The following is a 461,373-nucleotide window of genomic DNA, read 5'->3' on the forward strand; positions in this document are numbered from 1 at the left end:
TTTTTTGATACACCGCTTCCAACTTTTGTGTTTCGGCTCGCAGGGCATCTAATTGTCGGACGATGGTTTGTTGTTCTTTGAGAGTTGGGAAAGGAATTGGAAAACTTCTTAATGCTGTCAAACCAACAAATTCCTGTGCTCCACCATTTGACATATACAAAACATATTTCATTGCCAATGATGATTTCAGAAAGTAAAGTAAGTAATTCATATTGATGCTATCACTTGATTTAATCAAGCCAACATTCTTTATACTGAAAACTCTTTTATCATCAACTATTGCAGCCATTCCCCTGTTTGCTCCAATCATTGAAATTAGTATATCACCATAAGCCACATTTGAACGCTTGTAAAACTTTTCGTGGTCTGTATCAGTGATGAATTTTGTATCATCAAATGAAAGACCATTTGGTTTGATATTCTTTTGAGTAATAAAAGGAATTCCTTCTTTAATGTATTTTGGACTGTCGTGTGTGCCGTCCTTTACTTCGGTAATTTCATTTAGTTTTTTCGTCTCCCAATTCCCATTCTCAAACACCCCCTGCAAATAACTTTCAAAAAGTTCTTTGGCGTTTTTGAGGTTTTGTTCGGCATTGGCTTTTGCCTTGGCTATGGCGGCAAAGGCTTCATCTAATATGGAAACGATGCGTTGTTGTTTGGGGAGAGATTTTGGGTAAGCAATCTTGATGTTTCTAAATGCAGGGACGTCAAGATTTCTTTGTGCCGTTCCCCTTGATAACGAATAAATATGGTCATTGAGGAAAAGTATTTGTAAGTTCAAAAAATCAGGAAGTAACTCTTTATCATTTTTTGGTCTTACTGTTAGTCCGCTATCGTTCAGAAAAAATTTACCTTCAACAAATCTTGTACATTGGGCTGACATTGCAAATCGACCAACGACCAAACAATCTTCACGGTTAAAAGTGTCCATAAAAAATGTAGCACCACCGCCACCATATACAGGATAAATTTTGCCACCATCTTTTTTTTGAACTACTCTTGTTCCGTATTCTACTTCACAAGCATCATCAAGTCTTTTTATTTCCCAATCGTGCTTCATATCAGTTCCAAAATTGAGTTAAGGATTTCGGCACTCTCTTCGTCTAATGCTTTCATTTCTTCCAAAATTTCTTGTGGTTGGCGTAGGGCAGCTTCTTCTTTTTTATTCGGGTTCTTTACGCTTAAATCAAAGGTGCTTTGGTCAATGTCTTTTACATTTACCGTCCAAGAGTTTTCGCTATCGGCAAAGTTTTTTTGCAGTGCTACAAATTCTGCCAAATCGTTTTCATTCAGCGGGTTTGTTTTGCCCAAATTACGGTCGAGGTTCAGCGAGTAAAACCAAACTTTTTGTGTGGCTTTGCCTTTTTCAAAAAACAACACTACGGTTTTTACTCCTGCACCTGTAAAAGTGCCGCCCGGCAAATCCAACACAGTATGCAGGTTGCAGTTTTCCAATAAGGTTTTGCGTATGGCAACGGTGGCATTGTCGGTATTGCTCAAAAAAGTGTTTTTAATAACCACACCTGCCTTGCCACCTGCTTTCAAAATTTTAATAAAGTGCTGCAAAAAGAGCGAAGCGGTTTCGCCTGTTTTAATCGGGAAGTTTTGTTGCACTTCGGCACGTTCCTTTCCACCAAAAGGAGGATTGGCAAGCACCACATCATAACGGTCTTTTTCTTGTATGTCGGCAAGGTTTTCGGCAAGTGTGTTGGTATGTATGATATTGGGAGCTTCCACACCGTGCAAAATCATATTCATAATGCCAATGATATACGCCAATGATTTTTTCTCCTTGCCGTAAAAGGTGTGTTTTTGCAGTATCTCAGCTTCTTTGGTAGAAAGTGATTTGCTGTTTCGTAAATAGTCTAACGCTTCGCAAAGGAAGCCCGCACTACCAACAGCACCGTCATAAATTTTGTCGCCAATTTTTGGGGCAACTACTTTTACAATGGTCGTAATGAGCGGTCGGGGAGTGTAATATTCGCCACCGTTTCGCCCTGCATTACCCATATTTTTGATTTTGTCTTCATACAGGTGGCTCATTTCGTGCTTCTCTGCGTGGGTGCGGAAACGCAACTCATCAATGCGGTTAATCACTTCACGCAAATTGTAGCCACTTTGTATGCGGTTTTTTAGTTCGCTGAAAATTTCGCCAATCTTGTATTCAATAGTGTCGGCACTCTCGGCACTTAGCTTAAACTTTTTGAGGTAAGGAAACAGTTTGTTGTTTACAAAGTCGGTGAGGTCGTCACCTGTCAGGGCTTTGTGGTGGTCGAGTTTTCCGTCTTTGCCTTTCGGCATTGCCCAAACTGTCCATTGGTAATCTTTGTCAATAATAGGCGTGTAAGTCTTTGCTGTAAGTTCGGCTGCTGTGGCTCGGTCTTTCTCTAAGTCGTCCAAGTATTTCAGGAACAAAATCCAAGAGGTTTGCTCTACATAGTCCAATTCACTGCCGCAACCTGCGTCTTTGTGAAGTATATCGTCAATATTTTTAAAAGTCTGCTCGAACATTATTTATCTCTGTTTTTATCAATTTGTAAAGTTATCATTCTTTTTGGTGCGTGGGCAAAAAATGGCTCTTTTGGTTTTGCTGAAGGGTCGGCTTGTGGGTGGGGCAAAACCAAATGTGCCATTTGTGCGGTGGCAATTCAAAATATTTTGTGCGGTGGTTTTTAGTACTCACATGTGTATAAATTTCCGTCGTCCTGCTACTACTATGTCCAAGTAATTCCTGTATGTACCTTAAATCAGTGCCTGCTTCTAAAAGGTGAGTGGCATAACTGTGGCGTAACCAATGTAGTGTCACTGGTTTTGTAATATTTGCCTTCTTTAGTGCTTGTTTTAAAACACTTTGCAAACTTTCCGCAGAGTATTGAATGCCTTTATGCTGCCCTTCAAACAACCATGTGGTCGGTTTATTAGAAATGTAGTATTGTCTCAATAGTTCTATCAGTTTTAACGAGATAGGTGCAATCCGATCCTTTTTTCCTTTCGATTGCCTGATTATCAATATTCCTCTTTTACTGTCTATGTCCTGTGGCTTTAAACTTATTAATTCGTTTCTCCTCAACCCACAAGCATATATTAAACTTAGCATTGCCACATGTTTGGTATTTCCATGAGCATTCAATATTGCTTTCACCTCCTCCTTACTCAATACATTGGGCAACGTCTTTTCGCTCTTAGGTCTGTGTAGCTTTTCTATCTCAAGATTTCTATTTTCAACGGTCCGATAAAAAAGCTTGATCGCATTGACCATCTGATTTTGATAAGAAGATGAAAGATTTTTCTTAAGGATATATTCATTGTTGAATAGGATGATATCGTCGTTGTTAATGCTTCCAATTTGCCTTTCATTAAAATATCTAAAAAAGACCCGCAATGCTTCCATATAGGTTTTGATCGTATTCGGACTATACCTCCTCGATAATAAAAATGATTCAAATGTTTTTAATGCAGTAATAATTTCCGGACTCGGTGTGTAAATAATTTCAACAGGAATTCTGAAACGAATTCTATTCTCTTCAGTATCCGGAACATGCCATAGCCTTAGTGAGCTGCTCCATCGAACGTCTTCAATTAATTTGACACGGTCAGTATATTCCTGTTTCTTTTCAAAAGTGATTGCTATACGGCGTTCTTTAAAGTGTTTGATTGGTTGAGCTGACCATTTCATAATTTTGGGTTTAGATTGCTAAATTAAATCTTTTTATTTAATTTATTGCAATTATTTGGGTTTGATATATTTTGAGTTTACATGACTTAACGTTTTAAATGTAACAAGGACAGGATTTCTTAGTAAGATTATACTGACCTGAAAATCAATTAACTATCATTGCTTTTCCAATATTTTTTAAATAAAAAAAGCCACCGGATATCACATCCAGTGGCTTTTATATTATTAGAAAGAATGATTTACATCATGCCGCCCATTCCACCGCCCATAGGAGCGTGTGAATGACCTTCGTCTTTCTCTTTCTTGTCATTGATGACACATTCCGTAGTCAAGACCATACCTGCGATAGAAGCTGCATTTTCAAGTGCTACCCTCGTTACTTTAGTAGGATCGATGACACCTGCTGCTTTAAGATCTTCGTACACATCTGTTCTGGCATTGTAACCAAAGCTTCCTGTGCCTTCCAATACTTTTTGTAGTACTACCGAACCTTCCATACCTGCATTTTCTACGATGGTACGAAGTGGAGCTTCCAAGGATTTACGAACGATCTGGATACCGATGTTCTCATCTTCATTCGCACCTTTCATATCTTTCATAGCCTCGATCGTGCGCACTAATGCAACACCACCACCAGCTACGATTCCTTCTTCCACTGCTGCTCTTGTAGCGTGTAATGCATCGTCAACTCTGTCTTTCTTCTCTTTCATTTCAACTTCAGTAGCTGCACCAACATATAGTACTGCAACACCTCCTGCCAATTTAGCAAGACGCTCCTGAAGTTTTTCTTTATCATAATCTGAAGTTGTTACTTCGATTTGCTGTTTGATAGAGTTGATACGCATTTTGATATCTTCAGCTGCACCTACACCACCTATAATAGTCGTGTTATCTTTATCAACTGTGATCTTCTCAGCAGATCCTAAGTGCTCAAGTTCTACATTTTCCAATTTGAAACCTTGCTCTTCAGAGATAACAGTTCCTCCTGTCAAAATGGCAATATCTTCCAACATTGCTTTTCTCCTGTCACCAAATCCCGGAGCTTTAACTGCAACAATCTTAAGACTTGCTCTCAATCTGTTTACCACTAAGATACCCAAAGCCTGGCTGTCGATATCTTCTGCGATGATCAACAAAGGACGTCCTGATTGCATAGATTTCTCAAGAATAGGAACGATGTCCTGCATGTTTGAGATCTTTTTATCATGGATCAGAATATAAGGACTCTCATATTCAGCGATCATCTTCTCTGCATTATTGATGAAGTATGGAGACAAATATCCTCTGTCAAATTGCATACCTTCCACCACATCTACATAAGTATCTGTTCCTTTAGCTTCCTCAACAGTGATCACACCGTCTTTAGTTACTTTTTTCATAGCATCAGCGATGAATTTACCGATCTCGTCATCATTATTTGCAGAGATGGCAGCAACTTGTTGAATCTTGTTGAAATCATCTCCGATCACTTCAGATTGATTCTGAAGATCTTTGATAATAACTTTCACTGCTTTTTCGATACCTCTTTTAAGGTCCATAGGGTTAGCACCTGCAGTTACGTTTTTCATACCTGCAGCTACCATGGCTTGAGCCAAAACGGTTGCAGTAGTAGTTCCATCACCTGCTACATCAGCAGTTTTAGAAGCAACTTCTTTAACCATTTGAGCACCCATATTTTGGATTGGGTTTTCAAGTTCTATTTCTTTAGCCACAGTTACACCATCTTTAGTGATCGTTGGTGCGCCATAACTTTTTTGAATAACAACATTACGTCCTTTTGGTCCAAGGGTTACTTTAACGGCATTGGCCAATGCATCTACACCCGCCTTCAATTCGTTGCGAGCTGCACTATCAAAGCTAATTTCTTTAGCCATTTTTTTTATTTTTTATTTTTGTAATTAAATAATTAATGTGGGTAAAATGAATGATTAAAGTACAACCAGAATGTCATCTTCTCTCATGATCAGGTAGTCGCTACCTTCATGGTTCAACTCCTGGCCTGCGTATTTTCCGTATAATACAATATCACCTACCTGAACGGTCATTAAGTTGCCTTCCTTGCCCGGTCCTACAGCGATGATCTCACCTCTTTGTGGTTTTTCTTTTGCAGTATCAGGGATAATGATTCCACCTTTGGTTTTTTCTTCTGCCGGCGCTGGTTTCACAACAACTCTGTCGTTTATTGGCTTCATGTTTATGATTATTTTTATATGTTTATTAATAAAATATTTTCGCTTTACCTTAAGCACAATGTGTGCCAAGGTTTTTTTTATGACAAATTAACAGGGTTTGAGCACTTTGATTGACATGGTGGCAGTTGTAGCCAGAAGTCAGAAGTTAGAAGTCTGAAGTCAGAAGTTAGAAGTCAGTTCACCTTGTAATTCTTTGCTTTCAAAATCAAAAAAGATAAATTGAAAAAATGGAACGCAGATGACGCAGATTTTGCTGGTATTCATGATCAATTATTATAGATATTGTCGATGCGCGAATTTCCCCCTTTAGAGCAGGGTCATTCACTTCTATTTTGTCGTTATGTGTATAGTGCTAATTATCAATACTTTCAAAAAGAGAAGAAAAAAAGTCGAAACTTCCACTCTGGCAGATGCTTGCCCGCGTGAATAGGCGGGGGTGGCGGCAGCCGAGGTGTTGATTGGCGTCATAATATCATGTTTATAATAAAAATTTAAGCAACAATTATTTAATTTATCAGCGAGTTACATTTTAAAGTCTTAGAGAAATGAATGACCCTGGGTGGGTAGGGGGAGGGGTCTATGACAAGAAATTTGTAATTACGTGATTTACAGCTTATTAGATTTAGTTATATAAGAGGAATTAATTCACACATGGAGTTCTTTGCTTCCAAATTCAAAAAGATGACATTAAGGGTGAAGTCAGATTAAATTAGAGCTTGCCTGCCGTAAGAATGAAGGCAGGGAGCGATAATATGCTTGTGCTATCCTAAGTGAAGTCATTGTTATTTGTTTTAAATGTTTGATTTACAATACATAAAACTTAGAAAAATAAGAGATAGCTTGTTGGTAAAAGTTCATTTGTAAATGCAGGCTGAAAAGTTTATCCTTAATTCGAAAATTTCCTTTTATAAGTGGTCAAAAAAAAATTATGAATTTCTAAACTCTGTTTCGACTACTCTTTAAAATCAAGCATCGCCTTTGGTTTAATAAATGTCATTACCCGAGATATAAAATATGTGATTTGACATAAATGTTGGCCTGAAACATTAAAAACCATTTTATTGTTATCTTGTAAGCTTTATTTCATTTACCATTCGTTATTAAAGTAAATTTATATTTCAATACTGCTTATGCGTTCACAAATAGCCTGCCTATTCTTATTCTTTTTGGTACTGAGCAGTTGCAATAAGACGCTTAAGGTTAAAACAGGTGAAGATGCTTATGATGTGGGACAATATTCCCTCGCGGCAGAATTACTTGAAAGTGAATGGAATAATTCCAGACAAAATGAAGTCAAATCTGACAAAGCTTTTCTCTTGGGCCAAAGTTATGATAAGATGAATGAGCCGGAAAAAGCACTTTCCTGGTACAAGCAAAGTACTCAGGATTCTGAATCTCCATCAAAACTAATATACCTGGCTTATGCACTGAAGAATACAGGTAGGTATGCCGAAGCAATTACGGTCTTTCAACAGCTGGGTAAACAATTGAATGATGTCAACAGGTTCAGAAATGAACTCGTAACATTAAATAATGTAAATCAGTGGCAATCAGATAGAGAGAATAACCCATATAAGATTAAATCGAGCCCTTTCAATAGTGAGGCTGCAGATTATAGTCCTGTCATTAGTCCCGGTGGGCAAATAGTCTTTACTTCAGATCGGCCCCAAGAGACTATAACTGCTAAATATAAGTGGACGGGAAGGGATTTTTCAGATATTTATGTAGCTGATTCAATGGGCTCCTCTGCAACACTACTCAAAGGACTTGTCAATACAGAATCCAATGAAGGTTCTCTTATTTTTTCTGCTTCAGGACAAGAGATTGTCTTTTGCAGATGCTTCGATAGAGTGGGGGGGGACCAAAATTGTAAATTAATGTTTTCCAAAAATATTGATGGGAATTGGACAGATCCCCAGGTTTTACCTTTCGTGGCTGATAGTATCAATTACCTTGGACCGGCGTTTGGACTGGACAGTAATATATTGTTTTTCTCTTTGGAGGATCCAAAATTTAATACCGGCTTTGATGTATACTATTCCCAGCGAAAAGAAGGCGTCTGGGGTGATGCAGAGCGACTTCCTCCAATAATTAATTCTGAATATAATGAAAAATATATCAGTTTTGACAGAGACACAATGTATTTTTCTTCTGACCAACCAAGCGGGATGGGTGGTTTGGATATTTATAAAACTTATGTGGCGAGAGGCCAATGGACCCCTCCGCAGAATCTGAAGTCTCCAATGAATTCGTCATATGATGATTTCGGTATATATGTAGATCAAAATTTTAAGGCAACTGAGCGCACTGCACAAAAAGGTTTTTTTAGTTCGAATCGAAAAGGGGGAAGAGGCCAGGATGATATTTACAGTTTTGTGAAAACATTAGAGATCCCTGTTGTACAAAAAATTGATACACCTGCCTTATTAGATAAAGGTATGTTGGTTAAATTGAACGTCTACACAAAGGGTTTTGAAATAGTGAATGGTAAATTCTCCAAAACTACAAAATCTTTAGACGGTGCAAAAGTGTCCATAAGGTCAGCAGGTCGTGATAGTTCAATGATAGCTGATAAATACGGTAAAGCTACTACCATCATTGCTGTAAATGATGCGATGAACATTACTGCTGCAAGTGAAGGATATCTAACTACTTCTAAGCGTATTAAGAAGGATATTATCAAAATTGACAGTACCAAGAGCATTCAGGAATTTAACATTATCATTAATTTGTATCCAATATTATATGATCAGGAGATCGTGATCAGGGACATCTATTATGATACTGATAAATATGATATAAGAAAAGATGCTGAAGGGTCACTGGATGAGTTACTTTCCATCATGGAATTGAATCCTTCCTTCAAAATCAAAATCAACTCCCATACGGATTGTCGTGCCAGCAACGCTTACAATCTTAAATTATCTGACAATCGAGCGAAATCTGTTGTCAATTATCTCACTTCCAAAGGAATATCAAAATCTAGACTTACATCACAGGGCTATGGGGAGTCTAGACCGTTGGCCATTTGTGCTTGTGAAAAATGTACGGATGAAGAATTACAATTGAACAGGAGGACAACGTTTCAGTTAGTGAAATAGTGGTCAGTAGTCAGAAGTCAGAAGTCAGTAATCCGTGGAAACATAAAGTAAACTTAAAAGGGATTGCAGAAGGCGTTAATATTTATGATCAATTTTGATATAATATGTCGCTAGCACAATATCCCCCTCATCTGAGCAGGGTCATTCTGTTCTATTTAATCGTTATGTGTATAATGATGAATATCAACACTTTCAAAATGAGAAGAAAAAAAGTCGCAACTTCCCTTCTGGCAGAGCTAGGGTTTATACACCGCTTTTTAATTTATATCAAAGTGAAACTTTGGTGACACCCCGACGTAGGTTAACTTCCGCCGAACCTTCACGATCATAGTTTTAACTTTAAATTATTATCCATCATTCACTATGAAACGCTGAGCGTAGGTTAACCTACGTTCTGGTGTCCGCAAAATTCATTTTGCTTATAATGAACTTAAAATCAATAAATTATCTTGCTATTCATGGAAGAGCCTTTATTGAAAAAATACTTATGTATATACCCTAGCTGGCAGAGGGGTGGCGGCAGCCGGGGTGTTAATTGTTGCAATGCTTCCGTTGTTTTAATAAACAATTAGAACTAAATCTAAAATATTTATCAACGATTTACATGATAGAGTTTTAGAGAACTTAAAGACCCTTTGGTAAGTGGAGGCTTTAATATTCATTTTAAAATTAATTGTTTTACAGTAACTACTATCAAATTCCCTGAATAAATATTTTCTCGACGATCGGATTTGAATCACTTTTTGAAATTTGAACGAAGTAAAATCCAGTGTTCCATTTATCTGTTTTGATAGAGATCTCAGCTGAATTGGAATAATTATTCTTGTAAACCACATTTCCTACCATATCCAGAATACTTACTTCCATTGATTTCGATAAGGCAGATTTGCCTAAACGAATCTTCAGCGTATTTGAGGCATAATCCTGAATTACCTGAATGTTTTTTTCAGCACTCCATTTCACAGATTGTACTTTTGAGAATTCTGAATTTCCATCCTGAGTATAAATTTTTAGCCGATAAAATAATCGTTCGGCATCTGAGAGCGGTTTGTCAATGATTGAAAAACTCTCTTTACTATTGGCACCTTTATTAAATACTGTCTGAAAATTGGTAACGTCTTCACTTCTTTGTACTTCATAACTAACTGCATTTTCCATTGCTGTCCATCGAATTTCAACACCATTATTTTTCGGATTAACAATGAAGTCAAGCGTATTGGTGGCAAGAATAATTGCCTCACACATGCCTTGGTCAGATGTGCCGATGACACTCGATAATAGATTAATATAGGCAGCTTGCACATAAATACTTGGTTCCGTGATCTCCCAACTATTTTCATTCATTGTACCATTCCAACCTGTATTCCAATCTTTATAAGATTTTTGTCTAGGTTGACCTTGAGGTGGACTAATTCCTCCCACACTGAAATCACCGTTTGCTCCTCCGGTAATGTAGCCGGGAGGTGGCCCAAATGGTGAAGTCAACGCATTATCAAACTGAGTGCCATCACCGAACCAACCATGGTATATTTCATTGGCGCATTTTTCAGCGTGCAGATCATACATGTTACTCAGGAAAGTCATTCCCAGTGGATTTACACCATGGAAATAATGGAGGTATTCGCTTGCCAGGAAATAATAGTTGTCATGATCAGATGTATTAAGATTATTTGTAATATAATCAATTTGCTGTGCTCCAATATATGCCTTTACCTGATTACTGCCCCAATGATATTGAGCATCAGGCATGTGAGATCTGTAGAGATCCTGATTGTTAAGGTATTCATTTAAGCCCATACCTGTGCCGCTATTTGCTTTAGAATTTCTGATGTTATTTTTGATTGTAGCATTAACTGAAGGAAGGGAGGCATAGAATAATAAAGCTCTGCCATATTCAGTATCATAAGGACCCCACCAACCTGAAGACATCGGATTGATGTTACTGTATCTTGAGTTTACAAAATCACTATAAATCGAGTTGCCCGTGGCAGCATATAGATATATTGCTGCGGCCATAGCATATTGCATCTGAGTGGTGGCATCCATATCTGCATCACCGGATTTAATATCTCCATTGTCGCATGATTGTTGAAATGAGGTGAAGTTTGAAGTAGTACCTGAAGCTCTGGTCCAGGCATTTTGAGCTCTGGTCAGTAAATCATTGGCAAAGGCAGTTTGTCCGGGAAGGTTGATGAAAGTTTTATAAGCAGAAGCGAAAATTACAGCTCCACAGATAGTGGCACTGCTGCATTCAGGTATATAGTACCGAGGGCACACGTCAGCTGAAGGAGGACTATTTACGCAAGAATAGGAATCTGCTCCTACTTTTAATAAGAGACCATTTGTTCCACTTCCATCTTGCATTTTCTTCAACCATTCCAATTCGAATTTTACTTCATCCATGATATCAGGAATGCCATTTCCGGATTCGGGGATGTTATTGTTATCGCCAAATACATTTGGAAATTTATTGTAACTATCTAAAAGTGAAAGCATTGGCAAGGTACAGAAGGTGACATATTTATTCATATCACCTGCATCAAACCAGCCACCGCTAACATCTCTGGCTGTACTTGCATTGCTTTTGTCCAGGCTACTTCTGGCGAATTTATCCTGATTGCTTCCCTCATAAGCTGCGGCATCCGTATATTCTGGGGCTGCAAATGGTGTATTTTTTGCAAAATTGCACCTTTGATAAAAGTATGTTCTTGAAACTGCCCTTAACGCATCATTATAGACATTAGATCCTATGAAGAATTGTCCGCTTCCGACATTGTTACTTACATCAAATATGTAATATATTCCCGGATCATTTACACTAGAAAAATCAAAATACCATCCTTTGTCGCCGGATTGTCCGTGGGTAGCTCCTCCATTCCATGAAGAGATTGCTCCTTGAAAGACCACTGTATTTGTATTCCAATCCCTCACCTGATAATTATTACTTGTGGTGCCTGGATTGAATGAATCAGCGCTATTGAAGCCAATTATTGGATCAGTGATCACAGCAATTTTTCGTGCATCGCATAAGTAGCCGAATTGATCGACTTTTATGAATTGAGTAATATTTGCCGGCTGGCCAATCACCACTGCCTGGGAAATTATAAATAAAATAAATAGAGTAGCAACTTTCATGGACATTATATGAAAGGTTAGAGAAAATTATTAATCGAAGGGGAATAGCAAAAGTAATGAATTCGAAACAAAAAAGGTTGGCAATTTTTAGTTTAAATGAATTATTGCCTGAAACAACTATAATATGTTCAGTATTGATCATTCTTTTGTGAAAAATTAATATTAAAATTTAGTTTTATTATAAAAAGCAAATGTTAGTTTTACATAAAAGATGATGAATGTTTGAACACATTACGAATAAGCATATATCGCGTGTAATAATAATAATTAAGAGTGCCTTAGTGTTAGTTCTTGCATTCAAGTTATGGCAAGCTTCACAGAGTGGATATCAGTTGAATATTGACCGAGAATTTTTTATATTTCTGGCAGTAGGTTTTATTGCTGAAATCGTTGATGGCGCGTTGGGAATGGCATATGGTGTGATCTGTTCGAGTTTTTTGATTTATTTTGGAGTGCCCCCTGCATTGACGTCATCTGCGGTCCATACTTCAGAAGTTTTCACGACGGGGGTTTCGGGGTTATCGCATTTACATTTTAAAAATGTAGATAAAGAGTTGTTTTTCAAGTTGGTCATAACTGGGGTAGTTGGTTCAATCATTGGCGCTTATGCATTATCGAAGTTACTGGATGGAGATGTGATAAAGCCCTTCATATCAGCATATTTGTTGTTCATCGGAATTCGCATTTTATATCAGCAGATAAGAAAAATAGAAATAGCCGCGCGACCTTTGAAGCATGTGCCATTTCTTGGTTTTGCGGGAGGCGCTCTAGATGCAATAGGAGGTGGAGGTTGGGGACCATTGGTGACATCAACAATATTGAGTAGGGGAGGAGCGAATGCGAAGCATACTATCGGAACGGTAAACACTGCAGAATTTTTTGTCACATTTGCGAGTACCGGTATATTTTTGTTGTTGGTCGGAGTGGCTAGTTTTAAGATAATACTAGCGCTCATTATAGGAGGGGTGGTGGCTGCACCGATCGGTGCCTATGTGGTGAAACAGGTGAGGCAGAGTGTGTTGCTGTATATTGTGGGTTCTGTTTTGGTTATAGTGTCGGCGTTGTCGTTGTGGAATTATTTTTGGTAGGGGTGATTACTAAAATCCACGAAGTAGGCACTTAAACAATAAACGTCTTATAAGGCGCTGGTTTGTGTCTTACCATCCTGCCAAGTAAATCATCAATTATTTCTTCCTTCATTAAATGTCTATTGTGCCGATAGCAATATTCATCCAGATATTGTTGTAAATATTTAACATTGCAGTGTATTGTGGTGATCCAATTTTTTAAGCAGTTTACTACTCTTTTGGAGGTGCTGCTGTTCATTTTGGTATTTGAAGAATCGAAGAGTTCAACCATCAAACCTTCTGATTTTAAATTATTGAAGGGACTTTTATCTATTGCATGTATTGTTGCGTCAAGTGAAACTTTTTTAAGAATGAATTTTCTGCAAATATCTACTCCAAGATCTTGTAGCTCAGTCGCATAAATACGACTAGCCCCTAGTGATTTCTTTTCAATTGCTATCAGGACTTTTTGCGTTGTATCCTTAAGTTCTCTATCTTCTTTTTTAGAAATGTGGCCTATTTCAAATTCTACAATTTCGACATTGCCTTCCAATGGGTGCCTGTTTGTACTTTCCATGGCCCTCATTATTTTCTGTTTAAATAGCCAACACGTCTTTTGTCGTAATTGAAGTGTTCTCGCCAATTGACAAGAAGAAATTCCCTTCTTGTTTGTGGCCAAAAAGTAAACTATTTGGAAGGCTTTGACAAGTGAAAACTTGATCTTATGGAATATGGTGCCCGAGGTAGGGCTTTCAATGTATGAACATCGGCTACATTGCCTATCATATAATCTTACAGCTTTGCAATATTTTTTGTTTCCGCAATGTCCGCATGCGTATTCATTGCCCCATTTAAGTTGAACCAGGTGTTCAAAGCAATCATTTTCTGTCCCGAATTTTGATAAGAAATGGGCTATGGACAGACTTTTGAATTTCTTTTCCATGATTTGGTGTTTGAAGTAAGAAAAACGAAGTTAGCAAAAAGTTTTTATTGCGCAACCGCCTACTTCAAATTTTTTGAGAATTCCTCCCCCCAACCCCACAAAAAAAAGCCTCGATAAGATCTCTTACCGAAGCTTTATATTTCAAAATAACTTTTTTAAACCGAAGTCTATGAAGCCATTACGATTTCTACGAATGTACGGTCTTTCTTTCCTTTCTTGAAAGCAACCACACCATCTGTTAATGCAAATAGGGTAAAGTCTCTACCGCAACCTACATTTAGTCCCGGGTGAAATTTTGTACCTCTTTGACGAACTAGGATATTACCTGCGATAACAGCCTGACCACCAAATTTCTTTACACCCAATCTTTTACTCTTACTATCACGTCCGTTATCCGAACTACCGACACCTTTCTTATGAGCCATTTTCTTTTACTTTTAGTTAGTTAAAAAAATTAGATTACCCTATCGAGTCAATCTGGAGGTGAGTAAATTGTTGTCTATGACCTTTCTTAAGTCTGTAACCTTTTCTTCTCTTCTTTTTGAAGACGATTACTTTATCACCCTTAACTTCTTGAGTGATCACGGTAGCAGAAACTGCAACACCACTCACACCTGGAGTACCGACAACTACATTTCCACCATCACTTGTTAAAAGTACCTGGTCGAATGTTAATTTATCGCCTTCCTTTGCATCTAACCGGTGGACGAAGATCTTTTGACCCCCCTCAACTTTGAATTGCTGACCGGCTATCGAAACAATAGCAAACATATTTTTAAATTTTATTTTGTTTAAAAGTGGGGCGAAGGTATGAAATTGTTTTTGAATCACAAAATGATTCCGAAAAAAAATGATGGCAGCGAAAAATTGTTTAATTCGTTATGTTTGTATAATCAAAAATCACACAATGTATAAACTTAGCCTTTTATTATTATTTCTTTTTACCATTTCTCTTGTCCATGCCCAGAAGGATCCTTTCTATTTGGAATTTAAGTCGGATGATAAATATCCTTACCAATATTCATGTATCCAATTCGCCTCGCTTAATGAGGAAGAACTAATCTACCTTAGAACTTATACGATCAAAGATACTTTCGGTCAACAAGGAATTGTCACAGGTTATGACAATTATATGGTTTTGTCGACTACGAAAGGAGATATCAAAAAGCAGATCAATATAATGAATGACTCATTACAAATGAATTGTTTGCTAGGTACAAGACATTTGGATAGGATTTTGGTATTTGGTTCTGCTTCTAAAGACTCCGTGAGCTATCTCACCACCTTTACTTTTGATCTACAATTAAATTTGATTTATTCAACGGTTACCCGCTATCCTGAGATTTTATTTAAGGAGATTTATTTTCCAATGTATAATTCCTTTGAAGACAAAAAGTATATCCTTTTGAACGACATGGTGCCTAATTACGGTGGTATTGCACTCGTATTTAATAAAGATGGAAAGTTGGAATTGGAAAAAAAAGCTCCGTTTCTGAATGGAGCGACATATGCCGGTTTTACGATGGCACCTACCAAGGATAAACTTTTATTTGTAACTAACGAAGGCGGCTTAAACAAATATTTGAAAACGTACGACTTGAATTTCAATTTTATTAATTCTAAAGTAATAACTAAAGATGTTGGTGTTGTTAACTACGATTTTCGATGGTTTGCAAATTATGTTAAAAATGGGGATGGATATATTTGTTTTGGAAAAGCCTACCGACGCACAGAAGACTCTCTGATTTATGGAAAAGTTTTAAGTGAACTGGATAGTGATTTTAATACTATTAATAAACATTATATCGACATGACTACTGAGGTCGGTTATACAGATGGGCCTCCAAGATATACTGGTGGATTGTTTAAAGGAACAGACGGGTATTATACTTGCTATGAAATAGTTGCTACCTTATCTCCACAATATACCAGTACTTTTGTCATAAATAAATATGATCTGAATCTACTACCTGTTTGGGAAAGACGTTTTATCCCTAGTGAAAATATAAAATATTGGAATTACTATGCTGAACTTTCGCCTGATAACCGCTTCATAATTTCAGGTGATGCCAATGATCAAACAGCACCTTTTTTTGAAAAAGATTTCTTGTATGGTCATATTTTCGGATTAGATGAAAATGGCAGTCTTTTATCAAATTCTCAAAAAATAAATCAATATGTTTTTCAATTCTCAATACTTGGAAACCCAGCGAAAGATCAACTTATAATAGAAAAGTTGTTCTTTGATGACAAAAATTACTCAGTAAATATTTTGGACATCCAGGGAAAAGTAATTTCAATAAATACTCAATGGTTAGGCCAGAAAATGGAAGTCAATGTGAATTCTTTAAATCCCGGAACATTTGTATGTCAGATCTTGGAAGGAAATAACATTAAGTATGTAGGTAAGTTTGTAAAGCTTTAAATCTCCATAAAAAGGCAGAAATCAGAAGTCAGAAATCAGAAGTCAGAAATTAGAATGGCTTTCTCCAAACGTTTTATTATCCATTACGCATTATTTATCTTACTTCATTTATCAAATGAATTCATAATGTCACCACCTTCGGGGTTTTGGGATTCTTATGCATTTGATTTTCTATAATAATGTCAACCTTTCAGGTTTTTTGTTTCACCATTACCCATTACCCATTACCCATTACCCATTACCCATTACCCATTCCTAGTAAAGCCACACCTCCGTCGCTCCAAATCCATAACTCGGATGAAATTCATTCTTAAAAGTATTTACCCCGGGATGCATTACCAATCTTGTAGCGATTTCATTTTTCAACTTACCATTGCCTAATCCATGAACGATAAAGACTTGATTTATACCAAGCTTGATCGCCTTTTCAATATATTCATCAAATATTTTTAATTGATAGGGTAACAAGTCTCCCTTTTTGACTTTAGAAGGATCTGAATGAATATTTTCAATATGTAAATCAAGCACAATATCAAAATTAGCCCTTTCAATTAACTTTTTTGAAGGATCCTTTTTTTTAACTACACCCGGAGAAAGCCTTTGCTCAGCTTTAGTATACCCTGCAAGAGACTGACTTTCAATTTGCTTTTCTTTTAATTTTGGCTGTAAATAATATAGGCTTCCTGTAGAATTAACGATTGCGATGGAGCCATGTTTTTTGAAAAATGCTGCCGGTTTAATAATGAGGTCAAACTGGTATTTTGATATCGGGTCATGCTCTGCAAACCAATCTATCTCAAATGTAGGAGATTGCTCGAGTGACTCGAAAGAAATGTGGTGGATTAAATCGATGCCTCCGGGTTCCAACTTTCCTTTGATTTGGTGAGGCGTAGCCTTATTTGTGAAATAATTCAAGTCAAAATGTAACTTATTGTTCGAGTGATTGTATAAAAACACAGGCAAATTACTTTCCGGATTCAATTGTCCCATCTTATATTGAACTATAAGGTATAGCCCTTCTTTGAGGTCTTCTTTGTGAAATGTACTTGTGATTGTCGTAGGTGCAAACACTGTCTGTTCCTGTCTGGGCCTATTATCCTGCAGCACTGGAGCGATATCACTCGCAAATGCAGGCATCTCCTCTTTATCTGAATCCATTCGTATATAGACCAATTCCTCGCCAACAAGTTTTGTGATTTTTGCGGTCTCTCCTGTAGGTAAATAGATGACCTTATCTCCTTTGTTGTATTTCATGCTGATTAAATTGAAAAGCTGTGATTTAGTTTATTTAAATGCAAAGTTAATCCATTATTTATTCCTTATTTGCGCGTAATAAAAGACGAAAGATTGATTTATAATTGTTATTTAATTGCTGGTTTAATCAAGAACCGCTAACGGCCTTCTGTTCACTCAAACATCAAACATCAAACTCCAAACTCCAAACTTTTAATTTCTGACTACTGATCACTGACCACTGACAAACTGACCACTGATTTCTGACTTAATTCCCTACCTTTGCGCAAAATTTGCATACAAGCCATGACTATTTATAAAGTCAAAGAAATATATTATACGATTCAAGGTGAGGGTCGCCATGCCGGCAGGCCAATGGTTTTTTGTCGTTTTGCAGGTTGTAACCTTTGGAACGGCAGAGAAAAGGATCGTTTAAATGCTGTTTGTAAATTCTGTGACACCGATTTCATTGGAACAGATGGAGAAAATGGGGGTAAATACTCAGCTTCAGAATTATCTCAGAAAATTATCAGTTTGTGGCCACAGGATAGTCCAGAACAAGTGGCAGTGGTCTGCACAGGAGGTGAACCACTGCTGCAAATGGATGACGAACTTGTTCAATATATGCATAAAGCCGGCATTTATATTGCTATTGAATCAAATGGTACGATCAAGGCGCCCAAGGGTATTGATTGGATCTGTGTTAGCCCTAAAGGTGATGCCACTTTAAACCAAATCTCCGGAGATGAATTGAAGCTTGTTTACCCCCAAATTGAAAATACTCCAAATGATTTTCAAGAACTTGATTTTAAGCATTTTTACATCCAACCACTCGATGATCCTCAATGGGTTGAAAATACAAAATCATCTATTGAATTTGTTAAAAACAACCCTAAGTGGAAGCTGAGTACCCAAACGCACAAGTATCTGAATATTCCTTGATATTTTAGAATATTGATAATACAATCATTATTCCCTCATTTTAAATGAGATTTGGCTAAAAAGGTCTTTATTTTGCACTTTATATTAAATTCTACTATTATGATTGAGGATCTTAGCGCTTTCCAAACTGCCATTAAACATGGTATTCCGGATATCTTACCCACTAAATATTCTTTCGATGCCACTGTATCTCATGCACCCGTTCGAAATCTTGATGGAGTGCTAACAAAGGAAGAACGTTTATTGGCCATCTCTAATGCACTTAGATATTTTAAGCAAGAATTTCATGCTGTTTTAGCAAAGGAATTTGCAGATGAATTGGACACTTATGGCAGGATTTATATGTATCGATTTTTGCCCTCATATCGAATGTATTCCCGACCTGTTGATCAATATCCTGCCAAGTGTCACCAAGCTGCGGCTATCATGTTGATGATCCAGAATAATCTTGATCATAAAGTTGCAAAGCACCCACATGAACTCATCACCTATGGAGGAAATGGTGCGGTTTTTCAGAATTGGGCGCAATATTTATTGGTAATGAAATATTTGTCCGTAATGACGGATGAGCAAACATTAGTGCTTTATTCAGGACATCCGCTAGGTTTATTTCCAAGTCACAAAGATGCTCCGAGAGTAGTTGTGACCAACGGTATGATGATACCAAATCATTCTTCCAAGAATGATTGGAATAAATACAATGCGCTCGGCGTCACTCAATATGGGCAGATGACCGCAGGGTCTTTTATGTACATCGGTCCACAAGGGATTGTTCATGGAACTACGATCACTTTGCTCAATGCAGGTCGAATGCTTGGTTTGGGAGAAAATTTGCGTGGAAAAGTTTTCCTAACATCTGGTCTTGGAGGAATGTCAGGAGCACAGGCCTTAGCAGGCATCATCACTGAAGCTGTTACTATCATTGCAGAGACTGATAAAGATGCTGTAGACCAAAGAGTTGCCGATGGGTATATTTTTAGAGAAAATGTGTATACAGACCTTGTCGCATGCATAAGTCACTTAGAAAGGGCGAGAGCAGAAAAGGTTGTGATTACCCTCATATACCATGGAAACGTAGTTGACTTACTGGAATATTTTGTAGAAAACAATATTAAAATAGAACTTGGTTCTGATCAGACTTCTCTTCACAATATTGATGACATGGGATATACACCAGTTGGCTATTCTTTTGAGGAAGCGAAAAAATTGATGTTGTCAGATAGGATAGGCTTCAAATCTGCTGTAGAGAAATCCCTCATAAGGCATGTTAAAGCGGTCAATGCGCTCACTTCAAAAGGAATGTATTTTTGGGATTATGGTAATGCCTTCTTAAAAGAGGCTGGAAAAGCAGGTGCAGATGTATTTGCTCAAGGGAGTGATGTGAAATATAGATATCCTAGCTACGTAGAAGATATCATGGGACCATTATGTTTTGATTATGGCTTTGGACCATTCCGGTGGGTGTGCACCAGTGCCTTGCAAGAAGATCTGGATTTAACTGATAAAATAGCTGAATCTGTCATTTTAGAACTTATCAAATCCGCCGATAATGATATCATACCTCAATTAAATGATAACCTTCAATGGATACGGAATGCAAAGGAACAAATTCCTGTGGTAGGTTCGAAATCCAGAATACTTTATGCTGATGCCGAAGGTAGAATCGCTATAGCAAAGGCTTTTAATAACGCAATTAATCAAGGAGCACTTAGTGGTCCGGTAGTGTTGGGCCGTGATCATCATGATGTATCCGGTACGGATTCACCTTATCGGGAAACTTCCAATATTTATGATGGTTCATCTTTTACTGCAGATATGGCTGTGCATAATGTCATTGGTGACAGTTTCAGAGGAGCCACTTGGGTCTCTATCCACAATGGTGGTGGAGTAGGGTGGGGTGAAGTAATCAACGGTGGTTTTGGAATGGTTCTGGATGGAAGTGATGATGCCGAACGTCGTTTGACGAGTATGCTGCATTGGGATGTATATAACGGTATTGCACGCCGATCATGGGCCAGAAACGAGCATGCTATTGATACGATCAAAAAAGCAAAAGTTCGATATCCAAATATGATGATCACGGAAGTTAATCTTGTTGATAAAAGCATATTGGATGGGATTTAAGTTATAAGTGATAGGGTGATGGGTAATAGGTAATGAGTAATAGGTAATAAGATGATAATTGGATATTGCCAACAGATTATACCTTATTTCTCAACGTTATTTTATCGGTTTTACTTTCTTAATAATTGTAAACTATCTATCACGAATTTTAAAATGGTTACTGTAGGGACAGGTCGCGACATGTCCCTACTGTAACCATTTTAAAATTATCAGACTTCTGACCTCTGACACCTAATCCTTCAACCCATCCAGCTTGTCCAAATGAGACTGGATCATTGGTAAATATTCCTCCGCAAATGCCTTAATTTCAGGATCATTGAACTCTCTTGCGTTCTTAAATTCTTTAATATCTCTCTTGTGATCGATCTTCATCATTTTAATGAATTTTTTGTCAAAAGCCTTGTCGCTTTTTGCAGTGAGGTCTTTGAATCCATCCTCTTTTTCAGCACTTATAATTCGTGGAAGGGTGATTTTGCGTTTCTTGGCTAGTTTTTTGATCACTTTAAGCATTTTGGCTTGGTCGCTTTCCATTAATTGGCCATAGGCACGAATCTCAGATGTAGTTCCTTTCAGCACTGCCAACTTTCCTTGTTTCATGCCCATCATACGCCCATCAGCAGCGCTGACCAGGAAATCTGCAATATCCTTATTGACCTTGCCCTTCTCTGCTTTTGCTGCATTTTTTCGCTCTACCCTGACTTCGTTTTTATTTGGCTCTATTGTTTTGCAGGCAAAAAGAAATGTAATAGCGTATAGGAAAAATAATGATCTGTATTTCATCTCGTGGTTTTTAGTTTTAAAAGAATGCTGATTGATTCATAACAAACAGAGATCGTACCTTGTTTATTACTGAGGGTTAAGTTAAATATTAGATAAATTTGGAACATACGGACATAATCCCTTGAAAGACAGAGATTGTTATTCCCGTAGAATATGATGGATTAAGATCTATTCCCAGACGGCTTTACTATTCCTTTTCAAGTACTTTCTGATATTGACCCAAAATGCCAAGAAGAGATACATGAGGATAGAGGATCCAAGGGTTGCGCACGAAAGATAAATAAAGTAAAGTCTTACTCTGCTGGTAGCAATACCCATTTTCTCCCCGATATAAGTGCAAACACCAAAGGCAGATTTTTCAAGTATATTTTTAAATTCAGATTCGGCCATACCACACTTTACTTCTAATGTTGAAGTGCAAATTTAATGTAATAAGTGAAAATATTTTTATTTTATCCAATGGTTTTTTACCTTCACGCCCTTGTTTAAAAAAATGGTATGAGAAGTTATACCAAACATGAACTAAAAAACAAAGGATGTAAATTTACATTGCATCCTTTGTTATCAATTCATGCCCACGTGGTGAAATTGGTAGACATGCAGTCTTGAGGGGGCTGTGGACTATGTCCGTGCCGGTTCGAATCCGGCCGTGGGCACCTTATTAATTTTTTATGATCTTTTTTACAAACTGATCCTGAGCGTCATTTATAACAATGATATAGGAGCCCGATGGCAATGAAGCCAGATTGATCTTATATAGGTCTTTGTTTCTATCTTTCTCACTCAATTCATTAAAAAATACTATCTGCCCTAGTTGATTGATCAACTTTATTGTTTTTGGCTTAGTCGTATTAGAATTGTATTTTACAATCAGATCATTCTGTGCAGGATTCGGGTATACCTCATAGGCACTTTTATCTATATCCTTTGTATTGCTCGTGCAATCGTCTACTGTAATATAAATAGAATCCACAGCTGTACATCCTGGAACAGGTGTATATGTAAAGTAAATTTTATGTACTCCGACGCCTGCTACCTGCGGATAAAAAGTATCTCCTGAAATCCCTGGTCCACTAAAGGCACCCTCTTCAGGTTCTGCTTCCAAGTCCAGCGGTGCTCCTTGAAGGCACTGATGGGGTGGTGCGGATATTATATTTGTTTCTGCCTCTCTAACTATTTTTATGTTTTGTACGTCAAAGCCTGAGCACCCTTCTGCGTCTTCATAAAAATAAGTGATTGAAAAAACGCCAATATTACTCACAGCAGGATTGAAAACATTACCTTCCATGCCTGTTCCTATGAATACTCCACCTGATGGATTGCCATTAAGAACGAGAGGTGCGCCATTGATGCAATATTCTACAGGTAAGTCAAGGAGATCCACTGGAATTGCCTCATTTTTATTTAAAGAAAAGGGCTTAAGAGATATTGCACTGCATGCATCAGATCTGAAAACTACGGTGTATTCACCTGCTTCATTCACTGTCAAAGTATCTGTGTTACTCTCATCAATCTCCTCACCATCAAGATACCAGGTATACGTACCGTTTTCAAAAGTAGGTGCGTATAATTCAACACTTTCTATTCCACATCCCACATGGTCATTATCTCCACTGATCAATAGGTCAGTGGTGCACAATGGAAATGTATCAATTCTATAGATAGAGCCATTGTCTCTGGATACATATATATTTTTGTTCAAATCATAGCCGAATGCTACGAAATTGCTGAATTGTGGTTTAAGCAGTTCAATTGTCTCGAAAGTCTTGTCTGGTTTAATTCTTGTTCCCCAGAATTGACCTGAGCAATAATCGGCAGAAAAATAAAAACCATATAAAGATGAAGTAGAGTCTTTAATGTCTACCACACCACCTGTAATACTGCAATGTCCTTGGCTATGCGAAAATGCAGCTACAGGGAAAGTATAATTGCTTTCTTCAAGACACCCTGTTGTATTGTAAGGCGCATACCCTTCATAGCATCGCCATCCGTAATTTTTTCCACCTTGGCCTGCTTTTTCATAATCCACTTCTTCCCATTGGCCCTGGCCAACATCTGCTATCCACAGATTTCCATTTCTTTCATCAAAATTAAATCTCCATGGATTACGCATGCCCATAGCCCAAATTTCAGATCTATATTCAGTGTTTCCAACAAATGGATTATCTGGAGGCACTTGGTAGCCTGTAATAGTGCTAACATCTATCCTTAGCATTTTGCCAAGTAAACTTTGCTTATTTTGTGAGTTATTTTGTGGGTCTCCACCTGAACCGCCATCTCCTGTACCTATGTATAGATAGGAATCACTACCGAACGCGATATTGCCGCCATTGTGATTGGAAAAGGGTTGATTTATTTTCAGAATTTTCTCCTCCAGGTTTTTAACAGCTACATTAGAATCTGATGATATTTTAAATCTGGAAATGATAGTTTTCGAATCATCCTCTCCTGTATAATTCACATAAAAGTTGCCGCTCTGCTTAAAATCAGGTGGAAATGCTAATCCTAATAAACCTCGCTCTCCGCCACTTTTTACTCTATCAGTAATATTTAAAAATGGAACAGGTAAAATAGTACCGTCCGGATACCCGATTTTTATAATTCCTTTTTGTTCGACTATAAATATTCTGTCATCGTTACAATTTGCAAGACAGACAGGTGATTTTAAAGTATCGAATACTTGAACGAGTTTAATCCTTGGAAGCGGATCCTGAGCGGAAGCTTCGTTTTTGGAGATTATGAATAATAAAAAAAATGCTGTTATTTTGTAAAAGTTGACCATGTTAAAATTTTAATTGACCATAAAAATAGAAATTTTATTTCATTCAGCTACAACTATTAATAAATACTTAAAATTTGTTATATATTACAAAAATATATATAAAAAATATTCTTTATTCGCTGCAATGTATTTTTATAAATTTATCCATCAAATACAGAATGTTTTTTATTAAAAAAGCTAAATCGTTGTAAAATATTTTAACTTAATTGAAACCAAATTTTATTTTCTCCCACTAAATTATCACTGTAAAATTGCAGGATTTTGAAATATCGGTTTAATTCTAATGTATTTACGTTTAATAATTCGGCCATCAAGTGGTGCCGATCGCTGCTGATACTTTGTAATAAACATATCCGGATTTAAAAGTTTGATCTCAACCATCCTCTCGAGGCTGTGCTTTTTGGGCCGCAAAACTTTACCAATTTTTTATGGATCATAATCTCTTGGCCCTTCCTCATTTATTACAATGATTTAAATAACGAGTGATTGCAAGATGAACATAAAGTGGTTCAATCTCAGTGAGTCGCGCCTTGATTTCGGTCTTTTCGCATGACATCAAACATGTCACGGATCCTTTGAACCAATCGATAACTAGATCTCCAGTATTGGTAATATCAAAGATGGCATCAGATATCATTTACACAGGCTTAGGTGTCTGATGATACTTTATTTCTTCGAAATCAGGATTCGCAAGTGAAGCTCCATAAGGATATCTCCAAATGTTAATTCCTGAGTGCTGTCTGAACTCTACAGTACTGTATTTTAAATAAGATTGAAGGTTCAATTTATAGTATCTACCTCCGAATACCCTTGCCATTTCAGTAACTGTACTCGATGCCTCAACCTTATTCACTATATTTGAAACTGAAGTAAGATTCTTACAATAAGTATTTGTGTTTCCTCTTCTGCTCTCCGGCATGATTGCATCAAATGAATTCTCAAGATTTATATAAGACTTAACCAATGATTTGAAGTTATCTACATTTAGATCATCTGCTCCAATGTGAACATGAAAGCCGCATGATTTATTTACTTTTGCCCCTGCCTTACCAAGTGCAATGCAAACCTTTTTAATCCTGAACCAACAGTCATTAACGGGCCGCCACTTTTAAGTTTTACTAAATCTCCTGGTTTAAATTCATTCATTTGGTATTAATTTTTATTTGAAAATTAAGAAATAAAATTAACTTTTTTGTCAACAAAAACACTTCAATAATAAAAAACCTGCATTAAATTGCAGATTATCTTATTGACGGACAATAGGTTAACTATTTTATATTTTGACAAACTTGCCGGCGTTCGCAAGTTTGTTACCTATTTTTAAATTATAAAAATATATACCAGGAACATAGTTATGAATTGGAACCTTAATTTGATTATTATTGAAAATCACTTTAGAATCGTACAAGAGTACTCCTGATCCGTTAAATAATTGTAAACTACAATTGTTATAATCTATATTCGATGATGCAAATAACACTAAGTTATCAACTGCAGGATTCTGAAGGACATGAAATCCAAATGAATTTTCGTTTTCAATAACAGACAACTCTCCAAGATACTCCTCAACAGTTTCCATTCCCGGTATATCACAATCCTTATTTACCTTGATAATGGTAGTATTGATCTCACTGAAAGAATTCTCCTTAGTAGCATAACCGACGCTTAAATAATAATTTCCGTTTTCATCAATAGTTACATCTCTAATTGTAATTTCTTTATCTCTTGCAATGTATGTATTGCTACATAAAATATTCAAATCCTTATCATAACGAAGTACCAATATTCTGGAAGAACTTGTATCACCAGTTTCTTGATTTTTATAAGATAAAAAGCTAATAAAATTACCGTCGGGCTCTTCAAGTATACCTTTGTTGAAAGGTACGTATCCAAAATTTGAAGAGTGAGCTCCATGGAAAAAGATAGGAATTTCCACAGTATCTTGACTTAAAAAGTTTAGTTTTTTATCAAATTTACCAAGAATTATTTTCCTTGAAATTCCAGTATCTTGCTGATAACTTGTGCCTGCAAAAATTATATAAGTGGAGTCTTCTAATCTGTGAAATTCTGCAATACCCCAAGGTAAAATTTGATTTTGTGAAAAGCCAGTATAATCCTTAGATTTTAAAATTTTTAAATTTCGGTTTCGCAACTCCATATTCCCTCCATTATTTAAATAAAAAGTTTCAGAAGTTTGTGGAAATGCCATAATATTTTTCGAATAAAGGTAATTTCCTGGTATATTAACGGGATCTAATTTGAGTTCATTTATAAAACCTTTTTTATTATAAGAAACTTTAAACATTTGTGAAGAATCTATTTTTCGTCCCAAATTTCCCACAAGTAATATAGAATCTATTTCTATTGGAAGAATAGTTTGATAAGAACCAACATCACAAATAAAGCCAGGATTGGGTATACACCATTGATTTGTCATTTTTATTGAAGTATCTTGCAAGATGTTTAAATTGTAGTCAAATAACTTGGAGACAAATCGTATTTCATGGAAACTCATGAAATCAAAATCAACATATGTTAATAAGAAATTAGAATCAATCTTATTAATAAAAACTTTACTTCCAGCATAGGTGAATGGTACATTAACTTCATTTATTATGTTACCTTCCTTATCAATTTCCCTAAATGCAGGTTGGAATTGCTCATGCAATCCAAATCGAGGTATGTCAAAAATAAGTAAATTGTTAGTTTTATAAGAAAAAATGGCGTCATTAGAATAGTCCGGATGATCATAGAAGAACCATGGTTCGTTCTGACCTATTAAATTGAAGGAAAAAATCAAACCTATCAATGTAATTATTGATTTCATCTTTATCATTTTAGTTAAAATTGGGGTTACCTAACACACAATGCTAGGCAACCCACAATTTAATATTCATTAATTATTCTAAAATGTCTTTTCCAGGTGGTTCATGAGGAGGAACAGTTGAAAGAACTTTAACAGCTAGTCCTGATAAATGCCATCTCTTAAGTTCCTTTTCTGGGCTTCCTATTTTACTATCAAAACCTTTAACTAAAAGTCGCTTTACATATGTAGCACCTCTTCTTATTCTTTCTTCATTAAATAAAGCCGCAACCTGAGGTGCATGATATGCATATTCAGTTGGGCTAATACAGTCTAGATCTGAGGTCATTGCCGAACAAGTTGCATCTGAACAAAGAAAATAAAATGACCTAGTATCAACACTACCATCACCCGACGTAGGGTCGCTTGAATTGGCAGTTTGGCAACCTGCATCTAATGCTGATGCGTAAAATGGATCACCAACAGCAGTATTAACTGTAGTAAATGTTCTTGTAGTTATAAATTGATTGGTTCCGATACCAACAGCTGGTTGAAGACTATTCACCCAGTCAGTCAATACAACAGATGCTGAGTTTGCAGCTCCTCCAGTACATTTAAAGTTAAGATTAAAATCCCTTCCTTCAGGTATGCTTGTTGGCGGATTTACTGGACCTTGTGGGTCACCATCAGAATAAATACCTCTTATCACTACATTTGCTGAAGTAGAGGTTACACTATATGTACTTAATGCAATAGCATAAAAGTAAACAGGTGAGATACCAATACTTCGAGCTTGTTGACTTGCTTTACTTGCAATAGAATCGTAAATTGCTAAAGCTTCTAAATCAGTAATTGACGTTGATGATGCAAATCCGATACTTATAGTATCTCTGTATGAATAAGTTGTTCCAACAGTACTAAATAGTGTAGAATATTCGTAAGAGAGTCCATCCATGGTCAAATCCATTAACTCAGCAAGAGTATAAGTCGTTCTTAATTCTAAGCTACCAAGATCTTTGGAATTCATTCTTTCTGAAAATTCAACTATTCTATTAGAGTATGCTATATCTTCAGCAGTAGACTGAATTCCCACATGATCTAAATCAACAGTATCCTTCTTACATGATGTAAAAGTAGTATAGGTAATAAAGAGAAGTACAATTACCAATTTAGTTTTTGCCAAATTGCCAATATTAATCAATAATGATTTCATGTTGTAAAAAATTAGATAGTGATGAAAAAAGTTTCAATCAGTGATGATCTTGCAGGAATTGATTGAGTTGTCGGTACAATGTTAGGCAATAGTTTTCATAATCAAGTGTTAAAGTTTTGGTTTTGAATGAATCTTAACTTATGACAAGAAATCCTTCGATTACCTAATTTTTACATTCAAGTTAAAAATATTTTGTATGATGGCTTTTAAGATCCGCCCGGTCCATAATTGTAATAGGGTGTTTGAAATTCTTATTGTAAAGTGGGCCGGGTTTTTATTTAAATTTGTTATTTAATATTTTTAAAAAGTTTGTTTGCTTCTATTTCATTTGATTTAATCCTATCCCGGCACTTTTGCAATCGCAACTTGAGAAGAACAGCAGCTGCTGCAGGATGACCATTTTTCACATCCTCCTCAGCCTGGTAATACTTTTTAAGTATCCTTGACTCTTTAGTCTTAAGGTGGATTGATCTGTCAACCAGGATATTGAGTTTCTTTATATCTGATTTCATTTAAGTGTTTTTACATTCCGTAAACAAGCATTCCTGCATCCCTTTGCTCTTGATTCGTACGTCCTATGTATTTAGTATAATTTTTAAATGTGGCACTATCCATCTTGCCCCTGGGCTTAGTGAATAGGTAGCTTATATTATTCCTTTCACAATATGCTCCCAGTAGTTTACCAACTTGATGATTGGCACCTATTGATGAACTTATGTGCTCGTTTTTCGAAAGTGTTGATTCTCTATGCCAATTTGTTTTCTTAATCATCCAGCCGGCTTCGATTGTTACCCGGAGTTTGAAATTCTTCTCGAGATAAGAAAGGAATTCAGTCAAATCAAAGAAGCTAAGATTGTATAACTTAAGATTCTTTACTTTTCGATTCCAAGTTGCTACCCTTGAAAAATGTATGTCTGGATCAATGCCAACATACAATGATTCTCTTTCAACAGGTTGATCATTCATTTTTGATGGTAATGTTTCAACTACTCTTATCGGTTGAGGAAGCTTAATTGCTTTATTCCTTGATAATCCCGTGACTTGTTAATTGACTCAACTCGTTTCTTTTATAATTCTCGCTTTTCAGCCAATCTTTGTTGATCATATGTTTCAATATATTGTCACTTTCCAGAATTGCTTTTTTGTCTAGTTTTAATCTTGATAAAGTCGCGTCTCTTTTTTGAAATCTCTCCAGATTCTTTGTTGGCACGTGCCCATCGATCCTGAAATATTGATACTATAGTTTGTTATGAAGTTTAATTTTATTATTAACCAAATCGTCTTTGCTATGTTTTTGTGAATAAATATCATCTTTGCCATATCAAAACAATTTAAATAGTCACAAAATTTTATGGATATTAAAGTAGATACGAAGGAAACATTGCGTAAAAAGATGGCATCAAAAAGGCCATTTATCATAGCCGGTCCTTGCAGTGCCGAAACAGAAGAACAATTCTTATCAACAGCTCTCCAATTGCATGCATTAGGAAAGATTGACGTCTTAAGAGCAGGAATATGGAAACCGCGTACTCGTCCTGGATCGTTTGAAGGAGTTGGTGTCGAAGGTTTACCCTGGCTACAGAAAGCAAAAGAGTTGACAGGCCTTCCTGTCGCTATTGAAGTTGCTACAGCTAAGCAGGTAGAAGAGGCTCTTGCTCACGATATCGACATACTGTGGATCGGTGCCAGAAGCACTGTCAATCCATTTAGTGTCCAAGAAATAGCTGATGCATTAAAAGGAGTCGATATTCCTGTATTCATTAAAAACCCAATCAATCCGGATTTGGAATTATGGATAGGTGCTGTAGAGCGTATACAGAAAGCCGGGATTAAGGACATAGGTCTGATCCATAGAGGTTTTTCTTCTTATGGAAATACAGAATTCAGAAATGCGCCTATGTGGCATCTCGCCATAGAAATGAAGCGTCGCAATCCAGATGTTTTATTTTTAAACGACCCTTCCCATATATGCGGCAATCGTCATATGTTACAAGAAGTAATTCAGGGTGCTATAGACCTTGCTTTCGATGGAATTATCATTGAAAGCCATGTAGATCCTGATAATGCTTGGAGTGATGCCAAACAGCAAATAACTCCTGAAGTTCTTGGGACAGTGCTCGAGGGCATTAATTGGGACAAAGAATCTATGCCTTCATCGGATATTGAAAAGGAACTCAACGATCTAAGAGACCAGATAGATCAAATGGATGATGAATTGATGCTGTTACTCAGTAAGCGGATGGGTATTTCTGATGAGATAGGATATTATAAAAAGAATAAGAACATTACCATCTTGCAAATGAAAAGATGGAATGAAATACTTACGCGTCTCACTAAAAAGGGCAATAAACTAAACCTGAGCGACGATTTTATTATTCGTTATTTTAATGCTATTCACATGGAAAGTATTAGACGTCAGGATACGGTGATCAATAAATCTTAACGCATGGATTATGTTATCATTAATCCGGGTAGAGTAGCAGGTAAAATAAATGCCCCTGCCTCTAAAAGCAGTATGCAAAGAGCATGTGCCGCGGCACTTTTGTGTGGAAGAACATCTACTTTACTGAATCCCGGCGACTCAAATGACGACAGAGCGGCATTGTCAATAATAAAGCAACTTGGAGCGGAAGTAATGCCTTTTGAAGATGCTTATTTAATAAAGCCATTATCTTCGTTTTTTATAAATTCCCCTCTAGAAATTAGTGCCGGAGAAAGCGGACTTTCTGTAAGAATGTTTACTCCAATTACATCATTATTTGATAAGGAGATAAAGGTAAAAGGAAATGGCAGTCTCTTGACCAGGCCGATGGAAGGATTTGCTGAAATTTTTAACCAATTGGGCATTAAGTATACTTCCAACAATGACAAGTTGCCGGTCACGATCTGTGGACCTTTAGTACCGCGAAACATTGAGATAGATGGATCATTAAGTTCCCAATATCTGACCGGGATTTTAATGGCATATTCAGCTGCCAAAGCCAATGACGTGACGATCTTCGTTCATGGACTAAAAAGTAAACCATACATAGATCTTACGCTTGAGGTGCTGAAGAGTTTCAAAATGAAGGTTCCACAAACCCACGATTATACATCATTTTATTTTGATAGCTCTGAAATAGAAACTGATCCGGAGGCTGTTACTTATAAAGTTGAAGGAGATTGGAGTGGAGGCGCTTTCTTGCTGGTCGCAGGAGCCATTCATGGAAATATTGAAGTATCCGGCCTTGATCTATTCTCTGCACAAGCAGACAGCGCTGTAATGGATGCGGTTAGAGATTCCGGTGCCATTCTGGAAGTTGAGAATGGAGTAATTAAAGTTTCTCAAGCTCCGTTAGTAGCTTTTAATTTTGATGCCACCGAATGTCCGGATCTTTTCCCCCCTTTAACTGCTTTAGCTTCCTTTTGTGAGGGCGTAACTCGAATAAAGGGTATTCATAGGCTTACTCATAAAGAAAGCGATAGAGCTGCGACTTTGCAAAATGAGTTTGGTAAGCTGGGAGTAAATATAGTTTTTGAAGGAGATGAAATGTTGATAACTGGTGGTCAATTTATATCGGGTGGAAAAGTACACTCATGTCATGATCACAGAATTGCAATGGCTTGCGCTGTGGCTGGGATAAGAGCAGATACATGCGTTATAATTGAAGAACCTTTCGCCATCAATAAATCTTATCCAACATTCTATGAGGACTTAATTAAATTAGGAGTCGAGGTCATTATCCCAAGCTAATAGTTCAAGCCTGATTTTATTTAACACAAAAGAAGTGATGAACTGAATATTTCTTTGCCTATCACGATTAAAAAAAACTTTAAATGCTCTGGTCTCGCAGCCTGTTCTGGCTAACCCCATCCAGAAGGTTCCAACAGGTTTATCCTCACTTCCTCCGTCAGGACCTGCGATTCCTGATATACTTGCGGCTATGTCCACACCCAATAATGAAAGTGCTCCATCTGCCATATCTTTAACAACCTCCTCGCTTACCGCTCCACAACTGGCCAAAGATTCCTGATTCACACCAAGTATATTATGTTTGACTTCATTGGCATATGAAACAACACTCCCATTGAAAAAGGCTGATGCATTGGGAAATGAAACAATCTGATCGCTTATATGTCCACCTGTGCAACTTTCCGCCAATCCCAAAGTAAGATTCCGTTCGATCATCATCTGTCGCAAGGTATCTACCAAATGTGTCTTGCCTTCTCCATAATAACAATCGCCAATGCGCTCGATGATCTGATCGCCTATTTGTTTTATTTCAGTCGATAGAATATTTTTGTCAGTTCCCCTTCCACTTAGTCTTAATCTAACCTTGCCAATATCAGGAAGAAAGGCTAAATTTATATGTTGAGGCAGACCAGTTTCAATATCCAAAATTTTTTCGGCAATGTCAGTTTCTCCCATTCCACAAGTTAAAATAGTTCTTTGTTCAAGATACTCCCCTTTGATTAATGGCTTAACTATGGGTAAAAATCGGTCTGTAAATAAATGCTTCATTTCATAAGGGACACCTGGCAATGAAATAATATGTTTACCATTAAATGAGTGATAAAGCCCAGGAGCAGTGCCAAGGTCATTCACCAATTTAGTCATTTCCACCGGAAGCAAACATTGCTTTTTTATTCCTTCTCCGGGTGTTTTGTTCCTTCTTTTAAAATATCCTTCTATACGATCCCAGGAAGGTTGATGAAATTCCAATGAAAAACCAAAATAGGCGGACAATGCCTCTACTGTATAGTCGTCATTGGTAGGTCCTAAGCCTCCTGTGGTAACAATGATATCGGTCTGAGGCAGATAATAGTCAAGGCTTTCTTTAAACACCTGAATAGAATCAGAGATGGTTATTTTGCTGACAACCTCGATATTATTAAGTGTAAATTGTTCAGCTAGCCAGGCACTATTGGTGTCCACTACTTGTCCAATCAATAATTCGTCTCCGATAGTCAATATAATTGCTTTCATTCTTTTTTTAGATTTTTGGAACTATGATTTTTAGGGCATTAGGAAGTATTGAGATTTCTATTTCCTTTTGATCCAACTGGAGTGCTTCCCCATCCAACTGTAGTTTGATTGCTTCATTATTTGTAATAATCCTGATTTTTTTTGCTTTTATAATTATTACGCCCTTTAAAAATTGATGCTTTTTAAGAAACGCAAATAAACAAAATATAATGAATCTAAAGCTAGAGTATGCCGGCAATAACACTATATCGAATAACCCATCCTGAACAGAAGCAAAAGGAGTTAATGACATGTTGTAGCCCATTATACTGGAGTTGGAAATGAAGAGATGCTTCGTTGTATATTTTATATCATCAACTATAATGTCTAATTCTTTTGTTTTTCCGATCTGAGATAATGAAGATAAGCCTGCTTTAAAATATCCATAAAACTTTCTCTCGGGTATAGATTCATATTGATGTATTACTTCGGCTACTATGCCGGTGCCGCAATTGCTGAAAAAATATTTCGAACCGATCCTGCCTGCATCCATTTGGATGAAATAGCTTTTTTTTAAGTTAAGTAAAGCTGAATTGAGATCCTTTTTTATGCCGAAATGAGTAGCTAAACCATTGCCGGATCCCCTAGGGATAATTCCAAGGGCAATGTTCGTATTTACAAGTAAAGAAGCTATTTCATTGATCGTACCATCTCCACCACAAGCCACGACGATATCTGATTTTCTTGAGATTGCATCTAGGCCATATCTAACTGCATCACCGGAGCTTTTTGTGAACTCAATTATTACTTCATAATCTGGAAGAGAAAAGCTAGATCTTATTAAATCCTCGTTTAGCTCAAGCATTTGTCTGCCGTTGCCTGATATAGGATTAATTATGAAATATATTTTTTTCATCGAGTGGGATTTGAGAATGTAGGTATAATGCAGAATTCGCCCTTGATAGACTGCCCAAATCCGGAAAAAATAAAAAAAATATCATTAAAAAGCAACGTTTGCACGATGACATACGTATTTATAAATACTAATGGAAGTTTAAGCTTTAAAGCCAATTCTTTCAGTAAGTAAGTCTTTAGGTTAATAGATAATTCAATAATAGACAGGCAAAAGAGCTTGTCTATTATTATTTTGCGTTGAACCATTTTCTTAAATCGCTGAAACTTGCTTTTTTGCCATACATTAGTATTCCCACCCGATATATCCTTGAAGACAACCATGCAAAAAATAGCGCCGACAAAGATAAAATAAACAAACTCGTGGCTATCTGCCAACCAGGAGGGTCGAAAGCCAATCTCACCGGCATAACAATTGGAGAGAAGAATGGAATCTGACTGCTCCATACAGCGAGCGAACTATTTGGAGCTTTTATCGCTGATATAGAAATATAGAATCCAAATAACAAAGGCATAATTACCAAGAATGTAAGGCTCTGCCCTTCACCCTGATCATCACCCATCGTGGAGCCAATCGCTGCAAATAGAGATGAATACATGAGATAACCCAACAAAAAGAATAAAAATAATAGTGGGATCAGCATCCACCAGTTTATCGCTGATAGTTGTGAAAATATTCCTGCCATCACATTGTTAGCCATGTCAGGATTCATAGCTGCTGCTCCGGGCCCTTGTGGCATAGTCATACTCGCTCCAGACATGAAAACACTGGAAATCAGCCAAATAAATAAAGGAGTGGTCACACACCATATTATTATTTGGAAAAGTCCCACAAGTCCGACTCCAAGTATCTTTCCAAACATAAGCTCATGTGGCTTAACAGTGCTTATCATGACTTCTACGATCCTGCTTGTTTTTTCCTCCATCACACTTCTCATGATCATACTTCCATTGATCGTAAGCAATAAGTAAAGGAAAAAACCAAATATTCCTCCAAGAGCTGCTGCCACTTCAGAACCAGTATCCTTTTTGCCAGATATATTTTGTTCAGCAATTGAAACGTCTTGATCTAATTTTGACAAAGAACCTACATCAAGTCCAAGATTCGCCAGTTTTTTATTCTTGACGTTAGTTTTTACAAAATTTCTCAATGATTCCTTTGTTTCTAGATCAACTTTTTCACTTGAAAAATAATTTGCCTTATATTCACGAGTATCCTTGAGGTCAAGGGCAGGTAAACTTAAAATCGTCATGTTAGATTTGGCAAGATCTTTTTTTAGTTGATCAATAGGTAAATCGGTCCTCTGAAAAGTAATATTTTCCCATCTGTTTGTTTTAGGAGGGATAAGGTTATTAGGGTCTACCAGCATTACCTTTAAGGAAGTATCATTCTTATAAGACATTATATATCCTATACTTCCTGAAAATATAGCAATTATTAGAGGCATGAAAAGCGTAATTAAAAGAAATTTCTTTTTGAAAGCTCTTGTTACAAATTCACGCTTCGCAACGATAAACGTATTATTCATATGATATTATTAAGGACTATTTTTAGTGAGAAATTTAAAGACGCTAAATTACAATGATGTATTTAAACAAATATATGAAAGAATCTTTTATCTTTGCGCAAATTTTTTAAAACATACATCTTAAATCTACGGGAAGACCGCAGCATATGGAAAACAAATATAATTCAGTGCGATCGATGATCGATAAAAACAAAAATCTAATCATTGGCATCCTAGCGGCATTTGTGCTATTAGTCGGTGGCTATTTTATTTATAAAAACTTTTTTGTTAAGCCAAAAAATGATCTGGCCGTTGATCAGATGTTCCAGGCACAATTTATGTTTGATAAAGATTCTTTCCAAATGGCATTAAATAATCCTGGTGTAGGAGGTTCTGGTTTCCTTAAGATAATTGATAATTATGGAAATACCGAAACAGGTAATCTTGCTAAATACTATGCAGGAATCTGCTACCTGAATTTGAATGATTATGATAAGGCTATCAAATATCTTGAAGATTATAACCCATCCGGTGATGTCACTCCTGCTATGACTTACGCGGGTCTTGGGGATGCATATTCTGAAAAGAAAAATGACGACAAAGCATTGAGCAACTATCAAAAGGCTGCTTCTTCAGCCGATAATGATGTTACAGGTCCTTATACGCTTAAGAAATTAGGTATGTTCCAGGAGAAAATGGGGAAATGGTCAGACGCTGAAAAGTCTTATAAAAAAATACTTGACGATTATGCACAGACACCGGAAGCTCCGGCCATCGAAGTATTCTATGAAAGAGCAAAATTAAAGGCTGCAGAGAAGAAATAAAATTCTTTTTCGTACTTTATAGATCCGGTTGTAGTTCATTTCAAACTTCAACCGGATTTTTTTGTTATTGCTGTATATAAAATGAAAAAAAGCGAATGGGAAGTTACACTAGTATTAAAACAATAGATATCTCTGCCTATGCCGGCGATCTCAAGATCGGAATAGTATCAACAGAATGGAATCCTGATGTCGTTAATTCCTTATTGTCAGCCTGTAAGCTTACTTTAACGACAGCTGGTATTGAAGAAAATCAGTTGGTATGCATTGAAGTTCCAGGAGCATACGAATTGCCTTTGGGTGCTAAACTCATTATGGAAAATCAAAAATGTGATGCCATCATCTGTCTCGGCTGCGTGATTAAAGGCGAAACGACGCATGATGAACACATAAATCGTGCGGTATCATCGGCATTAATGCAATTAGGGCTAATGAGTGATATCCCTGTTATCTTTGGTCTTTTAACTACAAATACAGAAGAACAAGCGAAGGAAAGATCTGGCGGATCTAAGGGAAACAAAGGGTCAGAAGCGGCATCAACTGCATTAAAAATGATAGATCTGAAAAAGTCTTTTTCTAAGTCTAAAAAGAAGATCGGTTATTAAACTGCACCATTTTTAATTTCATGCTTGACTACCTTTACATTTTCATGTTCATATGGGCAATGTCTGCATGAAGAACCGCAGCAGTAGCCTCTTTTGATATGATATGACTCAGTAAACACGAGAAAACCATTCTCCATATAGTAATCTGCATCCATTGGAAAATTAGGTTTTTCTTCCATCTTGTCTATAATACTTGGGTTCATTTAGAATTGTATTTTGAATTCTATATCTCAAGTGTAAAGTTAACGATGATTATGGAATGTGGTTGAAGATTCTTGAAAAATTATATGAATTATCCCATGTATTAGGCATGTTAACATTAATTGACTAAAACATCAGATAACTTGAAGACATCAAACGGCGTTCCATAGCGTATTCTTTATTACGCCATCAGACGGCATTCCGAAGCGTATTTTCTTAAATTATTAAAACAAAATATTACTTTGAATGAGTTTAAGTGATAAATTTTATATTATTTTACAATTATCAGCTTTGTTAAATAATGCAGAGATTGTTTACTGATAAATTAAAACATTACGTCTACATTTAGAGTTTTATAAATCCTTAAGCATATTATCAACCATCACAGATATTATAAAGACATATGAATAAATATATTGTACTCTTCGTTTTCTTAATTTCTTTCAATTTGACTAATTACGGACATAGTCAACCAGGTTATTGGCAACAAAAAGCTGAATATACGATAAGAGTTACGTTAGATCCTAAAGTTCATAAAATGATCGGTACGGAAGAACTCATTTACACAAATAACTCTCCAGATACCCTTCATCAGGTATTTTATCATCTTTATTTTAATGCATTCCAGCCCAATAGTGAGATGGATGTTCGCTCAAGAACGATTGCAGATCCTGACAGTAGAGTAGGAACCAGGATTTCGAAACTAAAACCTAACGAGATCGGTGAATATTTTATTAAAACAATCCAACAGAATGGTAAGCAAATAAAGAGCTTTAAAGTAAATGGTACAATCTTAACTGTTAACCTTGTTCAGCCTATACTTCCTGGAAAAAAGGTAACCCTATCAATGGCATATGAATGTCAGGTCCCAGTGCAGATCCGGCGCACAGGTCGTTATAATAAAGAGAACATCGCATACTCTATGGCTCAATGGTACCCTAAGATGGCAGAATATGACAAATTTGGCTGGGCAACTGATCCTTATGTTGGTCGTGAATTTTATGGAGTGTGGGGTACTTATAATGTATTCCTGACAGTTCCGGATAGCTTTAAAATTGCAGGAACTGGTATTCAGGTTTCTTCTTTATCAACTCCATTTGTAAAGGATGATGCAAAAGCAAGCGCAGCTAAAGAGAAATACACTACTTATAACTTTAAAGCTGAAAATGTTCACGACTTTGTCTGGGCTGCTGATCCTCATTATAAAATAGATAGAATAACAGCAGCACCCGGATTGGATCTTGTATTTGCTTATAAAGAAGATATGAAATCTGCAGCTAATTGGAAGACACTCCAACCTATCATGAAAGAGGCTATTTTATTTGCGTCTCAGCGATTTGGTCAATATCCTTATAAGCAGTATTCATTCATCCAGGGTGGTGATGGAGGTATGGAATATCCGATGGCTACCTTGGTGATGGGTGACCAGAACCTCACAGGCTTGATAAGTGTCTGTGTACATGAAATGATGCATTCATGGTATCAGGGAGTGCTTGGCTTTAATGAGTCACTTTATCCTTGGATGGATGAAGGATTTACTAGTTATGCCGAAGAAATAGTAAAGGAACATTTGAAATCTAAAAAGATGTATCCTGGAGAGACCTCAGCAAATCCTTTCGAACAGGATGCTAGCCGCTTTATTAGTTTTACGAAGGCAGGAAGAGCTGAGCCTCTGTCTACTCATGCAGATCATTATACCACAAATGCGGCTTATGGAGTAGCATCTTATGTCAAAGGCTGTCTTTTCCTAAGCCAGTTGGGCTATGTGGTCGGTGAAGATAAACTTGCTGCATCTCTACTGCAATTTTATAATACCTGGAAGTTTAAACATCCGGTAGGCACTGATCTTATGAATATTATTGAGAAAAATACCAATATTGAACTTGGCTGGTACTATCAATATATGGTAAATACTAATGACTTGCCTGATTATTCAATAGATACAGTTTATGGAAGTGGGGTTAGAACTTCAATTGTTCTTGGCAAAAGAGCTCAGATGCCTATGCCCATTGACCTTTGTTTCGAAATGAAAAATGGCACAAAAGTATTTTATACTATAGCGGTTGACCTAATGAGGGAACCTAAGAAGAGTGACAGAGATATGCCAAAACTAAAAGCACTTCCATCCTGGAATTGGACGAATCCGAACTATGAATGTACTTTAGATATTCCTATGAATGATATCTTTTCTATCAAAATTGATCCGACCAAGCGTATGTTAGATAGCGATGCAACTTCCAACGAATGGGTCAATAAATAAAGTAAATATCTAAGATTACTAAAGAGATAAAGTTTTGAAGTTGATTTTTTGCTTTGATAATCAATAATATAAATATGTAATTATTTGTAAATATATCTATTTAAAGATCTGTATACCAGATAGTTAGTTTGGTTTTTTTTTAACTTACCTAAACTTTTTTAAATGGATTTATTTGGTGGACTCAATTATCGAAGTTTCCCCGCCGTAACTTCTTTAGTCGGGCAAGCTCGCCGTCGTTGCACTTTGTCGGGCAAGCTTCTCCTATATAACTAAATTTAATGTGCTGAATCAAGTAATTAAAGTAATTTGTAATAACTCCCCCTTGACCCCCTCAAACAAGGGGGATATGTTTTCACCGCTTACTCTTCACTCTTATTGTTACCTTTTTGATTTTGGAAGCAAAGCATTAAAGTGGAACTAACTTTTAATTTCTAATTTCTAACTTCTAATTTATACTTTAGCTTGATTACTAACAACCTTTTTAGGTTTTATTTATACCGCCGAAACTTCAGTTATAGTGTATTAAAAAAGATGCTTAGAGCTTATTCTGATTGACCATTTCAGTCAATTCGTCCCGATAATTCTTGCCAATAGGAATGAGTTTAGACTGGTTTTTTTCTATAACCTCGACCATATTTCCTATCACAGCATTAATCTTATCTATAGAAACTATGAAAGATCTATGAATTCTGATGAACTTGTCCAGAGGCAATTTCTCTTCTAAACTCTTCATGGTCTGAAGTGTGATGACCCTGGTTACATCCGTCCTGATAATGACATAGTCTTTGAGCCCTTCGATGTAAAGGATATCATCGTAGTTGATCTTGATGAGTTTCTTATCAGCTTTAACGAAGATATACTCAGGGGCAGCCATCTTTGTTTCATACTTAATTACCGGGGTGGTATTGAATTCTTCCCGTGCTTTAGCAATGGTCTTACTGAAACGCTCCATTGATACTGGCTTGAGTAAGTAATCAAGCGCATTTAGTTCAAAACCTTCTACTGCGAAATTAGGGTATGCTGTACAGAATACTACCGCAGGTGGGTTTGCCAAAGATTTTAGAAATTCGATACCGGTCACTTCCTGCATCTGAATGTCTAAAAACATCAGGTCTACTTTCTCATTATTTAGCACCTCCTGAGCTTCACGAGCGCTTTCGCATCTGTCTATGAGTCTTAAGTCAGGCATCTGCTCAATATAAGTCTCCAGAATATCCAGCGCTAATGGCTCGTCGTCTACGATTAATACATTTATCATAATTAAATTAAGTTTTTATTATCCAATTGTAATGCAAGGTCAATGCTGTAAATATCGTCATCTTCCTTGATTTTTATTTTATAATTATTATTGTACACAAGATCTAATCTGTCTTTAACATTTTTCAACCCAATACCGCCTGGTGCTTTCAATAGTTTATTCTCAGACATTCGAAGCGGCTTACTGTTCTCCAACACGAAATGAATTTCGTCTTCTTTGATATCTATATCCAGATAAACATGTCCCTTTGGGTTGGAGCCATTGATGCCGCCATGTTTAAAGCTATTTTCTACAAAGTTAATAAAGATTAGAGGTGCTATAAATTTATTCTCCTGATCTCCTGTGACATTTAGATGTACGTCCATTTTGTTCCCAATCCTTAATTTTTCAAGATCTAAGTAGTTGCGCAGATAATTGATTTCTTTTTCAAGGGGTACTCTTTTTTCGTTACATTCATAGAGCATGTAGCGCATCATTTCACTGAGCTTTATCACCATCGTCGGCGCCATATCTGACTTCTTTAGAGTGAGAGCATAAAGGCTATTAAGAATATTGAATAGGAAATGCGGATTGATCTGAGATTTGAGAAATTTTAATTCCGTCTGGATCTGTTCAGTTTTTAATTCCTGTTTTTCGCGGGCATTCCTGATCCATTGCGAGCTGATCACAAATACTGTTGAAGCGAGTGCAATAAAGAAGTGTAATATAAAAAATACGATTTGCCCAAAAGACAACACGTCATTTTGTTTATCATAATTTCCGGTATACAGCCAAAATTCTAAAACCACTCTTGCACAGGTCACTAAGATCACTAGAGCAAGTAGGTTTATTAAGTAAATAAAAATTTTGTTGGTGCTCAGAAACTTTGGAACTAAATAGTATATATTGAAATAGACAAGTACCATAAAAAAGGAGATCTGTCCAATCTGGAGTATAATACTTAAGTGAGCTGGATTTGAAGAGTTTTTAGAAAGAAATAGTAATATGAACAAGCTTAACCAAAAAGCAGTATGATAGACAATTTTTGAAGTTAATAGTCTATATAAAATAAAAAATCTTTTTTTAATCTGGTCTTCCACAAAATTTTTTTCTATAAAATGACAAAGTTAGGCCATCTGTTGCCGAATATAATGTTTAATAGATTAATATACATATTAAGGCGACGTGAGCAGCTATTATGGAAGTAATTTTCATTCTATATATGGACACGATCTATTACTTCTGTTAAATTATTACATTTGTAATTGATTTTCAAGAATGGTCATTGTAGCTTTTTACACTTTGAATCATATAGTCTGCGTTAGAATTTGTCTATTTCTATATTTAATAAAACGATAAAAAAATATTAATGAAAAATTTGTCTTTGATTCTTAACGGTATTTTAATAATTGCTGTAGGAATTCTTTATTATTTGCATTTTAATCAACCTAAACAGATGACTTCTGTTAAAACTCCTGAGGGTAAAGATACAATAGTAACTGTAAGTCCAATTGAAGCACCGGTTTCTGAAGAAGGCCTGGGCTCTAATGTTCTTTATGTAGACATTGATACTATTAATCAAAAATACAATTATATAAAGACCCAGAAATCTATCATGGAAAAACAAGGTGCTCAGGCAGAAGCTAGTTTGAAAGCTAAGGCAAAGGTGCTGCAGGATGAGATTATGGCTTATCAGAAAAAAGCTCAGGCCGGAGAGCTTACACAACAGCAGGCACAAACAATTGAAAAGGGGCTTGGTGAAAAGCAACAGGCACTTGCTGAGCAAGAGCAAAAACTTTCGGATGAGTTAATAAAGAAAACTAATAAGATCCAGGAAGAGTTAAATAAAAGGATGAAAAAAGAGCTTCAGGTTTATCTAGATCAATATAAGGCTGATTACATCCTCGGTTATACTGAAGGGGCAAACATCCTCCTTACTAATCCAAAACTAAACATTACCTCACAAGTTTTGAAAAGGTTGAACGCCACAAAATAATTTCTGATGAGTTTTATACTTGAATCTAAATTTTCTCCAACAGGAGACCAACCTATGGCAATAAAAAAGCTTGTGGAAGGTATCTCTCGTGGGGATAGAGCTCAGGTATTGCTTGGTGTTACAGGTTCCGGCAAGACCTTTACTATGGCTAATGTCATAAAGGAATTGAATAAGCCGACACTCATTCTGACTCATAACAAAACGCTGACGGCTCAGCTATATGGTGAATTCAAAGAGTTTTTTCCTGACAATGCGGTAGAATATTTTGTTTCATACTATGATTATTATCAACCTGAAGCTTATCTATCTGTCTCAGATACTTTTATAGAAAAAGATCTGATGATCAATGAAGAAGTTGACAAGCTTCGTCTTCGTGCCACCTCCTCCTTGTTGTCCGGAAGAAAAGATATTATAATTGTAGCTTCTGTCTCTTGTATTTATGGTATGGGAAATCCTGACGATTATAAAAACAGCATCATACGGATTGAAAAAGGTCAGATGGTGTCACGAAACACTTTTCTTTACAAGTTAGTAGATGGTCTATATGCCCGCACAGAGTCAGCACTTACCAGAGGACATTTCAGGGTCAAAGGTGACATCGTAGACATTGCGTTATCCTATGTGAATCATGGCTTACGTATTCATTTCTATGGTGATGAAATAGAGGAAATTGAGATGCTAGAGATCGAGACTGGTAAGCCAATCAAGAAGATGGACGTAGCGGCAGTATTTCCAGCCAATTTGTATGTCGCACCCAAGGACAAGCTGCAAGAGATAATCCGCACGATTGAGCATGAACTTCAAGAGCATGAATCTTACCTGGAAACAGAAAATAAATTCCTTGAAGCCAAAAGAATCCATGAGCGCACTCAGTTCGACCTCGAAATGATCAAGGAGCTCGGATACTGCACCGGCATAGAAAACTATTCAAGGTTCTTTGATGGCAGAGAACCTGGCGCCAGACCTTTCTGCCTGTTGGATTATTTCCCTGATGATTATTTGATGATGATTGATGAAAGCCATGCGACTATTCCTCAGATTCGAGGTATGTGGGGGGGTGACAGATCTAGAAAAGTTAATTTGGTAAACTATGGTTTTAGGCTTCCTTCTGCTATGGACAACAGGCCTCTGAATTTCAATGAATTCGAAACACTTATAAATCAGGTTATATTTGTTTCAGCTACTCCAGGTGATTATGAGCTTGAGCAAACGGAAGGAGATATAGTAGAGCAGCTTATAAGGCCTACGGGTTTGATCGATCCTCCTATAGAAGTGAGGCCAAGTATCAATCAGATAGACGATCTTCTCGAAGAAGTGGCTGTCAGGGTCGAAAGAAATGAACGGATCCTTGTGACCACTTTGACTAAAAGAATGGCAGAAGAATTGGCCAGATATTTCCAAAACTTACAGATCAAAACAAAATACATCCACTCTGAAGTGGATACCATGGAAAGGGTCGAGATATTAAGAGATCTTAGAATCGGTGAGTTTGATGTGCTTGTTGGTGTTAATTTGTTGCGCGAGGGTCTGGATTTGCCGGAAGTGTCACTTGTCGCTATAATTGATGCTGATAAAGAAGGTTTTTTAAGAAATGCTCGTTCATTAACCCAGACTGCAGGTCGGGCAGCTAGGAATGTAAATGGAAAAGTTATTTTTTATGCTGATAAAGTAACAGATTCTATGCAACGTACTATTGATGAGACGGATAGGCGGAGGTCTATCCAGATGGAATATAATACTAAGCATAATATAATTCCTCAGACACTTGCCAAAACCCGTGAAGAGATTATGTCTAGACAATCCATTCTCGACATAAGAGGTAAGGGACAACAAAATTATTACCAGGAGGCTGAAAAACCAGATATTGCAGCAGATCCGGTGATCGCAATGATGAATACGGAGCAGTTGAATGCGCTTTTGAAGGAGACAGAAGATAAAATGAAGAAAGCTGCGAAGGACTTAGATTTTATATCTGCAGCTCAGTATAGGGATGAATTGTTCGCCTTGAAGAAAAAATTAAAAGAAGCATTTTAACCAAATTAAATGAAATTATTAATTCACATTCTTAGAACGACCATTCTTCCGCGAACAAGCATTTTATTATTTCTTCTGATAATGGTTCAGGTTACTCGAGCGGAGTATGTTAAACCAGCAGAAAATAATATACTTATTCTTGAGGTAAGGGGTTTGACTTTTGAAATGCTGGAGCGGGCATATGCTCCCAACTTAAAATTTCTAATAAAAAATGGGTTTCTTGGAGGAATAGAATATCGAGATCCTTCCGATATTGCTTCAGCGACTCGCCCACGCAGCAATATTCGCAGAAAACTTGGAAAAATGGTTGCTTGTTATGATTCCTTAGCTCTTTTTCAATCTTCTTTAAATACAGTAGGTATTTATAATGACACTATCAAAGGAGCATTTAACGTATATCGTAAAAATTTCAGGTCCAATGAATCGATGGTTAAGGATTTTATTAATTCTAATAATGGATTTGGAGTAAGGTTTTCTTTTTTGTCATTCAGGACATTTAGCCCAAAAGCTAACTACTTAGACAGAGATCAGATCAATGAACTTTCTACGATTGATAGCCTCATAGGCATCGTTTTTAAGAGTTATCAGGAAAAAGTAAAATGGGATAAAACCACGGTGATCGTCCTGACTGATGGCAATGCAGCTCATAAATATTCTGAAACTGAAATTTATAAACAAACCCCTATTATCATTAAAGGTCCTTCCATTCCTGAATTTCAGGAACCAAATAACATTATTGCAATTGATGATGTTTTAAGTCTCATCGGCGATATTTTGAATGTCAATTGCAACGATTCTATCATTCCTATCAGTAAAAATATTTTTACTTCCGCCGATTCATCGATTAATAATTCTATAAAAAAGGAGTTTTTTGTAAGCAGACCTGATATCCTCATTTATCCTGTATTAAATAGAAATCAAATCGATATAGAATTGCTCGCAGATAATGAATCTGCAAATCTTTATTATACGATCAATGGTGATGATCCAAAGACAAATGGAATTTTGTATAAAGATTTAATACAGATAAAAGAAGCCGGGGTATTTTTGATAAAAGCTGTAACAAAGTATAACTCTGAGTGGTCAAGTGTCACTGTGCAAAAAGCTGTATTGAGAAACAATCTTCAAAGTATAGAAGCGGATCCAATGCCTGATCCTAAATATACATTTGATGGCCTGGATGAACTTGTAGATTTGGATACAGGCAACTTAAGTTATGCTGAAGATAAATGGTTGGGCTTTCAAGGCAAGGATGTTGTCTTTACATTTAACTTTGGAGCCAAAAGAATCATTAATTCCATCGATATTTCGGCCTTGCAGGATTATGATTCATGGATCTTTCTGCCTAATAAAATTACAATATTCGTTGGGGATGACAAAAGCAAAATGTTTGAAGTGGGCAGTGTCACTCATGTTTCTCTCAAAACTGATCAAAGAAATATCAAAAAGCATTTTGTGATACCTATCACATCTGATTTTCTTGCCAAGTTGAGTAGCACATATATAAAGAAAAAGAGACGACAAAAATCACTTTACGTAAAATATCTCACTGTTAAAATAGAAGCCAATAAAACAGCCCCGGAATGGTTTACGCTACCCGGTGCTCAAACATGGTTTTTTACAGATGAAATTAAAATAGAATAATTCAGAAGAATCGCCCGGTTGCTTTATAGACAAAATACTAAGATTGAAGGTTATTAAATTCATTGTCGATAATTTTGGTTCTTTCAGAAAGATTGCGGCCTGGGGATTTAATACCGGTATTTATATTACGATAGCAGGATTGTTTACAAGTAGGTTCGCGATAGCACTCGGAATGATAGTAATGGGCTCAGCTTCTTTATTGAATGCATTTCATTTTAGTAGGAAAGATTTGCTTTCTTCTTTTTCTAGAAATAAATTAACATTTGCATCTTCCATATTTTTATTATTAAGTGTTGTCACTTCGTTTATTGGAAGCGAAGAAACAGGGTTTGCGATGATCCGTTTTAGACTATATATAGGATTTCTCCTTATTCCACTCATACTCATGTTCTCGCCTCAATTGAAGATTTCACATTATAAGAATTACTTATTGTACGCATTAAGTAGTGCATTGATTGTCTCGATTCTGATCGTATTAGTTTACTTTAACGATTATACTGCAATCTCAAAAGCCCTGGATGGCGGCCAGCCAATTCCTACACCAATCCCTCATATTCGCTTTGGCATGTTCATGAGTTTAACTTTCATAGGTTGCCTATATGCATTACTTAATGGATTTTATTCTGGTGCTTCGAGAAAATTTCTTTTAATGGGAATTCCAATTCTTTTTTTTAGTATCGTATTTTTGTCGATCAGGACAGCTTGGTTAGTGACAGCTATTGGCACAATGTCCATTTTACTATATGATACAATTAAGACTAAGAATTATAAAATACTTGTCGCAGCAAGTTTAGTCTTATTGATTACTGCATTTGGTAGTTACAGATTAATTCCTTCCGTCAACACAAAAGTGAATTACATGGTTTGGGATTGGAATCAATATAAATCCGGAAATGGTCAAACATACTCTGACAGTGAAAGAGGTTATTCTCTAATCAATGGACTAGACCTTTGGAAGCAAAACTTTTTATTAGGAGTTGGATCCGGAGATATGGACAGTTCACTGGCTAAAAATGCGATAAAATTGAATCTTCCAGTCTCTAAAATACCGCATAATCAATTTTTATTGACTGCCGTTTGCGGTGGAATGCTCAGTCTAATATTTTTATTATTAGGCTTGGTCACCCCCTTACTAAATCCATCAAATAGAAAAAGCTTTCCACTTTTATTGATGATGCTTTTATATTTTATCACTATGATTTTCGAACCTACTTTTGAAACTTCGATTGGAGTTCTTTCTTATGTATTTCTAATTTCATTGATACTTAAGAATATTAGGCACTTCGCTTTGATTCGAGATAAGTGATGAATTTTTTCAAATTATTGTATTTGGTGTGCAATCATATACATGAATGGTCTTAGGCCAAATGCTCAATTGTTGCATTAAACATTTAATACAAAATATTTTTCTTTCTTTCAATAATATGATCAGGCTCCTTCATTAATTTAAGCAGTATAATTTAATTGTATTTGTTTGTTTTCAAGATAATGTCTTAAAAAGTAAGCTACGTGAATGATCGTTTGGTTAATAATATCCTCTTTGGTTCCATCAAACTTAAATTCACGGGAAAATAAGATTTCTGAATTTAGTAATGCGCAGATATAAACTGTTCCGGTCTGGTTGCCAATGCCTTCGGAATCACCCGGAAGATTCGATCCATTGACTCCTACATGAATTTGAGCAGAAGGTATAAGCCGAGCTAGTCCTCTTGCCATATCCTCCGTTGCTTCTAGTGAAGAGTACTTTGCCTTTTTGGTTATTTCGGCGGGGTTATAGAGGAGCTGATCTTTGGTCTCATTCGAGAAACAAATTATTCCACCTTTCAAGAAAGCAACAGAATTGTCAATTGTAGAAAAATCATATGTAAGTCTACCTGCTGTAATGCTTTCTGCAAAAGCAATGGTTAACTTATTGTTTATTAATAATTTAGCGCAAAGGTTGATGATGGTAAAATGCATAAAATTTTAAATTAACTCCTAGTAGTATAGTTAAGTGTTTGAAACTATCAGAAAGCAACCCTTACTCAGAGATATTTTGGAATTATTAATACAGTTATTGAAGTTTAGGGCTCATACCTAAATATTAAAAAAACTTAATATTTACAGTGCTGGAATATTATTCTATGAGTCGGTTATCTTATTGTTTATTTAGCCGATTGGCTTTGTTTTAATACTTTGGTATTTTAACTTTCTAATTCAAGTTTCGGTAGTTAAGAAACAAAGGCAGATGGCTGATGTTAGATGTTAGATGGAGTTTAGTCAATTGATTCATATTTTTTCTTTAATGGGCTTAATAGAAAAAATATCCAAGTGATTGATGGAGAGCCATCTAAAATCTACCTTCTAACATCTAACATTTTATTAAAATTTAAATTTATCTTTAGAAGAAACGAATTTGACTGCCGAAACTTGAGTTACTAATAATATCTTTTCATATAGTTTGGGATACTTTCTTAATAATTGATGGTAATCTTTTTTAATAAATAAATATTTTGGATTATGAAATATTTGTTTATTTTTGTAGTGAACAATATTTTTTGTAAATAAACATTTTCTTGGTTTTTGCATAAGGATTACATGATATGTAATTTCAGATGTTATACCTGAGTATTACTTTATGATTGTAAAGTAATGGTTTGTTTATTACTTTTTTTAAAATTAGCATTATGTCTTTCGAACAAAACTTAGCGCGTGAAAGTGCTCAATTTGTCAAGTCAGGTCAAGTAGTGGAACTTTTATTAAATAAAGAAGGTGAACTGATAGATTATTCATTATGTTATCCATACTTTCGGAATAAGAAAAATGATGATGAAACCATTCAATATGGTATTTTTTCATTAAAGCTACATGATCAAATTTTCGAGATTGATGCTCACAGATTTCTCACTGCGAAAAAAGCTGAAGATTTTTTGCTTGAAGTGGATTTTTCTAATTTTCATCACCATTCAGTAATTCAATCAAAAGATTCCGGTTTGTTGGGCTTAATAAAGGATTAATAGAAATTATTATCCTATATTAAATTTTACTTCTGGATAATCTATTTTGTAAGCGCCCTTTTAGTCATAGCTATAAGGTGATTATTGTTTTGAATTGAAAATCTCCGCTCTAGTATAGAAACATTGTCTTTTATTTGATGATTTTTCTTGTAATTCGTGCATCTTTCTCGTTTTTAATACATATTGCGTAAACACCGGCTTTCCATCCTTTAGTGTCTATTTCCATCCTGGTATTTCCTTTGTGAACCATGTTTACAAATGAATAGATTCTATTTCCCAGGGTATTGTAAACTTCTATATAGAGCTTTGATTCTTCGGAACTATATACTTCAAACTTAAATCCATCGCTAACTGGTTGTGGATATATTTCGGAAATATTGAACAAATACTTTGGTTTAGAGATATTTATAATTGCTGAATAATTAATACTTCCGTTAATATCGGTGGACATTAATCTATAATAATTTTGCGCCTCCAAGTTAAAGTCTTTGAACTCATACATTATTTTATCTGCTGTTTCTTCTTTGGCTTTTATTATTGAGATCGTTTTGTATTCACCTTTATTATCTAACTTTTGTAGATCAAATGACTTTATGTTTGGGTCTTGGCTAGTCGACCAATATATCAAATTGCATTTTTCTAATGCTATTCCATTAAAAGACAAAATCTCGATTGGGAGAGGTATAGAAGAACTAATTCCACTTTTGATGCCATTCCCAAAACTTGTGACAAATAATTTAGTAGGATCGAATGGGTTATAAATTACTCTTAAAGGATGCATGAAGTCGTATTGAAGAAGTTGTGTAAATGTTGGATTGGGGTTTGTAGCGTTTGAGCTATACCATAGTCCTTCACTTTCAGTTGTCACATATATATTATTAGCATTGACAGGATCTACAGTTGAGGATTCAACCCTATAAGAATCAAAAAATTTCGTCCAGGATACTCCACGATTAGTAGTTTTGTATAGACCACCTTTGTCATTCGCGGCGCCTCCCCACCCGCTATGCACGCTTACATACCAGGTGTTTTGACTTATATCATTGGGATCTATAGTGATATCTTTGGTCCAGTAATACATATCATCATTTTTAGAAACATCAATCCAACTCAAACCTTGGTTAGCACTTATAAATACCCCGGAACTTGCGGTGAAATTCGTAGTTCTTCTTCCGGACCACGTTGATACAACAACCCCATCATTTAAAACTTTTACATTATATGGATGTCCTTGTGTCCTTGGTGGTGCCGTGGTTAGAGCCCAAGACGATGCTGCACCCGCATTGATATTGTCTGATTTGTAAATTCCACCGGCGGTGCTTTCTACTACACTTGCATACATGCGATTGGTATTGGTAGGATCAATGGCAAGCCAAATTACCGGTTTATTGAAGTTGTGAAACATTTGCCAGTTTATTCCACCATCGGTAGAATAAAGAATTGCTCCTGTCCCATTATCAATCTTTGCGTCCGTCAAATAAGTACTTTGGTACATATCGTGGACGGAAGAAACTGCAGCGTACAATATATTATTGACAGGATGTTCTATTACGTGATAAACAGTATTATAGGTAATGCCATTATAATCGAATGCCCATGAGCTGCCTCCATCCAAGCTTCGAACTCCTGTTATATCTGTATAACTTGCGAAAATATTATTTGAGTTGTCTTTTTTCCAATGTAAGTTCCAGCAAGAGGTATTTTCAAGGCCATTGTTCTTGTATGCTTTGTCTTTTGGGGTGGGAGCGTTCATAGGGTTTTGGTCAGCAGAATTTACATAAGCCTGTCTCCAGCTTGTACCACCATTTTGAGAAATATGTGCAAATCCAAAATCAGTAAAAATGACGGTATTGGCATCGTTTGGAGCAACAGCCAAGCCAAATACAATCTCTCCAAAATACCAATCCTCATCTCCTTGATACCCACTATAACCTGTGGCTATATTTTGATTATTGTTGGTAAGGAATACTGGAGTCCAGCTGCTTCCACCGTTTATAGTCTTATATATAACCGGATAGCTAGTATTAGGATCAGTGCCTCCTACATAAAAGACATTAGAATTGTTGATGGACGAAGCAATACAGTAAAGGTTATCATCTATGGCAATACCGGCGGTCGCAGATATCCAATTTGTGACACCAAAATCTCTTTTTAATGTAGTAGAATAATATTCAATGTCAAGTGCATTCATCCCCGGGTAAAGATCATTTTGAGATGCAGTAGTTCCCATCAGACGGGTGATTCCTCCACTTTTTGATCCGGTAAAACTTAAAAAGCCTTCATTGGCAGGAATTCCATTGGATGGATCTAGGTTGAATGTGGATCCGCTGTCAGTAGAAAGAACTAATCCTCGATTCGTTCCGACAAAAATGTTATTGCCATCCCAGAATACACCGGAAATCAAAAGAGCATCAGCATCGCTGAATTTTTCAATAAAACTTGAACCACCATTGGTGCTTATATATAATTTGTCATAGGAAGAAATAATGATTCTTGATGTGGAGGAAGGATCTGCAAATATGGACCAAACTTCGCCATCGGTTGGATCGTCAATGGTATTCCAGGTATTGCCACCATTAGTGCTTTTGACAGGATATTGGAGATCTTCGTTGAATGATAAATTAACTGTATAAAGGATGTTAGGGTCACTTGTAAACTCCATTCTGTGTTTACCACCTGTAGAAATTAATTGCTTAAAATGCACATTATCCCATGTTAGACCAGCATCAGTCGTGTGAAAGACCTCTGACATATCGCATTGCATATACATTATATTGGCGTTGGAGGGACTTATAGTCGGTGAAAACAGTGATCCGCCGCCACCTATTCCTGTGTCAGTCCAGCTGGATGGTTGAGCGTGCAAAGTATTGATTACCAATATTATTGTGAGAAATAGAAAATGTTTCATTGTTCTATAGATATTAATAAATATGTGTTTTGAATCAGACTAAGGTCCGTCAAATGATAAAAATTCTTTGTAAAAAAGATGAAAGGAGAGAAGGGTTAGATTTATTAAATTCTATTCGGTGATTAGGCAAATATACATTATATTTTATTCGAATGTCAATTTAAATATATTTTGGGTTTTTACTATTTGGGATAGAAGGGCTCATGATTATGGTGGTGGATAGAGATTAGCCCATTCAGACTTACACATCTTTTATAATTGTAATTTGGTCGAAAAATGATAATTGAATAAGTTTACATGACAATTAGTGATAATTATTAAATTACATTTACAAATCAAAATTTCAAAAAATGGATTATATACTAGAAATTAAAAATCTCACAAAGAAATTTGGAAGACTTACTGCAGTGAATGACATTTCCTTTAATGTTGAAAAAGGTAATGTTTATGGGCTTCTTGGGCCTAATGGAAGCGGTAAGTCGACAACTCTTGGAATGTTGCTGACTACTATTAACGCTACTTCGGGGAGCTGGAAATGGTTTGGAGAAAGTACAGATCATCAAACATTAAAGAGAATTGGAGCAATCATAGAAAGGCCTAATTTCTACCCATATTTAAATGCAGGCCAAAATCTTGAAATCACAGCTAAAATTAAAGGAGTTGATCAAAAGAAAATTGACGAGAAACTTTCATTGGTAGGACTACTTGAAAGAAAAAAAGATAAATTTTTGACATATTCACTTGGGATGAAACAGCGGCTTGCTATCGCCAGCGCAGTGCTTAATGATCCTGAAGTGCTAATATTAGATGAACCTACTAATGGGCTCGACCCAATGGGTATCATCCAAATCAGAGAAATCATTCAAAAGATAGCAAATGATGGAACTACCATCATCCTTGCAAGTCATTTACTTGATGAGGTTGAGAAAGTCTGCAGCCATGTGATAGTTTTAAAAAATGGTAGATCATTATACTCAGGCCTCGTAGATGGGATGACCAACAATAAAGGGTTTTTTGAACTCAGGGCTTCTAACATGAATTTCCTTGAAGCCGCTTTGAAAAAAGCCGGTAATTTCAACAAAATCATAAACAATAATGGGTTGATCAGAGCTACTATTGAACAGGATATTTCTGCCGAAGATCTGAATAAGCTTTTATTTGAAAGCAATATCTCTCTTTCTCACCTTGTCAAGAAACGAGATTCTTTGGAAGAACAATTCCTGGAATTAGTGAAATGAGGTTAGAATTAATTATTAAATTTTTTGAAAAAGCACCAAAACTATGATTCGATTAATACAGCTTGAATGGCTTAAAATATATAATTACAAATTAGCAAGAATATTCATTCTTCTTTATTGTCTTTTTCTTTTTGGCCTTATAATGCTCGGTACACAAAAGTTTTCATTGGCAGGGAAGGAGATCGACCTTGTGAAAGAAGGCATCTTTAATTTTCCACAGATTTGGAATTTTACAACTTATTTTACGGCATTGATTAAAGTTTTTTTAGCTTTTATCATTATCACAACCGTAGTGAATGAATTCCAGAATGGCACTTTCAAACAGAATGTCATAGATGGACTGAGTAGGAAGGAATTTTTACTTTCGAAGATTTATACTATTGTTATACTCAGTCTGGTTTCTACCATTTTGGTATTTGTATTTTCATTTATTTTCGGATTAAAATACAATACGATCACTAATCCGGATTATCGATTCGCTGAAATTGGTTTCTTAGTCGGTTATTTTGTCAAATTAGTTGCATTTATGATGCTTGCCTTATTCTTATCAATCATTATAAGGAAATCAGCATTTACATTCATACTTTTGTTTCTTTGGTGGTTTGCTGAAAAAATAGTCAACGGAATAGAGAAGTGGGCCACAATGAATATGTTTGAGCAAAGTCCTCAGGCCGTTATTAACAAAGTGGTAATTAGTGATTATTTGCCACTAACTAGCATGTCCAACATTATACCTATTCCTGTAGCAAGATTAAGTACCATTCAGGCACTTATGGGACAAGGAAAAGATATCGCAGCTGAAATTCCTTGGAATCACATAGGTATGTGCTGCATTTATGCTGTTCTTTTCGGATTTCTATCCTATCGTGTATTATTGAAAAAAGACTGGTAAACTATATTTTTTTAGCTTTTTTGAATGCGTTGATCAATCCATTGGTTGAAGAGTCAAACTTTGTCACTTCTGAGTTATTCTTTAGTTCAGGAAGTATATTATTAGCCAGCTGTTTTCCATATTCTACGCCCCATTGATCAAAACTGTATATATTCCAGATGACTCCTTGAGTGAATATCTTATGTTCATATATAGCTATCAGCTGCCCTAGTGTATAAGGTGTGATCTTTTTGATAAGTATAGAATTACTTGGACGATCTCCGCTGAAAACCCTGAAAGGCGCTATAGCCTCTATTTTTGCTTCATCTGCACCTGAACTTTCCATCTCTTTTTTAACCTGGGCCAGGTTTTTACCAAAGGCAAGTGCCTGAGTTTGTGCAAAGAAATTGCTCAAAAGTATGTCATGATGCTCCGGTAATGGATTATGAGATATAGCCGGTGCGATAAAATCACAAGGTATTAACTTTGTCCCCTGATGTATAAGTTGGTAAAATGCATGTTGACCATTGGTGCCAGGCTCTCCCCATATGACAGGTCCCGTTTCATATGGAATTGGATTACCATTTCTATCTACAGATTTTCCATTGCTCTCCATATTTCCTTGTTGGAAATAGGCTGCAAATCGATGCATATATTGATCATAAGGCAAGATTGCCTCTGTATGTGCACCCAAAAAATTACAATTCCAGATGCCTATTAAGGCCATTAATACAGGAATATTATCTTCAAATTCGGCGGTTCTGAAATGTTCGTCAGCACTAAAGCCTCCTTTTAATATATTCTCAAAATTATCGAAACCTATGGTCAAAGCTATTGACAAACCAATAGCACTCCACAAGCTATATCGTCCTCCTACCCAATCCCAAAACTCAAACATGTTGTCCGGATCTATTCCGAATGCTTTTACACCCGCTGAATTGGTCGAAAGTGCTACAAAGTGCAAGGCGACGTACTTTTCATCACCAGCATATTTTAAAAACCATTCTCTGGCAGTATGAGCATTCGTCATCGTTTCTTGAGTGGTGAATGTCTTAGAAGCGATAAGAAAAAGCGTTGTCTCAGGATCGATTTTTTTAAATACTTCTGCAATGTGGGTTCCATCTATGTTTGAAACAAAGTGCGCTTCTATCCCCTCGACCCAATACGGCTTTAAGGCTTCCGTTACCATGACCGGTCCCAGATCACTTCCCCCAATTCCGATATTGACGATATGGCGAATAGGTTTGCCTGTAAACCCTTTATGTTGCTGAGTATGTATGCGCTTACAGAATTCTTTCATTTTGCTTAAAACAACCCTGATTTCAGGCATGACATCTTTACCTTCACTATAAACGGGTAGATCACCCTGATTCCTCAAAGCTGTATGTAAAACACTTCTACCTTCAGTTCGATTAATTGCCTCTCCGTCAAACATAGCTTTTATAGCTTCTGATAGCCCGGCTTCGCGTGCAAGAGACTTTAATTCTCTAACTATTTGAGCATCAATTTTATTTTTGGAAAAATCAAATAAAATATCTTCTAATGAAAATGAATACTTTTGGAATCGTTCACTGTCCTCATTTAAAAGTTCGGAAATATGTTTTGAATTCAAGCGTTCTGCAGAATTGAGTAAGGATTTCCAACTGGAAGTTGACAATGGATTGACATTTGATAAAGCCATAAATTATTTTTTAAATAGATAATGAACAGATTGTAAAGGAAATAAATACTCAATTAGATTTATTAATACAATCAATAAATCTGTTTGGAAGATTAAAATTATTAACGAATATAGAATAATCACGGTTCAAAAATTTATATTCTCTACATTTATCTTTTAAAAATTGATTTAATGCTGATTTACAACCCTAAAGATTGGTTTACTTTTATACTTAAAGTGCACAAATCGGACACGCTCCGAAAACTAGGGCCAATGATTTTGGTAATAGCTATTTATTCTGTAGCTATAGCCTATTGGGAACAAGAATATCTGGATATTACTGATCATCCTTGGATAAAAAATATACCCATAATGCATAGTTTGCTGGGTTTTGCGATCTCAATTCTTCTCGTATTTCGCACGAATACAGCCTATGATCGATGGTGGGAAGGTAGAAAACTTTGGGGGCAACTTGTCAATGTAAGTAGGAATTTGGCTATTAAAATTGCATCAGATAGCAATTTGGATGAAGAAACCAAGGAATTTTACCGAAAGATGATCCCTTTATATGCTGCCACATTAAGAACTTATCTGATCAGTAAAGGTCTTCAATTTGTCCTTGATGAGAAAGAGCATCCTGAATTTGCAAATTTTGCAAACAGTGATCATGAGCCAAATCATGTGGCATTATTGATGCATGACAAACTTTTTAAAATGCGAAAGAATAACAAGATAGATGATTGGCACTTTCAGAGTTTGTTAAAGGATCTTGGACAATTTACTGATGTTTGTGGAGGATGTGAGCGCATAAAAAATACGCCTATTCCTTATTCATACAGTGCATTTATTAAGAAATTTATATTCATTTATATAATGACTTTGCCTTTTGGATATGTTTTTTTACTTGGGTATTATGTTGCTCCAATAGTTGCGATGGTATTTTATGTACTTGCGAGTATGGAATTAATAGCAGAAGAAATAGAAGACCCGTTTGGTGATGACAGCAATGACTTACCGATCACAAAGATTAGCCAGAATATCGAAAAGCATATCAATCAGATCTTTCAGACTAAAAACGACGAATGGACGATTTAATCAAAATTACTGTCATAGATCGTCATGGAGAGCAGCATGACTATGAAGTACCTGATGGGATAGGTATTTCTCTTATGGAACTATGTAAAGCGGATGGGTTGCCGATTATGGCGACTTGCGGTGGGATGGCTTTATGTGCCACATGTCAGGTACTTATAGAGGAAGGAGGAGATGCTCTGGATTCAATGGGGGAGGATGAAGAATTAATGTTGGATCAAGTTCCTAATTTCAAATTGAATTCCAGGTTGTCTTGTCAGATACCGGTTAATCGGGCTTGTGATGGCTTGGTCGTGAGGTTGGCGGAGGAATGAGTGGGTTTATTGATTAGTATATAGGGACGGCACGAGTTGAAAAATCGCGCCAGCGGGGGCTGAAGAATAAAAAAAAGGGTAGAAGCATCATTTACTTCTACCCATGTTCTTGATCTGTGAGTGTGAGTTACCTGATTAGTGTAACATCCCCTTTCAATATTTGTCTTGTTCCATCGAATAATTCTACCTCTGCCCAATAGACATATACAGCAGGATTACATTTCTGTCCTTTGAGATTTCCATCCCAACCTACAGCTGGATTATTGGGTTCAAAATTCAAAGCTTCAAACATTTTTTCTCCCCAACGATCGTAAATTTGGAAAGAATTGATCTTTTTAATCTCCTTTGAATTGGTTGAAATTATTACCCTGTCATTGTTTCCATCTCCATTTGGACTGAAGATGTTTGGAATAAAAATATTTACACCTTTTTTGACAATAATTTTTTTGGTATCAACATCGCTACATCCATTTTTATCCTTAACCTCCACTGTGTATTCAGTAGTTTGATTTGGAAATACAGTAATTTCAAAGCAACCTGCACAGTTAATAAAATCAAATGCAGAACTAAAAGTGATAGTGCCTATATCTTCATCGGGTATCGAGATTTCGGGATCGATCAGAACAGTATCGCCAATATTGATAATTGTATCATTTCCAAGTTCAATTGTCACCAGAGGGGGCTCTATGAGATTTATATCATCAAGAACAAGTGTACAACCATTGGCATCTTTAATTCTAATCACATTAGAACTTCCTGAAAGATTGATCCACGAATTAATTGAAGAATAAGGTCCGTCATTGAATGAATAAAGGATGGGAGGAGCTCCACCTTCGATCTTTGTGATCTTAATATATCCATCTTTATAACCAAAACAAGTAGGTCCATCTCTCTCAATTTCAATACCTTGAGGGCGGTCAGGATCAGAAGTGATCACTACAGTGTCTCTTGCAATGCATCCAGTTTTTGTTTCGGTGACCAGCAGATAATAAGTACCATCCAATGAAACTGATAGAGTTGGTGCAGTAGGATTAGGAATAATTTTATTATCTTTTTCTGTCCATAAGTAGGTGAAGTTTGGACCGGTACTTGTATTACTTCCACCAATTGTTGCTGTTGCTTTCTCGCAAGTTAATTCTTGTGAGATACCGGCATCAGCAATTGGGTTTTCAAATACTTTAATATTTACTTCAGCAGAACTTGCCGGGCAGGCTCCACCATTATTAAATTTATACTGGAATATATAATCACCAGGTGATAGATCCTTGATTTTAAGATTACTACCGACTAAAGCAGCACCAGCAGTGTTAGGTCCAACTTCCGTCAATACGCCTCCTGGATCTTCTCCATTTATCTCATCCATAAGGTCAATAATCAAAGCGGTTCTCTCACAGTAACTTAAGGTATTATTCGCAATTCCGGCGTATTTGTATTCATCAAGTGTGAAATTAACAAACCCTGTATCAGGGCATCCCGCACTTATATTGTCATATCTAAACCTTAATCTGTAGATGCCAGAATCCTTGCCATTGACCTCCAATGTGTTGCCGTTGATGACTGCAGGATTACTGCCAGCCGGGATGGACTTGAATGTCCATGTTCCGGTAGCTCCTGATGGTACGACCAAATTAATACTTGTTGTATTGTTACAAATTGCAGCAATAGGAGTGAGGACAGGAAGATCAGGACAGGCACAATTGTCTACTACAGTGATTTCAATGGTTTGAGGGTTATTGGTACAAGGAGTCTGAGCTCCAGAAGGTGTAAAAGTAAATGTATAAACCCCAGTAGGAACCCCATTAAAGTTCCAAATATTGCCGTTTTGTATAGCTCCAGATCCATCTGTATCCGTCCAGCTTCCTGCTATCGAAGCACTTGACCAGATAGAATTTCCTGAAAAGTCCAATTCATTGGCTCCATTTGATTTTGGATCAATATTACATACTGTCGCATCGGGAAGTAAAGCATATACCAGTTCTGGAACAATCTCGATGTTAAGAATCAGGACACTGTCACAATCATCGGGAGGACTTATATTGATCTCAAATTTAATCTCGTAATTACCTGTCGCTTTGCCGGTAGGGTCAAAGTTGCCTCCGGGTATAGGTATATTCACGATGCCGGATGGATTTTTTATAATATTCCATGTACCGGTCTCAGCTGAAGTTATAAATGTGGATAGATCGATCAGCGCTAATTGATCAGAACAAATTGTTGTCAAAGGTACATTCAATGTCAATTCAGGGCAATTGCAATTTTCTGTAACTATTATATTAACAGTGGTTGCAAGATTTTGGCATGGTGCGATCGCATTAGAGGATGTAAATGTAAATTTATAAGTGCCTATCGCTACTCCTGTAAAATCCCAAGTAGTACCTGAAATGTTAGTGCCTACATTATCATCATTATTCCAAGTGCCAATCACTGATTGGCCGACAAAAAAGTCACTAAGATTAACCTGTGTTTTAACTGAAGGTGGATTGGGGGCATTATTACAAACTTTAATCTCAGGTTTTAAAGTATAGACTACCTGAGGGTTTAATGTAATGCTGATATCAGCATATGTCGGACAAATAACATTCGTAGGAAGAGGATTAAGTGTATATCTCATGACATATGTACCTGCATCCTTTCCTGTTCCATCAAAAGTGGATCCAATCAATGTGGCCGGGTTACTTCCGGATGGCACAGTAATTAAAGTCCAATCACCACTTGCAGCATTGATCTTGAGTGAATTCAAATCAAGTAATCCATTGTTATTACAGAGTGGATTTGCCTGGCCGAATTGAATTTTCGGGCAATCACAATTGTCATCTACAGTTATACTTACGGTATCTATGAAATCAGCACATGGCAGTGCAGCAGTTAAAGTATAAGAGAAAGTTGCTATTGTGCCATTGGTTACACCTGTAAAGTCATATATATTGTTGCCGAAGGTTACAGCTCCACTTAGTGGTGCGATTTCTTTCCATATTCCTGTTGAGCTACCGCTTGTAATAAAGTCATCCAGATCTAATTTTGATTTTCCTTCCATCCCCGGATCAGCATTACAGACTACTCCAGTTTGGATTAAGGAGGCAGTTGGCTGATCTGCTATGATGATGTTGTCATTAAGGCTTCCTACGCATCCGTCTACAGTGACAGTGTAAGTGAAATTGTAGATTCCTGGAGCCAAAGTGTTTAATGGGACTTCACCAAAGTTGTTTAAAGGGGCAGACCATGTACCTCCAGGAATGTCTGAAACCAGTATAGGATTTGGCGTTTCATTTGTACAATAACTTGTGAGGTTATAAAGTATAGGTGTTGGATTAGGATTAACTGTAATTGTCGTAGAAGTCTGTTTCGTACAAGTACCGCTGCCAATAATGTAATCTATATTATAAATGCCTGCTCCAAAAGAATTCGGGTAGAATTCTCCATTAGCTGATACATTTCCTATCCAGGTGCCACCTGTTGGCGTTCCGATTAGTTGGATAGGGCCATTGGTATTTGCACAAAAAGGGCCAGCCTGAGTAATTACCGGATCGTCAAGTAATATTACTTCAGTTTGAAAACTATCTTTGCTGATGCAGCCTGTCAGAGGATCTGTATATGTAGCTATAAACCAATATTGAACGCCTGGTGTCATTTGATCGGTCAGAATATTACCGTCTGTGATTACAAATCCTGCAGGATTCGAAGTATATATTGTTCCCTGAGTATAGGATGGAATTGTTATGATCTGAAAACTTTCCAATGGGCACAATGGTCCAGTAGGAGCATTAACAAACATAAGGCTTGGTGCAGGATTGATAACTAGATTAAGCGTTCCTATTCCTTGACAGCCATAAGCATCAGTCACTTGGAGAGTGATCTGGGAAGTTCCAGCCATCGTAGCGCCGATTAGAATCGTTGGGGTGTCAAATATTCCCCAAGGAGTGGTCCATTTATAAGTAAATGGCGAATTAGTGCTGTTAACATTGGCAGATAAAGTTTTACCTGTCAGATCTGAAAGACAATAGACTGCTGGGTTGGGTAAGATACTTACGGTGAGTACTCCCGATACACTGACAATTACATCATCTACATCTTCGCAACCATTGGCATCTGTGACTGTAACACTATAAGTGGAATTTATTGTTGGTGTTACTGTGATATTAGGTGTATCTTCACCTGTAGACCATAATATTGTATAAGGGGCACCCGCTCCACCGGAGGCTGTAGGATTGCCGCCCAATTCTAAAATCGCACCCGGACAAGATGCAAAATCAGGTCCTGCATCAGCTATAAGTTCAGGAAAAACGGTGATGCTAAGCACTTGGGGTTCTCCAACGCATCCTGTTTCGCTAACGGGATATACATTGAACGTTACTATTTTGACAGATCCTGTGCTATTGATCAAAGTAGTTGAAAAAGTAGAACCAGTCCCTGCTGTTGCCCCTGAAACTCCGTTCGCATTCAATACCTCCCATTGCAAAGTTGAATTTGTAGGGTCTAAAATGATATTTGCAAAAAATGTTTTACCACTGCATGTTTCTCCATCTTCAAGAATCATGTCAGGAGGCGTGCAACATTGAACTACAATTTTCTTGGTTACTATAGAGTGCCCGTTGCATGCGGCACTAGTCCAACCTCCAGTCTGGCCATCAGCAAAAGAAGTAATGGCTACCGTATAGTCATTGCAAGTCATATCAGAACATGCGGTGCAAGGAATTTTTAATGTGAATTGTACAGAGTGTATGCCATTGCTATTATCTCCATAGGAAAGGTTTGGCGCTGAACTTGAACATGTGCCAGAATAGGTTGGACCTATCCATCCTGCAGGCATCACAGTACCAGTATTGGAGCAGTTGCCTCCACCTACGAATGCAGCACAACCCGGGGAGCCGATAATACAAATATTCCCCGTAGTTGAATTTATACCAACTGCACTGTTTGCATTATTAACTGGTTTCCAATATACTGTTCCTGCTGGATACCAGGACCATGAAGCATTTCCGGTAGGTGGCACAGATGGAGTTGGTTGAGTTCCTTGAGTATATTCAAAACATTCACTGATTACCGGCATCATACTATGTATCCACTGAGATCCTAGCTGAATAAAGTTGGTTGTGTATTTAAAAGTTACTTCCTCGCATTTTTTAAAAGGTCCTGAGAGGGGAGATCCCAGACTCGCTCCGACTATTGTAAGTGACTGGGTAGTAATACATGGTGCTGTGATATTCAATAATGTAATACAAAGTTCGAAATTACCTGTAGCGCTATTGGCATCTGTCACAGCTACATAGTATGTTGTATTGGGTGTAAGATCTATTGATACGGGGTTACATTCTAACCATGTATTGCAGGAATTAAAAACTGCATATAAAGGTGATGTTAAATCTGCAGAACTAAAATTGAAAACCGCAGTATTATTAGGTCCGGTATTAAAGCTGAACCATGCAGTAGGATTATCCATGTTAGAACATGGTCCTCCACCTGATAATAATGGGCCATCGGGCATGCCATTGTTGCAGCCTTGAACACAGACAGGTGTGGCAGATGTAGGTATGGTGATAGGAAGTGCATTCGCACAATCTATGTTTGTATTGCATGGTGGAACACCAATTACTTCTGTAATACAAAAATCAGTAAAATTACCGGCCCCGGCATCTGTACTTCCAATCATGAAATAAACAGTGGATCCTGGAGTGAGGCCATCAAATGAAAATGTATTGGTAACTGGTCCACAATAAAAGGTCCCATTTGCAGCAAGGGTAGGAGGGTTACTGCATCCGGTTGGAAAGCTTAATAAAGCAACACCTATGTTTCCAGTCATTGTATTTGTACCGACGGTAATATCTAATTGAACGGTAGTAGGGCCTAAATTATAGGCGTAAAACACTGCATTTTGAACATTGGAAGCAGGACATCCGGGAATTACGAAATCCGCATTTGCTCCTAAAGTGGTGCCATTGACACAACCGTTTGTGGCTATATTTATGGCATTACAAGGCTCATCGTTAGGAGGGGGGACCGGGTTGTTGATGCACAAATCAATCTCTGGAGGAATACCACTAAATGTAGTTATGATCACATAGTAATTTTGCCCGGCTGTGAGGTTATTTAATGTCAAAGAGCCTCCTGCGCATCCCATCTCTAATGCTCCTGTTAAGTTTCCGCAACCACTAGGTATTGAAACTACTGTAATCATTGGCTTATTTACGATTGGTGCTGCGGTAAAAGTGGCTTTTGGACCTTGAGCGGTGAAGAGAAACCAAATGTTTTGACCTGCCGGATCAGCACAACCTCCATTTACGAAATCATAAGTTGACTCATCAAAGTCATAAGTATTGCAAGTACCATCCAGCTGAGTAACTATAATGGAATTATTACAATCATCATTTGAAGGGGGTTGACTAAATAGGTAATTACTATGTAAAATGCTAAATAGTAAGAGAAAAATTCGTAGAACTATTTTCATGTGAAAATTTATTGTAGATGAAGAATGCTAAATTAGCATAATTATGCATGGGAAACAATTTTTTTGAAATTCATTAATCTTAGAATAAGTTTATGTAACATTATTTGGTATAATACAAACAACAATATTTTTTCAGAACAATATTTCCCAAAAATAATGTAGTTTAATCACAAAGACTGCTTGTGTTAAAACAAAAGAGCCACTTATATAAGTAGCTCTTTTGTTTTAATATTCTATCTGACCAAAGTCACATCACCTTTGACTATCTGCCTGGTACCATCGAAGAGTTCGACCTCTGCCCAATATACATAGACTGCCGGATTACATTTTTGTCCTTTAAGTTTACCATCCCAACCTTGAGAGGGATCATTAGGCTGGAAGTTAAATGCCTCAAACATCTTTTCTCCCCACCTATCATAAATTTGAAACGAATTAATGCTTTTAATCTCACGGTCATTAGTTGATATCATGACATTATCATTGTTGCCGTCACCATTTGGACTAAATATATTAGGAATGAAGATGTTAACACCTTTACGCACGACAACTCTCTTAGAGTCAGTATCCTTACATCCATTGTGATCTTTAACTTCAACAGAATATTCAGTAGTTTGATTAGGGAATACTGTTATGTCAAAACATCCAGTGCAGGTAATGAAATCAAAATCAGAACTGAATACAATAGAACTGATAGAATCTTCAGGTATAGAAATCACCGGATCTATTAATAATGTATCTCCTAAGTTTAATATTGTATCATTACCCATTTCTACTGTCACTAAGGTGGGCTCTATTAATACAATATTATCCAATACAAGTAGACAACCATTAGCATCTTTAATCTGGAGTGTATTATTACTACCCGAAAGGTTAGACCAAGATTTAACGGAAGTGAATGGTCCGCCATTCAATGAGTATAGAATAGGAGGCAAACCACCTTTGATCTCTGTAACTCTGATATACCCGTCTTTGAAACCAAAACAAGTAGGTCCATCTCTTTCTATTACTATTCCCTGAGGTCGGTTAGGGTCAGAGGTTATGATGACACTATCTACAGCTATACAACCAGTTACGGTATTTGTCACTGTCAGATAATATACTCCTTCCAAAGTTACTGTGTTAGTCAGGGATTTTGGATTTGGTATAGGATTATTACTTTTCTCTGTCCAGGAATAGGCGAAATTTGGACCAGTACTGCTTGATTGTCCACCGATTTCCGCACTCGCCTTTTCACAAGTAAGTTCGCTTCCGCCGCCAGCTTCAGCTATCGGGTTTGCATTAATCATAACATTGACTTCAGAACTATTAGCAGGGCAGGCTCCATTGGCAGCATGCTTATATTCGAAAATATAATTACCTGGATTTAGATCTGTTATTTTAAGAATAGTCCCTGTCAAAGCGGCACCTGCGGTGTTAGGACCTACTTCAGTCCATGTTCCTCCGGGTTCTTCTCCGGTTATTTCATCTAATAGATCAATAATCAATACAGTATTTTCACAGTATTTTAGATCAGGACCTGAAGTACCTGCGGATTTATAATCTGATAATACAAGGGTAACAAAACCTGAATCCGGACAGCCGGCAAGAATATTATTAAACAAATACCTGATAATATATGTGCCTTGGTCCTTGTCAAGAGTCTCTAATAAATTACCTGATATAATCGCAGGATTTATTCCGGCTGGTTTTGATTTGATTGACCATGTACCGGTCGTACCTGCTGGTGCAATTAAGTTGATAGTTGCTGCATTATTACAGGCGGCAGCTAATGCTGGAATTGCTGGCAGGTCATCGCAAGCACAATTGTCCACTACTGTGATCTCAATAGTCTGAGGAGTATTTGGACATGGAGCTTGAGCAACATTAGGTGTAAAAGTAAAAGTGTAAGTACCTGTAGGTACTCCATTGAAGGTCCACACATTTCCACTTTGAGTAGCACCTGAATTGTCCGTGTCAGCCCATGTTCCACCAACTACTGCACTGGCCCATACTAAAGGACCTGAGAAATTAAGTTGATTGTCATTTTCATTTTTAGGATCAATATTACATACGCTTGCATCAGGTAGAAGCTGATATATAAGCTCAGGACTTATAGTCACAGTGACTTGCACTGTGCTGTCGCAATCTTCCGGTGGAGTAATACCAATCTCGAATCTAAAAGTATAAGTACCTACTGCTTTACCTGCTGGATCAAACAAACCACCAGCCAGCGGAGTATTAGCGTTACCTGCAGGAGTTGAAATGGTAGTCCATGCTCCCGGAACAGCACTGGTTATCTTAGTATTCAGATCGATTACTGAAGTATTATTACTACAAATTGCAGTTAATGGTGTCAAAACTGCCAAATTAGGACAATCACACTCATTAGTGACAATAACGTCAATTGTAGTAGGAGTATTTGCACAAGGTGCAACTCCTCCACTAGGTGTAAATGTAAACTGATAGGTTCCTGTTGCAACTCCGGTGAAATCCCATGTATTCCCTGCGGTATTGAGTCCTACATTATCATCATTAGACCAGGTTCCAATCACACTTTGGCCAATAAACATGTTGTCAAGATTGACGACTGTTTTGACAGAAGGTGGTTTTGGCACATTATTACAAACTTTAATAGAAGGAGTTAAAGCATATACTACTTCTTGATTGACTACAATAATTAGATTGATATCAATTGGACAATCTGGTTCAGTCGGTAATGGATTTAATGTATATGTAACAGTATATGAGCCAGGATCTGCATCAGTAGCATTAAAAATTGAACCTGTCAATGTAGCCGGGTCTGATCCTGCAGGTACTGAAGTCAATGTCCAGCCTCCAAGTCCTGCTTTGATTTTTAAGGAATTTAAATCTAAGCTTCCGGCATTTGTACACAAAGGAAGTGCTTGATTGAAATCCAATTTTGGGCAATCACATTCTTCATCCACTGTAATAACTATGGTGTCTGTAACAGCGGTACAAGGGGCGGTAGCTGCTACTGTATAGACAAAAGTAGCAAGTGTCCCGGTTGGCACTCCCAAGAAGTCATATTCATTTCCTCCCAGATTTACGGCTCCACTCAAAGGAGTTAATTCTTTCCAAGTTCCATTAGTAGCGCCAGTCACAGCATTGTCAAGATCTATCTTTGATTTATCTTTCATGAATGGGTCTACGTTGCACACTATAGCTTCAGGCGCTACACTAGCTACCGGTTGGTCAGCAATAATCAAACTGCCATTTACTACTCCTTGACAACCATTGACGATCACCGTATAAGATATTGGATAATTTCCAGGTGTCATTGTGCTCAGCGGAACTGTTCCATCGGCTAAAATTGGACTGGACCATGTGCCTCCTGGAATGCTGGAGGTTAAAATCGGGTCAGGGCTTTGAGCTATACAAAATGGCGTTAACCCAAGAATTGTAGGCGTCGGAATAGGATTAACAACTATATCAAATGTAGTATCCTTTGTGCAGGTACCTGCACCGATTAAATAGGTTATAGTATGAATACCTGCGCCAGCGGTAGAAGGTACAAAAATACCTGAAGGTGTCACTGGGCCACCCCAAACACCACCTGGTGGTGTACCTACTAGCTGGACGTTCGTTGAGACATTGGCACAAAATGGTCCTACAGGGGTAATAATCGGATCGTCAAGCAGTAATGTTTTAACTTGTATACTGTCTTTTCCCTTACAACCTGTGATAGGGTCGATATTAGTAGCGTACATCCAATAATTAACTCCAGGAGTCATAAGACTTGTTTGGATTATTCCATCGACAGTTATAAGGCCCGGAGGAACAGATGAAAATACAGTGCCATCAACGTATAATGGAGATGACGAGATCTGATAGTTCTCGGTAGGGCAGAGAGGAGCAGTTGGGGCGTCAAGTATTAGAACAAATGGATCTGGATTTAATGTCAAGTTAACTTGTCCGATTCCTATACATCCAATTGCATCAGTTACTTCAACCAGAATCTGGAAGGTTCCTGCAAAAGGGGCTAGGATAGTTACAGTTTGTGAAGTTGGATTGCCCCATGGAGTTACCCAATTATATGTGTAAGGAGTATTAGTGCCATTTACGTTGGCTGTAAGTGAATGATTAAATCTATCTGAGAAGCAAAATTCAGCCGGATCAGGTGTTATATTAACCTCAAGAGTTCCCGAAACTGTAACTGTAACTTCATCTATTTTTTGACAACCGCTAGCATCAGTGACAGTTACGGTGTAAGTAGTGGTCAATGAAGGTGTTACCATAATGTTTGGGTCTACATCTCCTGTATTCCATAATATAGTATATGGCGCACCTGCGCCACCGGATGCTGTTGGGTTACCACCAATGGTAACAGTTGCTCCCGGGCAGGAATTTTTATCAGGTCCTGCATTAGCAATCACGGCTGGTAAAACAGTGACGTAAAGCAACTGGGCCTCACCACGGCAGCCTGTTGGACTGATCGGGATTACAGAATAAGTTACCACTTTAGAGGTATTGCTAGTATTGGTCAATGTTTGAGAGAATGTTGAACCGGCACCACTGGATGCGCCCAAGACACCATTAGCATTTACCACAGTCCATTCAAGTGTTGAATTCGGTGGATCCAATGTTATATCAGCAAAATAAGTTTTATCACTACAGGTCTCCCCATTGACCATGACCATTGTAGGAGGTGTGCAACATTCAACAAGTATTGTTTTCTTTAAAATTCCATTTCCATTACACTGTGGGTTATTCCACCCACCTGTAGCACCATCCGGGAAGGAAGCTATACCGATTACAAATCCTTCAGGATCATCTTCACATGACGTACATGCATTACATGGTACGGTCATCTGAAATTGAAGAATTTTAGTTGAATTAGTATTACATCCTTGTATAATCCCCCAGGATTGATTTGGAGCAGTTGATCCGCCGCAACTTCCTGATGTGTTTGTAACAACCCATCCTCCTGGAAGTCCAGTTCCATCAGTACTTCCACAAGCACCATTTCCACCCACAAAAGGATTACAGCCTGCTGTGCCGATAAGGCAGATTTGGCCATTGCCATTTATTCCAATTGCACTTGGAGGGTTATTTGTAGTTGGTTTCCAATAGACAGTGTTTGCGGGATACCAAGCCATATTGCCAGCATTAGTTCCTCCGGGATACCCGATAAGATTTGGTACTTGATTATTCCAACATTCACTCATATAAGGTATAAATGTATGGAGCCATTGACAATCACCACCTGAGAAAAAAATTGGTTGAATAGCGGAATGTTATTACTTCACAAGGTTTGAAAGGTCCTTCAAGTGGAGAGCCCATACTTGCACCTGTTATAGTAAACTCCTCACTTTTAATACAAGGAGCAGTAATATTAAGGAGGGTTATACACATCTCAAAGTTACCTACGTTACCCTCTGAGTCAGAAATAGCGATTTGATAATCAGTATTCTGAAGAAGAGTTATTGTCTGAGGGTTACATTCAACTATGACATTACATCCTGTCATTAACACAAAAGAGCCGGCAGTAAGATCACCGCCTGTAAAATTAAATACGGCAGTATTATTAGGGCCTGTATTGAAAGTATACCATGCAGTTGGATTCAAAAATGCGTTGTTACAATTGGTAAATCCTCCTGGCGGCATTCCGACATTACAACCTGTTACACACACTGGTTCTGCTGGATTCGGTATAGGAATAACTTCGGCATTAGCACAATCAACATTGGCTGCACAGGGCGGATCGCCTTCTATCTCTGTAAAGCACATATCGGTAATTATACCTGCACCTGCTGTCGTCGATCCAATCATAAGATAAACAGTACTCCCTGGAGTAAGTCCATCAAAGGAAAGCGTATTTGTCGATGGACCACAATAAACAGAATTACCGGATGCTAGAAAAGGTGCGTTAGTGCAGCCGTTAGGAAATTCTAGTAGCATCGCTCCCATTTGACCGGTGATGCCATTATTCGCAATCGCTATATCTAAACCAGTCGTTAAGGGTCCTAATACGTAACTAAAGAATACCGCATTTTGTACATTGCCGGGAGGGCATCCTGGAACGGTATAGTCAGCGTCAGCTCCCAAAGTAGTTCCTGTTACACACCCATTAGGTGCTACTCCTGTAGCTGTGCATGCATCGTCATTAGGAGGTGGCGGTGGATTCAGTACGCACATTTCAAATCCGGTACCTATAAATCCGGAATTTGAAACTATAACATAATAAGTATCACCAGCTACTAAATTGTTTAGTGTAAATGTAGAGAACCCACATCCCATTTCGATAGCTCCTGCTACACTGCAAGGAGTTGGCATACTTAATACGGTTATCGCAAGTTTAGGATCTCCTGTAATATTAAATGTGGCATTCCCACCTTGTGCTGTAAATGTGAACCAGGTATTTGTCCCTGCCGGAACTGCGCAACTACCATTGATAAGGTCAAAAGTAGGCCCATTGAAATCATAACTAATGCACGTGCCGTCCAGTTGGGTTATTGGCAGCGCATCAGCGCAATCATCATTTCCGGGTTGTGCAAAGGTTTTTGTTGAAGTTGTCAGAATGAATATTAACAAAAAATAATGTACAATTGACTTCATACTGTTTTTCGGCTTGACTATTATAATAAAATAAAACTGGTTGAAGGGCTAAAATTAAACATTTATATTGAAACGAAAGCAAATACAAACTTAATTGTCTATTTCAAAGCTAATTTCCAAAATTTACTATCTCACATGATTGGGTTTTTATTTAGTAGATAATTAAATTATTCTACCTTTAACCCATAAAACATTAATTTTTGAATGATGATGAAGATAAAATATTTTCTAGTTTTTATTTTTTTAGGCGTTTTAGTCTGTACCAATCCATTGGTTGGTCAAAATTATAACACTAAAAAAAAGGCACCTACAAAGGAAAGTACAAAGTTTACTGAAAAACTTTGGTATGGTGGTGGAGTGAATCTTGGATTCGGCGCTGATGAATTTACTTCAGTATTTTCATTGGGACTTTCTCCAATGGTGGGATATAAATTCACTCCAGATTTTTCAATGGGACCCAGAGTAGGATTTTCTTTTTCAAACTATCGATTTAAAAACCAATCAAAAATTGATAAAATAGCCACTTTTGATCTTGCAGGAGGTGTATTCGCCCGCTATAAATTTTTCAATGTTGTTTTCGCGCATGTAGAATTTGATTTGACGAGAAATCAATATGCCTATTATAACAACCTTACAAGGCAGTTAGAAAAAATTTCACAAAATGGGCAGGATGCCTTTGTCGGATTAGGTTATAACAGTGGTATGGGTAGCTTTGGAACTGAATTATATATTTTATATAATCTTATTGCAGACCAAAATACCATTTCTCAGCCTTTCGAATTTAGATTTGGTATTACTTACAAGTTCTAAGGTAAATACTCAAAACAACCAGCGTCTGGGGTGACCATTTTTCTGATTTTACCTAAAATATCATCTTGAATTGTTGGTATAGGAACAGCTATTCCTCGGGCTAATGATAAGGAATCCAGTTGAAACAGAGAATTGTTTTCATTGACATATATCTTATCTGTTCGTTTCATGTAGATGCAATTGGAGTTCCTTTCCTGAAAGTATAGATCTTTCTGGTAATCATCCACTTTCAGGACTGAATTTGTAAATGAATATTGGAATTGATCCGGCTGAGCGCCTTCAAAAGCATCTACAAATTTTATTTCATCATCATCAAGGCCTGAAAGTATTGAGTTCCTCACCACTAGGATCGCTTTATTAGTCTTGACACTACCTTTTATGCAATTGCCCAATTCATCCTGATCGCAGGTGTAATTATCCAGTGACATGGCAAATGATTGTCCGGACACATTCGGAATGGAGCAATAGTCAAAATTGTAATTGCCACCATAAGTCAACACGACGTTGTAGCCAACACTATTGGAAAAAAGACAGTTGGTGGCTTTGATCGTCGCGTGATTTCCTATAAGACAATTCAATACCACATTATCAATGATTGTATGGTCTAGATGAAGGGTGGTGGCTGAATCCGCTAAAATACCAAAGTTGGAATTGCGCAGATCAAGGTAACTGAATTTATTTATACGATTTGAATTAAATATCACAATTCCTCCCCATTGTCCATCTTTATCCTTAAACTCATCTTCAAGTCTGTCGCCACGGAATTTAACAGGTTTTTCTGCTGTTCCATTTATAGTCAATTGACCTCGTGGACCGACAAAAATTCTACCATCTGTAAAAGGTGCATCATTCACTCCGGGAGGTATTACCAGCCCGCCATGAATGTATATTCTGGCTCCTTCAGGAATGATTAACTGACATTCATCAATAATTAATGAGCCATAAATTACGTAAGGTTTTGGATCATTCCACGTCACTGTGCCTAGATCGCAGGTAAACAGAGTTTGGCTGCCGATATTGTCTTTATTGGTAATATAGTTTGCGTTCTGACCCCAGGCCACAAGCACCACAGATTGTGTATTCGAATTGATTGTGAAATCCAGAAAATCATTTAAAATGAATGGGCTTTCTGTCAGGTTTTGGTCAGGGTCTACTTTTACTTTGCAGAATACATAGATGCTGTCTTTTGCTTCAATACGAATATCATTCAGATCATTTCCTGGTATTCCATCTATATTGCAAGTAAAATGAATGCCCTGGCTACCCCTGATCTTTGCTTCACTGATGACCACAGGATCTTTACTATCATTAAAAACTTTCAGGATCTTGGTAGCAGATCCAATGGTGGTGAAAGTAGTATCAAAAAATACAGAATCTGTGGAAAATCTCAGCTTAAAGCCCGGATCAGTATTGACGATCTCATCCTTAAAGCAACTGGAAAAAAGCGTAATAATGAAACCAATTATAGAAAACAATAAAACAAAACGAGATCTTACCGACATTCCGGAAATTTATATTTTAATTAAATTTTTGAAGAGCGGCATCATACACTCGTTTCATTCCTTCTTCCACTGAGATTTTAGCTTTCCAACCAATGGTGTTTTCGACAAAAGTCATATCACAATAACGGCTATGGACACCCACCGGCTTGTCTAATAGTTGTTTGATCTCGGGATTATAACCTGCGAAACTAGTCATTACTTTAATGATGTCCATGAATGAAGTCAGCTTACCCATTCCTATATTGATAGCAGTTCCGTCATGTATGTGATTCATAGCCAATTGGATACAATCGATTACATCATCTATATGCACGAAATCTCTGCCTTGATGCCCGGTTCCCCATACTTCAAAAGGATTTTCTTTCAGTGCAGCTCTTTTTGCAAGACTAGGAATAGGGTAGGTGAGATCCTGATCCTCTCCATAACCTGAGAAAGGCCGTATACATGTAATATTTACATCATAATATTGGGCTGCAATTTTTGCTAAGTATTCACCTGTTAACTTAGACCAGCCATAAGTCATATCCGGCTGACCCATATTGTTAAAGTCAATATCACTTTCAGTCAGCGCTATGGCACCTGACTCCGTTTGTAAGTTTACTGGATAGGCTGCACTTGAACTAGGATAAAGGACTCTTTCTGGCTTGTGTCTTGTGATGTAATAAAAAAATTCTGCATCTATAGAAAGGTCAAGCGCTACCATCATTGGATCCCCGTCGATTTTAGCTCGTCCTCCGACTATTGCGGCATAATGATATATATCTCCAAAGTCAACAAAGTCAAGACCGTATGTTTTTTTGATATATTCAGGATCACGCGCCAGTGCATGTACCACATCTCTGAAATCACTCTTTAAAAAATACAATCTGGTATCGGTTCCGTAGACTTTTATTCCTTTATGATCCTCTAACATTGGTTGATCAAGCCATTCAGATGGATCAGTTCCAACACTAAGGTCATCAATAAATAGTATGTTGTCCTTGGTGGTGTTATACAATCTTTTGACCATATTCCGACCTACAAAACCACAACCCCCGGAAACTAAATGTACTTTCATTTTAATTCAATTTATTGTAAAACAGGTGTTTGTAAAATATTTATGAATAAATATATAATTAACTCAAGTTTCGGCAGTTAAGAAACAAAGGTAGATGGCTGATGTTAGATGTTAGATGGAGTTTAGTCAACTGATTCATATTTTTTATTTAATTGGTTTAATAGAAAAATATCCATTTGATTGATGAAGGGCCAACTAAAATCTACCTTCTAACATCTAACATTTTATTATAATTTAAATTTTTTCTGCAAAAAAAAATTTGACTACCGAAACTTAAGTAATTAAAACATATATTTCGATGCGAAGGTAAACTTTATTCATTTATTAATTGAAGATCGCTCATTATTGTGATCGCTTTATCCTGATCTTTATCATCAATGCTTGACCAGCGGACTTTTTGAATAATGACGTTTCTCGCTTCCCACCATATTATTCCCAATTTCGCAATGATAGGAGCAATAATAACGAATATTAACCCGACTTTAATTGTTAAAATGAGACTAATGAGGATAAAGGTCAGTAAGAGCCACAATACAAGAATTGCCCAAGTGATGCCAATTCTGATGGAAATAAAAAATTCCTTTTTGGGTTTGAATTTGATAGTCAGCAATTTACTGACGTATAATGGCAAATAATAATAGATCTGCGCAGGAATTCCTATTGGCAGCAACAATATGAATACCAGTGAATTAAGCATAAATGATTTACCATAAAAAGGCCATTTAGTCTTCACGTTACCACTCTTTAAAATCGTTTTAAGCTCTGTAAGGTCTTGAATCCATGTGGAAGAAGGATCTTTTCTTCCAAATTAAATCGTTCTATCCACGATTTCATCTTCTTAAATAAAACACCATCTTTAGCTAAACTGAAGAAAGTGGATGGATATTCATTATCTATTATTTCCAATGCAGTTTGGACAAGGTCTTCATTTTCTTTTTCATTTATGTGTAAAACTTCTTTTTTCAATCGTGCTTCCAGTTCGTCTGTAAACATTTTAATCGCCTTATTGGGATTTTCATTGTATGTTGGAATATAATCAGCCAGATACATTGGCTCTCCCTGCGACATCAATACACTGGACCTGAAATTGTGAGGTTCGATGTAGTTTATTCCCACCGGATAAATTACCAGGTTGTCAACTCCACTAGTTTCATAAGCTCCGAAAGCCATCCTGGCAGTTCCTTTCTGAAGATGCCTTAATCTTTTCTCTGTAATACAATCTCCCTCTGAGAAAATAATAATACGTTGATTTTTTCCAAGGGCTTTGTAACAGAACTCCAAAGAATTGTTGTTTTTTTTAAGGTTTTCATATCCATCTCTAAACCTAAATATGGGTATTTGATTCGTGAGATTGAAGAACCACATCATTTTTGGATTAAACACATCACCCCGAGTGATGAAATTCATATCCAGGTCTGAAAGGTATGAGCCTACAAATAAAGCGTCCGAAAAAGCATTATTATGATTACAGGCAAGCATGATAGGTGTATTATCAGGAAGTTCATTGAATTTATTTGAATAAATCCTTTTGTAACAAAACCTTAGATAGATACCAACGACTTTCTTTAGTATGGGATAAAATATATTCATTAATTTTAATATGATATTTTTAAGAACAAAACTTAGAAGTTGTTTTATTGCTTATTTTGTGCGAAAATAATTATTCTTTTTGAAAGTCCTTATATGTATTGGTGGTCCGACAGCAAGTGGCAAGACTAAATTGGCCATAGAACTGGCGCTGACGCTGGGTTGTGAGATTATTTCTTTTGATAGCAGACAAGTGTATAGAGAGTTGAATATAGGTGTTGCAAAGCCATCTATCGAAGAATTGAATGCTGTTCGGCATCATTTTATTGATCATACTTCTATAATCGAGCCATTTAACGCAGCAAAATTTGAGAACGAAGCCATTACTTTACTTGACTCATTGTTTGTTGATCGTGATTATATGGTGGCAGTGGGCGGTACAGGCCTTTATATAAATGCACTTCTCAATGGACTCGATGATATACCTGATATTAGTTCTGCGACTGAATCATACATAGAAGCACAATATGCAGAAAAAGGGATTGCATGGCTGCAAAATTTTATACTCCAAAATGATTCTTCATATAGTCAAATTGCAGATATGAATAATCCAATGAGACTTTTAAGAGCTTCTAAAATAATCCATTCCTCTGGAAAGAAATATTCTGATTATAGGGTAGGGGTGCCAAAGAAAAGAAATTTTTCAACTTTGAATTATTATTTAAATCCTGATCGCAACCAATTATATGACAAAATCAATCAAAGGGTGGATGTCATGATGGACAAAGGACTTTTAGAGGAGGTAAAAGGACTTATGGAATATAAATCCTTAAAGCCATTGATGACGGTTGGTTATTCAGAATTATTTGAACATCTTGACGGAGTAACAGGCTTAGAAGAAGCAATTTCTAAGATAAAGCAAAATACCAGACGATATGCCAAGCGGCAATTTACATGGTTTAAAAATCAGGGTACATGGCATCCGCTTAATCCTGACACATTGGAACAAATTATTCAATCAATAATAAAAGATATAAATGATGTGGAAGTTCACACCAAATATTGAGGCATTAAATGACATGGGTCAGAATACCATAGCGAGTCAAATCGGTATAGAATTTACGGAGGTACATGATGATTATTTGGTAGCTACGATGCCAGTCGATCCTAGGACGCATCAACCAATGGGAATATTGCATGGAGGTGCTTCTGTGGTTTTGGCAGAAACATTGGGAAGTGTGGCGTCTTACTTGTGTATTGAAGATCATATGAAGTTTAGTGCTGTGGGTTTGAACGTTACAGCTGATCATCTAAGGCCTATAAGTAAGGGGAAAGTGACAGGTATCGTTCGTCCAATAAAAATCGGCCGGAAAATACATCTTTGGTCTATTGAAATTAAAAATGAAAAAGATCAGCTAGTATGTGTTTCTAAACTTTCGGTGATGATAATACCTAGATAGTGGTCAGTGGTCAGAAATTAGAAATTAGAAGTCAGAAGTCAGAGGTCAGAAATTAGTTCACATGAAATGCTTTGGTCCCAAAATCAAAAATATAACTTGATGAGGCAAAATGTGATATGTAAAATGTCGATTAGCACAATATCCCCTTCTGCAAGAGGGGGCCAAGGGGGAGTCTTTGATTTGTTTACTTTATATTTTTTACAAATTATTGATTAACAGTGTTTTGCAATTATTTATATAGAAAAAATTGGAGGTCAGAGGTCAGAAATTAGAAATTAGAGGTCAGAAATTATTCCAAGATGGATTAGTGAGACTGTGCAGTCATTGGTTTTAATTGATAAAGGAATAGCTTTATACTTAATTATAGCTTATAGCCTCATTATCTTAAAAAAAATAAGGTAGATAACTGCATTTCAAAAAAAAAACGAGCCATCTACCTGATTTATGCGCAATCGAAATTTATAAAATGACGATATTCTATACTTTAGCGGCTAATTCTGCTAAACGAGCAGAATAACCTGATTCGTTGTCATACCATGCGAACACTCGAAGCATATTGCCTCTCACTAATGTAAGCTTGCTATCGAATATTGCAGAATATTTATTGGAAACAATATCAGAAGATACAAGCGGTAATTCACTGAACTCAATGATACCCTTGAATTGTCCTTCTGAAGCTGCTTTGAAAGTAGCATTTACTTCCTCTCTTGTAAATTCTTTTTCTGTAAATACAGTTAGATCGACTATTGAGCCAGTGATCACAGGAACTCGAAGTGACATAGAAGTCATCTTGCCGACGAGTTCAGGGACTACTAAAGCAGCAGCCTTTGCAGCTCCTGTTGAAGTCGGTATGATATTAAGTGCAGCGGCGCGTGCTCTTCTAAGATCTTTATGTGGCGAATCCTGAAGGTTCTGATCAGAAGTATAAGCGTGAACTGTTGACATCGAACCTGAAACAATTCCCCAATTGTCAACTATAACTTTAGCGATTGGAGCTAGACAGTTTGTCGTGCATGAAGCATTGGAATAAATCTTTGTTTCGTCATTAATGTCGTGATCGTTAACACCTTGTACGATTGTGATGACGTCATCTACTGCCGGGGCGGAAAGGATAACTTTTTTAGCTCCTGCTTCGATGTGCCAACTTGCTTTTTCCTTGGAAAGAAAAATTCCTGTACACTCCAATACTACATCTACTTGCAGTTTCTTCCAAGGCAATTCTTTAGGATCTCTTATTGATGTAGCCTTAATTTTTTTGCCGTCGATGTAGATATTGTGCTCATCGCTGCTCACTTCACCTGCATATTGTCCATGCGCTGTATCATATTTGAATAGGTGGGCGAGGGTAGCGTTGTCTGTAAGGTCGTTGATACCAACTACTTCTACAGTAGGATCTGCTAAAAGGTTTCTAAGTGTGATGCGGCCGATTCTTCCGAAGCCGTTGATAGCTATTTTCTTTGCCATTTTTTAATTTCAATTTTTACTTAGTGTAAAAGTAACAATAATTAACCAATAAAAATGCGCTTTGAAAAAAATAGTTCAAAAAAAATTTGTCAATTCGAAAATAAGTGTACTTTTGTGTCGCTTTAAGCAAAAAGGGCAACTATGGCCCGTTCGTCTATCGGTTAGGACGCCAGGTTTTCATCCTGGTAAGAGGGGTTCGATTCCCCTACGGGCTACTAAGGTGACAATGAAAATTGTCACCTTTTTTTATAATTTGAAATTACTCCAGATCTAATCGCACCACCCATGATTACAGTATATGTATTAAAGAATAAAATTAATGAAGAGCATTATACAGGAATAAGCTCAGATCCATCCAGAAGACTTATAGAACATAACACTGGGAAGAATAGGTTTACAAAAGCATTTATTCCGTGGCACATAGTTTATACTGAATTTCAACCTGATTATTTAACTGCTCGAAAGCGTGAAAAATATTTAAAGAGTGGAGCAGGTCGCAGATGGTTAAAGAAGGAACACAATATATGACTGGGAAGAGGGGTTCCCTGCCTGCCTAAGACGGCAGTCAGGCAGGGATTCCCCTACGGGCTACAGAATTTTAGAACCGCTTGAGATTTTATCTTGAGCGGTTTTTTTTATGCTGCCTATTTAATGAATAATGAATAACGAATAATGAGAGCGGGCATTTGTGCTTGGTTTCTAATGCAGGCAATTTTGATTATTCCAAAGCATTTCATCAAAAACTAAAATGATTATGAGGAGCAGTTGTCCCTCTTTGGAGAGGGCCAAGGGAGTGGGCTTTTTTTACTTCTTACGTCTTTCTACTTGAACATTTGCCCAGGAAATTCCATTTACATCTTTCATAATAGGCAGGGCAGAAAGTTGCATAGTAAATGCACTCTTGTGATGGCGCTCAAGATTATCTACAAAGTTAATTGTAAAGTTTACTCTAACCATTTTTCTAACTTGTCCCCATACTTCTTTTTCCAGATTATAGTATTTTCTATCACTGAAACCAAATTCCTTCCTTTTATCTCTTATTCTTGCAAAAAGATACAAAGAGATGACAATCATAAATAGGAACGCTTTATTGGCCGGTACTTTTAATGAATCTTCGCTGTCTTTTACTGTGAGCTGATAGTCAAAAGAATGATCCTTGCTTTTTTTAAATAAAATATGGTTCTGATTATATAGGAAATTATTTTCATCCTCTTCAAATTTAAATGTGTTATCGTTGATAATATATTTATGATGGTAACCTAGTGAAGAAAGTTGGCCAAATAGATAATCTATTACTTCTCTAAAGTTGAATGGATAAGATTCTCTTATAGTTATATCACGCGCAACACCTTGCCCGATATTGTCAAACTTAAACTTCACGGGATATGTTTCATATGAATCTATATCTTTTGAAGTCCTCCTTGCAATACTTTTAATACTCATACCTTCGATTATAGGCAGGAAGAGATTGATATTAATTGGGAGAATATTTGCTTGATAGGATTTATTTCTTTGCTTCACCAACATAATGAAGTTGGCAATTATAAAAAGTACGGTGAAAAAATGAAATATCACGCGCATGAATTCTAGATCATATGCGCCCATGCTGTAAGCAATAGCAATTGTATTTTCTAAAAGTGGAACTTCTATATCAAAGTATAGAGAGAATAAGATCATGATTATAATTTTAAATTTAAAACACTATTTAATTGTTAATTTAACAATACGAATAATGTAATTATTTGTAATTTTAATAACTTTTTAAAGTTTTCTAAAATGCAACAGCCAATTAAATATATACTATTTAATTGACTGATTTATATGGATTTAGTCCCTTTCTGAGCTAATTTAAATTTGACAAGATATTAGTCTGATAAATTTAATATTGTGCTCTTGTATTATAATGGTTAATTTCAATTATTGTTGCTAATTAAGGATTAAGTTTAGATTTAAACTTAGAGATTTGCAAATAATTTATTGAACAAGGGATATGGGGTGAGTCCAAACTTAGGCTTAATATTCTGAATAAACTAATATCTTAATTGATTGATTTAGCGCGTTGATAATCAAAAATATATAAATAGTTAAAGATTATAACCTAAAGCTTCTAGTATGTTAATAGCTTTTAACATTTTTTTCTTTAAATACATATAATAATTATGTAGCTTGAACAGTTTTTATTTCAATAAATCGTTCTGATGTTACTTATTATATGCTTATTATTTCTGGCTCCTAATCCCACTTCTTATGAACAGTTTAAGATAGAAATTTTGTCTCAAATAAATGAGATTCGCTCCAAGCCATGCAATTGTGGAGGAAGAACGATGAAACCAGTCAAGCCTTTGACATGGGATGATGCTTTGGCACATTCTGCCGCTAAGCATGCCATAGACATGGAAGAAAAAAACTATTTTGATCACATAAGCAAGAATGGCAGGACGATCGGTGATAGAGCAGATGAGTCTGGTTATGATTGGTATCAGGTATCTGAAAATATTGCTTTTGGACAAAGAAGCATCGACCAGGTCGTGAAAGAATGGATGCAAAGCCCGGCACATTGCGCCAACATCATGGATCCAAACATAAAAAATATGGGTGTCGCCAAAAAAGGGAATTATTGGGTGCAGGATTTTGGGGCGAAAAGATGAAATCAATTATAAATGGTGAATTGTAAATTATAAATGAGAGTGGTCAGCCTTTCTCAATTTTACAGCAGGCCATTTTCAATCACTCCCCTGCGTTCAATGAATAAATTAAAGTATGAGGAGGAGCAGCTGTCCCTCTTTGGAGAGGGCACTTTTAATGAAAAATGAAAAATGAAGAATGAAAAATCAGAGCGGACATTTGCGCTTGGTCTTTAATGCAGGCAATTTTTGATCATTCCACGCCATTCCATAAATTAACAAAAATAAGATGAAGTGCAGCTGTCCCTCTTTGGAGAGGGTGAACGACGTGGAAAAGGTGCCTAAGCGACCTTTTTAAGGAAGTGAAACGAAACGAAACGCAAGTCCCTACTTGCACAAAGTGTAGTCAGAACGTAATTTAGCATGCATGCTGAAAGCATGAAGGCCGGTTACGAAATTGTGCTTCTGTGGGTTAGGGAGTGGGCTTTTATTATGAAGAAAGAAAAAGTAAAATAGTTAACCAGTATATAAGTTGACCAGTATACTCTAATTCTGTCATACTCTAATACTGTCATACTCTAATACTCTAATACTTTTCACCTAAAATGATTCATATAAAAATCCACCACCCGTTCATCCACCATGATATCCCTCATTCTTAGCGGACGCTTTAACACGATACCCTCTAATGTTCTGCAGCGACTCAATGCCACATAAGTCTGACCAAATTCGAAGGCGCCACCTTCCATATCCAGTATTACCTTGTCGAAAGTTTGTCCCTGACTTTTATGGATTGACATTGCCCATGCCAGTTTTAAAGGAAATTGCTCATATGTGCCTACAACTTCAGGTTTTATTGAATTGTCATTTTCCTTATAGCGAACCATATCCCAAGTGGTTTTGCTGACATTGACTTCTTTTCCTGAAACTTCGATTCTGACTTTGATATTATTTGGTTCCATGTCGAGGATGGTACCGATACTGCCATTGACATATTGTTTTTCAAGATCATTTTTGATGAACATGACTTGAGCGCCATTTTTGAGTTTGAGGATTTGTTCTGTGGGCATGTAAGCAGGATTGTATTCCCCTGTGATGTTGCCCAGATATGCTCGTTCGGGACTTTCTAATGCATCCAGCTTAGATTGATTTATGCGTTGCATGGTGGCATTCCGTGGAGAAAGGTATATATATCCTTGATCTTCATCAAAATCAGCCTCCGATCTTTCATTCAGATCTATAAGGGAATCATAGTCGACATCGCCACTTCTGATCTCATCCAATAGGTTGATAAAGTTACGATCAGTCTGTCGATATACTTTTTGAAGATTAATGAACTGAATATTTTCTAACTCTTTCCATACGAAAGAAGAGAAGAAATAGGGAGTTTCATACACTGTTTGAAAATATTTTTTTTCCTCGATACTGCTGACAATAGGTGGTAATTGATATATATCTCCAAATAAAACAATTCTCACACCACCAAACGGATTTGGATTTTGTCGATGCAATCTTAACATTCTGTCTATTCCATCGAGGACATCTGCCCTGACCATAGATATTTCATCTATGATCAATATCTCTAGTTTCTTGCACAATCTTACGATTCCGGGCTTGATATTTATGTCACCGGGAAGTACTAAACGTGGCGGCAATTTGAAGAAAGAATGTATTGTCTGACCATTGACGCGAAGTGCTGCAATGCCGGTTGGCGCCAGAATAGCAATGTTTTTGGAAGTGGATCGACGAAAAAGATCTAACAAAGTTGACTTGCCTGTTCCTGCCTTTCCTGTTATAAATAAATGATCTCCACCATTTTCAATTTCATCTAGTGTTTCCGAAAATTCATGTGATAGTTTAAATATTTGTTCCATCAGATGGATTGTGCTATTTTTTCCTTTGAAACAATTCTAAGTCCAATAAAGATCAATAATCCGTTCAATGCAAGTGTTAAAAATCCAAATTTAAACCCACCAAGTAACCACTCAGAATTGGAGTCAAGCCACCATGTAAACAGTGGACAAAGAATACAAATAATTGGTACCCATTTATTCTGTGGTACAAACCTGGTAAAGATGCCAAAAGAAAACAATCCAAGCAATGGACCGTAAGTCAGTCCTGCTATTTTAAATACCAGATCGACCACGGCTGTGCTATTGATATAATAAAACACCATGATCAACAGAAAGAGTACAAATGAAATGCCTAAGTGGACGAGTGTTCTTATTTTACGGTTCGTTTTTTCAGAATTTTCTTTCTTTTCAATATCAAGAAAGTCTACACAAATACTCGTGGTTAGCGCGGTTAACGCTGAATCAGCACTCGCATAAGTACTAGCTATCAATCCAACAAAGAAAAGAACACATACGGTGATACCCAGGTATTGCATAGCCATCATCGGGAAAAATTCATCAGATCGTGTCGGAATAGGTATGTTTTGTTGAGCAGCGTACAAATATAATGCCGCACCAAGTGTAAGAAATACAATGTTTACTATAAAGAAATTAATGCAGAAGGTAAATACGTTTTTCTGAGCATCTTTTAGCGTTCTGCAAGTCAAATTCTTCTGCATAAGATCCTGATCCAATCCGGTCATGACGATAGATATTAAGGCTCCACTAAGAAATTGTTTGAAGAAATTGTTTGGGTCAGCCCATCCATCACTAAAGAAAAATATCTTGCTATACTTACTGTTCGATACACTGTGAATCATTTCACTAAAGCCACTGCCCATCGACTGACTGATCATGTAGATGCACATCACCAATGCGCTAAGCATACAAGTGGTTAGTAATACATCTGTGTACAAGATTGTGTTGACACCACCCTTTGCAGTATATAAATAGATCAGACCGATGGTTAGAAAAACAGTAACAACAAATGGTAACCCGAGCGGTGCTGTGCAGAAATTGTGCAGTACAATAGCCGCCAAATACAGCCTCAAAGCTGAACCAATTCCTCGACTGATTAGAAAGAAAGTGGCACCGGTTTTATAGGCTGCGAAGCCAAGCCTTTTTTCTAAGTAGCCATAGATGGAGGTAAGGTTATGTCTATAATATAGTGGGAGTAGCACTTTAGCGATTACAAAATAACCAACTAAATTGCCCATGACAAACTGTAGGTAAGAGAATGCTTTATTCGCACCTCCTGCACCAACTTTACCCGGAACACTTATGAATGTAACCCCTGAAAGAGAAGCTCCAATCATACCGATGGCTACAAGTATCCAAGGAGCATTCCTTCCTGCAAGAAAAAATTTGCTATTGTCACTGTTTTTACTTGTAAAATGTGAGATCACTATCAGTACTACAAAATAGACTGCGATTATGCCTAATATGGCATAAGGAGATAGAAGAGACTGGTAGTTTGACTCCATGTTGCTTTTTGATTGATGGACAAAGTAAGTTAATATTTATGATAATATGAATTTAAATATATCAACTTATCATATGTGTCAGGTATTTGGGAACAATAGCAAATAATTTGAAGACATAAGAAACGCTTTTGTATTTTTAAGTTTTAGTTCAAAAAGGTTATTATGAATTTTCGCCTGATTATAATATTAAGTCTTATTTCTATAGCATTTTCATCATGTTTTTTACTTTTACAGGATTGTGAATCGGATTTTCAAAATAGGGTGAGTATTGAGATTTATGATGAATCCGGCAAAAATATGCTTGATACTTTAAAAGACTATGGAGATAAATTATTAAAGATCAATGATCAGGCAGGAATGCCGCTTCTATTCCAACAAGTTTCAATACCTGATGACCCTATGAAAAATGTAAATAATAGTTTCCTAAGAATTTATATAAATAAAATTAATCATGATGTCGGTTCAGAAAGTTTGGATTCATTTTATTTAGACTTTGAAAATAGACCATTAGATACACTTATAATTAAAATTGCAAGAAAGAATAGGCAAAATTGTGATTATAGCACAATTACAAAATTGGAATATAATGGTGTGGATATTATGAATCCCTATACGGAAACTGGTTCGAGCAAATATATCCGGCACTAAAGTTTTATTTTACTTATAAAATTTGAAATCACAATCATTACGACAAAATATACTGCGATAAAACCAAGATGGGCTTAGTTGGAAGAAGTGAGCTGTAGTTTGACTCCATGTAGCTTTTTGATTGATAACCAAAGTAATTTAATTTTTTTGATAATAAGTATTAAATATATAAACTTATCATATGTGTAGCAGGAAGTTTTGTAAATTAATTAATATTTTAATTATGAGGGCAACATTTTGTGATCCCATTCAGTATTCAAATTGTCGATTGCTTTATTATTAGTTGTATTTTATTAAAAGTTAATTTTTTTTAAAAGCAGCTAATATTGATTATATTCGTATTTTTTAGACATAGATTTTTAATCATTAACCCAACCTACATCAAATCATTTCTTTGATGTAATAGAACATAAGATAGAAATCCGGACCCTATAACTATATAAACTACCTCACATGAAATTTCTTTTACCTTTTCTCTGTCTTTGCTTTTTTAATTTAGCTTTCAATTCAAAATTGACCGGACAGATTCCTTGCAGTAACAATACCGATTGTATTTTTTCGACAAATATCAGCTTTCCTGACTCCATTAAGACAGTTTGCGTTAATGGATGCAATGTGGATATGCCTTTGGCCACGTTTTGCGGAGGAAGCATGGTATCATCTGCTTGGTATAAATTTAATACAGGTAATAATAATGCGATAATTATTGACATAAGTTCGGGCGATCTCACGACCCCTATTGTGGCTTTAGTGGAGAATTGCAATACTATTCTATCATGTGAATCCAAAATTGGTAATCTTGCCATGAATAGCGAATATTATATTGTCGTGGCAGACCAGAATAATTTGCAAGGTGATTTTTCGCTTTGTTTAACGTTGTCAAGAGACTCTTCTCTTTGTATTCGGGATGAAAGTTTGGTAGTAACTAACACTAGTTTGGGTTCACCTTTAGACGGGCCTTATTTTCCTGGTGAAACGCTTACATTTACATATTCCACTTCCTTTTTTGCAGGGGGAGGTTGCCAATGGTTGCACAGTTTTATTCCAATATTAAGTAAATGCTGGGGAGATGAAATACCTCATTTGTTAAATCCTCCTATCGGTTCACAATTGGTATGGGCTTCTCAGGGGACCATGACCTGGAAGCCTACGGACAATTATCCTGCAAGTGCTATTGGGATAAACGATGAAGGACAACTTTGTCTGATCGGGAGTGCGGGTTGCCAGGATTTTGTTGGTGGAGGATTATGCGGTATGACCGGGACACCTATGCCGGCAGGCTGGGCTTCTATTACTACTTCAGGAACATGTGGATTTGCTAATGAACCAAATTTAGCATGGGGTATTCCCCAAGGTTGCGGTTCATTAAAAGAAAGGTCTCTTTTATTCACGATAAAAATACCTGAAGATGCAAAGGATTGCATCGCAGAGAATGGGTTAACTATTGGATTGGCTGCTTTCACAGACGGAGCTACAGGTGGGTATAATAATGCTTCATGTAATGGTAATGGCTTTGATTTGATAAATATTTTCACCAATGATTGTGTACCTCCTACTTTAACAGTGATGAATGACACCATTTGTTCTGGAACAAATATTGATGCAAATATTATACTTGTTCCGGATACATCTTCTATTATTTGGACAGTCGGAAATATTCCCGGCATTAAAGGATCCTACAATGGTTCCGGAAAAAGTATAACTCAGAATCTTCAAAATACGACCGATCACGAAATATCTGTCCAATATAAAATCAGGGCGGTAGGAGGTGATGGTTGCGTTGGTGCAACTCAACTTCTTGATATATTGGTTTATCCTGAAGTCACTAGTAATATTGATGATCAATTCGTTTGTTCAGATTCACTAATTGAAATATCATCAATGCCGACTGGAGGCGCAGGAGGCCCTTACGATCATATATGGTCTACAGATACAACTCACGACAACACTTTATCATTTATAACCACAGTCGATACGAGCATCACCGTAACCATAATTGATGGTATTGGCTGTAGAAGTATAGATACGATTCGATTTGAGATTATGAGTTCATCCCTAATTATCAAACCAGTTGATACGTCTTTGATTGGAAACTTACTCGTCTCTGGCAATATAATTCAAAACTTTAGCGTAGGTGACTTTGAGAATGCTGAAGATTATAACTGGACACTGGATGGAATATTAATTGGTCGTGGCCAGGAAATTTCATATATGTTTGATAATGTCACAAATGGAATCCATTCACTATGTGTAGTGGCTAATAATTGTTCTTTATTGCCAGAAACATTATGCTGGGATATATTGGTAAAAACATTGGGCAATCATGATATTGAAAAACACTTAATTAAAGTATATCCTAATCCAAATGAAGGTTATTTTAAACTTGAATTGGCCTACATATTGGAAGGTACTATAGAAATATATGATCTGAACGGTCGTCAAGTTTATAATCAGAAATTAGACAAAAGCAATTTAATTCAGCAAATAAATGTAGGACTTTTCCCTCCTGCGTTGTATAATATCATATTGAGGAATGAAGTAGGTAAAATAATTGGTTGCAATAAATTCTTATTACATAAAAATTAGTAACTGAACTTTTGGAGCAAATAAATATCAATAAAATTATTGATATTACTTAGGCTAAATATAGAATTAGAGAACAGAATGAAGCTCCGATAACGTTTGGATGGTCTAAACTTGGATTAATAAATAATTAGCATGCTAACTAACACATGGTTTTATAATGATAGAGATTGAATTTCAATTAATGTTTTCTTGAAATTATTTAAACTTTGATTATTTCTAAATCAAGTTTTGGACTTAAGTTAATTCTTGATTAGTCATACTTTATCGATATATTTGGTAGAATTATTATCATAATAAAAATTAAACAAGCGATAGGTATGCGTAAATATTTACTCCTCCTTATTCTTTTAACTGGCAATTTAATTTATAGCCAGTCAACTCTTGTGCCTTGCGATGATAATATAAACTGCGCTTCTGCTCAAAATATATCAATTACTCAAACATCAGAAGCTGTCTGTATCCAAGGTTGCAATGTCGGGATGCCTCAGGGACCCTCTAACTCTAATGGTGGAGCATGCGAAAACATGACCAACGCCACAGCTTGGTTTACCTTTAATAGTGGAAGTCATAATAACGGATATATTAATTTCAGTTCGCAAGATCTTACTACTCCTCAATATTCAATATACAAAGGGTGCGATAATTGGTTAGAATGCAATCCAACCACAATAGCTCTTGAACCCAACACTAACTACTTTATTGCGGTGAGTGATGACAATGCAGCTGAAGGAGATTTTACTTTATGCATTGCGCTAATGGATGTAAATTCTCCTTGTGTTGGACAGCAAACATTAGAAATTATTTCCGCCAGTGAAGGTTCGCCATTGACAGGTCCATTCGTTCCTTGCGAAGAATTGACAGTAAGATATTCTATTGACTTCACACAGACAGGATCCAATTGGATTCACAGCATCATTCCTTCAATTGGAAATTGTTTTGATTATGTACAAGGTTCCGAACCATTTCCTGTAGTAAGGCCTAACGGCAATGCACCTTGGATATGGCGTCAGGCATCAACTTTACATTGGAAACCGACACAAAATGGAGATAACTTAATTGGAACCAATGTGAATACAGGACATTTGTGTGTGATTGGTTCAGCGGATTGTATCCCTTTTGAAGGTGGAGGAAATTGTTCAAATACCGGAACTCCTTTGCCTGCCGGCTGGGTTGCAACTTCCAATTCTAGTGATTGCAATAGCAACGAACCAAATCTATCCTGGGGTGACTCAAAGAAAAACATTCACACTGCAGAGTTTACAATAAAAGTCCCTTGCACGGCTTGTTCTGACCAATCTTGCAATGATTATTATGTTTCAGTTGCTTCTTTTTCAGATGGTCAGACTGGTGGCAACAATAATAATGCATGCAATGGACAAACCTTGATAAGTAAAAAATTTACCGTTAATTGCTGTCAGCCACCAGAAATCTCGGTTCAAAATGATGAAATATGCAGTAAGGGAATCTTTAATTCAAAAATCATCTTATCGCCGGCCAATTCTACGATTGAATGGACTGTTCCGGAAATTGATGGCATCACAGGTACTTTTGATGGTGAAGGTTCAAAAATCTCTCAAACCATTCGGAATTCAACATATGATTACATTACAATCCCATATTCTGTAGTAGCTGTTAGTCCCACTGGCTGCAAAAATGATCCTGTTACTCTCGAATTAGAGGTTTATCCGGATCTGATCACCCAGATCGATGATGAATTGATTAATTGCCTTGATAGCATGATGTATATTGGTGTCAATCCTTATGGAGGTTCGGGTGGAGGTTATGTATTAAACTGGTCGACAGGTGATTTCCATACGAATTGGATCGGTCTTGTAGTGGATAAAGATACGACTATTACTATTGAGATTGAAGATGATGGAGGATGCACTGAAACTGACACATTTCACATTACGCCAATCACGGAATCTGTTTCCATGCCCGTGAATACTCAACTTATAGGCAATACAAATCTATATATTTTCAATAATAGCAGTTTTAGTGTAGATCAATTTCCATTAGCACAATCTTATGAATGGACCTTTGATGGTGTCGTGATGGGAGAGGGTAGCGAAGTAGAATTTAGAATACCATATACAACTCAAGGAGCACATACACTTTGTGTGAGAGCCAGTAACAGCTGTGATCATACCGGATTGACCTTGTGTTGGGATGTCAATGTAGTAACATCAAAGCTTAATGCAGACTGCACGGGAGCCGAATATATTTGCAGTAAAAAAGCTAGAAAGATATTACTGCCTGGATTAAGCGGAAATGTATCAGATCTTAGTTATGATAATGTATGTAATCCAAATGGGTATGGAGAGTATAATTCTCATTGGATGGAATTTGATATCGCCAAAGCCGGAAAATTAACTTTCACTATAACGCCTACAGAAGAATGGCGGGACATGGATTTTGCTGTTTATAGAGTAGTTGATTCTCTTGAATGTTATACAAAAGTACCGGTTAGGTGTATGTGGTCAGGTGGGGGTGATTGCGATGGAGCGACAGGACTTAGGCTAGATGAGACGGATGAATATGAATATGGAGGATGTTCTGATACTCAAAATAATTTCCTTGCTCCGCTTGACTGTGAGGTTGGTGAAAAATATTACCTGGCAATTTTTGGTGGAGATGGCTTGCATTCATTTGATCTTGAATGGTGTGGTAATGCGTTAATGTCATGTGATACAGTGGCTTGTGGACCATTAAGCGTGGATGCGGTAACTTCAAAATCCACAGTTAGAATTTATCCAAACCCTAATACAGGAATATTTAATTTGGAAATGCCTTCTGCCACAAAAGGATCCATTGAATTGTATAACATTAATGGTAAAAAATTGCATCAACAAATAATCCAATACAATACAAAGCCACAGCAAATCAATGTGGAAAATTTGCTTGATGGAATTTATTTTGTAATAGTTAGAAATGAATCAGGCAGAATTGCCAACACAATTAAAATGGTAATAGCCAATTAATCCCGAATAATCCTTTTTTATAAGCATCATTATATTTTTGTATATGAAATTATTAGTACCAATTCTTTACATTCTTTTTTGCACTTCATTAATTGCCCAGCAACCATGTGCTAATAACGGCTCATGTCAAACAGCAGAAGAAATTATTTTTCCTGCATCTATGAATCAGGTCTGTGTGATCGGCTGCAACAATGATATGCCACACGGTCCAAAATTGAATGGGGCCGGTGCATGTAATTTTATGGCAAATCCAACAGCTTGGTATGTATTTAACACAGGAGACAATAATAGGGCTAGCTTCAATATTTCTTCAACCGATTTAACTAATCCAAAATTCGCACTTTTTTCTTCTTGTGATCAATGGCTTGAATGCAATCCTTCAATTTCTATTCTTGAGTCGAATACAGATTATTACATAGCTGTGACTGATGATGATGGACTAGAGGGCGATTTTGAATTGTGCATGAATTTATACCACGCTAGTGATTCTTGTTTAAAATCTCATAAGCTTGAAATAATAGGATCAAGTATGGGTTCACCTCTTGAGGGTCCATTTAAACCATGTGAAGAGGTTACATATCGGTATACAGTTAATTTTGATAAGACAGGGAGTAATTGGATTCATTCCATCATTCCTGTTATTAGCGATTGCTTTGATTATATACAAAATACGGAACCTCTCAATACTATTTTACCTGAAGGTAATGCAAAATGGTCATGGGTAGATGCCGATAGCCTGCATTGGAAACCTTCAGCCAATGAAGAGAGTCTTATTGGTGTAGATGCTAATTCAGGTAAACTTTGTTTATTAGGTGCGCCCGGTTGTATACCTTTTGCAGGAGGCACTGCATGTTCGAGCGAAGGTACTTCACTTCCTGGAGGTTGGGTAGGCGCTGTATATTCCGACGGTTGTAAAAGTATAAGTCCCAACCAGGCATGGGGAGATTCCAGAGTTGGAAATCATTTTGTGACCTTTACATTAAAAATACCTTGTGATGCTTGTGAAAACACAACTTGCAACGATTTCTCAGTTTCAATTGCTAACTTTGGTGATGGGCAGACAGGAGGGTATTCGAGTAATAAGTGCAATGGTAGTGTCATGGCGAGTAAGAAAATTCTTGTGAAATGTTGCCAACAGCCATCTCTTGATTCGGTGGATGCTGTAATTTGCAGCAAAGCTGCTTTTGATCCGACTTTGGATCTTCAGCCGTCAAACAGCACAATAGAATGGACTGTCACTGCTCCTGACGGATTAATGGGAGCTTTCGCCGGCGAAGGTTCCGGCATTAACCAAAGGCTTCAAAATACCAGTGATGAAGAACAGACGGTAGTCTACCAGATTATTCCTATTAGCCCGTCCGGTTGTAAAGGGGACACTACAAGCATTAAAGTAATTGTTAAACCTGATATCTTATCTAACATCTCTCATGATCTAGTTAACTGTAAAGATAGTTTACTCTATATCGAAGCGGATGCTCAGGGTGGATCCGGTGATGGCTATTCATATAGTTGGTCAACAGGTTCTGACAATGAATCAATCACTATATTGACAGATGAAGCAAAAACTGTGACGTTGACCATAACAGATGATGAAGGATGCTCACAGACTGATACCTTGAAAATTACGACTATTACAGATCCGGTCAGCCTACCATCCAGTGTTAAATTAACAGGGAGTCCAACTGTATTTATAGATAATTTTAATAAGTTTTCGTGTGAAGCATTTCCTGTTGCACAGTTTTACGAATGGTCGATCGATGGGATAGTAGTAGGTTATGGAAGAGTGACTGAATTTAGAATTCCATATTTATCATTGGGCACGCATACACTTTGTGTTAGAGCATCCAATTCATGTGACCTTGTAGGACAAAGTTTATGCTGGGATATAAAATTCATAGAATCGCCTTTAAATATGGACTGTACGGGCGCAGAATATGTATGTAATAAAAATAAAAAATCTCTTACATTCCCTGGTTCATACGGTTTGGCACAAGAATTAAATACAGGAGATTATTGCTCTGGAACGACTTACGGAGAGACTAATTCTCATTGGATAAATTTTGATATTGCGCAAGCCGGTAAATTGTGGTTTACGATCAAGCCTAAAAATCCTCTGGATGTTGATTTTGTAGTTTTTAAAAGAGTGGACGATGGAGGATGTTATACAAAAAAATCTGTCAGATGCTGTTATTCAAGTAGTGGAGCTTGCAATCTCGACTTAGGTCTTTCTCCTGACGAAACCGACGTATTTGAAGGAGGTGGATGTGAAAATGGTAATAATGGACTTCTGGCAGCACTCGATTGCGAAGTCGGAGATAGTTATTATTTGGTGATACTTGCTTATAATAATACTGAAAAGACAAAATATAGTATTGAATTTTGTGGTACGGCCCTGATGACTTGCGATGACTATGTATGCGAGACACTTGGCTCCACCTCCTTAATTTCTAGCAATTCCCTTAAAGTATTTCCGAATCCAAATGACGGTAATTTTACTTTAGAATTACCTCATATCATGAGTGGAACTCTAGAAATCATGGATACGAATGGGAAAATTATTAAAAACCAACGATTGATAGATTATGAAAAAAATCAAAATATTTCAATCAAAGGACTCTCGCCAGGACTTTATAATATAATGATCAGAGATACTTATGGTAAAACTGTCGGAAATTGCAGATTAACCACGCTTTAACTATTATACATATGAAATCCATTTGAAATCCTTAGTAGAATATATGCTCCAAACAACATTTGGAGTTTCATGATGTATCATGATATACGTTGACAACTAAAAGTGTGGAAAACTTTCTAAATTTAAAGTTATGACAAAAAAAGTTAGAAGGTTATTTTCAGAAAGTTTCAAAAAGGAAAAGGTAGAACAGATAGAATCTGGTCAGATTACCGTACATAAATTATCCAATATGCTGGAGTTGGGAGACACTGCTATTTACAGGTGGTTGAAGAAATATGGAACGAAAGATTATAAATCTCCGGTAATAGTAATTGAAACAGAATCGGATTATTTAAAGTGGAAAAATTCTGAAGGGAAGATCCACCACATGGAGAATTTATTAGGAAAACAACTTATAAAGATTGAGTATTATGAGGAGCTATTGAAGGTTGCTGGCGAGCATTTTCAAGTGGATATTAAGGAGAAATTTTTAAAAAAGTCTTAGCCAACTTTCAGACAAGAACTAAATCATTTAGTATGGAACAGTTATATCAGAAGTAGGCTACAGTCGTCAGGGATTAAGTCAACATCAGAAAAGTGAGGTTCAAATAGATAAGCTAAAATCTGATGTGCTTGAGTTAGCGAAAGTGTGGCGGGCCAACCATCCTGGATTTAGTGCGAGGACTTTGTTTTATAGTATATTAAATCAAGGAATATACCTGGGAGTTGGCATAAATAGATTCGAAAGATGGGTGGCTGAAGCAGGAATGAATGTCCGGAAAAGTCGGCCACAAGTACCAAAAACAAGTGATGGAAAGGGAAAATATGGAGCGTTAATATGGATGGAACATTTTATTTTTGCCTCAAAGATTGCCAATTCATATTATGCTTACTTCCTTCAAAATATGAAAGCGAGCAAGCTGGCTAGTTTAAAAAAAGCATTAGCATAAGAGGAGCTCAAAATCTAAAATTTGCCATTCATCATACAGACAAGGCTCACAATATGAGGCATTGATTTATTTAATGCTCCTAAATGAATTGGGTATGCAGATAAGCAGATCTAAAATGTAAAGAAAACGGTAGTGCAGAACAACTAAACGATAATGTTAAAAACAGGTACTTGATACCATGGGGAGTCACGACTTATTCAGGACTCGTTAAAGCATGTAAAAAATACAAAAGCTGAATAATGAACAAAGGGCAATTAAACAACTTGGAAATAGAACCGGTACAATTTGAAGAATACATTGAATCATTACCATTGGAAATGAGGCCGACTAAAGTTATGTTCGATTTCAAAAACAATGAGCAATGAATGGGTTTATAAGGCATGATTCCCTAAACTGGAATAAATTAAAAAGCAGAAGGAAAAGCCCCTTCCCGGAATTCATTCCTATATGAGTAATTACGCTATTCTTCAGAGCTCCAGTCCCTTTACGCAACGCGAGTCAAAAATGAAAGATATTACTATATTTACAAAATCAAGTTTTCCACATCTTGTTGGGTTGTTGGGTAAAACCTGTCAATTGAAATCATGATCCATCATCATTCTAACTTCTGACTTCTAACTTCTAACTTCTTACATCTCAATTTAATCTGAGTGTAAGAAAATATGTTAAAGGAAAATAGTTGTCGCAAAGCTAGAGTTTCACTAATACTGAAGTTTTTCACCAAATGCTAGATCTCCAGCATCACCAAGCCCGGGAACAATATAGGATTTTGCTGTTAATTCTTCATCAATTGCTCCTGCCCATATCTTCATATTAGGATAGATTCGTCTTACTTGCTCAATAGCATATTCTGAAGCAATAATAGTCACAAGGTGAACTTCTTTGGGAGTCCGGGGGGGGAGGGGGGGATGGTAGCAGCATTGGATCAGTAAATATGACTATTTTATTTTCAAGAGTCGGGCATGTAACATAATCCATTCTAATATCATAAGTTCCATCCTGCCGATCTTTTCTATATGCTGAGATGAAACCTGCCTCTGCATAATCCATCAATTTAAGTAATCCATTTTGTAATGGTAATCCTGCTCTAAGTATTGATAATAAGACAACCTGATCATCAGTGGTCTCAGTTATCATGCTTCCAAGTGAAGTTTGAACCTCTTCTGCGGAATAATGCATCGTTTTGCTTATCTCATATCCAACAATCATTCCAAACTTTTCAAGATTATTCCTGAATCGGGGTCTGTCATTCTGAATATTAACGTTTCTTAACTCAAACAGAATTTGATTGATATATGAATTCGACAAAGAGAAATTCGTTACCATCGTTTGGATTTTTATAAAATTAAAAGATATGTTCTGCTTTTAGTATTTTGCTATAAGACTCATAGCACCACTTACTATATACTGACAGGCAATCGCCATCACAATGAATCCCATAATCCTGGTGATTGCTTTCATTCCAGCTTCCCCCAATAATTTTGCAATCAAAGGTGCACTTAATAATAAGAGATAAACAATTACACCAAGGGTGAATAGCACACCTAGAATGATCCCTCTTTTGTCCCAGCTGTTATGCTGAGAGAATAAACTGATCAATAATGATATCGATCCTGGTCCTGACAATAGGGGCATTGCTAAAGGGCTAAAACTAATATCTTCTTTTTGTTTGGCTTCTTCCTTCATCTTGTCATTGATGGATTCTGCGCGAATGACCTTACCATTCAAAAGATTGAATCCTGAATTCAGTATGACCAATCCACCGGCCAAACGCAGGGCTGGAATACTGATGCCAAAAAAGCTTAGTAAGATAGAACCTCCCAAAAAGAAAACTACACAGATCAATGTAAAATAAATACTGGTTTGAAGTGCAGTTTTGTTGCGCTCTTTTCGAGTGTAACTTTCAGTGAGCGAGGTGTATACAGGAAGCGCACCAATGGGATTTACCACAGAAAATATAGAAGCCAGTACCGCGATAAACAATTCCATTAGTAGACTTTTAGTTTATCTGCAACTAGTTCGAGACAATATGATAATAAAGCTTCTTGCGTCAAAGTGGAATTGTCAATTAATATAGCGTCTGAAGCTCTTATTAGTGGACTATCTGCTCTGGTTGAATCTATATAATCTCTTTCAAGAAAGTTTTCCCTAACTGATTCAAAAGTAGCCAAAATATTTTTATCGTCGAGTTCTTTTTTTCTGCGCATGACTCGTGTTTCGAGGTCGCATGTCAGGAATAATTTGAGCTCTGCATTTGTTAAGACCACAGTGCCAATATCTCTTCCATCCATTACAAATCCTTTACGCTCGGCCAGACTTTTCTGAATATCAACCAATTTAGTGCGTACTTGAGAGATGGTTGAAAAAAAACTAACAGCGCCATTTACTTCCATCGTCCTTAATTCATTTTCCAGGTATTCACCATTCAGGTATAGATGATTTGAGTTGCCTACTCTCTTGAAATTAAGATCTATTTCTTCGAGAGCTTCTTCTAAATCAGCAATGTTTTCTTTGTTGATTTTCCTTTTTATCATGTGGAAAGTTACAGCACGATACATGGCACCGGAGTCTATGTAAATATAATCCAAGGCTTCAGCAAGGGCTTTTGCTAAAGTTGATTTGCCACAACCTGAATAGCCATCAATAGCAATATTGATTTTTTTTTCCAATAGAAAGATTTTGGTTAAAAAAATAAGCCGATCAATAACCGGCTTATTTTTTTAATGTTTTAATATTCGTCTTCGTTGAATAAAAAGTCATCTCTTCTTGGATAATCAGGCCATACATCGTCAATACCTTCAAACATTTCACCTTCTTCCTCCATCTCCTGAAGGTTTTCAATAACCTCCAAAGGGGCTCCTGATCGAATAGCAAAATCAATCAATTCATCGCGCGTAGCAGGCCATGGTGCATCTTCCAGATGGTGAGCTAATTCTAATGTCCAATACATATACTGTGGTTTAATATTTTTTTATAATGATTATGATTCAATTAACTCTTTTTAAGACGATTATATTATCAACATCGCGTCTCCATAGGAGTAAAAATTGTATTCTTTTTTAATAGCTTCCTGGTAAGCCTCCATGATTAGATCATGTCCGCCGAAGGCACTAACCATGATCACCAGACTTGATTTCGGAAGGTGAAAATTTGTTAGCATACAATTCGCTACATTGAACGGATATGGAGGAAATATAAATTTATTGGTCCAACCTTCTGCTGCTTTCAGCATTCCTTCAGCCGAAACGGCAGATTCAATTGATCTCATTGATGTTGTACCTACAGCACATATCTTATTATGGGACAACTTAGCTTTATTTACAATTTGCGCGGTTTCGTCAGTGATTCTAAAGTATTCTGCTTCCATCTTATGTTTAGACAAATCTTCTACATCAATACTCCGAAATGTACCTAGCCCGATATGTAAGGTAAGTTCAGCAAAATTAATTCCCTTGATCTCAAATCTTTTTAATAATTCTTTGCTAAAATGCAGGCCGGCTGTTGGGGCCGCTACCGCACCGGTAGATTTAGCGTATACTGTCTGATATCTATCTTTATCATTTTCATCAGCAGTCCTAGTTATGTATTTTGGAAGTGGAGTATTGCCTAGTTGGTCAAGGATACCCATGAAATCATCCGTTGTGCCGTCAAAAAAGAACCTTATAGTCCTTCCTCTGGATGTTGTATTGTCAACTACTTCAGCCACCAGGACTTCATTACCCTTGGCATCATTGAAATAAAGCTTGTTTCCAACTCTGATCTTTCTGGCGGGATCGACCAAAACATCCCACAGTTTCATTTCTTTATTCAACTCTCTCAATAAAAATACCTCGATCATTGCTCCGGTTTTTTCCTTTTTGCCATAAAGTCTGGCCGGGAAAACTCGGGTATCATTCATTATCATGACATCTCCTGAATCGAAATATTCTAAAATATCCTTAAATACTTTATGTTCTATTTTTCCGGTGTCTCTGTGGACAACCATAAGTTTTGAAAGTTCTCGTTGCTCTGATGGAAACTGAGCAATTCTGTTTTTGGGAAGTTCAAAGTTGAAGTTCGATAGTTTATATCTCATGAATAAAATTTTCTAAAAGCTTAAATTGAGCGCAAAAATAAAATTTTTGAGCAATTTCGAGACTTTATTTTAATAATTAGATGAAAATCAATGGGCATAGTTGAAGTTTCATGTCTAATTATGCAATATATTTTTGCAGTTAATGTGCATGTTATCCTCCTTTACGAGCCTTACTCTATTGCAAACCCCTTTTGATGTAAAAGGTTTACCTATCTTTGATTTTGTTTTGAAAAACACTAATCATTGAAAAGGTATTACTTAATTTTTTTTATTTTATTGTTATTCAAATCGTTTGCAATTGGCCAAAACGATAGCATTATTTTGCCTGAGGTTATGATTACAGCCCCTTTTAACCAACCCATTCAAAATGCAGTATTCATTATCAAACACCTGCCTGATTCAAATGAAATAGGCGTATTGACTCCGTTGACTGATTTGATGGCCAATGATGGTGTATATTTTAAATCATATTCTGCTAATGGATTAACTACGGCTAGTAATAGAGGTTTTGGTGCTTCTCAAACAAAAGTATATTGGAATGGATTTTTGTTAAATAGTCCTCTAAATGGAACTATGGATCTTAATCTGATCAATATTGATGCATCTTCCACCAAAGTAACCTTTGTTAAATCAAATATACCAGTCATGGGTGGACTTTCCGGACCTGGAGGTAGTATATGGATAGAACCATCTTTTGTAAATAGTAAGAATGAAAGTTCAATAAATTTGAGATTAGGATCATTTAATACCTATAATATAACTGCTGCTTTGCAAACCAGTAAAAAAAGTTTTGTCAATATTTTGCGGTTTGGAGCTGGAAAGGCAGACAATAATTATAAATACAGGTCTGTTCTGAATTACAAACGCCCATATGTTCGGTTGAAAGATGCGGAGTCTTCACAATGGTCTCTATCAGACAATATGCTGATCAAACTAAAAGCTTCGCAATTGAATATTAATCTGCTTTTTAATGATAATAAAAGAAGTTTGCCACCGACCATTACTTCTTCAGGGCCAGCCGCCTTTCAGAAAGATCGTGCCATCAAAGCAGGATTAAGTTATGACAGCGCACTCGGCAAGTTCTCTCAAATCAGCGTGAATGCCGGCTATAGCTATGATGAATTGTTGTATTATTTTGTAAAGAATGAGAAGGGTCATGCATCTTACTTTGTCCATACATTTCCCTTATCGATCAACAGCAGTACCAGGTTGCTTCATCATGAGATAAAGTTGAACTTCAATAATATTTTTTACAACATTCAAAGTTCTGAAATTGAAGTTCCTGAAGAGATTAACCATAATCTGACCATCGAAATCAATAATGGTGAAGACCATTTTATTAATTATGGAGGCTCGTTTCAAAAGCAGCTGACCACATTTTATAACCCTCCACTTTCCTACAGGGTATACACTGAGGGTAATTTTTCTAAAAACTTTAAAATGAGTCTTTCATATGCGAGGACTCATCAATTGCCAACACTTAATGACAGATATTGGCCATTGTCCGGTAATGTGGATTTGCTTGTAGAAGAGTCTTCATCTTTCGAATTAAATACCAATTACTTCAATTCAAATGGATCCGGAAATTCATTCCTAATCTCTGCTTCATTATTTCATAATACTGTGGATAATTGGATAGCATGGATTCCTGTTTCAGGCGATTTCTGGAGCCCATTTAATGTACAAAAGGTTATATCGAAAGGGGTGGATATTAATATGGACCGTAAGTTCAGATTGCGTGAAAATGTTAATATTAAGGTGAATTATAATTTAAATATTTCCGACCCAAAAATTGATAAGATATATTTAGGCAGCCCAGCAATAGTCGGAAAAAAGTTGATCTATGTTCCGAATTTTCAACAAGGTATTTCTGCAACCGTTTATCTGTCGAACTCCAATTTTTATGCATTTTGGAGGAACGTAGGCAAACGATTTACGAGTTTTGACAATGATAAGGCATATCAATTGAATTCTTATTCTCTTTTCGATATTGGTTATAAAAGATCTGTAAGGATAAAGGAGAGCAGGATCAATGTTGGCCTAAAAGCTAATAATATCTTTGACTCCTCTTACGAAACAATTGCCTATCGGCCAATGGCAGGAAGAAGCTTTGAAGTTTCAGCAGCTTGGATTATTAGATATGGCGACTAATACCAAATGGAATTTCGTAAGTGTCCAAATAAATATGGATAAACGACTTTCCGCTCGTTATAGCACTCCAAAAAATTAGTCGACTAAATAATTCCTATAAGTATAAGCGACTTTGAAGATTATAATGAAAAACTGTATGTATAACTAATTGCACAACAAGTTATATATTTTAATAAATAATTTATAAAAAGATGGATACGAATAAAGTAGTTGACTTTTATTTGGCAGATTCCTCCCTTCAGTCGGAATGACAAAACCTTTGTTTAGAGGGGGTATACAATGGAGCGGAGCAGCCGCCCCATTTTATACCCATATCCCATCTGCTTAAAGTCTTTCCGAGCGAAGCGAGGAATCTTTATAAGCTAAGTCTTTTCTTCTTCCCTTTGTGCAATCTGTTATACGCACTGAAAAACTTATAATTTACTAATATTAAATAATTATCATATATTTGCCCTCTATATATGTACGGTAATACTAACTGAATAAGCACAAAACTGCATGGCTCGAAAAATTCCAAGTTCTATTCCGCGGCCAAAACCGAATTATTTCCTTTCAATTATAAGTATCTCACTTGTCCTTTTTTTGCTGGGATTGGTTGCATTTTTATCATTGCATACCAACAAATTAATAGATACATTTAAGGAAAATGTCAATGTGATCACAGAATTGCGTGATTCAGTTTCCTTGGAAGAGACAGATTCTTTGATAGAATTTATCAAATTGCTACCAGCTGTTAAACTGGCAACTATAGATCTGGTCAATAAAGAAGAAGCATTAACCCTGATGAAAAAGGAAATGGGAGATGACTTCCTTCTCGATGAAATGTCCAACCCTTTGAATGATGTAGTAGTATTCAATGTTAAATCAGCTTACTTGGATTCTACCAATCTTAAATCGGTAAAAAGTTCTATCATGGATAAATTTCCATGTGTGACAAATGTGTTTTATCAAGAGACTTTTGTAGATAAAGTCTCAGTAATGTTAAGTAAGATTGGTTGGGCAATATTGGGTATTTCAATTTTGTTTCTTCTCATTGCTCTGACAGTGATGCATAGTACGATTAAGCTTTCAATGTATTCAAACCGCTTTCTTATTAAGAATATGCAGCTGGTAGGTGCTTCGAAAGGATTCATCCAACGACCTTTCCTTGGTAAAGGAATTTTATGCGGATTCTTAAGTTCTATCGTTTCACTGTTGTTGCTTTCTGGTGTGATTTATGGCATGATCACATACATACCTGATATTGAGTATGTTATCGATTGGAGATCTACAGGGATGCTCTATGGTATCATCGTATTAGGAGGTATTTTCATCACAGTATTATCTACTTTTTTAATAGTAAACAGATATATTCGTCTAAGAAAGGATGACATGTTTTGATATGTTACTGACTAACTTTACCTTTGGATTTTTAATAATTATATATGAGTCAAAAGAAAAAGGGTAGCGTGGCTCCCAATCAGCCGCTTCGTCCGACTGCTTCTAAAATTTCTACATCACCTGATGTTACTGTAGCCAAGACAGCAAGAGTGATTAATACAGAAGATCTTGTTTTTAGTAAGGAAAACTTTAAATGGATCTTTATTGGTATGGGAGTAATGTTGTTAGGATTCATCCTGATGTCAGGTGGTTCTATGCCTGATGCCAACACATGGGATCCTAATATTATTTATAGTTTCAGAAGGATCACGCTTGCTCCATTCTTAATACTGGCTGGGATCGTAATAGAGATCTATGCCATTTTCATAAACAAGAAATAGTCATATCCACAAACCACAGTCCCAATGAGTGAATGGCTTGTCGCGCTCATCCTTAGCATTGTAGAAGGATTGACAGAGTTTTTGCCTGTATCAAGTACAGGGCATCTTATTCTTGTGAATGAGTTTGCCACTTTCTCTGATGAAAAGTTTTCCAGAACTTTTGATATGTTTATCCAGGTGGGTGCGATTGGATCAGTATTGATATACTTTTGGAAAAAATTGTGGATCATAGATGAAGTGGATAAATCTCTGAAAAAAGACACCATAGACATATGGATAAAGACAATAATCGGCGTTATTCCAGCTTTGATCCTGGGCTTCTTATTTAAGGATTTTATTGAAGAAAAGCTGCTTAATTCTAAGGTGGTAGCTGTTTCGTTGATCATTGGAGGAATAATTCTATTATTTATAGAAAAACAATTTACGAGGCCTTCAATTCGAAATGTCGCTCAATTAAGTTATAAAAAGGCATTTGGAATAGGCATATTCCAATGTCTTGCAATGATTCCGGGAGTATCAAGATCTGCTAGTAGTATTATTGGCGGTATGAGCTTAGGGCTCGATCGTGTTACTGCAGCCGAATTTTCGTTTTTTTTAGCAATACCAACACTTGGAGCAGCAAGTGCCTATTTTTTACTGAAACATGCGATTGGATTTAACAGTCATCAATTTTTGTTACTAGCCTTTGGTTTCGTTGCTTCCTTCTTGGTAGCTTATCTGGTAATTTCAATCTTCATGAAATTTATCAAGACAAACAACTTCGTTAGCTTTGGAGTTTACCGGATAATTTTGGGTCTAGGTATATTGATATATTTCTACATGTAAAATAGAGCTAATTCATTATGTGGCAATATATTATAAAAAAAATAGCTTACGGTTTTATAATAATTGTCACGGTAGTCTGTACCATTTCCAGTATTATTTATTTGTCACCTGTTGACCCAGCTAGATTAAGTTTTGGGCAATTGTCTGATGCAAAAACTGTGGAAAGCAAAAGAAAGTCGATGGGTCTGGATCAGCCACTATCCAAACAATTACTTTATTACTTAAGAGATCTGTCTCCGGTCAATATTCTTGGAGCTGACAACATTGCCATCGCAAACTATTCTTCATTTAAACTATTAGGCATAGGCAATAAAGTACTTCTTGTCAAATGGCCATATATGAGAGAATCCTATCAAAGTGGCAGAGCTGTCAGTGCTATTCTGTATGAAGCTATTCCGGTTACACTTATTTTAGCGCTTCTTTCTATAATTTTTGCAGCTGTGGTGGGAATAAGCTTGGGCATCATGTCTGCTGTAAGACAAGGAAGTTGGCTTGAACAGTTCGCGCTTTTTATATCAACAATAGGATATTCTTTGCCAAGTTATGCTACCGCTATATTTTTTGCAATAGTTTTTGCTTTTTTGTTGGGACCAATTACAGGGCTCAACCTAACTGGATCACTTTTTGAGTTAAATGACAATGGAGATAAGGTAATCATCTTAAAGAATCTTATTTTGCCTGTTTTAGCACTTGGGCTCAGGCCTGTATCAATAGTTACTCAGCTCACAAGATCAGCTATGCTGGACAATCTGAGTATGCCATATGTAAGGACTGCAAGAGCCAAGGGGTTGGCTGAGTCGAGCATCACATATCTGCATGTCCTGAAGAATGCATTAAATCCAATTATTACTGGAATATCAGGTTGGTTTGCATCACTGATTGCTGGTGCATTTTTTGTTGAAAATGTATTTAATTTCAGAGGATTGGGCGCAGTTACAGTTAAAGCTTTGCTGGATTTTGATATCCCAGTTGTGCTGGGAGCGGTAATATTTACTTGCGTCATGTTTGTGATGATCAATATTATCGTTGACATTCTATACGCACTTACAGATCCTCGGATTAAATATTAGATTAGTGGTCAGTTGTCAGTAATCCAGTGGTCAGTAATCCAGTGGTCAGTAGTCAGTGCTCAGTAATTTAGTCCTCAGTGTTCAGTAATCTAGTTGTCAGTTGTCAGTCATTAGTAATCAGTTACTAAATTCAGACGTTTGAGAACAAAGGAGATGTTACCTTTCAGAAATCTAATTGAGTCTTTATTCCTCATTACTTATAAAATTGAGAAGGTGAGAAGGTGAGAAGGTGAGTTTCGCCAATATGCGAATGTTTATTATAACAAAAATTCCTCCACCCTTGGAACTCTAACTCTAACTATAAAATTGGATTATTCCACTACTTATTACTGATTACCGATCACTGATCACTAATTACCCTTCGAAGTGAAGAGAGACTGTCCATGTTCTGGAGAATACTTTATCCAAAACCTTTGAGGTTTCTTTCTGGCCGTTATAAATCAGTATATTATTGAGGCCATGACTATATTTAACCTCAGGTGAAAAGATAAAAAATGGCAAGAAAAACTGTAATCCACCGCCTAATTCAATGGCAAAATCAGTAGGGGCTATTTTTAAGATGCTTTGTGCTTCTACCGCTCTGTTCTTGTTGGACACATCAAAGCTGTATTTTACACCGCCTAAAACGAATGCTCTAATATCTTTATAAGGATTGGTTTTATACCTCACCTGGAATGGCAACTCTATGAATACACTTTCAGCCTTACGTTCTAAAATTGGTCTACTTGAATTGATTAGATCAAAAGCAAGATTCCTTTCAGTAAATGAAAACGTCGGCATCAGTCGAAAATCAACTGATTGACCAATTTTTAAATTAGAGATCACACTGACTATAAATCCTTGTCCTTTAGCTGAATTGATACCAATTATGCTATCAGAGGTTAAAAAATATCCTGAACGGAATATTTTATAATTTGTTTGATTGTAACCGAGTGTTAAACCAAAAAAGAAAGGCTTATTGCTAAAATCTCGATAGTTGGCACTTTGATAGTCGTTACTTCTTTTCTTTTGTGCATTTAAAGTCAAAGAAAATAATAATAGCGAAAAAATAATTGTGGTTAATCTCATTTAATACTCTTGTATATAGTGCATATTCCTCCGAAAAGTGGTCTTGCTAAGACATTTTTAAATCCTGTTTCAGTCAGGATATTTATAAACGATTGACCATGAGGAAATTGTTGTACGGATTCGTATAAATATGTATATGCAGAAGCATCGCCGGAGGTTAACTTTCCAATAAAAGGCATTATGTACTTAGAATATAATTTATATATTCCATTGAGCACCATTGATTTAGGTATAGAGAATTCTAGAATTGCAACTTGTCCTCCTACACGTGTGACACGGTACATTTCTGCTAAACCTTTTTTTAGATCTTCAAAGTTTCTAACACCAAAGGCGACCGTAACGGCATCAAATGTGCCGGTATCAAATTTTAGGGACTCACTATCACCCTGTTCCAGAGTAATTACTTCAGACAAACCTATCTTTTCGATTTTATCTCTCCCAATTTCTAACATTTTATTACTCAGATCTATACCTGTTATAGATTTTGGACTAAGCTGTCTAGCTGTCATAATAGCTACATCCCCTGTTCCTGTAGCAACGTCCAGAATATTTTGTGGTTTGTCAGCAGCGATCATTTTGATCATCTTTTTTCTCCAACCACGATCTATTCCTAGAGTGAATACATGGTTCAATAGGTCATAACTTCCTGCTATATTGTCAAACATAACTTCTATTTGACCTTTCTTTGCTTCTTCAGCAGAATATGGTTTTACTTCACTCAATCAGGAATAATTTTAAAAAATAAATATAAAGGTAATTGAAACTATTTAAGATTTTAGCTTAATTGAATTAATTAACAGCATCAACTATTTCCTCACTCATTGGCTTTGTCTTGTAATTGAAAACTTTGACCAGGTTACCTTTTTCGTCGATAAGAAATTTTGTAAAATTCCATTTGATTGGATCTTCTACCCCTAATTTGGCTGCTTCCTTAGTTAAATAACTAAATAAGGGAGATATGTCTTTTCCCTTTACGACCATCTTGGCAGCCATTGGAAAAGTAACTCCATAGTTTTTTTGACAAAAATTTGCTATTTCGGCATTGGAACCTGGTTCTTGTCCACCAAATTGATTAGCCGGAACACCTACAATTACTAGTTTCTTATCCTTAAATTCTTTGTACAAGGATTCCAATCCTTCATATTGCGGTGTATAGCCACATTCTGAAGCTGTGTTTACTATTAAGATCTTTTTTCCTTTAAACTTAGAGAAATCTATTGTCCCGGATGTCAGGGCATCTACTTTAAAATCATAAATTGACTGCGCATTAAGTTCCATAGAGAGCATTAAGGTTAAAACTGTTAGTATTTTATACATTATGTATTTAGTATTAGTATTAATTCTTCAAACAAGTATTCGACCTTAATAACCAACTTTGGCTTCAATAGTTTAAAATAATGTACCTTGACCATCTTCCAGATCGAATTCTATTGTATCGCCTATATGCAGGTTATTTTCTGAGCCAATAGAAGTATTTGATTCTTCAGATTTAATAGACTCTTCTATAACCAATTCAAAATTTCGTAATTTCTCAGAACTCAATCTGTTACCTATTGCTTTCCAGCCTTTTACATCAATGAACTCAGCCAGATTTATTGTATCAGCTACCCAATTGTTCCTCACTTTCAATTCATAATTGACGATTGGCTGCACTGCAGTGCTTATGAACAAAAGAGATGAGTCAGGATGGTCAGTTATATATGGAAATCGGTTAAAAGTAGCATCATTCTCCAGCTTAAAGCGTTTCACCATGGTCCATCCTTTATGTCCATCAAAGTGAACTGCGCTGAAGATCAAATCTTCTTTATTTATGAGAATTTGATTGACTTCTTTGGTATTGATTTTTAAGGAAAGGTCGAATGGGACCAATTCAAGACTCCCGTCATTGTATAGAATCAACAGCTTGTCACCATTATCTATAGCTCCTATTTTATTGCCTTTTTTGTCAACATTGAGCTTACTGGATTCTTCATCAAAGTATAAAACTTGAGCACCTAAAGTAGAACCACCTTTTTCACCTAGACTTACCTTTTTTACAGGATATTTAGTTACTGTATTTCCCTGAGAATCCCTGCCTTTTATCAATAATGAGCTGAAATCAAAATCAAATACCTTGATCTTCGCTTTGGCAGTAGGAGAGAGGACGATTTTTACGATCTCTGCTTCACCGTTGACATTTGCAGAAAAATAATGCAACTTTGGTTTTGCGGCTCCTTTGGTCAGGTCATATTCTTTATCTCTGGTGATGCTGGTAACATTAAATCTTTTAGCATAAGCCTTACCTCCCGGGCCATCAGAATATATTAGATTATAGGTAGTTCGTTCATCATTTTTACTCCAGACAGCGACATGAATTATATTTTTGCCGATGAATGTTTTCTCAGATAGTCTTGTGACGATCATCTTTCCTTGATCTGTAAATGCAATGATGTCGTCTATATCCGAACAGTCTGTGACGAATTCGTCTTTTTTTAATCCAAACCCAACGAAACCTTCTTCTCTATTTACATAGAGTTTAGCATTGTTCTGAACCACTGCGGCAGCTTCAATTGCCTCGAATTGGGTTAAAATGGTCTTCCTTTCTCTACCTTTTCCGTATTTATCTTTTAGGTATTTGAACCAGTCAATGGTAAATTCGATCAGGTTCTCTAGGTTTTTATTGACCTCTGCGATTTGCTCTTGTAATGACTCAAGTTCTTTATCTGTTTCGAAAGAACTATACTTAGAAATCTTTTTGATCCTAATCTCTGTTAATTTAATGATATCCTCTTCAGTAATATCTCTGGGTAATTTTGCTAATAACTTTTCAGTAGGTTTACGGAAAGAAGGAGTTGAAACGTATTTCTCCAGTCCTGTTCTAACTGCTATGAGCACATCTTCGTAGCTTTCGGATTCTTCTATGTCTCGGTAAATCCTTTGTTCTATGAAGATTTTTTCTAAGCTTGTAAAAAACCATTTTTCAAGAAGTTCATTCAGCTTTATCTGAAGTTCTGCTTGAAGCAGATTCTTTGTTTGATTGACGCTAAACTTCAAGATTTCTTCTACACCGGTAAAAATAGGTTTATCGGCTATTATGATACAAGCTGAAGTGGAAATGCTACTTTCACAATCACTGAAACGGTACAAAGCATCGATAGTCTGGTCGGGGGAAATTCCCGGCATTAATTCTATTGTAATGCTGACGTCTTTTGCCGTATTATCTGTGATCTTTTTGACCTTGATCTGACCTTTATCGTTTGCTTTAATTATACTTTCTATGAGTCTGTCTGTAGTCGTTCCAAAAGGCAATTCTGATATTTCAAGCAAACTCCTGTTGATGATGCCTATCTTAGCTCTGGTCAATAGTCTACCGCCCCTTTGTCCTGAATTATAGTTGGTTGCATCTGCGAATCCTCCTGTTTGGAAATCTGGATAAAGTGTGAATGGTTTATTTTTAAGATGAGCGATACATGCATCTAATATTTCCAAGAAATTATGCGGAAGCACCTTTGTAGAAAGCCCAACAGCAATACCTTCAGTTCCCTGAGAAAGAAGAAGTGGAAACTTTAATGGCAGGAAGACAGGTTCTCTTTTTCTTCCATCATATGTTGGTTGCCATTGAGTAGTGTCTGGATTGAATACAACATCCAAAGCAAATTTTGTGAGTCTAGCTTCAATATATCTTGGAGCTGCAGCTGAATCGCCAGTGCGTATATCGCCCCAATTGCCCTGACAGTCTATCAGTAGTTCTTTTTGGCCTAAACCCACGAGAGCATCTCCAATAGAGGCATCACCATGTGGATGATACTGCATGGTCTGTCCAATAATATTGGCTACCTTATTGTATCGACCATCATCCATCTCCTTCATACTGTGAAGAATTCGTCTATGTACAGGCTTACAACCGTCCTCTATCATAGGAACAGCCCTTTCTAAAATTACATATGAAGCGTAATCTAAAAAATAGTTTTCATACATCCCTGGAAGAGGAATGATTTGATTTACTTCTCTGGAAGGATCTTCTGCCATATAGAATTAATTTAATTTTCGGAATTCAAATTCTCTTTTTTAAAGAAAATATTTAAATTTCAATAAGATGTTAGATGTTAGAAGGTAAATTTTAGATGGCTTTCCATCAAGCACATGGATATTTTTTCTATTAAACCAAATAAAGAAAAAATATGAATCAATTGACTAAACTCCATCTAAAATCTAACATCAGCCATCAACCTTTGTTTCTTAACTGCCGAAACTTGAGATATTAATTGTAATAAAGGGCACAAAGATACGTACATATTTTATTATTTCATATTTGATATAAATACCTCATAATAAAAGAAGCTAATGAATTGGCTTTTTAAATAAAAATTTTATTTGTTTGTACTTTTTTTTATTAAATTTGTTTTGTTTAAAGGTTATAACCTGTTAAAAATTAATTGTTTGGTGTAATAGTGATTCTAAAAACAAGGCCTTATGTTGAACGCAGTGATCATCGATGATGAGCGACATTGTATCGAAACGTTGGTATGGAAATTAAATGAATATTGTTCATCAGTCAAAATTTTGGGTCAATTTCAAAAATCGATAGAAGCCATAGATTTTATTAAGAAAACACCAAATATTGATATCCTTTTCATGGATATTGAAATGCCCAATATCAATGGTTTTGAGATGCTCAAATTTATTGATACCCACAATGTCAAGATTGTTTTGACTACAGCATATGAAAAATATGCACTGGATGCACTTAAGATGCATGTTTACGATTATTTATTAAAGCCTATAGATCAGTTGGAATTAATCAAATTGGTTACTAATATTGAGCATGAACATGATTTAAGAAAATTACCTGTCAATGCTAAAAAGGTTATAAGTATATCTACCCAGGAAAGCATTGAATTTGTGCTACCACAAGAGATATTATTTTGTCAGGCCCATAGCAATTATTGTATGATTCACTTTGTGAATAAGCGTAAAAAAATGGCTTCTAAAACTCTCAAAGACATCGAAGCTCAGTTGGCTGATTTTTCCTTCTTCAGAACACATCAATCTTACTTAATTAACCTAAATTATGTCAAGGAAATAAGGAAAAGTGATAATAGTTCATTGATTTTATCAGATGATACGAGTATTCCTATCACCAAGTTAAAAAGACTTGAGTTAATAGAACTTATGAATACTTAATCCTTCTTTCTAGTCTGGAATGGGATTTTTAATGTGACTCTTGTCCCTTCCGATTGGCCGGATTCATCATAAAGATCTTCTATGAGGAATGGTTCAACATCACTTGGGTAATGATACATTATTTTTAGCCTTTGCACCGTAGTCTTTAGACCAAGAGAAATTTTGTTGATAGATATGCTGCTTTTATGACTTTCTGATTGCACACGTCCGATGCCATTATCTTCCACGATACAGATCATATTCGTGCCTTCCAATACAAAATTAATAGAAAGGAAACAATTAGTCATTTTCGGTATTAAACCATGTTTGATAGAATTTTCAACAATAGGCTGTATGATCAGTGGTGGGATGAATATACTTTCCGGATCCAACTCCTCACTTACATTTATTGAAAATTCAAAATTATCTTCAAATCTCAGCCTCTCTAATTCTATGTATAGATTAATGACCTCGATTTCAGTCTTAAGGAGCACCTGATTTCTTTGGGAGTTTTCAAGCGAGAACCTAAGTAGTTTTGAGAATTTGTTGAGATATTCCAGGGCATTTGAATAATCCTTTTTTATAATAAGATATTCGATCGCATTTAAACAATTGAATACAAAATGTGGATTCATTTGACTTCTTAATGCGATTGATTGTAATCGGTCTACTTCCTTTTGGAATTCAATTTCAAGATTTTTACTTGCTCTCCTTGCCTTTATAAAGTAGTTGTAATACCAATAACCAAAGCCTGCAAAAAATAGGAATATTGTCAATATGAACCACCAGGTTTTAAACCACGGAGTTTTGATATATAGGTGTAATTGTGTAGGTGATGACCAATAAACTCCATCTGTAGATACGGATACAGAAAATGTAAATTCTCCGGGCGGAAGGTTGGTGAATGTAAAATAATTGTTACTACCCGTTTGTATCCATGAATTGAAAAACCTATCTAGTTTATACCTGTATTTTGCTTTTCTTGCATTTTCAAGATCAAGTGTCTTGACTTCAAAAGTTAAATTATTATCAAAATATTCTAGAACAAGATTTTTTATTTTATCTGTTTCTATTCCGGATTTTAATTTACTCTGGTTGATAAGAATACTACTGATATAACATTTACTATTTGGAGTTTGGCTTTTAAACAAATCCGGGTCAAACCAATTAACTCCATTAATGCCTCCAAAATATATATAGCCTTTTTTGTCTTTATAGTTGGCGCCTAGGTTAAATTCCAGTGACTGTAAGCCATCTTCTTCCATAAAGTTAGTTATCAATGGCACTTTGTTTGAGAGAGTGCTATCAAATACTAATACACTAATTCCCTTATTAGAACTTACCCAAATATTGCCCTTCCTGTCCAACTCGATACCGTATATAGTGTTATTCGAAAGTCCGCTTGAGATATCGTATTTTTCAAATTTAGTAGTTTTTATATTTAACCTCAGAAGTCCTTTATCGTTTGAGCCTATCCACAAAAAGTTGCAATTCGGATCATAACGCATACATTTAATATTAGTGCTAGTTATACTAGAATTTGATTTAATTACGTGAGTGAATTTTTGGGTTTTAATATTAAACTTTCCAATTCCATTATTATCAAAGCCTAACCAGATGTTTCCATTATTGTCAGGTTCTATACAACGTATTGATGATCCAATTGATGAATCGTTTAGAAGTTCGAATCTTATCAATTTATTCTGGCTTATCATATACTTGATTAAACCATACTTCTGGGTACCCAAATACAAAACGTTGTCTCCTGTATATTTAATAGTATTGATTCCTAGTAATTGATCAGAAGCAATTTCTTTTAAATCAATCTTTTTAATTTTATTTGATTTATTTGGCTTCATGTATAATCCTTCATAGGGAGTAGCAAGGTAGAAGTCGCCGTTTTTGGCCTGCTGAAGACCTATGCAATTGTCCAGGCTGGCATTAAACCCTTCTGGTTCAAATTTTTTCCACTTTAATTCTGTTTCACTTCTGGTAATTCTAAACAAACCATTTTGCCAATTGCCCACCCAAATAGAATTACTATCAGCAAAAATGCTTCTAGCCTGACTAAAATTAAATTCTCGAGGTGCATCAGCCTTGGTTAGGATGTTGAAGTGAAATTTATTCTCCAATACATAAACACCATCACCATCACTACCAAACCAAACATTATCGTCATCATCTACCATGCTGGAAAGTATATAGTTATAATTTATCCAGTTGGTTTTTGATCTGTTTGAAACATATTGTTTAGCTAGGTTATTGATCGGGTTATAACAATAAATGCCTTTTGAAAAAGTAGAAAACCAAATATTATTATTCCTTTGGCTAATTATGGAATACACAGTCAAGTTTTCAGGCAGCGTAATATTTCCAATTTTCCAGACCCTTTTGAAATTTTGTTCAGCCAAAGATTTTTTGTATATTCCTTTTCCAAGTGTAGAGACCCAAACATCTGTACCATCGTTAAATACATAGCAATAAATATTGTGTTCACCTAATTCTACATGGATCTGTTTTACAGAGAATCGGTTTTTATTTTCTGTGATGAGGAAAATACCGGCACCCGAAGCTACCCAGATTCGACCCAAATGGTCTTCACTAATGCAATAGATTGTACGATTAATATTACCATTTAAAGGCAGCTCAATATCGCCTTTTGGCTGCCTCTTTCGGTTCAGGATTTTAATTTTTCCTGATGTATTTCCAAACAACAGATCTCCATTTTTTCTTTGTAATAGACATATGGAATTTTTTAAAGAAGGATAATGCGCAAAACTTCCGGTTATGTTATTACGGCATTCCGGAATTTTTGATTTGGGGATAATCCAAAGGTCACCACTTTGCTCCACCATTAATTTGCCGATCTGCAGCTCATTAAATGGTGTAAAGTTTTCAAAATACTTATTATAAAGTGTAAAACTATTACCATCGTATTTGTTTAACCCATCCTGAGTAGCCATCCATACAAAACCACTACTATCAAGTGCAATGCCGACCACACTATTTTGAGACAACCCTAAACTTGAATTGATGTTGCGAAAATAATCGTTTTGAGAGGAAACCCTTACCGGGCAAATAGCTAGTAAGCAAGTAAAAAATAAAAATAGGACCAAATTTTTTATTGGAATAAAATAGCATCGGAAATTACTATTGACTAACAAATGTGCGGCTGAATCTATCACCCATGCAGTGTTTTTCAAATATAGTATATTTTTTTTACACTACTGCTTTAGTTTGAGTTAACATACTTGATTCAGAAAGGTAACTGTAGTAATTTTTGTTTTCTATCAATAGCATGAGTCTTTTATGACATAGGAATCTCTTCTTTTTAGCCATATTGGGACTAGATAGACTCATCTCTTTTGATATTTCTTCCATCGAATAGGAAAGTTGCCACATTTTTAGAACCTGTTGGCATGTTTCTCCAACTTCACTCAACATTTTATCTAAAATAGATTTTTCTTCCTTTTTGATAAATTCTTCAGCGGTATTTACAGGATTGTTTATTTCAAAATTATTAACTTGACTAATATCTTCTATATAGAGCATTTTTTTCTTTTTCCTCCAATAGTTTAAGCAAAGGAATTTGCAGATTGAAAACAAATAGGTATCAATAGAACTTTCTCCTCTGAATTTTTTTGTTTTTATACAATTATCCAGGGTGATGATTCCATCATGAAAGATATCTTGAGCCTCCTCCATGTCGATACCGTAACGAGTAATGACCCGATGAATCTTACCTTTACAATTTGATTTGTTGTAAACGTAACCAAGGGCTCTTTGGCGTTCAACTCCTCCTTCGAGGATGGCTGAAATAATTTCAAAATCTTGCATTTTAATTATTTTTATTGAAAGAAGATTAGAGCTAATGCTTAAAATTTTAGGAATGTATTTCGTGTTTAATCAAAGTTTCAGCACTTATAATCCATGGTTTTTATCTGGATAACCATTCGGTGAACAGCTATTGATTAAAATATTTGGATCAGAATTGAGTAGATGGGTTAAATGATAGTTTCACCCATTTATTGTATCTCTTGATTAAAAATACTTTGTAGTGATCTTATTAATAAAACAAAGTAAATAAATCGGAAAGTTCTTTTTTGGAGGTATGAGTATTGCTAATGATTCAATGAGTATCCATGATGTTCTGGTGAGTATTAGATTTTTTGAATCAATAATTGTTCTTTCAATCTCAGAGTTGTGACTTCCGGGCACAAAAAAAGGCTGCCAAAACTGACAGCCTTTAGAAATATAGCCTTTCAAAAGATTAATCACGATCCTGTTGTCCAGGTCTTGGAATTAATGCCTTCGCTGATAATTTAAATTTACCGGTTTTCTTATCTACATCGAGTAGTTTGATTTTGATCTTATCTCCTACTTTAAGGACATCTTCTACGTTTGCAACTCTTTGATGAGAGATCTCACTGATGTGCAATAAACCTTGTTTACCTGCAAAATCAACCACAGCGCCAAATGCAAGGATTTCCTTTACTTCAGCATCGAAGACATCTCCGATGGTCGGTGCGAAACTGATCTGTCTGATCTTCGCAACAGCTGCATCAATACTTGCTTTATCATTACTAGAGATATTGACATAACCTTTGCCTTCTTTCTCTTCGATAGTGATAATCGTGCCTGTCTTAGCTTGTAGATCCTGAATGATACTTCCTCCAGGTCCGATGACAGCTCCAATGAAGCTCTTGTCGATAATGATTTCCACTAATCTAGGTGCGTGAGGTTTAAGGTCGTCATTAGCAGTTTGAATGGTTTCATTCATTTTCGCAATTATGTGCAATCTACCTTCTCTCGCCTGAGACAATGCTTTTTCAAGTTGCTCATATGGAAGTCCATCTATCTTGATGTCCATTTGACAGCCACAGATACCTTTCGATGTACCAGTCACTTTGAAATCCATATCTCCCAATGCATCTTCATCTCCTAGTATATCAGAAAGTATAGCTAATCTGCCACCTTCAGCGATCATACCCATTGCGATACCCGCTACGTGTTCTCTGATCTTGATACCTCCATCCATAAGTGCAAGTGAACCAGCACAAACGGTTGCCATTGATGATGAACCATTTGATTCAAGAATATCAGAAACCAATCTGATTACATAAGGATTGTCCTGAGGCATTACTTGTTTAAGTGATCTTGCTGCAAGGTTGGCATGACCAACTTCACGACGACCAGGACCTCTTTGTGGTTTTACTTCACCAACTGAGAAGCCGGGAAAGTTATAATGCAAAATGAATCGATCATGCGTAAGTTCTACAGCTTTATCGATCATTTGCTCATCCATTTTTGTGCCCAAGGTCAAGGATGTCAATGATTGTGTTTCACCTCTATTGAATATGGCAGAACCGTGTGTAGATGGAAGGTAATCTATTTCAGACCAGATTGGTCTTACTTGATCAAGCTTACGACCATCCAATCTTATATTGGTATCCAATACAAATTCACGAATGGTATTCTTCTTGATTTTATCAAAATATGCTGCAATTTTTCCAGAATTTTCAGCAAGATATTCCTCGCCTTTATCAGCAGTTAATTTTTCTGTCAAAGCAGATGCTACTTTCTCAAGTCTGTCTTTTCTGTCAGACTTTGCCAGAGCAGCATTGCATATATCTATGATACCACTTTTAACAGCTGATTTTATAGACTGATACAATTCTTCATCAATGACTTCCGGTACGACTTCTCTTTGTGTCAATGCAATTCCACCGACTTTCTGAGCTAATTGTAGTTGTGCATCGATCTGTACTTTTATAGCTTCGTGTGCTACTTTAATAGCAGCTACTAAATCTTTTTCATCACATTCTTTTGCTTCACCTTCTACCATCATTACATCATTCATAGTCGCAGCCACGATGATATCCATATCTGCTTCAAGTAATGCAGATTTTGATGGATTTACCACAAATGCACCGTTGATCCTTGCTACTCTTACTTCAGAAATAGGACCTGCGAATGGTATGTCAGAAACTGTCAATGCCGCAGATGCTGCAAGTGCTACATAGCAATCAGGAAGTGTTTCTTTCTCTGCAGACAATAATGTCAAAATGATTTGGGTTTCATTCATATATCCATCAGGGAATAAAGGTCTGATAGCTCTATCAACAAGTCTGCTGATAAGTATTTCGTAATCAGACAATCTTGTTTCTCTTCTGAAAAAGTTACCCGGGATTCTACCTGCCGAAGCAAATTTTTCCTGATAATCAACAGATAAAGGAAAGAAGCTTTGTCCTTCTTTCGCTTTTTTAGCTGATACAGCAGTTGCAAGGATCATCGTTTTTCCGATGCGCACTAAAGCAGAACCATCCGCCTGAGTCGCTAATTTGCCGGTTTCAATAGTTACTTCAGTTCCATCAGGAAGGTTGAAGCTATGTGAAGTAGGGTTTTGTTTTCCCATTATATTCAATTTGTTTTAGTAAAAAATATGGTAAAAAAGTTGGGCGACAACTGGGTTTCCTGAACAAAAAAAAAGAGTGTTTCAGTCTAAATTGAAACACCCTTTTTTTAATTATTTTCTGATGCCTAATTTCTCAATGAGCGCACGATATTTTACTATATCCTTGGACATAAGGTAAGTTAGCAAACGTTTTCTTTTTCCTACGAGAGCCAAAAGTGCTCTTGTACAAGCATGGTCTTTTCTGTTTGTTTTCAAGTGTAGAGACAATTGCTCTATTCTGAAAGTAAATAATGCGACCTGACCTTCTACACTTCCTGTGTTTTTGGCAGCTCCTCCATGTTCAGCGAATATTTCACTGACCTTTTCTTTTTTGAAATAAATAGCCATTTTTAATTTTTATATGGTTACCAAATGCGATCACTAAGATCTTGATTAGCGGCGCAAAGGTAATTAAAAGTCCTGATTAACAGGGTATTTTGAATAAAAAAACTTTTGAATAAAATCAATGATTATTATTTCAATAATTTGGATATTATAAGCTGTTGACAGTTAGTGTCTTATGGGTAGTAATTAAGTTATTATACCTTTCCAATTATGTCTAGTATATTGTTGTAAATCGGTTTACACTTCTTAATAAATGTCGGTATAGAAAGCCAAAGCGCTTCGTCTATGTCTTCTTCTTTTTGAACTTTCACCGGTTGTTTTAGTGCTTTCATTTTAAACCAGTAAGTTTTTTTCAGAAAATAATTACCACTTTTAAGCGTCTTAAATATATGGTAAGTGTTGCCTATATGCTCACCTAGTTCAATTCCTGTGATTCCTGTCTCTTCTTCAACTTCTCTCACCGCAGTTTGCTCCTTTGTCTCACCCGGGTCAATTTTTCCTTTCGGTAAATCCCAAAACCCTCTGCGATAAATGAAAAGTACCTCGTTAAACTCATTAAAAACAACTCCTCCACTTGCGGCGATCTCTTTGATCTGCGTGTTAAGTCCTTCAATGATTTGCATTGGCTCATGAGAATGTAAAATTATCTCCTTCAATTTACCCGGTGACTCACATATTTTTATGATTTGCATTAGGGATTTAGGTTTGCCGAGATATGGTATGATTAGTTTATCATCAAGTGTAGGCATGAATTGGCCAATCTGATCACTTTTTGCAAGAGTGACGGGCATTTCATTAATATATATTTTATACATTTGACTTCAATTCTAGAAATATGTTTGATTATAAAAAGGAAATAGCAAAAAAGCTCTTGCAAATAAACGCAATTAATCTCAATTACGAACATAGTTTCACCTGGGCATCAGGTATCAAATCTCCGATTTATTGTGATAATAGAAAAAGTCTTAGTGATGTTGCTGCTCGTGAGCTAATTTGTGATGGATTTCAAAATTGTGCTCAAAATTTTCCTACTTTTGATGTTATCGCGGGAGTAGCTACAGGCGGAATTGCGCACGGTATGTTACTCGCTGATAGATTAGGCCTACCTTTCATCTATGTGAGGACATCTGCCAAGGGGCATGGGATGAAGAATGCGGTAGAAGGAAAACTGGAAAAAGGTCAGCGCGTTTTGGTAATCGAAGATTTGATTTCAACGGGTGGAAGTAGTTTTCAGGCTATCCAATCTTTACAGGAGGCTGATGCCGAAATAGCAGGAATGATGGCAATCTTCACCTATGGATTTAATGAATCAAGATTACTTTTTGAAAATCATGGAGTTCAAATTGCTTGCTTGACTGATTATGATACATTAATTCAATGTGCAGTAGAATTGGGTATTCTAAAATCCGAGAATCTCAATGAATTACTGCTATGGAAAAATGACCCTAAGTCATGGCGTCAATAATCAGCACATTTTTCTATAAATTTACTACCTTCGAATTCTTTTTGTTTAAGCAGTTTGCTCCTATTTATTCAAAATATTTATATCTAAGATGGCTAAGAAATCAGAAAATATCGACTTCCTTTATAAGTATATGAACAACCCTTCTCCGACAGGATTTGAAAAAGATGGGCAGAAATTATGGAGTGATTATATCAAACCCTTTGTGGATGAAGTGCATTCAGACCTATATGGTACTGCTTATGGCATCATTAATCCTGGTAATGATTTTAGAGTTGTTATCGAAGCACATGCAGATGAGATCTCCTGGTTTGTTAATTATATCACAGACGATGGATTCATCTACGTGATAAGAAATGGTGGTTCTGACCATATTATTGCTCCTTCCATGCGCGTAAATATACATACCAAAGGTGGCATCGTAAAGGGGGTTTTCGGTTGGCCTGCTATTCATACCAGAAAGGGTAAGAATCTTGATATGGCTCCATCTATGGAAAATATCTGTATTGACGTAGGTGCAAAAACAAAGGCAGAAATCCTTGAAATGGGTATCCATGTAGGATGTGTAGCAACTTATCAGGATGAATTTTCTGAATTAAACAACAATTTTTATTGTGGCCGAGCTCTGGACAATAGGATGGGAGGATATTGTATCGCAGAAGTGGCTAGAATGCTCAAGGAGAAAAAGAAAAAATTACCATTCACTTTGTACATCGTCAATTCTGTGCAGGAAGAAATTGGCCTGAGAGGAGCTGAAATGATCGCTCAGACTATTAAACCCAATATGGCAATTATTACTGATGTGACTCATGATACTAGAACACCCATGATCTCCAAAATAGAGAATGGAGATATTAGTTGCGGTTCCGGCCCAACGCTAACTTATGCGCCTTCTGTACACAATAAGCTTCAACAATTTGTAATTGATATCGCAGAAAAAGCAAAAATACCTATCCAATTATCTGCTGCTTCTCGCAGTACAGGTACAGATACGGATGCATTTGCTTATAGCAATGGCGGTATTCCTAGTATCTTAATCTCTTTGCCGTTAAGATATATGCATACAACAGTTGAAATGGCTCACAAAGAGGATGTTGAAAATGTTATCAAATTGATGTACGAAACGCTGATAAAATTCGATCCAAAATTTGATTTTAAATATTTCTGATCAGCTCTCGTTTAAATTGAACTTGTAGTCAGCCGGTTTTTGTCGTTTCCATCTTTTATGGCTCCACAACCAGTATTCCGGATTGGCAATTATATCATTTTCAAGTCTTCTAGTGATGGTTTCAGTGATATAGCCATGTTCTGTAGATTGTGGATCTGAGCAGATTTCAATCAAATCAAAACTATAGTAACCTCGCTTTATCTTATTGATCCTGCCGTAAAAGACCGGGTAATTATACAATTTGGCCATTTTTTCGGCACCATAAAAGACACTGGTATCCTGGTTTAAAAAATTTAACCAAATTGACTTATAAGGGTTGGATGGTGATTGATCAACACCAAATATTGTGGCTGTAAGTTTATCCTTCACTTCAGCCATATGGGCTATGATTTTTTTAGTAGAGACCATTTCTAAACCGTATTTACCTCTGGTAGCCCTCATTTTATCGTCAAAAAATTTATTTTTGAGTGGGGAATAAATAGCGACAGTTTGATGAGGAATACTGTCATCTATTGCGACAGCAAATAATTCCCAATTATTCAAATGCCCACCAGCAAGGATCACACTTTTATTTTTCTTAAAGGCTTCGTGAACATCTTTTACATCACCCACTTTCATTCTGATATCCACATTTTCTTTTGAAATAGTAAATGTTTTCAAACTCTCTACAATGAGATCACAAAGATGTCTGTAAAATTTTTCAACAATAGAATTTCTCTCTGCCTCGCTCATTTTGGGAAATGAATTGTCAATATTTTTTTTCACTACTTTTTTACGATAACCAAATATTTTATATAAAACGATATATAAAACATCCGATATAAAATATAGCACTGGATAGGGTAGGTAAGATATCGGAAGTATGATGATATAGTAAAATAAAAAGTTCAATAGATACATAGGCTCGTTGAAAAATTTATTCTTAATAATTATTGTGTCTGGTTATATTTATCTGACCAGCTTGAAAAAAGTATTCACCATCCATTGTTTATCCGTGCTAAGCACCGAATCAAGCGTGCTGTCTATTTTTTGACTTATTGATTTTATTTCTGATAAAACTTTTATGAATTCTTCAGAATCAGGACACTTGGCAGGATATTCATCTAGTTCGTTAAGTAATTCTAAAATTGGGTCTAGCTCTCTTTTTTTTCGATTTTCGAGAATTTGTTTGAAGATGATAAGCATATCTTTTTCTGCCCTGAAATATTCTCTTCTGGTAGTGATATTTGGGCATTTATATACCAATCCCCATTCCATTAATTCTCTAAGATGCGTATTGACACTTCCACTCGACATATCTAGTTCTTCCATGATGCAAAGTGAAGAAAGTGATTTTGGGCTAATTAGTAGAAGTGCATGGATCTGAGCCATTCCTTTACATACTCCCCAATTACCACTGATTTTTCCCCACCTATCAATAAAGGCCTTTTTTGTTTCACAAAATTCCATCACAAGCTATATTCCTTATTTAATGCCATTGAAGTGATATTGTTCACACCGATGTATTTTATCAATGCGCTTTAAATATTCACGAATGGGAGTTTAACGATGGTTGCCGGAAAAAGTTTATTGTTGATGTCTATATAAATAATATTACCTTCTTTACTAAGGTTAGTGGAAACGTAACCCATACCTATCGGATACTCAAGAATTGGTGACATGGTGCCACTGGTAACTTCGCCAATTTCATTTCCATCTTCCGTCTTTATCTTATAACCATGTCTTGGAACACGTCTGTCGCTTAATTTAAAACCAACAAGTTTCTTTTCGACTCCTTCAGCTTTTTGTTTTTTGAATATCTCTGAAGAATTAAATGTACCTTTATTAAGTTTAGTTATCCAACCAAGACCTGCTTCCATTGGGGATGATGTATCATTGATATCATTGCCATAAAGGCAGAATCCCATTTCTAATCTCAGTGTATCTCTGGCACCTAAACCTACTGGCATGATGTCATATTCTTGACCAGCATCTATTAATGCATCCCAAAGTTTATCAGCATATTGGTTGTCACAATACAATTCAAATCCACCGGACCCAGTATAACCTGTTGCGGAAATAATCACATTTTCAATCCCGGCTACTGTTCCTTTTTCGAAATGATAATATTCAATTTCAGATAAATTATTCGATGTTAATTTCTGCAATGTATCTATAGCTTTAGGCCCTTGTAAAGCTAATAATGCAGTCTTGTCGGAGATGTCTGTCATTTTAAGGTCATTGTTGTCAGCCGACTTTATCCATTCCCAATCTTTTTGGATATTTCCTGCGTTTACAACTAGCATAAAAGCCTTTTCTCCTTCTGCGCATTGGTCTTGAGTTAGACGGTAAACTAATAGATCATCAACTATACCACCATTTTTATTTGGAAGACATGAGTACTGAGCAGCACCTGGCTCAAGTAGAGAAACATCATTAGACGTGGTGGATTGAATCAGCTTTTCCGCGTCTTTTCCTTTTAATATAAATTCACCCATATGGCTTACGTCAAATAAGCCTACTGAATTTCTGACTGCCTTATGTTCTTCAATTATACCTTTATAAGAAATAGGCATATTGTAACCTGCGAATTCCGCCATTTTAGCGCCTAGAGCTATATGTTTTGCAGTAAGTGGTGTTTCTTTCATGTGTTTATGTTTTATAATTCTTTTTGAATCTATTTTAAGGTTACTTTATTAATTTTATCACCTCTTTGCAGCCTTTTTACTACATCCATTCCTTTTATTACTTTGGCAAAGATTGTATATCTTCCATCGAGGTGAGGAGCAGGAGCTGTGGTGATAAAAAATTGTGCGCTTTCAGTATCAGCCCCTGAGGATGCCATACCAACCATTCCTTCCCGGTCATAATAGATGTGACTAAATTCAGATCTGATCGTATAATTTGTTGCACCAAAGCCATCTCCTCGATTGCAGCCACCTTGTGCGACAAAGTTCTGCACTATGCGGTGGAAGTTTTTTCCATTGAAATAGTTTCTTTTTACCAGTTCAACCCAATTGGCTACAGTCATAGGTGCTTTAGAAGGAAGCATAAGTATTTTTATAACTCCTTTTGAGGTTGAAATCTCACAAGTCGTTGAGTCACTTATATTGTTTAATACAGCCCAATCAAGCATTCTGAATCCTATATCTTGAGGTTGTTTTTCCGGAAGACCATTCCAATAACTTAATGTTTTTGCTACTTCCTTGTATGCCTCGACGTTTTCTGGTAATTTCTGCCTTTTAAGCACAATTTTGAATAATGAATCACTTGGGTAGAAGGTTTTAAGTCCTAAAATAGGATCTCTTAATACAACTGCTGCAGTCGATACAAGTCCAACATCACCTGACATCAAACCATTAATCAAATAGGAGAAAATCAATTTTTTATATGGAATATAATTCGATTTGTATACTTTCGAAAAGTATGGACTTGCGAGAATATTTGTAAAACTAGCGAGTCCTGCTACCTGGATTACTTTATCCGGAGCTTTTTGGGTAGCATCTCGAATGAACACAAAATTCGTAACATCATAAGAAAGTGCATCTATGATGTCAGTTTTCCTGTAGATATCTGATACTCTTAATAATGAATCTTTTAGAATATTATTTATTGCTGTTTTTGTAACTGAAAAAGTATAAGGCATATGTTTATTTGAAGCTGCTAATATTTCTATGTGGGCGGCCTTATTCGTCGTTGGGTCTAAAAAGTAATTGAAATATTTTTTTGAATCATTAGCATTACCATTCTGAACCAAATATGATCCGGCTTCTCTAGCAATTACTGGGTTATTATCTTTGAGATATTGAAATGCTATTGTATCAGCATTGGCGTAAGTGTATTGTTTAAGATTTGAGATCAAATTATATCTAATACCCTGATCATTGGATTTACCTAATTCTGATTCCAGAAATGCAAAACTTGAAGTAGTTTTTGATTTTGTAATTGCCAGGGCAAGAGATAAATTAATATTATGATCTTGTACGGCATTAAAAGCATTGATAAGTGTATCGGCATAATTCTTCAATTCAATACCTTTAGCTCTCGCTAAATAGTTTGCTGCATACAATCTTGCATCATATGGGTAGGAGGTGTTGACCACCAGATTCACGGCTGCTTTAGTACCTTCATTTGACACAATGTCACGGGTGGCAAACCGAAAAATAGCCTTTGCCTGACCAATGACCACTATAGAATCACTTGGCTTATAGGACTTTACACTGCTTATTTGTTTCAGGCTATTTAATGAGCCACACTTTCCAATAGCTTCAAGCAAGGTAGCATTGAAATATTGATTATTATTCAAGCTATCAAATTTTTGAAAAGCATTGACGAGGTAACTTTCCGCTTTAATATTCCTTATTTGTCCAAGTGAATATGCAGCTCCAATCCTTACATTTTCATCCGAATCCTTTAGCAGTGCAGCAATAGAGTCAATAGCGGTAGAATCTGACCAAGATGCAAAAGCATTTACTGCTATATATCTTATCGTAGGGTCTGCATGATGGAACAAACTAAACAAGGTGTCTTTGGACTTTTTGTATCCTGCTTCATAAGCCATCTGAATATCTTTATTCTCCAAATCAAGCGCAAAGCTAATATCAGATTTGGGCTTATTTGGGATACAAGAGGTTACAATGACTGCCAATATACTAAGCCATAAATAATTGTATTTTAGTTTCATCTTGTCATTTTACGTTCAATCATAAATTTAGAAAGGTCGGGGTAAATCCCGTCCAATTCAAAATTTCGTTGCAAATATAACATACCTGAACCTAAATATCACATGACCTTCTATTAGATATGCTTTAGAAATACTAACCTGCTAAAAGGTTATATGTTAGTAAGCTTGCTAAATATGCAAGCAACGTATAGATTACTAATTGTATGATTGGCCATTTCCAGCTTCCGGTCTCCTTCTTTACCACAGCTACTGTGCTTAAACATTGCATGGCGAACATATAGAACATTATAAGTGATGCTGAAGTAGCTATGTTGAAAACTTTCTTTCCAGTATTTGGATTGATTTGTTTCGATAGAAGAACAGACAACTTCTCAGTGTTTTCTCCGTCATCGTGCGAACTATAAATAGTAGCAACAGTCCCAACAAATACTTCACGTGCAGCAAAGGAAGCGATCAGTGCGATTCCAATCTTCCAATCAAAGCCTAGTGGCCGAATAGCTGGTTCTATCCAATGACCCATCACACCGGCATATGAATTTTCTAGCCTAATGGATGATTCGGTGCTAATCATTTTTTCGTTGGTGTTATTTATCTTTTCCTTTTCAAGCTTAATCAAAGCTTCCTGTATTCTTTCCTCTGGTCCATATGATGTTAAGGCCCATAGTATAACTGATATCACAAAGATAACTTTACCAGCTTCAACAATAAAAGATCTTACTTTTTCCCATACATTGAATGCAACATTCTTTATAATAGGCATTTTATAGTTTGGTAGTTCGAGCATCAATTGGCTGGGTTCGTTCGATTTAAGTATCTTTTTAAAAACCCATGCTGCAAATAGAGCAGCCAGAGTGCTAAATACATAAATTCCAAAAAAGGCGAGACCTCTATAATTAAGTAAACCAAATATTTTTCCAACTGGAATAATAAAAACAATCAGCAATGAATAAACGGGGAGCCTTGCGGAGCAACTAATCAAAGGAGTTACAAGAATAGTGATGAGCCTTTCTTTCCAATTTGATATTGTCCTTGTACTCATAATTGCGGGGATAGCACAAGCGCCTCCCGCGATAAGAGCTATAGTACTGCGACCATTCAATCCAAATTTGCGCATCCAAAAGTCAAACAGATATACAACTCTACTCATATATCCAGTTTCTTCTAGAATTGATATAAAAAAGAAGAGAAACATTATCTGGGGCACAAACACAATGATTCCGCTTAGTCCAGGGATAACGCCATTGATGATCATATCTGACCACCAGGCAGCTGGCAGCATATTGCTAAGTAAATCTGCTGAATATGAAAATGCATTTTCTAAAAATTCTATTGGTTTTTCAGACCAAGAAAAAATTGATTGAAATACGACTAACATAATCAAAGTAAAGATGAGCATACCCCAGACCGGATGAACAAGAATTCTATCCAGATTTCCATGCTTTATATCTTGTACATTATCCTTTGATTTCAATACTTTTATAAGGGGCTGCAACTGATCATACCTTAACATGGTGTCCCAAACCTGGGCCTTTAATATCGATGCACTGCTGGAACCATCATTTTTATTTGAAAATAAAATTAAGCTTAAAAAGTTAGTGTATGAATTATCCGTTATTTTCAGAGTATCCAATAATTTTAAATCTTCAAGCTTGCCTAACCAATTAGTATTTTGTAGGAACTTCTGCTGCTGATATTTACCAATTAAAATTTGTTCTGAGATCTTACTTATTTCATTTTTTAACTCTTCAAGTCCTTCTCCTGTTCTGGAACTGATCTGAATAACAGGCACTCTAAACATTTCGCGCAGCGAATTGAGCTTGATATCATCCAAGTTTTCAATATCCGACATGGATAGTGCTATGATAGTTGGTATTTCCAGATCTTGCAGTTGAGTAGCTAGGAGCAAATGACGCTCGATATGTTCAGCATTTATAACATAACAAATAATGTCTGGATAATCTTGATTGGTCCTATCCTCTATAAGTTTGGTAAATACTTGTTCGTCCAGAGTAATTGCATGCATGCTATATGCTCCCGGATAATCCACAAGTTGCGCTATATCTCCGTTAGCTAAAAGAAATTTTCCGCTTTTCTTTTCAACTGTGACACCTGGAAAGTTGGCTATTTTTTGATTAAGACCAGTTAATAAATTAAATAGGCTGGATTTACCACTGTTTGGATTCCCAGCCAAAGCAATGCTTATTACTTTTGTTTTCATTTTAGGCAGCGATTTTATCTACATTAATCCCTGCTGCTTCTTCTCTTAATAATGCGATTTTTAAGGTGCCGATTATTATGAAAAGTGCATATTTATTGTGGTTGGAGTGAAATATAATGGCGGTTGAATTTGGGTAAACGCCCATACTTATTAATTTGATAGCGATGGCATCATTTTCAAATGAACGAATAATACATTTTTCGCCAACTTTTAAATCACTTAGTTTATACATTCAGGATAATAATCATACAGTTTAATAGTCTGACAAAGATATCAATTTAGATTGATTCTAATTTAAAATTTTAAACATAAAAAAAGTGAGTCGCCGCAACAACTCACTACGAATAATGAACAAATCCAAAATCATTCTTTGCTGGAAAACCAGCTTTTCTCTTTAACCCAAAGTAGTACTTAGAAACTAAACAGTTATACCTAAGTATTCAATTGGATATATAAATTTAAAGTTTTTCTACTTTCGAAACTTCTACACCTGTTGTAGTAAAAGTCTTGACAAGATACAAACCTGAAGGATAATTACCAAGGTTTATACCAACTTTATTTTGATTAATTTTGTCTAAAGAAATAATATTTTGACCTGATATAGAATATATATATATAGATTTTATAATATTATCCTTGTTGTTTGTCTTGATTTCAAAGCTTGAAGCTGTTGGATTCGGATAGATTCTTACTTGTTTATCGGTTTCCGATAAGTGCTTTCTTTCCACTTTGATTGGAATATTGAAAGTCTGAGGTGCAGTGTTTAGGATGGTACCATCTCCAAGCGTCAAAGTACCATCATTGATCTGAATTTGTGCATAGTATATACCCTCATCATCTTTAAATCCTTCCAGCTCATCTTCTATTATACTTTTAATAACAGCAATGTCGCCATATCCTGCTACACCCTTACCTGATAGTCTTGCACTTCCAAAATCAACGGTATTGCCAAATGGTTTTTTTACCAATTGTAGCATATTATCATTGTCAGACAACCAGTGATCTTTTGTGAAATTTCCATTTAACTCAGTTTGGTTAAATGCTGGCGAAAAATTGAAACTGGCGGTGAAGCTGTTAAGATCTTTTATAGGGCTTGTCTCATTTCCTATTTTAAAATTGATAGTAATTTCATCGCCAGGATAGTAATAGTCTTTGTCTGAACTCAAATAAAACGGCAATGAAAGAGAATTAATTCCTTTATTAACTCTAATGCCATGAAGGTTTCTATAGAATACGCTCAATAGAGTGGTGTCCTCTGTTGATATTAATCCATTCCCATCAGAATCACCATATTTTAAATTAATATTATCTTTAGAAGCATCCCAATCCTGAGCTCCTTGTCCTATCCAATAATCATTTACTGGATTAGTTCTTGCTGTTCCTGTCTCTCCAACGAATGGTGCTATGAAAGTAAGATCTTTCATATCTACTCTGCCATCGTTATTGTGATCTCCAGGCCAAACACAATTCTCATGACAATTCGAAACGACATCATATACATTAATGTATAATCTTATTGTAAAAAAGATTGATGGATTGGAAGTTAAGGTATATTTAATCTTCATACTATCCAAGCCTACAAAATCAAGGCTTGGTGAATACATGAGGTCTTTTTGAAAGTCTATATCTGCAATACCATGATCAGGATAATCTGGAATTGAAGTCAACTTGTACCCATTTACTGGAAAAGGATATTTGACAAAAATGTGATTGTTTTTTGCTGTAGATAAATAAGAAACATTATCGGGAGCAAAATCACTAATAGTAATAGTAGCTGCAGCATACTCACAAACATTGGAAGCAAGATCACATGCTTTGTAAATAATTACATCAGTACCGCTGAAGCCAAGATCCGGAGTATATTTATATATACCATTTCCTTGCTTAAGCAATGTACCATGCTCAGGAGCTTCAAATATTTCTACCTCAAGTGCTGTAGTAAAATCATTTTTTAGTACATTAATGCTGACAAATTGATTTTTGAGTGTATAGAAATAATCGTCAAATGCTAACATATTAGGTTGATCGAAATCAAATACTTTGAAGTAAAAAGTATGTAATGAGTTGTTGTTCTCAGTCCCCACGTTTATAGTAACCGTATCTACTCCCACCCAAGCGCTATCTGGTCTATATGTTATTTCATCATTCAGAACAGTCAGAGAGCCATGTGATGGATCCAAGATGGTAGATCTGTATGTATAGGGATGATTAAAGTCCGATGTCGAATTTTTAACTAAAAATTTTGTAAAGACTTTATTGGTAGCTACATTCGAAGTGTCTTTGACCGTTATTCTAATTCTACCGATCTCCTGACTAGTGCCATTTGAAACAATATATTTTAATTCTTCAGATACGGCATTATTGCAGGACTCGAAGATAACTGTTTGTTTATCTCCACTTATCTTTAATTTTGATGATGAAGGTGTAGGAAGAAACTTAATTTCAACATTTCCACCCGGAATATTATCATTCGACAGCACATCTAATACCTTATTAGAATCTGTTGTGTAAAAGCTGTAAGTATCATCATTCAGAATAAATGAAGATGTTTTAACAACTACTTTCTTTGATTTTTTAGCTAATTCTCCGTTTACAGGATTTGGTAGAAAATAAACGATCTGAAAAGTATCCCTTCCAACGAATCCAGGGTTTGGCTTGTACCTTATGGTGAATTTGGTATCATCTGAAAGATCCTGATCAGTTTGACCTTTAAGTGGATCGGGTAATTTGGTGTAGAAAAATGAATTCGCGTATTTCGGTATGGTAATTACAACAGAGTCAGTCGGAAATATATTGTAGTAATCTTCATACGAATCTGTTTGTGCTGTACATAAGGTGTTGCCCATAAAGAGCAAGCACAATATATACAAGATTTGTATAGATTTGATCATGGTTCGTTCGTAAGGTTCTTGTTCAAAAAACGATGCAATATAAGAATTAATTTATATTTGATAGTTCTTTTTCGTTGTTTTAACTTAAAAATTCTTTCAAATTTATATTTTGTTACTTATACATGTAACTTTGTTTCAATCAAATTTAAAATGCGAAGTACAAAATTTTATCAAATCATTTCAGAGTTAAATCCAACTGACTTAAACAGGTTTGAAAAATTTTTGCAATCCCCATACTTTAATATCAATCCAATTAATACTGAATTGTTTAAAATCTGTCAAGACCTGCATAAAAGTGCTAAAGCTGAATATACTAAACTTGATAGCTGGAATTTGATCAAGCCAAAGGAGGAGTATGATGATGTAAAATTCAGGAAATACCTTTCCGAACTTTTAAAATTACTACTTAAGTTTTTCTCAATTGAAGAACTTGAAAATCGGCCAATTCTAGCTTCCCAATTATTGCTTGAGCTAACTAACAAAAAAAAGATTCCCAAACTTATTAATACTGCAATCCAAAACTCTCAAAATTCTTCAAGCAAATATATAAACCGCAGCAGCGATTTTTATTTATATCATTTTCAGATTGAGAAGAATTTATTTTATTTGAGTGAAAGCAACCTTGAAGCATACTCGAAGAAAAATATTGAAGACATTGCCGAAAATCTTGATAAATTTTACATCGCTGAAAAATTAAAATATTACTGCGAAATACTTGGGAGAGAGGTCTTATCTAATATCCAGTACAATTTCAATTTCATAAATGAGCTTCTCTTATTTGTGGAAGAGCATAAGTTTTACGATGATTTAATAATCAGGATCTATTATTTGATATACAAAACACTATCTGAACCTATACAAAAAGATAATTATCACGAGTTAAAAGCATTAATATTTAAGAATTACAGATTTTTTGAAGGTGTTGAACTACAAGAGCTTTTTGCTGCGATCCTTACTTATGCGATCGGGCAAATCAATCTTGGTAACGAAGAGTTTCATGATGAAATGATTGATATCTACGACTTTATTTTTGAAAATGGTATCCTTATTAGTGAAAACTACATGACTCCTGTTAAATTCAAGAATGTGTTGACTACGTCTTTGCGTGCAGGCAATTACGATTTTGCAGAGAATTTCATAAAGGAATATAAAGATTTGCTTCCTGCTTCTCAAAAGGAAAGTATTGTAACATTTTCTCTAGCACAAATTTATTTCTATAAAAAGGATTTCCTTAGTGTGATTACACAACTTCAAAGAGTTGAATATCCTGATATGGTTACAAATCGTCGAGCAAAAACAATATATCTGGCTACTCTTTTGGAACTTAACGAGTATGACGCAATACTTTCATGGTCTGAAAGTTTTAGAGTATTTTTGAATAGAAAGAAAAAGGATGTTCCAGAAGCTAAGATCAATACATATCAAAACTTTATAACCATCGTAAGATTAATTGCTTTAGCTGAATTATCTGGTGATAAATCTTACCTTAAGATCGAAAAGGAACTCCAAAAATACTCTGGCAACATTGTAAATGAACAATGGTTAAAAGAAAAATTGTTGGAAAGAAAGAAAAAATAAAATTTTCTTAAATTCAATCATGACGCAAAAAAACAGGAGCCATTTTTTTCTTCTTTTAAAAGTAATAGCAACAATTTTACTGTTGGCTCTTCTCTTCAATCAGTGCAATAAGCTTACCTCCAATCCCGTGTTGTATGATAAAATTATTGGTTTTTATAGTCGTCCTAACTCCCTACCAATTGGAGTCCTGATTTTTATTTTAGTGTTAGTAAATTATTCTTTAGAAAGTTTAAAATGGTGCGCCATCCTGAAGCCTCTTGAGGAATTCTCCTTTTGGAAAGCCCTAAAAAGTGTTTTAGTTGGGGTACTATTTTCAATTTTTACACCTGCTCGCATCGGTGAGCTCGGCGGAAGAGTAATTGAGTTAAAGAAAGAAAACAGACTTGTTGGCACAGCAGCAGTGCTTGTAGGAAGTGTTGCTCAAAACATAGGAATTTTATTTCTTGGATTATTTGGATTAATATGGTTTGTCTACGCCAATAACATGGCTGAAAGGTTGATTTTCCTTAGTATGCTGATAATAACGATTTTCCTATTTTTCATAGCGATACTATGCTATTTTAATATCAACAGATTTATTCCTTTTGCCAAAAAATTGCCTTGGCCCAAAAGAATAAGACCTTATTTGGGTAAATTGAGTCTATTAACACATTATTCGTCAACAACTTTGCGAAACATATTGTTTCTTTCTATAATTCGTATTATGGTCTGGACTTTTCAATATGTTTTGATCATGTTTTTATTGACTGGTGATTCTGTTCATTTTATACAAATCGCTGTTATTTTGATGATATTTCTTATTCAAACCGGAATACCATTGCCATCGATCACTGGTTTACTTGCCAGAAGTGGCGTTGCGGTCTTTATGTGGTCACAGGTAAATATTGATGAGTGGAACGCTCTTGCAGCTACATTTGTTATATTTTTTTATAATCTCATTATACCATCTTTGGTAGGTTTATTCGTTTTGATTTTTAACAGAAACAATTTAAATGAAAATACATAGCTTTTTCTTCTTACTAATGTTTTTTTATCTGCCTACCTCTTTTCAAAATTCAGTAGATAGTGAACAAAAGATTGAAGGTCTATCTACATGTGATATTGACAATGTTTCCTTTAAGGGGGATGAGGAACTTGTGTATAAGGTTTATTATAATTGGGGCATCATGTGGCTGAATGCGGCAGAAGTTGTATTTAAAGTCAAGGAGAAAAGAGATGGTTATCACATCACAGCTGTAGGAAAAACTTTATCAAGTTATGAATGGCTATATGAAGTGAATGATCGATATGAAGCATTTATTGATAAAGAAACGTTGCTCCCGATCTGGTCTCTGAAGGAAGTAAAAGAAAATAATTATACCCAGTATGAAAAGATGGTCTTTAACCAAAGCACTGGTACAGTGGTTTCAACTAAAGGCAAGACAAAAAAAGATGCTGTAAGTAAAACCATAGCAATTTCTGATTGTGCACATGATGTATTAAGTATTTTGTACTTTATACGCAATTATCCCTTTAAGAGCTTCAAAAGTGGGCAATCTTTTCCTGTTAACGTATTTCTTGATAGGGAAACAAATAATTTGACAGCTAAATACAATGGAGTTAAGAAAAAGCAAGAAATTAAGGGAATGGGTAAATTCAATACCTACTTGATTTCTCCCGGGACTATTGAGGGTAAAGTCTTTGATAAAGGAAATACTATGAAGATGTATCTTTCAGAAGACGCAAATCATATTCCCCTACTTATTGAGACAAAGTTGAGTGTGGGTAGCGTAAAAGTAGCATTGAAATCTTATAAGAATCTCCGCTATCCATTGAATTCTAAGATCGAATAAATTTCCTGAATGAAATATATTGTTGGTTTAATAGCCATGCTTATTCTCTTTACAAGTGGATATTTTTTTTCACAATGGCTTCAACTTAGGCAAGCTGAAAAGAATCAGATATCCAGTGAAGTAATTTTAAACAGAATTAAGGAAGTATCAAAATTGGTGACAGTCGAAGGTTACTTCTCAGAGATGTATAATTACAAAAATTATTACAATCTTGAATGGAGTATGTTTACCAAAAAAGCTTTAGTTAGAGTTAAAGCTAAAGTATCGATGGGTGTCGATTTAAACAAAGTCAATATTAAACTTGATAATGTAAATAAAGTGATAAGTATGGATAGACTTCCTGAACCTGAAATTATAAGTCTTGATCACGATATTGATTATTATGATATTACTGAAGGTACATTTAACACATTTACGCCTGAAGATTTTAATAAAATTAATAGTGATGCTAAGGATTACATTCGAAAAGTGGCTATTCAAAGTGAGTTGCCAGCCAGAGCTAAAATTCAAAGTCAAAAATCAATAGAAACTATAAAGCTGATAGCTGAATCTGCCGGATGGACTGTGAAGATCTCTCAACCGCAGTCAATAAAGGGATAGGAAGGTTAGGGTCTAAGTTAATTATTCTATTTGAACTAATGTAATGCCGTCTCCACCAGCTTCAGGAGCAGGATGGCTGATCTTCATAGGCACGTTATATTCTTTAAGTTTTTGCCGAACTACCTTTTTTAGCGTACCGTTTCCTTTGCCATGAAGAATTTCTACATTAATTTTTCCGGCTATCAAGGCAAGATCAAAAAAGTCCTGGATCTGTGTCATAGCCTCATCCATTCGCAATCCACGGATGTCAATTTTATCCTTTGCATTACTTGATGAAGTCACAATATCTGTATAAACGCCTTTAACTCTTCTTAAATCCTGTGGTTCACGTTCTACTTGGAGTTGCTTGACAGGGACCAAAACTGTCAGGCCACCCATACTCACTTTAGCATTTTCTTTAATGACTTCTATGACATTTCCGGTGGTGCCGCTGGTCTTAAGGCGCACAAAATCACCCACTTCTATCTCTGCTTTGAAGAGTAGTTTCTTATCATGACGCTGAGTTTCAATATTAAGTGTTTCTACTTGTGCAATTAATCTTTCCCGTTCCTCTTTCTTTTGGATTGCCAGCTCTCTTATTTTTTCAAGGTTGTTTTCTTTCGATAATTCCTTGATTCTGTTATCAAGTAAATCCGCTTGATGATTAATTGCATTTAGCTGAATTTCTTTAGCTTCTTGTCGGAGTTTTTTTCTTTTGATTTCAAATTCATTCATTTGATTTTCATAATTAGAAATCAAACGATCCAGTTTTTTCTCTCTGGATTGTAACTCATGGAGCTGCTTATCTAATTGATTCTTATTTCCTTGAAGGTCATTAAGTAACTTGTCAACTTTATACTTTTTTGACCCCAGCTTTTGTTCTGCATGATGTATTATTGCTTTTGGAAGGCCATTGTTCCTGGCCAATTCAAATGCAAATGAGCTTCCGGGGCTTCCCGCTTTGAATATATACGTGGGTTTTAGACCATTTGAGTCAAATAGCATTGACCCATTCATTACACCTTTATTATTGTGTGCATATAATTTTAAGATCGAATAATGTGTAGTGATCACACCCCAGGTTCTTTTTTTATTGACATATGCCAACACGCTTTCCGCTATTGCACCACCTACCTCAGGGTCGGTTCCTGTTCCAAATTCATCGATTAAAACAAGAGTATCCTCATCCACATGGTCAGTGAAGAATTTCATGCTCTTGAGATGAGAACTATAGGTACTCAAATCTTCTTCCAAGGATTGCTTATCTCCTATATCAGCAAATATTTTATTAAAAATTCCAAACTTACTTTCTTGAAATACGGGTACCAAAAATCCACATTGGACCATCACCTGGAGCAGTCCGGTTGCTTTCATCAGAATTGACTTACCTCCGGCATTAGGTCCGGATATAAGCATCATCCTATTTTCATTATCCAGGTTTAGATCAAATGGCACTGTTATCTTCCCTGCATTTTTATTCTTGATATATAGAAGTGGATGAAAACCTTTTAATACTTCAAAATGTGGATGGTCAAGTATTTCTGGCATTTCACCATGGTATGCTAATGCAAGATTTGCTTTAGCTCCTACAAAATCCATGTATGAAATAATGTTTAAGTAATCATGAAATGAATCATGCCCGGATGAAAGATCATTACAAAGTGCCTTAATTATTTTTACTATTTCTCTTATTTCTTCATGTTCCAGTTCAAAAAGATCATTATTTAAGAGAATCAGCGGCTCTGGTTCTATGAATACTGTTTTCCCAGTGTCTGATTCATCATGAATAATGCCGGGAATCTGCCTTTTGTGTTCTGCCGGAACACTTAGAACTCTTCTTCCATTTCTATAAGATTCTAATGATTCGGTTAAATATCCTTTATTTCTGTAAGTGCCAACTAAGCTGTCAAATGCGCGCTCTAATTCAGTCTTTTTGCCGGCAATGGATTTCCTGATTTTTACAAGTTGTTCTGAAGCATTATTTTTGACATTTCCTTGATCGTCTAAAACTTGATTTATTCTGATCAAGTATTGCGCCTCATATGTTGCTTCCTTAATTTTTTTAGAAAGAATAGGGTAGGATCGGGCAGACTTTTCAGATCTTGAAAAATTGTCAAGTGTTCGCATTAATTCAAGCACTTGCTTAATTGCAGCTATCTGTTCGAGCTCAAGAAAATAATCAGTAATTTTTAAATATTTTAAAAAACCTGATATGTCATCATAGATTTGAGAAGGAAATGATTCGCCGGATTCAATTGAGAGCTTATATTCAGCTGTTTCTTTTAGTGAATATTGAACTTGTATATGGTCATTTTCAAATTCGACTTTTTGTAGCAACGATCTACCAGGTTCACCTTTGCAGAAAGGCAGAGCCAGGTTAATTACCTTATCAAATTCTAAAACTTCAAATAAATCTTTGGGATAAAACACGTTTTTCTAACTTTTGCTCATTAACAACATCGAAGGCTTCAATGTTCATTTAAAATGAATAAAAGAGGTTTGAAAATTCTATTTTAATACGATTAGACTATTTTGAGCTATAATTTCACCATTTTCTGAACTTATAACTAATTGGTAACTGCCACTTGTAATCACTGTTGGTAAATCCAGGCTTATATCTGTAGCCTTTAAATTTGATTCATAAACTATTTCTCCAGAAGTATTTATGAATGATATATTAAAATTATTATCTCCTTTTGAAGCAAATTTCGCTAAGTCAAGATTTATCTTCCCAGTTGTGGGATTCGGATATACTGATAATTTTGAAAACTGCTTTGCTGTAAGATTTGATAATGCTGCAGGATCAATATTACCAGTTGCATATTCACCCTTAAGGTATTTTGAGATCACGAAAGAACCTTTTTTATCACTTGCGGATCCACCGCTTTTTGTATAAAATGGATAGACTAACCAATCCTCAGTTCCATTTGCTCTGTAGAAAAGTTGGATGCTGTCTTCGCCATTTTTCAAAAGTTCAGAATCCCATGTTGTATTATATTCAATTTTACCGATCATGGTAATCAACTCCGGATCTGCTATTGTCAGCTTCCAGAAATGTAAATCATTCATTTTAACATTTGGATTAAGACTTGCATCAGGGGCAGTATAATGATGTTCTGCATAAGCCCATGTACTGTCTTGAATCTCTGTGACATTCACGATTAGGTTGGAATAAGTGAAATTAGGACTTCCTTTTTTTGTGATCTTTTGTAACGAATTGAACTGAGCTAAATTCAATGTCAAAGGTGCATTTATGAAGACTGCCTTTGGGTTGAAAGCTAGTGTGAGCGGTATTGTCGTCACTTCACCGGTGCATAATACTTTTTGGGTAATAAGCTTGTTGTCCTGATCTACAAATGTTATGGAAACCGGAGCATCTTTTAGGAAGCCGTTCGATTTCAACAACTTTTGTTTAATTGTTATTTCATGAGTATTTATAGAAAATTCCAATGCATGAAAATCTTGTATTGAGAAGTCATAAAACCCAATGTCAAAGACCCATCTATTGAAAAAATCAGTAAGATCAATACCGGAAGCCGCTGAGAGTGCATCACGATATGTATTGGCAGTAAGATTGCTATAAGCATAATCTTTCAATACTTTTTGCTGCGCAGTTCTAAACAAATCATCACCAAGGTATCCACGAAGAGAATGCATCACCATTGCACCTTTTTTATAAGTAGTGGTGCCATATGTGATGTCTTTTGGCATAGGTGATAAAGGTAAATACCTACCATCATCAATATGTGCATTTTTGATTACTTCAAGTCTACTGTCGGTAATCAGTTTTTCAAATGAACTTCTACCTGCTAAATACTCTTCAAACAGATGCGAACCATATTCAGCATTACCTTCCTTGATCCACATGTCAGCCTGAGTCTTTAGAGTAAGCAAGTCACCCCACCATAGATGGCATAGTTCATGACTCATTAATCTTCTCGCTTCGCCACCACCATTGGTAGATGAGACTGGGAAAGCTATGCAATTAGGATGCTCCATTGCTCCTCTTGTGGTCATTACATAACCAACTCTTTCGAAAGGATACTTGCCATACCATGATTCTAAAGCATCAACAGCACTGTTTAAGTTTCTAAAAGAACTTTTGACATTTGCTTGGTCTGCCGGCTTACTGATTAACTGAACAGGTAAATCACCATAAACTGCATTGTGAATATACTCATGAACTGTATATGTTGAAGCTGCTATAGCGGATAAGTATGTCGGTATAATTTGATTCATTCTAAAGGTGCGAATTCTGGATTCAGAATCAAATTCTTCGTCTGACTCCAGCGCTCCCACGGAATATGAAGTTATATTATTCGTTGTAATAATTCTATAGGTATAAGTACTCCGTTCTACAAAATTATCAAAACAGGGAAACCAGCTTCTGCCATAGTTGTGAGGATCATCTGTTAAACCAATTCCCAAATTGTACGCAATACCATCCTCAAAATAAAATCCACCAAATCCAGAAGAACTTGTCGTTGGCTTTCCTTGATAATACACAGTTACCTTATAATTAGTCCCAACCTGGAGATTCATTGGAGCATCGACTTTCAGCAAAATATTATTGTACGAATATGTAGTCAGCTCACTATCGAAAAATACTGAGTCAACAGAAAGCTTTAATAAGTCCAGAGGTATAAAATTTAAACCTGAAATTTTTGGTGTAAATTCAATCACTGCTTTTCCTACAAGAAGGCTACCTGTCATTTTTCGTAAATCTATTGAAAGATCGTAATCAAGAATATCAAATGAGTCAGACCTTTCAACAGATGCTGACCATAGATTATCTTCAATAGTCCTGTTTACATTTGTATTGGCTTGTTTGTGACGCATATGACAGCCATACATTTCCAATGGTTGACTTTTCAGAATGAAACAAAAGCAAAATAATGAAATTACTGTAAAGAAATATTTCATAGAATTGAATTATACTTTAAAACTTAATGATAAAAACTAAAGAATTGTAGCTTTTGCTGCGTCAAGCATTACTCTTGTATCTGCTGCATTCTTACCTTGAGCATAAACTCTAAGAACTGGTTCTGTGCCTGAAGGGCGGATCATGATCCATCTTTCGTCCCCATAGATAAATTTAAAACCATCAAGTGTTTCAGTTGAAATCACTTTGTCGTTACCAAATTGGCTATAAGATCCATCTTTACAAGCTTTTATTACATTTTGTTTTTGCTCTTCAGTTATATGAAGATCATCTCTATCAAACCAGAAAGTACCGATTTCATCATACAAATCCTGAATAAGTTCCTCGAGGCTCTTTTTAGTAGCAGCCATAAATTCAAGGATCATTAAGCCGATCCATATGCCATCACGCTCAGGAATATGGCCTTTGACTGCAAGTCCACCGCTTTCTTCGCCTCCTACCAGGACGTCTCTTTGAGTCATGATCTCAGCAATATATTTGAAGCCTATCTTTGTAATTTCGCAAGGCAAACCATATTTATTAGCCAGCTCTCTCATTTTGTCAGTTACAGAAAACGTTACAACGACTTCTCCGGATAGTTTTTTGTATTTATACATATACATTAATAACAAAAGAAGTATATGGTGTGAGTCAACAAATAATCCATTACCATCAAACATCCCAATTCTATCAGCGTCTCCATCATTTGCGATACCAAGTGAAATGCTTGGATCATTCTTTATGAGTGTGGATAGTTCAGTAAGATTTTTCATGATCGGCTCAGGAGCCTGACCCATAAATGAAGGATTATTGTCACAATGCAAAGCGATGACATCTGGCAAAAGTCTCAGCATCGCTCTTTGCCCAGCGCCATACATTGCATCGTAGGCCACTTTTAATCCACTATTTCGTATAAGATCAAGATCAAATCCTGCTTCTGCATGCTCTACATACATGTTTTCCAACTCAACAAGACTTGCATTTCCATTTTTTACAAGTTCGTCGAATGGAGTACATTTAGTGTCCCAAGTTTCAGGAATTAAATTTTCAACTTCAGTGATATCTTGAGGGGAGGACGGTCCGCCAAAATTTGACTTTAGTTTATATCCATTATAAGATGGTGGATTATGACTAGCGGTTATGACAATTCCGAGATCCGCTTTTAGTTTAACCACACCAAGAGAAATCATTGGAGTGGAAACAAAATCCTTTGCGTAATATACTTTGATGCCATGTTGGCAGAATACTTCCGTGGTTGCTTTTAAAAACATTTCTCCACCGAATCTGCAATCATGACCGACGACAACAGTCTTGTAGTTTTTCTGATTCATCCATAATGCAGTTCCAGCTGTGACTCTCCTTACATTGTCAACTGTATATTCGTCAGCAATAATTGCACGCCAACCATCGGTACCAAATTTAATATTTATCATCTTAGTATTTTATTTTGTGCCACTAATATAAATAAACTAAAGTTTTGAGGCAAATAAATTTTTCCTTTCAATAATTTAGAAGTCAGAAGTCAGGGGTCAGTGGTCAGTGGTCAGAGTGGTCTGAAGTCAGAAGTCTCTGTAATGCTTTGCTTCCAAAATCAAAAAGATAACTTAAACAAAGTTGAACGCATATACCGATGATATTTATGATATAAAAAGTCGTTTACCACAATATCCCCTTCTGCAAGAGAGGGCCAAGGGGGAGTTATTGTTATTTATATTTTATATTATTTGTATTTTCTTGATCAACAATGTTTTATTATTATTTATATAGTGGTCAGTAATTCCAGTATTACATATTGATGAAAATGCAAACAAATAAAAAAGCCTTTTGAAAATCAATTCAAAAGGCTTTTAGTAAATCTTTATATTAGTACTTAGAGTACTCTTCTGATAGAATATAATCTGCTGGACCAATATGATGAAGAATTAACAGAGTCAATAGATACGCCTTTACTATTGCAGCTGTGAATTATCTTAAGATCGCTATTGTAATTAGAATATACGATGCCTACATGATGAACTCTGCCACCTGCGGCAAAAAATACTAGATCACCTGGTTTTGCGTCTTCTCTTTTAACTGATTCTCCTTTTGAAGAAAGACCTCTAGAGCTGTGTTCGAGATCAAATCCATATTCTGCATAAACATATCTTACAAAACCTGAACAGTCAAAACCTCCGGGTTTCACGCCGCCTGATCTGTATGGAGTTCCGATATATTTAGAAGCATAGTCTATAATGTTTGCGCGAAGTTTTACTTTGGCGGACATATTAAACATGATACTCAACGTATTCAAAAGGAATGGTGGTATGGTCGATTGTTGCGAATAGTTTCGCGCTTCAGATAGTGAAGGGAACGATGCTATTAAAAATAAAACAACTATTGACTTAAGCAGGATAGATTTCATTCTATTCGCAGTCTTTAGATTAAATAAATAAGGTTTCTTGTCGACTATTTCAGAAGTAGCCTTGAGGATTTGAAATAAAAATAATTTTGTTCAATCTCTGAAAATAAGCTGATGCTCATTGGATTGGTAATAATTGTTGCACAAATATATAATATGAAGCCGTATAAAACTAATATATTATTGGTATTTGTTCTTTAAAAACCAAATATTATTAGTTTTAATCTTTTAATATAGCTTGAAACTAGCACTACCACTACCATATTATATAAGTATTTAATATATAAAAAAGATTGTAATGAAATGTTAAGAACGTTTACTCTAGCAACGATTTGCGGTTTAATCCATCCCAAGATAGACATTTGATAAAGGTTTTCAGTAATACGAATCTCGAGAGTCAACTACAATAGCCTTCTTGAGAAGTATACAAGAAGGCCTATATAAAAAAAAGAGCTTGTAAAATACTTACAAGCTCTTTTTAAGATGTTAAATCCTATTAATATGACCAAAGATCATGTTCAAAATTGAATATGTCTTCTTTGATCTTATTTGATTCAAGCAACATATCTACACCATTATCTTTAAGTTGATCATAATCAACCAAACGGTTGTCATTTACATTAGATCTCTTAGTAATGAAACTTGAAAAATGTCTCATCTCAAATAGATCATCCCAAGATATTGGACTTGCTACGTTATTTTCATTAAATACCTTGTGCGCAGAAAGATATTTTCTACAATCAGGATAATATATCCAGAATAAGGGTCTTGGAGGTATTTCCAACCCAGTTGATGGATCTACTTCTACAAACATTGGAGCAATACCTAAAATTCTCACCTTCATTACAGAGGATTCAGAATCGAAGTACCAAACTTCCTTGATGCGATACTGATTGATACTTTGAACATCAATATCATCTCTTGTTACTTCACTAACATATTGACCAGTTTCCGGATCATATACTTCAGCAGTATCTTGTTTAGAAATTTGTTGATTGATATCTTCTGTAGTCTGTTTAAACTGAAATTCATCAGTTGTATAACATTTGATATCTCCATTCTCAATACCAGTCTTAAGAATAGTAAATAATTCTTGAGAAGGGTACTTAAATGGTAGATTCATTTTCTCTCTACAATCGATAACTCTCCAGATCCTTCTTTCCCAGAAAATATCTCTTTCATGAAGAGGCTCGTAAGCAAGAACTAACTTCTGCTTAATAAGATCTCTTTGAATGATATCATCCAATGGAGCATCAGCATCCGGCTTTCTGACAGTATCAGCAGCTGCTATAACTACAGGAGCTGGTCCTGTACTCTTTGGAGGAGTAGTTACAGCTTTAGCAGTAGTTTTAGTTGTTGTTTTAGCACCTTTTTTTGGATTAGCTTCAGGAACTGGCTTATAATCATCCGGCACATAGTCATCCGGTACATAATCGTCCGGAACATATTCGCTATCGGCTTTTTTTGCCTTTTTCTTTTGAGCATCAGCATTGTTAATTATGCTGAAACTAAAAAGAGAAACTAATATTAAAAAACTAAATAATGATTTCATCGTCAATATGATATTTAAAAAAAATGACTTATCTTATATTAAAAGATAGAGAGTTAATATTTCGACCTGCATTATCTCCAGGACACTTAGCTTTAACGTTGTCAAATATATATAGATCACCTGGTTTAGCTTTAGAAATTAAATCTTTAGCTTGACCACCGAAAGTTCCCCCTGGGTTAGTAATAACGATTGGATCTTGCCTTCTAGCGACATATTTTAATACAAAGCCTTGAATAACACATTTTGCATCAAATTCAAAACCATCTAACCTAGGTTCGATACCTCTTTGTGCACCAAAAGTTCCATTTCCTACAGCACCTCCCATTTGGTTGGCGACATAAGCAATAGGACTAGGTATTCTCTTGATTCTAAAAGGGAATGAACTGGCTGTAAGACCACCACCTGATAAAGTCACAGTTGCAGTTTGACCTGGAGTAGAAACTCTAATGTCATATTGACCCTTTCCTGTGTTTTTAGCAGTTCCGTTAGTAACTGACACTTTTAGATCATTTGATGAAACACCTGCGGCAGCAACAGAAATAGGATTATCTACTCCTACATAGAATACATTCATTTTATCAGCTGAAACAGTAGCAGATCTTTGTCCAACTTCATATTCAAAATCATTTTCATATGATTCTGTTTTTTGAGTTACAGGATTTACTAATGACACCCTTGCCGTATATTTTTTGATACCCGGCGCACTAGCAGCAGCTGTATATTTAGCTACACCATCTACATTTGGAACTGAAGCACCATTTACACTTACACTCATCCCCTTTATGTTAGATGAAGAAGAAGATAAAAAGATATCAGTTTCAAATTTCTCACCAAGTACAACATAACTTTTCTTAGAAGCAGAAACAACCTCAAACTTATCAAATACTACTTCTGTAGTAGCTCCAATTTTATTCATTAAATAGTTTAAAACAGTTGCTTCAGAAGACTTGGCATCGTTTTTAAGTTTATTCAATATTGGTAAGACAGCAGCAAGCGGCATGTGGCTGAAATTGTAAGCAGCCCAAGTCTTGTGTGTTTTACTTTGTTTCCAAGTTGGATCTATGTCCAAAGCTAATTTCGGTTCATTTACTGCCTTATCTTCAGGATTGAATAGTTCAGAAAGTTTAGTCTTTAAGTACAGCAAGTTTCTTTTCAATTTCATCACCTTTTTTTCGTTGACAAGGATACGGGTTGTTACATCCTTATCTTTATAACCTTTCAATCTTAAATCCTTAGAATCTAGTGAATGTTCATCTTGAACATATCCACCTGTAGCATCCACCATCTCTTTAATAAGACCGTCGATATAAGCAGTATATTCATCAGTAGCTGCTTTAGCAGGGCCTGTTCTTTGTGCATACTTAGCAAATTCAGCTTTCTTTTTGGAGAATTCATCAATTTGCTTTGGTAATTGATCATTTGATTTATCTAATGCATCATTAGATTTAACCAAACCCGCATTTACAACTTTAAATGCGTTAAATATTTCAGCCGAAACGTTAAGGGCTAACATCGCTGTAAGTACGATGTACATGATGTTAATCATTAATTGCCTCGGTTCCTTAGGTATTGACATTTTTTACTTTTTTAATGATAATTTAGAATAATGTTTATTTACTGTGAAATTATCACTTAAGCTTGTTTGTTACCTCCGGTCATTGCAGATAGAACGTTACCATAAACTGCATTGAGAGAACCTAAGTTTTTGTTCAATGCCATTACTTGCTCTTTATAATGTTTAGTATCTTCAATTGAATCTGCCATACTAGCGATAGCTTGATTCATTTTTTCATAAAAGTTACCCATCCCTTTGATCTGCTCCTGAGTTTTAGAGAAATCAACTTCTTGAAGCGCTTTTAGAGAACTAAGGCTTTTAGACATTACTTGAAGTTCAGAAAGCATCCCACTAAGATTTTTCTCAACTACTTCACCATCTAAAGGTCTTGAAACACCTTTACCTCCTACAGCAGGACCTGCAGTAAGGGCAGAAACGTTTGCAGTATAATCACCTAATCCAGGATATAATTTATCCCAATAGTATTCTCTTTCTGGTGGTATAACAGCCAAGAAAAGAAATATAAATGCTTCTACACTTAACCCAACTGTAAGCATCCAGCCACCCCATTCGTAACTTTGAATTTTACCTAAAGCTCCCACCAAAACGACAGATGCTCCAACACCGATTATAAAATTTTTGAAATACTTGAAACCATTAGAATGTACCAAAGACATATTTTTTTAGTTTAAATAGGTTAATAATTATTAATGAATTTTTTGACAATATTATTATATTAAGAGGCATAGTATTTTACCCCTTTTTTAAAACTTAATATAAGATAATCTTAATTAGAAGTCGTTTATTGATCTTCCCATATGCGTTAGCACACATCTGAATCCTACATAAGATTTAGCTGAATCCTGGAATTCATAATGTCTTGTTCCAGTTCTTAGGAAGTACCCTATGTCTTTCCACGATCCACCTCTGATAACTTTTCTTTTTAATCCTTCAGGATCTTCATCTTTGGCATCATATCTGATATCCGGATTAAGGTCATGAATAAACGCATAAGCATTTTCAGCATAAGCAGTCAAAGTCCATTCAGCTACATTACCTGACATACAATAGAAACCATAATCGTTAGGGAAATAAGCATCAGCCTTAACCGTCCATTGACCACCATCTTCAGGATAGTTACCCCTTCTAGGTTTGAAGTTAGCAAGTAAACAACCTTTAGAGTTTCTTAAACCATATGCACCCCAAGGATAAGGAGCATTTTCGTGTCCACCACGAGCTGCATATTCCCATTCAAATTCAGTTGGTAATCTGAATCCTTCAGTATGAACATCTTCAGGACGATAGGTATCCCATATTTTTGATCTCCAACTACAGAAAGCATTTGCTGCTTTCCAGTTTACACCAACTACAGGATAATCATCAAATGCAGGGTGCCAGAAATAATTTCTTGTCATAGGCTCATTATATGAGTATGCAAAATCTCTGATCCACACCATTGTGTCTGGATAAATTTTGGTTTTATCTTTTTTGATATAGGTCTTTCTGGTTGATTTACCACGATCAGCGGCAGCTTGTTTCCAATCCAGCCATTCGTAGTTGTAAACTAGTTTATCTACATCAAACTCTTTTTTCCCATTAATGACGTCATCACCACTGAAATACATATCAGATAATCCTTCATCTGTGTAGTCAACTTCTGCTGTCCAGTCAATATGGCTGTTACCTGCATCATCTTCTTCAAAGTTACCCAGGATAGTATGAGCAATTGAATCTCTGACCCAGTTAACGAACTGACGATATTCATTATTCGTAATTTCTGTTTCGTCCATATAAAATCCCTGAATAGAGATGCTCTTAGGCCTTGACAAATAATTACTACTAATATCTTGATCATCAGAACCGATAGTCAAGGTACCACTTTTGACATAGATCATACCGTAAGGGTTTACACCCTTCCAATCAGGTCTTTTTGTCACACCAATTAACTGACCGTCCATCTTGCTGCTTTTCCCGCAAGAAATGATAAAAGACGAAAGGATAGCTAATCCAAATAAAAATACAATGTTCTTACTCATTTGCTAAAAAATAATTTTCCTAAAAATTTGGATATTGTTAAATAGGGTGTAAAATTAGTTTGTTTATTGATTTTTTCCAAAACAAAGTTTCTTAAACACAATATTTTTAACGATTTTAATTCTTTTTGTATTCTAAATTGCTGAATATCAGCGTATTGGGGTGAAATAATTTTTTCTAACTAATTGATTTTCATTGTACTTATACGATATAACGGTTAAGTATGACGCAAAAGTATTATTATATTTTGATTTTTCATCACATCCTTGGATGATATATCAATTTTTCTTTTTCACGTTGTATAATATTTGCCTGAATCCTATATTGTAACAACAATTCATGGGTGTTCCCACTATATAATTTAAGTTCGCTGATAGGACTTTCAAAATTGTATGCAACAAGTATCCTTTCAGTAATTCTGCCTCCGACCATCACTTTTATTGCATCTAAAGAATTAGAATTATAGCCTCTTATTCCAACGCCTCCGAAAATGTTCTTATTGTATAAATGAATATCGATGTCAGATTGAAGTGCCGATTTTTCATATTTTATCAATGCATTAGGTACTATTTTCCAGTTTTCATTGAAGGTATAGAAATATGAAGCATAAAGTAAATAGTGGTCTACCGGTTTATAATTATACTTCTCATTTTTTGAAATGCCCGTTGATACTGTTTGGTATGATGACAATCCAATCTCAAGTAGCCCTGTGCGAATGACTATTCCTAGATTGATGACACCATTATTTGCTGAAACTTTGTCTATCGGAATATTTGGGTCATTATGATTAACATTATTTTCATACTGACCATCTGGCGTTTTTAAAATTGATCCATCCAACTGTCTGCTTGACAATCCTATACCTCCTCCTATTGAAAGAAAAATTGGACTTATTGGTAAAATGTAATTATAAGAGAAACTACCTTCAGTGTTATTACTCGCACCTATAGATTCTGTAGAAAAACTAAAACCAACTCCTGAATTTAGATTCAGCAAAGGTAAGTGAGCAGTAAAGTATCCACCTAATGGTTTACCTTGAAGATTTGACCATTGATTTCGGAAGTCTCCAGTCAATGTTAATCCATTATTTAAACCACCATAGGCCGGATTGAAAGAATATGGGTCTAGCATATACAGACCTTTTTGGGCAAGTTGTTGTGCATAGCTATTTTGATTGGTTATCAAAATAAGTGTACAGCATATAAATATGTTAGATAGGACTTTGTACAAATAACTATTCATTTAAAAGTGTTAATCACCGCTAATGTGGTGTAATTTAGCATAAATTAGCTAAATGGCATGAATTTTAACACAATTTTAGGAAGTTGGATAGAATGTAATGATCTGCCATTGCAATTTATATTAAGGAGATAAATTGGCAGAAATTTTTACTTTATAAAATAGAAAATAGGAAAAAAAGGTGGAGCTGGAGGGATTCGAACCCTCGTCCAGAGATAGCGCCTGAGAGCTTTCTACATGCTTATTTTTTCATTAGATTTTCGAGTTGAAACAAGTGGAAAAACACACCAAATATCAACCTTATTCTCTGAATCTCGGAAGATCATCGAGACCTATTATCTTCCTTACCTGAATGTTTGTTGACATGCGACATCACTTTGTATCAGATATCAAGTGAATTGCATGAATGCTTGTTAATCTACTAGATTAAGCTGCAATTGCGAAGTTAGAATCGCCAATTATGGTTTAATAGCCATTTGTTAAAGGAGGAAACTATCATACTCCTGCATGCTTACAAACCGAACATACTTTCCTGTCAATTCCGGTCAGCCCCATTTTTTCAAAGATCTAAGCTACTAACTCAAGAATACTTAAAATAGTTGCATAATAAATTTTATTTTATAAGATTTCTTGTTTTCGCAATTATATCTTTGATAAAAATATCACCATGGAAGTACTTTCATTATATATATATCCCATAAAGTCGCTGCCAGCCATAAAAATAAATCATTCTGTAGTTGATAAGGATGGACTTCAGTTTGACAGAATATTTGCATTGTACGATGCTCAAGGAATCATGCAGACGAGAAGAATTTGTAAAGGATTGGCCGACTATTTACTAGAATTAAAGGGAAACACTTTAATGATATATTCAAAAGTCTTAGAAAAGTCCATTAATATAAAATGCTATGGTGAAGGTCATGAGTCAATTCCTTTGAATGTTTGGGATAGGGTAGAAGAGGGTTTTGCCGATAAAGAAAGTATAAACCAATTCTTTTCGGATCATCATGGTAAAAAATTACATTTATATCTAATAAAAAAGAGTTTTTCTGGCTTCTCTTCATTTCATGATGATTCACCTATCTTAATATGCAATGAAACATCCATAGCTTATCTTGAGTCTAAGACTGATGTTAAGATTGACATCATGCGGTTTCGACCAAATATTGTTGTTTCATCCAAAAATCCATTTGATGAAGGAATTTGGAAAAGATTAAGGATCAATGGTTGTGAATACAATAGCGTAAAGTTGTGCAGCAGGTGTATAGTTGTTAACCAGGAGCCATCTACCTCAAGGGCTGACTTAAATGTCCTTCAATTAATGGAACCATATACAAAGTCTTCATTTAAAATTAAGTTTGGGCTATATCTTAACCCTCTTTCAGAAAGTATAGTCCGATTATTTGATAAGATAGATGTAGTAGAATAGTTACATAAGTCGGGAGCAAAATGTATGGAATATAGTTTTTTAACAATTATTATATAATAATTAAAATATAATATTACCTTTGCAGTCCGAAATATAACTTAATAAAAAAAAGAGGTTCACATTTTATGTTAATAATCGATGTAAAAGACGGCGAAACTATTGATAGAGCGCTAAAGAAATACAAAAGAAAATTTGAAAAATCAGGCACAATAAAGCAATTGCGCAAGAGGAAACACTTCACTAAGCCTTCAATCCTTAGAAGGCAAGAAGTATTAAAAGCTATTTACAAGCAGGCCACTTATGGGCCAAATGCACTTTAAAGGAATATTAGCAATTTTTGCAAATACTTTTTTAGAATTGTAATATTATGTTTATTTTGCATATAATATGCGAAATGAATTAGAAAGATTCTATAACTACATTTCTTCTGTTGAGAGATATAGTCAAAATACAAGGCAGAGCTATCAAAATGATATTGATGGCTTTGCCTCTTTTATTTTAGTCACCTATCAAATCAGCCAATTAACAGAGGCTACACATTTCCACATACGCTCATGGATCGTTACATTGATGGAGATAAACAGTAGCAGTCACACCATCCATCGCAAGATCTCTGCATTGAGTACTTTTTATAAATACTTGAGAAGATTTGAGGGCCTTGGAATAGATCCTATGGCCAAAGTAATCAGGCCAAAAGCAAATAAAAGACTTCCAGTGACTGTCCCCAAAGATGAGTTGAGTTATGATCAAATCCTTGGAACAGCTGAGCCTGATGGTTATTCCAATGCTATGGCAAGGTTGATGATCTTATTTCTTTATACTACCGGTATCAGGCGTTCAGAGCTCATAAACATCAATGAAGCAGATATTGATTTTTCCAGAATGATTCTTAAAGTAACCGGTAAAGGCAAAAAGGAAAGGTTTGTTCCTATCAGTAATGATTTGGTTATTGAAACTGAAAAATTTAAGTTGTTGAAAAAGAGCAGCTTACCAATGGGTGAAGAAAATTTATTATTTTTAACGTTACATGGGAAACCTGTTTACCCAAAACTTGTTTATAATGTAGTAAACAGCTTCTTAAAAACTATTCCAAACTTGGAAAGAAAAAGTCCACATATACTTCGCCATTCTTTTGCAACCCATTTATCTGACGCAGGAGCTGATATAAATGCAATTAAAATGTTATTAGGTCATAGCAGTTTAGCTTCTACGCAAGTTTATATGCATAATGCACCACAGCGATTAAAATCAATTTATTCCAAAGCACATCCGCGTGCGGAGAAGGAATTATAATATTCGAAATATATTAATTTTTTAACATTTAAAAATAAAACATATGAAGATTACGATTGAAGCAGATCAGTTTAAAGCTGATGTTAGTTTGACGGAATTTATAGAAAAAAAAGTTATTAAATTAGATCATTACTATGATAAGATCATAGATGCTCATGTGATACTTAAACTGGAAAATGCCGGCCAAGTTAAAGATAAAGTAGCAGAGCTTATTCTAAATATACCAGGAGATACAATCGTTTCAAAGGAAACAAACAAAACATTCGAGTCTGCCATTGATGAGGGCGTTGATAACATCAAAAGGCAATTAATTAAGCGTAAAGAAAAAATGAGAGAAACGAATTAAATAAAAAAAAGGGGCAATTTTGCCCCCTTTCTTATTTACGAAATAGTCTAATCTACTTTTATAAATTTACCAATATTGGTTTGTGCGTTTTCTGTGTCTTCCGACCAAATTATTGCATAAGTTCCACTTGATAGATTTTCGATATTAATACTTCCTGAAGATGATCTGACATCTTTAGTAATTATGACTCCTTGCGCATCTACAATACTGTATTTGATTGATTTGTCACCTTTATACTCCAATCTAATAAAGTTTTTAGCTGGATTAGGATAAATAGTCGTTAGGTCACTAACCTTTGTCTCCTTAGCTACAATAGTTTCTCCAGATTCTCTTGCATTAATGATACTTAAAGTTACAAATAGTGTCATTTGACATTTACCATCATTAGTTAATATCACTACATAAGTTCCCGCATTTCTGCTGCTAACTTTGTATAGTACAGGATTTTGTTCATAACTAAAGAATCCATTAGGGCCTGACCAAAGATATGAGCTGGCTCCTGTAGCACTTAATTGAACATTACTTCCGGTTGGTGCAGGATTCGGCAATGCAGAAGCGCTACCATTAATAAACCCAGATACAGTTATCACTAAAGATGTTGTAGTACTACATCCACCTGAATTAGTCACTTTTACTGAATATGTTCCAGAAAGATAAGAAGGGATATTATTAATGATTGGGTTTTGCAAATTACTTACCCATCCATAAGGTCCTGTCCATTCATAATTCGTTCCACCAGTAGCATGTAAATATGCAGTGCTTCCTTCGCAAACAGTGTAAGCATCAGCTGTAGCAGTCACTACTGGAGCTGCAAGAATAGTGACACTGAGTGATGTTACTGCACTGCATCCATTCGGACTAGTCACAGTTAATGTATAAACTCCTGAGTTCGCAGCTGAAACGTTATTGATTACAGGATTCTGAAGATTTGATGTAAATCCTGCAGGTCCTGACCAAGAGAATGATCCACCACCAGTGCCACTCAAGGCTAAATTACTTCCAATACAATTGCTTCCTATTGTATAAGATGCAGTTGCTACTGGAGGGTAATTCACCTTGAACCCAACTGAGAATGTAGCTGAACAGCCAGCTGCATTAGTAACTTTTACTTTGTAAGTACCAGCCTGAAGATAAGAAGTGATATTCACAATAGGGTTTTGCTGACTAGATGTATATCCTTGAGGTCCTGTCCACATATAAGTAGATCCTGCAGGGGCTCCAAGCTGAACTGTACTACCAACACATCCACTTGAAGGTGAAGCTGTTGCTACTCCAGTAGGTATTGGATTTACTGTTACATTTACGGAGCTGTTTGATGTACAGCCCAATCCAGAAGTAACACTTACGCTGTATATTCCGGCAAAAGATGGTTGCATATTTGCCCTGGCTGGATTTTGTGCATTTGAACTAAATCCGGCTGGTCCACTCCATGCGTACATTACTCCACCCGATGAGGAAAGATTCAGTGTTGAACCTACACAAGCTGGATTCGGGTTTGCTGAGGCTGAAACTATAGGTCCAGCATTTACAGTTACAGTTGCTGAAGCATAACCAATACATCCAGCAGCTGAAGTTACCGTCACGTTATATACACCTGACATGGCAACAGTGGCATTAGCCCGCGTTGGATTCTGTAGTGTTGACGTGAAGCCAGCAGGTCCATTCCAAGAATATGTAGCACCACCTGTAGCAGCTAAATTGATTGTTGAACCAATACAAATACTATTAGGGTTTGCAACAGCTGTTACTGTGATTGGAGGATTAGCCGTAACTGTTACACTACCAGTCTTTATACATCCAGCTGCTGAAGTAACAGTAACTGTGTATGTACCAACAGAATTTACAACAGCAGCTGCTGTGTTAGCCCCATTGGACCATAAATAGGTAGCTCCACCTGAAGCTGTTAATGTAACTGTCGAGCCTGGACAAATTGTTGGTGCTGCTGGAGTTATAGTAACTACAGGTAATGGATTGACAGTAACAGTAATGTTAGCAAATGTTGTACAGGCATCTACATCTGTTACAGTTAAAGCATAAACACCTGTAAGGTTTGCAACTACAGTTGGATTTGTAGAATTAAATCCGCCAGGACCACTCCATGAATAACTAACCCATGAACCAGAGGCAGACAGTGATGCTGATCCTCCAATACATATGTTGGCAGAAGGTGTTGCCGTAATTGTTGTAAAACATCCACTTCCAGGAAGCGTCATAAAGCTTGGTAATGCAGCCCATGCACTAACGTCAGACCCACCACAATTTGAACGAACCCATACATAATATAATGTATTTGGATTCAATGAATTGAGGGTAAATGATGCATTAGGTGTAGATCCTGTTGGAACCGTAGCTACAGTTGGTGGTGTAGAAGATGTACTATAATAATATTGATATCCAACTAATGGTGCTGGAATTGGTGCAGTATATGATATAACTCCACCATTAGAAGTGATTCCTGATACTGCTAAGGCAGTAGGAGGAACTGTGCATGCTAATGGGCAAGTTACAGATATATTATAATTACCAAAATTTGTAGCAGAATACCCAGTTAATAATATATAGTAAGTTGTACCTGCTACACATGGAAATGTAACTGTTGCTGAATTGTTTAATGTCACAGCACATCCAGCATCTGCGTATCCAACACCACTGACGTTAGAAACACAAGTTAAAGTGTTGCAGTCACCAGTATAGATTCTTAAATAATTATCAAAATCACTACCACAAGCACTAACGGTCAAGCTTCCAGTAAGGTTTGGGGTAACTGTATGCCATACGCCTTTATAAGAAGCAGTTAAACCTGTGCTTCCACAAGTAGAACCCGGCAAGACCTCATTTAAAGCCAATGCATTAGAACCTGATACATTGCTGCCACAAGGAATTGCTGTTGCATTTGTACAATCATCATTTACCGGAACCGAAGGAGTAGTGACGCATATACTGAAATTTGAATATGTATATGCTGTCGAAGTGCTTGAGTATATACGCACATAATAGACATTTCCAATAGTCAATCCAGTTGCCAACACATTTGAATTGCCATAAAGACCAGCATAGCACCCAATAGCTACCAAGCTTCCACATGAACCAGAGTAAAGCTGAGTTGTAGTTGCATTATCGGTATAGTTCACTTTCACCATATGTGTAGCTGATGTAGCTGTAAAAGTAAACCATACATCATCATTTATGCCAGTTGCAGAGCACGTAGGGACAGTCTCCGTTGATTGTGTAGCCCCGCTCGTAGACATAACTATACTAGAAGCACATAATTCTGTACCACTTGGAATAATATTTGTTGCTGCTATACAATCGTCATTGGCAGGTGGAGGAGGCGGAACTTTCAGACATAAATCAAAAACAGTTCCTCCTGTTGCTGCGTAAGTGTATACACGTAGATAATAAGTAGTTCCACCTGTCAACCCAGCGACACTGCCGCTTTCCGGATCAAGGCAAGCAACAGAAGTTAGGGAGCCGCAGGTACCTGAAAACAATTGTATGATGCGATCCGTGAGTCCAAATTGATTATTTTGATTATTGTAAAGAAGTATTGTTGATCCGGCAGGCATAGTTACACTATACCACACATCATCATCAGCAGTTCCAGAACAACCTGCTAATGAGCTTGTCGCACCATAGGTTGAAACTTGCATTATTGCACAAGAACCATCAGTTGGAATAGTTGGAAAAGTAGTGGCTGTGATACATTCATCATTTGCTGGAAGTGTTGCAAATATTATTCCTGCCACCCATAAGCTTTTCTCAGATGGGCCGCATGCCGATCTTATCCAAGTGTAATAAATGGTACTTGGTGATAGACCATTCAATGTTGTCGATGTAATTCCAGCTCCTGTTGTGGCATTTGGAGTGGTGCCTGCTGTTGGTGCTATACTTGAAGAACTATAATAAATCTCATATCCATTGGCAGGAGGTGAAACTGGAGCAGTCCAAGTCAATGGTGCAGTGGTAGTAGTTGTAGATGCCGACAAGGTTAAACCTGTTGGTGGATAACAACTTGCTACATAATTAAAGCCAACGTATGGTCTTCTATAATTTGAGGAAGTTAGAGAAGCAGGCAAAATACCTGTAGTATTACTCAAATATTTAGTAGTGTTAAGGTTTGACGTGTTAACGCAGCTTGATGTATATTCATAACTCCAGCTTATTGCAACACTTGCAGTAGGATTAGTATATTCAACCATAACGGCTAAATTATTTGTACCGGTCACAGTAAAATTACTTGTAAAAAGAAATTCTTTCCAGCCTATCGTCGCTCCAATGTTTGAAACAGGGTTGCCATCAAATGCTAAAGTAGCACCTGTGATAGCAGTCGCCCAATCTAATGCGCTTGCTCCCCAGTCTATAGCTGTTGTTTCCTTAAGATATATTTTGAAGTTGGGAGTACCTAACATCGCAGCAGCAGTTGCCTTGTGGAACCACATAGATGTAAGAGGTTTGTCTATCATGTCACTTAAAGTGGCATTAGAGAGGATAAAGGCGTGTCTGTTAGATGCATTTGCCGTAGCTATTGAGTTCATAGGGCCATAAGTAGTACCTATAGTTGCACTTGGAGGACCGCCGGAGCATAAAGCCGAAGTCCATTGCTGAGCGCTTGCATTATTGAAATAACCGCAAAGGATTATAAGAATAAATAAAGTAAATTTTTTCATCTTAAAATTGAAATTAATGTATGCTTACTCTTTTCAGGATTTTCGGCGGACTCCTTTAATTTGTATTGTGTGATTGGATGTATATCTCGCTTGTTTTTATTATGACACAAGGACACTATGTGAACTTATGTTCGAATAAAATTTTAAAAGCAAGATGCACAAGAGTGTGAATCGCTTTTATTCCATTATTTTATTTTTTTTAGTTTACTAATAAATTAATAAAGCATAAGTAGGTAGGAAATTAATAGGATAATTCAACCATTTAGATTTGATCAACAGCGAATTATTTTTTTTGTAGTATATTATAGGATGGCAAGATATATGTTCATTTCGTGTTTAACAAATTTTTAAGAGTTAAAATTGCGTATTAACAAAATAATAAAATATAATATTGTAAGAATAGGAATATGCCAATTTGTTAATATAAAATTTGGTTTTTTGGTGAGAATTTAAAGAATAATGGTATCCTACAAATAAAAAAGGGGTCCAATATTGAAATTGCACCCCTTTTTATGTAAGTTTTAAAAATTATTTCTTCATCAACTTCGACACACCGGTTTTGCCATTGTAGAAATCGATCATTATGTAGTAGATGCCTGATGGAAAGTCTTTAACCTGAATCAATCCATTATTATAGTCATTAACTTCTCTTACAATGATACCAGTAGCATTGTAAATAGTTATGTTTTTAACTAATTCTTTACTATTGAGCTGGATATAATCCGTAGATGGATTAGGAAAGATTTTAACAGTTTCTACGTTATTAATTCTTTTGGTAGATGCTGTCGAACCATTAAAGAAAAAGTGCGCTAAATCATCTAAGGTAGAAGCACCTTCTTCCTGAATAGATATTGTATAATATCCACTTGTATCTTGTCCATTTGGTTTGAATAAGATTTTCATTAATGTAGTATCTCCAGATTCTAATTGAATCGTTTTTGTTTTGATTTTATCAGTATAACACAGAAAATTATCGCAGACCTGAGCATTACTCCACTTAGCACCTTTAAAAATTGTTGTTTGAGTCCATCTCATTACTTTTGTTTCTTCTGAATTATTTACTGCAAAATTCGCAATATAGTTTTCATCATGAAAGGGGTATACATTGTCTTGTAAAGTATCAACGACAAAATGAAAGCTCTGAGCAGAGGCTAAATTGGCGATAAGTATCGCAGCAAATAATGTAAAAAATCTCATGTTAACTATTTAAATAATGATTTAGATCCTGTGTCAGGGGCAAAGTTAAGTAAACTGAAAGATATGCTACTATTAATATTGCTCTTTATTAATTATTTCCAAATTTAAATGTTCATTATTTTCTTTTTCACCTTTAAATGATGGGAGAAAGAGCGTTAACCACCTTTTTTATTTTTTGAAGATCAGATATATAATAGTCATTTTCATGATTGTCATTGTTGGAACTGATCTTGATATCTCTGTGAAGATGGACCATTTGACTTTTAACAAGGATCTTGGAAGAAGTATGGAATTCATCTACACCAGTAAATTCTGATATTGGCAATATGTTATTTTCATTAATTCCACTTCCTGCCATAATAATTATTTTCTTACCAACTTTGTCTACAAGTTGTTTAATAAGAAATCTGCCATCTATTGCAGAAGACTTTTGTCCTGAAGTGAGCACTCTTTCAACACCACATTCTATCAAAATTTGGATTGCCTCTTCGGAAGATGCAGTTACATCAAAAGCCCTATTAAAAGTCACAGGCATTGCACCTGCGACTTCTTTTATTAATAACAAACGTTCTTTATCGACTTTTGCATTATTATCCAAAACTCCCGTAACTATGCCATCTATATTTTCTGATTTACAGAATTCAATATCGGCCAACATTGTTTCAAATTCGAAATCTGAATAGATAAAATCTCCTGCACGGGGCCTGATCAATACATAAATAGGTATATGTAGCGCTGATCTCACCTTTCTTATAAGACCTGCACTTGGAGTAATACCCCCCAATTCGAGGTCTGAGCATAATTCAATTCTAGTTGCACCACCCAATTGGGCATTGATTGCAGACTGTAAGCTGTTTGCAGCTATTTCAATAACCATTATACAGGGAGTGTTTAATAAATTAAAATATTGATAAGATCAAATATCGTAAATCTAAGAATATTATTTAAAATATTCATTTGACTCAACCAATCTGCTATTGACCTCATCCCAATCTATCACATTGTAAAATGCTGCAATGTAATCAGGACGTTTGTTTTGATATTTAAGATAATAAGCATGTTCCCAGACATCCAGGCCAAGAATAGGGTAGCCATCAGCACCGGATACTTCTTTTCCCATCAATGGATTATCCTGATTGGCAGTTGAATTAATATCTAGGCTACCATCTTTATTAACTACCAGCCAAGCCCAACCTGAGCCAAATCTTGTAGTTGCAGCTTTAGTAAACTCTTCTTTGAACTTGTCCATTGAAGTCCATTTTTTGTTGATACCATCCAATACTTCTCCTGATGGATGAGTTCCGTTTGGTGACAATAATTTCCAAAAAAGGCTGTGGTTATAATGCCCACCTCCGTTATTTCGGATAGCAGGACTAGCTTTGCTGATATGTTTCATAATATCTTCTAGTTCCATTGATTCAAATTCAGTATCCTTGATAGCTGCATTCAAGTTATTGACGTAAGCATTGTGGTGTTTTGAGTGATGTATTTCCATAGTTTCTGCATCAATATAGGGTTGAAGACCATCATATTCATAACCCAATTCAGGAAGTGTAAAAGCCATAATATTTAAATTTATTAATTAGTAATTTAGTACTTAGAATAGCAGACCTTAGAGAAAATTGGCTTTTTAATAGGCGTTCTTTCAACAAAAAAATTGAAGATCAAAATAACCAACTAAAGTATTGTCTATGTTACTTAAACTTCTGCAATGTATGAAAGTTTAGGATAACATAAAAAATATTTCTGGACCACTGTATTGCCTATTGGATAATCCGAAACTTGAGAAAAGGGTAATACTTTGCCATTTTTCAGTCTTACCATGATCTCATCTTTAGTAATATTGTACATCTCATTGCTTTCTGAGCCAACGAAAACAAGATTTGAAGCATCTTCTTCGGTTATATCAAGCTTCTTTTTTATATCATCTTTTATTTCATTGATATTTGATTCTTCAATGGGCCATTTACTCATTTGTATTTTAAAGATTCGCCTATCCAATAATGCATTTGAGAGAAATTTAAGACTTGGGTCTTCATTTTTTGAAAATTGTTTTAAAGCCCACCAAAGATCATAATCATCTAATTGTAGAAAATGACTTATTAATTCACTACTTATGGTTCTTTTATCCTTAGACTCAAGAAAGTAAGTTAAATGCTCAGATATATTAAACTTCATTCCTGATTTGCATAGTATAGATGCTCTTTTCAGACATTGAATTAGCATTTGTTCTGATGCCAAAACTGTTTTGTGAAGGTAAACCTGCCAATACATTAACCTGCGCGCCATTAGAAAATTTTCTACAGAATATATGCCCTTTTCTTCTACTACTAGGCTATTGTCAACGACTGTCATCATTTTAATAATCCTATCATAACCAATTTTACCTTCTGCGACACCAGTAAAGAAGCTGTCCCGATTGAGATAATCCATTCTATCCAGATCTAATTGACCTGAAACTAATTGGTGTAAAAACTTTTTAGGATAAGCATTTGAAAAGATCTGTATAGCAGTGTCTAGCGCTCCATCCTTCTCTTTATTCAATTTATTCATGATGGCCAGTGTCATTGATTCATGATGCTGACCGGTCAAGGTGTGCTCAAGCACATGGCTGAATGGCCCATGCCCCACATCATGCAACAAAATAGCCAGTATAAGACCAGTGGCTTCTTCCTTTGTAATATCTATTCCTTTGATTCTAAGTGTTTCAAGTGCTTCAATACAAAGATGCATTGCTCCGAGTGCATGATGGAATCTAGTATGATTGGCTCCCGGATACACATAATTAGTAAGACCTACCTGAGAAATTCTTCGAAGACGTTGAAAATCAGGATGTTCAAATATTTCAAAAATCAAGCCATCTGGAATATTAATAATACCGTAGACAGGATCATTAATTATTTTTTTAATTTTAAAGAACATTAAGAATCTATTTTCGGTAAATTTAAGTTTTAAAATATTTTTTATAGAATTTTTTTATCAATGTCTAAATGATGCGGTATTGTAACAAATTGTAAGAGACTATTGAGTTTTAATCTCGCTGACCAACATTTGTAAATGATGCCTTTATTGAAAGTAATTCAAATATTATGGGATTCTTATCGTTAATTTGTGATAAATTGAATTGAACATCAAATAGCTTCAGCTAAAAAATATTTATGGATAAAATAAAAATACTTTGGGTCGATGACGAAATAGAGACTCTTAAGCCACAGTTGATGTTTCTTACTCAAAGGGGCTACGAAGTCACTGCTGTAACCAATGGTTATGATGCAATTGAGGAATTTGAAAGTAATAATGAATTCGATGCAGTCTTCCTTGACGAATCAATGCCCGGTATTTCTGGTTTGGAGACACTTTCAAAATTGAAAGACATTAAGTCCACTGTTCCAATAGTAATGATCACTAAGAATGAAGAGGAGCATATTATGGAGGAAGCTATTGGTTCGCAGATAGCTGATTATTTGATCAAGCCCGTTAATCCTCATCAAATTTTACTTTCTTTGAAAAGAATAATTGATGAAAAACGATTGGTGAGAGAGAAGACTTCATCTGATTATCAGCAGGATTTTAGACAAATCTTCATGCAAATTAATAGTGGATTGGAATACAATGAATGGGTAGATGTCTACAAGAAAATCATTGGCTGGGAAATTAAGATTGATAACTCGCAGTCTCTGGAAATGAGCGATATACTCACCACTCAGAAAAGTGAAGCAAATGCGGGGTTTTCAAAATTTGTACAAAGAAATTATTTAAGTTGGTTGGACAAATCCAATAAGGAAGCTCCAATTATGTCTTATAATGTTTTAAGAGAAAAAGTCTTTCCATTTATTGATGATGATATGCCAAATGTCATTGTTTTAATGGATAATCTCAGATACGATCAATGGAAGACGATTGAACCAATAATTGAGGAATTATACAAAGTAGAATCTGAAGACTATTTCTTTAGTATCCTACCTACTTCAACTCAATATAGCAGGAATGCAATATTCGCAGGTATGATGCCCAGCGAGATCGCGCAAAAATATCCTGATCTTTGGAAAAACGATTCAGAAGAAGGTGGGAAAAACCTGAGCGAGGCACAGTTCTTTTCTGAGCAGATCTCAAGAGTATTTAGAAAACCCATTAAGAACGAATATATTAAGATCACCAATGTTCATACAGGTAAAAACCTGGCTGATAATGCATTGAACTTACTTAACAATAACCTGAGTGTTATCGTTTACAATTTCATAGATATGCTTTCTCATGCCAGGACAGAGATGGATGTTTTGAAAGAGTTGGCTGATGATGAAAAAGCATATAGATCATTGACTAAATCATGGTTTTTGCATTCACCATTATGGTCTGCTATGCAGAAACTAGCTGAGAAGCCGATAAGGCTATTTATTCTAACTGATCATGGTTCCATTAAGGTCAAAACTCCCTCTAAGGTGATAGGTGATCGCGAGACTACTACAAACTTAAGATACAAAGTCGGCCGTAATTTGAATTATGATCCAAGTGACGTAATTGATTACAAAGATCCATCTAAGGCATTCTTGCCAAGACCTAATGTTAGTTCTTCTTTCATATTTGCCAAAGAAGATAAGTTCTTTCTGTATCCTAACAACTATAACTACTACAACAATTATTACAAGGATACTTTTCAGCATGGTGGAGTCTCATTGGAAGAGATCGTATGTCCTCTAATAAGATTAAGATCTAAAACGTAGATTTAGAAAGTATTAGAGTAAAGTAAAGTATTATAGTATTATAGTGGATAGTATAATAGTTGACACGTATTACAGGGCCGAATGTCCAACATAGGTTTCCTGCTGAGAAGATGATGTCGCCTCATGGCTCAAAGAACGCTGGAGACTATTCTCGATGAAATTTTTATTCAAGTTGCCAGATGTAGCGACTAATACTATAGGTGATCAATATTTTATTTAACTTTTTCAACAAAAATTCCCTGTTTTTTGAGTAGAGTAGTGATTCCTGTCGAACCGCTCAAGTGACCGGCTCCGACTGAAAAAAAGTTCTTATCATTTTGTTTGATTATTTCCAAAATTCTGGAAGTCATGATCTTATTCCTCTTATCTATTAATATTGAAGAATTGCCTTTGGTATTTTTTTTTGCTTCTTTTTGCAGTTTTCGGGCCTTTCCTTTTAAATAGTATTTGAATACTTTATCCATTGACCTGCCAAATTTACTTGGATGGTGAAGCATTTCAATTATTTGCTTTTCTATATCCTTACTTTTCAGGCTCTTCATGATCTGCATCTGCTCCTCAAAAGTTTCAAGTCCTCCCAGTGTCAATTTGTTTTCAATAGCCTTTTTTAATAATTCTTCATCAATTGATCCTGCTATTAGTTTTTCATTAAACAAGCCCGTAGTTAATTCATTTAACATCGAAAATATAGGCAACTCTGACAAGTGATTTACATCCAAACCGAATTTGTTTTGAAATGCATTACGTTTCTTATTCAGTAGTGATTTAATCTTATGAGAGGCTTTGGGCTGATTGTTTAATACCTCGCTTACAATAATAGGGTCAACGCTATTAAGGTCCATCTCCCCATAATAATGGCTGGACTTACTTATAAGGTCGTAAGCTTTGTTCAGAATAGGTTCGAAACCAGTATGATTTAAATGAAAAGTGCCCATCAAATAACTGATTGAATTATTTGATGGGCAGACAATTTTATAAAAAATAGCCATAATTAATCATAATCAAATGGTAAAAGCTTAGAATCTTTTACAGTGGACAACGTCATCAATGTCTTAAGCCTTTCTATTTCTTCTATTTGACTTAGCGTTTTAAACAAAATATGTTCATAGGAAGGAATATCCTTGCAAACTATTTTCATTAGGAAATCAGCTTCACCGGTAATGATATAACATTCAGTTATTTCTGAGATACTTTTGATTTTTAGTAGAAATTTATCAAGTGCATTTTCTCTCTGCCAAGCCAATGATACCAGAACAAATGTTTTGACATTTAAACCTAATGACAATGTATCAATGGCAGCATGGTAGCTTGCGATGACGCCTGTCGATTCAAGTTTTTTTACCCTTTCCAGCGTTGGAGCCGGAGAAAGTCCTATTTTTTTAGAAAGATCAAGGTTAGTAATCTTACTATTCTCTTGCAGGATTTTCAAGATCTTTAGATCTATTTTATCTAACTTATTATCAGAATGATTATGAATCATAAAAGATTATTTTGTAAAATATTAAATATAATAATTGCTGAAAAGGGGAAATTCTTTCTGTTAAGGGAATATTCCCATTGCCATATAGTCACTGCTTATCTTATTCAAGGCGCATATAAATGCTGCAGTTCTAAGATCTTCTACTCCTTTCTTGCGTTTCCAGGTTTCTCGTATCTGGTTGTATGAATTTATCATGGTTTCTTCAAGCCCGGATCTTACTAAATCCACTTCTTCAGCACCTTTAGTGAGGAAATCTCTTTCCTGTGCCCCTATTTTTTTACCTGTCATATTCTCGATAGTCGTAACGAGATTATTATAAGTATTGTGATCAAATCGTTTCTCCATTCTACCAAAACGCATGTGTGAAAGGTTTTTAAGCCATTCAAAGTAAGAAACAGTAACCCCTCCTGCATTTAAGTACATATCAGGGATAATGATCACACCCATCTTCAATAATATTGCTTCGCCATCAGCTGAGATAGGTCCGTTAGCCGCTTCGGCAATTATCTTGGCCTTAATTCTTTCAGCGTTGTCAGAAGTGATTTGATTTTCCAAGGCCGCAGGGACTAAGATATCACACTCTAATTCCAAAGCTGCATCACGGGAAGGAAGTATTTTAGTTCCTGGAAAATTGAGTATCGAACCTGTTTCTTTTCTATGTTTGAGAAGTTCAGCGATGTCGATTCCTTTTTCATTGTGTATTGCACCTTCAAATTCAGATACAGCGATGATCACCATATCTCCTTCATTCTGAGATATTTTGCCGGTGAAAGAACCAACATTTCCTAGACCTTGTAATACAATTGTTTTACCTGCTGTACCTGGAGTAATGCCCCATTTTTTGCAATCTTCTTTATTGTTGAGTAATTCTCTCATTCCGTAGAAAACTCCACGTCCAGTAGCTTCTTCTCTACCTCTGATACCATTTTGAGTGACAGGCTTACCTGTGACACATGCTACTCCATCTATTTCTCCGTGCTTCATAGTAGTATAAGTATCTACTATCCAGGCCATTTCTCTTGCACCTGTTCCATAATCAGGCGCTGGCACATCAATACCAGGGCCAATAAAGTTTTTACGGATTAATTCAGCTGTATATCTTCTTGTTATTTTCTCAAGTTGTTTTACTGTATATGCTTTTGGGTTAATTCTAACACCACCTTTCGCTCCGCCAAACGGAACATCTACAATAGCACATTTATATGTCATCAAAGCTGCTAGGGCCATTACTTCATCCTGATTGACATGCTCACTATAACGGATACCTCCTTTAGTTGGTAATCTGTGCTGACTATGCTGAACACGATATGCTTCTATCACTTGATATTCATTTCCTACTTTCACAGGGAATCTCATTTGATACACAGCATTACAAGCCTTGATCTGGTCTAATAGACCTTTAGGTAAGCCTGTGAAAGTTGCGGCTTTATCAAAGTTTTTGTTCACACTTTCAAAAAAACTTGCTCTTTTATTACTCATTTGAATTAATTTTTCTCTCTAACGATTTTATTTTTTTGTCCAGATTAAATAAATAAAGGAAAAACCCTACAAGTACTATAGCAATGACAATGATAACGACATAAATTTTGCCATTATCGTAAAGCGAGGTATTACTCGCTGATAGAAGCGCAATCAAATGATTCACGGGAGAAAATAACAGCATAGTAAATTCTTAGGTTTAAATTATTCCTTACTGAAGTGATAAAGGTATAGTATATTTTTCATTTGACAGAACTTTATTTTGCAATTAATCTGTTTATGCAATTTATTGTTTCATTTTGTCGTCTAACTGCTTGATTCTATAGTAAATATTACTTAGCCAGAATCCTAAAAGTGTGAATGCAATTATTCCAGGATAGAATACCATCCTCATTGTCGAGTCAAGATCTTCTCCACCCAAAGCCGGATTGCCACCATTGCCGGGATGCAAGCTGTCATAGAGTCTTGGTATGACAAAAATGAGTGGAATCATGGCTACATATGCAAATATGGTAAACACGCCTGACACTCTTGCTTGTATTTTTTCATCTTTGAATGACTTCCACAAAATAAAATAAGCCGCATATATCAATAATGCTATTGCGGTCATATTTTGCTTAATGTCACCACTCCAATATTGACCCCATGCAAAACGTGCCCAAACTGCTCCCGTGATTATACCCATGATGCCATAAAAGAAACCAACTCTATTGTAAGCATATACTTTTAATTCATCCTCACGGCTTCCTGTGCGTAATGATCTGATTGCAAAAAATACTGAGGTACTAAATAAGATGATCATTGCAAACCAAAAAGGCACATGGTAATAAAGATTTCTAATCGTTTCTTCCAGAATTAAACGAAAAGGAAATCCTTTTGCCTCAGCCATTGGTAGATTACTTATTCTATCAACTGACCAAAGCACCTCACCGGCCGTCATATTTATTGAATCTTGAGTGATTATAATTGAAGAAGGCCTTGCAAATCCGCCATCCTTTTTATTTGCAATGACAAGACTTGCATCTATGATCTTTTGTCCAATAGGTAAAAAGGCAGGAATATTAAATGAAATTACCGCTTCATTACTGCTTAAAGCCTTGAATTTTGAGCATTTTATAGAATAAAGACTGTCAATAGACAAGAAGGCAGTATTTGATTCGGAATCGAGATGTGTGTTGTAGGTGTTGACATGAACGTCGATTGTAGTATCTATCGTTGTCTTATTGGGGTCTACTTCCATAATTCCTGCATTCAGAGGGCGAAGCATACCGGCAATAAACGTATAAAATATCAATAAAACTGTAAGAATCTTGACCCAGTTTTTTTCCATTGTAAGTCTATATTTTAAATACAAAGTTAGAAAATGTAACGATATCCAAAATGGTTTATTCTCGCCAAACAAATGGAAATAGTACAAATGAGAGCGCCAATAAGATTACGTCTATGCTCACAAGAATCAATATATCCGTCGTATAGGCAGTATCATTGATCAGCGCTAATGAATTCGCTGATAATTTAAGTAATTCTAATAACACCGGAATCACGCATGGAAATCCTAATATCGCAGTCAACATATGGCTATTGCCTGACTTTGCACCTAAAGCTGAAATAAAAGTAAATATTGAAGAGAATCCAATACTTGCCAATAGCAACGTTAAAGCAAAAAGAGGGAAATCTCGTACAGGATTACCTGCGATGAATGCAAAAACTATAAAAGTAAGTGTCCCGAGAATCATCAGAAGGATTATATTGTATATTACTTTAGCTCCAAAAATATACACAGGATGAGCGAGTTGATAGTAATAAAGTCCTTTGTTGCTATTCTCCTGATCAAAACTTTTGGTCAAAGCATTTACTGAGACAAATAAAAAAACTATCCAGAAAAGTACATTCCAGTTATTAGCTTGTATATTGATAAATGAACTATATATAATATAAACAGTGGCAAATACATAGAGAATTACTGAGCTAATTGAATGGGCATTTCTGAGCTCTGATGTTAGGTCTTTTTTGACGAGTATAAATATCTTATTCACTGTTTTTGATTCATGTTAGAAGATCAAATCTATGATAAATTTCAAAGGGAAAATTAAATTATTCCTTGGATAATCAATACATTATATTATATTATAATATATTTGTGCTTTGAAGCTAAAGATTTGAGTTTAAAATTGTACAGGATATTTTCAGTTTTGATGTGTCTGATGACTATCTGTGATGTCTATGGGCAAACTTATGCAACCACAAAACTAGCAAAAGGAGAGGGGGCTCTGGCATTGTTAAGAAGATTTGATCTAGAAAAGTACTCTTGTAATATCTCTGAATTCTACAGAATCAATCAACTAAAAACCGGAGACCCATTAAATCTCAATAAGGAATATAAGCTACCTATTAAGATATATAAGTATGATAACAGGTCTATAAGGACTACAATTAAAATATTTGACCTGGTTAAGGCAATCGAGGTTGAAAATTATAATAAATGGCTTATGACCAGTAAAATCAAAGTAAATTATTTTTTGAATGATAAATTGCTTTGGATTCCGCATCATATCTACAATTGTGGTAATGAAAAGCAAAATTTACCTCCGCAGGTCCTGATCAACAAAGATGACAAACCGGCAGCTCCTGTTAAACCTCCAATATCCAATAAATCAGAAGATGAAGATGTAGAGCCAATCACTACTCAGGGAAAATTCACCTCTATCCCTTTGTTTGGATCCAATTATCAAAATGTGGAAATGTTTGACGAAAGGTTAAAGGGGAAAGTATTTTATATTAAAAGTGGCCATGGAGGACCTGATCCCGGGGCTATGGTCAAGATAGATGACAACATTTGTTGTGAGGATGAATATGCATATGATGTTGCGTTAAGGTTGGGCCGAAAAATCATCCAACATGGTGGTATTGTACACTTCATTGTCTATGACCCGAACGATGGGATTCGTGACGATGACTTTTTATTGTGCGACAAAGATGATCTTCACGCCGGCAAGCTCCCTATTCCGCTTAATCAAATTAAAAGACTAAGGACAAGGGTAGAGATTATTAATAATCTATACTATAAATACAAAGTAAAAGGAATTAAGGACCAACGGTTTATAAGCATTCATGTGGATTCAAGATCTCAGGGTCTGGAGCTGGACGCGCACTTTTATTATGCTGAAGGCTCAAAAAAAGGGTTAGAAATGGCCACAAATACCCAAGCAGTATTTGAAAAGAAGTATGAAGAACAAGGAAATAGAAAATATACAGGTACCGTCAAAAGCCGTGATCTTTATGTAGTTAAATATTCTGCACCGCCTGCCTTATTCGTTGAATTAGGGAATATTCAGAATGTTAATGATCAGAAACGCTTTTTGAAATCGGAAAACAGACAATCCCTTGCTGATTGGTTGTACGAAGGATTTACAAAATAATCGATTTTATTTTACAATTGTAAATGGAATTGATCTGTATCCACTTTGGCCGATGATCGGCACCAGAAAATAATTTCCAGAAGCTAATTCAGAGGCTGTTAAAGTTAAATAATCACTCTTGACTGTTTTTCTAAAGACCAATTCTCCCATGGTATTTAATACCCAAACTTCATCTATCATAGATTTAAACTCAAAGTTAACGTGATTTGAAGCAGGATTAGGATACATTCTTGTAACTATATCTACTTTTTCAACTGATTTATTCGAAGCTGAAGTACCACACAACCTTGGATAATATAAATTTGTGCTATTCAAAAGAAATTGAGTCAGATAAGGAATAAATTTAGGTTCAGTATATATATCAGTATGAAGGCCACCAGGAGCAAGAGTAAGGGTGTTTGGAATTCCTTTCTCCTGAGCTTCTTTATGAATGGTTCTTGAGCCATATAAGTAAATCAGACCAAAAACAGAATTAGAATCAACAGGCACTACATCATCCATATCCCCATGGTAGCTCATAAGCATTGGATCATCTGAAGAAAGTAATCCTTTTGAAATTAAAGCTCCTGACATATTAATGGTGGCAAAAATATCATCTTCTATATGTGTTTTATTCTCTGCATCCCCGGTATTTCCTTTAAAGCCGCCATTTGCCATGACAAGTGTTCTGATGTTGGGTTCAAGGTTATCGTTTGTATCAAGATAAGTGGCATGCAAAGCAGTAATAGCGCCGGCTGAAAGTCCCCCTACGAAAATTTTAGTAGTATCTACCTTATAGGAGTTTGCGTTCGCAGCATCAGATTTGAAAAATCTATATGCACCTTTCATATCTGAAACAGCTTTAAAAGCAGCCGCAGTAAAAGCTGATTGCGTTGGAAAAGCAGCCAGCAATCTATATTGAATGGAAGCAACTACAAATCCTCTTTTAACAAAATACTCACAGAATGGCAACATATCAGATTTGTTTCCTGCAATGAAGGAACCTCCGTGAGCCAGAATTACTAAAGGCCTTTTACTTACATTATCATTTTTTGGTTGATATATGTCGACAAATAGATCCGAATTTTCAGGAATTGTTGTCGCATATTTGACTGTTTCCATGTCGTAATTATCGAAGACTTCGTATGCGTATCTAAAACCGTTGCAGCCTTCAGCGTATGTCTGGGCATTTAAAACGGTGCATAAAAGAATTGAAAATGCAAAGAATGATGTAAATAATTTCATCAGATTTTATTTTTCGTAAAGTTAGCTAAATAATATTTACAGAAAAATGAGTTTTTATATTAAGAATAAACATAATATGTATATCTTTGTCTATTAGCGATCTCAATTTATTGAAATAGCATTATTATTTCTGAAGCAATTCAGATTTTATTCATTATTAAGTTATACCCATGAAAGATCTTTTGCCGGCAATACTACTTATTATTTGCGGTTTGTCCGGCTTATCATTAGTCCTTAAAAAGGACAAATCAGCTGAGGATGAGTTTTTAAGGAAGCAAGAATCATCCGGCTACATCTACATTCGCGCCCAGAAGGATATCGACGGTTATGCATCATCAAGAACACGTATTCTTGGTAAGGAAGATATAATAATCTCTGGAGATTCAATCTACAGAAGCCAACAATGATACTTGGACGTCAAGATGTTCAATGTGTTATATATTAAAAATAATCTTTTATTTACATATATAATATATGCAAATTTGTTTACATTTGAGTTTTATTAAAATGAAGCTAAGAAATCTTAAATAATATGACAGGGTCATTGCTTGCGTTTGATGAAGCAGACATTTATCAAAATCGCTTTTTAATCTTAAATAATGTTAAACTACAGATTAACCCTGGAGAATTTTGTTATTTAATAGGTAAGACTGGTTCCGGAAAATCGAGCTTTCTTAAAACCATATATGGAGAACTTCCATTGAAAAATGGAAAAGGAGAGGTTGTTGGCTATAATTTGTCAACTCTGAAAACCAAACAAATTCCTTACTTAAGAAGAAAAATGGGCATGATTTTTCAGGATTTTAATCTACTTGCAGACAGAAACGTGGAAGAAAATCTACTTTTTGTGCTCAAAGCCACTGCCTGGAAAGATAAAAACCTTATGAAGAAAAGAATTGAAGATGTTCTTGCTTCAGTTAATTTACCTTTTATTGCTCATAAAAGAATTCATGAATTATCCGGTGGTGAACAACAGAGAGTAGCAATTGCAAGAGCTTTGCTCAACCATCCTGAATTAATCATTGCTGATGAACCTACTGGAAATTTGGACCCTGATACCTCAGACGAAATTGTGAAGTTACTTCAAGCATTGTGTGCTTCAGGTACAGCTGTGTTATTCGCAACTCATGATTATAGAATTATAGAACAATTTCCTGGTCGCATCATTAGATGTACCGGAGGAGCGTTAGTAGAATAAACCCCATCAAAATTAATTATTAGGCAGGTGATCAAAAATCAAAACTACAGAATAGTACAACTTGGAGTTGGTAAATATACCAAGGTCTATTGCATGGAGTTGGATACCGACAAGAAAGTGGCAGTCAAAGTTTTGAAACCTGAATATGAACGAAACAAATTCTTTCAGGACCAACTCATTAAGGAAGCACGTATTGGTATGCAAATTAAGCATGCTAGTGTCAGAAAAGTCCTTGACATAGTTCATAACGATGAAGACAACACCTATCAGATTATGATGGAATATCTGGAAGGTTATAATATGCAAGAGTATATCCAGAATTTTGGTAGCATCCCGGAGAAACAAGTGACAGAATGGCTTAAATCTATTATTCCTGCACTTATTGAGACGCATAGAAAGGGCATTGTTCATGGATTGTTGAAACCGGGAAATTTGATCATAGACCCAAAGGGCAAATTAAAGATATGTGATTTTAAGGGAGCTTATTTTGAAAGCGAACTTTTCCCTGAAAACGTTGATGCGGATGATATTTTGTTTCTAAGTCCTGAGCAAATACAACATATCGGCCCTATTTCTCAGTCATCAGATATCTATACTTTAGGAGTTACTATTTATACGCTTTTATCAGGGAGAGACCCTTATGATGCTAAAAATGCTGATGTCGATGAAATAAGACTTAGAATTCTCAATGAGCCATTGCCATTTGTAGAAAAAGCTTCCTTAAAACTAAATAGCATCATACAAGCGGCTACTGCCAAAAATCCGAAAGAAAGATTTCCTTTATTGGAAAGTATGCTCGAAGAATTGGATGGAGGTGAATTTAGAAAGAAAGATCAATTGACAGAAGATGATCTCTTTTCAGTTGACAAAGAGGCTCTGATGACGAACATTGAAGATTTATCAATATCGGGCAAGGTTGATGATCCCAAAACGGATAATATTGCACCTAAGAAAATAAAACCTTTTCCAACTGCGAGGCCTATTAACGCTTTAATCAAGGAAGATGATCAAACTGATAAAATAAGTGAAGGTGCTAACCTAATATCTGATCCTGGACAACCCTCGCTGGAATTAAATGAAACTTCAGATTTAAAAAATTCCGATAATATTAAGGTAGACAAAATTGAGGATGAAACTCCTTCAGTTTCTACTGTCATTCTTACAGAAAAAGATGAGAGCAAAAGTGGTGTGATTTCTCTGGAAGATAGGGCTCAAGCTGTATGGGATAGGTTAGGTGTAACTAAATCAGATACCGAACCTACCGTGTCAAAAGTGCCTGTGGTTAAGACAACAAACATAAGAATCGAAAAGAATGATAAAAAAATAGTTTCAGATAGCCCAACAAGAAGTGATCTTAACCCTGTAATTGAAAAGCCCGAGCCGTTCATTTTAATAGAAAAGCAAGACGGTGATAAAGAAATTAATAACGGGGATAAATCAAAAGATATTGGTGACAAAATCGAACCCGTTCATAAGCCAGAACTAATTGAAGATAAGGTAAGTTCTGCAACTGAAAACAAGCCAGTTGAAAAGAATGCTCTTCCAGCTTCAGATTTGCTACAAGATAAAGCTAACAAAATAGTGGTTCGTCCTATTCCAATCTCAAATAAACCAAAAGAAAAGGAATTTGCAATAGAAGGGGATAATATTGAACAGGATCAAACAATTGGCAAAAAGAATAAGTGGTTTCTACCATCATTATTAGTGATAGGTTTTCTTGTTGGTGGATATTTTCTTTACGATGCTTTAATCAAATCTCAGAAAAATGATATTGTAATAACTCAGATTGATACGCCTACAATTGAAAAAGCCGAAATAAATGAAAATCTTGCTCAAGAAATAAATTCAATTGAGGTAGCAACAGCTGATTCTCTCATATCTGCTGATTCTACTTTGAATCTAGAAGATCTTGAAAAAGCCAAGCTTGCTAAAATTAAAGAACTTGAAGCATTAAAGAAAAAAAGGCAGGAAGAGAAAGAAAAAGAAGCTGCTAATGCTGTTGATCTAAGTAAGATTGAAATCCTAAGTCCATACATTGGACTTATAGCTCCATATAGGTATAAAAATCTTATTGGATTTATTTCAAAAGAAGGTAAAATTATAGTTAAGCCAAAGTACAATGATATCCTTAATTTTAATAACGGATTAGCTCCTGTTAATGAAAATGGTAAATGGGGATTTGTAAATACATCCGGTGAAGAGGTCATCAAACCTAAGTACAATGAGATCTTCGGTTTTTCTAAGGGATTAGCCGGAGTTAAGAAGGATGGAAAATGGGGCTTTATTGGTAGTACCGGCAATACTGTAGTCCCTTTTAATTATGATGTAGTGACAGATTTTGCTGATGGATTGGCCGGAGTCCGAAAAAATGGTAAATGGGGATTTGTAAATAAAAAAGGTGTAGAGGCAATTGCCTGTCAATTTGATAATGCCTGGTCATTTAAAGACGGATTAGCGGGAGTGGAAAAAAATAATAAATGGGGCTTTATCAACAAGAGTGGTGTAAGTGTTATTGATCTAAAATATGGTCAAGTAAATAATTTTATTGAAGGCTTTGCCTGCGTTGAAAAAAATGGAAAATATGGTTTTATCAACAAAGAAGGTGTAGAAGTGATCTCTTGTGAGTATGAAGCAGCTAAACCATTTAAAAATGGAACAGCAAGAGTTTTTTACCAAGGCAAATGGATATATATAAATAAGTCCGGAAAATGTGTGAGGGATTGTAACTAATTCTGCTTTGTATACGTTATACAAGAAATATTTTAAAATGAAGAAATTTACAATTAGAACTGCCTCTATTTCAGTGATTGCTTTGTATATATTTACCGTTTCATTTAGTCTATTGAGAAGCAATAATCTTAATGTTCCAAATGAAAATATGATTATTACTTATGTAGAACCTAATAATGCAGAAAAAGTCCCAACTAACTTTGAGTATTTTGCGGAGGCAATAAATAAAATATTCAGAACCATTGCTGTAGTCGATAAAGCAGTTAGAGGTTAAGAGTCTGACAGGTTGTTCATTTGTAATTTTTTCAACTTTTGACCATATCCATTTAGAAACTCCTTAATCAACATCCTTTTTTTACCTTCCATCTGCACGTCCTCAAGGTTGACAGCGCCATTAGCGCAACTCATTCTCAAGAAGGTTTTATAATCAGATTCCCATTGTGCATTATTTACGTGTTCAAAACTTTCAGTGCATCTAAATACTTTCATTTTTAATCCATCGAAAGTAAACCATGCTGTAGGATATGGGTCCAATCCTCTGCAAAGATTTACAATTTGAATGGCATTTTTATTAAAGTCTATCTCAGTATTTTCCTTATTTAGTTTTGGAGCATGGCTGACCAGGTTTTCATTTTGTTTTATACCTTCTAAAGGACCATTTAAAAGATTTACAGTTATTTTGCTTAGCTCATTGGCACCAATATGCTTCAGTTTATCGTAGAGGCTTCCAAAGTTATCTTCTTCAGATATTTCAACTTCTTTTTGATGGATTACTTTTCCAGTATCAATTTTTTTATCGAGAAAGAAAATGGTAATTCCAGTCACCTTCTCACCATTTATAATTGCCCAATTAATAGGGGCTGCGCCGCGATAAGCAGGTAGGAGGGACCCATGAAGATTAATAGTACCCAACTTTGGAATCTCCCAGAGTATGGCAGGCATCATCCTGAATGCTACAACTATAAATAAATCTGCATTAAGCTTATTTATTTTTTTTAGAAAAATTGGGCTCTTGAGATTTTTGGGTTGGTATATTTTTAGATTCGTCCCTGAAGCGTATTTGTATATTTCAGAGCTGATCATTTCTTTTAAACCTCTTCCACCAGGTTTGTCAGGGGTAGTTACTACTCCGACTATATCTACTCCGTCTTTGATTAATTGATCTAGTGATGCTACAGCGAAATCTGTGGTGCCAAAGAATATTACTTTCATGCAGGTACTTACTTCTAAATTTTATTATGCTTCAAAGTTACTTGAAATCCATACTTCAAAGTTGAATTTCTTTACATTTACCAGTCAATTAGGATAAATTATACCAATGTTAATCGTTTTATTAACTTTTATATCAAATTTACAATCTATAGATTCTGAGATTTTATTTTGGATTCATAGAAACTTACATTCTTCGATAGGGAATGCCATTATCCCTTATTTAAGAATCCCTATTTTCTGGCTTCCATTATATATTTTAATACTAGGAATTTTTATAAAAAAATGGAAGTTGAAGTTCTGGATTCCTTTGTTAATAATTGGTTTTACAGTAGGTCTATGTGACTATACAAGTGTCCATTTATTTAAAAAGCAAATTGAACGCCCTCGACCATGTTATATGTATGAAAATGATCCAAGACTCGACCTGTTAATTCCTTGTGGAGGCAAGTACGGTTTTATATCTACACATGCTGCAAATCATATGGCCATAGCAGTTTTTTTATTTTATTTACTTGGAAGAAAAGCACCTCGTTTGAAATGGTTATGGATATTATGGGCGCTCTCTATAGGTTTTGCTCAGGTATATGTAGGTGTTCATTATCCTCTAGATGTTCTATGTGGCTTTCTCTATGGAGGCCTTATAGGTTATATTTCTATCAGATTATTTATAAAATTCTTTCCATCATTTTTTACAAATGAAAGAGCCTTCTACTGAAATAAATATACTAAAGTTTCGGCGGTATAAATATATTCTAAAAGCCATGTTTTTACTCAATCTAAGGTGGAAATTAGAAATTAGAAGTCAGAAGCTTGACCGACAAAGTGCAACGACGGCGGGCTTGCCCGACAAAGAGCAAGGAAGGCGGGCTTGCCCGACAAAGTGCAATGACGGCGGGGAAACTTCGATGGTTGAGCTCAGCAAATGAACCCATTTAAATAAATCGAATAAAATCTAAAATTTAATTAACTATTTAGCAATCAATACCTTAGATCATTATATGTTTTAATAGCTATATATTTATACTATTGATTATCAATGGTATAATCAACTCCGAAACTTAAGTAAATATATTTTTAATTCGAGCTTGAGTTATTTTGATTTAGGTAGTTATCAACTCTTAATTTGGCGTTTTCCTGGACATCTTTATAAAAAAGGTTAAAATCTCCTATATGGTAATTTTTCCTTTGAAGTAAAATCTTTCCTTTTATATCCGGTTTTTTTATCCATAAAATATTGCCATGTAGCTCAGCTCTCATGATTTTGGGATATATTCCTTTGTCGAAATCGAAAAGAACTGAACCTTTATGATCTTTCTTATTTGAGAATCCCGATGATTGATCCCATGTAATAGGATTCGTCGAAATCATTTTTTCTTCTGATGCGACGTGATCTGGTTCATATTTATCTAAATATGTTCTCCATGAACAAATACAACCGGTTTGCCCTGGACTAAGACAAGGTGGCGTGTTTAAATATGATGCCGGCACTGGCATTCCTACTACATAAGCAACCACCAATTGTTTTGCTAATTTAGTGTTTTCAATATGTTCTTTTATCAAACGCATAGAATGTGTAGAGCCTTGACTGTGAGAGGCTATTATAAATGGCCTGCCCTTATTATAGTGATTTATATAATATTCAAATGCGTCCACTACATCAGCATAAGCAAAGTCGAAAGCTTGCTGACTTCTAATTTTATCTTCATCAAAATATGCAGCATAATTCGCTTGACGGTATCTGGGTGCATATATTTTACCAACTTGATTGAAGATAGATGCCTGATTTTTTATAGACCGTTCATCCGTATCTTGATTAACTTCTTTGTCATCTATGGCGGCATTCCATATCATAATGTCACTCTTGTTCGAGAAAGAAGTGGGATATAGAAAAAAAACATCCACCTGACTATCAGGCTGTTTATCTGTAGTATAATTGCCAGGGACCAAATCTGCATTATCTATTTTGTCCGGTAGAGCTGCCCAGTTATCAGGATTGCTGTAATCAATCTTGATATCTTGCCCTATCAATAACAGAGGTATGCAAAGAATGAAAATAAAAATTACTGCTTTATTTTGGACCATCTATAGACTAAATTTTGTTGTATTGAAGATTTTTGACACGATCATCAAAACTTGGTTCAGTAACAGGCAAATATAATTCATTAAGCATTTTTGCAATATCAGGTGGATGAGATACACTCTTATTTGCTCTCATATCTATATATACTGCGATCATCCATAATACTGCTTTCAACTCTCCACTTTTCTTATCTTTCATCTGCATCTCTACATGAATTGATTTGTCTGTAACTTTGATCACTTGACTGGTGATGAGTACTACTTCTGTGTAGAATACAGGTCTTAGATAAGTGATCTTGTTCTGAAACATCACCCAAATTTGACCTGTCGCTTTTGAATGTGCATAGATATCAAAATTAGCAAACTTTATTAATTGATCTTCTCTTGCATTAAGAAAGTAATCCAGGTATCTCATATTGTTCAAATGCCCAAGTGGGTCACAGTCTGAGAATCTTATCAAAGCATCAGAATAAAAGATTTTTTCCATTTTATATATTTAAGGTGTTTTAACACGAATAATTGCGCTTTGTTCAATTGGTCAATTTTATCTTGGGAGTTTTGTTTTAATAAAATATAAAACTATATTTTATTAATCAGCACTAATTAGAGATCAAAAGATTCAAAATTTGTCTGACACTTAAAATGATTTATATTTGACTTTTTATTTTTATTTAGTAAAACTTACGAGTTATTATGGCAGTAATGGATGTTAGATCTATCAGCAAGGAGATTAAAGGTGAAATTAAAAGAGAGGTTGATGAAATATTGCTTTCTGGCAAAAGACCGCCTCATCTCGTTGCTATCATGGTTGGTGATAACCCTGCGAGTAAAGCGTATGTTAAGAATAAAGTAAAAACTTGCGATGAATTGGGTATAAAATCCACTTTGCTTCATTTTGAGTCTGACATTAGTCAAGAAGCGCTCAAAGAAGTGATTGCAAATTTAAATAGCGATAAGTCTGTCGATGGTTTTATATTACAGTTACCCATTCCCGCCCATTTAAATAGCCAAGATCTATTATTGGAAATTGATCCAATGAAAGACGTCGATGGATTTCATCCTATGAATTTTGGAAAAATGGCATTAGGTCTACCTTCTTTTTTGCCTGCCACTCCATATGGGATAATTTTACTAATAGAGAGGCTTAATTTGGAAACTTCCGGAAAGAAAGTTGCAGTGCTGGGTCGAAGTGACATAGTAGGTACGCCTATGTCCTTGCTTCTTTCCAGAAAGGCGCCTTATGGCAATTGCACTGTTACATTACTCCACAGTCGCAGTAAAAACATCAGGAATGAATTGCTGGGTTCTGATATTATTGTAGCCGCTATTGGGATTCCGAAATTTGTAACAGCGGATATGGTTAAAACAGGTGCAGTGATTTTTGATGTTGGCATAAATAGGGTAGAGGATGAGCATTCAAAATCTGGCAGTCGACTTGTTGGTGATGTAGATACTGATCAAGTTAAAGATATAGCCTCCTGGATAACCCCTGTGCCCGGAGGAATTGGATTGATGACAATAGTGGCACTTATGAAAAATACTTTAAGGGCTTATAATATGGAGTTATATGGAAAATAGCGGCAGATGGCTTGAGGCCAGATTCGTTTTGAATGAGATGGAGAGTGATGTTCTGGTAGCTTTATTATCAGAATTGCCTTTTAATAGTTTCATGGAAGATGGAACAGAACTTTTGGCATACATCGAAAGAAGTTTGCTTGATACTACTGTTATTCACGATCTAAAAGATATTTCAGAATCATACAATGTGAGCTATACAATAATAAGCCTGCCCGATAAAGATTGGAACAAGGAATGGGAATCTAATTTTGATCCTGTATTTGTGGAAAATATCTGCACGATCATTGCACCATTTCACGAAAATACGAAGATATTAGGCCAAAGGATTGTACTATCTCCTAAAATGGCTTTTGGCACCGGTCATCATTATACGACGCATGGAATGATCGTCCAAATGAATAACCTCGATATGAAGCATAAAAAGGTTCTTGATTTTGGAAGTGGGACGGGTTTGTTAGCTATTTTTGCCTCCATAAAAGGTGCAAGCGACATCCTGGCAATAGATATAGAACCTCCTTCTTATGACAATATGATTGAGAACTTTGAATTGAACAACATTTCAAATGCCAAACCTGCACTTGGTGGCAAGGAAATGATCCCGGTAGATATGGTCTTTGATGTTATCCTGGCCAATATTACTGCAAACGTAATTTTAGATAGTCTATTTGAGCTGGCCAGGAGTTTGAAAAGTGGTGGAACAATACTTTTCTCTGGTTTCTTTGAATCAAATCTTGATGATATAAGTCATGCATCAGCTGAGTTAGGTTTGACTTATTTGCAGCATACTGTAAATGGAGGTTGGGTTGTAGCTAGATTTTTTAAAAAATAAAAAAAAAGCCGGTCCAAAATGAACCGGCTAAACTAACACTTTACTACCCCAAAAAAATAAATACTCAGGATTGAACCTGGAGTATATTCCTTTTCTGTTCTTAATATTTAAGACGCTAAAACATGCTTAGGTCACATTTTTATCATTATATTTTAATAAATTATAAATAGAATGATAGTTAGGCATTAAATAGCAGCCAATTATTTTTTACGAATTTTTATAACTCTTATACGATCTAGCGCTAGCATCATGTAGTATGTAGGATCAATCTCGTACCACTTACTTGCGAACTTAGGGCTATTAGGGAACTTATGATGATTGTTTTGGAATAATTCTCCCAACATTAGAAATCCCCAAGGTGTTGTGTTTTTTGATTTGTCACCATTGTCATAGTTGCTATATCCATATTTATGACCACACCAATTGACCAAAGCGCCGTGCATCGGTCCCATCAGATAATGGATTGGAAGCAGGAGAAATAACCATGGACTAGTAGCGTACCCAACATAAATTGCCGTGTATATGATGCCAAATCCAATTCTTGTCTTCCAGTCGTCACCTATTCGATCTACAAGCGCCCAAGTAGGATAGTTGCCTTTAAATTCTGCTTCAGGCTCTTTAAGTCTATTAACGAAATCAGCATAAATGCTTTTTGTTTTCCACATCATAGAGAACACATCGTGAAAGAAATGGGGTGAATGTGGGTCTTTTTCTGTATCACTATATGCATGATGCATCCTATGCATGATGGCATATGCTCTTGGATTTAGAAAAGATGCTCCTTGTGAAATAAATGTAAATAGATAGAAGAATTTTTCCCAAAAAGGTGTCATCTTAAACATCTTATGGGATGAATATCGATGTAAAAAAAAGGTTTGAGTAAATAGGGATAAAAACCAATGTGCTAAAAAGAAATATAATATGATCATGAAAAATATATTATCCGTTATTTGAAAGATTTCGCAAAGATGCATAAATTATATAAAAAGAAATCACTCTATTAATACATTATTGTCCTTAAAGTTTAGATGTTTTAAAATATTAACAAATAAATTTTTTAAATCACTTATTTGAATTTCTTAGAGTAATGAAAAGGTAAATGGCAGTGTTAGAATATTCCCTGAAGCTATTTATTTTCCTGAAGTTGGAAGAATGCCTCTATGCCATATTCATCGTTATCGGCTCTGCTTATATTGAAGTTGGTGCATTCTAATGCTGGTTTATAAAAAATATGAGTAACCGGTTTGCCGAAGATTCCACCTGAATTCTTATCCATGCTGGGAATATAGCCACTTCTGCTATCGATCAAGTCGCCCTTATCTTTAAAAGATTGGATCTCAGGTGACCATGGTACTATATTGAAAACACCGGCCACTATTACTGGTTCGTCCAAGTCTTTTATGCTTTGTGCGATTAAATTTAACTCATCCTGATTAATTTTTTTCGATAAGTTATTAATTGGTGGTGGGAAATATGCCGTCAAAATGATAAACCTTTGATTGTTTTTAAAGACCTCCAATCGCAGAATTGGAATTTCCTCACAATACAAAGTATCTTGTTTTAGAATAGGATATCTACTGTAGACATTAAGACCATAAACATCGATCCTTGGAATACTGATTTTGAATGGGTAACTAGTATTCAGATTATCTTCAATAAGCGACTTCCAGTTTGGTGTATATTCCTGAAATACCAGCAAATCAAAATTTTTCTTTGCTATATTCCGGATTACTTTTGAAGGATCAGAATCTATTGAGGAGAGGTTAATCAGTGAAATTTTAAATTTTTCAGAGGAATTGACTGCTGCATATTTAATTCTGGAATTAGTGGATTCCTTTAGGAAAAAAGCGAAGATTGCAGCACTGATCATTGTGATAATCATCAATCTAGTCTGATCGACTATTAGAAAGAACATTCCAAACGCAAGATAAATCATCATGGATTGATTTGCCAAATCAGCACTGCGTTGTATAAAAGGAAGATTAGGGGTAAATACCGTAATAATTACCCCTAATAAGATAAATATAAGAAGCACATTTTCAACTATCTTTCTTTTAAAGAAGCTTTTAATGGCCTTATTCATATATTAATATTCTTCTGTTCCTGCGAAATGAAATGCGCTTTCCAAAGCAGCATTTTCGTCTGAGTCAGAACCATGTACTGCATTTTCTCCTACGCTTCTAGCGAATAATGCTCTGATAGTGCCAGCTTCAGCTTGAGCAGGATTAGTTGCGCCGATCAGTTTTCTAAAATCTTCTACAGCATTTTCTTTTTCAAGAATGGCAGCTACTATTGCCCCAGAAGACATAAAGTCTACAAGTTCACCATAAAAAGGTCTTTCTTTATGTACTTCATAAAATTTCCCTGCAGTGCTTTGTGAAAGTCTCGTTAATTTCATCGCAACGATCCTGAAACCAGCCTGATTAATGTGTGATAAGATCGCTCCAATATGTCCATCCTGCACAGCATCAGGTTTGATCATTGTGAATGTTCGGTTGTTCGCCATTTTTAATAAGTTATTTTAAATTAGTTTGTATTATCCCACAAAAGTATATAAAAATTTATTTTAGGCAGAAAAGCTTTCGTTTTTCATTCATTTTTATTTTTTTATATATAGAAAAAAAGCGACTTTTGCGGCGGCTTAGCAAATTGGGAGCTTAAAAAGATAGGGAATATTAATTTTCATAACAGATTTTAAACAATTTATCCCTTTGTATCGTCTTACTTCCTTTGCTAATCATAGATTTTTATGAAAGAAATACAAGATCTAATCAATTGTCTCAATGTTCCAAAGAACATAGTGATAACTTCGCACAGAAATCCTGATGGTGATGCTATTGGGTCTTGCTTAGCCTTAAAAACTGTTTTGGACGCCCACCTTCATGTTGTTAATGTTGTCGTCCCATCGGATTTTCCTGATGATCTCTCATGGCTGCATGGCTCTGGTGAAATTTATGTGTATGATAGAGAGCAGGATAAAAGCTTAGAACTTATTAAATCTGCAGAAGTTATTTTTTGTCTTGATTACAATTCACTAGAGCGCGTGGATAAGATCGGAGAGGCAATTCGAGTGTCGGATGCCACTAAGGTTATGATAGATCATCACCTTTATCCGGATGGGTTTGCTGATATCCTGATTTCTGAACCTGAGATAAGTTCTACTTGTGAACTTTTGTATGAGGTTTTTAAGGGGGCCGGCTGGTTGAGCGCTATTACTATTCATGGACTTGAGGCATTGTTGGTGGGCATGATCACTGATACAGGATCTTTTAAATACAGCATAAGCCCGAATACATTCAAAAATGCGGGTGAGATCATTTCCCAAGGAGGTGATATCGCACATGTTCAGGACATGCTTTATAATCATATGCCTGAGAAATCATTACGATTACTTGGTCATTGCTTGTCAAACAGAATGAACATATATCCTGATAGAAAGGCAGGATTGATCTATTTGTCTAAAAAGGACTATATGGATTTCAATATTCAACGTGGTGATACTGAAGGTATTGTAAATTATCTTTTAAGACTTGATATTGTTAATATAGCTGGTTTTATTTCCGAGCAACCAAGTATAGTTAAGGTGTCACTTCGATCAAAAGGTGATTTTTCAGTTGAGAAAATGGCGAAAGAATATTTTAGAGGTGGAGGTCACAAGAATGCTTCAGGAGGTGCTTTATATAGTAGTTTGAAGACTGTCATCAGCACTTTTGAGGAAGCAACGGAAAAGTACAAAACAGAAATTATTAATTCATATTAAACATAATTTTAATCTATTCTATGAAAAATTTATCATTTTTTATATTGTTGCTTCTTTCAGTAAGCATCATTTCTTGCAAAAAAGATGAAAATGGCGGTGTATCCAAAAATGGTTATTCCTACACATTATTCAAAACAGGTGAAGGTGAAATAATCAAAACCAATGATCTTGTATTCTTTGATATGGTGATCATGCATAAAGATTCAGTGCTTCAGGATTCTAAATCAAGCCCACAGCAGCCGGAATTTTTAATGCCTCCAGATTCATTGATGACATCACCCAATCCTGTAGTTGATGCTTTGAAATTGATGAGAAAGGGCGATAGCATCGTAATTCGAGAGAGAATCGACACAATGCCTAAAGAGAATTTTCCTCCAAACATGAAAGAGTGGAAAGAGATAACTTATACCATTAAGGTGAAAAACGTCGTAGGTGAATCTGAGAAAAAGGTTGTTAGAGATATGGAACCTGCAGTTGAGAAGTTGATACAAAAAGATATTGCTGACTATAAAGCAGGTACTATTAAAGACCTCAAAACGACAGCAACAGGACTAAAATATGTTATGCATACTGAAGGTTCAGGGCCAACTACTCAAAAAGGTGAAACTGCGAAAGTGTACTATTATGGTGCAACAGTAGCTGATGCTAAAAAATTCGATGCATCTTACGCAAAAGGAACAGCATTCAGTTTTCCTGTAGGAGCTGGTAGAGTAATTCAAGGATGGGAAGAGGCATTATTACTAATGAAAAAAGGCGATAAAGCTACCTTCTTTATACCTGGCAATCTTGCTTATGGTAAACAAGGTATTCAGGATATGATTCCACCGGATGCTGAACTTGCTTTCTATATAGAGTCAATTAAATAAATTGAACTAATAATAAAAAAACCTTAAGCCCTTACTTCTGCAAGTAAGGGCTTATTTATAAAATCAATGTTATGAAAATTATAGATTATTTATTTGTATTGCTTTCCTTCTTTTTGATTTGTAATGGAATTGAAGCGCAAAGGAAAAATAAATCAAGTTCGAAAGCCAAAGTAGTCACTGGAATTACCAAAGGTGGCTACGACTATAAATTGTTCAAGAAGGGTAACGGTGATATGGTGACGAGTGGCGATATCGTCTATTTTGATATCATGATATTGCACAAAGATTCAATTTTACAGGACTCTAAATTAATACCTAATCAACCTGAACTTACTTTCCCTGTCGAGTCACTAATGGAAGTTCCTAATCCAGTTTTTGATGCAATCGGGTTGATGAGGCCTTTGGACAGTATCCTTATCTATGAAAAGATAGATACATTCAGTGATTTACCACCTACGATGTTGGGTTGGAAGACAATTACATATAGAATTGTTGTCAAAAATGTGATAACTGAAAAAGATAAAAATATCTTAAGAGGCAGAGAAGCAGGTATAGAGATTATGTTAAAGGAGCATATCGCCAACTATAAATTAAATAAGCTCCCAGAGTTAAAAAGAACTGCAAGTGGCTTATCTTATTTGACTCATTCAGAAGGTAAAGGGAGTCAAATAAAAGCTGGAGATGCAATAAAAATAAATTATTTGGGCCTAACAACAGCTGATAGTCTGAAATTTGATAGTTCTTACGAGCGAGGTGCCCCCTTTACAATTACCATTGGCACAGGACTAGTCATACCAGGTTGGGATGAAGCATTACTGCTTTTAAAAAGAGGCACCAAAGCTACACTATTCATCCCTGCAGATCTTGCTTATGGTGAGGAAGGTATTCCGGATTACATTCCAAGCAATGCAGAGTTGGCATTTTACATTGAAATAGCAGAATAAAACATTGTAAGTTTACAGCCTAGTCTTGAGATACTACATTCTAGTATCTAGAGTCTATTAACTAACACACATTTTTAACCATTAAACTTTAATCAGCAATGACTATCGAACAGCTTAAAGATCTGCAGGACAGATTGGCTTCCTTAAGGAGGTATCTTTGACGTCGATCAACGAATTCACGAAATAGAGGATAAGACCCAGGAATCTTTAGCAGGAAACTTCTGGGACGATCCAAAAAAGGCGGAAGCGACCTTAAAAGATCTCAAGACACACCAGACTTGGGTAGATAAGTTTAAAAACGGCTCACTTGCAGTAGATGAGGCTTCAGTCGCATTGGAACTATACCGGGAAGATGCAATGACCGATGGTGAAGTTGATGAAATGTATCAAATAGCCATGGGTCTTATCGACGAGATGGAGTTTAAAAGTACAATCACAAAACAGGAGGACGAACTTAATGCCATTCTCGAGATCAATGCAGGTGCCGGTGGTACAGAGGCTTGTGACTGGGCAGCTATGCTCATGCGGATGTATCTGATGTACGCAGAAAAAAATGGCTTTAAAGTTTCTGAGCTTAGCATCACCGAAGGTGATGTGGTTGGCATAAAATCAGTTGCGCTCGAAATAACCGGAGACCTTGCTTACGGCTTGCTCAAAGGTGAAAATGGCGTCCATAGATTGGTCCGTGTTAGCCCTTACAACTCTCAAGGCAAGCGAATGACCTCTTTTGCTTCTGTCTTCGTCCATCCAATGGTGGATGATAGAATAGAAATTACTTTAAATCCGGCAGATCTGGAATGGGATACATTCCGGGCGAGTGGGGCAGGAGGTCAGCACGTCAATAAGACGGAGTCTGCAGTGCGTGTGCGGCACCTTCCGACCGGTTTGGTCGCGGAATGCCAGCAAGAGCGCAGCCAGATCCAAAACAGGGAGAAGGCTCTTGTGTTGCTCAAATCTCGTATTTATGAGAAAGAATTGGCAAAACAGCAGGCTGAGAAAGATGCGGTAGAAGCAGGAAAGATGAAGAATGAATGGGGCAGTCAGATCAGGTCTTATGTATTAGATGATCGTAGAGTAAAGGATCACCGAACAGGATTTACCAATAATAATACGGATGCTGTGCTGAATGGGGACATCTCCGGATTCTTAAAAGAGTTCTTGCTATGGGATGGCAGCAACGTTTCAGGAAATAATGAATAATTTTTTTTCAAATAGTTTTGAAATTAAAAATAAAAATATACCTTTGCGACGCTTCTGAAGAAAAGCAACACCAAATGCGGGAATAGCTCAGTTGGTAGAGCACGACCTTGCCAAGGTCGGGGTCGCGAGTTCGAGTCTCGTTTCCCGCTCCATTATTTCTTATTTTTATTTACCCGGGTGGTGAAATGGTAGACACGCAAGACTTAAAATCTTGTGACTGCAAGGTCGTGCGGGTTCAAGTCCCGCTCCGGGTACCCATCTTCGCTCAGACTTCAGACTTACTTCCATCATTTTCCCTTTAATACTTAGGAGTACAGATTTAGCATAATGCAAATTTGAATGTGTAAGATCTTTGTGTCTTTTAATTTCTTGAAACTTTTAACATTGTTTTAAAAGTTCATTTTTGTAAATTATAAATAAATCCCTTAATTTTGTCATAATCATTGAATTCGAGAACTAATTAAGTTCAGTGTATTTAATAACATCATTATGAAGAAGAATATAATTATTGCATTATTGGTAATTGCATATCACATGCCAATATTCTCGCAAACACAAAGTCAATCTCCCAAGCAGTTTTATTTAAAAAGCCCTGATAAAGGAATGATGCGAGAGTACGATAGCAAAAATTACAAAATAATAATTCCAGAACTGCAAAACATGAATGATCAAGTGCTTGCGCATGAGCAGCCACTGGATTTGAAAAGTCTTGGAAAAAATCAATATCTCCCTGAAACAACCCAACCTTCCCCAGAAAAGATGCCATACTTAGATCCGCCCTCACATTTCACCATGCCAATTAAAGAGCCGGATCTTTTAAGGTTTTATATGCCTACGAAGTAGTTAAGAAAAATCGCTAAGTTGATTATGTTTCTTATTTCAAAGAATATTTAATTAGGATTTTCATATTCTTTCCCTATTTGAGGATGTCTTCAACTCACACCATATACTAAAATGTCTTCAAATCTTGGAGTACTTGATTTAACCAAATCTTGGATTTTGATATTTTTTTAGTACAGATCAATTATAAATGATAACTTTGTATTTCAAAGTACTTTTATTTTATTTGCTTTTCTTAAATCTTAAAACTTAATTGTATGTTGTTTTTGGTCTTATTAGCACTACTTATTGCTCTTCCTGCACTTCTTAGTGTCTTTGACTTTTTTATTTATATAATGACAGGAGATCACTTATTATCCCGCCCTTTAATTGTCTTAATAGAAGTTATCTCTTTTTTAATTTTGCCCGGGTTATATGTAATTGTACACGGTCCAAATGAATGTTGTGTAGATATGAGTGCATTATTTGCTCCGGAACATATGCTCTCGATATCAGTGATTATAGCATGTTGCGTGATTTCTTATTTTTATTCTAGTTACAGAAATGAAATAGCTTGTCCCATTGTAGAGATCATGGTCAATGCCTCTTTGGTTATAGGAATAATATTGAATATATTTATAGCGATTCAAGTAAATGATATATTGCTTGTCCTTGGGGGTATTTTACCAATATTTTCTGACTATTATGGTGCTTATAAAGAATCACAAGACTTTTATGACATTTGCGCAGGAAAGGGATTTTAAGACAGAAAATTTTATAATTAAGTTGGCTTGGGAAATATTAAATGCACATCCACTGATGAAATTTACAGTGATCTTGATCCTTTGTTTCCCTATCATTTTTATGCTCACAGTAATTTTATTACTATTTGGTCAAAAACCAGATTCCCTAATCAGAGCTTTTACTGAAACCTACAAACAAGGCTTTTCGCAATGGGATTACAAATGTGAAAATGTAGAATGTGGCGGACATTATTTATGTTCTGTTGCTGCCAATGGCCATACAGCATTGGTAAAGCCACAAAGGTGGGGTATTCGTCATGGGCATGACATTATTTGCAATAGACAACTTCTGATCTCCAATGCATTTGAAGACTTGCTCCAGGAAAACCTTCCTTTTCTTCATAAAAATATCAGAAAACAGTATGATAAGGTTGGCGATTTGATCATTAAGAAATATGATATATTTAATAACAAGTATTTTTCGGACTTTATCTATATTATAATGAAACCACTGGAATGGTTTTTTGTATTGACTTTATATACTTTCGACAAGAATCCTGAGAACAGAATTGCAAAGCAATATATAAGTGCATCAGACAGACAGGAGATGAATAAAAATTAAATTCTTCTTTTATTATGGAACATCAATTCTTGAAATACCTCCCTTTAATGAAAGTAATTAAGTATCTAACCTCCACTTGTTACCCACCTGTTATTGTTCCCCTCTTCCATTTTCATTGCTATATCTTCACTAAATAATTTGTAAGCGATCATTGTAGAGCAAATTATGCTTTGAACATAAATTGTACTTAAACAAATTAAACTGACGAATTAAACAAACAGAAGATATGAAAAAAGTCATTATTGAAGTGATTCTGCCGCTATTAGTGGCAAGCGGAGTGGTATTTGCTACACTTGAATTTGGAAATGAAACTTCTAATAAGTCAATCCAAAAACCGCTCTCTATTGATCAAAGGAACGCTGAAAGGAAAAAATGGGAGGCAACTCCTGCAGGTATTTTGTACAAAGAATGGGAAGTGTCTCATGCAGGTATAAAAGTGTATGCCGCTGAAGCGAAGATTAATAACTCCATTAGAAATAATACCAATATGGAGGGAGTGGTCACTTCTCTTTCTCTTCCTAAAGGAGCAAAAGTAGGTTTCGGTGTAATGGTCAGAATCAATAGTGACGATTACATTCTTTCTTTTGGAATAGAAACGCCAGGGAAGAATATTATGAATTTTAAAAGTGAATTTGATCTGTTGCGTACCTTGAAAGTTAACGACAAAATAATTATAAAAAGCCAGCACGTATCGCATGCACCAAAGTATGCATATCCAATCATAACGGGTAACTATGTAGAACGTGAGGGCAAAATCGTTTACAAACGCAGCCCTCGCAAAGGTGGCTGCTAAGCGAATAAATTATTAAGTACATTCTATTGCCGGCATTAACTATTAAAGATAGCCAGCAACCCTGAGACAACATTATTTAAGCAATTATAATTGATGAATACAGATATTTTTGGAGAGGTTGACACCTACATTAGCAACTTGCTCGCACCGGAAGACAAAACCTTAACGGATACTATAAGATCACTTGACACAGAAGGGTTGCCGCAGCATAGTGTTTCGGCAAATCAAGGAAAGTTTTTACAAGTAATGGCGATACTTTGTGATGCCAGAAAAATTTTGGAGATAGGCACTTTAGGTGGTTATAGCACGATCTGGCTTGCCAGATCATTGCCGGACGATGGTAAAGTAATTACCATGGAGTTTGACCCGCATCACGCGGAAGTTGCAAGAAAAAATATTGAAAATGCAGGACTCACGCGTAAAGTAGAACTAAGAGTTGGAAGTGCTTTGGATATTTTGCCAAATATTGTTGCAGAAAATGAAGGACCTTTCGATATGATTTTTATCGATGCAGACAAACCACCTTACACCGAATATTTCAATTATGCTGTTGCGCTTTCGAGACCGGGAACCCTTATTATTTGTGATAATGTGATCCGGGAAGGGAAAGTCCTGGATATTAACAGTACGGATGAAAAAGTAAAAGGGGTGCAACGCTTAAATAAAATGCTAAGTGAAAACAAAAACGTTACAGCGACAATTGTGCAAAACGTTGGTATAAAAGAATATGACGGAATGGCAATTGCAGTTGTAAATAGAATTAAACAATAAGACGACCCTTATCGATGAATATTACCAAACATATGCATAACGTCTTATCTTTCTTTTTTGTATCTCTCTTTTTTACCTCTTGTAATGGACAGATAAAAACAGAAAAGCCAAAAGAAATTATTGTCGAACAACCATCAGTTGCAGGAAAGAATACGAAACTGATTAAAACGCTGGGTTCAAATGAATATCAAGGCATTTCGTGTGGGTTGGAAGATAAGAAAGGGAATATTTGGTTTGGTACAGGCACTGAAGGCGTTTTTTTGTATGAGGATAAGGTATTCACACAATTTACTATTAAAGATGGGCTAAGCAGCAATGTTGTTCGGGCGATATTGGAAGACAGAGATGGAAACATTTGGTTTGGAACAAACAAAGGTGTTTGCTACTATGATGGAAAGACCATTCAACAAATTAGAAAGTCGATCACTGCAGGTGCTCAGTTAAGCAATACGATAAGTGCTAAGTCACCTTTTGTTAATGATGTTTATAGCATTATGCAGGATAAAAAAGGAATAATTTGGTTTGGCACGAAAGATGGTGTTGTCTGTTATGATGGTAATAACTACACCCGATTTTTAGATGATTACTCCATTAAGAACGACAGTAGTCTTACTTTAAAATATGTGCAATGCATGTTTGAAGATAAAAATGGCCACATATGGTTTGGCTCCGGACCAATGGCATTTGAAGGCATTGTGTTTTTTGATGGAAAAACCTTAACCAAATTCAAACCACAAGGTGAAGGATGGGTGCGTAAAATAGCCGAGGAGAAGAGTGGGAATATACTGTTTGATACCCGACATTTTGGTATGATAACTTATGATGGAAAAACATTTTCGGATTATGTCCAACCTCATTATTTGAGAAAAGAATTACTGCAAGCTATTCTGGTAGATAGCAAAGGAAATATTTGGTATGGTTCAGATTATACGAATGACAATGACATCACCAAAGGTGGTCTTTGGAAATATGACGGTAAATCGTTTACTGAGTTTACAAAAAAAGATGGGTTGAGTAACACTTCTGTAACCCTTATTTTAGAAGATAAGAAAGGAAATATTTGGGTAGGAAGTCGAAATTGTGAGCTATATCGCTATAATGGACAAACATTTGAAATTTTTTCAGAATAACAAAAACGAATTATAGATATTGGACCTGAAAGTTGTTTTCGGTTCAATGGTTTAATGAAACATCATTCCCTGGACCCACAACTTTTAATAATTTCAAACTGATATGTCGCAAGTGAAGCATAAATTCTACGGTTATTTATTTTTCAATCCAATATTTGTTTTAGTGATGCAATTTCTTCTATTTTCATCTTGTGGTCAAAAGAATGGAGAAAAAAAAGTCGATCAAAATGTTATTCTTTCGGACTCGTTGAATTCGGATTTGATAGCATCAAATAAAGTAACCCAATTAAGCGACAATATCAGGACAATCTTTCAGGATAGTAAAAACAATTATTGGTTTGGCACTGATGGATTGGGAGTTTATCGTTTTGATGGAAAAGAGTTATTGCTTTACAACCAGGAGTCTGGTCTTGTCAATAACCAGATATTTAGTATTCAGGAGGATGATGCAGGGAATACTTGGTTTAATACCCCACTTGGAGTGAGTAAGTTTGACGGAAAAAAGTTTGAAACCTATGCTGACACGGAGAGTTCTCATATGAAAACTTTAGCAAGCTATGATATAAATCTTTCTAAAGAGAACTTGTGGTTTGGTGCAGGTGGTGGAGCTTACCGGTTTGATGGAAAAAAATTAAATTATATTTTCCTCCCTATCAAAGAAGAAGTAAATAACATTTCGAGCCTGGTAATGGCTGTCAGGCCATTTACCCAGCCGGCTTTGGCCAATACGGTGTATTGTACTTACCAAGATAAAAAGGGAAATATTTGGTTTGGAACGCAGGCAGAGGGTGTCATTAGATTTAATGGAAAGGAATTTACCTGGTTATCTGATGATGGGCTGGCCGGTCCTGCAGTGCGCGCCATATTTGAAGACAGCCAAGGCAACTTCTGGTTTGGAAATAATGGTTCAGGTCTTTTTAAGTTTGATGGAAAGCAACTTACAAATATCACAAAAACCTTTCATCTTGAGAATGAAATGTTTGTGCTTTCGGGATTGTCGAAATCCGGTACAATGGCAAGGATCTGGGCGATTGAAGAGGACAATGCAGGTGACATATGGGTTGGTACAATAGACTGTGGGGTTTGGAGGTTCAATGGAATAAAGTTTATAAATTATACTACTAATGAGGGTTTGACAAGTGATATTATCCAGGCAATATACAAAGATAAAAATGGTAAATTATGGTTTGGAACTGATGGAGGTGGTGTGTTTACCTGGAATGGAATGGAATTTAAAAAGTTTGAAATAAATAATCAGATAGCCAAATAATCAATTAGTGTATTTTAACTTATAATAATTTCCGCTATTTGATAAACAACACAATAGGCTGTTCTTAAATTAATCATACCTTACATTAGGCCAAATTTCTCCTCCTTAATCCTCCCTAATCAACCTCAGCACTATTCCTTTGTCCCTTAATATTACCTCTGCTGATTCTATATCTGAAGCTGCAGAGAAGGCATGGTGCACAATTTTGTCAAGTTCTTGCGTATCGATAACATTTAGAAGATCCAACTCATAAAGGTTGTAGTGTTCCTTACCCGTTTTTATCACAACTTCTCGAGTGCCGGCATTGATTGATATTACGTTCATTCTGAAAGATTTTAGATTAATTTGTTTTTCCCGGGCTAATTATAAACCCACTTTTATCTGATGTAACCATTGTAGGACTTACACCGTTCCATTTCTGAACCTTTAGATAATCGATATATTCCTGGTTTAGAGATAATTGCTTAATTTTTATGGCTCTCGCCTCACCGGATGCTGTGATGACAGCTGTAGCACTATCTGCCTGTGCTTTAGCTATTCTTTCAAGACCTTGAGCAATTGCAACCAGCTTATTATTTTCAGCAATTTGTACTTTTTGGATAGCATTTGTTTTTTCCTGAATATTAATTTGGAGAGATTGCGGAGGTATTATATTCGTTCTTAACTGACTGATAATAAACCACTTGGAAACTCTTTTATTTGATTCTTTAATAATATCAGCTTCAAATTGTTCCCTGTTATTAAATATATCATCAATAGTCCATTTGTTGGCCACATCATTTACAGCTCCAACGATAGCGTTTTGTAACCATCCTTGTTCTATATCCTTCACAGGAATTCTAAGATTAGAAAACATGTCACCTATATCACCCGCTTTTAGACTATAGTTGAATTTTGGGTGTATGGAGGCACTAAGACCCCCTTTAGTGATGACGCTTTGCTCCGGATATTCAATGCTTTGCTGAAAAGTCGGGAACTCATATAATTTATTGATCCATTTGTTGATAATAACCCAGCCAGTTTTATATTCATACTTTCCTACGCCTCTGTTATCTCCTGCCAGATTTACTTTTATTCCAACATGGCCGGCGTCGACACGTTCTATCTTGAAAGGTTGTATGAGTGCAATTCCAGCACCAACTAACAAGATAATAATGGCATGCATGTATGAAGGTTTGGGTTTGCCTTTCTCCTTTAGTACCGCGATGATTGTCCATAATAATGTTAGTCCGAGTAGTAAAATAGTGATCATTTTATGTGTTTTATTTTTGTGATAGGTAAATATAGTAATAAGAATACTAAAGTCAATTCAATTATCCACGCCAGAATATTTAGCTTAAAATCGCTTGCCCGGTTAATAAAATATTCAATATTGACGGTACTTAAGTATATAAATAGCAAAGTGGCAATTATTAGAATGAATGTTTTATAAATAGTTGGGAGCACGGTATTTAGCTTTGTTTTAAAAGTAAATTTGATCAAACATTAAAAAGTAATTTAAAGATGTAATAATCAACTTGATTTGCAAACAGGCATTCGTCCAATTTAATTTCAAATTTGAGTTAAAAGTGATATATTTTTCGACTAAATTCAATTCTATGAAGCCTAAATTGCTCAATATGTATCAAAATTGTTGCCAATTTATTAGTTTAACATTTAATTTAGAATTTTAGCTTTCTTGGTCTTCATTTTATTTAGATATTTAGCGTTAAATTTGAACAATTCTAATAATTATTAAAACTTTGAGATAATATGGAAACAGATGTTAATTTATACGAAGAAGTAGTGAAATTGAATATGCGAATAAGCTGCCTTGAAGCATTATTGTATAAAGTAATGGACATAAATCCCAGAATAAATGTACCTTCAGAAGAAGAAATGAATGAATTGAACGATCGCGCTATTCAACAGGTGATTGACGATCTCGAGGCAGAAGATTGAAATTAAAATAGAATGGTGAAAAGCCAAACTATAACTAGTCCTGCACTGTATAACGCATAAGGTTTAACGTCAACATAATGGTGGATCGATATTCCTCGTTTTAATTTTAAATAAATGATTTGCATGATCTTTTCGGAAGAAAATGCGATTACAGTGCCTGCAGCTATACCCAATAGCCCAAATTTGAATGCCAGAGCTAAGCTTACAAATATGTTAATCATGAGCTCCAGGATTGCAATATAAAGCAACGCTTTAGTTCTTTTCTGACCTAACATAATAGTTTGAGGATAGATCATCCTGCTTATTATTAACAGTATATAAATATTAAATACTGGAGCTGAAGCTGCAAAAGATTCGTTGAAGACTAAAGGAAAAAAGTATTTAGATCCAAGCAATAACAAGGCCGATGTGCCGAATATATATGGATAAAGACGCTTGGACCTCAAACGAATTTCCTTAACACCTTGCGATAAATTTTGACTGACTAAAGGCACCAACGCTGTTCCCAATCCAATTGCCAATGTTACAGTCAGCGGAAATTCACGGGCTCCGTATCTAAAAATTGCAAAAATCGATTTGTCTTCATAAAATCTTTGAACAAGCCAGCTGTCATAAATTGGTGCTATTCCGGAAAGGATAGCATATCCGATCAAAGGTGAACCAATAAGGGTGAGTCGCTTGACCCATTGTAATTTGTAGGCATTTAGATTAAATGAAATAGATAATCTACCGGACATTAATAGCAATGCAAAAGCAAACGCATTCAGCAGAATCAATAAGTTGATTAATTTTCCTCCAAAAATAAGATTTAGAAAAAACACGATTATATATCCAAGAAAGTAGAAAATTGTGAATTTTAGAAGTTCACTACTTTGTTTCTTAAGCATGAGTATTGATGGGATCAACATCGATGGAATGTTGATAAAACTGTAAAGGCTGAACCAATAAAACCCTTCTATCGTTTTTGATTCTATTAAAAAAGGAAGTAGCAGTGGTCTTCCCACCACAAGTATTACTGAACAAATAAAAGATATGCCCAGAAAAAAAGTGAATGTACTACTTATAAATGCCTTTTTTTCAACCTCAGCAACCTTTGGATAAATGGCAAGAAATGCCTGAGTCATGCCATTGACCCAAAAAACACTAATAAATTGACCGAGATAATTGAGGGTTTCAAATTTTCCGATATCCAGAGTTGACATAGCACTCTTCGTGAGTATAATGCTACCAATAATAATAGCAATCTGGCGGCTAACATTAAAAGCCTGAAATAATCGAATAGGATCTTTTAAAATTGATAAATTTTTTAACTGATGTTCAACCTCCTTCATACATTCTCACTTTCCATGAAGTGAATTCCAAGAGAGGAAAGTTCTTTTAGAATTGGTTCATATATTTCTTTCTCCACAGGAATAAAGACTCCAGGTTTGTTGAACATCCCGCGCAGTCTAAGTTTTGCATAGATAGCCAATGGTAGGCCTACTGTTTCAGCCATCGCCGTATATATATCATTTTTACCTTCTCTGTACAGTGTTGAATAAACTGTTCTTACTTCATTGTCCAGACGATATTTGACCTCATGTTGCATTACAATGAGATCTTTATCATTGGGTCTTAGAACCCATTTATTTACAATGATATGCTCAAGTACTTGCGCAGGAGTTGGGTGGGAGAGTGGGCAGCTCTCATCAGAAAACAATTGAAGATATTCGATTCTTTCGTAGGTTGCGGGACTTATATTTCTCCTGATTGTTCTTTCAATTTTTTCTTTTGTTTCACAATCTTCACTGATAAGAAAGCTTTTTGTAAAATTTGCAATCGAAAATCCTGCTTCCAGAGAAAGTTTTGTTGAATCGTCGGTCATTCCCAGGTCAATCAGAACAGACCATGCCTCACAATATCCCTCACCTCTGAAAGTACCTCTGATCATAGTATTTATCCCATCTAAACGATAAAGGTCTACATATTTAATGCTGTCTCTGTTGACATACATTGAAAAATTACCATGGCCGATGACATCGACTTCTTCAGATTGACTGAATAGTCTGGAGTATGGTAAAAATTTAATTTCTCCATTCTCAAGATATTGAGAGGTACATTGTCCCGCCAGAATGACGTTTCTTGGATTCCAACTTACCTTGTAATGCCATGGATTGTCATCACTTTCCTTTGCGACGAGACCTCCAGTATATGATTTGAAGGAAATAATTTGTCCACCTTTGGATTTTATTTCATCCAGTAGTTTCATAGCTGACATGTGGTCTATTCCAGGATCTAAGCCGAGTTCGTTGGCGAAAACCAATCCTTTAGCAGTTATTTCCGGTTCCATTGCTTTTATTTCATCACTTAAATAGGAAGCGGTGGCCATATCCTTTCCGTAAAGAAGACAATCCTTTGCGACTAGAAAATGCAGAAATGCAGGCAGCATAGAAATTACGAAAGAAGCTTGCGCTATGAGTGCTTGTCGCATTGCGGTGTCATTGATGTCGCATGCTACAGCTCTACCTCTTGGATGATTGCCAATTTTAAGTTCTGCTATTTCTATGTTAGAGTCTGCAAGGACTAATTGAAATTCTTCTGCTTCAGCATGTTCAAGCAAATAGTCAATTAGATAGGTTGCTGAGCGACCGGCTCCAAATAAAATAATCTGCTTCACTTTGTACTTTTATTGTGATAAAATATTGCTCTTGGGATAATCTCAAAAATGCCACTTACAAAGGGCGAATTTATTAAATACTAGGTTGAAAAAAGTGATTCATTCAACTATTTTATAAAATATTAATTTAATACTTTACATTTATTACAACTTTAGATTTATGATAGATAAAAATATAACCATCTCCTTTAAGCAATATGACAGTCTTGATGAACTAACTGCAGAACAACGTAAGTTACTTGACGAGGCATACAAGGCAATGTCTAATGCATATGCACCATATTCTAATTTTCATGTCGGGGCATCTCTAATGGATCAGGATGGCAATATTTTTATTGGTGCTAATATGGAAAATGCTGCGTTCCCTATGTGTATTTGCGCAGAAGGTTCGCTTTTGGCTTCATACAGTTCTTCAGGAGCTAAATCTCCTATTGTGCAGGTCGCTGTCACTGCTTCCTCAGCCAATCAATTATTGGATTCTCCAGTAGCACCTTGCGGTGCATGTCGTCAAATGCTCTCTGAATTTGAAAACAAGCAAGGATCTCCAATAACAATTATTCTAAAAGGGTCCTCCGGACCAATCCACGTGATGAATAGTGTTAAAGATATTTTGCCTTTTGGCTTTTCTTCTGAAAGTTTATAACAAAGGCGGAGTTTGCAGCTTTAGTAATTCTTCCAGGTCTTCAGGTGTATTTATTTCTATACTGTCGTTGTCAGTTAGGGCAACTTTAACATTGTAATCGTTTTCGATCCAGCGAAGAGCTTCCACATTTTCAGAAGTTTCAAGATAGCTTTCGTTTATCGAAGAAACCTCTAATAAAGTCTCCATTTTAAAACCATAAAGACCAATATGTTTATAGTATTGGTGTCTCAAGAGCCATTCTTCCTTATTGGCGAAAGCAAAATAGGGGATAGGGTGGCGACTCATGTATATGGCTTCCATATTACTTCCGAAGACGATCTTAACTACATCAGGGTCGTCTAGTTCTTCCTGTGATTGGATAAACTTGGCAAGTGTGGCGATCTCAGCTGAATCGTTTTGTAATAAAGTCTTGGCCAGGATGTCTATTTGAATAGGCATAATAAACGGTTCATCGCAATGTATATAGATTACTGCCTCGAAATCCGGATGCTTTTTTGCAACTTCAGCGCAACGGTCTGTGCCACTTCTGTGGTAATCCGCAGTCATTTCCACTGGAATATTGAGTGCAGTACATCTATCAAAAATCCTTTCATCATCTGTTGCTACGATAAGTTCAGTGAGGAAAGAAGACATTTTGGATTGTTCGTAGACCCATTGTATCATTGGTTTGCCTCCTATATCAGCCAATGCTTTTCCCGGAAAACGGGAAGATGCGTATCTTGTTGGTATTATTCCTAGTATTCTCATAAAGTTATTAGTGCAAGTTATGAAAATTACTTAAATGGAAATAAAAAAAGTAGAAGAAATAAGCTATACCATAGTTTGAAAGCTATTGTTGAATTTATTTTACAAAAATATTGAAAAATATTTTGAGGTAAGAGAAGTGTTACTATCTTTGCACCGCTTTGGTAAACAAGTCAAGCAGTTGACAAGTGATAAGCAAAATGGTTCGGTAGTTCAGTTGGTTAGAATGCCGCCCTGTCACGGCGGAGGTCGCGGGTTCGAGTCCCGTCCGGACCGCAAGGTTAAAAGAAGCTCTAGAGAAATCTAGGGCTTTTTTTGTTTGTTTAAGTTTCTAAATAATTGCCGCGCTGCCACGGCGGAGGTCGCGCGGTTCCCTGCCTGCGTAGGCAGGCAAGTAGGGAGTCCCGTCTGGACAGTAAGGTTTTAATGACATATCAGAGAAACCTGAAGTTTTTTTCTTTATGGAGCTTTTTTGGCCGGGTATTGAAGAAATTTCTATAATTTCTGGGCTAAATGTAATATTGCAATATTACGATGAAGCATACTCATACCTGCATCTGACACTAAAATACAGAACTATTGTAAGTTAAATTGTGGGAAATGAATTAGATGGAGTATGTGTCTTATGAACACAAGAGGGTTTGTGCGATTTTTAAAGTCAAATGTAATATTGCAATATTACGATGAAGCATACTCTCATTTGCATCTGACACTAAAAAACAGAACTATTGTAAGTTGAAAAGTGGTAAATGAATTAGATGGAGTATTAATCTTATGAACACAAGAGGTTATGCGCGATTTTCAAAGTCAAATGTAATATTGCAATATTACGATGAAGTTTAGTCTCACCTGCATCTGACAACAAAAGGCTGAACTTTTGTAAGTTAAATTGTGGGAAATGAATTAGATGGAGTATGTGTCTTATGAACACATGAGGTTATGCGCGATTTTCAAAGTCAAATGTAATATTGCAATATTACGATGAAGTCTAGTCTCACATGCATCTGACAACAAAAGGTTGAACTATTGTAAGTTAAATAGTGCGAATTGAATTAGATGGAGCATTTGTCTTATGAACACAAGAGGTTATGCGCGATTTTCAAAGTCAAATGTAATATTGCAATATTACGATGAAGCATACTCTCACCTGCATCTGACAACAAAAGGCTGAACTATTGTAAGTTAAAAAGTGGGAAATGAATTAGATGGAGTATTAATCTTATGAACACAAGAGGTTAAGCGCGATTTTTAAAGTCAAATGTAATATTGCAATATTACGATGAAGCATACTCTCACCTGCATCTGACAACAAAAGGCTGAACTTTTGTAAGTTAAATTGTGGGAAATGAATTAGATGGAGCATTTGTCTTATGAACACAAGAGGTTATGCGCGATTTTTAAAGTCAAATGTAATATTGCAATATTACGATGAAACATACTCTCACCTGCATCTGACAACAAAAGGCTGAACTATTGTATGTTAAATAGTGGGAAATGAATTAGATGGAGCATGTGTCTTATGAACACAAGAGGTTATGCGCAATTTTTAAAGTCAAATGTAATATTGCAATATTACGATGAAGTTTAGTCTCACCTGCATCTGACAACAAAAGGCTGAACTTTTGTAACTTAAATTGTAGGAAATGAATTAGATGGAGTATTAATCTTCTGAACACAAGAGTGTTTGTGCGATTTTTAAAGTCAAATGTAATATTGCAATATTACGATGAAGCATACTCTCACCTTCATCTGGCAACAAAAGGCTGAACTATTGTAGGTTAAATTGTGGGAAATGAATTAGATGGAGTATGTGTCTTATGAACACAAGAGGTTATGCGCGATTTTCAAAGTCAAATGTAATATTGCAATATTACGATGAAGTCTAGTCTCATCTATCATTTGCCACTATTGTCTAATTTAATAATTTCATTGAATTACCAAATATTTAGTTTTCACTTCTTCAATATCCCCATAACCATCTCTTTCTTCCGCTTTGAAATTGACAATTCCTTACCATCAGACATAGTAAGTGTTCCGTCACGGTTGACCTTGGTGATGTATTTTATATTTACAAGATACGATTTATGTATCCGAATAAATTGATGTTCAGAAAGTAGTTCATCAAAGTCACCAAGTGTTTTTGAGACGAGGAGCGGCTTTTTATTGAGTAGGTTAAATTTTGTATAATTATTATCGGCTTCACAATAAAGAATATCGACAGGGTCAAAGAAGAAGGTCCCTTCGCTCGTAGAAAGTGCTAATTTGAAGTTTTTTTGATCCGGCTGCTTTAGATTGGTGAGTAAGTTGTCAACAAGAGATTTTTGTTCAAAATTTCTACTTTTTACGATGTGGCTGTTGATTGCATTTTTTAAGTCCAGGACGTCAATTGGTTTCAATAAGTAATCTAGTGCTGAAAACCTGATCGCTTTAATTGCGTATTTATCAAACGCCGTAGTGAAAATAACGTCAAAAGTATCGTGCGGCGCCAAACTCAGGAAGTCGAATCCATTCATTACAGGCATCTCTATATCTAACATTATTAAAGATGGTTGGAATTCCGGCAATATATCAAGCGCCTTTTGTGCACTATCACAATATTCGATCTCTGTTTCTATTGGGATATATTTCTTGATAAGAATCTTCAGGATATTTCCTGCAGAGATCTCATCATCGACGATTAATATCTTTAGCATATTTGTTTGTTATATTTATTCAATTTCTCGGTTTGATGGTAAAGTTATTAATACTTCTGTTCACTAATACATTTTCATCTTTTTCTCAATGGGTTCCACATTTATAAATTCATTATGTGCTTGAATAGTAAAGATAAAATCTGTGTTTTCTTTTAATGTCATTGAGAATAAGAAGTTGGTAATATTATGTTCCATTTCATACTAACTCTTTAGATTTTCAGCACTTATCAGTTTGACGTTTAAATTCTCATCTTCAATTGCCTTAATATTATTTATCCTTCAATCAGTATTCGAATTGAATATTTATGGACCTCCACACTGGATAATAATTGAAATGCAAAGATCGCATTATTTGATCATTAGATTTTTCCTTTCCCTAATCAAAAATGTCCGTTCCCTCGATGAGAATATTAGAATCTTGTCCAAATTATAACTTCTTCTCATATATTAATTAGTGTATAATTTACAATATATAGGTAAAGTCAATAACAGCAATCATTTATGTGAAATTACAAATGGTCATATTCTAAATATTTTGACCGTTAATTGCAAAATTTGACCGTTAAATAAGTGATTATTCCCGTTTACTAAGTATCGATTTTTAACATGCTTCAACACATTTACTTTGCATTCAAATTAGTAGTTATTGTTACTTTAATAATTTCTACAAAATTCAGACAACGTCAATTTAATTCACAATATTTTTAAACATTCAATTATCATGTTGCACCATTCTTTAGAAATCAATGAAGTAGCTTGTCAAAATTGCGGATACGTCGATAGTGGAGTATACTGCAGTGAGTGCGGTAAGGTTTTAAAGAAAAACAGAATATCTATAAGAGTGATCCTTATGAGCGTCATAAATGCTATCTCAGGTGTAGAATCAAAGTATTCTGAAACCACAAAGGCGATGCTCAAAAATCCAATTGCTTTTATCAAAGACTATATTTATGGCAACAGGGATAAGTATTGTCTTCCTTTCAAATTTTATTTATTTAATGTTGGTATTAATTTATTTATATATACTTATTTTGATCTTGGCTCCTTCAATGCTCAATCGTTGGCAGATGATGATGCTTTGAAATTTCAAAGTGAAGTAATGTTTGATCAGATCATTAGTAATTACGGGAATTTATTTTTGCTTTTTATTATTCCTTTATTTGTAATGATCTGCAGTATCCTGTTCCCAAAGTCGCAGTATAATTCAGCAGAAAAGGCCACTGCCATCACTTATATGCTAGGTTTTCTTTTACTGTTTGAAATTTTAATCAATCTTGTTTCGGTTGCCTATAATCCATTTTTAATACTTGGAAGACAATTAGTTCGAATATTAGAAGTTGGAATTATATTTCTTCTAAGTTATAAATTTTTTAATCAGAGTATTTTCAAGGCCATTTGGAAAACAACTATCATCATATTGACTATCATATTTAGTATGAAGATTCTCCTCATGGGTTTCATGGAAATACTAATCATGATTTGCAAAGAATAAAATCAATTCACCATAGGGCTCGTTAATGGCTGCTTCAATCCAAATAATTTTCACAAAACACAATCTAAATTTTATTAAAAATGAAACATCTTGCTTTTCTTCTTTTCCTTATCTCTTTTACATCATGTGTATCTTCTAAGAAATACAAAAGTCTTTATTCCGATCATGAATCATTAAATTCTGAACTTAGAGTGGCGCATGCCAATCTGGCCAACGTTTCTAATAAGCTATATGATCTTGAAAAGGAAAAGATTAAACTATCTTCAAAATTAGAGGCCTCTCAGGTTCAAATACTTTATAAAGAGGATAATATCAGAATACTTAATGATAATGAGCAAAATTTGAAAAAAACAAACCGTGAGTTAAAATCCTGGGTGGATAATTTTACTTCGAATAATGCTGTACTAGTCGAAAATAACAAAAAGGCCATCTCCGAATTAGAAAGACAAAATCAAAGAGTCGAAGATCTCAATAAGTCCATAGCTAAGAAAAGTGCAGTTAATGTCCTAATTGTCAAAAAAGCGAAGAGAAATATTACGGACAAAAAATTGTTGAGGTCCCTTGAAAAACTGGGAATTATCATTTAGAATAAAATATTCTTAATGATTTTAACAAGAGTTATACGTTAACTAACTCATTTGTTACTTTCCCTCATTGTTAAAAAACTCAATTTACTTTAAATTATCTTTACAATATCAACATTATGCAAATGACATCAAAAGAAAATCTTATAATTATTAAGGTCAGGGAACTGGAAACTGAGCTCAAAGAATGCGGTCTTTGGCTTAAGTTTCCACCATCCTGGACAGACCATTTTGATGAAGTCAAAGATTATGACAAAATCGATTTTGTGCAATGGTTGCAATTTATATTTATACCAAATTATTTACATCAGAATGGAAAAGAGATGCACTTAAGTAGAATTTCAATTGTACCTCAGGCTATTAAGTATTTTGAAAATGATGTTCAGAAGGGAAAGCTATTACAAATACTTATAGAAATAGATTCAATTGTATAATAAAGCCATGCCATACTTCAATAGGGATCAATTTATAAAATTGATTTTGAGTATTTGCATAATAGTTCATTTTGCGGTGTTCATTTTGACCTTTACCAGCAAAAAGTTTTTACAATTTGTATCAGTGTTGAACGGGGCAGTGGCTGCCGGTATCATATTCTATTGGCTAAAGAGGCAAATGAGATATGAGAAATTTGATTTTCATTCGAAGGAAATGTTGGTATTAATATTTGAACTTATACTGCTGCTGATATCCATTTATACCCTTATAAAACCAGGTGTACATCAATGGATTAAGCTAACACAATGCATATCCTTTGGAATTCATTTGATCATACTAGTTTTCCTTTTATGCTTTATGAATTTTTTTAAAATGAACCAGTTGATCTAATGCTCTCTGATATTATTCTTTATGATAATAAAATTATTCTATTCTTGACCAAAACAATTATTCCATATCCGCCGGAAATAGATCGATTTCCGGCTTTTTAAATCTCTTGTAAAACTTTTAGTAAAATGAAATTTCGATACATAACCTTTATCTTTGCCACACTATTCTGTTCTTATATTATGGCTCAAAAAATTATCTCAAATGAATCAAAATTAAATAATGGTATGAAAACATTGAGCGGAGAATATCATTACAGAAAAATGGAATTGGTCTCAGGCTTTCTTTTTACACCTGATGGAAAGTTCGAATTCTATTACAGTTACGGCGCATCTGATCGAAATGCTACCGGGACATATCATATCGAAGGGGATACCTTAAAGCTGAAAAGTGATAAAAAGGGTGAGCATGATTTTGCTGTGGACAAACAAGGCAAGAAATCGGGGTTTATCACTATCAAGATTAATTCACCCGACGCCTATCTTGCATCTTCTGTATTATGTATGTGCATAATCGATGGAATAGAGCATAAATATTTTGCTGACAACAATGGTTTAATCGAGACCAATATAACCAGCTGTGATAAGATATTTGTGCAACACCTTTTGTTTCCGGATGTCTTCACACAAATAAGTAAGGAAAAATTTGATAATAATTATTTCGAGCTTTCTCTTTTGCCGTCTTTACAGCAAGTTAGTTTTAAGTATATAGATTTTATAATAAAGGATGATGTCATTACTTGTTACCCTAATTATTTTCTCCCTTTTGAAGATATAGAATTTGTAAAGGAGTAGTTTTTTATTTGGAAATAAATTATTATTTCCTGCTTTCATGTCTGAATTCTATCTTTATCAAACCTTATAAACATTAACTATTATCTATTCTTATGAAATACTTTTCTTTAATTCCTTTTATACTGGTTTTTTTAATTTTTGATGGTGGTCAATGCTATGCTCAACTATTGAATGTAGAAAGTATGAGGATTAGAACTGATACCACTGGCTGGTTTGGAGAAGTAGGATTGAGTGGATCATACATTGAAAGCGAATCCACTGTTTTGCAGGCAGATGCCAGAGGATTAATAGAATATAAGGGAAAGAAATCCTTATTTTATTACTTGGCAATTATAATTTATTAACGGGTGATGGCAAGAGCCTTGTCGATAATTACATGTTACACTTGCGCTATAATTATAAAATAACAAAATGGCTGCGCTGGGAAGTTTTTGGGCAATATCAACAAAATGAGATCCTAAGCATCCATCAAAGAATATTGCTTGGGACAGGCCCACGATATAAACTTGCTGATAATAAAAAGGTGAGATTGTATCTCGGAACATTAGTCATGTGGGAATTTGAACAAGAGTCGAATCCTGAGAAAACCAAACATGATGATTATAGATTTAGTAATTATTTATCTTTTAATATCACCCCGGCTTCAAATCTTGAGATTGTAAGTACTACATACTATCAACCTCAAACAAATTATTTTCCTGATTTTAGGATTTTGAATCAAAATTCATTGCTCGTGAAGGCAGGTAAGCACTTTGTTTTCTCTGTTAATTATCAACTTGCCTATGATTCGCGACCGGCCATCGGTATACTCAACAGGACTTCTCAGCTTAGTTCTGGCTTGGCATATAAATTTTAAAAAATAATAAAATGAAAGATACATTTTTTGGAATTGCTTTATTTGTACTGTCATGCATTTTTATTTCTTGCAAAAATCATGAAAATGTTGCTACAGAAATACCTAAAGTTACATTATCAGAAGGTCTTTATGTCAATCAAAGTCTTTTGGAAATGATAGTGGATACTACCTTGCTGTGGGATATTCGAAGACTTGGCGAGCAGATTACCATACTAAAAGGGGACACGATCGAAGTAGATAATTTTATTGAAAAGGGAAGATTCCATTTTAGTTATACGAATGATTCTGTTATTAGTATTGATCCATTATTATATGGAGCGAAGTTTTCTTTTCAAATTAAAAGCGCTACTGAATTGCATCTTAATGATACTTTGAACTATAAAAAGGGGGAAACGCAATCATTTGTAAAAAGTGATAAATCTTTTATGCAATTATTGAATGAAAAGCTGGTGGCAGGTAACTATGCAGATGATAAAAGTAAAGTGAAGAATACTATAATTCTAGGTTCGGATGGAAGTATTAAAAATTGGAATTATACCGGTTACGAATTGTGTATTGCCGGTGATTGCGCTGAAATGCCCGCATTTCCTGCTAATGTCATATTGCTAAAAACGACAGATGGCCTTGAGTTTATGGTCTATAAGGTGGAAAAGAAAACTGCCGGCAGGTACCTTACATTATATAAGTTAGAAGCTGGTTCACCGGATGAAAAGGGTAACATGGCTTTGACAGGAGATTCGGTAGTGTTGAAGAATATTTACTAGTTATTGATGAGAGAAGTAGGTAATAAGTAATGAGTAATGGGTAATGGGTAATGAGTAATGAGTAATGAGTAGTCAGTAATCAGTATTCAGTAATTGGTAATCAGTAATTTAGGCAAAAGTAAATTGCATGTAGTCAGATTTTTTTCTCTTCCAGAGGGGGTAGGGGATCCTTTGATTTTCATACTTATCTTCTGATCAATGCGAATCTTCACTATTATTTTTGAGTCAGATACTATTGAAACTAAAGTTCTGATATTTAACATGATCCAATATTATAAAATGGTATTAAAATTAGTCTTAATAATCTCGCTATTATTAGTTTGCAGTTGGCTTTGGTCATGTTCACGACCAAATGAAAAGAATACTACCGTTGTCATCGATAGTGCTTGGTGGAATGGATTAAGTGATGAGTGGAAGTCTATTTTAGTAATCAATCAAAATTTTTCTAAACAAGGTGTTGATATTTTTAAAATTCAATCGGAGTATATAAATAGACAAAATAAGGTAAATGAATTTAAAGATGAAGGGAATACTTCTCTTTATGAATTGAATAAACTTAATTTGTTTAATATTGGATGTGATTACCTGTATAGAAGAGCGCTGCGAATCGGGTGGATGAAAGAATGTTTGCCTATAGACCTCAATACTTTAGGGGATTTGGATACTATTTATATGGTGAATGGTCCTGGTGAGTTAACGCCGTTAAAAGCATTTAAACACTTGAAAGTTTTGATTTTAAATTACTGTGGAATTGATAATTCAATAAGCTATAAGGATCAGAATTTGGATTTAAGTCCGCTTAGTTCAATGAAAGAACTTAAGGTGTTGCATTGTTGTTCGGATGCTCTAAAAACGCTGGATCCTATCAAGGGTCTTACTGGACTTGAAGTACTGCGTTTTGATGAAAGTAGGGTGAAAAGATTATCTGCTCTGAAGAAATTGAAAAATCTGAAGTACCTTTCATTTGGCTCAGGTATTGAAAAGGGCAATGTTGTTTCTAAATTGGTCAATCTCGAGGAACTCTATATAGACGGATGCAAGCAATTACCTAATCTAAGTCGCTTAACCAGATTAAAGAAACTTTGTGTTTCAGAGGGAGAAATGGTTGTTGTAAACTCTTCATATAGAATCAATAAACTTAGTTTCTTAGAAAATCTTACTCAGCTAGAATATCTTGATATAAACAGAACTTCATATTCCGGGAGTTCGAAAGAATTTGAACAATTGTCGAAATTAAAGGCGGTTACTTTCCCATCAAGTATGTATAATGATGATGTTCAGGATTTTATAAAAAGAAACAAGGCTATCAAAGTACTAAATGCTTATGAATTTGAATATTAAATTATAAATCCTATGCCAAATAATTAATTTTATTAAATTTTAAGAAATGAATTTCATAAAAGATTTTTTCAAGTTCACAGCATTTACATTTAAGTTGATATTTAAACTTTTTAAACTAGCTTTGGTGATGACAGGAGTCATAACGGTGGTAAGATGCAGTTCCGGTTTTACTAAAAAGGGGGATAAAGTTTATTATAATGGGGAAGAAGTTGGGAAAGATTTTATTGTCCTTAATGATCAATTTGCGAAGAATGATTCTGCTGCCTATTATAAGATGAAAAGCATACAAGATGCTGACATTTTAACATTTGAGGCACTTGACAACCATTACGCTAAGGATAAAAACAAAGTGTATTACTGCAGTGAAGAGAGAGAGGTTAAGAATTTCTTTATGACCAAACGACAAGGAGTATATACAGTTGAAGGAGCAGATGCGTCAACATTTATGCTGATGGGTGAAAATAACTTTGGATACTGTAAAGACAAATACAGAGGATATCTCAATGGCAAATCTTTCGAGGTAATGGATGTAGCAAGTCTTGAGCTCATAGACTTTGTTTTTATCAAAGATAAATACCAGGTATACTGCAATCGTGTTGCTTTGCCGGGAAGTGATCCTGCGACTTTCAATGAACTTGCTGAATATTATTTTAAGGATAAAAACAATGTATATACTTACAGGAATGCCAGTGATTTGGTGATTCTACCATGCAAATCGGAATCATTTGTCGTTATTGAATACCCATACTCTAAAGACGCTGAAGGGGTCTATCATGCGGACAAGAAGATCACAGGAGCCGATGTCACTTCCTTCAAAAAATTAGAAAACGAATACGCAAAGGATAAAAATGCTGCCTATTTTAAAAATCTAAAAATTGAAGGAGCTGACGTAATGTCATTTGTGGTGGATAAAGGTTATGAAAACACTACCGATGAGTCATATTTTGCGAAAGATAAAAACTTTGTTTACAACAGAAATCTACCTTTAAGGGATGTTGATGTGATTAGTTTTATGGCACTCGAACAAGGATATACAAAGGATAAATTTCATGTTTATTACAATCAAAAAGTAATCAAAGCTGCTGACCCGGTTAGTTTTGAATGTTTTGGACTTCAGGTAGGAGGGGCAGATTCCAAGGATAAAAATCATAAATATCTTGAGGGGAAGAGGGCAGAGGAAGAGTAAAGTTTGTTCAACAACTGCTTTATTGCAAAAACAAATATTATCGACACTAAAGCCAGGCCTAAGGGCTTTGCTTATAAACTAAATATCACTCTGAAAATATTGACTTATTTCTAAAGCTCGAATTTGATAGCCACGACCGCGTAGCCAACATCGCAAATAATTGTCCGAATTCGGACGAATAAATTCGTGTTAGATGTAAAGCATCATTCGTGGAATTAGTGGCTAATAATATTTATCCTTGGCCGACTTCCCAAAATTATAGTCTAAATTCAAGACTGATTAAATAATCTTTAAACCATGGCCCAAGGGAGAGTCCTTGATTTGAATATAATCATCACACCAAACACCAAACATCAAACATCAAACTTTTCATTCTATCAAATAAATTATTTTTCCGAAATTGTAAGGTTATTTGGTTTGAATCGTATAACTTATAAAATCGAAAGAATGAAAAAGTTATTAAGGGTTTTAGTGGTGATTTGCTTCACTGCAAGTATGGCAATTAGTCAGAAAACGGATCGAATCAAATCTTACAATGTTTCAAAAGGACTTGCAATTGAGGGTTATGACGCTGTAGCTTATTTTAAACTAAATAAGGCTGTCAAAGGGAAAAAAGATTTTGCTGTGAAGGACAAAGGGGTGCTATATTATTTCAGTTCTAAAGCCAACAAAGATGAATTTCTTAAAAATGCCTCCAAATTTGAACCGCAATATGGTGGCTGGTGTGCTTATGCAATGGGTGCAACTGGTGAAAAAGTAGAAATAGATCCTGAAACATTTAAAATTGTAGATGGAAAATTATACTTATTCTATCATTCGTTTACAAATAATACTTTGAATACTTGGACCAAAGATGAGGCCGGACTTAAGTCTAAAGCTGATAAAAACTGGGATAAAATAAACTAAATAATTATTAAATCGGATCAAAATGAATTGGAAGAATATAATTTCATGGGTTTTGCAAGTTGCTGGAGCGGCAATTTTATTACAAACCCTTTATTTTAAATTTACAGCAAGCCCGGAATCGGTAGAGTTATTTACGAAGCTGGGCGCAGAACCATGGGGTAGGATAGGGACAGGTGTGATTGAATTGATCGCAGGTATTTTGTTGGTACTTCCTTCGACAAGAGTCTTTGGAGCTTTATTGGGAATTGGGTTAATGCTTGGAGCTATTGCTTCCCATTTATTAGTGATCGGAATTGAATCTCAAGGAGATGGGGGTCAGTTGTTTATGCTTGCATGGATTGTTTTGGTTTGCTGTATTGTGATTTTAATTTTGAATAAGAAAGAAGTTGTGGCCCTGCGTTATAAATTGTTAAATAGATAATCTTTATTATATGCGATTAATAATTTCAATGTTTTGTCTGGTCAATATTATTTCATGTACTAAAGCTCAAAAGCAAACGGAAATGTCGGTTAATAAAGGAAATTCAGTAGCCCTCGTTGAACTTTTTACATCACAGGGATGCAGTAGTTGCCCTCCGGCAGATGAATTATTGGCAAATTTGATAAAAGAATATAATGATAATCAACAGGTAATTGCCATATCATTTCATGTGGATTACTGGGATCGGTTAGGATGGAAAGATCCATTTAGTCAACGCGTATTTACACAAAGACAAAGAAATTATGTAGATAAATTGGACTTGAGAAGCGCCTATACTCCTCAAATGGTCGTCAATGGGAAATACGAATTCGTTGGTTCTGATAAGTCAGCGCTTCAATCAGCATTGAAAAAAGCTCAGGATGATTTCTCGAAGGTAAGTGTCAAAAATTTAATGGCTAAGGAAAGTAATGATGCCATAAGTGTTTCGTATGAAATCGATGGTAAAATGGACGAAGATCAAGTTTTTTTATGTTTGATTTCGCCAAAAGAAGTTACTTCCATCAAAAGAGGGGAGAATGGAGGTCGCACTTTAATCAATACCAACGTCGTCTTGCAAATGTCTGAAGGAATCAAGAATTCAAAAGGTACTCATGATTTTAAGGTTCCAGAAAGTAAAAAAGAAGGATTTGGCAATCGTTGCTTTTGTGAGTGAAAAGAATTCAATGGCAGTGAAAGCAGCATATATGACGAAATTAGAATAACTTCATTTAAAAAGTTAAATGAAGTCATTACTTAAGTTGGAGGAATTTGCATTATTAATTTGCTTCAGTGGGATCTATTTTTATTATTTGGAAGGTAGCTGGAGCCTTTTCTTATTGTTATTTTTTGTTCCGGATGTATCTTTCCTTGCATATCTGGTCAATCCTGCTATTGGTGCCTTCTTTTATAATATAATGCATCACAAAGGATTGATAATGTTGTTTCTGATCATTGGCCATTATTTTAAAATAGCTACCATGGTGGATGTAAGTATCATTTTTTTGGCGCACAGCTGCTTTGATCGCTTATTTGGCTATGGATTAAAATATTTGGACAGTTTCGAACATACACATCTTGGATGGATCGGAAAGAGTGGTGGGAAAAATTTATCGAATTAAGTCGAAATGAGTAAGTTTACTTGATATAAAAGTCCTGAGGGAAGACCTTTTATTAATAGTATGCTCGAAAAAAAATCGTTTGATCCGGAGAAATGGATAGATAATTATGGTGATGAATTGTATAGTTATGCATGTTCAAGAATGAAGGATACATCTGTGGCTCAGGATATTGTTCAGGAAACATTCCTTAGTGCATGGAAATCAAAGGATAGTTTTAACGGGATTTATTCTGAACGAAACTGGTTGTATGCGATTTGTAAAAATAAGTTGATAGATCATTTCAGAAAGTCTGTAAGATCCGTTTCAACGGTAGATATTGAATTTGAAGATGTATACTTTAATAAAAAGGAACATTGGGTCAAGACAAAATCGCCCAAGACATGGACACAAGATCCAAGTTCAAAAGTAGAAAATGATGAGTTTTATAAAATTCTTGAGCTTTGTCAGAACAAATTAAAAGATCAACAACGGAATGTATTTATTTTGAAATATATGGAAGATATGGATACAGAAGAAATTTGTGAAAAACTTGAAATAACGCAGTCTAATTTTTGGGTTTTGATACACAGAAGCAAGTTGCAATTAAGAGCTTGCTTGGAAATGAATTGGTTTAAATGATCATTAAGTAATGAAGAATTTATTACACATCAGTTGTGAGAAAGCTACTATGTTGGTTTGTAAGCGGGAAGATTCGCCCCTTTTATTTGGTGATAGGTTCAGACTTAGCATACATCTTACTATTTGCACTGCTTGCAGATTATTTGCAAAACAGAATAATATCATCAACGAAAGCTTAAGAAATAATACACAAAATCTCGATGTAAAATTGCCAGAAGAAAAGAAACGGAAAATTAGAGAATTACTTGTGAAAGGTGAAGAATGACAATTGTCTTTCTGGATTTCTGAATATTTAAATTATGGAAACTCTCTTGGTTTCTAAATAACTTTCTTAAAAAATTGAACACTATCATTTATTAATTGTAAGTTGTCATAGCTTTCTTGCGCTGATAAAATAGGTGCTGAAATATCCCCATTTTCAACATTATTTTTAGATGTTATCACCCTTGCCTCATCCCAGGCTCCTGCGTCGATCACACTTTGTAATAATTTACTTCCACCTTCTACCATCAACTTGTAAATGCTATATTGATCGTAAAGGATCGACCAAATTTGATTCCAATCAATAGTTTCTACGACAACTGTTTTTATTCCTTCAAAAGTTGATTTATTAGTTGTAATTAGGATAGCTGGATTGTCTCCTTGAAACATTTTATAGCTGGACAAGGGTTTGGTAAAAGAATTTCCAACTACAAATCTTTGTGGTGATGAGCCGCTCCAATGTCTGTTGGTTAATTCCGGATCATCCGTTTCCAGCGTATTTCTACCTATCAAAATGCCGTCACAAAGTGAACGCCATTTATGACTGAGTCTGGAAGTATATTGATCACTGATCTGTATCTGACCTTCAGAAGAAGCCATGAATTGATCCGCAGTTTGAGCATACTTAAGAATGATATAAGGTTGTTTCTTGAGGTTATTTTTATAAAACCGATCAAGTAAACTTTTTTGGCCTTTTATTTCATTAAATTCGAAATAGATATCATTGTGTTTTAATAACTCCAAACCCTTATCGGCAGTAATGGGATGACTATCTTTTTCGAAAATGTGAACAGCTTTGGGTTTAAATGATGAAATTAATTCGGCGCATGGAGGGGTTTTCCCATAGTGCCCGCATGGCTCTAGGGTAACATAAACTTCCGAATTATTACCTGGATTATGTCCATTTTCTGTAGCATTTTTAAAAGCATTAACTTCAGCATGTGCTTCTCCAAATTTTTCATGTCGACCTTCTCCAATGATTATATCATTTTCAACAATGACACATCCTACAGGTGGATTGCTTTTGACATCCCGATCAGCAAGATTCGCCAGGTCTATGCTGCGAAGGAGGAATATATCTTTATTGTTCTTCATGATAAATTGTTGCTTTTCTTTTTCCTCCGTTGAATAAAGTCAACGGCAATTGAACACTAAGATTGAAAAATACCTAAAATTAGAAATTAGAATAACCCTTAAAGATATATTCAATTTCATTTTAATTGCCCATTGCCTATTACCCATTACCAATTTGTCAGAATCACGGATTTAAAGGATTACTCAGATTACACAGATTTATTTATGAATTAATATTGAACTAAAAGGTGATTTTAATTGCCCATTCACCATTACCAATTACTCATTCCCCATTACCCATCGCCCATCACCCGATCACTCATCACCCGATCACTCATTCCTCATAAATTTGAACCAATATACCATTCTGTGGTTAATTTGTTTGGCAAACAATACGAAAATTTGTTACTTACACCTATTCTTATACATTGTAACCACCATTTATGTTTAGATCCATATTTTTTTACACACTTGCATACGTATTCTTAACAATCATTTCATCTGGCTGCACAGGCGACAATAAAGCCAAATCATCAGATGAAAAACTCTCAATAAAGAGCACTGTCGATGACACCCACTCCTTCGGTGATAATTCCACTGCTAGGGTAAAGCACTTAAAATTAAATTTAAAAGCTGACTTTCAATCTTTGATATTGTCCGGAAGTGCCACTTTATTTTTTGATAAAAATGATGCAGATACTTTATTCCTGGATAGCAGAGATTTAAAAATCGATTCAATAATTTCCAATGGTTTGGTTAAGAATTTTATGGTAGATAAACCTGTAGAATTTCTTGGTTCAAAAATATCTATTCCAACAGCTGGTCTCGCTGATTCTGTAAAGATATATTACAAAACTTCGCCACAAGCTGCAGCGATTCAATGGTTGAAACCGGAACAAACATTCGGAAAAAAATATCCATTCCTTTATACTCAAGGAGAAGCTATTCTTACTCGTTCATGGATACCCATTCAGGATTCACCGGGGATTAGATTTACATATGAAGCGAATATGGAAGTGCCTAAAGAATTAATGGCCCTGATGTCTGCTGAGAATCCTCAGAAATTAAATCCACATGGCAAATATCATTTCTCCATGAAGCAAGCCATTCCGGCATACCTGGTGGCCTTAGCAATAGGTGATCTCAAGTTTGAAGCATTTGATGGACGAAGCGGTGTTTATGCCGAACCGGGGGTAATAAAAAGTGCTGCATATGAATTCGCCGAGACACCTGCTATGATTCAGGCGGCTGAAGCACTTTATGGGCCTTACGAGTGGGAGCGATATGATATATTGGTTTTACCGCCTGCTTTTCCTTTTGGTGGCATGGAGAATCCTCGATTGACATTTGCTACTCCAACTGTTCTGGCAGGAGATAGGTCTATGGCAAGCCTTATTGCTCATGAACTTGCCCATAGTTGGTCTGGCAATCTTGTTACAAACGCCACCTGGAATGACTTTTGGTTGAACGAAGGCTTTACCGTTTATTTTGAAAGGCGCATTGTGGAAGGTGTAAAAGGACGAGATTATGCAGTTGTAAATGCCATTATTGGTAGAAATGACCTCGATAACGCTTTTAAGGATTTCGGTGAGCAAGGCGAAGAGACTCGGCTATTGCTCGACCTCGAAGGAAAAGACCCGGATGATGGCATGACTGATGTAGCATATGAGAAAGGTTATTTATTTCTGGTTATGCTCGAGAAAGCTTTTGGAAGAAAAGATTTGGATATATTCTTGAAGAATTATTTTAAGGAATATAAGTTTAAGACAATTACAACCACGCAATTCGAAGAATATTTGTATAAATATTTTAAGCCGGAAGAGCTTGATAAACTGAAAGTAAAGGAATGGCTTTATCAGGCAGGATTACCCGACAATGCACCTATGTTTGAAAGTAAACTATTTGCATCTGTCACAGAGGAGAAACCTAAATTGCTGGATGGCAGCTCCAAAATTGCATTTAAAGATTGGGAATTTAATCAATGGTTGTATTTTTTAAGAATGGTCAATGGAGTAGCGACAATAGATCAACTTAAAAACCTTGACAAGAAGTATAATTTTTCAAAATCGGGAAATACAGAAATTCAGGCAATCTGGCTTGAAGACAACATCAATCTAAAAAATGCTGCAATTAATAACTCTGTCGATGAATTTCTTGGAAAGGTAGGGCGCAGGAAATTCTTAATGCCACTTTACGAAGCGTTGGTGGCTACCGGCCAAAAGGATGTAGCGGTCAAAATTTATAATAAACATAGAGATAGCTATCATTCTGTTTCACAAAATTCATTGGATAGGTTGTTGAAGAAGTAGGAGGCAGGGGTCAGTAGGCAGAGGTCAGTAGTCAGAAATTAGAAGTTGAGAGGGTGATAGGGTGAGGAAGTTAGAAGGTGTCCTCATGACCGATGGCATATTACCCATTACTTATTACTCAATACCGATTACCAATTACCCATTCTTTATAAATATTAGTGATCGATTTTTATTAATTTTAAGTTTAGCGTAAAGTAATTTTTCATGACACCACTTGCAGAACGGATGCGGCCGAAAAAACCTGCTGATTATTTCGGTCAGCAACACCTTATGGGTGAGGGTGCTCCTTTCAGAAGGTTGTTAGAGCAAAAAACGATACATTCAAGCATATTTTGGGGACCACCAGGTGTTGGTAAGACATCATTGGCGCTGTTAGTCGCTGAATATATTGACAGAAAGATCTACAGTTTAAGTGCCATCAATGCAGGTGTAAAAGATGTCCGTGAAACCATCGAAAAGGCAAGTAGAATTGATCTTTTCAACAAGAAAAGTCCTATTCTATTTATTGACGAGATCCATAGATTCAACAAGTCCCAACAGGATGCTTTGCTGGAAGCTGTGGAAAAGGGCATTATTGTGTTGATTGGCGCCACGACAGAGAATCCTTCATTCGAAGTCAACCAGGCCTTATTGTCCAGATGTCAGGTATATGTGTTGCAGGAGCTTTCAGCCGATGAGTTGAAAGCGATGGTGGACAATGCCATTCAAACAGATTCATTTCTTGCCGGCCAGGATATTGAAGTTCAGGAATATGATGCACTAATTTATTTTTCCGGTGGTGATGCCAGAAAGCTTTATAATATTCTGGAGATCGTGTGCGCCATGAATGATGGTGGAAAGATCATCATCAACAATGAAGTCATCGAAGAAGCGATCAAAGTCAAACAAATCGCTTACGACAAGGGTGGAGAATATCATTATGACATGATTTCTGCTTTTATTAAATCTATAAGAGGAAGCGATCCCAATGCAGCCTTGTATTATATGGCGAGGATGCTGATAGGAGGGGAGGACCCAATGTTTATTTGTCGGCGCATGGTCATCCTCGCTTCAGAAGATATTGGATTAGCTAATGTGAATGGGCTTCTCATAGCTCAAAGCTGCATGGATGCAGTGCACAAGATCGGTATGCCGGAAGCACGCATTGTCATGGCAGAAGCCTGTATTTATCTTGCTTCTTCTCCCAAAAGTAATTCGGCTTATTTAGCTATAGGAAAGGCCATGGATGCAGTAAATAAAACTGGAAACTTGCCTGTCCCACTCCACTTGAGGAATGCCCCTACCAATTTGATGGCAAAACTTGACTACGGCAAAGGATATAAATACGCCCATGATTTCGATAATAACTTTATCGATCAGCAGTTTTTGCCTGATCAATTAACCGATATAAAATTTTATGAGCCAGGTGAAAATGCGGCTGAGGAAAAATTAAATTCATTTTTAAAAGCAAGGTGGACAACAAAATATGGTAAATAAGAAAACTAAATTCCATTTGAATTAAGTTTTTAGCCTAATTTATGGTAGTTTCGCACCAAAATAGAAAATAAAATATGACCACTCAGGAAAATCTTGAAATGATCAAGCAGAGTGCTAAAGACTTTGCAGAAACTTACATCAGACCTCACATAATGGAGTGGGATGAAGCCCAATTTTTCCCTATAGAAACAATGCGTGCGTTGGGTCAACATGGCTTTTTAGGGGTCTTAGTTCCAGAAGAATACGGCGGATCCGGCCTTGGATACCAGGAATATATCACGGTGATCGAAGAGATAACGAAAGTGGATAGTTCAATCGGACTATCTGTTGCGGCACACAACTCTTTGTGTACCGGGCACATTCTTGCTTTCGGAAATGAGGAGCAAAAAAGAAAATATCTTCCAAAACTTGCAAGCGGTGAATGGATCGGAGCTTGGGGTCTTACTGAGGCAAATACAGGTAGTGATGCGGGAAGAATGCAATGTGTAGCTGTTCAGGATGGGGATGATTATGTCATCAATGGTACTAAAAACTGGATCACTCACGGGATCTCAGGTGAAGTTGCCGTAGTCATCGTCAGAACAGGTGAATTACTTGATTCTCATGGAATGACAGCTTTTGTAGTTGAGAGAGGAACTCCTGGTTTTAATGCCGGTAAAAAAGAGAATAAACTTGGTATGCGTGCCTCAGAGACTGCAGAAATGGTCTTTGATAACTGTCGAGTGCATAAATCTCAAATGTTAGGTCAAGTTGGAGAGGGTTTTGTTCAGTCAATGAAGGTCCTTGACGGTGGTAGAATATCTATTGCTGCGTTATCATTGGGTATAGCAAAAGGTTCGTATGAAGCGTCTGTCAAGTATGCTAAGGAAAGACATCAGTTCGGACAAGCGATTGTTAATTTCCAGGCGATATCATTCAAATTGGCTGATATGGCTACCAGGATTGAAGCAGCAGAATTGTTGACTAGACAAGCTGCAGATCTTAAAAACAATGGCAAGAAAATGACCAAGGAAGGAGCCATGGCAAAATACTATGCTTCTGAAGTATGTGTGTGGGCTGCAACTGAAGCTATCCAAATCCATGGTGGTTACGGTTACACAAAAGATTTCCCTGTGGAGAAGTTTTTCAGAGACAGTAAGTTGTGTACCATCGGCGAAGGTACTTCTGAGATCCAAAAGATTGTAATTGCAAGAGAGATCATTAAAAATTCGTAGAATTAGTTTGGGGTTTGGGGTTTGGCGTGTTTGAAAGTTAGGTTTTGACCATATTGTAGCAGGGAGAATTTGTCCCTATTAAATCTTGGGAATATTCATCTTTTTTGGATATTTCAAAGTAAACCTTTAAGAGACCCCAACGTAGGTTAACCTACGCTGAGCAGCACAATCATAGGTTTGACTTTGAATTATATTAGATCTTTAGCTATGAAATGTTGAGCTTAAGTTAACCTAAGTTCTGGTGTCTGCAAAATTCATTTTGCTTTTAATCAACATAAAATCAAATTATTACCTTACTATAGCCGAAGTACCTTGTTAGTAGAAATCAAACAATGAATACCAACCTCCTCTTAGAATCCATTTATTTCCCTCCAATATCTTTATTAAATGAAATGGTCGGTAAGGATATTGTTTTTACTGACATACACGAACATTATCGAAAAGGCACCTTAAGAAACAAATGTGTAATCTCCTCCGGCAACGGCCCTCAACAATTAATCATCCCATTAAAAAAAGGTAAAAACTCACAGATGCCGATGGCAGAAGTTGAAATTAGTTATGACGAAAACTGGCCCAAGAAACACCTTTCTGCCATCAAAACTGCTTATGGAAAGTCACCATATTTTATCTATTTCTTTGATGAAATATCAGAAATTCTTCTGAGTAAAAATGAATTACTATTCGAACTGAACACAAAATGTCTTGAGTTGATCAGTAAGTATTTCAAACTGAATCTCAATATTCAATTTACTGAAAGTTACATCGAGGAATTTGATGGAATAGATGTCAGAAATACTTGTTTACCAAATAACTTCACCTCTTTTTCTACAAAATATTATCCACAGGTATTTGAGGATCGGTTTGGTTTTCAGAATAATTTAAGTTGTCTGGATCTGTTGTTTTGTATGGGGAATTATGGGAGGGAAGTATTATAGTAGACTAGTGTTCTAGTTTGCAAGTAGTGTAGGGGAAATGCTTGCCGTTTCTCGTGAATTGCATACCCGTACACCAATTATCAATATATCAAGCATCAGATTGAAAAAGCCTGAGGGGCTCAGCTCGGTATTACACTGCATATTTTTGGTCAATTTAATATTTCATTTCGCATAAGATGGCTTTCTATCAATCAAACGGATATTCTTTTAAACCCAATAAAAGAAAAAACATGAATAAATTAACTAAACTCCATCTAACATCTAACATCAGCCTTCTTTCTTTGCGTCTAAACTGCCGAAACTTGAGTAAGATATATTAAGATTATATGTAATGTTAAACTTTTTCACCAACCATATTTTTCAAACAGCCTATTTTGCTGCTGCTTTCCTTGTTTTTCTTTTATTCCATATTTCACCTATATGGCGCGTTGGTACAGTATCCCCTAATAATTTTCCCCACGCTTTCAACTCAGGAATTCTATCGAATATTATTTTTAAAATGGCAATAAACGGAATGGAAAGAAACATACCTGCCACACCCCAAAGTGCTGAGCCAAGTAAAACTGTGATGATGGATATAAGCGCATTAATTTGCACTTTGGAAGAAACAATTCTAGGAATGATTATATTATTATCAACAAATTGAATAATAATGTAAGCTATTAAAATTCCCAATTGTGTATGATACCCATCGGATGTTACAGTCGCAATTAACACGGGCAATGCAATAGCTATTACTCCACCGATGTATGGTATAAGATTTAGCAGCGCCCCAATAACACCAAGTAAAATAGCATACTTAACTCCCAATAGGGACAATGCAATAGAATTCAATGTGGCTATGATCAACGTTTCAATTAGAAGCCCAATCATATAACTTTGAACTGCTGATTTTGTCTCCTTCAAGATATCGCTTACCTGTTTGGAATTTTTTTCATCAAATACTTCAAAAAGAAAGTTAAGAATGAGCGTCTTATAAAATAGAAACAGAAAAATGTAAACGGGCAACAGGAATAGTATGCTTAATGTGCCAACTACAGTACTTAACGTAGATCCAACAAAGGCCTTACTGCTATTCAAAGCTTCATTTAACAGTTCGATCTGTTTCTGTATAGTGATGCCTAGATGTTCCTCCGTCCAACTACCAAATGCTGTAGAAATTGTACCGAATTTTTCTTTAAGTAAAGGCAGTGTTTCGCTAAACGTTGAGACCTGTGCCGAAAGGAAATATAGAATAGCTGCCAATACAATAGTTGCCAGAAAGAGTGTTATAAGGATGGAAAGGATATTGGGTACCTTATGTTTTTGAAACCAATTATACAACGGATTTAACAATATAGCAAAAATCATCGCAAATGCCAGGGGAACCATTATGTCCTGCAAAGTGTATAATATTAAAGCCAGTAGCGCTATACCGAAAAGAATTACTGTTGACTTCAGATAGAATGGGTATTCTTTATCTGGCATATAATTTTAATTTTATGAATTATTTATGATCTTGATAGGGTAGTAGTTCTTTAGTCTCTCAATGGATACAATGTGTTTGAAGTTCCAAAGTAGTAAATATTTTCTATCCCTCCGTTGAAATTATTGGATGATTGATATTTAGTGACATCAGGTCCTCCCCTTACCCCTCCTCCAAAGGGGGAAATCGTTCCCAACATCGTTTTGATAAAAAACTATCGTTACAATTTACAAACCGCCTCCATTTATAAACTAAAATATGAGCATTTAAGGATGTCCCCCTTCGGAGTAGGGTCACTCACTCCTATTTTGTCATTATGTGAATAATGTTGAAAATCAATACTTTCAAAAAAAGAAGAAAAGATGTCGCAACTTCCCCTCTCGCAGATGCTTGCCCGCGTGAATAGGCGGGGGTGGCGGCAGCCGGGGTGTTGATTGTCGTCATAATTTCATGTTTATAATAAAAATTTAAGCAACACTTATTTAATTTATCAACGAGTTACATATTAAAATTTTGGAGAAATTAATGACACTGACCTCCAAAGGGGGAAATCGATCCCAACAACGTTTTGATAAAAAATAATATTTACAATTTTTAAAAACCGCCTTCATTTATAAACTAAAATATGAGCATTTAAGGATGTCCCCCTTTGGAGGGGGCCAAGGGGGTGGACCACACTAAAACAACAATTAACTTGCCCTTTAATTTTTTTTACTCTTAAACGGATTTACAATTTTTCCCTTTTCTACTTCATCAAAGTTGATGACCCAATTCTCATAGTCAAACTTTTTCCACTGTCCATTTCTATATTTAAAAGCGTAGGCCAGAAAATCTCCGGTGTTTGGTGAAAAGTTACGGAATCTCTCACGGTCCGCTTTGAAACTAAAAACGAGTTCTAAAATGTCATTGTTTTTATGCTTGATATCCATGTCGAATATGTTTCCCATGTTTAATTTACTCAGGATGATATCCATATTTATTTCATCATTTTCTTCACCAATATCTGCCGGCATGAATAATTCACTCACAATGTAAGAGGTATCTTTGTTCTTCCTTTTTATATGCCAATAATGTTTGAGTGATTCAACATTTTTAGTTTTGCAGGAACATAATTTGATTTGGTCGGAGACTTGGCACATGAATTAGGAGTTGGATTTGGTATAAATTTAAGGATGTTTAGTTCATAGACGGTTTTTTTTAATTTTAGTTAGTTAAACTTGGAAAATTTCGGTATTATATTTACTTGCGTGTTTTCTAAAGCTTCACTAATTATCATTTAAATCACACCATCCGCAACAATTTCCCACCCCTCCCCAAATAATCCTTAACTTTACCTCCCTTAAAAGCATTGTATGTGCCACAAGCATCTACGTTTGCGATAACACATAAACAACACATGAACCAAATAATCAATCAGGAAGTATTCTCATTCCGCGTGCGTCTGGAGGAATTGGCCAAGGATGTGCACCACCTGACCACCATGATCGATCACGATGAACTGGCAGAAACCGTCAGCGGCCTGCGCAACAGGATCAATGAGCCGTTTATGTTTGTCATAGTGGGTGAGGTCAAAGCCGGTAAAAGTAGTTTTATCAATGCCTTGCTCGATGCCGGGAAGGAAGTGACCAAGGTGGCACCGCAACCCATGACGGACACGATCCAACAGATCGTCTGGGGGGAAGAAGAGGAAGTCATCATGATCAATCCGTTTTTGAAGAAGATCACCCAACCCGTCGACATCCTCAAAGAGATCGCCATCGTGGATACGCCCGGCACGAATACCATCGTCGAAAAACATCAGCAGATCACAGAAGATTTTATTCCGGGATCCGACCTTATCGTTTTTGTATTTGAAAGTAAAAATCCATATCGTCAAAGTGCCTGGGACTTTCTGAATTATATCCATGGCGACTGGCAGAAGAAAGTGATCTTCGTCCTCCAGCAAAAAGACCTCATCGACGCTCCCGACCTGGAAGTCAATATGAATGGCGTCAGAGAGCAGGCGGAGAAAAAAGGCATGACACATCCTATTGTATTTGCCGTCAGTGCAAAACAGGAGATCGATGGGGATAAGGCAGGTAGCGGATTTAAAGAAGTCAGGGATTATATCGCAAAAAATATCACCGGAGGAAAAGCTCCCTACCTCAAACTGGGAAATAGCCTTGGCACACTGATCAATATTCAGAACAGGATCGGTTCAGGTCTGCAGATCAGAAAAGATCAGTACAAACTGGACAAAGAATTCAGGGCAGATATCACTGAATCTCTTGACCAACAGGAAGTGCGCTCCGGAAAACATGTCGATATGCTCATCGAAAATATTCTGAATGCCTACGATATTGCGACACAGAGAGCTTTGACGGAACTCAATCATGGCCTTTCCTTTCCCGTCATGCTCAAAAGATCTTTTACCTCGATCTTTAACAAAAAGACCACATTAAAAACCTGGTTGCAGGGAGTCGCAAGCGAATTGGAAAATGACCTCAACAACGAACTCCGCAAAAAACTCAATGATGGAGTAGGGGATGTGGCTGAAAGCATCCAGCAAATGGCGAAGATCATTCAGCTCAAGGTTCAGAATTCAAAAACGATCCTGAAAGACGATCAGGACATCTTCTCCGACATCGCAGAAAGACGAAACTACATCATGTCCGACCTTCAAAACACTTTCAACAGCTTCCTGGAGAAATCTGACAATTTTAAAGATCAGACTTTATTTCCCGATCAAAGCGGTGTCTCAGCCAATATCGCTACAGGTAGCGGACTTGCTGTCGTGGGCATCATTATAGCCGCAGTGACTCAAGGTGCGGTATTTGATGTAACCGGCGGGTTATTGACAGCTGTTGGATTGATATTCGCTGGTGTAACCACCATGGTCAAGAAAAACAAGATCGTTTCCGGGTTTAGCACCGAGATCAAAAAGGGCAAGGAAAAACTGGAAAATGAGGTTAATACTCAATTGAAGCAATACATTGCTCACCTGAGAAGAAGGATCGAGGATAATTTTAATAGGTTTGATTCGATGTTGGTGACGGAGGAGAAGCAGATTGCGGAGGTGGACACAAAATACGAGGAGTTGAACAGGAAGTTGCGTTCGACGGAGGTGGAGTTGGAAAAGATGATGAAAGGGAAGTAGAAATTAGATGCTAGAGACGAGAGGCTAGATATTAGATGCTAGATATTAGTTGCTAGACATTAGATGGTATACACTAGAGACTAGAGAGTCCACCCCCTAACCCCCTCCAAAGGGGGACATCATCCAATCATATTTATTACTAAAAATAACAACTTTCAATTTATCAATTCCTCCAATATTGAACTAAAAGATGAGGCAATACGGATGTCCCCCCTTGGAGGGTAGGGTCATTCACTTCTCCAAAACTTTAATGTGTAACCCGCTGAAAAATTATTTTAGATTTATTGTCAATACCTATGAATATATGCGGCATTCGACACCCCGGCTGCTGCCACCCCTCTACCAGAGGGGAAGTTGCCGGATATTTTCTTCTTTTATTGAACGTTTTGATATTCAGCTCACTGCATATAAAAATTAAATAGAAGTGAATGGCCTTGCTCCAATGGTGGAAAATAGACCAACTGTACTTTTTAAAAAAATCAATGACTTAGGATATTAAGAATAATCTCTAATAATAAACCAACAGATGAGGCAATACGGATGTCCCCCCTTGGATGGTGAGAGACTAAAAAAGATCCACAAAGGATCATTTTTAGGAGCGAAACGGAACGAAGAACAAGTTTTTACTTGGGCAAAGTGAAGTCAAAACATCTTTTAAATAATCGGCTCGTGAAATGGAAGCAATTTTCGAAAAGATGCTTTTGCGATGCCAAGGGGGTGGACTCAGCAAGATTAAAAAATTAAAAATAGGCGTCAAATTTAAGTGACACCCATTTTTTAACAACTTCAGCAAATTACGTGCAAGATCTCCATCTTAGCAACCGTTCGCTGTTCGCCTCTCGCTGTTTGCTTTTCTGACCCTCTCACCTTCTCACATTCTGACTTTTACTCCTTCACCGGCGCTTTATCCTTCCGCATCTTTTGCCCTTTACGATCTTTGCATTCCTGCCTTTTTTGCTTCATTTTTGCCTTATTAGCTTCCTGGTTCTGGATCATTTTGGAATATTGATCAGCGGTAAGGATGTTTTTCATTTCGGCATTCTTCTGTTCGTTCTTATTCTTTGCTTCTGCCATTTTTTTAGCGTGTTCCTGAGATCGTTTTTCGCGATTAGCTTGCCTTTCCTTGTTGTATTTGAGATTTACTTCATATACTTTTTTGGTTTGCTCGTCATTGAGATTCAGGTCCGATTTCATTTTTTCTGCATGTCGCTGTGACATGGTTTCGGGACTTCTTTCAGCCTTCTGGTGAGTTTTATCCTGTGCAAACATATTATTACTGGTGAATAAGACGATTGCTGCAAAAAATACATTCATTAATAATTTCATTCTAAATTGGTTTTTTATGATTAATACTCTTTAGAGCTGAATTGATATGATTGGTTTAATTTGGGGAAGGTGGTTTAACAGATATTTAAGAAAATAATTCAAATTTAATAATAGAAAGAAAATATAATTTATGAGAATGTGCATAGAGACAACCTATACAGGTCTAGGTCTATACATTAGTAATCCTGCTTTAAATATTGGAGTTTCTTTTGTGAGAACTCCAAGAAATAAAATATGATTAGCCACGAATTTCACGAATTTTCACGAATAAATTCGTGTTAGATGCAAAGCATCATTCGTGTATTTCGTGGCTAAATAAATTTGAGTTTTATATTTAATATGTTCTTCCAGATTAAATGTTTCAGCTTTCATGTGCATTGTACCCGGTTAATTAATATAATAAAAAAGTTTATTTCTTAATCATTTAACTTTGACTTAGATATTTTAAATAGTTGTACGTTTAATCTTTTATATGCATAATCAAAAACACTTGTTCCAATTGCCTGAAGGCCTTCACTACCTCAATGGTGCTTATATGTCACCTTTACTGAGGTCTTCTGAAGAGGCAGCCATCATCGACTTACAACGCAAGAGAAACCCTGCTTCCATCCTTCCGATCGATTTTTTCACCGAGGCTGCAACACTTCGTTCTAATTTTGGGAAATTGATCAATAGTGACGCTGCGCAAATAGCCATCATTCCTTCTGTATCCTATGGCATCATGAATGCTGTTCAGAATATTCCCTTGGACAATGGTCAAAGTGTCATCATGGTTACTGAAGAGTTTCCCAGCGGTTTTTATGCAGTCAATGCATGGTGCAACAGGCATAGCAAGACTGTTCAAATGATTCATCCTCCTGAAACGCAACATCAGCGGGGAGCACTTTGGAGTCAGGAGATACTCAATAGTATTACGGAAGATACTTGTGCCGTGGTGATGTCTTCGATTCACTGGACGGACGGGACTTTATATGATCTTGCCAGTATTGGAAAAAAATGTCAGGAGTTAAATGTGGTATTTATAGTTGACGGTTCACAGTCTGTTGGAGCCCTTCCTATTGATGTACAGGAATGTAATATAGACGCGTTGATCTGTACCGGTTATAAATGGCTATTAGGGCCATATTCTCTTGGTTTGGCCTATTATGGTCCAAGATTTGACCATGGTTGCCCTATTGAAGAGTCCTGGATGACCCGGAGCAATGCTGAAGACTTCACAAGTCTCACAAGTTATACAGACGATTACAAGCCTGGAGCCATGCGCTACAACGTCGGAGAGGCCAGCAATTTTGGTTTATTGCCGATCTTAAACACTTCCATTTTACAAATACTTGAATGGGGTGTCGAAAATATTCAGAACTATAGCAATAGCCTGATTACACCATTGACAGTTTTCCTAACTGAAAATAACTTTCAAATAGAAGAGGAATCCTGGCGTTCTAAGCACCTTTTCGGCTTTAAACTTCCTCCTACTATCGACCGCGACACTTTAGTGAATCACTTGAAGTCTAAGAACATAATCGTATCAGCAAGAGGGAATTCGATTAGGGTTTCGACACATGTGTATAATGGGGAGGAGGATGTGAAGGCGTTGATGGAAGCGATGTCTGATCGGTAATCAGTAATCGGTAATCAGTAATCTTGGTTTCATATCGGATGGAAATCGCTATTATTGAATTAAATCTGGCTACCAAGGTTTTTTTTGAAAGCTGTCATTACTTTGACGATTTCTGTGATTTCATTATACATTAAATCAAAATCATTTTTAGGTAGGTAATTGCTTTCTAAGAGCATTTCTAGCCAGAATTGAGTCTCATCGCTTTCTTCCACAACGATACAGATTTTCGAATATTTTTCTTTTGTCGATCTAGCTCTGCAAGCTGCCCTGTAATTAGCTGCTACGGAAGTAGCCGATCGAATGGCTTGTTTTCTCATTACTATTAATGCATCTGAGAATTTCAGTTTGGTAAGAAGTAGAATTACTTTCAAGTCGAAATCTTTCGTCCTTTGACGGAATATTAGATTATAATTTTCCACTATTTATATATTTAGGTGTTTGAAATGGGTAGGCAAATTTAATAAATAAATTGAATATTCAACACAAATTATGAGTTTATTACCTTTACTAATTAAGGATTACCAATTGCCAATTTATCAGAATCACGGATTAAACAGATTAAAAGATTTCACAGATTTTAAAAGTAGTAACTTTCGAGTTGCAGGCAAATCATAATCTTCGCGCTATTACCGATTACCGATTACCAATTACCGATAACTCACTTCTTCGTAAACACAAACCCCAAGCTCTCCCTCAATTCCTCCGGTAGCTCCGGCAAATCTCCCCTCGGTATCATCATCGTAGAAAGGTTGTATAAATCATGGAAGATGTGGTGCTTTTCAGCAGTCTTGGCAAGGTAAGTATGACCGGAAGAACCACCTGTTCCAATTTTTTTACCGAGCATCCTGAGGACCATCTGAGCATGGCGATATCTCCATACGGTGAGCAGTTCTTCGACATCGATCAGTCGCTCTAAGAGGAGATTGGGAAGTTGGAGGATAGGTTCATCTTTATACAATTTGATGAATAAAGCCGATATGGTTGCCTTATAGCTAAACCTTAAGGTTCCTTCTTCAACTAATTGATTGTGAGCATTTTCGTCAAAGATAGATTTGAAATAATTATTCGTGTCGCCCAACATGATAAGGCGCATTTCTTTTTCCTTGTCAGAAAGAAATTGACTGTCACGGATAGCCTGTTGTTCTTTGGCGATCATGTGTTGAACAGCCTCTTTGTAGGATGCAAGAAAACTGAATTCATTGAACTGCAGAAAAGGAATTCGCTCCAGCCAATCTATCAATTCTTTGACTAATGAACCGTTATTTTCTAACATTTCCAGCTCTGTCCTTTCTTCCTCAGAAAATGCTGAATGATATGGTTTATTGTTGTAAGTGATTCTTTGGTCAGCCGGAAGGCCCAGCATTACCTCCATCTTTCTAAACTGGAAACTTTGGAAGCCACTCGCAGGGAAAAGGTAAGATCTGAATTCCAAGAAGTCCATCGGAGTCATGGTTTCCAATACTTTGATCTGTTGGACCAGTAGTTCAAAGATGACAATGACTCTATCAAGTCTTTCAACGGCAGTGCCAATACTGCGTTCATCTAAATAATCATTTTTGAACATCTTATTGACAGACTCCAGTTCGTGGATGATCTGTTTGAACCACAGTTCGTACACCTGGTGGATGATGATGAAGAGCATCTCATCGTGCGCAGGTTTTTCTAAGTCTTCACTCCTTAATCTCTGTGCAGAAAGTAATTGCTCCAAACCCAAATATTTCTTGTAGTGGATGGAGATGTAAGGGTCTTTAGGATATTCCATGTTGGTTATTTTAAGAAGTGAATTTATTTAAAAAATATGGGGCTGGAAGTTTTGAATTGTGTTGCACATGTGGCATTCACACCCCGCCTGTCGGCACCCCCGCCTTTGAGGGCGGGCAAGCCTCTGTTAGAGGGGAAGCGCAGATCTGGCGTTTTATTTAATTATGAAATTTTATACCTAATTTAAAAATAAATTAATTTAAACAAAAATTTTAGATTCAATTATACGTTGAAACGGAAGTGCATTATGTCGCCATCTTTTACCACATATTCTTTGCCCTCGACACCCATCTTACCGGCTTCTTTGACAGCTGCTTCAGAGCCAAGTGTGATAAAATCATTGTAGCCGATTACTTCAGCACGGATAAAGCCTTTTTCAAAATCGGTGTGAATTACTCCTGCTGCTCCCGGAGCTTTAGTGCCGATAGGAATCGTCCAGGCTCTTACTTCTTTAACTCCTGCTGTGAAATAAGTAATTAAACCGAGTAACTTATATGCAGCAGTAATGATCTTATTCACACCTGGTTCAGATAATCCCATCGCTTCTAGAAATTCCTGACGCTCTTCTTTAGTCTCTAATTCTGCGATGTCAGCTTCGATGCTGGCTGTGATAAGCACTACTTCCGCATTTTCTGTAGCTACCAATTGTATAATTGCATCAGATAGTTCATTTCCTGTGTTTGCAGATTCCTCATCTACATTACACACATATAAAATGGGTTTTGCGGTCAAAAGTTGGAAAGATTTCACTTCTTCCGCTTCTTCTTCCTCGAGCTCCATCGATCTTACATTAAGCCCTTGTTCGAGGTGAGCACGAACTTTGTTGCCAAGATCGACTATTGTCTTCGCTGCTTTATCAAATTTTGCATTTTTTTGATATTTTTCGATCCTTTTGTCAAGCGTTTCAATATCCTTGAGTTGCAATTCTGTATCGATTACATCTTTGTCCCTAACAGGGTGAATAGAGCCGTCTACGTGTACCACATTGTCATCAACAAAACATCTGATCACATGAATGATGGCATCAACTTCACGTATATTGGCAAGAAATTGATTGCCAAGACCTTCGCCCTGACTTGCACCTTTTATCAAACCTGCGATGTCCAGGATCTCAACAGTTGTTGGTTGCACTTTCTGAGGATTAACGATAGCAGACAAGGCGTCCAATCTTTCATCAGGTACCGTGATAACTCCCAAATTTGGTTCTTTCGTCGCAAAGGGGTAATTCGCTGCAAGTGCCTTAGCAGACGTAAGTGCATTGAATAAAGTAGATTTTCCAACATTTGGCAATCCAACTATTCCACATTTTAAAGCCATAAAATATTCGTATTTTGGGCGCAAAGATAAATTTTATTTAGTCTTTTCTATATCTATCCTTCAACTTCGTTTGCAATATGATTTGCAACTGGCTTAAACAAAATACCTTTAAAAGACATTTGAAATGTCATAATCAGCAATATGAACTATTTAGCACATGCATTTTTATCTCCGAATGATCCTCATATCCTAACGGGCAATGTGGTGACAGATATGCTGAAAGGCCCTGTTCGCAATGAAATTGATATTCGTTTTCTTGATGGAATTGCGCTACACCGATTTATTGATAAATACACGGACGAACACCCTGTCAATGGAACATTTAAACATCTGTTGTACAGAAGATTTAAAAAATATTCCCCTGTAGTAAGTGATGTTTTTATGGATTATTTACTAGTGAGAAATTGGTCAAAATATAAAGAGGTTGATATTCAGCTGTTTATCCAAAATATTTATGATCAAATGTCATCTGTCATCAAAGAGTTGCCGGAAGAAATAAATTTACGTTTGAACAATATGATTCAACATGATTGGTTGAACGCGTATATGACAATAGATAGTGTCAATATGGTCTTTGATAGAATGCAGCACAAAGTTACTGACACAGAAATTATGAAAAGAGGAGCGGATTGGCTTCATGAAAACTTTGAAGAGGTGAATGAATTATTCTTACAGTTTTTTCCTGATCTGATTCAAATCGTTCATCAATATCAGTATACGAAGGAGAAGAAGTAATTTACAATGGGTAATAGGTAATGGGTAATGGGTAATAGGTAATCGGTAATGTTTAATGGGTTATGGAGGTAATTTGGTTTTGTTAATAGAGGAAGTTCAGTATAAAAGTTTGTTTCCAACCTTAGGCTTAAAACCCGGCAGGTCTAAATAAATCTGAGAATTGCTGAATGCAAATCTGAAAGTATATTAGTTCGACAATATATAAGTGATTAAAAAATAGTCACTGTAGGGACAGGTCGCGACCTGTCCCTACAGTGACCATTTTTTAATTTCAGAGAAAATAAAATAGGAAGCCCAGACAGAGCGTTTCCCTTCATCGAATTGCGAAAGATTTTCACGAAAAAACGCCTACTTCGCATCAGCAAAGTACTGCTTCAATTTAAGTACTCGGTAACTTTATTGTCAATTTTCCATTGTCAATTGTAAATTGCTTCAGTAACCAAAACTATTCAACTGCCTTTCGTCATCTCTCCAATTTTCCTTCACTTTGACGAAAAGATCAAGAAAGATAGGGTAGCCAAGGAATTCTTCGATCTCTTTTCTGGCGTTGGTGCCAAGTTGTTTGATTTTCTCTCCTTTTCGTCCTATTATAATGGATTTCTGAGTTGACCTTGAAACGAATATGGTTGCGTTCACATGGGCGAAAGGTTTACCATTTTTTTCAGATTCAGTAAAGCTATCAATATAAATTTCACAGGAATAGGGCACTTCCTGGCTGTAAAGTGACAATATTTGCTTGCGGATTAAATCTGCAACGAAAAATCTTTCATTGAGATCACTCAATTGGTCTTTAGGGTAATATTCTGGTCCGGGTGGAAGCAGGGATAATACCTTTTGCAACAATTCTTGCCTGTCTTTCTCCTCAAGAGCAGAAATTAACATGACTTCTGTCCATTCTACATCTTTCGGCCATTTCTCCAGCGCTGCTTCTTTATTTAAACTAGGTTCAAGATCTTTTTTATTGATAATCAGAAGTTTAGGTACATCCACTTTATTCATAATTCCACCTATTTGCTCACTCCATGGAGTTGGATCTGATATGTCCGCCATGTACAAAATCACATCGGCGTCTTCAAATGATTGGTAGATATAAGTATTCATTTTTTCCTGCATCCGATAAGCAGGTTTGTCAATGATGCCTGGAGTATCTGAAAATACTATCTGATGATCTGCATCATTCCATAAGCCGAGAATCCTCCTTCTTGTAGTCTGAGCTTTTCGGTTTGTAATACTTAGTTGCGCTTCAATCAATAAGTTGAGTAGGGTAGACTTACCAGCATTAGGCTTGCCAAGAATATTTACAAAACCAGATCTGTGTTCGTTCATTTTAATTTTTTTTGTTGCGGATTGACATCCAGCAATAGCTTTGGATGTTCTATAAACCTGTCTATCGCCTCATATAGTTGCATAGGAGTAAAGGCTCTCCAGTTGATGAGGTTCCATTGCTCCCCATATAGCAAATACTGAAAAAGTCGCGTTTGATTCATTTCATCTACGACATGTTTCTGCACACCTAACATTACGATCCAACCAGCTTCATCTTTTACATCCTCATACCACTCTTCATAATAACTGTCATCAGATGCATGGAAATTGAGCACATGCTCACTGATCATTATGAATTTTGATATTTTTTTGTTGATCATAGTGTCAATGATCTCCCGCTTTAGTTCCATTACATCATTATGCAGGGTATCATTCCATTCACCAATGAGTTCAATAATGGCATAGCCTTCCTCATAATCTACGAAAAGTACCTTTAAATATAGGGTACTGGATCCAAATTCATCCCATTGAGGATGTATGTAGTAGTTATAAACTTTGTTGGTAAATTGGAATTCATCTGACTCTTGGCCGAAGAATAGCGATAATTCATCGTCTGCGGCAATGTAATAATCACGCCATTGATAATAAGGTTCTATATCGTGCATAGTTCTCTAAAGGATCAAATGTAAAAGAAATAATTATTTATAGATGTTATTTTAAAGCCATATTGGTCGAATTTGTTTAATACTATTCAAATAAATCGAAAGTCAATTTCTTTTTTCTATCTTAAGTATCACAAATTTAGCAATATAAAGGTTAAAAAAATAAATATATGATTTCCTTAGTTGTTAAATACATACATATTCTTTAATATTACAATGTAAATATAAAATATTAGTGTGTTATGATGAATGAACCGATTTCAGGGATAATGTCTACAAAGTTAGTGACAATTGACCCTGAAGAACCTCTTACGACAGTCAAAGAATTATTTTCAGGGAAAAGAATTCATCATTTACCTGTAGTTGAGAATGGTAAATTGATTGGTTTGATCACTACAGCCGACTTGCTTTGGTTAAATATGGGTTTTGAACAGTATCACACTGTGAAAGTAAGAGATGTAATGACAAAAAAACTTGCAACTCTTGAACCTACTGATAAAATTGGTTCTGCTGCTGAGTTGTTCCTTCTTAACAGGTTTCATGCTGTTCCTATCGTAGTAAATGGCGACCTCATTGGCATTGTTACTTCTTTCGATATTCTCAAGTATGAGTTTAAAAAAGAATATCCAACCCAATTAATCGATTAGAAACAATTTATTCAACTTTTTTTATAAGCTTGCTTTTAGTATTGACAATTAATGATGTGTATCATTGATTGCTAAATAGTTGAATGTATTTAAAATCTTTTCAATATTTTACCCGACAATATTTGCTAAAAACAACCATCGAAGTTTAATTCTCCTATATCTCAACGCAAAACGTTGTTGATCAGGACTATGTAAATAATAAAAATTATACATATCAATAACTCCCCCTTGGCCCCTCTTGCAGAAGCTAGGGTTTATACATAAGAATTTATCAATAAAAGGCTTAACTAGAATATTAAGATAATAGTTTGTTATTGAGTAACTTATGAGCAAAATTAATTTAACAAACACCCGAACGTAGGTTAACCTGCGTCGCTGTGTCACCATAATTTACTTTGAAATAAACAAAAAAAGATGTGTATAAACTCTAGCTTGCAGAAGGGATATTGTACTTAACGACTTTTTATATCATAAATATCATCGGCATCTGCGTTCCAATTGTTCAAGTTATCTTTTTGATTTTGGAAGCAAAGCATTACAGGTGAACTAACTTCTACTTACTAATTTAACGTGAATAATGGATAAGAAAAAAGGCTAAATATTATAAAAATAGGAGAATATTTAATATATTAGTGTCTGACAAACAACAATATAAATCAAATAATTCTCCTATGGATAAGCACAAAGTTATAGAAATTTTCATTACTGTTGACGATTTTTGCAAAGGATTTGATGAAATTGAGTGCAAAAGGGCTATTTCAACTGGAAATAAGAAATTCAGAAATAGAAAATCATCATTGTGTCTATCAGAAAAGATGACGATTTACATTTGCTTTCATTTGAGTTCTTATACCAATTTTAAAAGATACTATAATGAATTGGTTTTAGTTCATTGGAGAGATCTGTTTCCTGGATTGGTTACATATGAGCGATTTAATCAGACACAAAACCGACTTTTGTTCCATTGTTGATGTTTTTGAAAGACAGATGTTTGGGAGCATGCACCGGAATTAGCTTTATTGACTCAACAACCTTAAATGTTTGTCACATAAAAAGAGAAAAGCAGAACAAGGTTTTCAAAGGTTTTGCGACTAAATCTAAAAGCACAATGGGCTGGTTTTTTGGGTTTAAACTTCACCTGATCATTAATGACAAAGGTGAGTTGTTGAACTTCTACCTGTCCAAGGCAAATGTAGATGACAGGAATCAAGACATTCTCTCCGTAATGGTAAAAGAAGTTTTCGGAAAACTCTTCGGCGACAGAGGATATATATCTGACAAACTAGCCCAATTCCTATGGAATGATGGTGTAGACTTGATCTTTAAAAGACGTAAAAACATGAAGTCTATGAACTTATCTGATAACGATAAGGTGCTGCTGAGAAAACGAGCACTAATAGAATGTGTCAATGACGAATTGAAAAACCAATGTAACATACAGCACACCAGACATAGAGCTCTGCAAGGATTTTTGAACAATGCGATTTCTGCTCTCTGTGCATATCATTTCTTTCCTAAAAAACCTAGCATTAAATTAAGCACAACCGAACTCTCTAAAGAGGTATATTTGAATGTTGCTTAACCATTATTCACGTTAATTTATAATTTTATACGACTACTTTATTACCTCGCCGTTTCTATAGTTTGCCTGAAGTATGATTTGTTTATTCTCATCGTAGACTATGTACTTGCCGTCTTGCTTGCCATTGACGAAGTTTCCAATTCTTTGTAATTTACCTGTAGGAAAGAATCCTCTAAATATGCCATCTAACTGTCCATTCTTATAGCTCATTTCCTCTACCGGACTTCCTTGTTTGTATGTGACTCGCTTACCATGAAGTTTGCCATCGAGAAAGCTTTCATACATATCTACTCTTCCGGAATTATTAAGGAGATAATGAAGGCCATTTAATTTACCATTCTCATATGTCCAGATTTCTTTTGGTTTAGTATTTGGTGCATAAAATTGAGCCCAGGTTCCTACTTTTTTGTCCCCTTCCACCATACCTTGCTCTTCCAAAAGTCCTTGAGGGGTCATTTTAGTTAGCATTTTCCGATCTGATCCAGGAATATCTTCAACAGTATATTCACTTAGATTGACAGTTGTAGAGAGCCCATCATCCTGAGCAGATTCTTTTTTACAGGAAAATAAACTAACAAATAAAAAAGCACATAAGGTTATGAAGCCAATTCTATACATTTTACATTATTTTGTGCAAAAGTATTAAATGGTAGACACTTTGATCATAGACTATCATTTAATAATATCACAATAAGTAATTTATTGGTTTGCTTCAAAAATAAAATCTGGATATGCAGAATAGTGAGATTGTCTATAAAATTAAACTCCTTGGGAATTTACTTGAGCTTCATGATGAAAATCCTTTCAAAGTCAGAGCGTTGCAAAATGCTTACAATACGTTAAAAAAAGTAGCTGATCCAATTTCAACAATGGCTCCTGAGGCGCTTGGTGCACTCCCCGGTATAGGGAAAGCTATTGTTGCTGCGATCAAAGAAATGAGTGAAACAGGTTCGATAAAGGAGTTGGATCATCTTCTGGAGAAAACACCTGAGGGCATCGTAGAAATGTTCAATATAAAAGGAATAGGACCTAAGAAAATAGCACAATTCTGGCATACTATGGGCTTGATGAGTGTGGGAGAGTTGATATATTACTGCATTGAAAACAGATTAAAAGATGCTAAAGGCTTTGGAGAGAAGAGTCAAAAGGACATTCTTGAAAAAGCACAACACTACCTAAGTTCAAAAGGGAAATGGCTTTATGGAAGACTTGAACCAATTTTGAAAGACTTGGAAGTTGCCCTGAATTCGTCAGAGATCACAAGATTTCAGTTGACAGGACAAGCCTATCGAAAATCGCAGATCGTGGATGAAGTAATTTATATAGTTGATGCTGAAGAATGGCCTGTTTATATTGAAGGTTTTGAACTCAATGATCAGGATGATGATTCAATGATAGGCGTTTACAAAGAAGAGTTGCTGGTAACATTTCTATTAAGTGTAGAGGATTTGTCAAAGGAGGCATTTATCCAATCATTTTCAGAAGACGTTGCTATCGAAACTTTATTTGACATTAGTAAATTGCCGTTTGGTAAAGATAACGACAGAGCCATTTTTGAAGCATTAAACTTACCGTACATCATTCCAGAATTGCGATGGAACCAGGATTTATTTCATTTGAAGGGGGAGGAATTGATAAAAGAAGAAGATATCCGCGGAGTGGTTCATTGTCATACTACTTATTCTGATGGCATCCATACTGTAAAAGAAATGTGCAATTACGCTCAGGATAAAGGCTATGAATATATAGTAATTACAGATCATAGTCAATCAGCTTTTTATGCTAGCGGGCTAATAATAGAGAGGGTAGTGCAGCAGCATATCGAAATAGATAAGGTTCAAAAAGACTTCCCAAATCTGAAAATTTTTAAAAGTATTGAGTCTGATATACTGAATGATGGTTCACTTGACTATCCCGAGGATGTGCTTAAATCCTTTGATCTTGTAATAGGTAGTATTCATTCTGTATTGAATATGGATATAGAAAGGGCTACCACAAGACTAGTCAAAGCGATAGAAAATCCCCATATGCATATTTTGGGGCACATGACAGGAAGACTTCTTCTTTCAAGAAAAGGATACCCTGTTGATTATGATAAAATTTTCGATGCATGTGCCGCTAATAATGTCAGTATAGAATTGAATGCCAATCCTCAGAGGCTTGATATGGATCACACCATGATTGCAAAGGCAGTAGCGAAGGGGATTAAAATAAGTATTAATCCTGATGCACATAGCATGCATGGTATTGACGATATTCGATACGGTGTAATAGCTGCGAGAGCAGGTGGATTGAGAAAAATCGATACCTTAAATGCTGTTTCGGCAACAAAATTTCTTAATTTACTGAAGAAAAAATAAGGTTTAAATAATGTATTATAAATATTGACTATGTTAATAATTACCAAAACCCGCTCCATAACAGACTTAAACCGCGATTTACCTGTTTGTGTGTATTATCTTTGCTAAAATTTTTAACTCAAAACTAAATCTAAATAAAAATGAAGTCATTATTTTCTTTCGCAAGCTTTGTCTTGTTACTTTCTTTTACATCTTGTAAGTCTGATTCAACAGCTACTGCTGGAACAGCTGAAGCTAAAGCTGAAGGCGCAGTGTCAGATAAAGAAGCTACAGGCAATCCTAACGAGGTAGTAACTCCTACAGGTCCAACTACTACTATGACATTGGATAAAACTGATTACAAGTTTGATAATGTAAAGGAAGGTGATATCGTTGAAACTTCTGTAAAAATAACAAATACAGGTACAGAACCTTTGGTTATAGTTAGTTGCAAAGGTAGCTGTGGTTGTACGACTCCTAAATGTCCTACTACACCGATCGCTCCTGGTCAGTCTGCAGACGTTCCTATTAAATTTGACACACATGGTAAGCCAGGTTCTCAATCAAAAGATGTAACTATTACTGCTAATACTGTTCCTGCTCAAACAAAGTTCAGGATTCATGGAGAAGTAGATAGAGTGAAAAAAGATGGTGACGATAAAAAATAATTAAAGTTCAATCACTGAATAATAATATCGAAGCGGTCTGAGAAATTAATTTTTCAGGCCGTTTTGCTTTTAGACAAATAATGGCTTGCGAGTGGACTTAAAACCCAATCCAGGAAAACTGGCATGATATGACCCCATGTAAATGGATCATGGGTTCCATTTTTTACTTCACAATATGTCAGATCTTTATCCTTAATAAAACCTTTCTTTTCAAGACAATGAATCACATCGAGGGTATCGTCAATAGAATCAATGATGCCATTGCCATTTCGGTCACAATCTTCATCCTTTGTACCTGCCTGAAACCAAAATCTTTGCCCTGTTTTTAATGCACTTCTTTCAATATATTCATGCATGATTCTGCATCCATCAGGGTCATCATCTGTGAATGGCTCATAGCGCCACCAAAAACTACCGGAAAACACTCCGATAAAGCCAAAAAGATCTGGATTATGCAGTGAAATATCCATGGCGGAAAGTCCTCCCATAGAGAATCCTGCAAATCCGGTCTTGGACTTTTCTAGTTTTAACTGGAGATTAGATTTTAAATATGGAACAAATTCATTGATGATAAAGCTTCTATATTCCAAGGCTTTATTTCCACGGTTTTTATAATCATTTTTATAAGAACATCCATATTCATTTATCCTATCACCTGCATCAATACCTATGATGACTATTGGAATATGTGGATATTTTGCCTGATAGAATTCAAAAGTCTGGGATATCTTAAGAGCGTTAAAATCTTGTCCATCATTGAAGATTATTGTTATAGGTGTTATTGATGGATCATAGGCACTTTTAAAGATATGTGACTTTACTACCCTTTTTAAATATTTAGATGTGATGTGGAATGTCGATCCAACCATGTTAGAATTGTAGAATTAGTTTTGGAATACGCTTAATTCAGATAGTTTTTGATTGAGTATTGTCGTGCAATATAAGAAGGTGTTTTTAAATATTGACTTATATTTAATATTAATTTTACAAATATGAAAAGTCTAATGTGCACGAAGTTTTCATTCAGCATCATATTTTAGGTTCAAAATTGCTTATTCGAATACAGTCTTCAATACGTCAAGACTCTGTATATTATTGAAATTATGTATATGGATCTTAAAATATTCTAAAAGGTTATCGAGCATATTATTTTTCAAATTTCTACCCATTATCACCTCATCTATCTGCTCAATAGGTAATTGTTCCAATTCCCTCAATAATTGCATCATCTTTTCATCGAAATAAAAACCATGATTTGGTGGCACGTTAAGTATATCTCCAGATCTGATATCGTAGAATTGATCTGACCCAATTTTCTTTTGTATCAGAGAAAACCCTGAATAAACTTTTAAATGGACAGTGTACCATAAATGCAAAGACCAGGCATGATGACTATTTTCTAGCATTTCCAGTGATACACTCAACAAATCATATATTTCGCTATGATTTTCATATTTGTTGACAACTTTTCTTGTTACTTCAGCCATATACATACTCATGGCTATTTTACGCATATCACTGTAAATAGATATCCACAACCTATTAGATCTTATTTCTTTTAGCTGAAAAAGCTCCGTATCTTCTTTTAAATAGAAGTCGATGTCCACAGCAGCCATAAGTTGAACCGAGGAAGGGGAGGTGCGGCTTTTAGCTTTTCTGACACTTTGGATAATAAATGATTTTAATCCAAAATTTTCTGTCAAAATATCCAGTATGAGTGAGGTCTCACCATATTTGAATGACCGAAGTACGATGCCCTTCTCCTTTCTTAATTTGCTCATTTCGCTAATCCGCTCAAGGCTTCTTTTCTATTTCTTTCGACTGTATTCTTGCTGCGTTTTTATTCTTAGCAACTGCCGGTCAATGATCAATCTTGCCAAACCGATATTTGGAAATTCTTCTGTAAAAGGAGACATGGCTTGCTTAATCTTATTTTCGTCTACATCCAACCTGTATAGATAGCTGAATAAGAGATCAGGGCTATTGGATAACATTGTTTCCACTTCAATGCTCATTGCTTCGAGTGCATCAGCATATTCTTTTGATTCTTTTTCGAAAAGAATCGGTACTAAGGATTTTGTATATTCCTGTATTTCATCCATGTTTTAAATTATCTTTTGACTGTGGTACGCAGCTGGCTGTGATCCAGAAGGGCTTCAATAAATTCACGATGATTAGCAAGTCTTGGTACTTTATGCTGGCCGCCTAGTTTATTTCTGGATTGAAGCCATTTGTGAAAAGTCCCTTTAGGTACATTTATCAATTTGAGAGGTAGAAGTGCGAGATCATATGCGCGTTTAGCATCGTAATCAGAATTTAATTTCCTAAGATTTTCGTCCAGTACGATAGCAAACTTTGCAATATCATGTGGTTCTTTATCAAATTCAACTACCCATTCGTGGCCTCCTTTATCGCTTTCTGACATATAAATTGGTCCCGCAGTATAATCTGATATTGTTGCATCGAAGGTTTGACAGGTTAGGCCTATAGCCTTGTCTGTGTTGTCTACCATGACTTCTTCTCCGAAAGTATTAATGAAGTGCTGCGTACGTCCTTTAATTTTGAATTTAAAGGGTGTTTTGCTGGTGAATTCCACTACATCGCCTACTTTGTAACGCATAAGGCCATTATTGGAGGTGATAACGATAGCATATGGCGTATTCAGATCTACTTCAGCTAATGTTAATGAATACGGATCTGATTTTTCCCATTCAGAAACCGGTAGAAATTCGAAGAAAACACCGTTGTTGATTAGCAGCATCATTCCATCTTCTGATAAACCATCCTGTACACCAAAAAAACCTTCACTTGCATTATAAATTTCCTGATAGACAAATTTATCTGAAGGAATCAGTTTTTTAAATTGTTCTAAATACGGATTGAAGCCCACACCTCCATGGAAATAACCTTGCAGATTCGGCCAGATCTCCAACATATTTTCTTTTCCGGTATGTTTAATTAATTCACGGAAAATCACCAATAACCATGTGGGCACTCCACCTACCATCACTACATCCTGATCTAATGTGATTTTTGTAATCCGCTTAATCTTTTCTTCCCAATCTGGAAGCATTGCAGTTTCAAAGTCTGGAGTATAAAAGGACCTTGCCACGCTGGGCATGTTTTTAGTCATTATAGCAGAAATATCTCCTATAATGGTTTTGGGATTTTGTTCATAATGCGAAATGGAACCACAAACAACTAAGGACTTCTTGTTGAAAAGTTCTGCGTCCGGTCTTTTATCGTAGAAAAGTGCGAGACTATCCCAAGAGCTTTTGATGTGGTTTTTAAAAAGATTTACTCTAGGAACCGGTATGAATTTGCTTTTATCATTTGTCGTTCCTGATGATTTTGAAAAAAAACGAACACTTCCGCCTACAAGGACATCGTTTTCACCTTTCATCATCCGTTCGATGTACGGTTTTAATTCTTCGTACCCGGTCACTGGTAATGCCTTCTGGAAGGTAGCAATATTATTTACTTGCCGAATGTTATGAAGCTTTCCGTATTTGGTATTTTTGAAGTTTGCGAGTAATTTTGAAAAGACTTTTTCTTGTGTAACTATAGGTGTTGACGCTGCCTTGTGCAACGAATGATGCACATATTTTAGATAGGTTTTTACTGCAAGGTTTAATAATTTAGACATAGGATATCTTTTCCAACCTGGACAAATATAATACGTTTTGACAAAATGGAACTATTTAGATATATGCATTATAATTCTAAATAACACATTTGCCTACTATAAAATTAATTTAATCATTTTTTTGATAAAATTTAGTCTAATATTTCTTTTGAATCAAAGAGGTTAAATTAAAAATATCAAAAATTTATAATGCTGCTATTGACTTTAGGATATAAAAATCGATGCAGTTGGTATTTGAATGTTTGTATATAAACTTTTTATCTACCTTTACAGCCCGTAACAACGTTTTAAAATGCAGACTAAATTTATTTTTGTTACGGGCGGAGTAACTTCTTCTCTCGGAAAGGGCATAATATCAGCCTCTTTAGCCAAATTACTCCAAGCAAGGAATCTTCGTGTCACTATACAGAAATTTGACCCATATATCAATGTAGATCCGGGAACAATGAATCCATATGAACATGGTGAATGTTTTGTGACTGATGATGGCGCCGAAACAGACCTTGACCTAGGCCATTATGAAAGATTTCTAAACATAAGAACTAGTCAGGCCAATAATGTTACAACCGGTAAAATATATCAAACTGTTATCAAACAAGAGCGGGCAGGAAAGTATCTTGGTAAGACAGTTCAAGTCATTCCTCATATCACAGATGAGATAAAACGACGTATAAAATTACTTGGTGAAACAGGTGATTATGACGTGGTAATCACAGAGTTAGGAGGGACTGTAGGTGATATTGAATCTCTCCCTTACATGGAATCTTTAAGACAATTAAAGTGGGATTTGGGTGCGCAGAATACACTAGTCATCCATCTTACATTGTTACCATATCTAAGTGCGGCACAGGAACTTAAGACAAAACCAACTCAACATTCAGTGAAGGAATTGCAAAGTCTTGGTATACAACCTGATATCCTTGTGTGTAGGACTGAAAAACCAATTAGTCAAGAGATTAAACAGAAGCTTGCACTCTTCTGTAATGTCGAGCAAGGTGCTGTAATTGAATCCATTGATGCTTCGTCAATTTATGAAGTGCCATTGTTGATGGAAAAAGAAGGTCTGGATACCCTTGTGCTTAAGAAATTTGGCTTTGAAAATAATGTAGTTCCCGATCTCGAGAAATGGAAAGTTTTCTTATCCAAACTTACATATCCTAAAAAAGAAGTCAATATTGCTTTAGTTGGAAAATACATTGAACTCAAGGACGCCTATAAGTCTATATATGAATCATTTATACATTCAGGAGCAGCCAATGAGTGTAATGTGAAAGTCGAAGCTATCCACTCAGAAGACCTTTTAGATGAAGAATCTTGTGTCAGACTCTTAAAAAATAAAGACGGAATATTAGTTGCTCCGGGATTTGGATCCAGAGGGATTGAAGGCAAGTTGAATGCAATCAGATATGTCAGAGAAAATAAGATTCCTTTCTTTGGCATATGCCTTGGAATGCAGTGCGCAGTAGTGGAGTTTGCTCAAAACGTAGCAGGAATGAAAGGAGCTGCATCAACAGAAACAAATACTAAGACTCCATTTCCGGTAATCGCTTTAATGGAAGATCAAAAAAATATCAAGAAAAAAGGTGGAACGATGCGTCTTGGTGCTTACAATTGTCAAATTACAAAGGGGAGTAAAGCTGATTCCGCCTATCACGAATCCTTAATTCAGGAGAGACATAGACATCGCTGGGAATTAAATAATGAATACAGATCCAAATTACAAAAGGCAGGATTAGTGATATCAGGAGTAAATCCGGAGAATGATCTTGTTGAAATCATCGAACTTGAAGATCATCCTTGGTTTGTGGGTGTTCAATTCCATCCGGAACTTAAAAGTACGGTAGAAATACCTCATCCTTTGTTTGTTGAATTTGTAAAAAAGGCCATTGAATATCATGAAAGTCATCAAATGTCTTGATGGAACAAAAATCATATGAGGTATTGAACAGGGTTTCTTTAGAGACCTTTAAGGAGCAGGAAAAGTATCCTGTTGTGATCATCCTGGATAATCTCCGTTCAGGTTTGAATATTGGTTCAGCCTTTAGAACAGGAGATGCCTTTGGTATTAAAAGTATTGAATTGTGCGGTATCTCAGCCACGCCTCCTCATAAAGAAATACTAAAGACCGCTCTTGGTGCATCAAATTCCGTGGAGTGGCATTATCACAATTCTACTGAACTTTGTATCAAGGAACTTAAACAAAAAGGGTTTGAGGTGATTGCCGTGGAGATGACCACAGATTCTACCTCCCTTGAACATAAAATATTCCCCAAAACACCACTGGCATTGATCTTTGGTAATGAAGTGATGGGAATATCTAAAGATATACTTTCATTATGTGATGGTGCTGTTGAGATTCCTCAAGTAGGCACTAAACATTCATTCAACATTTCTGTAAGTTTGGGAATTGTTTTATGGGAATATTTTCGGCAAGTGAGATTATAAATCATGGAAAATCAATTACTAAAAGTTAAGGACCTTCGGATTGCTTTTAATACAGAAGGAAGAATAAATGAGGTGATCAAAGGCATTGATCTCAATATAAATAGAGGGGAGATCATAGGATTAGTCGGTGAGTCAGGATCCGGTAAATCTGTCACCGGACTGTCATTATTAGGATTGCTGCCAGCTGACAATGCAAAGATCACAGGTTCTATTGAATATAATCACGAAGGGAAGACTAAGCAACTTATTGGATTAGAGGATAATCTATTTCGCAAGATTAAAGGCAAGTCGATCTCAATGATATTTCAGGAGCCGATGTCTTCACTTAATCCAGTATTTACTTGTGGATATCAAGTAGATGAAATGACCAGGCTGCACTTAAAATATTCAAAACAACAGGCTAAGGATGCGACATTAGATTTTTTTAAAAAAGTGGGACTGCCTGAGCCTCTTCGAATATACAATAGCTATCCGCACCAGATCTCAGGAGGCCAGATTCAGCGTGTGATGATAGCGATGGCTATCAGCTGCCATCCTGATTTATTGATTGCGGATGAACCAACAACGGCCCTTGATGTGACTATACAGAAGAAGATCCTGGATCTTTTGGTGAATATCAGGGATGAGTTTGGAATATCAATCTTATTTATCTCGCATGACCTTGGTGTCATAAGATCTATTACTTCCAGGGTCAATGTGATGTATAAAGGTTCAATTCTGGAAGAAGGATTGACAGAAGAAGTATTAAAACATCCTAAGCATCTTTATACACATGGATTAATTGCTTGTAAACCTCCACTTTATCAACAATTCGAAAGATTACCCGTAGTTTTCGATTTTGTAAATATTAGTGACCGCGATGGATCTTTGGCCTTTACTCAAAAGGAAGACAAGAAGTCTCTTGAAAGGAAGCACTTAGTAACTCCTGACCGTGATGCAGAGCCAATATTAAGAGTTGAGAACCTCACAGTAAAATATCCTCTAAAGAAAAATTTCTGGGGGAAAACAACTAATTATTTAAATGCTGTTGATGACTTATCATTTTCTATTCAAAAAGGGGAGTCACTAGGTGTAGTGGGAGAGAGTGGTTGCGGAAAATCTACGCTTGGCAGGACATTAGTGCACCTGGAGCAAGCTGCATCCGGTAAGGCATTCCTTTATGGTAAAGAGTTATTTAGTCAATCAGAATCAGCCTGGAAGCAAACAGCAAAAAAAATTCAAATTATTTTTCAAGACCCGTATTCTTCATTGAATCCCAAAATGAAGGTTGGAGAGGCTATAATGGAGCCAATTATCGTTCATAATCTATTTAAAACCAAACAGGAAAGAACTTCTCGCTTGCATAGTTTGCTCGATCAGGTAGGATTATTAAAAGAACATGCTGGTCGATATCCACATGAATTTAGTGGAGGACAGCGTCAGAGGATTAGTATAGCAAGAGCATTAGCCCTTGAACCAGAGCTACTCATCTGTGATGAATCAGTGGCTGCACTTGATGTAAGCGTGCAATCACAGGTGTTAAATTTGCTTAAAGACCTGAAGGAAGAGTTAGGTCTTTCCTTGCTCTTTATCACTCATGATATGTCTGTGGTTAACTTTATAGCGGATAGAATTTTTGTCATGAACCAAGGAAAAATAATGGAATCAGGTGTCACTCAGGATGTGATTAACAGCCCTCAGAATGATTATACCAAAAGATTAGTAGAAGCTATCCCTAACTGGGCTTGATTAACTTCACATTCATATTCTTAGAAATAATTACCTTTGTTCTTTTCGTTAATCAATGGAGAATAGATAAAATAGAATTGAAATGTCTTTCAGGAAATTACAAATAGCAGAATTACTCAGAAGAAATATTAGTATTGTACTTCAGGCCGATGGTCACTATATCTATGGCCCGGAAGCAATGGTGACTGTCACTTCAGTCAATGTGACACCGGATCTGGCTTTAGCCAAGGTGTATTTGAGTATTTTTAACAGTGAAAATAAGCAGGCTGTTCTTCTTGAGCTTGAAGCCGCTATTCATGAAGTTAAAAAGAACCTTTACAACCGCATTAGGAAACATGTGCGCAGAGTTCCGGACATCGTTTTTTATCTTGATGATACTTTGGATGAGATCCATAAAGTTGATGAAATGATGAGAAAGTTAAGGGAGGATAATCAGATGGGATCAGACGAGGAGGAGTAGGTTGTTGGCTATTAGCTTTTGGCTGTTGGCTGTTGGCCCTGTGATGGATCATGATTTCAATTGACAGGTTTTACCCAACAACCCAACAAGATGTGGAAAACTTGATTTTGTAAATATAGTAATATCTTTCATTTTTGACTCGACGGTTGCGTAAAGCGGACTGGAGCTCTGCTGGGGAGCAACTCCAGAAGGAATAGCGTAATTACTCATATATGGAATGAATTCCGAGCAGGAGGCTTTTACCTTCTGCTTTTTAATTTATTCAGTTTAGGGAATCATGCCTTATAAACCCATTCATTGCTCATTGTTTTTGAAATCGAACATAACTTTAGTCGGCCTCATTTCCAATGGTAATGATTCAATGTATTCTTCAAATTGTACCGGGCTTCTATTTCCAAGTTGTTTAATTGCCCTTTGTTCATTATTCAGCTTTTGTATCTTTTTACATGCTTTAACGAGTCCTGAATAAGTCGTGACTCCCCATGGTATCAAGTACCTGTTTTTAACATTATCGTTTAGTTGTTCTGCACTACCGTTTTCTTTACACTTTTTAGATCTGCTTATCTGCATACCCAATTCATTTAGGAGCATTAAATAAATCAATGCCTCATATTGTGAGCCGTTGTCTGTATGATGAATGGCAAATTTTAGATTTTGAGCTCCTCTTATGCTAATGCATCTTTTTAAACTAGCCACAGCTTGCTCTGCTTTCATATTTTTGGAAGGAAGTAAGCATAATATGAATTGAGAGTACACATCTTTGAGGCAAAAAATAAAATGCCATGTTCCATCGACCATATAGTATGTAATGTCCCCTACTATCAACTGGTTTATTCCATTTAATACTAAACCATTTGTCAGGTTGGGATATGTTTTCTTCCCTTTTCCATCACTTGTTTTTGGTACTTGTGGCCGACTTTTCCGGACATTCATTCCTGCTTCAGCCACCCATCTTTCGAATCTATTTATGCCAACTCCCAGGTATATTCCTTGATTTAATATACTATAAAACAAAGTCCTCGCACTAAATCCAGGATGGTTGGCCCGCCACACTTTCGCTAACTCAAGCACATCAGATTTTAGCTTATCTATTTGAACCTCACTTTTCTGATGTTGACTTAATCCCTGACACTGTAGCCTACTTCTCGATATAACTGTTCCATACTAAATGATTTAGTTCTTGTCTGAAAGTTGGCTAAGACTTTTTTAAAAATTTCTCCTTAATATCCACTTGAAAATGCTCGCCAGCAACCTTCAATAGCTCCTCATAATACTCAATCTTTATAAGTTGTTTTCCTAATAAATTCTCCATGTGGTGGATCTTCCCTTCAGAATTTTTCCACTTTAAATAATCCGATTCTGTTTCAATTACTATTACCGGAGATTTATAATCTTTCGTTCCATATTTCTTCAACCACCTGTAAATAGCAGTGTCTCCCAACTCCAGCATATTGGATAATTTATGTACGGTAATCTGACCAGATTCTATCTGTTCTACCTTTTCCTTTTTGAAACTTTCTGAAAATAACCTTCTAACTTTTTTTGTCATAACTTTAAATTTAGAAAGTTTTCCACACTTTTAGTTGTCAACGTATATCATGATACATCACTGTTGTGGAAACGAGATGATGTAGTTCTTGCGGATTAAACGTTTTGCTATTTTTTCTAATATAACTTAAGAAATGCCCTTATAACATTCTCACCTTCTAACATTCTCACATTCTAACCTCAATTTCATCATAATGCCACCGCCTTCGGGGTTATGGAAGAATTATATTCTTTTTTTCTATAATAATGCCAACCTTTCAGGTTTTTTTAGCTGCTTTATCTATCTCCATATATTTGAAGGGGCTTTTGGCTTTTAGCTGTTGGCTTTTGGCTTTTTGTGGAAACGAGATGATGTAGTTCATTTATCAATCGATCATACGATCACACATCGCTTGATCACATATCACCTGATCACTCATCACTCATATTTTATCATTTCTCACCTTCTCACTTCCTCACTTCTTCACTTTCTGACCTCTATTTCATCATAATGCCACCGCCTTCGGGGTTATGGAAGAATTATATTCTTTTTTTCTATAATAATGCCAACCTTTCAGGTTTTTTCTAAAAATGAACTTTATCTACTTCGTGAAATTTTAGCATATTAACGATTACCGATTACCGATTACCGATTATCAATTACAAATTACCCATTACCCATTGCCTCCTTATTCACAATTCCCGCCCCATCCACATATTACATCCAAAGTGACCGGAATTACCTAGAGGTCCATTTAAATTTTCAAAGCCATATTTCTTATACATATTGACAGCCAGGCTCAGCTGAGGAAGCGTTTCAAGATACATATACTTAAAACCATCTTTTATAGCATGTTCAATTGCTTGATCCAGCAGCATCTTGCCAATTCCTTTTCCACGAAAGGATGCATTTATGTACATTTTGACCAATTCACAAGTGTCAGAATTCAACCCTTCAGTGGGGAAATAACCACCACCTCCGACGATGTTGCCATCCACTATTGCTACAAAATAATTTGAATTTGTTGCCTCGAAAATACTATGAAGATCATCGGTCGCAGTGTCGTAGTATACAGTTCCGGGAAGATCTGCTCCAAAATCTTTTAACGCTTCCCGAATGATGACGGCAATAGCTTTATTGTCTTTAATTTCAAGTTTTCTAATGTTTACCAAATCCATCAATGAGTTTTAACATTTTGAATTATAAGACTATTTTGTATTGAACTGCAAAAAATATAAAATGTTTTTCTTTATCCCAGGGATTGAAAGAGGATAACATAAGATATAGTTTATCTGTTCTGTAACCAATTAAAATACCGGGATCAATCATTCTGATCGTATTATCCCAAAATATTTGCACCGTAGCACCTGCCCTGAATTTATTGAAAATTGGAAATTGAATGTCTGACCAATTAAAATAAAAATTTGGACGATCATTGAGGATCACAGAGTATTGGTTGGTGAGGTTGAATTCGACTTTTGGATGGATGAGATTGTAGTAAAACTGGAATGAGGCGCCCTGATAATCGCCTAAAAGTATGCCTAATTGAGGTGTGAAGATATTCAAGCCCGTTTTTCCAACCATAAAGTTTCTGCCGCCATAAAGCCCAAGTGTGCCATTGCGGTCGTAATTATACCGCACTTCACCGTAGAAATTACCTTTCGAAAATGGTATATAAGGAATTAATAAAGGATTGTATGTTTTGAGGCTATATTCAAAGTTGGGAAAGATGGCACCTATGAGTGCTGGATTAATAACGAAAGAGCTATCCTGGGCATTCAACTTGAGATTTAAAAAAACACACAATACAATCAGATAAAAAAGCTCTCTTTTTGTTTTTATTGTTGAACTTCTCATAATCTGTTAATTTAAGATTTGAACCATAGACTGCCCAACCAAAAAGCTACTAATCCTAATGTTACTGTAACCCCAAGATATACAGATGCAAGTAAGAATTGTTTATTCGATATAAATGAATATTCTTCAATGGTTAATGCCGAGAATGTTGTAAGGCCTCCACAAAATCCTGTTATTAGAAGTAAGCGCAGGTCATCTGAAAGTTGAATATTCTTTTCAATTAGATTAAGGAACAACCCTGCCAGGAAGCAACCGATAATATTAACAAGAAAAGTAGCAATAGGAATCTCAGAAAACTGAAACTTATAGGTCAAAATATTAATGATATACCTTAATGCCGCTCCAATGGCACCGCCCAACCCAACTATTAATATTGATCTAAACATATTCAATATTAAAAATAATAATTGAATTATCCTTAAGAATCTGCCTTATTGATATTTTTTCAGTAATTGAGCATTAATAACTTTAGATATTTCTTCTGCTTTTGAAAGTACCATAAAATGTTCGCCACCTTTAATCACTTTATCGGCATCGACATATTCAAGCTTAACCATTTTATCTGCACTTCCATTGATTTGATAAGCGAAGGGTGACTTATTGGGATGTTTCCATTTACCAATTGCTTTCAGTGCCCATTTTAGAAACTTTGCGTCAGTATCTTTCAGGATAGATTTTAATAAAGCTTTTTCTTCAAGGGTATGGGTACCAAAAAGATTGTAGGTAAATTTATTAGTTGATTTTAGGAAAGGTGCTGAGAATGGACTTAGGAGCACAAATCCAATAAGTCCTCTGTAGAATTTCCCTATTGGCCTGCCCACAGAATTGCTGGATATCAGGATTATTTGTTCCGGACGAATCTTCTCCGAGATAACTGTTGCCATCATACCTCCAAATGATAAGCCGACTATTTGAAAGGGTTTCGTTGTATCTATTTGGGAGATAAGTCTTCCCGCATAATCCTCAATGGTCTCTTTTCTTTTAGGATCGATCCATTCTATATTAATTACATTGAACTTTGGATCTATGTTCAGATTTTGGAATACCCTTTTATCCGCACCTAATCCACTGATAAAGTAAACATTCATTTTATCATTTTTAACTTGTCCCAGCATACTTGTCGGATTGTAGAAATTTAAGATCATGAATATAAATGCATAGATAAATTGCTTCATACGAACTTTTTTTACGATTTTTTTATGACCCTTTCGTGTGCCATGGTATTATTACGCAAAATCCAATAAAATAGTTTTGACGGTGGTATTAATTTAGAATAATTACTTTTGCCAATAATTTTTAGATCCAGGAGATCCTGTTTTAAAATTTTTCTATGTTAAAAAGTATTTATAGATTTTTAAGCCCAAAGTTCCAAAATATTTTTCTTGATTATAAAGTGGATATGAGGCCGCGCTATGGGCATGGCTTACCTGCTCATAAAGGTCTATACGAAATTATAAATGCACATAGAAGTGATTATGAATTGATTCTGAAGGAAGCATTAAAGTATAAAGAGCAATTTTGGATAATCAAGGATAGCAGTATTGAAAAAGATTCTATCAAGCCGGCTTGGAATAATGGATTTTTGCCGGGGCTGGACATTATTGCGATTTATGCCATTTTAGCCAAATTCAAACCTTCAAAATATATTGAAATAGGCTCTGGCAATTCAACCAAAGTAGCATATAAAGCGAAGAAAGAGTTAGGCCTTACTACTAAAATTATTTCGATTGACCCTATGCCTCGTGCGGAAATTGATAGCCTGGCTGATGAAGTTCACAGAAAACCATTTGAAAACCTTGATTTTGACATTGTTGATCTACTGGAAGAAAATGATATTCTTTTCGTGGACAACTCTCATCGCATACTTCCAAATTCGGATTCTATGGTTTTTTACATGGAAATTCTTCCAAGGCTGAAAAAAGGTGTGATCGTTCACATTCATGATATCTATCTGCCATATGATTATCCTCAGTTTATGTGTGATAGGGCATATTCTGAGCAATATGGTCTAGCCATTTATCTCCTGGCCAACCCGGAAAAGTATAAAACAATCTTTCCAAATTACTTTGTTTCAGAAGATAAAGAACTTTCGTCCATCTTAAGTCCTATTTGGGATGGTGATTCTATGAAAAATGTGGAAAGACATGGTGGATCTTATTGGATCAGGATTGAATAATGATGTTAGATATACACTAGATTCGATTGAGGTAGTGGTCGTGTCGGTCAGTGGTCAGCAGTCAGGTCGTAGTAATGAAGGAATCGTTCGTGCAAAAATTTGTCGAAGCAAAATCGCTTTGTGACATTTATAAATTACAGATAAGGCTCTATGTGATGCTATATTAATTACGAAAAATAATCTCTCAAATCCATTTGCCGAACAGAAAAACTAGAATCTGTAAATCAGAAAAAAATTCCTTGTGTTAAAAGTCCCGGCAGGGTCAGACACTCAACGTCAGAGGTTAAAAAAAATTAACTACCCCTATTTAAACTTATTTCTTGCCAAATACTTTCTTCAGAAGATCAGTGACCTGTGCAGCAGCATTGTTTCTAATATTGATCTCTTCTTTAGCAATCAATACCATAAGTCCGTCGATTGCTTTATTCGTTACATATGCCTCCAGGTCAGGATTTTGTTTTTGAACAAAGGGAATTTTGTTATAGGTAGTAATCAAAGGTGTCCAGTAAGAGGTTACTTTGACTTTATCTATTGCACTTCTGACTATTGGCGTGAAGGTATTTCGTAAAGATTCAGAAGTGTTTGTCCTAAGATAATTGGTGGCAGAAGTATCAGCACCTTTGAGGATGTTAAAACCATCTTTAACAGTCATGTTTTTGACAGCTGAGACAAAAATCGGAGCAGCACTTTTCGCTGCTTCTTCAGCAGCTCTATTAAGCGATGCCTCAAAGTCTTCGACTTGTTTGCTCATGCCTATTGCAACAAGCTTTTCTTTCATATTCCGGGCTTCTTGAGGCCATGGAATAAAGATTGCTGGGTTTTTATAAAATCCATCAACTTTTGAAGCGAGTCCAGCAGAGTTCTCCGCGCCTATTGTAAGAGCTTCTTTAAGCCCGGCAACAACTTCGTCATTTGAAAGCGAAACGTTTCCATTGCCGGAAGTTATTTCTTTGGCAGCTTTCTTAGCTTTTGAGAATAAGTCACTTTGAGCATTTAAGTTCAAAGTTAAAAGACAAAGAATAGAAAAAAATATTAGCTTTTGAAATTGCATGTTTTGTTTTTGTAAGTAAGTAACGATTTATGTGATCCGTATGTTTATTCTTGAAAAAATATTAAGAATATTCTAACAAAATAGTACTTTTTGCTTGATACAACCATCGGAGTTTTATTCTAATTTCTAATTTTTAATTTAATAATACCAACGTTTTTAGAGTTTCATTTCTAACACTGAAACTTTATCAATTGAAAAACAAAGCAAGCCACAGAATTCTGTGTAGATTCTGCAGCCTGCCTTGAATATAAAAAAATACTACCCTCTTCCTGAACGTTTTCCTTGTCCACTCGATCTGTTTTGACCGGAAGGAGCTTTGGAATTGCTTCTTTCGCTTCTTTTTACATCAGACCTTTGTTGTCTGCTATTACTTTTCTCCACTTTTTCAGGGTGGGAATTTCTCTCTTGCCTTTGAGGTTTGTTATCTCTGGATGGAGCTGTGCGCGGTTCTGAGCGCTGTGAAGGCGTATTTTGTTCACTCCTGTTTCTTTCAGACGATCCTCTTTGGTTTTCTCTTACATCAGATCTTTGCTGCCTTTGATCAGAAGGTTGAGTTCTTTGTCTGTCACGACTATCCGCCTTAGGAGTAGTTCGTTGATCAGAGCGTGAAGTTTTGTCAACATTGCTTCGGGAGTCAAGTCTGTCTGCACGGTCAACTGAGCGGCCACGACTGCCCTCATTTCTGATCACTATCTTATTGGTTGTTCTGTAATTATTGACAACTTTTTCATTGCGTACTTTGACTGTATTTGAAGTCATTCTATGTGGATTGTAAGCCGCTCGTGCTTTATAGCACCTTGGTTGACTAATCACATGGTAATGATTGTGGTAATGATAAGATCTTGGATAGAAGTTATGCCAATACATTGGTCTCCATGGATTCCAATATGATGGATAGCGGTGCCAATGCCAAGGAGAAACATACACTATATAAGCAGGTTGATAGATAAACCTCACACAAGGCCATGCCCATACGTTGAAATACAATCTAACAGGAGCCTTGTATTCAAATGGTGAAGGGCCGCTTTTTACATCACCGTTGACTCTGATATCATTTTGAGTTTCTTCCATCGCCGGTTCTACGTATACGTCTTTACCATAGATATCAGCATCTCCCACTATTTGTGCAATAGCGTCATCCTTACCTTTCATCTCTATTTCGATAACAGCGATGTCCTGGCTTTCATTTTCTGAAATAACTGCTTGAAGCACAATGGCATGGACATCACTTTCTTTTTTGTCTATTACTTTGATATAATCAATCTCTCCATCGCCATTGAGATCCAGATTGTTCACATTATTCTTCTCGTCATTTATAGCTTTTTCAAAATCTTCCGGTGAAGTTGCTTTGCTAAATAAGTCCATAGCTCCCTGCAAACTAAAATTGTCTCCAGGCAAACCTGTTGAATCAGCCTTTATATCAGCTTGACTAAATGCTGTTAAGCTGAAAAAAATACTAAAAATGAAAACACCAAATAATACGCTCTTGTTTTTCATGATTTTTTAATTTAAAATTTAAATATCTTTTGTTAAATCGTTTTATCCACATTCAATAATTTTGGATCTGCAGATCATTTAATTACCTATTGGATGTAAATAAAACGATTTAGTTTAAGCTGTAGTCGCACGAATAACATTAATGTTGCGTTAAACAAATGAAAGAATGTTAAAATTCTATAATTGGGAAATTGGATTAATGTTCTAAAACTAAATATTCTCCACATATTTACTATTTTTCAACTGTTAAAATTTATTTTTTAAATATTTAAAATAATTTAGTTTTGACATGAAATAATGAATCAGATCACTGAATGAAGCAAAAGAAAAAACATCTTCCTATAATTTTACTAATTCTCGGCTGTTTATTGTTACTAATTGAAGTAGCAAGGATAATTGCAGAGGTTCAGGTTAAAAAAGTACTAAGGGTACAAATAGAAAATTTAAAAAAGAGAGGAATTCAAGTTGATTATGCCAATGTGCAGATAGGTTTATTTAATAGATCTGTGGTGCTTTCTCAAATCAATGTTTCTGCATTGAATGAAAAGGATAGTGTCTTTCATGCCACAATAAGGAAGATCAATCTGGTAAATATCGATATAAAAAAGGTGCTTTTCCTGGATCACTTGGACATTCGCAAACTTAATATCTCCGGTGTTGAAGTGGAGACTCATGCTAAATATAAATTGAAAACATACAATAAGCCTGAAGATGAAAAGTCTAAACTTAGAAGCATAAAGATCCATAATATAGTTTTTGATAATATTGAATGGAGACGATGGGATGCTAATGATAGTCTCGGCATGATCACCAATCTTAATAAATTGATGATAGATGGTTTCAGGATTGATTCTTTGCAAAAAAAACCGCTTAAGTATGAATTTGAAGGGCTAAGTTCGGCTGATATTGCCATGAAAATGGATAAGGGAAAACATAAAGTTACTATTCAGAAGGCGCACTATGATGAAAGCAAACAAGATCTTCTTCTTGATTCCATAAGTGTGATACCTCAATATTCTAAAGCTGATTTCCCTACCTATTTTGATCATCAGGTGGATCGTATCACTGCATATTCCAAGTCAATTCATTTACTTGGATTGACTCTTTGGGATCAAAATTCAATGTATCTGAGAGCACGTAAATTACTAATGGACTTTCAGCTTGAAGTGTATCGAGATAAAATTAACCCAAATAAAAAAACTACATTATCTGAATTACCAACAGATATACTTAAAAAGTTCAAAGTCTTTTTTAATATTGATACGTTGGAAGTTAATAATAGCTTCGTAGCATATGAAGAACTGAACAAGAAGGAAAGGGATCCAGGAAGAATATTTTTCAGTAATTTGAATATCAATGCTAATGATTTCACTAACGATACTTCAAAGCTTTCGAATATTTTGAATGTAAAAGCAAGGTTTATGGATAAAGGGCTTATGGATGTACAATTCACTTTTCCCTTTAATAATATTGAAAAATACAAAGCTTCAGGTCACATTGCACCATTTCAGCTTACAGAATTGAATAGTATTCTTAAGTCAGCTGTCCTTATTGAAGTTAAGTCCGGATTATTAGATACTTTGAGTTTTCAGTTTACTTATGATGATAAGCTTGCTACAGGTAGGGTGAATTTTTCCTATAAAGAATTAAAGGTCAACGCTTTCAAGCCAAAGAACCCTGATAAAGTAGCCATTTTTAAGACCATTGCCATTAACCAGCTTATCAAGATCAACAAAGTTATTAATGCAGATCTCACTGGTAAAATTAATTATCCTCGTAGTCCAATGAAATCAGTTTTTAGTTATTGGTGGAAGTCCTTGCTGTCCGGACTTAAGGCGGCATTCATTAAGGACGGGAATTTGCGACCCAACAGGAGAGCCACAAATAGTCCTTTACCGGCATTTGATTAAGTTTTTTTCCATTATATTTTGTTTCTTTACCTGATATAACTCTATGTCAGTAGTAAATAATTCAGAAAAAAATCAACTCAAAAAGGTCCTTGGACTAGGCTTCGGTATTGCCATCGTAATTGGCGGTACGATCGGTGTCGGTATTCTAAGGACGCCGGGTACTATAGCAGCGCAATTGCCCAATATCTGGCTTATCCTTTTATGTTGGTTGGTAGGAGGGCTTTATATGTTTATCTCTGCCATTTCTTATGCAGAACTCGCTGCTATGATGCCAAAGGCAGGCGGAATGTATAATTATGTTAAAATTGCCTTTGGGAATTACTTTGGGTTTATCGTAGGTTGGTTTGATTACATTGTCAATGCGATGGCGCCTGCTTATTATAGCATCGTCATCAGTGAATACCTCTTGTTACTTTTTCCAAATATTCCACTTAGTAAAACCATTATGGGACTTCTCATATTGTCTTCTTTTGTGGGCCTCAATTTATTAGGAACCAGGACTGGTAGTATATTTCAGCAGATTACCTCTGTTATCAAAGTATTGTTTTTCCTCTTTTTAATCATTGCCTGTTTCGGATGGGGATCGGCCTCAGTAAATCCTGCAGAGGTGGTAACTCATCTTGGCGAACCGAAAAGCCTGCTACTACCTTTCTTTATTGCGCTTCAGTTTATTACAGGTGCATATAACGGGTGGTGGAATGCAGCTGTATTTGCTGAGGAAGATACTGATCCGGGAAAGAATTTGCCTAGATCCTTTTTTATAGGTACACTTATTATCATCGCTATCTATTTGTTGATCAATGCTGCTTTATTTTATGTAGTCCCTGTTGATCAAGCTGCAAATAATCCTTTAGTTGCATCACAAGCTGCTGAACTGGTCTTTGGTAAGGCAGGTTTTATCATTATGGTATTATTCGCATTGTTTTCTTTGATCAATATTCTCAATGCCTATATGATGATCCCTGCAAGAATTCTTTTTGGTTTAGGTAGGGACGGATTATTCTTAAAACGCGCAACAGTGGTCAATTCTGGTGGAAGTCCTGTCTTTGCTTTGATCTTTTCCTTCATTCTTCAGGCTATCCTAGTTGTCATTAGTTCCTTTGATCAGCTCTTTGCTTTGGGGTCATTTTTAGGAGTTTTAATTTTAGGCTTGACTTTTTATTCAGTTATTTTTCTACGAAAAAAGTACCCTGATATGAAACGTCCCTATAAAGCCTGGGCATATCCATGGACAACTATTATAGCACTTATTTCTACTTTTGCCCTGATTATTTTCTTTTCTATCAACGACTTCAAAAGTTTGGTCATCAGCATTGTTTTGATATTGATCTCTATTCCTGCATTTAAGTTGGTTAGGAGAGGGAATCAGTAATCAGTAGTCAGTAGTCAGCAATTGAAGATTACCACAAATTTTGGTAAAGAACGACCTTCTAACCTTCTCACCTTCTCACCTTTAGAATTGATAATGAGTAATAGGTAATGGGTAATGGGTAATGAGAGCGGGCGGAACTTCTGGAATTATATCAAAGGCGAATATTGAGCTGTAGATATATGAATTAAATAGAGATTGTTTGGTGTTTGGTTCTAGGTGACTTAATAGAGTCGATTTCCAGCCTAAAGTTTATTGCCTTAAGCTTACAGTCAAAAGAAGGCCTGAAAGGTCGTTTCCCTCCAGCGAATTGCGAAAGCTGTTTGCGAATTAATGAAATATATTCCAAATAAATCAGAGTAATCAGAATCCGACTTAATAATTATCCACATCGAAGCTATCAGCAATCAGTAATTAGTAATCCAGTAATTGAAGTTTACCACAAATTTTGTAAAGAACGACCTTCTCACCATCTCACTTTCTCACCTTTAGAATTGATAATGAGTAATAGGTAATGGGTAATGGGTAATGAGAGCGGGCGGATCTTCTGGAATTATATCAAAGGCGAATATTGAGCTGTAGTTATATGAATTAAATAGAGATTGTCTGGTATTTGGAGTTTGGTTCTAGGTGACTTAATAGAGTCGATTTCCAGCCTAAAGTTTATTGCCTTAAGCTTACAGTCAAAAGAAGGCCTGAAAGGTCGTTTCCCTCCAGCGAATTGCGAAAGCTGTTTGCGAATTAATGAAATATATTCCAAATAAATCAGAGTAATCAGAATCGGACTTAATAATTATCCACATCGAAGCTATCAGCAATCAGTAGTCAGTAATCAGTAATCAGTAATTGAAGTTTACCACAAATTTTGTAAAGAACGACCTTCTCACTTTCTCACCTTCTCACTTTTAGAATTGATAATGAGTAATAGGTAATGAGTAATGGGTAATGCGAGCGGGCGGAACTTCTGGAATTATATCAAAGGCGAATATTGAGCTGTAGATGTATGAATTAAATAGAGATTGTCTGGTATTTGGTGTTTGGTTCTAGGTGACTTAATAGAGTCGATTTCCAGCCTAAAGTTTATTGCCTTAAGCTTACAGTCAAAAGAAGGCCTGAAAGGTCGTTTCCCTCCAGCGAATTGCGAAAGCTGTTTGCGAATTAATGAAACATATTCCAAATAAATCAGAACAATCAGAATCGGACTTATCAATTATCCACATCGAAGCCATCAGCCATCCGCTAATAGCCATCAGCAATCAGTAATTAGTAATCAGTAACCTTACGGAACGACCTTTTCACTTCCTCGCCTTCTTACCTTCTTAAAATGTACCGTCCGTCTGCTGATTCTTTCCATTGAACGGATTCATTCTGCTCATCGACTTTATCTCCATACCTGAAGCCCGCATGACGGCACGATCACCGAACCGGTCGCGGATATGATCCATAGATTGATATAGGCTGGTTAATTTTGGAGAGTCCTCAAATAATGAGAACTGGTGACTGCCTTGGACGAGTTCGCTGAAGCGGAGTCCGATCAGCCTGACGAGGACGCGACGATTGTATAGTTTGTCGAAAAGACCGGCGACTATCGGCAGAATTTCATGGTCGGCTGCGGTATAAGGGACCTTTTTCTGTAGGGTCTTGGTATCGAAATCAGAATAGCGGATCTTAACCGTGATGCAGGCGCAGACTTTATTTTCCCTTCTTAGTTGTAAAATGAGGCTTTCGACCATGGCTACGAGGATCGATTTTAGTCTTGTCACGTCGATGGTGTCTTTGTCGAAGGTACGTTCAGAAGATATGGATTTCTGTTTGTTATATTGCACCACGGGTGACATGTCGATGCCATTCGCCTTTTTCCAGATGGCTACACCATTCTGTCCCAGGGCACCTTCCATCATTTGTATGGGCATATTCTGGACGGTATTGATGCGACGGATGCCCATTTCGCAGAGTGTTTGAAATGTTTTTAATCCTACCATCGGGATCTTGCGGACAGAAAGTGGGCTTAGAAATTCTTTTTCGGTGCCCAGGTCGATGCGGATCTGATTGTTTGGCTTGGCTTCTCCGGTGGCGATCTTAGATACAGTCTTATTTTGAGAAAGCCCAAATGAGATAGGCAGCCCTGTTTCACGGATGATCTTTGTCCTCAGTTCGGACGCATATTTCAGGCATCCGAAAAACTTGTCCATACCGGTTAGGTCGAGGTAAAACTCGTCAATGGAGGCGATCTCATATACCGGAGCAGCTTCCTTAATGATCTCTCCCACCATTTGAGAATATTTGGAGTACAGCATCGAATCACCTTTCAACACGATAGCTTCCGGACATCTGTCGCGCGCCATCTTCATAGGCATGGCAGAATGAACACCATACTTGCGTGCTTCATAGCTGCAGGACGCCACGACGCCGCGCCCACTGGTACCACCAATGAGTATTGGTTTATTCTCAAGGCTGCTGTCCTGCAACCTTTCACACGATACAAAGAATGTATCCAGATCCATATGTAATATCGCTCTGCTGTCCATCATGCAAAATTACGAATAAGTCGTCAATATAATGATGAATAAGTCGTCATTATTTTAAAAGAGTAGAAGCCAGAGGTCTGAAGTCAGAAACTAGAGACTATCCATTGACATCTGGCGGCTAGATAACCAATTAATTTACCAATAGATTTGATTTCAAAAAGAAACAAGCTACCGCTTATATAGGGTGATACCTGCTGGCTTTTTCATAAAATTGAAAAAACTTCGTTACTATTTGTAAATGCCTTAAATTCTAATGGATTTCCGCTGAAATCAAAGACAAACATTGTTAATTGTTCTCCGGCTTTACCTTCATATCTTTTTTGTGGTTTAACCAAAAATTCGATTTTTTCCTTCTCAAGTATTTTCTGGATTCTTTGAAATTGATCGATTTCCAATAAACATCCAAAATGGGGTATTGGAACAATAATTCCATCCACTTTTCCACAATAGTCTAATTTTGGAAAATTATCACTTACATGAGCGGATAATTGATTATCAAAAAAATTGAAATCAATCCAATTTTCAGTTGATCTTCCTTCTTCACAACCCAAAATTTCAATGTAGAACTTTCGAGTTGTCTTTATATCTTTTACTTTAAAAGCGTAATGAAATTTACTCATCGATTTTGTTAATTTTATATTTTGTAATATATGTTTTAAGGCTGCAGGTAATGAATTAAGGCAACAAGAGGGCGAGGCTTTTGGAGATTATACGCTCGCGTTCGCAGGGTGTTGGGAGAGGCGCATCTCATAGGAGCGATCGGATGAGGCTATCTACTCGATTGTACAATGTTTTTTTGATTTTTAAGACTGTAATTATAAATATTATTTTTCATTAATATATATTGGCAATTCTGATCTTTCTATGATCTCACCTATTGGTTCAGAATAAAGACCCTTACTTCTTAATATGGATTCCACTTTTTGAGCAGCTTCTTTTTTGACAGCAATTAGTAATCCTCCACTGGTCTGTGGATCAAATAAGATATGTCGTTGCGTTTCGTCTTCAATTTTTAGCTTGTGACCGTAACTGTCCCAGTTTCTTAGCGTTCCTCCGGGTATACATTTTTTATCAAGATAGCTATGAATTTCTTTGAAAATCGGCACTTTGTTATAGTTAATATTCGCGGAGACATTACTGCCCTCACACACTTCCAATAAATGTCCCATTAGCCCAAATCCAGTTACATCTGTTAAAGCTGTAACCGCCTCTATTTCTGAGAGTTCTGATCCAACATCATTTAGAATAACCATCGAATTGGCAGCAATATCTATATGGTCTTCTTCTAAAATACCTTTCTTTTGTGCGGTAGCTAAAATACCAATACCTAAAGGTTTGGTTAAATAAAGTATGCTTCCTGGTTGAGCGGTATCATTACGTTTTAAATTCGAGATTACAACCGATCCGGTAACTGCAAGTCCAAATATAGGTTCAGGATTATCTATACTATGGCCTCCGGCAAGTATAATATTTGCATCAGAACAGGCTTTTCTACCACCTTCCATTACTTGAGCGGCAACTTCAGGAGCTATTTTGTCAATCGGCCACCCTAAGATTGCTATCGCCATTAATGGTTTTCCTCCCATAGCATATACATCGCTTATCGCATTGGTAGCGGCAATCCTTCCAAAGGTGAAAGGGTCGTCAACTATGGGTAAGAAAAAATCTGTAGTACTAATGATGGCTGTTCCATTACCCATATCATAGACCGCAGCATCATCTCTGGTGTCGTTACCTACCAAAAGGCGAGGGTCATCAATTTGGATAGAACTAGATTTTAATATGGTAGTTAATACTTTGGGTGATATTTTGCAGCCACAACCGGCACCATGGCTGTAGCTTGTCATTTTTATTGATTCATCCATTATTCTGATCTATTAAACTTATTAAAATATCCGCAATTTCTTCATGATTCGCGGAGGTGATTTCAAGTGTTTGAATTGAAGATTCTTCTCGTTTTTGTAATCCTTTTAAGTAGTATTTATCGTAATAAAATAGGATAATCTCTACAACTTGATTATAATTTTTGTTTTCAAGCGCATCCAAAGCGAATTTAGCTTTATCATATCCAAGCTTTTTACTTATTCGACTAATTGCAGCAGCCAACTTATCCTGGTTTAGATTAGCGTATGTATTAACAAGGTGTTCTATTCTTTTTTCTAATGGAATATTTAGGAAATATACAGGCATAACTCTCATACGAAGATAAAATAGATTAGGAATTGATACATTCCCAATTATTCTACTTTCATCCTCAATCCATATTGGTATATTAGAATTTAATCTTCTTAATATTGAAAAGAGCTTATTCTCAAATTGCTCAGTTGTAGGCTGAGGTGGAAGATCTATTCCTCCAAACACAGAACCTCTATGGTGAGCCAATCCTTCCAAGTCAACAACTTGTTGCCCTTTCTTTTCTAAAAAATGCAGTATTTCAGTTTTGCCTGTGCCTGTATATCCACCTAAGATTTTAAGATTAAAAGGTTCTTCAAAAGATCGCAACACATAATTTCTAAAAGATTTGTACCCATTTTCAATAACGTAAACCTTTTTAAAACCATGCTCGATAAGATGATCGGCAAAAGCGCTACTCCTCATGCCTCCCCGCCAACAATGCACAACAACTACTTTTTCAGGGGCAATCTCAATAGATTTATTTATAAATTCATTTAGTTTGGGAGTTACAAATTCATAACCAAGCTCAATTGCCCTTTCTTGTGACACTTTTTTATAGGCAGTGCCAACTATTGTGCGCTCTTCATCAGTAAATAAATCAACATTATGAGCATAGGGAATATGTCCTTTGGCAAACTCTCCAGGTGACCTGACATCAATAATTGGAATGTGCTCTAAATTTTGAAAGTAAAAATCTATGGTAATGATTTGTTTCATTTTAATGTCTGTATAATTTTTCAGCGGTAAACTTGTTAAATAAAAGGGAGCCTGCAAGTGATGCGCAAGTAGGGTGGTGGAGGAGCAGACATCGGAGCAGTCGGTTGAGGCCGTCTAAGCTATTGGCCAATGGCATTATATCAGAGCTAAAAATTCTTTCGTTGATAGTACAGGAATTTTTGAATTTTTGAAATCCTTCTTATTTCGAGTGATAATTACATCGATTTGATTTTCGATAGCAGAGTAATACTGAAGTCCATCTTCAAAGTCTGGGAAACTCTCATCACTCAGTGCTAATTCAGCTATTTTGTCATCTAAATTTAATAATTCTACCAGAACTTTAAATTTTCTTAAAATCTCTCTTGCTTCCTTTGCCGATTTTAGTTTGGTTAGAATGTAATTTGTATTCGCAAATGTTAAAGATGAAATTGTTAGTACCAGTTCTTTTTTGTCTGCGCGAGAAAATAAATCGGCAGCTTCATCATAGAACTTCTCTCTTTTTGAAAGAAGATCCATAACAATATTAGTATCAATTAGTAATCTGCTCATTTATATTTCTCTAGTAAATAATCTGCATAAGCATCTTTTACATCAAAATCTTTGTCCAGTGAAATTACACCGCTTAAACTTTCTACAAGTGGTGTAATTTCTGGTGAACTTTTATTGCGTTTAACGAGCGTGGATAAATAGGACTCGATAAGTTTCGATAGACTAATATCATTCGATTTAGCATAATCTTTTGCACTTTCGATAATTGACTTATTCAGACTCAGTGTGAGTTTTTTGTCCATAAACATTATTTTACGTACAAATATAATTAAAAATTACGTAGAACTCCGTTAGTAATAGATTTTATTTTGTTTGTGCTTAGCTTATTGGGCTTCGAATAAGCTGGCGATTTCGAAGCACTGCTGTAAGGGATCTGCCACCACAAAATTTAATAAGAAGCGCAAAGTTTCATATAACCACTGAGCCGCCGATTTCTTTTAGGCGCTGTGTTTGTGCCACAAATGGCAAACCCTTCTGTAAAATTAGCACAATTCAAAGAGAGCGAGGATGGTTGAAAGGACATTTATTATTAAGGGAATGGATGTCAAATTTTGAGAAATTATCATCGCTCAAAGCCAATTCAGTTACTGAGTCATCTAGATTTAATATTTCTACGAGAACTTTAAATTTTTTTTAAAATCTATTTTGCCAACTTCACCGAACTGCCTTTGAATTCAAATTAGCGAATTTATCAAGCCTGAGGTTGGATGAAGTTAAAAGTTAATACTTCTTAAAAATTCATTTGGACTCATAAATGGAAGAATTGAATTTTTAAAATCTTTTGGATTTCGTGTAATTATAATTTCACACTATGAATCGATAGCATTGAAGTGATGCAAAGCGTCTTCATAATCAGAAAATTTTGAATTCAAACTTTTTTCCATAATACTTTCATCAATTTTGCAGATTTCACTAAACAATTTGAATTTCCATAGTTTCTCTTTTGCTATTTTAGGATTTTCATGTTTACTAGAAAATAATTTACCGTTGCATACGAAATCGGCAAAGAAACAAGCGCAACTTTCTTTTGGTCAGCCAATGACGCTATCTTTGCAGAGGCGAAATAGAAATCTTCGCGCTCGCCTAAAAGATCTAGCATTATGTTTGTGTCAACATAAATTCGCTTTCTTATTTATATTTTTCGGTTAAATATTTGTGATATTCTTTTTTGTAATCTAGGTCAGACGGTATGTTTACGCCAGTTTGTAAGCTTTTGACAAATGGTGAAATTTCAATTTCATCATCATCGTTTTTCTGACCAGAGGTTAATGAACCTAAGTAGTTTTCGATCAAACGAGACAAACTAAGTTTCCTCCTGGAAGCGTATTTTTTAGCTTTTTTAATTATTTCTTGATCGAGCTTTAGTGTGAGTTTAGCATCTATATTAAATTTTCTATATATAAAATAGATTTTTGTTGATATTGTACCAATGAAGCTGAAATAATTTTGGTTAACGCCTGTTAGCGGATCGTTGTTCTCTTTCGTTCATGTCGGTCAGAATTATTTTGTAGGCTTTTTGTCAAGGAATTTTTCAATCATTGGAACAACAAGGTCGCTTTCTTTAAATTCAGGTGTTATTGTTGTAATTTCTCCAATGTATTGTCCGTGTCCACCCGGAATTATTGCTAATTCAGAATTTGAAATTAGTCTGTGCAATTCAATAGCGTGTTCTGGAGTGATAACGTCTTTGTCACCAATAATGATTAAAGTCGGGGCTTTGATAGATTTTATTTGCTCGTCCGGAATATCTTTGAAGTTTACCATTCTCTTTGCATCTCTGTCATGCATAACTTGTAAACCATTTGTGTCTGCGGCAACTTTTTTATAACCATCTTTTAGAAGTTCGGGCATATTTTCAAATTTGGCATTTTCCATAAAGCCCCAAAACCATTCAGGAACTCCGTTTCGTTTGGCAAGTGCAGAACCTAAAATTATTTTGTCAACTAATTCAGGGTGTCGAATAGCTATTTGTAAAGTAGTTGTCCCATCGTTGCTAAAACCGAAAAAGTCCGCCTTGTCTATTTTTAAGTTTTTGAGAAGTGTAGCAATATCATCTGCATCCTGTTCAAATGTTAAGTCAGCATTTCGGTCATTTGTCCGCCCGTGAGCTTGAAGTTCTATTGCAATTACTTGTCTGTTTTTGGCAAGCAATGGAATGATTTTCTCAAAGTTTGTCTAAATTGTCGAACCACCACCGTGAATTAAAACAATTGGTTTCCCTTGTCCATGAATTTCATAATACATTTTCAGTCCATTCACTTCCGAATAGCCATTTTTAAAAGTCAAACTGTCGCTTGTTGTAGTCGCCATGCTCTTTTCTGTGTTTTGTGTTTTGTCGTTGCACGAAGTCAATGTGAAAATTGTCAATGCAAAATAAATAATTGTCTGTTTCATTTTCTGTTGGTTGTGTTCTCCTTTGCAATGACCGTTAACGGTTTCGGGCTTTGCGAAGGTGGCGATTTTTACCACAAATGTTCATACAAAGCACACACTTCAAATTTACGAAAAACTGTATTACGAAGCACTAAACCGCCACTTTTGCCAAGCCGCTGTAGCGGTAGTGCTTTTTCTTCTGTCGTTTCTGTTTACTACAATACAAAAAAGTTTCTTGTTCGAAAACAAGAAACTTTTGAAATTATTTTTGATTTAATTTATGGCTTTACTAAAGTGTAATGTTCTTGTCTTGCACTTGAAAAATCCATTAACGAACCAAAGGCTTGACCTTCTTTTAGGGTCATAAAAATTGGCGTCCAAGCTTCTGCACTTTCTTTGTCGTCCCATCGAATGATGATAAGCCAAGTTCCATCTGTATCCTGATAAACGTCTCTGCCTTGATAACCTTTTTGGTTTTTGATTTTGCCGACCCGGATTTCATTTTCGGCTTTTAAAAATTGTTCTTTTGTTACTTCTGATTTTAACTTGAAGCGAACAACCTCTAAGTATTGAGTTTTTACTTCCATAGATTGTTTTGTTTTTTTTGTTTGTGCAGTTGCAATAGTTGTAACGGCAAACATTGCGATTAAGATTGATAAAAATTTGACTTTGTTCATTTTATTTTAAATTTGTTTGTTAAAAAATTCCATTCGTACTGTTGGAAAATCTATCATTGACCCCAAAATTTTCATTGTTGGGTCTTGCTTTAAGGCTTCAAACCATGCGTCCATATTGGCTTTGGTGTCAAAACGCATATCCATTAACCAATTTCCGTCTTTGTCGGTGCTTAATTCACGACTGATAAACCCCTTTTGGGATTTTATTAATCCGTTTCTTACGGCTTTTTCGGCATCAATAAATTGCTCTGTTGTAAAGCCTTCCTTCAATTTGAATTTAGCTATTTCTATGTATTCCAATTTTGAATTTACTTTTTTGGTTTGTGCATTGCATAAGATTGAAAAGGCGAAAAATGTAAATAGTATTAAACCTAATATTTTCATTTTGCGTCACGTTTTTGAATAACACCAATTAAAGTTTTAATCAAAAATATTTCTGCAGTTAAAAACACCAAAGGCATTGCAATCATTGCATCAACTTTACCTGAAACAAAAGTCATAATTATGGTTTGAATTTCTACCAATGCTCTTATGATTAATACAATTGTAATACTTTCAGGAACGCCTTTTAAGGCTACAATTAACAAACCCAAACCAATCGCTAAATTCCTTGCTGCAAACTCGTTACTGGCTTGCTTTAAAATCCCATTTGTCAAATCCAAACCTGCTCCGTTGTGAAATAAAATAGACATATCAAAGTAGCCCATTATGCCAAATAGGATATTTAAAAGGGCTAAAACGCCAACGGAAATGCGTACCCATTTTGGTACAAAATCTATATGTGTTGTCATAGTTTTATGATTTTAATTGTTTCATTGCTGTCCCCCAATCTTCTAGATGGTGAACAGATTTTAATTGACCGTTTTCTATTGTATGAAAATCAATCGACATAATTTCGAATGATTTTGTACCGTCAGTAGGCAAACCCATAAAATCGCCATTAGGTGTACCACTTACTTTGCTGCGAACAACAAACTTGTTGCCTTCGCAAATCATATCTTGTGGTTCCCATTTCAAATCTGGAATTAATTTCCAAAAATGTTCTAATTGTCCAATCAATGCTGATTTTCCTTTGCTTTCAACAGAACCTGATGAAATAAAATCGTCTGCTAAAATTTTGGTTAGGATTTCTGTTGATGTTGTCTCGGTATTTACAGTTAATGCTTTTCTGTAAAATGCAGTTAACGCTTCTCTGTTTTTGTCCATTTTTATTAATTTTTGAATTGTTAATAATGATGGTGCAAAGATGAAACGACTTCAAATTTTGAACAATGGACAAATCAGCCTTTGTATGGTACTTTTGGGAAAGTTTATTTAGAAAGGTACTTTTCTCGAAATTCTACGGGTGTAGTTTCGGTGTTTTTTTTGAAATAGCGAACAAAATAGGCTGGGTCTTCAAAGCCTAGATCTTGTCCGATTTCTTTAATTGTAAGGTGGCTATAAACCAAAAATCGCTTTGCCTCTAATAGTATTCTTTCATTGATTATCTCTTTTGGAGTTTTGCCCAAAACTTTTGAAGTCGCTTGTCCTAATCTCTTTTCTGAAATGAATAATTGAGAAGAATAGTCATTTACTGCTTTCAGCTTTGTGAAATTAGTTTCTAATAAATCACGGAATAGTAAAGTATAGTCAAGGTCAGCACCTTTTTTTAAATCTCCAAAACCTTGTTTTCGTTTTTCCCTTTCAGCTAACAATAGAAAATTGTGCAAATGATTTTTAAGAATAAAATGTTTTGTGTCATCATCAGGCAAATTCAATTCTTCTGTAATATTGTCGCAAAGCCTTATAAATAGTTGTAGAGATTTCTGATTAAGTTTAATAGTCGCCTGTTTGGAAAGGTCATTGAACAATATAGAACTTCGTAAAAATTTACTGTCCGAGAAAAAGTCCTCAGTAAAAATGAGTATTCGCCCTTCGTAGTTCAGCAATTGGTCAAACTGATGTACTCGATCCTTGTCTATAAACAGTAAACTATAGGGTTGTATTTTTATTTTTTCAAAATCTACATAATGTGTCGGTTGGCAATTATCAAAGAGAAAAACGTGGTAAAAATTTGTTCGATGTGGCGTTATTAAATGAGCTTTGTTTACTTTGGTCAAACTGTCCAACGGAACTACCTCAATTTGAAGTGGTGCATTTTGTTTGAATTTCAGTTTTTTTATTTCGTCCGCCATCTCTTATTTGATAGTCCAAAGTTACTTTTGTCTGCGATTATTGTCTCCACGTTCGGTCTTAGCATTAAGCCTAACGTTTTGGCGGTATGAAATGTTGGGGGTTGCGGGCTACTTTCCTGTCCAGCTACACAAAACTTGTTGCGTGGCAGAATGATCGAATAACCACTTAATCCCCAATGTTTTATACCGCATGTTAACGCCTGGTTTTTATTAATGTTAACTCAGAACGTGTTTTTCCGCTTTTCACCCTATTTACAAAAGTTTTCTCAAGTGTCAGTTCTTTACAGATTTCTTTAGTTGTTAATCCAATATTTGTCAATTCAATTATTTTTAGTACGACTTTGTCAGGGTGCTTAAAGTTTGGATGTTTTGAACCTTTTAAAAGTCCAGTTCTTTGTTTTCTAATCCCTGTTAAATGCGCCCAATTGTCACCACTTTTAATTTTTGCAATGCAATCTATAGTAACATTAAAAGTATTACTAATTTTTTGTAACGTTAGGCCACTATTTAGCAATTTTTTTATTTCTAAAACATTTTCTTTAGTCAGTTTCGAAGATGGATTTAATTCTCCAACAAGGGCTTTTACTTTATTTATTTTACTTCTTTTTTCCTGATTTTTTTTTACGAGGTATTCTATTTTTTTAAAATTAAATTCTTCCAGCAATTCATTAAATATTTGGTCATTTAAATCTACTTGTGTATATGTTTTATCATTTTTAATTTCAGTTACAATTCTTTGACTGATATTACAATAATCCGCAATTATATAATTTGGAATTTCTTTTCGTAGAAGAAATTTTATCATAAGAACCTGATAATCATTTAATCTACTTTGTGCTTTTAAATCAAGCAAATTAATATCGAATGAATCAATTTCATCCTTTGTTGGTATAACACTTTGCCATTTATTGTCATTTTTTATGTCATTAATTGATGATTTATTGATATTAAAGAACTTTGCAATATTAGTATTGCGAACACCTTTTTCTAATAATATCTTAATTTCCTTTACCGTTTGTTTTGTAAGTTTTGCCGCTGGGTGTTTTTCTCCTTGTCTAGCAAGTGACATTTTCTCTTTTGTTGAAGCTGAAAGTTTTTTCCCTTTGATACGTGTCTTTGCTGAAAGAGAATGTTTTATTCCATAATTGCTAAAGGCTGATATTCTGAGATTATATCCATATTTCTTATTGTTTGATTCATTTTTTTTCAATGTATTGATTTTCTAGCTTTAATAAAATTTCTTCAAAATCAGGTATTTCCTTGTCGAATAATTCTATGATATCAAATCTAAAGTTGCTGGCTCCATATTTTAAATAAGCCTGCTGCAAATGATGTGAAGAATGTATCTCGTTTTTGAGTTCAAATAGATGTTTTGAATACCTTTTCTGAAAATTAGTCGTTGAACCAATGTATTTTTTTGAATCAATCAAGTTTTCAATACAATAGATTCCTGACAGTTTCTTATTTTCTATATTCAAAGTGCTAATCATTCAAATTTGCAGTGTTTTTCTAAACTTGGCGTTAACTTATTTATATCGCTCACATTGTAGCGCATATATCGCTCATTTGGACATATATGCGCAATAAACGTGAGGCTTATTTTTCTCAAATATATTCAATCTAAAGGATTAAATCTGAATAAAAAGATGAGTTAGATAATAGTAAACATATTAACCCACGTAAGATTATTCATTCCTAATAATAGTGATAATTTAGCTTGGGCCTCTTGTCTTCTCTTATTTGCGGTTGGCTAGTTCGTTTAGCTACCATATTCTTATCTGCATTGCGCGGGACTTTCGCTTTACTTTAGCATTTTTCCCCGCATTGGGCGGGACTTACGCTTTGCTTCAGCATTCTTCATTAATTACTGTCCCACTAAAAACAGCGCATTATCAAACATCAACTTTCCATTTTCCCAAAAATTACGGAAAAGAATATCGTCTGTCAGGAATATAATCTGGCCGCGACCTTCTTCCTGTGTGCCGAAAACAAAGGAGTTTTTAAATTTTGGAATTAATTTGGAGCCTACGAATCCTTGTATCTGCTGATCTGCTTTGATCACTCCTACATTCCAGCCATTCTCCTTTATGTATTCATAAAATGAGTTATTCTGTTTAAGGGAAAAATAAAAGGGAGGATATCCAAAAGCCAATGGGTGAGAATTGTCCATAGAAACCTTGTAAATAGCGCCCGGACTGATGTTTGAGATTTCATCCTTCTCTCTGTTTTCGTATGTCTTGAGGAATTTATATGGGTCTTTATCTGTAGTATCCTTTGTATTGCGCTTTCGGAGATTGATCCATTTCAGATCTGTCAACTGATCCACCGCAGCCTCCAAAGCGATGAGTCGGCCTCCCTGTGAGATCCAGTTTCTAAGTATTTCACTCATTTCCTTATCCCGAAGGAATTTATAATTGCCATCAGCAAGGATGATGACATCAGTTTCTGAAAACTTTATATTGGCGAAATTAGAAGTATTCACAAGGCTGACGGGATAGTCAAGTTCTTTGTCTAAATGATGCCACACTTCACCAACAGCATAGGAAACACTGCCTTCTCCACTCATCAATACAATACGTGGAGGTTTGATAAAACGTATTTTTCCACTGCCCATATCAAAACCTTTGTCAACCATTCCACCATTGATCGGTGTGAAGATCGCATTGTATTTATCGGCTGCTTTATTAAGAATGGCAAGCAATTCAGCCCTAGATTGATTGCCATCATTTAATATCAGAACGGTACCTCGGTCAAAAGATTTGCCATTGATTGTAAATGGGTGTTCACTATATCTAAGCCTGATTTTTTTCTTTAACAATTGTGCAACCACTCGAGAAGCATTTCCACCATTCCACGCAAGTGCATAGCCATAGCTTTCTGAAAGTGGTGTACTTTCTTTTTTTAATGAATAGGGTGTGGTCACGACCTGTTGAAAGGAAGCAATGCCATCAATACCATAGACATAGGGTAGACTCCAGGCGGTAATGTCATACGTGACAGAATCAGATAACACAGATTTTGGCTCGAACAATACTTTGATGAGACTAGACCTTGACTGTTGTGTTTTAATGACTAGATCTTGATCTTTGATTTCATAATCTACCGATTTGCCTGAGAAATAATCGTAACCTTTTATTATGCCTGAACCAGAACCAAATTGGATAAGATTCAAGTCCATTAATTTTTTTATGCTTTCAAATCTGTTTTCATCTCCTTTGTTAAATCTTAGAACAAAAGTGTTGTAATCCTTTTTGGAGACTGACATTACATTCGAGTAATATTTAACGAATTCGTCATAAAGCAATGATGCATTTTTTGAAGCGACCTCTATTGTTGACATTCCAGTCGCAGTATGGTGATCTATCCTGTCTTTAAGTGTTAGTATAGATTCGTCGTCGACCTTTACAGCTACTCCTGCTCTTGCGCCACCTGCTTGTTCGTAAGTCATCCCTATACTTCCTGTATAAATAGGGTAGGTGTCGCCATAGGAAGGGTAGAATAGGTCGAACCTTTCATTAGTAAAATATAGCCAACTATTATCATCAAAGTATTTAGCATTATTTGTACCGATCGTTTTCTGAAAACTTCTCTGAAAAGGAGTGATAGCTTCATGGAATGGTTCTGCAGCAGGAGCGAAATAATATGGGTTATTCACGCTTTGTTCGTGAAAGTCGACATGAACCTGAGGTAACCATTGATTATAGAGCGCAAGTCGAGCTTTAGATTCTACTTGAGTTTGCCAGGCCCAATCTCGATTGAGGTCGAAATAGTAATGGTTGGCCCTTCCCCCCGGCCAAGGTTCCTGATGTTCTCTGGCCCAAGGATTAGTATCGGCATTTGTTCCGGACATTGATGTAAGCCAGTTGGTGTACCTTTCTCTACCATCAGGATTTAGACATGGGTCGATGATTATGATTAGGTCTTTTAACAACACATCAAAATTCTTATCAGTCATCAGCTTGTAATAAGTATTCAGCGCAGCTTCTGTGCCGGATGTTTCATTGCCATGGACATTATAACTAAGCCAAACGATGGATTTTTTGCCAATGCTGCTCACTTTACCATCATTTATAAGCTTTGCATTGCGCAAATTATTCAAACGGATCTCTTCTAAATTTTTTAAGTTTTCCGGTGTAGAAATGAATAGAGCGATGAGCTGTCTACCTTCATTAGTAGTGCCATAATTGATCAGCTTGATACTGTTTGAATTATTCGCTGCTTCTTTGGTAAAATAATCCAATACGGTGTGATGTGGAGTAAATTTAACGCCTAATTGTATTCCGGGAAATTCAGAAGGAGCAGTGGGTTGCGCAGATAATGAGTAAAATAAAAGGAAGCCAAATAATGAAAGCATTGATTTCAGCATAAAGAAATTTTATTCTTGAATTTTAAATTTTATCAAATATAGGAATACAAATCACCTTAAGTGTATGAATTTTTTAAATCCCGAAAAAAATTGTAAACAGAAATCAAACAACAAACATCAAACACCAAACTTCCAAAAAAAAGGGTTGAACAAGAATGCCAACCCCCTAATGTTATAATTATTATTTATGCTTTTCCTACCTTGCTAAGCACCAATGCGGTAATGGCACCAGCGATACCTACTAAAACGCCCGAAGCTAAAGAATCGACAATAATTGGAGTCATCGACTTAAAAACAGTTGATAAAGCATGCATGTTAAGATCAAAAGCCAATCCTGTCAAAAAGCCTAGTATGAAACCATATTTTGCTCCTGATGTGGCACTGACGCTCCCTGTCCATGTGAGTATCAAGGTCAGCAAAAGCCCTGTAATTAAATTTGAAGCAATCATAGCCCAATAAACCATGTCCTCCATTGGTCGGCTATTTGAAAAATTGGTACTTTCTGTCATATATCCCATCAGCAAATTGCCATAGATGAGCCATCCAAGGAAAAACAGACTGACACCTGCTGTAATTGTGCCAATTAAAATTTTTTGCAAATTCATAGTTTTGTATTTAAAAGGTTAAATGTGAATACTGACTTTTTTTAATACTTAACATCGTCTATTCAGAAAAATAGACTTCTATATGAATCATGGGAGTAAATGTTAAGTGAAATTAATGAAATAATTTGATTATTACATTAAAATAAATTAATGTAACAGTAGCCAATATTCGTAAATTATTAATATTGGTAATTTATTTTAAAAGAAAAGAATGTCTTTTATGATTGATTATCTTTTCAGTTATACATAAAATGATTGGATTCAATTAGAAAGCATGAATTGTGATTCATGCAAAATCCTGAAATAGTAGATCAAAGTCTTATTGAATATAATGGGCAAAAAAAAAGGAAGTCGTAAGACTTCCTTCTGTAATTATAGTGATCCCGCTGGGATTCGAACCCAGGGCCACATCATTAAAAGTGATGTGCTCTACCAGCTGAGCTACAGGATCAAGTAGCTGTTAATGCTTTTCTTCTAAAGCGGTGCAAAGCTACATTTTTATCTATTAAACCAAAACTTATAATAACTTTTTTTTAAATATTATTAAAAATATGTACTTGGTTGTTTTGTAACTATTTGATATATAGCTATTTGTTGTTAAATTAAAATTCTTAAATATATTTGATATTTGATTATATGTCTGGAAAATTACAGCTCAAACGTCTTTCCTTCGAATGCAAATTCAGTATTTGAAAATATTTCTAAGGACTCATCTACTAGTGGTTGAACATCAGCATATTTGGATGAAGGGTGACCAATCAGCAATTTCTTGACATTTGCATCCTTTGCCAATTGTGCTGCCTGACTTGCTGTACTATGACCGCGCTCTGCTGCTTTTATTGTGAAATCTTTCAGATAAGTTGCTTCATGATACAAAAGATCTATATTCTGGATAAGTTCGGATAGACCTGGCAGATAGCTGGTATCGCTGCAATAAGCGTAAGATTTAGGGGTATGTTTGATGTACAATGCCTCTTCGGGAGTCAGTTCTCCTTTATCCATTTGTATTTTTTCATTATTTTTTAATGAGATGATTTGCGCTGGATTTAAACCATACTTTTCTATGATTTCAGGTCTAATATTTTTTTGTCTGGGTTTTTCCCTGAATAAATACCCATTGCATGGTATTTTGTGCTTCAATGGTATATTTTCAACAGTAAAATTCTCATTGTCCAGAATTATGGAAGACTTTTCTGTATCAGTTTCAATGAAATCAATTTCGTAAGTAAAATGTGCTGAAGTGGCTTCGAAGATTTGCTCCATCATTCTTTTAATTCCAACTGGACCAATAATTATAATTGGTTCTGTTCTGCTTAAGAGAATTAAACTGGTCAGAAATCCAGGTAGACCAAAGACATGGTCTCCATGAAGATGCGATATAAATATATGGCTGACCTTCATCTTGGAGAGCCTGTATTTATTAAACTGGAATTGTGTTCCTTCTCCGCAATCTATTAATATATGATTTTTGCCAATAATTAATAATTGAGCAGAAGGATGCCGACCGTGTGCCGGAAGTGCTGAATTGGAGCCAAGTATAGTTAAAGAAGCATTCACTTATTCCTCTTCCGTACTAGCATTTAGTTCTTTTTCTATTTCGTCCATGAGGACATAGTCAAGAGATTCTTCAATAGTAGGTATGATGGTGAGTATAGATTCCAATCTGGATATCTCGATCAATTTTTTTACCGAGGCATGGTTTATTTCAGTTAGAATAAAGCTGCCGTTTTCTTTCCACAATCTATTCCCGGTAAGAATCGCACTCAATCCACTTGAATCTATGTATTTTACTTTCGCCAGGCTGATAACAAGATTTGTCAGGCCTTCATTTTTAAAGATAACAAGTTCGGACTTAAGGTCCGGAGCTAAAATAGAATTTAAGTTCTCTTCTTCAAGTGTCATTATGGCATAATGATCTTGCTTATCAATTGAATATTTCATAGTTATTAATCCTTTATTGTAATTTTGTCATGAGGAAGTAAAATTATGTTAAATTTTCCTCAAATTTTAAAGCGCAAATATAGTATATTTTATTCTGACAAATATTGTTTTTGTAGATTCTATTGTGTTAAAATCCTATTAAAACAACGATTTTATTCAAAATAATTAGTGATAGCATACTACGATTAACCTAATATTTACGGTCTTTTGTGTTTTGATTGCATTAATTTACGGTACAATTATTTCATATAGGTAAATATATTTTGAATTATATCATATTTTATTTTTTTTTAAAGTGATAAGTCGTTATACTTGTAATGAGTATTAAACTAAATCTTGTTTTTTTACGTATTACTAGTATGAAAACAAAGACCACTCTAATAAAGAAATTACAAAATTAAAGGAGTTAAAATGAACAAGAAGTTTTCACCTGAAGTAAAAAAGATCATCACGCAGAGTCGGGATGAGGCTTTGCGGCTTGGAAATAACTACATTGGTACAGAGCACCTTCTCTTAGGCCTAATGGCTGACAGAGATAGCAAAGCCAGTAAAGTTATGGAATCTATGGATGTGGATTTCGATGAATTGATAAAATTACTTGAAGATACAGCCAAAGATAAAAGTCAAGTATCAGCAACAATCAATCTGGGCAATGTTCCTTTGGATAAGCACGCCGAAAAAGTACTTAAAGTTACTTTCCTCGAAGCAAAGTTATTCAAGACGGACGAGATCAGCCCAGAACACTTGCTATTGAGTATGCTTAAACACAAGGACAACATGGCGTCCAAGATCCTCAAAAAGTACGATATCGACTATGAGAGTTACAGAACGGAGCTCGACTATATGATCAATAACGACTTCACCAATGAATGGCCTGACATCTCTAATATGTCTGCCGGAAGTGGCGATGACTATCCGATCGAAGATGAAGGCGTATCAAGATATCAGAAGAAAGGTGCTTCCAAATCCAAAACTCCGGTGTTGGATAACTTTGGAAGAGACATCACAAAACTTGCGGAAGAAGGTAAGTTGGATCCTATTATCGGTAGAGAAGTGGAGATCGAGCGTGTCAGCCAGATATTGTCCCGTAGAAAGAAAAACAACCCTATCCTCATCGGTGAACCGGGAGTTGGTAAAACTGCAATCATAGAAGGCCTTGCTTTGAGAATTTTGAAGAAAAAGGTGTCAAGAACACTTTTCAATAAAAGAATCGTCATGCTTGATCTTGCTGCTCTTGTAGCGGGCACCAAGTATAGAGGTCAGTTTGAAGAGCGTATTAAAGCCATCATGAATGAATTGGAGAAGACACGCGATGTCATCCTTTTCATAGATGAAATTCATACGATAGTTGGTGCCGGTGGAGCAACAGGTTCCCTTGATGCTTCCAATATCTTCAAACCTGCTTTGGCAAGAGGAGAATTGCAATGCATCGGAGCATCTACCTTAGATGAATACCGTCAATATATTGAAAAGGATGGAGCACTTGACAGAAGATTCCAGAAAGTGATCGTAGATCCGCCTTCTGCTGAAGAAGCCATCATCATTCTTAAAAATGTCAGCTCTAAATATGAAGAGTTTCATAACGTAACTTATTCTGATGAGGCCATCAAAGCTTGTGTCAGATTGAGTGACAGATATATCAGTGATCGTTTCCTTCCTGACAAAGCCATCGATGTGATGGATGAAGTAGGAGCAAGAGTCCACTTGAAAAATATCCACGTTCCGAAACATATCGAAGACATCGAGAAACAAATAGAGGATATCAAGGAGCAAAAGAATCAGGCTGTTAAAAATCAACAGTATGAAAAAGCGGCTGATCTAAGAGATGATGAGTCTAAACTTTCCAGAACACTTGAAGAAGAAAAAGTGAAGTGGGAAGAGGATGCTAAGTCTAAGAGATATCCGGTGGATGAAGACGATATCGCTGAAGTGGTCTCCATGATGACAGGTATTCCGTTGAAACGTGTAGCTCAAAATGAGAGCAACAAGTTGGTCAATATGAATGCTGATATTAAGCAGATGATCATCGGTCAGGATCCTGCCATCGAGAAAGTAGTGAAAGCTATCCAACGTAATAGAATAGGTCTGAAAGATGCTAAGAAACCTATTGGTTCCTTTATCTTCCTTGGTCCGACAGGTGTTGGTAAGACGGAACTTGCAAAGGCACTTGCCAGATATATATTTGATTCAGATGATAGTCTTGTGAGACTCGATATGAGTGAATACATGGAGAAATTCTCTGTGACCAGATTGATCGGAGCCCCTCCGGGATATGTGGGTTATGAAGAAGGTGGACAGTTGACCGAAAAAGTACGCAGAAAACCATATTCAGTAATACTGCTTGACGAGATCGAAAAGGCGCATCCTGATGTGTACAATATCTTGCTACAAGTATTGGATGATGGACAATTAACGGATGGTCTTGGTAGAAAAGTCGACTTTAAGAATACGATGATAATCATGACATCAAACATAGGAGTGCGACAGTTGAAAGACTTCGGTACCGGAGTTGGATTCAATACGATATCTAGAGTAGAAGCTGAAGAGGAGAATTCAAAAAGTGTTATACAAGCTGCTTTGAAGAAAACATTTTCACCGGAATTCCTTAACAGAATCGACGATGTGGTTATTTTCAATAGCTTAGGTAGAGAAGAGATCTTTGACATCATAAACATTGCATTACAGTCCTTATATAAAAGATTGGAATTGCTTGGATTCAAGATGGAATTGACTCAGGAAGCAAAGGAATTTGTTGCTGACAAGGGATATGATCCACAGTTTGGCGCAAGACCTTTGCACAGAGCTATTCAGAAGCACATAGAAGATCCGTTGGCAGAATTTATCCTGAATGAGAATCCTCAGGAAGGATCTACATTCTCAGCCGTAATGAATGATGAGAAGACAGGATTGAAGATAACATTGCTGTCGGAGACGAAGGCGGTGTAAATCCGTATCTTTTAATAAAAACAAAGCCCCGAAAGTATTTTCGGGGCTTTATTTTTATACCATTTAATGCCTAATTTAATTTGAAACTCAGCCCAATTCCCGAGCTCGTAGTTCTTAATTCAACGGCATGTTGTTCATTCTTTTTCATATTGCCTAAGGTTATACCGTTTGCAAGAATGAGTATACTGCCCGGAACTAAAGTTAAGATACTGCCAAAGATAAGTAATTCAGGAATTACCAACTCATCTCGATTTCTTATTCCTGTAATAAGTAAAGGAATACCTACGCTAGTCAGCGCTACTCCAACTCCTAACCCATTTTGAGCATTTCGTTTGCGGCGTATTTGGATAGATTCTTCGATAGGAACTGGCTCATTTTTTAAAAGTAGCAGTTCATACTCCAGAGAGTTAATTTTCTTTTGAATTTCGATTTCTCTTTCTAAAGAATCAATTTTAGGTTCATTAGTATTTTGTGCGATGACAACATTGGTATAACCAAGACATAGCATTACAAATGCAAATACATAATTTTTGATAGGTGGTGATTTAGGGTAATGGGTTATTGAATTAATTAAAAATTGATGAATTACTTCATCGGTATAAAGTTACTAAATAATTTATAAAAACAAAAAAGGCTGTGAAAATGAATTCACAGCCTTTTATATTTTATAAGCAAAATCTTATGCTGAAAACGAAGTTCCACAGCCACACGTGCTCTTAGCATTAGGATTATTGAAAGAAAATCCTCTGTTATTTAATCCTTCTACCCAATCAATTTCCATACCTATTAAATAGATAGCATGTGCTTTCTGTATGAAGACCTCAAGACCATTGATTACATATGTGTCATCACTGGCTTTCTTTTCATCAAAACCTAGTTCATAGCTTAATCCTGAACATCCACCGCCTTTTACGCCAATTCTAAGGCCAAATTCAGCCGGTATATTTTGAGATTCTTTTACAAGATTCAATTGCTTCACTGCACCGTCAGTAAGTCCTATAGGTGCTGTTAATGTGCTTTCTTCTGTCATTATGTTGAATTATTAAGATGCAAAATTACAAAAATTAAACAATCAAGGATTTATAAAAGTTTTTAAACGACTTAATTATTTGATTTTAAAGTTAACAGGCATGGTGTAATCCACAGGTACCGGTTGACCCTCAAGGTAGCCTGGTTTCCATTTTGGCATTAAACTGATTAATCTTTTAACTTCTTCTACAGCACCATATCCTACATTGTCCATAACTATCTCTGGTGAGGTGACACGTCCATCTGATTCAATAGTAAATTTTACAACAACTATTCCTTCTTTGCTATTCGTTTTTGCTTCCTTTGGATATATCATATAATCTTGAATGAAATTATATAATGCCACTTCGCCTCCGATATAAGCTGGCATTACATCAGGAGAAATTACAAACTTTGATTTTTCTACTGTTAATTTTCGTGAACTTGTATCTGAGTCTAATGGGGATGGTTCGTATTTTTCGAAGGTTGTCTTTGGCGGGTTTACCTCCATAACCTTTTTTTCAGGAATCTTACTTGCCTTTGGCAAAGTAGTCTGCGCATTCACAGATCTAAAGACAAATAGGCAAATAGAAATAGCCAAATACGTTAATATTTTAGGAATCAATTTGATTGAGCTTGTTTAGAGTTTAAACTTAACAGGTAAAGTATATTGAACTCGCACTATTTTACCATCCTGCTGACCGGCTTTCCAACTTGGCATACCTTTCAATATACGTAATACTTCATCTGTGGCACCATAGCCAACTTCATCTCTTATTATGGTTGGTGTGCTTATTGTTCCATCTTTTTCAATAATGAATTGCACTATTACCTTTCCTGTAATGTTATTCTCCTTAGCCGCTGCAGGATATTTCAGATTGGCACCTACATATTTATATAATGCATCATTTCCTCCAGGGAATTCAGGTTGAACATCCACTGAACTATAAATTTGATTTTCTTCAAGATAGATTTCCTTAAGATTTTTACCGCTCAGTTCAGAATCATAAGAAGATGGTTGTGAAGCCAGTGTCGGAGGCGGTGGGGGAGGAGCAACTTGTTGAATTGGTGGAGGAGGTGGTGCTTTCGGCAAAGTTGTCTTATTCTGACCAAATGAAGAAACTGTTGCCATGATTGTTAAAGCGCCTGTTAAAAGAATAATATTTTTCATGATATAATATTTTAAATTTGATGCAAATTGATTGTTTTAAATTAAATGATTCAACTAATATATGTAATTTGAAAAACATATTATTAAGACTCAGATTATAAATAAACTTTTTCTTCTTGTTATTTGTGAACGTAAATGTAAGTTATTGAAATTAGTCATACTAATAAATGTTGCTATTTAACATTTAAATCGCATTAATGAAGTAAATTTCATTTGTCTAATTTCATTACCCACATCGTCCAGGCGGGTATTAACCATGTATCCTTCAGTCCTTTAGTTTCTTTATTAACGATATTAGTTGCCATATTGTATCCTTCTATTCTTTCGTTAAACCTTGAAAGTTTGACATCCTGCGCCTTATCCATTGTATTCATGACACACATGATCGTCTCATCGCCATCATATCTGAAATATACATACATTCCATTCTCTGGTGCGAATTGCATCATTTTCCCTGTTGTCAATGCTTTTGAATCTTTCCGATAATTAGCCAAAGTACTTATGAGGTTCCACACTTCATTTTCTTTAGAAGTCCTACCTTCTCTGGCAAATTTATTCACTTTATCACCTACCCAACCACCTGGAAAATCTTTTCTTACATAGCCATCACTTGGATTGGTCACACCAGTCATAAGTACTTCTCCTCCATAATAGAGTTGTGGAATACCTCGACATGTCAGCAGCCACGCTAATGCTACTTTGTATTTCGCTAGATCTTCATTATAAGCAGAATATGCCCTGCTTATATCATGATTATCAAGAAAAATAACGTTGTTGTATGGATTTTTATATACAAAATCCTGAGCTAAAGTTGAATATAGTTTATTTACACCATCAGTCCATCCAAATGGTTTAGACATGACATCATTTATTCCCCACAACAGCTGAAAGTCTGTTACTCCCGGCAAATTACTTTTGTATTTGATGTTGTAATTATTTTGTGCAAAATAACTTTGATTGGGTACCCCATGAACCCAGGTTTCACCGAAAATGCTGATCTTAGGATATTCTTTCATTAGTGCATCATTACACTTATTCATAAATTCAAGGTCATTGTATGCATAAGTATCTATTCTCCAGCCATCAATTCCAAATTCTTCTACACACCAAAGTGCATGTTGAATTAGAAATTTAGCTACATAAGGATTATTCTGGTCCAGATCCGGCATTGCAGTAACAAACCATCCGTCACTCATTATTTTTTTATCAATCTCACTGGCGTAAGGATCCATCAGAACCTGATCTTTGTAGCTTGTCTGCGTAAATGTTGGCCACTGGTGCAACCATGATTTCATGGGAGGATCTGTCACACACCAATGTTCAATACCGACATGGTTATAAACAGCGTCCTGGATTATTTTAATTCCTTTAGAATGTGCTGCTTCTACGAGTTTTTTATACATGATATTTCCCCCTAATCTTGGGTCTATCGTATAATGATCGGTAAAGGCATAACCATGTTCCGTTCTGTCTTTCATGTCATTTTCAAGAACAGGATTTAACCAAAGTGCGGTAACTCCAAGTTGATTGAAATAATCTAAATGATTGATAATACCCTGCAAGTCACCACCGTGTCTGTTGAAGACTGTATCACGATTCAATGATTGATCCCGCATTCCCGGGACTTTATCATTTTTAGGATCTCCGTTTGAAAAACGATCTGGCATCAAAAGGTACATCAAATCTTTAGAAGTGACGCCCTGTGCATAAGTTTTTCCATTACCAGATGAGTTTTTTGCTTTCAAAGGCCAGTCTAAGGATGTCTTTCCTATTTTTATTTTGACAATACCTTCTTTTGCTGTAGCATCGATTATGATATCAAGTGCATAATATTTGGCATTCTCCAACCGGTGAACCTTGGATAGTTTTACTCCGGGATAATTAATGCTGACTTCCTGTTCATTGTAATTGGCCGTATTGCCACGAACCAAAACTTGTACATTATTGTATCGCATACCGATCCACCAATTGGTCGGATTAAGTTTGATCTTAGCATCGTCCCCACCAGCAAAGACGTTAATAGACGATAAAATCCCTAAGACAAAGGCTATATATTTTAATTTCATTATTCTAATTTCTAATTTCTAATTTCTGACTTCTGACTTCTGACTTCTAATTTCTAATTTCTGACATTTGACATCTAGTATCTAGCCTCTGATCTACTTAACCTCATGCATCATCTTCCTAATCAGCGGCGAAACTACGATCAATAAAACTCCGGCGATGAGCGCATAAAGACCAAGATCTTTATACCCTTCTGTGTATGCTTCCAGTTTACTCGCCAACGTACCTCCTGTATTTGCAAGAGATATTTCTGCTCCTAGTTTACCGGCAGCAAACTGTCCGAAAGCACTCGCGAGGAACCAAAGTCCCATCATCATACCAAAAAGTCTTTTTGGTGACAGTTTTGTAATAATGGACATGCCGATAGGTCCTAAACACAACTCTCCCAACGTAGTCACTAAATAAGCGAAGGTGAAGAGATTAAGCGAGGCAAGACCTGCACTATTCACAAAAAACTTTGTTGCATAGAATAAGTAGAAACTTGCTGATAGGAAAAGAAATCCAATACCGAACTTGATCACCGTATTTGGTTCGATTTTCCGCTTGTACATTGCGATCCAAAGCAATCCGACTAGCGGGCTGAAAATGATAACAAACAATGAATTGGAACTGTTATTGACCACATTTGGATCCATTGTAAAGAATAACAGATCGCTGCTTACATTGTCCTTGGCAAACAATGAAAGTGAACCCCCACTTTGTTCAAAAATTGCATTGAATAATAAGTATAAAAATATGAATGCAAAAGCAGCAAGTAGCTTTTGCTTTGCTGGTTTGCCTATGACTTTGTTTAATTCGAAAATAAAGTACACAACGGCTACAACCCCAATCGTATACATGAAATAATCAGTATAATCCGTATTCTTGACCATTATATAAATAAATGGTAAACTGATAATAGAACCAACGTAAACCATGATTTCTTTAATCGTTCTTTTGCGTGGTTCTATATCTGCTAATGGGCTATTGCCAATTGGTCCAAGGTGTTTTTTTGTTAGTTGAAATGTTACTACACCAATGATCATCACGATACCTGCAGCTAGAAAACACAATGACCAGGAATAATATTTTCCAAGATAAATGCAAAGAGCACCTCCTAAAAGACCTCCTACATTAATACCTGCATAAAATAAGCCGTAGCCTGCATCTCTCCTAGGATCATCTTCTTTGTAAAGTTCGCCGACCATGGAAGATACGTTAGGTTTGAAAAATCCTGTTCCGATAATGGACAATGTAATTCCAAAATAAAACAATTCATTTGGTGAAATGGCTATAAGTAGGTTGCCCAATACCATCACAATACCCCCAAATAGCAGAGATTTTTTGAAACCAAGGATTTTGTCTGCAAAAATTCCACCAATGAAGGTGAAAGCGTAAACGAATGCCTGTATCGCTCCGTATTGAAGGTTGGCCATATCATCTTTCAACAATAATTGGTCTACCATAAAAAATGTAAGAACACCGCGCATCCCATAGAAACAAAAGCGTTCCCACATTTCTACGGTAAATAAATACCAAAGTTGTTTTGGATACTTTCCGTCAAAATTTTGAATTTCTTCAATCGTCAATGCGTGATCAACACTTTGTGCCATGCTTAATTTTTTTTAAAGATAAAAAAAGAGCCAAACGTTTGGGTTCGGCTCTTTCTATTTTAACAATAACTTATAATAAATTTGAAATAGAATACATTTTATCTGACACCGTGCATCATCTTTTTCAATACAGGAGTCAATGCTGCAAGGATAATAGCTGCAACTCCGCACAATACAACGAATACCATAAAGAATTCATATAGACTGGTGATTTGGAACCCAGCAAAAGATGGATATTCCCATGGTATCTGATTGTCTTTGAGTAGCTGAATCTGCTGCATTGTAGGAGTTATGGTCTTGTCTAGAACACTTTGAAGGTTAACTCCAAGTTCAGTTGCTTTAGTAAATTTCTCACCTGTAGCAGGTAGAATTGAACCTAAAGTACCTGCCAATGCATATCCTGCTGCATTAGAAATGAAAAATACACCATATAATAAGGAGGAAAATCTCTTAGGCGACAATTTTCCAACCAACGACAATCCGATAGGTGATAGGCAAAGTTCACCCATAGTTTGGATTAAATATAATAGGATCAGCCATTTAACAGCCAACATTCCTGTATTGCCAAGATCTTTCACATTATTAGCGATAATGAAATAACTGATTGCAATTAAGAGTAATCCTATTGCTTGTTTTAATGGAGATATTGGTTCCTTGCCTTTTGATCTTAAAGTATCCCATAGCATACTGAAAGGGATGGCCAGAATAACAACAAATAATCCGTTAAAGATCTGAACCATAGATGGTGGAATATTCCAACCCATTATGTTTCTATCTGTTTGATTATTTGCGATGAAGGTCAAGGACGAACCTGCCTGCTCAAAGGCTGCCCAGAAAAATATAATAAAGAATGAAACAATGTAAATTACCAAAATTCTGTCTCTCTCAATTTTGTTAAGTGAAGAATCAGATAGAATAAGGCCGGCTAATGTGATACCTGCAGCATAAATCAGTGAATAGATAATATTTTGCTCAAAACCGTAGTGAAATAAACAACCTAACCCAATTAAAGCCGCAACTGCAAAACCCAATGACTTTGATGAAAAACTAGCTTTCTGAGCTTCTCCTTCTTCAAAGTCCTCATTGACATTATTTTTTGGAAGACCGCCTATCGCCCTTCCTGATGGAGTAACTACATATTTATTTTTTAAGAAGAAAAAAGTTAATGTTCCAATTATCATTGCTATTGAAGCAGCAAGGAAACCCCATCTAAATGCGTGAATATTTCTTACTCCATCAACTACTTCGTCACCTAGAAATGGACAGATAAATTGTCCAAGGAATGCACCAATATTAATCCCCATGTAAAAAATTGTAAAAGCTGAATCCAATTTTGTTTTCTCTTGCTTTGGATAAAGACTACCTACCATAGAGGAAATATTTGGTTTGAAAAAACCATTTCCAAAAATGATCACACCTAAAGCCACCCACGTAAGTGATGTCGCCATGCTGAGATTGGAACCAAAGGTACTTGCACTTATAAATAATAAGAACTGGCCTATTGCCATCAATGTACCACCGATGATGATACAATTTCTATTACCCAAAAATCTATCAGCTATAAAACCTCCTAACATCGGAGTCAGATAGCAAAGCCCTAAAAATCCTCCATATATCAATGATACATTGGATTCTGGCATCATAAGTGAATGAACCATGAACAAGGTCAATAAAGCCCTCATTCCATAAAAGTTAAATCGCTCCCACATTTCTGTGCCGAAAAGTACCCAGAGTCCTTTTGGATGTTTAGTAGGTGTAGCCACTGTGCTCATATAATATTTTAAATTTGGTTTATAAAAAAAATCTTATTTCAAAAAATCAAGACGCTAAGATAAATTATTTTGTCAAATAATGATAATGAGATGTAATAAAATGAAAAAGGAGGCATTTGGCAGTATAATAGTATAATGGTATGTCAACATATTGGAATGTATGTAGGGACATGGCTTGCCCTTGTACGCAATAATTAAAACAATATGCCAAAACATTATGATGCAAGTACTGAAATAGCTCCCCTTGTCCGCCATGAATTGGATATAAGAAATATTATAATTCTATAGTATTAAAGTCTATAGTACTAAAGTATGACGGTATTTTCAAAGATCAACTGCAGGGATAGGTTGAGACCTGTCCTGGAAGTTCATCTTTGCAATATGTTGTTAACGATGTAAGCTTAGAACAGATAGTATTAGAGTATGATAGTTTTTAGTGCAACAATTAACCAATGGAGAGTGCACCGAATTCAATGGAAGAGTGCACTAATGTCAAATGATAACGGGAAACCGCACTTATCACTTATTTCTGAGTAACCTCTGGCTCCTCAGGCAACTCCGAGTTTAAAATTTATATTTAATGGGTTTTCGTATCGTGGAATCGTTTGTGGTTTAGTTGAATGTTTTAATAAAAACATAGGATCCTGATTAACACCGAGTTGCCAGAGTAACACAGAGTTTTTATAATTTATGCTATATGAGTTTTGTAACTTATCACCAGATCACCTGATCACCAGATCACCTGATATCATTTATCACCTTCTCACCTCCTAAATTCTTCACCTTCTAACTTTCGCTGGGCATAAAAAGGTTGCTTGTATAGCATAATAGGGAATTAATCGAATAAGAACTGTGTTAAATCGTTTAATTGGCGACATTTATAAATACTTACTTATTTTTACACAAACATTTAATAAAATCATGTCAGAAAAATTAGACCAGTTGTCATCATTATTTGAATTAACTTCAGAATCAGATATCAAAAGTCTTGAGTTCTTAATGAAAGCTCTGGAAAAAAGTAACCAGGAAGGTTTTGATTATATCGAGTTCAAGCAATCATATGCTGCATTGATCAAACTACCGATGGATAAGCCACTAGCTATGATGTCAGCTTTCACCACAGGAACTACAATGGGCCTTACGAAAGATAAGCTGGTAAAGAGTGCTGAGTTTTACAAACAAATCATCCAGAAGGAAAAAGTTCAGTTTGATTCTGCGCTAAAAAATCAGAAAGAGGCCAAAGTTGATGGAAGAAAAGCCGAACAGCAAAAACTTCAATCTCAGATAGACCGAAATAAGGATCTTATTTCTAAACTTCAGTCAGAAATAAACGATTATCAAAAAAACATCGATGGTGTCGATAGCCAAATTGCTGAATCTATTGCCAAAATAGAAGATTCTCGTTACAAATTTGAACATACCTTTGCTGAGATCATAACTGAGTTTAACAAAGACATTGAATTAATTAACCAAAACATTAAATAAAGTCAGCATGACACAACTCACACCATTCAGTAGTATTGATGGGAAAGCTAAGACATTTTTGCAACGTCCTGAAGGAAAGGCCGGTTTGTTTGTTGGAGCAGGAATATTAGTTGGAGGTGGATACCTTCTATATCAGGCTTTGCCTGTATTGATCGAATTGGCTATGAATACGCTGTATCTATCAGGGATGCTTATCGCCTTAGGCGCTTTGCTGTATATGGTTTTTGACCCAAAAATGCGCAACCTGATCTGGTACATGTACAAAAGCATCATGAGGACTGTCACAGGTTGGTTCGTTCAAATAGATCCTATCGGTATTCTGAAAAGTTATGTAGAAGACCTGGAAAACAATCTTAAGAAGATGGGTACTCAAATAGGCAACCTAAAAGGTCAGATGCGTAAACTACAGACCATCATGGAGCAGAATAAGGATTCCATCGACATGAATATGAAAATGGCAAGTAAAGCTAAAGAGATGGAAAAGGATCAACACATGGTGTTATCTTCAAGAAAGGCTGCAAGACTTACTGATACCAATGAGAAATATACCGTTCTGTATCAAAAGATGGAAGTACTTTATCGTATTCTTACCAAAATGTATTCGAATTCAGAGATACTTGTAGAAGATACACGTGATCAGGTCAAGGTGAAGGAGCAGGAGAGATCGGCTATCCGTGCATCTCATAGTGCAATGAAATCAGCGATGAATATCATTTCCGGAAATTCTGACAAACGTGCCATCTTTGATCAAGCCATGGAATCTATCGCTGATGATGTAGCCATGAAAGTAGGGGAGATGGAGCGTTTCATGGAAATGTCCACCAACTTTATGGATAGCATCGATCTACAAAATGCAGTTTTTGAAGAAGACGGCATGAAAATGTTGGAACAATGGGAAAAAGATAGCACGCTAATGTTGATGGGTAATAAAGGAGAGAAGAGTAATTTAGATCTTAATGCTCCTCGTCCTGAACGTGTCATTCTTGGAAACGAGAAAAAAGATGATAACGAATATGATAAGTTTTTTGAAGCTTAAAAGTGTATCAATATAGATGAATGGGCTTCGGGGGTGACTTCGGGGCCTTTTTTTATGGGTAATGGATAATGGGTAATGGGTAATGGGTAATGGATAATGGGTAATGGATAATGGGTAATGGATAATGGGTAATGGATAATGGGTAATGAGTAATTGATTGTTAATTTCAAAATTAAAGGCTTTAATAAATCTTCGCGTTCAATAGCCCTTTACTTTAGTCATGGGTGAAATTTAGAATAGCAAAAATGTTAAATTGAAGCGTAAATTTTAAAATGTGCCCTTTAGGGACAGGTCGCGACCTGTCCCTAAAGGGCACATTTTAAAATTCATGTGAAAGTCTTCGTTCAATAGCAGCTAAAGTTGTAATCATAGATTAAAATCCCTTAGTGTCCTAGTTTATCATTACTAGATAAAGTTAATAAGCGTATGCCTTTCATTTTTCGGAAAAATTAGCACCATTTATCTTAAATCTTCATTAAATTCGGTGCAAAACTGATTATCCTATAACGAATGTTTCATGGTTGAAAATTATCCTCTGTGATAAAACTTTTTCTCTCTCCCGACTTTCTCACCTTCTCACCTCTTTACCTCTTTATTTTCTCAACTCTTTACCTTCTCACTTCATCACCTTCTAAACATCATTCCGTTTGTACTAATTATATATTGCCCTAAAGTGTTGGCGACTTCATCATTATAAAGTAAAAAAGCATATTTAAGGGTGGAAGAATAGAAATAGTAATCCATTTGATCCATTTTTTCTAAAGTTCTTACATCCCTCAATGCAGCAAAACCATTCGTGCCATTCTTACAAAATTTTATCATTGAACTGTACATATAATCCCCTGCTTTCAGATATCTATCTTTTGAAGTCATTCTATAAAGGACTGCAGCAGACTGAATGGCTTGCGGGCGTAAAAGGTAAGATGCTGAAATAACTTGTTTGGTCTTGTAATTCATTTGTTCGGGTGCAATACCATATTCAGCCCAATACTTTATGACAGATTCCATCATATTCTCAGCTTCTTTAATATCACCTGAATTAGCTAATAAAATCGGAAAAGAGCATGATTGCGCACTAAATTCCGGATGCACTTGAGTCCCATATGCCATATTTCCAAGTTCATACCATGTGCCCATATTAGTAAATTCCTTTAGGTACTTAACTACGGCAGAAATACTTGTATTGAACATTTCCATTAATTCTGCATCATTAAACATAACAGCAGATTTGTAGAGATCGTCATACCAAATATCCATGCCCTCCATTATATGAGTTTCAGGATTAGTCCATAATCCGGTTCTTATATCGATAGCTGCACCCAACAAATTAAGTTTTGACTTTTTACTATAAAGAGTTTTAGCAGCACTTTTGGCGGCATTAAAATACTTTGGATCTTCAGTCAACTTACTTAGTATTCCATATTCCAGTATTAGGCCAGCTATTTCATCAGGATTACATATTTCTCCTGAGGCGATCCCTGTCTTAAGATTTATATTTCTATAAACCAGACCATAAGGAGCTCTAAAGACAGGCATCATTTTATCACCCAATTCAGTAGCTAAGCGTAAGAATTTTTCATCCCCGTCCATTTCATATGCACTAAGCAAGCCACCAAGCACCACATGAACCATTTCTGCATGGTTGACATCTATATCCTTGTCAAATGAAAGTTGACTTAATATTAATTCCTTGCATTCAAGAGCTTCTGAATCCAACTTCATAAGTTTTAATGTCGTATAGGCACTTAATGGTGTGAAAAGTAAACTTTCACCATAATAATCTTTGAAAGACTGGGATAATGGTTTCAACTCATCTCTTCCCCAGGCAAATTTTTTGTAGGCTGTCCAGGAATCTTTCATCTGTAAAATTACATCAGCTGAAAGGGAATCTTTATCTATCTTTTTATCTTCCAGAACTATTGGCCTGGAGCCTCTCAAAGTAGTTTTACACGAATAAAAATAAGTACAAATGAAGACTATACATATTAATTTGTATAATAAAGTAAACTTAGAATCAATATTGATGTTTCTCATGAAAAAATTTTTAAATTTCGAATTTGCGAAATATTTTACTTTATTTTGGTCAATTAAAAGCAATAATTTTGATGAAAAGTTGTCTAATTCTAATTCTATTGGGTTTAAATACCTTGGTTTACAGCCAGCAAATTGGTCCGGTTCCTTCCAATGTTATTTATGTCCAGCTACAAAAATTGAATGTACTCGGGAATGCAATGTATCTCGCTGCTCATCCTGACGACGAAAATACAAGATTGATTTCATATCTCACCAATCAAAAACATTTTAATACAACTTATTTATCATTGACCAGAGGGGACGGCGGCCAAAACCTTATAGGAACGGAGCTTGGAGCCTTATTAGGTGTTTTAAGGACTCATGAATTATTGCAAGCTCGATCTGTAGATGGAGGCAAGCAATGGTTTACCAGGGCCAATGATTTTGGTTTTTCTAAGCATCCTGATGAAACTATGAGCTTCTGGAAAGAAGCTGAAATTTTAAAAGACATGGTAGGGGCCATCAGACGATTTAGACCTGACGTCATTATTAATCGATTTTCAACAAAGAACATTGGTGAAACACATGGCCATCATTCAGCATCAGCTATTCTTGCAGACAAAGCTATCTTACTTGCCGCTGATCCAAATTATAAAATTGAAAATTTTCCATTCGGACCATGGCAGGTATCGAACATGTATTGTAATACCTCTAGTTTTTTTTATAAAACAAAAGAAGAATTTGATAAAGCTGATAAAACAAACCTATACAAGCTTGATTGTGGGGTATATTTTCCATTATTGGGCTATTCAAATGGTGAATTGGCTGCACGCTCAAGAAGTATGCATCGGTGTCAGGGATTTGGATCAGCTTATAGTCGAGGCTCCGTAATTGAATATCTTGAACTACTCAATGGAACTGCGGCTTCTGATAAAAATAATCCTTTTAGTGAGCTGAATACTAATTGGGATAGGGTAGAAGGAGGAAGCGAGGTGCAAGTCGCCTATGATCAAATCTTGAAGACTTTTGATTTTAACATGCCACAGAATTCTATACAGGCTTTGATCAGTCTTTATGACAAGGTAGGTTCATTGAAAGACAATTATTGGAAAAAAATTAAACAAGATGAAATCAATCAAATTATCCTTAACTGCGCCGGGTTTTATACTGAAGTTGTAACAGATCAACAAACAGTTTGTCCAGGTGATTCAATAAGGGTAGATGTAGAATATATAAATAGATCTCCTGAAGCTGTTAGCATTAATTCGCTGACCCTCATAGGCAATCAGCTTAAATTGAAGGAATCAACTTTAGCTTATAATAATGATATTAAAGAAACTTTCAAAATAGGCTTACCTCAAAATTTGCCATTTACTAGCCCATATTGGCTAAAAGGTAAGTTTTCCCCTATGATGTATGATGTTAAGGACAGAATGATCATTGGGCAACCAGAAAATGATCCAGTGATGATAGGAATGATGGAAGTTCAGATTAGCGGCCATAAAATTTCTTATCCAATAGAACTTTTTTATAAATCTGTTAATCCTGCATTTGGTCAGAAATATGATAAAATTCAGGTTGTCCCTGAACTTACAGTAAATCTGAAACGAAATTCAGTAGTTGCTAAATCTGATCATCTAACAAAAATAGAATGCATAGTTCGCTCTTCAAAGGGGTTTAAAGTGGGTGAAGTAATACTTGATCTTCCAAAGGGTTGGAAATCAATTCCAGCTTCTATTCCAGTAAGTTTTAAGTTCAAAGGTGAAAAAAAGGATGTTTCTTTTATGATAGAAGGTAGCCATTTCGATGGTATCGATTCGATCGGTGCCCATGTGATATCTGATGGCCAAACATTTAATAGAGGATTCGAAGAAATAAAATATGATCATTTGCCATACAGGGTCATCAATATGCCGAACAAAGTTGCAATGTCTGTAGTAAAGTCAGTCAAATCTTCAGGAAAAATCGGATACATTTCCGGAGCTGGAGATCTTGTTTTTGAGTCACTTAGAGATGCCGGGCATGACATAGAACTAATCGATCCTACAGGTTTTGACTTGTTAAATTTTAAAAAATATAAATCTATTATACTGGGCATCAGAGCATTTAATGTTCTTGATCAATCAGAGCAATTAAACAATACGCTGAATCTTTATACCGAGCAGGGTGGGCATGTCATAGTCCAATATAACACAAGTAATAATCTAAAGATCAAGCAATTTGGGCCCTATCCTTTGACACTTGGCAGAACAAGGGTCACAGATGAACATGCAGTTATGACTATATTGCAACCGGATCACAACATCTTTAATAAACCTAATAAGATCACACAGGATGATTTTAAGTACTGGGTTCAGGAGCGAGGGGTTTACTTTGCTGATAAATATGATGAGCATTATATACCAATGTTAAGCATGAATGACAAGAATGAAAACCCATCTAGTGGCTCTTTGATCATAGCAAATTATGGCAAAGGGACCTACATTTATACCGGGCTGGTATTTTACAGAGAATTACCTGCAGGAATACCAGGTGCTTATAGATTAATTGAGAATATGTTATCACTTTGATATGGAGGAGAATAATCCGTTAGAAAGTCGAGAAAATTGGACAAGGGCCTACATTTTGGTTGGTCTTAGCCAAATCATTTTATTAGTTATTTTTTTAATGATCCAATATAAATTCAATCGTTAATGAGGGAAGTCGACTGGGTAGTATTGATCGCCACATTGCTTTTCATTACAATATATGGTATTGCTAAAAATATCAATAATCAGACGGCAGAGTCATACGTAGTGGGCAATAGGGATATGAAATGGTGGGCTATTTGTATCTCCATCATGACAACTCAAGCGAGTGCTGTTACCTTCATATCTACACCTGGTCAGGGATTTGAGGATGGAATGCGATTTGTTCAGTTTTATTTTGGACTTCCAATAGCAATGATCGTGCTTTCAGTATTTTTTGTGCCTTTGTATTATAAGATGAGGGTGAGTACTGCATATGAATTCCTTGAAACGAGGTTCGACCTTAAGACCAGAACTGTGACTTCTTTACTCTTTCTTACACAAAGAGCTATGGGTGCAGGTTTGACGATCTATGCGCCTGCCATAGTGCTTTCGGTGTTGCTTGGGTGGGATCTGAAATGGACTATAGTAGCACTCAGCATATTGACTATTTCTTACACTACATTTGGTGGTTACAAGGCGGTAGCACAGACCCAACAATTTCAAATGTTGGTGATTTTCTTAGGGTTATTTTTAACTTTTATTATTTTATTAAATAGTCTGCCTGATGGAATTGGTCTGTCTCAAAGTCTTGCAATAGCAGGTCAGACAGGGAAGATGAACCTTGTGGATTTTAAAGTTGACTTATCAGATAGGTACAACTTTTGGTCAGGTGTAATTGGTGGTTTTTTTCTATTTATGTCATATTTTGGTACAGATCAATCACAGGTAGGCAGGTATCTTTCAGGTGCTTCGCTGAGAGAGAGTAGATTGGGATTGTTGTTTAATGGTATTCTTAAGATACCAATGCAATTTTTCATCTTGCTATTGGGAGTGCTTGTCTTTGTCTTTTACATTTATAATAAACCTCCTATCCATTTTAATCCGGTTAATATTTCAATTGTTGAGAAATCTGAAGAAGCGCCTCAATGGAATAAGCTCAAAGACGAATATAATTTTTTGTTTTATGAAAGACAAAGGGAATATAATAATGTGCTCGAGCATCCGGAAGCCAAATCAGAAAAGATCCAAAGCATTGAAAAGACTCTTGGCCTCATGCGATCTAATGCGGATAGCTTGATTAAAAAAGTGGATCCAAATCTGGATACAAATGACAAAGATTATGTGTTCATATCCTATGTACTCTCATATCTTCCTGTAGGAATGGTGGGGTTATTAATAGCAGTGATCTTTTCAAGTTCGATGTCAAGTAAGGCTTCTGAACTAAATGCGCTTGCTTCCACCACAGTAGTTGACTTGTACAAAAGATCTATTAGACGAAATAAGGATGACAAACATTATCTGAGGGCAACTAAGTTCGCTACCGTATTGTGGGGATTGTTAGCTATGGCTTTTGCAATGTTTTGTTCATTGTTTGAAAATTTAATTCAGGCGGTTAATATCGTAGGTTCCTTGTTTTATGGTGCTGTTTTGGGTGTTTTTGCTGTGGCATTTTTCTTCAAGAAGATTGGTGGAACAGCAGTTTTTTGGGCTGCCATTCTTTCAGAGGTTGTAATTTTGACTCTTTATTTGCTTGGTGAAAAAGGGATAATCAATATTGCATTCTTGTGGTACAATTTAATCGGATGCGTATTGGTCATAATCCTGGGTATAATTCTACAAGGTCTTATTCCTAATAAAAAATTGTAATTGTCATATTTCCATTTGCTGTATATTTTTCTTAATTTTAATATGTACCTTTATAAAAGTTAAAATGGCATTTACTCCTTTCATTGAATATTTTTAAATCTAAATAATTTATTCTATGAAGCCGATATATACTTTTGTCTTTATTTTTTTATTGCTTAATATAGGTAAGTCTCAGATGAAGCATGCTGAGATAGTTGCTCTAGCTAATTATCCTGGTGCTTTGTTACAGGATTTAAATCTTAAAAATGGTGATAGATCATTTACGCTCCAACCCGATACTATTATCATTTCAAACTTTGAAAATGAATTACAAAATCGAAAGGTCACTTATGTGATTCAATATGAAGATGATAAAATCCATATTGTTGATTTTGAAGTTTTTCATATTAATCAAGGAATTATAAGAATTTATTATGATTACAAAAACACCGGATCACTTTATCAAACACGTTTTTATAGTTTAAAAAATGGAAATGAAGAATATTATGGAAAAGTCCACTATAACTATGATTCAGACAATAGACTTATATCTTATATTGATTATGACAAAGATAATTTAGTCGGACAAGGTGATTCACTTTTGATTGAGTTTGATGGGAATTTAATCAAAAATTATACCCATTTTATATATAATACAGAAAATTTCAAATGGGATGCAGACAAAAATATATCACAAATAGTTTATAACAATGGAGATATACAAGAATATCAATTAATACAATATTATAGCATAAATAATGATATTTTTCAAGATAAATTTAAATTAGAAAATACTAGATTTATTCCAGGAGCTCAAAATAGATTATTTACTAAAATTGATCCCTACTACATTTACGATTCGACGAATATCAATACTTCAATACTTTCTCCAACTAATGGATCAGATCTGCTAATTACAGGTCCTTCGGGTTTTGACAAGTGGTACTTCAATGAAAATTTGCAACAGTATACTTTGAGTGAGAAAACAAAATTATCCCCTTTAAACAATGATTATGTGGTAAGTTACTATAATATTGATGATACCTCCGTGATACTTGGTACTAGAACATATTACATTGATGCGCAATCAAAATTGACTAAATCTCTCTATATGAGTTCTTTTGGAAGTGAAGAGAATAATTTTCAATATAACATACACGATCGTATAGAGGAGTCAAATTATTTGTTTAATAATAATCTAGTAAGCCATAAAGTTTTTAGTTATCAAATAGATGATGATGGTCGCCTTATTGAATATACAAATAATGAATTGAACACCATAGCTGGAACATTTAGAGACGAATACTATTTTGGATACAAGGAAGGTTCATTGAAGCGGTCAATTAATGAGGATCAATTGCTGACTATCTTTCCTAATCCAGCGACTGATTGTATCCTTGTAAAAGATCCAAAAATATCAATCGAAAAAAATACTTCACTAAAGCTTATAAATATAAGCGGACAAATATTGAAGGATATTAAATTGAGTTTGGATCAAATTCTAATTGATATAAGTTTTTTAACTGCAGGGATATATATAGTTCAAATATACGATGGCAGTAATTTCCGAGTAACAAAGTTTATTAAAAATTGATTTAACTAAAGCAATAAATTAAAAGAGAGAAACAATAATTGTTCCTCTCTTTTAATCTATAATATCATTATCTGAGGTGAACGATCCTTACTCTGCCCACTTCATCATTTCTTCTTATCGTACAGTAATAAACTCCAGCGGGCAGAGCCGAAACATCAATCACATTCTCAACACCATTTAACATCTTTTGGGATTTTAACAGCTTGCCATTCATATCATTAATCTCCAAATTGGTGCTATTCGCATCTTTTTCAAATTTGATTTTTAATTGGTCATAGACAGGATTTGGATAAATTTGGATATTCATTGATTCCAGGGACTTGGTCTCAAGATTCACGATATTGATTATCTGACTTGATTCACTAGAGCATCCATATGAATTGGTCGCTGTTAATGTAACATTGTATGTGCCAACAGTCTCATATTTGTGCAGAACTATGGAGCCTGATGCTGTATTCCCATCGCCAAAATCCCAATGATAAATATCCTCCAAAGAGTTTCCAACTTCAAACCTCCAATTCAATCCATCCAAGTGGCTTGTTTCAAATTTTACCTCATTTGTTTCACTACTAGTAGCAATGGTATAATCCAGCCATTTAAATCTGTTTTTAATCCAGCCTTTTAGTCTATTGATTTCTCCGGGATAGTCTTCAGGAACAGGTTGTGGATTGGGCCAAACATATGTTCCCAGAGTTGACCAAATATGGAAATTGTGATTATATGCTCCATTCATTTCAGCTACTTCAGCATCTATCATGTTATTTAGGCTGTCTAGGGATAGAGTTGAGGTTCGTAACGATTCCCACCTACACTTCAAATGAGCCATGAATGTGGTATCCTGGATTATTTTCTCCCACCAGAAGGGAACGGTGCCATCAGGGCATTTATAATTTATCTCCCATGCCCAACCTGCTGTTGTATAAGCCTCGCAGAAATCTGCATTCATCCATCCTAGATCAAAATCCCAAACAGGCCCAAAATGTATTTTATTATCCTTGGTATCTTTATTTTTGTACAAAAATGTGCTTAATCTGTAAGCATCAACATTTTTTGACATTTCCTGGATCAACATAAAGTCTATAAAGGAATTTTCATCTGCATATCGCCTCCAACCTATCTCAGGATCTTGAAAATCAGGACCATAAAGTGCTGTTTCAAAGCTGTCAACAAAACTTGAAAGGTAGGCTTTCTGAGAATCAGAAATATCTCCGTCTTGTGGATATTCAAATAAAAAATTTGTCTTGAAATCATCATTATTTGGAGCTGAATATTGTGATGTCCATCCTGCATCTCCTTGACCTGTATTGCGGTCTATTTTAAAGATATATCCGCCAGTCACATCACTTCCTGAATTGTCATCAGTAGTTAGTTTTGAAATATCAACCCTATTCTTGTTCCTTTTTACTTTTTCCATCAAAGAATAAATACCTCTGTATTCTCCATTGATGAATAATTCACAGAGTCTTGTTCGACTTGCATAGTGACCCATTCTTCTGAATAGCTCATAAGTCATATTGTTTCTAATAAGTGTCTTGTCGCTATAATGCGCATTTAATATCCAATCACTTTCTTCCGGCATGCCCAATATTGAAACATCCAGGTCTTCACCCAGGGCGTCTTGAACTTCAAAACCATAGGATTTTTTTGGGAAAGTCTGTGAACTTGAGCCTCTGAATTCTATGCCAATATCTCCGACAAATGAATAAGTGGTATCGGCCAAATTGTTATCTAAATGTTCTTCATTGGATATTATATACATAACAGCGCTCACTTTGGGGTCATCGACTATCGTGGCCTCTCCAGTTTCAATCTTTACGATTGGAAGACGACTCGATGCAAAAGTATATGGTTTTGCCGGCTCATTTCCAAATTGGATAGACCAATCTAATAGATCTCCTTGATCTGCAGGATAGACATCATGGATGATCAGCTGCCATTTACCGTTTGGGTCTGAGCCATCATTTATGGTTCCAAGATCGCCGACAGGCCTCCATGTTCCTGTAAATGGCCCACTACCATTAAAAATACTTTGCGTACTAAACGAATTTAAACAAGTTAGTGTAAAATTGTCTTGATCACCACCGATGCTTTCGATAAGTGTAATGATCTTACCTGATGGTGATTTTAATCTTATCGTAAGATCTGAATCATATGTATGAGTGATGTTAAAACAAATTTCTTCAAGTCCAAAGTTAGTTGTATCCATAGTTTGCGGTAAGCCGGATACATCTGCTTCAAAAACTATTGTGGAAAGATCATCCGGGATCAGCCCAAAGGTGCCATTAAAAGTTTGAGCTTTGATGCTCAAAGACATCATCGTAAATAGAGAAGTGTAAAAGATATGCTTCATTTAGTAAATTTTAAGAGACCAAAGCTATGAAAAGGATTAATAAATTATCAATGAATATGCAATTATATTATACAAATAGTTGATTTTTAGCAAAATAATTTCCTAATAGTATTAATACATGTTCCCAGATGTTAAATTTTAAAATTAAAACAAGTACTTTGAAAAAATATCAATCATATTGATAAAAATTTTTAATTTTAGTTTACATCTTGTAATTTAGATGATACCACATGTACCATTATTAACCATAATGTTTCTGGATATACAATTAATCAAATTTGTAACACATAAGAAAATAATATGGCGTCAATGGGTCAATTGAGGTTAAGGTTTGCTCAAAATAATAAAACTGTTGGAGTTACTGTGGATTATATCAAAAGTATCAACCCTAGGATAAGTGCATCGTTATGCAAAATGATATAGCAAAGCAGGCAAAAGCTTAATGATTAATCCGTTAGAATATCCCTGGTCGCTTGATCCAAACTTTTGCTCTTTAATAATGATTTTATATATCCGGCAGTAGTTTTTAGAATGGTCTTTCTTTTAACAATAGTTTTATGGATAACTCGGATCACAACAGGCTGAGAATCATCCGCATATACTTTAGAGGAGGCTTTTCGCATCTTAATTTTAATAGATGCCATAATGAGCGTTTATCAGGTTAAACATAGGGTCAATATTGTATAACGTTTGATTATATTTTACACATAAAATATTGAAGGGTCAAACATCTCAAATGTAGCTATTCACTAAATAAATAATGCTATTTTATGCATTAAACACAAAATAGCATTAATCAAAGGGTAGTCCCGCCAAGAATCGAACTTGGATCTAAAGTTTAGGAAACTTCTATTCTATCCGTTGAACTACGGGACCGGTAAAATGCAAATTTAGATTATTTAAGTTTATATCTTAAAATAAGCTACACTGTTTCATAATAAATCGGTAATCGGTAATGTCAATACTCTATAGTTTAGCGTCTAGAATCTATCATCTAGTGTCTGAATCCTACTGATACAAGAACATCGCCGCATTCCTTTCCAATTCCCTAAAATGTGGATCCTTCAGATCTTTTATAAACCTGATCGATTCACCTGTCGACTTCATCTCTGGTCCTAATCGTTTATCAACCTTAGGGAATTTATTGAAAGAGAACACAGGTTCCTTGATCGCATATCCTGTCAAATGTGGTTCGATCTTAAAATCTTTCAACTTATGTGTACCAAGCATCACTTTTGTAGCGATGTTCAAAAAAGGCACTCCATATGCTTTAGCGATGAAAGGGGTCGTCCGACTAGCCCTAGGGTTAGCTTCGATAACATATACCTTATCATCTTTAATTGCAAATTGAATGTTGATTAGTCCTCTGATGTTAAGTGCTACTGCCAATTGATAAGCATACTCCTTCATAGATTCCAGTGCTTTATCTGAAAGACTATAGGTTGGCAATAACGCATTGCTGTCACCTGAATGAATACCTGCAGGTTCGATATGCTCCATTATGCCCATGATGTGAATGTCATCTCCGTCGAAGATGGCGTCTATTTCAGCCTCCTTGGCCCTTTCGAGGAATTGGTCTATCAATACTTTATTATCAGGCATATGTTTGAAGATGTTCAAAACAGATTGCTCCAGTTCTTTATCATTGATGACGATCTTCATTCTTTGCCCTCCTAGTACATAAGAAGGCCTCACAAGGACAGGGTAGGAGATACGAGCTGCAATATCCAATGCCTCATCTGTATCGTCAGCAGCGCCATATTCAGGATAAGGAATATTAAGAGATTTTAATAAATCTGAGAAATACTCTCTATCTTCCGCCATGTCCATACTCTTAAAGTCAGTACCTATTATTTTGATACCATGTTTATGCAGCTTTTCTGCAAGTTTTAGAGCTGTTTGACCGCCTAATTGGACAATGACTCCTAACGGTTTCTCTAATTCTATGATCTCGATGAGATGTTCCCAGAATATTGGTTCAAAGTATAACTTGTCCGCCATGTCGAAGTCAGTTGAAACCGTTTCAGGGTTACAATTGATCATGATAGCTTCATATCCTACTTCTTTTATTGCTAGCAAGCCATGGACGCAGCAATAATCAAATTCTATGCCCTGGCCTATTCTGTTAGGACCAGAGCCCAATACAATGACCTTTGGCTTATCGGATGGAATGCTTTCATTTTCTTCGTCAAAAGTGGAGTAGAAATAGCTGGTACGTGCATCAAATTCTGCTGCACACGTATCTACTTGTTTGTAAACCCTTCTTATGCCGAGTTTATATCTAGCTTTTGTTACTTCCTCTTCCTTCACCCTCAATAGCCAAGCTATCTGAGCGTCAGAATATCCGGCTTGCTTGATTGTCATAAAGAAATCATAAGGTATATCATCAGGGACATTGAATCTAATGATCTCTTCTTCGTATTTACAGAGTTCTTTTATCTGACGGATGTACCAAGGGTCAATTCCGGTTAACTTCTTTAACGTTTTTTCAGGTATTCCAAGTCTGATTGCATCCTTCAGTCTATATATCCTGTCATCGCTGACTTTTACTAAGCGCTCCATGATATCTTCTGTTCGGATCCATTCCTTAATGTCTGCCCCAAGTCCGCTTCTACTGTTTTCCTGAGATTGACACGCTTTCTGAAGGGCTTCCTGGAAACTTCTGCCAATGGCCATGACTTCACCGACAGATTTCATCTGAAGGCCAAGTGTATGGTCGGCTCCCGGGAATTTATCAAAATTCCAACGCGGCATTTTAACGATCACATAATCTAGCGTAGGTTCGAAAAGTGCAGAAGTACTTTTGGTGATCTGATTCGACAATTCATCAAGTGTATAGCCTATAGCTAGTTTAGCTGCTATTTTAGCTATCGGATATCCTGTTGCTTTACTTGCTAATGCGGAAGATCTTGAAACTCTTGGGTTGATCTCAACCGCAATTAATTCTTCTGTGTCAGGATTCTGGGCAAATTGTACATTGCAACCTCCACAAAAGTTTCCAAGTGAACGCATCATTCTGATTGCATCATTCCTCATCTGCTGATATCCTGTATCGCTTAAAGTCATGGCCGGTGCTACTGTAATACTATCCCCGGTATGGATACCCATTGGATCGATGTTTTCTACAGTACATATAATAATGACATTGTCATTGTTGTCTCTTAAAAGTTCCAGTTCATATTCTTTCCAGCCTAAAACGGCTTTTTCGACCAAAACTTCGTGAGTAGGAGAGGCGTTAAGCCCTTGACGAAGTGCTTCTCCAAAATCTTCCTCTAAATATACTAATCCTCCACCGGATCCTCCCAGCGTATAAGAAGGTCGAATTACGAGCGGGAAACCGATCTTTTGAGCTGCTTCCATTCCTTCCAGAAAAGAGTTTGCAATATGTGACGGTGCCACCTGCATTCCGATATCAATCATTAATTGTCTGAAAGATTCTCGGTTTTCTGTCAATTCTATTGCAGCCAGGTCTACACCAATCAGTTGTACGTTATATTTTTCCCAAACGCCTTGCTCAGCTGCTTCAATACAAAGATTGAGTGCAGTTTGTCCACCCATTGTTGGAAGAACGGCATCAATCTGCCTTTCTTCAAGAATTTGTATTATACTTTCTACATTTAAGGGAAGCAAATAAATATGATCTGCCGTCACGGGGTCAGTCATTATTGTTGCTGGGTTAGAATTGATAAGAGTCACCTCAATGCCTTCTTCTCTGAGGGATCTAGAAGCCTGAGTTCCTGAATAGTCAAACTCGCAAGCTTGACCAATTATTATCGGTCCGCTGCCAATGATAAGTACTGACTTGATGGCTGTATTCTTAGGCATAAATATTACTTGTTTTTGATTGGCGGCACAAAGGTATAAAATATATATATATTCATTTCAATTCTATCAAATATGAAGACGGATATTAATTAAAATAGCTAATATGTTAGTATATTTTATAATATTATATTTTTATTTACGCTAATTGCAATAAAATATTACCTTTGCACGGATTTTTTAAAATGAAGTAAAACAGATTATAATACATGGGAATAATCACAAGTATAAGAAAGCGTGGTGGTCTTATGATCGTCTTGATCGGGCTGGCAGTGGCAGGATTTATTGTTATGGATGTCGTCCAGAACAGGAATATGTCAGGTAATGTAACCAATGTTGGTAAAGTAGGTAGTCATACTCTTGATTTCAACGATATGAGGTCAATGGAAGAAATTCTTTATCAAGGATCTGATGCTGACGAATACTCTAAGAGAGAATATATCTGGAATTATTTTGTTGATAATTCAATACTGCAAACTGCAGCTCAAAAATTAGGTCTTGCAGTTGGTAAAGCTGAATTGATAGACATGCAGTTTGGTGCTAACATCAGTCCTCTTATGGCTCAGCGTTATGGTAACCCCCAGACAGGGCAGGTAGATATGGCTCAACTCCAAAACGTTAGAGATCAAATCAAAAAAGGTACACTTCCTGCAAATATGGCTTCTTTTTGGGCCATTCAGGAAAAGGAAATCATTAAAGATAGATTGGATCAAAAAATGACCTCTCTATTTACAAAAGCGATTTATACTCCAACATGGCAGGCTGAAGCTGTAATAAATGATCAGGGTGCTCCTATCAATGCACTTTATGTAAAGGTTCCTACTTCTTTTATTAATGATGCTGATGTTAAACTAACGGACGCTGATTATCAGAAGTATATTGACGCACACAAAGGAGCCTATACCAACAAGACTGAAACAAGAGTTATCAGTTTTGCAAGTATATTAGTTGTAGTAAGTAAACAAGATACCTTGGACTCTGAGCAGATTATTAAAGATAAAATGGAAGATTTCAAAACTGCTGCTAAAGATTCGGCATTTGTTTTAGCAAATGGTGGAACGATAAGTGACGTTTATGTTAAATCTGACCAACTTGATCAAGGCATAAAGTCTAAAGTATCTGGCATGAATACAGGTGATGTATATGGTCCTTATGTCGAATCGAATGTTGTTAAAGCTGTCAAGTTATTGGGTAAATCTTCAGTAGCTGACTCTGTGAAATCTAGACACATTCTTATCTCTGCAAAATCTCCGGCTGAGTTTGAAGTAGCTAATAAAAGAATAGATAGTGCGATGGCAGTCATCAATGCTGATAAGTCTAAGTTTGCTGCAGTAGCTAAGGCAATTAGTACCGATGGCGGAAGTGCAGTAAAAGGAGGAGATCTCGGATATGCACCTCAAGGTAAATTTGTTAAGCCATTTAATGATGCTATATTTTTTGATATTAAAGTTGGTGATATGAAAAAGGTCACTTCTGACTTTGGAGTTCACTTGATCCAGGTGATGGATAAAAAAACGTTGGGTGATGCTAATGGTTATAAAGTAGCATACATAAGCACAGAATTGGTTCCTAGTGAAGAATCTCAGAACAGGGTAGCAGCTCAAGTTCAAACTTTGGTGGCGGGCATTAAAACTATAGATCAGTTGGAAGCTAAGATTAAAGCTACACCTGGTTTGCAGATGCAAAATTCATTTGCTGTTGATGAGTCTGATTTCGCACTTCAAAATGTGCCTCCGGGACAAGGTAGCCGAGATATAATCAAATGGGCTTTTGATTCTAAAACTAAAGTTGGAGATGTCGCTCAAGAACCTTTTCCAATTCAACAGACTGGTAAATATTATGTCGAGCAAATAGTAGTGCCTGCTTTAAAAGTTATCAACAACAAAGGTGTGAGTGAAGTAGCTTCTATAAAAGCTGATATAACACCAATGGTAATGGCAGAGAAGAAAGTTGAAATGCTGGCGGAAAAAGCTAAAAATACTAAATCTCTTGAAGCACTTGCTCAGGAATTCAATGTAAAAGTAGATACGGCAAAAAGTGTAGTTTTCGGAGCGAATTATGCTCCGGTATTTGGGAAAGAACCTAAAGTGGTAGCCGCGATCTATGCATTACCAATTAATTCAATATCTCCTTTAATTAAGGGTTACAACGGTATCTTCCTTGTTAAACCTTATGAGAAGACAGCAGGAGCAACAAGGCCGCCAATTGAAAATGCTAAAAGGTTCTATTCTACAAGTATTAAGCAACAAATGAATGGAAAAATATTGGATGCATTAAAGAAAAAAACTGATATTACTGATAACAGGGGTAAACTGTTTTAACAGTTTCCCAGTTTAGTAAGAAAGGGTTTTTTGGGACAATGTTCTGAAAAACCCTTTCTTTTTTTATTTCAGTGCAATTTTATGAAGTAGATAAAAGTTATACCAAAGGTAAAGTTGAACTAATGAAGTTAGAATGATTTAAAACAACTGTTTTTTTATCGAAATGCTCAATAATATTTTTAAATTATACTTAGTTGAATATTGTTTTGAGCAAATTAATTTTGTCAATTAATAATATTTTCCAAAATTGCCAACTAAAGCATCCTCCAAAAAGGGTTTTAATTTTAATAAAAGAATATGCATTTTAAAGGAGTTACATCCATTTATGTCTCGTTTATAATCTTACCATTGATAGCTATTTTTACTTCTTGTACTGCAGAAACTAAAGAAGTAGAGATTCTCAATGAGAAGAATCAAGTCATTGAAAAATATTCGATCGATCCTGTGACAAAATACAAAGAAGGAGAATATATACGGTTTTATCCATCTGGTCAAAAAGCTGAAGAAACTTATTATTATAATGATACGATAAATGGTGAACGAAAATTTTATTTCGAAAGCGGTCAATTAGATAGAGTACAACATTATCTTTATGGAGTCTTTCAAGGTGAATTTAAATCGTACTATAGCAATGGTAAATTAAGTGCCGAAGGTAATTATTTGAATAATGAGATGGATGGTATTTGGAAGAGATATTACGAAAGTGGTGAACTCATGGAAGAGGTCACTTTTGTTGATAATGAAGAGAATGGCCCTTTTAAGGAGTATTTTAAAAATGGTAAACTGAGTACGGAAGGTTCATATATAAATGGCCCTTTTGAGCATAATGAACTCAAAGAATACAATGAAAATGGTGAACTTATTCGCAAAATGAATTGTGAGAGGGGCGTATGCACCACAAGCTGGATAAAAAAATAGACAATCAAATAAATTGATTTTGAGAAGAATATACTTGCTTTTATACATTTTTATTTGCACAAATACCTTGCACTTAAATGCACAAATTGAAACAGATAAGGTATTCCCTTTTCTTAATCAAAGTAATAGTGCAAGAATGTCAGCACTTGGCGGTTTTACAATGGCTGAAATCAGTATGGATGTTAGCCAGACCTTTGCCAATCCTGCATTATTTAAGGCTGATGAGTCATTCCCGATAAGTTTCACTCACCAATTTCTGCTGGGTAAGACTGGCATTGGTAATTTAATAATTGGCAAACAACTAAGATGGAAGGACGTAAGTATTCATGGAGGTATCCAATATGCTGACTATGGGACAATAGATGGATATGATGATCAGGGAGTTTCCTTAGGTCCACAGAGTGCAGCGGAATATAATTTTTTGATAGGAGCATCTACTCAACTTTATGAAAATCTTAGATTAGGTTCTAATTTAAAATTTATTAATTCAAATTTGGCGGATTACAACAGCAGCGCTTTGGGCTTGGACCTTGCCCTAGCATACCACATCCCTGAAGGAACAGGGACTTTTGGTTTTGTAGTAAAAAACTTAGGAACTCAATTGAACAACTATGCATCTGTAAGAGAAGTTATGCCTGTCGAGATTCAAGCTTCGGGCAGTGTTCGTCTAAAACATCTTCCTTTAAGAATTGGTTTGCTGGCTCATCATCTTCAAAGGTGGAACTTATTATATGATAATCCATACGACGTTGAACAATCCTTTTCTTTTGATGACCAATTCGAAAAACCTGAGATCAAGCAATATGGTTTTGTAGATAACTTTTTCAGGCATATGGTGCTTCAGGCTGAAATGTCGATGGGAAAGAAAGAAGGATTTAAAATACGTATGTCCTACAATCACTTTAAGAAAAGACAACTTTCTGTAAATGGCTTTAGGTCCTTATCTGGTTTTTCAGGTGGATTAGGTCTTCGAATTTCTAAATTTAACTTTGATTATGGAATCTCTGTTTATCACATAGCAGGTTCTGCACACACCTTGACATTAACCACTGATTTAAGCAGTTTCAGGAAGCAAAACCTCTGATCTGATCGGGATTAACTAAATGTTAGCAATCTCATTGAATAGGAATTTTCATCTTTGTCTGATTACTTCAATTTTACCATGGACACCAATATGATTAAACGAAAGATATTGATCAAATCATAATATGACAAGATCTAAAGTAAGATTAATAACAATTATTGGCACATTAGCTATTGCCGCTATAATTGTGGTGCAAGGATATTGGGTGCTCCAAATGTGGAATTATAAAGAAAAGGAATTTTCTCAGACAGTAAAGGTTTCACTTTATAGGGTAGCCAAACAACTCGTTGAATTAAATGGCTCAGTGCTCCCCAATACCGGTATTATCAATCAGATGTCTTCCAATTATTTTGTAGTAAATGTCAATGATAAAATTCAGGCAGATCACGTTGAGTATTTTCTTAGAAAGGAGTTTCAAAAAGTACTGATCAATGAAGATTTTGAATTTGGAATTTACGACTGTTCGAATGATCAGGTAGTTTACGGCAATTATATCAAAGCAAACGCTGAGCCTATTCAGAATTTTAAAGAAAAGTCGATATTGCCAACCCATGAAGGATTTACTTATTATTTCGTTGTTTTTTTCCCAAATAGAAGCACATCCCTTATTGCTAATTTGATGTACGTCTTCCTTTTCAGTCTACTTTTGTTAATAGCATTGGGTGTTTTTGTATACTCAATTTTTGTCATTGTAAAACAAAATGAACTTTCTGAATTACAAAAGGATTTTATAAATAACATGACACATGAATTTAAAACTCCATTAGCAAGTATTCTTCTTGCATCCGGTGCTATTAGTTCAAATCCGAAAGTGAAGGACGATAGTGTCATACAGCGACTTACAGGAATTATTGATCAGCAGAATAAACGACTGATTTCGCATGTAGAGAAGATACTGGAATTAGCTAAACTTGAAAAAAATAAATTTCTACTATTTACAGAGAAGTTAGAATTAAATAACGTAATCAGAGAAATGCTTCCTGCATTGGAGTTAAGGATCGAAAATGTGCAGGGTGTTATGAATATTAACTTAAGCAATGAGGATATCTTCATTCTAGCTGATAAGATACACCTGACCAACGTTCTTGACAACCTCATTGACAATGCTATAAAATATAGTATAAATAATCCTGTTATTTATATATCTTCATCCATTCAAAAAGGTAAGGTAATCTTAAGCATTGAGGATAATGGAGTAGGGATGGACATCGTAACCCAGAAAAAAGTCTTTCAAAAGTTTTACCGGCACCACACAGGCAACGTGCATGATGTAAAAGGATTTGGTCTTGGGTTATTTTATGTTAAGAATATTTGCAATGCACTAAATTGGAAATTAAAAATCGAAAGCACACCAGCTCAAGGAACTAAAATTTTTATTACAATACCAAAAGTATGAATAAGACAAAAATATTTTATGTTGAAGATGATGAGACTTTAGCTTTTTTAACAACCGAAGCGCTGTCTAATGAAGGTTTCCAGGTCGATCATTTCACCAACGGGTTGGATGCATTAAATGCCTTTAGAAAAAGTCAATTTGATATTTGTCTACTGGACGTCATGTTGCCTAAAATGGATGGATTCGAACTTGCCAAAAAGATCAGAGAAAACAATAACTCAATCCCAATAATATTTCTTACCGCCAAGTCGATGCTAGATGATAAGATCGAAGGACTTACGATTGGTGGTGATGATTATATAATTAAGCCATTTGACATGCGAGAATTGCTTCTTAAGGTAGATATTTTCTTGAATCGACGTGGTAAGATAGCTTCTTTAGAAGATATTCAGATAGCAGAATTTGGAAATTATACCTTTGATTATATCAATCTGACACTCCATTATAATGATATTTCAAATACACTGACTCAGAAGGAAGGTGATTTGCTTAGATACTTTAGCGATCACCGTAATACCTTGATTAAAAGAAGTGAAATTCTGGAAGAATTGTGGGGAAGGAATGACTACTTTTTAGGACGCAGCCTGGATGTTTTTATTTCTAGACTGCGAAAATATTTATCCAACGATGGAAGGCTTAGAATTGAAAATGTCCACGGTGTCGGTTTTAGATTTCATGTGGATGCATAATATTGTTGCTTTTTGTTGATTTCTAGAAATTTTATTTCATTTATTTCCCGGAAATAATCAGGCCAAATATATTTTGGCCTTTTTTTTTTAATATTAATGTTTATAAAACCTACACCTGCATTCTTTATTCAGCGCTCATATCAGATCCATTATCGTCAGGCCTTTTCAAACCTATATTTGCTGTTTGATTCTGCTATTCTATTTAATTAAGGTTATAGAAGATTACAAATTAAAAGATGGTATTGTAACTTTTTATATGATCCGGTCGTATTAATAACAAAGAAAGGATATTTCAATACTTGGTATAATATAGTTTAGAAATTCGAATTCCATTCTTTAATTAGTTTGAGATCATAATGAGCAAAAGTGACAATACAGGAATTTAACAAAACGGTAGATCTTTATTCGGATAATCTTTTTAGATTTTTCGTAAAAAATATCTCAGATAGGGAAGCATCCCAGGATCTAGTTCAGGAATCTTTTACAAAGATGTGGGCTAAAGTCAGGGATGTAGAATTTGAAAAGTCTAAAAGCTATCTTTTTACTGTGGGATATCATACTATGATTGATCACATTAGGGCAAAGAAACGAAGGGATAACTATCTAGCGCTTCAGGATGCTGAAAAGTATGAAGAAAAGGATTATGACCTCAAAGATGCCTTGGATCACGCTCTTAACCAACTTCCTCAAATTCAAAAAAGTGTAGTTCTTCTGAGAGATTATGAGGGTTATTCTTATGAAGAGATAGGCCAATTAGCAAATTTATCAGAATCACAGGTTAAGGTTTATCTATTTAGAGCCCGAAAAACCTTGAAGGACAAATTATTACTAAACAAAAACATATTCCCCGCCGTAAGATGAATAATTCAAAAATAAATATAGATAATTACGAAGCATTCCTGCTGGATAGAATAGAAGGAAATTTGAGTGTAGAACTATCAAATGAATTGACATTGTTTCTTGAAGCTAATGATCTTTGTGATGCCAATGAATCAGACCTTGTCTATCTGGATGAAAGTGATATGCTGGATAATATCTCAGGAATTTGTCTTATGTCAGATGACCTTAAGCGATTCGCACCATCTCTTAATGAAGAAAAAATTATTTTTGAGTCTATTGAAGGTAATCTTGAACATTCCTCAGATTTAAAGCTAAAGTCCTGGGTCACAAGTGATCCTATTTTAAAGCAACATTATGATGCTATGCTTGCGACTAGGACCATCACTGGCAATACACTTACTTATCCACATAAATCAAATTTAAAAAGACGAGAGCCTGTCGTAAAGTATTTATATATGCTTTTAGCAGCTTGTTTGATTGGTCTATTATTTATGTTCAATCCATTTCTAAAAAGATCAGATGATGGCTTGCTAGTTAAAAATGACAAAATAAGAGAGATAAAAGTTGTCAATAATGAGTCAAAGAATCATGCAGAGGCCAACCAGGTTGAAGTGGCTCAAACCAATGAATCAACTATATTACCACCTAAAGAAGCTTCAGAGGTTACCTCACAAAGAGATCTGTTTGAATATAATAGAAAATATGTGGATGTAAATAATCAGCATATTTCTCAGCTTTCAAAAATCGATGTCGTTAAATTTCAAAATTTCGAGAAAATTAACACTACAAAAGACCCCATTTTAATTCAAAATGAAGAAGTTATTGTCAGAAATGAAGTTGCCAGTCTTCCCCGAATTGCAAGGTTAGGTTCAGAGAGAGTGATGAGCATCGAACCTAAATTGACTTTTTTCAATATGTATCAAACTAAACGTCTACCCGAAGAAGATGTATTATTAGCAGGGGCAGTGAATAGCATCAAACAAAAGATCGATTTCCTTGATAGAAAGTCGGCAGCTATTTATGGATTTGCTGATTATCAGAAAAATATTATCAAATCTGAAGGATTGTTTGAAGTCTCCAAAGACAGGACGCCAGAAGGTAAAATAGAGGGGTATTCTCTTCGCATCGCCGGGTTTGAACTTAGCACTGCAAGATAATTATTAGAAACAAAATTTATTATTAACCATAGAAATTCATTAAAATGAAACAGTTATTTATTTCAACAATGTTAATGCTGGTTATGCAACTGGCTTACGGACAGGATAACACCGATAAATTATCCCGAATTACAAAGATTGTAACAAACGATCAGTCTACCGTTACTATTGATAGTGACAATGGAGAAGCTTCTATCTCATATTCACAAGAAACTGGGAAACCGTACCGAGTAAAAGAAGGAGTATTATTTATAGATGGAGCCAATGAGGTAAGAATTACAACTTCAAATCTAAGCCAACTCGAAACCAATGACGCCTCTACAGCAGTCGTTAATGGCGGATTGTCAAATGGCTTTGAAGTCATCGGTAATGACGCATCAAGCGTGGCTATCTATGCAAGTTTGAATAAGGTAGTTGTACAGTCTAATGACGCTTCTTCTATATCACTTAGTGGTACTTGCTCCTCTTTGAATGTGGTGGCCAACGACGCATCTACTGTGCAGGCGGGAGATATGAAAGCAGAATTTGTTGTAGCTAAATCTTATGACGCTGCAACAATCATAGTAACAGGAATTACCAATATCGATACTCAGATCAATGATGAATCCAATATTGAAATACTCAGAGACGCTATAAGTGATATGGCTGACTCAGTCAATATCGTAGAAAGAGAGGTCGAAGTGGAAGGTGGATCAGAGGCAGACATATACAATGGAGATGACGATCTGAATTTTGGAAAAGATATGGATAAATGGAGTAAAAAGAAGTTAAAGTGGAGGCCAAATCAAAGAGTGTGGGCAGGTATTGAATTGTCTATGGTAGGATTTTCTGATAAAGTTTTCGAATTCGGAACATCAGATGCTGATAACCTTTGGAAAATAGATCAGCCATCCGTTAGTCTTCACATCAATTTATTTGAGCATAAGTATAAATTGGGAACAGATTATTTAAAATTTGTATCGGGTTTGGGCTTCCAATGGGATTTCCTTAGGCTTAAAGAAGATGTAACAATTATTAATTCAAAGGATAAGGTAGATATAGTGGCATACCCGAATGGTCAGGAATTAAAGAAAAATACTTTGATTCTGGGTCAAATACAAATACCACTTTTGTTGAATATTAATACAAATCCCGGAAGCAAAAGAAACTTTCATATAGATGGTGGTGTTGTAGTTGGATATAGATTTAAGCAGCAACTGAATCAGGAATTTAATTCTAGTTCTAGCTATAAAACGCAAGTAGAGACTAAAATTAAATCGCAGTTTCATCAAAATCCTTTCGATATCTCAGGAACAGTGAGATTGGGTATCGGAAATTGGAGTGTATTTGGGATGTATGATATGGCATCTTTATACAAAAAAGATGAAGGACCTGGCTTTAAAGTTTGGAACGTCGGAGTGACTGTGATACCATTCTAATTGTAATTTTTGGATTATCTAATTAACCATAAGGGCTACCTGGAAAAATTCGGAATTTATTATTAAAATTATTTTAAAAATAAATCTTTCAGAGTAGTTGAGAGGAAATTGTATTTACAGTTTCCTCTTTTTTATTTACATTACTCCAAATTTTACAGTATGGAGATAATAAACGATAAAGGTGAAATCCGAAAAGTATTCAAATCATTGATGGATAAGCACAGGAAATATTTTTGGGTTGCAAGATTTGCCAGAAGTACATTTCCATTTATATTTGATCTTGCTGATCACGAAAGTAAAATCTTTAAAATTGCAGTTGGCTTAAATGGTCTTGAAACAAGTCCCACTTTTATTAATGAGTTTTTTGATTGTAAGGCTGTACGGTATTTTAAGAAAGACTCAGTCCCTAATGATATCGACCTTTTTTTATTTTATACCTCAGAAACTAACTGGGACTTACTATTTGGAACAATAACTATCAATAAGGATTCCTTTGATAATATACCTCAGTTTACCTACCACACTTCAGCTGTAGACGATATAAATGGAACACAATTAGTTAAGACTTTTGAAGCCATCGATCAAATATGGTCAAGGACATTTGAAATCAGCGAAGAAGAATATGAGGAATATTGGGAGAAATGGAGTAAAGATCTAACCTCACAGGAATAATTTTTTAGGGGGGCTAAATCTCTTATAACCCTAGAGTAATAACAACTTTGCTTCGATAAAATATAATGGATTAATATAAATGTATAATAATCGTTATTTTTATGGCTGAAAGTAGTCACTTTTTTATAATTACTATCACTTATAAATGACAGACGAGATTTTTATATCAAATATGAAAGCTGGAGGTGCTCTCAGAGATCAAAGCATAGAGTTTCTTTATCGAAACACGGAGCTTCGCCAGAAAATATTTGGATACCTAAAACGACTAGGTTCCACCAACGAGGATATTCAGGATATCTATCATGATGGTTTTGTAGTTTTAGATAAAAATGTCAGAAATGAAAAATTTAGAGGAGAAAGTTCAATTGAAGGATATTTTTTTTCAATATGTAAATTTCTCTGCCTAAATCAGTTGAGAAAAAATCAGCGAGTCAGCTTAGTAAACGATGTGGAATTAACAGCTCAGCTTGATAAAGATTCAATCGCTCTCGTCACCGAAGACTACCTTATTGCAGAAGAAAATAGACATTTTATTGAATCGACATTATCGTTGATCGGTGATTCTTGTAAGAAAGTTCTCACTTTATGGAAACTATCATATTCTATGACAGAAATTGCTGAAAAACTGGGATTAAGCAGTCCGGAAATGGCTAAGAAAAAAAGATATCAATGCCACCAGAAGCTGATTTTACTGATCAATAATAATCCAGAACTAAAAAAAGCATTATTAGACACATGAAAAACTTTAAGGAATTAGAAGACTACTACAGCGGAAATGGCTCAGAACAAGAAAGGGCCGATTTTGAATTAAAACTAAATTCAAATCCATCCTTTCGAGCTGAATATGAAACATATATTGCTTCTCAAAATCTAATTGAATATATTATCGGTCAGGATTTATTGGAAAAGCTGCCGAATTTGAAGACTCATGAAATTTCTGCTCATAATAGGACGCTATCTCAAGGTGTAAGCAACGAAATTAATTCAGAACTTACTTCTAATGACTTCAAGATAGTATCAATAAATAAGAATGATATCTCATCAGATAAAAGTGATAATAAAAAGCGATTTTCGATTTTTGGTAAATTGAGCGTTGCAGCCACATTTTTAATACTAGTTTCTGTATTCGCTTCAGTAATATATTTCACAAGAGGTGATGATTTTACATCTATAACAGAGCAAAATGTTTCATTTCTCGATCTAAGTCAGATGAGAGGCGATAGAAATAGCCACAAATACCAACAACTTATCGAACTCCAAGATGCGCGTAATTACGCTAAAGCAAATTTACTGATTGATGAACTTATGTCTGAAGATCCTGATACCTATAACTATCTCATATACTTTAAAGGGCAGAATAATTTCAGATTGAAAAATTTTGTATTTGCTGAAAAAGATTTCAATACAGTTGTAGAACTTAAACTCCCTAAATATATGGAACAAGCGCAATTGATGTTAGTATTTACCTCCATCGAAACAAAGAATGTAGAAGGTGCTAGGATTAAAATACAGGAACTCATAAAGCAACCGTATTATTCTTATAAAAATGTACTATTGCAGGTAGAAAGGGAATTAGAGGAAAAATAAATGCATATCCAGGTTTGAAACTAGATATGCATATTTTTTATTTTAAAGAGAATAGATTAACCTCTTCTCTTCAATTCATCTCTGATCTCCATTAATAAGGTATCAGTAGAAGATGGTCCTGCCTCTGGTGCAGCTTCTTGCTTCTCTTTCATTCTATTTATAGCTTTGATGATAATAAATACTACCATCGCTACGACAAGGAATGAAATAGTTTGCGTGATAAAATCCCCATATTTAATTGCAACTTCATCCACGGCCGCAACACCATCAGCACTAGCAGCCACAGCCTCTTTCAAAACTATTTTTTGCTGAGTAAAATCGACTCCTCCGGTCAACATACCTACAGCAGGCATAACCATCCCATCAATAAAAGCGGAAACTACCTTTCCAAATGCTCCGGCCATCACGACACCAATTGCCATGTCAACGAGATTTCCTCTCATTGCAAAATCCTTAAATTCTTTTAAAACACTCATACATTTTCTATTTTAGATTAATAATTATTTAAATATACTTAATCTATATATAAAAACTATAATTATTTATAAAATATAATGAGGTTCGTCGAATAAATTTAGGATTATATCTTTTTATTTAATATAATAAGATTGGATCAACAACAGTTTTATATAAAATCACTAAACTTGTGCTTTCATTTGCTTTGGAAATATTTCAACAATTATAAAATTACTTCTTTTGAAAATCAGAGTTTTACTTTTATTTCTAATCACCTTCTCGATATCACTCAATGCCCAAAAGCACAAACTGTCTGGTACGGTCATTGATGATCTCAATTTTTATCCTTTGACTAATGCGACAGTTACCATTGCTAGAACTTCCGATTCTCTTTTAATAGGATTTGATCGGGTCTCGATTAATGGTAGGTTTATTCTGGATGGACTTGACACCGGCAGGTATGACCTGTACGTATCATATCCTGATTATCTTGGTTATATAGGAGATGTAATTATCAATACTGATAAAAACGATATTTTATTAGATACTATTTTTATGATTAAGAATAGCAGAATGCTGGATGAGGTTACAATCTTGGATGGAAGCAAAATCAAGTTTAAAGGTGATACTATTCAGTTTATAGCAGACAGTTTCAAGGTAGGTTCAAACGCTAATGTGGAAGATCTTTTGAAAAAGCTATCAGGTCTTCAGGTCAATTCAAAAGGTGAGATTACAGCTTTTGGTGAAAAAGTCGAGAAGGTTTTTGTTGATGGAGAAGAATTTTTTGGAGATGATCCGACAATTGCTACACGCAACATTCAGGCAAAGGCAATTGATAAAGTGCAGGTATTTGATAAAACTTCCCAAATGGAAGAACTCACTGGAATTGCAGATGGTGAAAAATTCAAAGCTATCAATCTAACATTGAAAGAGGAATATAAAAAGGGATATTTTGGTAAGGTTTCGGCTGGGGTAGGGAAAGACCCTACGTATTATGATGAATCATTGCTACTGCAAGCTTATTCAGGTAAATCTAAATTATCACTTTACGGTATTCTTAGTAATACAGGAACTACCGGCCTTAATTTCGATGATATGAATAAGTACATGGGAAATCAAGGTAATATGAGTATGAGTGATGATGGAGGAATGAATTTTTTCTTTAGTGATGAAGATGATTTTGATTGGGATGGCAGATATAATGGACAAGGACTTCCGTCCTCTTTATCTCTAGGTACTTCTTTTTCTACAAAACTTGCTAAAGATAAAGTTCGAATAAATGTCAACTATGGATATTCTAATTTGAAGCTCAAAAAAGAATCTTCTGTCAGCAGAACGAATTTTTTACCTGAAAATAGATTTAACAGTGATGAAAATGAAGTATCATCTAATGATGTTGTAAACAATTCAGCCAAAGTTAAGCTTGAGTTCGATATTGATTCTCTTACTACGCTAACGATAAATTCATCCGGTAGCTTAAAAGATATTAATAATTTTAAGGACATTCGTTCTGAGAATATTGGACTTGATAGTACGAGATTAAGCCAAATAGAACGAAACCTAGACAGTGAAGGTGAAAAGAATAGTATCAATTCAACTTTTTCGCTTATTAGGAAATTTAAAAAGAAAAAACGTTTATTAACACTCAATGGTGGTTATAATTTTTCTGAGGAGGCAGGGCTTGTATTACTCAAAAGCTTCAACCAATTTTATTTAGAGGGAAAGGAACAAAAGCAAGATCAGAGACTAAACCGAAATATTACCAACTCTAGTTTAAATTCAAGGTTGTCTTACACTGAGCCGCTTGGTGATAAATGGACAACTCAGGTCAACTATTATTATAATATAAATAAAAATTTGTCTAATAAACTTACCCATGAGTTTGATGAGTTATCGCAAGACTATACACGCTCTATTGATTCATTAAGTAATATTTTTAACTATCGTGTACAAACTAATGGGGGAGGATTGATATTTGCCATGAAGAACGAAAAATACAATTTTCGATTTGGCACGAATGCAGAATCTTCCATATATCTGAGGGAGAATAAAGTAGATTCCATGATCGTCAATGATCAAGCTTTCATATGGTTACCCAGCGCATCCTTCAATTACAAATTCAGCAGGACTTCTAATTTTAGATTTTCATATAACGGTAACACTAAACAACCTTCGATATCGCAAATTCAACCTATTAGAGACAATTCTGATCCTTTGAATCAGGTGAAAGGCAACCCTGATCTTGCTCAGTCTTACAGTCAGAATTTTAATGTGAGTTACAACATATGGAAGGCTATTTCATCTATGAGTATTTGGACCTACGCAAATTTTGGAAATACCTTTAATCAAATCGTTAGCAATAATGTGATCGATATTTCTGGAAGAAATATTTCTTCATTTGTCAATGCCGATGGCGGATATTATGGATATACTGGATTGAATTTTGATAAAGAGATCACTAAATTAGTTTCAATAGGTGTGGGTTTGGATGGCAATTTGAATAGATCTATTTCATTTGTTAACAATCAAAAGAGTGCAGTACTTAGTGCAAGCATAAGCCCTGATGTGCGCATTGAATTGGAAAAGGATGATGTTTTTGATTTTAACATTAGATATTCACCTTCATTTTCCAACTCAAGTGGCGGTCTAGTTCAAGAGTCGGGAAATTACATAACTCATCATTTTGCAAGTTCATTTCGCTATGAGATTACAAAATCTATCAAATTTTCAACAGAGATTAATTACGATATTCAGCCAGCTAGAAGTAGCTTTTCAGAAAAATTTACACAAGCACTTTGGAATGCAGATATTGAATATAAAATTGGAAAGGGTGAAAACTTCATTTTAAAATGTGCTGTAAATGATATTCTGGATCAGAATAGAGGCTACAGAAGAAATGTATCATCTAATTTTACAGAAGAAAGTACATATAATACGATCAGAAGGTATGTATTCTTAAGTTTGATTTATAATATAAAAAGTAAAGTTTAATGGTCAATGCACATAAATTATATTTTACAAGAATTACAATGCTTGCGTTATTTGTATCGATTTCCTCATTTGTTTGGTCACAGAGTAAGCAGATCATCAGTTGTGGTACTATTAAATATGAACGAAAAATTAGTTTAAAAAAGAAATTGATCGAATCAAAAGACGAGGATGACGATAACTTTTGGATGGAAGAAATGATCAAGAAAGCGCCAGTAAATGTCGTCGACCAGTTTATACTTCAATTTAATATGACAGAGAGTAATTATTCTTTTGACAAGAAAAAAGATGATGGTCAGTTTAGAATGTGGGGAAGCGATGATGTAGGTATGAAAAACATTGTCTACAAAAATTTTATAAATAGAGAGCAAAGGTCTTTAAAGCAATTTTATGACAGCGATTTCCTTCTGATGGATTCTATTAAAAATTTTAATTGGAAATTAACGAGTGAGTTTAGAGATATTGCTGGTTATGAGTGTCGCAAAGCTACGACTATAATCAATGATTCTTTATATGTAATTGCATTTTACACAGATGATATAATTTGCAGCACTGGGCCAGAGGGCTTTAGTGGGCTACCCGGGACCATCATGGGTATTGTTATGCACAGGCTTTATTGCACATGGTTTGCAACATCGGTAGAAGGTTTCTGTGATGAAAATCGTGAAATAGTAAAGCCGGTTAAAGGTAAAAAATCAACTCAAAGTGATTTGGAAGCTATTCTTAAAGATAAGTTCTCAAAACATAAAAAATGGTATCAAAGCATGGTTTGGAACCTTGTAATTTAGAGTTTATAATCAAAATTTAGGTGCACTTTGCTATTAAATACGTTGATTTATTGGTGATTATTTTAAATCAATATTTCAATTAACATACTGAAAACGTAATTCCTATTCCAATTATCTCGTTAAATTCATTGTCCTTATTGACATTTCCGTTAAAATAATTTATTAATTGTTTAACAATTAATAATAATGAATTACTTTTGCATTAAATTATAAATCACTTAGTTATCACATAATTTATCCATTTATCTAAAATGGATGAATTTAATCACATTTTAGTCTTCAATTAAATTTTATTAAAACTGTTTTCTGAATGAAAAAAATAGGAATTTTGTTTGGCCAGGAAAGTTCTTTTCCACAGGCATTTGTAGATCGTGTAAACGAGAAAAATATTAAAGGTATTAGTGCTGAATTTGTCACAGTTGATGAGGTCTTCCAAGGACGCGCCACGGATTATGCTGTGATTATTGACCGTATATCTCAGGATGTACCATTTTACAGAGCATATTTGAAAAATGCTGCCATCTCTGGTACAGCTGTTATGAACAATCCGTTCTGGTGGAGTGCAGATGAGAAATTCTTCAATAATGCATTAGCCACTAAGCTTGGCGTACCTGTTCCTAAGACGTATTTATTGCCGTCTAAAGAAATGCCTACTGACACTTCTTCCAATTCATTCAAGAATTTGAAATTTCCAATGAACTGGTCAAACATATTTGATGAAATTGGCTTTCCCGCATACATGAAGCCTCATTCCGGTGGTGGTTGGAAAAGTGTGTATAAAGTAACAGATGTTGAGAACCTATTTCAATCTTATTCTGAGACAGGCCAATTAGTAATGCTTCTTCAGGAAGAAATTCAATTTGAATCTTATTTCAGATGTTATTGCCTTGGACAAAAATATGTCCGAATCATGCAATATGAGCCACGCAACCCACACCACTTGAGATATGTTACAAATGGTGGTCCGGTAGAAAAGAAATTATTGAAAACAATTGAAGATTATGTCTTCAAATTGAATAACGCTCTAGGTTATGACATGAATACAGTAGAATTTGCTGTAAGAGATGGAATACCTTATGCGATAGATTTTTGTAATCCTGCACCGGATGCTGACTTATTTTCAGTTGGTCAGGAAAATTTTGATTGGGTGGTTGAGAATGCCGCAAATATGGCTATTGAAAGAGCTCAATCTCATAAAGATGGCAAAGACAACCTTACTTGGGGTAACTTCATTAAAACAAGTGTTGCCGGTGAACAGATAGGAGGAGGCAAAACATCTGCTCCTGCAGTTGAGAAATCAGTGGGAAAACGCGGACCAAAACCTAAAGCAACTGCAGCTAAATCAAGCTCAGAAGTTAAAGTAGCAGGAAAGCGTGGTCCAAAACCAAAAGCAGCATCAGCAGTTGCTCCAAAAGTAGCAGGAAAGCGTGGTCCAAAACCTAAAGCAACTGCAGCAAATGCAAGCACGGAAGTTAAAGTTGCTGGTAAGCGTGGACCAAAACCTAAGGCGACAGTAGCAGCAGCTCCTAAAGTAGCAGGTCAACGTGGACCAAAACCAAAAGCTAGTGCTGCAAATGCAAGCACGGAAGTTAAAGTTGCAGGAAAACGCGGACCAAAACCTAAGGCGACAGTAGCAGCAGCTCCGAAAGTAGCAGGTAAACGTGGACCAAAACCAAAAACTAGTGTTGCAAATGCAAGCACGGAAGTTAAAGTTGCTGGAAAGCGCGGACCAAAACCGAAAGCAGCATCAGCAGCAGCTCCGAAAGTAGCAGGTAAGCGTGGACCAAAACCAAAAGCTAGTGCTGCAAATGCAAGCACGGAAGTTAAAGTTGCTGGAAAGCGCGGACCAAAACCGAAAGCAGCATCAGCAGCAGCTCCGAAAGTAGCAGGTAAGCGTGGACCAAAACCAAAAGCTAGTGCTGCAAATGCAAGTGCTGAAGTTAAAGTAGCAGGTAAACGTGGACCAAAGCCTAAAACTGAAGGCGCAAAACCTGCCAAAATTGCTAAAGCAACTAAAGCAATCAAAGCGCCAAAAAAAGTAGCAGCCAAAAAAGCTTCTCCAAAAAAATCATCAGCTAAGAAAGGAAGTGCAAAACCAAAAGGTAATTCTGCACCTTCTTCTGATATGAATAATATTGGTGAATAATAAAGTTTTATAAGATCCATTGAATAATTGTTTTCAATGGATCTTTTTTTTTAATTTGTATTAATTATTGATTGGTTACCCGACTAAACATTTTACTATAATGAATATTAAGTTAGCCATTCTGGATTTGAACGACAATACGACTAACCTAGGCTTACGTTCAATAGTCGAACACGTTGAAGCTTTTAGTGATACTTTTACCTACGAAATATTCGATGTTAGGTATAAAAATGAAATTCCATCCTTAGATTTTGATGTCTATATTTCATCAGGCGGACCCGGCGATCCAAGGGTTGGTGATGGCATATGGGACGTAAATTACCATAAATGGATTGATGCATTAATTGCAAATAATCTAGATGAATCAAAAAATAAAAAATATGTGTTTTTTATCTGTCATTCATTTCAAATAGCATGTATACATTTTAATTTTGGCGAATTAGGACTTAGAAATAAAAAGTCTTTTGGCACTTATCCTTGTTACTTGACTGCAAATGGTCTTTATGAAGAAGTATTCAAAGGACTTCCTAATCCAATGTATATTGCGGATTTTAGATCTTATGAAGTTCTTGGTGACCATTACGAAGCTAAATCAGCTACATTTCCTAAAATTCTAGCAGTAGAACAGATAGATATGATGGATCACCGTGATAGAGCAATAATGGCTGTCAGATATTCTCCTGAAATGATAGGAACACAATTTCATCCTGAAGCTTATGCGGCAGGTATGTATGACTATTTTAACCAACCGGAAAGAAAAGCGATGGTCGTCGAAGAGCATGGAGAAGAACGTTTTAATCAAATGGTCCGGGATCTAGCTCATCCTAATAAGATCACGCTTACTAATGGAACGATACTTCCTAATTTTCTAACTCAAAGCATTGAAAAAATATACAGGGAAAAAAGGCCGGAAGCCCTTGCATCCTAAAAAAACAAACTAGAAATAAGTAAGCCGCCATTTTTTTAAGATGGCGGCTTTTTTAATTTCATGGTTTGCTGAAATTATTTTTAAAATCTGTAATTCGTACTATTAGTTCTGTTAGTCATTCGATTTCCGATGGGAAATGTTACTCCTACAGTCGCAGCTATACTTTGATTTCTGATGTCTGTGTCCAAGGCTAATCCACCTATTTCAGGTAGTTTATAATAATCTGTAAACCCATGAGTATATCTTCCTTCTACGAATAGATTTGCTCTTCCAGCCAGGTTAAATTCTACTCCTAGAGCAGCGACTCCTGAAACTTCGAACCTTTCAAAACCTAAGTTACTTAGATTTAGATTGCGGTCAAGTACAGTTATAGGGATGATTACATTGATATTAGCTTTTGATCTTCCTTTTGCCAGGTACCCGAATTGAGGACCGATAGCCGCATAAGCCTTAACAAACTCGTTTCCTATTTTACCTTTAGCTAACAAAGGCACTTCTATATATGTAAACCTGTTTTTGTAGTCTACACCAATATCCATTGGAAAGTTAAAAATATCAAAACCCATTGATTCATTAATGACAAATCCCTTTTGTGTGATATTTAACTCACCTTGCAAATCAAAATATTCATTAAATGAATATCCGGAAACTAAACCGCCTGTAACTCCATGGAGTGTTTTAATTGGGATTATGTTTGTAACTGATTTTGCTGCTGAGGTTATTCCCGCATTATATCCACCTTTGAATCCAATGTAAGCCTGAGCGTTAGAAGTGATGTTTCCAAGTAACATGATGGCCATTAAAACAATTGCACCTAATTTCATTTCATTTTCAATTTAAGAAGTGATAAATATTTTATTTATACTAATTAGACGCATTGATTGAAAAAAGATAGTTAAAAAAACCTTTACATTGTTTTAATGTTTTATAAAAATAAGTTTATTAGAAATGCCATTTTCTGTTAATTTTAACTTAATGGATTGTTTTTCAAATATTGAAGTGCATCACCAACAATAAAAATAGAGCCTACTATCAATATAAGATCCTTATCTGACGCTAGTTTGACAGCATTTTCGATTGCATTTCCAACTTTTGAAAATGATTCACCGGGAATTCCTGAGGCAAATGCAGTATTTTTTAAAATATTTTCATCCATCGCCCTCGGAATGTTGGCTTTAGTCCACATATAATGTGCATCAAGAGGTAAAATTTTCAGAATTTCAGAAATATCTTTATCTGCTACTGTTCCATAAATAATGAATAATTGATCGAATTCCATCAATTTTAACTGCTCTGTTACCTCAGTTATGCCAGCTATATTGTGTGCGCTTTCCAAAATTATTTTTGGCTTTTCGCTAATAGTCTGCCAACGTCCAATAAAATTGGTCAGTTTGGTAATATCAAGCAAAGTGCTTTTGATCAAATTAAGGTTAAATTCTACTATAGACAACCTATCCAATACATAAGCAATCGTTAAGAATAATTCAATGTTTTTGGTCTGATATCTTCCATGTAGATTAGTTTTAATCATGGTTGATGTTTGCCTGGCATCCTTTGAGTTTATTTGGAACTTTGTCAATTCCCCATCAAAGCCAATATAATTACATTGCCAAACGTCTTCTGAGAAATAAATTGTGGATTTCATAGATAGTGCCTTTTCTATGAAAACATCATAGGTTTCATCTACTTTTTCACCTATGATACAAGGCACTGAATCCTTTATGATACCGGCTTTTTCTCCTGCAATTTTTTTGAGCGTATTTCCTAAGAATTGCTGATGATCGAAACTGATATTCGTTATCACGGATAATATCGGAGTTATGATATTGGTACTATCCAACCTTCCTCCCATCCCTGTTTCAATCACTGCATAATCTACATTCTGCTCCTTAAAATACAAAAAGGCCATAGCGCAGATGATTTCAAAAAAAGAGGGTTGAACCTCTTCTATTATATCCAGAAACCTATTAAGACATGCCACAAAATCTTCTTCAGATATAAGCACACCATTTATCTTGATTCTCTCTCTGATGTCAGTATAATGAGGTGATGTATAGACGCCAACTTTATATCCATTTTCCTGAAGATAGGCGGTAGTTAAGTGAGCAGTCGAACCCTTTCCATTTGTACCCGCAATATGTATGAATTTGTCTCGATCCATGTGTGGGTTGCCAACATGTTGCATCAAGGTACTTATATTACCTATGTCTGCCTTATATGCTGCAGGACCTTGTCTGTGAAAAACTGGCAAACTATTATATAAATAATTTTCAGCCTCTTGCATTGTTTTGATCTTCATCTCTTTCGCTATGCTTATTTGTTGGGTTAAAAGTATGTAATATGTTGAAAAATTAATTTGTATTTTTTGACACAAAAAAAGGAAGAACAATCTGTTCCTCCTTTTCTTTTCACTGATTTTATATCTTTTTACTGAACTTTGAAGTCGTAAGTGATCGTTCCACATTGCTGTTCTACATCACCGGCAGTAAATTTAAATTTCATTGCATTTCTTTTAGCGATATTTATCAAAGTGGCGTCATTGGTAGTGGAACCTTTTTGAGTATAGTCAGCACTTATTACGCTTCCGGTTTTATTGACACATACTTTAATCATAACAACACCAGTTTTTTGGCTATTATCTGTAATCTTAGGCTCAGATATTACCCCTCTGTTGCCAAGTCCTCCACCTATACGGCCTTTTCCGCCGGTATGGATACCTTCAAGGTTTTTAGCATTTGGGTCACCATTTGGATCACCTTGATTACCTGCTTGTCCTGTATTTCCACGACCAGTACCTTTTCCGTTCAATAATCCACCATATTTACCCTTTGCCGCAGCATAGTCGGCAGCCTCCTTTGCTTTTCTATCTGATTCTGCTTTCCTGTTAGCTTCTGCTTGTACCTCAGCATTTCTGCGTTGCTCTGCCTCAATTTGATCTTTTTCAGCTTTTTTTCTTCTCGATTCTTTTGCGGCAGTTATAGCAACATCTTCTGCAGCATCATTTGTGATCATGGCTTGATCCTTAGTTGGCACTGGATCTGGTTGCGTATTTGAAGCAGACGGTGGAGGGGAAGATTGTTGTGGACTGCTGTTACTGGCAGATGGAGGTGGCAGACCGCCAGGAGTATTCTGACCGGGAGTAGGTTCGTCATTACCTTGGCCTTCATCCGGAAAGCCCAGTGCCACTTCCATACCGGGTGCTTCTTCTTCCCAAATAGGGGCATTGAAAGTGGCTAATGGTGAGATACCAATTAATATTAATAAACTATGAAAAAACAGACTTGAGCTAAAGCCCTTCGTACTATTTACAACTTCTTTTTTTTCTTCCTGACTTGGCATGGTTGATACTATTATTTTATTATAACGAACAAAGAGAAAAATTTCTTATTATTGGGTTTTAGAAACAAAGATACATATTATTTTTATTTGTAATTTGTAAAAGTTATTTATTCAGTTTAGAGTATGAGAAGAATTAAAAATATTGGGGTCTTAGGATCTGGGGTGATGGGTTCAGGTATCGCATGTCATTTTGCAAACGCTGGTTTCCATGTAGTAATGTTAGATATGGCTTCTGATGGCAATACACCACAGGCAAGAAGTATAATAGCAAGCACTGCGCTTGATAAGGCAGTGAAATCTAGTCCTGCGCCACTTTATTCTAAGGATTTTAAATCCAGAATAAAGATTGGTAATTTCGATGATGATCTTAATTTATTGAAAAATTGTGACTGGATACTTGAGGTCGTTAAAGAAGACATAGCTATTAAGCGCATTATCTTTGAAAAGGTTGAAACTGTTAGGAAGCCTGGTACACTTATAACTTCGAATACTTCCGGTATCCCAATCAAAATGATGGCTGAAGGGAGAAGTGAGGACTTTAACAGGCATTTCTGTGGTACACATTTTTTCAACCCTCCACGCTATCTTGCTTTGCTCGAAATTATTCCTGGTCCGTCAACTAGCTCTGAAGTGATTGAATTCTTGATGGGTTTTGGAAAAAATTATTTAGGAAAGCAAACAGTTTTAGCCAAAGATACACCTGCCTTCATTGCCAATAGGATAGGTGTTTATTCTATGGGTAAAACTTTTGAACTTGCACAAGAGTTGGGTCTTACCATTCAAAGTGTAGATAAACTTACAGGAGCTGCCATAGCAAGACCTAATACCGGTACATTTAGATTGGGAGATCTTGTCGGTTTGGATACAGCATTTTTCGTTTTGAATGGAATAAAGCAAAATAATCCACATGATCTCTTGGCTCAGGAGGCTTCTATTCCTGCCTTTTTTACTCATCTGGTAGAAAATAAATGGCTAGGGAATAAGTCAGGTCAAGGCTTTTATAAAAAAACTGAGCTCAGAGATGAGAAGGGTAGACCAGTGATTCTAGGTATAAATCTTGAAACTCACGAATATGAAAATGATTCTAACCAAGTATTGGAAAGTCTAAATGCTTCTAAGCAGGTTGAGGATACTCCAAAGCGAATCAAAATGTTGTTTAATCATGCAGACATAGGTGGACAATTAACTAAAAAGTCTTTTGCTTACACTATGCTTTATGCAGCTGAGAGAATACCTGAGATTGCAGATCAATTATATTCAATTGATGAGGGTATGAAGGCAGGTTTTGCTTGGGAATATGGTCCTTTTCAATATTGGGATATTGTAGGATTAGAAGCTGGTATTAAAGCAATTGAAGAATTGGGTAAACAAGTTCCTGCTTGGGTTATAGAAATGAAAAATAATGGCTTTGAAACCTTCTATACAACCATAGATTCTAAGCCAGCGTACTATAACATAAATACTCAAAAGTATGAGTATGTGCCAGGATTCGAATCTATCGTTAGGCTTGATTATCTTACAAAAGAAAAAATTGTATACCAAAATGATGAAACAAAGCTTTATGATATAGGTGATGATGTGCTATGTCTGGAATTTACTTCAAAGATGAATGCTATCGGAGCAGGAATACTTAACGGCCTTCAGGATGCTGTAAGGATTGCAGAAGAAGGGAAATGGAGAGGACTTGTGATTGGGAATCACAGTAAAAATTTCACTGTAGGTGCTAATATAATGCTTATAGCTATGTTGGCATACGAACAGGAATTTGATGAGCTTAACAGAGCTGTAGATCTATTTCAGCAAACAACAATGAGATGCCGTTATAGTAAAGTGCCTGTGGTAGCTGCTACTCAAGGTTACGTTTTCGGAGGTGGATGCGAATTGATCATGCATTGCGATGCCACTGCAGTTGGTGCAGAATCCTATATTGGCTTAGTGGAAGTAGGAGTGGGCCTAATACCTGGGGGAGGGGGTACAAAAGAATTTGCGGTCAGAACATCTGATTCATTCACTGAAGGCGACGTTCAGATACCTGCATTAATTGAAAATTTTAAGACTATAGCTACAGCAACGGTGGCTACTTCTGCATATGAAGCATACAATTATAAATATCTCAATGAAAAGGATTTTGTAGTCATGTACCAACCTGAAGTAATTTATAAAGCGAAGGAAAAGGTAATGGAACTTTCAGAAGGATATGTACCACCTGTACAAAGAGAGGATATAACTGTGCTTGGGAGGACAGGACTTGGCGCCTTATATGCTGCAGCACATAGTTTGAAATTGGGAGCTTATGCATCTGAACATGATATAAAAATTGCCAAGAAGATCGCTTGGGTGATGTGCGGCGGAGACTTATCATCAAGCCAAATGGTCTCAGAGAAATATTTGTTAGACATAGAAAGAGAAGCTTTCCTTAGCTTATGTGGAGAGCAAAAAACACTAGAGCGAATACAGCACATGCTTGAAAAAGGTAAACCCTTGCGGAATTAAGAAACTATTGAATTTATACATTGTTATCTATCAGATAATTTAAAAATAAAAAAATGCAGGAAGCATATATTGTAGCGGGTTATAGGACAGCAGTCGGTAAAGCAGGAAGAGGTGGTTTTAGATTCATGAGAAGTGATGATCTGGCTGTTTCAGTGATTGATCATCTAATGAGTTCTGTACCGGAACTAGATAAAGCACTTGTCGATGATTGTATCGTAGGTTGTGCCAATCCTGAAGGGGAACAAGGCCTTCAGGTCGGCAGATTAATTTCTTTGAGAGCTCTTGGACTTGACGTACCAGGCATGACTGTAAACAGATACTGTGCCAGTGGCTTGGAAACTATTTCTATTGCTACAGCAAAAATTAGAGCCGGAATGGGTCATATCTATGTAGCTGGAGGTGCTGAAAGCATGAGTTCTATACCAATGACAGGATATAAATTTGCACCGAATTATAACATTACCAGTAATACACCTGATTATGTGGCAGGAATGGGGCATACTGCTGAGGCTGTAGCAAAAAAATGGGGCATCACAAGAGAGGCTCAGGATGAGTTCTCAGTTCGCTCCCATCAAAGGGCAGCAGCAGCTATCGATGCAGGAAAGTTTGAAGCAGAAATATTACCAATAGATGTTGAAGAGGTCTATGTGGAAGACAATGTAAAAAAAACCAGGTCTTGGACAGTTAGTGTAGATGAAGGTGTCCGAAGAGAAACTACAATGGAAGCACTCGGGAGATTGAAACCGGCTTTTATGAATAATGGCACAGTGACTGCAGGTAATTCTTCACAAACATCAGATGGTGCAGCTTTTGTCCTTGTAGTGAGCGAAGAGATGGTAAAGAAATTTAATCTGAAGCCTATAGCGAGGATGGTATCTTGTGCTGTGGCCGGAGTAGAGCCAATCTACATGGGTATTGGCCCTTGCAAGGCAGTCCCTAAGGCATTGGCTCAAGCGAATTTAAACCTTGATCAAATTGGAGTTATTGAATTGAATGAAGCATTCGCAGCACAATCTTTGGCTGTAATTCAGGAATTGGGAATGAATCCAGAGAAAGTCAATGTAAATGGAGGTGCAATAGCTCTTGGCCATCCACTTGGTTGCTCCGGCGCTAAACTTTCAATACAATCATTAAATGAGGCACGAAGACAGAATCAACAATATTCAATGGTGACCGCTTGTGTGGGCGGAGGTCAAGGCATAGCCGGTATTTTTGAAATTTTGTAAAATTAGTTAATATGGATTTGGAAAGACTTAGATATCCAGTCGGAAAGTTTGAAAGGCAGATGATATATTCACCAGAATATGTGACTGATTGTATTGAAAAAATTAAAACATGTCCACAAAGATTAGAAGCGCTCATCTCAGGTTGGCCTTCTGAGAAATTCGAATACACCTACAGACCTGGTGGATGGAATGGCAGAGAAATCATTCATCATATGCTTGATTCTCATCTAAATGCATTAATTAGATTAAAGCTCGCTTTAACTGAAGAAGCTCCAATTATTAAACCATATTTGCAGGATGAGTGGGTCAAACTTTCTGATTATCAATTAGATCCATTGATGGTCATACCTATTCTGCATGGCATTCATACAAAATTAGCCCTTCTTTTTACATCAATGGATGAATCAGATTATAGCCGCGAACTTAGACATCCTGAACATCCGGGAATACATTTGGACTTACTTTGGCTCTTAGGACTTTATAGTTGGCATAGTGATCATCACTTGGGCCATTTGAGCATTATTGATAGTCAATAACTCAAGTTTCGGTAGTCAAATTTTCTTTTTTAAGGATAAATTTAAATAAAATGTTAGATGTTAGAAGCTTGTCCGCCGAACAAGGCGGGGTAGATTTTAGATGGCTTTCCATCAATCACATGGATATTTTTTCTACAAAACTTATTAAAGAAAAAATATGAATCAATTGACTAAGCTCCCCGCCGTCACTTTGGCTAGTCGGGCAAGCATCTAACATCTAATCCCGCAGCTGCGGGACCATCTACCTTTGTTTCTTAGCTGCCGAAACTTGAGTCAATAATTTACTCAGGCAAACTGTCTGGTGCTTTTTTAGAAGGAAAAAACCTTTGACGTATTAAAGCATAAATTGCCGGTAGAGCGGTTATTATCAAAATAGCTATCATTACGATGCTGAAATTGTCTTGCACAACCTGAATTTGACCGAAGAAAAATCCTGCAAAAACAAATATGAATACCCAAAGAATAGCACCTATCACATTGTATAAAAAGTGTGTAGCTGCATTCATTCCTGCTATTCCGGCCACGAAAGGGACAAATGTTCTGAAAATAGGAAGGAATCGACTTAAAATCACAGCCTTAACTCCATGTTTTTCATAAAACGCATGTGTTTTTTCTAGATATTCTTTTTTGAAAAACCTTGATTCTTTCTTGAATAAGGCAGGGCCAAGTCTCTTTCCTATGCTATAGTTAACAGTATTTCCAATAATAGCTCCTGCTAAGCATACTATTACAGTAACCCAGATGTTCAAATTTGAAGATGCACATATAGCACCTGCCGCAAAAAAGAGAGAGTCCCCAGGCAGGAAAGGTGTAATGATAAGTCCAGTCTCACAGAAAACAACGAGAAATAATATCAGATATGTAGCTGAACCATAATTGTTTACGATCTCAATCAAATGAGCATCTATATGAAGTACAAAATCTATTACTTTTTTGATAGTATCAATCATGCTTGTTATTTATTAATATAAAGGAAAAGAAATCTGACGTTTTTTAGTTGCATTTACTTATCCCTGAATCGTAACTAAAAATTTGAGATTTGGTTTAAAAACATTCAAAAGATTTTGAACAGATGTTTGAAATCTTTAATATATTATTTCGGCATCCTGAAAAAATAATCTACCTTTGTTTTGAATTTGATAACCATCTAATCGGTATTTTATTTTGCTAATTAAATTTCCTAAGAAAAATATTTTTCTGTTAAGCTTATTATTTATGGCTTGCATTTTTGCAAATAATTCAGCTATAGGCCAGAAAAGAGCAAAATCTAAGAAGACCATTGAACAAGCAAAAGTAATTCCACGGACCCCTTTCAATTTTCTAATTGGAAACTGGGCTTCATATAACAAAGAAGCAACATTCGCTGCTTATATCAATGTTAAAGTAATAGCTGGTGGGTCAGCCTTAGAAATCCATCTTGAAAAACCGGATGGCACTATGTCTGTAGGTCTTATCTACTCAGACCCCATCAGTGACAATTGGAAATTGGCTTGGGTAGGACCTGATCAAAGCAACTCCAAAAATGGAGTGAGAGATCTTCAGTTGGATGGTGACCCAAAGAGAGTTATTTTCTTAGGACTAACCAACCTTGATAATAAACGAGCTCTTGATAGATATATTTTCGAAAATGTAAACAGCGATACAGTAGTAAAAATATATGAGATTAGTACTGATAATGGAATTACCTGGGATCAGGAATACAAATATACTTTTAAGAAAACGCAATAATTGTACTTAATTCTTTAATCTTGTATTGGATTTTAAGATTTTATAACCATGAAAATAGTTGTTTCTATACTTGTTTTCTTAATGCTGTTTTCCGCTTGTTCAAAAAAAAGAGCATTTAATGTTGACAACATAATGGAGTCAAAGATCAAGTTTGATCTCACTCAATTGGATAAGGATGGACTCAGCGGACCAGATGACGGAAAAAGAAGCATATCATACGAATTTTGCATTCCTGATAACAAAATCAATCGGGATAAAGTAAAGAAAATAGACAAGTCAATTCAATTTACTAAAGCAATGGGAAGATCTATGTGCGGTAAAAATCAAATATTATGTTTGGGAAATACCCATCAACCTAATGCAGTAAAAGTCTTGGAAAGACTTTCAAAGTTGACATATATTGAAAAGATCACAGAAACTTATTTTGAATAAGTTTATTTTCCTTTATTCTTCCCAAATATATTGATTTCCCTATCACCATTAAGAATAGGTTTGACTTCGATATTATCTAAAGATTTCTGCGCTAGCACTGAGACGTGTTGCCATTTTCCTTTTTTGTATTTAAAGCCTTCATAACTGCCATCGGGAACACTTGTTTCGCCCTGACCATCATATATTGCTTTCATCTGCATCAGGTGGTCAAGTACAATCATATTTTCAGCTGGGTCAAAATTCAATTTCATGGAAACGTCTGCACTATGTGTAAAAATATATCTTAACTCTGTATCACCGTTATCTGTTGAGTCAGGCAGGAATACGTCCTTGCCGAATATAGGTTGACCATTTACATCAAAAGAAAGTACATCAATTATTTTTCTTTTATTAAAAAACTGATAACCATTAAAGCCTAACAATAAATAATACGGTTCAGATTTAATTTTACAGTCAAAAAGTTTATAATATAGGGCTCCCTGCCATTCATCAGCCCTTAGCTCATCATAGTTAGTTCCTTCTTCATTATTTTCATATGAGCGGTCAGTAAATGCAGTATAACCTCCTTTAGCATACTGGATTCCTCCATAATATCTATATTCATTATCATTCACAAAATGTTGACCGGTAATAATCCTGAAAGAACTATCAGCAGGATAAAGTATAGAAAAGAATTTTGATGTAACAAATTTTTTAGAAAAGGTAGACTTGTCTGTTAGATAAGTTTCGAACGCTGAAGCGATGTTCTTAGCTGCATCTGCTCTATTTGATGCAAGCGTATCAGTCAAGATGATTTTTCCCTGATTATCCAAATAAGAATCCAATTCACTCCATGACAGCCCTAAAGGTGACTGCCCATAACTAGTTTGCATTAAGATAAAAGCTAATATAGCATTTAGGAATTTCAATATTGTCGGAATTTTATTTTAATAACGAGTAAATTTGTCAAAAGAATATACACTAAAGATTTCTGTAAGTTAATCGTTTCTTAACGTTTATTATTTCTTCTCTTGGCCTTTCCATAGTCTTTGAAAACAAAGTCGCCTAATCCCTGAAGATCACTATAAAAAGCTTTGCCACCATTAGTTTCCGTGAACAACTCTACGAATTGCATCAAATAGGGGTCCTTTGCAATCATAAATGTTGTGATTGGAATACCTAGTCTTTTAAATTTACTTGCTTGATTAAGTGTTCTGTTAACTATCATCCTATCAAGCCCCATACTATTTTTATACAGCTTATTACCTCTTTTGATGCAGGTTGGTTTCCCATCTGTAATCATGAAAACTTGTTTATTTGCGTTTTTCCTCTTTCTCAAGAGATCTAAGGCCATTTCTAATGCTGCCTGTGTATTAGTGTGGTATGGGCCTACTTCAAGGTAGGGTAGTTCTTCAAGCTCAATATTCCATGCTTCATCACCGAATGCAACAATGTCAAGTGTGTCTTTTGGAAATCGTGTAGTGATATACTCAGAAAGAGCCATAGCAACTTTTTTAGCAGGAGTGATCCTGTCCTCTCCATAAAGTATCATAGAGTGTGAAATATCAATCAATAAAACACTACTCATATTGCTTTGGTGGTAAGTCTCCTTGACTTCAAGATCATCATATGTCAGTTCAAATGCGCCCGGGCCATGATTAATCTGAGCATTTTTAATAGATTCCAGATAAGCTATGTGCTCCAGGTTATCTCCGAAAATATATGGTCTGGTATCTGAAGTATGTTCATCGCCCTTACCGTCAATTTTAGTATTATGGTTGCCTTTAGTTGATTTTTGAATGTTTCCAAAAATATCTTTAAGTGCCTTTCTGCGTAATGAAATATCCATTTTAGCCGTTGGAATAATTTTTTTATCTTCCATATCCGCTTCGATAAAGCCTTTTTTCATTAACTCCTCAAGAAAATCCTGAATACCGTAGTCGTCATTGGTCAGATTATACTCTCTGTCCATCTCCATAAGCCACTGGATAGCATTGGAAACATTACCTGATGAATATACAAGCAACTCTTGAAATAGGGTGAATAGCTCGTCGAACTTTGATTGTCCTTCCGCTTTTTGATATTTAGTAAATTGCCAACCTAGCATATTTATAATTTAGTGTTTCTATGAAGATTAAATGGATAATAAAATCCACTATGCCTTCCCATTTAAAGGTACGTCCTGTTTTGGAATTTTTATCGTGATCAGAGTAAAATTGAACCCTACAGTTGAATTTAACCAAAGTATAACATTATTTATTTTACTTTTGTTCTGCTTAGTTATTTAATATAACGTACTACTGATTTAAGGAAGTTTGGAAAATAAGAAATAGCTTGCTTTCAGTTTAATGATTGTATTGTATTTTTAATTCTCACTTAGAATATTTTTAATGAACAAATTATATATATTATTATTTATTATGTTTTCGACGCAGATAAATGTTTCTGCCCAAAAGAAAGCTGATTTAAAATTAGCATCTTCAATAGAAGGTTACTATTCTGGTTTTTATATTTCAAAAAAGAAGATCGAAAAGAATTCGGCAACTTTGTTTTTAAAATCAGACAAAGAAGTAATTAAGGTCAATGAATCTATTTTTGGTCCTTTTCAATTCAAGGTCAAATACGCAGACACCGATACTTTATTTTTTATTTCATCCATAAAAGAAATGAAGATTAAGTATATCAAATCCAGCAAGCGGATTACTTTTATAAGTCTTGTTGACAACCAAACTGTTAATTTCAATGCTAAATACAGCCATAAAGATGATGCAGACCTTAAAAATAAAATATTAGAAAATGAAGCCAAATTAGCATCCAAAAAGGAAAGCATAAAATATTATGGTAAGTTCTACGGTACTTTAAAAATTGAAGACGGCATTGGCTCCCTGGATACGATAATAGTAACTCAAGTAAACAAAAAACACATTGATGGGAATCTAATTATACAGGATAAATATGCAATGATATCATCATACAACAACAACTTCAAACCTTTTGAAACGCCTTTAAAAATCACTAACAGTGGACTATTGATTCTTGCTAATAATAATGCGGATTTAACTTTTAGACTAAACTATGACAATAAAACTTTGTATTTTGTCCATAAGGCCAATGGATTGCGATTTGAAGGAATAGAAGTTGAAGGTCAAACCAAGTAGTCTTTATATTTAATAAAATCATGAATCAGGATCAAAAACATATTGGTGTGGTGTATTTCACACAAACAGGGCAGTTAAAACATCTTGTAGAAAGGGTATTGTCTGTTTTTCCTGACAATTATAAAGTGGATTATTTAAGGATCGTCCCGGAACATAGTTTCCCATTTCCCTGGAGCTCCTGGAAATTTTTTGATGCAATGCCTGAATGTGTTTTGGAAGATGGAATGGAAGTAGAGGTAGAAGGCATTATCACAGGCAAGCGCTATGACTTGCTAATTGTGGCGTTTCAGCCATGGTTTCTCCACCCATCATTGCCAATGACTTCATTTATGCAAAATGAGATTGCGGAAAGCCTTATTAGTGGAACTAAAATTCTTACTTTAATAGGAGCAAGAAATATGTGGTTAAACGCACAGGAGAAAATAAAAAAACATATTATTAGACTGGGAGGTCACTTGGTAGGGAATATTGCTTTTGTTGATTCCTCACCCAATCTTGTTTCAACTCTAACTGTCATTAGGTGGGCGTTCAAAGGGCAGAAAGAGGCTTCAAAATTTCTTCCTGAGGCAGGAATACAGCAAAAGGAAATAGATCGCGCTCCTGATTTTGGCAAATCAATTTTAAAAGCTTTTGAGTCTGATGATTGGGAAGGACTTCAGAATGAACTCGTAAATAAAGGAGCCATAGATATCAAACCTGCATTGATTCTCCTTGAAGAAACAGGTACCAAACAATTTAAGATTTGGGCCAAAAAAATCAAAAGCAAAGGAGGTCCCGGTTCACTGGAACGAAAACCCATTGTCTTATTGTTTAAAAATATTCTAATCGTAGGTATTTTCATAGTTTCTCCCATTAAAGGACTTGTGTCTAAATTTCAAGCGATTTTGAAAAGAAGGCGATTAGAATCAGATTTAATTTATTACAAATCAGTTGACTACATAGACAATAAATTCTGATGTAACGATTTAATAACAAACTAAGCAATGAAGAAAAATGAGGTCCCTCAAGACAATGAAACATCTATCTATGGTGATAAATTTGGTGATGGGTTGCTTAAATATGCCACGGATGGTGAAGAATATACTACCGTTCAATCTGTTGGTTGGGAACCGGAAATAGTTGCTCTACAGCAGGCTTGGGAAGAAGTTGAATTGAAAATATTAGAAGCTGAAAATGATGTTAAAAGCGGTAAAACCAGTCCAATTCCTTTTTACATGGAGAAAAAGTTGCTTGATATTAGCATTTTATCATCCTACATGAATAAATGGCAATGGCAGGTAAGAAGACACTTTAAGCCTGTTGTTTTTAATAATTTAGGAGTAACAACTTTGAAAAACTATGCAGACGTTTTCGGGATTACTGTTGAAGAATTAAAGGACATCGACCTTTATAAGTCAAACCACAATTTGGAAAAGAAATTATAATGAATTTTAAACATACTCAGTCAGCTCATTGTGAATCAGGTGTTACTGTAAACTTATTGGCTCACCAGGGACTTTCACTCTCTGAACCAATGGTATTTGGGATAGGTAGTGGTATCTTTTTTATTCATTTGCCTTTTGTTAAACTCAATGGGATCTCAGCAACAAGTTACAGAATATGGCCTGGTGGGATTTTCAACAGAACTATGAAGCTATTGGGAGCTGAAGTGGTGACAAAGAAATTCAGTTCACCTCATAAATCCATGGAAGCCCTGGATAAATTACTTGAAAAGAATATTCCAGTCGGAATTATGTGCAGTGTTTACTATTTGCCTTACCTTCCTGATGCATATAGATTTCACTTTAATGCTCATAATATAGTAATCTTTGGAAAGGAAGGTGATGAGTATTTAGTTGGTGATCCTGTACTTCATGAGGTAAAGAGGCTGCATAAAGATGATTTACTCAAAGCGCGCTATGCAAAAGGTTTTCCTCAACCATCTGGAAAATTATATTATATAAAATCACTCCCAAATAAAGATGTTGACTTAAAGGATGCTATAAGAAGGGGATTGAAAAGAACTTCATTTCTAATAAATAGGACACCAGTCGGATTTATTGGAGTAAAGGCTATTGGTTACCTTGCAAAAAGGCTTCAAAATTATCCAAAGACACTTGGAGATAGAAAAAGCCTTCTTGCTCTGGGTAATCTAATAAGAATGCAAGAAGAAATTGGTACAGGAGGTGGAGGATTTCGTTTTATGTATGCTGCCTTTTTAAAAGAATCCAGTAAACTTATTCAGAATAATGAATTGGCAAAGTTGTCAACAGAAATGACAGAAATCGGCGATATGTGGCGAGATTTTGCATATAATTCAGCAAAGATCATCAAAAGTCGTTCTTCTGAATCTAATACTTTTGTGGAAATAGGGGATAAGCTTGCCTTAATAGGGGAGAGGGAAGTAGATTTCTTCAAACGTCTAGGGCAAGTTAAAATAATATGATATAGGAATGGATATCATACTGGATCACGTTAGCTTTAAATATAATAATCAACAAGAGGAAGCAGTTTCTGATGTTTCTATGATCATTCTAAATGGAAAGATAAATGGTCTGTTAGGGCCTAATGGCGCAGGTAAGAGCACACTCATACATATTATTTGCAGTCTTATTAAGCCTTCAACCGGAAAAGTATATCAGTCTATAAATGGTTCGGAGCCTCAAGATCTTAATAAGAACCAGATAGGTTTTGTCCCACAGCAAGATGGACTCTTTGGAGACTTAACATTGTCAGAGAATTTAAAGTATTATGGCGGATTGTATTCACTTGCAAAGAATACGATTAAAAATAGAATTGAATATTATGCTGAATATCTCCATCTTAAGGATCATCTTAAAAAGCAAATAAAGCATTTTTCTGGAGGTATGAATAGAAGAGCCAATATTATTGCTGGTCTCTTGCATGATCCTGAGTTTATTATTCTCGATGAACCTACTGCAGGCGTGGATATCCAGAGTCGTGCTCTTATTCATGAAGTTATAAAAGATTTACAATTCAAGGGTAAAACACTGCTATATACTAGTCATTTATTAAGTGAAGCTGAGGAATTATGCGATAATATTTTTATCATGGATCATGGACGAATGTTATGTAATGGAAGTCCTCAATCATTAATAAATGATACTCAAAGTTCAAGTATTGAGAAGTTGTTTTTATCATTAACCGGTAGTAAAGTCAGAGATTGAACATACAAAGAGTCATAGCTACATTTATTAAAGAAGGAACATTATTGCTTCGGGATTGGCCAGGGCTGTTGATGCTGTTGGGTATGCCTATGATACTTATTATAGTCATGGCCATAATCCAGGATGTTCCTTTTAAAGATTATCAAGACGTAAAATTTAACCTTGTGTGGTCAGATGATGATCAAAAACCTTTGGGAGATTCACTGAAAAGTCATTTTATTCATTCTGGCCAATTTACGTTGATTGATCAATTCAATGATAAACCTATTAATACCAACCAAGCCAGACAATTGATTTCTGAAGGTAAATATCCGGTTGGGGTGATTATTAAGAAAGGAACTTATGCTGAGATGGTCAATAAGACCAACATAATAGTTAATGTCATTGGTCAAAACATGGGAAATCCAGCCATAATTCCGGTGCGTCCTGCAGTTGATTCTATAAGTGTTGTTTTGATATTCGATCCGGTTGCTAAAAATACTTTTAGAATGGCGGTGCAAAATGCTTTAGAAAGGATGCTATTCAAAGTGCAATTTGATCTACTCTTCAAAAAGATATCTTCTAATAATACAAATAATTCTTCAGAAAGAATAATTGACACTCATGAAGTTCTTGCGAATTCTATTACCCAGGAAAATCTTGGTAGACTAAAAAATGAATCACTGGTTATGAATTCCGTTCAGCACAATGTGCCGGCATGGATTGTCTTTGCCATCTTTTTTCTTGTTATTCCACTTTCAGGCAATTACATCAAAGAGAAAAATGAAGGGAGTAGATTAAGGATAGCTATGTCTCCCGGTAGTTACTTTGATATAATAAATGGGAAAGTGCTCTTATACACCTGTTTCGGTATATTTCAGTTTTTGTTTCTATTGACTATTAGTATTATGGTCCTTCCATATTTTGGATTGCCTGGGCTGGATATTGGTCATGAATGGTGGAATGTGATTTTGGCAGCAGTTGTGATTACTTTCAGTGCAATAAGCTTTGGTATGCTGATCGGAAGTTATTTTAATACTTACCATCAGGCTATGATGTTTGGATCCATCACGATAATATTGATGTCGGCTATCGGAGGCATCTGGATACCAATAGAGGTTTTACCTCATTGGATGCAAAGTCTTGCAAAGTTATCACCACTGCACTGGAGTTTAAGTTTGGTCCAGGATGTCTTCCTAAGAGGCATAGTTTGGAGTAGATTTTTAGTGAAAATGAGTGTTTTAATGGGCTTTGGAACTATTTGCCTCTTTGCCTCTACGTACTTTCATAATAGGAAATAAAAAAAGCTGCCAAATAGCAGCTTTTAAAATTCTTAATCTTCCAAACCTCTTCAAATATTTTATGAAAAGGAGATTTGAGCAGATAATTTATAATTTTGGTATACGGAGAGTCTGGCCTGGATATATTTTGTCAGGATCAGATAACATCGGTTTATTAGCGTCAAAAATTTTATGATACTTCATTGCATCACCATAGTAAGCTTTTGCGATTTTAGATAATGAATCTCCCGATTTTACTTCGTAGAAATTGCTTTCATCTTCTACCGTCTCTGCTGTCATTTGGTCGTCTACAACAGCGATCCCATTCACATTACCAAGAGCAAGAACTATTTTCTCCTTTTCAGCTTGGGTAGCGACACTTCCACTGACTGTTACTGTATCGCCATCCAATTGCACGGCTAAATCAGTGACAGGAATATTCAGATTAGTAACTATGCTTTCTAGCCACAGAACCTTTTGTGAATGAAAAACTGCTTGCTGAGCTGTTGCATTAGCTTCGTCAACAGCTGTTTTGGCAGCTAATTCTGCTTCCTTCTTTTTAAGATCGTCTTTTCCTGATCCTTTTAAAAATGAAAATAAACCCATACTTTTTATAATTTATGTTGTTTAAGAAATTTTAGTTATATAAATATGCTAAGAAGACAAATAAAAATCACATTTCGTTCCCTCTTATTGTAAATTAATTTATTTTAGGACGCGCTACTAGGTATTTAGTTACATTTCTATTATTATTTATAAAGATAATTTATATATTTGCACCGCCTTAGAAAAAGGACATACATTGGCATGCCTGAAACTATCATACAGATTGAACTTCATTGTGTTTTGGTTTTCTGTCAGACATGTTTTTTAGATAACGAAAATAGATTTTAAAAAATTAAAAAATGCAAGGTAAAGGAATAATAAAATTTTTTCTAGTTGCGATCGCTCTGGTTTGTTTGCTCCAATATGTTTTTTATTGGCCAACATCAAGAGTCGAAAGCAATGCTGATGCCAAAGCAAAAATAGCAGCTGCTGCAGCTCCTGCTGAATCAAGGGACCAGGTGTACAAAGAAGCAAGAATCGCTTTTCTTGACTCAATGTCCAGTGAAACTATTTTTAGTATCCCTGGTATCAAAAGTTACTCATACGATGATCTAAAAAGACAACAACTAGCTTTAGGTCTTGACTTAAAAGGTGGTATGAGTACTGTTTTGCAGGTGGATTTGAAAGATTTTCTTTTATCAATGTCCAATCAAAGTAAAGATGCAACTTTTTTGGAAGCATTAAATAAAACAGAAAAAAGGCTGGTTACAGAGCAAATTAGCTTTGTTACTGCATTTGGTGAAGAATGGAATAAGATTTCAGGTGGAAAAACACTTTCATCTATCTTTTCTAAAAGCCCGTCTTTAAAAAATGACTTGAAGCCAAATGCTTCGGATGCTCAGGTTTTAAATGTACTGCAAGAAAAGGCTAAACAAACTGTTGATCTTACTTTTAAAAGATTAAAAGATAGAATAGATAAATTTGGTGTAACACAGCCGAATGTTTCTTTGGATGCAGGTAGAGATATGATCGTGGTAGAATTACCAGGTGTGGATAATCCTGAACGTGCGAGAAAATTTCTTCAAGCCAGCGCGAAACTTGAATTTTTCGATGTTTATAGAGCATCAGATCCCGGAGTACTTGAAGGGTTGACTAATGCTGATAAATACCTTAAAACAATGAAAGGTGATTCGTCTGCCGTTGAAATTCCTGCGACAGTAAAGGACACTATATGGGATAAAAAGACAGACAGTCTTGGCGTTGTTATTGATTCGACGATGAGAATTGTTGATGTACCCAATTCAAATATCAACCAGGCAAGTGGTCCGCTTTTTAAAATATTTACTCCAAACTCAGCTACATCTAAAGGAATTTCTTTTCCATTGGCTGTAATGGGTGTTGCTGATAAGAATAAGAAAAAAGCAGTGATGGATTATTTGAATTTGCCTGAAATAAAAGCATTATTCCCTAATGATCTGCAATTTAAATGGGCTTCAAAACCTAACAAAGATCCAGAAACATTTAAATACACAAGCAAATATCAACTATATGCTGTGAAAATGCCGCGCTCAGGTAAAGCGCCATTGGAAGGAGATAGAGTAGTAGATGCAAGAGAAACACAAGATCAGACCTCGCATCAAGTTGCTGTATCTATAAGAATGGACCAAGAGGGTTCTAAGAAGTGGGGCGAAATGACTACTAAAGCGGCTGCAGATCAGAATAGAGAAATAGCAATCGTACTAGATGATGAAGTGGTTTCAGCACCAAGAGTTAACAATGCGATTACTTCAGGTGATTCTCAGATATCAGGTGACTTTTCAGTTCAGGAAGGCAAAGACCTTGCAAACATTCTTCAAATTGGTAAATTACCAGCAGGTACAAGAATCGTGCAAGAATCTTTAGTCGGTCCATCTCTTGGTCAGGAAAACATTAATAAATCAATGATAGCTATACTTATAGGATTGCTATTCATTGTTGCTTTCATGATAGCATATTTCTCCACTGCGGGTCTCATAGCAGTCATTACGTTGTTGTTTAACATGTTCTTTATTTTTGGAATATTGGCATCAAAAGGTACAGTTTTAACTTTACCGGGTATAGCAGGTATTTTACTTACAATGGGTATAGCCGTCGATGTCAGTGTAATCATATTTGAAAGGGTTAAAGAAGAACTTAAAAATGGACTTGCATTGAAGAATGCTATTTCGGAAGGTTTCAAACATTCTTATTCTGCCATCATTGATGCGAACATCATTACTTTATTCACGAATGTAATTCTTGCATACTTTGGACTAGGTCCTGTAAAAGGATTTGCAGTGGTGATGATAGTTGGTGTACTTTGCTCTCTATTTACAGCTGTACTTGTTGGAAGAATGATTACAGACTGGTGGACAGGAAAGGGTAAGGAGTTGAAGTTCTCAACTTCATTCTCAGATAAAGTGTTTCATGGAGCTAATATAAACTGGATGGGCCTTCGCAAAAAAGCATATGCTTTCTCGATAGGATTATCTATAATCTGTTTAATTTCAATATTCACAAAAGGTTTCGAACTTGGAGTGGATATGAAAGGTGGATATAGCGCCAACGTTTCATTCGCTGAAGGAACTGATATTAATACTGAAGCATTCAGAACTCAACTTAAAGCTGAGTTAGGTGGTGAACCTATAGTGAAAGCAGTAGATGTTAAAAACACTTATAACATAACTACTTCATACAAGATTGAAGATCCTAATCCTGAGGTTAGTAATGAAGTTGTTACCAAAATACATGCGAGTGTTCAGAATTTGACAAAAGGTCAGGTTGACCTTGAGGAATTTAAAAAGCCTGATGGCAATGGCACGCACGTTGCGAGCTTCTCTAAAGTAGGTCCTACGGTAGCGGATGATATAAAATCAAGTTCATTTAAGGCAGCAATTCTTGCCTTATTAGCGATATTTGTATATATATTTATCAGATTTAACAGATGGCAATATAGTCTTGGTGCTATCATTGCACTTGCACATGACTCTTTGGTAGTATTAGGGATATTCTCCATTTTCCATGGAATTGTACCTTTCTCAATGGAGATTGATCAGGCATTCATTGCAGCAATCCTTACAGTTATTGGTTACTCAATGAATGATACCGTTATTATCTTTGACCGTATTCGTGAATTCTCGGGTAAATATCTGAGTCAGGGTAAGTCAGAAGTGATCAACGCTTCAATCAATAGTACTTTAGGTAGAACAATTATCACCTCTTTCATAACCTTCATGGTGATGACGATCATGTTTGTATTCGGAGGCTCCAGTATCAAAGGATTTACTTTCGGAATCATGATTGGTATTGCGATAGGTACATACTCTTCAGTATTCATCGCAGGTGCTGTAGTACATGATATGGTTTCTGATATCAGACCTAAAACTGTTATCGGACAAGCTAAACCAAAGACAGTCTAATCTGTTCTTTGAATAATTGAATAAAATAAAGCTGCAACATCAAATGTTGCGGCTTTTTTTTTATTTTTGACGATACAATTAATCAATTAATATAACAATATTTTATATATGAATTACAAGGATTCAAATTTTGAAGACAGACATCTAGGCATATCTGAAGAACAGATTCAGGAAATGTGTGATATCATAGGTGTCGGCTCTTTGGAACAGTTAGTTAATGAAACTGTGCCAGATTCTATTCGTCTTCGAGAAGAGTTGGATTTACCTGAGGCTTTATCAGAAGCAGCATATTTAGAGCATGTCAAAACTATAGGTTCAGAGAATCAGATATTCAAAACATACATAGGTCAGGGTTACAATCATACATTGGTGCCATACCCAATATTGAGGAACCTTTTTGAAAATCCGGGTTGGTATACTCAATATACTCCTTATCAAGCTGAAATCGCTCAAGGTCGTCTTGAATCCTTGTTGAATTTTCAGACAATGATCTCTGACCTTACAGGCTTACCTATTGCAAATGGCTCTCTCTTAGATGAAGGCACTGCTGCTGCTGAAGCCATGCACATGTTTTATGCAGCAAAAAATAAAAAGAATGAAGAGTTCAATGCATTTTATGTAGAAAAAGGAGTCTTTCCGCAGACATTAGATGTAGTGAAGACTAGATGTAAGGTGCTAAATATTGATGTAGTTGAATTTGATTGGAAGTCAGATAGCATTGCAGATAATGCTTTTGGTGTATTACTTCAATATCCTAATATCGATGGAAGCATTGAGTCTTATAAGTCATTCGCCGCTGCATTAAAAGAAAAGGATATTTATATAGCAGTAGCAGTTGACCTTATGTCAATGGCCTTACTAACTCCTCCCGGAGAATGGGGAGCTGATGTAGTACTTGGTAATTCACAAAGATTCGGTGTACCGATGGGAATGGGTGGCCCTCATGCTGCATTTTTCTCCACTACTGAGGAGTTCAAACGTGCTATTCCAGGTAGAATAATTGGTGTATCAGTTGATGTCTATGGCAAGCGTGCTTTGAGAATGGCATTGCAAACAAGAGAGCAACATATCAAAAGAGAAAAAGCAACTTCTAATATTTGTACAGCTCAGGCATTATTAGCCAATATGGCTGCAATGTATGCAGTATATCATGGACCGGAAGGTATTAAAAGAATTGCAACAAATATCCATACTTTGGCTTGCACATTGAATGCTGTTCTTATTAAGGATGGATATGATCAAGTCAACAAAGAATTTTTTGATACTTTGTTTGTTAAATGTGGCGGTTCTTCATCACAAGAGATAAGGACCCGTGCGGAAGCCAACAACATCAATTTTGGGTATTCTAAAAATGGAATTCGAATTTCTCTTGATGAATCTACCACTTTTTTGGATTTAGTTGATATTCTGAATTCTTTTGGAATTGAAAGCACAGAAGAAAAGGTTCAGGATCTGGCAGTCTCACTAAATAGCTGTATATCTATGGAAAACTCCAGAACTTCAGATTATTTGACGCATAGTGTCTTCAATAGTCATCATACCGAATCAAAGATCATGAGATACATGAAATCTTTGGAAAACAAAGATTTATCATTGGTTCATAGCATGATTGCATTGGGTTCTTGTACTATGAAACTTAATGCAGCTTCAGAAATGATTCCTGTGTCATGGCCTGAGTTTGCCAATATTCATCCTTTTGCCCCAAGGTCCCAATGGAAGGGCTATGATCGAATGATCAAAGATCTTGGCACTTATTTATGCACAATTACTGGATTTACTGCATGTTCGCTGCAGCCAAATTCTGGAGCTCAAGGAGAGTATGCTGGACTTTTAGCAATTAAACGGTATCATGAAGATAAAGGTGATATACATCGTGATATAGCTCTAATACCTTCGTCTGCCCATGGCACGAATCCTGCGTCTGCAGTGATGGCAGGAATGAAAGTGGTAGTAATAAAAACTGATGAAGAAGGAAATATAGACATAGAAGATCTCAAAAAACTTGCGGTAGAGCATTCAGCTAAACTTGCAGCTTTGATGATCACATATCCATCTACTTTTGGTGTGTTTGAAGTAGCCGTGAAGGAAATTTGTGATACAATACATGCAAATGGAGGTCTTGTTTATATGGATGGTGCTAATATGAATGCACAGGTGGGTTTAACGAATCCGGGAACTATAGGAGCAGATGTTTGCCACCTTAATTTGCACAAGACCTTTGCTATACCTCATGGAGGAGGTGGCCCAGGAATGGGGCCAATATGCTGTAATGATAAGTTAAAGCCATTTTTGCCAGGTCATGTAGTTTTGGATGGGGATTACGCTGTAAACTCAGCGCCATTCGGTTCTGCAAGCATTTTGTTGATATCATATGGGTATATTCGCATGCTAGGGGCTAAGGGTGTTAAAAAAGCAACTGAGATCGCAATTCTGAATGCAAACTATATTAAAGCACGTCTTGAGAAAAGATATGAGATCTTATATTCCGGGGCACAAGGAAGGGCTGCTCATGAGATGATAGTTGATCTACGACCATACAAGCACGTAGTAAGTGCTGAGGATGTTGCTAAAAGGCTAATAGATTATGGCTTTCACGCACCTACTTTATCATTCCCTGTAGCAGGAACTGTCATGATAGAGCCAACTGAAAGCGAGAGTAAGGATGAGTTGGACAGATTTTGCGATGCAATGTTATCTATACTTACAGAGATTGAAGAGATCATAGATGGCAGGGCGGATACTGAGCAAAATGTACTTTCTAATGCTCCGCATTCATTGCCATTACTAACTAATGATACATGGGAAATGCCATATTCCAGAGAAAAAGCAGCTTATCCTCTTGAGTATTTGAAACATGGTCAGAAATTCTGGGTTTCAATAGGAAGGGTTAACAATGCATTTGGTGATAGAAATTTAGTATGTACTTGTCCGCCAATTGAGGATTATATGGAAGCATAGTCTGAAATGGCTAATCGCGAATTATCTAAAAAAAACTTATTACTACATTGAAAGTTAGAATAAATTTTAAGTAAAAATAAATGCCCGAATTGTTTTCGGGCATTTATTTTTTACCATTATTTACCAATTAAGAGTTAAGTTATTTGCATAAATATGCAGGCAATAGTTTTCTTATACATTAACCATTAGTTTCTTAGTTAAATCCTAATTTATTTAAATTATTTCTATTTTGAAGTAATTTGCTACCTTTGACATACAAATAATTCCCTATGATTTCCACTATTGAACAGGATACAGCTTCCTATATTGCACTTGAAGATCAGTATGGTGCACACAATTATCATCCAATCCCGGTAGTCCTAAGCAGAGGTCGAGGTGTTCATGTTTGGGATGTAAATGATATAAAGTATTATGATTTTCTTTCGGCATATTCTGCTGTAAATCAGGGCCATTGCCACCCCCGCATTATCAAAGCTCTTGTTAATCAAGCCTCAAAATTAACTCTTACATCTCGTGCATTCTATAATGACATTCTTGGTAGATACGAAGAATTTATGACCAATTTGTTTGGTTATGACAAACTTCTGCCTATGAATACCGGAGTTGAAGCAGTTGAAACAGCTGTAAAACTTTGTCGCAAATGGGCATATGAAGTAAAGGGAGTTGAGATGGGTATGGCAAAAATTGTAGTGATTGAAGGCAATTTTCATGGTAGAACCATGACAGCTGTGAGTCTTTCATCGGATCCGGATAGTAGGGGAGGATATGCACCATTCCTACCAGGATTTATTGAAGTCCCTTTTAATGATATCGATGCTTTAAAATCAGTTTTTGAGGACCCTAATGTCTCCGGGTTTCTAATTGAACCCATACAGGGCGAAGCTGGAGTGCGGGTTCCGGATGATATTTATATGCAGCAAGCTTTTGAATTGTGCAAAGCAAAAAATATTCTTTTTCTTGCGGATGAAGTTCAGACCGGCATAGCCAGAACTGGTGGAATGTTGGCATGCGATCTACTTAATATTCGACCTGATATTATAATCCTGGGAAAAGCGGTATCTGGAGGTGTATTTCCTGTATCATGCGTGATGGCTGATGATCCTATTATGATGACTATCAAACCCGGCCAACATGGTTCGACCTATGGAGGGAATCCTCTAGCTTGTGCTGTAGCGATGGAGGCGATGCAAGTGGTCCTTGACGAGAATCTTGCAAGTAAAGCTGGGGAAATGGGTAATTTGTTCCGTTCTGAAATTCAAAAGCTTGTAGATTCTAATGATCTTGTAGCTGAAGTTCGGGGAAAAGGCCTTCTTAATGCCATTGTGATCAATGACAGTGAAGACAGCTCAACAGCCTGGGATATTTGTATTAAACTGAGTGAAAACGGATTACTTGCGAAACCAACTCATGGCAATATTATCCGTTTTGCTCCACCTTTGGTGATCACAAAAGACGAAATACTTGACTGCTGTGAGATAATATCCAGAACTATAAACGAATTCTCAAATTAATATTGGAGGCATCTATCTTACATTGGATTATCCCTATTTTATTGGGTATCGGCTTAAGTGCTGCTACAGGAATCCGTATATTCTTGCCTTTTTTCCTGATATCGCTTTCTAAAAACCTCAATTTTATTGATTTTGGTATCCAATTCCAATGGCTTGATGGTAATACAGTCCTTATCATTCTAGGAATTGCTACATTGGTGGAAATATTAGGTTACTATATTCCATTGGTGGATCATATCTTGGATCTTGTGGCTACGCCACTTGCATTTGCTGCAGGGATAATTGGTATGTCATCAGTTATTCCTGATATGCCTGTATATATTGACAATATTCTATCTATAATTATTGGTGGCGGCACTGCGGTAAGCTTTAACAGCATCATGGGTTTTTGGCGGGTAAAAACGACTGCTTCAACGGCAGGTCTTGCGAACCCAATATATTCCACAGTTGAAAATATAATGAGCGCTGTATTTACATTCTTGTCATTTTTGATCCCGGTCTTATTTGGAATACTGATTTTATTATTTGTATTAGGATCTTTTAGATTTATACAAAAATTATTTCAGAAGAAGCGAAAAAGGAATGTTGTGAAGAAGGTATTGAACTAAGCCATTATGCGGCTAATGCAAGCGATCACTTCTTTTTCTCTTGCTTCATGATCATTTCCTTCAATGATATAATATTGGAATTTTAATTTGTTAAGTAATTCAACATATTGGCTGTGTATATTCTTCCTGACCTCAAGGTCAGGATATTCTCTTAATCCATCATTGAGCCATGCAACATCTGGACTCATTACAAAATAGATCCTATCTTTATATTCATTGATTCTATCTATGATCCAGGGTTCAATCTTATTGAATACGATTTTTGCCCAAATGTAGATTACTATAAAGTCAGTGTCAAATATTGTTATTTTGTTATTCTTATTTGATTCTGCCTTCTTTTCTTTTATTAATTGCCCATTAGCAATTTTAATAAAGTCTTCATAATCATACTCATTACCAAATTCTTCAAGATAATCTCTGGCATATTCTGTCGCAAGAGTTGCCTGAAAGTGAACAGCGACATTGTGAGCGCATGTTGATTTTCCTGTTGATTCAACACCTACAATAACAAATTTATAATGTTCCAATTTCTTTATCATTTTTGATCATGGATCTCCAAGTGTAAAAGCCCCAGATAGCCAGCACAAGAAAAACAATATATTGACCAACAGTGAAATATAATTCTTTATAAAAAAAGAGTGGAATTGCTACGATGTTTGAGACTGTCCAAGCATACCAGCTTTCTAGTTTTCTTCTAGCCATCCACCACATTGCTGTTGCTGCTGAAGATGACACAACTGAATCAGCGACTATAGTCGTACTATCTGTGAAATGTGTCAGAATTAAAATTAGTGCTATCAATACTAAAATGAATACTGATAATCCATAAATCCATTCTTTTATATCACACCTACTAATTGGAAAAACGAATGTTTCAGATTTTTTTCTAGTCCAATTCACCCATCCGATGACGCTCATTATAAAATAATATACGTTTAGCCCGGCATCTGCATACAACTTATATTCGTAGCATATGAACACATAAAGAAGCACACTTATGATGCCTGTGGGATAAACTAATATATCATTTTTTCGACTGTACCATACACTAATCACTCCGAATAACGCTGCAATAAACTCCATTTCTGAAACCATAACGCAAAGTAGTCAAATATGAATTTATATTCCTCAAACCTTTTACATTTTTTACCGTTGTATACCCATAAATACTCAAGTCCTTAATTTTTTTGATATAAGAGTTGTTAAATTTATTTAAGCAAAGAATTAATTGATATTAATGAAAGAATCATTTACAAAAGAAGAAAAAATAAGCCATTTAAAGAATCGTTATTCTGATATAATTTCTTTTTCAGGAGAGGACGTTGAAAGGGAAGGCTTAATCAAAACGCCGGAACGTGCTGCTAAAGCAATGGATTTTCTTACCAGCGGATATAACCACAATGCTGCAGATATAATTTTATCCGCAATGTTCAAGGAATCTTATAATGAGATGGTTATCGTTAAGGATATAGAGTTTTATTCAATGTGTGAACATCATTTACTCCCTTTCTATGGTAAAGCACATATAGCATATATTCCCAATGGTTATATAGTTGGTCTCAGCAAATTGCCAAGAGTCATTGATGTATATGCCAGGAGATTTCAAGTACAGGAAAGGTTAACTCAAGAAATACTTGATGTAATTGATCAAACGCTTAACCCACATGGAGTAGCTATAGTAGTTGAAGCATCACATATGTGTATGATGATGAGAGGAGTCCAAAAGCAAAGCAGCAAAACCACAACATCCGCATTTACCGGTGAGTTTAAAAATGTGGAGACAAGGAATGAGTTTTTGCAGTTGTTGAAGTAAGGGTATCAGGATGAAGTATTATAGTTAACCAGTGGATAATATAATAGTTAACCAATGGATAGTATTATAGTTGACTGGTTTGGAGTAGATGGATTTAATCTTCTAATTTGATTAGATACACTGATTAGAGGAAGTATAAAAAAATAAAATTCATACTGTAGGGACAAGTCTCGAAAGTCCCTAAAGTATGAATTTTATTTTCTATATCAGCCTGATCAATGAACTTATAAATTCTTGGACAAAAGATATTCTCTCTTTTTAACTTACATATTAACCCAGAGTATCAAATTTTACAAAGCAAGCTAACGCGCTAATGTGCCAACACGCTAATGCGCTTTTCCTTAATTATCTATCGAATACTCCCCATTCATCAACTTCACTATTTGAGCAGCCGGAAAACCTGACTCCTTTACATTGTCAATAACTTCTTTAGCTTCTTCTTTATTTTCAAAACCGGATAGATAAAAGGTTACAAGATTCCCTGTTAATACTTCTTCAACAAGTCCATACTGTTTTACTTTGGAGCCATTAAACAGTTTTGGATCTCGAAGTGTAGAAAGCCTAATCTTGTATTCTACTTTGGGTTCAGCTACCTTTGTTATTATTGGTTCATTATAAGTATCAATTGTTTTGGGCATTGACTTTGGAGCACTTTTTATTATTTTTTGTTCATCCAAAATAATTTTAGGGACAGATTCTGCTTCACGTTTGTTCACTTCAACAATGAAGCCTTTTCTAAGTTCAGCTGGTAATTTTTCACGCATCGCGATAGCATCTTCACGGGTTTCGTAAAACCCTAGTCGTATCTTATTAAAGTTTCCTTCTTTTACTGAATAAACTTGACCTTTGCCCTGAGTTTTTTCTATGTATGGATTAAGGTTTGTATTATCTGTTGAAACTGCAGCCAATTGGATGGCATATTTTACGCCTTCCATTATTTTATTTTCTTTAGGAGCTTCTATGATGGTAGGTTTGTCGGAAATTACAGATTCTGGTTGATCAGAAGAGGAAATAACTTCAGGTTTAGTTTCTATCGAAGCTTTCTTGTCATTTTCATCCATTATTTTTTGAGCTTGACTGACATTCGTTTCTGGACCCTTTGCATTTTCGATTTTTTTAGTTGCCTCTACTTCTACGAAATCCGATACTGAATTTCCACTTGTTTGAGAATTTGTAGGTTCTGTTTTTTCTACTACTTTTATATCATCAATATTGATGGGTTGAAGGGCTGACTGCTTTTTGCCGTTTGATTGCAATTGAATAGAACCAAGTATAGTTTGAGGCACTTCAGCCAGAGTAGCAAATTTTGTTTCTTTCTGATCGAAGTATAGGCTCTTGGTTCTGATCAAATAGAAAGATAGTGGCTCTAAAGCCGCACTGTAGGCGCCATTTTCATCAGTAAAGACATATTGAAGTTCACCAGTAGCCTGGTCAATAATTGAGAGTTCAACTTCAACTGCAGGACCTCCATTTTCATCTGTTACTTTTCCCTTATAAAATACACCTTCTTCAGATAAGTAAATATCAACGGCCTTTTTTAACCCTACAACTTCATTATAATCTATCATTAAAGTAGTGGCATTATAACCAACTTTTCCGATCTGCACAAAGCAATTCTCACCAATTGACATTGGCAAAATAATACTACCCTTGCTGTTAGCGTACATAGGATTTTTCTTACATCTTGATAGATCAAGTTTTGCTCCACTAATTGCCTTCTTATCATCATTGGATTTAATGTTGATTAATAATAACTTTTTTTCATTTGTGACTTCGAAAACTTTTCCATTTACACCATCTCTATCAGAAAGAAAATATCCCGTTCGAGTATTATTATCAAATGTCATTGAATAGTCATCTGCAGGTGAGTTGATTGGACTTCCTGCATTAATGACCAATCTTCCTTTATCATTGCCCATATCAGCAATAAAAATGTCCATTCTGGCACCTCCATGCCCATTACTTGAAAAGAAGAGAATATTATCTACAAGATTGGGATATACTTCATCATTTTCAGTATTGATTATCGGTCCTAAATTTCTGGGTGTACTCCATTCTTTTCCTCTGTAATCGCATACATATAGATCGAATCCCCCATAACCACCGGGTTTATCTGAACTGAAATATAATTTTGTACCATCATTACTTATAAATGGGGTAGTGCATGAGTAATTGCTGCTGTTCAAGGCAAATTCAAAATATTTTGAAGCAAAACCATTTTTATCCTGATATGCAAACCAAATTTTGTTGTTTTTTAATTTTGCTGGGACATTGGTTTTATTGTCACCATAAGAAATAGCTATTAAACCACCTTGATATGATTTTGCAAACCCTGTTACTATGCTTTTTCTAAGATTAAAACCTGTTATAGGGGTGTTTTTATTACTTCCCAGTGAAGACATGATAACACCTTCATTATCTATTTGTGTATAGATCCATTGATTGTCAAGATGGATGGGACTATATTCCAAGACATCTTTACTCAGTGAAGCTTTTCGCACGCTAAATATCGAATTATCAGTTTGAGCAGTGATATTATTCAATGGAAATAGAATGCATAAAATTAGAAAAAGTGATGCTAAATTATTTGCTTCTTTCTGGCTAGACATATTACGATTATTTTAAATATAAGACAAATGTAAATAAAATTGTTAATATGTATTATTTTATTACAAATTGTATCATGAAAGGATTGTCCTTATAAGACGATGTACCTGACCAAATCATTGTTTTTCCGGTATTTTTTACATTCCATTCACTTACCTTTTCTTTTAAATCCAAAGGAAATATAGTCATGACGGGCACTTGGTCATTCATCCATCCTTTCCATGTTCCTTTTCCTTCTTGTCCTTCCATCGAAAAAGTATAACTTCCATCTTTTTGAAATTTATATATTTCATGTTTGTTTTCTTGTGGTTTGTCATCTCCTGCGCGTACACGACCATTGACTACCCAGGTTTTTTCAAACATAAAAGCGAATTCATTTTCTAATCGCTTTTGTTCCTCTGCTGTTGATCCCTTAAATGCAGCTTGCTCCAATGGCAATGTAGGACGAAAAGCAGGTTCTTCTTCTTGAGCCATAGGGACATCTCCAACTTCTTTGTATTGTCTCTGTTGGATTCTTGAAGTGTCTGACTGTGAGGCAATTGTATCATTCGTAGTCTCTGATTTCTTGCAATCATAAAAAACAGATGCAAGGAAAAGTGTAAGGATTAATAATTTTAATTTAGACATAGCTTGATATTTGATATTTATTTTGCTAAATATTTATGATGACAATATATTATGATAAGGTGGATATAATTAAAGCTGTTTAGGACATTAGCTTTAACTTCGTGCTAATTTACGCCATTGTTTTTAAATATTATATTTAATTGTAACATGAATCCATATATTAAGCATCTTTCACAACTGTTTAACAAAAGTATGCGTTCGCTCGCGGGTGAAGATTACAGAAATAAGTCATATTTGGTAGCATTGAGTGCGGGTAGCGATTCGATGGCTCTGGCTCAATTATCAATAATGAATGGCATGAAAATAGCTATCGCTCATTGTAATTACATGTTAAGAGGGGAGGAAAGCAATGGTGATGAAAATATGGTAATCAATCTCTTTGAAAACCTTAATATACCTGTCTACATTAAGCAGTTTGATACCAAGACTATAGCACATAAGGAGAAACAATCTATACAATTAATTGCCAGGAAGTTGAGATATGATTTTTTTTATGAATTAGCCGAACAACATCAATTTGATTTTATTCTAACAGGCCATCATTTCGATGATAAAATAGAAACTTTCATTATTAACCTAGGAAGGGGAAGTGGGTTAAAGGGGCTGAAAGGTATACCCCCTTGTAATGGTAAGATTATTCGACCACTTCTAAGTTCCTCCAAGGTAGATCTGTTGTCTTTTTGTAAGATTCTTCATATACCATTCCGTGATGATAGTTCTAACTTAGATTCTAAATACAAACGTAATTTTGTAAGAAATGAAGCATTGCCATTAATGGCCTCACAATTTCCGGGTTTTAAGGAAAATGTTGGCGTTACGATGAATATTATAAATGAATATTATAAATATGTTCAAAAAAAGGTGGAAGCACAATTAGAAATCTGCACAAAGCCACATGATTATGGAAGTAAGTTATTGTTGGACTCATTGACCGATAAAGAGCTGACTCCTTTTATTGTGAGAGAATATTTAGAAAAAAGAACGTTCTCTATGTCTGATATCGATGATATGATACATGCTTTGTATATCAATAAAAGTGGAATTAAATTAATTGGCAAGGACGGCTCAATTGCTTACAGTGACAGACAAAAGATAGTCTATCTTAATAAACAATTACCTGACTTTTCTTCAGATGTAGTTCTAAAAGATGGCGTTAAAGATCTTTGGTTTGGTCGTGTTACTATTAGAGTCGTAGAAAAGGAAGTCACTGATCTTGGAGAAAATCAGTATTTGCTTATTGCTTCCAACCTTGAAGAGAGCATTACCATAAGAATCAAACAAAATGGTGATAAAATCAGATCTCTTGGCATGAATGGCTCTTTTCAAAAACTCCAAGATGTCTATACTAATGCGAAATTAGATTATCTTGAAAAGCAATTGCAGCCTGTTTTTGTAAATAATGATGAAATATTTTGGGTGCCGGGATTGAAACGGAGTCAGAGAAATACCAATGTTGATCAAAGTGTTATGTATCTGATAGAAATATCTTAACCCTGATTATTTTGGTTGATTAATCTTTCAATTGAACTTTAAAAGAGTGAAAATTGTTAACGATTTCAAATTAAACTAAGAATGAAGTCAATAAAGGAATTTCTGGATGAGTTACCCCTCAAAGTCGCGCCTGAAGCGTTGGAAGGCGTAAATACGAATCTTCATTTCGATATCTCTGGGGATGCTGGTGGGATCTATACTTTAAAGATAGAAGAAGGCCAGATGTCAGTCTCCGAAGGATTAATCGGAGATGCAAAATCAACAATCAAAGCATCGGATAAGTTATTCAATGAGTTATTGAATAAAGAGACAAATCCTATGATGGCAGTTATGACAGGAAAACTTAAAGTTTCGAATCCAGGTGAGATCATGAAGTACATTAAGTTGCTAGGACTAATGTAGCATTATATTTATCGAAATACCGGCAGAAGGTATATTTGAATAACCTAGATCAATATTTTCAAATTTAGGTTTAATGATCATTCCAATATCTTCACTGATGTCAAACGACTTTAGATGAGCGCTGACAAATGCGTCTAAAACATTAAGCCCATAAATACCTACCATGGCAATGTAGCTAAGCTCCATATTCTTCCGGTAGTCATCTCTATACTGTTTTAAAGAAGCAATATTTGCTCCGGAATACTTATTAGGCAAGCCTTGTACTTCCAATAAATAAGCATCCCTAAATTCTCTATAGTTACGGCTATTTGATTGGGCTGCAAGGAAAAGTGCACCCAATGCCCCATACAATACCGGTATTTTCCAATATTGCTTATTGTAGAATTGCCCTAATCCGGGAAGCATTACGGATCTTAACATAGCTGTGCGGGGAGTTCTAAGGTCTACACCTAAATTACTGGATGCTATTATCGTATCAGAGGTGGATATTTCCTTCGTACCTCTATCTCCTTTAATTAATAGCGAATCACTTATCTGCGCTTTGCCCAAAATGGAAATGCAGACAAGAAATAAAATTATAATATAGGATTTATAAAGAAAAAAAGAATACATGGTCCGCAGTTATTTATCTATAACGTCCAGAATTTGATTTAATTCATCGTTTGAGTTAAATGAAATTTTTACAAAACCCTGACCTTTCTCATTCCTATCGATTTGAACTTTTAAGCCATATTGCATCTTGAGCTTTTCCTTTAAACTTTCAATGATTGGATCCTTTTCAACTTTTGTAGTTGATTTTTGCCCGGTCTTCTTATTGAAATGCTCGCGTATATTATTTTCCAATTGCCTTACAGACCATCGATTACTCACTGCTTGTTTATAGAACGCCAACTGCAGAGCAATATCATCGATGCCTGCAAGGGCTCTTGCATGACCCATGGATATTTGTTTTTCTTTTACAGCATTTTGGATATCTGGTAACAACTTTAAAAGGCGGACATAATTAGCTATTGTGCTTCGATCCTTGCCAATTCTTTCAGAAAGTACATCTTGAGTAAGGTTTGTTTCTTCCATCAATCTTTTATAACTAATAGCGATCTCAATGGCATTAAGATCTTCCCGTTGTATATTCTCCACAAGTGCCATTTCAAACAATTCCTGGTCATTTGCCAAACGAACATAGGCTGGGACTTCTTTAAGCCCTGCTAATTGAGCTGCTTTAAACCTCCTTTCACCAGCAATAATTTGAAATTTATCTCTTCCAATTTTTCTTAGTGTCAGCGGCTGAATAATTCCAAAGCTAGTTATACTCTGAGCGAGCTCTTTAAGTTGCGCATCACTAAACCTTGTTCTAGGTTGGGTTGGATTAGGTTCAATTTCTGAAAGTGCTATGATTGCTATTCCGCCCGAGAGTTCTTTCACGGTATCCAATGTTGGCGTTTCATCCTCCGATTCCATGTTATTTAGTAAGGCTCTGATACCTCTTCCTAATTCTTTCTTTTTCAAATTAATTGTTTTGCTGAGTAGATGAATAATAATTTACTTCAGTGCCAGATCCGGCTTAGTAATGTTCTGATAACTTAAAAATTCGTGGGCAAGGTTGATGAAGTTGATTGTTCCTTTGCTCCCTGCATCATACATGATGACAGGTTGATGTGCAGACGGAGCCTCGCTGATCCTTGAATTTCTATGCACAATAGTGTCGAAAACACGGTCTTTTGAATGTTCCTTAACCTCTTCAATGACCAAATTAGCAAGTCTCAATCGTTTGTCATACATCGTAAGCACAATACCTTCTATGATTAACTCGGGATTTAATTGTTTCTTGACCAGATTGATCGTATTTTTTAATTTTCCTAGTCCTTCAAGCGAAAAGATCTCTGCCTGAACAGGAATAATAACACTGTCAGCTGCAGTCAGCGAATTGACAGTAATAATTCCTAAGGAAGGTAAACAATCTATGAAGATAAAATCGTACTGATCTTTAATTGGCTCTATGAATTCCTTCATTATAAATTCACGCTTAAACTTACTAACCAGTTCAAGTTCAGCACCGACAAGGTTGATATCAGAAGGTAATATTGAGAGATTTGGTGTTGCAGAAACTACTATTGCATCTGCCGCAGGAGTCTCGTTCAAAAAACAATCATATATTGTATGAACGATTTGTTCTTTTTCAATTCCAGTTCCTGAAGTGGTATTCGCCTGGGGATCAGCATCAATGACTAGGACCTTGTATTCCATCAATGCCAGGCATGCACCCAGATTGATAGCTAGCGTAGTTTTTCCTACACCTCCCTTTTGGTTTGCTATTGCAATTACCTTACCCATTGATTACAAGTTAATTATTTGATTGATCTCAGGCAATATTAAAGTTTTACCATGATCTGAGAAATATTGTACAGCTTCCTCTTTGTGGATGGAGATAGGAGGGAAGGTATTAAAATGACAACCAACAACAAGTCCGCACTGAACTAAATCGGCTGCATTAAGTGCATCTTTATAGTCCATCGTAAAAAAACCTCCAACCGGAAATATTGAAATCGTTGGCTTACCAAAAAATGCAGGGATCAACTCCATTTCTTTAGTTAGTGCTGTATCTCCTGAAATATAAATGGTGTCAGGACCACTTTTTATTAGAAATCCTCCTGGATTGCCACCATCACTACCGTCAGGCATAGTACTTGAATGCACAGCTGTGACCAACCTAACATCTCCGAAGCCAAAATCCTTATGACCACCTAAATTCATACCGTGAGTTTGGCATCCTTTGTCTTCAAACCAAGCTGCTACTTCAAAGTTTGCAATTATTGGTGCTCCATTCCTAAGGGATAACTCTTCTGCATCTTCTACATGATCGCTATGACCATGAGTCAACAATACAAAATCAGCCTTTATTTCATCCACTTCTATCAATCCTTCCGTTAAGGCATTTGAACGGATAAAAGGATCTACAACTATATGTTTACCTCCCAATGTGAGGAGGAAGCATGAATGGCCTAAATATTGTATACTGTTCATTTAGTTAAATGGCTTTAAAACATTGATATCACTGTATTCTAAGCAGAAATTACCTTTATTTCGGACTGCAAAGGTAACTATTTTTCGGCAAAATATTTTGGAAGTTTGACATTTGAGGTTAGATTTCCAAATTGGAATTTGTATTATTGCTGTATGAACAAGATTATTGTGCTTTGTATTATTATTTGTGGTATTTCTGCATGCTCAAAGGACAATTCTTCTATTGGCAAGTGTGTCTTCAGATACAACCAACCCAATTCAATTACTTCACTTGACCCTGCTTTTGCTCGCAATCAATCTAATATATGGGCTATCGACCATATCTACAATACGTTGGTTCAATTAGATGATAGCCTTCATCTGCAACCATGCCTGGCAAAGTCCTGGACCATTGATGATGAAGGCAAGAAATATCAGTTTATTCTGAATACTAGAATTTATTTCCAGGATGATCCATGTTTTGAGGGCGGAAAAGGCAGGAGCATCAATGCATCAGATGTGGTCTATAGTTTGAACCGTATCATTGATGAAAAGGTGGCTAGCCCAGGCAGTTGGATATTCAGCGACAGAATAGATTCTATACAGCCCTTTGTAGCAATAAATGATAGTGCAGTTGAGATCAGATTAAAGACTCCCTTCATGCCTTTTCTGCAACTGATGTCAATGCAGTATTGCTCTATTGTTCCCCATGAAGCCGTTGAGAAATATGGGAAACTATTCAGAGAACATCCTGTCGGCACAGGACCTTTTCAATTAAAAAAATGGGTTGAAGGTCAAACGATGATCCTTGATAAGAATCCAAACTACTTTGAGAAACTGGACGGCCAACAGTTGCCTTTTGTGGACATCGTTAGGATTAGCTTCATTGGAGACAAGAAAACCGCTTTTCTGCAATTACTTGAGGGCAATCTTGACTTTATGAGTGGCTTTGATCCTTCTATGGCTAATGAGTTGCTGACGAGAAATGGCGAATTGAGAGAAAGATATGCAGACAAGATACTTTGTTACAAATCCCCTTACCTCAATACTGAGTATCTGGGTGTCAATCTTGAATTCAATGATCCGAAAAGTCCTTTACTGAACAAGTATTTCAGGCAGGCTTTAAACTATGGATTCGACAGGAAAGGATTATTGGCCACTATAAAGAGGGGAATAGGCAGCCCTGCTACTTCTTCATTTCCACCATATGGCTTGCCATCCTTTGATGATGAAAAAGTACAGGGCTATTACTACGATATTAACAAAGCCAAGGATTTGTTGGTCAAGTCCGGTTTTTATAAGTTGAAAGTGGAAGATAGACCTGTATTAAATCTTTTTACAGCAAAGGACTATTCTGACCACTGTCTATATATTACTAAGCAATGGGAACAACTGGGCATCAAATGTAATATAGAACTGGCAGAATCTGCAACAGTTCGTGAAATGATGCGCAATGGTCAAGCTTTATTTTTCCGCGGAAGCTGGCTGGCAGATTATCCTGATGCTGAAAATTATTTGACTGTGTTTTATGGGGGTAATCCTGCGCCACCAAATTATACACATTTTAAAAATGCTGATTATGATCAACTTTATAAAAAATCTTTAGTTTGTATAGACGAAAAAGAGCGATATTCTTTATATCATCAAATGGAAAAGATATTATTGGAAGAAAGTCCGGTGATTTTAATGTATTATGATGCCATCAGTAATTTTACTTCAAAAAACATTAAAGATTATAGGCCAAATGCTTTGAATCTCTTAAAGGTAAAATACATTAAGAAAAGCTGTCAGAATTAAATTTAAATATCTGTGACTGAACATAATCATAATTTAGAATTGAAGGCGAAAGTAGTCTTTGAAGATTGGGGGACGATATCTTATAAAGAGGCCTGGGAGAAGCAAATATCTGAACACAGCCTAATGGTCGATCTTAAGAAAATCTATCGAGATGATCTATCAGAACTTAAGTTGCATCAGGTGAATAAGTTAGTTTTCTGCGAACATCCACACGTCTACACGCTTGGTAAGAGTGGAAAAGCCGATCACCTGAAACTTGATGAAGCAGGTTTAAGTGCTGTAGATGCAGAATACTTTAAAACCAATCGGGGAGGGGACATTACCTATCATGGGCCTGGACAAATCGTTGGTTATTTCCTTTTTGATCTTGATTGTTTTAAGCCGGATGTCCATGTTTTTGTTAGAAATATTGAAGAAGGCGTCATCCGTTTATTAAATGATTATGGAATAAAAGGTGAGCGCATTAAGGAGTATACAGGAGTGTGGGTCAAAGGCGATGATGGCGGTTGGGTCAAAATATGCGCGATTGGAGTTCACCTAAGCCGATGGATTAGTATGCATGGATTCGCTTTCAACATAGATCCACAGTTGAATTACTTTGATAATATTATAGCCTGTGGGATACAGGATGAGGATAAATCTATCACCTCTTTATCTCGATTGACAGGGCAAAAGTTAAATATGGATGAAATAAAAGCCAGATTATATAGTCATTACTCTGAGGTATTTGATTTTTAATATTCAAAAATTTTATCACAAAAAACTATCTATTTAGATTCTATTCACAATGAATAGGAAACTAAAAAGGAAATTAATTCCTTTATTATCTATAGACATCTTAATGATGTAGAAATAATTTAATAACCAAAAAAATATTTTAGATGGATGCTAAAGAGATCAGCTTGAGCGAAAAAGCAGTAAAATCGGTTGTGGATATGTTGAACGATTACCTTGCAAATTATCATGTACACTATCAAAAATTAAGAGGAGTGCATTGGAATGTCAAAGGTCAAAATTTCTTTACTTTACATGTAAAGTTTGAAGAATTGTATCACAATGCTCAATTAACGATTGATGAGATCGCTGAAAGAATTTTGACACTGGGTAAGTCTCCACTTAGTAGATTTTCTGATTATATCAAAGAATCAGCTATTAAAGAAGTGGACACTATCGGAATGACTGATATAAAAATGGTTGATGCTATTCTTAACGATATGTCTGACCTTATCGAAATGGAACGAGATATAATGGAAGCTGCTGACAAAGCAGGCGATGATGGTACTAACGATATGGTCAACAGATTTATGCAATTTAAAGAGAAAAATACCTGGATGCTCAGAGCTTTCTCAGGAAAAAAATAAATATAGTTATACCAACATTCAGCTCGGTAAAATACGGCGGAATATTGATCAACTAAATATTTGCGTTTCTTATAAAACGCTTTTGTCCTTATATAATAAAAAAGAGTTTTGCATTGCAAAACTCTTTTTTTGTTATTATACTTTAACTCTTACCAGTTCAAAGACTTTTTTTGAGTTATTTTGGTATTCATTTCTTTGTCCTTTATCATCGGCACCTGCACATAATTAAAGTTTATGCAAGGTTAATTGTTGTTACCATTACGATTTTTGACTTGATAGAATTGGATATCAAGCAAGCACTCTCAGATTTTTGTAGCACTCGTTCAGCTTTTTGTCTGTCTTTCTCATCAGTAATCGTGACAACCGGCTCGAGTGTGATTTCAGTCATCAAATACTTTCCTTCCACTTGTTCTAGTTTGCCCTTTGATTTACATGCAAAGTTTGTAAATGTCAATCCTGAATTTTCAGCAATAGCTAAAAATGTTGTCATTAAACAACTGCTAACAGCAGCTGTGAATAAATGCTCCGGGGACCAAATTCCTGGTATTCCTTTTGGAAATTCCGGTGGTGTGGCCACTTCTATGCAACTACCTGAGTCTTTATTTAATTCAGGAGAACACATGACGCCTTTTCTGTCAGTATTCCAAGTGATATCAACATTATAATAATGTTCCATATTTAATTTGTTTTAAATATTTTAAAGAATATTTATTGAAATATAAGTATTTCAGTTGCTGTAAAAGATTGGATACAAAAGTTTTTTATTTAATTTCTTAAGAATTCTTTTTCCTAGTTGAAATTCCAAAAGGATAATATAAAGGGCAGAAACTAATGAAACTGGTAACCACAAAAACCAATGCAAGCGCCAACAGGACAATAGCAATGGTTCCAGAGATTACATTTGTAAAATATAAACCAGCTATTAATACAGCTACCAATATTCTTATTGCTTTGTCAGTACTTCCTAAATTTTTATTCATTTTAATTTTTTTTATTTTATTAATATTATAACTCAAAGATCTATGTATGTTGGATGATATTCGGTTACTTTTGTTACACAAAAGAGGTTGGCTTTTATATTCATTCTAATGGCTTCCTTTCGTGTGATTTATTGAACTTGAATCATGTACACTAACTGTTTTACATTATCAGAAAATCTATTCACATAAAGAAGACCAAATCTAAGGACCATAAAAATTTTATTTTATGATAATGCTCATATATTAAGATGATTTATATCATAGGATGACAGGAATCTCATGAATTTTATTAAACCAATGATGCAGAGGTTTAATTAAAGATTTTTATGAATATAATAAAATGCTGAGCTGGGTCTCTTAATTCATGTTTTCTACAACGGGCGTTTTATTACACATTTATGTTTTGTCTGTATTGTCTTTGATAGATTTCAATACAGGCAGGTGAATATGGTATTTTAGCGCAATTATCCTAACAAATATGACTGTAAGTGCGGCTATCAGCTCTGTAACATTTGCTAATACATGAAATTGAAGACAAATAAAATAGACTACTCCTCCTGCAATACAAGCAAGTGCATAAATATCTTTTCTAAGTAATAGCGGCACCTCATTTAATAATACATCTCTGATTACACCACCCAATGAGCCGGTAATGGCCCCCATAGCTATGCAGACCCAAAAAGGAAGGCCCATTTCGACACTTTTCGTTATTCCTACTATTGTAAATAGGCCAAGACCTAGTGTATCAAACAGAAATATAGTATTCTGCCATTTTAATATTTTATTTTTAAAGACCAGAGTAGTGAGCAAAGCAATACCTGTGATCAGGAAGTAGGTACTATCCATCATCCAGAAAGGATTGACGCCCAATAATAAGTCTCGTACAGTGCCTCCTCCTGTTGCAGTAACAAGTCCGATCAAATATGCACCAAACCAGTCGATTTGTTTTCCGGAAGCGCGCCTAATTCCGCTGATCGCAAATACAAAGGTCCCTGTTAATCCCAGGAAGGTTGTGAAATAGCTATCCAATGATTTATTTTTATAGTCATTTATCCAATAGATAGCACTAATATAAGGATTAATCAATTGTAGATCAACAATTGATAATAAACCAACATAGATATAAATTAGTAAGGAACTAGCTTATAGACTTATGCTTTTTCTTGTTAAAAGTGGTGGTAAAAGAGATAAGTTGTGATAGATTACAAGCAATACGTCTTATTGTATCCAATAAGAAATTAGATTTTGGGGCTTTAAAGATGACGATTTTGATATAATTTGAATTCAAATAGCTTCTTATCTTAATAGTCCAGCGCTCCATTGCAAAGCGTAAATAGATTTAAAATATTTAGTTTTAATTTCAATTAATTTTTCCTGAGCTTCAAGTGCTTTATTTTCCCTGCTATTGATTAAAAATAAAGTGCTTTCTCCATTTTCAAGAAGTGTTTCTTCTGCCCTAACCAATTTTTGATAGTTTTCAGCATATTTGTTTTGTAAATCCACCTGATTTTTAAGTGTAACGAATTCATTGTAATAACTTTTTATTTTCAATTGGATATCAAGCTCCTTTTGATTTTGTTCCAGTTTCGTTTCTTCAATCTTTAGCTTTGCTATTTTATAATTTGCTCTTCCTTGCGAGAAAAATAATGGAATTTCTGCTTTGAGCATATACTGATAGTTGTTTTGAAAAGGGGAGGCATCCGTTATCGTTTTGTCAATTGAATAACTTTTGGCTAAAAAGTTATATCGGAAATCTACTTTTGGCAGTAGCTCCTGAAATTTTAATTTTTTATCAATATCTAAAACATCCAGCTTATAGTTGTAAATTTTTAAATATGGATGATTTAGTTGGGCTTCGGAAAGCAATAACGTCAAATCTAAATTAAAATTAGTTAATAGGGTTTCAAATTCCCAATTACCTTCCGGAATGACACTTTCCGGAAGCTGGTAAGGGTTATTTTCTTTTGTCCACATGAATGCAGAAAGTAATAGACCTGCATTTTGGAATTCCAGCCAATTTTCGTTTTTACGGTACTGAAAACTTTGTAGTTGAGTGGTGGCTTCAATACTGTCTACTGCAGGGCGTTCACCATTTTCAATCCATTTTTTAATCAATTCCAATCGCTTTTCATTTACCCTTACCTTATTTGCCACTACAGTATAAGTTTCATAAGCTTTTACCCAAGCCCAATAAGCACTGATTGCATCCATGCACAAATCATTTATCATAATATTTTGATCCAATTCTGCCATAGAACTATAGATTTTGGCTTGCTTCAAAAATGCTCTTCGCTTGTCAATAACTAAATTCTTGACTAAAGGTATATTGATACCCACAAAGCTGCTCTGTCCTTCACTTTGGCTTGGATCTAGTCGATCTCCGGTAAGATCTTCCAGTCCGGCATAAATATCTGCTCCATACCAGATAGGAATCTTTAATTCCGGTGAAATATCGTTGTAGTAATTTTGACCATCAAATGTCTTTTTACCCAAATAATTGCTGAAAACAGGATCGAAGTTGCCCCGGGCATTTAAAATTTCTGATTTTGATTTCTCTACTCCGATATACGATTGCCGGATGACGGGATGAAAACTTCGAACAACATTTAGAACCTGTTCGGCATTAAGTGTCTTTGGGCTTTCCTGAGCTACAATTAGCTTTGCAAAAAATAAGATTATTACTAAAATAATTATTTTGTTAATCATTACTTTTCTTTTTCAGTTTTTTTACCATCAATTGTACTATAATAATCCGGAGGGAACCCATTGATATTGCGCCACAATTCATACCAGATAGGGACATCTTTAATCAATGCAATTCCCTGGGCCCCGCTTCCTATTTTCAGTTGAGTTGGCCATTTTTGGTCTGTAGTATCTTCGGCTACTAATACTCTGAATTTTCCGTTGGAACTTATAGTGTTTTCATAAGCTACCACTTTACCACCGAATGTACCATAACTGCCTTCAGGCCATCCACTAAATACTATTGCAGGAAAACCGTCGAACATAAAACGCACTTTATTTCCAATATTGATCAATGGCAAGTCGATCGGCCTCACGTACATTTCTACCGCATAATTTATTTTTGTGGGAACAATCACCATAAGTTGTTCTCCTTCTTTAAGTATTTCACCGATCCCGGACTTTTTAGCTTGCACGATTTGTCCATCTTGAGGAGCTGTAATTATGTACATTCCATTTCTAATCGTGTAATTAGTTACTTGATTTTCAAGTTTAGCTACATCACCCTGTCCTGTTGCTATTTGACTATAACTTTGAAAGCGTTCGCCTTCAGCTTTGCTGATTTTTTCAGTGTAATCTTGCTGAATACTGTTTATTTCGATTCGGATATTTGTAAATTCCTGTTTAGTCTGAGCTATTTTGTTCTCCAGCATAATTTTTTTTGCCTGAGCGTTTTGAAAAGACAAATTACGCTGCTGCAACTGTGTTTGCGAGACTAGCCCTTCTTTATACATTTTTTGCTGACGAATATATTGGTCTTCGACAAGCGCAAATTCATTTTCGGCAGCAGAAAGCTCTGCACTTTCAGCGGTTAGTTTATTTTGAAGCTGAGCTATCTTGTTATTAAGTTGTTCAATTTTCAAATCTCTTGCTTGCTTAAGAGCAGAGATTTGTGATCCTGTGGTAACTACTTTTTCTTCATAATAATTAATGGCACCTTTCTTAGCTTCTACTTGTTCCTGTGTTCTGCCTACCAAATTTGGGTCAAGATAATCTTCTTTAACCTCAGATATTTGCAAAATTGTATCACCTTTCTTTACAAAATCGCCCTCCTTTACATACCATTTTACAATTTTACCGGGTATTGGAGAATTGATATCCTGAGGTCGTTGTTCTTGATACAAAGTCGTAATGTCCCCATTGGCCTTGATGTTTTGTGTCCATGGAAGAAATAAAAAGGCGATTAAAAATATCATTATTCCATAAAACCAATATTTGACTTTACTTTTTTTGTTGCCTTGATAGATATTTACAAATGCTTCTAATTCTATTTTATCTTTCATTTTAAGGTAATTTTTCTAGTTTTCCATCTTTCAATTCAAACCGATAATCACATTTACTTGCAAATGCTTGATCATTGCTAGTGACAATTACTGTATTATCTGAAGGTTTTTTTAACAAATAATCTATCATTTTTTGTTGAAATTGTTTTTTTAATCCTAGCCATGGTTCCTCCATTATCAATAGGTTAGGTCGATGTACCAATGCCCGCAATAATATAATTTTTTGAGAAATATTCTTTGGCAAGCGCTTTCCATTTGCGTCTATTGGTGTCTGAAAACCCATGGTTAAGTTTTGGAGAAAGCTTTCAAAGCCCAATTCTTTTGCTATATCAATGATGCTTTCAGGTGTTATATGACTTTTTCCCATATTGATATTCTCAAGCACCGTTCCTGAAAAAATTTCATATTCATTAAAATAAATTCCTGTTTTTTTACGGAATGATTCTAAATCATAATTATTTGCAGGAATATTGTTAATCAAGAAATTTCCCGTAAAATGCAAGTAGTTTCTGCTAAGAATATTTAGGAGTGTTGATTTTCCGCTATTTTCTTCACCAAGTATACAAACTGTGGAATTGGGAGGTATTTTGATATTAATATTTTTTAAAATTGGTTTGGAGTTTGGATAAGTAAAGCTAAAATCGACTAACTCTATTGAAATCTTATTTTCACTGATTAATAATTTACCATTTTCTTCTGAATTACCTTCAGTTACATTTGATAATTTTTCAAGTGATGTCAAAACGTCAAATACCGAATCTAAATTTTTTATCAGTATTTCTACCGATGCGATAATACTTAAAATAACAATTTCAGCTGCTATAAATTCTCCAATATTTAATTGTTGATCGACTAGTAGGTATACCCCCAATAGCAATAAGAATGCAGTAACAAGTGTCTTGAAAGCTATTAGTGCCTTGTATTGTACTAGTAAAAATTTAAAATGTTTGGTTCTTGTTTTTAGATAATTGACTAAAATTTTATCTGTACTTTTAAAATTTAAACCTGTATCTTGATTAAGTTTAAATGATTTTATCGACTTTGATATCTCCTGCATCCATGCTACGACTTCATATTTGTAATTGCTTTCATTAATACTGGTCTCTAAACCATTTTTGCTTGTAAAATATACTATCAAAAAAAGCAATAATGCCAAAGTGATTCCAAAAATGATAAATAAGGGGTGATAAAAAGACAGTAATATTAAGCCAAAAAGTATTTGAATGAGAGCAGTAGGTATGTCTAATAGTAGTTTTGAAAATCCTTTTTGTAAATTAACAGTATCAAAAAATCTATTTGCCTTTTCCGGTAAAAAATAATTATCTGTTTTATAGAGATCGAATTTTGGAATTTTATCTACAAATTCGAATGCATATCTTGTAAAGATTTTCTGTTGTATCCTTTCGATGATTTTCATCTGATTCACTTGCAGTACACCAACTATAAATACACCCATCACTACCAAAAAAATTAATACATATATTGATGTAGCCATAGATGCACCTAAAACGAATCCAATGATAGACTGAATTCCAATTGGTACGCTTAGTTGCATTAAACCATTTAATATGGCATAAAAGTAAATGGAACTAATATCTGATCTATCCAATCTAATTAAATTCCAAAATCGCTCTAATGGCTTTGTCGTATTTATGTTGGTCATATTTAATTGTAAGTTTTTCAAAACTAATATAATAGTTCAAATCCAATTTAATCATAAGAGAATATCTAGTTCTTCTATTTATGCTTTTATATATTGAACCAGTGCCCAAATGTAAGCTAATTATGGATTGCATCTATCACAGAACATTGGATCCTCACACTGTTTTGAATTGGGATTATTTTTTACATTTTGGTAATTACATTTCAGACATGTATATATATAGGCTAGCACTGAAGATGTTGGGAAACGACATAACCCGCAGGGAAGACCCTTTTTTGTTGCGGTTATTCCGAAACCAGGTGTATGACATGAAGGGCATTTAGATTTGATTTTATGTACTAATTTTATAGTAATATTCTCTATTACTTTCATTCGAGTTGGATTATGCATTGCCCTCATATCTGTTTCTACAAAAGCTATTCCATCCTTTTTACTGATATGATTATAGTTCTTTAGCAAGGTTTCCCAATCCCTTATACCTTTTTTAATGTTGTTATAATTTTCTTTATCTTTTCTAATAATTAAACCATGAGAAGGAAATTTTGCGGCATCTGCAAATTCCTTTAGTTCCTTTTCTGATTTTATTTCTCTCGCATTGTAGTTAGTTTGCGCACTTAATTCTCTAACAACAATCTCCAAATCATTCTTTTTGTCTATAAAAAGCAAGATTTCATCATCCGCTGGGTGAATATACATAACTGGGTGAGGGCCAAATGAGCCCTCACTTGATATCGCCATATCGCAATTGTTTAATTCCATAGCTATGAAACATTTCTTTCTTGCTGTATTAAGGGCATCATCTTTTCTTTCAATTTCGCCCGTAAAGGTTCCCAATGCATCCGAATTGAAATTGAATGGGGTTATACATTTTAACCCCAATTCTTTTTCAAAGATGGGTGCAATTACTTTCTCTTTTTCGTGCATTGTAGCCACCAGTAAAGTTCTTCCATTAAACATCTTTAACTGGCTTAACAAAACGGATCACTACCTCTGATTTTATTTCAAGTTGATCACCGTTCTTTTCTGCCGCCTCTATCATTTTAATAATTTTTCCCAAACTTTTCTTCAGTTGAGGAATTCTTTTTACAGCAATTTTGTCATCCTTACCATATCGTTCTTGCGAACTAAAATTTTTCATATTATGGAATTGGATTTTACCGGAAAATACATTCTGCATTATTTCCCTGCTGTCTTTAGGTAAAAATTCACCCTTTATTAGTTTAAATTTTTGTAGCTTCATTTTTGCTTATTAAGTTTTTTTTAGAAATAGAATGAATTGTATAAGTTCCTGATATTATGATCAATGATGCCATAAGTTTGCTTGTAATTACACTTTTAGTTTGAAATGTCATTAAGATGCAAATTGTCAATATCAGGAAGGTTGAGTATGATATTATTTCTGCTTTATTCATTTTAAGTCGATATTTATGATTGCTTTTAATTTAACAACCTTAGTAGTTGAATCAATTGTGTTCCTAAATTCATATAAATCTTTCTGAAGCCTTTTAATTTTGGTCTCTCTTGCCTTGATATCTTCTTCAAGTTGACTTAAGCTTATTTTATTTTCGTGATATTTTATTTTAATATGAATCATTTGTGTGATCAACTCAATTGCTTCATTGGACTTAAATTCGCCATCTAAAATTTGGATATTCATTTGTTTATTTATTTTATAGATTATTGTCCTTGTCCCAATGAATACGCTGCTTTGCCATCAAATTCATACAGATTTTCTGTTTTTATACTGTCTATATGCTGTGTTATTGCTTTATTTAACAATCCAATGATATGCTCTTTTGTAAACTCACTGCCTTCACTGGATTTAAAGCGGCATCTCCAATGGTCTGTGCAGAAAGTCTCTTGAAATCCATTTGGCCACACTTTTATACCTCTGTTGGTAATCATGGTAAGTTTTACTCCATTTTCTTCAATAGATTTCAATTTTTCAGCCAATTCATCCGGATTAGTTCCATTCCAATGCACAAATAAATCTACTCCTACCAATTGTTTGTTTGCAGCTGGTTTGCGTATATATTTGGGTAAGTTTAAGGCAGTGTTATTTGAATAGCTTACTGACTTAAGGAGGTTTGGCTTTTGGCCAAGATTAGCAATAACAGCATTGGCAAATTCAGACGTACTAACTTTTTCTTTGCTTATACCTTCTTTAAAAATGTCATAAGTGTGAATACCATCTTCTAAAGTTTTTAACCATGCGTTTTGAATCTTTTCAGCAACTTCGGTTTGTCCGATGTGATTTAACATCATGATGGCTCCTTGCAATAGACCCGAAGGGTTGGCTACATTTTGTCCCGCTCTTCTTGGTGCTGAGCCGTGGATGGCTTCAAACATGGAACATTCTTCTCCAATATTTGCTGAACCTGCGAGTCCAACAGAACCTGTAATCTGGGCTGCAACATCGGAAAGTACATCTCCATAGAGATTGGGCATTACGATAACATCAAATATCTCTGGTGTATCTGCCATCTTAGCCGCTCCAATATCGATTATCCAATGTTCGTTTTCTATTTCAGGATATTCTTTCGCTATTTCGTCAAATACTTGATGAAACAAGCCATCAGTTTGTTTCATTATGTTGTCTTTGGTGAAGCAAGTGACTTTTTTTCTGTTTTGTTGCTTTGCATACTCAAAAGCATAGCGAACTATTTTTTCACAACCTGGTCGGCTGATTAGTTTTAAGCATTGAACTACTTCGTCTGTTTGCTGATGTTCAATACCTGCATATAGATCCTCTTCATTTTCTCTTATGATGACAATGTCCATCACAGGATGTTTTGTGCTGACAAAAGGATGTAAACTCATGCATGGTCGGACATTTGAATATAGCCCAAGGAATTTTCTCGTAGTTACATTCAAACTTTTATAACCTCCACCTTGTGGTGTCGTGATTGGAGCTTTTAGGAAAACTTTATTCCTTCTGATCGTTTCCCAAGATTCTTCGGCTATACCTGAAGTATTGCCTGATAGGTAAACTTTTTCACCAACTTCAATTTCTTCAATTTCAATTTGAGCTCCTGCCTCTTTTAAAATGTGTAAAGTTGCATCCATTATTTCCGGTCCGATGCCATCCCCTTTTGCTACAGTTATTTTTGTCATTTTATTATTATTTGTTATTTAATGATGCAAAGTTGAGTACATTAATTCATTAATTATTATATATCTTTGTTATGTTATGTATAAAATAAATTTATGAACTATACACTAAATCAACTTCAGATATTCTTGAAAATTGTTCAAACAAGAAGTGTCACTAAGGCGGCAGAAGAATTGCATTTGACACAACCAGCTGTCTCTATTCAGCTTAAAAATTTCCAGGAACAATTTCAAATACCGCTCACTGAAGTTGTTAGTAGGAGAATTTATATCACTGATTTTGGTATGGAAATAGCTGAAACGGCTGAAAATATTATTAATTTAGTCTATGCTATCAACTATAAGACGATGGCCTACAAAGGTCAGTTGATTGGGAAACTAAAACTTTCAGTAGTATCAACGGGAAAATATGTGATGCCTTACTTTTTGACTGATTTTATGAAGTTGCACGATGGCATAGAATTATTAATGGACGTAACTAATAAGAGCAAGGTATTGGAAAGCCTTGAGAATAACGAAGTTGATTTTGCCCTCGTCTCTGTATTGCCAACTTCCCTTAATATTGAAAAATTGGACTTGCTTCAGAATAAATTATATTTGGTGGGTAATGCAGATACTAATTTTAAAAAGGGTCTAAAAAATGAAACAATCTTTGAAAACCTGCCATTGATCTTTAGAGAAAAAGGATCCGGAACGCGCCAAACAATGGAAAGTTTTATTGCAAATAATAATATAAAAGTTTTGAAGAAAATGGAGCTTGCTTCCAACGAGGCTGTTAAACAGGCAGTTTTAGCGGGTCTCGGATATTCTATCATGCCTTTGATCGGCATTAAAAATGAATTACAAAGTAAGGAATTACAAATAATCCCTGTGAAAGGTCTTCCAATAAAAACTACATGGAGCTTGGTTTGGCTAAAAGGCAAAAGTCATACTCCCGTTTCTGTATCTTTTTTAGAACATTTGAAAAAAGAAATGGATAGTATTGTTCATGATAAATTTACCTGGTATGAGCAATATTAGTTGATGTTTGATGTTTGGTGTTTGATGCTCCTCGGATGATAATTATAGAAAGATTCGGGATGGAAATGTGACCTTCTAAATTTGTGCAGCAACGAAACTTGTTTTAATATTTATAAGAAGCTCGCAAATCCCCATTCGGCAAGGTCTCAATAGCCATAGATTCCTCTACACTTCTTAGACCGATTTTTCTTCTCCTTTCACTAATATCTTTTTTCTGTAGATCAGTAAGTTTATCATATCCAAACGGAACTTGATTGTAATATGGTCGTTCACCTCTGAAGTTGCATCTTCGATCGATAATATGCGCATAGTCCATTGGGTCCATATTCCCACTCATAACATTGTCCAGCATCAGCTTACCCAGAAGTTCGTTCTTCAAGTCAAAGTCAGCGTGTATAAAAATCCTCATGGCATTGTTATAACCCCACTTTCCAACTTTCCGCTCTTCCGGAAAACCTCTTACTTTAATCAGTGACAATAAATGAACTGTTCTTAGAGAGTCTGAGTCAATTCCATTTATATATTCAAAAGCGCCATTTTGTCTGATAGCCTGATCTTCATTGCCTAAACTATCCAATAATGATATGTAAAACTGATCGCGCTGAGATTCTGCCAATGCAATTTCAGTGGCAAATTCATTCTGTAATGATTGGAGGAAATTTTCATCCTCAATAGTTTTCGCAGATGGGATAATACCATATATTTCTGCCATCGTCCTGCAATACTTCTTAACTAGCAAAGTATCCTTCATTTTCAGTGCTATTTCCACAGCTTTTTCCAAATCCCTTGATGCAGGACAATCTACTAGACTAAATGACAATTCTGATGCTTTGATGGCAGCAGAGTAATCTTGCTTATCTAGTAATTCTCTTGCCTGAATCGTTAGTTCATAATATTGGGTAAAGTCATCTTTCTGAGCATGAGCCATTTGCTGAAAGGTGAAGATTATAGTCAACGAAAGGATTGATGTTTTCATATGTAGTTAATATCTAATAATTTCTATAGTTCTAAAGTTTCGGAGTAATTAAATTGCTTAAAATATTAATTTCACTCAGCCTAACTTATAGAATTCATAAATTAGTTTAAATGTAATGCTTTTCTTCCAAAATTAAATAGAACACTTGATTAGGTCAAATAAAAAAGGTGCAATGTAAAATGAAGTTGAGAAGATAACTTCATATTGTGCGCTTTGGGGGAGTCTTTTGATTACAACTATGAAATACTCAACTGAAATTGGCTTGGTCATTTAGGACAAGCTCAGTGTTGAAAATAATTTAGCTTAACTTATTGACATACAGCAAACTATAAGCATTGGGATTAAAATCATTTCAAAGTTGAAATTTCTATTTCCAATTATTATATTAACAGTTAAATGGTCATTAAATATAACTGTAAATGAGTTATCCAGTAATTGATTATCCAAATTCAAAAAGATGGATATAATCAAGTTCATTATTTATATTTTATCTTGATATGCAGTTATAATCAGCTTTTGTTTGCCTTTAAATAGTTTTGTGAGCCATTTACTTAATACTAATAATAGTTTTTTATAATCTCCCCTAGATAATTCATAGCGCCTGCATATGTCTCAATTCCGTGCCCAACATTTTCGAATACCTTTACTTGCTTTAATGTTTTTATGCGCTTCTGTGCGTTATCAATTGATTTTTGGAATGGGAACAATAGATCTTTATCCCCTTCTAGCAGATAAGTATCCACTTTTACATCTCCCAATTGTTGATCCATATAATATGGTTTTTGAGTGTTGTCCTTATATCGGCTAATTGCAAAGACCTCGTAATCAATTAGCATTTTTTCTGCCTCTTCAGATAATTTGTGATTGGGTTTCGAAAAAACGGCTTTGTCCAAAAACTTCGAAACGTTCTTTTCTTTTGGGCTAACTATAGGAAGGATATTGTAATACAGATTTTTTAAAGTTAAAGAAAAGGGTTGCAAGCAGCCTGGATTTAATAAGAAAGCAGCTTTTACCAATTCAGGACTTACAATTCCGAGTTTCATACAAATTAATCCTCCAAAGGAAGCACCGGCTATGAAGGCTTTTTCAATCTTTAGTTTTTCAAATACTTCTGTTGCCCAAATGCCATAATCTAATGATTTAATGTCAGGTGTATCGCCATTACTTAGATTTGGCAGTCCATTGGTTTCAACCATATATATTCTCATTTTATGGTTTAAGTTATCCAATCCTTTATCAAAGTCCCAGATCAATGGTGTTGTTCTTGCTCCCGGGAAAATAACTAACGTTTCAAGTAAGGAATCTTCAGTGTTTAATCCCCAGACATGTGTTTTGCCGAGTGCTGTCTGAATTTCTATACTTTTGTAAATTCTACCATTTGCCTTCTCCAACTGCTGTACCCAACTTTTGAAATAGGGGATATCCTTGGTTTCATCTTTGAAATATGATTTAGCTTTAATGTTCATCTTTTTATGTTTTAGTAGAGGTAGTGCTTTAGTTCTAGTGTAGTTCAGAAATAAAAAAAGGATAATAAGTTTCATTTATTATGACTTAGCCTAACTTAGGAATACACAAAACACGTTTCATTGAACTTTTTTTAATTTTCGCACAAAGGTCATTAGAAAGTATGGCTTTCTACTTTACATATGTTAATAAATATATCTATTTATTGATTTCCAGCTCTAATACGGCTTAGACTTACAGTGCTGGTTGCTATATAAGAAGCTATATATTTTAAGGGGCTACGGTTGCAAATGCCTGGGTGTTTCTCTTCCGCTAACAAATATCGTTCTTTAGCAGTATGCAATCGTAAGCTTTCAATACGCTCTTGTTCTCTCAATATTACTCTTGAAGAGAGCTTCCTGGCAGCGGTTTCCAAATCATGATGACGTCCACAGCAACTTTCGAATTCTTGATAATTAAAAGCATAAACTTCAGAATCTTCGATCAACTGAATGGCGCATAAAGAAGGCTTACCGCTATAAAGACTCGGTACAGAGCCTATGAATTGGCGGTCGATGGCAAAATAAAAGGTGATTTCTTCGCCGTCCTGGTTATAAAAAGCTCTGGCAAGACCTTTTTGAATAAAAAATAGAGTATTAGCTACTTTACCGGCTTCAAGTAGGAAGGGTTTTTTAGGGCAGCGATTTGAAAGAAATGATGGAACTGAAATCCATCTTAGCTTGATTCGATAGAGCGTTTATCGATGTAAATATTTCCACAATAGGATCATCCTCCATATTTAACAATTTAAAGGATGGTTTTGCATCCTTTTCTGGAGTAAATATAATCTATATATACTAATGCTAAGTTTTATGCAAAGTAATAAAATTCAACTTGGCCTTTTGTTTTTGATGTATAATGAGAACAATACCGAATGGAAATTAGCAGTAGTCTATCAAGAAGTTTTGGCATGATCAAGCGACATTTAGTTCGGTAGGATAAGGTAAAATATTGGTCAACTAAATATTTCTGCATCGCATAAATAATATCTAAAGAATCCTACCAATAAATGTTTTCTTTAAGAATTAATTTCATAGGATGTTAGAATCGACTTGTTTGTCAATAGGTTATGATAAATTATTGTTTAATAATGAACTTTCTTGAAAGGTCAGACTTATATCCTTGAATATATTATGACTATTATTCCTAATTTGCAGTTCATTTAATGTGCTTTAAGTTTGCGATTGAGCGATTGAATTCTATTTAAAATTACACAATGTACCATTTATTTCCAGCGAGTGCACGACTTAGTCCTTATGTAGATTGCTTTTGGCAAAGTCTTTTTAATGATCTTGGAGATACAGGATACCATGAATTATTTAATGCACAATTCACCCCAAATTTGATCTTTAACCTCCGAACTCCTTATCATTTAAATGATCATTTAATCCATGATACTATTTTTCATGGTTTTAACACGAAGCCAATTTATTACCGGCACGAAAAGGGTAACGATTTATTTGGTGTACGTTTTTATCCTCAGGGCGTCAACGCTTTTAGCCCAGTTAGCCAGTATTTACTTTGTGATAGAATTGAAGATGCTTCCCAAATTTTTGGTTCAGTTATTAAAGATTGGGCAGATCAGTTGGCTGAAACAAATGATATAAGTAGACGCGTCCAAATTAGTGAGCGATATATGCATCTTCTTTTAATAGATAATGGAACCATGCACCATGAAAACAATATTCTTCTTTGGAATGCATTGAAAAAAAATGTTGATAATAAATTGGGTATAGATGCATTGGCTTCCTCCTTGTGTATGACCCATCGTTCACTAGACAGGCAAATGAATGACAGAATAGGCCTTTCGCCCAAAAAAGCAAGTAGGATCATAAGATTTAATAATGTATTCAATATGATCAATAAAGAATCTGACAGTAAAATACTGTTTGACTACCACCAATATGGGTACTACGATCAGGCACATTTTATCAAGGAATTTAAAACCTTCACCGGTCTATCACCGACGAATTATATGGCTTCTGACTATTTTGTCCAAAATTTACAATCTAATCACTGATAGCAGAGTTACATTTGCACAAAAAATGTCATGCGTCATTTTTGCACTTTAATTCTATTCATTTTTATTAGCCTCAGTAACTTATTTGCAACTGATTTCTATATTTCTAATGCGGGAAATGATGCAAATAATGGAACCTCTGTTGCTACTGCCTGGAAAACACTTTCAAAATTAAGTACAGAATTGGGTGGGCCATCCGGGACATGGAGTGTCACCATTAGTAGCGGTGACCATATATATTTTCGAAGAGGCGATACATTTCGCGGAGAGATTTATTTTTCAGCATACAACAACAGTGGAATTACTTTTGACGCATATGGCTCAGGGGCTGACCCTATTATTAAAGGTTCTGAAGTCGTCACAGGATGGACTCAACATAGCGGTAATATTTGGAAAGCTACCATTTCCTCACCAGTTCATATGCTATTTGTTGATGGGATTACACAACAATTGGCTAGATATCCAAACTCCGGAGTTTTAACGACCACATCTGCCACGACTAAAAGTGCATCCAGCCCATCGATCGGTAGTTCGGGTTTGAATTTTGTTGGAGCGAATATCTGCATTCGCGAATTTGAGTGGCGCAATAATCGTCAGCCTGTGACAGCTCAGGCTGGAAATACAGTTAGCTGGATTACAGATATAAATGCTGCAAATAATGGATCTTACTTTTATTTTGACAACAAAATTAGCCTTTTAGATGCGCCGGGAGAATGGTATTATGATCCGACTAATCAAACACTTTATTTAATGACTTCGGGTGTTAGCCCTGATGAACTTTCAGTGGAAGCATCTACTCAATTATTAGGAATAGCCGGCAATGATAACAGAAGCGATAACGTCATTAGCAATCTCAAATTTATGCATTTTGCTGACTTTGGAATTAGACTCATGGGTTCGAGTAATAATAATGTAGTTAAGAATTGTAATTTTGAACAGAATCATCAAGGAATTTTACTCAGTGGTAATGAAAATGCTATTGAATCAAATATTTTTAACGACTCTTATTTACAAGCTATTGTAGCTGCTAATTCTTCAAACACCTCAATTTCCAAAAATACCATTCAAAATACAGGAATGACTTGGGGTAAAAATATTCCAAACTTCTCTGGTGAGTTTTATCCAAATGCCATTTATCAAATAAATGGTACACCTGGTTGTGTAATTGCTGAAAACGTGATAACTAATTCTGGGTACAATGGAATAAAGTTTATCGGAAACGGTATAGTAGTCGAGAAGAATCAGGTCAGCTACAGTTTAATGAATATGTCGGATGGAGGCGCCATTTATACCTGGGGAACTTCCTCTTATAATTGCATTGTTCGCAATAATTTTGTCGACCATGTAATAGGAGATTATGAAGGTATTTCTCCAAATGGAATTGCCTTGGGAATTTATATAGATAACAACGCCCACGATATTCAAATACTTAACAATACAGTGACTGAAATTCCTGTTGGTGGTGGAATAGTTATTAATGCCGGTTCTAATAATTGCACAATTCAAAATAATACTGTTTATAAATGTAAGGTAGCACTTAGTTTCGCTGACTGGCTGCCGGGAGAGAGTATTTATGGGAATGTGTCAAACAACAATGTATTGTATTCAAATGTATCAGGTGGGGTGCCATTGGAAATAGCCTCTGATGACTACAATTATAGCACATTGACTACATCTGATCAAAATTATTTACATAATGTTTATGGCTCTGTGGTAGCGAGGTATATATGGTCAGCTCCACAAACTTTTACCCTCACTCAATGGAAAAGCAGCACAGGTTTGGATTTGAACTCCAAAGCAAGTTATTTCCAGTGGGCATATCCAACAGATAACTCTTTCATTCTTAAGAATCCAACCAATAGTACCGTCATTATTCCACTTGTAGGCACTATTGATCTTGACAATGTTGCTGTAAGTAGTGCTACAATACCTCCTTACTCCAGTAAGGTGCTTATTAATTTCATTCCTTTACCAGTAGAGCTCTTAAGTTTTAAGGGGCAGCAAATAGGACTTGAGCATCTTCTCAGTTGGGAGAGTATATCTGAGATTAACACTCAACAATTTGAGGTCCAACGATTGGAATCCGGTCAATACAAAACTGTGGTTACATTGCCAGCAAAAGGGGAAGCAGCTGTTTACAATGCTAACTTGAAAGTTAGTTTCAATGAAAGTAAATTGGAAAGAGTGTATTATTACCGATTGCGTATTTTAGACTTAAATGGAGCTATTAATTATTCCAATGTCATCAGCATTGAAAATAAGCCTGTCGTGAAAGTAGAGATGTATCCCAATCCTGCTGCAGAAGTTCTTTACATTCAAACAAACAATTCGGAAACCGCCAAAATCTTTAATATTTATGGACAAGTAGTACAAACTTTAAGAATTACTCCTCCTTTGCAGATGTTGGATATATCAGCATTTTCTTCAGGTGTATATTGGTTGAAGGGAGCTTCATGGTCAAGAAAATTTACAAAGTTTTAATACGATTGTTATAAGTTACTAAGCCACTTGGCTGCTGTTATCTCTTACATAAAATCTAGTTCCAATTTATGAATTTTAAACGTGGTGTATCAGGATGCTCCTTTTATTTACAGCAAATACTTTATGAAACAATGTCCAACTGTTTATCCATTAAAAGTTCACGGTAGAATCTCAGCCTAAATCACTCAGAGTATAATTATGTCTTTTCCAAAAATTAGAAAGGCCGTAAATGAATATTTACAGCCTTCCTTAAAAATATTTAAATTTGGATTTGACTACCCTTTACGTTTTCTCGTTTTTTTATCCTCTAATTTTTTTAGAATTTTCAGTTGTTTTTTCTCCTTCAGGTCAGTTTTGCTAAGCTTTTTCTTTAATTCAGCCATGATAATATTAATTTATATTTAAATAAAGAACATCACTTCAACTCTGTATTGAAACACTATTCTACATGCGAGTAGAGATATTCAAGATGTTATTATTGAATATTTTCAGTAAGAAATAATGTTAAGAGAGTTAGACAGGCACACTCGTTATGCCTTTTTAGGACAGGAAGGTCGTTTCGCGTTTAAGAGATATCGCGAAATATGGGAATGCACAAATAAGCTCAGGACTATGAGCTACAGAGTTTCTAAAATTATGTTTTATTTGTTGCATTTAATAAATAAATAATATTCTGATGATTAAAAATCAAAGATATGAACTAAGCTTTGAAATACCAAATTTAATTATTAATTAAATATTTATTTAATAGTAATGCTAAGAATGTAGTGCTTGTATAATAAGAAGATATTTGCTCCAATTGAAGTATAGCAAGGATTACTAGCGATTATGTTAAGGTCTTCACGTTTAAAATTTAACAGAATTAATTAATTGTTAAATAATTAAATTGCAAATAAACTGCACAAATGAATAAAGATTATTCCTTAGTAATTTCAGAATAAAATTATTCATCAATTACTAAGGAAATAGATTGTTTGTTAAATTGTCACTTAAGTTTCGTTAGTCAAATTTTCATTTTTGAAGAAATAATTTAAAATTTAATAAAATGTTAGATGTTAGAAGCTTGTCCGATGAGCAAAGTGATGGCGGAGTAGATTTTAGTCCCGCAACTGCGGAATCCATCAATCACATGGATATTTTTTCTAATAAACCTATTAAAGAAGAAATATGAATCAATTGACTAAGCTCCATCTAACAACTAATAACATCAACCATCTACCTTTGTTTCTTAACTGCCGAAACTTGAGATTGTCATTTAGTAAGATAATTAATGATCCTCCTTTTCCACAGGAATCATCTGTGCTTCACTTCTAATCTCTGAGTGTCTAATTTCTCCGCCACTTGTTCCGACAAATTTTGCTAGAACACCTGCTGATATTGCAAGGGCTAAAGACAGATATAAGAAATATTTTGCATATTTATTTCTACGTATTAATGTAAAAATCGTAATTATAGACATCCCACCCAAAATCAATATGACCGTGAAAAAAGATTCAGCAAACTCTTCATGTCTATGGATTAAAGTCTCACTTATGCCTGATATCTTTTCTACAACTTCTTCTGCACCTTCTCCAGTGTTAAATGCCACAATGGAAGAGACTGCGCTGAAGATAAAAACTCCCAATGCCGTAAGTTGGATATCTACTTTCTTTAATGCCAATCCTGTGATAAGGATTAAAATTCCAATTAGTAAGCCTACAATAGGTAGGTGGTTAACGACTAGATGAAAATGTGCTCCGTTCATTTTTTATTATTTTATAAGATTAAATGCTCCTCTAACGAGGAATTTTGAATTGTCTTTGAAATTTTGCATATTTAGTATCTCAACAAAGCCATCCTTTGTTGAACCTGTTTTAACTTCTTTTTTTATAAAAGTGTATCCTTCCTTTGTTGTATTGCTAAGTACTAAAACATAATATTTACCTTCTGAATCAACCAATGCATCTTCCGGTAAGGATGCTTTTAATTCAGAAGTCGTTAAAATCTCTGCTTCCACATACATTCCGGGATTAAATTTTGCAGATTGCCCTTCATCTATAATGTGGCCATGAATATTGATAGTACGCTTCTCAGGATCTACCGTTTTATTCACCATATGAACTGTCGCTTTGTATTCCTTGCTATTATCTTCTTGTATTTTAAATACAATTGGTTGCCCAATTTTGACTTTCATAAGGTCTTTTTCGAATATGTTGAGTTCCAAATGGAGATGGTCAGTATTTATAATTGTTATAGCATTTTGAGAAGGAATGAGGAATGTCCCCTTGGCGATATCCACATGTGTAACAAAGCCACTAATGGGAGAATGAATATTGATAGTTGTTCTAATGTTCTCAATAGAGAGCGCATTTGGGTTTATACCCATTAAGACTAGTTTTTTACCTAAGGATTCAAGTCTTACTCTGGTTACCGTATATTCTGATTCGGATTTAAGGAAGGTCTTTTGTGATGCCACATTGTCCTGCACCAAATTCTTCTGCCTGTCAAAATCTGATTTTAAATAGGTGAGATGGCCTTTTGCTTCCAAATAATCCTGCTGTATCTGCACATAATCAGGATTTTCTAATACGAAAAGTATTTGTCCTTTCTTTACTCGTTGGCCGGGTATTAGTTGGATACTTTTTACTGTTCCACCAAAATATGTACTTACCCTTGCCTCATTATCAGGTGGCACATCAAACATTCCATTAGCCTTTACAATTCCACTAAATGGTTTCATCTCCATCTGACCCAATGCCATGTCAGAGGAGTTGAATTGTGCTTGTGAGATATTATACACATCATCTCCAACTTGTTCTACCGATGAAGCATCCGATGGTGATGGTTCAGTCTTCGAATTACAAGATGTCAGCGAAAAGATTGAGATAACAATCAAAAAGCTAAATGCATATTTTTTCATATTATTATATTTTTTCATATTATTTCATCAAATAGTTCGCTTCAAGTACCGTCATATTGTACTGGAAAAGGGTTGTGATGTAATTGGTTTCAATACTCTTTGCATTATCCAGCAGCTGGATGTATTGTAGAAAGTTTATTTCCCCGTTTTTATATGCAATATTTGCATGAAACAAGGTTTCTTCCGTTAATTTTTTACCTGTGGTTTCATAATAAATTAGTCCTTCCTCATACTGCCTTAGATCAGATTGCAATGCTTCGTACTTTGTAGTTAGTTGTGCTTTATAATTATTGCTTTCATCCAATAGAATATTGGTTTCCAATTTTGCAGCAGATATTTTTGATCGTTGGCTACCTCTCCATAATGGAATTGAGGCACCTACCTGGAACCCTAAGTATGATTTTTTGCCAATGCCATTATTCAATCCCTGAAAAACGGAGGCATTTAAATCCGGTAAAAGCTTTTGTTTCTCTAATGACACCTGAAGATTAGATAGCTTCATAGCATCTTCATAATAATTTACTACTGGATGTAAATTCGCTTCAACAGGTTTTAGGGTTATTCTTTTAAATTCTGTATCGCTTACTGTGAATGAGGTATCAGTTTGAAGCCATTGGTTTAATAGAATATAAGATTTCTGGATGCTTTCTTTTATCTGATTGAGTTTTAAGCTCACTTCTTTTTTCTTAGTTTCAGCTGTAAGTTTCTCCAGATAATTTGTTTCACCCTGATCAAATCTTCTCTTTGCTGCATATTCGAATGTGGTATAAATACTATCCAAATAGTTGTAGTCGATAAGCATTTGCTGCCAATACACGATTTCGTAATAAGATTTGGAAACTTCTTTGGTTACTATATATTTGTCTAACTTGTATTGATCAGTTATTAATTGAGCTTTACCTTGCAGTACTTTACGCTGGGCGCCATATACTGTTGGAAACTGAATGGACTGGCCGATGCCCCACACATTTAGCGGTACATTATTGGGAGCTATGTTATTTTGGTCCCTATTGAAATATATATCAGTCTTATTGATATCATTAGCACTTGCTATGAGCAGTGTCCCTTGTTCTATCCTTTGCGCAGATGCCTTTAGACCTAAATTGTTTTTAAGAGCTATTTCAATTGCCTGATCAACTGTAATATTATTAGATTGACTTTGTCCTACTGCAGGAATAATAAATATCATTAACAGCAATCCTGCGACTATCGTTGCTTTTGCCTTAGGTAAATGACCCTTTCTGTCAAATATGGCATAAAGAATCGGTAAGACAATCAAGGTAAGGATAGTAGCTGAGATAAGTCCACCAACTACTACTGTAGCTAAAGGCCTTTGAACTTCAGCGCCTGCTGATGTAGAAATGGCCATAGGAAGGAATCCTAATGCCGCAGCTGAGGCTGTCAACAAGACAGGTCGTAATCGATTTTTTGTTCCCATAAGAATGCGTTTAGTAATATCATGGATACCATGAGCTTTCAATTCTTTAAATTCTTCTATCAATACAATTCCATTGAGCACAGCTATACCAAATAATGCAATAAAACCTACACCTGCTGAAATACTAAATGGTAAATCTCGCAGGTATAAAAGTATAACTCCACCAATAGCAGACATTGGAATAGCACTGTATATGATCAATGCCTCTTTTATTGAGTTGAAGGCAAAGTAGAGTAAGATGAATATCAAGACTAAAGCTATGGGAACGGCAATCATTAAGCGATCTTTAGCTGTTCTTAGATTTTCAAATTGACCTCCGTATTCAATGGTATATCCGGTTGGCAGGTTAACTTCTTTGTTAATTATGGTTTGAACGTCCTTAACGACGGATTCCAGATCTCTGCCTCTGACATTAACACCAACTACAATTCTTCTCTTAGTGTTGTCCCTGGAAATTTTGGCAGGGCCTTTAGTCAATGATATAGATGCAAACTCACTAAGAGGTAATTGATTACCATTTGGGAGTTGGATGGTTGCATTCTCAATATCCTGAATATCCTGATGATGATCTTTGTCAAACCTAACGGTTAAATCAAATTGCTTTTCACCTTCAAAGACTGTTCCTGCATTTTTTCCGGCAAATCCCATGGTAATAATGTCGTTTAGTTCCTCCACATTTAAGCCGTATTTTGCAATCATTCTTCGGTCATATTTTACAGACATTTGAGGGAGGCCATCTACTTTTTCTACAATAATATCTGCTGCACCATTAATATTTTGAATTGCTTTTTCGACTTCCTGAGCCTTCTTGGCAAGTAGATCCAAATCCTCTCCAAATATTTTGATTGCTAGATCGGCTCTCACTCCTGTAATCAGCTCATTAAATCGCATTTCAATTGGTTGTGTAAATTCAAAATCTACACCCGGAATTTCTGACAACGCTTCTTTGAATTTATCCGCCAAGTCATCCTTGGTTTTAGCAGATACCCATTTGCCTTTTGGAATCAACTTAATGATTACATCACTTTCTTCCATAGACATGGGATCTGTAGGTACTTCAGCTGCACCAATTCTGCTTACAACCTGTTCAACTTCCGGAAACCTTTTTAGAATTTTCTCAATTCTGGTGGTAATAAGTACAGTATTTTTTAGGGAAGTACCAGTTTTCAAGACAGGTTGAATTACAAAATCTCCTTCATCAAGGGTAGGTACAAATTCACCTCCCATTCTGGTAAATAGAAAACCTACAGCAATCATAAGGACAGCAGCCAAACTAAGCACAAATTTTTTTCGACGAAGGGCCCAATTAATAGTTGGTGTATATTTTTCTTCTAAGAATGTAATAAGGCGTTTAGATACAGTTTTCTTAGAGGGGTCAGAGGGTCTGATGAACAGGGATGCCATCACCGGAACATAAGTGAAGCAAAGTATCATCGCACCTATCAATGCAAAGCAGAATACCAAAGCCATAGGAATAAACATTTTACCCTCAATTCCAACTAAGGAAAGAATCGGAATAAAAACAATAATGATGATAAGTTGTCCAAATACAGCTGAATGCATCATCTTCGTTGCCCCTAAATGGGTAATGTTGTCAATGAGATTTTGTCTTTCGGGTTTTGGCAAAGCCATTATTTGAGTGCTTTCGGCTGTAATCTTGAATGCAATGAACTCTACAATTATGACTGCTCCATCTATTATAATTCCAAAATCGATTGCACCCAAACTCATCAAATTGGCATCTACACCAAAGATATACATGAGAGAAATTGCAAATAATAAGCACATTGGGATTACAGAAGCTACCACTAATCCTGAACGGAAATTTCCTAATAGTAGCACTACCACAAAGATCACGATCAGACAACCTAATAAAAGGTTTTCGGCTATAGTGAAAGTGGTCTTATCTATTAGTTCGCTTCTTTCCAGGAAAGGGTTAATGCTAACACCCGGCGGCAGGGTAGGGGAGATCTGAGCAACCCGCTGTTTTACTGCATCGATGACTGCTTTAGAATTTGCGCCTTTTAGCATCATAACCTGTCCCAGAACTTTTTCTCCTTCTCCATTCCCTGTGATTGCACCGAATCGAGTAGCATATCCAAAGCCTACTGTGGCTATATCTTTTATGAAGATAGGTATGCCATTTCTGTTCTCAATTACGATATTTTCAATATCCTCTAAAGAGCCTACGAGTCCTTCACCTCTAATAAAGTAAGTTTGATTTGATTTTTCAATATAGCCACCCCCGGCAATACTGTTATTTTTCTCCAACGCAGAAAAGGCATCGATAATAGAAATATTAAGGCTTCTGAGTTTTTCAGGGTTGATAGCTACTTCATATTGTTTCAAATGTCCACCCCATGTATTGACCTCTACCACTCCCGGTATCCCCGATAGTTGTCTTTTTACTACCCAATCCTGTATAGTTCTAATATCTGACAATGAATAAACATCATGATGTGCAGAGTCTACTTCTATAACATATTGGTAGATTTCTCCAAGACCTGTTGTTATAGGACCCATAAAGGGAGTGCCAAAGCCGGCTGGAATTTTTTCTTCAGCAGCTTTAATTTTTTCGGCAATCAGTTGTCTAGGTAGATAAGTACCAATATTGTCATTGAAAACAACTGTTACTACTGAGAGGCCAAACTTGGATATAGATCTGATTTCTGTTACATCAGGCAGGTTTGCCATTTCAAGTTCAACGGGATAGGTCAGAAACTTCTCCACATCTTCAGTGGCGAGATTTCTTGAAGTAGTAATGATTTGAACTTGATTATTAGTAACATCAGGAACAGCTCCGATCGGGATTTTAGTTAATGCATATGTTCCAAATCCAATAATTCCTGCGGAGAATAGTAGAATAATCAACTTATGATGAATGCTGTACTGAATGAGCCTTTCTAGCATGGATGTTTTTATTTAATTATATCACAAAAGTAGAGGATGGATTCTGAAGTTATTCTCTAGGCTTTCTTAAGAATTGCTTAAGAAATAAATTAACTCAAGTTTCTTAGTTGCTTATTGGATTTTTAATAACTGAAGTTTCGGCGTTACAAATAAACTCTAAAAATATTGCTATTGCTCAATCTAAGGTAGCAATTAGAAGTTAGAATTCAGAATAAAACTTCGATGATTGAGCCCAGCAAATGAAACCATTTAAAAAAAATTAAAAATTTTAAAAAACAAAATAACTATTTGGCATACAGCTATTTAGGTTATTGCAAATAAATAGTGTTATATATTTATTTGATTGAATATCAATTCAAAAAGCAACTCCGAAACTTTAGTTAATAATACAATAGATATTTAATATTTTATAAATACAATTAAATAAATCAATGTATTTCTAATAGTTAATTCAAAGTAAACTTTGGTAACACAACGACGTAGGTTAACCTACGCCGAGCTTCACGATCTAAGCTTTAACTTTAAATAGTATACATCATTCACTATGAAGTGCTGAGCTTAGGTTAATCTGCGTTTTGGTGCGTGCAAAATTCATTTTGCTCACAATCGGTTAATAATCGAATATTTATATTATTATTTTAGAAATGACCTTTTTGGAAAAATACTTATATATAAACCCTAGCTTGCAGAAGGGGATATTGTGCTAATCAACATTTTACATATAGCTTATCAAGTTATAATTTCGATTTTGGAAGCAATGCATTACAGGAGACTTCTGACTTCTGATTTTTAACTTCTAACCCACACTGACACCAAAGATATGGCCAACAAGTGCAGTTAAACCCATTGCAACTGTGCCCCAAAAAGTAATTCTAATTAGAGCTTTCTTTATACTTGATCCTCCGGCTTTTGCGGATAAAATACCCAGAATAATTAAGAAGAAAATAGCAAAACCGTACAGATAATATTCCATATTTGCCACTGGCATGAATAAAGCAACCAATAAGGGTAGAAGCCCTCCTGTACTGAAGGCAGCCCCGGAAGTCCATGCTGCCTGCAATGGCTTAGCCTGACTAACTTCATTTATACCTAATTCATCTCTTACGTGCGCTCCTAATGCATCATGAGCAGTTAATTCCAGAGCAACTATCATAGCGGTTTCTTTCTTTAATCCTCTTTGTACATAGATTTCTGATAATCTTTGCAATTCAAGTTCGGGCATTTCTTCCAACTCTTTTTCTTCTCTAACAATATCAGACTTTTCAACATCAGTTTGCGAGCTGACAGAAACATATTCGCCTGCTGCCATAGATAATGCACCTGCTACCAGGCCTGCTAAAGTAGCCAAGACAATAGGTTCTCTCATATTACTCGCCGCAGCTACTCCGATTGCAAGGCTGGCAGTTGATAAAATGCCGTCATTCGCACCTAATACTGCTGCCCTTAACCAATTGCTTTTGTGTATGTAATGATTATCCAGATAGTCACTTGATGTATCTTTCATTTGGCAAAGATTTAAAAGTTATTTGTTTATATAAGAAAGTTTACGCTTGGGTAAAGAATATTAATAATGCTTTTTAGAATGTAATGGTTACGCAAGTGCCTTTTCCTAAAACACTTGATATATTGATTTTTGCTTCAATAGCATCAGCACATTTCTTCACAATAGATAGACCTAATCCATTACCTGATATTTGTTTGTGCTCCATAGCATCAGATCGAAAGAAGTTGTCATAAATACGCTTCAAATCTTCTTCTTTGATCCCTAACCCTTCGTCCAGGATAGTACAAGTTACATGGTTATCGATTTCTTCCACGCTAATTTTTAAGTTTGAATCTTTTTTTGAATACTTAATAGCATTAATTAAAATGTTATTAATGATGAGGTTGGTGTAATAATAAGGAACAAGTAGTTCATTTTTTTGATCAAAAACAAAATGAATATTTAATCCTTTTTCTGCTATCTGACTTTTAAAATAGCTCAATGACTCATCAATGATAGTCGGCAAATCAACGAAGTTATTTTCTTTAATGGATGTTTTTGTGTCCAAACGAGCCAGGAGCAGCAGCTGCTCCAAAGTGGTAGTCATCCTTGTAATTTCTGACAAACTAAATTTTATTTTTTCTTCATACTCTGCCTGGGTTCTTGGTTTTCTAATCAGCACTTCCAAAGTACCTCTCAAAGTAGCGAGGGGAGTTCTGAGTTCGTGTGAAGCGTCTGAAGTAAACTGACGTTCTCGTTCAATAGCATCTTCAATTCGTGCCAGTAAGTCATTAAATCCTAATGAAAGTTCATATATCTCATCTTTATTCTGAGGTAATGGTACACGGTCCTTAAGATTCAACTTTGAGATTTTTGTAATCGTATTGGTCACAGTTTGCACCGGCTTGATACTTCTTCCCGCCAGGAAACGTGAAATAAAGTATAAACCTGATAATACTATAAGAAAAGACAGTGCCAGAACATTTCTCAATTTTAGGATGACAGATTGAGCTGATTCTGAAGTCGTTGCGGCTAAGATGTACCCTTTTATTTTTCCATTTTGTTCTATTGGCAGTTGTACTTGCCTGATAGCTCTTTTGCTTAATTCGGCATCAAAATGACCCCCGTATTCTGAATTCTTAAATAAAAGGTATTCCTCTTTTAAGTTTGGGGACTTATCCATTAGTCTTCCCTTTTTGTCTAAGAGCTGAATGAACACAGGATTGACTTGTATCTCACGATGTTCTCTTTCTTCCCATTCAGCCTTATTTTCAAACTTAAGGCTGTCGCCAATTATTTCTATTTCACCTGCATGTTTCTCTGCTTCATACGATAGTTCATTGTCTAGATTATTTATCACAGTTTCCTGAACTGTGAAATAAATAGCACCAAATACTATTGCCATGATAATTGCCGTAGCCAACATGTAATGAAACGCTATCCTGTTTTTGAAACTGAGATTCATAATTCTTTTGCGATATATCCAATTCCTCGAACTGTTTGGATGTAGTTTTCTTCATCTGAAAGCATTAGCTTTTTACGAAGGGCATTAATATAAACATCAATCACACTGGTATTGTAATCAAAATGTATATCCCAGACACTTTCTATGATGCGAGATCTTCTACACACCTTTCCTTTATTGCGAATAAGAAATTCCAAAAGGGCAAATTCTTTTTGAGTCAGATTTATTTCTTGATTACCTTTTCGTACTTGATGAGTTTCTGTATTTAATACAATTTCACCAAGTGTAAAAATTGAATGCTCGCCGGATTTTGGTCTAAGCTGCACTTTTATTCGCGCTAACAGTTCTTCGAAATGAAAGGGCTTTTTTATGTAATCGTTTGCTCCGGATTGCAGGCCAAACACCGTTTCGTCTAGTGTATCTTTTGCTGTAAGAAAAATAATGGGTGTATCTTGATATTCTTTTCGAAATTGTCTGCAAATCTCTATGCCACTTAATCCGGGAAGCATCCAATCTAATAGCAACAGATCATATTCTCCGGAAAGTGCCAATTGAAGTCCTTTCCTACCTTCATTTGCAACGTCAACGGCAAAAGATTCTTCTTCTAAGCCTTGTTTAAGGAAAGCAGCGATTCCATCCTCATCTTCAACTACCAATATTCTCATGATGCAAATATCTAATTAGTTTGTATAAGAGTTGATTAATGCTTTCTTAAGATTTGATTAAAATGCAATAGTATTTATGGAACATGTTTATTTGATTTTAACGTCAAACAGGCAGAAATAAAGGTTATATAAATAAAGAGACAATTTAACAATAGACATTTTTCTTTGCTATAGATCCTGATATTTACTAGTTCTAATTTGCTTTTACATTCTTCTTAAATTTATACAAAACGCCTACAGAAGCATAATGAATGAGAGAAAAGTTATATACCTCATCATTATCTGCACCACCTTCAAGTATTCGATATCCAAGATGCGTCATTAAATTATCTGAGAATTTATAGGTGACGGCGAGTAGTGCATCTTCCGCCCTCCCTTGAGGTGCCGCTAGCGCATCTCCTTCGAAGAGTATTCCAAAATTGTTATTTACTTTGTAATTAAGCCTAAAGTTTATAATAGGAACGAAGCCGACATTTGCTTTTGAACTGGCAAATCCATTACTTGAAAGCGCAATTTCAGCATCTCTTATTTTTGCTGTGAACCCAATGCCAAATTCAATTTTAGGCCTTTTAACAAGATCATATCTGTAAGTTATTCTATAAGAATTGAACGTATAGCTGGCATTCAATGGACTGTTAGAAGGGAAAGTGACACCTTCAAAATCAATTTGCTTGTTTATTGATCCATCTGACTTAATGGTCAATGGAGCATATAAAAGGGATATGGTATGTCTCTTACCAATCGCATAACCAGCCCTTAAGCGAATAAAGGCATTCGGTTTCGGTGTAAGGTCATCTTTAAGAGAAAATAGTGTTCCTGCATCACCCGGGATTCTGACATTATTATATCCGGTGAAAACTGCACCGGTTTCCAAATCTATAAATGCCTGAGCATTGGCTCTTGACATCATATTCAAAAATAATCATACAAATGGATGCTGATACTACAAATTTATTCTTCATTTTAATTTTTTTCGTTTTATAATACATTGGTTTATAGATTAAAGTCAAATAGAACACTTAATATATTTTTGACTATTGGTTTTTATTGTATGTAATTTCTAAATTCGAGCTTTGAACAGAGCTGAAAAAGATAAATATTTTGTATGAAAAATAAATGCACTCTCTTTAGGAACTAATTTTTTGAAATATAGTTTTTAGTCAGATTTGTAAATACGTTTGCAACTTCCTGGCTGTTAATATATTTTGTAGAAAATCACAACTATTTAATTCATATTTTGCGCATTACTGTTTTTAAATCCATTAAGTGTGTGCAAAAAATTGCACAAACCGAAAAAGAAAATAATTAGCTAATAAAAATTACTCTCTTCGCTCGGAAAGACGCTAGTTCGATGGAATTGGGGCATGAAATGGGGCGGCGTAGCCACCCCTTTTATACCCCTCTGAACAAAGATTTTGTCATTCCGACTGAAGGGAGGAATATGCCAAATAAAAATCAACTACTTTATTTTGTATCCATCTTTCTATAAATTATTTATTCGAATATGTAACTTTTAGTGCACTTTGTTATACACACATCCATTATCTCTCAACTGAAATATCTGATCATAGCATTACTAAAACTCTCTTCTTCTTTAAGGGGTAGAATCGTATTCGCAATCAACTATGAGGTAATTAATATTTATAGATTGTCACTATAAAGCTTACAATTATAATGGATAATTATTGCTGGAAAATGCAATAAGACAACTTGTGTAAGGTATCAAAAACTATTTGTTTTCCGGGTCACATGTATCTACAAAAGTTGTGGTATTGATCTTTAGTTTCTTTTTTAGATGCTATTCAATTTTATCATTTTAAATATCATACACTAAGCTATATTTCATTCTTATACAATCTGGCTATTCTTTTTTTGATGTGTACAAGCATTTAGGTTTAATTATAATTTAGCATTTAATTGGGTCACTATCTCACAAATTAATACTAAAATCTGTTAAACTAATCCATTATGAAAATACTATTACGCTCTTTATTCAATTTAGATTTATTTCAAAATTTCTTTTGCTTAAAAAAACATCTTCTCTTCATTTTATGCGTTTTTAGTTTTCTAAAACTACAAGCCCAGGATGTTTCTGCTACAAGAGATAGCTTCCTATTGTGCTATTCTACCTACATTAGTGCTTATGGTACCGCATTTAATGATGGCGTTATGAAAAATTCACCTGATGGTTCTACCTATTTATTTACTACAACAAATTATACTGACTTTCCTGTGACACCTGGAGCCTATCAATCTGCGAATAATGGCAATGATGATTGTGTTTTGATAAAATTTGATGCCAATAACCAAGTAGTTTTTGCTACTTATTTTGGGGGTCCAGGTCGGGATAGATCAGTAGATATGGAAGTTGGTCCTGATGGCAATGTTGTTTTATTGATAAATACAAATTCATTGGATCTTCCTATGGCACCCGGGTCGAGTGTTCCCAATTCTACTGATCAACCTTATATAGCCAAATTCAATCCTTCTGGACAACTTATTTTTGGGACTTATTATAATGGTTCAGGAAATCTTAATTCTCCTTCAGACATTGCTATCGCTTCTGATAATTCTATATTGGTAGTTGGTGAGACAAATAGTGTCGATTTGGCCATTACGCCGGGTGCTTATCAATCTTTATTTGGGGGGAATACTGATGGATTTATCGTAAAATATAATTCTGGCGGAAGCCGTATCTATAGTTCTTATCTGGGTGGGAATAATGAAGACCGAGCAATTAAAATTACAACTGATATTAATGACAATGTTTACACCGGTTTATTCACACGTTCAAATGATTTTCCAATAACGCCCGGCGCTGCAGATCCTTCCCTTAACGGATTTTTGGATGAATTAGCTATCGTAAAGTTTGATAATAGTATGAACATTGTTTATGCTACCTATTTAGGAGGCAATACTAGAGAGACGTTGAAAACTATCAAGGTTGATAATTTTGGAGTACTTAATATTACAGGTGGTACACAATCAGTTAATTTTCCGACTTCTCCTGATGCATATCAAGCTATAAAACCGTTGACGTTTGGGATTGGTTATGTCCCCTTCTTGACTCGGTTAAATCCTGACGGTTCCTTGAAATATTCTACTTATTTCAGTGGAACTGGATTTATAAATGATATTGAAGGACCGGGGTTAGGTTTAAATTCAGATGGCTCTACTATACTATTAGGATATACCGAATCTACTGATTTTCCGGTAACTGCCGGAGCCTTTCAGTCCTCTTATGGAGGAGGACAAAATGATATGTTTATAAGTAAATTTGCTGCGGATGGCACTTTGGTATTTTCTACTTATTATGGTGGATCCGGTACTGATAGATTTATTGGATTGACTGATATTCCTATCAATGCTGATGGGAGTTTTTTACTTGGCGGCTACACAAACTCAGTTGACTTTCCTGTGACTGACAATAGCACTCAGGGAAGTGTTGCAATGTTGGTATTTCGTCCAGATGGAATTCCTGCAGCTGCCAGTAGGTTTGGTGGTTCTAGCACATCAAATTATCCCTTAGATTTTAACTATGCAGCAGATGGAAAAATACATCTCTTTAATTACTTAGGACAATCGTCTTTTAATAATTATCCGTTAACCCCTGACGCTTATCTATCAGACGTTTTACATCCTGATGCAGTATCTGGCACAGGATATAGTGTCATAAATATTACAACAAAATTAGACACCACCAATAACATTACCCCATTGGTTCAGTCATTTTGCCAGGGAGGGCCGATACAACCACTCTCAGGTAATCGTGTAAAGTCAGGTCTATACTTACCGTCCTACCAATGGCAGTTTTCTGATGTTGGAGCCACCGGTCCATGGTCTACTATCCCGGGTGCTATTCTTCAAAACTACACCCCCGGCACAGGCACTGTGAACAGATGGTTCCGAAGATTAGTGATTAATAATTCTCCTATTAATTGCACTAATGACCCTGTCACAGACACAATTTCTATCTCTAATGTAGCCCTTATACAAGGAAGTATATTAACTGCACCGCAAGTGGATGCCGGAGTAAATATCTACAGCTGCGCGGGAGAAAGTGTTCTGATAGGAGGGAACCCCACTGCAAGTGGCGGTGGCGGTGGATATAGTTATCAGTGGGACATGATCGGTGCACTTGATAATAGCACTGTATCCAACCCAATTGCCACAGTTTCTCAATCTACGATTTTCACCATAACGGTGACAGATGCCAATGGTTGTATCAACCTGGATCAAGTAGTTGTGTTTGTTAATCGTGCTGACGCAGGACCGGATGCATCTTTTTGCGGAGGTTCAAGTGGAGTGCGGATAGGTACAGCACTTACTGCCGGCGAGCCTGCAACTTATAGTTGGACTCCGGCTACAGGCCTGAGCTGCACCAATTGCGCCAGGCCGATAGCCACACCACTAGTACCCACTCAATATATATTAACCAAGACGATCACCTTGCCTGGCGGCACTACTTGTCAATCTCAAGATACAATACTTGTCACACCGATAGCTGCTCCCACGCAGGTACTTGAGGATGTGGTAGTATGTTATAGTAGTACCAATCGTTTTGAAATAGGACATTCGGGTGATCCCGGATTTACTTATACATGGGCACCCGGCACTTTTCTGGAGACAAATAATAGTCCGACCGTATTTTTTAATTCTGGATCTATTTTCCTTGATAATATTACGACAAACACGAAAAATCCCTTTAGATATCTGCTTACTGCTGTCAATGCAGGATGTGCATATTATGATACAATGACCGTAACGATGGTCAGGGCAGACGCAGATATAGATGGATGTGGCCCAAGGACAATAGGAATAGATTGGCATCCACAGATAGATGCTACTTACAATTGGACAGTGATATCCGGCCCGGATAATTTAATTGGCCCGAGGAATTTAGCTGTAGTGAATGTAGGTGGATCAGACACGGAGACTACCATCTATCAGATGGAAGTGTGCTTTGAAGGTGTGTGCTGTACTGACATAGTCGTAGTCCCACCTTGTGGATGTAATGTAGAAATATTCTCAAATCAACCAAATGGTTGCAATGCTGCGGGAGATTCTGTAGTATTAACTGCCGTAGGAACGTTTGCGGGTTTTCCCGGCAATGTTGACCCCAATGACATCATCTATACCTGGACGCCATGTATAGGCCTGGACACTTGTATGGGTCCGATAGTAAAGCTTACAGATAATATCCCAAGACTGTACACAGTGACAGTCACGCATCCTGATTTGCCGGGATCAAGTTGTTCTGATGCTATAGAGATTACTGATCCATCGGTATCTATACCGATATTTGAGGCGGGTAATTTTACATTATGTAATCCGGGACAGTCTGCTCAGTTGGGCCAACCGCCAGTGGCAGGGTACGCATATAACTGGACGGGACCGGGAGGATTTATGTCCACTAGTTCTAATCCTATTGTGATTCCGCCTTCCCTTCCTGCACTATATTATGTGACTGTGACAGATATTGGAACAGGTTGCCAATTTTTAGATACAGCAAGGATTACGGCAAATGTATTCGCAAATTCCGGGCCTAATCAGGTTGTATGTCCTGGAGCGATAATCCAATTAGGTGTCCCTGATCCAAGTAATGGTGCATGGACCTATAGCTGGTCCCCTGTGGCGAGCCCATGGCAGAATGGTACCAATGAGAACAGCGCACAGCCTGAAGTATTGGTGGCGACAGATCTTACTTTTTCGGTGACAGTGACCGATCCGGTATCGGGTTGTATGGCAGTAGATACAATGATAGTGACAGTTGACACGTCCGGTCCGGTGATAGATTTTCCGGATGTGGTAGTGTGCGAAGGCAATCCTGTAGAGCTAGGTCTTGATCCGATACCATTTGCGACATATACCTGGACGCCTTCCACAGGACTGAGCTGCACGGATTGTGCACAGCCGATTGTCACGCCTACAGGGGATATAACCTATACAGTGACGGTTAATTTTTCGGGCAACTGTCCGATCAATCTGGTAGATGATGTCAATGTGACGGTGATCGTGCCGGAAGACTTTGTATTAACTCCGATAGAAAAGTGCACTGCTGCATCTGTGCCACTGAACTCGGGGCTAGAGGGTGAGTGCGCAAATTGTACATACTCATGGACACCGACTACAGGATTATCAAACCCTACGGTCATAAATCCATCTTCAAGTGTGAATACATCGACAGATTATACTTTACAGATAACTAGCCCTGAAGGATGCATTGGCCAGGGAAATGTGACAGTTAATATACTACCAAGTGGTGTTATAGTGCTTGATACGGTCACCACATGTAGAAATGTATCTGTGGCATTGAACCCCGATCTTATCGGTGAATGTGTAGGCTGCACTTATAGCTGGTCTCCCGCGGCTGGCCTCAACAACCCAACAATTATAAATCCAACCGCTAATTCTTTTAGCAATGCAACATTCACGCTGACCATCACTGATGCGATAGGATGTACTACGGTAGGTACAGTTCAATTGAACGTCATTGCACCTGAAGTTCTTGTATTGCCGAATATTCTCAAGTGTGCAGTAGGCTCTGAACCTATTAATCCTCAGAACATTGGAGCTTGTGTAGGGTGTACCTATAGTTGGAATCCAAGCACGGGGCTAAACAATAATACTACACTAAATCCAACTACTACCTCTTCCACACAGATCATATACACATTGAGAGTAAACTCTCCTAATGGTTGTGGAGGCAATGGGACAGTATTGGTGCAGATGCCTACACCACCCATGGTCATCACATCTACTACAATATGTGGAAGTGAGACGATCAATATAGGAAGTGATAGCAACGATCCTGCCTCTACCTATAGCTGGACTCCAGCATTATATCTGGATGATCCGACTTCGATGAATCCTGTATTTACGCCACCTGCAGGTGCAGGGATCTATGACTTTACAGTGGTAGAGACAAGGATTGTTAATGGATCACCTTGTCCGGTAACAGCAACTGTTAGAATTACGGTCAATGCGGTAATACCTCCACCCTTGACTACCGAGTATGTCCTATGTGAGGGCACATGTTTAGAGATCGGAACTCCGGCGGTACTGGGCTATAGTTATACTTGGCAGCCTGTAGATGGTCTTTCATGTACTATATGTGCTACGACGCAGGCTTGTCCGGTAGGAGATGTGATATATACACTTACAATACTGAACAACAGCACCAGCTGTTTTGTACAAGTACCGGTGACGATAGATGTGTTGGATTTACCGATTCCGACTTTGTCAGTACCGGATTACACCATATGTTATGGAGAAAGTGTATTATTAGATGCACAAATCAGCCCTGCTGGAAATTATGATTTCAACTGGACACCAACACTGGGATTAAATAATCCATTTATTTTAAAGCCAACAGTGAACAGTAATGTGACTGGCGTAGGCACTTTTGACTATATATTGAATGTGACGGACAATGCCACGGGATGCGGAAATGTGGTGGATACAGCAAGGGTTATAGTTCAACCTTTAGAGGTGATCAATATAAGTATCCAACCTGTATTGATCGATTGTGACAGTGATACACTGGATATCACTGCTACCATCACTGGTGTATATGATCCTTCGACCATCGATTGGAGCAGCACCGGCACAGGAACGATCATTCCAATAAGTAACACAAGTATTAAATATGTACTTGGTGTAGATGAGGTAAATGGAGCCACCTTAAGTATTACTTTGTCAGGTGCTGCGTTCTGCGGCAATGTTGATAGTGATACTTTGGAGCTTATTGCACCTCAATGTTGTACTTTGATAGTTGATTGTCCACAGGATACACTCATTGATTGCGGTGTGAACCAAGATACCATAAGTCTTGGATCTCCAACCATTGTTTCTTCATGCGGAGATGTCACAATAACCTATGCTGATAGTGAACTTACAGACGGATGTTCATTATTGACAGGAGCTAAAGTTCGGACTTTTACAATAGTAGATGAAAATCAGAATATTGTGACATGTACTCAGACTATTACGGTTCAGGATACTATCGGCCCTGTATTTGACGGTGTTCTTCCGGGAGATATTACGGTAGAATGTGATGATGTGCCAATAGCTGAAACTTTGACAGCGACGGACAATTGTTCAGGAGCGATCGTAACTTTTTCTGAGCAAAGTGTAGAAGGAGATTGTACTGGTAGTTTAACAATTATTCGGACATGGACAGCTACAGATGGCTGTGGTAATAGCACAGAACATGTACAGATGATCATGCTTCAGGACACTACAGGACCTGTGATCATATTTGATGATCCGATATTCGGAGATATAGAAGATGGCGATGTTATAGATATTCAATGCAGGGCACTAGAACCGGGTTGGGTGTTGCCTACGATAACTGAATCAGCAGTGATAGTGACAGATAATTGTGGAGAAGCACAATATACAATCACGCAGACAGTATTGGAAGGTACATGTGTAGAAGATGGATACTTTAAAAGTAAAGAAGTTCAGATCACTGCGGTGGATGACTGTGGAAATGAGACAAATTTAAATTTTTCGATCCACATAGTAGATACAATACCTCCGGTATTTACAGTGGTGCCTCAGGATGTGACCATCGCATGTTCGGATACTACTGTTAAGTTCGAAGTACTGGCTACTGATGAATGTGAATGCGCCATTGTGAGTTATACAGACAACGTAATACCGGGCAGCTGCGCTGGCAATTATACAATCATCAGAAGATATATGGCCAAGGATTGTTGTGGTAATATCAGTACATACGATCAGACCATAAATGTAGTTGATAATACTCCTCCTGTGTTGATAGCGATAAACCCCAATATTGTGGGTATGGAAAATGGAGATTCGCTGACGACATATTGTGATGAGCAGGGACTTCCATCGTGGTTGTCACTGCCGGTGAATCAGTTATTTTCAGGAGTAGACAATTGTTCAGGTCCTGTCAAATTGGATATGAAGTTGAGTGTATCTAATGAAGATGCATGCTGGTTATATGGATATTCTAAGTTATATACCGTTAATATTAAAGGTTCAGATGGCTGTGGTAATTTCTCAAATTTCGTATTCTACATCGAAGTAATAGATACGGTAGCGCCTAAAGTGATATCTTTTGAACCATTTGCATGTGGAGATAAGAATCAATGGCCGGTCGCAGTTGATAATTGCTCGGATGTTGAATATAAATATGTGGATAGCAAGCCTACTGGAGAATGTGCATCAAGCGGAACATTTGTGAGGACATGGTATTTAATAGATAGATGTAATAATACAACGACACTTAATCAGATCATCACGCCAAATGATGGCAAAGGTCCTGAGATAGTGATGAGTGCTGGTCCATATGCAGGAACTAACAATGGAGGGATCATATCTATTGATTGTAAAGATTGGACTCCTATTAATGAGCAGGATGCACTAAACTGGGTAAGTGTAACTGATGTGTGTAATTACTTTAATACTGCACTGAGTCACACAAGTAAAGCAGGTAACTGTCTGAAGGACGGGTATTATAGAGAGGAGACTTACACATGGACATCGACGGACTTCTGTGGAAACAGTTCTGAGTTTAAAATACACATAAGGCTGACCGATACTCAACCACCATCATTTGCCGGAAATGCTTCCCTTATTCAAGTGGGTTGTATAAATAATATACCTCCTGTCAGAGCCAATGATAACTGTTCAGCGGTCACATTAACAGTGAAAAGTGAGAGAAAGGATGGCGATTGTAAAAATACCTTTACAACTATGGAGTCCTATACTGCGACAGACGCTTGTGGCAATAAGAGCTTCTTTACCAGAAAAGTAGAAGTAACTGACACTATAGGGCCCGTATTATACAATGTTCAGGATATATGTCAAGATGATAAAGGTGCTGAAGTGTATGGACTGGATTATTGTAATAATGAAAAAGTGAAAGTTACATCTGTAAAAGAAGATAAGTTATATGGATGTGGAGGCAAAGGATATTATTATATTATCCATCATACCGCGACAGATGCTTGTGGCAACACGACGGAAGTGGATCAGAAAGTGATATCCAATGATTATACACCGCCAGTTATTTATTATACAGATGAGCTTCTTAAGCTGATATACATAGATAATAGCAATACAATTCATGTTGATTGCGAAAATTATGAATATTTTTTAGAGCTGATACGCAATAATAGTGGAGTATTAGTGACGGACAACTGTCAGACGAATATCTCACCATTGTTTGAGCAGATCGAGGGCAGTACCCGCTGTACTTCAGAGGAGATTATAAAAGAGTACCTATTTAGATGGACTGCGACAGATGTTTGTGGAAATAAAGCTGAACTAAACCTTAAGGTAATCATGTCAACGCCAAACAAACCGGACTTTAGTTTTGTGCCGGCGGATGTGACCGTGCACTGTGAGGAGTTGGCACCGCTTCCTGTGCAATATCCGGAATTGGGTTGTGGGTTTACTGGACTTGAATATAGCAGTTCGAATTCGGGAGTGGATCAGAATGGCAATTATACAGAGATACGAACATGGACTTACACAAATGTGTGTAATGAGCAGAAGAGTGATGTACAGATCATTAATCATTCCAACACGTCAGATCTGGGATGCACAATACTTGAAATACCTGAAGTAATATGTGGCTCATTTGACAATGAAGTTACGGTAGTGGTGACAGGAGGAGAAGGTCCATATACATATGAATGGGAAGTCATAAATGGCTCTTGTCATATAGTATCGGGTCAGAATACACCGACTATTATTATCTCAATATCATTCAAGACTTTGCAGTTAAAAGTTACTGTGCGGGATGCGAATGGATGTGTGACGGAATGTTATCTTGAAGTTGAGTGCACATTGGAGGTTCCGAATGAGTCAATAGTAACTGATATTGATTCCTACAAAACAGAGCAGGCGGTAATTAATAAAGCGAAGCATGCTATATCAGCTACAGACTTTACAATGAGGCCTAATCCGACAAGTGATATGGTGTATGTGGAGTTCCAATCTACAGAAGCGAAGGTAGTTCAAGTGCGTGTGACTGATCAACTTGGCAACATGATGATACAAAAGAGGATCAGCTGCGTTCCTGGTAATAATACTGAGTTGTTGCAGACAGACAAATTGCCATCGGGCGTGTATAATGTAACTATTACAGATAAGGAGCATATAGCTACTAAGAAATTGGTTAAGATAAAGTAGGGTACTTTATTGATGCATTGTCCAAGGATTATCTTGGATAATGCATCTTAACCATAATAATAACAGTATTAAAAAGAATTTAAATTGGTTTTATAATAGGAAGCAAAAGGTAAATATTTTGGGTTCTGGTCAAAAGCCAGGACCCCCTTTTGACTTAATTTTGATTATACAATTATTATTGACTAAAATTCATATTCCAAAAACCAACCTCTATAGTGTTAAATTATATGCTATTGTATGGATTATTGATCTTTAATGGTAAATAAATCACAAAAAATAAGCTAAGTGTGTGTTCGAAATATTTTAAATCCAAGATTTGAATTAGAGTAGAATTATTTTGGTCTTGTCATTTGTGACAAGACCTTTTTATTAAGGAAAGATCTATATAGTTACTTATTCTCTAGATGTATAGCACCTAAATATGTTCATAGGTAAAAAGATAGATATTGTATGAAGTGTAGATTTCTCTTCAATTGATCGAATTATATGTCTGATGACTTAATACAAACAACATACAAAATTGTACATAGTTAAAGAATTTCTATGTCACTTACTTTTTGGTGTGAGTAAATTGATCTGAAACAATCAATATCTAATTATTTTTTGTATAAATATCGGGCATTGATAAAAATAGAATATCTTTTAAAGTTTGTTTGGGAGGAATTCCAAACATATTTTTAAAAATTCTGCTGAAATGGGCAATGTTATTGAACCCACATAATATGCAAGCATCTGATAGTATCCATTGTTCATGTAATACTTTATAAACTGTCTGCTGTACTCTTTTCCACAAAATGTATTGTCTTAAGGTGGTTCCGGTTTCTTCCAAAAAAAGATGTCTTGTTCTATCTACTGATAAATAAACTATGGCCGCAATGTCTTTAAGTGTTATCTTACTTTTCAAATTCTGTGATATATACTTCATGATCGCAGTTATCCTTGGATCGTTACTTTCTAATTTAAATTTTATATTTGGATAGTCAGAAAATAATAGCCACGCATAGAATAAATTTGTATTTTGAATCAAATTCTTTATCGAATCATCTAAATCAGGTAGAAATTCATTAATAAGTTTTGCCGATACTCCTTTATCAAGAGTCAAGATGTCTTTACCATTCAATTTATTTCTTATAGCATCACCCAGTGTCGTATCGTCTTCGAAATACCCTACTAACACTGTTGTGTTTTCATTTGTTGAAGCTTGATAAGATTGCCTTTTATTTATGATAATTCCATGAATATTTGAGTAATAATTGCCATTTAATTGACATTCAAATGGATGGTCCATTGAAACAGCAATTTGATAGCAGCATTGTAAATTAATTACTGCGGAATTAAATTTTGTTATAAAAGAAATATTGTTTTCTAACATAATTTTATAGGTAAAATAATTAGTAAATTCATTCCATATGTTAATTGGGTTATCCAAAGCTTAAAAGAGAATAGTCAAGCTTGTCTTTTAAATAATGGGCTACTATGCCACAAATATGAGCTCAATTATTCATAAATTATTATTTAACCTTTTTATGTATTCCATAAATATAATTTATGAACTTAAGTGGTTGTTTTTATTTCAAATTTGGATCATACTTTAATACAAATAAAAAAACGCTGCTTTTTTAGAGCAACGTTTTTAAATTATTTGAAAGTTTTTTAATATTAAAACTTTATGAATTTTTGCACTTGTTGTTTTTTATTATCAACTAGAACAAACAAGTAGATTCCTGGAGGAAGGGAACTTATATCCACATAATGAGTACTTTTTGTTTGTAGGTGATTGATTCCATTCGTGATGAATGCATTTCCAACTGCATAGTAAATGCTATATTTATAAGTACCTATTTTATTATCTATGATATCTATGGTAAGCTCATTACTGCCTAGAGCATAATAAACCCTCAAATCTGCATTGTTCGCTGCGATTATTTTTACTTGTCTAATATCTGAATAAGTAAAGCGACCGTCCTTATCAATCATTTTTAAACGATAATAGATTATTTCTGCAACTGAAGGTTTGTTGTCACTAAAGGTATAATTATTGTTTTTCACAGTATTTATTGCTTTTACTTCTCCTATTTTAACAAAGCTACTAGCGTCTGAAGAAACTTCAATATCGAATTTCTGCGTATTTTCTTCTTGAGTTGTTTGCCAGGTAAGTTTTACAGTATTATTTTGAGGTTCAGCATTAAATGATAGAAGGTTTAATGGTAAAGTCCCATTTAATTTACTGGTTATCCAAAATTCAGAAAATGAATTAACCAAGAATTCAGCATAATATCCATTTTCGTAAGTTTCAAAACTAATGTTTAGAATATTCGTAGAAGCACCTACATTATTACTAAAAATACTATCTTGATTTATACCGCTGTATTTAACAATTTTTAAATCTGCTGTTGTAATAATAGTTGGATCCAGGGCTTTTAAAGCTGCAAATTCTGCTTGAGTGAAATACAATTTTACTTTGACGTCATTGGTTGGCGTTTGTGTAGGGCTAATTACCCAACTTCTAGTCAATGCTTTATTGCCAGTGACCGTTTGACTCACACTGGACAAATAAGTATTTGTATTTACGTTACCTAAATTTGATCCACTTGGGTTTATCGAGACTAAACTTTGATTGTTTTTCCTAATATTATACCATTTGCATTGGTTTACTGCATTAGCTGTTTGGTTGATTGCGCTTGCTGCAGTATGGATAGGAACAGATCCCTCCTCGTCCAAAATTAACAATTGAGCACTCCATGGAGACACGATTATTTGGTTACTGCAGATATAACTCCCATCAGGTTTCCGATAAGTTTTATTATTTAAACTTACAGCTAACGGATCATCAGAAGGGTTTGTTATAAATAGGTGCTTACTTATGGCTGTTAAACTATCTATATAAACTAAACTTATTGGACTATTAACAGCGGAAACATCTACAGCAGGAAAGGCACTTCGCCATGTGGTAAAAGTATACGTATTATTATTGGCTTTAATGAAATTGCCACTGTAAGGATTGCCGTATACAGCATTGTTGAAAGTATTGGCATAATCTAACGGATTTTCTTCCATTTCTATAAGTGATTGGCTTGGCAATAAATTATATAATGTATTACCTGTCATGTTAGCTTTGCCTCCATAATTAGTTGTTAAGTCAATTTGTATTTTATTATTGAACATCAAATTGTCTTTTATAGTAACACTACCATGATTGTCCAGATACAAGCCATTGTCGCGGTTATAAGCAAATACATTGGCTTCTATGAGACTACCACTGAAGCCGCCCTGTGAGAATATGCCCATTCCCATGATACGGAAATTAGAACCATTATACAAACCGCTGCTAAAGTCTCTGTTACCAAAGCTGTTTAGAAAAAAGTTATTTCTTATTGTTTGATTATTTGCATTAATGTATAATGCGCCACCATCATCTAATAATAATTGCGAATGGTTAAATACATTTTTCTCTATAAGAGTATTATTTGCTTCACTTAACATACACACATAACCTGTACTATCAATCGTATTCTTTATAAAATTCATATTTTGACCTAGTATCCGTACTCCAATATAATGAACTACGCCATCACCTCCATATCCAGGAACCATGCCAATGCGTTGTATTTGGTTTCCTTGTATTAAATCATTCCCATTATCAAAATCTCCTGCTTCGTTCCAAAATATTCCGTAATCATAGCAGTCTCTGATTTTATTATTAGTTATTTTTAAGTTCTGACAATTCCAGGATTGGTGAATGCCTGAAGGAACTTTTTCTATGATGCAATTATCGATAGTAACTCCATCACTTAACCATGGTTGCACCCCAATATCAGTAGTCATATTAATAGTTAAGTCTTGTATTGTAACATTGTTTTTAAAAAATATTTTAATACCAAACTCCTCTACGGCGGCTTCGACCAATAGGGAGTTGGGGTTAGCACCACCAGGTGCATATAAATAAACTGTTTTGGTATTAGGATCAAAAAACCATTCTCCCGGAGCATCTAACTCACTTAATTTATTGTCCAAATAAAATCCCCATCCCGGATTAATTGTATTAGAATTTGTTTGGTCCAAATCGGCATTCATTACCACATCTCCATTGCTACTGCTGCTGGTGACCGTTCGGTTATTGAACAACCAACTAAAACTCCTTACATGAATGTTTGCGCCATTCCAGTATCCCTCAGGTTTACCTAAACTGCCCAAAGCATTACTTTTAATAGTTTTTTTATTGGGGCTCCCTGCATCTGTTTCTAACCATCCTGTGTTTGGATAGCGTGCTGTTAACATCAATTGTCCATTTACATATAAATGACTTGGTATTTTATTGCCAGTTAAAGTAGCCTTATAAATGCTACCAGTGTGAACTGTCCAAGCGCTCAAGACGACAGCACCATTTATAGTTGGATTTGCACCCGATCCATAAGCACCATATGTACAGCCAGTCATGGGAACGTCAAGCGCACCTCTAAATACCTCTCCGCGTTTAAATAAAATTATATCCCCATCGTTATAATTTCCCTGATTGACTTTGTTGATTGTTTTCCATGCTGTTGAAATGCTTTGCCCGTCAGAACTATCATTACCGCTGGTACTTACATAATAGTTAGTGGCCATTGCTGCATTGGTGCAGAACATCATGATTAGTAAATAAAATTTCATATTAATGATTTTAAATTAAATAAATCGACCATGAATTAGTCAACCTTGGTTGTATTAAAAATTAGTATTCGTTACAGGGTGATTAGCAGCAGAAGAATGTGGGTATGGGATGATTAGGTTAAATAGTATAGTAAATCATCACTACGTCTTTGCTAAAAATGTAGTGATGATCTAATATTTTTCAGAATATTGTTAGCCGTTAGTTTTTAATGATCTTTTCAGTATACATCTTTCCTTCTATTAACATCTGAATAGTATAAACGCCGTTTGGTAGTTTACTCAAATTAATAACTGAATTGTTCTCTCCAATTTTTACTTCTATTGCTTCAGATTTGACTAGTTCACCCATTGTGTTGTATATCAATACATTAGTTTTTCCGGCTGCTGAACTCATGAATTTTAAATTCAATAAAGTTGACACTGGATTGGGGTATATACTAATGTCAACATCTGATTTTGTTGAAATATTGACTGATTTAACAGACGTATATTTTGCCTTTCCATTGTCGTCAATTGCTTTTATACGATAATAATTGTCTCCATAATATGGTTTTTCATCTATGAAAAAAAATTGATTTTGACCTATCAATGCTTTTCGATCTTTTATCTTTCCAATTGATGAGAATTTACTGCCGGTACTCATTCGTTCTATATCAAAGTTTACAGAGTTCTGATCAGTTTCAAACGACCATACTAATTTTGCAGCTCTTTCACTTTCCTTATTAACCTCAAATGTCGAAAAGTTTATCGCTAATGGAGTTGGATCTAATTCACCATAAGCACGAACTCTGAATTCCTTATAAAGATTAGCATCTGCAGTTTCGGGTTGATCAGGATCTCCAGAATTTAATCCTCCACGTACTTTAAACCATACTTTGTTGTTAGCTCTATCATGCCAATAGACTTCGCCTTGTGCTGCACTTACAACAGCTTGAAAGCTTGTAACTGCTGTATATGTGTGGACATCTTGTTGGTTTTCAGGGTATGGTAAATTATTTCCAAATTCACTCATGTTATATGCAGTTGAAGAAAATAAATTAGTTATTTTAAAATCTCCGGAATATTCAACGGACATTACTTGATAATCATCAGAAGTTAACATGTTGGAAATTAACACGTTGAAATCATTAATATTATCAATGGTTGGAAAATCTAAGTAATAATATCCACTCGGATGTGCTGCGTAATGTCGCATATTTCCCAAAATATCTCCAGGTTGACCGGCTTCAACAGTCCAGCTTCCAACAGGAATTCCATCTATATCTGTTCTTGTTACAACAATTTTTTCATAGGATCTTTCAATCCCATTTATATTATAACTATAAAATCCATAGAATGGGCCATCTACTATTACTCCTCCAGAGACTTCAGGATTCGGTGGTACAATATGTTTTATTAGACCATAGGTATAAAACGGGTTGTCAAATACATAATTATTATCATGTCCTTCAGGACCACCCCAATAATTATGATAATCCCAAATTACACCATAGACATGTTGTGCCTCACCTGGATATGTTCGGACACCTGGATGGGAATTGATTATTAAATTATTTGTATTCCTAACAGTGCCTTTGTCCATTGGTATAAGATAGTAATCGTTTACGGCGAATGCTCCGCTTGGCTCATCTTCTACACCCACAAAATTGACAACGACATTATCTTTAATATTGAAAGTACTGTGATAACTTGCAAATGCTGCCCTTTGACCAGCATTCCATTGATCTGGAAGTTCAACGCCATTCATGTTATAATTTAGACTAACACCTACAACAAGAGACCTTTCTATTTCACCACTATTTATATTATCACTGGCTCCAGAAAAAAAGGAGGAAGTATTGTCCGCAGATACAACCCTTCTATTGCGCACAGATGCTGATCGATTCCAAATGCCACTGGAGTTGTTTTTCCATGTAGTATAATCAGCTAGTTCATATGTTAATACATTGTCAAAAGGCCATTCGGGTTCTGATCCATCAATCGTTGAAGTATATCTATGTGGATATGTATTTCCTTGAATATCAATTTCCACGTTGTCAAGAAAAATTCCAGCATCGAAATTAGAGTGGGCATGATTATTATTGAATACTCCAAATTTCTGTAAACTAGGATTAATATTAATCGCCGCACTCAGTCCGAAAGTTTGTTCAGGAAATGCCAGCCAAAAGCCAAATCCTTCGCAGTCTGCAGCTGTATTGTTGGTTAATGTGTTGTCAGGATTACTGACCCAAAGGCCGGATGAATTATCTTCTTCATGCACTTTCAATGCATTGCCATTTAGGGGTTTTCTTACTTTTAAAACCAGATTTCCATTTATGATATTACGACGTTCAGATGCGTCTTCCGTGAAGATACCATGACCACGCACGTCGTACACTATATTGTTACTTACTTCACTTCCATTAGTTCCATGTATGACAATGCCTCGATGTGCAGATTGATTAATTACAGAATTGCGAATATATTGACCTGTTGCATCCGGTAAAGTGTTACTGCCCTGATAGCTTAGCATGTGCCAGTGAAAAGGATAGCGACCCAATTTTCCTGCTTGTCCACCTCTTCTTATTTCTACCCCATTCAGATGTGCCCGGCCAACCATTCCGCCCATTCTCATAACCATTATATGGCAACCAAATCCGCTGTTTTGCCACAAAGCATCATCTACAGATTGGACAACGATGTTTCGTGTTAAATTGCCAACTTCTCCTCTTTCATCCAGGATAGTTGGGGTGCCTGATAATAGATTTGCAGGTGGTGGAGCATATGTCAAACTCATCCCTGTTGGAGTCAAATATTGTAATTTACCCCAGCGATGTGCATTTAATCCATCTTGCAATGTTAAGGATGTTGGGCTATTTACAGTGGTAATTTTGCTTCTTTGAGCATTACTGTTTCCGGCGCCATAGTAATCAGTTGGGGCTATTACAATTTGATCGTTCACATTCCAGGAAACTGCATCCAACAAGGTAATGGTGGAAGAGCCTGAGATAGCATGATTATTTATTTTTGTTTTCACAGCTGATGGCGGATTACCATGAAGTTCCAATTGTCCTCCCATCACCATAATGCCTCTGGTCCCCATGCCCATTATTTCCTCATTTGGATTAGTTGCATTCAGAGTGATCACTGCTTTACTTGTATAAGGAGATGTTTCGGTACCTACTTCCAAAGTGCCCATCACCATGATCCAACCTACAGTCAAATTTAGATCTTGATTTGCAAATTGTAGCTTACCCATTATGTTTAAACTAGCTAGCGCTGGAGGAGACTCGTTAAGAATGATCTCAATTCCATCAGGAATTACAACAGCACTTCCTGCCACAGGCTTCGTAGCACCAAATGATGTCCATGTGCTGCTATTGGACCAATATAGTTGGGCAGTTGCATAGTTACAGCAGAAAGTGAGTTGCCCAAAAAATAATAATGCGATAAAGTAGTTTTTAAAAATCATACTTAATTCTTTAAATTAATGAAAATGCCGAATTTATAATGTTCTATTTTGAATTAATTAACCCATTTCAATAATGCAAATGGCGCTGTTATAGCTTTGTGCTATTAAAGATTTAATACTTGTGAAACGGATTTTTAAGAATTGTATACTTACGTAATAGCCAATTCTATTCTAGAAGGGGTCGCTTAAAGAAACAAATCTATGTAACTTTAAAATATTATTACGTAAAAAGGGATATAAAAGACAAAAAAACTAAATAATAGCCGTTTAAGCTAAGTTTGGTGATGAGTTAATATTCTAAATCTAGCAATTGAAGTTTAAGAGTTATCAATAATTTCTTAAAATATTCCTATAACTTAACAAGAGTAGAAATTGCAAGGATTTAGAAGCTTTCAGCTAACCAATTAAAATACAACAAATTAGATAATTGTCCATATTAAATATTTTATAATATTGATTTCCAATGGAATAAGCAAATGCTAAACATTAGTTGATTAGCACTTTAAATATTCGAAAGATCATAAATTAAGGTTTCAATTATAGTAAAATTTGGATTTTACTACCTCCAGATTTTAAAATTCAACACTAATTTTTTTTGCTGAATAAGCGTGCGCCAGTCAATAAAAAATAGGCAAAAGAGGAGTACTACACTAAATACTAAACTTGCAATGGACTGCCAGGAAATGGCATTTTCAATAATAGACTCTGTGTTTTCCACAGCATAAGCCCCGGCGAATAAAGCCACAGTGTCACTGACAAATTTACCTATAAGGAACCAAGGAATGATATAACGGGCCTTAATTTTTGATATACCTGCTGCTAAGAAAAGCGGAGTAGTGGGCAGCGGTAATAATGAATATGCCAATATCACCATCTGACCTTTCCATTTATTTTGATTCAGAGTAGCACCAATGAACTCAATGTCTATATTCTTAGATACACTTAAATACTTGTTGGATAAATGAGGAATATACAAAATTAGTATATATCTTCCTAATACTGAACCTATAAGCCCTATTGCAATTACCCACCATACATCTAAATGAAAAACAATCTGAAGAAATAACATTATGGTAAATGCAGGAAGAAAGGGAAAAGGAACTATGTCAAATAATAACGCACCTATGAAGACTAATAAATACTGCCACCACATTTCTTCTACTTTTTACTTTAATAATTTCTAATACAAACATAACTTAGTTCTGAAACAACAGAAATTGTATCTCATAACCTTTTAATCTATTCTTTACTGTTTTTCGTTCCAATAATAGCTGTCAGGATATATTCGACTGCCAAAAATAGCTGTTCCAACTCTTATGATTGTTGCACCTTCCTCTATTGCTATTTCAAGATCATTACTCATGCCCATTGAAAGTTCCTTCAAGTCAAAATTGGGCAATTGTAAAACTTCTAGATCGGACTTTAAACAATTTAAGAGTTTAAAACATTTTCGAACCTTACTTTCTTCCGCGCTAAAAAGTCCTATGGTCATCAATCCTGTCACTTTTAAAGTATCAAATGCAGCAACTTCCTCAGCAAATTCAAGCACATTGGCGGGATTAATACCAAATTTGCTCTCTTCAAAAGAAGTGTTAACCTGAATCATAATATCCAAGGTTCTCCCTTCCTTCTGCAAACGCTGGTCTAGCTTTTGGACTAAATCAATTCTATCAATTGATTGGATACATTGAGAATACTTCAACACCTCCTTTATCTTATTTGATTGGAGATGCCCAATAAAATGAGTTTGATGAGGAATTAATTTTAATTCCTCAAACTTATCTTTTAGCTCTTGAGATTTATTTTCACCTATGAGTTTCTCTCCACAATTAAGAGCAATTTTGATCTTTTCAGCTGACACTGTTTTGGTAGCTAAAAGCAACTGTACAGAGCTTATATCCCGTCCAGATTTATTGCAGGCTAATTTAATTCTATTATTGATAAATTTTAAGCTTCTTAGAATATCATCCATTGGCCTATCTCCAATAGTTATTGGCTTGCGCAATCGTCGCAAACTCAATAGCTACAGTCTTTCCAATTTCAATAAGCATCATTGGGTCATTGGCATATAACTCCCTTTGTTCCTTTCTTTTGTTTTCATCAGGTTGCGTTAATTTTATTATTAACCTGGCCATTTTAACTGCTAATTGCCTTCCTTCTTCCGGAGTGGCTGTCAATAATGAGTTTCCCGGTATAAGTTGTATTGTATCCATTTTTAATTACAGTTTTCAATTTCTATTATATAATATCCTTTACTTTCTATGGCTTGGTTCATTTCTGGTGTTGCTTCCTCAATATGGCAGAATCTACATTCTTTCGATGTCATAGGCTGCTGTTGCTGCGATTTGGAAGTAAGATAATCTTCGCCAAAGCTAAAAATTTTCTTTTCATCCTTAATTTCCTCATCAGCAATGATGTCGAAATGCATTATGCTTCCGTCCTTTTTAGTTACATAAGTGTCCCAAACAGCTACTTTCATTATTTCTATTTTTTTAAAGATAAGATATCACATGGAAAATAAATAATAAAACCAACAAATTAAATAATTAATAAGCATTTACATTATGTACATTTTTATCTAGTCTTGTACAATAATTTTTTTTGTTGCTAAAATTTTATTATCTTCTTTTAGCCTTATAAAGTATAATCCGCTGGACAAACCGCCTCTTTTTAGACTGACTGTATTTCCGTAAATATTTGTCAACTGCATTATCTGTTGTCCTAAGTTATTGTGTACAGTTAATGTTGCATTTTTCATCGGAATATTTGCCTGCACAGTTGTTTCAGAAGAAAATGGATTAGGATAAATATTAATTCCTGATTCGCTTATTTTTTCACTTTTTCTTGTTGATAATAGCAAACAATTTTGTTGTGATTCAATTCCGCCCCCTGTTGTTATTAAATTTTGAAATTCCACCCCTGAATCACTTTCATTCTTTAAATAGTAATTAAGCCAGGAAAGCAATAAACTAGAAGTGATATTTTGCTGTGACATAGGGCTAATATCTGGCGGCGGACTGCAAGTTAGTTCTCCTAGACTGCAATTTGTATTTGCGTTTGCGAACTGACAATGGCTTCCACCAGTAATTGTTACGTAGGTTTTGCAGGTAGATGCAAGGGCATCATACATTGGAAGCTGATGTTGTACAGGTGGCGCTACACAATCATTTGCACCTGCTATTACTATTGAAGGAATACCTATATTTTTTGCAGCATCTATAGAGGAAGGGTTGGTGTTGGCTGCTGCAAGAGTGGCAAGTGCCGTAATACTTGGGTCATATTGAACTGAAAGAAAAGCGGAACCTCCTCCCATAGAGTGGCCCATTGCCGCAGATGTAGTCGCTACTCCACCAAAAAACGTAGAAGAAGCATTAGTTCCTTCGGTTTTCATGGCGCCAACAAGAAAAGCAATGTCTTTTCCGAAATTAGTATGAGAGGGAAAAAGACTTGTTTCTGTAGTTGGAAAAACCATAATGTATCCATTTGGGACTATATCATTCCATATGTTAGCGTAAGCACTCCATGTCATTAAAAAACCATGCCCAAAGACCAAAACCGGGAACTGTCCTGAAGCTATAGATACATTGTCGCCGCTCATATCAGCAGGGTAGTAGATCTCAGTTGTGATATTCCTGTTTGAACGGGATTCATCAATAAATGTCTGCTGCTTATGCCCAATCTGATAAGTTTGAGCCAAACAATGGATGTTAAAAGAGATAAATATTGTAAAAAAAGTAAAAAGTATTTTCATAGCAGCGCTTTTTGAGTGATAGTCAATGAAATATATTTAACTTAAGCTTATAAATTGTTTATCACATTGAAAAACAACAAAATAAACATATAATATATTTTAAATATTATTTAAATGTTTGTATTCTAAATAGTTAGTTTGATTTTTTTATTACATAAATTTACATAAATGATTTTATTTGGTGGAATCAACCATCGAAGTTTCATTCTGACTTCTGACTTATGACTTCTAATTTTTAATTTCTTATTTCTGCATCATATTGATTAATATCCATACTATCATGAGTTATTTATCTCGCAGAATATTGTTATTAATTCCCTCTATAAGTCGAATATCCAAAAGGCGATAATGTAATTGGTACATGATAATGGTTATTGTCTTTTAGCTCAAAAACTACATCGATAAAAGGATAAAAGCTTTCCTGACTCATCTTTTTGAAATAAGGCTCTGTGAAAAAAGTCAGTTTATAAATTCCTTTATGATCGGTACCTTTTTCTTCTTTGAGAAAATTCTTGATCCTTCCATTCTCATCTGTATATTTTTCATCAATAATATTCCAATTACCTTTCTTGTCTTGTTTGGATAGAGAGATTTTTACATTTGAGGCAGGTTTGCCCTGTGTAATGTCTAAGATATGACTCGACAATTGGTAGGTTGCTTCTTGTGCCGATAGAACATTCGTAAGTATGAGAATCGATAATGTTAAGAATAATATTTTTTTCATTTGCTTATTTTATTTTTAGTTAGGATTAACAATGTGTATCTATTGAAGGGTAAATGAATTTTAATCACTACTCAACTGGCACATTATCTATTTCTGTAATGATTTTTCTGATAGTCTTCAAATCACTTGAATTCATGTCTTTCTTAGAAACAATTATCGCTGATAGATTATTTTGATACATCAGAAACCACTTAGCTTTTTCTACAATTTTAAACAAGTTTTCCAACTTAACTTCCATATAGTATGATTTGCCTGTTATCTTAATTTCCTTTTGTGATATTTCCATTTCTAAAGCTTCTTGCAAATGGTTGCTGGAATAATAGTTTCTCCATATCGTCACAAAGATTAGTGATGGCTGCACAATAACTATTAAGATCAAGGTAATATATTGGTATATAATTGGTTTGGGAAGGTTGAAAATATGCAAATAATAAAATATTATCCATAGAAGAATGAGAAATGCAACAAGGAGTAAAAGCCTCAATAGCGTTTTTTTATAAGCTATGCTGTAGATGAGTTTTACATATTCTTTAAAGCTAATTTTGGTTTTAACTATCATTTGCTTTATTTTTGAACTTATTTTTTGAAAGGTAGTTACCGTTTTTATTATTTCGGCATTTTTCGCTGCAATACTTAACTTCATCCCAGTTTTTTTGCCATTTTCTGCGCCATTTAAATTTTAAATTGCAAACTGGACATTCTTTCTCTGGTAGATTTTTGTTACACATTCATTAATCATTAGTCTATCGCTTTGAGATCGCATTATGACTAATCTGCTTCTGTCTTGAGCATTTGAATCGTAACATATCATTTTCAGCTTTAAATAAATGTTTGACCCCAACGCCTGAGGAAACTCTTTTTCTCCACCTTTTAAAACTTGAATGTTTAAGTTCTTTCCGCATAAGTTTTTCGACTTCCCCTTGTGATAATCCAAACTGGATTTTTATTACATCAAATGGCGTTCTGTCTTCCCATGCCATTTCTATAATCCTGTCTTTATCGATTTCGCTAAATTCTACCATATCTTTTTTAATTTGTCATTAAAAGGAATGGAGTTATAATGCGATTCTTAGGTGCAAAGTTTAGAATTGATTAAAAAAATGACTAAGAACTTTACTTTTATTGTATAATCAATTTTTGAACACTTTCACCTTTAGATGTTTTGAGGAATACAAAATATACTCCGGATGTAAGGTTTCCTGCAGACACGCTAGTTTTTAAGGTATTTATTTTAACTTTTTGAAGCAAAGTACCTGTAAGGTTTCTTATCTCTGCTATCCCTGTTTCTTTCGATTCTATTTCAAAATAGTTGCCACTTGGGTTTGGATAGATATGAAAAGTTTCTTTTTGATTATTTGATATAGTTGAGGATATCGACATCTCACAAAGGTTTGATTGTCGCCTTAAGTCGTGTTGAAACATAAGCCAATCAGGCCCTTTCCCTGCACCTGCAGATATCATGTATGCTCTTCCGTAATTTTTAGAAAAATCAGGATAATCTGTATTTCCTCCCACAATAAAGATATCTATGTTGCCATCATTGTCAAAATCGGCGATGAGAGGAGCATGATCAATATCAAAAAGTTTCCCTATATGCTTTGCTAAATCCAAATCCCAAATTAGGGATCCATCTATTCCATTTAGCACAGTTAATCTACCTTTGCTACTTCCAAAGACTACGTCCGGCATATCATCTCCATTGATATCTGCAACTGCTACACCTCTAAAAGCTGTGGCGACATCGGGTATAGTATAATACCATATTGATTTACCGTCCTTATTCAAAGCACCAACACCATAAGCATCACAAAATATAATTTCACAATGACCATCTCGGTCCAGATCTGCGATTGTAGCTGGTGCACCTATATAAAAGGAGGCTTTGTATTCCCATAAAGTAGATCCATCCTCTCCATTTAATGCATGTAAAATGCCATTATAATCTCCAAAAATTAATTCAGGCTTTCCATCTTCGTCAATGTCTGCAGTAGCCGTGCCGTTATACATGTGATTGTCTAATCGTTTAGACCAAAGTAGTTTTTGAGTATTTGCAGTATATGCATACATATAGTTAGTATCGATGCCAAATGCCCATGTGCCGACCACAAAATCCAGTTCACCATCCATATTCAAATCCACTATTGTGGGTGCAGTTTGAATCCAGCAATTTGATAATATTGGCTTATTCCATGCGACACTTCCATCTTCACTATTAAAACACATTACATGACCATCAAAACCTCCATGTAGTATTTCAATTTTTCCATCATGGTCTATATCCGCAAGGGTAGGAGGGGAGTCACTACCGGCAGTTTGAGTTTTCCATTGAATTTCTCCTGACTTCCCTCTAAAACAAAAGGTATTCGCATTGCATGAACTTGGTACGATTACTTCAAGGGAATCATCCCCATCAATGTCATATAGCGCTATCGCTACATCATTGCATCCTCCACCAAATGGGTTTCTAGTATTTTGACGCCAAAGCAAAGTGCCATCTTCTGCATTAAGTGCATAAACACTACTGTCATTGCGATAGCAACCAAATACGACTTCAAGTTTGCCATCATTATCTATATCCCCTGCTGCCGATTGCCCAAATGAAGAGTCGAGCACGTCATACCACCATTTTATTTGTGGTGATTGTGCAAAAGTTATGTTTGAGAAATATATTGATAGATTAAAAAAAAGTAATATGTGCTTCATCGCTAAGATTTTACAGCATTAGTCAGATTAATGTGTCTTGAAATTTGGTAATAATTTCAAATTTAAATAAAAATGAAATATTTATTTAATACATCTTAAATGAGTATTTCAGGTCTCAGATATTACAAATTACAATAAATTCTAATCAATTTTCTGTAAATAATTAACACTAGACATATCAAAGCCTCCACTTACCACTGAAGAAATATATTTCTGTTCCTAAATTTATTACATTTAAACTCTGTCCTTCTATTGTTGGACATCTTTATTTTCTGTCGCTATGGCTATTCGTTCAAACAGTTTCGTTTCCTTAAAAAGGTCTTCTTAGGTTACTTCTAATTCGCTTAACAAAACCATTCTTCTTTAGTCAAACAATAAATATAATTCAATTTAGCCTGTTCGCCAAAATAGGCTATTTCTTGTTCATCAATTTTTGTTGTGCCCAGCCTGCCAATTGCTATTTGGGAACGAATATTTTCAGCTCCAATATGAAAATGAACTTTTGACACGAATTGAAATATATAGTCTAACATTAGAGATTTAACTGAATGATTGAAACCTTTGCCCCAGTATTCCCTGCCATAGAATGTGTATCCGATGCTTATTGAGTTTTCTTCCTGGTTGTGATCGTAGAATCGAGTGCTTCCCATCACATGACCTGAGGCTTTGTTCACAATTTTGAATGCTCCTTTACTTTGCATTGCCCCGTCAAAGAAAACTTTGAAAACTTCAATTTTACAACGGTCTTTATTTGGATGTTGTTCCCATATCTTTGGATCTGAGGCCACGGCATATAAATCATCAAAGTCTTTGTCTTGCAATGGATGAAGAATTACATTTTCATTTTCTAAAGTTGGTTGAATGTTTATGTTCATTATTATCAATTTTATTCAATTGTTCTTTCGTTATCACTTTTCACAAAAATATCTATAAATAATGTTAAAAATGTAAAAATTGATTTAAACATAACATCTTAAGGGTTTATTGCTATTCGTCACCCTACTTTTTGCTAATTAATTTGTTCCCTTAAAAAAAGTTATTGGTTTGGGAATTGTCAAGATATAAAGGACAACAAATATTGTTGCTATGGCAGTAATTAGAAAAGTAATTGCCCCGCCAAATTTAAACCAAATTATCCCTGCCATTGAACTAGCGATCATAGCACATATGCTCTGAAGACCAGAAAATGTTCCTATTGCTGTTGCAGTATCTTTCTTGTCGGTTATATTTGAAATCCACGCTTTTGAAATGCCCTCAGTAGCAGAAGCATAAATACCATAAAGGAAAAATAGAACGAAGAACAGATATAGATTTGTATTAGCTGACATTCCTAAATAAACTAGTGAAAATAAAATAAGTCCAATTACAAAAATGTTTTTCAATCCCACTTTATCAGCAATTATACCAATAGGAAAAGCAAATAGGGCATAAATTAGATTGTAAAAAATATAGACTCCTATGACCATTGTGTCGTTAAGTCCAGATTGTTTTGCTTTAAGTAGAAGAAATATATCCGAACTATTGAAAAGTGTAAATGCAAGAAGACCAATCACCAGTTTTCTATATTCCGGTGGACATACTTTCCAATAATTAAGAAATGAGAAAAAGGGAGTTATAGACTTTGGTTTGACAACATTTCGTACTTTTTCTTTTAGAAAAAAGGAAGCCAGTACCGCAAGCAGGCCCGGAATAAATGCTATAAAAAAGAGTGTTTTATAGTCCTGGGGATAAAAATACAAATATATTAAAGCCAAAGAAGGTCCAATTACGGCACCCAAAGTATCCATGGATCGATGAAATCCAAAAACTTGTCCTTTGGTTTCTGATGTAGCCTCGTCGGAAAGTAGTGCATCTCTTGCTCCTGTCCTAATTCCTTTGCCGAATCGGTCGATAGTCCGTGCAAAGAAAATCCAAATTGGATAAATGAAAATTGCCATCATTGGTTTGGAAATTGCGCTAAATGCATACCCAATTTGAACAAAAGGAATTCTTTTTCCTGCATTGTCTGATAGTTTGCCGAAATATCCTTTACTAAATCCAGCTGTAGCTTCAGCAAAACCTTCAAGTATACCAATAAGCACTATCGAAAAACCAATGGACTTCAAATAAATTGGCATTATTGGATACAGCATTTCACTGGCAGCATCAGTAAACAAACTTACCAAGGATAAGACCCAAACTGTCCTCGTAATGTATTTCATGATTTCATTTTGTTAATTCATTAGGCCTATGGTAGCTATTTGTTAAATAGGTTAGTCTTACTCATGTTCAACCAGTGTCAATAAATCAGCTCGAACATTTCACTATGTTGCCGTTCGCTTCTTGGCTTCTTTAAATAAGTAAATGTTAATAGCATTAATGACTAAATCCCGTTAATTAAATGAGACATTTCTATAATCGTGATCGGTTCAATTATTGCAAATCAGTAAGCTCTTACAGTTCGCTGTTTACAGTTCGCTTCTCGCCTTTTTCACCTTCTCACTACTTTGCTAAAAACGCATCCATTGCCCGCGTCGGCTTCCCATCTTGTCCCCAAGCACTCAATCCATATCCACTCCAACTTCTGGCTCCTTCCGGTTCCCAGTAAAATACACCAAGGCCTTTATTGTTAGGAATTTCTTTGACCTTCTGCTGCACTGCAACTAACATATCGTAAGTTCGATCCGGCTGATCGTCCATATCACCTGTTTCGACTATCATCACATCTTTGCCATAGCTAGAGGCAAGATCGATCATATTATCGCCTAGGTCATCGATGGTCAATTTGTAATCAGGATTGTCATTTAACCAGGTGCCCTCTACTAATTTTGCATTGGACCAGAAGGGATAATAAGACAAGCCGATGATATCATATTTCACCTTGTTTTCCTTAGCGTTGTCAAACCATTTTTTTGTAATATTCTTATCATGGCCATTATCGACGTGCATTATCACTTTGGATGTAGGACTTGCTACTTTTACTGCGTCATAACCTTGATTAAGAAGCTGAGCTAATTGTTTCCAATTGTCTGAGGACTTGCCTTCCGGCCAAAGCATACCATTAGTTATCTCATTTCCTACCTGCACCCATTCAGGCGTGATTCCTTCTGCTACAAGAGCTTTCATGACATCATAAGTATAATCGTAAACATCAGCAAGTAACTCCGGAAAGCTATGATCAAGCCATGCAGCCGGCTTATTTTGTTTTGCAGGATCAGCCCATGAGTCACTATAATGAAAATCGATCATTATTTTCATATCCCATCCTTTAGCGCGTAGTGCAAGTGAGACAGTTTCTTCCTTGCTGCAATGACCGCTTTGTCTATCGTCAGATGGGTTTACCCAAGTACGAATTCTTATAGCATTTATGCCATGTTCTTTTAGTATCTGAAAACAATCCTGTTCTAGTCCATCATCTCCATAGAATTTAAAACCGGATGCTTCCATTTGTGGGAGCCAGCCTATGTCAGCACCTTTAATAAATTCAATAGCAGATCCATCTAGTGGACTTGTTGATTGGCTAAAGGCGGTGGAGTAGTATAGTGGGAGAAAAAAGTAAATAAATGTCTTGAATATAATTCTAGTTTTTATCATCATATTGAAATGGAATTTATTGAAGACGGTATAAATATATTTAACTAAAGTTTCGGCGGTTAAGAAACAAAGGTAGATGGTTGAAGTGAATTAATATTTAGTTAATCGGGATTTTAATAATAAACGATGTTCCTGATTGACCGTCTTTCGAGCTTTCGACATCCTCTTGTGTATGTGCAATTTCTTCTGTAGACAAAGTTTCCACTATAATTTCACCGCCGTGGGCTTTTACAATATCATAGCTCAAACTTAATCCTAGTCCGGTTCCCTGTCCAGTTGGTTTTGTGGTAAAAAAAGGTTGAAATATTTTATTGAGAATCTCCTGACGAATACCATTGCCGTTATCAGTAACTTTTATTTCAATGCTATTATTTAGCTTCTTAGTAGTGATTGAAACTATTGGTTCGTAATTTTCGATTCCTGACTTTTTCTTTTCATCTACTGCATAAAATGCATTCGAAATTAAGTTCAAGATAACTCTGCCAATATCCTGCGGTATCACATTGATCTTTCCATCGCCTGTTGCATTCATCGACAAACTTTCATCAAAATAAGTCTTCATTGTAACATTAAATGACTTGTCTTTTGCCTTAAGCCCATGGTATGCCAATCTCAGATATTCATCTGCAAGGGCATTAATGTTTGTCGACTCAGTATTTCCACTATTAGTGCGGCTGTGTTGCAACATGCCTTTCACAATTGCATCTGCTCGTTTACCATGACTGTTTATACGCAATGAATTTTCTATAACTTCATTGATAATATTATCTTCTAAATTTCTATTTCTTTCAGCATCAGGTTTAATACGTTCACTTTTTAGTTCTTCGAGCATTTCTTTATTCACCTCGCTAAAATTATTTACAAAATTGAGAGGATTTTGAATTTCGTGAGCAATACCTGCCGTTAATTCTCCGAGTGAAGCCATTTTCTCTGCTTGTATCAGCTGTGATTGTGCGGCTTTCAACTCTGTTAATGTTTTTTCCAAAATTGCTTTCTGATGATCTATTTCTTGTTTTTGCTCTTCTAATAATGCAAAGTCCTTCTTTTTTGATCTGTAAGAGTTTACAAAATAGATAATAAACCCAAACAATAGAACGATGACAATAATACCTGCAAGTAAGAATATTATTACATCTGCAGAGTATAATGTTAAGATTGCATTCATACGCTTTTGTTCTCCTTTGTTTTTTGTGTAAAATTCCTAATAATTAATAGCGAATAAAATAAATATAACATTCCACTAAATATAAAATTGATATAATAAATCAGGATGGGAGGATCCTTTAACTGATAGACTTTAATACTGTGGAAGCCCCAGATTAATACATTGAAGGGGTAGTAGACCAAAACAGCGCAATTGAACCAAAATATATTTTCCTTCAAAATGTTCTTATAGTCATTACTTTCTCTTATTTTATCAAATAGAAACAAAGACAAGAAGATGAGCAGCACACTTTCTAATAGCACAGTATTTGTATCAGAATCAAATATTGATTGAAAGAAAATGATATTCAAAACTTCAATTGCCAAAAGGAATATAACCATAGCAATTAAAATACGATCCCATCTTCTGTTTTTAAAGAAGCTGGCATAAATCAAAGAATAGAATATATACTCTACGATGGTAAAGACATGGTAAACAATACTATTATCTCTTCCTAAATGGCCAGAAATATATTTTGCTATTAATTCACTTCCAAGGGTAACTATGATCAAGCCTCCTAATAACCTGAATGGTAAATCAATTTTTTTAATAAAAACCAGACTTGTCAGTCCAGCTAAAATTAAAGAAGAATAATAAAAAATATGATAAAAGTCAGAGAACATTATTCTGTTTTAATAGTACCGCAAAAAGGCGGACAGGGGTCAGCTTTGTCGTAGATAGAAGGTTCATTCCTGACTGTATCTTTATCTTTTATCAGTAATTTATTATTTTTTCTTCCAATCGCTATGATATGGATGACTCCATGTCTATCTGTGGAGGGACCTGCCTCGCCATCCTGACCAAAGTAAAAAATTACTTCATTGGGAGTTAGTCCACTGTGATTTTCGCGTACGATCTCATATAGATCAGAAGCATTAAACACGAATCCTTCTAAAGGTTCTGTTTTCTCCGGATCGCTGTAAAATACTCCTGTATGTGTAACTCTTAAAGGCTTTAAATTATCAAAATGTTCTCTATATTTCAATGCCGTATCGAGAGGTATTCTTTCGCTACTAGCTAAAAAAGAAGAATTACTTGAGTTTTTGGTAAAGAGGAAATAAATAATAACCAATCCGGCGCTAAGGATGGCTGTCAAAGAATGTTGAACAATATTTTTTTTAGTAATCATGATATAATATTTAAAGGGTTAAAGCTTAGGTAAATGAGTGAAAAGTCAGGATAAGGTATTTAAGTTTAAGTATAATAAACAGAATGAAGCACCTAATATAAACATAAAAATATAATAAAAGTAAAAATTTTTATTTTGCTTCAAATGGTGACTAGTCTTCATCGAAATTCTGTTGAATGAAATTGCCAATAATCTTTATAAGGTAATATTTTTCATCTCTATAAATGAAGATGATAATGGAATGATTTTTAAAAGTTTATTGGGATATCGACTTAGTTTTTACCCTAATCATAGCATATCATACAAGTCAGCTTAATCAGTGGTTCAGATTCAAGTTGTCTGAACCACTGATTAATATGAATTAAATGATTGCGCTGACCGGTCCAATAATCATAGACTATCATGTCCATCAGCTTAATCAACGGTTCAGATAATTTGTCTGTACCACTGATTGTTATGATTTAATTGATTGCGCTGAATATGTATAATAATCATAGTCTATCATGTCCATCAGCTTAATCAACGGTTCAGATAATTTGTAATTTATTGTCTGAACCACTGATTTCTATGATTAATATGATTGCGCTGACCGGTGCACTAATCATAGTCTATCATGTCCATCAGCTTAATCAACGGTTCAGATAATTTGTCTGTACCACTGATTGTTATGATTTAATTGATTGCGCTGAATATGTATAATAATCAAAGTCTATCATAACCATCAGCTTAATAAACGGTTCAGATAATTTGTAATTTATTGTCTGAACCACTGATTTCTATGATTAATATGATTGCGCTGACCGGTGCACTAATCATAGTCTATCATGTCCATCAGCTTAATCAACGGTTCAGACATTTTGTTATTGATTGTCTGAACCACTGATTAATATGAATTAAATGATTGCGCTGACCGGTGCACTAATCGTAGTCTATCATATCAATCAACTTAATCACGGGTCCAGACATTTTGTTATTTAACATGCTAAAAATCATTCTAATTCTTACCTCATCGAGCAACACTGATGTTGGAATATTCGCACTCTGAATGATTAAGAACTTTGATGATTTTTAATTTTTTATTGCCAACTGGCAAGGCGCAATCTATTGTCATTCCTTCTTTAAAACCGATGAGTGCTATGCCCAATGGTGATAAAACTGAAATTTTCCTTTCTGTGATATTTGCCTGTCCTGGCAATGTCAAAATATATTTCAAAGTTTTGTTGGATTTCTCTTCCTGAGCTTCGAAATACGAATTAATCCGGATGAGATCAGAACTCAATTCGTTGTCATTGACTATACTTCCACTGTCTAGTTCTTCGACAAGCTTTCGTAATTCCGGAGCTTTGTGAAGTGTTGACATTTGTAACAGCGCTAATTTTATTGTTTCGTAATCGCTTTTAGATATTATTGGTTTCATTTTTAATTAATTTATTGAATAATGATTTTGTGATATTTGATTAAGTGATTTTTGATTTTGCAGATAAATTTCCTCAAAGCTTTCGTTGAGGTTGTGTGCGGTCCTTCTGAAAAATGAGTTAGGTTGAATATCGCTTAATGTCACAAACCCACATGCCCCCATAAAATCAAGTAAGGACAAAATTGTGTTTTTGTGATAGTTGGCTACGCGGACACTCTTATTTGTGATATCTATTCCTTTATATAGTTTTTTATCCTGAGTGGCTATACCTACAGGACATCTTCCACTATCACACTGCAAGGCCTGAATGCATCCCAAAGAGAACATCATACCTCTGGCGCTATAACACGCATCTGCTCCTAGTGCTATATTTTTTGCAATATCAAAAGCAGTGATAACCTTGCCTGAAGCAAAGATTTTAATTTGACTCCTCAATCCGCTTTTTTGCAAGGTTTGACTTACAAACGGCAATGCATCTGCCAATGCCATCCCCATATAATCAATAAATTCAAGTGGCGCTGCACCTGTGCCACCTTCAGCTCCATCCACCGTAATAAAGTCAGGAATAATACCTGTCAGCGTCATATGATTGACTATGTCTTCAAATTCATCTTTTCGTCCAATACAAATTTTGAAACCAACAGGTTTACCGCTTGATAATTCTCTAAGCTCATTGACAAAATTCAATAATTCCGTTGAATTTGAAAATGCAGTATGTGCTGATGGTGAATGCACTGTCGTATGAGGTTCAATGTTTCTTATTTTCGATATCTCAAGTGTATTTTTATGAGCAGGGAGCAATCCACCATGACCAGGTTTTGCGCCCTGTGATAATTTTATTTCAATCATTTTTACCTGATCAAGCCGCGCCTTCTCTTCGAATAATATTGAGTCAAAATTACCCTCATTATCTCTGCACCCAAAATAACCGGTCCCGATCTGCCAAATGACATCACCACCCTGCAAATGAAAATCACTTATCCCCCCTTCGCCTGTATTGTGGGCGAAATCGCCCAACATTGCGCCTTTGTTCAGTGAGCTGATTGCTGTTTTACTTAAGGCTCCATAACTCATTGCTCCTATATTGAGCACACTTGCAGAATATGGCTTAGTGCATTGATTATTACCTACAAGGACTCTCAGCGACTCAATGTTAGCTTTAATGGGGTAGACACTATGCGCTGCCCATTCGTACCCAATCCGGTTGGGATCGTCCTGCATACCAAATGAGATGGTCTGTTTTTCATTTTTTGACCTTTGGTACACGATTGAACGTTGTCTTCTATTAAAAGGCTTGCCGTCTAATTCTCCCTCAATAAAGTACTGTCGTAATTCAGGTCTGATGGACTCAAATACGTAACGCAATCTCCCAATCAGGGGATAATTTTTCCTGAGAGAATGTTGGTTTTGAAACGTATCGTAAGCCACTATTGCAATTACGAGTAATGGACCGAATAACCATAATGGGTTTAGAAGATGCACTGCAACCAGAATACTTACGGCTGTAAGTAACGTTAATGCTAACAACCAAATGATAAGAAAAGGCGTTGCCTCAAAATTTAAATTTAAATTTTTATTTTTCATTTTTATTTTACGTGAAAATGTGACACGCAGTGACAAAAGCCACTGCCGGCTATGTTTTTTCTAAGAAGATAATAGGAATAGGTTCCTCTGTTATTGGATCAATAAACAGAGTCTTAGGCTACGCAGATCTTTTGGTGAATGTACCACAGAGAAGTACTTGTGGTAAGTGTATTCACATGCGCAGCAAACGTCAAGAGTGACGTCATGTGATTGTTAAAATAAAAAAAACTAAAATTAGACATAGTTTGATTGTGGCTACAGAATTTTATAACAGTAATTTGTTAAATAAGTTGTTGAAAAGTTTTTTAAGATTAATTGGCAGATTGAATTTTACTTTATGATGGTTAAGCAATGTGATTGTCAATTTATGAGTTGACAATAAAATATTTGCCATTAGGTCTTAATCATAATGATGGCGACATTTCACTATTTGTATTTCGTCTTGGTTGAATCTATAAATCAATCTATGTTCTTCATCAATTCTTCTGGACCAAAAACCAGCGTATTTATGTTTTAATGCTTCCGGTTTTCCTAATCCTTCGAATGGAGTCCTGACAATATCTTTAAGAAGTTCATTGATTTTTTTTACTTTTTTCTTATCATGTTGCTGCCAGTATAAATAATCATCCCATGATTCATCAACGAAAATATATATCATTTATCTTCTTCAATTAAGTCTTTTGAAAAAGAACTACCTTTTTTAAGTTTCTCTATTGCAGAGTCCAATCGTTTTTCATTAACCCTTGATGACAATTCATAGTTTGTAGCCATCAATGAATTATATTCTTCAAGTGATATGACTACAATGCCTGAGTCTTTACCTCTGTTAATAATAAGTGTTTCGAAGTTTTTAGCCACTTTATCGAAGTAAGATTTGATATCTTTCCTGAATTCTGAAATATTTGTTACGACCATTATTCGCTTATTATGTACAAATATATGTACAATATATGATAAAATGTAAAAAATTGAATTAAACATTTGTTTTCAGAATGGCCCCAATTTTTTTGAAGCAGGAAGCAATAAGAAATAAAATTAAGCTTCCAACACTTCCATAAATTGACAAAATCGTGATAGGGTTAAATTTTTCTGCCCCGCATGTAGAATTTTGTGTTGTAGAATATATCCCAACAATATAAATTGCTAATCCTAATAAGATACAGCTTAATATCGAATATTTGAAAGTCTTATATAGCCCAAAGGCAAATTTATTTGGAAGCACTAATTGTGCTAAATAGATGATCGTCTGGCTTATCCACAATAATTGAATCAATGCCATCAAGAATTTTGTATCAATTTTCATATACTCTTTTCAATAATTGGTGTTTAATATTATTAGATAACGTATAATTACAATTGTTTATCCTCCAACCATTTAAACCAAGCGCTCTGATCCACCATCGGAATGTTATGTTGTTTACAAACATCCATCGTATGCCCTGTTCCTCCGGCCATCGGATCTTCCAAATCATCATAGAATATTCCAAATGTGGCAGGTAATATTTCGTCTGTTCCGAGTACTTTTATCGTATCCCTGATGATATAAGCCGCTTTAATTGAAAACCTGTCTCGTGCACCTGCGACATATTTATCGATAAGTTTCTCCGTTTTTTTATTGCTTTTTGAATGGTATATTACTGGCGAATCTGCCGCAAGATCCAATTCATCCAAATTAATGGTATCATATGCCTGATTGGTTTTCTTTCTGTGTCCGGCATAAGGCGTGATGACTTGCAGCCTTGTGTGATCAACTTTGGTAACACCATCAGAGAAATACTGATCAGATCCTTCTGCATTACCACTTCTGAAGAGCATGTTTTGTGTTTTGGACGCCAGCAATTCACCAAGGGCGGTAAGCTTTTCCTTGTCTTCTTCTTTGACATTTCGTTTGCCTTCGAGGAGGACGATGGAGTGGGGTAGTTCGTAGTTTTGGAGGAAATTGGATAGGGTCATGTTGTTGTGTTTAATTCGCTTTTTATTTGCCTTTTTAACATTTAATAAAGTAGGATGATTCATATTTTGTTTCTTTCTTAGAATTTAATTCCATTGAAAAAAAGTCATTTATTTACCACATAACTTAGGCAGCCACTTTAATGCAATAATATGCGGTTCATAAAATTGTCAGAACCACTGATGATTATGATTATATGATTAAATTGAAGATGCACATAATTCATAGTAAATCAATCCAATCAGCTTAATCAATGGTTCAGACATTCAACGGTTCAGACAATTGTTTTGAATTTTGAATTGATTATTCTTTTAAATTCCAGGCTTTTGGCTCCAAAATTAATTAATAACCCAATTTCTAGATTGTATGCTTCCAAGTAATTTATCGCCTGAGCCAAGTGAACATCTTCCAGTTTTGTAAGAGCTTTGATTTCCACTGAAATAACATCAGCAATCAAAAAGTCGACTCTTCGAGTACCGATTAATATCTCTTTATAAAAAATGTTCATCTCGAATTCTCTAGCAAATGACAAACCTTTTGAGATCATTTCTTCTTCTAAAGCTCTTTGGTAAATGACTTCCTGAAAACCATTGCCCAAGATTTTGTGAACTTCCATAGCACATCCAATAATTACAGATGTCTGTTTAGAATATTTGTATTGGTCTTTTATCATGGTGATTTGATTTAAGATATTAGGAATTGAAGAATACAAATGTAATGTAAAATATCGTCTGAACCACTGATTCTTATGATTTATTTGTTTTTATCGAATCTGTACTTAAATCATAGCCCATAAATCCAACCAGCTTATTTAGCGGTTCAGAATATTGTCTGAACTACTGATGATTATGATTAATGATTACATTGAATATTTACTTAAATCATAGTAAATCAATTTAATCAATGAATCAACGGTTCTGACATTTGCTTTTTGATTCTATAAACAACTTAGTGAGATTCGCAACATCGCCAAGTATTTCCTTAACGTCCTCAAACGATTGATACTTATTCGTCAATAGAATTGGCAGTTTCTCCTAATCGAGTTCTTCGACACCTTCTTCAAAATATATAATGAAAATATCAAAAGCTGTTAAATTCACAACCACCTCCTGACTATAAAATACCAAATCATAATCAGCAACAATACTAGCCAAAAAACTCCATTTGCTATCAAATCGTACCTTCTTTTTGGCAAGGTATGCTCCGGATAGTCCAAATCCCATTTACCTTTTTGGGCAAACTCGAATAGCAATTTTGGAGTGACCGGTATATGTTCGACCAACTCATTTGGCGCTCGAAAAAAAGCACTTCCGAAATTATTTCCTTCTTCTGCATGATGAAAATACCATAGGTATGAAGACATATCAACTTGGTAGCGCTGGGCATACTTTTCCATAAGTTCATCAAAGTCATCGCCGGTCCATCTTAAATCCCGATCGATATCTGAATTTTCGTGTACTTTTTTTGAGGCAGTTTCGACTGCTACAAAGGATATGATGTCGGTAAGTTGGTAATTATTCATTTGGAAAGTTTCAGTGAAAATTGTCCACTCCCTTGGCCCCCTCCAAAGGGTGACAACCGTTCTTCTTCATATTTTTGTTTGTTTTTTTACCGTTGTAAAATAAAATATTGAAATGATAGAAAATAGATACTAGCATTAGACCAAGCTACTCTGCCGGCTCTCATTTTTCATTTTTCATTTTTCATCTTTCATCCTCCTCATATACCATCTTCAAATATTCCCCTCGATAATTATTCTTCGCAAAGTTGCACCAATGACAGTCAGGTGCACCGCAACCTTCAGTGAATTCCTTTGACTTGATGGCGTTGTAGACTACTGAGATGGCGCTTTGGACTTCGGCGAGTTCTTCATGTAAGTAGGAGATAGGCTGTATCACATTTTCAGGTTCTTCTTCTATGAACTCAAAACGGATCTGTACATTTTTTATCGTTTCTGTAGGGAAGTGCAGCAGCATCAAGGAGTAGAAAGCTCCCTGGATCCAGTAGGAGTGGGCATCTGCCAAGGACTCTTTGGGGCCTTTCAGCTTTTTGGTTTCAAACTTTCCGCTTTTGTAATCTACCACGAGTTTGTAACCCGGATGGTTTTCTAATTTGTCTATAAATCCTTTGATAGGGACTCCATCGATATCTACATTAGAAATGGCTTTTTCCGGCTCAGCATCAAGGTACCAATTTGGAATTTGGAGGGCATATTTAGGAAGCACTTTGTGTCCTCTTGACCTGAAATATTCGTAGTCATTTTTGACAAATTTCGACCTTTGTTTTAGGATCTTTTCATCAAATAAGCTGATCAATGCGTCTTTACAGTTATAGGGATCGACTTCTTTAGCGATGAGTTTATGGAAAAATGTTTGCAACGTTGTGTGCATGGTAGTTCCGTACAGCAAAATGCCATTTTGCTCTGATGGTAACTTCAAATATTGGGTGAAGTAAAATGCCAGCGGACACTCCAAATAACTCACAAATGCAGACGAACTCAACCTGAATTTCTCAATAAATGCTCCAAAATAGGCATCGAAAGTCAACACGATCCTTGGTCTTCCTTCTGCTGATAATCGTTCAATATGTTTTTCTACAAGGTATTCTTTGGAAAATACCTGTACATGTTTTTCTGAGGTGACGTCCTCAAATACTTCCGCTACATATGCGGCGACTTTGTGCTCTTTCTGTTTGTAATTTTTAGCTGAAAATGTGATGTAAATGGTCTTCTTAGCCCTTGTCATCGCCACATAAAATATCCTTCTTTTCTCTTCATCTTCCAGTGCTTTATCTGCAAGCTTTGATAACTCATTTGCCAGTTCTTTTCCTACATAAAAATTAGTAGGTAGTGACCAATTGAAAGAATTGCCGCTACCTCCCCAGCCAATATCATCATTGCCTACCATAAGCACGTGATCGAATTCAAGTCCCTTAGATTTGTGCATGGACATGAGTTTGACGGCATCTGATCCGCCTTGCCAATAAGTGATGTTGATAGAAGAATTAATATCCTCCATAGTTTTGATTTGCTCCAGCAGTTCATTTAGATTAAAGTCCGCATTCTTCTCACTTTCCGACTGCACATATGCCAGGAATGAATCAATGCATTGAAGTTCGAAGATCTTATTGTCACTTGCGAGACTTGCCGAAGTGATGCCTGTCTTGGTGAGTAACATGGCCAAGAAAGGGTAGACTGGCTCTGTCATCGCATCTTTGATTGAATCTTCCAAACTTTGATTTGCCTTGAAGACGGACTCACTAACCTTTGAATCGACCTGATCTTCTTTATAATTGCGATTAATGAATTGTCGGAAATTATAACTATAATCCGCTAATTGCCTTCCAGTCAGATAAACCTGAGAGATCTCATTCGGCAATAAATTAAATGCTTTGTTGTGCAGAACCTCAAATAGCAGGGTAGGGCTGTGGACCCCATTTGCCTCATGATTGATGTAATCGAGGATTCGAATTAGATTGATAATGAGTGGTTCCGTCAGGATGTTAATCTGGTTTTCAGTTTGGAAAGGGATATTTTCCTGTTCCAGCATTTTTTTGATGACAATGTCCTGACGATTCTTTCGATAAAGTATGGCGATCTCAGATGGATGAGCTCCTTGATCCAGCAAATGTCGCACGATGCCTACGATACCAATTGCCTCTTGAAAAGGATTTTCATAAACACGTAATTTTGGCTCTATAGAGATATCTTTTACATTTGGATTGGAGGCAATGATGTTTTTGTCAATGTTACCAATCTGGTTAATGATCCTATTAGCATTATTACCGATCAATGAAGTGGCACTGTCAATGATGACCTGACTTGAACGATAATTCTGAACCAATGGAATGACTTGGATCGTAGAAGCATATTTGGTATGAAAGTCCAGAATATTACCCACGTTGGCTCCTTGAAAACCATATATTGCTTGATCATCATCACCTACCACAAATAAATTGGCATCTTCTCCCCAATAAGATGCCAGATTAAATATGATCTCATTCTGCGAACCATTAGTATCCTGATATTCATCGACAAGGATGTATTGATAACGCTCCTGATAATCCAGTAGGAAGTCAACGTCTTTATTAAACTCCTCCAACACCCACAGAATCATATCTTCGTAGGTGTAGCGTTTTTTATCTTTTAGCTTTTCTCTGTATGATGAATAAAGTAAGGCGGCTTGTTTTATTTTGTCAAACTTGTCCGTGACTAGTTTAATGGCAGTGGTTTTAGGTTCACCGGCGGTGTAACCTTTGCCACTTCTTTTATAAATGTATTTATCCTCATTACTCAATTCTTCCCGGACGAATTCATCGCATTTCTCCACAACATATTCAGGACTCCAATTTTCCTTTTGCATGGTTTGAAAAAAACCTTTGATCATGTTGATCTGCCCGTAGGGACTTTTAAGTTCCATCTTTAATGGGCTTCCAATGGGCACTTCATCCAATAATTCTCGCAGGTATTTATCTTTTTCCAGATCTGTGATGAGGTCCATATCTTCCATGTCAAAGCGCTCCGGATGTTCTCTAAGGATGGCATTGCAAAAACTGTGGAAAGTAGCTATATTGACCTTGAGTGCATCACTTCCGATAAAGGACATAAGTCGCTGCCGCATGGCATTGACGCCGGATTCAGTAAATGTAAGACAAAGAATGTTCTGCGGTTGGGCAAGTCCTTGCTGTAGGATATACCCGATTCTCGCGGATAGAACTTGTGTCTTACCGGTGCCGGGACCGGCGAGGACGAGGACTGGACCTTCGGTAGTTTCGACTGCTTTTTTCTGATTTGGATTGAGGCGATTTAATGCAGCCTGAAATGTTTCGTTGTTGGTCATATGTCTAGATGTAGTTTATTAAGGTAAGGTTTTTTATTAAGGGTTTTGAAATCACAATAATATATTTAGGAATCGGATAGATGAACTTGTCCACCCACTTGGCCCCCTCCAAAGGGGGACATCGTGGAGTTTTCGTGGCTTTTCTTTTTAATCATAATTTGGATTGTGAAGGATAAACTCCCCCTTGGCCCCCCTCAGACGAGGGGGATAGCGTGTGGGTATCGTAGTTTTGCTTTTTATTCATAATTTGGACTGTGTTAATTAGACTCTCCCTAGTCACTCAGACGAGGGGGATATTCGTAAATTTTCATATTTGTTAAACATAGACATTATTTCAAGAGCTGGAAGTGATCATTTATAATTCACCATTTATAATTTATAATTATTTCATCGTTTGGCAGAGTTCCACGAGGACACCGTTGGTGGTTTTTGGATGGAGGAAGCAGATGAGCTTGTTGTCGGCACCTTGTTTTGGCGTTTCTGAGAGGAGTTGAAATCCTTTTTCCTTCATGTCAGCCATGGATTTATAGATATCATCAACTTCGAATGCAAGGTGGTGGATGCCTTGGCCTTTTTTACCAATGTATTTGCTGATGGCGTTTTCTGTTTCAGAATTGGAGCCGACAAGTTCGATCTTGCTCTCGCCTAGTTGGAAGAAAGAGGTGGTGACATTTTCACTTGCCACATCTTCTTGTTTGTATGGATTTTTGCCAAATAATTTTGCAAATAGTTCATTGGATTCTTCGAGATTGGCTACTGCAATTCCGACATGTTCAAGGCGCATGTTAATAGATTTAGAAAGTAAATATATGATTTTTTAATGAGAAAAGTGAGAGGGTGAGAAGGTGAGAAGGTGAGAAGGTGATGACTTTACATAAATAAAAAAAAGCCGCGATGAGAACATCGCGGCTTTCTTTAAAATTATTTTCGAAATATTATTTCATGATAGAAACAGGATAGATGTTGACACCTTCTTTGTTTTCTATTTGTACCATATACATTCCGTTAGCAAAATTACCAACGTTGAAGCTAAGGTTGTTAGAACCACCTTGGATCAATTGATTGTTGTTCAAAGTTTGAACTAATCTTCCAGTATAATCCAACAATTTAATGCTAATGTTACCCGGTGTAAATGCATTGATCTTAATGTTCATTACATCAGACATTGGGTTAGGGAATACGCTAACGTTCTCAAAGCTTTTGATCGTGTTAACTGCACTAACTGCATCCTGACCAATGAATAAATTATCCAAATAACCATTGTTACCATAGTCAGAAGTTGCTCTGATCTGGAAAACAACATCCTCTACACCAGCAAGATCATCTAATCTTGTAGTATCAGATTTCCACTGATTAGCTTTAGGAGCGAAGAATGCACCTTGATTTGCACTTGTTTTCAAAGTAGCTTGTTGCTTACTTTTGAATAGAGTCCATGTTGCACCACAGTCTAATGAATAATAAAATTCAAATTTATCGTTGTCATATGTTCCATCAGAAGCAGTATAACCAGCATATGCATAGTCAAAGCTATAGATTGGCTTAGAAGGCATATTTACTTTGTTGTGAGTAATAGTCATTGTAGCAGGAACTGTTTCGCTAGGATTCCAACCATAGAAGTTAAATAGGATTGAATTTTCAGACTTAGCATAACCACCCATTGCATTTGGAGCATTTATAAAGGCTGCATTAATCGGAAGTATATAAGCAAATCCAGATTGACCGATAAATAAATTTTCCGGGAAGTCAAGAGATGCCTCGAAATCTTTAGCAACAGGTGCTGGTTCACCTTGTTCGCTTAAATAATTGAAGCTAAAAGATGTGGTAGCATTATTGATTGTATTATCATCAATAGCTCCATTGTTGAAAGAGATAAGTGCTACATTGATAATAGAAGAACCAGCAGGTACAGAAACTGAACCAAAGCTAAGAGTCTTAGTTTGGTTGTAAGCTATTACATCAGTAAATTCTTTAGTATAAATAACGCCATTGATGGAGTATGCAGCTGTTACCTGAGTAATATCCTCCTGTGAAGGATTTAGGTTTTTAATTCTTATCTTAGGCTCAGCAGTATATTCAGTAGGACAAAGTGCTGAACTTGCAGTAGAAGCATTAGAAATACTTGCATCGCCAACAGTTACGCCATCAGGATATGCTACTGGAGCGCTAAGAGCAGCGTTCATTACATTTAATTCAGTTTTATGTTGAATGAAAGCTACAGCTTCAATTTGATTATAAATAAAGAAGTAATCTTCCATAGCTACTGCATAAGTGTAAGTAAACGCATCGCCATCTGCTATCGTAGCAGGGATTACGTTATCTCCATTTATGTTAGAAGCCGCTTTTCTGAAAACATGTTCGAAAGCTGCCTCACCATTTGTTCCCGGTGCAGTAGGGAATTTAAGATCTTGCTCTAATAGATACGCATGTAACTGGTAACCTGTATTTGTAAATTCACTTCCTGAATTGTTTGAAATTAAAACACTGATAAAGATAGAGTCCACATTAGCGTTATATTCATGACTTACTGAGATATCCAACGGGCTTTCAGTAGCGGCAGCAAAATCAATTACAGCAGCATTATAACCTACAGGTGCACCGTAATAAGCGCTAGCCCAGTTGCCACCGCCATAAGATCCGTTACCCATGTAGCCATCTATAAATGCAGAAGGAACCCCACCAAGACCATTGTCAGCATATAAAGCAGCTGTTTGTTCTTCATAAACTGTCCATCTTGCTCTTACTTCAGGAGTGTTAGTTTCATACATTGGATCGTATCCAGGAAACCACACTTGATATTTTACAGCAATTACTTTGTCAGTTTTGCTTTGCAAAAGTGCGTTGTAAGCAGGATTCTGAGCAGCACATGGAGGACATGATGCATTTGTGAATTCTTCAGCCAGGGCAAATTTTGATTTGCTCTTTCTGAAGGATTTGCTTTAGATTTAATTGTTTGCACCAAATGAGAATGACTAGCAGAGGCTGACTGACCAGGGTTGGTTACCAGGCATTTTTCTGCGGCTCTGTTAGCTACTGAAATTGATTTCTGAGCATTCAAACTGATGCTTAGTGCTAGAAATAAAGTTAAAAATGTAAAGTACTTACCATTCATAGTTTTGTAATTAAAATTATATTTTATTAGTTAAGGCCGCAAAGATAATTGAAGACTCGAATAAAAACAAATATTTGTCAGCACCTTTAGTTGTTTTTGCAACTTACTAGCTTAGACATAGCATTTTGCCAAATTATATTCCGTGAATTAAATTGATTAAAATCGACGAAAATTCCGCCTATATTTGGAATTATTCTAGATTACGTCTAAAAAAGGCATTAATTTTTAGAAAAACTTCAGCCAAATTGGTCAATAAAATAATTTGTTAAAATTATTCAAGTTGGATATTATGATGATGAATTAAGATAATTTGCAGATATCTGAGCGCTTGTTTTATAAGTAAATGAACTTTTAATTATATTTTTATAGATATAAAAGGACTTCATCTTAAATACTTTATTTAGCTCATCTTTTGTTTTTGGGAGTCTTTGAATTCATATTAACTCTTATCTTTGATCTAAATGAAACTTCTAAGTAAGATAATGGAACTCTGTTTATTTTTTAAAATCCTAATAATGTCAGCTTTGTTATAACTTACAATTTGAAATTAGGCTTTAGAGAAATTTTTTTAATGAAAAATAAATAAAAATAAGTTTTGTCGATGTTATTTCTTACTAATATTTAGCTCAAACTGTTTGTATGATTGATACTCCAAAAATTCTGCTGGTTGATGATGACCGGTCTTTGAGTCCCATGGTCAAAGAATATCTTGAAGCAAAAGAATTCAGCTGCAGTCTTCATCACAATGCCTATGATGCATTAGAGGATTTGAAAAAAAACAATTTCAAACTCTGTATTCTAGATATCAAAATGCCCTTGAAAAACGGTTTTCAATTGGCTGAGGAGATAAAAATATTGAAGCCTGACACCCCATTTCTTTTTTTGACAGGGAATATTGAGAAGGACGATCGGATAAAAGGTCTTGAAGCAGGTGCTGATGACTATATCACAAAGCCCTTCAGTATGCAGGAACTCTATCTGCGTATTAAGGCCATTCTTAAAAGGACTGAAATGTATCATACAATAAGAAAAAGTATTTCACAATTTGATCTGGGAAAGTTCAAATTTAATGCTGAGAGCAGAGAAATCGTCGATAGCACCCACCAAATAAAACTTAGTGCCATCGAAGCAAAATTGTTGAAGATGTTTTGCGAAGCTCCTGATGGCATCGTGATCCGAGATCATGCTTTAAAACAAATTTGGGATGATGAGCATTCTTTCAGAGAGCGAAGTCTCAACGTTTATGTCAGCAAACTAAGGAGCTATCTTAAAAGCGATCCAAATATAGAGATACTGAATATCCATGGGACAGGGTATAGGTTGTTGATTAGTGGTCAGTAGTATTATAGTATATCAGTATATCAGTATATCAGTATGTCAGTAATCAGTAATCAGTAATGAGTAATCAGTAATCAGTAATGGAGCTTACTTCCTAGATTTGGGTATTAAGTAATCTTCAGGAACCTCATTCTTCTATATAACTAATTTTAATTTGCTGTAAATCAAAATTTTATATGGATAAAAACTGTAACGAATCAAAGACTTCCCCTTGGCCCCCTCTTGCAGAAGGGGATATTGTGCTAATCGACATTTTACATATCACATTTCACCTTATTTAAGTTATCTTTTTGATTTTGGAAGCAAAGTGTTACAGATGAACTACTTTCTACTTTCTAATTTTTCATAAGCAAAGTGGATGATTCGGAAGTACAACCTTGATCTCAACTACAATTTATGTTCCGCAGCTCATTCTAATTTCTACCTTCTAATTTCTAATTTTTTTTGAGCAAATCGGATGATTCGGAAGTACAACCTTGATCTCAACTACAGCTTATGTTCCGCAGCTCATATTAATTTCTACCTTCTAATTTCTAATTTTTTTTGAACAAAGCGGATGATTCGGAAGTACAAACTTGATTTCAACCACAACTTATGTTCCAAAGCCTCATTCTAATTTCTACCTTCTAATTTCTAATTTTTTTTGAGCAAAACGGATGATTTGGAAGTACAACATTGATCTCAACCACAACTTATGTTCCGGAGCTCATTCTAATTTCTAATTTTTAACTTCTGACTTTATTTTTCAGAGCACCTCATCAAGATTTTTAAATATGTTCTGCAGAGAATTTTCCAATGTTTTGATTTCACTTGTTAGTATTTCTAAATCAGGTTCTAGTCCTGTTTCACACATTTTTTCAATAGAAAGAGCCGTTTCAGAAGCTTGAGTTTCATTGAGATATTGAAGTTGACTTTTAAGACTATGCGCAATTATTGAGGTATGCTCCCAATCCTGGTTTAAAATGGAGCTCTTCATATCCGACATGGACAAAGGGACATCTTGACGAAATACAGCCAGATATTTCTTGACGAGCGCTTCATCTTCAAATAATGATCTTAAAAGGCTGGTATCTATCATGGATTGAAATATTTGGAAATTTTATTTACCAATTCATCAGCATTGATAGGCTTGGTAATACAATCATTCATTCCACTATTAATACATTCTCTAATCTGCTGCGGAATTGCATTGGCTGTAAGCCCAATTATAGGAATGTTTTTAAAGTATTCGTCTTCCATGTTGCGGATTGAAATTGTGGCTTCAATACCATTCATTACAGGCATTTTAACATCCATCAGGACAAGGTCGTAATTTTTGCTTTTTATTTTTTCGACTGCGAATAAACCGTTTTCTGCAATATCAGTCATGCCATGAACAATGTATTTTTTTAGCAACTCTACCGCGACCAATTGATTTAAAGGTGCATCCTCGACGAGTAGTATTCGGAGACCTTTGGGTAATGGCTTTTGCTTTTCCTTCCCTATCTCCGTTAGATGAACAGCAGCATTCTCAAATATTAGGTCGAAGTGAAATTTTGAACCTGTTCCATGAGTTGATGAAACCCTGATATTGCCTCCTAATTGTTCAACAAGATTTTTAACGATACTGAGTCCTAATCCTGTTCCCTGATTTCCCACAGTTTCATATTCATTGACCTGTTTAAAACTTTCGAAGATGCTTTCAAGTTTGTCATCCGGTATGCCAATGCCTGTGTCACTAATCTCAAAATTGAGTTTTGTTTTATCCTCTTCAACAGGTGTTGCATTCATATAAAGTGTTACGCTTCCTTGCTTCGTAAATTTAATAGCATTGCTGATTAAATTTGTCAGGATTTGAAATAACCTTACTTGATCACCCATTAGCTTATTTGGCAATTCACCAGAAGTTGAAATATTAAATTCAAGATCTTTTTCTTTGACTTTAAAATCGAATAGTGTATGTAATTGTGATATAATCATCAGTGGTTCGAAGGGTTTATTATTGATAGTATACCTTCCACTTTCTATTTTTGCCTGATCCAGAATGTCATTAACTATCCACAAAAGATTTTCACTTGAAGAGTGTATGGCGTGGACATATTGATCTTGTTTTTGGTTGAGTGGGGTGTCTAATAGCAATCTATTTAAACCGATGATAGCGTTCATAGGTGTTCTTATTTCGTGGCTCATATTGGCTAAAAAGAGACTTTTATATGCTGCATTCTGCTCTGCCAACTCTTTTTCTTTATTGAATTTTGCTGCTTTTTTTTCAACTCTGATATATAGATAAATGAGGAATGCAATAAATCCGGCTACAAGTATATAGAATGGATAGGTAAGATAAAAGGGTGCTTTAATATTAACCTTAAGAATTAAAGGAGTTTTCGACTTAATGCCATCTTCATTTATAGCTTCTACCATCAAAGTGTAATCTCCGGGTCTTAAATTCGTATATGTAACAGATCTTTTTTCACCTGCATCCATCCACTTTTGATCAAATCCGACTAATTGATACCTGTATTTAATATGATCGCGAAGGATGAAGTGCAACGCTGCATAATGAATTGTAAATACTTTGTCGGAAAAATTTAATTTTATCTGATCAATAAATTCATGTTGCTCATCAAACTTTACTTCAGCATTAGCTATGTCAAGTCTGGTAAAAATAACTTTTGGAGCAGAGGTGTCTTTATAGTAATGTTCCGGTGATATAAAAAGTGCACCTGATGTGCCAGCAAACATAATATCCCCATCCAAAGAAGTTGCGCCGCTTCCATTGATATATCCGTCTTCTGTTTGGTAACTTATTACTTCATCTGTAGTAGAATTAATCCTTTGAATATATTTATCATGGGTATTCCAGGCAATACCATCTTTATCGATTTGGATTCCATCACTTTTAAGTGGACTTTTACTATTTTTGTCATATAATATTTTTAGTGTCTTTCTGGCTGGATCATATGTATATATATTGGTGTTGGTAGCTATCCAAAGTATATTTTTATTGACATAAATGCCGCGCATAGTTCCTTTCAATTTTTCCTTTAAAGGAAGTACTTCTATCTTTTTTGAAACAGGATCCAGAAGACATATTTTGCCTGATGAACTAAAGGCAATTTTTCCATTATTAAATTGGGTAAAATAGCTAACTGAATTAGAAGTAAGTTCGGTGTTCAATAGAGTAGGCCTATACCAAAATGTATCCTGAGTAATCTTGTCAAACTTGCACAAACCTTCATTAGAACCAAGCCAAAGGGTATTGATCTTGTTAACATCCGTATGCATTCTATTCACTGCCCCACTAGTAACCACATCTCCTTTGCCAATTTTGTTAAAGCGCATCTTTTCATTATCCAAAAGATACAATCCATTTAACCTAATATACATATATGTCCTACCCAGAGAATCACCTTCAATGCATTTTACATCGTTAAAACCTTCTGAAAATAAAGGTGGTTTAAGGAAATTAATATAATCTTCATAAAGACCCTTGCGCAGGAAAAGTCCTTCCATGGTATTAAACCAGTATAGACCTTGTGGGTCCTGATATACCAAAAGGGTATAATTTTTAAGATTATTAATACCATCCTCATTTTCCAGAACTCTAAAACGCTGTGTATGATAATTAAAGCGATTAATACCGGAAAATAGTCCCACCCACAAGTTTTTATTTTTGTCTGTGTATAATGAATATATAGAAGAACCCATTAGTCCTTTTGGATCAGATGGAGAATATCGGAAATGGGTAAGGATTTTATCTTTTAATGGAGAATAAATTAATAAGCCATCACTCATTGTGCCCAACGCCAAGGTTCCCATAGAATACTTCATTATTGCAGTAATGTGCCTGTCTTGACCTTCAACTTTTAATGGAGTAAATTTCTCGGTTTTAGGATTAAAAGTAGCAAGACCATTATTATATCCTAGCCATATTATCCCATCTTCCTCACAGTAGATTGCTTTTCCTTCAAGGCTGGAAGAAGATTTAAAGAATGGTTCTCCATAAGATTTGAGTATTTTTTCATTACGCATTACTTTGTAAAGTCCATTAAGTCCGAGTGCCCATATATTTCCATCAGGAGCGATTGATATATCTCCGGTATAGCGCGCTACACCGAAGTCTTTATGCAGATAATGTGTGAACTTTTCTGTGACTGGGTCGAATTCATCAACACCTTTTGAATGGATTATCCATATATGACCATCTTTATCTTCCACCATACCTTTTGTCTGGTTATTATATAGACTATACACATCATTATCATCATGAATATATCGCTTAAATGTTCCTTTTTTCCGATTCAGCTTATTGAACCCACGATAAGTCGTGACCCAATAATTACCTTTTTTATCTATTAAAAACCGGTCAGCAAATGAATTTGAAATGGTGGTACTATCATCTTCCAGGTGAATAAAATTGGTAAATGTAAATCCATCATATTTAGAAAGGCCACCTTGGGTGCAGAACCACATGAAGCCATATTCATCCTGATTAATACTGAAAACGTGGTTTTGAATTAGGCCGTCATTCGAACTAAGATATTCGAATTCAGTCCTACTTTTTTGTCCAATTGATAAACAATGAAGTAGGATTAATATGATTAAAGAAAGATATGATCTTATTCTGCTCAAAACATTATTTCAGTTTGTATAAAGGTATAAATTATGATTAATTATTAGTGAAAATAGAAAAACCAGCCTGCAGGATTAGTTACAGGCCGGATAAATATGGGATTATTTAATATTAGTTTCTTGTTGATTCATTATATAATGCTATGGAATTTAATTGGTAGTCTCCATTTTGCTTTCTCCTCCATCACTATAGATTGCTTTAATACCATAGACATTGTTAACATTCTGGATCTGGTAAGTTTTCTCTGTGTTTTTTAAACGACCAATTGGATCGAATCCTGTTTTCGAAGCATTTTGTTTGTAAATCACAAAAACATAATTTCCTGTTTGTTCATATTTCCATTCTAGCATGGAATTGCCATCTTTATTTACAACTTTAAATCCCTGAATATTCTCACGTTTCCCACGGTCCACTGCAGTTATTTCCAAATCCTTAGAAATTGATTTGTTTCCGGCATCATCCAAAGCCACTATTCTATAGGCATATGATTTTCCTGCTAATAAGCCTTTATCAGTATATTCCTTTTCATTTTTAGTGAATACAGCCATTTTTTTCCATTCCTCATTTTCAAACTTCCTTTCGATCGTATGATTGACCACATCATCGGAAGAACTATTGATCCAGGAGAAAGAGACGGTAAGTTGTCCTTGCTCATACTTAGAGATAAGTGGTGCAGCAGGCGGCACGATATCCGGTTTTTGTAACTTTAGTATCTTACTGTATTGACTGTGATTATATCTATGATCTACTGCTACAATTTTGTAATAAGCATATTCTGATAAGGTCTTAATATTTATTGAGTCTCCATAGATTGTTCCTGCAAAGACCTCACCGGTAAGTTGAGAGAATTCTGCCAATGTATCATTTGACCAATAAACTCTATATCCAATGATATCAGCTTCTGGACCTCTATTCCATGATATTTTGACTAATCCGGAAGTATCGATAGAACCTTTCATTCCTGTAGGAGGCTCTGGAGGTAAGCTATCTACTATATAACCTAAATCAACATAACTCATTGATTCATTACCTGACTTATCTACACTAAATATGGCATAATAATTGTCTTCAAGTGGATTGGCCTGTAAGTCAATAAATGCCCTTTCTTTTTTGTCGAGTTTTTTACTGATTTTGACAAAACCTCCGGTTGGCAAACCGCTGCGTCCTACATAGAATCCATCAAAATCCGGTTCATTAGGAGATGCTTCCCATACGATCTTAATGGCGCCTCCATTATCTGAGGCTTTGATGCTGTATGCAGGTGCCGGGGGAGTAAGGTCTATGGGGGTTGATTTAATGATTTCAGAATAAAGGCCCTGATCACCAAAAGGAGTATATCCTCTGAGTCTGTAAGAATAGTTTTTATTATTAACTACCATAGAATCTACATAAATAAATGCTTTTTCATTCTTTTCGAAACTGCTGACATAAGGGCGTTTGTTCAATTTTTTCCAAGACTTACCATCTTCTGATTTTTCGATGTCATAAGCTGAGAAAGCTGATTGATTCGTTCTTGTCCATGAGATCAGTACTTCACCATCACCGGCTTCCTGCCACATATTAGTGACAGGTTGTGGTTTGTATTTTTTGCTGAAATCCACGTATATTTCAGAGGTATCTGTTGGATATTCTGCATCAATGTGAGCTATGGTAATACGATATAAGTAGAACATTCCTGGTTTGACATCTTTGTCTTCAAATCTTAGACCTAGGCTAAGTGCAGTAGGAGCATCAAGGTCAGCTGCCATTAAAGCATAAGCATGTTTATTTTGCTGCTCATTCATTGCATTAGCCATATTTTCGCCTTTTAGGACATCTTTGTTACCATAGATTTCTCCATAAAGCATTTCCATCGCTACACCCAAATATTTATTTGTGGTATCTTTTGAAGCTACTTTATACTGATCAAGTGTCCATGGTTTTAAAGGAGTTTCAGTTATTTTTCTCCATGTCACATCCTCATTGGCATTTTCAATTGCTGTATTGAAAGGATCTGACTTAAAAGCGATTTTTTCAATATTGTAACCATATGTGTTGCCCATATCCCAATAATTAAAATCAGAAGGAGCCCATCTAAGAATGATTCTATCATTAGTTGCCCTACTGGTGGCTCCATGACTTCTAATTCTGGCTGTATCACTTAGCTGATTTTGAGGAATTTCGTTTTGAGCCAAAATATTTCCGCCCATTACAACCATTAAAATCAGGATTATTATATTATTATACTTCATTTATTTTTTTTAAAATAATTAGAAATTAAATTACTTATACTTCAATTTTTTTACGGATTAAAATTCAGCTCTTTTTTATATGAATTGTTGCCGTAATATCCATATTTAATTGAAAACTTCGTTCCATCTCCCGCATTCATACTATATGGATTATTATTGGGAAATCCACCTGAAGTAAACATAAATGTCAAGGCAGGCACTGCATATGATTTTATGCATTTTTCTTCTTTATATTCAAATACATAGTCATCAAAGCAATAGTTTTTGTGTTTTTCGAATACATATGCAGCATCGTTTAATGCAACTCCTCCCAAATAAATATTGACAGGCAATACAGGGTTTTTAGGATTCTGTTCTACGATCTTCTGTCCTTGTTTTGCCTTATTTATTTCATTTGAAGACAATTTTCCTTTTGGTACCAATATTTTTTGATCACCGTTGAGATTTATAGGACCCTCTGTAGCTGCATTCCACATTTTAATAGCTTCGATTGGCCTTTTTGAAAATAGTTGGTCGTCGATACCAAAGAAGCTATAATTACCCTGAGAATACCGATCACCTTTTAGCCCATTTGCTGTGGCATTCTTACTGCCTTTATATCCGTAATTGTAAATTCGATTGTCCAGATTTTTGTAATAGCTGTTAGTGCCCCAGATTACTTCTGGTTTTGCTAGAGGTTCAACTTTGATATCAAAATTTTCTTTGTAATATCCGTAAGCTTCATAGAGATCCATGTTTTCTTGACCTACCAGTAGCGGGAAGACTGCTCTATGTCCAAAGGTATAATTTGTACCTCTTATCGTGATGTTTCCGAGATAACTTTGGTCGCCGGATAGCTTATCAACTTTATATCCATTTCCAAATTTCTCAGCTGCCGTGCTATGCTTACTTGTTCTGAAATAATACTTGAATAATTCTTTTTCAATTACTTTTCCTGAAGCCTGGCGTTCCTTTACCTCATTGTATTTAATGGTGAGTTTACTAGAACTAGCCATTTGTCCTGAGGAAATATTAAAATTAGGATTAATACCTCCACCGCCATTATTAGGTATGTTTCCCATTGGCATTTTATCATTGATCTTATTTCCCGGTTTGGTTGGAGCTGCTACCACATTGCCATCTTCATCTCTGTATACATTTTTTGTATTCTTTGCGATATTTACTGGCTTGGATTTCGGCGTAGCGATTCTAATCATTCTTATTTGATAGACTGTTTCTTTTTGCAGATTAGTTGGAATCGCGAAATTAAAGTGCTTACCATTTTGCGTGAATGGAAAATCTAATGAATTTTTTGTCTCCAGATTTGTTAATCTCATTTTGAAGGTGTATTTGTACTTATCATCTTCTTTTACAGCTAGAAGTTCATCTTGAGCAGAGCCCAAATAAATATCAGCTTTATCATTATCACCAGATAGATAATATCTCTGACTCAACTGAGGGAAAGCGCTTACTACATTCTCTTCCGGAATATAATCAGGACGCTTACCTGTAGTGTATTTTATAAATTTGGGTTCATTCTTGATCAATTTCCAACTTCCGCTCACTTTTTCATATGCATTGACCACCACTGTAAATTTGTATTCTTTCTCACCTTCCTGCCAGTTGTCAGCTATGAAAGTTAGCCCATTGTATTCATTATTCAAGTGATATTTGCCAGGAACTACAGAAAGTCCTCTTGCAAGTTCAACCTTCTCTAAAACTAATTTAAACTTTCTGCTTTTCCCTTTTGGATCGGAGCTGAAATCTTTCAAAGTAAAAGTCTTGTTGCCACCCGGCATATTTACCTGATAATTAAATGATGCTTGTGGTGCCTCGAATACGGATACATCTTTTGTGCCATCTTCGGGAAGCAATTCATTAATCATGGGAAGTTCCAATCCTGTACCATCACCCCACACACATTTTTCACCAACTTCAAGAGAAAATTTGGTCTTAACACTAATAAGACCGTTGAGAATACTACCGCTGATGGCAAAGTCACCTCTTACCCAGTTTGGATTAGGTAATTCTGCTCTCATTTGTGCCGCGGCGGTAAATTCAAGTAAGCTAAATTTACCATGAACTCCAAATAATCTTAGTTCTAATCCTACATCACCATGCAAGTATGCGTAAGCAATCCCTTTTGCATACCATCCGTTGATGCCGTAATCTGAACTACCATTGCATGTCACAGTTGATTTTGAAAGTAATAAATCGGCGCCTAGGATGAATTCCAGATTGGCATAAAAGATAAAGAACTTAGCATTTAAATCAAACTTCATTCCTACACCCATAGCAAAGCCCTTGCCTAAATATACCTTGGTATTTGGTGCTTTTGGATTTTCATTTCCATTCAAACCAAGTGCCTGTCTAACTTTTAGTGGAGATCTAGGTAAGTCACCTATATCGGTACCCATCATGAAATAGGCATTAAAGTTAAGACTGACATTGACGACCTGACTCCCTAGAGCGATATCTACTTGTATTCTTTTAGGGTCATTCCATGGCTCGTCATCGTTAGTCCATTCACCTAATTTGACGTACCATATTCCCGGTTCGAAATGCAAAGTCAATGAAGCTTTTACAGTGACTTTTAAAGCACTTTGATTGAATCCTCCATCAATAGTAACTGCAGCATGAAACATTGGTTTTTCAAAATCAAGTTCTATATCAATACCAACTTTCAACAATCTTTTATCTCTGTCAGCAATAGGTCCCATGATAAATGCATCACCTTCCAAAGCTAATTTGGTAATTCCAAAGTCATCTGTGTTAAACTGTACAGTGAGTTTCACATCCGCATTAAAACTGGTTGGTTCACCTGTAGTGCCAATCGTCACTGAAGCCATAAAACCGAAAGTTCCTTTTTTAGGGGTATAGATCACACCACTTCTTGTTTCGCCTGCTTTTAAAGTTCCGGGCCCTTGATTATTATTTATCTTATCATTAGTGACAGCCTCTACATTGACCCTATCCATATTTCTGTAGACACCTCCACCGAAACCATAAAATGCGATTGCCCCTACTCCCGGTATTGGTAAACCACCAACGCCCCATCTTGCTCCTATGTCAACAAAGAAGTAGCGATAGTCAGATCCTGTTTCATTTGGTTGATCAGAAGGGCCTATTTTACCTAACTGTATGGTCGCATTAATAGCAACAGAGGCAAATTTAAGTGTTGCTTCCATGTCTCCTCTGAATCCTGTGCCATAAGTAGGATCATCTTTGTACAAATCAATAGAACCTTTAACAGCGATCACGCCCAGATCGCAGTCGATTGCGATTTTTTGTAATTCTATGCCTTCAAATTCAAACTTCTTAGCACCACCATTCCATTTTGCTTTTACCTTGATATTGGTTTCAGCTTCGAAAGCATTTGTTCCTTTTGATAAATTGACTTTTAATCCAAAACTGATTCCTGGTTTCAGCCCATTGTCATAGGAAAGTGCTGTTAGGTTTATAGGGAATTTGTTCATTGAGAACATGCCTTCAGGTTGACTTTCCAATGAAACGAATGCAAGATCTACCTCCGGTTTGACATTTCCACCGGTGACTTTAAGCTCCTGGAATTTTATTCCATTCAATGCCAGTTTTGATAATGGTGTCTGATTATTAGGACTTTGGTCAAAACCAATGCTTATTTTTCCATTAAGAATTGCGATCGGTTTGATTACGTTATTTACTTTCTCGATCGTAACGGAACTCCCTTCTTCAAGTTGTAATTTGGCAACCCAAAGTTTTGCTTCCAGATTATCCTGAAGAGTGATTCCAAACTGCCAATCTGTGCCATTATTGCCCTTTTGAATAGCAGCTGTATATCCCAGACCAGTTTCGGCGATCGGAATTTTTATATCACCTTCCATGCTGCCACCAGCCAATGCACTGGCTTCGATGTTTAGGCTGAGGGTGGAAATACTGAACTGCCAATTACCCACAGAACCATCAGAAATACTCAACACATTATTGGATTCTATCCTTGCCCAGAAACCTGTCTTGTCTATCATCAGATCTTCAACACCAAAGGAAATATTTTTATCTTTTTTCTTAAATCCATCCGGGAAGGTTACTGTAACATTTCCTATGTATAATCCCTTCCACTCAGGGTTATTGTTACCAAAGAAAGGATGATTGGGATGAAATTTAAGACCGGTTGGATTTTGATTATTATGCATATCTAACACAATATCCTCTACTTTGAATCGGAAATCTTGTGCGTCAGGTACTGTAAAGGTAGATGGGACAATAGTAGAATTAAACATCCAGTTAGCTCCTTCTGTAACATTAACTGAAAAAGGAACTTTAACCCTTGAATTACCTTGGACTATGTTGTCATTTTCTACTGGAAGTAATTTTTCTCTGGAAATAAGATATTCGCCTGAAAGTTTGACTGCTTTTATACCATCGCAGTCAAGTTCCATGTAAGTATTATCTCCTTTTAAGAACTTAAGGTCAACATAGTCGCTTAATGCGATGACTTTGTCAGCGGCAAGGGTAAATTTCGGGGCAATACCATATCCATTAGGTCGGATGCATAATCCTTTCTTTGAAAAATCTACGAACTCATTACCAAATGATTCTGCCAGGTCATAACCGAAGATTGAATTGAGGTATCCTTGTGTTGGTGTAAATATTAATCCCACGATTTGAAGGTTAAGACCATTTTTGTCAAATGCAAAAGGAACACCTATTTCTTGCATGCCTGGGCTGAACTTACTGACTAGTCGATTACCCTGAGTGACATAATTATTTATCTCATTGTATTTGTCCCTGGTCATTTGCAAAGTACCGTTAGGATCAGTTGCTGTGGCCTGGTCGAGCAAATTCGCTCCATCCACATGCGCGATTGCTTTGGAGGAACCAAAAGCCTGTTTGTCAGTATTTACCTGTAATCCTGTGAAATCCACAGCCACATTAACTTTCATAAAAGGAATGTGTATTATTCCTGTACCATTATTGCCATTAATTGTCTTGATAATCATAGCAAATTTACCTATTGATATCGTGTCATTTATTTTAGTTGAATAAGGGGAGGTATTGCCTGGAGCAGGCAATTCACATCCGGATACACACGCATTGTCATCCCCAGGCAACATATAATTAGGTTTCTGTGGAGGAGTAGAGAGGTCGTCTATTCCTCCAGGATTGATACCACCTCCAGAGGTTTTGTATTCAAATGAACAAGCGGTGCTGTAGCCGTTGTTTTTAAATAATGCATTCTTGCCGGGTTTTGGTTTAGCTCTTACCCTCCATGCATATTTTTTATCTTTAGTGAGTTGAGGATTGACCTGGCTATAAAGATAACTAGTTACTGGGACGGTTTTTCTGAAAAATACAGGTTCAGTAGCGGCATTAAGAGCTTGAGTAGGATTCTGACCCGGAAGAAGTTCAACCACAGTCAATTCGTATTCGATATTGATAGGATTTACGCCAGCAGGTACTGTCCAGGAAAACAAAAGGTTTTGAGGAGTTTTGGGGCTTACCTTACTATCACACATTGGCTGAATAAGTATAGGAAGTTCATGGTGTGATATGGTAATTGTGGCACATCCAGCGTTTTGATTGCTTAGTGGCGCACCTGTGTTGTAATCTGCGGCGTAATAGCAGAAAGTATAAGTACCCTCAGGAAGACCGTTACCATTGACTAATTGACTAACTGAAATTCCTTGGATGGATAGATTATCAGTATTATAATAAGGAGCCAGTTGATTTCCCATTACTTGAATAGTAGCCATAGGCTGCACTATGATGGGAGTAGAAGGCATGAAATTGGGAGAAGTTTTGATAGAGATTCCGTTTCCGGTGATTGAACCCATCAATTTGATAGATCTCAATGTCGGCGTTGGATTGCTTACCATGATTACTACCTTATTCCCGAAGCTGACATAGTCAGATAAATATGGAGAATACGGAGGCAGAATGGTCGTATTTACAACCATTTGTGCATCAGTGTTGACAGCACAAAATATGCTGAAGAATAAGAAAGCTAGTTTTATAACTTTTTGGATCATTTCGTTAAAAATTTATTGTGTATCTTAAAACACCAGTGAATTCGGTGAAATTTTGACTGTTAATGTTATCTGATTTATTATTTAAAAAGCTGATGTTTACTCCGAAGTTGTGGCGTTTTTTGAGGTTATAATTGAGCCCTGCATTTATTGTATAGTTTTTATTGATATCTGATGCCTGCAATCCCAAAGCTCCATTTGCTGTGATCTTCCCTTCTTGCCAGGTCTGGTTATAACCAATGCTTCCACCGTTGCCTGTTTCTGTAAATGCGTTTGTTATATTTTTAGTGTGATTGACACCTACAAATATTGAGGCTTGAGATTGAAGCAACGAAAGATTATACATTAGATTAATTATCTGTGTGCTGTATTCCATATAAGCGGCTGTAAAAGCATTATTGTCTACCATTCTCATATTCATGTAACTTGCCACAACCATGTGGTATAATGAAGTGTTGCCCCAATTGACCCTTGGACTAATGGTAAAACCTGGGTTTCTGTTCTGCATGATAATGGTATCATTGACAGATACGAAACCATCTTTTTGTTTTGTGTAAAGATCCATCCAAGAGACATCTACTCCCCAATTTTGAGACGGATTTAATGAAAGATTGATATTGGGTTGATATCTATAAGTAGTTACAGGCTTTTTATTCATTAGGTTATCGCTATAAATACTCATGCCATAGCTCACCTGGGCTTTATTTTGCCAAAAGCCAAAATTATGTCTAATGCCATATGCATTAAGATCATTTTCAATAAAGTAGGCTCCCATGCTTTGAAAATCAGGGGCGATGCGTTTGTAGAATAAACTAAGATTTTGTCCTTTAAAGTTAAAATTAGTACCGGCCTCCATACCAAAATATATATGCGTTGCAATAGTCTGTGCGCCAACGATATTAGATAATGCCTTCCAGTCATCGCTTGGGGCCTTTTCTAGTGCCTTTATATTTCTATTAAAGACGCTTACTGCGGCTTCTCCATACACATTCATGAAGGAGGCGATTTTTAATTGAGTCTTTACAGCAAGCACATCATTTTTTCCCGGTTGCACCATAGTGGCACTATCCATATATTGAGTAGGCAGACTGCTATCATCGTCCTTTGATCTCATGTATACAAAATCGATGAAACTAGTTTCTGTACCATAACCGATTTTGGCAGCAAAGCCTGTTCTCTTGTAGGCGGGTAAATAGGTCCTAACTTTAGTCGTGTCTATTCCAGTCGCTCTTTGAAATCTTCCTGCAACGAAGCCAATTCTAAATTTACCGGGTGTAAGTTCGACACCGCCACCTAGGAGTTGATGCCCTGCGAGGCTAAATTTACTCCAAGTAATATTTTGGTAACCTATATATGCTTTTATCCATTTGTAGGTTGGAGCTATTCCAAATTGGTTAAATGGCTGGCTGAAGGATCTTTCCTGTTCGGAATAAGTGAATGATAATGGAATGCTAAAGTCACCTTTACTGAGGTTGATACTGCCGTTGAGCAGATAACTAAAAGGTTTTCTTCTTTGCTGGATGCCATTGGAACTATAAGAAGTAAGTTGAATCCCAGCAGAGCCGCTCACTTTAAAAGAATCTTGAATAGAGGTTATTTCTTGTCCTGAAAGTTTTATAGAAACCATCAAAGAAAGAAATCCAACGATCATAAAAATTAATAACTTCATTAAGTTAGTATGTTATTTAATTCGATTGTTTGTTTTTAATTAACCGGCCGATGCTTAATCAAATCAAAAATGTGAAAAGGAATATTTTGATCTGTTTGATAATGCAAAGATGAGGGTAGGAGATGAGGTAAAGGTTTAAGAGAAGTTCAAAAAGTGTAAAAAAGTGTAAAAAAAGATTTTACCGCAAAGGCTTTCAACTTGTTAATAAAAAAGAATAGCAGATATTGGCTTTGTTGTTTTTGAAAAATGTGTTTAGATATATATAAATAAAGACTTTATTAAATCCAGGGCTTGAACACAGTTCTATGTGAAATAATAATGGAATGAGAGGGCAGAGAGAGGAGCCATTCTGTCATATAATTAGAATGAAATTATTTTGAATAAAACATTTTGTATATTAATATTTGCGAAAGTTTATTATATTTGTTTTGTTCACCCAAAAATTTAAAATACCTAAATAAAAGAAAATGACGAATGATGAATTGACACATAAAGTGATTGGCTTTGCTATTGAAATTCATAAAAGACGAACCATCATAATTGTTTAATAAAAACTATTTTAGAAAAAATGTGAAACTTAGGATAGGTGCAGCGCACCGACTCTTTTTATAGTTAAATTAAATTATTATTCACCCCGGTGCAGCGCACCGATATATTGAACGAATCAAATTTTAACCATTAAAAAATATATAATTATGGGAAACACATATCGCCAAGCATATTTTCATTTAGTATATGCAGTTAAATACAGAGCCGCATTAATTCAACCTTCATGGAAATCAGAATTAGAAAAATATACGACCAAATTAGTTCAGGAACAAGGGCATAAGCTAATTGCTATAGGTGCCGCAACAGACCATATCCATTTGTTTATTGGATATAATTTAAATCAAAATATACCAGATTTGGTTGAAGAGGTAAAGACATCTACTACCAAATGGATCAATAACCGAAATTTTTGTAATTCGAATTTTAAATGGCAGAATGGTTATGGAGCTTTCACAAATGCACATTCTCAGATTGATGCTGTTGCTAAATATGTTCTTAATCAGGAAAAACATCATCGAAAAGTTTCATTCAGAGATGAATACCTGGAGATGTTAAGAAAAAATGAAATCAAATACAAAGACGAATATTTGTTTGAATTTTTTGAATAAATTTAATATTTCGGTGCGCTGCACCTGGGAAACACCATTTGATAGTTGCTATAAATAGGGTGGTGCTCTGCACCTTTTTAAGCGATAAATTAATTATTTATTTTAATTTTTCAACTACTCAAAATAATAGATAGTTAATTAATGAAGGAAACCTTTGTGAACTTTGTGGTATAACCAATTTGACCTTTGTGGTAAAACAAAAAAGAGCCGATACTCACGCACCGGCTCTTAATTTTATAAATCACTTATTCTTAATACATATTAATGCCCGGCAGTAGTCACTTCAGCATCATCCATTAAAGAGTCATGGTATTTACGCTCATGTGCTGATTTCTCAGCAGAATATTCGCGACCCATTCTACGGAATAATCTTGTTTTGAATTTCTCTATCAAGACAAGCATGCTTGGCACCATGATCAATGTAAGGAAAGTTCCAAAGATCAATCCAAAGATCATCGTCCAACTCAATGGACCCCATAAAGCTACATTGTCACCACCTATGAATAACTTCGCATCACCGGTTGTAAATAATGAAACAAAGTTCAAATTAAGTCCAATAGCTAAAGGGATTAATCCAAGAATGGCCGCTACAGCTGTAAGGATTACCGGAGTCATTCTGGTTCTGGCAGCCTCTGCTGCCGCGGCTCTAAGTTCCATGCCCTGACTCAATAAGAGATCGGTAAATTCTACTAGTAAAATTCCATTTCGAACGATGACCCCGGCGAGTGCAAATAACCCAACACCACTCATTACAATAGAAATATTCATATTAAATATTGAAAATCCTAACAATACTCCTGTGATACTGAAGATGATCTCTATTAGAATAATTACTGGTTTGGAGGTAGAGTTAAATTGTACTACCAATACAAGGAACATCATTCCAAAGGCAATCATAAAGGCAGTTCCTAAAAATCCCATTGTTTCTGCCTGATCTTCCTGTTCACCGGTCATCTTGATGCTTATTGACTCCGGGTGTTGGAATTTATTGATATTCGATTGTATTTTAGCGACAACTTCATTTGCGTTATAACCGGTCAATACGTTCGATGACAAAGTAATTACCCGTTTTTTATTGATCCTCTTGATTCCAGCATATGTGTTAGAATATTCTACACTTGCCACAGAAGAAAGTGGAACCTGTCTGATCTGACCTCCCATATTCATGTCTCTATAAGTCAGAGGAATATTAAGGATGTTACTGATGTTGCTCCTTTGATCTTCCTTTACTCTCAGTTGAACTTTATATTCATCCTTATCATCACGGTATTTAGAAATTTCTTTTCCAAATATGGACGTACGAAGTTCACTTCCAATTTGGGCGGTCGATATACCTTCCTGGTTAGCCCTTCTTCTGTCTATACTTACTACTATCTCAGGTTTATTTGACTGGAAATCTGACCGCAGTGCTTCAACACCTCCTACCTGCTTATCTTCCAAATAACTCTTTAGCTTGGCTGCATTGTCTATTAATTCTTCAAAGTTATCCCCTGACACTTCGATATTAACAGCTTTACCGGTTGGTGGGCCAGATTCTTCCTGATCTACTACGATCTCAGCGCCTGGAATGCCTTTCACAGCCTGACGGATCTTGTCCATATAAGCTACTGTCGATTCTCCATTTCTGTGAGCGTATTCAACAAAAGCCACAGTGACTTTACCAAGATGTGGTGCAGCCTGAGTCTGAATGTCTTCAGAGGTACCAGCGCCAATAGCGACATTTGATATTACAGATTTAACGATAGGATTTTTGTCTCCAATTACTTTGTAAATACGTCCTTCAAGTACCTTTGTAATTGAATCTGTTACTTCCTGGTGCGTCCCTATCGGTAATCTTAAATACGTGATTACATAATTTGGATCCGCTTTAGGGAAGAAGTCAACTTTTGGTGATCTTATCGCAGTGAAAATAATTGAAATTGCAAGCAAAGCAAATCCTCCAAAAAATACAAATAACGGCCTCCAGCCTTTTAATGCAGCCGTAACAGTTTTAAAATATGAGTTTTGGATAGCAGGCCAAAGTTTTGTTTGAAATTTTTCAATCATCCAGGAAAATAGAAATTTATTCAGCAAGAATAAAGCAAATAGGGTCACCATAAAGTTACCTAATCCTGCATTAATAATATAACTAATGATAATTATGATTAGAAATCCGATGCAAGTGATTATAAATCCTCGGTTAATTGCTCTTACTTCCTTTATTGTCTGATGAGGCTTCATAAAGTCAACCGCGAATACCGGATTTATTATGTATGCCACGAACAACGATGCAAGCAACATTATAATGAGTGTAAATGGAAGATAATACATAAAATCACCCATAATGCCCGGCCAGAAAAGTAGCGGAATAAATGGTGTCAATGTTACGATTGTACCCGTCAATACCGGCATGAATACTTCTCCAGCAGCCATTCGTGCCGCTTTAAAGATATTGACCTTGCCATTGGCAAAGATACGATGCGTATTTTCTATAACGACGACGGCGTCATCAACCACAATACCCAATCCAAGTAGGAAGGAAAAGAGTACGATCATGTTCATGGTATAACCAAATGCCTGTAATACCAGAAATGTGATAAATGCCGAAATCGGCACACTAAGTCCTACAAATAATGCATTGGAAGTTCCCATAAAGAACATTAAGACAAAGGTAACCAACAAAAATCCAATGATGATGGTGTTGATTAAGTCATCCAAGGTCGTTTCAGTTTGAATAGATTGATCCTGAGTGATCGTAATCTTTAGATTTTTCGGAAGCACTTTTTGCTCCATATCCTCTAATTCATGTTTAATACTTTCAGCAGCAGAAATTAGGTTTTCACCACTTCTTTTGATGATGTTTAATGTAATAACATTATTGTGATCCAGACGTGCATAAGACTCTTGTTCTTTAGTTGTATCTTCTATGGTTGCGATGTCTCTAAGGTAAATCGTACCTCCATTACTGGTTCTTATAATGAGATCATTCATCAACAATGGATTTCTATACTCACCTTTGACGCTTACAGCCCACTTCGTGCCGTCGAGGTTCAACTCTCCGCCTGAAATGGTCATGTTTTCGTATTTGATGGCATTTTCGATGTCGCCAAAGCTTGCTCCGGCAGCTGCCATTTTGTACATATCCACATTGACCTGGATTTCCCTTTCAAGTGCTCCGACGATTTCAATTCTGTTGATCTCTTTAATTGATTCCAGGCGATCTTTTACATCATCCGCATATTCTTTAAGTTGAAGAAGATCTAAATCGCCTGACAGGTTAACGTTCATGATCGGTAGGTCAGAAAGATTAATATCGATGACGTCTGGATCTGCAGTAAGATCTTGGGGCAGGTCAGGCCGGGATTTATCAACAGCATCTTTTACTTTCTGCTTTGCTACATCGATCTTTATACCAGTATTAAACTCAACGATAATAGTTGAGAAATCCTGAAGAGAGTTAGAGGTGATCTTCTTAACACCACTTATACTCTTGATTTCCTTTTCCAATACTTTGGTAACGACATTTTCCATGTCTGTAGGAGCAGTACCTGCATAAACCGTTGCTACGAATATCTTAGGAATGACTACTTCAGGGAAATTTTCTTTCGGAAGGCTCAGATAAGTCATGATGCCTAACAGGGAAATAAAAAGTGTGCCCAGGTAAATACTGGTTTTATTTTTTACAGCCCAAGTAGTGGGCTTGAATTCAACATTTTGATCTTCCATTTTTATTAAATTAATATTTGAAAATTTGGCATAGATATAAATCAGCTGCCTGTCAGGAAAAACGGATATTATTTACTAGAAACCTTCAAAAGGTTACCATCATTAATACTTTGATAACCAGTAGTGATTAATTCATCACCAACTTTAAGTCCGTCAATAACTTCAATGTTTTCACCACTTACTGCTCCTGTTTTTATATTTACTTGTTTGGCGTATTTCTTACCATCTTTTACCTCAGCGATAAATACGTAATACCCATCTGTGTTTTTTAATAGAGTCTTCACAGGGATACTTATAGCTTTATCGTTCTTATAATCTCTTATTTTAAGCACACCAATCATATTTGTCTTGATTGAAGTTTGTCCATCAGGGATATTAATTTCAACCGTAAAACTTCTATTTAGTGGATCTACAACTCTAGATACATAGTTTACCTTACCTGTAATCTCTTTGTCGAGGTCAGGCATATACACCTGAACAGAATTTCCTTGCTTTACCTTATTTATATAAGATTCAGGCACTTCAGCTTTGAGCTTAAGGCCTTTTGTTCCAACTATTCTAAATGCTGGCATACCGGGCGAAGTAGTTTGGCCAAGTTTGATGCTAACTTCATCCACCACTCCAGGATATAGCGCTTTTATTTTATACATGTCATTCTGCTGATACACTGTATTTAAAGAAGCTATAGCATTATCCATATTGTTTTTGGCATTAAGAAATTGAACTTCGCTACCGATCTTCTGGTCCCAAAGTGCTTTTTGCTTTTTGTATAATTCTGTGGTGAAGCTCACTGCTTGTTTTGCTTGAGTGATATTTCTGCTAACCAATTCATTGTCAATTTGAGCCAATGTTTGACCTGTTTTAACATGAGTACCTTCTTTTACAAAGATCCTTGTCACAGTACCAGGCATTGAAGCGGAAATTTGGGCATTTGCATCGACATCTATTTTACCCATTACTTCCACTTGAGAGGTAAAAGCTGTAGTCACTACCGGAGTGATGCCAACCAGTTTTTCTAATTCAATTTTTGATGAAGTATCAAGCTTTGCGATTTCTTTTTCAAGAATAGCGATTTCTTTCTCAAGATTATCTCTTTGTGCTTCTTTTTGATCAAGTTGTTTTTGCTTGGCAGCAAGTGTTTTCTCATCTGAAGGACCTGCACATGATTGCATGATCAACGCTAGTAGCAGCAATACTGAAATTAATATTTTTGAATTCATTTTATATGATTGTATGTTGATATAAGTTATTTCGTTTTTAATTATTCGAAGTTGCCTAGTGCTTTTTCAATGGCAAATTTAGAAGTAATGACTTCTGACTGAGCCTGAATCAAGCCCGCTTGGGCGCTATATAATTCTGCTTCAGCTTGTTGAGTTTCGAAACTGGCACCGATTCCTTCCTTATATTTCACTTGAGAAACGCGAAAGATTTCCTGCGCAAGGTCCAGAGACTTTTGTTTGTCTTTAACTGTTTCCAATGCGTTGAGGTAAGATTGTTGAGCATTTATTACTTCGAGGTTGGTAGCTCTCTCAAAATCGTTTCTGTCGATAACGTTAGTTTCAACTACGATTTGAGCTCGCTGTATATTAGCTTTTTTGGCGCCTCCGTCATAAATTGGTACTGCTAATTTTATACCAACTAGAGATGTTGGTATCCATAAACCACCTGATTTGAATATATTGTCCGATTGAAAACCACGGCCAAAAGATCCGAAAACACTAAGGGATGGAAGATATCCTTTTTTAAAACGATCAATATCCAGCTTTGCCAATTCAATTCCTTTTCCAATGGATCTGTATTCAGGTCTATTTTGAATGTTCAATTGCTCAACAGATTTACTTTGTTCTGTTTGAGCTTCATTATATATTACATCAAAATTATCCGTCAACGTTATTGGTTGGTCCATAGGCAGTTGCATTTGGAATTTTAGTACATTTTTCAGTATTTCAATATTTCTGCTCAGTACGTTTATTGTTGATTGTAAGTTACTGATACTTAAATCAATTCTGTCTACATCTAACTTCTCATTTAGTCCTGCTTTATATATCTCACCGACTTCTTTTCTAAGCGTCTGGATAATGTTAATGTTCTTTTCTAATTGTGCTTTATTCTTTTCTGCAATCAATACAGTGTAATATGAATCAGTTACATTTTTTCTAATAGTAATTGGAGTTATTTCAGTTTGAGACCTGACATATTCTCTATACAATTTAGCGGCTTTTAATGCCACAAGATATGATCCATCAAATGCAAGCATACTTGCATTTAGGCCTAGATTAAGATTATTTCTTTTCTGAAAGGCTATAGTTCCACCTTCGCCGGTTGGATCAAACTCCTTCGGTAAAGGCATCGCAGGCACTTCAATAAAATACTGATATTCAGCAGAACCATTTAATTGAGGCAAACCTGTTGCTTTAATCGCTTTCATTTGAGCTTCAGCATCTGCGATTTTAATTACATCTTTTTTAGTGCTGCTATGATTTCTGATGGCATATTGGACTGCTTCTTCCACAGAAAAATTTTGTTGGGCATTTGCTGCAAAGGATATGGCTACAAAGCAACTGAGCAATAAATGTTTTAAATTCCGTTTTGACATATTTTTCGGTTTTGATTAGTTGTTAAAGTATTTTATAATGTAATCATTAATTAGCTTTCTGCCTTTATCTGTACATATACCGTTCAAGTGGTAGACGACTAACTCATGAATTACCTCTACAGGTCGAAATTCATTTATTGGAAAAAAATCCTGGTCAGAAAGTAGCAATGTCTTTTGGTAAAAAAGCTTTGCTATTATTTTTTCATTCAGATCTTCTCTGTAAAGACCTGCTTTTTTACCTTCTTTCAGATTGTCTAAAATTTTATTAATGACGTAATGTTCATTGCAACTATTTGCATTTTCCCATATATCGAAGTAATATTTTTTTAGATCCAGGTATTTTTGATGATTGTTTTGTTGGGCCTCCTTCATGAAATGCCTAAAAACCAAAAATATAAGTTCTATTGGATTAGAGGCCTCTTTTTGAATTGCATCAGATTGCTCTTGATTCCTAGCTTGGAAGGATGCAATGCATTCAGTCAATAGTTCTTCCTTGTTGGAGAAGAATTGGTAAAGTGTTTTCTTGGACATCGTGAGTTCTTTGCAAAGATCATCCATGGTCACAGATCGAAAACCATATTTCAAAAATGTTTGAAATGCTTTAAATTTTATTTGTTCTTTTAGTTCAGACATTATGTTGTTTAAATAATGCGGCAAAGATATATTTAATTTTCGTTTTGGAAACAAAAAAAACAAAAAACGTTTCCACCGTATTTAAAACTAACTTTTTAATGCCTAACATAATTTTATTTGGTATATCTTTTTCGGGGCATAATTAAACGTTTGTTTAATTTGGAAATGTAGATATATTGGGTAGGATGGAGCAAAATATAATCGACGAATGGGATAAAATAATCGACGAAAGACATGAGTGGTTAATGTGTGATAGGTGATGTGTGATAAGTGATAAGTGATGTGTGACGTGTGATGAATGATGTGTGATAAGTGAGGTGTGGGTAATTTTGATATAGTTGGAAGATAAATTTTTTTTTTTAAATAGTGAAGTATTGTTTATATTTGTCATTACCACCTATTTTTAATTCAACCACCAAACCAATTATTATGGAAGCTTTTGATTATAATCAAATATTCAGGGAAAGAACAAAAAAACTTGCACTTACTATTATCTCTATTTTGTCAGAGGTAAAATATTCTGATGCATTCGGGATATTGAGAAAACAATCAATTAGAAGTGTAACTTCTGTAGCAGCAAATTATCGTGCGACTTGCAGAGCACGGTCTTTAAAAGAGAAATATTCAAAGTTGTGTATTGTTGTGGAGGAATGTGATGAAACCCAATTTTGGTTGGAATTACTTTTTGAATGTAAATTTATTAACCAATTAAGTTACCAAAGTGTTTATCAAGAATGTTCCGAAATACTTAAAGTAATGGCAACTTATAAAAAGAAAATAAGCGTAGAGTTGAACAAATAATATGTTCACCGCTTACTTCACTTATCACTTATCACTTATCACTTATCACTTATCACTTATCACTTATCACTTATCACTTATCACCCTATCACCCGATAAGCTAGTACCCCAGTATCTTCAACATACTTTCAGAATCCTGATCATTCGCCCAGACCCAATCAATGAGATTCCCATCCTGGTCTTTATCAATTAACACATGTTTAGGAGAGGGTAGGAGACAGTGTTTTATACCTCCATATCCGCTTAGAGCATCTTGATAGGCACCACTATGGAAGAAGCCTAAATATAACTTTTCATCTTTCCGGACAGCAGGAAGATAAACTTGATTGCTGTGTGCTTCAGAATTATAATAGTCAGAATTGTCGCAACTTAATCCTCCAATATTTACCCTCTTATAGTCTCTGTCCCAATGATTTATAGGTAATAATATAAAGTGTTCATTGATACCCCATGCATCAGGCAAGGTATTCATAACTGAATTGTCAACCATATACCACCACTCATTGTCATTTTGCTGCTTCTGACCAATGACTGAGAAAAAATGTGCACCACTTTCACCAACCGTGTACTTGCCAAATTCTGTGTAGATGTCAGGTTCAGGTATTTCATTCTCGGCGCATGCATCCCTAATTTGACGTACGATCTCAAGGATCATGTAACCATAATCGTATTCAAAACCAAGACTATTTTTTATTGGAAGTCCGCCTCCAATATTGATTGCTTCAAGCGTTGGGCAAAGCTTTTTAAGTTCACAATATGTTTTAATCCCCTTGCGCAGTTCGTCCCAATAGTAGATATTGTCCTTAATGCCGGTATCAACAAAGAAATGTAACATTTTTAGCCTTACATTCTCGCTTGGTTTGACCTTTTCAATGTAATAGTTGATGATTTCAGACTTTCTAATTCCTAACCTGGAAGTATAAAATTCAAAGTGTGGTTCTTCTTCAGTAGCTACCCTTAATCCAATATCAAAAATCTGATCACCAAGGTATTTTTGAAAAATTTCCAATTCATCTCTGTTGTCCATGACAGGGATGATATTGGTAAATTCGGATTGGATCATTCCGCAAATCCTTCTGATATATGAGTCATTCTTAAAACCATTGTTGACAATGATCTTATCTTTTGGCACAAGGCCTTCTGAGTGAAGTTTCCAGATTAGGTCTATATCGAAGGCTGATGATGTCTCTAGATGTACGTCATTCTTGAGTACTTCTTCCAGTACATACCTAAAGTGACTACTTTTGGTACAATACGTGTAATTGTATTTTCCAGTGTAATGTAATTGGAAAATGGCAGTTTCAAAGTAATTTTTTGCTTTACGTATTTGATCGGAGATCTTTGGAAGATATACCAACTTAAGTGGTGTACCATACTTCTCAAGAAGATCGTATAATTTTATACCATGAAAAAGTAATTTATTTTCTTCCAATCCAAATCCTTCCTGTGGAAAGTAAAATGTCTGGTTGACTAAGTCATGATAAGTATTATTCATTGGCTTGGAACGCTCTGTTTTATTTTTTATAAAAAGCTAGATATGTATTACTTCGCCATAGGCAGCCGCTGCTGCTTCCATAATGGCTTCACTCATCGTAGGGTGAGGATGTATAGATTTGATCATTTCGTGACCTGTAGTCTCCAATTTACGGGCAACTACTATTTCAGCTATCATTTCAGTAACATTGTCTCCAATGAAATGTGCACCAAGCAACTCACCGTATTTTGCATCAAAGATTAGTTTAACAAAACCATCTTTAACACCACCTGCAGCGGCCTTTCCTGATGCTGCAAAGGGGAACTTACCAATCTTTAATTCGTATCCGGCTTCTTTTGCAGCAACTTCAGTATAGCCTACAGAAGCAACTTCGGGAGAGCAATATGTACAACCTGGTACATTGCCATAATCTATCGGTTGAACATGCTGACCTGCGATTTTTTCTACACATGTAATACCTTCTGCACTAGCTAAATGTGCAAGAGCCTGAGTTGGTAATACATCTCCAATGGCATAGTATCCTTTGACACTTGTGTTATAAAATTCATCAACCTTTATGAAGCCTTTTTCTATGGAAATACCTACCTCTTCTAATCCAATGTTCTCAAGATTTGGTGTAACACCGGTAGCAGAAAGCACCACATCGCATTCGATGACTTGACTTTCACCCGTCTTACGATCCTTAACAGTAACTTTTTTCTTAGTGCCTGAAATATCTACTTTTTCTACTGCAGTATTTCCAAGGATGGTCATTCCTTTTTTCTTGTAAATCTTGTTGAGTTCTTTTGATATTTCAGCATCTTCACGCGGGACTAGTCCATTTTCCATAAACTCAACTACGGTTACTTTAGTACCCATGGTGTGATAGAAATACGCAAATTCAACACCAATAGCTCCAGCGCCAATGACGAG

374 protein-coding genes, 7 tRNA genes, 1 other RNA gene and 2 pseudogenes (2 of these 384 cut by a window edge) are annotated in these 461,373 nt (G+C 35.7%); 157 read left to right on the forward strand and 227 right to left on the reverse strand.

All coding sequences use genetic code 11. The features are described from left to right. The 5 genes from IPI15_RS02385 to IPI15_RS02405 all read right to left on the reverse strand — a co-directional run. Nucleotides 1-1,060 carry the 5' portion of a restriction endonuclease subunit S gene (locus IPI15_RS02385; protein WP_287419071.1) on the reverse strand. 89 nt of this gene lie to the left of the window's left edge, so only the first 1,060 of its 1,149 coding nucleotides appear in the window; its start codon is at nucleotides 1,058-1,060; its stop codon lies beyond the left edge, outside the window. After that, complete coding sequence (locus tag IPI15_RS02390; RefSeq protein ID WP_287403041.1) at nucleotides 1,057-2,511, reverse strand: class I SAM-dependent DNA methyltransferase; 1,455 nt, start codon at nucleotides 2,509-2,511, stop codon at nucleotides 1,057-1,059. Before IPI15_RS02390 ends, IPI15_RS02385 begins: the two co-directional genes overlap by 4 nt. Nucleotides 2,512-2,545: 34 nt before the next feature. Next, nucleotides 2,546-3,676 carry a site-specific tyrosine recombinase/integron integrase gene (gene xerA / locus IPI15_RS02395; RefSeq protein ID WP_287419073.1) on the reverse strand — a complete coding sequence of 377 codons (1,131 nt, stop codon included), beginning with the start codon at nucleotides 3,674-3,676 and terminating at the stop codon, nucleotides 2,546-2,548. Between the two features lie 239 nt (nucleotides 3,677-3,915). Beyond that, a complete protein-coding gene (gene groL / locus IPI15_RS02400) occupies nucleotides 3,916-5,550 on the reverse strand; it encodes a chaperonin GroEL (protein WP_287400489.1) in 1,635 nt (544 codons plus the stop codon). Between the two features lie 54 nt (nucleotides 5,551-5,604). Beyond that, nucleotides 5,605-5,868: a co-chaperone GroES gene (locus tag IPI15_RS02405; protein WP_353738724.1), complete on the reverse strand. Its 264-nt coding sequence runs from the start codon at nucleotides 5,866-5,868 to the stop codon at nucleotides 5,605-5,607. Nucleotides 5,869-6,998: 1,130 nt separating this feature from the next. Here IPI15_RS02405 and IPI15_RS02410 point away from each other — a divergent pair. Further along, complete coding sequence (locus IPI15_RS02410) at nucleotides 6,999-8,969, forward strand: OmpA family protein (protein WP_287419074.1); 1,971 nt, start codon at nucleotides 6,999-7,001, stop codon at nucleotides 8,967-8,969. Between the two features lie 693 nt (nucleotides 8,970-9,662). Here IPI15_RS02410 and IPI15_RS02415 read toward each other — a convergent pair. Continuing rightward, nucleotides 9,663-12,104, reverse strand: coding sequence for a glycoside hydrolase family 9 protein (locus tag IPI15_RS02415; protein ID WP_287400491.1), 2,442 nt, complete (start codon nucleotides 12,102-12,104; stop codon nucleotides 9,663-9,665). A gap of 218 nt (nucleotides 12,105-12,322) precedes the next feature. On the opposite strand from IPI15_RS02415, the gene IPI15_RS02420 reads away from it, so the two are divergent. Further along, on the forward strand, nucleotides 12,323-13,192 hold the full coding sequence (locus IPI15_RS02420) for a sulfite exporter TauE/SafE family protein (protein ID WP_287400492.1): 870 nt from the start codon (nucleotides 12,323-12,325) through the stop codon (nucleotides 13,190-13,192). A gap of 31 nt (nucleotides 13,193-13,223) precedes the next feature. Here IPI15_RS02420 and IPI15_RS02425 read toward each other — a convergent pair whose 3' ends face one another. The 3 genes from IPI15_RS02425 to rplU all read right to left on the reverse strand — a co-directional run bounded on the left by IPI15_RS02425 (nucleotide 13,224) and on the right by rplU (nucleotide 14,885). Continuing rightward, a complete protein-coding gene (locus tag IPI15_RS02425) occupies nucleotides 13,224-14,114 on the reverse strand; it encodes an IS1595 family transposase (protein ID WP_287419076.1) in 891 nt (296 codons plus the stop codon). A gap of 167 nt (nucleotides 14,115-14,281) precedes the next feature. Next, nucleotides 14,282-14,539, reverse strand: coding sequence for a 50S ribosomal protein L27 (gene rpmA / locus IPI15_RS02430; protein WP_287400496.1), 258 nt, complete (start codon nucleotides 14,537-14,539; stop codon nucleotides 14,282-14,284). Nucleotides 14,540-14,573: 34 nt separating this feature from the next. Next, nucleotides 14,574-14,885 (reverse strand): 50S ribosomal protein L21, encoded by a 312-nt coding sequence (gene rplU, locus IPI15_RS02435; RefSeq protein WP_287400497.1) that lies wholly within the window; start codon nucleotides 14,883-14,885, stop codon nucleotides 14,574-14,576. A 136-nt stretch (nucleotides 14,886-15,021) separates the two neighbouring features. Between rplU and IPI15_RS02440 the strand changes: the two genes are divergently transcribed. Continuing rightward, a complete protein-coding gene (locus tag IPI15_RS02440) occupies nucleotides 15,022-16,539 on the forward strand; it encodes a T9SS type A sorting domain-containing protein (protein ID WP_287400498.1) in 1,518 nt (505 codons plus the stop codon). 255 nt (nucleotides 16,540-16,794) lie between these two features. Here IPI15_RS02440 and IPI15_RS02445 read toward each other — a convergent pair whose 3' ends face one another. Next, the gene (locus IPI15_RS02445; protein ID WP_287400500.1) at nucleotides 16,795-17,793 is read right to left on the reverse strand and encodes a Smr/MutS family protein; all 999 of its coding nucleotides are present in this window, start codon (nucleotides 17,791-17,793) and stop codon (nucleotides 16,795-16,797) included. Between the two features lie 285 nt (nucleotides 17,794-18,078). On the opposite strand from IPI15_RS02445, the gene queE reads away from it, so the two are divergent. Both queE and hutU read left to right on the forward strand, forming a co-directional pair. Next, nucleotides 18,079-18,714 (forward strand): 7-carboxy-7-deazaguanine synthase, encoded by a 636-nt coding sequence (gene queE, locus IPI15_RS02450; RefSeq protein WP_353738729.1) that lies wholly within the window; start codon nucleotides 18,079-18,081, stop codon nucleotides 18,712-18,714. Between the two features lie 99 nt (nucleotides 18,715-18,813). Then, nucleotides 18,814-20,838, forward strand: a complete 2,025-nt coding sequence (gene hutU, locus IPI15_RS02455) for a urocanate hydratase (RefSeq protein ID WP_287400502.1) — start codon at nucleotides 18,814-18,816, stop codon at nucleotides 20,836-20,838. A gap of 231 nt (nucleotides 20,839-21,069) precedes the next feature. Here hutU and IPI15_RS02460 read toward each other — a convergent pair whose 3' ends face one another. Next, a complete protein-coding gene (locus tag IPI15_RS02460; RefSeq protein WP_287400503.1) occupies nucleotides 21,070-21,618 on the reverse strand; it encodes a DUF4142 domain-containing protein in 549 nt (182 codons plus the stop codon). A 168-nt stretch (nucleotides 21,619-21,786) separates the two neighbouring features. Next, a complete protein-coding gene (locus IPI15_RS02465; protein WP_287400504.1) occupies nucleotides 21,787-22,008 on the reverse strand; it encodes a PspC family transcriptional regulator in 222 nt (73 codons plus the stop codon). Between the two features lie 183 nt (nucleotides 22,009-22,191). Between IPI15_RS02465 and IPI15_RS02470 the strand changes: the two genes are divergently transcribed. Next, nucleotides 22,192-22,274, forward strand: a tRNA-Leu gene (locus tag IPI15_RS02470). Nucleotides 22,275-22,279: 5 nt separating this feature from the next. On the opposite strand, the gene IPI15_RS02475 is transcribed toward IPI15_RS02470, so the two are convergent. From IPI15_RS02475 to IPI15_RS02500, 7 genes are all read right to left on the reverse strand, one after another. After that, nucleotides 22,280-24,400, reverse strand: coding sequence for a PQQ-dependent sugar dehydrogenase (locus IPI15_RS02475; RefSeq protein ID WP_287419078.1), 2,121 nt, complete (start codon nucleotides 24,398-24,400; stop codon nucleotides 22,280-22,282). A 637-nt stretch (nucleotides 24,401-25,037) separates the two neighbouring features. Next, nucleotides 25,038-25,475, reverse strand: a complete 438-nt coding sequence (locus IPI15_RS02480; RefSeq protein WP_287419477.1) for an amidoligase family protein — start codon at nucleotides 25,473-25,475, stop codon at nucleotides 25,038-25,040. Continuing rightward, the gene (locus IPI15_RS19745) at nucleotides 25,430-25,546 is read right to left on the reverse strand and encodes a DUF2158 domain-containing protein (RefSeq protein ID WP_287400508.1); all 117 of its coding nucleotides are present in this window, start codon (nucleotides 25,544-25,546) and stop codon (nucleotides 25,430-25,432) included. The genes IPI15_RS02480 and IPI15_RS19745 overlap by 46 nt, the downstream gene beginning before the upstream one ends. Before the next feature lie 127 nt (nucleotides 25,547-25,673). Then, complete coding sequence (locus IPI15_RS02485; protein ID WP_287400509.1) at nucleotides 25,674-27,068, reverse strand: T9SS type A sorting domain-containing protein; 1,395 nt, start codon at nucleotides 27,066-27,068, stop codon at nucleotides 25,674-25,676. 232 nt (nucleotides 27,069-27,300) lie between these two features. Then, nucleotides 27,301-28,416: a hypothetical protein gene (locus IPI15_RS02490; protein WP_287400511.1), complete on the reverse strand. Its 1,116-nt coding sequence runs from the start codon at nucleotides 28,414-28,416 to the stop codon at nucleotides 27,301-27,303. 287 nt (nucleotides 28,417-28,703) lie between these two features. Continuing rightward, on the reverse strand, nucleotides 28,704-28,928 hold the full coding sequence (locus IPI15_RS02495; RefSeq protein ID WP_287400512.1) for a hypothetical protein: 225 nt from the start codon (nucleotides 28,926-28,928) through the stop codon (nucleotides 28,704-28,706). Between the two features lie 10 nt (nucleotides 28,929-28,938). Beyond that, complete coding sequence (locus tag IPI15_RS02500) at nucleotides 28,939-29,382, reverse strand: hypothetical protein (protein ID WP_287400513.1); 444 nt, start codon at nucleotides 29,380-29,382, stop codon at nucleotides 28,939-28,941. 385 nt (nucleotides 29,383-29,767) lie between these two features. Here IPI15_RS02500 and IPI15_RS02505 point away from each other — a divergent pair, with 385 nt between their 5' ends. Further along, nucleotides 29,768-30,859 carry a chorismate mutase gene (locus IPI15_RS02505; RefSeq protein ID WP_287400515.1) on the forward strand — a complete coding sequence of 364 codons (1,092 nt, stop codon included), beginning with the start codon at nucleotides 29,768-29,770 and terminating at the stop codon, nucleotides 30,857-30,859. Nucleotides 30,860-30,862: 3 nt separating this feature from the next. Further along, nucleotides 30,863-32,149 (forward strand): 3-phosphoshikimate 1-carboxyvinyltransferase, encoded by a 1,287-nt coding sequence (gene aroA, locus IPI15_RS02510; RefSeq protein WP_287400517.1) that lies wholly within the window; start codon nucleotides 30,863-30,865, stop codon nucleotides 32,147-32,149. Here the strand turns inward: aroA and IPI15_RS02515 are convergent. The 3 genes from IPI15_RS02515 to IPI15_RS02525 all read right to left on the reverse strand — a co-directional run bounded on the left by IPI15_RS02515 (nucleotide 32,120) and on the right by IPI15_RS02525 (nucleotide 35,802). After that, nucleotides 32,120-33,382: a CinA family nicotinamide mononucleotide deamidase-related protein gene (locus tag IPI15_RS02515; protein ID WP_287400520.1), complete on the reverse strand. Its 1,263-nt coding sequence runs from the start codon at nucleotides 33,380-33,382 to the stop codon at nucleotides 32,120-32,122. The two genes, aroA and IPI15_RS02515, sit on opposite strands and share 30 nt — an antisense overlap. Nucleotides 33,383-33,389: 7 nt before the next feature. Next, a complete protein-coding gene (locus IPI15_RS02520) occupies nucleotides 33,390-34,277 on the reverse strand; it encodes a YegS/Rv2252/BmrU family lipid kinase (RefSeq protein WP_287400523.1) in 888 nt (295 codons plus the stop codon). Between the two features lie 226 nt (nucleotides 34,278-34,503). Further along, complete coding sequence (locus tag IPI15_RS02525; protein ID WP_287400525.1) at nucleotides 34,504-35,802, reverse strand: ABC transporter permease; 1,299 nt, start codon at nucleotides 35,800-35,802, stop codon at nucleotides 34,504-34,506. A 146-nt stretch (nucleotides 35,803-35,948) separates the two neighbouring features. Between IPI15_RS02525 and IPI15_RS02530 the strand changes: the two genes are divergently transcribed. Continuing rightward, entirely contained in the window at nucleotides 35,949-36,605 is a 657-nt protein-coding gene (locus IPI15_RS02530) for a tetratricopeptide repeat protein (protein WP_287400527.1), read from the forward strand. Between the two features lie 95 nt (nucleotides 36,606-36,700). Then, nucleotides 36,701-37,207, forward strand: a complete 507-nt coding sequence (ribH, locus tag IPI15_RS02535; RefSeq protein ID WP_287400528.1) for a 6,7-dimethyl-8-ribityllumazine synthase — start codon at nucleotides 36,701-36,703, stop codon at nucleotides 37,205-37,207. On the opposite strand, the gene IPI15_RS02540 is transcribed toward ribH, so the two are convergent. After that, nucleotides 37,204-37,410 (reverse strand): C1orf53 family protein, encoded by a 207-nt coding sequence (locus tag IPI15_RS02540; RefSeq protein ID WP_287400530.1) that lies wholly within the window; start codon nucleotides 37,408-37,410, stop codon nucleotides 37,204-37,206. The two genes, ribH and IPI15_RS02540, sit on opposite strands and share 4 nt — an antisense overlap. A gap of 401 nt (nucleotides 37,411-37,811) precedes the next feature. Here IPI15_RS02540 and IPI15_RS02545 point away from each other — a divergent pair, with 401 nt between their 5' ends. Next, on the forward strand, nucleotides 37,812-39,668 hold the full coding sequence (locus IPI15_RS02545) for a M1 family metallopeptidase (protein WP_287400531.1): 1,857 nt from the start codon (nucleotides 37,812-37,814) through the stop codon (nucleotides 39,666-39,668). Between the two features lie 535 nt (nucleotides 39,669-40,203). On the opposite strand, the gene IPI15_RS02550 is transcribed toward IPI15_RS02545, so the two are convergent. Continuing rightward, nucleotides 40,204-40,926: a LytR/AlgR family response regulator transcription factor gene (locus IPI15_RS02550; RefSeq protein ID WP_287400532.1), complete on the reverse strand. Its 723-nt coding sequence runs from the start codon at nucleotides 40,924-40,926 to the stop codon at nucleotides 40,204-40,206. A 2-nt stretch (nucleotides 40,927-40,928) separates the two neighbouring features. Continuing rightward, entirely contained in the window at nucleotides 40,929-41,738 is an 810-nt protein-coding gene (locus tag IPI15_RS02555; RefSeq protein WP_287400533.1) for a sensor histidine kinase, read from the reverse strand. 536 nt (nucleotides 41,739-42,274) lie between these two features. Between IPI15_RS02555 and IPI15_RS02560 the strand changes: the two genes are divergently transcribed. The 4 genes from IPI15_RS02560 to IPI15_RS02575 are packed head-to-tail and all read left to right on the forward strand — an operon-like array spanning nucleotide 42,275 to nucleotide 47,885. Then, nucleotides 42,275-42,901, forward strand: a complete 627-nt coding sequence (locus IPI15_RS02560) for an OmpH/Skp family outer membrane protein (RefSeq protein ID WP_287400534.1) — start codon at nucleotides 42,275-42,277, stop codon at nucleotides 42,899-42,901. Between the two features lie 6 nt (nucleotides 42,902-42,907). Next, nucleotides 42,908-44,935, forward strand: a complete 2,028-nt coding sequence (gene uvrB / locus IPI15_RS02565; protein WP_287400535.1) for an excinuclease ABC subunit UvrB — start codon at nucleotides 42,908-42,910, stop codon at nucleotides 44,933-44,935. 9 nt (nucleotides 44,936-44,944) lie between these two features. Next, nucleotides 44,945-46,579 (forward strand): FN3 associated domain-containing protein, encoded by a 1,635-nt coding sequence (locus IPI15_RS02570; protein ID WP_287400536.1) that lies wholly within the window; start codon nucleotides 44,945-44,947, stop codon nucleotides 46,577-46,579. Between the two features lie 43 nt (nucleotides 46,580-46,622). Then, nucleotides 46,623-47,885, forward strand: a complete 1,263-nt coding sequence (locus IPI15_RS02575) for an O-antigen ligase family protein (protein ID WP_287400538.1) — start codon at nucleotides 46,623-46,625, stop codon at nucleotides 47,883-47,885. 140 nt (nucleotides 47,886-48,025) lie between these two features. Here the strand turns inward: IPI15_RS02575 and IPI15_RS02580 are convergent, their stop codons facing one another. Beyond that, nucleotides 48,026-48,538, reverse strand: coding sequence for a CinA family protein (locus IPI15_RS02580; RefSeq protein WP_287400540.1), 513 nt, complete (start codon nucleotides 48,536-48,538; stop codon nucleotides 48,026-48,028). A gap of 707 nt (nucleotides 48,539-49,245) precedes the next feature. Here IPI15_RS02580 and IPI15_RS02585 point away from each other — a divergent pair. Next, the gene (locus IPI15_RS02585; protein WP_287419079.1) at nucleotides 49,246-49,575 is read left to right on the forward strand and encodes a hypothetical protein; all 330 of its coding nucleotides are present in this window, start codon (nucleotides 49,246-49,248) and stop codon (nucleotides 49,573-49,575) included. Nucleotides 49,576-49,705: 130 nt separating this feature from the next. On the opposite strand, the gene IPI15_RS02590 is transcribed toward IPI15_RS02585, so the two are convergent. Then, a complete protein-coding gene (locus IPI15_RS02590; protein WP_287419080.1) occupies nucleotides 49,706-52,483 on the reverse strand; it encodes a T9SS type A sorting domain-containing protein in 2,778 nt (925 codons plus the stop codon). 350 nt (nucleotides 52,484-52,833) lie between these two features. Between IPI15_RS02590 and IPI15_RS02595 the strand changes: the two genes are divergently transcribed. Then, nucleotides 52,834-53,721 carry an ABC transporter ATP-binding protein gene (locus IPI15_RS02595; RefSeq protein ID WP_287400545.1) on the forward strand — a complete coding sequence of 296 codons (888 nt, stop codon included), beginning with the start codon at nucleotides 52,834-52,836 and terminating at the stop codon, nucleotides 53,719-53,721. 43 nt (nucleotides 53,722-53,764) lie between these two features. After that, nucleotides 53,765-54,613 (forward strand): ABC transporter permease, encoded by an 849-nt coding sequence (locus tag IPI15_RS02600; RefSeq protein WP_287419082.1) that lies wholly within the window; start codon nucleotides 53,765-53,767, stop codon nucleotides 54,611-54,613. A 1-nt stretch (nucleotide 54,614) separates the two neighbouring features. Here IPI15_RS02600 and pgi read toward each other — a convergent pair whose 3' ends face one another. After that, nucleotides 54,615-56,273 carry a glucose-6-phosphate isomerase gene (pgi, locus tag IPI15_RS02605; protein ID WP_287419084.1) on the reverse strand — a complete coding sequence of 553 codons (1,659 nt, stop codon included), beginning with the start codon at nucleotides 56,271-56,273 and terminating at the stop codon, nucleotides 54,615-54,617. A gap of 171 nt (nucleotides 56,274-56,444) precedes the next feature. Between pgi and IPI15_RS02610 the strand changes: the two genes are divergently transcribed. Continuing rightward, nucleotides 56,445-57,347 carry a bestrophin family protein gene (locus IPI15_RS02610; RefSeq protein ID WP_287419086.1) on the forward strand — a complete coding sequence of 301 codons (903 nt, stop codon included), beginning with the start codon at nucleotides 56,445-56,447 and terminating at the stop codon, nucleotides 57,345-57,347. Then, on the forward strand, nucleotides 57,335-57,658 hold the full coding sequence (locus IPI15_RS02615; protein WP_287400550.1) for a 2Fe-2S iron-sulfur cluster-binding protein: 324 nt from the start codon (nucleotides 57,335-57,337) through the stop codon (nucleotides 57,656-57,658). Before IPI15_RS02610 ends, IPI15_RS02615 begins: the two co-directional genes overlap by 13 nt. A 127-nt stretch (nucleotides 57,659-57,785) precedes the next feature. Here the strand turns inward: IPI15_RS02615 and IPI15_RS02620 are convergent, their stop codons facing one another. The 3 genes from IPI15_RS02620 to IPI15_RS02630 all read right to left on the reverse strand — a co-directional run bounded on the left by IPI15_RS02620 (nucleotide 57,786) and on the right by IPI15_RS02630 (nucleotide 70,655). After that, the gene (locus IPI15_RS02620; protein ID WP_287400551.1) at nucleotides 57,786-64,100 is read right to left on the reverse strand and encodes a T9SS type B sorting domain-containing protein; all 6,315 of its coding nucleotides are present in this window, start codon (nucleotides 64,098-64,100) and stop codon (nucleotides 57,786-57,788) included. Nucleotides 64,101-64,333: 233 nt separating this feature from the next. Then, the gene (locus IPI15_RS02625) at nucleotides 64,334-69,265 is read right to left on the reverse strand and encodes a T9SS type B sorting domain-containing protein (protein ID WP_287419088.1); all 4,932 of its coding nucleotides are present in this window, start codon (nucleotides 69,263-69,265) and stop codon (nucleotides 64,334-64,336) included. Between the two features lie 31 nt (nucleotides 69,266-69,296). Beyond that, a complete protein-coding gene (locus tag IPI15_RS02630; protein ID WP_287419090.1) occupies nucleotides 69,297-70,655 on the reverse strand; it encodes a hypothetical protein in 1,359 nt (452 codons plus the stop codon). Nucleotides 70,656-70,862: 207 nt separating this feature from the next. Between IPI15_RS02630 and IPI15_RS02635 the strand changes: the two genes are divergently transcribed. Then, the gene (locus tag IPI15_RS02635; protein WP_287419092.1) at nucleotides 70,863-71,465 is read left to right on the forward strand and encodes a hypothetical protein; all 603 of its coding nucleotides are present in this window, start codon (nucleotides 70,863-70,865) and stop codon (nucleotides 71,463-71,465) included. On the opposite strand, the gene IPI15_RS02640 is transcribed toward IPI15_RS02635, so the two are convergent. The 4 genes from IPI15_RS02640 to IPI15_RS02655 form a co-directional block, all read right to left on the reverse strand. After that, nucleotides 71,462-72,967 carry a beta-helix domain-containing protein gene (locus IPI15_RS02640; RefSeq protein WP_287419094.1) on the reverse strand — a complete coding sequence of 502 codons (1,506 nt, stop codon included), beginning with the start codon at nucleotides 72,965-72,967 and terminating at the stop codon, nucleotides 71,462-71,464. The two genes, IPI15_RS02635 and IPI15_RS02640, sit on opposite strands and share 4 nt — an antisense overlap. A 16-nt stretch (nucleotides 72,968-72,983) precedes the next feature. Continuing rightward, nucleotides 72,984-74,024, reverse strand: a complete 1,041-nt coding sequence (locus IPI15_RS02645) for an NAD-dependent epimerase/dehydratase family protein (protein ID WP_287419095.1) — start codon at nucleotides 74,022-74,024, stop codon at nucleotides 72,984-72,986. Between the two features lie 313 nt (nucleotides 74,025-74,337). Beyond that, on the reverse strand, nucleotides 74,338-74,757 hold the full coding sequence (locus IPI15_RS02650) for a hypothetical protein (RefSeq protein ID WP_287419096.1): 420 nt from the start codon (nucleotides 74,755-74,757) through the stop codon (nucleotides 74,338-74,340). 11 nt (nucleotides 74,758-74,768) lie between these two features. After that, on the reverse strand, nucleotides 74,769-75,614 hold the full coding sequence (locus IPI15_RS02655) for a 1-acyl-sn-glycerol-3-phosphate acyltransferase (RefSeq protein ID WP_287419098.1): 846 nt from the start codon (nucleotides 75,612-75,614) through the stop codon (nucleotides 74,769-74,771). A gap of 79 nt (nucleotides 75,615-75,693) precedes the next feature. Between IPI15_RS02655 and miaA the strand changes: the two genes are divergently transcribed. Beyond that, nucleotides 75,694-76,617 carry a tRNA (adenosine(37)-N6)-dimethylallyltransferase MiaA gene (gene miaA, locus IPI15_RS02660; RefSeq protein ID WP_287400557.1) on the forward strand — a complete coding sequence of 308 codons (924 nt, stop codon included), beginning with the start codon at nucleotides 75,694-75,696 and terminating at the stop codon, nucleotides 76,615-76,617. Next, nucleotides 76,589-77,011 carry a hotdog fold thioesterase gene (locus IPI15_RS02665; RefSeq protein ID WP_287400559.1) on the forward strand — a complete coding sequence of 141 codons (423 nt, stop codon included), beginning with the start codon at nucleotides 76,589-76,591 and terminating at the stop codon, nucleotides 77,009-77,011. Before miaA ends, IPI15_RS02665 begins: the two co-directional genes overlap by 29 nt. 477 nt (nucleotides 77,012-77,488) lie before the next feature. Here IPI15_RS02665 and gap read toward each other — a convergent pair whose 3' ends face one another. Beyond that, entirely contained in the window at nucleotides 77,489-78,475 is a 987-nt protein-coding gene (gene gap / locus IPI15_RS02670; RefSeq protein WP_287400560.1) for a type I glyceraldehyde-3-phosphate dehydrogenase, read from the reverse strand. A gap of 143 nt (nucleotides 78,476-78,618) precedes the next feature. Between gap and IPI15_RS02675 the strand changes: the two genes are divergently transcribed. Both IPI15_RS02675 and IPI15_RS02680 read left to right on the forward strand, forming a co-directional pair. Continuing rightward, nucleotides 78,619-78,690, forward strand: a tRNA-Glu gene (locus IPI15_RS02675). A gap of 70 nt (nucleotides 78,691-78,760) precedes the next feature. Continuing rightward, nucleotides 78,761-79,003 carry a GIY-YIG nuclease family protein gene (locus IPI15_RS02680; protein WP_287400561.1) on the forward strand — a complete coding sequence of 81 codons (243 nt, stop codon included), beginning with the start codon at nucleotides 78,761-78,763 and terminating at the stop codon, nucleotides 79,001-79,003. Nucleotides 79,004-79,279: 276 nt separating this feature from the next. On the opposite strand, the gene IPI15_RS02685 is transcribed toward IPI15_RS02680, so the two are convergent. After that, on the reverse strand, nucleotides 79,280-80,152 hold the full coding sequence (locus IPI15_RS02685; RefSeq protein WP_287419099.1) for a hypothetical protein: 873 nt from the start codon (nucleotides 80,150-80,152) through the stop codon (nucleotides 79,280-79,282). Nucleotides 80,153-80,673: 521 nt separating this feature from the next. On the opposite strand from IPI15_RS02685, the gene IPI15_RS02690 reads away from it, so the two are divergent. Then, nucleotides 80,674-81,123, forward strand: coding sequence for a CAP domain-containing protein (locus IPI15_RS02690; protein ID WP_287419100.1), 450 nt, complete (start codon nucleotides 80,674-80,676; stop codon nucleotides 81,121-81,123). Between the two features lie 572 nt (nucleotides 81,124-81,695). Here the strand turns inward: IPI15_RS02690 and IPI15_RS02695 are convergent. Beyond that, nucleotides 81,696-82,973, reverse strand: coding sequence for an ATP-dependent DNA helicase (locus IPI15_RS02695; protein WP_287400564.1), 1,278 nt, complete (start codon nucleotides 82,971-82,973; stop codon nucleotides 81,696-81,698). Next, nucleotides 82,973-84,475 carry a sodium:solute symporter gene (locus tag IPI15_RS02700; RefSeq protein WP_287419101.1) on the reverse strand — a complete coding sequence of 501 codons (1,503 nt, stop codon included), beginning with the start codon at nucleotides 84,473-84,475 and terminating at the stop codon, nucleotides 82,973-82,975. Before IPI15_RS02700 ends, IPI15_RS02695 begins: the two co-directional genes overlap by 1 nt. Nucleotides 84,476-84,637: 162 nt before the next feature. Here IPI15_RS02700 and IPI15_RS02705 point away from each other — a divergent pair, with 162 nt between their 5' ends. The 7 genes from IPI15_RS02705 (at nucleotide 84,638) to IPI15_RS02735 (ending at nucleotide 94,679) form a co-directional block, all read left to right on the forward strand. Continuing rightward, complete coding sequence (locus IPI15_RS02705; RefSeq protein WP_287400566.1) at nucleotides 84,638-85,123, forward strand: hypothetical protein; 486 nt, start codon at nucleotides 84,638-84,640, stop codon at nucleotides 85,121-85,123. A gap of 453 nt (nucleotides 85,124-85,576) precedes the next feature. Next, the gene (locus IPI15_RS02710; RefSeq protein ID WP_287419102.1) at nucleotides 85,577-87,709 is read left to right on the forward strand and encodes a T9SS type A sorting domain-containing protein; all 2,133 of its coding nucleotides are present in this window, start codon (nucleotides 85,577-85,579) and stop codon (nucleotides 87,707-87,709) included. Between the two features lie 317 nt (nucleotides 87,710-88,026). Further along, entirely contained in the window at nucleotides 88,027-90,690 is a 2,664-nt protein-coding gene (locus IPI15_RS02715) for a T9SS type A sorting domain-containing protein (RefSeq protein ID WP_287419103.1), read from the forward strand. 43 nt (nucleotides 90,691-90,733) lie between these two features. Then, entirely contained in the window at nucleotides 90,734-93,385 is a 2,652-nt protein-coding gene (locus IPI15_RS02720) for a T9SS type A sorting domain-containing protein (protein ID WP_287419104.1), read from the forward strand. A gap of 130 nt (nucleotides 93,386-93,515) precedes the next feature. Then, a complete protein-coding gene (locus IPI15_RS02725) occupies nucleotides 93,516-93,869 on the forward strand; it encodes a transposase (protein WP_287400740.1) in 354 nt (117 codons plus the stop codon). Nucleotides 93,870-93,993: 124 nt separating this feature from the next. Next, nucleotides 93,994-94,314: a hypothetical protein gene (locus IPI15_RS02730; RefSeq protein WP_287419106.1), complete on the forward strand. Its 321-nt coding sequence runs from the start codon at nucleotides 93,994-93,996 to the stop codon at nucleotides 94,312-94,314. A gap of 239 nt (nucleotides 94,315-94,553) precedes the next feature. Then, nucleotides 94,554-94,679: a hypothetical protein gene (locus IPI15_RS02735; RefSeq protein WP_287419107.1), complete on the forward strand. Its 126-nt coding sequence runs from the start codon at nucleotides 94,554-94,556 to the stop codon at nucleotides 94,677-94,679. A gap of 336 nt (nucleotides 94,680-95,015) precedes the next feature. Here IPI15_RS02735 and IPI15_RS20115 read toward each other — a convergent pair whose 3' ends face one another. Genes IPI15_RS20115 through queA form a run of 6 tightly spaced genes read right to left on the reverse strand, consistent with a single transcriptional unit; the run spans nucleotide 95,016 to nucleotide 98,389 of the window. Next, on the reverse strand, nucleotides 95,016-95,183 hold the full coding sequence (locus IPI15_RS20115) for a uracil phosphoribosyltransferase (protein ID WP_287419108.1): 168 nt from the start codon (nucleotides 95,181-95,183) through the stop codon (nucleotides 95,016-95,018). Then, nucleotides 95,152-95,640, reverse strand: a complete 489-nt coding sequence (locus tag IPI15_RS02745) for a uracil phosphoribosyltransferase (RefSeq protein WP_287419109.1) — start codon at nucleotides 95,638-95,640, stop codon at nucleotides 95,152-95,154. The genes IPI15_RS20115 and IPI15_RS02745 overlap by 32 nt, the downstream gene beginning before the upstream one ends. 39 nt (nucleotides 95,641-95,679) lie before the next feature. Then, on the reverse strand, nucleotides 95,680-96,303 hold the full coding sequence (locus tag IPI15_RS02750) for a MarC family NAAT transporter (RefSeq protein WP_287400574.1): 624 nt from the start codon (nucleotides 96,301-96,303) through the stop codon (nucleotides 95,680-95,682). Continuing rightward, the gene (gene cmk, locus IPI15_RS02755) at nucleotides 96,303-96,983 is read right to left on the reverse strand and encodes a (d)CMP kinase (RefSeq protein WP_287419111.1); all 681 of its coding nucleotides are present in this window, start codon (nucleotides 96,981-96,983) and stop codon (nucleotides 96,303-96,305) included. The genes IPI15_RS02750 and cmk overlap by 1 nt, the downstream gene beginning before the upstream one ends. A gap of 59 nt (nucleotides 96,984-97,042) precedes the next feature. After that, nucleotides 97,043-97,264: a DUF2795 domain-containing protein gene (locus IPI15_RS02760; RefSeq protein WP_287400577.1), complete on the reverse strand. Its 222-nt coding sequence runs from the start codon at nucleotides 97,262-97,264 to the stop codon at nucleotides 97,043-97,045. Between the two features lie 60 nt (nucleotides 97,265-97,324). Then, nucleotides 97,325-98,389, reverse strand: a complete 1,065-nt coding sequence (queA, locus tag IPI15_RS02765; RefSeq protein ID WP_287400579.1) for a tRNA preQ1(34) S-adenosylmethionine ribosyltransferase-isomerase QueA — start codon at nucleotides 98,387-98,389, stop codon at nucleotides 97,325-97,327. Nucleotides 98,390-98,665: 276 nt separating this feature from the next. Here queA and IPI15_RS02770 point away from each other — a divergent pair, with 276 nt between their 5' ends. The 5 genes from IPI15_RS02770 (at nucleotide 98,666) to IPI15_RS02790 (ending at nucleotide 104,195) form a co-directional block, all read left to right on the forward strand. Next, nucleotides 98,666-100,540, forward strand: a complete 1,875-nt coding sequence (locus IPI15_RS02770; RefSeq protein WP_287419113.1) for a TonB-dependent receptor — start codon at nucleotides 98,666-98,668, stop codon at nucleotides 100,538-100,540. A gap of 498 nt (nucleotides 100,541-101,038) precedes the next feature. Then, complete coding sequence (locus IPI15_RS02775) at nucleotides 101,039-101,920, forward strand: cell division protein FtsX (protein WP_287400583.1); 882 nt, start codon at nucleotides 101,039-101,041, stop codon at nucleotides 101,918-101,920. 44 nt (nucleotides 101,921-101,964) lie between these two features. Further along, nucleotides 101,965-102,300 (forward strand): DUF3098 domain-containing protein, encoded by a 336-nt coding sequence (locus IPI15_RS02780; protein WP_287400584.1) that lies wholly within the window; start codon nucleotides 101,965-101,967, stop codon nucleotides 102,298-102,300. 24 nt (nucleotides 102,301-102,324) lie between these two features. Then, nucleotides 102,325-103,125, forward strand: a complete 801-nt coding sequence (locus tag IPI15_RS02785; protein WP_287400585.1) for an undecaprenyl-diphosphate phosphatase — start codon at nucleotides 102,325-102,327, stop codon at nucleotides 103,123-103,125. Nucleotides 103,126-103,142: 17 nt separating this feature from the next. Beyond that, nucleotides 103,143-104,195, forward strand: a complete 1,053-nt coding sequence (locus tag IPI15_RS02790; RefSeq protein WP_287400586.1) for an ABC transporter permease — start codon at nucleotides 103,143-103,145, stop codon at nucleotides 104,193-104,195. Nucleotides 104,196-104,549: 354 nt separating this feature from the next. Here the strand turns inward: IPI15_RS02790 and porT are convergent, their stop codons facing one another. From porT to IPI15_RS02810, 4 genes are all read right to left on the reverse strand, one after another. Beyond that, nucleotides 104,550-105,263: a type IX secretion/gliding motility protein PorT/SprT gene (porT, locus tag IPI15_RS02795; protein ID WP_287419115.1), complete on the reverse strand. Its 714-nt coding sequence runs from the start codon at nucleotides 105,261-105,263 to the stop codon at nucleotides 104,550-104,552. Then, nucleotides 105,260-105,985, reverse strand: a complete 726-nt coding sequence (ubiE, locus tag IPI15_RS02800) for a bifunctional demethylmenaquinone methyltransferase/2-methoxy-6-polyprenyl-1,4-benzoquinol methylase UbiE (protein WP_287400589.1) — start codon at nucleotides 105,983-105,985, stop codon at nucleotides 105,260-105,262. The genes porT and ubiE overlap by 4 nt, the downstream gene beginning before the upstream one ends. Before the next feature lie 67 nt (nucleotides 105,986-106,052). Further along, the gene (locus tag IPI15_RS02805; RefSeq protein WP_287400590.1) at nucleotides 106,053-106,580 is read right to left on the reverse strand and encodes a glutathione peroxidase; all 528 of its coding nucleotides are present in this window, start codon (nucleotides 106,578-106,580) and stop codon (nucleotides 106,053-106,055) included. Between the two features lie 72 nt (nucleotides 106,581-106,652). After that, complete coding sequence (locus IPI15_RS02810) at nucleotides 106,653-109,271, reverse strand: DNA gyrase/topoisomerase IV subunit A (protein WP_287400591.1); 2,619 nt, start codon at nucleotides 109,269-109,271, stop codon at nucleotides 106,653-106,655. A gap of 444 nt (nucleotides 109,272-109,715) precedes the next feature. Between IPI15_RS02810 and IPI15_RS02815 the strand changes: the two genes are divergently transcribed. Then, nucleotides 109,716-110,426, forward strand: coding sequence for a LytR/AlgR family response regulator transcription factor (locus IPI15_RS02815; RefSeq protein WP_287400592.1), 711 nt, complete (start codon nucleotides 109,716-109,718; stop codon nucleotides 110,424-110,426). On the opposite strand, the gene IPI15_RS02820 is transcribed toward IPI15_RS02815, so the two are convergent. The 5 genes from IPI15_RS02820 to IPI15_RS02840 all read right to left on the reverse strand — a co-directional run bounded on the left by IPI15_RS02820 (nucleotide 110,423) and on the right by IPI15_RS02840 (nucleotide 118,019). Beyond that, nucleotides 110,423-113,608 (reverse strand): ligand-binding sensor domain-containing protein, encoded by a 3,186-nt coding sequence (locus tag IPI15_RS02820; RefSeq protein ID WP_287419116.1) that lies wholly within the window; start codon nucleotides 113,606-113,608, stop codon nucleotides 110,423-110,425. The genes IPI15_RS02815 and IPI15_RS02820 overlap by 4 nt on opposite strands. Nucleotides 113,609-113,624: 16 nt before the next feature. Then, the gene (locus IPI15_RS02825) at nucleotides 113,625-114,242 is read right to left on the reverse strand and encodes an RNA polymerase sigma factor (RefSeq protein ID WP_287400595.1); all 618 of its coding nucleotides are present in this window, start codon (nucleotides 114,240-114,242) and stop codon (nucleotides 113,625-113,627) included. Nucleotides 114,243-114,675: 433 nt separating this feature from the next. Continuing rightward, nucleotides 114,676-116,820 carry a polyribonucleotide nucleotidyltransferase gene (gene pnp, locus IPI15_RS02830; protein WP_287419118.1) on the reverse strand — a complete coding sequence of 715 codons (2,145 nt, stop codon included), beginning with the start codon at nucleotides 116,818-116,820 and terminating at the stop codon, nucleotides 114,676-114,678. A gap of 111 nt (nucleotides 116,821-116,931) precedes the next feature. Beyond that, nucleotides 116,932-117,201: a 30S ribosomal protein S15 gene (rpsO, locus tag IPI15_RS02835; RefSeq protein ID WP_353738730.1), complete on the reverse strand. Its 270-nt coding sequence runs from the start codon at nucleotides 117,199-117,201 to the stop codon at nucleotides 116,932-116,934. A 197-nt stretch (nucleotides 117,202-117,398) separates the two neighbouring features. After that, complete coding sequence (locus IPI15_RS02840) at nucleotides 117,399-118,019, reverse strand: NUDIX hydrolase (RefSeq protein WP_287400598.1); 621 nt, start codon at nucleotides 118,017-118,019, stop codon at nucleotides 117,399-117,401. 20 nt (nucleotides 118,020-118,039) lie between these two features. On the opposite strand from IPI15_RS02840, the gene pyrE reads away from it, so the two are divergent. Further along, on the forward strand, nucleotides 118,040-118,669 hold the full coding sequence (gene pyrE, locus IPI15_RS02845; RefSeq protein ID WP_287400599.1) for an orotate phosphoribosyltransferase: 630 nt from the start codon (nucleotides 118,040-118,042) through the stop codon (nucleotides 118,667-118,669). A gap of 88 nt (nucleotides 118,670-118,757) precedes the next feature. Beyond that, a complete protein-coding gene (locus tag IPI15_RS02850; protein ID WP_287400600.1) occupies nucleotides 118,758-119,834 on the forward strand; it encodes a M42 family metallopeptidase in 1,077 nt (358 codons plus the stop codon). On the opposite strand, the gene IPI15_RS02855 is transcribed toward IPI15_RS02850, so the two are convergent. The 7 genes from IPI15_RS02855 to IPI15_RS02885 form a co-directional block, all read right to left on the reverse strand. Continuing rightward, the gene (locus IPI15_RS02855) at nucleotides 119,835-120,734 is read right to left on the reverse strand and encodes a lysophospholipid acyltransferase family protein (RefSeq protein ID WP_287400601.1); all 900 of its coding nucleotides are present in this window, start codon (nucleotides 120,732-120,734) and stop codon (nucleotides 119,835-119,837) included. A gap of 48 nt (nucleotides 120,735-120,782) precedes the next feature. Beyond that, the gene (locus IPI15_RS02860) at nucleotides 120,783-121,283 is read right to left on the reverse strand and encodes a GbsR/MarR family transcriptional regulator (protein WP_287400603.1); all 501 of its coding nucleotides are present in this window, start codon (nucleotides 121,281-121,283) and stop codon (nucleotides 120,783-120,785) included. A 71-nt stretch (nucleotides 121,284-121,354) separates the two neighbouring features. Beyond that, the gene (gcvT, locus tag IPI15_RS02865) at nucleotides 121,355-122,461 is read right to left on the reverse strand and encodes a glycine cleavage system aminomethyltransferase GcvT (RefSeq protein WP_287400605.1); all 1,107 of its coding nucleotides are present in this window, start codon (nucleotides 122,459-122,461) and stop codon (nucleotides 121,355-121,357) included. A 29-nt stretch (nucleotides 122,462-122,490) separates the two neighbouring features. Next, complete coding sequence (locus tag IPI15_RS02870) at nucleotides 122,491-124,497, reverse strand: peptidylprolyl isomerase (RefSeq protein ID WP_287400607.1); 2,007 nt, start codon at nucleotides 124,495-124,497, stop codon at nucleotides 122,491-122,493. 133 nt (nucleotides 124,498-124,630) lie between these two features. Continuing rightward, nucleotides 124,631-126,715: a ferrous iron transport protein B gene (feoB, locus tag IPI15_RS02875; protein WP_287419120.1), complete on the reverse strand. Its 2,085-nt coding sequence runs from the start codon at nucleotides 126,713-126,715 to the stop codon at nucleotides 124,631-124,633. Between the two features lies 1 nt (nucleotide 126,716). Continuing rightward, a complete protein-coding gene (locus IPI15_RS02880; RefSeq protein ID WP_287400609.1) occupies nucleotides 126,717-126,947 on the reverse strand; it encodes a FeoA family protein in 231 nt (76 codons plus the stop codon). 226 nt (nucleotides 126,948-127,173) lie between these two features. After that, nucleotides 127,174-129,561 (reverse strand): Ig-like domain-containing protein, encoded by a 2,388-nt coding sequence (locus IPI15_RS02885; RefSeq protein WP_287400611.1) that lies wholly within the window; start codon nucleotides 129,559-129,561, stop codon nucleotides 127,174-127,176. Between the two features lie 195 nt (nucleotides 129,562-129,756). Between IPI15_RS02885 and IPI15_RS02890 the strand changes: the two genes are divergently transcribed. From IPI15_RS02890 to IPI15_RS02905, 4 genes are read left to right on the forward strand one after another with little or no spacing between them, the layout of a single operon-like run. Further along, a complete protein-coding gene (locus IPI15_RS02890; RefSeq protein WP_287419123.1) occupies nucleotides 129,757-131,184 on the forward strand; it encodes a hypothetical protein in 1,428 nt (475 codons plus the stop codon). A 19-nt stretch (nucleotides 131,185-131,203) separates the two neighbouring features. Next, nucleotides 131,204-132,190, forward strand: a complete 987-nt coding sequence (locus IPI15_RS02895; protein WP_287419124.1) for a lysylphosphatidylglycerol synthase transmembrane domain-containing protein — start codon at nucleotides 131,204-131,206, stop codon at nucleotides 132,188-132,190. Next, entirely contained in the window at nucleotides 132,177-133,016 is an 840-nt protein-coding gene (locus IPI15_RS02900; protein ID WP_287400616.1) for a DUF3108 domain-containing protein, read from the forward strand. The genes IPI15_RS02895 and IPI15_RS02900 overlap by 14 nt, the downstream gene beginning before the upstream one ends. 9 nt (nucleotides 133,017-133,025) lie before the next feature. Then, nucleotides 133,026-133,616, forward strand: a complete 591-nt coding sequence (locus IPI15_RS02905; RefSeq protein ID WP_287419126.1) for a DUF4230 domain-containing protein — start codon at nucleotides 133,026-133,028, stop codon at nucleotides 133,614-133,616. A 21-nt stretch (nucleotides 133,617-133,637) separates the two neighbouring features. On the opposite strand, the gene IPI15_RS02910 is transcribed toward IPI15_RS02905, so the two are convergent. The 10 genes from IPI15_RS02910 to ssrA all read right to left on the reverse strand — a co-directional run bounded on the left by IPI15_RS02910 (nucleotide 133,638) and on the right by ssrA (nucleotide 147,847). Then, nucleotides 133,638-136,025 (reverse strand): endonuclease MutS2, encoded by a 2,388-nt coding sequence (locus IPI15_RS02910; protein ID WP_287419128.1) that lies wholly within the window; start codon nucleotides 136,023-136,025, stop codon nucleotides 133,638-133,640. Between the two features lie 78 nt (nucleotides 136,026-136,103). Beyond that, the gene (locus tag IPI15_RS02915) at nucleotides 136,104-138,518 is read right to left on the reverse strand and encodes a M1 family aminopeptidase (protein ID WP_287419129.1); all 2,415 of its coding nucleotides are present in this window, start codon (nucleotides 138,516-138,518) and stop codon (nucleotides 136,104-136,106) included. A gap of 36 nt (nucleotides 138,519-138,554) precedes the next feature. Further along, the gene (locus IPI15_RS02920) at nucleotides 138,555-139,949 is read right to left on the reverse strand and encodes a phosphohexomutase domain-containing protein (protein ID WP_287419130.1); all 1,395 of its coding nucleotides are present in this window, start codon (nucleotides 139,947-139,949) and stop codon (nucleotides 138,555-138,557) included. A gap of 437 nt (nucleotides 139,950-140,386) precedes the next feature. After that, nucleotides 140,387-140,917 carry a C40 family peptidase gene (locus IPI15_RS02925; protein ID WP_287419132.1) on the reverse strand — a complete coding sequence of 177 codons (531 nt, stop codon included), beginning with the start codon at nucleotides 140,915-140,917 and terminating at the stop codon, nucleotides 140,387-140,389. Nucleotides 140,918-141,410: 493 nt separating this feature from the next. Next, the gene (gene porN, locus IPI15_RS02930) at nucleotides 141,411-142,466 is read right to left on the reverse strand and encodes a type IX secretion system ring subunit PorN/GldN (protein ID WP_287400623.1); all 1,056 of its coding nucleotides are present in this window, start codon (nucleotides 142,464-142,466) and stop codon (nucleotides 141,411-141,413) included. A gap of 28 nt (nucleotides 142,467-142,494) precedes the next feature. Further along, the gene (gene porM / locus IPI15_RS02935; protein WP_287419134.1) at nucleotides 142,495-144,042 is read right to left on the reverse strand and encodes a type IX secretion system motor protein PorM/GldM; all 1,548 of its coding nucleotides are present in this window, start codon (nucleotides 144,040-144,042) and stop codon (nucleotides 142,495-142,497) included. Between the two features lie 56 nt (nucleotides 144,043-144,098). Further along, on the reverse strand, nucleotides 144,099-144,698 hold the full coding sequence (locus IPI15_RS02940; RefSeq protein WP_287400625.1) for a GldL-related protein: 600 nt from the start codon (nucleotides 144,696-144,698) through the stop codon (nucleotides 144,099-144,101). Nucleotides 144,699-144,812: 114 nt separating this feature from the next. Further along, nucleotides 144,813-146,057, reverse strand: a complete 1,245-nt coding sequence (gene porK / locus IPI15_RS02945; protein ID WP_287400626.1) for a T9SS ring complex lipoprotein PorK/GldK — start codon at nucleotides 146,055-146,057, stop codon at nucleotides 144,813-144,815. Between the two features lie 256 nt (nucleotides 146,058-146,313). Continuing rightward, nucleotides 146,314-147,297, reverse strand: a complete 984-nt coding sequence (locus tag IPI15_RS02950; protein ID WP_287419136.1) for a PorP/SprF family type IX secretion system membrane protein — start codon at nucleotides 147,295-147,297, stop codon at nucleotides 146,314-146,316. Between the two features lie 176 nt (nucleotides 147,298-147,473). Then, nucleotides 147,474-147,847, reverse strand: a transfer-messenger RNA (tmRNA) gene (gene ssrA, locus IPI15_RS02955). Nucleotides 147,848-147,961: 114 nt separating this feature from the next. On the opposite strand from ssrA, the gene IPI15_RS02960 reads away from it, so the two are divergent. The 4 genes from IPI15_RS02960 (at nucleotide 147,962) to hpf (ending at nucleotide 150,362) form a co-directional block, all read left to right on the forward strand. Next, complete coding sequence (locus IPI15_RS02960; protein WP_287419138.1) at nucleotides 147,962-148,723, forward strand: MOSC domain-containing protein; 762 nt, start codon at nucleotides 147,962-147,964, stop codon at nucleotides 148,721-148,723. 125 nt (nucleotides 148,724-148,848) lie between these two features. Continuing rightward, nucleotides 148,849-149,043 carry a 30S ribosomal protein S21 gene (rpsU, locus tag IPI15_RS02965; RefSeq protein ID WP_287400629.1) on the forward strand — a complete coding sequence of 65 codons (195 nt, stop codon included), beginning with the start codon at nucleotides 148,849-148,851 and terminating at the stop codon, nucleotides 149,041-149,043. Nucleotides 149,044-149,110: 67 nt separating this feature from the next. Continuing rightward, nucleotides 149,111-150,016: a tyrosine-type recombinase/integrase gene (locus tag IPI15_RS02970; protein ID WP_287419140.1), complete on the forward strand. Its 906-nt coding sequence runs from the start codon at nucleotides 149,111-149,113 to the stop codon at nucleotides 150,014-150,016. Between the two features lie 43 nt (nucleotides 150,017-150,059). Further along, nucleotides 150,060-150,362, forward strand: coding sequence for a ribosome hibernation-promoting factor, HPF/YfiA family (gene hpf, locus IPI15_RS02975; protein ID WP_287400632.1), 303 nt, complete (start codon nucleotides 150,060-150,062; stop codon nucleotides 150,360-150,362). Between the two features lie 47 nt (nucleotides 150,363-150,409). Here hpf and IPI15_RS02980 read toward each other — a convergent pair whose 3' ends face one another. From IPI15_RS02980 to IPI15_RS03000, 5 genes are all read right to left on the reverse strand, one after another. After that, nucleotides 150,410-155,029, reverse strand: a complete 4,620-nt coding sequence (locus IPI15_RS02980; protein ID WP_287419141.1) for a fibronectin type III domain-containing protein — start codon at nucleotides 155,027-155,029, stop codon at nucleotides 150,410-150,412. Nucleotides 155,030-155,557: 528 nt separating this feature from the next. Next, nucleotides 155,558-156,226, reverse strand: coding sequence for a T9SS type A sorting domain-containing protein (locus IPI15_RS02985; protein WP_287400634.1), 669 nt, complete (start codon nucleotides 156,224-156,226; stop codon nucleotides 155,558-155,560). A gap of 133 nt (nucleotides 156,227-156,359) precedes the next feature. Next, complete coding sequence (locus IPI15_RS02990; protein WP_287400635.1) at nucleotides 156,360-157,103, reverse strand: copper homeostasis protein CutC; 744 nt, start codon at nucleotides 157,101-157,103, stop codon at nucleotides 156,360-156,362. Nucleotides 157,104-157,166: 63 nt separating this feature from the next. Further along, entirely contained in the window at nucleotides 157,167-157,790 is a 624-nt protein-coding gene (locus IPI15_RS02995; protein WP_287400636.1) for a superoxide dismutase, read from the reverse strand. A gap of 134 nt (nucleotides 157,791-157,924) precedes the next feature. After that, nucleotides 157,925-159,148, reverse strand: coding sequence for an HD domain-containing protein (locus tag IPI15_RS03000; RefSeq protein WP_287419142.1), 1,224 nt, complete (start codon nucleotides 159,146-159,148; stop codon nucleotides 157,925-157,927). Between the two features lie 236 nt (nucleotides 159,149-159,384). On the opposite strand from IPI15_RS03000, the gene porX reads away from it, so the two are divergent. Then, nucleotides 159,385-160,947 (forward strand): T9SS response regulator signal transducer PorX, encoded by a 1,563-nt coding sequence (porX, locus tag IPI15_RS03005; protein WP_287400639.1) that lies wholly within the window; start codon nucleotides 159,385-159,387, stop codon nucleotides 160,945-160,947. 212 nt (nucleotides 160,948-161,159) lie between these two features. On the opposite strand, the gene IPI15_RS03010 is transcribed toward porX, so the two are convergent. From IPI15_RS03010 to IPI15_RS03030, 6 genes are all read right to left on the reverse strand, one after another. Continuing rightward, the gene (locus IPI15_RS03010; RefSeq protein ID WP_287400640.1) at nucleotides 161,160-161,936 is read right to left on the reverse strand and encodes a TraB/GumN family protein; all 777 of its coding nucleotides are present in this window, start codon (nucleotides 161,934-161,936) and stop codon (nucleotides 161,160-161,162) included. A gap of 2 nt (nucleotides 161,937-161,938) precedes the next feature. Continuing rightward, nucleotides 161,939-162,427 (reverse strand): Lrp/AsnC family transcriptional regulator, encoded by a 489-nt coding sequence (locus IPI15_RS03015; RefSeq protein WP_287400641.1) that lies wholly within the window; start codon nucleotides 162,425-162,427, stop codon nucleotides 161,939-161,941. A 60-nt stretch (nucleotides 162,428-162,487) separates the two neighbouring features. After that, complete coding sequence (locus tag IPI15_RS03020; RefSeq protein WP_287400642.1) at nucleotides 162,488-163,906, reverse strand: Glu/Leu/Phe/Val family dehydrogenase; 1,419 nt, start codon at nucleotides 163,904-163,906, stop codon at nucleotides 162,488-162,490. Continuing rightward, nucleotides 163,899-164,090, reverse strand: a complete 192-nt coding sequence (locus IPI15_RS19750) for a CcmD family protein (protein WP_353738725.1) — start codon at nucleotides 164,088-164,090, stop codon at nucleotides 163,899-163,901. The genes IPI15_RS03020 and IPI15_RS19750 overlap by 8 nt, the downstream gene beginning before the upstream one ends. Nucleotides 164,091-164,192: 102 nt before the next feature. Next, on the reverse strand, nucleotides 164,193-165,236 hold the full coding sequence (gene ccsA / locus IPI15_RS03025; protein WP_287419144.1) for a cytochrome c biogenesis protein CcsA: 1,044 nt from the start codon (nucleotides 165,234-165,236) through the stop codon (nucleotides 164,193-164,195). A 55-nt stretch (nucleotides 165,237-165,291) separates the two neighbouring features. Continuing rightward, nucleotides 165,292-165,942: a heme exporter protein CcmB gene (locus IPI15_RS03030; protein WP_287400644.1), complete on the reverse strand. Its 651-nt coding sequence runs from the start codon at nucleotides 165,940-165,942 to the stop codon at nucleotides 165,292-165,294. Nucleotides 165,943-166,065: 123 nt separating this feature from the next. Between IPI15_RS03030 and IPI15_RS03035 the strand changes: the two genes are divergently transcribed. Continuing rightward, nucleotides 166,066-167,325, forward strand: coding sequence for an N-acetylmuramoyl-L-alanine amidase family protein (locus IPI15_RS03035; RefSeq protein WP_287419146.1), 1,260 nt, complete (start codon nucleotides 166,066-166,068; stop codon nucleotides 167,323-167,325). 6 nt (nucleotides 167,326-167,331) lie between these two features. Here the strand turns inward: IPI15_RS03035 and IPI15_RS03040 are convergent, their stop codons facing one another. Further along, a complete protein-coding gene (locus IPI15_RS03040; RefSeq protein WP_287419148.1) occupies nucleotides 167,332-168,549 on the reverse strand; it encodes an alpha/beta hydrolase fold domain-containing protein in 1,218 nt (405 codons plus the stop codon). A gap of 170 nt (nucleotides 168,550-168,719) precedes the next feature. Between IPI15_RS03040 and IPI15_RS03045 the strand changes: the two genes are divergently transcribed. From IPI15_RS03045 to IPI15_RS03060, 4 genes are all read left to right on the forward strand, one after another. After that, complete coding sequence (locus tag IPI15_RS03045; RefSeq protein ID WP_287400647.1) at nucleotides 168,720-168,956, forward strand: hypothetical protein; 237 nt, start codon at nucleotides 168,720-168,722, stop codon at nucleotides 168,954-168,956. A gap of 125 nt (nucleotides 168,957-169,081) precedes the next feature. Continuing rightward, nucleotides 169,082-169,747, forward strand: coding sequence for a cell division ATP-binding protein FtsE (locus IPI15_RS03050; RefSeq protein ID WP_287400648.1), 666 nt, complete (start codon nucleotides 169,082-169,084; stop codon nucleotides 169,745-169,747). Nucleotides 169,748-169,774: 27 nt separating this feature from the next. Continuing rightward, on the forward strand, nucleotides 169,775-172,477 hold the full coding sequence (locus IPI15_RS03055) for a WG repeat-containing protein (RefSeq protein WP_287419149.1): 2,703 nt from the start codon (nucleotides 169,775-169,777) through the stop codon (nucleotides 172,475-172,477). 37 nt (nucleotides 172,478-172,514) lie between these two features. After that, on the forward strand, nucleotides 172,515-172,751 hold the full coding sequence (locus IPI15_RS03060) for a hypothetical protein (protein WP_287400650.1): 237 nt from the start codon (nucleotides 172,515-172,517) through the stop codon (nucleotides 172,749-172,751). Here IPI15_RS03060 and fmt read toward each other — a convergent pair. Beyond that, complete coding sequence (fmt, locus tag IPI15_RS03065; protein WP_287419151.1) at nucleotides 172,748-173,689, reverse strand: methionyl-tRNA formyltransferase; 942 nt, start codon at nucleotides 173,687-173,689, stop codon at nucleotides 172,748-172,750. The two genes, IPI15_RS03060 and fmt, sit on opposite strands and share 4 nt — an antisense overlap. Nucleotides 173,690-173,978: 289 nt before the next feature. Between fmt and IPI15_RS03070 the strand changes: the two genes are divergently transcribed. Continuing rightward, nucleotides 173,979-174,404, forward strand: a complete 426-nt coding sequence (locus IPI15_RS03070; protein WP_287400652.1) for a phosphatase PAP2 family protein — start codon at nucleotides 173,979-173,981, stop codon at nucleotides 174,402-174,404. Between the two features lie 359 nt (nucleotides 174,405-174,763). On the opposite strand, the gene IPI15_RS03075 is transcribed toward IPI15_RS03070, so the two are convergent. Further along, nucleotides 174,764-175,771: a DUF3089 domain-containing protein gene (locus IPI15_RS03075; RefSeq protein ID WP_287419152.1), complete on the reverse strand. Its 1,008-nt coding sequence runs from the start codon at nucleotides 175,769-175,771 to the stop codon at nucleotides 174,764-174,766. A 7-nt stretch (nucleotides 175,772-175,778) separates the two neighbouring features. Further along, entirely contained in the window at nucleotides 175,779-176,255 is a 477-nt protein-coding gene (locus IPI15_RS03080) for an acyl-CoA thioesterase (RefSeq protein ID WP_287400654.1), read from the reverse strand. Nucleotides 176,256-176,461: 206 nt separating this feature from the next. On the opposite strand from IPI15_RS03080, the gene IPI15_RS03085 reads away from it, so the two are divergent. Then, nucleotides 176,462-177,346 (forward strand): bifunctional 5,10-methylenetetrahydrofolate dehydrogenase/5,10-methenyltetrahydrofolate cyclohydrolase, encoded by an 885-nt coding sequence (locus IPI15_RS03085; protein ID WP_287419153.1) that lies wholly within the window; start codon nucleotides 176,462-176,464, stop codon nucleotides 177,344-177,346. Next, nucleotides 177,336-178,175: a 50S ribosomal protein L11 methyltransferase gene (gene prmA / locus IPI15_RS03090; RefSeq protein ID WP_287400656.1), complete on the forward strand. Its 840-nt coding sequence runs from the start codon at nucleotides 177,336-177,338 to the stop codon at nucleotides 178,173-178,175. Before IPI15_RS03085 ends, prmA begins: the two co-directional genes overlap by 11 nt. Nucleotides 178,176-178,375: 200 nt before the next feature. Here prmA and IPI15_RS03095 read toward each other — a convergent pair whose 3' ends face one another. The 3 genes from IPI15_RS03095 to IPI15_RS03105 form a co-directional block, all read right to left on the reverse strand. Then, nucleotides 178,376-179,104 (reverse strand): acyl-CoA desaturase, encoded by a 729-nt coding sequence (locus IPI15_RS03095; protein WP_287400657.1) that lies wholly within the window; start codon nucleotides 179,102-179,104, stop codon nucleotides 178,376-178,378. A 197-nt stretch (nucleotides 179,105-179,301) separates the two neighbouring features. Then, a complete protein-coding gene (locus IPI15_RS03100) occupies nucleotides 179,302-180,258 on the reverse strand; it encodes an endonuclease/exonuclease/phosphatase family protein (RefSeq protein WP_287400658.1) in 957 nt (318 codons plus the stop codon). Nucleotides 180,259-180,261: 3 nt separating this feature from the next. Further along, a complete protein-coding gene (locus IPI15_RS03105) occupies nucleotides 180,262-180,681 on the reverse strand; it encodes a nucleoside-diphosphate kinase (RefSeq protein WP_287400659.1) in 420 nt (139 codons plus the stop codon). 243 nt (nucleotides 180,682-180,924) lie between these two features. On the opposite strand from IPI15_RS03105, the gene IPI15_RS03110 reads away from it, so the two are divergent. The 13 genes from IPI15_RS03110 (at nucleotide 180,925) to IPI15_RS03170 (ending at nucleotide 191,093) form a co-directional block, all read left to right on the forward strand. Next, nucleotides 180,925-181,935, forward strand: a complete 1,011-nt coding sequence (locus IPI15_RS03110; protein ID WP_287419155.1) for a DHH family phosphoesterase — start codon at nucleotides 180,925-180,927, stop codon at nucleotides 181,933-181,935. A gap of 20 nt (nucleotides 181,936-181,955) precedes the next feature. Further along, nucleotides 181,956-182,801 carry an FKBP-type peptidyl-prolyl cis-trans isomerase gene (locus IPI15_RS03115; protein ID WP_287419157.1) on the forward strand — a complete coding sequence of 282 codons (846 nt, stop codon included), beginning with the start codon at nucleotides 181,956-181,958 and terminating at the stop codon, nucleotides 182,799-182,801. A 71-nt stretch (nucleotides 182,802-182,872) separates the two neighbouring features. Continuing rightward, nucleotides 182,873-183,745 (forward strand): FKBP-type peptidyl-prolyl cis-trans isomerase, encoded by an 873-nt coding sequence (locus IPI15_RS03120; RefSeq protein WP_287419159.1) that lies wholly within the window; start codon nucleotides 182,873-182,875, stop codon nucleotides 183,743-183,745. 98 nt (nucleotides 183,746-183,843) lie between these two features. Further along, a protein-coding gene (prfB, locus tag IPI15_RS03125) for a peptide chain release factor 2 (RefSeq protein ID WP_287419161.1) occupies nucleotides 183,844-184,945 on the forward strand; the annotation gives its coding sequence in 2 pieces (ribosomal slippage) (nucleotides 183,844-183,903 and nucleotides 183,905-184,945; 1,101 coding nt in all). A 76-nt stretch (nucleotides 184,946-185,021) separates the two neighbouring features. Then, a tRNA-Gly gene (locus IPI15_RS03130) sits at nucleotides 185,022-185,097 on the forward strand. 19 nt (nucleotides 185,098-185,116) lie between these two features. Next, nucleotides 185,117-185,199, forward strand: a tRNA-Leu gene (locus IPI15_RS03135). Between the two features lie 235 nt (nucleotides 185,200-185,434). After that, entirely contained in the window at nucleotides 185,435-185,788 is a 354-nt protein-coding gene (locus IPI15_RS03140; RefSeq protein ID WP_287419163.1) for a hypothetical protein, read from the forward strand. A 254-nt stretch (nucleotides 185,789-186,042) separates the two neighbouring features. Continuing rightward, on the forward strand, nucleotides 186,043-186,528 hold the full coding sequence (locus tag IPI15_RS03145) for a hypothetical protein (RefSeq protein ID WP_287419164.1): 486 nt from the start codon (nucleotides 186,043-186,045) through the stop codon (nucleotides 186,526-186,528). Beyond that, nucleotides 186,470-187,129: a DUF6688 domain-containing protein gene (locus tag IPI15_RS03150; RefSeq protein WP_502711640.1), complete on the forward strand. Its 660-nt coding sequence runs from the start codon at nucleotides 186,470-186,472 to the stop codon at nucleotides 187,127-187,129. The genes IPI15_RS03145 and IPI15_RS03150 overlap by 59 nt, the downstream gene beginning before the upstream one ends. Before the next feature lie 226 nt (nucleotides 187,130-187,355). Continuing rightward, a complete protein-coding gene (locus IPI15_RS03155; protein WP_287419167.1) occupies nucleotides 187,356-187,922 on the forward strand; it encodes a hypothetical protein in 567 nt (188 codons plus the stop codon). A 93-nt stretch (nucleotides 187,923-188,015) separates the two neighbouring features. Then, entirely contained in the window at nucleotides 188,016-188,693 is a 678-nt protein-coding gene (locus tag IPI15_RS03160; protein ID WP_287419169.1) for an O-methyltransferase, read from the forward strand. Nucleotides 188,694-188,725: 32 nt separating this feature from the next. After that, the gene (locus IPI15_RS03165) at nucleotides 188,726-189,823 is read left to right on the forward strand and encodes a ligand-binding sensor domain-containing protein (RefSeq protein ID WP_287419171.1); all 1,098 of its coding nucleotides are present in this window, start codon (nucleotides 188,726-188,728) and stop codon (nucleotides 189,821-189,823) included. 103 nt (nucleotides 189,824-189,926) lie between these two features. Then, entirely contained in the window at nucleotides 189,927-191,093 is a 1,167-nt protein-coding gene (locus IPI15_RS03170; RefSeq protein ID WP_287419173.1) for a ligand-binding sensor domain-containing protein, read from the forward strand. A 105-nt stretch (nucleotides 191,094-191,198) separates the two neighbouring features. On the opposite strand, the gene IPI15_RS03175 is transcribed toward IPI15_RS03170, so the two are convergent. Further along, complete coding sequence (locus IPI15_RS03175) at nucleotides 191,199-191,417, reverse strand: hypothetical protein (protein WP_287419175.1); 219 nt, start codon at nucleotides 191,415-191,417, stop codon at nucleotides 191,199-191,201. Between the two features lie 16 nt (nucleotides 191,418-191,433). Then, a complete protein-coding gene (locus tag IPI15_RS03180) occupies nucleotides 191,434-192,345 on the reverse strand; it encodes an SPFH domain-containing protein (RefSeq protein ID WP_287400671.1) in 912 nt (303 codons plus the stop codon). Between the two features lie 500 nt (nucleotides 192,346-192,845). On the opposite strand from IPI15_RS03180, the gene IPI15_RS03185 reads away from it, so the two are divergent. Next, nucleotides 192,846-193,034: a hypothetical protein gene (locus tag IPI15_RS03185; RefSeq protein WP_287400672.1), complete on the forward strand. Its 189-nt coding sequence runs from the start codon at nucleotides 192,846-192,848 to the stop codon at nucleotides 193,032-193,034. Nucleotides 193,035-193,036: 2 nt separating this feature from the next. Here IPI15_RS03185 and IPI15_RS03190 read toward each other — a convergent pair whose 3' ends face one another. Together IPI15_RS03190 and IPI15_RS03195 are read right to left on the reverse strand one after the other, a co-directional pair. Beyond that, complete coding sequence (locus IPI15_RS03190; RefSeq protein WP_287400673.1) at nucleotides 193,037-194,365, reverse strand: lipopolysaccharide biosynthesis protein; 1,329 nt, start codon at nucleotides 194,363-194,365, stop codon at nucleotides 193,037-193,039. Next, nucleotides 194,362-195,690 carry a saccharopine dehydrogenase family protein gene (locus tag IPI15_RS03195; protein WP_287419177.1) on the reverse strand — a complete coding sequence of 443 codons (1,329 nt, stop codon included), beginning with the start codon at nucleotides 195,688-195,690 and terminating at the stop codon, nucleotides 194,362-194,364. Before IPI15_RS03195 ends, IPI15_RS03190 begins: the two co-directional genes overlap by 4 nt. Nucleotides 195,691-195,850: 160 nt before the next feature. Between IPI15_RS03195 and cdd the strand changes: the two genes are divergently transcribed. Then, complete coding sequence (cdd, locus tag IPI15_RS03200) at nucleotides 195,851-196,333, forward strand: cytidine deaminase (protein ID WP_287400676.1); 483 nt, start codon at nucleotides 195,851-195,853, stop codon at nucleotides 196,331-196,333. Here the strand turns inward: cdd and kdsB are convergent. Beyond that, on the reverse strand, nucleotides 196,328-197,080 hold the full coding sequence (gene kdsB / locus IPI15_RS03205) for a 3-deoxy-manno-octulosonate cytidylyltransferase (RefSeq protein ID WP_287400677.1): 753 nt from the start codon (nucleotides 197,078-197,080) through the stop codon (nucleotides 196,328-196,330). The genes cdd and kdsB overlap by 6 nt on opposite strands. A gap of 199 nt (nucleotides 197,081-197,279) precedes the next feature. Here kdsB and IPI15_RS03210 point away from each other — a divergent pair. Continuing rightward, nucleotides 197,280-197,353 (forward strand) — tRNA-Asp (locus tag IPI15_RS03210). A gap of 1,676 nt (nucleotides 197,354-199,029) precedes the next feature. Here IPI15_RS03210 and IPI15_RS03215 read toward each other — a convergent pair. Then, the gene (locus tag IPI15_RS03215) at nucleotides 199,030-199,770 is read right to left on the reverse strand and encodes a LytR/AlgR family response regulator transcription factor (RefSeq protein ID WP_287400679.1); all 741 of its coding nucleotides are present in this window, start codon (nucleotides 199,768-199,770) and stop codon (nucleotides 199,030-199,032) included. A gap of 721 nt (nucleotides 199,771-200,491) precedes the next feature. Between IPI15_RS03215 and IPI15_RS03220 the strand changes: the two genes are divergently transcribed. The 15 genes from IPI15_RS03220 to IPI15_RS03290 all read left to right on the forward strand — a co-directional run bounded on the left by IPI15_RS03220 (nucleotide 200,492) and on the right by IPI15_RS03290 (nucleotide 210,976). Continuing rightward, entirely contained in the window at nucleotides 200,492-201,262 is a 771-nt protein-coding gene (locus IPI15_RS03220) for a DUF3667 domain-containing protein (RefSeq protein WP_287400680.1), read from the forward strand. Nucleotides 201,263-201,342: 80 nt separating this feature from the next. After that, nucleotides 201,343-201,849, forward strand: coding sequence for a hypothetical protein (locus IPI15_RS03225; protein WP_287400682.1), 507 nt, complete (start codon nucleotides 201,343-201,345; stop codon nucleotides 201,847-201,849). Between the two features lie 122 nt (nucleotides 201,850-201,971). Continuing rightward, nucleotides 201,972-202,280: a YqcC family protein gene (locus tag IPI15_RS03230; protein ID WP_287400683.1), complete on the forward strand. Its 309-nt coding sequence runs from the start codon at nucleotides 201,972-201,974 to the stop codon at nucleotides 202,278-202,280. 516 nt (nucleotides 202,281-202,796) lie between these two features. Then, nucleotides 202,797-203,462, forward strand: a complete 666-nt coding sequence (locus IPI15_RS03235) for a hypothetical protein (RefSeq protein ID WP_287400685.1) — start codon at nucleotides 202,797-202,799, stop codon at nucleotides 203,460-203,462. Between the two features lie 92 nt (nucleotides 203,463-203,554). Next, nucleotides 203,555-203,806 carry a hypothetical protein gene (locus tag IPI15_RS03240; protein ID WP_287419178.1) on the forward strand — a complete coding sequence of 84 codons (252 nt, stop codon included), beginning with the start codon at nucleotides 203,555-203,557 and terminating at the stop codon, nucleotides 203,804-203,806. 41 nt (nucleotides 203,807-203,847) lie between these two features. Then, entirely contained in the window at nucleotides 203,848-204,318 is a 471-nt protein-coding gene (locus tag IPI15_RS03245; protein ID WP_287419179.1) for a DUF481 domain-containing protein, read from the forward strand. A gap of 11 nt (nucleotides 204,319-204,329) precedes the next feature. Continuing rightward, a complete protein-coding gene (locus IPI15_RS03250) occupies nucleotides 204,330-205,082 on the forward strand; it encodes a hypothetical protein (RefSeq protein ID WP_287400687.1) in 753 nt (250 codons plus the stop codon). Between the two features lie 279 nt (nucleotides 205,083-205,361). After that, nucleotides 205,362-206,423, forward strand: coding sequence for a leucine-rich repeat domain-containing protein (locus IPI15_RS03255; protein ID WP_287400688.1), 1,062 nt, complete (start codon nucleotides 205,362-205,364; stop codon nucleotides 206,421-206,423). Nucleotides 206,424-206,469: 46 nt separating this feature from the next. Next, nucleotides 206,470-207,609: a DKNYY domain-containing protein gene (locus tag IPI15_RS03260; protein WP_287400689.1), complete on the forward strand. Its 1,140-nt coding sequence runs from the start codon at nucleotides 206,470-206,472 to the stop codon at nucleotides 207,607-207,609. 447 nt (nucleotides 207,610-208,056) lie between these two features. Continuing rightward, nucleotides 208,057-208,515: a YHS domain-containing (seleno)protein gene (locus tag IPI15_RS03265; RefSeq protein ID WP_287419180.1), complete on the forward strand. Its 459-nt coding sequence runs from the start codon at nucleotides 208,057-208,059 to the stop codon at nucleotides 208,513-208,515. Between the two features lie 22 nt (nucleotides 208,516-208,537). Then, nucleotides 208,538-208,936 carry a DoxX family protein gene (locus IPI15_RS03270; protein ID WP_287400692.1) on the forward strand — a complete coding sequence of 133 codons (399 nt, stop codon included), beginning with the start codon at nucleotides 208,538-208,540 and terminating at the stop codon, nucleotides 208,934-208,936. Nucleotides 208,937-209,018: 82 nt separating this feature from the next. Continuing rightward, nucleotides 209,019-209,648 carry a DUF1223 domain-containing protein gene (locus tag IPI15_RS03275; RefSeq protein WP_287419181.1) on the forward strand — a complete coding sequence of 210 codons (630 nt, stop codon included), beginning with the start codon at nucleotides 209,019-209,021 and terminating at the stop codon, nucleotides 209,646-209,648. Between the two features lie 67 nt (nucleotides 209,649-209,715). Further along, nucleotides 209,716-210,093, forward strand: coding sequence for a DUF4260 domain-containing protein (locus tag IPI15_RS03280; RefSeq protein ID WP_287400695.1), 378 nt, complete (start codon nucleotides 209,716-209,718; stop codon nucleotides 210,091-210,093). Nucleotides 210,094-210,153: 60 nt separating this feature from the next. After that, nucleotides 210,154-210,711 carry a sigma-70 family RNA polymerase sigma factor gene (locus IPI15_RS03285; RefSeq protein WP_287400696.1) on the forward strand — a complete coding sequence of 186 codons (558 nt, stop codon included), beginning with the start codon at nucleotides 210,154-210,156 and terminating at the stop codon, nucleotides 210,709-210,711. Nucleotides 210,712-210,721: 10 nt separating this feature from the next. After that, nucleotides 210,722-210,976 (forward strand): hypothetical protein, encoded by a 255-nt coding sequence (locus tag IPI15_RS03290; RefSeq protein WP_287400697.1) that lies wholly within the window; start codon nucleotides 210,722-210,724, stop codon nucleotides 210,974-210,976. Between the two features lie 53 nt (nucleotides 210,977-211,029). Here IPI15_RS03290 and ribD read toward each other — a convergent pair whose 3' ends face one another. Next, nucleotides 211,030-212,067 carry a bifunctional diaminohydroxyphosphoribosylaminopyrimidine deaminase/5-amino-6-(5-phosphoribosylamino)uracil reductase RibD gene (gene ribD, locus IPI15_RS03295; protein WP_287400698.1) on the reverse strand — a complete coding sequence of 346 codons (1,038 nt, stop codon included), beginning with the start codon at nucleotides 212,065-212,067 and terminating at the stop codon, nucleotides 211,030-211,032. 422 nt (nucleotides 212,068-212,489) lie between these two features. Between ribD and IPI15_RS03300 the strand changes: the two genes are divergently transcribed. The 4 genes from IPI15_RS03300 to IPI15_RS03315 all read left to right on the forward strand — a co-directional run bounded on the left by IPI15_RS03300 (nucleotide 212,490) and on the right by IPI15_RS03315 (nucleotide 217,980). Then, nucleotides 212,490-214,355 (forward strand): M1 family metallopeptidase, encoded by a 1,866-nt coding sequence (locus IPI15_RS03300; RefSeq protein ID WP_287400699.1) that lies wholly within the window; start codon nucleotides 212,490-212,492, stop codon nucleotides 214,353-214,355. A gap of 204 nt (nucleotides 214,356-214,559) precedes the next feature. After that, a complete protein-coding gene (locus tag IPI15_RS03305) occupies nucleotides 214,560-215,831 on the forward strand; it encodes a replication-associated recombination protein A (protein WP_287400701.1) in 1,272 nt (423 codons plus the stop codon). A 74-nt stretch (nucleotides 215,832-215,905) separates the two neighbouring features. Beyond that, complete coding sequence (locus IPI15_RS03310; protein ID WP_287400702.1) at nucleotides 215,906-217,045, forward strand: acyl-CoA dehydrogenase family protein; 1,140 nt, start codon at nucleotides 215,906-215,908, stop codon at nucleotides 217,043-217,045. A gap of 332 nt (nucleotides 217,046-217,377) precedes the next feature. Continuing rightward, nucleotides 217,378-217,980, forward strand: a complete 603-nt coding sequence (locus IPI15_RS03315) for a WbqC family protein (protein WP_287400704.1) — start codon at nucleotides 217,378-217,380, stop codon at nucleotides 217,978-217,980. Between the two features lie 369 nt (nucleotides 217,981-218,349). Here the strand turns inward: IPI15_RS03315 and IPI15_RS03320 are convergent, their stop codons facing one another. Both IPI15_RS03320 and IPI15_RS03325 read right to left on the reverse strand, forming a co-directional pair. Then, on the reverse strand, nucleotides 218,350-219,447 hold the full coding sequence (locus tag IPI15_RS03320) for an AI-2E family transporter (RefSeq protein ID WP_287419182.1): 1,098 nt from the start codon (nucleotides 219,445-219,447) through the stop codon (nucleotides 218,350-218,352). Nucleotides 219,448-220,146: 699 nt separating this feature from the next. Then, nucleotides 220,147-220,584, reverse strand: coding sequence for a hypothetical protein (locus tag IPI15_RS03325; RefSeq protein ID WP_287419183.1), 438 nt, complete (start codon nucleotides 220,582-220,584; stop codon nucleotides 220,147-220,149). Nucleotides 220,585-220,841: 257 nt separating this feature from the next. On the opposite strand from IPI15_RS03325, the gene IPI15_RS03330 reads away from it, so the two are divergent. Then, on the forward strand, nucleotides 220,842-222,581 hold the full coding sequence (locus IPI15_RS03330; protein ID WP_287400709.1) for a dynamin family protein: 1,740 nt from the start codon (nucleotides 220,842-220,844) through the stop codon (nucleotides 222,579-222,581). Nucleotides 222,582-223,466: 885 nt separating this feature from the next. Here IPI15_RS03330 and IPI15_RS03335 read toward each other — a convergent pair. Then, a complete protein-coding gene (locus IPI15_RS03335) occupies nucleotides 223,467-223,907 on the reverse strand; it encodes a DUF4890 domain-containing protein (RefSeq protein ID WP_287400710.1) in 441 nt (146 codons plus the stop codon). Nucleotides 223,908-224,379: 472 nt separating this feature from the next. Between IPI15_RS03335 and IPI15_RS03340 the strand changes: the two genes are divergently transcribed. Next, nucleotides 224,380-225,525, forward strand: a complete 1,146-nt coding sequence (locus tag IPI15_RS03340) for an aminotransferase class V-fold PLP-dependent enzyme (protein WP_287400711.1) — start codon at nucleotides 224,380-224,382, stop codon at nucleotides 225,523-225,525. A 59-nt stretch (nucleotides 225,526-225,584) separates the two neighbouring features. Here IPI15_RS03340 and IPI15_RS03345 read toward each other — a convergent pair whose 3' ends face one another. The 3 genes from IPI15_RS03345 to ychF all read right to left on the reverse strand — a co-directional run bounded on the left by IPI15_RS03345 (nucleotide 225,585) and on the right by ychF (nucleotide 228,603). Beyond that, complete coding sequence (locus IPI15_RS03345; protein ID WP_287400712.1) at nucleotides 225,585-225,944, reverse strand: four helix bundle protein; 360 nt, start codon at nucleotides 225,942-225,944, stop codon at nucleotides 225,585-225,587. A gap of 239 nt (nucleotides 225,945-226,183) precedes the next feature. Then, the gene (locus IPI15_RS03350) at nucleotides 226,184-227,287 is read right to left on the reverse strand and encodes a tryptophan 2,3-dioxygenase family protein (protein WP_287419184.1); all 1,104 of its coding nucleotides are present in this window, start codon (nucleotides 227,285-227,287) and stop codon (nucleotides 226,184-226,186) included. 221 nt (nucleotides 227,288-227,508) lie between these two features. Then, nucleotides 227,509-228,603, reverse strand: a complete 1,095-nt coding sequence (ychF, locus tag IPI15_RS03355; RefSeq protein WP_287400715.1) for a redox-regulated ATPase YchF — start codon at nucleotides 228,601-228,603, stop codon at nucleotides 227,509-227,511. Between the two features lie 141 nt (nucleotides 228,604-228,744). Between ychF and IPI15_RS03360 the strand changes: the two genes are divergently transcribed. Continuing rightward, nucleotides 228,745-229,338 (forward strand): acyl carrier protein phosphodiesterase, encoded by a 594-nt coding sequence (locus IPI15_RS03360; protein WP_287400717.1) that lies wholly within the window; start codon nucleotides 228,745-228,747, stop codon nucleotides 229,336-229,338. Nucleotides 229,339-229,770: 432 nt separating this feature from the next. Here IPI15_RS03360 and era read toward each other — a convergent pair whose 3' ends face one another. Further along, nucleotides 229,771-230,664: a GTPase Era gene (era, locus tag IPI15_RS03365; protein ID WP_287400718.1), complete on the reverse strand. Its 894-nt coding sequence runs from the start codon at nucleotides 230,662-230,664 to the stop codon at nucleotides 229,771-229,773. After that, on the reverse strand, nucleotides 230,661-231,269 hold the full coding sequence (locus IPI15_RS03370) for a hypothetical protein (RefSeq protein ID WP_287400719.1): 609 nt from the start codon (nucleotides 231,267-231,269) through the stop codon (nucleotides 230,661-230,663). The genes era and IPI15_RS03370 overlap by 4 nt, the downstream gene beginning before the upstream one ends. A 266-nt stretch (nucleotides 231,270-231,535) precedes the next feature. Here IPI15_RS03370 and IPI15_RS03375 point away from each other — a divergent pair, with 266 nt between their 5' ends. Both IPI15_RS03375 and IPI15_RS03385 read left to right on the forward strand, forming a co-directional pair. Then, entirely contained in the window at nucleotides 231,536-231,913 is a 378-nt protein-coding gene (locus tag IPI15_RS03375) for a CBS domain-containing protein (RefSeq protein WP_287400721.1), read from the forward strand. Nucleotides 231,914-232,584: 671 nt separating this feature from the next. Continuing rightward, nucleotides 232,585-233,495: pseudogene (locus tag IPI15_RS03385) on the forward strand (IS982 family transposase). A 33-nt stretch (nucleotides 233,496-233,528) separates the two neighbouring features. On the opposite strand, the gene IPI15_RS03390 reads toward IPI15_RS03385, so the two are convergent. Beyond that, complete coding sequence (locus IPI15_RS03390; RefSeq protein WP_287400722.1) at nucleotides 233,529-234,113, reverse strand: toxin-antitoxin system YwqK family antitoxin; 585 nt, start codon at nucleotides 234,111-234,113, stop codon at nucleotides 233,529-233,531. Between the two features lie 113 nt (nucleotides 234,114-234,226). On the opposite strand from IPI15_RS03390, the gene IPI15_RS03395 reads away from it, so the two are divergent. Further along, nucleotides 234,227-235,855 carry a DNA polymerase/3'-5' exonuclease PolX gene (locus IPI15_RS03395; protein WP_287419186.1) on the forward strand — a complete coding sequence of 543 codons (1,629 nt, stop codon included), beginning with the start codon at nucleotides 234,227-234,229 and terminating at the stop codon, nucleotides 235,853-235,855. 140 nt (nucleotides 235,856-235,995) lie between these two features. Beyond that, nucleotides 235,996-236,502 carry a DUF1573 domain-containing protein gene (locus tag IPI15_RS03400; protein ID WP_287400725.1) on the forward strand — a complete coding sequence of 169 codons (507 nt, stop codon included), beginning with the start codon at nucleotides 235,996-235,998 and terminating at the stop codon, nucleotides 236,500-236,502. Nucleotides 236,503-236,555: 53 nt separating this feature from the next. Here IPI15_RS03400 and IPI15_RS03405 read toward each other — a convergent pair whose 3' ends face one another. The 4 genes from IPI15_RS03405 to IPI15_RS03420 form a co-directional block, all read right to left on the reverse strand. Continuing rightward, nucleotides 236,556-237,371, reverse strand: coding sequence for an alpha/beta hydrolase (locus IPI15_RS03405; RefSeq protein ID WP_287400726.1), 816 nt, complete (start codon nucleotides 237,369-237,371; stop codon nucleotides 236,556-236,558). A 183-nt stretch (nucleotides 237,372-237,554) separates the two neighbouring features. Then, entirely contained in the window at nucleotides 237,555-238,283 is a 729-nt protein-coding gene (recO, locus tag IPI15_RS03410; protein WP_287400728.1) for a DNA repair protein RecO, read from the reverse strand. Between the two features lie 27 nt (nucleotides 238,284-238,310). Beyond that, nucleotides 238,311-238,604: a hypothetical protein gene (locus IPI15_RS03415; RefSeq protein ID WP_287400729.1), complete on the reverse strand. Its 294-nt coding sequence runs from the start codon at nucleotides 238,602-238,604 to the stop codon at nucleotides 238,311-238,313. An 8-nt stretch (nucleotides 238,605-238,612) separates the two neighbouring features. Next, nucleotides 238,613-240,148 (reverse strand): GH3 auxin-responsive promoter family protein, encoded by a 1,536-nt coding sequence (locus tag IPI15_RS03420; protein ID WP_287400730.1) that lies wholly within the window; start codon nucleotides 240,146-240,148, stop codon nucleotides 238,613-238,615. A 292-nt stretch (nucleotides 240,149-240,440) separates the two neighbouring features. Between IPI15_RS03420 and pyrG the strand changes: the two genes are divergently transcribed. From pyrG to rbfA, 4 genes are all read left to right on the forward strand, one after another. After that, nucleotides 240,441-242,066: a CTP synthase gene (pyrG, locus tag IPI15_RS03425; protein WP_287400731.1), complete on the forward strand. Its 1,626-nt coding sequence runs from the start codon at nucleotides 240,441-240,443 to the stop codon at nucleotides 242,064-242,066. Then, nucleotides 242,066-242,593 carry an RNA methyltransferase gene (locus IPI15_RS03430; RefSeq protein WP_287400733.1) on the forward strand — a complete coding sequence of 176 codons (528 nt, stop codon included), beginning with the start codon at nucleotides 242,066-242,068 and terminating at the stop codon, nucleotides 242,591-242,593. The genes pyrG and IPI15_RS03430 overlap by 1 nt, the downstream gene beginning before the upstream one ends. Nucleotides 242,594-242,596: 3 nt before the next feature. Beyond that, a complete protein-coding gene (locus IPI15_RS03435; protein ID WP_287419187.1) occupies nucleotides 242,597-244,321 on the forward strand; it encodes an ABC transporter ATP-binding protein in 1,725 nt (574 codons plus the stop codon). Nucleotides 244,322-244,403: 82 nt separating this feature from the next. Further along, nucleotides 244,404-244,781, forward strand: coding sequence for a 30S ribosome-binding factor RbfA (gene rbfA / locus IPI15_RS03440; RefSeq protein WP_287400736.1), 378 nt, complete (start codon nucleotides 244,404-244,406; stop codon nucleotides 244,779-244,781). Between the two features lie 294 nt (nucleotides 244,782-245,075). Here the strand turns inward: rbfA and IPI15_RS03445 are convergent, their stop codons facing one another. The 6 genes from IPI15_RS03445 to IPI15_RS03470 form a co-directional block, all read right to left on the reverse strand. Beyond that, complete coding sequence (locus IPI15_RS03445) at nucleotides 245,076-245,852, reverse strand: DDE-type integrase/transposase/recombinase (protein WP_287419188.1); 777 nt, start codon at nucleotides 245,850-245,852, stop codon at nucleotides 245,076-245,078. Nucleotides 245,853-245,976: 124 nt separating this feature from the next. Then, entirely contained in the window at nucleotides 245,977-246,330 is a 354-nt protein-coding gene (locus tag IPI15_RS03450; protein ID WP_287400740.1) for a transposase, read from the reverse strand. Nucleotides 246,331-247,001: 671 nt separating this feature from the next. Continuing rightward, entirely contained in the window at nucleotides 247,002-247,487 is a 486-nt protein-coding gene (locus tag IPI15_RS03455) for a GNAT family N-acetyltransferase (RefSeq protein ID WP_287400742.1), read from the reverse strand. A gap of 22 nt (nucleotides 247,488-247,509) precedes the next feature. Beyond that, the gene (locus tag IPI15_RS03460) at nucleotides 247,510-248,166 is read right to left on the reverse strand and encodes a hypothetical protein (protein ID WP_287419189.1); all 657 of its coding nucleotides are present in this window, start codon (nucleotides 248,164-248,166) and stop codon (nucleotides 247,510-247,512) included. 11 nt (nucleotides 248,167-248,177) lie between these two features. Beyond that, a complete protein-coding gene (gene crcB / locus IPI15_RS03465; RefSeq protein WP_287400746.1) occupies nucleotides 248,178-248,552 on the reverse strand; it encodes a fluoride efflux transporter CrcB in 375 nt (124 codons plus the stop codon). A 45-nt stretch (nucleotides 248,553-248,597) separates the two neighbouring features. Continuing rightward, nucleotides 248,598-249,341, reverse strand: coding sequence for an alpha/beta fold hydrolase (locus tag IPI15_RS03470; RefSeq protein WP_287400748.1), 744 nt, complete (start codon nucleotides 249,339-249,341; stop codon nucleotides 248,598-248,600). A gap of 155 nt (nucleotides 249,342-249,496) precedes the next feature. Between IPI15_RS03470 and IPI15_RS03475 the strand changes: the two genes are divergently transcribed. After that, a complete protein-coding gene (locus IPI15_RS03475; protein ID WP_287419190.1) occupies nucleotides 249,497-250,342 on the forward strand; it encodes a class I SAM-dependent methyltransferase in 846 nt (281 codons plus the stop codon). 313 nt (nucleotides 250,343-250,655) lie between these two features. Here the strand turns inward: IPI15_RS03475 and IPI15_RS03480 are convergent, their stop codons facing one another. Together IPI15_RS03480 and IPI15_RS03485 are read right to left on the reverse strand one after the other, a co-directional pair. Beyond that, a complete protein-coding gene (locus tag IPI15_RS03480) occupies nucleotides 250,656-251,393 on the reverse strand; it encodes a DUF4197 domain-containing protein (RefSeq protein WP_287400750.1) in 738 nt (245 codons plus the stop codon). A 258-nt stretch (nucleotides 251,394-251,651) separates the two neighbouring features. Beyond that, on the reverse strand, nucleotides 251,652-252,890 hold the full coding sequence (locus IPI15_RS03485; RefSeq protein WP_287419192.1) for a hypothetical protein: 1,239 nt from the start codon (nucleotides 252,888-252,890) through the stop codon (nucleotides 251,652-251,654). Between the two features lie 314 nt (nucleotides 252,891-253,204). Here IPI15_RS03485 and IPI15_RS03490 point away from each other — a divergent pair, with 314 nt between their 5' ends. Together IPI15_RS03490 and IPI15_RS03495 are read left to right on the forward strand one after the other, a co-directional pair. After that, a complete protein-coding gene (locus tag IPI15_RS03490) occupies nucleotides 253,205-254,800 on the forward strand; it encodes a hypothetical protein (RefSeq protein WP_287419193.1) in 1,596 nt (531 codons plus the stop codon). A 43-nt stretch (nucleotides 254,801-254,843) separates the two neighbouring features. Further along, complete coding sequence (locus tag IPI15_RS03495) at nucleotides 254,844-256,172, forward strand: APC family permease (protein WP_287400756.1); 1,329 nt, start codon at nucleotides 254,844-254,846, stop codon at nucleotides 256,170-256,172. A 1,316-nt stretch (nucleotides 256,173-257,488) separates the two neighbouring features. Here IPI15_RS03495 and dinB read toward each other — a convergent pair. The 21 genes from dinB to IPI15_RS03595 all read right to left on the reverse strand — a co-directional run bounded on the left by dinB (nucleotide 257,489) and on the right by IPI15_RS03595 (nucleotide 274,274). Then, nucleotides 257,489-258,700 (reverse strand): DNA polymerase IV, encoded by a 1,212-nt coding sequence (gene dinB, locus IPI15_RS03500; RefSeq protein ID WP_353738727.1) that lies wholly within the window; start codon nucleotides 258,698-258,700, stop codon nucleotides 257,489-257,491. Nucleotides 258,701-258,900: 200 nt separating this feature from the next. After that, complete coding sequence (locus IPI15_RS03505) at nucleotides 258,901-259,317, reverse strand: VOC family protein (RefSeq protein ID WP_287400758.1); 417 nt, start codon at nucleotides 259,315-259,317, stop codon at nucleotides 258,901-258,903. Nucleotides 259,318-259,521: 204 nt separating this feature from the next. Then, complete coding sequence (gene selD / locus IPI15_RS03510; RefSeq protein WP_353738728.1) at nucleotides 259,522-260,562, reverse strand: selenide, water dikinase SelD; 1,041 nt, start codon at nucleotides 260,560-260,562, stop codon at nucleotides 259,522-259,524. Continuing rightward, nucleotides 260,555-261,589, reverse strand: a complete 1,035-nt coding sequence (mnmH, locus tag IPI15_RS03515; protein WP_287419195.1) for a tRNA 2-selenouridine(34) synthase MnmH — start codon at nucleotides 261,587-261,589, stop codon at nucleotides 260,555-260,557. The genes selD and mnmH overlap by 8 nt, the downstream gene beginning before the upstream one ends. Before the next feature lie 135 nt (nucleotides 261,590-261,724). Next, nucleotides 261,725-262,138 carry a type II toxin-antitoxin system VapC family toxin gene (locus tag IPI15_RS03520; RefSeq protein WP_287419197.1) on the reverse strand — a complete coding sequence of 138 codons (414 nt, stop codon included), beginning with the start codon at nucleotides 262,136-262,138 and terminating at the stop codon, nucleotides 261,725-261,727. Further along, on the reverse strand, nucleotides 262,135-262,380 hold the full coding sequence (locus IPI15_RS03525; protein WP_287400761.1) for a DUF6364 family protein: 246 nt from the start codon (nucleotides 262,378-262,380) through the stop codon (nucleotides 262,135-262,137). Before IPI15_RS03525 ends, IPI15_RS03520 begins: the two co-directional genes overlap by 4 nt. 886 nt (nucleotides 262,381-263,266) lie before the next feature. Continuing rightward, the gene (locus tag IPI15_RS19755) at nucleotides 263,267-263,569 is read right to left on the reverse strand and encodes a DUF6364 family protein (protein ID WP_353738731.1); all 303 of its coding nucleotides are present in this window, start codon (nucleotides 263,567-263,569) and stop codon (nucleotides 263,267-263,269) included. A 69-nt stretch (nucleotides 263,570-263,638) separates the two neighbouring features. Then, a complete protein-coding gene (locus IPI15_RS03530; RefSeq protein ID WP_353738732.1) occupies nucleotides 263,639-264,298 on the reverse strand; it encodes an alpha/beta fold hydrolase in 660 nt (219 codons plus the stop codon). Between the two features lie 15 nt (nucleotides 264,299-264,313). Beyond that, nucleotides 264,314-264,532 carry an alpha/beta fold hydrolase gene (locus IPI15_RS03535; protein ID WP_287400762.1) on the reverse strand — a complete coding sequence of 73 codons (219 nt, stop codon included), beginning with the start codon at nucleotides 264,530-264,532 and terminating at the stop codon, nucleotides 264,314-264,316. A gap of 257 nt (nucleotides 264,533-264,789) precedes the next feature. Further along, nucleotides 264,790-265,188: an antibiotic biosynthesis monooxygenase family protein gene (locus IPI15_RS03540; protein ID WP_287400763.1), complete on the reverse strand. Its 399-nt coding sequence runs from the start codon at nucleotides 265,186-265,188 to the stop codon at nucleotides 264,790-264,792. 6 nt (nucleotides 265,189-265,194) lie between these two features. Further along, nucleotides 265,195-265,572 (reverse strand): antibiotic biosynthesis monooxygenase family protein, encoded by a 378-nt coding sequence (locus IPI15_RS03545; RefSeq protein ID WP_287400764.1) that lies wholly within the window; start codon nucleotides 265,570-265,572, stop codon nucleotides 265,195-265,197. After that, nucleotides 265,569-265,979, reverse strand: coding sequence for a hypothetical protein (locus IPI15_RS03550; RefSeq protein WP_287419199.1), 411 nt, complete (start codon nucleotides 265,977-265,979; stop codon nucleotides 265,569-265,571). The genes IPI15_RS03545 and IPI15_RS03550 overlap by 4 nt, the downstream gene beginning before the upstream one ends. 4 nt (nucleotides 265,980-265,983) lie before the next feature. Next, the gene (locus IPI15_RS03555; protein ID WP_287400766.1) at nucleotides 265,984-266,394 is read right to left on the reverse strand and encodes an ester cyclase; all 411 of its coding nucleotides are present in this window, start codon (nucleotides 266,392-266,394) and stop codon (nucleotides 265,984-265,986) included. Between the two features lie 104 nt (nucleotides 266,395-266,498). Beyond that, a complete protein-coding gene (locus tag IPI15_RS03560; protein WP_287419201.1) occupies nucleotides 266,499-267,287 on the reverse strand; it encodes a helix-turn-helix domain-containing protein in 789 nt (262 codons plus the stop codon). Between the two features lie 268 nt (nucleotides 267,288-267,555). Beyond that, on the reverse strand, nucleotides 267,556-268,572 hold the full coding sequence (locus IPI15_RS03565; RefSeq protein WP_287419202.1) for an NUMOD3 domain-containing DNA-binding protein: 1,017 nt from the start codon (nucleotides 268,570-268,572) through the stop codon (nucleotides 267,556-267,558). Further along, on the reverse strand, nucleotides 268,559-268,840 hold the full coding sequence (locus tag IPI15_RS03570) for a GIY-YIG nuclease family protein (protein WP_287419204.1): 282 nt from the start codon (nucleotides 268,838-268,840) through the stop codon (nucleotides 268,559-268,561). The genes IPI15_RS03565 and IPI15_RS03570 overlap by 14 nt, the downstream gene beginning before the upstream one ends. A 386-nt stretch (nucleotides 268,841-269,226) precedes the next feature. Then, nucleotides 269,227-271,728: a M14 family metallopeptidase gene (locus tag IPI15_RS03575; RefSeq protein WP_287419205.1), complete on the reverse strand. Its 2,502-nt coding sequence runs from the start codon at nucleotides 271,726-271,728 to the stop codon at nucleotides 269,227-269,229. 185 nt (nucleotides 271,729-271,913) lie between these two features. After that, entirely contained in the window at nucleotides 271,914-272,333 is a 420-nt protein-coding gene (locus IPI15_RS03580; protein ID WP_287400771.1) for a hypothetical protein, read from the reverse strand. A gap of 378 nt (nucleotides 272,334-272,711) precedes the next feature. After that, nucleotides 272,712-272,784: transfer RNA gene (locus IPI15_RS03585), tRNA-Lys, on the reverse strand. Nucleotides 272,785-272,981: 197 nt separating this feature from the next. Further along, the gene (locus IPI15_RS03590) at nucleotides 272,982-273,890 is read right to left on the reverse strand and encodes a ribonuclease Z (RefSeq protein WP_287419207.1); all 909 of its coding nucleotides are present in this window, start codon (nucleotides 273,888-273,890) and stop codon (nucleotides 272,982-272,984) included. Then, nucleotides 273,891-274,274: an STAS domain-containing protein gene (locus IPI15_RS03595; RefSeq protein ID WP_287419208.1), complete on the reverse strand. Its 384-nt coding sequence runs from the start codon at nucleotides 274,272-274,274 to the stop codon at nucleotides 273,891-273,893. Between the two features lie 411 nt (nucleotides 274,275-274,685). Here IPI15_RS03595 and IPI15_RS03600 point away from each other — a divergent pair, with 411 nt between their 5' ends. After that, nucleotides 274,686-277,220 (forward strand): ATP-dependent Clp protease ATP-binding subunit, encoded by a 2,535-nt coding sequence (locus IPI15_RS03600; RefSeq protein WP_287400776.1) that lies wholly within the window; start codon nucleotides 274,686-274,688, stop codon nucleotides 277,218-277,220. 70 nt (nucleotides 277,221-277,290) lie between these two features. Here the strand turns inward: IPI15_RS03600 and IPI15_RS03605 are convergent, their stop codons facing one another. The 7 genes from IPI15_RS03605 to IPI15_RS03635 all read right to left on the reverse strand — a co-directional run bounded on the left by IPI15_RS03605 (nucleotide 277,291) and on the right by IPI15_RS03635 (nucleotide 284,827). Further along, nucleotides 277,291-277,728 carry a hypothetical protein gene (locus IPI15_RS03605; RefSeq protein WP_287400777.1) on the reverse strand — a complete coding sequence of 146 codons (438 nt, stop codon included), beginning with the start codon at nucleotides 277,726-277,728 and terminating at the stop codon, nucleotides 277,291-277,293. A 171-nt stretch (nucleotides 277,729-277,899) separates the two neighbouring features. Next, the gene (locus tag IPI15_RS03610; RefSeq protein ID WP_287419209.1) at nucleotides 277,900-278,250 is read right to left on the reverse strand and encodes a HesB/IscA family protein; all 351 of its coding nucleotides are present in this window, start codon (nucleotides 278,248-278,250) and stop codon (nucleotides 277,900-277,902) included. A 75-nt stretch (nucleotides 278,251-278,325) separates the two neighbouring features. Further along, nucleotides 278,326-278,829 (reverse strand): energy transducer TonB, encoded by a 504-nt coding sequence (locus tag IPI15_RS03615; protein WP_287400779.1) that lies wholly within the window; start codon nucleotides 278,827-278,829, stop codon nucleotides 278,326-278,328. Nucleotides 278,830-278,868: 39 nt separating this feature from the next. Beyond that, entirely contained in the window at nucleotides 278,869-279,399 is a 531-nt protein-coding gene (locus IPI15_RS03620) for an energy transducer TonB (RefSeq protein WP_287400780.1), read from the reverse strand. A 209-nt stretch (nucleotides 279,400-279,608) separates the two neighbouring features. Next, entirely contained in the window at nucleotides 279,609-281,465 is a 1,857-nt protein-coding gene (locus IPI15_RS03625; RefSeq protein WP_287400781.1) for an alpha-amylase family glycosyl hydrolase, read from the reverse strand. A 93-nt stretch (nucleotides 281,466-281,558) separates the two neighbouring features. After that, nucleotides 281,559-283,055: a peptide MFS transporter gene (locus IPI15_RS03630; protein ID WP_287400782.1), complete on the reverse strand. Its 1,497-nt coding sequence runs from the start codon at nucleotides 283,053-283,055 to the stop codon at nucleotides 281,559-281,561. A gap of 98 nt (nucleotides 283,056-283,153) precedes the next feature. Next, nucleotides 283,154-284,827 carry a peptide MFS transporter gene (locus IPI15_RS03635; RefSeq protein ID WP_287400783.1) on the reverse strand — a complete coding sequence of 558 codons (1,674 nt, stop codon included), beginning with the start codon at nucleotides 284,825-284,827 and terminating at the stop codon, nucleotides 283,154-283,156. A gap of 921 nt (nucleotides 284,828-285,748) precedes the next feature. On the opposite strand from IPI15_RS03635, the gene IPI15_RS03640 reads away from it, so the two are divergent. Together IPI15_RS03640 and IPI15_RS03645 are read left to right on the forward strand one after the other, a co-directional pair. Beyond that, nucleotides 285,749-286,312 (forward strand): hypothetical protein, encoded by a 564-nt coding sequence (locus tag IPI15_RS03640; protein WP_287400784.1) that lies wholly within the window; start codon nucleotides 285,749-285,751, stop codon nucleotides 286,310-286,312. A gap of 7 nt (nucleotides 286,313-286,319) precedes the next feature. Next, the gene (locus IPI15_RS03645) at nucleotides 286,320-287,348 is read left to right on the forward strand and encodes a hypothetical protein (RefSeq protein WP_287400785.1); all 1,029 of its coding nucleotides are present in this window, start codon (nucleotides 286,320-286,322) and stop codon (nucleotides 287,346-287,348) included. Between the two features lie 624 nt (nucleotides 287,349-287,972). On the opposite strand, the gene IPI15_RS03650 is transcribed toward IPI15_RS03645, so the two are convergent. Next, nucleotides 287,973-289,382 (reverse strand): glycoside hydrolase family 47 protein, encoded by a 1,410-nt coding sequence (locus IPI15_RS03650; RefSeq protein WP_287400786.1) that lies wholly within the window; start codon nucleotides 289,380-289,382, stop codon nucleotides 287,973-287,975. Between the two features lie 71 nt (nucleotides 289,383-289,453). Between IPI15_RS03650 and IPI15_RS03655 the strand changes: the two genes are divergently transcribed. The 3 genes from IPI15_RS03655 (at nucleotide 289,454) to IPI15_RS03665 (ending at nucleotide 295,310) form a co-directional block, all read left to right on the forward strand. Next, complete coding sequence (locus IPI15_RS03655; RefSeq protein WP_287419210.1) at nucleotides 289,454-291,931, forward strand: PIG-L family deacetylase; 2,478 nt, start codon at nucleotides 289,454-289,456, stop codon at nucleotides 291,929-291,931. A 123-nt stretch (nucleotides 291,932-292,054) separates the two neighbouring features. Beyond that, nucleotides 292,055-293,737 carry a sodium:solute symporter family protein gene (locus IPI15_RS03660; protein WP_287419212.1) on the forward strand — a complete coding sequence of 561 codons (1,683 nt, stop codon included), beginning with the start codon at nucleotides 292,055-292,057 and terminating at the stop codon, nucleotides 293,735-293,737. Between the two features lie 115 nt (nucleotides 293,738-293,852). Next, nucleotides 293,853-295,310 carry a T9SS type A sorting domain-containing protein gene (locus tag IPI15_RS03665; protein ID WP_287419213.1) on the forward strand — a complete coding sequence of 486 codons (1,458 nt, stop codon included), beginning with the start codon at nucleotides 293,853-293,855 and terminating at the stop codon, nucleotides 295,308-295,310. Between the two features lie 67 nt (nucleotides 295,311-295,377). Here IPI15_RS03665 and IPI15_RS03670 read toward each other — a convergent pair whose 3' ends face one another. The 4 genes from IPI15_RS03670 to carB all read right to left on the reverse strand — a co-directional run bounded on the left by IPI15_RS03670 (nucleotide 295,378) and on the right by carB (nucleotide 301,485). Next, nucleotides 295,378-297,660 carry a CotH kinase family protein gene (locus IPI15_RS03670; protein WP_287419215.1) on the reverse strand — a complete coding sequence of 761 codons (2,283 nt, stop codon included), beginning with the start codon at nucleotides 297,658-297,660 and terminating at the stop codon, nucleotides 295,378-295,380. Between the two features lie 446 nt (nucleotides 297,661-298,106). Continuing rightward, a complete protein-coding gene (locus IPI15_RS03675) occupies nucleotides 298,107-298,304 on the reverse strand; it encodes a hypothetical protein (protein ID WP_287400792.1) in 198 nt (65 codons plus the stop codon). A gap of 160 nt (nucleotides 298,305-298,464) precedes the next feature. Further along, nucleotides 298,465-298,536 (reverse strand) — tRNA-Arg (locus IPI15_RS03680). A gap of 132 nt (nucleotides 298,537-298,668) precedes the next feature. Then, nucleotides 298,669-301,485, reverse strand: a complete 2,817-nt coding sequence (carB, locus tag IPI15_RS03685) for a carbamoyl-phosphate synthase large subunit (protein ID WP_287400793.1) — start codon at nucleotides 301,483-301,485, stop codon at nucleotides 298,669-298,671. A gap of 206 nt (nucleotides 301,486-301,691) precedes the next feature. On the opposite strand from carB, the gene IPI15_RS03690 reads away from it, so the two are divergent. From IPI15_RS03690 to IPI15_RS03740, 11 genes are all read left to right on the forward strand, one after another. Continuing rightward, nucleotides 301,692-303,803 carry a peptidylprolyl isomerase gene (locus IPI15_RS03690; RefSeq protein WP_287400795.1) on the forward strand — a complete coding sequence of 704 codons (2,112 nt, stop codon included), beginning with the start codon at nucleotides 301,692-301,694 and terminating at the stop codon, nucleotides 303,801-303,803. 297 nt (nucleotides 303,804-304,100) lie between these two features. Next, the gene (locus tag IPI15_RS03695) at nucleotides 304,101-304,721 is read left to right on the forward strand and encodes a toxin-antitoxin system YwqK family antitoxin (protein WP_287400796.1); all 621 of its coding nucleotides are present in this window, start codon (nucleotides 304,101-304,103) and stop codon (nucleotides 304,719-304,721) included. Between the two features lie 19 nt (nucleotides 304,722-304,740). Further along, the gene (gene porQ, locus IPI15_RS03700) at nucleotides 304,741-305,805 is read left to right on the forward strand and encodes a type IX secretion system protein PorQ (RefSeq protein WP_287419217.1); all 1,065 of its coding nucleotides are present in this window, start codon (nucleotides 304,741-304,743) and stop codon (nucleotides 305,803-305,805) included. Nucleotides 305,806-305,929: 124 nt separating this feature from the next. Further along, nucleotides 305,930-307,201 carry a sensor histidine kinase gene (locus IPI15_RS03705; RefSeq protein WP_287400799.1) on the forward strand — a complete coding sequence of 424 codons (1,272 nt, stop codon included), beginning with the start codon at nucleotides 305,930-305,932 and terminating at the stop codon, nucleotides 307,199-307,201. Then, nucleotides 307,198-307,890 carry a response regulator transcription factor gene (locus tag IPI15_RS03710; RefSeq protein ID WP_287400800.1) on the forward strand — a complete coding sequence of 231 codons (693 nt, stop codon included), beginning with the start codon at nucleotides 307,198-307,200 and terminating at the stop codon, nucleotides 307,888-307,890. Before IPI15_RS03705 ends, IPI15_RS03710 begins: the two co-directional genes overlap by 4 nt. A 366-nt stretch (nucleotides 307,891-308,256) precedes the next feature. After that, entirely contained in the window at nucleotides 308,257-308,751 is a 495-nt protein-coding gene (locus tag IPI15_RS03715; RefSeq protein WP_287419219.1) for an RNA polymerase sigma factor, read from the forward strand. After that, entirely contained in the window at nucleotides 308,748-309,887 is a 1,140-nt protein-coding gene (locus tag IPI15_RS03720) for a hypothetical protein (protein ID WP_287400803.1), read from the forward strand. Before IPI15_RS03715 ends, IPI15_RS03720 begins: the two co-directional genes overlap by 4 nt. Before the next feature lie 44 nt (nucleotides 309,888-309,931). Further along, on the forward strand, nucleotides 309,932-311,305 hold the full coding sequence (locus IPI15_RS03725) for a GIN domain-containing protein (protein ID WP_287400804.1): 1,374 nt from the start codon (nucleotides 309,932-309,934) through the stop codon (nucleotides 311,303-311,305). A gap of 159 nt (nucleotides 311,306-311,464) precedes the next feature. Further along, complete coding sequence (locus IPI15_RS03730; protein ID WP_287419221.1) at nucleotides 311,465-311,977, forward strand: hypothetical protein; 513 nt, start codon at nucleotides 311,465-311,467, stop codon at nucleotides 311,975-311,977. Between the two features lie 145 nt (nucleotides 311,978-312,122). Beyond that, the gene (locus IPI15_RS03735) at nucleotides 312,123-312,716 is read left to right on the forward strand and encodes an RNA polymerase sigma factor (protein WP_287419223.1); all 594 of its coding nucleotides are present in this window, start codon (nucleotides 312,123-312,125) and stop codon (nucleotides 312,714-312,716) included. Continuing rightward, nucleotides 312,713-313,564: a hypothetical protein gene (locus IPI15_RS03740; protein WP_287419225.1), complete on the forward strand. Its 852-nt coding sequence runs from the start codon at nucleotides 312,713-312,715 to the stop codon at nucleotides 313,562-313,564. The genes IPI15_RS03735 and IPI15_RS03740 overlap by 4 nt, the downstream gene beginning before the upstream one ends. A 56-nt stretch (nucleotides 313,565-313,620) precedes the next feature. On the opposite strand, the gene mscL is transcribed toward IPI15_RS03740, so the two are convergent. After that, nucleotides 313,621-314,040, reverse strand: a complete 420-nt coding sequence (mscL, locus tag IPI15_RS03745; RefSeq protein WP_287400808.1) for a large-conductance mechanosensitive channel protein MscL — start codon at nucleotides 314,038-314,040, stop codon at nucleotides 313,621-313,623. A 220-nt stretch (nucleotides 314,041-314,260) separates the two neighbouring features. Between mscL and IPI15_RS03750 the strand changes: the two genes are divergently transcribed. The 4 genes from IPI15_RS03750 (at nucleotide 314,261) to IPI15_RS03765 (ending at nucleotide 320,870) form a co-directional block, all read left to right on the forward strand. Then, nucleotides 314,261-317,011, forward strand: coding sequence for a TonB-dependent receptor (locus IPI15_RS03750; protein ID WP_287419227.1), 2,751 nt, complete (start codon nucleotides 314,261-314,263; stop codon nucleotides 317,009-317,011). 38 nt (nucleotides 317,012-317,049) lie between these two features. Beyond that, nucleotides 317,050-317,796 carry a GLPGLI family protein gene (locus tag IPI15_RS03755; protein ID WP_287419229.1) on the forward strand — a complete coding sequence of 249 codons (747 nt, stop codon included), beginning with the start codon at nucleotides 317,050-317,052 and terminating at the stop codon, nucleotides 317,794-317,796. Nucleotides 317,797-318,106: 310 nt separating this feature from the next. Beyond that, nucleotides 318,107-319,942: a hypothetical protein gene (locus tag IPI15_RS20120; protein ID WP_287400812.1), complete on the forward strand. Its 1,836-nt coding sequence runs from the start codon at nucleotides 318,107-318,109 to the stop codon at nucleotides 319,940-319,942. Nucleotides 319,943-320,042: 100 nt separating this feature from the next. Continuing rightward, complete coding sequence (locus IPI15_RS03765; RefSeq protein WP_287400813.1) at nucleotides 320,043-320,870, forward strand: glutamine amidotransferase-related protein; 828 nt, start codon at nucleotides 320,043-320,045, stop codon at nucleotides 320,868-320,870. 80 nt (nucleotides 320,871-320,950) lie between these two features. Here IPI15_RS03765 and IPI15_RS03770 read toward each other — a convergent pair whose 3' ends face one another. The 3 genes from IPI15_RS03770 to IPI15_RS03780 all read right to left on the reverse strand — a co-directional run bounded on the left by IPI15_RS03770 (nucleotide 320,951) and on the right by IPI15_RS03780 (nucleotide 324,209). Further along, nucleotides 320,951-321,694, reverse strand: coding sequence for a porin family protein (locus IPI15_RS03770; RefSeq protein WP_287400814.1), 744 nt, complete (start codon nucleotides 321,692-321,694; stop codon nucleotides 320,951-320,953). 143 nt (nucleotides 321,695-321,837) lie between these two features. Continuing rightward, nucleotides 321,838-323,169, reverse strand: coding sequence for a bifunctional folylpolyglutamate synthase/dihydrofolate synthase (locus IPI15_RS03775; protein WP_287419231.1), 1,332 nt, complete (start codon nucleotides 323,167-323,169; stop codon nucleotides 321,838-321,840). Nucleotides 323,170-323,297: 128 nt separating this feature from the next. After that, on the reverse strand, nucleotides 323,298-324,209 hold the full coding sequence (locus IPI15_RS03780) for a hypothetical protein (RefSeq protein ID WP_287400816.1): 912 nt from the start codon (nucleotides 324,207-324,209) through the stop codon (nucleotides 323,298-323,300). A gap of 123 nt (nucleotides 324,210-324,332) precedes the next feature. Between IPI15_RS03780 and IPI15_RS03785 the strand changes: the two genes are divergently transcribed. The 3 genes from IPI15_RS03785 to IPI15_RS03795 are packed head-to-tail and all read left to right on the forward strand — an operon-like array spanning nucleotide 324,333 to nucleotide 328,464. Further along, nucleotides 324,333-326,702 carry a 3-hydroxyacyl-CoA dehydrogenase/enoyl-CoA hydratase family protein gene (locus tag IPI15_RS03785; RefSeq protein ID WP_287419233.1) on the forward strand — a complete coding sequence of 790 codons (2,370 nt, stop codon included), beginning with the start codon at nucleotides 324,333-324,335 and terminating at the stop codon, nucleotides 326,700-326,702. A 53-nt stretch (nucleotides 326,703-326,755) separates the two neighbouring features. Then, on the forward strand, nucleotides 326,756-327,928 hold the full coding sequence (locus tag IPI15_RS03790; protein WP_287400819.1) for a thiolase family protein: 1,173 nt from the start codon (nucleotides 326,756-326,758) through the stop codon (nucleotides 327,926-327,928). An 11-nt stretch (nucleotides 327,929-327,939) separates the two neighbouring features. Then, complete coding sequence (locus tag IPI15_RS03795; protein WP_287419235.1) at nucleotides 327,940-328,464, forward strand: DinB family protein; 525 nt, start codon at nucleotides 327,940-327,942, stop codon at nucleotides 328,462-328,464. 281 nt (nucleotides 328,465-328,745) lie between these two features. Here the strand turns inward: IPI15_RS03795 and IPI15_RS03800 are convergent, their stop codons facing one another. Beyond that, entirely contained in the window at nucleotides 328,746-329,414 is a 669-nt protein-coding gene (locus IPI15_RS03800; protein ID WP_287400821.1) for a DedA family protein, read from the reverse strand. A 265-nt stretch (nucleotides 329,415-329,679) separates the two neighbouring features. On the opposite strand from IPI15_RS03800, the gene IPI15_RS03805 reads away from it, so the two are divergent. After that, complete coding sequence (locus IPI15_RS03805; protein ID WP_287419237.1) at nucleotides 329,680-330,192, forward strand: hypothetical protein; 513 nt, start codon at nucleotides 329,680-329,682, stop codon at nucleotides 330,190-330,192. Nucleotides 330,193-330,240: 48 nt separating this feature from the next. After that, nucleotides 330,241-330,624: a hypothetical protein gene (locus tag IPI15_RS03810; RefSeq protein ID WP_287419239.1), complete on the forward strand. Its 384-nt coding sequence runs from the start codon at nucleotides 330,241-330,243 to the stop codon at nucleotides 330,622-330,624. 2 nt (nucleotides 330,625-330,626) lie between these two features. On the opposite strand, the gene IPI15_RS03815 is transcribed toward IPI15_RS03810, so the two are convergent. Continuing rightward, nucleotides 330,627-331,532: a hypothetical protein gene (locus IPI15_RS03815; protein WP_287400826.1), complete on the reverse strand. Its 906-nt coding sequence runs from the start codon at nucleotides 331,530-331,532 to the stop codon at nucleotides 330,627-330,629. 80 nt (nucleotides 331,533-331,612) lie between these two features. Further along, a complete protein-coding gene (locus IPI15_RS03820) occupies nucleotides 331,613-332,710 on the reverse strand; it encodes a vWA domain-containing protein (RefSeq protein ID WP_287400827.1) in 1,098 nt (365 codons plus the stop codon). 283 nt (nucleotides 332,711-332,993) lie between these two features. Between IPI15_RS03820 and IPI15_RS03825 the strand changes: the two genes are divergently transcribed. Genes IPI15_RS03825 through IPI15_RS03850 form a run of 6 tightly spaced genes read left to right on the forward strand, consistent with a single transcriptional unit; the run spans nucleotide 332,994 to nucleotide 338,208 of the window. After that, on the forward strand, nucleotides 332,994-333,761 hold the full coding sequence (locus IPI15_RS03825) for a hypothetical protein (RefSeq protein ID WP_287419241.1): 768 nt from the start codon (nucleotides 332,994-332,996) through the stop codon (nucleotides 333,759-333,761). Between the two features lie 20 nt (nucleotides 333,762-333,781). Next, on the forward strand, nucleotides 333,782-334,717 hold the full coding sequence (locus IPI15_RS03830; protein ID WP_287419242.1) for a hypothetical protein: 936 nt from the start codon (nucleotides 333,782-333,784) through the stop codon (nucleotides 334,715-334,717). Between the two features lie 27 nt (nucleotides 334,718-334,744). Further along, nucleotides 334,745-335,185, forward strand: coding sequence for a DarG family dialkylresorcinol biosynthesis protein (locus IPI15_RS03835; RefSeq protein WP_287400833.1), 441 nt, complete (start codon nucleotides 334,745-334,747; stop codon nucleotides 335,183-335,185). Continuing rightward, nucleotides 335,185-336,186: a BtrH-related acyltransferase DarH gene (darH, locus tag IPI15_RS03840; protein WP_287419244.1), complete on the forward strand. Its 1,002-nt coding sequence runs from the start codon at nucleotides 335,185-335,187 to the stop codon at nucleotides 336,184-336,186. Before IPI15_RS03835 ends, darH begins: the two co-directional genes overlap by 1 nt. A gap of 7 nt (nucleotides 336,187-336,193) precedes the next feature. Further along, nucleotides 336,194-336,928, forward strand: coding sequence for an ABC transporter ATP-binding protein (locus IPI15_RS03845; RefSeq protein ID WP_287419246.1), 735 nt, complete (start codon nucleotides 336,194-336,196; stop codon nucleotides 336,926-336,928). Next, complete coding sequence (locus tag IPI15_RS03850; protein ID WP_287400837.1) at nucleotides 336,925-338,208, forward strand: ABC transporter permease; 1,284 nt, start codon at nucleotides 336,925-336,927, stop codon at nucleotides 338,206-338,208. The genes IPI15_RS03845 and IPI15_RS03850 overlap by 4 nt, the downstream gene beginning before the upstream one ends. 87 nt (nucleotides 338,209-338,295) lie before the next feature. Here IPI15_RS03850 and lysM read toward each other — a convergent pair whose 3' ends face one another. Beyond that, nucleotides 338,296-338,793, reverse strand: coding sequence for a peptidoglycan-binding protein LysM (gene lysM, locus IPI15_RS03855; RefSeq protein ID WP_287400838.1), 498 nt, complete (start codon nucleotides 338,791-338,793; stop codon nucleotides 338,296-338,298). A gap of 299 nt (nucleotides 338,794-339,092) precedes the next feature. On the opposite strand from lysM, the gene secDF reads away from it, so the two are divergent. From secDF to IPI15_RS03875, 4 genes are all read left to right on the forward strand, one after another. Next, nucleotides 339,093-342,170: a protein translocase subunit SecDF gene (gene secDF, locus IPI15_RS03860; protein WP_287400839.1), complete on the forward strand. Its 3,078-nt coding sequence runs from the start codon at nucleotides 339,093-339,095 to the stop codon at nucleotides 342,168-342,170. A 108-nt stretch (nucleotides 342,171-342,278) separates the two neighbouring features. After that, the gene (gene gcvP / locus IPI15_RS03865; protein WP_287419248.1) at nucleotides 342,279-345,128 is read left to right on the forward strand and encodes an aminomethyl-transferring glycine dehydrogenase; all 2,850 of its coding nucleotides are present in this window, start codon (nucleotides 342,279-342,281) and stop codon (nucleotides 345,126-345,128) included. Nucleotides 345,129-345,397: 269 nt separating this feature from the next. After that, complete coding sequence (gene rocD / locus IPI15_RS03870) at nucleotides 345,398-346,639, forward strand: ornithine--oxo-acid transaminase (protein ID WP_287400841.1); 1,242 nt, start codon at nucleotides 345,398-345,400, stop codon at nucleotides 346,637-346,639. 2 nt (nucleotides 346,640-346,641) lie between these two features. Beyond that, nucleotides 346,642-347,247, forward strand: a complete 606-nt coding sequence (locus IPI15_RS03875) for a DUF4126 domain-containing protein (protein WP_287400842.1) — start codon at nucleotides 346,642-346,644, stop codon at nucleotides 347,245-347,247. Here the strand turns inward: IPI15_RS03875 and IPI15_RS03880 are convergent. Then, entirely contained in the window at nucleotides 347,244-347,774 is a 531-nt protein-coding gene (locus IPI15_RS03880; protein ID WP_287419249.1) for an AAA family ATPase, read from the reverse strand. The genes IPI15_RS03875 and IPI15_RS03880 overlap by 4 nt on opposite strands. Further along, complete coding sequence (gene pnuC, locus IPI15_RS03885) at nucleotides 347,761-348,330, reverse strand: nicotinamide riboside transporter PnuC (protein WP_287419250.1); 570 nt, start codon at nucleotides 348,328-348,330, stop codon at nucleotides 347,761-347,763. Before pnuC ends, IPI15_RS03880 begins: the two co-directional genes overlap by 14 nt. Before the next feature lie 154 nt (nucleotides 348,331-348,484). Between pnuC and folE the strand changes: the two genes are divergently transcribed. Further along, entirely contained in the window at nucleotides 348,485-349,060 is a 576-nt protein-coding gene (folE, locus tag IPI15_RS03890) for a GTP cyclohydrolase I FolE (protein ID WP_287400845.1), read from the forward strand. Between the two features lie 341 nt (nucleotides 349,061-349,401). Here the strand turns inward: folE and IPI15_RS03895 are convergent, their stop codons facing one another. Then, nucleotides 349,402-351,669, reverse strand: coding sequence for an SPOR domain-containing protein (locus IPI15_RS03895; protein WP_287419252.1), 2,268 nt, complete (start codon nucleotides 351,667-351,669; stop codon nucleotides 349,402-349,404). A 52-nt stretch (nucleotides 351,670-351,721) separates the two neighbouring features. Continuing rightward, a complete protein-coding gene (locus tag IPI15_RS03900; RefSeq protein ID WP_287419254.1) occupies nucleotides 351,722-352,294 on the reverse strand; it encodes a hypothetical protein in 573 nt (190 codons plus the stop codon). Between the two features lie 147 nt (nucleotides 352,295-352,441). Here IPI15_RS03900 and tilS point away from each other — a divergent pair, with 147 nt between their 5' ends. Beyond that, nucleotides 352,442-353,785: a tRNA lysidine(34) synthetase TilS gene (gene tilS / locus IPI15_RS03905; RefSeq protein ID WP_287419256.1), complete on the forward strand. Its 1,344-nt coding sequence runs from the start codon at nucleotides 352,442-352,444 to the stop codon at nucleotides 353,783-353,785. A gap of 81 nt (nucleotides 353,786-353,866) precedes the next feature. Continuing rightward, nucleotides 353,867-354,187: an SCP2 sterol-binding domain-containing protein gene (locus tag IPI15_RS03910; RefSeq protein ID WP_287400849.1), complete on the forward strand. Its 321-nt coding sequence runs from the start codon at nucleotides 353,867-353,869 to the stop codon at nucleotides 354,185-354,187. On the opposite strand, the gene IPI15_RS03915 is transcribed toward IPI15_RS03910, so the two are convergent. From IPI15_RS03915 to IPI15_RS03930, 4 genes are read right to left on the reverse strand one after another with little or no spacing between them, the layout of a single operon-like run. Next, nucleotides 354,179-354,799, reverse strand: a complete 621-nt coding sequence (locus IPI15_RS03915) for a DUF5683 domain-containing protein (protein WP_287419258.1) — start codon at nucleotides 354,797-354,799, stop codon at nucleotides 354,179-354,181. The two genes, IPI15_RS03910 and IPI15_RS03915, sit on opposite strands and share 9 nt — an antisense overlap. 9 nt (nucleotides 354,800-354,808) lie before the next feature. Next, nucleotides 354,809-355,693: a ParB/RepB/Spo0J family partition protein gene (locus IPI15_RS03920; protein ID WP_287400852.1), complete on the reverse strand. Its 885-nt coding sequence runs from the start codon at nucleotides 355,691-355,693 to the stop codon at nucleotides 354,809-354,811. A 33-nt stretch (nucleotides 355,694-355,726) separates the two neighbouring features. Further along, a complete protein-coding gene (locus IPI15_RS03925) occupies nucleotides 355,727-356,518 on the reverse strand; it encodes a ParA family protein (protein WP_287400854.1) in 792 nt (263 codons plus the stop codon). Between the two features lie 3 nt (nucleotides 356,519-356,521). After that, nucleotides 356,522-357,208, reverse strand: a complete 687-nt coding sequence (locus IPI15_RS03930; protein WP_287419259.1) for a metal-dependent hydrolase — start codon at nucleotides 357,206-357,208, stop codon at nucleotides 356,522-356,524. Nucleotides 357,209-357,361: 153 nt separating this feature from the next. Here IPI15_RS03930 and IPI15_RS03935 point away from each other — a divergent pair, with 153 nt between their 5' ends. The 3 genes from IPI15_RS03935 to IPI15_RS03945 all read left to right on the forward strand — a co-directional run bounded on the left by IPI15_RS03935 (nucleotide 357,362) and on the right by IPI15_RS03945 (nucleotide 360,345). Continuing rightward, nucleotides 357,362-358,984, forward strand: a complete 1,623-nt coding sequence (locus IPI15_RS03935; protein ID WP_287419261.1) for an ABC transporter substrate-binding protein — start codon at nucleotides 357,362-357,364, stop codon at nucleotides 358,982-358,984. A gap of 12 nt (nucleotides 358,985-358,996) precedes the next feature. After that, a complete protein-coding gene (gene lipB, locus IPI15_RS03940) occupies nucleotides 358,997-359,722 on the forward strand; it encodes a lipoyl(octanoyl) transferase LipB (RefSeq protein WP_287400858.1) in 726 nt (241 codons plus the stop codon). 143 nt (nucleotides 359,723-359,865) lie between these two features. Next, complete coding sequence (locus tag IPI15_RS03945; RefSeq protein WP_287400859.1) at nucleotides 359,866-360,345, forward strand: Dps family protein; 480 nt, start codon at nucleotides 359,866-359,868, stop codon at nucleotides 360,343-360,345. Nucleotides 360,346-360,577: 232 nt separating this feature from the next. On the opposite strand, the gene IPI15_RS03950 is transcribed toward IPI15_RS03945, so the two are convergent. The 10 genes from IPI15_RS03950 to IPI15_RS03995 form a co-directional block, all read right to left on the reverse strand. Beyond that, on the reverse strand, nucleotides 360,578-361,021 hold the full coding sequence (locus IPI15_RS03950; RefSeq protein ID WP_287400860.1) for an OsmC family protein: 444 nt from the start codon (nucleotides 361,019-361,021) through the stop codon (nucleotides 360,578-360,580). A gap of 97 nt (nucleotides 361,022-361,118) precedes the next feature. After that, entirely contained in the window at nucleotides 361,119-361,325 is a 207-nt protein-coding gene (locus tag IPI15_RS03955) for a YgaP family membrane protein (protein ID WP_287419262.1), read from the reverse strand. A 396-nt stretch (nucleotides 361,326-361,721) separates the two neighbouring features. Next, complete coding sequence (locus IPI15_RS03960; protein ID WP_287400863.1) at nucleotides 361,722-362,354, reverse strand: trimeric intracellular cation channel family protein; 633 nt, start codon at nucleotides 362,352-362,354, stop codon at nucleotides 361,722-361,724. A 267-nt stretch (nucleotides 362,355-362,621) separates the two neighbouring features. Continuing rightward, nucleotides 362,622-364,031, reverse strand: coding sequence for a TolC family protein (locus IPI15_RS03965; RefSeq protein WP_287419264.1), 1,410 nt, complete (start codon nucleotides 364,029-364,031; stop codon nucleotides 362,622-362,624). Further along, nucleotides 364,031-365,350 carry an HlyD family secretion protein gene (locus IPI15_RS03970; protein ID WP_287400866.1) on the reverse strand — a complete coding sequence of 440 codons (1,320 nt, stop codon included), beginning with the start codon at nucleotides 365,348-365,350 and terminating at the stop codon, nucleotides 364,031-364,033. The genes IPI15_RS03965 and IPI15_RS03970 overlap by 1 nt, the downstream gene beginning before the upstream one ends. A gap of 1 nt (nucleotide 365,351) precedes the next feature. Beyond that, on the reverse strand, nucleotides 365,352-367,013 hold the full coding sequence (locus IPI15_RS03975; protein ID WP_287400867.1) for a peptidase domain-containing ABC transporter: 1,662 nt from the start codon (nucleotides 367,011-367,013) through the stop codon (nucleotides 365,352-365,354). Nucleotides 367,014-367,133: 120 nt separating this feature from the next. Beyond that, a complete protein-coding gene (locus IPI15_RS03980) occupies nucleotides 367,134-367,970 on the reverse strand; it encodes a DUF6671 family protein (RefSeq protein ID WP_287419266.1) in 837 nt (278 codons plus the stop codon). After that, nucleotides 367,963-368,253, reverse strand: a complete 291-nt coding sequence (locus IPI15_RS03985) for a hypothetical protein (protein WP_287400871.1) — start codon at nucleotides 368,251-368,253, stop codon at nucleotides 367,963-367,965. Before IPI15_RS03985 ends, IPI15_RS03980 begins: the two co-directional genes overlap by 8 nt. 168 nt (nucleotides 368,254-368,421) lie before the next feature. Beyond that, nucleotides 368,422-368,670, reverse strand: a complete 249-nt coding sequence (locus tag IPI15_RS03990; protein ID WP_287419268.1) for a hypothetical protein — start codon at nucleotides 368,668-368,670, stop codon at nucleotides 368,422-368,424. Between the two features lie 20 nt (nucleotides 368,671-368,690). Then, entirely contained in the window at nucleotides 368,691-370,127 is a 1,437-nt protein-coding gene (locus tag IPI15_RS03995; protein WP_287419270.1) for an NADP-dependent isocitrate dehydrogenase, read from the reverse strand. Nucleotides 370,128-370,220: 93 nt separating this feature from the next. Here IPI15_RS03995 and IPI15_RS04000 point away from each other — a divergent pair, with 93 nt between their 5' ends. After that, complete coding sequence (locus IPI15_RS04000; RefSeq protein WP_287419272.1) at nucleotides 370,221-371,144, forward strand: LysR family transcriptional regulator; 924 nt, start codon at nucleotides 370,221-370,223, stop codon at nucleotides 371,142-371,144. Between the two features lie 103 nt (nucleotides 371,145-371,247). On the opposite strand, the gene IPI15_RS04005 is transcribed toward IPI15_RS04000, so the two are convergent. The 3 genes from IPI15_RS04005 to IPI15_RS19765 all read right to left on the reverse strand — a co-directional run bounded on the left by IPI15_RS04005 (nucleotide 371,248) and on the right by IPI15_RS19765 (nucleotide 374,308). After that, a complete protein-coding gene (locus IPI15_RS04005; protein WP_287419274.1) occupies nucleotides 371,248-372,120 on the reverse strand; it encodes a hypothetical protein in 873 nt (290 codons plus the stop codon). Nucleotides 372,121-372,677: 557 nt separating this feature from the next. Then, on the reverse strand, nucleotides 372,678-373,586 hold the full coding sequence (locus tag IPI15_RS04010) for an alpha/beta hydrolase (protein WP_287419275.1): 909 nt from the start codon (nucleotides 373,584-373,586) through the stop codon (nucleotides 372,678-372,680). A 200-nt stretch (nucleotides 373,587-373,786) separates the two neighbouring features. After that, on the reverse strand, nucleotides 373,787-374,308 hold the full coding sequence (locus tag IPI15_RS19765) for a Crp/Fnr family transcriptional regulator (RefSeq protein ID WP_353845288.1): 522 nt from the start codon (nucleotides 374,306-374,308) through the stop codon (nucleotides 373,787-373,789). A gap of 531 nt (nucleotides 374,309-374,839) precedes the next feature. Here IPI15_RS19765 and IPI15_RS04015 point away from each other — a divergent pair. From IPI15_RS04015 to IPI15_RS04025, 3 genes are all read left to right on the forward strand, one after another. Beyond that, the gene (locus tag IPI15_RS04015) at nucleotides 374,840-375,643 is read left to right on the forward strand and encodes a DUF6597 domain-containing transcriptional factor (protein WP_287419276.1); all 804 of its coding nucleotides are present in this window, start codon (nucleotides 374,840-374,842) and stop codon (nucleotides 375,641-375,643) included. 30 nt (nucleotides 375,644-375,673) lie between these two features. Then, nucleotides 375,674-378,124 (forward strand): T9SS type A sorting domain-containing protein, encoded by a 2,451-nt coding sequence (locus tag IPI15_RS04020; RefSeq protein ID WP_287400883.1) that lies wholly within the window; start codon nucleotides 375,674-375,676, stop codon nucleotides 378,122-378,124. A 1,045-nt stretch (nucleotides 378,125-379,169) separates the two neighbouring features. Further along, entirely contained in the window at nucleotides 379,170-379,295 is a 126-nt protein-coding gene (locus tag IPI15_RS04025; protein WP_287419278.1) for a hypothetical protein, read from the forward strand. A gap of 96 nt (nucleotides 379,296-379,391) precedes the next feature. Here the strand turns inward: IPI15_RS04025 and IPI15_RS04030 are convergent, their stop codons facing one another. The 7 genes from IPI15_RS04030 to IPI15_RS04060 all read right to left on the reverse strand — a co-directional run bounded on the left by IPI15_RS04030 (nucleotide 379,392) and on the right by IPI15_RS04060 (nucleotide 389,894). Beyond that, the gene (locus IPI15_RS04030) at nucleotides 379,392-379,868 is read right to left on the reverse strand and encodes a hypothetical protein (RefSeq protein WP_287400886.1); all 477 of its coding nucleotides are present in this window, start codon (nucleotides 379,866-379,868) and stop codon (nucleotides 379,392-379,394) included. 6 nt (nucleotides 379,869-379,874) lie between these two features. Then, nucleotides 379,875-381,023: an efflux RND transporter periplasmic adaptor subunit gene (locus IPI15_RS04035; protein ID WP_287419279.1), complete on the reverse strand. Its 1,149-nt coding sequence runs from the start codon at nucleotides 381,021-381,023 to the stop codon at nucleotides 379,875-379,877. A gap of 19 nt (nucleotides 381,024-381,042) precedes the next feature. Next, nucleotides 381,043-385,371: a CusA/CzcA family heavy metal efflux RND transporter gene (locus tag IPI15_RS04040; RefSeq protein ID WP_287419281.1), complete on the reverse strand. Its 4,329-nt coding sequence runs from the start codon at nucleotides 385,369-385,371 to the stop codon at nucleotides 381,043-381,045. 796 nt (nucleotides 385,372-386,167) lie between these two features. Next, nucleotides 386,168-386,875: a VIT1/CCC1 transporter family protein gene (locus IPI15_RS04045; RefSeq protein WP_287400891.1), complete on the reverse strand. Its 708-nt coding sequence runs from the start codon at nucleotides 386,873-386,875 to the stop codon at nucleotides 386,168-386,170. A 73-nt stretch (nucleotides 386,876-386,948) separates the two neighbouring features. Further along, nucleotides 386,949-388,259, reverse strand: a complete 1,311-nt coding sequence (locus tag IPI15_RS04050; protein ID WP_287419283.1) for an ATP-binding protein — start codon at nucleotides 388,257-388,259, stop codon at nucleotides 386,949-386,951. Nucleotides 388,260-388,315: 56 nt separating this feature from the next. Beyond that, on the reverse strand, nucleotides 388,316-388,984 hold the full coding sequence (locus tag IPI15_RS04055; protein ID WP_287400895.1) for a response regulator transcription factor: 669 nt from the start codon (nucleotides 388,982-388,984) through the stop codon (nucleotides 388,316-388,318). 193 nt (nucleotides 388,985-389,177) lie between these two features. Then, the gene (locus IPI15_RS04060) at nucleotides 389,178-389,894 is read right to left on the reverse strand and encodes a hypothetical protein (RefSeq protein WP_287419285.1); all 717 of its coding nucleotides are present in this window, start codon (nucleotides 389,892-389,894) and stop codon (nucleotides 389,178-389,180) included. 1,058 nt (nucleotides 389,895-390,952) lie between these two features. On the opposite strand from IPI15_RS04060, the gene IPI15_RS04065 reads away from it, so the two are divergent. Then, nucleotides 390,953-400,156: a T9SS type A sorting domain-containing protein gene (locus IPI15_RS04065; protein WP_287400898.1), complete on the forward strand. Its 9,204-nt coding sequence runs from the start codon at nucleotides 390,953-390,955 to the stop codon at nucleotides 400,154-400,156. Between the two features lie 592 nt (nucleotides 400,157-400,748). Here the strand turns inward: IPI15_RS04065 and IPI15_RS04070 are convergent. The 30 genes and pseudogenes from IPI15_RS04070 to IPI15_RS04210 form a co-directional block, all read right to left on the reverse strand. Further along, nucleotides 400,749-401,528 carry an AraC family transcriptional regulator gene (locus tag IPI15_RS04070; protein ID WP_287400900.1) on the reverse strand — a complete coding sequence of 260 codons (780 nt, stop codon included), beginning with the start codon at nucleotides 401,526-401,528 and terminating at the stop codon, nucleotides 400,749-400,751. A gap of 287 nt (nucleotides 401,529-401,815) precedes the next feature. Next, the gene (locus IPI15_RS04075) at nucleotides 401,816-404,806 is read right to left on the reverse strand and encodes a right-handed parallel beta-helix repeat-containing protein (RefSeq protein WP_287400901.1); all 2,991 of its coding nucleotides are present in this window, start codon (nucleotides 404,804-404,806) and stop codon (nucleotides 401,816-401,818) included. Nucleotides 404,807-405,005: 199 nt separating this feature from the next. Beyond that, entirely contained in the window at nucleotides 405,006-408,257 is a 3,252-nt protein-coding gene (locus tag IPI15_RS04080) for a G8 domain-containing protein (protein ID WP_287419287.1), read from the reverse strand. Between the two features lie 559 nt (nucleotides 408,258-408,816). Then, complete coding sequence (locus IPI15_RS04085) at nucleotides 408,817-409,410, reverse strand: hypothetical protein (RefSeq protein WP_287400903.1); 594 nt, start codon at nucleotides 409,408-409,410, stop codon at nucleotides 408,817-408,819. Nucleotides 409,411-409,503: 93 nt separating this feature from the next. Further along, nucleotides 409,504-410,229, reverse strand: coding sequence for a YggS family pyridoxal phosphate-dependent enzyme (locus IPI15_RS04090; protein ID WP_353738733.1), 726 nt, complete (start codon nucleotides 410,227-410,229; stop codon nucleotides 409,504-409,506). 4 nt (nucleotides 410,230-410,233) lie between these two features. Then, a complete protein-coding gene (locus tag IPI15_RS04095) occupies nucleotides 410,234-410,470 on the reverse strand; it encodes a hexameric tyrosine-coordinated heme protein (RefSeq protein WP_287400905.1) in 237 nt (78 codons plus the stop codon). A 2-nt stretch (nucleotides 410,471-410,472) separates the two neighbouring features. Beyond that, a complete protein-coding gene (locus IPI15_RS04100) occupies nucleotides 410,473-410,736 on the reverse strand; it encodes a DUF2024 family protein (RefSeq protein ID WP_287400907.1) in 264 nt (87 codons plus the stop codon). 99 nt (nucleotides 410,737-410,835) lie between these two features. Then, nucleotides 410,836-412,008, reverse strand: coding sequence for a poly(ethylene terephthalate) hydrolase family protein (locus tag IPI15_RS04105; RefSeq protein ID WP_287400908.1), 1,173 nt, complete (start codon nucleotides 412,006-412,008; stop codon nucleotides 410,836-410,838). 310 nt (nucleotides 412,009-412,318) lie between these two features. Then, nucleotides 412,319-412,732 (reverse strand): hydroxyisourate hydrolase, encoded by a 414-nt coding sequence (gene uraH / locus IPI15_RS04110; protein ID WP_287400909.1) that lies wholly within the window; start codon nucleotides 412,730-412,732, stop codon nucleotides 412,319-412,321. Nucleotides 412,733-412,799: 67 nt separating this feature from the next. Then, nucleotides 412,800-413,375 carry a YcxB family protein gene (locus tag IPI15_RS04115; protein ID WP_287400910.1) on the reverse strand — a complete coding sequence of 192 codons (576 nt, stop codon included), beginning with the start codon at nucleotides 413,373-413,375 and terminating at the stop codon, nucleotides 412,800-412,802. Further along, a pseudogene (locus IPI15_RS19770) lies at nucleotides 413,335-413,460 on the reverse strand (DUF2256 domain-containing protein); the annotation flags it as partial. The gene IPI15_RS04115 and the pseudogene IPI15_RS19770, both read right to left, overlap by 41 nt. A gap of 15 nt (nucleotides 413,461-413,475) precedes the next feature. Further along, nucleotides 413,476-413,754, reverse strand: a complete 279-nt coding sequence (locus IPI15_RS04120; protein WP_287400911.1) for a TIGR03643 family protein — start codon at nucleotides 413,752-413,754, stop codon at nucleotides 413,476-413,478. A 97-nt stretch (nucleotides 413,755-413,851) separates the two neighbouring features. Then, nucleotides 413,852-415,435 (reverse strand): T9SS type A sorting domain-containing protein, encoded by a 1,584-nt coding sequence (locus IPI15_RS04125; RefSeq protein WP_287400912.1) that lies wholly within the window; start codon nucleotides 415,433-415,435, stop codon nucleotides 413,852-413,854. A gap of 344 nt (nucleotides 415,436-415,779) precedes the next feature. Then, nucleotides 415,780-416,310 carry a GNAT family N-acetyltransferase gene (locus IPI15_RS04130; RefSeq protein ID WP_287400913.1) on the reverse strand — a complete coding sequence of 177 codons (531 nt, stop codon included), beginning with the start codon at nucleotides 416,308-416,310 and terminating at the stop codon, nucleotides 415,780-415,782. A 138-nt stretch (nucleotides 416,311-416,448) separates the two neighbouring features. Next, nucleotides 416,449-417,636, reverse strand: a complete 1,188-nt coding sequence (locus IPI15_RS04135) for an MFS transporter (protein ID WP_287400914.1) — start codon at nucleotides 417,634-417,636, stop codon at nucleotides 416,449-416,451. Between the two features lie 280 nt (nucleotides 417,637-417,916). After that, nucleotides 417,917-419,011, reverse strand: a complete 1,095-nt coding sequence (locus tag IPI15_RS04140) for a glycoside hydrolase family 53 protein (RefSeq protein ID WP_287419289.1) — start codon at nucleotides 419,009-419,011, stop codon at nucleotides 417,917-417,919. A gap of 94 nt (nucleotides 419,012-419,105) precedes the next feature. Beyond that, nucleotides 419,106-420,173 (reverse strand): sensor histidine kinase, encoded by a 1,068-nt coding sequence (locus IPI15_RS04145; RefSeq protein WP_287400916.1) that lies wholly within the window; start codon nucleotides 420,171-420,173, stop codon nucleotides 419,106-419,108. Beyond that, complete coding sequence (locus IPI15_RS04150; RefSeq protein WP_287400917.1) at nucleotides 420,170-420,835, reverse strand: hypothetical protein; 666 nt, start codon at nucleotides 420,833-420,835, stop codon at nucleotides 420,170-420,172. The genes IPI15_RS04145 and IPI15_RS04150 overlap by 4 nt, the downstream gene beginning before the upstream one ends. Further along, nucleotides 420,835-421,341 carry a hypothetical protein gene (locus tag IPI15_RS04155; protein WP_287419291.1) on the reverse strand — a complete coding sequence of 169 codons (507 nt, stop codon included), beginning with the start codon at nucleotides 421,339-421,341 and terminating at the stop codon, nucleotides 420,835-420,837. Before IPI15_RS04155 ends, IPI15_RS04150 begins: the two co-directional genes overlap by 1 nt. A gap of 1,006 nt (nucleotides 421,342-422,347) precedes the next feature. Beyond that, a complete protein-coding gene (locus tag IPI15_RS04160) occupies nucleotides 422,348-422,758 on the reverse strand; it encodes a GreA/GreB family elongation factor (protein WP_287400920.1) in 411 nt (136 codons plus the stop codon). Between the two features lie 6 nt (nucleotides 422,759-422,764). Then, complete coding sequence (locus IPI15_RS04165; RefSeq protein WP_287400922.1) at nucleotides 422,765-424,342, reverse strand: FMN-binding glutamate synthase family protein; 1,578 nt, start codon at nucleotides 424,340-424,342, stop codon at nucleotides 422,765-422,767. 400 nt (nucleotides 424,343-424,742) lie between these two features. Next, nucleotides 424,743-425,000: a Txe/YoeB family addiction module toxin gene (locus IPI15_RS04170; protein WP_287400924.1), complete on the reverse strand. Its 258-nt coding sequence runs from the start codon at nucleotides 424,998-425,000 to the stop codon at nucleotides 424,743-424,745. Then, complete coding sequence (locus tag IPI15_RS04175) at nucleotides 424,997-425,257, reverse strand: type II toxin-antitoxin system Phd/YefM family antitoxin (protein WP_287400925.1); 261 nt, start codon at nucleotides 425,255-425,257, stop codon at nucleotides 424,997-424,999. Before IPI15_RS04175 ends, IPI15_RS04170 begins: the two co-directional genes overlap by 4 nt. Nucleotides 425,258-425,692: 435 nt before the next feature. Further along, entirely contained in the window at nucleotides 425,693-426,295 is a 603-nt protein-coding gene (locus IPI15_RS04180; RefSeq protein ID WP_287400927.1) for a hypothetical protein, read from the reverse strand. A gap of 272 nt (nucleotides 426,296-426,567) precedes the next feature. Then, complete coding sequence (locus IPI15_RS04185; RefSeq protein ID WP_287400928.1) at nucleotides 426,568-426,966, reverse strand: GxxExxY protein; 399 nt, start codon at nucleotides 426,964-426,966, stop codon at nucleotides 426,568-426,570. Between the two features lie 423 nt (nucleotides 426,967-427,389). Then, on the reverse strand, nucleotides 427,390-427,815 hold the full coding sequence (locus tag IPI15_RS04190; RefSeq protein ID WP_287419293.1) for a DUF1493 family protein: 426 nt from the start codon (nucleotides 427,813-427,815) through the stop codon (nucleotides 427,390-427,392). 181 nt (nucleotides 427,816-427,996) lie between these two features. Then, nucleotides 427,997-431,131 carry an ATP-dependent helicase gene (locus IPI15_RS04195; protein ID WP_287419295.1) on the reverse strand — a complete coding sequence of 1,045 codons (3,135 nt, stop codon included), beginning with the start codon at nucleotides 431,129-431,131 and terminating at the stop codon, nucleotides 427,997-427,999. Nucleotides 431,132-431,513: 382 nt separating this feature from the next. Beyond that, nucleotides 431,514-431,915 (reverse strand): methylmalonyl-CoA epimerase, encoded by a 402-nt coding sequence (mce, locus tag IPI15_RS04200; protein WP_287400932.1) that lies wholly within the window; start codon nucleotides 431,913-431,915, stop codon nucleotides 431,514-431,516. A 151-nt stretch (nucleotides 431,916-432,066) separates the two neighbouring features. Then, nucleotides 432,067-433,962: a T9SS type A sorting domain-containing protein gene (locus IPI15_RS04205; protein ID WP_287419297.1), complete on the reverse strand. Its 1,896-nt coding sequence runs from the start codon at nucleotides 433,960-433,962 to the stop codon at nucleotides 432,067-432,069. Further along, nucleotides 433,938-434,240, reverse strand: coding sequence for a hypothetical protein (locus IPI15_RS04210; protein WP_287419298.1), 303 nt, complete (start codon nucleotides 434,238-434,240; stop codon nucleotides 433,938-433,940). Before IPI15_RS04210 ends, IPI15_RS04205 begins: the two co-directional genes overlap by 25 nt. Before the next feature lie 639 nt (nucleotides 434,241-434,879). Here IPI15_RS04210 and IPI15_RS04215 point away from each other — a divergent pair. Continuing rightward, nucleotides 434,880-435,581, forward strand: coding sequence for a response regulator transcription factor (locus tag IPI15_RS04215; RefSeq protein ID WP_287419300.1), 702 nt, complete (start codon nucleotides 434,880-434,882; stop codon nucleotides 435,579-435,581). Between the two features lie 742 nt (nucleotides 435,582-436,323). On the opposite strand, the gene IPI15_RS04220 is transcribed toward IPI15_RS04215, so the two are convergent. The 5 genes from IPI15_RS04220 to IPI15_RS04240 form a co-directional block, all read right to left on the reverse strand. After that, nucleotides 436,324-436,656 (reverse strand): Hpt domain-containing protein, encoded by a 333-nt coding sequence (locus IPI15_RS04220; RefSeq protein ID WP_287400936.1) that lies wholly within the window; start codon nucleotides 436,654-436,656, stop codon nucleotides 436,324-436,326. Beyond that, nucleotides 436,653-440,189 (reverse strand): hybrid sensor histidine kinase/response regulator, encoded by a 3,537-nt coding sequence (locus IPI15_RS04225; protein WP_287419302.1) that lies wholly within the window; start codon nucleotides 440,187-440,189, stop codon nucleotides 436,653-436,655. The genes IPI15_RS04220 and IPI15_RS04225 overlap by 4 nt, the downstream gene beginning before the upstream one ends. 150 nt (nucleotides 440,190-440,339) lie before the next feature. Then, entirely contained in the window at nucleotides 440,340-442,421 is a 2,082-nt protein-coding gene (locus IPI15_RS04230; protein ID WP_287419303.1) for a fibronectin type III domain-containing protein, read from the reverse strand. Nucleotides 442,422-442,471: 50 nt separating this feature from the next. Continuing rightward, complete coding sequence (locus IPI15_RS04235) at nucleotides 442,472-448,408, reverse strand: hypothetical protein (RefSeq protein WP_287419305.1); 5,937 nt, start codon at nucleotides 448,406-448,408, stop codon at nucleotides 442,472-442,474. Nucleotides 448,409-448,412: 4 nt separating this feature from the next. Beyond that, entirely contained in the window at nucleotides 448,413-450,074 is a 1,662-nt protein-coding gene (locus IPI15_RS04240; protein ID WP_287400942.1) for a hypothetical protein, read from the reverse strand. A gap of 695 nt (nucleotides 450,075-450,769) precedes the next feature. Between IPI15_RS04240 and tnpA the strand changes: the two genes are divergently transcribed. Then, entirely contained in the window at nucleotides 450,770-451,231 is a 462-nt protein-coding gene (tnpA, locus tag IPI15_RS04245; protein WP_287419307.1) for an IS200/IS605 family transposase, read from the forward strand. A 261-nt stretch (nucleotides 451,232-451,492) separates the two neighbouring features. Here the strand turns inward: tnpA and IPI15_RS04250 are convergent, their stop codons facing one another. From IPI15_RS04250 to IPI15_RS04265, 4 genes are all read right to left on the reverse strand, one after another. Next, complete coding sequence (locus IPI15_RS04250) at nucleotides 451,493-454,936, reverse strand: efflux RND transporter permease subunit (protein ID WP_287419308.1); 3,444 nt, start codon at nucleotides 454,934-454,936, stop codon at nucleotides 451,493-451,495. A gap of 68 nt (nucleotides 454,937-455,004) precedes the next feature. Next, on the reverse strand, nucleotides 455,005-456,156 hold the full coding sequence (locus IPI15_RS04255; RefSeq protein ID WP_287400947.1) for an efflux RND transporter periplasmic adaptor subunit: 1,152 nt from the start codon (nucleotides 456,154-456,156) through the stop codon (nucleotides 455,005-455,007). Nucleotides 456,157-456,197: 41 nt separating this feature from the next. Beyond that, complete coding sequence (locus IPI15_RS04260) at nucleotides 456,198-457,532, reverse strand: TolC family protein (RefSeq protein ID WP_287419309.1); 1,335 nt, start codon at nucleotides 457,530-457,532, stop codon at nucleotides 456,198-456,200. Between the two features lie 15 nt (nucleotides 457,533-457,547). Then, nucleotides 457,548-458,165 (reverse strand): TetR/AcrR family transcriptional regulator, encoded by a 618-nt coding sequence (locus IPI15_RS04265; RefSeq protein ID WP_287400952.1) that lies wholly within the window; start codon nucleotides 458,163-458,165, stop codon nucleotides 457,548-457,550. Between the two features lie 429 nt (nucleotides 458,166-458,594). Here IPI15_RS04265 and IPI15_RS04270 point away from each other — a divergent pair, with 429 nt between their 5' ends. After that, a complete protein-coding gene (locus tag IPI15_RS04270) occupies nucleotides 458,595-458,966 on the forward strand; it encodes a four helix bundle protein (protein ID WP_287400954.1) in 372 nt (123 codons plus the stop codon). Nucleotides 458,967-459,066: 100 nt separating this feature from the next. Here IPI15_RS04270 and IPI15_RS04275 read toward each other — a convergent pair whose 3' ends face one another. Both IPI15_RS04275 and lpdA read right to left on the reverse strand, forming a co-directional pair. Further along, nucleotides 459,067-460,461 (reverse strand): type III PLP-dependent enzyme domain-containing protein, encoded by a 1,395-nt coding sequence (locus IPI15_RS04275; RefSeq protein ID WP_287400956.1) that lies wholly within the window; start codon nucleotides 460,459-460,461, stop codon nucleotides 459,067-459,069. A gap of 36 nt (nucleotides 460,462-460,497) precedes the next feature. Beyond that, a protein-coding gene (gene lpdA, locus IPI15_RS04280) for a dihydrolipoyl dehydrogenase (RefSeq protein WP_287419311.1) crosses the window boundary here: on the reverse strand, nucleotides 460,498-461,373 show its 3' portion. It continues 522 nt past the right edge of the window; 876 of the gene's 1,398 nt are visible here — the last part of the coding sequence; its start codon lies beyond the right edge, outside the window; it ends in the stop codon at nucleotides 460,498-460,500.

Origin of the sequence: Candidatus Brachybacter algidus (assembly GCF_016707225.1) — a bacterium.
GTDB classification, from domain to species: Bacteria; Bacteroidota; Bacteroidia; order Chitinophagales; family Saprospiraceae; genus Parvibacillus; species Parvibacillus algidus.

What these genes read in the sequence shown, in the direction of transcription:
- IPI15_RS02610 (WP_287419086.1), top strand. Translation starts at nt 56,445, where the DNA reads ATGCTGATTTACAACCCTAAAGATTGGTTTACTTTTATACTTAAAGTG.
- IPI15_RS02715 (WP_287419103.1), top strand. Translation starts at nt 88,027, where the DNA reads ATGCGTAAATATTTACTCCTCCTTATTCTTTTAACTGGCAATTTAATT.
- IPI15_RS03650 (WP_287400786.1), bottom strand. Translation starts at nt 289,382, where the DNA reads ATGAGAAACATCAATATTGATTCTAAGTTTACTTTATTATACAAATTA.
- carB (WP_287400793.1), bottom strand. Translation starts at nt 301,485, where the DNA reads ATGCCTAAGAATACAGCCATCAAGTCAGTACTTATCATTGGCAGCGGA.
- IPI15_RS03260 (WP_287400689.1), top strand. Translation starts at nt 206,470, where the DNA reads ATGAATTTCATAAAAGATTTTTTCAAGTTCACAGCATTTACATTTAAG.
- IPI15_RS02625 (WP_287419088.1), bottom strand. Translation starts at nt 69,265, where the DNA reads ATGAGTGAATGTTGGAATAATCAAGTACCAAATCTTATCGGGTATCCC.
- IPI15_RS03785 (WP_287419233.1), top strand. Translation starts at nt 324,333, where the DNA reads ATGAGAAGAATTAAAAATATTGGGGTCTTAGGATCTGGGGTGATGGGT.
- IPI15_RS03965 (WP_287419264.1), bottom strand. Translation starts at nt 364,031, where the DNA reads ATGATTAACAAAATAATTATTTTAGTAATAATCTTATTTTTTGCAAAG.
- IPI15_RS02465 (WP_287400504.1), bottom strand. Translation starts at nt 22,008, where the DNA reads ATGGCCGAATCTGAATTTAAAAATATACTTGAAAAATCTGCCTTTGGT.
- IPI15_RS02725 (WP_287400740.1), top strand. Translation starts at nt 93,516, where the DNA reads ATGACAAAAAAAGTTAGAAGGTTATTTTCAGAAAGTTTCAAAAAGGAA.
- IPI15_RS02615 (WP_287400550.1), top strand. Translation starts at nt 57,335, where the DNA reads ATGGACGATTTAATCAAAATTACTGTCATAGATCGTCATGGAGAGCAG.
- IPI15_RS03405 (WP_287400726.1), bottom strand. Translation starts at nt 237,371, where the DNA reads ATGGTTGGATCGACATTCCACATCACATCTAAATATTTAAAAAGGGTA.
- IPI15_RS03705 (WP_287400799.1), top strand. Translation starts at nt 305,930, where the DNA reads ATGACAAGATCTAAAGTAAGATTAATAACAATTATTGGCACATTAGCT.
- IPI15_RS02525 (WP_287400525.1), bottom strand. Translation starts at nt 35,802, where the DNA reads ATGAATAATACGTTTATCGTTGCGAAGCGTGAATTTGTAACAAGAGCT.
- IPI15_RS02495 (WP_287400512.1), bottom strand. Translation starts at nt 28,928, where the DNA reads ATGAAATCAGATATAAAGAAACTCAATATCCTGGTTGACAGATCAATC.
- IPI15_RS03475 (WP_287419190.1), top strand. Translation starts at nt 249,497, where the DNA reads ATGTTAAAAAGTATTTATAGATTTTTAAGCCCAAAGTTCCAAAATATT.
- IPI15_RS04035 (WP_287419279.1), bottom strand. Translation starts at nt 381,023, where the DNA reads ATGAAAAAATATGCATTTAGCTTTTTGATTGTTATCTCAATCTTTTCG.
- IPI15_RS02440 (WP_287400498.1), top strand. Translation starts at nt 15,022, where the DNA reads ATGTATAAACTTAGCCTTTTATTATTATTTCTTTTTACCATTTCTCTT.
- selD (WP_353738728.1), bottom strand. Translation starts at nt 260,562, where the DNA reads ATGGATGAATCAATAAAAATGACAAGCTACAGCCATGGTGCCGGTTGT.
- kdsB (WP_287400677.1), bottom strand. Translation starts at nt 197,080, where the DNA reads ATGAGAATACTAGGAATAATACCAACAAGATACGCATCTTCCCGTTTT.
- IPI15_RS03220 (WP_287400680.1), top strand. Translation starts at nt 200,492, where the DNA reads ATGTTGCACCATTCTTTAGAAATCAATGAAGTAGCTTGTCAAAATTGC.
- IPI15_RS03720 (WP_287400803.1), top strand. Translation starts at nt 308,748, where the DNA reads ATGAATAATTCAAAAATAAATATAGATAATTACGAAGCATTCCTGCTG.
- IPI15_RS03455 (WP_287400742.1), bottom strand. Translation starts at nt 247,487, where the DNA reads ATGGATTTGGTAAACATTAGAAAACTTGAAATTAAAGACAATAAAGCT.
- IPI15_RS03710 (WP_287400800.1), top strand. Translation starts at nt 307,198, where the DNA reads ATGAATAAGACAAAAATATTTTATGTTGAAGATGATGAGACTTTAGCT.
- IPI15_RS03490 (WP_287419193.1), top strand. Translation starts at nt 253,205, where the DNA reads ATGAAGCAAAAGAAAAAACATCTTCCTATAATTTTACTAATTCTCGGC.
- IPI15_RS03575 (WP_287419205.1), bottom strand. Translation starts at nt 271,728, where the DNA reads ATGCTGAAATCAATGCTTTCATTATTTGGCTTCCTTTTATTTTACTCA.
- rpmA (WP_287400496.1), bottom strand. Translation starts at nt 14,539, where the DNA reads ATGGCTCATAAGAAAGGTGTCGGTAGTTCGGATAACGGACGTGATAGT.
- IPI15_RS02490 (WP_287400511.1), bottom strand. Translation starts at nt 28,416, where the DNA reads ATGAAATCATTATTGATTAATATTGGCAATTTGGCAAAAACTAAATTG.
- queA (WP_287400579.1), bottom strand. Translation starts at nt 98,389, where the DNA reads ATGAGATATAAACTATCGAACTTCAACTTTGAACTTCCCAAAAACAGA.
- IPI15_RS03310 (WP_287400702.1), top strand. Translation starts at nt 215,906, where the DNA reads ATGACCACTCAGGAAAATCTTGAAATGATCAAGCAGAGTGCTAAAGAC.
- rocD (WP_287400841.1), top strand. Translation starts at nt 345,398, where the DNA reads ATGATTTCCACTATTGAACAGGATACAGCTTCCTATATTGCACTTGAA.
- IPI15_RS02475 (WP_287419078.1), bottom strand. Translation starts at nt 24,400, where the DNA reads ATGGTCAACTTTTACAAAATAACAGCATTTTTTTTATTATTCATAATC.
- mce (WP_287400932.1), bottom strand. Translation starts at nt 431,915, where the DNA reads ATGCGCCTTGAACATGTCGGAATTGCAGTAGCCAATCTCGAAGAATCC.
- IPI15_RS03555 (WP_287400766.1), bottom strand. Translation starts at nt 266,394, where the DNA reads ATGGACAAAAACAGAGAAGCGTTAACTGCATTTTACAGAAAAGCATTA.
- porK (WP_287400626.1), bottom strand. Translation starts at nt 146,057, where the DNA reads ATGAGTAAGAACATTGTATTTTTATTTGGATTAGCTATCCTTTCGTCT.
- IPI15_RS03925 (WP_287400854.1), bottom strand. Translation starts at nt 356,518, where the DNA reads ATGGGTAAGGTAATTGCAATAGCAAACCAAAAGGGAGGTGTAGGAAAA.
- IPI15_RS02585 (WP_287419079.1), top strand. Translation starts at nt 49,246, where the DNA reads ATGTCTTTCGAACAAAACTTAGCGCGTGAAAGTGCTCAATTTGTCAAG.
- IPI15_RS04025 (WP_287419278.1), top strand. Translation starts at nt 379,170, where the DNA reads ATGTTAGATGTTAGAAGCTTGTCCGATGAGCAAAGTGATGGCGGAGTA.
- IPI15_RS02460 (WP_287400503.1), bottom strand. Translation starts at nt 21,618, where the DNA reads ATGAAATACAGATCATTATTTTTCCTATACGCTATTACATTTCTTTTT.
- IPI15_RS02895 (WP_287419124.1), top strand. Translation starts at nt 131,204, where the DNA reads ATGACGCAAAAAAACAGGAGCCATTTTTTTCTTCTTTTAAAAGTAATA.
- IPI15_RS04230 (WP_287419303.1), bottom strand. Translation starts at nt 442,421, where the DNA reads ATGAAGTATAATAATATAATAATCCTGATTTTAATGGTTGTAATGGGC.
- IPI15_RS04240 (WP_287400942.1), bottom strand. Translation starts at nt 450,074, where the DNA reads ATGAAGTTATTAATTTTTATGATCGTTGGATTTCTTTCTTTGATGGTT.
- IPI15_RS03100 (WP_287400658.1), bottom strand. Translation starts at nt 180,258, where the DNA reads ATGAATAAGGCCATTAAAAGCTTCTTTAAAAGAAAGATAGTTGAAAAT.
- IPI15_RS02985 (WP_287400634.1), bottom strand. Translation starts at nt 156,226, where the DNA reads ATGAGATTTTTTACATTATTTGCTGCGATACTTATCGCCAATTTAGCC.
- IPI15_RS03230 (WP_287400683.1), top strand. Translation starts at nt 201,972, where the DNA reads ATGACATCAAAAGAAAATCTTATAATTATTAAGGTCAGGGAACTGGAA.
- IPI15_RS03535 (WP_287400762.1), bottom strand. Translation starts at nt 264,532, where the DNA reads ATGAAACAGACAATTATTTATTTTGCATTGACAATTTTCACATTGACT.
- IPI15_RS03820 (WP_287400827.1), bottom strand. Translation starts at nt 332,710, where the DNA reads ATGCTAGGTTGGCAATTTACTAAATATCAAAAAGCGGAAGGACAATCA.
- pyrE (WP_287400599.1), top strand. Translation starts at nt 118,040, where the DNA reads ATGTTTGATTATAAAAAGGAAATAGCAAAAAAGCTCTTGCAAATAAAC.
- IPI15_RS03830 (WP_287419242.1), top strand. Translation starts at nt 333,782, where the DNA reads ATGAATCAGGATCAAAAACATATTGGTGTGGTGTATTTCACACAAACA.
- IPI15_RS02855 (WP_287400601.1), bottom strand. Translation starts at nt 120,734, where the DNA reads ATGTATCTATTGAACTTTTTATTTTACTATATCATCATACTTCCGATA.
- lysM (WP_287400838.1), bottom strand. Translation starts at nt 338,793, where the DNA reads ATGGGTTTATTTTCATTTTTAAAAGGATCAGGAAAAGACGATCTTAAA.
- IPI15_RS03155 (WP_287419167.1), top strand. Translation starts at nt 187,356, where the DNA reads ATGAAAAAAGTCATTATTGAAGTGATTCTGCCGCTATTAGTGGCAAGC.
- IPI15_RS03250 (WP_287400687.1), top strand. Translation starts at nt 204,330, where the DNA reads ATGAAAGATACATTTTTTGGAATTGCTTTATTTGTACTGTCATGCATT.
- IPI15_RS02920 (WP_287419130.1), bottom strand. Translation starts at nt 139,949, where the DNA reads ATGATAAATATTAAATTTGGTACCGATGGTTGGCGTGCAATTATTGCT.
- IPI15_RS02550 (WP_287400532.1), bottom strand. Translation starts at nt 40,926, where the DNA reads ATGATAAATGTATTAATCGTAGACGACGAGCCATTAGCGCTGGATATT.
- IPI15_RS03215 (WP_287400679.1), bottom strand. Translation starts at nt 199,770, where the DNA reads ATGCTAAAGATATTAATCGTCGATGATGAGATCTCTGCAGGAAATATC.
- IPI15_RS03325 (WP_287419183.1), bottom strand. Translation starts at nt 220,584, where the DNA reads ATGTGCCAAGTCTCCGACCAAATCAAATTATGTTCCTGCAAAACTAAA.
- IPI15_RS03640 (WP_287400784.1), top strand. Translation starts at nt 285,749, where the DNA reads ATGTCAGAAAAATTAGACCAGTTGTCATCATTATTTGAATTAACTTCA.
- IPI15_RS04125 (WP_287400912.1), bottom strand. Translation starts at nt 415,435, where the DNA reads ATGAAGCACATATTACTTTTTTTTAATCTATCAATATATTTCTCAAAC.
- rpsU (WP_287400629.1), top strand. Translation starts at nt 148,849, where the DNA reads ATGTTAATAATCGATGTAAAAGACGGCGAAACTATTGATAGAGCGCTA.
- IPI15_RS04210 (WP_287419298.1), bottom strand. Translation starts at nt 434,240, where the DNA reads ATGAATGGTAAGTACTTTACATTTTTAACTTTATTTCTAGCACTAAGC.
- IPI15_RS04085 (WP_287400903.1), bottom strand. Translation starts at nt 409,410, where the DNA reads ATGTGGTGGCAGTATTTATTAGTCTTCATAGGTGCGTTATTATTTGAC.
- IPI15_RS02445 (WP_287400500.1), bottom strand. Translation starts at nt 17,793, where the DNA reads ATGAAATACAACAAAGGAGATAAGGTCATCTATTTACCTACAGGAGAG.
- IPI15_RS03690 (WP_287400795.1), top strand. Translation starts at nt 301,692, where the DNA reads ATGGGAATAATCACAAGTATAAGAAAGCGTGGTGGTCTTATGATCGTC.
- tnpA (WP_287419307.1), top strand. Translation starts at nt 450,770, where the DNA reads ATGGGAAACACATATCGCCAAGCATATTTTCATTTAGTATATGCAGTT.
- IPI15_RS04050 (WP_287419283.1), bottom strand. Translation starts at nt 388,259, where the DNA reads ATGGCAATAGTATTTGGTGCTATTTATTTCACAGTTCAGGAAACTGTG.
- IPI15_RS04015 (WP_287419276.1), top strand. Translation starts at nt 374,840, where the DNA reads ATGTACCATTTATTTCCAGCGAGTGCACGACTTAGTCCTTATGTAGAT.
- IPI15_RS02880 (WP_287400609.1), bottom strand. Translation starts at nt 126,947, where the DNA reads ATGTATAAACTAAGTGATTTAAAAGTTGGCGAAAAATGTATTATTCGT.
- IPI15_RS03915 (WP_287419258.1), bottom strand. Translation starts at nt 354,799, where the DNA reads ATGTATTCTTTTTTTCTTTATAAATCCTATATTATAATTTTATTTCTT.
- IPI15_RS03725 (WP_287400804.1), top strand. Translation starts at nt 309,932, where the DNA reads ATGAAACAGTTATTTATTTCAACAATGTTAATGCTGGTTATGCAACTG.
- IPI15_RS02500 (WP_287400513.1), bottom strand. Translation starts at nt 29,382, where the DNA reads ATGAATGATCAACCTGTTGAAAGAGAATCATTGTATGTTGGCATTGAT.
- IPI15_RS03990 (WP_287419268.1), bottom strand. Translation starts at nt 368,670, where the DNA reads ATGAATATCCAAATTTTAGATGGCGAATTTAAGTCCAATGAAGCAATT.
- IPI15_RS03975 (WP_287400867.1), bottom strand. Translation starts at nt 367,013, where the DNA reads ATGACCAACATAAATACGACAAAGCCATTAGAGCGATTTTGGAATTTA.
- IPI15_RS03095 (WP_287400657.1), bottom strand. Translation starts at nt 179,104, where the DNA reads ATGATCATATTATATTTCTTTTTAGCACATTGGTTTTTATCCCTATTT.
- IPI15_RS04115 (WP_287400910.1), bottom strand. Translation starts at nt 413,375, where the DNA reads ATGAAGTTAAGTATTGCAGCGAAAAATGCCGAAATAATAAAAACGGTA.
- IPI15_RS04120 (WP_287400911.1), bottom strand. Translation starts at nt 413,754, where the DNA reads ATGGTAGAATTTAGCGAAATCGATAAAGACAGGATTATAGAAATGGCA.
- IPI15_RS02560 (WP_287400534.1), top strand. Translation starts at nt 42,275, where the DNA reads ATGAAAAATTTGTCTTTGATTCTTAACGGTATTTTAATAATTGCTGTA.
- IPI15_RS02505 (WP_287400515.1), top strand. Translation starts at nt 29,768, where the DNA reads ATGGATATTAAAGTAGATACGAAGGAAACATTGCGTAAAAAGATGGCA.
- IPI15_RS03525 (WP_287400761.1), bottom strand. Translation starts at nt 262,380, where the DNA reads ATGGACAAAAAACTCACACTGAGTCTGAATAAGTCAATTATCGAAAGT.
- IPI15_RS02775 (WP_287400583.1), top strand. Translation starts at nt 101,039, where the DNA reads ATGGCTCGAAAAATTCCAAGTTCTATTCCGCGGCCAAAACCGAATTAT.
- pyrG (WP_287400731.1), top strand. Translation starts at nt 240,441, where the DNA reads ATGCAGACTAAATTTATTTTTGTTACGGGCGGAGTAACTTCTTCTCTC.
- IPI15_RS02580 (WP_287400540.1), bottom strand. Translation starts at nt 48,538, where the DNA reads ATGCATTTTACCATCATCAACCTTTGCGCTAAATTATTAATAAACAAT.
- IPI15_RS03620 (WP_287400780.1), bottom strand. Translation starts at nt 279,399, where the DNA reads ATGAAAAATATTATTCTTTTAACAGGCGCTTTAACAATCATGGCAACA.
- IPI15_RS03635 (WP_287400783.1), bottom strand. Translation starts at nt 284,827, where the DNA reads ATGAGCACAGTGGCTACACCTACTAAACATCCAAAAGGACTCTGGGTA.
- IPI15_RS02785 (WP_287400585.1), top strand. Translation starts at nt 102,325, where the DNA reads ATGAGTGAATGGCTTGTCGCGCTCATCCTTAGCATTGTAGAAGGATTG.
- IPI15_RS04135 (WP_287400914.1), bottom strand. Translation starts at nt 417,636, where the DNA reads ATGAAATACATTACGAGGACAGTTTGGGTCTTATCCTTGGTAAGTTTG.
- IPI15_RS03115 (WP_287419157.1), top strand. Translation starts at nt 181,956, where the DNA reads ATGAAAAATTTATCATTTTTTATATTGTTGCTTCTTTCAGTAAGCATC.
- IPI15_RS03480 (WP_287400750.1), bottom strand. Translation starts at nt 251,393, where the DNA reads ATGCAATTTCAAAAGCTAATATTTTTTTCTATTCTTTGTCTTTTAACT.
- dinB (WP_353738727.1), bottom strand. Translation starts at nt 258,700, where the DNA reads ATGATGGACAGCAGAGCGATATTACATATGGATCTGGATACATTCTTT.
- IPI15_RS02630 (WP_287419090.1), bottom strand. Translation starts at nt 70,655, where the DNA reads ATGAAGTCAATTGTACATTATTTTTTGTTAATATTCATTCTGACAACT.
- porX (WP_287400639.1), top strand. Translation starts at nt 159,385, where the DNA reads ATGGATAAAATAAAAATACTTTGGGTCGATGACGAAATAGAGACTCTT.
- IPI15_RS03460 (WP_287419189.1), bottom strand. Translation starts at nt 248,166, where the DNA reads ATGAGAAGTTCAACAATAAAAACAAAAAGAGAGCTTTTTTATCTGATT.
- IPI15_RS04045 (WP_287400891.1), bottom strand. Translation starts at nt 386,875, where the DNA reads ATGAAAGATACATCAAGTGACTATCTGGATAATCATTACATACACAAA.
- IPI15_RS03330 (WP_287400709.1), top strand. Translation starts at nt 220,842, where the DNA reads ATGAACCAAATAATCAATCAGGAAGTATTCTCATTCCGCGTGCGTCTG.
- IPI15_RS03740 (WP_287419225.1), top strand. Translation starts at nt 312,713, where the DNA reads ATGAAAAACTTTAAGGAATTAGAAGACTACTACAGCGGAAATGGCTCA.
- IPI15_RS03600 (WP_287400776.1), top strand. Translation starts at nt 274,686, where the DNA reads ATGAACAAGAAGTTTTCACCTGAAGTAAAAAAGATCATCACGCAGAGT.
- IPI15_RS03485 (WP_287419192.1), bottom strand. Translation starts at nt 252,890, where the DNA reads ATGAAAAACAAGAGCGTATTATTTGGTGTTTTCATTTTTAGTATTTTT.
- IPI15_RS04235 (WP_287419305.1), bottom strand. Translation starts at nt 448,408, where the DNA reads ATGATCCAAAAAGTTATAAAACTAGCTTTCTTATTCTTCAGCATATTT.
- IPI15_RS03845 (WP_287419246.1), top strand. Translation starts at nt 336,194, where the DNA reads ATGGATATCATACTGGATCACGTTAGCTTTAAATATAATAATCAACAA.
- IPI15_RS04100 (WP_287400907.1), bottom strand. Translation starts at nt 410,736, where the DNA reads ATGAAAGTAGCTGTTTGGGACACTTATGTAACTAAAAAGGACGGAAGC.
- IPI15_RS03935 (WP_287419261.1), top strand. Translation starts at nt 357,362, where the DNA reads ATGAACAAGATTATTGTGCTTTGTATTATTATTTGTGGTATTTCTGCA.
- IPI15_RS04040 (WP_287419281.1), bottom strand. Translation starts at nt 385,371, where the DNA reads ATGCTAGAAAGGCTCATTCAGTACAGCATTCATCATAAGTTGATTATT.
- IPI15_RS02685 (WP_287419099.1), bottom strand. Translation starts at nt 80,152, where the DNA reads ATGATCTTATTCTCTCTATACTTTGATATAGAAGTTCCACTTTTAGAA.
- mnmH (WP_287419195.1), bottom strand. Translation starts at nt 261,589, where the DNA reads ATGAAACAAATCATTACCATAGATTTTTACTTTCAAAATTTAGAGCAC.
- IPI15_RS04055 (WP_287400895.1), bottom strand. Translation starts at nt 388,984, where the DNA reads ATGAGAATATTGGTAGTTGAAGATGAGGATGGAATCGCTGCTTTCCTT.
- IPI15_RS03040 (WP_287419148.1), bottom strand. Translation starts at nt 168,549, where the DNA reads ATGAAATTATTTACATCATTCTTTGCATTTTCAATTCTTTTATGCACC.
- IPI15_RS02680 (WP_287400561.1), top strand. Translation starts at nt 78,761, where the DNA reads ATGATTACAGTATATGTATTAAAGAATAAAATTAATGAAGAGCATTAT.
- IPI15_RS03285 (WP_287400696.1), top strand. Translation starts at nt 210,154, where the DNA reads ATGCTCGAAAAAAAATCGTTTGATCCGGAGAAATGGATAGATAATTAT.
- IPI15_RS03730 (WP_287419221.1), top strand. Translation starts at nt 311,465, where the DNA reads ATGGAGATAATAAACGATAAAGGTGAAATCCGAAAAGTATTCAAATCA.
- IPI15_RS03610 (WP_287419209.1), bottom strand. Translation starts at nt 278,250, where the DNA reads ATGACAGAAGAAAGCACATTAACAGCACCTATAGGACTTACTGACGGT.
- IPI15_RS02840 (WP_287400598.1), bottom strand. Translation starts at nt 118,019, where the DNA reads ATGTATAAAATATATATTAATGAAATGCCCGTCACTCTTGCAAAAAGT.
- IPI15_RS04130 (WP_287400913.1), bottom strand. Translation starts at nt 416,310, where the DNA reads ATGAACATAAACATTCAACCAACTTTAGAAAATGAAAATGTAATTCTT.
- IPI15_RS03300 (WP_287400699.1), top strand. Translation starts at nt 212,490, where the DNA reads ATGTTTAGATCCATATTTTTTTACACACTTGCATACGTATTCTTAACA.
- IPI15_RS03000 (WP_287419142.1), bottom strand. Translation starts at nt 159,148, where the DNA reads ATGTTCTTTAAAATTAAAAAAATAATTAATGATCCTGTCTACGGTATT.
- IPI15_RS02750 (WP_287400574.1), bottom strand. Translation starts at nt 96,303, where the DNA reads ATGGAATTGTTTATCGCGGTACTGGCTTCTATATTTTCTGTGGTAAAT.
- gcvP (WP_287419248.1), top strand. Translation starts at nt 342,279, where the DNA reads ATGAATTACAAGGATTCAAATTTTGAAGACAGACATCTAGGCATATCT.
- IPI15_RS02990 (WP_287400635.1), bottom strand. Translation starts at nt 157,103, where the DNA reads ATGGTTATTGAAATAGCTGCAAACAGCTTACAGTCTGCAATCAATGCC.
- IPI15_RS03665 (WP_287419213.1), top strand. Translation starts at nt 293,853, where the DNA reads ATGAAGCCGATATATACTTTTGTCTTTATTTTTTTATTGCTTAATATA.
- IPI15_RS03450 (WP_287400740.1), bottom strand. Translation starts at nt 246,330, where the DNA reads ATGACAAAAAAAGTTAGAAGGTTATTTTCAGAAAGTTTCAAAAAGGAA.
- IPI15_RS03470 (WP_287400748.1), bottom strand. Translation starts at nt 249,341, where the DNA reads ATGAAGCAATTTATCTATGCATTTATATTCATGATCTTAAATTTCTAC.
- IPI15_RS02960 (WP_287419138.1), top strand. Translation starts at nt 147,962, where the DNA reads ATGGAAGTACTTTCATTATATATATATCCCATAAAGTCGCTGCCAGCC.
- IPI15_RS02970 (WP_287419140.1), top strand. Translation starts at nt 149,111, where the DNA reads ATGCGAAATGAATTAGAAAGATTCTATAACTACATTTCTTCTGTTGAG.
- IPI15_RS03655 (WP_287419210.1), top strand. Translation starts at nt 289,454, where the DNA reads ATGAAAAGTTGTCTAATTCTAATTCTATTGGGTTTAAATACCTTGGTT.
- IPI15_RS03415 (WP_287400729.1), bottom strand. Translation starts at nt 238,604, where the DNA reads ATGGATGAAATACAGGAATATACAAAATCCTTAGTACCGATTCTTTTC.
- IPI15_RS03400 (WP_287400725.1), top strand. Translation starts at nt 235,996, where the DNA reads ATGAAGTCATTATTTTCTTTCGCAAGCTTTGTCTTGTTACTTTCTTTT.
- IPI15_RS02645 (WP_287419095.1), bottom strand. Translation starts at nt 74,024, where the DNA reads ATGAAAGTACATTTAGTTTCCGGGGGTTGTGGTTTTGTAGGTCGGAAT.
- IPI15_RS03970 (WP_287400866.1), bottom strand. Translation starts at nt 365,350, where the DNA reads ATGAAAGATAAAATAGAATTAGAAGCATTTGTAAATATCTATCAAGGC.
- IPI15_RS02890 (WP_287419123.1), top strand. Translation starts at nt 129,757, where the DNA reads ATGCGAAGTACAAAATTTTATCAAATCATTTCAGAGTTAAATCCAACT.
- IPI15_RS02425 (WP_287419076.1), bottom strand. Translation starts at nt 14,114, where the DNA reads ATGGAAAAGAAATTCAAAAGTCTGTCCATAGCCCATTTCTTATCAAAA.
- IPI15_RS02410 (WP_287419074.1), top strand. Translation starts at nt 6,999, where the DNA reads ATGCGTTCACAAATAGCCTGCCTATTCTTATTCTTTTTGGTACTGAGC.
- IPI15_RS03540 (WP_287400763.1), bottom strand. Translation starts at nt 265,188, where the DNA reads ATGAACAAAGTCAAATTTTTATCAATCTTAATCGCAATGTTTGCCGTT.
- ychF (WP_287400715.1), bottom strand. Translation starts at nt 228,603, where the DNA reads ATGGCTTTAAAATGTGGAATAGTTGGATTGCCAAATGTTGGAAAATCT.
- IPI15_RS03120 (WP_287419159.1), top strand. Translation starts at nt 182,873, where the DNA reads ATGAAAATTATAGATTATTTATTTGTATTGCTTTCCTTCTTTTTGATT.
- IPI15_RS04000 (WP_287419272.1), top strand. Translation starts at nt 370,221, where the DNA reads ATGAACTATACACTAAATCAACTTCAGATATTCTTGAAAATTGTTCAA.
- IPI15_RS03270 (WP_287400692.1), top strand. Translation starts at nt 208,538, where the DNA reads ATGAATTGGAAGAATATAATTTCATGGGTTTTGCAAGTTGCTGGAGCG.
- IPI15_RS03290 (WP_287400697.1), top strand. Translation starts at nt 210,722, where the DNA reads ATGAAGAATTTATTACACATCAGTTGTGAGAAAGCTACTATGTTGGTT.
- IPI15_RS04005 (WP_287419274.1), bottom strand. Translation starts at nt 372,120, where the DNA reads ATGAAAACATCAATCCTTTCGTTGACTATAATCTTCACCTTTCAGCAA.
- IPI15_RS03020 (WP_287400642.1), bottom strand. Translation starts at nt 163,906, where the DNA reads ATGAGTAATAAAAGAGCAAGTTTTTTTGAAAGTGTGAACAAAAACTTT.
- IPI15_RS03165 (WP_287419171.1), top strand. Translation starts at nt 188,726, where the DNA reads ATGCATAACGTCTTATCTTTCTTTTTTGTATCTCTCTTTTTTACCTCT.
- IPI15_RS02405 (WP_353738724.1), bottom strand. Translation starts at nt 5,868, where the DNA reads ATGAAGCCAATAAACGACAGAGTTGTTGTGAAACCAGCGCCGGCAGAA.
- fmt (WP_287419151.1), bottom strand. Translation starts at nt 173,689, where the DNA reads ATGAAAGTAATATTCTTTGGCACCACAGATTTCGCTGTAGCATCACTA.
- ribD (WP_287400698.1), bottom strand. Translation starts at nt 212,067, where the DNA reads ATGAAGAACAATAAAGATATATTCCTCCTTCGCAGCATAGACCTGGCG.
- crcB (WP_287400746.1), bottom strand. Translation starts at nt 248,552, where the DNA reads ATGTTTAGATCAATATTAATAGTTGGGTTGGGCGGTGCCATTGGAGCG.
- aroA (WP_287400517.1), top strand. Translation starts at nt 30,863, where the DNA reads ATGGATTATGTTATCATTAATCCGGGTAGAGTAGCAGGTAAAATAAAT.
- IPI15_RS03150 (WP_502711640.1), top strand. Translation starts at nt 186,470, where the DNA reads ATGGTGCTTATAAAGAATCACAAGACTTTTATGACATTTGCGCAGGAA.
- IPI15_RS02900 (WP_287400616.1), top strand. Translation starts at nt 132,177, where the DNA reads ATGAAAATACATAGCTTTTTCTTCTTACTAATGTTTTTTTATCTGCCT.
- IPI15_RS02635 (WP_287419092.1), top strand. Translation starts at nt 70,863, where the DNA reads ATGATGAAGATAAAATATTTTCTAGTTTTTATTTTTTTAGGCGTTTTA.
- IPI15_RS03315 (WP_287400704.1), top strand. Translation starts at nt 217,378, where the DNA reads ATGAATACCAACCTCCTCTTAGAATCCATTTATTTCCCTCCAATATCT.
- IPI15_RS02720 (WP_287419104.1), top strand. Translation starts at nt 90,734, where the DNA reads ATGAAATTATTAGTACCAATTCTTTACATTCTTTTTTGCACTTCATTA.
- IPI15_RS02870 (WP_287400607.1), bottom strand. Translation starts at nt 124,497, where the DNA reads ATGAAACTAAAATACAATTATTTATGGCTTAGTATATTGGCAGTCATT.
- IPI15_RS03895 (WP_287419252.1), bottom strand. Translation starts at nt 351,669, where the DNA reads ATGTCTAGCCAGAAAGAAGCAAATAATTTAGCATCACTTTTTCTAATT.
- IPI15_RS19745 (WP_287400508.1), bottom strand. Translation starts at nt 25,546, where the DNA reads ATGAATGAATTTAAACCAGGAGATTTAGTAAAACTTAAAAGTGGCGGC.
- IPI15_RS03255 (WP_287400688.1), top strand. Translation starts at nt 205,362, where the DNA reads ATGGTATTAAAATTAGTCTTAATAATCTCGCTATTATTAGTTTGCAGT.
- IPI15_RS03390 (WP_287400722.1), bottom strand. Translation starts at nt 234,113, where the DNA reads ATGTATAGAATTGGCTTCATAACCTTATGTGCTTTTTTATTTGTTAGT.
- porT (WP_287419115.1), bottom strand. Translation starts at nt 105,263, where the DNA reads ATGAGATTAACCACAATTATTTTTTCGCTATTATTATTTTCTTTGACT.
- IPI15_RS03420 (WP_287400730.1), bottom strand. Translation starts at nt 240,148, where the DNA reads ATGTCTAAATTATTAAACCTTGCAGTAAAAACCTATCTAAAATATGTG.
- IPI15_RS02925 (WP_287419132.1), bottom strand. Translation starts at nt 140,917, where the DNA reads ATGAAATCTATCCTGCTTAAGTCAATAGTTGTTTTATTTTTAATAGCA.
- IPI15_RS03145 (WP_287419164.1), top strand. Translation starts at nt 186,043, where the DNA reads ATGTTGTTTTTGGTCTTATTAGCACTACTTATTGCTCTTCCTGCACTT.
- IPI15_RS04155 (WP_287419291.1), bottom strand. Translation starts at nt 421,341, where the DNA reads ATGATTACTAAAAAAAATATTGTTCAACATTCTTTGACAGCCATCCTT.
- IPI15_RS04190 (WP_287419293.1), bottom strand. Translation starts at nt 427,815, where the DNA reads ATGAATAATTACCAACTTACCGACATCATATCCTTTGTAGCAGTCGAA.
- pgi (WP_287419084.1), bottom strand. Translation starts at nt 56,273, where the DNA reads ATGGCTTTATCAAATGTCAATCCATTGTCAACTTCCAGTTGGAAATCC.
- IPI15_RS04180 (WP_287400927.1), bottom strand. Translation starts at nt 426,295, where the DNA reads ATGACCCTATCCAATTTCCTCCAAAACTACGAACTACCCCACTCCATC.
- IPI15_RS02665 (WP_287400559.1), top strand. Translation starts at nt 76,589, where the DNA reads ATGATGTGGAAGTTCACACCAAATATTGAGGCATTAAATGACATGGGT.
- hutU (WP_287400502.1), top strand. Translation starts at nt 18,814, where the DNA reads ATGATTGAGGATCTTAGCGCTTTCCAAACTGCCATTAAACATGGTATT.
- IPI15_RS03910 (WP_287400849.1), top strand. Translation starts at nt 353,867, where the DNA reads ATGAAGTCAATAAAGGAATTTCTGGATGAGTTACCCCTCAAAGTCGCG.
- IPI15_RS04265 (WP_287400952.1), bottom strand. Translation starts at nt 458,165, where the DNA reads ATGTCTGAACTAAAAGAACAAATAAAATTTAAAGCATTTCAAACATTT.
- IPI15_RS03660 (WP_287419212.1), top strand. Translation starts at nt 292,055, where the DNA reads ATGAGGGAAGTCGACTGGGTAGTATTGATCGCCACATTGCTTTTCATT.
- ribH (WP_287400528.1), top strand. Translation starts at nt 36,701, where the DNA reads ATGGGAAGTTACACTAGTATTAAAACAATAGATATCTCTGCCTATGCC.
- IPI15_RS20120 (WP_287400812.1), top strand. Translation starts at nt 318,107, where the DNA reads ATGAAAAAAATAGGAATTTTGTTTGGCCAGGAAAGTTCTTTTCCACAG.
- IPI15_RS03010 (WP_287400640.1), bottom strand. Translation starts at nt 161,936, where the DNA reads ATGGCTATTTTTTATAAAATTGTCTGCCCATCAAATAATTCAATCAGT.
- IPI15_RS02760 (WP_287400577.1), bottom strand. Translation starts at nt 97,264, where the DNA reads ATGTATTGGACATTAGAATTAGCTCACCATCTGGAAGATGCACCATGG.
- groL (WP_287400489.1), bottom strand. Translation starts at nt 5,550, where the DNA reads ATGGCTAAAGAAATTAGCTTTGATAGTGCAGCTCGCAACGAATTGAAG.
- IPI15_RS04095 (WP_287400905.1), bottom strand. Translation starts at nt 410,470, where the DNA reads ATGGATACAATACAACTTATACCGGGAAACTCATTATTGACAGCCACT.
- cdd (WP_287400676.1), top strand. Translation starts at nt 195,851, where the DNA reads ATGATAGATAAAAATATAACCATCTCCTTTAAGCAATATGACAGTCTT.
- IPI15_RS02950 (WP_287419136.1), bottom strand. Translation starts at nt 147,297, where the DNA reads ATGAATAGTTATTTGTACAAAGTCCTATCTAACATATTTATATGCTGT.
- IPI15_RS02540 (WP_287400530.1), bottom strand. Translation starts at nt 37,410, where the DNA reads ATGAACCCAAGTATTATAGACAAGATGGAAGAAAAACCTAATTTTCCA.
- IPI15_RS03605 (WP_287400777.1), bottom strand. Translation starts at nt 277,728, where the DNA reads ATGCTATGTCTTGGTTATACCAATGTTGTCATCGCACAAAATACTAAT.
- IPI15_RS02980 (WP_287419141.1), bottom strand. Translation starts at nt 155,029, where the DNA reads ATGAAAAAATTTACTTTATTTATTCTTATAATCCTTTGCGGTTATTTC.
- IPI15_RS03140 (WP_287419163.1), top strand. Translation starts at nt 185,435, where the DNA reads ATGAAGAAGAATATAATTATTGCATTATTGGTAATTGCATATCACATG.
- IPI15_RS03110 (WP_287419155.1), top strand. Translation starts at nt 180,925, where the DNA reads ATGAAAGAAATACAAGATCTAATCAATTGTCTCAATGTTCCAAAGAAC.
- IPI15_RS03190 (WP_287400673.1), bottom strand. Translation starts at nt 194,365, where the DNA reads ATGAAGGAGGTTGAACATCAGTTAAAAAATTTATCAATTTTAAAAGAT.
- IPI15_RS03825 (WP_287419241.1), top strand. Translation starts at nt 332,994, where the DNA reads ATGAACAAATTATATATATTATTATTTATTATGTTTTCGACGCAGATA.
- rbfA (WP_287400736.1), top strand. Translation starts at nt 244,404, where the DNA reads ATGTCTTTCAGGAAATTACAAATAGCAGAATTACTCAGAAGAAATATT.
- feoB (WP_287419120.1), bottom strand. Translation starts at nt 126,715, where the DNA reads ATGAAAACAAAAGTAATAAGCATTGCTTTGGCTGGGAATCCAAACAGT.
- IPI15_RS03375 (WP_287400721.1), top strand. Translation starts at nt 231,536, where the DNA reads ATGTCTACAAAGTTAGTGACAATTGACCCTGAAGAACCTCTTACGACA.
- IPI15_RS04250 (WP_287419308.1), bottom strand. Translation starts at nt 454,936, where the DNA reads ATGGAAGATCAAAATGTTGAATTCAAGCCCACTACTTGGGCTGTAAAA.
- IPI15_RS02595 (WP_287400545.1), top strand. Translation starts at nt 52,834, where the DNA reads ATGGATTATATACTAGAAATTAAAAATCTCACAAAGAAATTTGGAAGA.
- IPI15_RS03305 (WP_287400701.1), top strand. Translation starts at nt 214,560, where the DNA reads ATGACACCACTTGCAGAACGGATGCGGCCGAAAAAACCTGCTGATTAT.
- IPI15_RS03275 (WP_287419181.1), top strand. Translation starts at nt 209,019, where the DNA reads ATGTCGGTTAATAAAGGAAATTCAGTAGCCCTCGTTGAACTTTTTACA.
- IPI15_RS02570 (WP_287400536.1), top strand. Translation starts at nt 44,945, where the DNA reads ATGAAATTATTAATTCACATTCTTAGAACGACCATTCTTCCGCGAACA.
- IPI15_RS02850 (WP_287400600.1), top strand. Translation starts at nt 118,758, where the DNA reads ATGGCTAAGAAATCAGAAAATATCGACTTCCTTTATAAGTATATGAAC.
- IPI15_RS03835 (WP_287400833.1), top strand. Translation starts at nt 334,745, where the DNA reads ATGAAGAAAAATGAGGTCCCTCAAGACAATGAAACATCTATCTATGGT.
- queE (WP_353738729.1), top strand. Translation starts at nt 18,079, where the DNA reads ATGACTATTTATAAAGTCAAAGAAATATATTATACGATTCAAGGTGAG.
- IPI15_RS04145 (WP_287400916.1), bottom strand. Translation starts at nt 420,173, where the DNA reads ATGAATGCAATCTTAACATTATACTCTGCAGATGTAATAATATTCTTA.
- IPI15_RS04270 (WP_287400954.1), top strand. Translation starts at nt 458,595, where the DNA reads ATGGAAGCTTTTGATTATAATCAAATATTCAGGGAAAGAACAAAAAAA.
- IPI15_RS04165 (WP_287400922.1), bottom strand. Translation starts at nt 424,342, where the DNA reads ATGAAAAATAAAAATTTAAATTTAAATTTTGAGGCAACGCCTTTTCTT.
- IPI15_RS03505 (WP_287400758.1), bottom strand. Translation starts at nt 259,317, where the DNA reads ATGAGTAAATTTCATTACGCTTTTAAAGTAAAAGATATAAAGACAACT.
- IPI15_RS02640 (WP_287419094.1), bottom strand. Translation starts at nt 72,967, where the DNA reads ATGTCGGTAAGATCTCGTTTTGTTTTATTGTTTTCTATAATTGGTTTC.
- era (WP_287400718.1), bottom strand. Translation starts at nt 230,664, where the DNA reads ATGAACGAACACAGATCTGGTTTTGTAAATATTCTTGGCAAGCCTAAT.
- IPI15_RS03360 (WP_287400717.1), top strand. Translation starts at nt 228,745, where the DNA reads ATGAACTATTTAGCACATGCATTTTTATCTCCGAATGATCCTCATATC.
- IPI15_RS03320 (WP_287419182.1), bottom strand. Translation starts at nt 219,447, where the DNA reads ATGCCAGATAAAGAATACCCATTCTATCTGAAGTCAACAGTAATTCTT.
- IPI15_RS03675 (WP_287400792.1), bottom strand. Translation starts at nt 298,304, where the DNA reads ATGGCATCTATTAAAATTAAGATGCGAAAAGCCTCCTCTAAAGTATAT.
- IPI15_RS02415 (WP_287400491.1), bottom strand. Translation starts at nt 12,104, where the DNA reads ATGAAAGTTGCTACTCTATTTATTTTATTTATAATTTCCCAGGCAGTG.
- IPI15_RS03995 (WP_287419270.1), bottom strand. Translation starts at nt 370,127, where the DNA reads ATGACAAAAATAACTGTAGCAAAAGGGGATGGCATCGGACCGGAAATA.
- IPI15_RS02995 (WP_287400636.1), bottom strand. Translation starts at nt 157,790, where the DNA reads ATGGCTTTTACACTTCCTGAATTGGGTTATGAATATGATGGTCTTCAA.
- IPI15_RS03280 (WP_287400695.1), top strand. Translation starts at nt 209,716, where the DNA reads ATGAAGTCATTACTTAAGTTGGAGGAATTTGCATTATTAATTTGCTTC.
- IPI15_RS03370 (WP_287400719.1), bottom strand. Translation starts at nt 231,269, where the DNA reads ATGCACGATATAGAACCTTATTATCAATGGCGTGATTATTACATTGCC.
- IPI15_RS03050 (WP_287400648.1), top strand. Translation starts at nt 169,082, where the DNA reads ATGACAGGGTCATTGCTTGCGTTTGATGAAGCAGACATTTATCAAAAT.
- IPI15_RS04160 (WP_287400920.1), bottom strand. Translation starts at nt 422,758, where the DNA reads ATGAAACCAATAATATCTAAAAGCGATTACGAAACAATAAAATTAGCG.
- IPI15_RS03335 (WP_287400710.1), bottom strand. Translation starts at nt 223,907, where the DNA reads ATGAAATTATTAATGAATGTATTTTTTGCAGCAATCGTCTTATTCACC.
- uraH (WP_287400909.1), bottom strand. Translation starts at nt 412,732, where the DNA reads ATGAAAAAAATATTATTCTTAACATTATCGATTCTCATACTTACGAAT.
- IPI15_RS03265 (WP_287419180.1), top strand. Translation starts at nt 208,057, where the DNA reads ATGAAAAAGTTATTAAGGGTTTTAGTGGTGATTTGCTTCACTGCAAGT.
- IPI15_RS03180 (WP_287400671.1), bottom strand. Translation starts at nt 192,345, where the DNA reads ATGATCACTATTTTACTACTCGGACTAACATTATTATGGACAATCATC.
- gap (WP_287400560.1), bottom strand. Translation starts at nt 78,475, where the DNA reads ATGGCAAAGAAAATAGCTATCAACGGCTTCGGAAGAATCGGCCGCATC.
- IPI15_RS03350 (WP_287419184.1), bottom strand. Translation starts at nt 227,287, where the DNA reads ATGGAATATCCTAAAGACCCTTACATCTCCATCCACTACAAGAAATAT.
- IPI15_RS04075 (WP_287400901.1), bottom strand. Translation starts at nt 404,806, where the DNA reads ATGAAATTTTATTTACTAATCATGATGTTCTGCACCAATGCAGCAATG.
- IPI15_RS02815 (WP_287400592.1), top strand. Translation starts at nt 109,716, where the DNA reads ATGTTGAACGCAGTGATCATCGATGATGAGCGACATTGTATCGAAACG.
- secDF (WP_287400839.1), top strand. Translation starts at nt 339,093, where the DNA reads ATGCAAGGTAAAGGAATAATAAAATTTTTTCTAGTTGCGATCGCTCTG.
- IPI15_RS03985 (WP_287400871.1), bottom strand. Translation starts at nt 368,253, where the DNA reads ATGAAGCTACAAAAATTTAAACTAATAAAGGGTGAATTTTTACCTAAA.
- IPI15_RS03085 (WP_287419153.1), top strand. Translation starts at nt 176,462, where the DNA reads ATGGCAGTAATGGATGTTAGATCTATCAGCAAGGAGATTAAAGGTGAA.
- IPI15_RS02590 (WP_287419080.1), bottom strand. Translation starts at nt 52,483, where the DNA reads ATGAAACATTTTCTATTTCTCACAATAATATTGGTAATCAATACTTTG.
- IPI15_RS02915 (WP_287419129.1), bottom strand. Translation starts at nt 138,518, where the DNA reads ATGAAATATTTCTTTACAGTAATTTCATTATTTTGCTTTTGTTTCATT.
- IPI15_RS03225 (WP_287400682.1), top strand. Translation starts at nt 201,343, where the DNA reads ATGAAACATCTTGCTTTTCTTCTTTTCCTTATCTCTTTTACATCATGT.
- recO (WP_287400728.1), bottom strand. Translation starts at nt 238,283, where the DNA reads ATGAGCAAATTAAGAAAGGAGAAGGGCATCGTACTTCGGTCATTCAAA.
- IPI15_RS02805 (WP_287400590.1), bottom strand. Translation starts at nt 106,580, where the DNA reads ATGTATAAAATACTAACAGTTTTAACCTTAATGCTCTCTATGGAACTT.
- IPI15_RS03945 (WP_287400859.1), top strand. Translation starts at nt 359,866, where the DNA reads ATGGATGCTAAAGAGATCAGCTTGAGCGAAAAAGCAGTAAAATCGGTT.
- IPI15_RS03770 (WP_287400814.1), bottom strand. Translation starts at nt 321,694, where the DNA reads ATGAAATTAGGTGCAATTGTTTTAATGGCCATCATGTTACTTGGAAAC.
- IPI15_RS03395 (WP_287419186.1), top strand. Translation starts at nt 234,227, where the DNA reads ATGCAGAATAGTGAGATTGTCTATAAAATTAAACTCCTTGGGAATTTA.
- IPI15_RS03240 (WP_287419178.1), top strand. Translation starts at nt 203,555, where the DNA reads ATGAAATACTTTTCTTTAATTCCTTTTATACTGGTTTTTTTAATTTTT.
- IPI15_RS03170 (WP_287419173.1), top strand. Translation starts at nt 189,927, where the DNA reads ATGTCGCAAGTGAAGCATAAATTCTACGGTTATTTATTTTTCAATCCA.
- IPI15_RS03735 (WP_287419223.1), top strand. Translation starts at nt 312,123, where the DNA reads ATGACAGACGAGATTTTTATATCAAATATGAAAGCTGGAGGTGCTCTC.
- uvrB (WP_287400535.1), top strand. Translation starts at nt 42,908, where the DNA reads ATGAGTTTTATACTTGAATCTAAATTTTCTCCAACAGGAGACCAACCT.
- IPI15_RS02825 (WP_287400595.1), bottom strand. Translation starts at nt 114,242, where the DNA reads ATGCAAGATTTTGAAATTATTTCAGCCATCCTCGAAGGAGGAGTTGAA.
- IPI15_RS02515 (WP_287400520.1), bottom strand. Translation starts at nt 33,382, where the DNA reads ATGAAAGCAATTATATTGACTATCGGAGACGAATTATTGATTGGACAA.
- IPI15_RS02705 (WP_287400566.1), top strand. Translation starts at nt 84,638, where the DNA reads ATGAATTTTCGCCTGATTATAATATTAAGTCTTATTTCTATAGCATTT.
- IPI15_RS02420 (WP_287400492.1), top strand. Translation starts at nt 12,323, where the DNA reads ATGTTTGAACACATTACGAATAAGCATATATCGCGTGTAATAATAATA.
- IPI15_RS04215 (WP_287419300.1), top strand. Translation starts at nt 434,880, where the DNA reads ATGATTGATACTCCAAAAATTCTGCTGGTTGATGATGACCGGTCTTTG.
- IPI15_RS04070 (WP_287400900.1), bottom strand. Translation starts at nt 401,528, where the DNA reads ATGTTAGAAAACAATATTTCTTTTATAACAAAATTTAATTCCGCAGTA.
- darH (WP_287419244.1), top strand. Translation starts at nt 335,185, where the DNA reads ATGAATTTTAAACATACTCAGTCAGCTCATTGTGAATCAGGTGTTACT.
- pnuC (WP_287419250.1), bottom strand. Translation starts at nt 348,330, where the DNA reads ATGGAGTTTATTGCAGCGTTATTCGGAGTGATTAGTGTATGGTACAGT.
- IPI15_RS02735 (WP_287419107.1), top strand. Translation starts at nt 94,554, where the DNA reads ATGAACAAAGGGCAATTAAACAACTTGGAAATAGAACCGGTACAATTT.
- ccsA (WP_287419144.1), bottom strand. Translation starts at nt 165,236, where the DNA reads ATGGAAAAAAACTGGGTCAAGATTCTTACAGTTTTATTGATATTTTAT.
- IPI15_RS02690 (WP_287419100.1), top strand. Translation starts at nt 80,674, where the DNA reads ATGTTACTTATTATATGCTTATTATTTCTGGCTCCTAATCCCACTTCT.
- IPI15_RS03435 (WP_287419187.1), top strand. Translation starts at nt 242,597, where the DNA reads ATGGAAAATCAATTACTAAAAGTTAAGGACCTTCGGATTGCTTTTAAT.
- IPI15_RS04275 (WP_287400956.1), bottom strand. Translation starts at nt 460,461, where the DNA reads ATGAATAATACTTATCATGACTTAGTCAACCAGACATTTTACTTTCCA.
- IPI15_RS02940 (WP_287400625.1), bottom strand. Translation starts at nt 144,698, where the DNA reads ATGTCTTTGGTACATTCTAATGGTTTCAAGTATTTCAAAAATTTTATA.
- porM (WP_287419134.1), bottom strand. Translation starts at nt 144,042, where the DNA reads ATGTCAATACCTAAGGAACCGAGGCAATTAATGATTAACATCATGTAC.
- IPI15_RS02885 (WP_287400611.1), bottom strand. Translation starts at nt 129,561, where the DNA reads ATGGGCAACACCTTATGTACAGCACAAACAGATTCGTATGAAGATTAC.
- IPI15_RS03775 (WP_287419231.1), bottom strand. Translation starts at nt 323,169, where the DNA reads ATGAAGATCAAAACAATGCAAGAGGCTGAAAATTATTTATATAATAGT.
- IPI15_RS03580 (WP_287400771.1), bottom strand. Translation starts at nt 272,333, where the DNA reads ATGAATTTGCAAAAAATTTTAATTGGCACAATTACAGCAGGTGTCAGT.
- IPI15_RS02520 (WP_287400523.1), bottom strand. Translation starts at nt 34,277, where the DNA reads ATGAAAAAAATATATTTCATAATTAATCCTATATCAGGCAACGGCAGA.
- IPI15_RS02620 (WP_287400551.1), bottom strand. Translation starts at nt 64,100, where the DNA reads ATGAAAATAGTTCTACGAATTTTTCTCTTACTATTTAGCATTTTACAT.
- IPI15_RS02810 (WP_287400591.1), bottom strand. Translation starts at nt 109,271, where the DNA reads ATGGCAGAAGATCCTTCCAGAGAAGTAAATCAAATCATTCCTCTTCCA.
- IPI15_RS02860 (WP_287400603.1), bottom strand. Translation starts at nt 121,283, where the DNA reads ATGGAATTTTGTGAAACAAAAAAGGCCTTTATTGATAGGTGGGGAAAA.
- IPI15_RS03430 (WP_287400733.1), top strand. Translation starts at nt 242,066, where the DNA reads ATGGAACAAAAATCATATGAGGTATTGAACAGGGTTTCTTTAGAGACC.
- porN (WP_287400623.1), bottom strand. Translation starts at nt 142,466, where the DNA reads ATGAAATCATTATTTAGTTTTTTAATATTAGTTTCTCTTTTTAGTTTC.
- rplU (WP_287400497.1), bottom strand. Translation starts at nt 14,885, where the DNA reads ATGTTTGCTATTGTTTCGATAGCCGGTCAGCAATTCAAAGTTGAGGGG.
- IPI15_RS03805 (WP_287419237.1), top strand. Translation starts at nt 329,680, where the DNA reads ATGGCTTGCATTTTTGCAAATAATTCAGCTATAGGCCAGAAAAGAGCA.
- IPI15_RS04090 (WP_353738733.1), bottom strand. Translation starts at nt 410,229, where the DNA reads ATGGATGATATTCTAAGAAGCTTAAAATTTATCAATAATAGAATTAAA.
- IPI15_RS03645 (WP_287400785.1), top strand. Translation starts at nt 286,320, where the DNA reads ATGACACAACTCACACCATTCAGTAGTATTGATGGGAAAGCTAAGACA.
- IPI15_RS03015 (WP_287400641.1), bottom strand. Translation starts at nt 162,427, where the DNA reads ATGATTCATAATCATTCTGATAATAAGTTAGATAAAATAGATCTAAAG.
- IPI15_RS02545 (WP_287400531.1), top strand. Translation starts at nt 37,812, where the DNA reads ATGAATAAATATATTGTACTCTTCGTTTTCTTAATTTCTTTCAATTTG.
- IPI15_RS03800 (WP_287400821.1), bottom strand. Translation starts at nt 329,414, where the DNA reads ATGATTGATACTATCAAAAAAGTAATAGATTTTGTACTTCATATAGAT.
- IPI15_RS03080 (WP_287400654.1), bottom strand. Translation starts at nt 176,255, where the DNA reads ATGGAAAAAATCTTTTATTCTGATGCTTTGATAAGATTCTCAGACTGT.
- IPI15_RS04220 (WP_287400936.1), bottom strand. Translation starts at nt 436,656, where the DNA reads ATGATAGATACCAGCCTTTTAAGATCATTATTTGAAGATGAAGCGCTC.
- hpf (WP_287400632.1), top strand. Translation starts at nt 150,060, where the DNA reads ATGAAGATTACGATTGAAGCAGATCAGTTTAAAGCTGATGTTAGTTTG.
- IPI15_RS03765 (WP_287400813.1), top strand. Translation starts at nt 320,043, where the DNA reads ATGAATATTAAGTTAGCCATTCTGGATTTGAACGACAATACGACTAAC.
- IPI15_RS02790 (WP_287400586.1), top strand. Translation starts at nt 103,143, where the DNA reads ATGTGGCAATATATTATAAAAAAAATAGCTTACGGTTTTATAATAATT.
- gcvT (WP_287400605.1), bottom strand. Translation starts at nt 122,461, where the DNA reads ATGAAAGAAACACCACTTACTGCAAAACATATAGCTCTAGGCGCTAAA.
- IPI15_RS04065 (WP_287400898.1), top strand. Translation starts at nt 390,953, where the DNA reads ATGAAAATACTATTACGCTCTTTATTCAATTTAGATTTATTTCAAAAT.
- IPI15_RS04150 (WP_287400917.1), bottom strand. Translation starts at nt 420,835, where the DNA reads ATGTTCTCTGACTTTTATCATATTTTTTATTATTCTTCTTTAATTTTA.
- IPI15_RS03495 (WP_287400756.1), top strand. Translation starts at nt 254,844, where the DNA reads ATGTCAGTAGTAAATAATTCAGAAAAAAATCAACTCAAAAAGGTCCTT.
- IPI15_RS03780 (WP_287400816.1), bottom strand. Translation starts at nt 324,209, where the DNA reads ATGCCAAGTCAGGAAGAAAAAAAAGAAGTTGTAAATAGTACGAAGGGC.
- IPI15_RS02390 (WP_287403041.1), bottom strand. Translation starts at nt 2,511, where the DNA reads ATGTTCGAGCAGACTTTTAAAAATATTGACGATATACTTCACAAAGAC.
- IPI15_RS03595 (WP_287419208.1), bottom strand. Translation starts at nt 274,274, where the DNA reads ATGAAATATTCAATTGATAAGCAAGATCATTATGCCATAATGACACTT.
- IPI15_RS03185 (WP_287400672.1), top strand. Translation starts at nt 192,846, where the DNA reads ATGGAAACAGATGTTAATTTATACGAAGAAGTAGTGAAATTGAATATG.
- IPI15_RS03790 (WP_287400819.1), top strand. Translation starts at nt 326,756, where the DNA reads ATGCAGGAAGCATATATTGTAGCGGGTTATAGGACAGCAGTCGGTAAA.
- IPI15_RS03695 (WP_287400796.1), top strand. Translation starts at nt 304,101, where the DNA reads ATGCATTTTAAAGGAGTTACATCCATTTATGTCTCGTTTATAATCTTA.
- IPI15_RS04260 (WP_287419309.1), bottom strand. Translation starts at nt 457,532, where the DNA reads ATGTCAAAACGGAATTTAAAACATTTATTGCTCAGTTGCTTTGTAGCC.
- IPI15_RS03520 (WP_287419197.1), bottom strand. Translation starts at nt 262,138, where the DNA reads ATGAGCAGATTACTAATTGATACTAATATTGTTATGGATCTTCTTTCA.
- mscL (WP_287400808.1), bottom strand. Translation starts at nt 314,040, where the DNA reads ATGAGTGTTTTAAAAGAATTTAAGGATTTTGCAATGAGAGGAAATCTC.
- IPI15_RS03955 (WP_287419262.1), bottom strand. Translation starts at nt 361,325, where the DNA reads ATGAATAAAAATTTAGGAAGTACTGACAAAGCAATAAGAATATTGGTA.
- IPI15_RS04080 (WP_287419287.1), bottom strand. Translation starts at nt 408,257, where the DNA reads ATGATTTTTAAAAACTACTTTATCGCATTATTATTTTTTGGGCAACTC.
- IPI15_RS02530 (WP_287400527.1), top strand. Translation starts at nt 35,949, where the DNA reads ATGGAAAACAAATATAATTCAGTGCGATCGATGATCGATAAAAACAAA.
- IPI15_RS02710 (WP_287419102.1), top strand. Translation starts at nt 85,577, where the DNA reads ATGAAATTTCTTTTACCTTTTCTCTGTCTTTGCTTTTTTAATTTAGCT.
- IPI15_RS03545 (WP_287400764.1), bottom strand. Translation starts at nt 265,572, where the DNA reads ATGAAAATATTAGGTTTAATACTATTTACATTTTTCGCCTTTTCAATC.
- folE (WP_287400845.1), top strand. Translation starts at nt 348,485, where the DNA reads ATGAAAGAATCATTTACAAAAGAAGAAAAAATAAGCCATTTAAAGAAT.
- pnp (WP_287419118.1), bottom strand. Translation starts at nt 116,820, where the DNA reads ATGGGAAAACAAAACCCTACTTCACATAGCTTCAACCTTCCTGATGGA.
- IPI15_RS19750 (WP_353738725.1), bottom strand. Translation starts at nt 164,090, where the DNA reads ATGCTGTTATTTTCTCCCGTGAATCATTTGATTGCGCTTCTATCAGCG.
- IPI15_RS03980 (WP_287419266.1), bottom strand. Translation starts at nt 367,970, where the DNA reads ATGTTTAATGGAAGAACTTTACTGGTGGCTACAATGCACGAAAAAGAG.
- IPI15_RS03105 (WP_287400659.1), bottom strand. Translation starts at nt 180,681, where the DNA reads ATGGCGAACAACCGAACATTCACAATGATCAAACCTGATGCTGTGCAG.
- IPI15_RS04060 (WP_287419285.1), bottom strand. Translation starts at nt 389,894, where the DNA reads ATGATGTCAAGAGCCAATGCTCAGGCATTTATAGATTTGGAAACCGGT.
- IPI15_RS03930 (WP_287419259.1), bottom strand. Translation starts at nt 357,208, where the DNA reads ATGAACAGTATACAATATTTAGGCCATTCATGCTTCCTCCTCACATTG.
- IPI15_RS04020 (WP_287400883.1), top strand. Translation starts at nt 375,674, where the DNA reads ATGCGTCATTTTTGCACTTTAATTCTATTCATTTTTATTAGCCTCAGT.
- IPI15_RS02700 (WP_287419101.1), bottom strand. Translation starts at nt 84,475, where the DNA reads ATGGAGTCAAACTACCAGTCTCTTCTATCTCCTTATGCCATATTAGGC.
- IPI15_RS03550 (WP_287419199.1), bottom strand. Translation starts at nt 265,979, where the DNA reads ATGACAACACATATAGATTTTGTACCAAAATGGGTACGCATTTCCGTT.
- IPI15_RS04105 (WP_287400908.1), bottom strand. Translation starts at nt 412,008, where the DNA reads ATGAAAATACTTTTTACTTTTTTTACAATATTTATCTCTTTTAACATC.
- IPI15_RS04170 (WP_287400924.1), bottom strand. Translation starts at nt 425,000, where the DNA reads ATGATATATATTTTCGTTGATGAATCATGGGATGATTATTTATACTGG.
- IPI15_RS04010 (WP_287419275.1), bottom strand. Translation starts at nt 373,586, where the DNA reads ATGAACATTAAAGCTAAATCATATTTCAAAGATGAAACCAAGGATATC.
- IPI15_RS04185 (WP_287400928.1), bottom strand. Translation starts at nt 426,966, where the DNA reads ATGATAAAAGACCAATACAAATATTCTAAACAGACATCTGTAATTATT.
- IPI15_RS02745 (WP_287419109.1), bottom strand. Translation starts at nt 95,640, where the DNA reads ATGGTAACGAATTTCTCTTTGTCGAATTCATATATCAATCAAATTCTG.
- IPI15_RS03755 (WP_287419229.1), top strand. Translation starts at nt 317,050, where the DNA reads ATGCTTGCGTTATTTGTATCGATTTCCTCATTTGTTTGGTCACAGAGT.
- IPI15_RS03900 (WP_287419254.1), bottom strand. Translation starts at nt 352,294, where the DNA reads ATGTCTAAATTAAAATTATTAATCCTTACACTTTTCCTTGCATCTGTT.
- IPI15_RS04175 (WP_287400925.1), bottom strand. Translation starts at nt 425,257, where the DNA reads ATGGTCGTAACAAATATTTCAGAATTCAGGAAAGATATCAAATCTTAC.
- IPI15_RS04140 (WP_287419289.1), bottom strand. Translation starts at nt 419,011, where the DNA reads ATGATGATAAAAACTAGAATTATATTCAAGACATTTATTTACTTTTTT.
- IPI15_RS03670 (WP_287419215.1), bottom strand. Translation starts at nt 297,660, where the DNA reads ATGAAGCATATCTTTTACACTTCTCTATTTACGATGATGTCTTTGAGC.
- IPI15_RS04195 (WP_287419295.1), bottom strand. Translation starts at nt 431,131, where the DNA reads ATGACCAACAACGAAACATTTCAGGCTGCATTAAATCGCCTCAATCCA.
- IPI15_RS03235 (WP_287400685.1), top strand. Translation starts at nt 202,797, where the DNA reads ATGAAATTTCGATACATAACCTTTATCTTTGCCACACTATTCTGTTCT.
- IPI15_RS03075 (WP_287419152.1), bottom strand. Translation starts at nt 175,771, where the DNA reads ATGGTCCAAAATAAAGCAGTAATTTTTATTTTCATTCTTTGCATACCT.
- IPI15_RS02905 (WP_287419126.1), top strand. Translation starts at nt 133,026, where the DNA reads ATGAAATATATTGTTGGTTTAATAGCCATGCTTATTCTCTTTACAAGT.
- IPI15_RS02600 (WP_287419082.1), top strand. Translation starts at nt 53,765, where the DNA reads ATGATTCGATTAATACAGCTTGAATGGCTTAAAATATATAATTACAAA.
- IPI15_RS03045 (WP_287400647.1), top strand. Translation starts at nt 168,720, where the DNA reads ATGAAAGATCTTTTGCCGGCAATACTACTTATTATTTGCGGTTTGTCC.
- IPI15_RS03060 (WP_287400650.1), top strand. Translation starts at nt 172,515, where the DNA reads ATGAAGAAATTTACAATTAGAACTGCCTCTATTTCAGTGATTGCTTTG.
- IPI15_RS03340 (WP_287400711.1), top strand. Translation starts at nt 224,380, where the DNA reads ATGCATAATCAAAAACACTTGTTCCAATTGCCTGAAGGCCTTCACTAC.
- IPI15_RS03625 (WP_287400781.1), bottom strand. Translation starts at nt 281,465, where the DNA reads ATGAAATTAAAATATATAGCCTTTGTCTTAGGGATTTTATCGTCTATT.
- IPI15_RS02655 (WP_287419098.1), bottom strand. Translation starts at nt 75,614, where the DNA reads ATGAATATATTTTATCCCATACTAAAGAAAGTCGTTGGTATCTATCTA.
- IPI15_RS03630 (WP_287400782.1), bottom strand. Translation starts at nt 283,055, where the DNA reads ATGGCACAAAGTGTTGATCACGCATTGACGATTGAAGAAATTCAAAAT.
- IPI15_RS03160 (WP_287419169.1), top strand. Translation starts at nt 188,016, where the DNA reads ATGAATACAGATATTTTTGGAGAGGTTGACACCTACATTAGCAACTTG.
- IPI15_RS03950 (WP_287400860.1), bottom strand. Translation starts at nt 361,021, where the DNA reads ATGGAACATTATTATAATGTTGATATCACTTGGAATACTGACAGAAAA.
- IPI15_RS03795 (WP_287419235.1), top strand. Translation starts at nt 327,940, where the DNA reads ATGGATTTGGAAAGACTTAGATATCCAGTCGGAAAGTTTGAAAGGCAG.
- prmA (WP_287400656.1), top strand. Translation starts at nt 177,336, where the DNA reads ATGGAAAATAGCGGCAGATGGCTTGAGGCCAGATTCGTTTTGAATGAG.
- IPI15_RS02695 (WP_287400564.1), bottom strand. Translation starts at nt 82,973, where the DNA reads ATGGAACAAATATTTAAACTATCACATGAATTTTCGGAAACACTAGAT.
- IPI15_RS04030 (WP_287400886.1), bottom strand. Translation starts at nt 379,868, where the DNA reads ATGAACGGAGCACATTTTCATCTAGTCGTTAACCACCTACCTATTGTA.
- IPI15_RS04255 (WP_287400947.1), bottom strand. Translation starts at nt 456,156, where the DNA reads ATGAATTCAAAAATATTAATTTCAGTATTGCTGCTACTAGCGTTGATC.
- xerA (WP_287419073.1), bottom strand. Translation starts at nt 3,676, where the DNA reads ATGAAATGGTCAGCTCAACCAATCAAACACTTTAAAGAACGCCGTATA.
- IPI15_RS03810 (WP_287419239.1), top strand. Translation starts at nt 330,241, where the DNA reads ATGAAAATAGTTGTTTCTATACTTGTTTTCTTAATGCTGTTTTCCGCT.
- tilS (WP_287419256.1), top strand. Translation starts at nt 352,442, where the DNA reads ATGAATCCATATATTAAGCATCTTTCACAACTGTTTAACAAAAGTATG.
- IPI15_RS02780 (WP_287400584.1), top strand. Translation starts at nt 101,965, where the DNA reads ATGAGTCAAAAGAAAAAGGGTAGCGTGGCTCCCAATCAGCCGCTTCGT.
- IPI15_RS03175 (WP_287419175.1), bottom strand. Translation starts at nt 191,417, where the DNA reads ATGAACGTAATATCAATCAATGCCGGCACTCGAGAAGTTGTGATAAAA.